Source organism: Glaciecola petra (assembly GCF_031846345.1).
Lineage (GTDB): Bacteria > Pseudomonadota > Gammaproteobacteria > Enterobacterales > Alteromonadaceae > Glaciecola > Glaciecola petra.
The window spans coordinates 115,343-489,600 of record NZ_JAVRHX010000003.1 but is presented as its reverse complement, the minus strand read 5'-3'; the positions used below and the strand labels follow the sequence as shown (position 1 = coordinate 489,600).

339 protein-coding genes and 3 pseudogenes (1 of these 342 cut by a window edge) are annotated in these 374,258 nt (G+C 40.0%); 215 read left to right on the top strand and 127 right to left on the bottom strand.

Annotated elements, in window-relative coordinates; all coding sequences use genetic code 11:
- Positions 1–113 precede the first annotated feature (113 nt).
- The 7 genes from RM552_RS12945 (at position 114) to RM552_RS12915 (ending at position 3,405) form a co-directional block, all read left to right on the top strand.
- Entirely contained in the window at positions 114–422 is a 309-nt protein-coding gene (locus RM552_RS12945; protein ID WP_311369275.1) for a DUF7677 family protein, read from the top strand.
- Positions 423–579: 157 nt separating this feature from the next.
- Positions 580–1,071: a hypothetical protein gene (locus tag RM552_RS12940; protein WP_311369274.1), complete on the top strand. Its 492-nt coding sequence runs from the start codon at positions 580–582 to the stop codon at positions 1,069–1,071.
- Positions 1,072–1,230: 159 nt separating this feature from the next.
- Positions 1,231–1,629: a hypothetical protein gene (locus RM552_RS12935; RefSeq protein ID WP_311369273.1), complete on the top strand. Its 399-nt coding sequence runs from the start codon at positions 1,231–1,233 to the stop codon at positions 1,627–1,629.
- Positions 1,630–1,785: 156 nt separating this feature from the next.
- Positions 1,786–2,001 (top strand): addiction module protein, encoded by a 216-nt coding sequence (locus tag RM552_RS12930; protein WP_311369272.1) that lies wholly within the window; start codon positions 1,786–1,788, stop codon positions 1,999–2,001.
- Between the two features lie 5 nt (positions 2,002–2,006).
- Positions 2,007–2,303 (top strand): type II toxin-antitoxin system RelE/ParE family toxin, encoded by a 297-nt coding sequence (locus tag RM552_RS12925; protein ID WP_311369271.1) that lies wholly within the window; start codon positions 2,007–2,009, stop codon positions 2,301–2,303.
- 78 nt (positions 2,304–2,381) lie between these two features.
- Complete coding sequence (locus tag RM552_RS12920; protein ID WP_311369270.1) at positions 2,382–3,155, top strand: nucleotidyltransferase domain-containing protein; 774 nt, start codon at positions 2,382–2,384, stop codon at positions 3,153–3,155.
- 55 nt (positions 3,156–3,210) lie between these two features.
- Positions 3,211–3,405 carry a DUF4177 domain-containing protein gene (locus RM552_RS12915; protein ID WP_311369269.1) on the top strand — a complete coding sequence of 65 codons (195 nt, stop codon included), beginning with the start codon at positions 3,211–3,213 and terminating at the stop codon, positions 3,403–3,405.
- Positions 3,406–3,706: 301 nt separating this feature from the next.
- Here the strand turns inward: RM552_RS12915 and RM552_RS12910 are convergent, their stop codons facing one another.
- Positions 3,707–4,888 carry a BaiN/RdsA family NAD(P)/FAD-dependent oxidoreductase gene (locus RM552_RS12910; RefSeq protein WP_311369268.1) on the bottom strand — a complete coding sequence of 394 codons (1,182 nt, stop codon included), beginning with the start codon at positions 4,886–4,888 and terminating at the stop codon, positions 3,707–3,709.
- A 249-nt stretch (positions 4,889–5,137) separates the two neighbouring features.
- On the opposite strand from RM552_RS12910, the gene RM552_RS12905 reads away from it, so the two are divergent.
- The 3 genes from RM552_RS12905 (at position 5,138) to RM552_RS12895 (ending at position 10,129) form a co-directional block, all read left to right on the top strand.
- Entirely contained in the window at positions 5,138–5,575 is a 438-nt protein-coding gene (locus tag RM552_RS12905) for a GFA family protein (RefSeq protein WP_311369267.1), read from the top strand.
- A 227-nt stretch (positions 5,576–5,802) separates the two neighbouring features.
- The gene (locus tag RM552_RS12900) at positions 5,803–9,057 is read left to right on the top strand and encodes a S41 family peptidase (RefSeq protein ID WP_311369266.1); all 3,255 of its coding nucleotides are present in this window, start codon (positions 5,803–5,805) and stop codon (positions 9,055–9,057) included.
- A gap of 4 nt (positions 9,058–9,061) precedes the next feature.
- The gene (locus RM552_RS12895; protein ID WP_311369265.1) at positions 9,062–10,129 is read left to right on the top strand and encodes a metal-dependent hydrolase; all 1,068 of its coding nucleotides are present in this window, start codon (positions 9,062–9,064) and stop codon (positions 10,127–10,129) included.
- A gap of 41 nt (positions 10,130–10,170) precedes the next feature.
- Here the strand turns inward: RM552_RS12895 and RM552_RS12890 are convergent, their stop codons facing one another.
- The 4 genes from RM552_RS12890 to RM552_RS12875 all read right to left on the bottom strand — a co-directional run bounded on the left by RM552_RS12890 (position 10,171) and on the right by RM552_RS12875 (position 11,531).
- Entirely contained in the window at positions 10,171–10,353 is a 183-nt protein-coding gene (locus RM552_RS12890; protein ID WP_311369264.1) for a hypothetical protein, read from the bottom strand.
- 40 nt (positions 10,354–10,393) lie between these two features.
- The gene (locus RM552_RS12885) at positions 10,394–10,573 is read right to left on the bottom strand and encodes a hypothetical protein (protein WP_311369263.1); all 180 of its coding nucleotides are present in this window, start codon (positions 10,571–10,573) and stop codon (positions 10,394–10,396) included.
- Between the two features lies 1 nt (position 10,574).
- On the bottom strand, positions 10,575–10,733 hold the full coding sequence (locus RM552_RS12880; protein ID WP_311369262.1) for a class IIb bacteriocin, lactobin A/cerein 7B family: 159 nt from the start codon (positions 10,731–10,733) through the stop codon (positions 10,575–10,577).
- A gap of 81 nt (positions 10,734–10,814) precedes the next feature.
- Positions 10,815–11,531: a TMEM175 family protein gene (locus RM552_RS12875; RefSeq protein WP_311369261.1), complete on the bottom strand. Its 717-nt coding sequence runs from the start codon at positions 11,529–11,531 to the stop codon at positions 10,815–10,817.
- A gap of 387 nt (positions 11,532–11,918) precedes the next feature.
- On the opposite strand from RM552_RS12875, the gene RM552_RS12870 reads away from it, so the two are divergent.
- The 5 genes from RM552_RS12870 to RM552_RS12850 all read left to right on the top strand — a co-directional run bounded on the left by RM552_RS12870 (position 11,919) and on the right by RM552_RS12850 (position 18,204).
- Positions 11,919–12,296: a GntR family transcriptional regulator gene (locus tag RM552_RS12870; protein WP_311369260.1), complete on the top strand. Its 378-nt coding sequence runs from the start codon at positions 11,919–11,921 to the stop codon at positions 12,294–12,296.
- A 9-nt stretch (positions 12,297–12,305) separates the two neighbouring features.
- Positions 12,306–13,139, top strand: a complete 834-nt coding sequence (locus RM552_RS12865; protein WP_311369259.1) for a hypothetical protein — start codon at positions 12,306–12,308, stop codon at positions 13,137–13,139.
- Between the two features lie 225 nt (positions 13,140–13,364).
- Complete coding sequence (locus RM552_RS12860; protein ID WP_311369258.1) at positions 13,365–16,646, top strand: VPS10 domain-containing protein; 3,282 nt, start codon at positions 13,365–13,367, stop codon at positions 16,644–16,646.
- A gap of 40 nt (positions 16,647–16,686) precedes the next feature.
- Positions 16,687–17,223 carry a PepSY-associated TM helix domain-containing protein gene (locus RM552_RS12855; RefSeq protein ID WP_311369257.1) on the top strand — a complete coding sequence of 179 codons (537 nt, stop codon included), beginning with the start codon at positions 16,687–16,689 and terminating at the stop codon, positions 17,221–17,223.
- 210 nt (positions 17,224–17,433) lie between these two features.
- Entirely contained in the window at positions 17,434–18,204 is a 771-nt protein-coding gene (locus tag RM552_RS12850; RefSeq protein ID WP_311369256.1) for a hypothetical protein, read from the top strand.
- Between the two features lie 85 nt (positions 18,205–18,289).
- Here RM552_RS12850 and RM552_RS12845 read toward each other — a convergent pair whose 3' ends face one another.
- Positions 18,290–20,329 carry a PKD domain-containing protein gene (locus tag RM552_RS12845; protein ID WP_311369255.1) on the bottom strand — a complete coding sequence of 680 codons (2,040 nt, stop codon included), beginning with the start codon at positions 20,327–20,329 and terminating at the stop codon, positions 18,290–18,292.
- A 433-nt stretch (positions 20,330–20,762) separates the two neighbouring features.
- On the opposite strand from RM552_RS12845, the gene RM552_RS12840 reads away from it, so the two are divergent.
- Together RM552_RS12840 and RM552_RS12835 are read left to right on the top strand one after the other, a co-directional pair.
- On the top strand, positions 20,763–21,308 hold the full coding sequence (locus RM552_RS12840; protein WP_311369254.1) for an ECF-type sigma factor: 546 nt from the start codon (positions 20,763–20,765) through the stop codon (positions 21,306–21,308).
- Between the two features lie 104 nt (positions 21,309–21,412).
- Positions 21,413–24,097 (top strand): protein kinase domain-containing protein, encoded by a 2,685-nt coding sequence (locus tag RM552_RS12835; protein ID WP_311369253.1) that lies wholly within the window; start codon positions 21,413–21,415, stop codon positions 24,095–24,097.
- 80 nt (positions 24,098–24,177) lie between these two features.
- On the opposite strand, the gene RM552_RS12830 is transcribed toward RM552_RS12835, so the two are convergent.
- The 4 genes from RM552_RS12830 to RM552_RS12815 all read right to left on the bottom strand — a co-directional run bounded on the left by RM552_RS12830 (position 24,178) and on the right by RM552_RS12815 (position 32,033).
- Positions 24,178–24,597, bottom strand: a complete 420-nt coding sequence (locus RM552_RS12830; RefSeq protein WP_311369252.1) for a phage tail protein — start codon at positions 24,595–24,597, stop codon at positions 24,178–24,180.
- Between the two features lie 106 nt (positions 24,598–24,703).
- The gene (locus RM552_RS12825; protein ID WP_311369251.1) at positions 24,704–27,706 is read right to left on the bottom strand and encodes an EAL domain-containing protein; all 3,003 of its coding nucleotides are present in this window, start codon (positions 27,704–27,706) and stop codon (positions 24,704–24,706) included.
- A gap of 194 nt (positions 27,707–27,900) precedes the next feature.
- Positions 27,901–29,370 carry an adenosine deaminase family protein gene (locus tag RM552_RS12820; RefSeq protein ID WP_311369250.1) on the bottom strand — a complete coding sequence of 490 codons (1,470 nt, stop codon included), beginning with the start codon at positions 29,368–29,370 and terminating at the stop codon, positions 27,901–27,903.
- A 26-nt stretch (positions 29,371–29,396) separates the two neighbouring features.
- On the bottom strand, positions 29,397–32,033 hold the full coding sequence (locus RM552_RS12815) for a zinc-dependent metalloprotease (RefSeq protein ID WP_311369249.1): 2,637 nt from the start codon (positions 32,031–32,033) through the stop codon (positions 29,397–29,399).
- Positions 32,034–32,158: 125 nt separating this feature from the next.
- On the opposite strand from RM552_RS12815, the gene RM552_RS12810 reads away from it, so the two are divergent.
- The 4 genes from RM552_RS12810 to RM552_RS12795 all read left to right on the top strand — a co-directional run bounded on the left by RM552_RS12810 (position 32,159) and on the right by RM552_RS12795 (position 35,017).
- Complete coding sequence (locus RM552_RS12810; RefSeq protein WP_311369248.1) at positions 32,159–32,320, top strand: hypothetical protein; 162 nt, start codon at positions 32,159–32,161, stop codon at positions 32,318–32,320.
- 90 nt (positions 32,321–32,410) lie between these two features.
- Complete coding sequence (locus tag RM552_RS12805; protein ID WP_311369247.1) at positions 32,411–32,818, top strand: cytidine deaminase; 408 nt, start codon at positions 32,411–32,413, stop codon at positions 32,816–32,818.
- 124 nt (positions 32,819–32,942) lie between these two features.
- Complete coding sequence (locus tag RM552_RS12800) at positions 32,943–33,587, top strand: TetR/AcrR family transcriptional regulator (protein ID WP_311369246.1); 645 nt, start codon at positions 32,943–32,945, stop codon at positions 33,585–33,587.
- Positions 33,588–33,745: 158 nt separating this feature from the next.
- Positions 33,746–35,017 (top strand): serine hydrolase domain-containing protein, encoded by a 1,272-nt coding sequence (locus tag RM552_RS12795; protein WP_311369245.1) that lies wholly within the window; start codon positions 33,746–33,748, stop codon positions 35,015–35,017.
- 97 nt (positions 35,018–35,114) lie between these two features.
- Here the strand turns inward: RM552_RS12795 and RM552_RS12790 are convergent, their stop codons facing one another.
- Positions 35,115–36,374 carry a multifunctional CCA addition/repair protein gene (locus RM552_RS12790; RefSeq protein WP_311369244.1) on the bottom strand — a complete coding sequence of 420 codons (1,260 nt, stop codon included), beginning with the start codon at positions 36,372–36,374 and terminating at the stop codon, positions 35,115–35,117.
- Positions 36,375–36,688: 314 nt separating this feature from the next.
- Between RM552_RS12790 and RM552_RS12785 the strand changes: the two genes are divergently transcribed.
- The 9 genes from RM552_RS12785 to RM552_RS12745 all read left to right on the top strand — a co-directional run bounded on the left by RM552_RS12785 (position 36,689) and on the right by RM552_RS12745 (position 46,520).
- Positions 36,689–37,276, top strand: coding sequence for a hypothetical protein (locus RM552_RS12785; protein WP_311369243.1), 588 nt, complete (start codon positions 36,689–36,691; stop codon positions 37,274–37,276).
- A 9-nt stretch (positions 37,277–37,285) separates the two neighbouring features.
- The gene (locus tag RM552_RS12780) at positions 37,286–38,623 is read left to right on the top strand and encodes a hypothetical protein (RefSeq protein WP_311369242.1); all 1,338 of its coding nucleotides are present in this window, start codon (positions 37,286–37,288) and stop codon (positions 38,621–38,623) included.
- A gap of 52 nt (positions 38,624–38,675) precedes the next feature.
- Positions 38,676–40,142: a tetratricopeptide repeat protein gene (locus tag RM552_RS12775; protein WP_311369241.1), complete on the top strand. Its 1,467-nt coding sequence runs from the start codon at positions 38,676–38,678 to the stop codon at positions 40,140–40,142.
- A 24-nt stretch (positions 40,143–40,166) separates the two neighbouring features.
- Positions 40,167–42,227 carry an SUMF1/EgtB/PvdO family nonheme iron enzyme gene (locus RM552_RS12770; RefSeq protein WP_311369240.1) on the top strand — a complete coding sequence of 687 codons (2,061 nt, stop codon included), beginning with the start codon at positions 40,167–40,169 and terminating at the stop codon, positions 42,225–42,227.
- A gap of 32 nt (positions 42,228–42,259) precedes the next feature.
- Entirely contained in the window at positions 42,260–42,382 is a 123-nt protein-coding gene (locus tag RM552_RS12765) for a hypothetical protein (RefSeq protein ID WP_311369239.1), read from the top strand.
- A 15-nt stretch (positions 42,383–42,397) separates the two neighbouring features.
- A complete protein-coding gene (locus RM552_RS12760) occupies positions 42,398–43,180 on the top strand; it encodes a MotA/TolQ/ExbB proton channel family protein (protein ID WP_311369238.1) in 783 nt (260 codons plus the stop codon).
- Positions 43,181–43,237: 57 nt separating this feature from the next.
- On the top strand, positions 43,238–44,308 hold the full coding sequence (locus tag RM552_RS12755) for a VWA domain-containing protein (protein ID WP_311369237.1): 1,071 nt from the start codon (positions 43,238–43,240) through the stop codon (positions 44,306–44,308).
- Complete coding sequence (locus RM552_RS12750; RefSeq protein WP_311369236.1) at positions 44,305–45,264, top strand: hypothetical protein; 960 nt, start codon at positions 44,305–44,307, stop codon at positions 45,262–45,264. Before RM552_RS12755 ends, RM552_RS12750 begins: the two co-directional genes overlap by 4 nt.
- 137 nt (positions 45,265–45,401) lie before the next feature.
- Positions 45,402–46,520, top strand: coding sequence for a glycoside hydrolase family 5 protein (locus RM552_RS12745; RefSeq protein ID WP_311369235.1), 1,119 nt, complete (start codon positions 45,402–45,404; stop codon positions 46,518–46,520).
- Between the two features lie 15 nt (positions 46,521–46,535).
- Here the strand turns inward: RM552_RS12745 and RM552_RS12740 are convergent, their stop codons facing one another.
- Entirely contained in the window at positions 46,536–47,678 is a 1,143-nt protein-coding gene (locus tag RM552_RS12740; protein ID WP_311369233.1) for a carbohydrate porin, read from the bottom strand.
- Positions 47,679–47,827: 149 nt separating this feature from the next.
- Here RM552_RS12740 and RM552_RS12735 point away from each other — a divergent pair, with 149 nt between their 5' ends.
- Positions 47,828–48,055 carry a FeoA family protein gene (locus RM552_RS12735; RefSeq protein ID WP_311369232.1) on the top strand — a complete coding sequence of 76 codons (228 nt, stop codon included), beginning with the start codon at positions 47,828–47,830 and terminating at the stop codon, positions 48,053–48,055.
- Positions 48,056–49,891 (top strand): ferrous iron transporter B, encoded by a 1,836-nt coding sequence (feoB, locus tag RM552_RS12730; protein WP_311369231.1) that lies wholly within the window; start codon positions 48,056–48,058, stop codon positions 49,889–49,891.
- Between the two features lie 243 nt (positions 49,892–50,134).
- Here feoB and RM552_RS12725 read toward each other — a convergent pair whose 3' ends face one another.
- Both RM552_RS12725 and RM552_RS12720 read right to left on the bottom strand, forming a co-directional pair.
- Entirely contained in the window at positions 50,135–50,737 is a 603-nt protein-coding gene (locus RM552_RS12725; RefSeq protein ID WP_311369230.1) for a hypothetical protein, read from the bottom strand.
- A gap of 213 nt (positions 50,738–50,950) precedes the next feature.
- Entirely contained in the window at positions 50,951–54,055 is a 3,105-nt protein-coding gene (locus RM552_RS12720; RefSeq protein ID WP_311369229.1) for a beta-galactosidase, read from the bottom strand.
- A gap of 140 nt (positions 54,056–54,195) precedes the next feature.
- Between RM552_RS12720 and RM552_RS12715 the strand changes: the two genes are divergently transcribed.
- The 12 genes from RM552_RS12715 to RM552_RS12660 all read left to right on the top strand — a co-directional run bounded on the left by RM552_RS12715 (position 54,196) and on the right by RM552_RS12660 (position 72,371).
- Positions 54,196–54,696, top strand: coding sequence for a GNAT family N-acetyltransferase (locus RM552_RS12715; protein WP_311369228.1), 501 nt, complete (start codon positions 54,196–54,198; stop codon positions 54,694–54,696).
- Positions 54,697–55,011: 315 nt separating this feature from the next.
- The gene (gene nirB / locus RM552_RS12710) at positions 55,012–57,573 is read left to right on the top strand and encodes a nitrite reductase large subunit NirB (protein ID WP_311369227.1); all 2,562 of its coding nucleotides are present in this window, start codon (positions 55,012–55,014) and stop codon (positions 57,571–57,573) included.
- Between the two features lie 9 nt (positions 57,574–57,582).
- On the top strand, positions 57,583–58,086 hold the full coding sequence (nirD, locus tag RM552_RS12705) for a nitrite reductase small subunit NirD (RefSeq protein ID WP_311369226.1): 504 nt from the start codon (positions 57,583–57,585) through the stop codon (positions 58,084–58,086).
- Between the two features lie 10 nt (positions 58,087–58,096).
- Complete coding sequence (locus tag RM552_RS12700; protein ID WP_311369225.1) at positions 58,097–61,129, top strand: nitrate reductase; 3,033 nt, start codon at positions 58,097–58,099, stop codon at positions 61,127–61,129.
- Entirely contained in the window at positions 61,126–62,043 is a 918-nt protein-coding gene (cobA, locus tag RM552_RS12695; RefSeq protein WP_311369224.1) for a uroporphyrinogen-III C-methyltransferase, read from the top strand. Before RM552_RS12700 ends, cobA begins: the two co-directional genes overlap by 4 nt.
- Before the next feature lie 247 nt (positions 62,044–62,290).
- A complete protein-coding gene (locus tag RM552_RS12690; protein ID WP_311369223.1) occupies positions 62,291–62,863 on the top strand; it encodes an ANTAR domain-containing response regulator in 573 nt (190 codons plus the stop codon).
- The gene (locus tag RM552_RS12685; RefSeq protein WP_311369222.1) at positions 62,860–63,972 is read left to right on the top strand and encodes a CmpA/NrtA family ABC transporter substrate-binding protein; all 1,113 of its coding nucleotides are present in this window, start codon (positions 62,860–62,862) and stop codon (positions 63,970–63,972) included. Before RM552_RS12690 ends, RM552_RS12685 begins: the two co-directional genes overlap by 4 nt.
- Before the next feature lie 543 nt (positions 63,973–64,515).
- Entirely contained in the window at positions 64,516–65,394 is an 879-nt protein-coding gene (locus RM552_RS12680) for an NAD(P)-dependent oxidoreductase (RefSeq protein ID WP_311369220.1), read from the top strand.
- A 116-nt stretch (positions 65,395–65,510) separates the two neighbouring features.
- Positions 65,511–67,814 carry a polysaccharide lyase 6 family protein gene (locus RM552_RS12675; protein ID WP_311369219.1) on the top strand — a complete coding sequence of 768 codons (2,304 nt, stop codon included), beginning with the start codon at positions 65,511–65,513 and terminating at the stop codon, positions 67,812–67,814.
- A 59-nt stretch (positions 67,815–67,873) separates the two neighbouring features.
- The gene (locus RM552_RS12670; protein ID WP_311369218.1) at positions 67,874–69,997 is read left to right on the top strand and encodes a heparinase II/III domain-containing protein; all 2,124 of its coding nucleotides are present in this window, start codon (positions 67,874–67,876) and stop codon (positions 69,995–69,997) included.
- 59 nt (positions 69,998–70,056) lie between these two features.
- On the top strand, positions 70,057–71,382 hold the full coding sequence (locus RM552_RS12665; protein WP_311369217.1) for an MFS transporter: 1,326 nt from the start codon (positions 70,057–70,059) through the stop codon (positions 71,380–71,382).
- Positions 71,382–72,371: a polysaccharide lyase family 7 protein gene (locus RM552_RS12660; RefSeq protein ID WP_311369216.1), complete on the top strand. Its 990-nt coding sequence runs from the start codon at positions 71,382–71,384 to the stop codon at positions 72,369–72,371. Before RM552_RS12665 ends, RM552_RS12660 begins: the two co-directional genes overlap by 1 nt.
- 113 nt (positions 72,372–72,484) lie before the next feature.
- Here RM552_RS12660 and RM552_RS12655 read toward each other — a convergent pair whose 3' ends face one another.
- A complete protein-coding gene (locus tag RM552_RS12655) occupies positions 72,485–72,826 on the bottom strand; it encodes a cupin domain-containing protein (RefSeq protein WP_432277223.1) in 342 nt (113 codons plus the stop codon).
- Positions 72,827–73,093: 267 nt separating this feature from the next.
- Between RM552_RS12655 and RM552_RS12650 the strand changes: the two genes are divergently transcribed.
- From RM552_RS12650 to RM552_RS12615, 8 genes are all read left to right on the top strand, one after another.
- Entirely contained in the window at positions 73,094–73,825 is a 732-nt protein-coding gene (locus tag RM552_RS12650) for a FadR/GntR family transcriptional regulator (RefSeq protein WP_311369214.1), read from the top strand.
- Positions 73,826–74,257: 432 nt separating this feature from the next.
- Positions 74,258–75,685, top strand: a complete 1,428-nt coding sequence (locus RM552_RS12645; RefSeq protein ID WP_311369213.1) for a CmpA/NrtA family ABC transporter substrate-binding protein — start codon at positions 74,258–74,260, stop codon at positions 75,683–75,685.
- Between the two features lie 134 nt (positions 75,686–75,819).
- Positions 75,820–76,728, top strand: coding sequence for an ABC transporter permease (locus tag RM552_RS12640; protein ID WP_432277222.1), 909 nt, complete (start codon positions 75,820–75,822; stop codon positions 76,726–76,728).
- Between the two features lie 45 nt (positions 76,729–76,773).
- Entirely contained in the window at positions 76,774–77,640 is an 867-nt protein-coding gene (locus tag RM552_RS12635) for an ABC transporter ATP-binding protein (protein ID WP_311369211.1), read from the top strand.
- Positions 77,641–77,782: 142 nt separating this feature from the next.
- Positions 77,783–79,009 (top strand): alginate export family protein, encoded by a 1,227-nt coding sequence (locus tag RM552_RS12630; protein ID WP_311369210.1) that lies wholly within the window; start codon positions 77,783–77,785, stop codon positions 79,007–79,009.
- On the top strand, positions 78,969–79,571 hold the full coding sequence (locus tag RM552_RS12625) for a molybdenum cofactor guanylyltransferase (protein ID WP_311369209.1): 603 nt from the start codon (positions 78,969–78,971) through the stop codon (positions 79,569–79,571). The genes RM552_RS12630 and RM552_RS12625 overlap by 41 nt, the downstream gene beginning before the upstream one ends.
- A 126-nt stretch (positions 79,572–79,697) precedes the next feature.
- Positions 79,698–80,579 carry an ATP-grasp domain-containing protein gene (locus RM552_RS12620; RefSeq protein WP_311369208.1) on the top strand — a complete coding sequence of 294 codons (882 nt, stop codon included), beginning with the start codon at positions 79,698–79,700 and terminating at the stop codon, positions 80,577–80,579.
- 14 nt (positions 80,580–80,593) lie between these two features.
- Positions 80,594–81,574 (top strand): carbon-nitrogen hydrolase family protein, encoded by a 981-nt coding sequence (locus RM552_RS12615; RefSeq protein WP_311369207.1) that lies wholly within the window; start codon positions 80,594–80,596, stop codon positions 81,572–81,574.
- A 3-nt stretch (positions 81,575–81,577) separates the two neighbouring features.
- On the opposite strand, the gene ribA is transcribed toward RM552_RS12615, so the two are convergent.
- The 3 genes from ribA to RM552_RS12600 all read right to left on the bottom strand — a co-directional run bounded on the left by ribA (position 81,578) and on the right by RM552_RS12600 (position 86,915).
- On the bottom strand, positions 81,578–82,195 hold the full coding sequence (gene ribA, locus RM552_RS12610; RefSeq protein WP_311369206.1) for a GTP cyclohydrolase II: 618 nt from the start codon (positions 82,193–82,195) through the stop codon (positions 81,578–81,580).
- Between the two features lie 141 nt (positions 82,196–82,336).
- Positions 82,337–85,129, bottom strand: a complete 2,793-nt coding sequence (locus RM552_RS12605; RefSeq protein ID WP_311369205.1) for an EAL domain-containing protein — start codon at positions 85,127–85,129, stop codon at positions 82,337–82,339.
- A 310-nt stretch (positions 85,130–85,439) separates the two neighbouring features.
- On the bottom strand, positions 85,440–86,915 hold the full coding sequence (locus RM552_RS12600) for a protein adenylyltransferase SelO (protein WP_432277218.1): 1,476 nt from the start codon (positions 86,913–86,915) through the stop codon (positions 85,440–85,442).
- Between the two features lie 193 nt (positions 86,916–87,108).
- On the opposite strand from RM552_RS12600, the gene RM552_RS12595 reads away from it, so the two are divergent.
- Both RM552_RS12595 and RM552_RS12590 read left to right on the top strand, forming a co-directional pair.
- Complete coding sequence (locus RM552_RS12595) at positions 87,109–87,405, top strand: c-type cytochrome (RefSeq protein ID WP_311369285.1); 297 nt, start codon at positions 87,109–87,111, stop codon at positions 87,403–87,405.
- A gap of 106 nt (positions 87,406–87,511) precedes the next feature.
- Entirely contained in the window at positions 87,512–88,183 is a 672-nt protein-coding gene (locus tag RM552_RS12590) for a glutathione S-transferase family protein (RefSeq protein WP_311369204.1), read from the top strand.
- 21 nt (positions 88,184–88,204) lie between these two features.
- Here RM552_RS12590 and recQ read toward each other — a convergent pair whose 3' ends face one another.
- Positions 88,205–89,998 (bottom strand): DNA helicase RecQ, encoded by a 1,794-nt coding sequence (gene recQ / locus RM552_RS12585; protein ID WP_311369284.1) that lies wholly within the window; start codon positions 89,996–89,998, stop codon positions 88,205–88,207.
- A 238-nt stretch (positions 89,999–90,236) separates the two neighbouring features.
- On the opposite strand from recQ, the gene rarD reads away from it, so the two are divergent.
- Positions 90,237–91,145: an EamA family transporter RarD gene (gene rarD / locus RM552_RS12580; protein ID WP_311369203.1), complete on the top strand. Its 909-nt coding sequence runs from the start codon at positions 90,237–90,239 to the stop codon at positions 91,143–91,145.
- A gap of 1 nt (position 91,146) precedes the next feature.
- On the opposite strand, the gene RM552_RS12575 is transcribed toward rarD, so the two are convergent.
- The 3 genes from RM552_RS12575 to uvrD all read right to left on the bottom strand — a co-directional run bounded on the left by RM552_RS12575 (position 91,147) and on the right by uvrD (position 97,659).
- Positions 91,147–94,305 (bottom strand): efflux RND transporter permease subunit, encoded by a 3,159-nt coding sequence (locus tag RM552_RS12575; RefSeq protein ID WP_311369202.1) that lies wholly within the window; start codon positions 94,303–94,305, stop codon positions 91,147–91,149.
- 10 nt (positions 94,306–94,315) lie between these two features.
- Positions 94,316–95,395: an efflux RND transporter periplasmic adaptor subunit gene (locus tag RM552_RS12570; RefSeq protein ID WP_311369201.1), complete on the bottom strand. Its 1,080-nt coding sequence runs from the start codon at positions 95,393–95,395 to the stop codon at positions 94,316–94,318.
- Between the two features lie 89 nt (positions 95,396–95,484).
- Positions 95,485–97,659: a DNA helicase II gene (gene uvrD, locus RM552_RS12565; RefSeq protein ID WP_311369200.1), complete on the bottom strand. Its 2,175-nt coding sequence runs from the start codon at positions 97,657–97,659 to the stop codon at positions 95,485–95,487.
- Between the two features lie 269 nt (positions 97,660–97,928).
- Here uvrD and cysE point away from each other — a divergent pair, with 269 nt between their 5' ends.
- Complete coding sequence (gene cysE, locus RM552_RS12560; protein WP_311369199.1) at positions 97,929–98,732, top strand: serine O-acetyltransferase; 804 nt, start codon at positions 97,929–97,931, stop codon at positions 98,730–98,732.
- Between the two features lie 27 nt (positions 98,733–98,759).
- Here cysE and yghU read toward each other — a convergent pair whose 3' ends face one another.
- The 10 genes from yghU to RM552_RS12515 form a co-directional block, all read right to left on the bottom strand.
- Entirely contained in the window at positions 98,760–99,614 is an 855-nt protein-coding gene (gene yghU, locus RM552_RS12555; RefSeq protein ID WP_311369198.1) for a glutathione-dependent disulfide-bond oxidoreductase, read from the bottom strand.
- A 94-nt stretch (positions 99,615–99,708) separates the two neighbouring features.
- Complete coding sequence (locus RM552_RS12550) at positions 99,709–100,302, bottom strand: IMPACT family protein (RefSeq protein ID WP_311369197.1); 594 nt, start codon at positions 100,300–100,302, stop codon at positions 99,709–99,711.
- Between the two features lie 18 nt (positions 100,303–100,320).
- Positions 100,321–101,040, bottom strand: a complete 720-nt coding sequence (locus RM552_RS12545) for an HAD-IA family hydrolase (protein WP_311369196.1) — start codon at positions 101,038–101,040, stop codon at positions 100,321–100,323.
- A complete protein-coding gene (locus tag RM552_RS12540) occupies positions 101,037–101,936 on the bottom strand; it encodes a tyrosine recombinase XerC (RefSeq protein ID WP_311369195.1) in 900 nt (299 codons plus the stop codon). Before RM552_RS12540 ends, RM552_RS12545 begins: the two co-directional genes overlap by 4 nt.
- Positions 101,926–102,636, bottom strand: coding sequence for a DUF484 family protein (locus tag RM552_RS12535; RefSeq protein WP_311369194.1), 711 nt, complete (start codon positions 102,634–102,636; stop codon positions 101,926–101,928). The genes RM552_RS12540 and RM552_RS12535 overlap by 11 nt, the downstream gene beginning before the upstream one ends.
- A 13-nt stretch (positions 102,637–102,649) precedes the next feature.
- Positions 102,650–103,519 carry a diaminopimelate epimerase gene (dapF, locus tag RM552_RS12530; protein ID WP_311369193.1) on the bottom strand — a complete coding sequence of 290 codons (870 nt, stop codon included), beginning with the start codon at positions 103,517–103,519 and terminating at the stop codon, positions 102,650–102,652.
- Between the two features lie 3 nt (positions 103,520–103,522).
- A complete protein-coding gene (lysA, locus tag RM552_RS12525) occupies positions 103,523–104,773 on the bottom strand; it encodes a diaminopimelate decarboxylase (RefSeq protein ID WP_311369192.1) in 1,251 nt (416 codons plus the stop codon).
- On the bottom strand, positions 104,773–104,940 hold the full coding sequence (lptM, locus tag RM552_RS17770; protein ID WP_432277217.1) for an LPS translocon maturation chaperone LptM: 168 nt from the start codon (positions 104,938–104,940) through the stop codon (positions 104,773–104,775). The genes lysA and lptM overlap by 1 nt, the downstream gene beginning before the upstream one ends.
- A 383-nt stretch (positions 104,941–105,323) precedes the next feature.
- Positions 105,324–106,442, bottom strand: a complete 1,119-nt coding sequence (locus tag RM552_RS12520) for an MJ1255/VC2487 family glycosyltransferase (protein WP_311369191.1) — start codon at positions 106,440–106,442, stop codon at positions 105,324–105,326.
- Between the two features lie 3 nt (positions 106,443–106,445).
- Positions 106,446–106,982 carry a phosphatase PAP2 family protein gene (locus RM552_RS12515; protein ID WP_311369190.1) on the bottom strand — a complete coding sequence of 179 codons (537 nt, stop codon included), beginning with the start codon at positions 106,980–106,982 and terminating at the stop codon, positions 106,446–106,448.
- Between the two features lie 202 nt (positions 106,983–107,184).
- On the opposite strand from RM552_RS12515, the gene rraA reads away from it, so the two are divergent.
- On the top strand, positions 107,185–107,670 hold the full coding sequence (gene rraA, locus RM552_RS12510) for a ribonuclease E activity regulator RraA (RefSeq protein WP_311369189.1): 486 nt from the start codon (positions 107,185–107,187) through the stop codon (positions 107,668–107,670).
- A gap of 43 nt (positions 107,671–107,713) precedes the next feature.
- Here rraA and RM552_RS12505 read toward each other — a convergent pair whose 3' ends face one another.
- The 3 genes from RM552_RS12505 to mpl form a co-directional block, all read right to left on the bottom strand.
- Positions 107,714–108,502, bottom strand: coding sequence for a S1/P1 nuclease (locus RM552_RS12505; RefSeq protein ID WP_311369188.1), 789 nt, complete (start codon positions 108,500–108,502; stop codon positions 107,714–107,716).
- Positions 108,503–108,615: 113 nt separating this feature from the next.
- Positions 108,616–109,233: a flavin prenyltransferase UbiX gene (locus RM552_RS12500; RefSeq protein ID WP_311369283.1), complete on the bottom strand. Its 618-nt coding sequence runs from the start codon at positions 109,231–109,233 to the stop codon at positions 108,616–108,618.
- Positions 109,220–110,587 (bottom strand): UDP-N-acetylmuramate:L-alanyl-gamma-D-glutamyl-meso-diaminopimelate ligase, encoded by a 1,368-nt coding sequence (mpl, locus tag RM552_RS12495; protein WP_311369187.1) that lies wholly within the window; start codon positions 110,585–110,587, stop codon positions 109,220–109,222. Before mpl ends, RM552_RS12500 begins: the two co-directional genes overlap by 14 nt.
- A 184-nt stretch (positions 110,588–110,771) precedes the next feature.
- On the opposite strand from mpl, the gene RM552_RS12490 reads away from it, so the two are divergent.
- The 3 genes from RM552_RS12490 to RM552_RS12480 all read left to right on the top strand — a co-directional run bounded on the left by RM552_RS12490 (position 110,772) and on the right by RM552_RS12480 (position 113,422).
- Positions 110,772–111,740, top strand: coding sequence for a class 1 fructose-bisphosphatase (locus RM552_RS12490; protein WP_311369186.1), 969 nt, complete (start codon positions 110,772–110,774; stop codon positions 111,738–111,740).
- 112 nt (positions 111,741–111,852) lie between these two features.
- The gene (locus RM552_RS12485; protein ID WP_311369185.1) at positions 111,853–112,326 is read left to right on the top strand and encodes a DUF3299 domain-containing protein; all 474 of its coding nucleotides are present in this window, start codon (positions 111,853–111,855) and stop codon (positions 112,324–112,326) included.
- Positions 112,327–112,678: 352 nt separating this feature from the next.
- Positions 112,679–113,422 (top strand): transposase, encoded by a 744-nt coding sequence (locus tag RM552_RS12480; RefSeq protein WP_432277216.1) that lies wholly within the window; start codon positions 112,679–112,681, stop codon positions 113,420–113,422.
- Between the two features lie 3 nt (positions 113,423–113,425).
- Here the strand turns inward: RM552_RS12480 and RM552_RS12475 are convergent, their stop codons facing one another.
- The 3 genes from RM552_RS12475 to uvrA are packed head-to-tail and all read right to left on the bottom strand — an operon-like array spanning position 113,426 to position 117,372.
- Positions 113,426–114,133, bottom strand: coding sequence for a 2OG-Fe(II) oxygenase (locus RM552_RS12475; protein ID WP_311369183.1), 708 nt, complete (start codon positions 114,131–114,133; stop codon positions 113,426–113,428).
- Between the two features lie 4 nt (positions 114,134–114,137).
- Positions 114,138–114,539, bottom strand: coding sequence for an acyl-CoA thioesterase (locus RM552_RS12470; protein WP_311369181.1), 402 nt, complete (start codon positions 114,537–114,539; stop codon positions 114,138–114,140).
- A gap of 1 nt (position 114,540) precedes the next feature.
- Positions 114,541–117,372: an excinuclease ABC subunit UvrA gene (gene uvrA / locus RM552_RS12465; RefSeq protein ID WP_311369179.1), complete on the bottom strand. Its 2,832-nt coding sequence runs from the start codon at positions 117,370–117,372 to the stop codon at positions 114,541–114,543.
- A gap of 220 nt (positions 117,373–117,592) precedes the next feature.
- Here uvrA and RM552_RS12460 point away from each other — a divergent pair, with 220 nt between their 5' ends.
- The 26 genes from RM552_RS12460 (at position 117,593) to tldD (ending at position 144,765) form a co-directional block, all read left to right on the top strand.
- A complete protein-coding gene (locus RM552_RS12460) occupies positions 117,593–118,945 on the top strand; it encodes an MFS transporter (protein ID WP_432277221.1) in 1,353 nt (450 codons plus the stop codon).
- A gap of 16 nt (positions 118,946–118,961) precedes the next feature.
- The gene (locus tag RM552_RS12455) at positions 118,962–119,507 is read left to right on the top strand and encodes a single-stranded DNA-binding protein (RefSeq protein ID WP_311369177.1); all 546 of its coding nucleotides are present in this window, start codon (positions 118,962–118,964) and stop codon (positions 119,505–119,507) included.
- Positions 119,508–119,897: 390 nt separating this feature from the next.
- Complete coding sequence (locus RM552_RS12450) at positions 119,898–120,881, top strand: biogenesis protein MshI (RefSeq protein WP_311369176.1); 984 nt, start codon at positions 119,898–119,900, stop codon at positions 120,879–120,881.
- Positions 120,865–121,491, top strand: a complete 627-nt coding sequence (locus RM552_RS12445) for a PilN domain-containing protein (RefSeq protein ID WP_311369175.1) — start codon at positions 120,865–120,867, stop codon at positions 121,489–121,491. Before RM552_RS12450 ends, RM552_RS12445 begins: the two co-directional genes overlap by 17 nt.
- Positions 121,491–122,177, top strand: a complete 687-nt coding sequence (locus RM552_RS12440) for a hypothetical protein (protein WP_311369174.1) — start codon at positions 121,491–121,493, stop codon at positions 122,175–122,177. The genes RM552_RS12445 and RM552_RS12440 overlap by 1 nt, the downstream gene beginning before the upstream one ends.
- Positions 122,178–122,247: 70 nt before the next feature.
- Entirely contained in the window at positions 122,248–122,574 is a 327-nt protein-coding gene (locus RM552_RS12435; RefSeq protein ID WP_311369173.1) for a hypothetical protein, read from the top strand.
- Positions 122,571–124,244, top strand: a complete 1,674-nt coding sequence (mshL, locus tag RM552_RS12430; protein WP_311369172.1) for a pilus (MSHA type) biogenesis protein MshL — start codon at positions 122,571–122,573, stop codon at positions 124,242–124,244. Before RM552_RS12435 ends, mshL begins: the two co-directional genes overlap by 4 nt.
- Before the next feature lie 3 nt (positions 124,245–124,247).
- Positions 124,248–125,204 carry an ExeA family protein gene (locus RM552_RS12425; RefSeq protein WP_311369171.1) on the top strand — a complete coding sequence of 319 codons (957 nt, stop codon included), beginning with the start codon at positions 124,248–124,250 and terminating at the stop codon, positions 125,202–125,204.
- Entirely contained in the window at positions 125,201–126,355 is a 1,155-nt protein-coding gene (locus RM552_RS12420; RefSeq protein WP_311369170.1) for a tetratricopeptide repeat protein, read from the top strand. The genes RM552_RS12425 and RM552_RS12420 overlap by 4 nt, the downstream gene beginning before the upstream one ends.
- On the top strand, positions 126,355–128,238 hold the full coding sequence (locus RM552_RS12415; RefSeq protein WP_311369169.1) for a GspE/PulE family protein: 1,884 nt from the start codon (positions 126,355–126,357) through the stop codon (positions 128,236–128,238). Before RM552_RS12420 ends, RM552_RS12415 begins: the two co-directional genes overlap by 1 nt.
- Entirely contained in the window at positions 128,238–129,461 is a 1,224-nt protein-coding gene (locus RM552_RS12410) for a type II secretion system F family protein (RefSeq protein WP_311369168.1), read from the top strand. Before RM552_RS12415 ends, RM552_RS12410 begins: the two co-directional genes overlap by 1 nt.
- Positions 129,462–129,495: 34 nt before the next feature.
- On the top strand, positions 129,496–129,957 hold the full coding sequence (locus RM552_RS12405) for a hypothetical protein (RefSeq protein ID WP_311369167.1): 462 nt from the start codon (positions 129,496–129,498) through the stop codon (positions 129,955–129,957).
- A gap of 12 nt (positions 129,958–129,969) precedes the next feature.
- Entirely contained in the window at positions 129,970–130,578 is a 609-nt protein-coding gene (locus RM552_RS12400; RefSeq protein WP_311369166.1) for a prepilin-type N-terminal cleavage/methylation domain-containing protein, read from the top strand.
- Positions 130,579–130,619: 41 nt separating this feature from the next.
- The gene (locus tag RM552_RS12395) at positions 130,620–131,141 is read left to right on the top strand and encodes a prepilin-type N-terminal cleavage/methylation domain-containing protein (protein WP_311369165.1); all 522 of its coding nucleotides are present in this window, start codon (positions 130,620–130,622) and stop codon (positions 131,139–131,141) included.
- A gap of 21 nt (positions 131,142–131,162) precedes the next feature.
- A complete protein-coding gene (locus RM552_RS12390; RefSeq protein WP_311369164.1) occupies positions 131,163–131,723 on the top strand; it encodes a pilus assembly FimT family protein in 561 nt (186 codons plus the stop codon).
- The gene (locus RM552_RS12385) at positions 131,710–132,324 is read left to right on the top strand and encodes a type IV pilus modification PilV family protein (protein WP_311369163.1); all 615 of its coding nucleotides are present in this window, start codon (positions 131,710–131,712) and stop codon (positions 132,322–132,324) included. Before RM552_RS12390 ends, RM552_RS12385 begins: the two co-directional genes overlap by 14 nt.
- The gene (locus RM552_RS12380) at positions 132,324–133,211 is read left to right on the top strand and encodes a PulJ/GspJ family protein (RefSeq protein ID WP_311369162.1); all 888 of its coding nucleotides are present in this window, start codon (positions 132,324–132,326) and stop codon (positions 133,209–133,211) included. The genes RM552_RS12385 and RM552_RS12380 overlap by 1 nt, the downstream gene beginning before the upstream one ends.
- Positions 133,201–133,671, top strand: a complete 471-nt coding sequence (locus tag RM552_RS12375) for a type II secretory pathway component (RefSeq protein ID WP_311369161.1) — start codon at positions 133,201–133,203, stop codon at positions 133,669–133,671. The genes RM552_RS12380 and RM552_RS12375 overlap by 11 nt, the downstream gene beginning before the upstream one ends.
- 224 nt (positions 133,672–133,895) lie before the next feature.
- A complete protein-coding gene (locus RM552_RS12370) occupies positions 133,896–134,939 on the top strand; it encodes a rod shape-determining protein (protein ID WP_311369160.1) in 1,044 nt (347 codons plus the stop codon).
- Between the two features lie 46 nt (positions 134,940–134,985).
- Entirely contained in the window at positions 134,986–135,861 is an 876-nt protein-coding gene (gene mreC / locus RM552_RS12365) for a rod shape-determining protein MreC (protein WP_311369282.1), read from the top strand.
- 1 nt (position 135,862) lies between these two features.
- A complete protein-coding gene (mreD, locus tag RM552_RS12360) occupies positions 135,863–136,336 on the top strand; it encodes a rod shape-determining protein MreD (protein WP_311369159.1) in 474 nt (157 codons plus the stop codon).
- Between the two features lie 3 nt (positions 136,337–136,339).
- Positions 136,340–136,927 carry a Maf family protein gene (locus tag RM552_RS12355; RefSeq protein ID WP_311369158.1) on the top strand — a complete coding sequence of 196 codons (588 nt, stop codon included), beginning with the start codon at positions 136,340–136,342 and terminating at the stop codon, positions 136,925–136,927.
- Positions 136,928–136,966: 39 nt separating this feature from the next.
- Positions 136,967–138,433 carry a ribonuclease G gene (rng, locus tag RM552_RS12350; RefSeq protein ID WP_311369157.1) on the top strand — a complete coding sequence of 489 codons (1,467 nt, stop codon included), beginning with the start codon at positions 136,967–136,969 and terminating at the stop codon, positions 138,431–138,433.
- Between the two features lie 69 nt (positions 138,434–138,502).
- A complete protein-coding gene (locus tag RM552_RS12345) occupies positions 138,503–142,435 on the top strand; it encodes a YhdP family protein (protein ID WP_311369156.1) in 3,933 nt (1,310 codons plus the stop codon).
- Positions 142,419–143,336 carry a carbon-nitrogen hydrolase family protein gene (locus RM552_RS12340; RefSeq protein ID WP_311369155.1) on the top strand — a complete coding sequence of 306 codons (918 nt, stop codon included), beginning with the start codon at positions 142,419–142,421 and terminating at the stop codon, positions 143,334–143,336. Before RM552_RS12345 ends, RM552_RS12340 begins: the two co-directional genes overlap by 17 nt.
- Positions 143,317–144,765, top strand: a complete 1,449-nt coding sequence (tldD, locus tag RM552_RS12335; protein ID WP_311369154.1) for a metalloprotease TldD — start codon at positions 143,317–143,319, stop codon at positions 144,763–144,765. Before RM552_RS12340 ends, tldD begins: the two co-directional genes overlap by 20 nt.
- On the opposite strand, the gene RM552_RS12330 is transcribed toward tldD, so the two are convergent.
- Positions 144,762–145,532, bottom strand: a complete 771-nt coding sequence (locus RM552_RS12330) for an MBL fold metallo-hydrolase (RefSeq protein WP_311369153.1) — start codon at positions 145,530–145,532, stop codon at positions 144,762–144,764. The genes tldD and RM552_RS12330 overlap by 4 nt on opposite strands.
- Positions 145,533–145,567: 35 nt before the next feature.
- Positions 145,568–145,852: a YebG family protein gene (locus RM552_RS12325; protein WP_311369152.1), complete on the bottom strand. Its 285-nt coding sequence runs from the start codon at positions 145,850–145,852 to the stop codon at positions 145,568–145,570.
- 225 nt (positions 145,853–146,077) lie between these two features.
- On the opposite strand from RM552_RS12325, the gene RM552_RS12320 reads away from it, so the two are divergent.
- Positions 146,078–146,650, top strand: a complete 573-nt coding sequence (locus tag RM552_RS12320; RefSeq protein ID WP_311369281.1) for an HAD family hydrolase — start codon at positions 146,078–146,080, stop codon at positions 146,648–146,650.
- A 193-nt stretch (positions 146,651–146,843) separates the two neighbouring features.
- Positions 146,844–148,670, top strand: a complete 1,827-nt coding sequence (locus tag RM552_RS12315) for a helix-turn-helix domain-containing protein (protein WP_311369151.1) — start codon at positions 146,844–146,846, stop codon at positions 148,668–148,670.
- Between the two features lie 18 nt (positions 148,671–148,688).
- Here RM552_RS12315 and RM552_RS12310 read toward each other — a convergent pair whose 3' ends face one another.
- Complete coding sequence (locus RM552_RS12310; RefSeq protein WP_311369150.1) at positions 148,689–150,908, bottom strand: GspE/PulE family protein; 2,220 nt, start codon at positions 150,906–150,908, stop codon at positions 148,689–148,691.
- 548 nt (positions 150,909–151,456) lie between these two features.
- Here RM552_RS12310 and rpsJ point away from each other — a divergent pair.
- The 14 genes from rpsJ to RM552_RS12240 all read left to right on the top strand — a co-directional run bounded on the left by rpsJ (position 151,457) and on the right by RM552_RS12240 (position 159,092).
- Positions 151,457–151,768 carry a 30S ribosomal protein S10 gene (gene rpsJ / locus RM552_RS12305; protein ID WP_010179497.1) on the top strand — a complete coding sequence of 104 codons (312 nt, stop codon included), beginning with the start codon at positions 151,457–151,459 and terminating at the stop codon, positions 151,766–151,768.
- 53 nt (positions 151,769–151,821) lie between these two features.
- A complete protein-coding gene (gene rplC, locus RM552_RS12300) occupies positions 151,822–152,460 on the top strand; it encodes a 50S ribosomal protein L3 (protein WP_311369149.1) in 639 nt (212 codons plus the stop codon).
- 14 nt (positions 152,461–152,474) lie between these two features.
- Positions 152,475–153,080, top strand: coding sequence for a 50S ribosomal protein L4 (rplD, locus tag RM552_RS12295; RefSeq protein WP_311369148.1), 606 nt, complete (start codon positions 152,475–152,477; stop codon positions 153,078–153,080).
- Positions 153,077–153,376, top strand: coding sequence for a 50S ribosomal protein L23 (gene rplW, locus RM552_RS12290; protein ID WP_311369147.1), 300 nt, complete (start codon positions 153,077–153,079; stop codon positions 153,374–153,376). Before rplD ends, rplW begins: the two co-directional genes overlap by 4 nt.
- An 11-nt stretch (positions 153,377–153,387) precedes the next feature.
- Positions 153,388–154,212, top strand: a complete 825-nt coding sequence (gene rplB / locus RM552_RS12285; protein WP_311369146.1) for a 50S ribosomal protein L2 — start codon at positions 153,388–153,390, stop codon at positions 154,210–154,212.
- Positions 154,213–154,227: 15 nt separating this feature from the next.
- Positions 154,228–154,503 (top strand): 30S ribosomal protein S19, encoded by a 276-nt coding sequence (gene rpsS / locus RM552_RS12280; RefSeq protein WP_284218686.1) that lies wholly within the window; start codon positions 154,228–154,230, stop codon positions 154,501–154,503.
- Positions 154,504–154,514: 11 nt separating this feature from the next.
- Positions 154,515–154,847 carry a 50S ribosomal protein L22 gene (rplV, locus tag RM552_RS12275; RefSeq protein WP_311369145.1) on the top strand — a complete coding sequence of 111 codons (333 nt, stop codon included), beginning with the start codon at positions 154,515–154,517 and terminating at the stop codon, positions 154,845–154,847.
- A gap of 9 nt (positions 154,848–154,856) precedes the next feature.
- Positions 154,857–155,558 (top strand): 30S ribosomal protein S3, encoded by a 702-nt coding sequence (gene rpsC / locus RM552_RS12270; protein ID WP_311369144.1) that lies wholly within the window; start codon positions 154,857–154,859, stop codon positions 155,556–155,558.
- Between the two features lie 2 nt (positions 155,559–155,560).
- Positions 155,561–155,974 (top strand): 50S ribosomal protein L16, encoded by a 414-nt coding sequence (gene rplP / locus RM552_RS12265; protein ID WP_311369143.1) that lies wholly within the window; start codon positions 155,561–155,563, stop codon positions 155,972–155,974.
- Positions 155,974–156,165, top strand: coding sequence for a 50S ribosomal protein L29 (gene rpmC / locus RM552_RS12260; RefSeq protein ID WP_311369142.1), 192 nt, complete (start codon positions 155,974–155,976; stop codon positions 156,163–156,165). Before rplP ends, rpmC begins: the two co-directional genes overlap by 1 nt.
- Before the next feature lies 1 nt (position 156,166).
- Positions 156,167–156,424: a 30S ribosomal protein S17 gene (rpsQ, locus tag RM552_RS12255; RefSeq protein WP_311369141.1), complete on the top strand. Its 258-nt coding sequence runs from the start codon at positions 156,167–156,169 to the stop codon at positions 156,422–156,424.
- Between the two features lie 320 nt (positions 156,425–156,744).
- Positions 156,745–157,206: an aldolase/citrate lyase/malate synthase family protein gene (locus RM552_RS12250; protein ID WP_311369140.1), complete on the top strand. Its 462-nt coding sequence runs from the start codon at positions 156,745–156,747 to the stop codon at positions 157,204–157,206.
- 165 nt (positions 157,207–157,371) lie between these two features.
- Positions 157,372–158,217, top strand: coding sequence for a spondin domain-containing protein (locus tag RM552_RS12245; protein WP_432277215.1), 846 nt, complete (start codon positions 157,372–157,374; stop codon positions 158,215–158,217).
- A 14-nt stretch (positions 158,218–158,231) separates the two neighbouring features.
- Entirely contained in the window at positions 158,232–159,092 is an 861-nt protein-coding gene (locus tag RM552_RS12240; RefSeq protein ID WP_311369139.1) for a spondin domain-containing protein, read from the top strand.
- A gap of 85 nt (positions 159,093–159,177) precedes the next feature.
- Here RM552_RS12240 and RM552_RS12235 read toward each other — a convergent pair whose 3' ends face one another.
- A complete protein-coding gene (locus RM552_RS12235) occupies positions 159,178–160,014 on the bottom strand; it encodes a hypothetical protein (protein WP_311369138.1) in 837 nt (278 codons plus the stop codon).
- Positions 160,015–160,426: 412 nt separating this feature from the next.
- On the opposite strand from RM552_RS12235, the gene RM552_RS12230 reads away from it, so the two are divergent.
- The gene (locus RM552_RS12230; protein WP_311369137.1) at positions 160,427–162,286 is read left to right on the top strand and encodes a S8 family peptidase; all 1,860 of its coding nucleotides are present in this window, start codon (positions 160,427–160,429) and stop codon (positions 162,284–162,286) included.
- Between the two features lie 109 nt (positions 162,287–162,395).
- On the top strand, positions 162,396–165,686 hold the full coding sequence (locus tag RM552_RS12225) for a ligand-binding sensor domain-containing protein (RefSeq protein ID WP_311369136.1): 3,291 nt from the start codon (positions 162,396–162,398) through the stop codon (positions 165,684–165,686).
- A 25-nt stretch (positions 165,687–165,711) separates the two neighbouring features.
- Here the strand turns inward: RM552_RS12225 and RM552_RS12220 are convergent, their stop codons facing one another.
- On the bottom strand, positions 165,712–168,738 hold the full coding sequence (locus tag RM552_RS12220) for a sigma 54-interacting transcriptional regulator (RefSeq protein WP_311369135.1): 3,027 nt from the start codon (positions 168,736–168,738) through the stop codon (positions 165,712–165,714).
- Between the two features lie 156 nt (positions 168,739–168,894).
- Between RM552_RS12220 and moaA the strand changes: the two genes are divergently transcribed.
- Together moaA and RM552_RS12210 are read left to right on the top strand one after the other, a co-directional pair.
- Positions 168,895–169,863 (top strand): GTP 3',8-cyclase MoaA, encoded by a 969-nt coding sequence (gene moaA / locus RM552_RS12215; RefSeq protein WP_311369134.1) that lies wholly within the window; start codon positions 168,895–168,897, stop codon positions 169,861–169,863.
- A 150-nt stretch (positions 169,864–170,013) separates the two neighbouring features.
- Entirely contained in the window at positions 170,014–171,309 is a 1,296-nt protein-coding gene (locus RM552_RS12210) for a 3-deoxy-D-manno-octulosonic acid transferase (protein ID WP_311369133.1), read from the top strand.
- A 12-nt stretch (positions 171,310–171,321) separates the two neighbouring features.
- Here RM552_RS12210 and purU read toward each other — a convergent pair whose 3' ends face one another.
- Positions 171,322–172,170 carry a formyltetrahydrofolate deformylase gene (purU, locus tag RM552_RS12205; RefSeq protein WP_311369132.1) on the bottom strand — a complete coding sequence of 283 codons (849 nt, stop codon included), beginning with the start codon at positions 172,168–172,170 and terminating at the stop codon, positions 171,322–171,324.
- Between the two features lie 364 nt (positions 172,171–172,534).
- Here purU and phbB point away from each other — a divergent pair, with 364 nt between their 5' ends.
- On the top strand, positions 172,535–173,257 hold the full coding sequence (gene phbB / locus RM552_RS12200) for an acetoacetyl-CoA reductase (protein WP_311369131.1): 723 nt from the start codon (positions 172,535–172,537) through the stop codon (positions 173,255–173,257).
- Between the two features lie 70 nt (positions 173,258–173,327).
- On the opposite strand, the gene RM552_RS12195 is transcribed toward phbB, so the two are convergent.
- The 6 genes from RM552_RS12195 to RM552_RS12170 form a co-directional block, all read right to left on the bottom strand.
- On the bottom strand, positions 173,328–174,503 hold the full coding sequence (locus RM552_RS12195; RefSeq protein ID WP_432277220.1) for a lytic murein transglycosylase: 1,176 nt from the start codon (positions 174,501–174,503) through the stop codon (positions 173,328–173,330).
- Between the two features lie 190 nt (positions 174,504–174,693).
- Positions 174,694–175,917: a polyhydroxyalkanoate depolymerase gene (locus RM552_RS12190; RefSeq protein WP_311369129.1), complete on the bottom strand. Its 1,224-nt coding sequence runs from the start codon at positions 175,915–175,917 to the stop codon at positions 174,694–174,696.
- Between the two features lie 128 nt (positions 175,918–176,045).
- The gene (locus tag RM552_RS12185) at positions 176,046–176,390 is read right to left on the bottom strand and encodes a phasin family protein (protein ID WP_311369128.1); all 345 of its coding nucleotides are present in this window, start codon (positions 176,388–176,390) and stop codon (positions 176,046–176,048) included.
- A gap of 39 nt (positions 176,391–176,429) precedes the next feature.
- Positions 176,430–177,071: a TIGR01841 family phasin gene (phaP, locus tag RM552_RS12180; protein ID WP_311369127.1), complete on the bottom strand. Its 642-nt coding sequence runs from the start codon at positions 177,069–177,071 to the stop codon at positions 176,430–176,432.
- A gap of 172 nt (positions 177,072–177,243) precedes the next feature.
- Positions 177,244–177,672 (bottom strand): polyhydroxyalkanoate synthesis repressor PhaR, encoded by a 429-nt coding sequence (phaR, locus tag RM552_RS12175; protein ID WP_311369126.1) that lies wholly within the window; start codon positions 177,670–177,672, stop codon positions 177,244–177,246.
- A 97-nt stretch (positions 177,673–177,769) separates the two neighbouring features.
- Entirely contained in the window at positions 177,770–179,563 is a 1,794-nt protein-coding gene (locus tag RM552_RS12170; protein ID WP_311369125.1) for a PHA/PHB synthase family protein, read from the bottom strand.
- Positions 179,564–179,788: 225 nt separating this feature from the next.
- Here RM552_RS12170 and mrcB point away from each other — a divergent pair, with 225 nt between their 5' ends.
- Both mrcB and RM552_RS12160 read left to right on the top strand, forming a co-directional pair.
- Positions 179,789–182,098 (top strand): penicillin-binding protein 1B, encoded by a 2,310-nt coding sequence (gene mrcB, locus RM552_RS12165; protein WP_311369124.1) that lies wholly within the window; start codon positions 179,789–179,791, stop codon positions 182,096–182,098.
- A 75-nt stretch (positions 182,099–182,173) separates the two neighbouring features.
- Complete coding sequence (locus RM552_RS12160; RefSeq protein WP_311369123.1) at positions 182,174–182,953, top strand: hypothetical protein; 780 nt, start codon at positions 182,174–182,176, stop codon at positions 182,951–182,953.
- Between the two features lie 28 nt (positions 182,954–182,981).
- Here RM552_RS12160 and RM552_RS12155 read toward each other — a convergent pair whose 3' ends face one another.
- Positions 182,982–183,257, bottom strand: coding sequence for a hypothetical protein (locus RM552_RS12155; RefSeq protein WP_311369122.1), 276 nt, complete (start codon positions 183,255–183,257; stop codon positions 182,982–182,984).
- A gap of 344 nt (positions 183,258–183,601) precedes the next feature.
- Here RM552_RS12155 and glnK point away from each other — a divergent pair, with 344 nt between their 5' ends.
- The 7 genes from glnK to RM552_RS12120 all read left to right on the top strand — a co-directional run bounded on the left by glnK (position 183,602) and on the right by RM552_RS12120 (position 191,079).
- Positions 183,602–183,940: a P-II family nitrogen regulator gene (gene glnK / locus RM552_RS12150; protein ID WP_311369121.1), complete on the top strand. Its 339-nt coding sequence runs from the start codon at positions 183,602–183,604 to the stop codon at positions 183,938–183,940.
- Positions 183,941–183,967: 27 nt separating this feature from the next.
- Positions 183,968–185,215: an ammonium transporter gene (locus tag RM552_RS12145; RefSeq protein WP_311369120.1), complete on the top strand. Its 1,248-nt coding sequence runs from the start codon at positions 183,968–183,970 to the stop codon at positions 185,213–185,215.
- Between the two features lie 213 nt (positions 185,216–185,428).
- Positions 185,429–186,340: a peptidylprolyl isomerase gene (locus tag RM552_RS12140; protein WP_311369119.1), complete on the top strand. Its 912-nt coding sequence runs from the start codon at positions 185,429–185,431 to the stop codon at positions 186,338–186,340.
- A 2-nt stretch (positions 186,341–186,342) separates the two neighbouring features.
- Complete coding sequence (gene tmpT, locus RM552_RS12135; RefSeq protein WP_311369118.1) at positions 186,343–186,990, top strand: thiopurine S-methyltransferase; 648 nt, start codon at positions 186,343–186,345, stop codon at positions 186,988–186,990.
- Positions 186,991–187,132: 142 nt separating this feature from the next.
- Positions 187,133–188,542: a sigma-54-dependent transcriptional regulator gene (locus RM552_RS12130; protein ID WP_311369117.1), complete on the top strand. Its 1,410-nt coding sequence runs from the start codon at positions 187,133–187,135 to the stop codon at positions 188,540–188,542.
- Between the two features lie 19 nt (positions 188,543–188,561).
- Positions 188,562–189,122: a heme NO-binding domain-containing protein gene (locus tag RM552_RS12125; protein WP_311369116.1), complete on the top strand. Its 561-nt coding sequence runs from the start codon at positions 188,562–188,564 to the stop codon at positions 189,120–189,122.
- Positions 189,112–191,079 (top strand): ATP-binding protein, encoded by a 1,968-nt coding sequence (locus tag RM552_RS12120; RefSeq protein ID WP_311369115.1) that lies wholly within the window; start codon positions 189,112–189,114, stop codon positions 191,077–191,079. The genes RM552_RS12125 and RM552_RS12120 overlap by 11 nt, the downstream gene beginning before the upstream one ends.
- A gap of 9 nt (positions 191,080–191,088) precedes the next feature.
- Here the strand turns inward: RM552_RS12120 and RM552_RS12115 are convergent, their stop codons facing one another.
- Together RM552_RS12115 and RM552_RS12110 are read right to left on the bottom strand one after the other, a co-directional pair.
- Complete coding sequence (locus RM552_RS12115; protein WP_311369114.1) at positions 191,089–191,499, bottom strand: hypothetical protein; 411 nt, start codon at positions 191,497–191,499, stop codon at positions 191,089–191,091.
- 19 nt (positions 191,500–191,518) lie between these two features.
- Entirely contained in the window at positions 191,519–192,289 is a 771-nt protein-coding gene (locus RM552_RS12110) for a DUF1194 domain-containing protein (RefSeq protein ID WP_311369113.1), read from the bottom strand.
- Positions 192,290–192,603: 314 nt separating this feature from the next.
- Between RM552_RS12110 and RM552_RS12105 the strand changes: the two genes are divergently transcribed.
- The 5 genes from RM552_RS12105 (at position 192,604) to RM552_RS12085 (ending at position 201,353) form a co-directional block, all read left to right on the top strand.
- Entirely contained in the window at positions 192,604–193,431 is an 828-nt protein-coding gene (locus RM552_RS12105; RefSeq protein ID WP_311369112.1) for a hypothetical protein, read from the top strand.
- A 108-nt stretch (positions 193,432–193,539) separates the two neighbouring features.
- Entirely contained in the window at positions 193,540–194,760 is a 1,221-nt protein-coding gene (locus RM552_RS12100; RefSeq protein ID WP_311369111.1) for a sterol desaturase family protein, read from the top strand.
- A 196-nt stretch (positions 194,761–194,956) separates the two neighbouring features.
- Complete coding sequence (locus RM552_RS12095) at positions 194,957–195,835, top strand: DUF1295 domain-containing protein (RefSeq protein ID WP_311369110.1); 879 nt, start codon at positions 194,957–194,959, stop codon at positions 195,833–195,835.
- A 130-nt stretch (positions 195,836–195,965) separates the two neighbouring features.
- The gene (locus tag RM552_RS12090; protein ID WP_311369109.1) at positions 195,966–199,052 is read left to right on the top strand and encodes a KAP family P-loop NTPase fold protein; all 3,087 of its coding nucleotides are present in this window, start codon (positions 195,966–195,968) and stop codon (positions 199,050–199,052) included.
- Positions 199,053–199,214: 162 nt separating this feature from the next.
- Positions 199,215–201,353, top strand: coding sequence for a GGDEF domain-containing protein (locus RM552_RS12085; protein WP_311369108.1), 2,139 nt, complete (start codon positions 199,215–199,217; stop codon positions 201,351–201,353).
- Positions 201,354–201,896: 543 nt separating this feature from the next.
- Here RM552_RS12085 and RM552_RS12080 read toward each other — a convergent pair.
- The 3 genes and pseudogenes from RM552_RS12080 to RM552_RS12070 all read right to left on the bottom strand — a co-directional run.
- Positions 201,897–202,961 (bottom strand): annotated as a pseudogene (locus RM552_RS12080) (polysaccharide lyase family 7 protein); the annotation flags it as partial.
- A gap of 83 nt (positions 202,962–203,044) precedes the next feature.
- On the bottom strand, positions 203,045–203,488 hold the full coding sequence (locus RM552_RS12075; protein ID WP_311369107.1) for a VOC family protein: 444 nt from the start codon (positions 203,486–203,488) through the stop codon (positions 203,045–203,047).
- A 56-nt stretch (positions 203,489–203,544) separates the two neighbouring features.
- Complete coding sequence (locus RM552_RS12070) at positions 203,545–203,910, bottom strand: VOC family protein (protein ID WP_311369106.1); 366 nt, start codon at positions 203,908–203,910, stop codon at positions 203,545–203,547.
- A gap of 160 nt (positions 203,911–204,070) precedes the next feature.
- On the opposite strand from RM552_RS12070, the gene ggt reads away from it, so the two are divergent.
- From ggt to RM552_RS12055, 3 genes are read left to right on the top strand one after another with little or no spacing between them, the layout of a single operon-like run.
- Positions 204,071–205,765: a gamma-glutamyltransferase gene (gene ggt / locus RM552_RS12065; protein ID WP_311369105.1), complete on the top strand. Its 1,695-nt coding sequence runs from the start codon at positions 204,071–204,073 to the stop codon at positions 205,763–205,765.
- Positions 205,765–206,739 carry a Dyp-type peroxidase gene (locus RM552_RS12060; RefSeq protein ID WP_311369104.1) on the top strand — a complete coding sequence of 325 codons (975 nt, stop codon included), beginning with the start codon at positions 205,765–205,767 and terminating at the stop codon, positions 206,737–206,739. Before ggt ends, RM552_RS12060 begins: the two co-directional genes overlap by 1 nt.
- A 21-nt stretch (positions 206,740–206,760) precedes the next feature.
- A complete protein-coding gene (locus RM552_RS12055) occupies positions 206,761–207,930 on the top strand; it encodes a DUF3089 domain-containing protein (RefSeq protein ID WP_311369103.1) in 1,170 nt (389 codons plus the stop codon).
- Positions 207,931–207,945: 15 nt separating this feature from the next.
- Here RM552_RS12055 and RM552_RS12050 read toward each other — a convergent pair whose 3' ends face one another.
- From RM552_RS12050 to RM552_RS12040, 3 genes are all read right to left on the bottom strand, one after another.
- Complete coding sequence (locus RM552_RS12050) at positions 207,946–209,013, bottom strand: adenylate/guanylate cyclase domain-containing protein (protein ID WP_311369102.1); 1,068 nt, start codon at positions 209,011–209,013, stop codon at positions 207,946–207,948.
- 87 nt (positions 209,014–209,100) lie between these two features.
- Positions 209,101–210,399, bottom strand: coding sequence for a glutamate-1-semialdehyde 2,1-aminomutase (gene hemL / locus RM552_RS12045; RefSeq protein ID WP_311369101.1), 1,299 nt, complete (start codon positions 210,397–210,399; stop codon positions 209,101–209,103).
- Between the two features lie 34 nt (positions 210,400–210,433).
- Positions 210,434–211,444 (bottom strand): aspartate carbamoyltransferase, encoded by a 1,011-nt coding sequence (locus RM552_RS12040; RefSeq protein WP_311369100.1) that lies wholly within the window; start codon positions 211,442–211,444, stop codon positions 210,434–210,436.
- A 168-nt stretch (positions 211,445–211,612) separates the two neighbouring features.
- Between RM552_RS12040 and RM552_RS12035 the strand changes: the two genes are divergently transcribed.
- Positions 211,613–212,599 (top strand): DMT family transporter, encoded by a 987-nt coding sequence (locus tag RM552_RS12035; RefSeq protein WP_311369099.1) that lies wholly within the window; start codon positions 211,613–211,615, stop codon positions 212,597–212,599.
- Positions 212,600–212,731: 132 nt separating this feature from the next.
- Positions 212,732–213,073 carry a DUF3718 domain-containing protein gene (locus RM552_RS12030; RefSeq protein ID WP_311369098.1) on the top strand — a complete coding sequence of 114 codons (342 nt, stop codon included), beginning with the start codon at positions 212,732–212,734 and terminating at the stop codon, positions 213,071–213,073.
- 75 nt (positions 213,074–213,148) lie between these two features.
- On the opposite strand, the gene RM552_RS12025 is transcribed toward RM552_RS12030, so the two are convergent.
- Positions 213,149–213,718 carry a hypothetical protein gene (locus RM552_RS12025; protein ID WP_311369097.1) on the bottom strand — a complete coding sequence of 190 codons (570 nt, stop codon included), beginning with the start codon at positions 213,716–213,718 and terminating at the stop codon, positions 213,149–213,151.
- 207 nt (positions 213,719–213,925) lie between these two features.
- Between RM552_RS12025 and RM552_RS12020 the strand changes: the two genes are divergently transcribed.
- Both RM552_RS12020 and RM552_RS12015 read left to right on the top strand, forming a co-directional pair.
- Positions 213,926–214,777: an alpha/beta hydrolase family protein gene (locus tag RM552_RS12020; protein ID WP_311369096.1), complete on the top strand. Its 852-nt coding sequence runs from the start codon at positions 213,926–213,928 to the stop codon at positions 214,775–214,777.
- 135 nt (positions 214,778–214,912) lie between these two features.
- The gene (locus RM552_RS12015) at positions 214,913–215,293 is read left to right on the top strand and encodes a VOC family protein (RefSeq protein ID WP_311369095.1); all 381 of its coding nucleotides are present in this window, start codon (positions 214,913–214,915) and stop codon (positions 215,291–215,293) included.
- Positions 215,294–215,306: 13 nt separating this feature from the next.
- On the opposite strand, the gene RM552_RS12010 is transcribed toward RM552_RS12015, so the two are convergent.
- Positions 215,307–215,960, bottom strand: a complete 654-nt coding sequence (locus tag RM552_RS12010; RefSeq protein WP_311369094.1) for a TetR/AcrR family transcriptional regulator — start codon at positions 215,958–215,960, stop codon at positions 215,307–215,309.
- 261 nt (positions 215,961–216,221) lie between these two features.
- Here RM552_RS12010 and RM552_RS12005 point away from each other — a divergent pair, with 261 nt between their 5' ends.
- From RM552_RS12005 to RM552_RS11975, 7 genes and pseudogenes are all read left to right on the top strand, one after another.
- Complete coding sequence (locus RM552_RS12005; RefSeq protein ID WP_311369093.1) at positions 216,222–217,496, top strand: efflux RND transporter periplasmic adaptor subunit; 1,275 nt, start codon at positions 216,222–216,224, stop codon at positions 217,494–217,496.
- Positions 217,497–217,510: 14 nt separating this feature from the next.
- The gene (locus RM552_RS12000; RefSeq protein ID WP_311369092.1) at positions 217,511–220,639 is read left to right on the top strand and encodes an efflux RND transporter permease subunit; all 3,129 of its coding nucleotides are present in this window, start codon (positions 217,511–217,513) and stop codon (positions 220,637–220,639) included.
- Between the two features lie 117 nt (positions 220,640–220,756).
- Positions 220,757–221,458 carry a DUF2982 domain-containing protein gene (locus RM552_RS11995; RefSeq protein WP_311369091.1) on the top strand — a complete coding sequence of 234 codons (702 nt, stop codon included), beginning with the start codon at positions 220,757–220,759 and terminating at the stop codon, positions 221,456–221,458.
- A gap of 34 nt (positions 221,459–221,492) precedes the next feature.
- A complete protein-coding gene (locus RM552_RS11990; RefSeq protein WP_311369090.1) occupies positions 221,493–221,771 on the top strand; it encodes an RNA recognition motif domain-containing protein in 279 nt (92 codons plus the stop codon).
- Between the two features lie 20 nt (positions 221,772–221,791).
- A pseudogene (locus RM552_RS11985) lies at positions 221,792–222,010 on the top strand (VF530 family protein); the annotation flags it as partial.
- 308 nt (positions 222,011–222,318) lie between these two features.
- Positions 222,319–226,812 carry an ExeM/NucH family extracellular endonuclease gene (locus RM552_RS11980; protein ID WP_311369089.1) on the top strand — a complete coding sequence of 1,498 codons (4,494 nt, stop codon included), beginning with the start codon at positions 222,319–222,321 and terminating at the stop codon, positions 226,810–226,812.
- Positions 226,813–226,832: 20 nt separating this feature from the next.
- The gene (locus RM552_RS11975) at positions 226,833–227,366 is read left to right on the top strand and encodes a cohesin domain-containing protein (RefSeq protein WP_311369088.1); all 534 of its coding nucleotides are present in this window, start codon (positions 226,833–226,835) and stop codon (positions 227,364–227,366) included.
- Between the two features lie 76 nt (positions 227,367–227,442).
- Here the strand turns inward: RM552_RS11975 and trhA are convergent, their stop codons facing one another.
- The 3 genes from trhA to RM552_RS11960 form a co-directional block, all read right to left on the bottom strand.
- Complete coding sequence (gene trhA / locus RM552_RS11970) at positions 227,443–228,093, bottom strand: PAQR family membrane homeostasis protein TrhA (protein WP_311369087.1); 651 nt, start codon at positions 228,091–228,093, stop codon at positions 227,443–227,445.
- A 139-nt stretch (positions 228,094–228,232) separates the two neighbouring features.
- Positions 228,233–229,090 (bottom strand): putative RNA methyltransferase, encoded by an 858-nt coding sequence (locus tag RM552_RS11965; protein ID WP_311369086.1) that lies wholly within the window; start codon positions 229,088–229,090, stop codon positions 228,233–228,235.
- Positions 229,087–232,305 (bottom strand): hybrid sensor histidine kinase/response regulator, encoded by a 3,219-nt coding sequence (locus RM552_RS11960; protein WP_311369085.1) that lies wholly within the window; start codon positions 232,303–232,305, stop codon positions 229,087–229,089. Before RM552_RS11960 ends, RM552_RS11965 begins: the two co-directional genes overlap by 4 nt.
- A 125-nt stretch (positions 232,306–232,430) precedes the next feature.
- On the opposite strand from RM552_RS11960, the gene parC reads away from it, so the two are divergent.
- The gene (parC, locus tag RM552_RS11955) at positions 232,431–234,728 is read left to right on the top strand and encodes a DNA topoisomerase IV subunit A (protein ID WP_311369084.1); all 2,298 of its coding nucleotides are present in this window, start codon (positions 232,431–232,433) and stop codon (positions 234,726–234,728) included.
- Between the two features lie 15 nt (positions 234,729–234,743).
- On the opposite strand, the gene astD is transcribed toward parC, so the two are convergent.
- The 7 genes from astD to rpe form a co-directional block, all read right to left on the bottom strand.
- Positions 234,744–236,234: a succinylglutamate-semialdehyde dehydrogenase gene (astD, locus tag RM552_RS11950; RefSeq protein WP_311369083.1), complete on the bottom strand. Its 1,491-nt coding sequence runs from the start codon at positions 236,232–236,234 to the stop codon at positions 234,744–234,746.
- Positions 236,235–236,273: 39 nt separating this feature from the next.
- Positions 236,274–237,311: an arginine N-succinyltransferase gene (astA, locus tag RM552_RS11945; RefSeq protein WP_311369082.1), complete on the bottom strand. Its 1,038-nt coding sequence runs from the start codon at positions 237,309–237,311 to the stop codon at positions 236,274–236,276.
- Between the two features lie 8 nt (positions 237,312–237,319).
- Complete coding sequence (locus RM552_RS11940) at positions 237,320–238,540, bottom strand: aspartate aminotransferase family protein (protein WP_311369081.1); 1,221 nt, start codon at positions 238,538–238,540, stop codon at positions 237,320–237,322.
- A gap of 379 nt (positions 238,541–238,919) precedes the next feature.
- The gene (locus tag RM552_RS11935; protein WP_311369080.1) at positions 238,920–240,143 is read right to left on the bottom strand and encodes an HDOD domain-containing protein; all 1,224 of its coding nucleotides are present in this window, start codon (positions 240,141–240,143) and stop codon (positions 238,920–238,922) included.
- 5 nt (positions 240,144–240,148) lie between these two features.
- Positions 240,149–240,730 (bottom strand): anthranilate synthase component II, encoded by a 582-nt coding sequence (locus RM552_RS11930; RefSeq protein WP_311369079.1) that lies wholly within the window; start codon positions 240,728–240,730, stop codon positions 240,149–240,151.
- A 12-nt stretch (positions 240,731–240,742) separates the two neighbouring features.
- On the bottom strand, positions 240,743–241,756 hold the full coding sequence (gene trpS, locus RM552_RS11925) for a tryptophan--tRNA ligase (protein WP_311369078.1): 1,014 nt from the start codon (positions 241,754–241,756) through the stop codon (positions 240,743–240,745).
- 11 nt (positions 241,757–241,767) lie between these two features.
- The gene (rpe, locus tag RM552_RS11920) at positions 241,768–242,430 is read right to left on the bottom strand and encodes a ribulose-phosphate 3-epimerase (protein ID WP_311369077.1); all 663 of its coding nucleotides are present in this window, start codon (positions 242,428–242,430) and stop codon (positions 241,768–241,770) included.
- Positions 242,431–242,834: 404 nt separating this feature from the next.
- Here rpe and RM552_RS11915 point away from each other — a divergent pair, with 404 nt between their 5' ends.
- From RM552_RS11915 to RM552_RS17765, 3 genes are all read left to right on the top strand, one after another.
- Entirely contained in the window at positions 242,835–243,473 is a 639-nt protein-coding gene (locus RM552_RS11915) for a TorF family putative porin (protein ID WP_311369076.1), read from the top strand.
- Positions 243,474–243,599: 126 nt separating this feature from the next.
- Entirely contained in the window at positions 243,600–243,908 is a 309-nt protein-coding gene (locus tag RM552_RS11910) for a hypothetical protein (RefSeq protein WP_311369075.1), read from the top strand.
- A gap of 56 nt (positions 243,909–243,964) precedes the next feature.
- Entirely contained in the window at positions 243,965–244,162 is a 198-nt protein-coding gene (locus RM552_RS17765) for a DUF2970 domain-containing protein (protein WP_432277214.1), read from the top strand.
- Here the strand turns inward: RM552_RS17765 and RM552_RS11905 are convergent.
- Positions 244,146–246,500 (bottom strand): putative bifunctional diguanylate cyclase/phosphodiesterase, encoded by a 2,355-nt coding sequence (locus RM552_RS11905; RefSeq protein WP_311369074.1) that lies wholly within the window; start codon positions 246,498–246,500, stop codon positions 244,146–244,148. The genes RM552_RS17765 and RM552_RS11905 overlap by 17 nt on opposite strands.
- 304 nt (positions 246,501–246,804) lie before the next feature.
- Positions 246,805–247,296 (bottom strand): Dam family site-specific DNA-(adenine-N6)-methyltransferase, encoded by a 492-nt coding sequence (locus tag RM552_RS11900; RefSeq protein WP_311369279.1) that lies wholly within the window; start codon positions 247,294–247,296, stop codon positions 246,805–246,807.
- 321 nt (positions 247,297–247,617) lie between these two features.
- Here RM552_RS11900 and RM552_RS11895 point away from each other — a divergent pair, with 321 nt between their 5' ends.
- Positions 247,618–248,190 carry a DNA N-6-adenine-methyltransferase gene (locus RM552_RS11895; RefSeq protein WP_311369073.1) on the top strand — a complete coding sequence of 191 codons (573 nt, stop codon included), beginning with the start codon at positions 247,618–247,620 and terminating at the stop codon, positions 248,188–248,190.
- A gap of 10 nt (positions 248,191–248,200) precedes the next feature.
- Complete coding sequence (locus RM552_RS11890; protein WP_311369072.1) at positions 248,201–248,446, top strand: hypothetical protein; 246 nt, start codon at positions 248,201–248,203, stop codon at positions 248,444–248,446.
- Positions 248,447–248,965: 519 nt separating this feature from the next.
- Here the strand turns inward: RM552_RS11890 and cadR are convergent.
- Positions 248,966–249,394 carry a Cd(II)/Pb(II)-responsive transcriptional regulator gene (cadR, locus tag RM552_RS11885; RefSeq protein ID WP_311369071.1) on the bottom strand — a complete coding sequence of 143 codons (429 nt, stop codon included), beginning with the start codon at positions 249,392–249,394 and terminating at the stop codon, positions 248,966–248,968.
- An 83-nt stretch (positions 249,395–249,477) separates the two neighbouring features.
- Here cadR and RM552_RS11880 point away from each other — a divergent pair, with 83 nt between their 5' ends.
- The 11 genes from RM552_RS11880 to RM552_RS11830 all read left to right on the top strand — a co-directional run bounded on the left by RM552_RS11880 (position 249,478) and on the right by RM552_RS11830 (position 259,002).
- Positions 249,478–250,104, top strand: a complete 627-nt coding sequence (locus RM552_RS11880; protein WP_311369070.1) for a cation efflux transmembrane domain-containing protein — start codon at positions 249,478–249,480, stop codon at positions 250,102–250,104.
- Positions 250,101–250,466, top strand: coding sequence for a DUF3703 domain-containing protein (locus tag RM552_RS11875; RefSeq protein ID WP_311369069.1), 366 nt, complete (start codon positions 250,101–250,103; stop codon positions 250,464–250,466). Before RM552_RS11880 ends, RM552_RS11875 begins: the two co-directional genes overlap by 4 nt.
- The gene (locus tag RM552_RS11870) at positions 250,453–251,364 is read left to right on the top strand and encodes a cation diffusion facilitator family transporter (RefSeq protein WP_311369068.1); all 912 of its coding nucleotides are present in this window, start codon (positions 250,453–250,455) and stop codon (positions 251,362–251,364) included. Before RM552_RS11875 ends, RM552_RS11870 begins: the two co-directional genes overlap by 14 nt.
- A gap of 19 nt (positions 251,365–251,383) precedes the next feature.
- On the top strand, positions 251,384–251,761 hold the full coding sequence (locus tag RM552_RS11865) for a hypothetical protein (RefSeq protein WP_311369067.1): 378 nt from the start codon (positions 251,384–251,386) through the stop codon (positions 251,759–251,761).
- Between the two features lie 70 nt (positions 251,762–251,831).
- On the top strand, positions 251,832–253,259 hold the full coding sequence (locus RM552_RS11860) for a TolC family protein (RefSeq protein ID WP_311369066.1): 1,428 nt from the start codon (positions 251,832–251,834) through the stop codon (positions 253,257–253,259).
- Complete coding sequence (locus RM552_RS11855; protein ID WP_311369065.1) at positions 253,252–254,199, top strand: efflux RND transporter periplasmic adaptor subunit; 948 nt, start codon at positions 253,252–253,254, stop codon at positions 254,197–254,199. Before RM552_RS11860 ends, RM552_RS11855 begins: the two co-directional genes overlap by 8 nt.
- A gap of 60 nt (positions 254,200–254,259) precedes the next feature.
- Positions 254,260–257,370, top strand: coding sequence for an efflux RND transporter permease subunit (locus RM552_RS11850; RefSeq protein ID WP_311369063.1), 3,111 nt, complete (start codon positions 254,260–254,262; stop codon positions 257,368–257,370).
- A 258-nt stretch (positions 257,371–257,628) separates the two neighbouring features.
- The gene (locus RM552_RS11845; protein ID WP_311369062.1) at positions 257,629–258,021 is read left to right on the top strand and encodes a MerR family transcriptional regulator; all 393 of its coding nucleotides are present in this window, start codon (positions 257,629–257,631) and stop codon (positions 258,019–258,021) included.
- A 69-nt stretch (positions 258,022–258,090) separates the two neighbouring features.
- Positions 258,091–258,435, top strand: coding sequence for a mercuric transporter MerT family protein (locus tag RM552_RS11840; RefSeq protein WP_311369061.1), 345 nt, complete (start codon positions 258,091–258,093; stop codon positions 258,433–258,435).
- A 31-nt stretch (positions 258,436–258,466) separates the two neighbouring features.
- On the top strand, positions 258,467–258,742 hold the full coding sequence (merP, locus tag RM552_RS11835; RefSeq protein WP_311369060.1) for a mercury resistance system periplasmic binding protein MerP: 276 nt from the start codon (positions 258,467–258,469) through the stop codon (positions 258,740–258,742).
- A 47-nt stretch (positions 258,743–258,789) separates the two neighbouring features.
- Entirely contained in the window at positions 258,790–259,002 is a 213-nt protein-coding gene (locus tag RM552_RS11830) for a GDCCVxC domain-containing (seleno)protein (protein ID WP_311369059.1), read from the top strand.
- Between the two features lie 119 nt (positions 259,003–259,121).
- Here RM552_RS11830 and RM552_RS11825 read toward each other — a convergent pair whose 3' ends face one another.
- The gene (locus RM552_RS11825) at positions 259,122–259,511 is read right to left on the bottom strand and encodes a MerR family transcriptional regulator (protein ID WP_311369058.1); all 390 of its coding nucleotides are present in this window, start codon (positions 259,509–259,511) and stop codon (positions 259,122–259,124) included.
- A gap of 68 nt (positions 259,512–259,579) precedes the next feature.
- Here RM552_RS11825 and RM552_RS11820 point away from each other — a divergent pair, with 68 nt between their 5' ends.
- Positions 259,580–261,619 (top strand): TonB-dependent receptor plug domain-containing protein, encoded by a 2,040-nt coding sequence (locus RM552_RS11820; protein ID WP_311369057.1) that lies wholly within the window; start codon positions 259,580–259,582, stop codon positions 261,617–261,619.
- Positions 261,620–261,730: 111 nt separating this feature from the next.
- Here RM552_RS11820 and RM552_RS11815 read toward each other — a convergent pair whose 3' ends face one another.
- From RM552_RS11815 to pilM, 10 genes are all read right to left on the bottom strand, one after another.
- Positions 261,731–262,285, bottom strand: coding sequence for a hypothetical protein (locus RM552_RS11815; protein ID WP_311369056.1), 555 nt, complete (start codon positions 262,283–262,285; stop codon positions 261,731–261,733).
- Positions 262,286–262,409: 124 nt separating this feature from the next.
- Positions 262,410–262,790 (bottom strand): DNA adenine methylase, encoded by a 381-nt coding sequence (locus RM552_RS11810; RefSeq protein ID WP_311369055.1) that lies wholly within the window; start codon positions 262,788–262,790, stop codon positions 262,410–262,412.
- 41 nt (positions 262,791–262,831) lie between these two features.
- A complete protein-coding gene (locus RM552_RS11805; protein ID WP_311369054.1) occupies positions 262,832–264,205 on the bottom strand; it encodes an SPOR domain-containing protein in 1,374 nt (457 codons plus the stop codon).
- Positions 264,206–264,265: 60 nt separating this feature from the next.
- Positions 264,266–265,354 carry a 3-dehydroquinate synthase gene (gene aroB / locus RM552_RS11800; RefSeq protein ID WP_311369053.1) on the bottom strand — a complete coding sequence of 363 codons (1,089 nt, stop codon included), beginning with the start codon at positions 265,352–265,354 and terminating at the stop codon, positions 264,266–264,268.
- Between the two features lie 12 nt (positions 265,355–265,366).
- On the bottom strand, positions 265,367–265,882 hold the full coding sequence (gene aroK, locus RM552_RS11795; protein WP_311369051.1) for a shikimate kinase AroK: 516 nt from the start codon (positions 265,880–265,882) through the stop codon (positions 265,367–265,369).
- Positions 265,883–266,138: 256 nt separating this feature from the next.
- Complete coding sequence (locus RM552_RS11790; protein WP_311369049.1) at positions 266,139–267,893, bottom strand: type IV pilus secretin PilQ; 1,755 nt, start codon at positions 267,891–267,893, stop codon at positions 266,139–266,141.
- On the bottom strand, positions 267,886–268,425 hold the full coding sequence (locus RM552_RS11785; RefSeq protein ID WP_311369047.1) for a pilus assembly protein PilP: 540 nt from the start codon (positions 268,423–268,425) through the stop codon (positions 267,886–267,888). The genes RM552_RS11790 and RM552_RS11785 overlap by 8 nt, the downstream gene beginning before the upstream one ends.
- Positions 268,425–269,018 (bottom strand): type IV pilus inner membrane component PilO, encoded by a 594-nt coding sequence (locus tag RM552_RS11780; RefSeq protein WP_311369046.1) that lies wholly within the window; start codon positions 269,016–269,018, stop codon positions 268,425–268,427. Before RM552_RS11780 ends, RM552_RS11785 begins: the two co-directional genes overlap by 1 nt.
- Before the next feature lie 2 nt (positions 269,019–269,020).
- On the bottom strand, positions 269,021–269,608 hold the full coding sequence (locus RM552_RS11775) for a PilN domain-containing protein (protein ID WP_311369045.1): 588 nt from the start codon (positions 269,606–269,608) through the stop codon (positions 269,021–269,023).
- Positions 269,596–270,663 carry a type IV pilus assembly protein PilM gene (gene pilM / locus RM552_RS11770; RefSeq protein WP_311369044.1) on the bottom strand — a complete coding sequence of 356 codons (1,068 nt, stop codon included), beginning with the start codon at positions 270,661–270,663 and terminating at the stop codon, positions 269,596–269,598. The genes RM552_RS11775 and pilM overlap by 13 nt, the downstream gene beginning before the upstream one ends.
- A gap of 137 nt (positions 270,664–270,800) precedes the next feature.
- On the opposite strand from pilM, the gene RM552_RS11765 reads away from it, so the two are divergent.
- Together RM552_RS11765 and RM552_RS11760 are read left to right on the top strand one after the other, a co-directional pair.
- Positions 270,801–273,539 carry a penicillin-binding protein 1A gene (locus RM552_RS11765; protein WP_311369043.1) on the top strand — a complete coding sequence of 913 codons (2,739 nt, stop codon included), beginning with the start codon at positions 270,801–270,803 and terminating at the stop codon, positions 273,537–273,539.
- Positions 273,540–273,586: 47 nt separating this feature from the next.
- Complete coding sequence (locus RM552_RS11760) at positions 273,587–275,281, top strand: NAD-dependent malic enzyme (protein ID WP_311369042.1); 1,695 nt, start codon at positions 273,587–273,589, stop codon at positions 275,279–275,281.
- A 31-nt stretch (positions 275,282–275,312) separates the two neighbouring features.
- Here RM552_RS11760 and argA read toward each other — a convergent pair whose 3' ends face one another.
- Genes argA through argC form a run of 6 tightly spaced genes read right to left on the bottom strand, consistent with a single transcriptional unit; the run spans position 275,313 to position 282,066 of the window.
- Positions 275,313–276,620 carry an amino-acid N-acetyltransferase gene (gene argA, locus RM552_RS11755; RefSeq protein ID WP_311369041.1) on the bottom strand — a complete coding sequence of 436 codons (1,308 nt, stop codon included), beginning with the start codon at positions 276,618–276,620 and terminating at the stop codon, positions 275,313–275,315.
- Between the two features lie 6 nt (positions 276,621–276,626).
- Entirely contained in the window at positions 276,627–278,021 is a 1,395-nt protein-coding gene (gene argH, locus RM552_RS11750; RefSeq protein ID WP_311369040.1) for an argininosuccinate lyase, read from the bottom strand.
- On the bottom strand, positions 278,021–279,235 hold the full coding sequence (locus RM552_RS11745; protein ID WP_311369039.1) for an argininosuccinate synthase: 1,215 nt from the start codon (positions 279,233–279,235) through the stop codon (positions 278,021–278,023). Before RM552_RS11745 ends, argH begins: the two co-directional genes overlap by 1 nt.
- A gap of 17 nt (positions 279,236–279,252) precedes the next feature.
- Positions 279,253–280,194: an ornithine carbamoyltransferase gene (locus RM552_RS11740; protein WP_311369037.1), complete on the bottom strand. Its 942-nt coding sequence runs from the start codon at positions 280,192–280,194 to the stop codon at positions 279,253–279,255.
- A gap of 34 nt (positions 280,195–280,228) precedes the next feature.
- Complete coding sequence (gene argB / locus RM552_RS11735; protein ID WP_311369036.1) at positions 280,229–281,029, bottom strand: acetylglutamate kinase; 801 nt, start codon at positions 281,027–281,029, stop codon at positions 280,229–280,231.
- Positions 281,029–282,066, bottom strand: a complete 1,038-nt coding sequence (gene argC, locus RM552_RS11730) for an N-acetyl-gamma-glutamyl-phosphate reductase (RefSeq protein WP_311369035.1) — start codon at positions 282,064–282,066, stop codon at positions 281,029–281,031. The genes argB and argC overlap by 1 nt, the downstream gene beginning before the upstream one ends.
- Positions 282,067–282,506: 440 nt before the next feature.
- On the opposite strand from argC, the gene RM552_RS11725 reads away from it, so the two are divergent.
- Positions 282,507–284,021 (top strand): methyl-accepting chemotaxis protein, encoded by a 1,515-nt coding sequence (locus tag RM552_RS11725; RefSeq protein ID WP_311369034.1) that lies wholly within the window; start codon positions 282,507–282,509, stop codon positions 284,019–284,021.
- A 97-nt stretch (positions 284,022–284,118) separates the two neighbouring features.
- A complete protein-coding gene (locus RM552_RS11720; protein ID WP_311369033.1) occupies positions 284,119–284,649 on the top strand; it encodes a DUF6436 domain-containing protein in 531 nt (176 codons plus the stop codon).
- 17 nt (positions 284,650–284,666) lie between these two features.
- On the opposite strand, the gene RM552_RS11715 is transcribed toward RM552_RS11720, so the two are convergent.
- Complete coding sequence (locus tag RM552_RS11715; RefSeq protein ID WP_311369032.1) at positions 284,667–285,689, bottom strand: fatty acid desaturase; 1,023 nt, start codon at positions 285,687–285,689, stop codon at positions 284,667–284,669.
- A gap of 258 nt (positions 285,690–285,947) precedes the next feature.
- The gene (locus RM552_RS11710) at positions 285,948–286,829 is read right to left on the bottom strand and encodes a Spy/CpxP family protein refolding chaperone (RefSeq protein ID WP_311369031.1); all 882 of its coding nucleotides are present in this window, start codon (positions 286,827–286,829) and stop codon (positions 285,948–285,950) included.
- Positions 286,830–287,130: 301 nt separating this feature from the next.
- Here RM552_RS11710 and RM552_RS11705 point away from each other — a divergent pair, with 301 nt between their 5' ends.
- From RM552_RS11705 to trmL, 4 genes are all read left to right on the top strand, one after another.
- A complete protein-coding gene (locus RM552_RS11705) occupies positions 287,131–287,820 on the top strand; it encodes a response regulator transcription factor (protein ID WP_311369030.1) in 690 nt (229 codons plus the stop codon).
- Between the two features lie 2 nt (positions 287,821–287,822).
- Positions 287,823–289,283 (top strand): ATP-binding protein, encoded by a 1,461-nt coding sequence (locus RM552_RS11700; protein WP_311369029.1) that lies wholly within the window; start codon positions 287,823–287,825, stop codon positions 289,281–289,283.
- A gap of 68 nt (positions 289,284–289,351) precedes the next feature.
- Entirely contained in the window at positions 289,352–290,332 is a 981-nt protein-coding gene (locus tag RM552_RS11695) for an alpha/beta fold hydrolase (protein ID WP_311369028.1), read from the top strand.
- Positions 290,333–290,334: 2 nt separating this feature from the next.
- Positions 290,335–290,799 (top strand): tRNA (uridine(34)/cytosine(34)/5-carboxymethylaminomethyluridine(34)-2'-O)-methyltransferase TrmL, encoded by a 465-nt coding sequence (gene trmL, locus RM552_RS11690; RefSeq protein WP_311369027.1) that lies wholly within the window; start codon positions 290,335–290,337, stop codon positions 290,797–290,799.
- An 18-nt stretch (positions 290,800–290,817) separates the two neighbouring features.
- Here the strand turns inward: trmL and gpsA are convergent, their stop codons facing one another.
- From gpsA to RM552_RS11670, 4 genes are all read right to left on the bottom strand, one after another.
- Positions 290,818–291,825, bottom strand: coding sequence for an NAD(P)H-dependent glycerol-3-phosphate dehydrogenase (gpsA, locus tag RM552_RS11685; protein ID WP_311369026.1), 1,008 nt, complete (start codon positions 291,823–291,825; stop codon positions 290,818–290,820).
- A gap of 39 nt (positions 291,826–291,864) precedes the next feature.
- On the bottom strand, positions 291,865–292,368 hold the full coding sequence (secB, locus tag RM552_RS11680; RefSeq protein ID WP_311369025.1) for a protein-export chaperone SecB: 504 nt from the start codon (positions 292,366–292,368) through the stop codon (positions 291,865–291,867).
- 74 nt (positions 292,369–292,442) lie between these two features.
- Positions 292,443–292,700, bottom strand: a complete 258-nt coding sequence (gene grxC, locus RM552_RS11675) for a glutaredoxin 3 (protein ID WP_311369024.1) — start codon at positions 292,698–292,700, stop codon at positions 292,443–292,445.
- A gap of 80 nt (positions 292,701–292,780) precedes the next feature.
- Entirely contained in the window at positions 292,781–293,206 is a 426-nt protein-coding gene (locus tag RM552_RS11670) for a rhodanese-like domain-containing protein (RefSeq protein WP_311369023.1), read from the bottom strand.
- 199 nt (positions 293,207–293,405) lie between these two features.
- Between RM552_RS11670 and gpmI the strand changes: the two genes are divergently transcribed.
- Together gpmI and RM552_RS11660 are read left to right on the top strand one after the other, a co-directional pair.
- The gene (gene gpmI, locus RM552_RS11665) at positions 293,406–294,944 is read left to right on the top strand and encodes a 2,3-bisphosphoglycerate-independent phosphoglycerate mutase (RefSeq protein ID WP_311369022.1); all 1,539 of its coding nucleotides are present in this window, start codon (positions 293,406–293,408) and stop codon (positions 294,942–294,944) included.
- A gap of 168 nt (positions 294,945–295,112) precedes the next feature.
- Positions 295,113–296,174 (top strand): murein hydrolase activator EnvC family protein, encoded by a 1,062-nt coding sequence (locus RM552_RS11660; protein WP_311369021.1) that lies wholly within the window; start codon positions 295,113–295,115, stop codon positions 296,172–296,174.
- Positions 296,175–296,181: 7 nt separating this feature from the next.
- Here RM552_RS11660 and RM552_RS11655 read toward each other — a convergent pair whose 3' ends face one another.
- On the bottom strand, positions 296,182–299,040 hold the full coding sequence (locus RM552_RS11655) for an ATP-binding protein (protein WP_311369020.1): 2,859 nt from the start codon (positions 299,038–299,040) through the stop codon (positions 296,182–296,184).
- A gap of 119 nt (positions 299,041–299,159) precedes the next feature.
- Positions 299,160–300,347, bottom strand: coding sequence for an NRAMP family divalent metal transporter (locus tag RM552_RS11650; protein ID WP_311369019.1), 1,188 nt, complete (start codon positions 300,345–300,347; stop codon positions 299,160–299,162).
- A gap of 99 nt (positions 300,348–300,446) precedes the next feature.
- Here RM552_RS11650 and RM552_RS11645 point away from each other — a divergent pair, with 99 nt between their 5' ends.
- On the top strand, positions 300,447–301,091 hold the full coding sequence (locus RM552_RS11645; protein ID WP_311369018.1) for a UPF0149 family protein: 645 nt from the start codon (positions 300,447–300,449) through the stop codon (positions 301,089–301,091).
- On the opposite strand, the gene RM552_RS11640 is transcribed toward RM552_RS11645, so the two are convergent.
- Positions 301,068–301,499 carry a CopD family protein gene (locus RM552_RS11640; protein WP_311369017.1) on the bottom strand — a complete coding sequence of 144 codons (432 nt, stop codon included), beginning with the start codon at positions 301,497–301,499 and terminating at the stop codon, positions 301,068–301,070. The two genes, RM552_RS11645 and RM552_RS11640, sit on opposite strands and share 24 nt — an antisense overlap.
- Before the next feature lie 15 nt (positions 301,500–301,514).
- Positions 301,515–303,230: a chloride channel protein gene (locus RM552_RS11635; RefSeq protein ID WP_311369016.1), complete on the bottom strand. Its 1,716-nt coding sequence runs from the start codon at positions 303,228–303,230 to the stop codon at positions 301,515–301,517.
- Positions 303,231–303,322: 92 nt separating this feature from the next.
- Between RM552_RS11635 and RM552_RS11630 the strand changes: the two genes are divergently transcribed.
- The 3 genes from RM552_RS11630 (at position 303,323) to RM552_RS11620 (ending at position 305,154) form a co-directional block, all read left to right on the top strand.
- Positions 303,323–304,033 (top strand): DUF6776 family protein, encoded by a 711-nt coding sequence (locus RM552_RS11630; RefSeq protein WP_311369015.1) that lies wholly within the window; start codon positions 303,323–303,325, stop codon positions 304,031–304,033.
- A gap of 144 nt (positions 304,034–304,177) precedes the next feature.
- Positions 304,178–304,522: an iron-sulfur cluster insertion protein ErpA gene (gene erpA, locus RM552_RS11625; protein ID WP_311369014.1), complete on the top strand. Its 345-nt coding sequence runs from the start codon at positions 304,178–304,180 to the stop codon at positions 304,520–304,522.
- 41 nt (positions 304,523–304,563) lie between these two features.
- A complete protein-coding gene (locus RM552_RS11620; protein WP_311369013.1) occupies positions 304,564–305,154 on the top strand; it encodes a glutathione S-transferase family protein in 591 nt (196 codons plus the stop codon).
- Positions 305,155–305,159: 5 nt separating this feature from the next.
- Here RM552_RS11620 and RM552_RS11615 read toward each other — a convergent pair whose 3' ends face one another.
- Entirely contained in the window at positions 305,160–306,812 is a 1,653-nt protein-coding gene (locus RM552_RS11615; RefSeq protein WP_311369012.1) for a hypothetical protein, read from the bottom strand.
- Between the two features lie 169 nt (positions 306,813–306,981).
- Between RM552_RS11615 and RM552_RS11610 the strand changes: the two genes are divergently transcribed.
- Positions 306,982–307,125, top strand: a complete 144-nt coding sequence (locus RM552_RS11610; RefSeq protein WP_311369011.1) for a hypothetical protein — start codon at positions 306,982–306,984, stop codon at positions 307,123–307,125.
- 54 nt (positions 307,126–307,179) lie between these two features.
- Here the strand turns inward: RM552_RS11610 and RM552_RS11605 are convergent, their stop codons facing one another.
- Positions 307,180–308,175 (bottom strand): hypothetical protein, encoded by a 996-nt coding sequence (locus tag RM552_RS11605; RefSeq protein WP_311369010.1) that lies wholly within the window; start codon positions 308,173–308,175, stop codon positions 307,180–307,182.
- Between the two features lie 150 nt (positions 308,176–308,325).
- Between RM552_RS11605 and tatA the strand changes: the two genes are divergently transcribed.
- The 12 genes and pseudogenes from tatA to RM552_RS11545 all read left to right on the top strand — a co-directional run bounded on the left by tatA (position 308,326) and on the right by RM552_RS11545 (position 319,177).
- Positions 308,326–308,583, top strand: a complete 258-nt coding sequence (gene tatA, locus RM552_RS11600) for a Sec-independent protein translocase subunit TatA (protein WP_311369008.1) — start codon at positions 308,326–308,328, stop codon at positions 308,581–308,583.
- Between the two features lie 3 nt (positions 308,584–308,586).
- Positions 308,587–308,877: pseudogene (gene tatB, locus RM552_RS11595) on the top strand (Sec-independent protein translocase protein TatB); the annotation flags it as partial.
- Positions 308,878–309,235: 358 nt separating this feature from the next.
- The gene (tatC, locus tag RM552_RS11590) at positions 309,236–310,018 is read left to right on the top strand and encodes a twin-arginine translocase subunit TatC (protein ID WP_311369007.1); all 783 of its coding nucleotides are present in this window, start codon (positions 309,236–309,238) and stop codon (positions 310,016–310,018) included.
- A gap of 88 nt (positions 310,019–310,106) precedes the next feature.
- On the top strand, positions 310,107–310,697 hold the full coding sequence (locus RM552_RS11585; RefSeq protein ID WP_311369006.1) for a hypothetical protein: 591 nt from the start codon (positions 310,107–310,109) through the stop codon (positions 310,695–310,697).
- A gap of 15 nt (positions 310,698–310,712) precedes the next feature.
- Complete coding sequence (locus RM552_RS11580) at positions 310,713–311,501, top strand: TatD family hydrolase (protein WP_311369005.1); 789 nt, start codon at positions 310,713–310,715, stop codon at positions 311,499–311,501.
- Entirely contained in the window at positions 311,502–313,403 is a 1,902-nt protein-coding gene (locus RM552_RS11575) for a sensor domain-containing diguanylate cyclase (protein ID WP_311369004.1), read from the top strand. It abuts the gene before it with no gap.
- 135 nt (positions 313,404–313,538) lie between these two features.
- On the top strand, positions 313,539–314,546 hold the full coding sequence (gene hemB, locus RM552_RS11570; protein ID WP_311369003.1) for a porphobilinogen synthase: 1,008 nt from the start codon (positions 313,539–313,541) through the stop codon (positions 314,544–314,546).
- 68 nt (positions 314,547–314,614) lie between these two features.
- Positions 314,615–315,706 carry a DUF418 domain-containing protein gene (locus RM552_RS11565; RefSeq protein ID WP_311369002.1) on the top strand — a complete coding sequence of 364 codons (1,092 nt, stop codon included), beginning with the start codon at positions 314,615–314,617 and terminating at the stop codon, positions 315,704–315,706.
- 163 nt (positions 315,707–315,869) lie between these two features.
- The gene (locus RM552_RS11560; RefSeq protein ID WP_311369001.1) at positions 315,870–316,718 is read left to right on the top strand and encodes a YHYH protein; all 849 of its coding nucleotides are present in this window, start codon (positions 315,870–315,872) and stop codon (positions 316,716–316,718) included.
- Positions 316,719–316,720: 2 nt separating this feature from the next.
- Positions 316,721–317,332 (top strand): toxin-antitoxin system YwqK family antitoxin, encoded by a 612-nt coding sequence (locus RM552_RS11555; RefSeq protein ID WP_311369000.1) that lies wholly within the window; start codon positions 316,721–316,723, stop codon positions 317,330–317,332.
- Positions 317,333–317,337: 5 nt separating this feature from the next.
- Positions 317,338–317,976 carry an SCO family protein gene (locus RM552_RS11550; protein ID WP_311368999.1) on the top strand — a complete coding sequence of 213 codons (639 nt, stop codon included), beginning with the start codon at positions 317,338–317,340 and terminating at the stop codon, positions 317,974–317,976.
- A gap of 4 nt (positions 317,977–317,980) precedes the next feature.
- Positions 317,981–319,177 carry an endonuclease/exonuclease/phosphatase family protein gene (locus tag RM552_RS11545; protein ID WP_311368998.1) on the top strand — a complete coding sequence of 399 codons (1,197 nt, stop codon included), beginning with the start codon at positions 317,981–317,983 and terminating at the stop codon, positions 319,175–319,177.
- A gap of 88 nt (positions 319,178–319,265) precedes the next feature.
- Here RM552_RS11545 and RM552_RS11540 read toward each other — a convergent pair whose 3' ends face one another.
- Positions 319,266–320,492: an S-methyl thiohydantoin desulfurase family protein gene (locus tag RM552_RS11540; protein WP_311368997.1), complete on the bottom strand. Its 1,227-nt coding sequence runs from the start codon at positions 320,490–320,492 to the stop codon at positions 319,266–319,268.
- Between the two features lie 411 nt (positions 320,493–320,903).
- Here RM552_RS11540 and RM552_RS11535 point away from each other — a divergent pair, with 411 nt between their 5' ends.
- The 9 genes from RM552_RS11535 (at position 320,904) to RM552_RS11495 (ending at position 330,427) form a co-directional block, all read left to right on the top strand.
- Positions 320,904–321,485 (top strand): prepilin-type N-terminal cleavage/methylation domain-containing protein, encoded by a 582-nt coding sequence (locus RM552_RS11535; protein ID WP_311368996.1) that lies wholly within the window; start codon positions 320,904–320,906, stop codon positions 321,483–321,485.
- A 27-nt stretch (positions 321,486–321,512) separates the two neighbouring features.
- The gene (locus RM552_RS11530) at positions 321,513–323,249 is read left to right on the top strand and encodes a GspE/PulE family protein (protein WP_311368995.1); all 1,737 of its coding nucleotides are present in this window, start codon (positions 321,513–321,515) and stop codon (positions 323,247–323,249) included.
- Positions 323,250–323,264: 15 nt separating this feature from the next.
- Positions 323,265–324,464, top strand: coding sequence for a type II secretion system F family protein (locus tag RM552_RS11525; RefSeq protein WP_311368994.1), 1,200 nt, complete (start codon positions 323,265–323,267; stop codon positions 324,462–324,464).
- Positions 324,465–324,593: 129 nt separating this feature from the next.
- Positions 324,594–325,370, top strand: coding sequence for a type II secretion system protein (locus RM552_RS11520; RefSeq protein ID WP_311368993.1), 777 nt, complete (start codon positions 324,594–324,596; stop codon positions 325,368–325,370).
- Complete coding sequence (locus RM552_RS11515; protein ID WP_311368992.1) at positions 325,355–326,737, top strand: hypothetical protein; 1,383 nt, start codon at positions 325,355–325,357, stop codon at positions 326,735–326,737. The genes RM552_RS11520 and RM552_RS11515 overlap by 16 nt, the downstream gene beginning before the upstream one ends.
- Positions 326,737–327,423, top strand: coding sequence for a hypothetical protein (locus RM552_RS11510; protein ID WP_311368991.1), 687 nt, complete (start codon positions 326,737–326,739; stop codon positions 327,421–327,423). The genes RM552_RS11515 and RM552_RS11510 overlap by 1 nt, the downstream gene beginning before the upstream one ends.
- A gap of 40 nt (positions 327,424–327,463) precedes the next feature.
- Positions 327,464–327,979 (top strand): hypothetical protein, encoded by a 516-nt coding sequence (locus RM552_RS11505; protein WP_311368990.1) that lies wholly within the window; start codon positions 327,464–327,466, stop codon positions 327,977–327,979.
- A gap of 5 nt (positions 327,980–327,984) precedes the next feature.
- On the top strand, positions 327,985–329,589 hold the full coding sequence (locus RM552_RS11500; protein WP_311368989.1) for a type II secretion system protein GspD: 1,605 nt from the start codon (positions 327,985–327,987) through the stop codon (positions 329,587–329,589).
- 16 nt (positions 329,590–329,605) lie between these two features.
- Positions 329,606–330,427 carry a tetratricopeptide repeat protein gene (locus RM552_RS11495; protein ID WP_311368988.1) on the top strand — a complete coding sequence of 274 codons (822 nt, stop codon included), beginning with the start codon at positions 329,606–329,608 and terminating at the stop codon, positions 330,425–330,427.
- 16 nt (positions 330,428–330,443) lie between these two features.
- Here the strand turns inward: RM552_RS11495 and RM552_RS11490 are convergent, their stop codons facing one another.
- Entirely contained in the window at positions 330,444–330,869 is a 426-nt protein-coding gene (locus RM552_RS11490; RefSeq protein ID WP_311368987.1) for a nuclear transport factor 2 family protein, read from the bottom strand.
- A gap of 188 nt (positions 330,870–331,057) precedes the next feature.
- Here RM552_RS11490 and RM552_RS11485 point away from each other — a divergent pair, with 188 nt between their 5' ends.
- Complete coding sequence (locus RM552_RS11485) at positions 331,058–331,840, top strand: fasciclin domain-containing protein (protein ID WP_311368986.1); 783 nt, start codon at positions 331,058–331,060, stop codon at positions 331,838–331,840.
- Between the two features lie 126 nt (positions 331,841–331,966).
- Here the strand turns inward: RM552_RS11485 and RM552_RS11480 are convergent, their stop codons facing one another.
- Together RM552_RS11480 and RM552_RS11475 are read right to left on the bottom strand one after the other, a co-directional pair.
- A complete protein-coding gene (locus RM552_RS11480; RefSeq protein WP_311368985.1) occupies positions 331,967–332,419 on the bottom strand; it encodes a hypothetical protein in 453 nt (150 codons plus the stop codon).
- A 152-nt stretch (positions 332,420–332,571) separates the two neighbouring features.
- Entirely contained in the window at positions 332,572–334,479 is a 1,908-nt protein-coding gene (locus RM552_RS11475) for an EAL domain-containing protein (RefSeq protein ID WP_311368984.1), read from the bottom strand.
- A gap of 400 nt (positions 334,480–334,879) precedes the next feature.
- Between RM552_RS11475 and RM552_RS11470 the strand changes: the two genes are divergently transcribed.
- The gene (locus RM552_RS11470; protein ID WP_311368983.1) at positions 334,880–335,515 is read left to right on the top strand and encodes a hypothetical protein; all 636 of its coding nucleotides are present in this window, start codon (positions 334,880–334,882) and stop codon (positions 335,513–335,515) included.
- Positions 335,516–335,578: 63 nt separating this feature from the next.
- On the opposite strand, the gene panC is transcribed toward RM552_RS11470, so the two are convergent.
- From panC to sfsA, 7 genes are all read right to left on the bottom strand, one after another.
- On the bottom strand, positions 335,579–336,427 hold the full coding sequence (gene panC / locus RM552_RS11465) for a pantoate--beta-alanine ligase (protein WP_311368982.1): 849 nt from the start codon (positions 336,425–336,427) through the stop codon (positions 335,579–335,581).
- A gap of 15 nt (positions 336,428–336,442) precedes the next feature.
- On the bottom strand, positions 336,443–337,237 hold the full coding sequence (gene panB, locus RM552_RS11460; protein WP_311368981.1) for a 3-methyl-2-oxobutanoate hydroxymethyltransferase: 795 nt from the start codon (positions 337,235–337,237) through the stop codon (positions 336,443–336,445).
- Between the two features lie 44 nt (positions 337,238–337,281).
- On the bottom strand, positions 337,282–337,800 hold the full coding sequence (folK, locus tag RM552_RS11455) for a 2-amino-4-hydroxy-6-hydroxymethyldihydropteridine diphosphokinase (protein WP_311368980.1): 519 nt from the start codon (positions 337,798–337,800) through the stop codon (positions 337,282–337,284).
- Positions 337,797–339,191: a polynucleotide adenylyltransferase PcnB gene (pcnB, locus tag RM552_RS11450; protein WP_311368979.1), complete on the bottom strand. Its 1,395-nt coding sequence runs from the start codon at positions 339,189–339,191 to the stop codon at positions 337,797–337,799. The genes folK and pcnB overlap by 4 nt, the downstream gene beginning before the upstream one ends.
- Before the next feature lie 67 nt (positions 339,192–339,258).
- Positions 339,259–340,188 (bottom strand): tRNA glutamyl-Q(34) synthetase GluQRS, encoded by a 930-nt coding sequence (gene gluQRS / locus RM552_RS11445; protein WP_311368978.1) that lies wholly within the window; start codon positions 340,186–340,188, stop codon positions 339,259–339,261.
- 7 nt (positions 340,189–340,195) lie between these two features.
- Positions 340,196–340,639, bottom strand: coding sequence for an RNA polymerase-binding protein DksA (gene dksA / locus RM552_RS11440; RefSeq protein ID WP_311368977.1), 444 nt, complete (start codon positions 340,637–340,639; stop codon positions 340,196–340,198).
- A 190-nt stretch (positions 340,640–340,829) separates the two neighbouring features.
- A complete protein-coding gene (gene sfsA, locus RM552_RS11435) occupies positions 340,830–341,570 on the bottom strand; it encodes a DNA/RNA nuclease SfsA (protein ID WP_311368976.1) in 741 nt (246 codons plus the stop codon).
- A 73-nt stretch (positions 341,571–341,643) separates the two neighbouring features.
- Here sfsA and pepB point away from each other — a divergent pair, with 73 nt between their 5' ends.
- Positions 341,644–342,930 carry an aminopeptidase PepB gene (pepB, locus tag RM552_RS11430; RefSeq protein ID WP_311368975.1) on the top strand — a complete coding sequence of 429 codons (1,287 nt, stop codon included), beginning with the start codon at positions 341,644–341,646 and terminating at the stop codon, positions 342,928–342,930.
- A 39-nt stretch (positions 342,931–342,969) separates the two neighbouring features.
- Here the strand turns inward: pepB and RM552_RS11425 are convergent, their stop codons facing one another.
- On the bottom strand, positions 342,970–343,152 hold the full coding sequence (locus tag RM552_RS11425) for a helix-turn-helix domain-containing protein (protein WP_311368974.1): 183 nt from the start codon (positions 343,150–343,152) through the stop codon (positions 342,970–342,972).
- A gap of 114 nt (positions 343,153–343,266) precedes the next feature.
- Between RM552_RS11425 and RM552_RS11420 the strand changes: the two genes are divergently transcribed.
- Together RM552_RS11420 and RM552_RS11415 are read left to right on the top strand one after the other, a co-directional pair.
- Entirely contained in the window at positions 343,267–343,866 is a 600-nt protein-coding gene (locus tag RM552_RS11420; protein WP_311368973.1) for a YhgN family NAAT transporter, read from the top strand.
- A 12-nt stretch (positions 343,867–343,878) separates the two neighbouring features.
- Positions 343,879–344,463 carry a YjaG family protein gene (locus RM552_RS11415; protein WP_311368972.1) on the top strand — a complete coding sequence of 195 codons (585 nt, stop codon included), beginning with the start codon at positions 343,879–343,881 and terminating at the stop codon, positions 344,461–344,463.
- A 70-nt stretch (positions 344,464–344,533) separates the two neighbouring features.
- On the opposite strand, the gene RM552_RS11410 is transcribed toward RM552_RS11415, so the two are convergent.
- A complete protein-coding gene (locus RM552_RS11410) occupies positions 344,534–345,250 on the bottom strand; it encodes a hypothetical protein (protein ID WP_311368971.1) in 717 nt (238 codons plus the stop codon).
- A gap of 191 nt (positions 345,251–345,441) precedes the next feature.
- Here RM552_RS11410 and RM552_RS11405 point away from each other — a divergent pair, with 191 nt between their 5' ends.
- Entirely contained in the window at positions 345,442–346,374 is a 933-nt protein-coding gene (locus tag RM552_RS11405) for a S1 family peptidase (RefSeq protein WP_311368970.1), read from the top strand.
- Here the strand turns inward: RM552_RS11405 and rsmD are convergent.
- The gene (gene rsmD, locus RM552_RS11400; RefSeq protein WP_311368969.1) at positions 346,367–347,050 is read right to left on the bottom strand and encodes a 16S rRNA (guanine(966)-N(2))-methyltransferase RsmD; all 684 of its coding nucleotides are present in this window, start codon (positions 347,048–347,050) and stop codon (positions 346,367–346,369) included. The genes RM552_RS11405 and rsmD overlap by 8 nt on opposite strands.
- 55 nt (positions 347,051–347,105) lie before the next feature.
- Here rsmD and ftsY point away from each other — a divergent pair, with 55 nt between their 5' ends.
- Genes ftsY through ftsX form a run of 3 tightly spaced genes read left to right on the top strand, consistent with a single transcriptional unit; the run spans position 347,106 to position 350,033 of the window.
- Complete coding sequence (gene ftsY, locus RM552_RS11395) at positions 347,106–348,341, top strand: signal recognition particle-docking protein FtsY (protein ID WP_311368968.1); 1,236 nt, start codon at positions 347,106–347,108, stop codon at positions 348,339–348,341.
- Positions 348,342–348,366: 25 nt separating this feature from the next.
- Entirely contained in the window at positions 348,367–349,056 is a 690-nt protein-coding gene (gene ftsE / locus RM552_RS11390; RefSeq protein ID WP_311368967.1) for a cell division ATP-binding protein FtsE, read from the top strand.
- Positions 349,053–350,033 (top strand): permease-like cell division protein FtsX, encoded by a 981-nt coding sequence (gene ftsX, locus RM552_RS11385; protein WP_311368966.1) that lies wholly within the window; start codon positions 349,053–349,055, stop codon positions 350,031–350,033. Before ftsE ends, ftsX begins: the two co-directional genes overlap by 4 nt.
- 7 nt (positions 350,034–350,040) lie before the next feature.
- Here the strand turns inward: ftsX and RM552_RS11380 are convergent, their stop codons facing one another.
- The gene (locus tag RM552_RS11380; RefSeq protein WP_311368965.1) at positions 350,041–351,324 is read right to left on the bottom strand and encodes an EAL and HDOD domain-containing protein; all 1,284 of its coding nucleotides are present in this window, start codon (positions 351,322–351,324) and stop codon (positions 350,041–350,043) included.
- A 381-nt stretch (positions 351,325–351,705) separates the two neighbouring features.
- Between RM552_RS11380 and rpoH the strand changes: the two genes are divergently transcribed.
- Positions 351,706–352,560 (top strand): RNA polymerase sigma factor RpoH, encoded by an 855-nt coding sequence (gene rpoH, locus RM552_RS11375; protein WP_311368964.1) that lies wholly within the window; start codon positions 351,706–351,708, stop codon positions 352,558–352,560.
- Between the two features lie 291 nt (positions 352,561–352,851).
- Here rpoH and RM552_RS11370 read toward each other — a convergent pair whose 3' ends face one another.
- From RM552_RS11370 to pip, 3 genes are read right to left on the bottom strand one after another with little or no spacing between them, the layout of a single operon-like run.
- Positions 352,852–353,757 (bottom strand): bifunctional GNAT family N-acetyltransferase/hotdog fold thioesterase, encoded by a 906-nt coding sequence (locus RM552_RS11370; RefSeq protein ID WP_311368963.1) that lies wholly within the window; start codon positions 353,755–353,757, stop codon positions 352,852–352,854.
- 14 nt (positions 353,758–353,771) lie between these two features.
- A complete protein-coding gene (gene dtd, locus RM552_RS11365) occupies positions 353,772–354,209 on the bottom strand; it encodes a D-aminoacyl-tRNA deacylase (RefSeq protein ID WP_311368962.1) in 438 nt (145 codons plus the stop codon).
- Positions 354,206–355,156 carry a prolyl aminopeptidase gene (gene pip, locus RM552_RS11360; protein ID WP_311368961.1) on the bottom strand — a complete coding sequence of 317 codons (951 nt, stop codon included), beginning with the start codon at positions 355,154–355,156 and terminating at the stop codon, positions 354,206–354,208. The genes dtd and pip overlap by 4 nt, the downstream gene beginning before the upstream one ends.
- A 168-nt stretch (positions 355,157–355,324) precedes the next feature.
- Here pip and RM552_RS11355 point away from each other — a divergent pair, with 168 nt between their 5' ends.
- The 4 genes from RM552_RS11355 to RM552_RS11340 all read left to right on the top strand — a co-directional run bounded on the left by RM552_RS11355 (position 355,325) and on the right by RM552_RS11340 (position 358,024).
- The gene (locus RM552_RS11355; RefSeq protein ID WP_311368960.1) at positions 355,325–355,552 is read left to right on the top strand and encodes a hypothetical protein; all 228 of its coding nucleotides are present in this window, start codon (positions 355,325–355,327) and stop codon (positions 355,550–355,552) included.
- 38 nt (positions 355,553–355,590) lie between these two features.
- Positions 355,591–356,247, top strand: coding sequence for a DUF2959 domain-containing protein (locus RM552_RS11350; protein WP_311368959.1), 657 nt, complete (start codon positions 355,591–355,593; stop codon positions 356,245–356,247).
- Positions 356,247–357,167, top strand: coding sequence for a 23S rRNA (adenine(1618)-N(6))-methyltransferase RlmF (rlmF, locus tag RM552_RS11345; protein WP_311368958.1), 921 nt, complete (start codon positions 356,247–356,249; stop codon positions 357,165–357,167). The genes RM552_RS11350 and rlmF overlap by 1 nt, the downstream gene beginning before the upstream one ends.
- A 236-nt stretch (positions 357,168–357,403) precedes the next feature.
- Positions 357,404–358,024 (top strand): CCXG family PEP-CTERM protein, encoded by a 621-nt coding sequence (locus tag RM552_RS11340; protein ID WP_311368957.1) that lies wholly within the window; start codon positions 357,404–357,406, stop codon positions 358,022–358,024.
- Between the two features lie 218 nt (positions 358,025–358,242).
- On the opposite strand, the gene RM552_RS11335 is transcribed toward RM552_RS11340, so the two are convergent.
- Positions 358,243–359,622, bottom strand: a complete 1,380-nt coding sequence (locus tag RM552_RS11335; RefSeq protein WP_311368956.1) for a GntP family permease — start codon at positions 359,620–359,622, stop codon at positions 358,243–358,245.
- A 157-nt stretch (positions 359,623–359,779) separates the two neighbouring features.
- Between RM552_RS11335 and RM552_RS11330 the strand changes: the two genes are divergently transcribed.
- Entirely contained in the window at positions 359,780–360,265 is a 486-nt protein-coding gene (locus tag RM552_RS11330) for a hypothetical protein (RefSeq protein WP_311368955.1), read from the top strand.
- A 117-nt stretch (positions 360,266–360,382) separates the two neighbouring features.
- Here RM552_RS11330 and RM552_RS11325 read toward each other — a convergent pair whose 3' ends face one another.
- Positions 360,383–360,961 (bottom strand): methyltransferase family protein, encoded by a 579-nt coding sequence (locus RM552_RS11325; RefSeq protein WP_311368954.1) that lies wholly within the window; start codon positions 360,959–360,961, stop codon positions 360,383–360,385.
- A 9-nt stretch (positions 360,962–360,970) separates the two neighbouring features.
- Positions 360,971–361,336: a DUF3703 domain-containing protein gene (locus RM552_RS11320; RefSeq protein ID WP_311368953.1), complete on the bottom strand. Its 366-nt coding sequence runs from the start codon at positions 361,334–361,336 to the stop codon at positions 360,971–360,973.
- 99 nt (positions 361,337–361,435) lie between these two features.
- Here RM552_RS11320 and RM552_RS11315 point away from each other — a divergent pair, with 99 nt between their 5' ends.
- Complete coding sequence (locus tag RM552_RS11315) at positions 361,436–361,861, top strand: Cd(II)/Pb(II)-responsive transcriptional regulator (protein WP_311368952.1); 426 nt, start codon at positions 361,436–361,438, stop codon at positions 361,859–361,861.
- Between the two features lie 327 nt (positions 361,862–362,188).
- Positions 362,189–363,982 carry an ExeM/NucH family extracellular endonuclease gene (locus RM552_RS11310; protein WP_311368951.1) on the top strand — a complete coding sequence of 598 codons (1,794 nt, stop codon included), beginning with the start codon at positions 362,189–362,191 and terminating at the stop codon, positions 363,980–363,982.
- A gap of 20 nt (positions 363,983–364,002) precedes the next feature.
- Here the strand turns inward: RM552_RS11310 and metJ are convergent, their stop codons facing one another.
- On the bottom strand, positions 364,003–364,326 hold the full coding sequence (gene metJ, locus RM552_RS11305; protein WP_311368950.1) for a met regulon transcriptional regulator MetJ: 324 nt from the start codon (positions 364,324–364,326) through the stop codon (positions 364,003–364,005).
- Between the two features lie 138 nt (positions 364,327–364,464).
- On the opposite strand from metJ, the gene metF reads away from it, so the two are divergent.
- Together metF and RM552_RS11295 are read left to right on the top strand one after the other, a co-directional pair.
- Positions 364,465–365,346: a methylenetetrahydrofolate reductase gene (gene metF / locus RM552_RS11300; protein ID WP_311368949.1), complete on the top strand. Its 882-nt coding sequence runs from the start codon at positions 364,465–364,467 to the stop codon at positions 365,344–365,346.
- Between the two features lie 124 nt (positions 365,347–365,470).
- Entirely contained in the window at positions 365,471–366,439 is a 969-nt protein-coding gene (locus RM552_RS11295) for a virulence factor BrkB family protein (protein ID WP_311368948.1), read from the top strand.
- A gap of 6 nt (positions 366,440–366,445) precedes the next feature.
- Here the strand turns inward: RM552_RS11295 and RM552_RS11290 are convergent, their stop codons facing one another.
- A complete protein-coding gene (locus RM552_RS11290; protein WP_311368947.1) occupies positions 366,446–366,679 on the bottom strand; it encodes a YfhL family 4Fe-4S dicluster ferredoxin in 234 nt (77 codons plus the stop codon).
- Between the two features lie 511 nt (positions 366,680–367,190).
- Here RM552_RS11290 and RM552_RS11285 point away from each other — a divergent pair.
- Positions 367,191–367,880 (top strand): hypothetical protein, encoded by a 690-nt coding sequence (locus tag RM552_RS11285; protein WP_311368946.1) that lies wholly within the window; start codon positions 367,191–367,193, stop codon positions 367,878–367,880.
- A gap of 14 nt (positions 367,881–367,894) precedes the next feature.
- On the opposite strand, the gene mutH is transcribed toward RM552_RS11285, so the two are convergent.
- Entirely contained in the window at positions 367,895–368,563 is a 669-nt protein-coding gene (gene mutH / locus RM552_RS11280) for a DNA mismatch repair endonuclease MutH (protein ID WP_311368945.1), read from the bottom strand.
- A gap of 84 nt (positions 368,564–368,647) precedes the next feature.
- Here mutH and rppH point away from each other — a divergent pair, with 84 nt between their 5' ends.
- The 6 genes from rppH to RM552_RS11250 form a co-directional block, all read left to right on the top strand.
- On the top strand, positions 368,648–369,190 hold the full coding sequence (rppH, locus tag RM552_RS11275) for an RNA pyrophosphohydrolase (RefSeq protein WP_311368944.1): 543 nt from the start codon (positions 368,648–368,650) through the stop codon (positions 369,188–369,190).
- A gap of 71 nt (positions 369,191–369,261) precedes the next feature.
- Positions 369,262–371,544 (top strand): phosphoenolpyruvate--protein phosphotransferase, encoded by a 2,283-nt coding sequence (gene ptsP, locus RM552_RS11270; protein ID WP_311368943.1) that lies wholly within the window; start codon positions 369,262–369,264, stop codon positions 371,542–371,544.
- Positions 371,545–372,351, top strand: coding sequence for a sulfite exporter TauE/SafE family protein (locus RM552_RS11265; protein WP_311368942.1), 807 nt, complete (start codon positions 371,545–371,547; stop codon positions 372,349–372,351).
- 4 nt (positions 372,352–372,355) lie between these two features.
- Complete coding sequence (gene lgt, locus RM552_RS11260) at positions 372,356–373,267, top strand: prolipoprotein diacylglyceryl transferase (RefSeq protein WP_311368941.1); 912 nt, start codon at positions 372,356–372,358, stop codon at positions 373,265–373,267.
- Between the two features lie 4 nt (positions 373,268–373,271).
- Positions 373,272–374,138, top strand: coding sequence for a thymidylate synthase (locus RM552_RS11255; protein WP_311368940.1), 867 nt, complete (start codon positions 373,272–373,274; stop codon positions 374,136–374,138).
- Positions 374,139–374,235: 97 nt separating this feature from the next.
- A protein-coding gene (locus tag RM552_RS11250; protein ID WP_311368939.1) for a response regulator crosses the window boundary here: on the top strand, positions 374,236–374,258 show its beginning. It continues 1,018 nt past the right edge of the window; the window shows 23 of its 1,041 coding nt (coding positions 1–23); it begins with the start codon at positions 374,236–374,238; the stop codon falls past the right edge of the window.

The window sequence follows — 374,258 nt, the reverse complement described above, 5'->3', positions numbered from 1 at the left end:
CACCAAACACTCCGCAATTTGGTGTTACTCGCTTCGCTCAAACATTAACACAAAATTGCTCCATGTTCGGCGCTGCTGAACTGAGCGTTATAACGAAATAGTAAGATTCAGAAATGAAGTTAAGTAATGATTTTAGCGGTGCCTTAAGAATATTCGCATATTTTATGTCTAGCGGTCGACATAATATGCTCGAAGGTATTAACTATTTGGAATTGTATGGCAGCGAACCCAGCGCTATCGAAATGGTGTTTGCGATTTTTGTAAATGTACTTGAGCTCGATGAAGATGGTAATGTAACAAATTTTAAGTATGCTCAGAAAAGAGCAACAGACTACCTCAGGTCATACTGTGATAGAGACTTTGAAGTTAATCCGCCATATGAAGATTGGGAAATAACACTTTACCAAATGCCGACTACGTAGAAGTTCGCTATGGTTTTAGATTTGTTGCTGTAAAAAGTGTTATAACAATACTTTCAAGATGATCAGTCCGCTCTGCATTTTGAATTGTGTTTTCATTGCAATGTAACACAATTAAAAATACTCCACGGTCTGCCACTTAACATGGGCGTTATGCGCATTGACGGAGAATTTTTTGCGAAAATTTATTAACGGATTACTTGTTGGCGCAGGCTTTTCAGTCTCTTTTTTATTATTCATGCTGGTCTGGACCTTTACTGCTCAACCTAGAATAGACCGCATATTCAACGAAACCTATAATAAAGTCAGATCAGACTATGAAGTTTCATTTATCAATGAACTGGAAATTGAAGTTTTAAACTACAAATTACACGATGAAAGCTTTGTTATTAATTATCGAATGAAAAATTTGGGCGCTTCTTCTTTTGCTCATTTCTATTCAGTGAGATTTTCGGTAATTTCAGAAACGGATGAATTCATTGGTAATTGTGATCACGAAATCCCAGAAACGTATACAGATGAAGAGTATGTTTTTCTGAGTAAAAAGTGTTTAGAGCTTCAAAATGAAGCAAATAATGATAGCAGAATTCTTGTTTCTGTACTTAGAAATAGGGACCAGTTAGAGTTCAATATTGTCGAGAGTAAAAGTTGATTTGGAAATGCGCATAACAAGGCCTTTAAGCCATTCGCTCCGCTCACTTGGACAGCTAGTTCTCCGGTCTTATTGTGTATGGCTTCGCCATTATACACAAACGTCCTCCGTACTAGCCGCCACTTAAGGCTACGTTATGTAACTAATTAGGGAGAGAGGGTGAACAAGGAAACTATAGGGAAATATGTAGCAGTTTTGGGATTATTACTTTTTTGGGCGCCACTTTGGGGAATTATTGACTCGTATTTCATTATGTCCTCTTCATTCCAAGAGATAACTCTGTTTGGTGAAAATGAACCCAAGATATCACAGGAAGAAATGTCGTCAGCAGCCTTTTCTACATTAATAGGGTTCTTCTTATTCTTGGTTGCGCTTTGTCTTTTGACATTTACCGTTGTAGGCTTAAATTATCGAACTAAATGGCTATTTTGGCTATTAATAATATATTCAACATTGTTACTTATCGTATTCCCGATTGGCACATTGCTCGGAATAATTGTGCTGGTAGCGCTGGTTTTGAGTAGGAAAAAATTTGGACTTTCTGGTGACGTTACATAACAAACGACTAATGTCGTCAAATAAGTTTGACTGTGACACAGCGGCTACGCCACTGCGCACCATAGTCGGGCGTAAATTGCTATGTGAGTAAATTTATTACTCTTGATTCTATAAACTGCTAAACTAATCACAGTTAAATTGTTTGGGGATATTTTTATGTCGGAAGCTCTTAAAAACCTTATGGATAGCATTGATCAAATGAGCACTAAAGAGAAAGCTCTAGCTGCTCATTGTTTATTAGCAGCAATGGATGGACATGCAGATGGTGACGTTGAACAAGAGTGGATATCACTGGCAGAAAAACGAAGCAATGAATTGGAAAGCGGTAAAGTTAGCCCGACTACGTGGGATCAAATCAAGCAAAAATTGTAAGCTATATGCCTGATTTATTATTTCACCCAGACACCATAGAGGAAATAAAATCGTCCTTTGATTGGTATCAAGAACAAGTAAAAGGTCTCGGGTACGAGTTCGTACAAGAGTTAGACGATGCCTTTAATTCTATTCAATGCTTGCCGCAAACTTGGCCTAAAATGGGGCAATATCATAGGCGCTTTATTTTAAGTCGGTTCCCGTATTCTGTTATCTATAAAAACGTAGACGAAAAAACAATTTATGTTGTTGCTATTATGCATAACCACCGCAAGCCAGGGTATTGGAATGACCGCAATTAACAAAACAATTAAGACGGATTTTGTGCAAGAGCGGCACAAAACCGCCTATTGTAAGTGTTAACCCGACACGGAAAACTCATGATTGATTTCGAAGTTAAAAAAGAAATACTGAAACGCCTTGATGGGATCGAGAAGAAATTTGGTGTTCGAATTCTTATGGCAATAGAATCAGGCAGCAGAGCATGGGGTTTTGCATCACCAAATAGTGATTACGATGTTAGATTTATATATGCTCACGACAAAGACTGGTACGTCGCGGTAGACCTCGAAGATAAGAGAGATGTAATTGAGTTTCCTATTGTCGATGAAATCGATTTAAATGGTTGGGATGTAAGAAAAGCATTAAAGCTCTTTTGGAAGTCTAATCCTGCATTTGTGGAGTGGATCCAATCCCCAGTAACGTACATTGAGCAAGGCAATTTTCGTGAAGATGCTCTTTCTTTATTGCCAGACATTTATTCTGTTGAAAGAGGGATCTATCACTACAGGAGTATGGCCAAAACGAATTATAGAGGATATTTGAGAGACGCATTGGTTCCTCTAAAAAAATACTTTTATGTCTTACGCCCGCTTTTTTCAATTAAATGGCTCGAAAAGTATGGTTCAGTGGCACCTATCGAGTTTCACAAAGTATTAGAGCTTGTTGAAGATCCAGAATTACTTGAAACGATTCATCAATTATTAGAAAAGAAAAAAATAAGTGAAGAAAAGATGTTGGCTCCTAAAATTTCAGTCTTAAATAATTATATTGAAACGGAACTCAATCGTCTTGAGGACATTAAAGTTCCAAAAGCACAGAGAGTTACCGAAATGGCCAAGTTAAATGAACTGTTACATTCGGTGCTCGCGTGAGGGTCGGGCTAACAAGCGTTATGTGTCACCTTTTGAAATGACTTAAGGAAGTTTTATGAAAAAATATGAATATAAAGTTGTTGATACTAGAGATGTGGAGTCTGCAGGACTGTTCAAAGGAAGAAATCGCAGCGATGTTGAGAAATACTTAAATTTGCTCGGAGCCGAAGGCTGGGAGTTAGTAAATGTTGACTTTCGTGAGTTAGAAGGCGACCTTGAATTTGCAGGTATTATGAAAAAAGATGCATAAACTAAAATGCATCGTAGTTACCCGACTGTTTAGTTAGCTGTTTTTAATGAGCTATTTTCGGGTTCGGAAGCGATCTATCGATTTTTGACCGTCCGCTTCTGCCTCACAGGGGCCATTCAAGACCTCAAATAATATTAAGCTTTATGATAGTCCGACCAAAATAAGTAATTACATAAATATCAAACATTAAGCCTTTACTGGTATTAAAAGGTATTCATTTGAATGTATTCAATAGCGGCTAACAAGTTATTTTGAGCGAGCTTTAATTTAATTGAGTGGACTCTATTTACACTTCCCAAAATTAGCAATTCATCCCGGCCACATAACCCGAACTCCATGCCCATTGAAAATTATAGCCACCCAACCAGCCGGTAACATCAACCGCTTCGCCAATAAAGAATAAGCCGGGGTGGTCTTTTACTTCCATTGTTTTTGACGATAAATGGTCGGTATTAACACCTCCAAGAGTGACTTCTGCTGTTCGGTAACCTTCGGTGCCTGAGGGTTTTATTTTCCACGCATGAATACTCGTGCTCAAATTGGCTTTTTGCTTGTGGTTGAGTTGTTTCAACATCATGCTTTCTATTTGCAGTAGCTGTAGGAATGTTTCAACAAAGCGTTTAGCAAAAAGCGTAGATAAAAAGTTTTTTAATTGCAGCATTGGTTGGGCCGCAATTGCTTGTTCTAGCACCTCGTCAAAATTGCCGGTGGGGTAAAGGTCAACAGTGATATCTTCCCCTGGTAACCAATACGATGATGCTTGCAATACGGCTGGACCCGATAATCCTCGGTGGGTAATTAGCATGTCTTCGTTAAATGATGTGCGCGGGGTACTTACTGACACCGGAATGGATACGCCCGATATTTCGGCTAAAGGTGTTTTTAGTTCGGGTTGTAAAGTAAAGGGTACTAAGCCTGCTCTAGTAGGCAAAACTTCGAGGCCAAACTGTTCTGCTACTTTATAGGCAAAGGGTGTTGCTCCTAGCTTAGGCATAGACAAGCCTCCAGAAGCAATAATCAAACTTTTGCAGGTATATTTATCTTTGTTGGTGATCACACTATAGCCGGTGGTAGATGTTTTTTCTGTGTTTATCACTTCTGTTTGGAATGAAAATACCACGCCTGCTTTTTCACATTCTTTGACTAGCATAGCCACTAATTCTTTGGCTGAGTTGTCGCAAAACAACTGGCCAAGGGTTTTTTCATGGTAGGGAATTTTGTGCTTTTCGACTAAAGCAATAAAGTCCCACTGGGTATATTGGCTGAGCGCAGATTTACAAAAATGCCGGTTTTCACAAATGTATTTTTCGGGCTCAATATAGTAGTTAGTGAAATTACTGCGCCCGCCACCAGAAATTAGGATCTTCTTGCCAGGACGCTTTGCATGGTCAATCAGCAATACCTTTTTACCTTGCGCCCCGGCAACAGCTGCGCAATGCAAGCCTGCTGCACCTGCTCCAATAATGACCACATCAAATTTCAAATTACTTTCCCGTTTTTAGCATCAGCTAGGCTACTTTCAAGACAAAGCTTTAATAAGCAAATTTTTCAATTAAGCACGTGCTTGCGCTTAAGGCGCATAGTATGGGGTATACACTCACTGAGGTAAACACTAGCCAAGATAAAACCCGCTTGTGACAGTATTTTGTAATCACTTAGTAGAGACATTTGCTCATAGTCCATAATACATGCTAGTTTTATTATAAGTTGATGCTCAAATAAGGAAGGCGTCTTGACCGTAAAAGCCAATGGGAGTTGTCTGTGCAAGGCAGTAACATTCTCATTTAACATTAAAAACAAACACTTTGATGCTTGCCATTGTGCCATTTGTCGTACTTGGGGTGGCGGGCCCGCACTTACTGTTGAATCAGATGGTGGTATTGAGTTTAAAGGTAGTGAGTTTTTGTCAACGTATTCCTCGAGCGAATGGGCCGAGCGTGGGTTTTGCAGCAAGTGTGGTAGTAACCTGTTTTATAGATTGAAAGATCCATCACATAACTTTTGTAATTTCAATTTAGGTACTATCGACAATCATGAGAATTTTGAGTTTGTTGCGCAAATCTTTGTCGATGCCAAACCCGGTAACTATGACTTTGCCAATAAAACGAGCATGTTGACTGAGCAAGAGGTGCTTGCAGCTTTTGGGTTTGATAATAATAAACTTAATTAGTATCTCGCTCTATTTGTCGATTACTAAATGCCTTCGAAGTAAGCAAGCGGCCTCAAGTAAAACCTTTTCTTGATATTAGCCGTACACGATATTCAACTAAAGAATAACTTTAACAAAAGTTGGTCGTGCCGCAATGCATCGGAATAAATGCAAATTTGTGAAATTTTCAGCATGACTTATAGTTACTATACAAAAATATACCTCCTACCTTTATGAAGGAATAACAAATGACACCGTCTTTTCGATATCTTGCAATTTTCTTGATTGCTTTGAGTCAACAAACGTTCGCTAGTCCACTTATATTACAACCGGAACTTAGCCCAGATAAAAAAATGATTGCCTTCTCTTACCAAGGCGATATCTGGACTGTTGGTATTGACGGCGGACGCGCTAATCGACTGACCATTCACGAGGGTTACGAAAGAGCGCCTATTTGGCAAAAGGACAGCAAAGCGATTGCATTTACCAGTGACCGCTTTGGTAATAGTGATGTATTTGTTATTCCAGTATCTGGCGGCATGCCAAAACGCTTAACCTTTCACTCTGGCAGAGACCTTGCCACTGATTTCACGAAAGACGGTAAAGTATTGTTTAGCACACGCCGCACATATGCGCAGGTTGAGCGAGAATCTGAAATATATGCAGTCAGCACCCAAAGTGGTGAAACAGAAGCGCGCTTTATGGATGCATTAGGCATGGGCGCAGTGATGTCGCCCGATGGTTCTAAAATAGCCTTTATACGGGGTACTGCCAGAGTATCACGAGAAGATTATCGCGGCCCTGCAAACGGCAATTTATGGATATACGATCTTGAGTCTGATAAGTACACTCAGTTGACTGACAAAAGTGGCTCTGGTGCCACCGACACTATGCCTAAATGGGCTGATAATAAAACCGTATATTTTATTTCTTCCAGAGAGGGTAAATACAACGTTTTTGAGAGTGATTTAAAAGGCAGAATTAGTCAATTGACCAAAGAAACTGAATTTGGTGTAAATCATTTTAGTACCGACAAATCGGGCGAAACAATTGTGTATCAGGCAGGTGATAAAGTTTATAAATTCGACGTGTCGAGAAAGCGTAAAAGCGCGATTGAAATTGATGTAAATAGCGACTTTAGATTTGACCCTGTAGTGAATAAAAAAACAACGAATAAAGTTGAGCAATATGCAGTATCCCCCAATGGCAAACTTACTGCCTATGTTTTGCGTGGCGATATTTATGTGACCCGCAATGACAAAGAAGATAACCGCAGCGTCCGCTTAACACAGGGCGCCGAGCGGGACTTAGATGTAACGTGGTTGAGCAATGACAGTTTGTTGTTTGTGTCAGACAAAGCCGGCCAAAACGATATCTACATGCTTAAATCAGCAGACAGCGAACAGGCTAATATCTTCAAAAGCTTGAAGCATACAGTTAGGGCCGTTGCCAATACTCAGGAAGAGGAGCATTCTCCGCAGGTGTCACCCGACGGTAAACGTATCTCTTATTTGATTGGTAGAGGTAAATTGCTTACCGCAAATATTAACGAGAACGGTGATTTGTCGGCACAAGAAACTTTGTTAGATGGCTGGGATACACCTGAGGGTGTTGCTTGGTCACCAGACAGCAAATGGCTTGCTTATTCACTAGCCGACTTAAATTTTAACCAAGAAATTTATATTCATGCCGCCGACAATTCAGGTAAGCCAACTAACGTGAGCATGCACCCTAAATACGATATAAGCCCTGTGTGGAGCCCAGATGGCAGCAAACTAGGCTTTAGTTCTATGCGCAACAACGGAGACTTTGATATTTGGTTTGCTTGGCTGGATAAAAGTGAATGGCAGCGATCAAAAGAGCAGTGGAAGCGTTTAGATAAAGACGACACTAAAGACGATAAAAAAGATAAGAAAAAAGACGACAAAGATGAATCCGATGAAGCAAGTGAAGACGACAAAGAAAAAGAAGAAGTCGCCGAAGTTATTACCATTGATTTCGATGGCATATACAAGCGCCTTGAACAAGTTACCCGTTTTGCCGGAAACGAAACAAGCTTAGTCTTTGATGAAAAAGGCGAGCATATTTATTACGCGACCAGTGGTGGTGGCCGTCAAAACCACAAAGTTGAACGCAATTTATTCAAAATTAAATGGAATGGTGAAGATAAAAAGATGCTACTGAAAGGCGATGCATCCCCTTCACAATTGCTTTTAAATAATAAAGGTAAGCATGTTTTCGCCCTCACTAGTGGTGGCAAAATTACGCGCATTGCGACCAAAGGTGACAAATCAGAAACCCTTAATGTGTCTTCACAGATGACAATAAATTACGCAGAAGAACGCGCACAAATATTTGATGATGCATGGCGAGCCCTAGGTGCTGGATTTTACGACCCTAATTTCCATGGTCAAGACTGGAATGCTTTGCGTGCCAAATATCGTCCATTGGCTTTAAAGGCCTCAACTAAAGAAGACTTTCAGTATATCTTTAATTTGATGCTTGGGCAGTTAAACGCCAGCCATATGGGCTTGTTTAGAGGAGAAAACCAAAAGCAAACCCAAACCACGAATTCTGGCTTACTAGGCATTACAGGGGTGCATACTAAATCGGGTTTTGAAGTAAAATCGGTACTGCCAGGTAGTCCTGCTGATCGTGAAGAAAGTAAGTTGGTTGTTGGCGACGTGATCATGTCGATGAATCAACAAACATTAAAAGGTAAAAATTTATATGCCTTATTAAACGGTCAGGTTGACTCACCAGTGCTGCTGCAAGTGAAGTCAGCTGACTCTGCCGACACCGCTGGCAATGAAATTGTGATATGGCCTACTGCAAGCTTGAGCAACGCAAACTATGATGATTGGGTTGAAAGCCGAAGACGTTTAACAGACGAGTATTCCAAGGGTCGTTTGGGTTACTTGCATATTCGAGGTATGAACTGGTCCAGCTTTGAACGTTTTGAACGTGAATTAATGGCAGCAGGTTATGGTAAAGAAGGCATAGTCATCGACGTTAGATATAACGGTGGTGGTTGGACAACTGACTATCTAATGGCCGTATTGAACGTAAAACAACATGCTTATACTGTGCCGCGTGGAGCTGCCAAAGACCTAGAAAAAGAGCACAGTAAGTTTAAAGATAGCTATCCTTTTGCGGAGCGGTTACCTTTGTCAGCATGGACTAAACCTTCTATTGCGATGAGCAATGAGAATAGCTACTCAAACGCCGAAATTTTCTCCCATGCCTATAAAGCACTCGGATTAGGAAAGTTGGTTGGGCGTCCTACTTTTGGTGCAGTGATCAGCACCGGCGCTCATCGTTTAGTCGACGGCTCGATCGTGCGTATGCCATTTAGAGGTTGGTGGGTGAAAGAGTCGGGTGACAATATGGAGTTTGTGCCAGCGGTACCTGATATTGAAGTATTTAATCCGCCAGCTTATAAAGCTAAAGGTATTGATCCTCAACTAAAACGTGCGGTAGACGAGCTGATAAAAGACCTTTAAGTTAGTGGATTCCTTAACACAAATCGCTTTGGGCGGTGCAGTGGCTTATGCGGTTGCTGGGCCTCAAGTGGGTCGCAAGGCCATATTGTGGGGCGTCGCTTTGGGCACTTTGCCCGACTTGGACGTATTACTGCCTTATGGCGGTGAAGTTGAAGCTTTTACTTATCACCGAGGATTCAGTCACTCGTTGCTGATGCATATATTGATCACCCCAATAATTGCTTGGCTCGCACTAAAGCTCCATCCACAAACCTCGGAACATAAAATACGCTGGGTACTATTAGTTTTTTTGTGCTTAAGTACCCACGCTATTCTCGACAGCTTTACCGTTTACGGCACCCAGTTGATGTGGCCTCTTACAGAATATCCATTTGGTGTGTCTAATTTATTCATCATCGACCCACTTTACACTTTGCCTTTGCTTGTAGGGTTTATTTGGGCGAGCCTACCACTAAAAAATAAGCCCTTAGCGTTTAAAGCAAATGCATTGGGCTTAGTCATAAGCAGTCTATACATATGCTGGAGCCTTGGAGCAAAAGTTTATATTGACAATAAAGTCGAACAAGCTTTGTCAAAAAGAGCCATTGTACCCAAAGCTTACATGAGTACACCAGCACCATTAAATACCTTGTTGTGGCGCATTGTGGTCATGTCGGAAGGTGAATATCACGAAATTTATGCTTCTGTTTTTGACCAAGTCGACGAAGTGAGTTTTAACACTTACTCTACACATCCAGAGCTATTGGATGACATCTCACAAGAGTGGGGTGTACAAAGGCTTCAATGGTTCACCAAGGGTTTATATTCAGTCCGTGCATATGGGAATAAAGTTGTGTTAAGCGACTTACGTATGGGCGTTGAGTGTAATTATGTCTTTAATTTTGTGGTCGGTGAATTTTTGCTAGAAAACGAGCCTAAAAATGTGAAAATAGCTAGCTTTGAACGTTTTACACAACGCCCAGATTTTAGAGGCATAAGTGACATTTTTGAGAGGATAAGCGACCCGAGCGTAACGTTAGCACCCGCTAAAAACGATATCAAATGCTCGCAAATACCATCGCCAAATCAATAATTTGTTGATGCTCCAAAACCAATAGAGCCCTTAACGAGATCTCAGTTATCTTTGGGTGTACTCTTCGGCTTTTGCAGCAAGATAGCAATAATAAGGAAAAGTAAGGCACTATGAAGTTCCGGGTTGCCTACTACACCGATACTATTGATCATCCAGTTGTAGATAACATTCACTAGTGTGATAGCACTGATAATACAAAAAACAACAGCCACTTTTAACTGCATTACTTCTCCTTGATTGGGCAATTAGCTATGCAATGTAAACCTAAATGTGGTTCCGGTTAGTATTGCCATACTGCTTAGTTATTGCGTCATTTGCATTCGCTTGTTCTGCAAAGAATTTGCCGACTTTATACCAAAATCCTTTGTCATCATGGTCAACACTGCCTTCAACTTCGTGACCGCCCGATACACAATTAATTTCTTCTGAATTTAATGTTTGCATATTAGTCTTCCTTCCGGTGATCGTTATAACCTTGAATGGCTTGGTCGGCAAAATCAACAATGGAAGCAATTGATGCCATAACACCAATATACGTTAATGCTGTCGCTATTCCGCCGCTAACTTCCGCTAGCTCTGTTTCGTTAAGTTCATAATTTTTCATTTGAAAATTCCTTTTTTTAAAATAACAACGTCCTGTTGTCGGATAAAACAATAGCGCGTCGCTATGCTGCTAACAACTGTACTAAGGGACAGTATTTTGAATAACCAACTTTTGTCGAGCGTGTTTTCTTATTTGCCCACAACCAATTAATAAGGGAAATAAACTAAAGAATATGTGCCCTGAAAATGCAATGTAAGAAAGTGGGCCGAATAAAGCAATAAGACTCGAACCGACGCAAACGCCAGCTGCAATGCTCCATACTAGTAGTTCTGTTCGAGTGTCAAAGCTTTCATATTGATTGAGCTTAAGTAATTCTCTCTTTGAATACGCATGCCAATATAAGCCAACAAAATTAAGACATAACAACAAAAAGCCAATAGCATAGTTAATAAAAACAAAGCGTAATTCCCAGTTAGTTTGATAGCTAAATTCCAATGGAAAATAACCATCGCTTAATACTTGAAATAAGCCTTGCATCATGATGCGTAGGGGATACACATATACCAAGACGATAATTATAAGAGCAGAACTCAAAAAGATGGTTTTGCCGTCTTCTAAGCCAAAACGCCTGCACCAAGTCGCATGGGTATGCCATATCCAAATAATGATTGCGCAACTGGCAGCAAAGGCAGGTACTTGTTTCATATCTTCAATGAAGATTTTCATATCCGTGCTTATTTCACCCAAAGAAATCATCATCATGGTCACGGCAAAAGCAAAAGCAGCGGCCACGAAGGTCTCGATGCGAGTCATATTTTCGCCGCGGTTTCGAAATGAAGTATTGATTGGTTTATCCATGTCTTCTTTTTACTCGACTATTTATTGTGACAATACCGACTTAAATAGATGATTTAAATGATTAATCCGACTTTCCCTTTTTCTTGTGCTCCAACATAACTTTCAATTCCTTGTAATTCAATATGTATAAAGTCATTAATTTTGATGGTTTAAGCCTTAGATGATTTCGACAAAGTCCAACTGAAATAAGTGTTGAACGTTTGTTGTCTAAATACTTCGATGGCATTAGCGGGCAGAGCATATGCAAAAGTAAGACTTTTAAGCACTCTTACCTATTGATGAAATTTATCTTGCACTATCTATTAAAAAGGATTATCTTTTATATGTACCATCTGATGTAAGGGTACAAATGGTTATAAATATACAATTTACTAATTAGAGGTGGTCATGATCACTATCGATCTTGATTCAAAAGAACCGTTGTTTAGTCAACTCATCAACCAAATTAAAAAAGCGGTTGAAACGAAAAAGTTGAGCCCTGGTGACGCTTTGCCATCAATACGTCAACTGGCGAATGAGCTAGAACTCAACTCAAAAACTGTGGCCAAGGCATACAGTTTATTAGAGCGCGATAATGTAATTGAATCTAAAGGTTACAGAGGGACATTCGTTCATCCACAGGCGCCAAAGAATGTACAGGTGGATATAAATGACTGGCTAAATGAACAAATGCAACTAGATGTTGCACGTTATCGGAAAGCTGGTGCCACCGATTCTGAAATTAGAATTGCGTTTACAAACGCGGTTTCGCAAACAGGAAATTAGGAGTTTATTATGTTCGAATTACTGATACAAAACGTTTATTGGTTTATGTTTATGCAGGTTATTGTGACCCTACTCGTTATTCCAATAATGAGCTTTAAGCGATTTGATATGATTGCTAATGCTTATTGCGAAACATATTATCCGAGCGCTAAATCCGACGTTGAAGTTTATAAAGCCTCTAGGGTTAAACGTTTGTTCATCATTAGTGCAGTATGTTTTCTTATTGGTATTTCAGTAGTAATGCATGCAACCGTCAGTACCACAGAATTGTTCAATTGGGACAACCAAGCAGGTATGTCGATTCTCTTTTTACTAGCCATGATCCCTGTAGCAATAATGGCGTTTGATCAAAAGGGTCTGTTTGCGTTACTTAAACAACATATCGGAAGCAAAAGAAAAGCGTCTTTGTCTCCACAAAAGTGGCAGGAGTATTATCCAAAGGGCTTGTTGTCTTTGTTGCTCGTGGGACAATTAGTGTTTGTAAGTACCATTATTTATTTCGCAAAAAATCCATTTGATGGTTTTGCCGGTTATAGCAACTTAATAGGTTTATTGATTATAAATCTTGTCTTTATCGCCACGTCGCTAGTGTTGTATCGGAGTAAGAGAATGGGCGCAATACAAGAGCCCGAGCAACGTAAAGCGATAAAAATAAAAGCTATCAAAATTAACACTCTCGTTTGGTTAGTGGCGATATATCACCTGTCCATTTCGATGTGGATAGCGGGTCTACAATTAGAAGGCCTCAAATTGCTGACTCAGTCGGTGTATCTTCAGTTGATAATTTTTTTGACGGCTTACACGCTTTCTTTACCCAGACCGATTAGCCTTTCTAAAGTTTAAATAGATAATATTTTCAATGGTTTGAAGCTTAATAAATGAGTCGCTGATTACTTGAATTAAATAATAATTTGGCTAATTTGTGGGCTGAGTCATAGGCATTTGTTGCAACAAGTAAGCTTATGATTTACTTTGTTTATTCCAGTGTGTAACGCGCACACTTTCTATTGTTCACAATTGCTAATAATAACAATGAACAATAAAAGCAATATCTGACAGGAGATATACATGAAGTTGCTACATGCCTTTGCTGTTTTAATCACTTCCTTTTCCCTTTCTTTTAACACTCAAGCCGCCGATAAAGACGAAGAAGGCTTAATGGCCGATTCTTTATTTACCAGCATGAAGCTGCGTAATATCGGCCCTGCCTATATGTCAGGGCGAATTGCAGACATTGAGGTGGATGCAAAAGACCCTTCCACTTGGTATGTTGCAGTAGGTTCTGGTGGTGTTTGGAAAACCGAAAATGGAGGTATTACTTGGGCGCCAATATTCGACTCTGAAGCGGTTTATTCAACCGGAGATGTCACAATAGATCCAAGTAACTCAAATATTATTTGGGTAGGGACGGGCGAAAATAATGGGGGTAGACACTTAAGTTTTGGTGATGGTGTATATCGTTCATTAGATGGCGGTAAAACATGGAAAAACATGGGCTTAAAAGATTCTGAACGTATCTCGGATATTATTATTCACCCCAGTGACTCCAATACAGTGTGGGTTTCTTCGCAAGGGCCATTGTGGTCTAAAGGTGGTCAACGTGGCTTGTTTAAAACCACCGATGGCGGCAAAACATGGGAAAACGTGCTAAAAACAGACGAATGGACAGGTGTTACCTCTTTAGTCATCGATTCACGTAATCCCGATAAACTCTATGCAGCAACATGGCAACGCCAAAGAACCCTTCCAACTTATGTGGGCACGGGCCCGGGGTCTGCCATACATACTACTGACGACGGCGGCAAAACATGGCGTAAGCTAACGACTGGATTACCTGAAACTGATATGGGTAAAATTGGCTTAGCTATTTCGGCTATCAACCCAGATGTAGTCTATGCAGGCATTGAATTGAATCAACGAAAGGGTGGTTTGTATCGCTCAGACGATCAAGGTGCGAGTTGGACAAAAATGTCTGATGAGGTAGCCGGCGGCACAGGCCCTCATTATTATCAAGAAATATTTGCCGACCCACACCGTTTTGATCGTATCTATTTAGCCAGTAATTACACTAAATACAGTGATGATGGTGGCAAAACATGGACACCAATGAACGTAAAATATAAACATGTTGATGACCATGCGATCGCGTTCCATCCGACCGACAAGGACTTCTTGTTAGTAGGCAGTGACGGTGGTATTTATGAAACTCAAGACGACATGAAAAAATGGCGTTTTATAGAGAATATGCCCATTACGCAGTTTTATAAAATTGCAGTGGACGACAGTAAACCTTTTTATTATGTGTATGGCGGTACCCAAGACAACTCTTCACCTGGCGGTCCATCACGCACTACAAAAACTCACGGCATTAAGAACAATGATTGGTTTTTGATTTTAGATTGGGATGGGCACCAGCCAGCCACCGAACCAGGTAACCCAGATATAGTTTATGGGCAACGTCAACAAGGTAATTTAGCCCGTTTTCATCGCTCAACAGGTGAGTATGTGTCTGTTATGCCTCAAGCAAAACCAGGCGAACCAGCTGAACGTTATAATTGGGATGCACCTATTGTAGTGTCTAGTCACGATCCTAAACGCTTGTATCATGCATCACAAAGAGTGTGGCGCTCTGACGACCGTGGTAATAGCTGGCAAGCGATTTCGGGTGATTTAACTAAAAACGAAAATAGAATGCACATGCCCGTGATGGATAGAACCTGGTCAGTCGATTCAGGTTTTGATTTACTCGCAATGTCGAATTACAACACCATTGCCAATATTGCTGAGTCGCCTTTAGACGAAAATATTTTATATGCCGGCACCGACGACGGCTTAATTCAAGTGACTTCAAACGGCGGTAAAGACTGGAAGACCTATGAACTCGATGATATTCGAGGGATTCCTGCCACTGCTTATATCAATGATATCCGCGCCGATTTATTTGATAAAGACACTGTTTATGCTGCTTTAGACAATCATAAATACGGCGATTTTAAACCCTATTTGATTAAGAGTACTAATCGCGGCAAAACGTGGAAGTCTATTGCATCTAACTTACCCGACAAGCATTTGGTTTGGCGCCTTGTGCAGGATCATGTGAACAAAGACTTACTATTTATTGGCACCGAATTGGGCTTATTTTTTACCGTTGATGGCGGTAAGCAATGGACTGAGCTTAATGGTGGCGTACCCACGATTTCGTTTAGAGATGTCAAAATTCAACGTAGAGAAAATGACTTGGTCGGAGGCACATTTGGACGTGGTATTTATATCTTAGATGACTATTCCCCGCTTCGTACAGTGAGTAAAAAAGCCTTAGAGCAAGAAGCCTTATTATTCCCTCTACGCGACGCGCTTTGGTACATTCCAGAAAGCTTGCATACCGATTCTCATGGTGATTTTGAATACCGTGCCGAAAACCCAGAATTTGGTGCTACCTTTACTTATTATCTTCGCGATGGCATGAAATCTCTCAAAGATAGAAGAGAAGAAAAAGAGAAACAAGCTGAAGAAGAGGGCGATTACCCTTTATATCCTGAATGGGAGGTAGTGGAAACTGAATTAAGAGAAGCAGAGCCAAGTGTGTATCTGCTTATTAAAAATGCTGAAGGCAAGATTGTGCGTAAAGTAAACGCTGAAGCAGATAAAGGGCTTCATCGCGTCACTTGGGATTTACGGATGCCGTCGGCGAATTCACTCGGTGCTTCTGCTAGTTTCTTTGGTGATGTTGGGCATTTGGTCGCCCCAGGCGTTTACACTGCCTCATTGCACTCTACAGTTAAAGGCAAAACTCGAGATTTGGCTGCGCCAGTTAGCTTTAATGTAACACCTTTGCATGAGCAAACTGTGCCAGGTGCTGTATCAGCAGAACAACGTACAACACAATTAAAGCAGGTTGAAAATCTGAGGCGTAGTGTATCTATGGCCAATACTCAGGTAGACGATTTACATGCTAAATTAAAATCTTTCCGTATAGCCTTAGATCGTTCCTTAGCTGAGCCTAGCCAATTAGAAGGGCGTTATGAGCAACTTAGACAGGCAGTATTTGCCGCCCAAGAAGCATTAAATGGCAAGGCCGCAAGCAGTGGCATGGGCTCACAACCCGCTAGCATTTCGAGTCGACTGTTTATGATAGAATTTGCTCGCGCCAATACTTGGGGGCTTACCCACACCCAAAAAGAACAAATGGTGATTGTGCAAGATGCGCTTAATGTATTACAGCCTAGTTTGGAGAAGTTAATGCGACAAGATTTTCCTGACTTCAAACAGTCATTGCTCGATGCAGGCGCACCTTGGATGCCGGTAGGTTTAATGAGAGAGATGTCTGATGAGCCTGTCGAGATAGATTAAGCTTCTAGTTGAAGCCAAATGGATAGGAGAGCCAAGTAAAATGAGTACGCAAATGTTGTTTAGGAAGGTCCACCACTGGGGATCTATCCTAATTGCGATTCCTTTAGTCATAATGATTGGTACCGGCGTGTTGCTGATGCTGAAAAAGGAAGTTGAATGGATTCAACCTTCTAGCCAAAGCGGTGTCGAACAAAACCTTTTGCCTATGGCATCATTACAAGACATGTTTGATGCTGCTATAAGTGTTGAGAAGGCCGGCTTTACTACTTGGGACGAACTTGAACGCGCAGACCTAAAACCAGGCAAAGGCATTATTAAGTTTGTCTCAAAGTCTAACTGGGAAGTGCAAGTTGACACCCATACTGCAGAAGTACTACAAATTGCACAGCGGCGCAGCGACGTAATTGAATCTATTCATGATGGTAGTTTCTTTGCCGAGTGGATTAAATTGGGCGTGTTTTTACCTGTTGGTGCAGTCCTATTTGTTATGTGGCTGACAGGGCTCTATTTGTTTGGTTTAACTGAATATAAAAAAGCCAGTTATCGTAAACATAAGTATCGAAGACGAAAGAAGTAGTTGCATCCTAGGGTATTTATAAATTTGAGGTAAATTTATGTTTGCTTTTGGATGCTTTTTGACGCACGGTTATTAATTGTTAACGCTTTTTTAAGACTAGTGTTTACGGCCAGATCGGAGCAAAGATGTGTCTTTTAGAATTGTTGGCAATCACTCAGTCAATAAGTTATGGTGATGCACAATCTTAGCCATCGTGACAAGGAAAAAAATATGCTTTTGCGCCGTGTTATGGAGCATGTTAAAACACAAAATTGGACTGCCGTATTTCTCGATTTGATTATTGTAGTCGTGGGTGTATTTATCGGTATACAGGTATCGAATTGGAATGATGAAAATGGCCGACTAGCTAAAGAGCAAGCCTATTTAGCCTTGATTCATGAAGAGCTAATGCAGAATAGTAAAACTACTGACAATCTCCTAGAATATTATTCTACCGTTACAGAAGCAGGTGAAAGGGCGCTTGTTTATTTAGAGGGTGACACGGATTGCCAGACAGCTTGTGAAGGGCTGTTAATCGATTTTTTTCACGCATCTCAACTCTGGGCAATTGCCCTTGATCGCACGGCTTTTGACGAGGCGATCAAACTAAGTTTCCCCACCGATATTGCACTACGTGAGGAGCTTTTCAAAACCTACGATCTAATTGATGCCTTTGGGCTACTCAATCAAGAATCGCCGCCCTTTCGCATTACTGTACGGGGATATTTTAATCCTGCTGCAGCACGCATTCTATGGTCGGGCTGCTGGGAAGTGGATGTTGATGCAGTCCTCGAATCACTTAAAAGGGACTGCGAAAGTAGCCTTGTTGCCACTGACGCCGCATCAATGCTTCGCGATATAAGAGCCGACGCTGCTCTTGCGCCAATGCTCCGTTTTTGGATAGGCCAGAATATTAACGCTATGGCGAATTATCCAGTTCTAATTGAGCGTACGAAAAAAACAGCAGACACTGTGTTGTCAGAGGTAGCGATTTCGTCGTAATCTTCGTCTGCATCGCCCAGTGCTTTTCCTTATTGAAAAAACACTGGGCAGATTAGCAAGCTAATCGTAAGCTATTTTAGATGTTTTAGAAGTTATTATTAATACTCTGACCAAATGTTTCGCGTGGATTTCCGTCTTGTCCAGCTTCGCCTAGCGTATAGCTATTTCCGCTGATAATAGGCGTTAAACTATCGTTTGCGTCGCCGTCAAAAATCCCGACAGACCAACCGCCACGACCGGCTGCGTCAGGCTCATTTGTAAAGTCAGCGGCGCCACCGGTACCGCCATTGCCAGTATTGAGGGTGTTGTCCGTGATGTTGGCAGGCGTTGAGCCACCGACAAAAATGGCAAATGAAGGGCCACCCCCACCAGAGCCACCAGAGCCTCCGATACCACCCCGGCCGCCATCACCGCCATTACCGCCGCGGCCACCTTTAGCATTACCAAAACCTTGCGTGCCGCTTGCACCGTCACCCCCTATGCCACCAGCTCCGCCAGCTGATCCAGTACCGCCAATGCCGCCGCGACCGCCGTTTCCTGAGCTTATTTGATTGTTGATTATGTTGTGACTATTACCACCAGCAATGTGAATACCAATGGATGCAAAACCAGAGAGAGCACCAAAACCACCTGCACCGCCGTCTCCGCCTTCACCACCGCCGCCACCAGCGCCACCGTTAGCACCGACCGCACCAGCTGCACCGCCGCCACCGCCTCCGCCACCACCGCCAGAAAATCCATCTGAACCAATTTCACCACGCGATCTAAAAAACCGCCCATCACTAAAAATACTGCCAAAGCCGCTCGATCCGGCACCAGGGTTGCCTCTTACACCATTGTCACCCCTTCCTCCATTGCCGCCGCCCCTGCCTTCAGGGGTAGAAGTGTCTGCGTCAAAGCCGCCTGTTCCGGGAGAGCCCCCTCTCACTAAGGGAACTTCTCGTCCACTGCCACGTATCCCATTATCGCCACCCGCAAATGAGGTAGTAGCAGCATCTCCACCAGCACCGCCGTTCCAGCCGCCGCCAGATGAAGCACCGCCGGCACCACCATTTGTATTTAGTCCAACGCGCCCATCTTCACCGTCGACCCCGTCTCTGCCTTGATCGCCGGTTCGAGCACCGGCGTTTGATGTGTTTTTTGCATTACCGGCGGTAATATTGCTATTGGTCACCTTTGTAGTATCGATGTTATCAAAATATATGGCATAAGATGCACCGGTGCTGCCATCAAAGCTGTTTTCGTCAAAGTTTTCCAGTAACACAGTAGCATTATCGATGGTAAAGCTAGCAGAACCACTTTGTGCAAATACACCAATGATATTGAAACTGTCGTCTAGCTGTGTAGACGAAACTAACAAATCAATCCCCGATACCACAGTAGAAACATCTACATTTCTATAGATAAGGCCATTTTCTGTTGCTTGCACACCGGTACGATTGTTTACAATATCTCTGGACCAATCTGCGCCAAATCCGCCATAGATACTATTTCCTCCACTTAAAGAAAGTTGTCGACCTGGAGATGTTTGCAAATCTAGTCTTTCAACGTCAGATGGCGTCTTGATATATACATCTTCTTGGTCAGCTAAATTACTTAAGACATTAGCTAAATTTGTGAAAGGAGCGTCGATGCTACCAGTGCTTGTTCCGGTAAATTCGGCATCAACGAAGATGGCTGTTGTTGTATCTTCTACTACCAAAACTTGAACTTGAGCGGTATCGGAACGGCCATTTGCGGTTGCGGTAACCTCCAAAACTAAAGAGTCCACATCTTCTGGTGCAGAAAAACTTGCCGAGGCTGAAGTAAATCCAGAACTATTTGAAATGGCAGCACCAGAAATTTGTCTCCAGCTATAAGAAATGGCGTTACCGTCGGGGTCGGTAGCACTTGCAGTAAGTGTTAGCTCATTCCCACTGCTGATCATAGCAAAGCTCTCTGCAGTTACAGTGGGGGGCGTGTCATTTGGAGCGCTTCCTCCGCCTCCAACATTGCCGCCACCGCTATCTCCACCGCCACCCCCGCAAGCTGATAGGCTTAGCGCACTGATTACAGCAAGGCTCACGAATGATAGTTTATGTGTTTTGGCCTTATTGACCGGTTGTGATGATGTATAGATTTGCATGTATTTCTCCATTTTAATCTGCGAAACGTTCTAGCGTACAAGGCCCCAACACAAGGCGATGATGGTGCTAAATCGGAATTGATTGTTAGTCTTCATTGCTTAAAAGCGCAAAGCAGACAAAAACCCCTTCAAAAAAATGGAATTAATTTAGAATTGTTAGAATTAACTATCAAAAATCGTGGGTAGCAGACTTTCTTTTAGAAAAATTTGAAGGGTTTTTTGATGTTTTTACGCTTAGTAGATATCACACCTGTTTTTTGCAAAGGAAAATGTCGATGTAAGAGTAAATAGTTAACTAAAAAGGTTTGCGATTTTGGGTATGAGTGCTGTGCCAATATGCTAAGGTTTGATAATGATTGCACAACGATAAAAGACACATTATTCTCTTTTAACTGCATAAATTAGTAAACAGATGCGGTTCGAGGAGATTGTTTTGCCGTCGTTTTCAAACGAGATTGCTGCGCTTCCACCTGAATTACAGGTGTTAATGTTGCAAGAACTTCACAATATTGCCAGTCGTTTTATGCATCAAGAGAGCGCTGGACACACACTTCAAGCAACTGCATTGGTAAATGAGGCCTATGTAAAACTTGCAGATAAAACCATGCATATAGTAGATGAAAAACATTTTGTTGCTATTGCGGCACAACAAATGCGTCGAATATTGGTTGATAACGCTCGTCAAAAGCAGGCAGCGAAAAGAGGTGGAAGGCCATTAAAAATGACCTTCGAAGAACATGCTATTGCCAGCGAAACCGACTCGCCAAACCATCAAGTTGAGTTGCTATATATCAATAAACTTCTCAATGAGCTGGCAAGTTTTGACAAGCGGGCCTCGCAAATCTTTGAGATCAAATTGTTCTCGATGCTCGGGAATGAAGATATTGCCAAGATTATGAATGTGTCACTGGCAACAGTAGAGCGAGATATTAAAGCCGCAAAAGCGTGGTTTAAGTTGCAACTTAACAATAATAAATAACATATTGATAGATAAGCCACAGCCATCGTCAAATTAAGAGTTAGCGGTGATTTGCTATCTCAATTTTGTTACCAAGGTTACTTATCAAGGTGGAGCAGGCTAAGATGGATCAAAATAAATGGGCACAAATAAAGCAAATTTTCGCAAGTGCCAGCGAGCTCAACAAAGAGGCTCAAGCCGAATTTATCAAACGTGAGTCTCAGGGTGATAAACACGTCATTGAGCAAGTGATGTTGCTGCTTAATGCTGAAGATGAACATCAAGATGACCTGCATTTAACCGACGCTGTTGCGTCGTCAGCTTCAGATTTTATCAATGACGAGTCACTATTGAGTGTGGGTGATATCGTCGAAAACTTTCAAGTAAAAAAGATTATTGGCGAAGGGGGCATGGGAAGTGTCTTTTTAGCAACGCGTATTAATGGCGATTTTGAGCAGCAGGTTGCGATAAAAGTGATTCATCGCCGTTACATAAGTGAACAAAGTGCTCAGAGGTTCAGACGAGAAAGACGCATTCTTGCTTCTCTCAATCATAAAAATATAGCTAGTTTTATTGGTGGCGGTGAGACTGAACAGGGTCAGCCCTACATTATTTTAGAATATGTTGATGGGCTACCAATCAACCAATACTGCATTACGCACAACTTAAGTATTGAACAACGCATATCACTTTTTAAGAAGGTTTTAAACGCGGTTATTTTTGCCCATCAAAGCCTAGTTGTACATCGTGATATCAAACCAAATAACGTGCTTGTTACCGCCAATGGAGAAGTAAAACTACTTGACTTTGGCATTGCTAAACTCTTGCAAGACGACATAGAAGAGAAGCCAGAAAACGCCAATCTCACGCGTGAATATACTAGAGTGTTAACGCCCGGTAATGCCTCACCCGAACAGGTTCGTGGCGACAAAGTTACCACCAGCACAGACGTTTATGGTTTAGGCGCATTGCTAATGTACTTGCTAACAGATGAGGCCGTATTTGATACTACACGAAGCTCACAACGCAGCATCGAGTCGATGATCCTGGATACTGTGCCACTTAGCCCATCACAGCGCTGCTTAAACGCAGATAGCACAATAGTGAACAAACGAGCAAAAGCACTGAAGGGCGATTTAGACAATATTGTGCTCAAAGCATTGCAAAAAGAGCCTAGTAGACGCTACTCCAGCTCAGAACAATTTCTAGAAGATATTATTCGCTATGAAGAAAATTACCCCGTTTTAGCGAAGCCCGATAGCTTTTGGTACAAAAGTTCGAAGTTTTTGCAACGAAACACTTTCACCAGTTTACTTTCAGCTTTATTTTTATTGGGCGTTATTAGCACCAGCGCGGTGATATTTAGACAATCGTTAATAATAGAGCAAGAACGCGATTTTGCCCTTCAGCAGGCAACTACCGCGCAACAAACGGCTTTGTTTATGACGCAAATATTTGATAGTGCTGACCCCAATAACCGATTTGGCGGTGATACAAGTGTGAAAGAGGTGTTACAAAAGGCCTCCCGTGACCTAAATGAACTCGACAGCGAACCTTTCATTAAAGCGCAACTGAGTGCGACTTTGGCCAAGGTATATAATGTATTAGGAGAAACTGAGCTTGTTGGCAAGCTGATTACTGAGGCCGAAACATATCTCGAAGAACATCTTAACGAAAACAATACAGCAACAAATGATAAAACTTATCGTGAGCTGCGTTATGTATTAATGAATGAAAAAGGCAATATGTTTATTCACACAGGAGAGTACGAACAAGCCCGCACTACTTTTTCATCATCGCTTTCTTTGTTAGAGAATGACTCAGAGATGCAAGCAAATAACGAAGAGTACAATCGATACTTTGTATGGTTTCATTATGGCTTAGGTACGGCATATTCTTATGAACGTTTTGATGACGAATCGCTTGTTCATTATGAAAATACCATTGCGCGAGCGCAAAGCATGATTGCAAAAGAAGAACAATATGCGGACCTTATGCGGGAGACACTGGCATCTAGATATTTCGCTTATGGCCACTCTTTGCGCAGAGTTGGACAAGTAGAAAAATCTAAAGACATGCTCCAGCTCGGTTTAGAGATAGAAAAGTCACTAAACAGGCCCCCTTCTTTAGACCTCGCTTATGGTTTGAACCAATTGGCAAGTACTTACGTGAAGTTAGGTGAATATGAGAAAGCTGAAAGTTTTGCTTTAGATGGTTTAAAAATTCGCACCGATATTCTAACAAGCAATCATATTGAGACTCTAGCTAGCATGGGTATGTTAAGCAATATATATGCTATGCAAAAGGACTATACTAAAAGCATTGCAAACCGCAAAAAAATGTTGGCTGCGGTAGAGGGCTTGTTAGGCAGCTCACATCCGCACTATGCTGCAATATTGGGCGCGATGGGGCAACTATATACATTAACAAATGAGCTAGACATAGCACGGGATTATTACCAAGAAGCTTATCAGCGATTTACTTCACTTTTTCCTGATGGCAACTTTAATGTCACGATTCAACTAACGGGTCTTGGCGATATTGCCCTGCGTAAAAATCAAAATGAGACAGCCTTAGAACATATGCAAGAGGCAATTGATATCTTTGAAAGAGACTCGCTCCCGCGTAATTCCCGTGCAGCTAAGACTTTTGGACTTTATACAATGGCGCTATATAAAAATAACCTGATATCGCAAGCGCAGAAATATGAACAAACTACATTGGAAATACTAAATCAACTATATAATCCCCAAGACCAAGAATACCAGGCATTAACTAAGCGCATTGATGGGGCCAAACCGCTTATGTAGATTAGGATTTTATCAAATTAGGTATATGTTTACCCGTTGGCGCTGGGCTATTTGTGATTTGGCTGACCTATTTGTGTTTGCTATTGCCGACTAGGAAATACACCCTCAACTACCACACAATAACTCATTGCTAATGTACCGACTTGTTTTGCGGAACTATCGGTAGACAAATCGGAATTAGCACCATGTTTTTTAGGGCTAAGCGTCCCCCCGTTGCTAGCACCAATAGGCGTTCGCGACCTTAAATCGGGCAAACCAAAAGTAGTTCTGCCATTGCCTCCATAGGTGGTCCCCAATAATGCGTAAAGGGCTTGGTATTGGGAAATTTGTAGCAGGTCGCCATCTGCATTTAAGGTCCCACGAGGACAAAAATTAAAGCTCACCAGTATGACCTCACCAAGATATCTTTCGGATGCGATGGCACGGGTTGGATTGAACAGGAAAGTGATAAGAAGCGTGCTTATGGCGACGCTTAGGGCAAGTTTTCGTGATAAGACCATGAATGTCTCCTTTCATTTAAAAGGGTATTTGATGCATTTATCTCTTGTTATTTTATGTTAGTGGACCACTTTGAAATTGCAAGGATAAAATTTTCCATGGCTATGGCTATGGCTTAGATGCCAGAATTAACTTCTTCATATCCGCTACTGGCATCGGTTTGCCAAATAAGTAGCCTTGAGCTTCATCGCAATTCCATTGCCGAATTACTTCAAATTGCTCCTTTGTTTCGATGCCTTCTGCAACCACTTTCATATTGAGTTTACGTCCCATGCGAACAATTGAATGGGCAATTTCTTGAGCTTTGTTGTTTTCACATATTCTAATGATAAAAGAGCGATCGATTTTTAGCGTTGTTGCTGGCAGCTTGTATAGGTATTGCAATGACGTACTACCACATCCAAAATCATCAATGGCTATCGAAAACCCTACGTCTCTTAATTTTTTCAAAATTGCTCTGGTTTCGTCAATACTTGTCAATAAAGCTTCTTCTAATAATTCCAATTCAATTCGCTGTGGTAACACAGCATATTGGTTAGCTATCTCCAGTAAATGTTGGGTAAAATTTGGCGTTTTTAATTGAACGGGGGCTACATTTATCGCAATTCTAATTTGTTCATTGGGTAATTCAGCTAATTGTTTGCATACCGACTCAAATACCCAATTACCAAGGTCATCTAAACGATTCATTTTTTCAACGATATCGAGGAAATAAAAGGGAGATAACACGCCTTTGTCGGGATGATTCCAACGTATCAGCGCTTCAAAACCAGTTAAGGTTTGCGATGCTGTAGTGAATTTGGGTTGGTAATAAAGCTCAAATTGGTTTTCTTCAAATGCGGTTTCTATTTCGCCAACTAACTGTTCTTGAGCATTCGCCACATCACTCATTTTTTGATCAAAGACAATATAGGTCCCAGGCCCTTCGGTTTTTGCTTTTTCTAATGCGACATCAGCAAAACGCAATAGATTAGGTGCTTCTAAATTATTATCGTTTAAACAGCAAATGCCCACACATACTTTAATTTGGACTTGCTTATCGTTGACGAAAAAAGTCGAGGTGAAAATCTCTTCAACGCGTTTTTTTGATACATCAATAAGTTTTTCAAGCGTTTGTTGATCTTTTGAAGTTGAAATCATTAACGAAAACTTGTCAGATGCTAAATGATAAACTGACGTTTTGCTATTTTCGAGCAAATGTAATTGACGCCCTATATCATGCAATAAGGCATCGCCAAATTCATATCCATAAGACTCGTTGATCTCTCTAAATGAACAAACATCAATTACCATCAATCCCAGGTTCTTTTCTTGTTGTTTGTTCGACAAATCATTGGCAAATTTGTGCCGATTTTTTAATTGAGTTAATGGGTCATTATTGGTCAAAAAGTCCGCTTTTTGTTGAGAAAACTTTTGTTCGGTAATGTCTGAACCACCGCCTCGATAGCCCTTAAAATCGCCATCCTCATCAAAGAAAGGAATACCGCTTAATTGAAGGACATTATCATTTAACAGTGTACATTTAACTTCTAACTTTCGCACGGGAAGAAGCTTTTCCATTGCATCACGACAAGCTTTAATGTCATCAGACAGTAATTGAAAACTGTCAAAAAATGGCGATACATTTTGTTTCAATAAATTGATTTTTTTACCAGACGGCTGTTTACCCTCTAATAAGGTAACATTTAATTGCTCGTCCGTTTCCCATAATAGGTCATTGGTTGTTGCAGCAAAATCCAAAAATCGTCGTGATTGATTTTGGATGGTCTTATTGGCTTTTTTTTGATTACTTAAAAGCTGATTCAATGCTTGCTGGATATCATTTGCATCCATATCATCGGAGACTTTTACATCAAGTTCTTTTGAATTTTGGAAGGAACCTTCATCAATAATGGTTTGCTTGATTGATGTTTTTAAGAATTCGCTGTCTAACGAAATACCATGTTCAGTATAGTTTAAGCCTATTTTTTCATCTTCTATGCACACTCGAATAGGAATAACGTTGGCATACACTTTCAAAAATAACCATGTACATAAAAACCACAACCCAAATATACCTAAACTACCAACGCTTTGTACGATTAGCTGATAAATAACCGAGCCTTGTATGAGTGACTCTTCAGGCAAGAAAAAAGCAACACCTATGGTACCGATAACGCCAGCTACCCCATGGATAGCAACGACATCTAAGGGATCGTCTAATAAATACTTATGGAGTAATTTATGGGCAACAAACATACTCACTGCAACAGCGATTATTGCAGTGACTATGGCTTGAATGCTTGTAGCGTAAACGGCCCCAGCAGTACTGCTAACCAAGCCACATAAAATGCCGAAAATTGCTCTATTCGGATCAAAAATTCGGCGATCCACAAAATACCCAAGCAACATTCCGGCAACGCCGCCAAAGGAACAGGCGGACAGTGTATTTAATAAGGCTTTATTGAATTCAGGCTGACCAGGTGAAAGCGTTCCAGTATTAAAACCTATCCAACCAACGGTAATAATAAAACAACCCAACATTTGACTGATTGGATCATTTGCTGGTATATAAATTACTTTGCCTTCGTCGTTGAATCGTCCATTTCTCGCGCCAATAATAATAACACAGGCCAGAGCAACCCCAGCTGCGGATACATGGACAACTGTACCACCGGCAAAATCAACAAATCCCATTAACGCAAGCACTGGGCTGAAGATACTCCCATTTTCATTACCCCAGACTAACGCCACCGATATTGGAAATACACATCCAGCTACGAACACTGTAAGTACTAGATATGCACTAAATTTCAATCGCTCAGCAACGGCACCTGAAATTATCGTTGCTGTTGCGGCACAAAAACTCAAATTAAACACAAACTGTATCGTTTGGTTTACGCTCAATGAGTCTGTAAAAATAGGACTAGGAAGGCCAAATGCAACCGAATAGCCCAAAATAAAAAAGACTATCCAACATACTATGAAATCGGCAATATTTTTTTGGGCGACGTTAATCGAATTACGTGATCTAACTGCACCGGCTTCTAGCATCAAGAACCCGATTTGCATAGATATCACTAAGACAATAGAAAGTACTTGCCAAAATTGAAGAATTTGAAGATCGTTCATCTCAGACTAAGATTCATTTTACTCATACTGTCTAATCGGCAACGTGAGTTATTTTTTGAGCGTTTAATGAATGTGGTATATCTATTGTAAAATATCGTAAAGATTAATTGCGTTTTATCAGCTAATTTCAAACTCTTAGGTAACTTCAAATACCTTCGGTGCCTCTATTCAAAAATGAAATGCTGTCGCTATCGCTAATCATCAAGACAAATCTCGTAATACGTACAAATAAAATTGCCAGTGGTAATCGATTTATCGTGAGAACTGCGATTTGATTTGACTTTTTTAGTGAAGGTTTCCATCCGCTTTTTAAATAAGCTCAGTAAGCTTGATTTTGTTTCCTTGTCTAAGAAGCTATATTTAATTGAGTTTTCACTCAAATAGTTAATTTCACTCCAGGTTAACCCAAACTCTTTCACAGCAACAAAAAATTCATCAGTCATATTGGAATGCCACATACCTCGGTCATCGGTAGACAAGGCCACCGGTATTCCAGTGCGCAGGTATTCCGGAAATGGATGATCGGCATAGGTATTTATATATTCAAGCTTTAGGTTGCTAATCAGGTTAATTTCAATCAAGTAATGATTGTGACGCATCAATCGCATAGTATCGGGGTCGGTAATTAAATTTAGACCATGCCCAATACGATCCGCACCCAACAAAAGCGTATCTCTAACATGATAATTCGGCTCATCAACTTCACCTGCATGGATGGAAAGTTTAACCTCGGGAAGGGTTTTCCTTAACTTACGTAGCGTCGGTAAAAATCGTAAAGGATGACCTTTATCGTTGTCTTCTCGTCCTACAAAATTCAGGCCAACGTATAAGTCCCTATGCTGATTAACAAACCTGTATTGTTGTTCCAGTATTTGCTCAGCGTGAGGTAAAAACCGTATTATAGAATGCTGCAAACGTACTGTCACACCGGTATCAATAGCGTCTTTTTTGGCAAGTCGATTACGGTAGATATTGGCAACTTGATTAGCCGGGAAATGACTACCATCAGGGCGCTTAAAATGACTCGCATTTGCTTGCGCCTCTAAATAAATCAGTCCTTCTGCACCAAACGCTTGCATATTTTTAACTAGCATTTCAGCTGCAATATATGGATTGGCAGTTAGCGCATTTAAACGTTGCCAATGGGCTTGAAAAAACTCTTCGCGTCCTTCGTGTGGTTTGTCTAACCATATACTCTTCATCCAAGCTTCTTTTTGCTCTTCACTCAATGCTTCGATAGCAGTAAATTCAGATTGTTGGCATACCGGTAATGAGTCGAAAGTACTATGCTGAATATTGACAAACAACAGCAAACTTGGAGAGGAGCCAAACTGATTGAGACCATATCCTTGGCAATGTTTCAAAGCTGTTTTAACGTAGTATCGATAACCACCATTAAGGGATTGATTGGTCGCCAGTTCGTACCACCATTCACTGAAATTTGAACCGGAAATGTGATTATGCAAATCACCGCCCTTGGGCATCGCATAAAGCAAACGATAAAGCTGTTCGTCACTAGCCGTTTGTTTAAATGATTCAAACCAAGCGTCATCTTGGGTCGCTAGCACTTTTGATGTGTAACTTATTATTGCGACCAAACTCAATACCAAAATGATGGAATTTAGGGCAAAATTTGCGAAAAGTGAGTTTACTTTTTTTGACATATCAAAATTTCCTGCCCTATTTGATTTTAATCCTCTAATGCCAGAGCGTCAGCTATCAGATATTCCAAGTATGTTCTATGGGCTTTACTCGCTGCATCTTTCACTCTTCCGCTAGACACCCAATCTTGAATTTTTAATATTTGTGTAAACACCGCTGCTTTCGCAATAGGGTCGTGGCTTTCACCATCTAAAATAGCTAGAAGCTGACTGAGATATTCAGTTTGTAATAACCGTCTATGGCTATTAATCGATGATTTAATATCCGCTTCAAAAATGGCATCCGTTAGGTCACTTGTCATTTGCTCAATTGTGTAAGTATTGCCATATAAGACAGTGTCGCTCATTCGTAGCATTACTGTGGGATTGAGGAGTCGGGCTAACGCTATTTTTTGTACTCCCAAAACGAGCTGATGCAGTTTGGGATCTTCGGTATTTCCCCAATGCATAAAACCTCTTCTTTGCATTAAAGAATGTTGGATTAATTCTTGTGGTAACGTAAATGCATTGGGCGCAAAAATAAACTCAGACAAGACATTCATCGCTTGTTTTTGCTTCTCTTTTGATAAAGGTTGGTAAGGGCTAACATCGCTTACTTGGCCCTGATCAAAGCGTGTTACTTCGATACCGCCAATATAACTTGATACTGCAGCTGTTGGTCCGGCTTTATAGGTGATCATTGTTCTTGTTGCTGTGCGCAGCTTGGCCCAAGTCTCACCGTCTTTAGCTAATTTATCTTTTACTAATGGCGTGACTTCGTTAACTAATTCAAATTGATACTGCGCAAAATCGATACTATCGCTCGACATATCCCAAATATTGACTCGAGGATCAATACCTCGACCAGGTGAACGCATATCGTCAGCATCGTTACCAAACATTAACTCCGGCATTGTTGAACGTGCTAAATGCGCTTCGCGTGCCTCACCTTCAAGCGCAGGGTCATAACCAAATTGAATGGCCCAATCATCGTATGGTCCAGGTTTAGTTGCGAAGAAGTCACCTTGCTTCTCGCCAGGCTTACTAATTACCAAAGCGGTATAATCCATAATTGAGGCCGTGGTGACACCTTGTGTCACCTTATCATTAAACACCTCTTCCATAGAGCGGAAATTAGATGCTTTCATGTTATGTGATAAACCAATAACGTGGCCAACTTCGTGTAACATTAATTCCATGAGCATTTGCTCTATAATTTTGCGCTGATCGCTAACCGATGCGTTCATCGCATTTAAGGCGATATAACCAAAGTTAGCCATTTCACGCATCTGGTAGCCTTTAGAGCAACGTAAAAGTGAACTATGGTTATGGCCTTCGTGGCCATCATCGTCGCTAGCCAAAAAGCTTTTTAAAAACTCATCAGGGTTGGCAAGCACATCACCTCTAAAACCATAAGACGATAAAAACGAATGTTCAAACATCACGTCGCCGCCTAAGATTTGGCCGGTGCGTGGATTCACATAATTGGGTCCAAAAGCTGACCCTGCGTTAGGTGTGTTTGAAAAACGAATCACATTGTAGCGAATATCTTCGGCATTCCAATCTACATTATCTGGCTGTATTTTTACCACTATCGCATTTTTAAAACCGGCTTTTTCAAACGAGCTATTCCATGCCAATACACCGTCTTTTAATCGCTCCCGATACTCTAGCGGCGTGGTATTTTCTATCCACCAGACGATTGGCTCGACAGGCTCAGATAATGCGGCATCTGGGTCTTTTTTTACTAAATGAAAACGATTGATGTAATCTCGATAAGGAGTATGTTCGTAGCTATTTAAGTCAGTGGCTTGCGCTCTAAAGTAGCCTACTCTGTGGTCATCCAATCTTGGCACAAAGTCATTTTCAGGCATTTTCACAAAACTGTGTTGCACGCTAATAGTGGTCGCTCTTGCATCAGCTAATCGAGCGCTGCCCGACATATAAGGGCGTGAATTCTCATAAACAAAATCGGCAAGCACATTTAAATTTTCTGGATACACCCCAATGTGTGTGTATTTGACTTTGTCGTTTGATAACTTACCAATGTTGAACTGCCGATGTGGTGGCTGTTCAGGATTCATACCATAGGTAACGCGGGCTAAGGCTTCAGTTTGAAATAATCCATCGGCACTAATGAGATAAGAATTTTCGTCTTCTGATGTTGCGATAATCTCGGCACTCGCCAAAACAGCATCGGTGATGTTTGCCATACCGCCATTAGCCAATGGGCTGTCGGGGTCAATCACATAATTAGTATTCTTTTTAACGAAATCGATACGGTCAAAATAACGGCGAATTTCAATCACATCTTGCGCAATGGGTGCGCCGCGGCGTGACCATGCTTCCAAAACCCCATTTTTGATCGTCGCAAAATACAAAAATTCTTTATCGATTTGTGATTTAGCAATAGCCATGTGAAGACCGCCCGTTTCGGTATCTCGATACAAATCGAAAATACCTGGGAAGCGCTCCATTTCTTCAACAACTTCTTCTAAGGTTTCCGGCTTTTCTTCTTCAGACTCTTCGTCGTTTTTTTCTTCAGAACTTTCTTCATTTGCAGTTTGACTGGTTGATGTTTCTTCCTTTGGAGGCTCCGCGGGTTCTTCTTCTTGAGCAAAGCTTAGCATAGTGGATGTTATATATAAGCTTAAGGAGAGTAGGGCTAATCTGAGAATATTAGACATAGTATTGGTACCGAGTTGTTTTAACTAAGGAATCATTTTCATCATGCCACAAAATTAACCTAATAGTGAAAGATAATTTTATAATCAGGAGCTTTTCAATCATCACTCACGAATTAAGTGTGGGCATGACTAATTTTAATTCTGAACAATGCGCTAGCAGCTTAGAACATGCTTTAATGTTGCAAGCAGCCGAAAATGAAAAGTCTTATCTGCAAGGTTACAGCCAATACCAAGACCTTGCGAATCCCATGAATAGTGGCCTCAGGGCGGTTTTTTGTGGTTTGTAATGCAGTTGCTTGCAGTAAGCGCTAGCTAGGTCTATGATTGAGCGAAATATAATATAGCTGCAACACATGCTTGACCTCACAAGAGTCCAAATGAGTAAACAACCATCACCAATAGTATTGGAACATCTAAAACAAGAATTAAAACATGCTTATAGTCCTTATTCAGGTGTAAAAGTGGCTGCAGCGGTAGAATTTGAGATTGACGGTGAAAAACGTGTTGCTTATGGAGTGAATGTTGAAAATGTGTCTTATGGTTTAACTATCTGCGCCGAGCGCTCCGCGATATCAGTTGCTATTTCACAGGGTATGAAGGAAATTACCGGCTTATATGTGATTTCAAACCAAGAAAATCCGATTTCGCCATGTGGTGCATGCAGACAGGTAGTAAGTGAATTTATGAGTGCACAATCAGGCTTAGTATATTGTGTAAACGAAAGCTTGGAAAAGGATTGGATCAGTGATTTGGCATCGCTGTTACCCAACAGATTCGATTTGTAGTATAAGTTTTCTACAATTAGGCAATAAAAGCATATAGCTAGACAATTTACATCTTGCAAGGATGGCAATACTTGATACATTTAAAGCCTCCAAGAGGCAAATAATTGATAAAAGGAATTACTGAGTGGCTAGGATCAGGGAATTTGATGAAAAACTTGCTCTAAATAAGGCAATAGAGCTGTTTTGGCAAAAAGGTTATGCTAACTCTTCGATGCGAGAAATGGTGAGTTATACTGGAGTTGCTCATGCAGGCTTATATGCTGCATTTGGTGGTAAAGAAGCATTATTTATTGCGGCTTTAGAAAAGTACCAAACGGGTCTGTTTGCCAACTTATTTGCGGGCGTGGAGTCACCACGGGCCGATCTCAAAGATATACAAAAACTGTTTAGATTCTTAATTTCAGCACCGCAGGATAAGCATTTTCGCTTTGGTTGCTTTTTAGTGAATTCCGCAAATGAATTTTTGCAGCCGAATGAGAAAGCTTCTAAAAAGGAAATGAAATCCTCAGGTATAAAAGTCGCTACTTACCCTAATATCAACAAGTTATTACAAGCTACTTTTGAGCGTAAAAAGCAAGCATTTTCAAAGGCTTTAAAAAATGCCATAGAAAAATCGCAAATCCCTAAAAATACTGATGTTGATGCAATATCAGCTCAGTGCTTAACCCTTTATTATGGCGCTACGACACTCATAAGAAGTGGATTGTCAGATGATACAATTAAGCAAAGTGTTGAGATATTTTTAAAACAATTAAAAGCAAGTAATTAAATAAAGTCATACTTGTTTTAATATGCTTTACTGCGAATTGCTGTTTGTTACCAACATCTCATTATAAGTGTGTATTAAAAAATGTGATGCATATTCTTAGAGGATCATATTCTGATTTCGCGTTACACTAAATTAACATTTCAATTAATGGACATTTTATGAAACGTTTTTTAATACTATCACTTGTACTATTTGCTGCAGCTTGTAACGCAACTTCATTAACGCCCGAAACTAAAGCGGCGCAATCAACTACGGCAGATGTTGTTCAGGGTTTGTCGAAACAAAGGCTCAGTCGCATAGATAAAGTTATGCAAAACTATGTTGATGAAAACAAGCTTGCCGGCACCTTAACTTTAGTTGCACGAAACGGTGAAATTGTGCATAAATCAGCAATTGGGATGCAAAATAAAGCTGATAGCATACCCATGAGTGAAGACGCAATTTTTCGCATCTATTCAATGACTAAGCCAATAACAGCAGTCGCTGCATTGACCTTATGGGAGGAAGGCAAGTTCCACATGAATGACCCGATTGATAAATATTTGCCTGAATTAAAAAACTTGAAGGTTTATGTAAGTGGGTCAGGTGAAGACATGGTGTTGGAAGACGCTAAGTTTCCAATAAGAATTATTGATTTGTTCATGCATACGGCTGGTTTTTCATATGGCTTTACCGGCAGCGAAGTCGACAATTTGTATAGAAACTCCGCTATTGGTTTAGGTACCGCAGATCCAGATACGGTGCTTGCTGAGCTTGCGAAGCTACCTTTAAATCATCAGCCTGGGACTAAATGGCATTATGGTGTAAATACTGATGTGATTGGTTTTTTAGTTGAAAAACTTAGCGGCAAAAAACTGGGTGAATATATGCAGGACGTAATATTTGACCCACTTCAAATGAACGATACGGGTTTTAGCGTTAAACCTGAAAATTTAAGTCGTCTAGCAAGTATATACACCGTAGGTGAAAATGGCGTAACCATTGCTATGCCGTCTGAACCTTTGGGTGATTTTAAATCTGACCCAGCCATTCACAATGGTGGCGGCGGTTTAACATCAACTATTGATGATTATTTTGTCTTTGCACAGATGCTACTTAACGGTGGTGAATACAATGGCGTGAGGATACTAGGTCGTAAAACTGTCGAATATTTATCTTCAAACCATATGCCAGATAATTTAACGCCATATGCGGATAATTCTCCAGGGGAAGGTTATGGATTGGCAGTGTCGGTAACGGTTGATGAATCCAAAGTTAAATTTTTAGGTTCAACCGGTGATTATGGCTGGGGTGGAGCAGCCTCTACCTATTTTAGAATTGATCCTAAAGAAAACATGATACTTATTTCGATGACTCAATTTATGCCATATGGTTTTTATCCCTATATGGATGATTACCGTAATTTAGTTTATCAAGCTTTAGTCGACTAAAGTCCCAAAAATGTATACATAAAAGGCACCTTTAAGTGCCTCTTATGTTAGCAAATGCCTCTCGTTATTTTAAATGTTTTGAGCATTGATACGCAGACTACTCAGGGCGAATATATGACGCTTTTGCAACTTTAATACACGCAATAGTCCGTTGTCTTACCCAATCTCCAATTAGGGGGCCGTTTTTTCCCTTTTCGATGGCTTCTTGCACAGCACTTTTAGCATCAAATTTCTGTAGTTCAGCCAATAAATATTCGCCAAAGTCTCGCTGCGGATATGGCCGATTTACTAGTGTTTCACCACGACCTTGGGCATCACATTGACAGGCTTGTAAAAATTGCAAAAAACGTTCAGGCTGTTTTACCGCACTAAAATCTTCAATAATCATTCGATATAAGGTTTTGGCTTGTAACTCAAATATACGATGGCTTAACAAATGATTTTTACTGGTTAACATTCCTAGGTCTTTCAATTTGTTTGGAATGCGTAATCTTTCACAAAAAGCTTCTACTATGGGAACGCCTGCTTCTTCGTGATTGTGCAGATTGCCTTGTTTTGCATGGCTTATTGGTTTACCAAAATCATGACATAATGCAGCAAAACGGGTAGCCGCTGAAAAACCCAAATCACAAGCACGTTTGAGTACCAAAAGTGTGTGAACAAATACGTCGCCCTCAGGATGATGTTCAGGTGGCTGCGGAATATTACGCATTACCGCAAGTTCAGGAAAGAGCACGTCTAGCACATCAAGCTCTTCTAAAGTTTCAAAAAACACATGGGCTTGTTGTTCATTTAAGGCTTTTTCGGTTTCTTTCCAAATACGCTCAGGCACCAAATATTCTAATTCGCCTTTGGCTTTTATTTGCTTAATCAATTCATGGGTGTCGGGGTGTATTTGCCAGTTTTTACCATAACGTGCTCTAAAACGGGCGATTCGCAATACGCGCACTGGGTCTTCTGAAAATGCATCTGTGACATGGCGAAGTATTTTGTTATTTAAGTCATTTTGACCATTAAAAGGGTCGATTAAGCTGCCGTTTTCATCCTTAGCTATGGCATTGATAGTTAAGTCGCGTCTTGCTAGATCATCTTCCAGACTCACTTGCGCACCCGCTTCTACACTAAATCCGGTATAGCCTTTATCGATTTTACGCTCAATCCGCGCAAGTGCATATTCATGTTTGCTCTTTGGATGTAAAAATACGGGGAAGTCTTTTCCTACTGCTAAATACCCTTGGTCGAGCATATGCTTTGCACTGGCACCCACCACCACATAATCTTTATCTTGCGAAGCAATACCAAGCAATTCGTCACGCACGGCGCCGCCGACTAAATATGTTTTTATTGCTTGTGTCATTTACTTTTTGGCACCGTTTTATGTGAAGGATAGTTTGAAATGTTTATTCTAATAGGTTTAATACGAATTTACACTGTGTTGTGTGGAGCTACAAATTTATTCATTAATTGTGTAAGTGAATTTTTTAGTCTTTGTATTTGGGTCGGTTGGACTTAGCGCGCTTTATATACAAGATTAAAAATGACCATCGACACAGCTGAACCTTTTGATTTTGTGCTAATCTAAGTTTCATGGTGGTAATCTAAAAGCGTGTTCTCCAATCAATCATTTCGCAAAGATTCTGGGGAATTCAATAATATTAAAGAGAATTGACGATGTTAAATAAGACGCACAATAAACATAATCGTGACAACAAATGGTATGCTGGTAGCGCTTTATTGGGTCTTGTTTTGTTAACGTCTGCATATGCCCAGCAAGCACAACACTCAACACAAGCATCAGCTTATGAATGTACTCAAGTTGCGCTTGAAGATATAGATCCCTCCCTGTTAACTAAACAGGAACGTATTGCTCTTTTAGACGGCAGTCTGAGCCAATCCATAGACAGTTACAGTACCTGTGTTGGCGCGGTACAACAAAATATGGGAAATGGCGCCGGTGCAGGTGGTACAGGTGAAGGCGGTGCTTCTAGTGCCAATGGCGCAAGTAGTGCAAATACAGATAGTGCTGAAGAATTGCCAATAGAAAACGATAATCAAGGGGTACCAACACAAACACAGCCCCCTCCAATCGTGGACCCGACCAACAAACAAAACATCACTAAAACGCAAAGACAAGTGATAGCGCCAAAAGACAATGACAAAATTATTTGTAAATTGTTGTTTCAGGAAATCCAAAAAGTCAACGATCCTGATATGCTAGCAGGACTTAAAGAACAGTATTCAAACTATAAATGCGGATAACATAGACACATGCAAACTAGTTATAAACAAAATCGCGCACTAGCTTGGTGTGCGAATATCAGCAGAGTTTTTGCTTGGACATTGCTTGCTAGTACAATAATACTAGCAGGGTGCAACACCACTAATAGAACTAACAATCAGCCACTGTTAGTTGGACCATCTCCAGCTGTCCCCAATGCAGCTAATGACCAGCAAGGCCCCACTGAATTAGTGAACGCAGAGATTTTCTTGGATGTTGCTATCCCTGCTTTTGACCCTGGTTTTCCATTAGATAACTTTGGTGAGATCGATGGAGATGAGCTTGAAGAGCAAGGAATTTGGCCTCAACTAAGACGTACTGAAGCAAAAATATTTGCTGCCGACATGAAAGCCGCTTTAGACGATAAGAAAGTCTTTGGAACAGTGAGTGTCGTGCCTGATGCAAGCACACCATCAGACTTGTTTGTACTGGGTGAAATTGGAAAATCTGACAGTGAAGAAGTTGAAATAACGATTACTGTAGCCGACAGCACTGGTGAAATTTGGGGTAAAGAGAGCTTTGAGCATACCGTTTCGCAAGGTTTTATGCGCGATCAACGCAATCAAGGCAAAAACCCTTATGAGCCAGTGTTCAAACGAGCGAGTGACTACGTAGTGAGTTTGCTGAGCAAGTTATCGATAGATGAAAAAACTTATATCAAGAATATGTCACTAATGCGCTATGCCCGCTATTATTCACCAGAAAGCTATGATGATTTCATTAATACTGACTTGAAACGTAAAAATGGCCAGCGTTATTATAAATTCGAGCTGACAAAGTTGCCTGATCCAAACGATCCCATGCTAAAAAGAATTGAGGATTTGCGCGCTCAAGAACTGCTCTTTGTAGACCGTTTACAAGACAATTACGAAGTTTTTCAGGCAGAAACACGGGAAGCGTATGGCACTTGGCAAGAAGAAACCTTGCCCGAGGTAATTGCCGCACGGAAAGCAAAAACTGAACGAAACACGAAAGCTGTTGTGGGAGGAATAGCTGCTATATTAGCCGCTATTTTGATTGCCAAATCAGCAGAAAAAGATGATCGACCCAGCGACCAAAAGGCTTTAGAAATAGGTGCCGTGGCGGCAGGCATTGGGTCAATCTGGGCTATTAACGAGTCGTTTAAAAATAATTCTCGTTTAAAAGTCCATAGTGCTGTTATTGAAGAGCAAGGACAAGCTCTCGATTTAAGTGTTAGTCCAACAGTGATTGATTTTGAGAATCAAACTATTGAGCTCCAAGGTACAGCCCAAGAACAATACTTACAGTGGAAAACACATCTCCGTAAGATGTTTAATGAAGAAGATACTCCTGATGTACAGCTGTAGATAGGTTGAATAAGCTAAACTGAAGCACTTTAAGGTAGAAAAGGAGTTATTAGTGTCTGCAGAGACCGATAAACAAAGCGCTGATAAAAACAGCACTGCTAACCAAGCCGATGCGCAAATTCAAGCGCATCGCAAGCAGCACCAACAGAAGATGAAAAAATTATTCTTAGGCGCAGGTTTGTTAGCGCTAGTGATAATTATCGTTATTGTTGGGTACCAATTGAGAATTAAAAACGATGTATCATTCACAAATACAGACCTTGCAGAAACAAGTCTAAATGCACAAGAAATTGAGCAATATCGAGATTTTTTCAAACAAGCATTTACCCATTATGAAGTGAAGGTACAAACCTTTATCAATCAAATCGAACTATCGGGCTGGGAAGCAGATAAAGTCGGAGACATAAACCTACTAAAAGACCAAGTGTTATCCTTATTTGCCAAAGGCGCTTATGTTCAAGCAAAGAATAGCTTCCAAGAGCTTGGTAATCTGTCGAATGACTTAATAAGTAGGTGGCAGGCGCAAACCCAAACATATATTAGCGATGCTCAACAATATTTTGATAATGACAATATGCCAAAGGCGCAATTAAGCATTAATAAGGCGCTGGAATTAATGCCAAGAAATTCAGATGCTAATGCCCTGCAAAATAGAATTGATGCTTATGCGGAAATCAGTAACTTATTAGGTGACTATGAAGTAGCCAAAATTGAAAGAAATCTGCCCAAACAAATTGATTTGTTGACTAACATTATCGATCTTGACCCTTCTATCGGCGGCTTGCCAGACGAACTAGCTAAAGCACAAACTCAACACGAAAAAAATACCCTGGCGAATTTATTAGAAAAAGCACAAAACGCATTTGATAATGAGCGCTATGCTGAAGCATTATCTGTTGTGAAACAGGCTCAAAAAATTGACCCAAACAGTCAAGGCGCAAAATTATTACAAGCGAGAATTTCTGCTGCAAGTGCGTCTGACAATCTCAGCCAAGCAAAATCCCAACTTGCCTCTTTAGCTGAACAAGACGAGTGGGCGCAAGTATCGACTCTAGCGGCAAAAGCCTTACAAAAGGCGCCAAATGACGCAGACCTCAAAGAATACGCTAGCGCTGCAAGTAAGATTATTGGTGCTAAAAAGCGTATCACTGGTTTTACATCTCGACCCAATAGGCTTGCCGACGAAAATATTCGAAATGCCGCTACACAAGCAATTACTGAGTCTTTTATGACGGCGATTCGTTCACCAAGTCTGCAAACGCAAATTGCGGAATTGGCCGAGTTAGTTGATGCTTATTCTGCAGAAGTAGACGTGACAGTAAACTCAGATGGTGAGAGTTATATTGTTGTTGTTGGAGTTGGTCATGTAGGTGCACATAAACAAAAAGTGATTCAATTAACACCTGGTGAATACACACTTCGATGCACTCGTAGTGGTTATAAAAACAAGCGTTTAGCTTTTGTAATAGAAGCCAATCAAGCAATAACGCTTTCTTTGGTTTGTGACGAAGCCATTTAGAAAACAGGAGTATATACAAAGCTAATGTCGACACAGCCACAAGAACCAGCCCAACAAGGTGCTCAACAAGCAATAGACCAGCGAATTAAACTTGCCCAGCGCAAGGGAATAGGCATGTATTTGCTGTCGGGTTTTGCAACACTTGTTGTCTTAGTAGGTTTTTTGCTTTGGTTGTTTTTAGTCAGAGGTTTCAATGTATTGATCGGGCCAGTTGAGGCCTTACCAAGTGCTCAACTTAGACTGGTATCAGGCATAGCATGGGTGACGGAAAATAAAATATATTCCTTAGGGGGGACTATTGTGGTGTCGGCTAGTGCTGATACTTTCGAAACAAAACAGGTCAGTATTGATAATCTCAGTCCTTCTACTATTGAAATTGTGTTAAACCCTTCTCCAGCGCAAATTAATGCAAAGGTATCTTTAAATGGCGCTAGTCAAGATGAGCAATTTGCGACTTTGGCTAGCCAGTCACAGTGGTTTTTAAATGGGCAATTAATTAATATTGGCCAAGAGCTAAACCATGAAGCTCCTCCCGGGACTTATCAATTATCGGTAAAAAATGATTATTTTAAGGGCAGTACCCAAGCGTTGAATGTTAAAAGAGCAGAGGTTTTGGCTCTCGATTTTGACTTACAAACTATTAGTGGCAGTATTACTCTTCAATCTCAGCCCGCTGGTGCAGAGGTATACTTAAACAACCAGTTAGTTGGAAATACGCCATACACAATTGATTTAACTGGAGGTATATTTCCAATAAGAATAGAAAGTTTGGCATATCAAACGGTAGAAGAGTCTATCGAAATAACCACTGGATATTTGACTCCAAATCGGAATTATCAATTGGCCCCTAAGTTAGCCGAATTATCGATTTCGGCGACCCCTTCAACTGGCTTATTGTTGATAAATAATGTTGAATATACTTTGGGTACACATCGACTTGCGGCCAATAAAAAGCACCTTATTAATTACCAGAAAGATGGGTATACCAACTATACAAAAACGCTCGATTTAAGCATTGAAAAACCAACATCTTTAGCTATTGAGCTGCAACAACAGTTTGGCAATGTTGAGTTTGAAACAAATGTACCGGCTTTAGTAAAAGTGAATCAGCAAAATATAGGCCCCGCTCCCTTTAAACAGCGTTTGCCTAGTGTAGAGCATACTTTTGAATTCAGTGCGCAAGGGTATAGAAGCGTGAAACGGACGTTAACACCTCGACCAAATCAAACACTGAAACAAGTGATTAATTTACAGACCGAGTTTGATGCGAGAAGAAGCGAGGGTCGGCCCTTAGTAGCCAATCAGATGGGGATTAACTTACTGCGTTTCAGAGCCGATGCATTTACCATGGGCTCTGCTCCAAACGAGACCGGACGCCGTCGAAACGAACATCAGGTAGAGGTAGATTTCGCAAGACAATTTTGGGTGTCGGACAAAGAAATTACGCAAGCTCAGTTTGCTGCATTTAGTGGCACCAGCGGCAATTCCTCTACCTTGCCTATTACAGGTATTAGTTGGTTACAAGCCGCTGAATTTTGCAACTGGTTAAGTATAAAAGAAGGCTTGCCAGTATTTTATCGTTTTGTAAATGGTCGTTATCAAGGGTACAACAAAGATTCGAAGGGTTACCGTTTACCAACAGAAGCAGAATGGGAATGGCTAGCGAAAAAATCAAAGAGAGCCCGCAGCACCATTTATGTTTGGGGTAATCAAGATACGCTCAGAGATAATTATGGCAATTTTGCTGACCAATCTCGTAAAGACGAACAATTGATCGTGATACCCGAATATAGTGATGGTAAAAAAGGGCTTGCTGAAGTGGGCAGTTTTAAGGCTGACCGCTCAGGTTTATATGACTTAGCAGGCAACGTAAGTGAATGGGTACATGATTATTATACTAATGCTATACCTGATTCCAGTGGTGTAAAAATGGATTATATGGGTGCAACTCGTGGTGATTCTTGGGTAATAAAAGGCGGTAATTATGAAAGCGGTAGAATCCGTGAATTACGCGCAGCCTTCAGAGAGTTCTCCGCATCGGGTAAAGAAAATCTTGGATTTAGAATTGCACGTTATCAAAAGTAATAAGCTCTATTAAAAAGCACTGAAAAAAGACAATGAAAAAACACAATAGAAAATGGATGATACTACTACTACTGATTATTTTAGCCGGTGGAGTATCGCTTGCTGCAACACAAATCAGTTTAGATTCTCCAGCAAGTTTACCAAGTGATATTTAACCCGTGGCAGCAAATATGAAAACAACAAAGAAGAACAAACAAAGCAGCATGAACCCATCAGCTATAATGTCTTTAGGGGTGTTTTTGGGTATTGTTGCCCTTGTCCACTTGTTATATCAAGGCATTATTCGTCCTTTTGCCGACGCTGCAATCGCCGCCTATGGTAGTGGCGCAACTTCAAATCTATGGGTTATTTTTAAGGACTTTGAACAACAAGCAAGTGTCAGCATTGGTTTGTTTTGCGCTTTCTTAATTATCTATAAATATCAACGTATTGTTTTTCATGAAGAACCACTTTTTACTATGGACTATTTGTCTGCTTACGATAAAAACGAAGCCCTAGACGTAAATAAGGCCCTGCAAGAGCTTGAGCAAAGTGCATATGCTGAAAATAGCTCCATGTCGACATGGATAGATTGCCTTAGACGTTATAAAAACACCCAAAATGTGCAACATGCTTCAGCAGCCATAAATGACAGTGTGGATATACTTGCTGCACAACTAGAATCGGGCAACAGCATGATACGCTATTTCATTTGGGCTATTCCGAGCATTGGGTTTATCGGAACAGTAAGAGGAATTGGCTCAGCTCTAGCAAAAGCCGAAGAAGCCGTGTCGGGAGATATTTCAGGCATGGTCGACAAACTGGGGGTCGCGTTTAATTCAACTTTAGTGTCGTTGGTGATTTCAATCATACTCATGTACTTGTTGCACGTATTAAATAATCGGCAAGACGAAATGGTCATCAATACGCAAAAGAATTGCGAAAAGCATTTGCTTACTCAACTGCACAAGTAAAACAAGAGTAGAGAGTGATGAGAGCCATGTATATTGTTATTAAAAGCGTCCGAACACATGCTTAAAAAAAGGCGTGAAGAAGGTTTTAATTTAGCATTTTTAGATGTCATGGCATGTGGCCTAGGAGCGGTATTATTAATATTAATTATCGTCGATTTTAACGACGACACACCTATTCCTAGTGATGAGATAGAGCGCCTTGAGCAAGAATTAGCCGCTACCCAAGCACAAAATCAATCACTTGCTAGTAGCCTTCAAACACAACAACAAGAAACCAGCGAAGAACAAGCAAACGCTAATGAGCAAGCAAGCAAAATCGCGCAGCTTGATATTCAACAACAAGCTTTGCAGCAAGCAATTAGCACGCAAAAAGCAGTTATTGCCGATTTAGAAGATGCTATTGCTGCCGCAGCCCCTTTAACTGCTGATGATACGCTTAAATTACCTGAGGCTGGCGAAGAAACCTATTTGTTGGGGTTGATTGTAGAAGGAAAACGTATAGGTATTTTGCTCGATACTAGCGCCTCAATGACCGATCAGTCGTTAATTGATATTATTAAACGCAAACTGTCTAGCGATTCTCAGAAACAAAATGGGCCCAAATGGCAACGTGCTTTGCGCATTGCCACTTGGATGTTAGCGCGTGTACCAAAAGACTCACAAGTAAGCTTAGCAAGCTACAACGAGCAAACCACTATATTAGGCAACACCGCCATAACTCGGGCCTCTAATAGCGAGAATATTGAAGCCCTAGCAACCCAAATTAACCAATTAGTCCCGCAAAATGGTACTGACTTACTGCAAGGTATAGAAGCAATAAATCGAGCCATGCCTAGTATGACCGACTTGTATATAATCACTGACGGTTTGCCTTCGCTTATTTCGCCTTCTAGCGGTTTTTCACCAACGCGTTCGTGTAAACCATTTAAAGGGCAACAAAGCACAATTAGTGGTCAATGTCGCTTGGACGTATTTAATAGATTGCTCAGGGTTAACCCACTCTCAGGGGTGAAAACTAGCGTCATACTACTGCCATTAGAAGGCGATCCTCAAGCGCCTGCACTCTATTGGCAAATGGCTAATTTTACCGGCGGTACGTTTATCAGCCCCGCGGGTACGTGGCCATGAAGAAAACTCGCGCACCAATAGAAGTATTTAGCTTGTCCTTCCTAGATGTGATTTCTTGTGCGTTTGGTGCAGTGGTGATGCTTATTTTATTGGCCAAAAATGGTGAGGAAGGGGACTTTAGTCAATCTGCAAATGTTGCGCAAATTACCGACTCTATACAGTCTTTATCTCAAGCTGAGAGCAGTTTACAAGACTTACAAGCTCAATTAGCCGCACAAAGGGCAAAATTACAGCGTGCCATGAATGAGGGTGCAAGCAATGAAAGTAAAGCGGAAGCTCTAGAGACCGCAGTAGCCAAATCACAGCGAGATTTACAAGAATTAACAGACAAAGCGTCGGGGCTAGAGCGTATCAAGCAGCAACGCGAACGAGCTGCTATACGAGTGGGCAATGCTGATGAGCGCGATGAAGAGGTAGGGGGCATTCCCGTAGACAGCGACTACGTTGTATTTATTGTTGACACTTCAGGTAGTATGAAGAGTATGTGGGGAAAAGTCATTAGTAGTATGGAAGAAGTGTTGAACAACCACCCCCAAGTTAAAGGCTTTCAAGTTATGTCTGACAACGGAGAGTATTTATTGCCCTCTAGTGCCGGGCGCTGGCGCAAAGATACAAGTGCCCAACGTAATGGTATATTGCGAGGTATGCGGTCTTGGTCGGGCAGCTCCAATAGCTCACCTGCAGAAGGTATCGAAACCGCTTTACGTGCTTATGGTAAACGTACAGATTCACTTGCGCTTTATGTGTTTGGTGATGATTATTCAGGCGGCTCATATGATGTGACTTTAGAAAATATCAATCGCCTAAATACAAATAAAGAAGGAAAAAAAATCGCTCGCATCCATGCTATTGGTTTCAGGAGGCCTCAGCGTCAGCTTTCTTTAGATTCAGTTAAGTTTTCAACATTAATGACTGAGGTAGCGCGGCAAAACCGAGGCACATTTTTGTCAAAGTAAGCATTTTTTATATCGGCATGCCAAAAAAATAAAGCCTTAACCAAATTTGGTAAGAGGTTTGTGTTATGAAAACGTTTACATTTTATTTATCTCAGCGTAATCTTTAAAGAAGCTCGTTTTAGGAACAAAAGAATAAAATGTCTTTTTCAATTAATATTGCTAAACCATTACTAGTCAAATTTTCCATTTTGTCAGTCATGCTAATATCAAGTATGTTATTGAATGCTTGTGGCGGTGGTGGAAGCGAATCTACACCTGCGGTGATACCCGCGCCAATTGTACCCCCTACACCGCCCGCTACGCCTCCTGCTGCGCCAAGCCAGCAGACGCCAGAACAAACGCCACAAGAGATAGTGGCAGCCATGGGGATTGGTATTAACATGGGCAATACACTAGATGCCCCAGATGAGGGTGATTGGGCCTTAGCCGCTCAAGAGTATTATTTTGATGCTTATGCAAATGCGGGTTTTAAAAATGTACGTATTCCCGTCACGTGGGATGCCCATGTTAGTAACACATCCCCCTACGATATTGACGAAGCGTGGCTCAATAGAGTCGAACAAATTGTTGATTGGGCATTAGCGCGTGACTTGTATGTAGTAATTAACGCGCATCATGAAATTTGGCTTAAAAATGGTTTTAACAGTCAAAAGCAAGAACGGTTTTTAGCTATCTGGACCCAGGTTGCTGAACGCTTTAAAGATAAGTCTTTAAAGTTGATATTCGAGATATTAAATGAGCCAGATGGCATGACGCTCGTCCAAACCGACGCCCTGAACATTGAAGTGCTAAATGTGATAAGGCAAAGCAATCCGGGCCGTGCGGTGATATATTCTGGCAATGGCTTCACACCTGCCGATGCCATGATTAACGCAGCTATTCCAAATGATGAAAACATCATCGCTAACTTTCACTCTTACGACCCTTGGCCATTTGCTGGGCAGTGCACTCGGCAGTGGGGCAGTGATCAAGATAGACAAAATCTTAGAGATATATATCAGCGTGTTGCTGATTGGTCTGCGAATATGAACATGGCAGTAACGGTAAACGAATATGGTGCGGCTATGTACGACTTTCAGGCGCCACAAAATGTATGCAACGAAGATGATCGATTAGCTTACATCAAAGCGCATGTTGAGCTACAAAAAGAGTTTGGGATTGCCAGCTCAGTATGGGATGACGGTGGGTCTTTTCAAATTTATGATCGCCAAAGCGATAGTTTTTCAAATGCATTGCAAAGTCTGATATTCGAATAGAGATATCCCATGTTTTTACATAGACAGTGTTAAGCGAATTCCCAACACTGTTGAACTAGGTATGTTCCGAGCGCCAGCATTTTTAATCAATTGTATATTTGGTTGCAGTGCTATATATTCATTGACTGAGTATGCGTAGGTGAACTCTACGTTGAGTTCACCCTTTTCTAGTACTTCACCTTCAAGTTCAGCGTTAATTTTTGCCTCCTGCCCAATTCTCGCATAAGCAAAAGCAAATCCCCATGAGTCTTCAGAGCGCTCTGAAAATGGGCTTTCAAAGCTTATCCCAGCACCCATAAAGCGGTCATATTTGTTAAATGACGAATCCGCAGTACCTAATCTGAAAAATACACGGCTATTGCCAATACTGCGTTGGTGTCGTAAATAGTAGCCTTTATTTAAATCAGTGATAGCTCTACTGGATAGGAGAGCAGACAAAGGCTCAGAAACTGTATACTGCCAATAACCTACTAACCATGTTTGGTCTTCATTTTTATAAGCCCATTCAACAATACTGAATGCACCGTCTCCACTTTCGAGTTTTGCTGCAATGCTAGAGGGACGCTCAGGGTCTCCCGGTAAACCATCGGTCACTGAAAAGCGCAATGAATGTTGCTCATTGACTTGGTAAAAACCTGAAACGCCTAGTCCATAAAAAGGAAAAATAGAAGGCCCATTGCCACCACTTAGTCCAATATCAGGGCCAATACCGTGGCTACTATTGAAAAATAGCTCTGCGCTGTCGAGCACATCAAAATCACGATTTATATCGTACAAGCCAGCGAGTAGAGACCATTTATTACCTTCGAGTCTCAACCATGCCTCTGCTAGTTTTGTGAGTGAATCGCCGGTTTCTAAGTTTGAGACAACTTGATCATCACCAACGATATTGGCAGAAAACCCCGCGCCATTTGAATAAAGCGCCGAAGCATGGGCCACAATATTAAGATTCTTAGAAAGTTGATATTGATCATCGACACTTAGGTACAGAATATCCACATATTCACTAGCACGTTTATTACCACCAGAGGTGTTTTTGAGTAAATCACCACTATATTCGACAAAAAATTCTTGAGCTTGAACCTTTGATATTCCTATGCTGCTTAGTGCTAAGCCCCCTAAAAAAAGGCCAATAGCCGAAACTCGTAATAAGGTCATATTGCGGGATCCTATTATTTTTCCTATCGCTGATCTTGATCAAGCTTTATTAGGGCTCATTCACTAATTATGCTTTTAAAACTAAGTGATAACAATTATTATTCTTAACAACTACTTATTTGTATTATTTTCTTACCGGGCACATTGCCATGACTCTTTGGGATTTATCAAAAAATGCATCAGCGCGTGTGTCTGGTTATTCACCTGCTATGCACAGTTCAATACAGACCCGACTCCAAGAAATGGGGTTTGCGATTGGTGCCCATATCGTTTGCACTAAACGTAGTCCTTTTGGAGGTCCTTTGGTCATCTTGGTCCAAGATTGCGTTTATTCATTAGAGCGAAGCCTAGCTGAGGGTATTGAGGTAAAAGTTTAAATGGAACAGGCCCTAGAACGGATTGTACTAGTTGGCAAGCCTAATTCAGGAAAGAGCCTCTTATTTAATCAACTCACAGGTTTACGCCAGAAGGTGGCTAATTTTCCGGGTGTTACCGTAGAGCTGAAATCAGGCAAATTTGATAGCTATGAACTAGTCGATTTTCCGGGCACATATTCTCTGGAGGCTATTTCTGAAGACGAAAGCATTGCAATTGAACAACTCCATCATGCTATGCAAGAGATCAACACAAAGCTAATTTTATGTAATTTGGACGGTACTAAGCTCGAGCGCTCATTAGTGTTTGCTTTGCAAGTACAAACGCTGGCTAAAAAACATAACAAAAGCCTTGTTTTTACTATTAACATGATGGATGACCTGTTGCGTTTTGGGCATGATATTGATACTGAAAAGATGTCGGCACAGTTAGGATCACCCATCTATGCGATATCTGCAAAGTCTTTATATGGAATGTCAGAGTTTACAGAAGCTCTTAAAACACATATGACTCACCCTGATACTGCAAAAATAGCAGCGTCCGAAGAAGAAAATCAGATCCAGCAAGACCATATGTCTTTAGCCAAATCAATTGCTGCAGAACACGGGATTAAGCCCGATATTGTGTTAAAAAAACAAAATCACCTTGATAGTTTTTTACTGAATAACATTTTAGGTGGCTTTTCATTTTTATTGATTATGCTGTTTTTATTCCAAAGTATTTTTACTTGGGCTGCTCCCTTAATGGATGCAGTCGAAAGTGCAGTAGGATGGAGCGGCAGCATGGTGGTAGCTTATTTGCCCGAAGGGGCCTTTGCTGATTTTGTTAACGACGCGATATTTGGTGGAGTAGGGGCTTTTTTGGTGTTTGTCCCACAAATTATGGTGCTGACTTTAATTATTGGAATATTAGAAGACAGTGGATATTTAGCTCGGGCAGCGCTAATTTGTCATAAACCGCTAAGTTTGTTTGGGCTGTCAGGGCGCAGTTTTATTCCCTACCTAAGTGGGGACGCCTGTGCAATACCTGCCATAATGGCCGCAAGAACCATAGAGTCACCCCGCAAACGTTTGATTACTATGATGACGGTTCCTTTGATGTCGTGTTCTGCGCGTTTACCTGTTTACGCTTTACTGATAGCTGTTTTTGTACCTGATACTCAATACTTAGGGGGATGGGTAAATTTACAAGGCTTAGTTTTCTTTTTGCTATATTTTGGCGGTATTTTTACGGCCCTAGTAATGAGCAAAGTTTTAAATAGAATGGTCGATAAACGCAAACAAAGTGATTTACCGTTTATTTTAGAGTTACCTTCGTATCGTTGGGTTAATTGGAAACCTCTTTTATATCGCACGCTCAATAGTGCTTATCAGTTTATTCGAGGTGCTGCGCCTATCATATTTACGGTTAGTTTGGTGATTTGGGTATTGGGCTATTTTCCCTCTCAAGGCGATTTAAATAGCTCTTATTTGGCTCATTTGGGACAATTTATTGAGCCCTTGTTTGCACCTTTGGGGCTGGATTGGCGCTATGCCCTAGCGATTTTAATTTCATTTTTAGCTCGAGAAGTATTTGTAGGCGTGCTTGGGACTTTATTTAGCATGGACAACGCGGATGAAAACATCGATGGCTTAGCAGCACAGCTACAAGCTGATGGCTTAACCGCCGCCTCTGGAATTGCACTAATGGCATTTTATGTGATTGCCCTGCAATGCGTGGCAACTGTAGCAAGCTTAAAAGCCGAGACTGGCAAAAAACGTTACTCTTGGGGCGTTTATATTGCCTACGGTACATTGGCTTATGTGGTTAGCGTGGCTTGTTATATGCTGCTTAGTTAACAAGACAATTTGCCTTAGCCTCTGGATGGCGGGAACGTATATGCAGACACAATGATTATCGAGGTTTTATTGTGATGAATAAGCACTTTGACCGCTAGTTGGAGTACTTTGCACATATGTTGTTGTACAGACGCTAATATCGATGGCTCATTCATTATTTGCGATGTAAAAAAGCCTGGACTTAATCTTAATTAAATCCAGGCTTTTAAAGTTTTGTATGAGCTTAATTGACAATAAAACTTATTAAGTACGTCTTCTAGCAAATATCCCGCCAATGCTCAACAAAAGCAACGCTACGATACCGGGTGCTGACGCAGATTGAGGATTAGTAGTTGCTGTAATTGCTGTAGTAAAGTAAGCAGTTGCCCCTGCTACATTGCTGCCGCTAGTCCAAATCCACTCTGCATTACTATCAATTCCAGAACGGGTTCCCCAAGGGCTTACACCATTTAGACCATAACTTGTCACCGTAGTATAATTACTCCATCCACTGTTACTAACTTGCCAATCGGTTGTGTTAGTTAACAAGCTATTAGAGCCATTTGAAAATACATGGTCTGTTCCAGACAAGTTAAAGTCGCCCAAGAATGCATGTGGTCCAGTGATATTTTCACCATAAACATGCAAATAATAGTTAGTACCTGCTATTAAGTTTCCTAAAACTGAATCAGTAACTGTCCAATTACTACCCGTACCAATTAACACGCCTTGCGTGTTATCGTCGGTACTCAAATAAACTGATTGGCTATTATCTACAGTCAGCGTGCCCGTAAGCATTGTGGCATTAGCTACACTAGCACATATTAATAAAGTGGCGCTTAGGGCTAATTTTAGTTTTCTTATCATTACAAATATCCTTTTCACATATTGCTTTAGTTTTTTTATATTACGGCCAATATATCAGACCTATAAACACCTCATGCAAAAATCAAGCCTGTTAAAATTTATTATATAAATCATGCGCTTGTGAATAAAAATTTAAAAACATTTGTCTATTTGTAAAAAATACTGACGCTTCTTTAAAAAGGGGTCAGTGTAACTTAACCCTTAAGTCTAGTTTCACAGACCCCTTTTTAAGACTAGCTGATAATGGTAGTGTTTCTTTTCAAGTAAATACTCTTTGTGGGTGCTTGGGCTCCATGAATCATCGCCACCAATTCCCATGTGTTTATGATCGATGTTTATATAGATACTGTCATCACTAGCTAAATCATTTGTATGTTTTGCTTGAGCTAACGTAGCTTGTGAGTACTCACTTACAGAAAAGCAAAAGTCACCATTTACTTGTAAGTTTGCGACGTTTAGTTGTTCGCAATCGCTGCGTAAGCCATTGTCTGTTGGAAAAACATAGGGTGTATACATGGCAGCTAAAGGCTGAGAATATGCACCAAAGCGAGCGGCAGATTTTCTATCAGGGTAGTTTTCAAATGGGCCTAAACCCAACCAAGCAATGTCAGTATCATCTGACTTACTAATTGTGGTGCTTATGCCAATTCTGGGCATAGGCGGAAGCGCTTCGTTAAGGTTTACTTCAATACTCAGCGCGATTTCGCCATTAGGTGTTACTGAGTAAACCCACTTAGTTTGGGCTTGCAAAGGCTCATTATAGTGGTAATCAAAATAGCAAATAACACGAGTATCCTTAGTCGACTCTAGCACATCAATTGACGTGCATGTTCGTTGCCATTGTCCTATTCCGGCTTCAGCCCATCTCGCCGCCCATGCATTGGGATCGGGGTTATCAACTTCGCTCACACCAATGTCATTATCAAGGGGCGCACGATAAAAATTATCCACTAACGGACTTGCGATTATGGCTTGCCCATCTAAGCAGTATTGTTCTATCAGGCCGCTATTGCGCTCAAACGACAAAATGAAGTCTTCACTTTTCAGCGTAATGTGAGCGTCTGTTTTGTTCACTTGAATTGAGCCAGATTTATCTGTGCCCGATGCAACTACACCTTGACTCTTCGCGCTACTCAAACTTTGGGTATTAACTAAGGCAAATTGTTCGCTAGCTGTAGCATGGCCTGTAGGAGCAAAATCTGTTTCGGTAATTAGTTCAACATCAAGGTTAAGATGATATGTTGCCCCTGCTTCAAACTCTGTGCTTGGCGTAATTTTCAATATTTGTTCTGACTGAGGGGCAATACTCAATGTATGCTCGCCTTTTTCTACCATCACACCATTATGTAATAGCTGCCATACCAGCTTTTCGTTATCGGTTTTTCTAAAAACATAATCGCTTTGCACAGTTATTGAATATTGGCCGTGGCTTACTTCAGTTAGCTTAAAATTAAAATGCTGCTGACAATACTTTGCTTCAAATAAACTCGGGTGAGGCGTACGGTCGGGAAACAAAATACCGTTAATGCAAAATTGCCTGTCGTTGAGTTCGTCACCAAAGTCGCCGCCATAGCCCCAATAGTGCGTGCCGTTTTTATCGACTTTAGATAAGCCCTGATCAACCCAATCCCATATAAAACCGCCTTGCAAACGCGGATAGTCTTTAAATGCCTGCCAATAATCATTGAAACTACCCAGGCTGTTACCCATTGCATGGGCATATTCACATAAAATTAGTGGGCGAGTTTCACCCGGTAGCGAAAGCCATTTTTTAATTGAATATTTGGGTACTGCTTCGTCTTCAACATCGGTATCTACACGAGCATACATTGGGCAAATAATATCGGTTGCTGTGGTATTTGCGCCGCCACCTTCGTATTGCACAGGCCTTGAGGGGTCAAAACTTTTTGACCAGCCATACATAGCGTCATGGTTAGGTCCATGGCCCGATTCATTGCCAAGTGACCAAATAATGATAGATGGATGGTTCTTATCACGCTCCACCATTTGCGTATAGCGAGACATAAACGCCCCCGCCCATTGCGGATCGCTTGCTAGCCTGCTCATAGGGAACATACCATGGGTTTCTATGTTAGCTTCGTCAACCACATACAAGCCAAGCTCATCGCACAATTCGTAAAATTTAGGGTGATTGGGATAATGAGCGGTGCGAACGGCATTGAAGTTGTTTTGCTTCATTAACTTTATGTCGTCAAGCATATCGCTTGTGCTCACCGCGTGGCCATTTTCCGGGTGATGTTCATGACGATTAACACCACGAATAAGTATGGGTTTCCCGTTAACACAAAGCTGTCCTTGAATAATCTCAACTTTTCTAAAGCCTATGTTATACGCTTCAAAATCGACGGCATCGCCTACTTCATTGATTAGGCTAACAACGCATCGATATAAATGGGGGGTTTCTGCTGTCCATTTTCGCGGGTTTTGAATGTTTATTTCATGAAAAACAACATCCCTCCATCCGCCTTGTTCGTCAATACGTTTGGTATTTGTCGCTTCAACATGTGGCTCGCATATGGCGGTTTCACCATCAAAAATCTGCACAGCCACTTTATAATTATCAGGTGCATCGATTGCGGTTTTAATTAATAATGACGCGTCTTTATAACAGGCATCTAAATTAGGACTGATAAAAACATCGAGTATGCGTTGCTGTGGTTTAGACAATATAAAGACGTCACGAAAAATGCCGCTCAACCACCACATATCTTGGTCTTCTAAATAACTGCCGTCACTCCAACGAATCACCATCACGGCTAATTGGTTTGTGCCTTCAACTAAATAAGGGCTTAAATCAAACTCACTTGGCAGGCGACTGTCTTGAGAATAGCCAAGCCATTTTCCATTGCACCACAAATGAAATGCAGAATTAACACCTTCAAATACTATATGATTTTTAAGGGCTAGCTGCGCTTTTGAAATATGAATTTCGCGCCGGTAACAGCCGGTAGGATTATCACTTGGAACAAAAGGCGGATTAAGCTCAAACGGGTACTTCACGTTGCAATAAATAGGGTTATCGAAACCTTTTAACTGCCAATTTGACGGTACAGGAATAGTTTGCCAATCGCTAGCCAATTGCTCGTTAAAAAGTGATTCATCGACTGCTTCTGGTTGGCTAAATAACTTAAAAGCCCAATCACCATTTAAATATTGCCTTTGCGCATGCAGGTTTTGGCGTGCATCGTCTAATGTTTTATAGGCCTTAAGTGGGCTGTGTGCTTTTATCTGATTATGCTGTGTCGAAATAGGATTTTCCCAATCACGGCGATTAATGATTTGCTGCAATGTTGTCATTGTAATCCTATTTGTGCATAAAGATGGGTTTGGCCACGTTGCCATTGCTTATTATAAAACTTATTTAGCGTATATCGCTAGCTTAAACTAAGCTGTTTTCTCTACCTTAATTTAAGGCTTTGATGGTATTCTTTGAGATCATGATTATTACTAAGATATCTAAAGACTCCACAAGTGATTGTAATATGGGCGGTGCTGCTGACTCATCGACTCGCTTAGCAAAAGAATTAAGCGATCTAAGCTTCCGCGCTAAGGCGCATTGGGGTTATTCGGCTGAGCTCATGGAAAGTTGGCGCAATGATTTGACAATTGGACCTGAATATTTTGAAACCCATCAGGTATTTACATCTTATATTGATAAGCAACTGGTGGCTTATTATGCATATTGCAAATTGGAAGCATGCACCGTATTACTGGATAATATATTCGTGGAGCCAGCATTTATTGGCAAAGGCATTGGTAAAGCCTTATTGGACCATTTGAAAACGCAAGTAAAGAGTACTGAAAATAACTTAATTAGACTTTACTCAGAACCTCATGCGAAAGCCTTTTATTCAAAGTTTGGTTTTGTGCTTGTTGGGGAAAAAGCGACGTCTGTCAAAAACAGGTTTTTGCCGATTATGGAACTTACCTTAAAGTAAACCAATCGATGAGGGTACTTGTTTAAAAATCCCAAAAAAAGAGCAATAAGCATCAATTTATGCGCTTTTATAGTGCGTATTTTCTCCTTCACTATCGGCTTTAAATTCTAAGTGTTTGTTTTCGCTATTAAATATATTGTGGCACCAATTTTGGATACTACTCAAAGGTTAGTAAAGCAAATATACTAAATTCAAATCATAAAAGTCATGTCAAAGTAGGCACGACTAACGGCAATGTAGCCCACAAATGAGCAATCATTTGTGGGTTTTTTTTTGCAAATTTTGCCACGAGTTAAGAAAAAAGAGAGAGATAAAATGACACCTGATGCAGACGATATTCTAATCATTGGTAATGGTATGGTAGGTCATCATTTTGTGGTTAACATGAGGGCACAGCATCCTTCAGCTTCTATACGAGTGCTTTGTGGTGAGGCTCGCTTAGCATACGATCGCGTGCATTTATCAGAGTTTTTCAGCGGAAAAACGGCTGAAGATTTAGCCATGACAACCCCGCAAGAATATGAACAACTTAATATTGCATTTAAGACTAGTGCGTGGGTAAAACAAATAGACAGAGAGAAGCAAGAAGTTAGCACTAGTGAAGGGGAGACCTTTACATATAAAACTTTGGTTCTTGCTACCGGTTCTTATCCCTTTGTACCGCCTATTCCGGGTAACGATAAGCCCCATTGCCTCGTATATCGGACCATTGAAGACCTTAATGAAATACAAGCCTCAGCCAATGTAAGTAAAACTGGAGTTGTTGTAGGAGGAGGATTATTGGGCTTGGAAGCAGCGAATGCATTAAAAGAAGCCGGCCTCGAAACTCACGTTGTTGAATTTGCACCTCAGTTAATGGCAGTGCAACTCGATGAGTCTGGCGGACAGACCTTAAAACAAAAAATAGAAGCATTAGATGTCACTGTGCATACTGAAAAAGCAACTCAAGAAATAGTCGGTGGCGAACAATGTCGTTATAGAATGAATTTTGCCGATGGTACTTACTTAGAAACCGACATGATTTTATTCTCTGCAGGGATTAGGCCTTCTGATGCGCTTGCCCGAAATTTCGGTCTAAACATAGGGGAAAGAGGCGGCATAGAAATAAACGATTATTGCCAAACATCAGATAAAAACATTTATGCTATTGGTGAATGTGCGCTTTGGCAAAACCGAATATTTGGTTTAGTTGCTCCTGGCTATACTATGGCAAGAGTGGCGGCAGACCATATCGCCGGTAAGGAAAATAGGTTTGAAGGTGCTGACATGAGCACTAAACTTAAACTGATGGGTGTCGAAGTAGGCTCTATTGGTGATGCTCATGCAAAAACGCCAGGCGCCATGGTTTATACTTACGAAAACCAGCCTCTCGGGATATACAAAAAACTGGTAGTAGATGAACAGCAAAATAAACTACTTGGTGCAGTTTTGGTAGGTGATACAGGAGAATACGACACTTTACTCCAGTACTGTTTGAACGCTATTGATTTGCCCGAAGCGCCAGAGTCACTTATTTTGCCTAACGCAGAGTCAGCGCCCACTTTAGGTGCGGATGCGTTGCCCGGCACAGCAACACTTTGTTCCTGCCATAATGTAAGCAAAAATGATGTTATTGATGCAATAGAAAATGGCAATACAGATTTAGCCTCGATTAAATCTTGCACCAAAGCGAGCACTGGCTGCGGTGGATGTGCCGCCTTATTGAAGTCGGTATGTGACACAGAACTAGCAAACAGAGGGGTAGAAGTAAGTACTGCCATTTGTGAACATTTACCCTATACACGTCAAGGTTTGTACGATCTTATTAAAATAGAAGGGATCACCAATTTTGAAACACTAATTCATAAGCATGGTAATGGCCTTGGTTGTGAAATTTGTAAACCAGCTGTGGCAAGTATATTAGCGTCAATTCACAACGAGTTTGTATTAGCGAAGCCCCATGTTGGCTTGCAAGATACTAACGATATCTACTTAGGTAATATGCAGAAAGATGGGACTTATTCGATAATACCACGAGTACCGGCTGGTGAGATTACGCCTCAAAAACTGATTCTTTTAGGCCAAGTTGCCGAAAAATATAAGCTATATACAAAAATTACAGGCGGACAACGCATCGATTTGTTTGGTGCAAGAGTTGAGCAATTACCCGAAATTTGGGAAATACTAGTTGAGGGTGGTTTTGAGACAGGCCACGCGTATGCGAAAGCCTTGCGCACAGTCAAGTCTTGTGTAGGCAGTTCATGGTGTCGTTATGGAGTGCAAGATTCTATGACTATGGCGATCGATCTTGAAAATCGCTATAAAGGTCTGCGTTCTCCCCATAAACTCAAATTTGCTGTGTCTGGTTGCACTCGAGAGTGCGCTGAAGCACAAAGCAAAGATATTGGTGTTATAGCGACCGAAAATGGTTGGAATCTTTATGTGTGTGGCAATGGCGGCATGAAGCCTCGTCACGCAGATTTATTTGCGACCGACCTCGACGACGAAACATTGATAACCTTCATAGACCGAATCTTGATGTTCTATGTGAAAACCGCGGACCGCCTGCAAAGAACATCTGTTTGGATGAACAACTTGGAGGGAGGCCTTGATTACCTCAAAGAAGTGATCATAGACGATTCCTTAGGTATTTGTGAGACTCTCGAAAGCAATATGCAAGCAGTCATTGGCACTTATCAATGCGAATGGAAAACGGCCATTAGCACACCAGAACATAGAAATCGTTTTGTGCAATTTGTAAATTCTAAAGCCCCCGATCCAAACATTAAATTTGTCGAAGAACGAAATCAATTGCGACCGGCCACTTTAGAAGAAAAAGGTGGCGTTAACATTATGGAAAAAACCTCATCAACGATTGATGTTATCGCGGTCGACTAGGAGATTTATATGACAACTACAAATTTAGACAAAGCTATGGCGCCTAGCGGTATATGGATGCATGCTTGTGAGGTAGAGGATTTAGTTTATAACTCGGGTATTTGTGCTCTATTAAACGATAAACAAATTGCTATATTCGCTGTTTTTAATTCCACCGTATTGCAAGATACTAGTGCGGACAACCCAAGTTTTGGGAACGAAAAGCATACTGAAAACATCAGTCTTTATGCCTGTGATAATTATGATCCAATCGGTCATGCAAATGTGTTATCTCGCGGGCTCATTTGTTCGATAAAAGATGAAGTCTGTATTAGTTCACCTTTGTATAAGCAACATTTTAGCTTAGGCACGGGGGAGTGCTTAGAGCAACCAGAGTATCAAGTTACTGTTTATTCGGTTAATTTAGAGGATGGGCAGGTTTATGTTAATTTGCCTGTTCATGAGCCATTAAATGAAGCAACAAGTGATACTGTAAACGACGTAAAATCTCAACAATCTTCACTACCTTGCTGAAGAATTGCTCATGCAACATAAAGCGGTGCACTATAAACATACTCAAGTAAAAACCACTTGTCCTTATTGTGGGGTTGGTTGCGGGCTTGCAATTGAATGTGAAACTAAATCTAATCATGCGCAATCGGGTCAATTAGAAACTGAAGTGCGTGAAATAAAATCATTAAACGGCGACCAATCACACCCAGCAAATTTTGGAAAGCTTTGTGTAAAAGGAAGCCATTTACTTGAGACTTTAGACTCGCTTTCCAGTGAATTACCAAGCAATACTGAACACTTAAAGTTATCCACAGTTAATGATGTAAATAAGCGCTTACTTAAACCAAAAGTCAATAATGAAGATGCCTCATGGGATGATGCTTTACATCTTATGAGTGAAAAAATAAAATCTTGCCTGTCCAATTATGGGCCAGAATCAGTGGCGTTTTATTTGTCAGGTCAACTATTGACTGAAGACTATTACGTTGCCAATAAGTTGATGAAAGGGTTTATTGGTAGTGCAAATGTCGATACCAATTCACGTTTATGTATGTCATCTGCTGTTGCTGCTTATAAACGGGCTTTTGGAGCTGATGCGGTACCTTGTTGCTACGAAGATCTTGAGCATACAGAACTCCTCGTTTTAGTGGGTTCTAATGCAGCTTGGACACATCCTGTGCTATTCCAGCGCATGCAACAAGCCATCGCCAAAGATACTAAAAGGAAGTTGCTTGTTATTGACCCACGTAAAACCGCTACGAGTCAAAGTGCAGATTTACACCTAGCCATTAAACCAGGCACAGACACATGGCTGTTTAATGGTTTATTGCATTTTTTAATTGAGCACAAAGCATGTGACTACAAGTACATACAGGATAATACACAGGGCTTTAATGAGGTGGTTAAAGCGTGTGAAAATTATACCCTTGAAAGCGTTGCGTCTACTTGCGAACTGGATCGACTCGATTTATTACGGTTTTATACATGGTTTGCTGAAAGTAAAAGTACCATTAGTTTTTATTCAATGGGTGTTAATCAATCGACATCAGGTGTAGATAAGGCAAATGCTATTATTAATTGCCATTTAGCAAGCGGAAAAATTGGCAAAAAAGGCTCAGGACCATTTTCAATTACAGGCCAACCTAATGCAATGGGGGGGCGTGAGGTAGGTGGTTTAGCTAATATGCTGGCAGCGCATATGGATATTGAAAACCCTGAACATCAAGAGCTGGTAAAAACATTTTGGGAAGCACCCAATATAGTGCGAAAAAATGGTCAAAAAGCAGTGGATATGTTTGACGATGTGTTGTCAGGGAAGATTAAGTTTATTTGGATAATGGGTACCAATCCTGTTGTGAGTATGCCTAATCGAAGAAAAGTTGAAGCGGCATTGGCTCATTGTGAAACGGTTGTAGTAAGTGATCTAGTGCAACATAACGATACACTGGCTTTTGCTGATATTAAGCTTCCTGCCACAGGATGGAGTGAAAAAAATGGCACAGTGACTAACTCCGAACGTCGGATATCTCGTCAACGTGGCCTTTTATCGCCAACCGGAAACGCAAAGCATGACTGGCAGATTATTTGTGAGCTTGCGGCTAAATTGGGTTTCAAAAACGCTTTTAATTTTACCCATCCGCATCAAATATTTGTTGAACATGCCCGCTTGAGTGCTTATCACAACGGGGGTAAACGGTGTTTTAACTTGTCTGGTTTAACTAATTTAACTGAACAGCAATATGATGCATTAACACCTGTTCAGTGGCCTGTTATTTTACCAGAATCAATTTTGCCAGAATCAGTGTCGCCAGAATCGTCGCTGCCAGCCTCATCAGCTAAGTTAGGGCTCAAAAACGACCAAGGAACAACTAATACATTTTTGGGTACTGAACGTTTATTTACAGATAATAAATTCTATACATCTAATCAAAAAGCGATATTCATTGCAGTATGTGCTCAATTACCATATCAACGCACAACATCCCACTATCCGTATGTGCTAAATAGTGGAAGGATGCGCGACCAATGGCATACCATGACGCGTACCGGTAAGGCGCAGAAGTTGGTGGAACATAGTGAGCAAGCAGAATTATTTATCAATCCGAAAGATGCTGCAAAACATGGTCTACGCAATGGCGAGTATGTGACTCTAATGTCCGAAAGCAATGCGCACATACAAGATGCCAGTAAACAAGTTCTAGCTAATACAAGCGTTACATCAAAAACAAAACCTAGCCCGGCAATATTACCTATCAAAATTAGTCAAGAATTACGAAAAGGCGAATTATTCGTGCCGATACATTGGAGTAAATCAAACACTAGTCATGTCGATATAGCCTCATTGTATAGTTCTGCAAATGATCCTATATCAGGGCAGCCTGAACTGAAGCATGCGGCTGTCAATATTAAAAAAATAACGCCAACCGACTGTTTTACCCTTGCCATCAAAGCGTCATATTTTTCTAGCAAGTTGCGTTTGGCTGAATATCAAATCAATATCAACCAAGGTGATTTTTATATTCTTAAAATGGCATCATTTGGGCAAAAAAAACCATTAAACTCAGACTTAATTAAGCAGTATTTACCTGCTAACTATAGTTGGCTCTCTTGTCTTTATGCAGACACACAAAATAATCAAAAAGACCTCATTACATCGATATGTTTAAGTGACAAAAACGAGCTTGTTGCTTGCTTAACAGAGCATGCAGATACACATGCTGATGGCATTAATAATGAATTTATTAAGGAATGTTTTGCTCAACAAGCGAAGCTTGATCCTCTGACTCAACATCAATTACTTACCCGAACGGTACCTTCATATTACGAGCAGGGACGACTAATCTGTAGTTGTTTTAATGTTCGTGAAAAACAAATTCAAGGTGCTATCGACGAGGGCTGCGAGAGCGTATATGCCCTAGGTGAAAAGCTTAAATGCGGCACAAATTGTGGTTCATGTAAAAGTGAATTATCGAGCTTACTTCAACATGCAGAAAGTAGACATTCACAAGGTCTGAAAACAGACATGCAACGAAATAATATTTCTATTAAGGAGATTACAAAATGACCCTCGCTCAAACATTTAAAACACCATTTAATAAAGTGAGTGAGTTTTGCAAAGATAGTTTGCCCATATTTAATGGACCATTTTCACTATTTTTTAAAAATAGTAACCACAACAATAAAAATAGTGATTCGAGTGGCAGAGTGACTATTGTCGGTGCTGGACCAGGCGATCCTGATTTATTAACTATAAAAGCACTAAAGGCATTGCAAAAGGCTGATATTGTTTTGTTTGATTGGCTGGTATCGCCTGCCATTTTGCAATTAATACCCAAACACACAGCTAAAGAATTTGTCGGTAAGCGCTGCGGTAAACATAGCATGCCGCAAACAAGCATCAGTGAACTGGTGCTAATGCATGCCCAAAATGGTAAGAACGTAGTCAGACTTAAAGGCGGCGATCCCGCTATTTTTGCCAGAACGCTAGAAGAGGCAAAGGTGCTTGCCATGCACAATATTCCCTTTTCCATTGTACCTGGCATAACCGCCGCTTCGGGTGCTTCTGCATACACTGGCTTAACACTCACACATAGAGCTTGTGCACAGTCCGTGAGGTACATCACGGCAAGCTTGCAGAGGCCCGCAGACGAGCCAAACTGGAAAAGTATAGTTGCTAGCGCAGAGACTGAAACACTGGTGTTTTATATGGGCTTGTCTAAACTTGGTCTAATTTGCGAGCGATTACAAACCGCTGGGTTAACAGCAGGTTTTCCAATTTGTGTAATTGACAACGCTTGCACCGATGAACAGAAAATGGTCGTTTCAAATCTTGGTGATATTGAGAAAAACGAAGCCATAGCGGCATTAACAGGGCCAGCGATTATTGTGGTTGGCAGAGTGATTGAGCATTACCATCCAGTCAGCACTAGACCAATTGATTTGCACCAAACTAGTGATATTGTTGCCACTATTCGGTGAATGGCACGCTATGTGGCAAACTAAATTAAAGGCAATAGTCGATAATAACTCTTTAACTCTATGTAAATTATGGAATTTAAACTCAATTAAGCTTGTTGAGAAGTTGGCAAATAGATTGCAAATACATTCCAAATGGATAGTAGATACATAGCAAATATATATGAATATTTTAGTGCCCGTTCCAATCCTTGCAAGCAATATGGACTTTAATGAATAATCAGGCCTTCTTTCTTCGGTTTAACGCTCTTTGAATATACTATTAATAGACGATAACCAAAATCGAGCCCAAGCTATACAGCAAGCTTTGAAGGGCTCACAATATAGCATCACCCATCTGGTCAGTGCGGGTTCTTCGCTTTTGCGTGAAGTTGACATTGCAAAGCCAGATATGATTGTGATTGATATAGAATCCCCCGATCGTGATATCTTAGAAAGCCTTCACACTTTAAATCAAATCAATCCCAAACCTATCGTAATGTTTACTGAAACTCAGGACTCGCAAATAATAAAGCGCTCAATTAAGTCGGGTGTTAGCGCATATGTCACTGGTGATGCCGACCCTAACCGGGTCAGGGCAATTTTAGATGCCGCCGTTGCACGTTTCGAAGAGTTTCAAGATTTAAAAAGTGAACTTAAGTCGACTCAAAACCAATTAGGTGCTCGAAAAACAATTGAAAAGGCAAAGCGCATGTTAATTGAAAAACAAGGTCTTGACGAAGATGCTGCCTACAAAGCTATGCGTAAAATGGCTATGGATAGTGGTCAAAAACTCGAGCAAGTTGCTACTAATATTATGAATATGCTGAAGAATTTACCATGAAGATACACCACAACACGCCTTTGAAGGTAGGCTTCGTAAAATTAACTGATGCCGCGCCCTACATTGTGGCAAAGGAACTTGGGATTTATGAAAAATTTGGTTTGCAAGTAGAGCTTTTAGCACAAAATTCATGGTCTACGTTGCGCGATAAACTTGAGATGGGATTATTAGATGCGGCTCAAATGTTGGCGCCTATGCCGCTGGCCAATCAAGTAGGAATGTCTGGTAATCGTAAAGATATAATTATTCCGATGATTACTAGTCAAAATGGCAACGGTGTTACGCTAAGCAAGCGTTTATGCGAAGAAATTAAGCTTGCTAATGATTTAACTAAAATACCGTTCCCAATGCCTGCGAAGTTGCTCAAGAAAACACTAGAACGAAGAATAAAAGATAAGCATCCAAAATTAAAAATAGCCTGTGTTTTCCCTTTTAGTTGTCACTATTTGCAGTTGATCGATTATTTACATGTTGCCAAAATTGATATTGACGAGATCGAATGTGTATTTATGCCACCAACTAGCATGGCTATTAGTTTAGAAAGCGGGGACATTGACGGGTTTTGTGCTGGTGGCCCCTATAACGCAAAGTCGGTAAGAAACGACACTGGTGTTACCGTTCTTACATCGTATGACATTTGGCAAGACCGTGCCGAGAAAGTCCTCGCAATTACTCAGTGTGAATACGATAAGACCCCAGAAGTATTTCAGCATTTATGTGCTGCGTTAATAGAAGCATGCCAGTGGTTGAAAGAAGTGCCTAATCGTTTTGAGGCAGCTCGCATAATGTCGCGTGACCAATATTTAGATACCAAAATTGACATTGTTGCCCCGTCTTTATTGGGGAGTTGCTTAACTGAAGAAGGTCAAAGCCCAAGGCATCTTCCTCATTATAACCGTTTTTCATCAATATTTTCTGCTGCCGACGATGGACCATATGCAGTGAATCGGCCTACATTTGACCAAGCTGAATGGTTATATGGAAAGTTGCAACATGTATGGCCTCATGCGTTTGAAAATAAGATCGCCGAACAAGTAATGAAGCAATGCTTTAGGCCCGACATTTTTGCAAAAGCTATTACCACGCATAAAAAACACATTAATAAATAATCGTTACTTATGTTTTTTCATGATTTAAGACACTTAAATGTAATATTTATCAATTTTATCAAGCAAAAGGTCAACCTTTTGGTAAGTTTTATTTAGAATTTCAATCAATTATTGGTAAGATGATTTTGAAAAAAGCGTCTAAATTATCGTCGAAAACTATGACATTAAGTAAATTTCTTCTTCTTTATTCGTGTTAATTTAGCTTGAGCAAATAAGACTAACGCTAAGCTCCTTAGACTTTGTAAGCGCTTATATTTTCTCTGTTTATGCTTTCTGTTATTTGTTTAAAGCATTGAAATAAATGAATAAAATTTAAAAACCATTTTAATATTAGCCGCTAGTTAATAGTAATAATGCATAGCCTTGTATTGGAAACGTAGTATTATCAGTAATAATGGTAATACATTGTTGATATATTGGTTGACAATATTGTCCTGCATTGGTTAGTATGAATCATATTGTTAATCTCTATATAGGATTTATAACAAATGATTAACACACTGCATTTTCAAACATACACAATAACAATATTTAGGAGTGAGTATGGACAAGCCTAGCATTGGCTTCATCGGCCTAGGCCTTATGGGCAGAAACATGGTAGAAAACCTACAAAAAAGAGGTTTTAAACCGATCGTAATGGACCTTAATAAGGATGTTGTTGCTGAAGTTGTTGCACAAGGCGGGAGTGCCGCTGAATCTGCTGCACAATTGGCAGCTGACAGCGACATTGTTATGCTTTGCTTAACAACCTCAACTATCGTTGAGAGTGTAGTTTATGCTGAAGATGGCATTTTGGCTGGCATAAAAGAAGGCAGTGTTGTGATTGATTTTGGTACTTCTATTCCAGCTTCAACGCGCAAGATTGGTGCAGACCTAGCGAAAAAAGGTGCCGGTATGATCGACGCACCCTTAGGACGCACCCCAGCCCATGCGAAAGATGGTTTACTAAACATTATGGCCTCTGGTGATCTCGATACTTTTGCTAAAGTGAAGCCGATATTGGATATTCAAGGCGAAAATGTATTCCATCTAGGTGCTTTGGGTTCTGGACATACAACTAAGCTGATTAATAATTTCATTGGTATGACGACGGTAACTGCGATGTCACAAGCATTTGCTGTTGCAGATAGTGCTGGTGTTGACAAGCAGCAATTGTTTGACATTATGTCAACAGGGCCATCAAGTTCGCCATTTATGCAGTTTTGCAAAAACTATGCTGTTGATGGTGTCAGTGACTTGGGCTTCTCTATTGGCAATGCGCACAAAGACATTGGCTACTTCCTCGAAATGGTAAAAGATTTAGGTACGCGAGCGCAAATTGCTGAAGGCACATCTGCGAACTTGCAAGCTGCGTATGATGCCGGTATGGCTCGTGGCAATGTACCTGAAATATACGACTATTTTAGTCAATTAGGTAAGTAGTAGAAAGCTCCCAAAAGCCCAAACCTTGAAATATACTAAACGATAGCGATAGTTGCTAAGTGTAAAAATTCAGCTTTGGGCTTCATTTTATTTGTTTGTAAAGAGGTACCCCCACCATGCCTACTAAATCTTTTTCGCTCTTACTAACTTTGTTTTTATTGCACGCGTGCAGTATTTCGACTACCGGCTCGACTGGCAAGCCTGGTCAAGACGGTCTACAGTTGTCCAATTCTGTATCTGATACTGAAATTTTGGTGAAAAACCAAAATGAGTTCAATGAAGCTGTAAAAAGCCTAAAACCTGGTGACACCTTAGTGTTAGCAAACGGTGAATGGCAAGACTTTGAGATTTTGTTTAAAGGTCAAGGTAATGCCAAATCGCCGATTACGTTAAAAGCAGAAACGAAAGGCAAAGTGATTTTGACTGGGCGGTCTAATTTGCGTCTTTCAGGGGAGTATTTAGTCATTGAGGGCTTAGTTTTTACTAACGGTTATAGCCCTACCGGAGAGGTTATTGCATTTCGAGAGAATACTAAAAAGCTAGCAAATAATTCACGTGTTACCCAAGTGGTTATAGATGGGTTCAGTAATCCAGATAAATTTGATTCAGATAAATGGGTTGTTTTTTATGGTAAAAGAAATCGCTTTGATCATAGTCACTTAGAAGGAAAAAATAACAACGGTGTGACTATGGCAGTTAGACTAAACACAGAGTCCAGCCAAGAGAATCACCATAGAATTGATCATAATTACTTCGGTCCAAGGCCTATTTTGGGTTCTAATGGCGGTGAGACATTGCGTATTGGGACAAGTAAGTATTCACTAACAAACTCATTTACTGTGGTAGAAAACAACTACTTCGAACGCTGCAATGGTGAAGTAGAAATAATTTCAAACAAATCAGGCCAAAATAAGTTTCTTAATAATGTGTTTTTTGAAAGCAGAGGCACACTCACCCTGCGTCATGGTAACGGTAACTTAGTTGAAGGTAATGTTTTCTTCGGAAATGGCAAAGAACACACTGGTGGTATTCGGGTCATAAATGCCGACCAAACGATCCGCAACAATTATATGGAAGGGTTAACCGGTATACGATTTGGCGGTGGGTTTACGGTGTTAAATGGCGTTTATAATTCGCCTATCAATCGCTATCATCAAGTTAAAAATACTAAGATTGAAAACAACACCATAATAAATGTTGATAACATAAACTTGGCTGGTGGCAGCGACGAAGAACGTCAAGCGGTTCCTATTGATTCTAGTTTTTCAAACAACTTAGTGCTAAATGAAAATGGCAATAATCCTTTTAAAATTTTTGATGACGTATCAGGAATAACATTTGCAAATAATATCGCAGGCCAATCCCCACAAGCTGAAATAGCAAATGGTTTTAGCATTGAACAGATAAGTGTTAAACGAGGTGCTAATGGCTTGCTACAGAGTGCCGCTGCGCAGGCTAATAATGTTGGAGCAAGCGCTTCTCTCTCCCCAACTAAGAGAGACGAAACGGGTGTTGATTGGTATCCTAAAGCGGAACTAGAGATTGAATTTGATTCTGGTGAAGTTTTTGCGGTTGCCACATCTGCAGAGCTTTTAGAGAGCCTTTCAAAGGCGCAAGCTGGGGATGTGATTGAGTTGGCAGCAGGGGATTACGACATCAATCGACTCATACCCATAGAAAATAAAGTCACTTTAAGAGCAAAAACGCCGCGCACAGTGACGCTGTATCCAATGCGTTCTTTAACCTTTGAAATAAGAGACGGCGGTAGCTTAAAGCTAGATGGGATAAATATTTCAGGTAAAAAATCTCCAGATAGCGCAGGTAATGTGCTAATTCGTAATACAAAATTACCTACCTTGTTCAATTATAAATTGGTGATTAATAATACCCATGTGAGTGATTTAAATGTGAATCATTCGGCTCATGTATTTGATGCAGGTTATAGAAGCTTAGCTGATGAAATAAGCATTATTGATAGCAGTTTCACCAATATAACGGGTGATATTTTACGATTAAACAAAGAACAGGATGATTTAGGCATTTACAATGCAGAGTATGTCACAGTTAAAAACAGTACATTTGTCAATATTGAAGGTGCAGTGGCTAAAATATATCGTGGTGGAACTGACGAGAGTACATTTGGACCTCACTTCTATATGACTGACAGTATTGTTGAAAACGTAGGATCAGGCAAACGTAACAAAACGAAATCGTCAATTTTCTTACTAGGTGTTCAACAAACTATGTTAGATGGCAATACGTTTAAAGATAGTAAAGTTATCACTATAGATCACACGGTTGGCGAGCCAATTACTAAGATTTTTAATAATACTTTCGATAGCGTTCCGTTACCTGTAGTGACAGAGACTTTTGCTAAGGGGCCGTCTACGGCCATCATGGAAGGAAATAACATACTATGAGGCTTGTTCATTCACTTTTTATATTATCACTATTCTCTACTATTGCTTGTTCGAAACAAATGTTACTAGAAAGCAATGAGCAGGTTGAGCAAATGCAAGCTGCTGCGACTAAGCCTGGCAGTTTTAGTCGTGAGTTTGAAAACCGGAGAAGTGCTATAGATGCAGCTTTGATGCAACCCATCAATGTTCCTTTACCTGCAGATGCCGGTGGTGGTTACACGCATGAAGTGCACAAAAAGAATTATGCCTTAATTCGTGATGCAGGGCGTTTGTACTTGCTGTCACAGGAAAAAAAGTATGCAGATTTGATCAGAGATATATTAACTGCTTATGCTGAAATGTATCCTAGCTTGCCTTTGCATCCTAAACAAAAAGAACAGTCTCCAGGAAAGTTGTTTTGGCAAAGTCTTAATGAAGCGATGTGGCTAGTTTATAGTATTCAAGGCTACGACGCAGTCAAAGAGGCATTGACACAAAGTGAACGTGACAAAATAGAAAACGGTGTTTTTTTGCCAATGGTGAAATATTTGTCAGATGAGTCACCACAAACATTCGATAAAATACATAATCATGGTACATGGGCGGTGGCAGCCGTAGGAATGGCTGGCTATGTATTAGATAAGCCTGAGTGGGTTGAGAAGTCTTTGTATGGTTTAGATAAATCAGGTAAAGGCGGTTTTATGCGCCAATTAGATGAGCTTTTCTCACCCGAGGGTTACTACAACGAAGGACCTTACTATCAGCGTTTTGCTTTATTGCCCTTTGTAATGTTTGCTAAAGCGGTTGATGTGAACGAACCCGACCGTGAAATTTTTGAATATAGAGATGGAATATTACTTAAAGCCATTACCACGACAATTGAGTTGAGTTACAACGGTCTATTTTTTGGTATTAATGACGCCATCAAAGATAAAGGTATCGATACCATCGAATTGGTGCATGGGGTAACAGTAGCGTATAACAAAACAGGTGAAAAAGGCCTGTTAAGTATTGCCAAAATTCAGAATCAAATTTTACTAACAGGTGATGGACTTGAAGTCGCGCAAGCACTAGATGAAGGCCTCGAAGAAGTGTACCCCTTTACCTCAAAGGCATATGGAGACGGCATTAGTGGCGATGAGGGAGCTTTGGTCGTCTTGCGTCAAAATCAAAGTAGCGATCATCAAACCTTAGTTTTTAAAGCAACTTCACAAGGTTTAGGTCATGGCCATTTTGATAAATTGAGTTGGCTATTCTTTAACGACGGGAAAGAAATTGTTTATGATTACGGTGCAGCAAGATTTCTAAATGTCGAGGCTAAATATGGTGGCCACTATCTGGCAGAAAATAACTCTTATGCAAAGCAGACAATTGCCCACAATACACTTGTAGTTGACGAAATTAGTCATTTTAATGGCAATACTAAAGAGGGTAACAAGTATCATCCTGAGGTTATTTTCACAGAGTTTGATGAACGTCTCCAAGTTTCTGTAGCAAATATGCAAAACGCATATAAAGACGTGACCTTTAAACGAACCCAAGCGATGGTTAATAGTGAAGAGGGCTTAATTTTTATAGTTGATGTACTAGATGTGAATGCAAATGGAGAACATCAATTAGACTTACCAGTTCATTTTAATGGGCAGTTTATCGATACAAGCGTTGATCTTGCTGCGCAAACAACAACACAAAAAGCACTTGGCGACAATAACGGATATCAGCATTTATGGCTACAAGCACTAGGTAGAGTTAAAAACAACTTAGCGCGAGTAACTTGGCTGCAAGATAGCACTTTTTATTCACACAGCACTTCTGTAACTGCAGAGAAGCAAGTAGAACACGACCTGATGATGGTGCGAGTAGGTGCAAATGATCCTAATTTTAATTTAATTGCGAAGCAAGCACTGGTCAATAGAGTTAAAGCAAGCGGTAATGTTCAATTCTTAAGTGTACTAGAAGTGCATGGCGAATATAACGGTAGTCGTGAATATACTCTTGATAGCAAGAGTTCGCTTGTGAGTTTAGAGAATACCGAAGTAGATTCAAATGAAATAGTGAGAGTGTTTAAACTTGATTTTACCAATGACGTGTCGTATTTGCTCGCCTTAGCAGATGACGCAAAAGCTCATGATCAAGAAACTCAATTCAGCTATATGGGTAAAACATTTCTTATTAAGGGCAATGCGCAACTGATTCGCCTTTAATGTGTGTAAAATGTGAGATTTAAAATAATAATGGAAGCCGACGGCATAGGGTAAATAAAATGAAAAATTTGAGATGGTGGGTGATTGCATTGGTAGCGCTTGCAACGGTCATAAATTACATTGATAGGCAAACGTTGAGTGTATTGTGGCCGTTTATGGGGCACGAAATTTATCCTGAAAAAACGGACGCCGAACTCAAAGAAGTTTACGGTATTATTAGTATTGTTTTTTTATTTTCATATGCCTTTGGTCAAGCTTTGTTCGGAAAAGTGTTTGATTGGGTAGGTACGCGTTTAGGTTTTGTACTTTCAATTGGTATTTGGTCTATTGCCACTGTGATGCATGCTTTTGCTCAGGGTATTTTGACCTTCAGTATATTCAGAGCAATTTTGGGTATATCAGAAGCTGGAAACTGGCCTGGTGCTGCTAAAGCTAATGCCGAATGGTTCCCAACGCGAGAGCGTGCGCTTGCACAAGGTATATTCAACTCTGGTGCAGCAATTGGCGGTATTGTTTCAATTCCCCTTATTGCATATTTGGCCTTGTTTTTTAGCTGGCAAGCAATATTTGTTATTGTCGGTTGTGTCGGTCTTTTGTGGTTGATTCCTTGGTTAATCGTTGTTAAATCACCACCTGGTTCACACCCTTGGATTACTGAGGAAGAGCGTGAATATATTTTGTCTGGACAAAAGAACGAGATAAAAAGTGACGACGGTAAGCCCGTTGAAGTTTACACACCAACTACAGGGCAACTTTTGTCGCATAAACAAAGTTGGGGCGTCATTATTGCTACAGCGGCGATTGATCCAATTTGGTGGTTATTTATCGTTTGGATCCCTACTTATTTGGTAGAGGTATACCAAATGGACGTGAAAGGATTAGCGATATATGGCTGGGTACCGTACTTAGGTGCCATGTTTGGTGCTTGGTTTGGCGGGTTACTTGCGCAAAATAGATTAAAAGCAGGTTGGTCAGTAAATAAAACAAGAAAGTTTGTTATATCTTTGGGTTGTTTGATTATGTTACCCGCCTTATTGATGCTTTCAAATCCTGGTGGAGAGATTGCAGCAGTACTTATCATGGCGACTATTTTGTTTGGTTTCCAAACATCTATAGGTAACGTACAAACTTTACCTAGTGATTTATTTGGTGGTTCAAGCGTTGGTACACTGGCAGGTTTCGCTGGAATGGCAGCAAAACTAGCGGCTGCTTTGTTGATATATTTAGTGCCTTCACTAACCGCAGATGGTAACTACACTGTTGTGTTTATTATTGGTGCAGCTCTCGCTATTATAGCCATGCTAAGTGTATTAGTGCTTTGTCCTAAGATAGAGCCTGTGGCGTCAAAGTCAGGTGCTTCAGCGCAATCTGCTGATAGTATATAGTGAAACAAGCAGGTTGTTTTAACCAGACTTTTATTCTCTGTGCTTTTCTTGCGTTTGTTTCTTCGCAAGTTTGTGCAGAGCTGATAGAAGATGAAAGCGTAATTCCTGCTTCTCATATCAATTTAGTCGACGGTGAGCTCTTAGGTGATTTCGAATCATTAGATCCCAACAAAAAACCGAGTGGTAATTTTGATCTTCTTGATTGGAGCCTCACACTGCCGACTGACTTAAATAAAGACAAAAAGGCCGACACCGTATACGAAAAGCGTTTGGCTCAGGATTTTGAACTGCCGCCATTGTTTTATACTGCTAGTGATGGTGGCATGGTGTTCGCTTGTCCAAATAAAGGTGCTAAAACGTCTAAAAATACCAAGTATCCACGGACCGAATTACGTGAAATGTTGAGGCGAGGCGACACTAGAATGAAAACCCAAGGTGTCACTGGTAATAACTGGGTATTTGGTTCTGCGCATGGATCTGCGCGTCGCAAAGCAGGTGCAATAGATGGCAGTCTCGAGGCTACTCTAGCAGTTAATAGAGTGTCGTTTACAGGTGACACAAAAATGGTCGGCCGTGTCATCATTGGTCAAATACATGCGACAGATGATGAGCCAATACGCCTGTATTATCGGAAACTCCCCAATAACGAAAAAGGCTCCATATATTTCGCTCATGAGATTAACGATGGTGATGATGTATGGGTTAATCTAGTGGGAACGCGTTCTCATACTTTGCCTAATCCCGAAGACGGTATCGCGTTAAATGAAAAATTTAGCTACAAAATTAGTGTTGAAAAGCATATTTTAATTGTGACGCTTATACGTGCAGGCAAGGAGAATATTACCAAAGCTTTTGACATGAGTGAAAGTGGTTATAACAAAACAAGTCAGTATATGTATTTTAAGGCGGGTGTTTATAACCAAAATAATAGCGGTAACCCAAAAGACTTTGTACAAGCTACCTTTTATCATCTAGATAATCAGCATTAGCAACTCAGATATCGCTAAATCTCGGGATACATTTGAATGTAGTTACTGTTTGAAAATCCTACCTGAAAAACGACCAAGCTTCGCTGGTCGTTTTTAATATCAAAGATTGAAAACTATTCTATGAAATCTTCTCGGCAAGGGCTAAAAACATCCAATAAAATGCCTGCTTTTTTACAAACAGCACCATGTTTCATATTAGGCTCTACAAAAAAGCAATCACCCGCCTTGAGCAAGCGTTTTTCTTCACCCATTTGTACTTCAAACTCACCACTTTCTACATAAGCAACTTGTGCATGATGGTGCTCGTGAACGTAGCCAATTGCTCCTTCTTCAAACCAAACTTTTGCCATTAAAATTTGCTGATTATATCCCATTAATTGGCGTTTCATACCGTTGCCTAAGTCTTCGATGGGTTGTGTATCACCTAAAATAAATGCGCTACTTTGTCTCATAATATGTTTCCTTAATTTATTTATAAAGTATTGAAGCAATGCTAGTGCTTTTTGTCAACCATTAGTATAATTTTTCACTTACCAATTAAGGTTTTATTGGTAATAATTCCAAAGAGGTGTATGCTTATAACTAGAATTTGTAAGTAAGTATGAATGGGGCTGTCATTGGCCATTTATCAAGAAAGCTAAGTTACCAACAAGTCGATAAGAAAAAAGCATTCTTGTGAATATTTATACATTTAATAAGATAGGAATAGGTAAGAGGTAAACATGAAAAGCAGTCGAATGTTTTGGCAGATTGTCGATAAAATTGAAACGCTTATAGATTCAGGAGAGTTCCCTCCTGGAAGTCGGTTGCCACCAGAGCGTAAACTTGCAGAATTGTTTGATGTAAGTCGTCCAACAATCCGCGAAGCGATAATCGCATTAGAAGTAAGACGTCGAGTCGAAGTGAAAACGAGCTCAGGCGTATATGTACTGCAAAACCCGCAAATTGAAGAATCTGATATTCGAGTCAGCGCATTTGAATTGACACAAGCAAGGGCTTTAGTAGAAGGCGAAGCAGCTGCATTGGCTGCAGTATCAATTACCGAAGCAGAGTTGAAAAAATTGGAAGCCACTTTAATTGCGATGGAAAAGGGTATTGATGCAGAAAATGCCGACCGAGAATTCCATTTCATTATATCTAAAGCAACACGTAATAACGCAGTGTTACTCGCTGTTGAAAGATTTTGGCAATTGAGAGACTCACAACCCGACATCATTAATGCATACAAAAATGTTTGTGATGGCAGTAACAGCGATAGGTCAGAGGAGCATAGAAATATCTATTTAGCCTTATCTAAGCGCGACTCGGCTGAAGCGAGGGCAGCGATGCATTTACATTTTAATCGTTTAATCAATAATTTGTTTGAGATAAGCGAAGCAAGAGCATTAGAAGAGGTCAGGAAAAAATCTAATCAGACCCGAGATTTATATTCTCTTAATCATTTGGTTAGCTGACGCTCAATAGCCAATTGACCAGCAAAATTATTATTGAAAGCCACACTTGTTAGATGTGGCTTTTTTAATGCCAAATAACTGAACCAGTTTAGGGCATTGCCCCCTTATGAATGCACTAGTGTAAACCAATATTTCTATCATCAAAAGCATTGTGAAATGTAAGCTATTGAAAAATAAAGATTAAAAAAGTTGGCATCATTGATGCAAACCAGCATGTGAAAGGAGCTAACACAGATAATCCTTCTTGACGTAACAATCCCCCTGTTTTCGTCAAGCATATAATAAAAACTGTGTGGAATAACGACACACTAGTTTGTATTGCGATGAAGCAGTACACACTTAGGCAAAGTAGCCCACGATAGAGATGTTAATTCATCACTATCGTGGGTTTTTTTTTGGAAAATTATCTTGATGTAGCACAGGAATACAAAGATGAACATTCGTACATATTTAAACAAGGTCACAAACAAAGTGAAAAGCTTACCAGCCCCTCGTGGCACTTTAACTAATTTCGCAGTTGCGATTACACTACTTTCTAGTGTTTTATTCAGTGCTTATGCTAATGCAGAAAAACTAGGATATGCGGAAAAAGAAGAGTTGAAATTTGGCTTTATCAAATTAACCGATATGGCACCGCTAGCAATTGCTTATGAACGTGGCTATTTTGAAGACGAAGGCCTTTACGTTACTCTTGAGGCGCAGGCAAATTGGAAAGTACTCCTAGACCGTGTTATCACCGGTGAATTAGACGGCGCGCACATGTTAGCAGGCCAGCCTCTTGGAGCCACAATTGGGTATGGTACTCAAGCGCATATTATGACTGCCTTTAGTATGGACCTTAATGGCAACGGCATTACTGTTTCAAACGAAATTTGGAAAAAAATGAAGGCAAATATACCGCATGAAAACGGTAAGCCAGTCCATCCAATTAGTGCAGAAGCCCTAGCCCCAGTAGTACAAGAATATACTGATGCGGGCAAGCCATTTAATATGGGAATGGTATTTCCAGTTTCTACACATAATTATGAATTACGTTATTGGCTTGCAGCAGGTGGTATTCACCCTGGTTTCTATGCCCCTCACAAAGGCGATACTAGCGGTCAAATAAGTGCCCAAGCTTTACTATCAGTTACCCCTCCTCCGCAAATGCCCGCCACAATGGAAGCTGGCACTATTTACGGTTATTGCGTAGGTGAACCTTGGAACCAACAGGCAGTGTTTAAGGGTATTGGTGTTCCTGTTATTACTGACTATGAGATTTGGAAAAACAATCCAGAAAAAGTGTTTGGTGTTTCAAGTGAATGGCAAGAAAAGTACCCAAATACTCATATTCGTGTTGTTAAAGCTATGATTCGAGCTGCAATGTGGTTGGATGCGAACAATAATGCTAACCGTCCTGAAGCAGTAAAAATACTGTCGCAAAGCAACTATGTTGGAGCTGACGAAGAAGTGATAGCAAATAGTATGACAGGCACGTTTGAATATGAAAAAGGCGATGTGCGTGAAATACCAGACTTCAATGTGTTTTTTAGATATAACGCAACCTACCCATACTACAGTGATGCGATTTGGTATTTAACACAAATGCGTCGTTGGGGACAGATTTCTGAAACTAAGTCTGACCAATGGTACAAGGATATAGCTAAAAAGGTATATCGCCCTGATATTTACGCGATGGCCGCAAAAGCTCTCATTGCAGAAGGTAAAGCCAAGGCCAGCGATTTTCCAAATTTTGCCGACGAAGACGGATTTAAACCCCCACAGTCTGAGTTTATAGATGGTGTGGTTTATGACGGAACAAAGCCTAACGATTATTTAGAATCGTTTAAAATTGGGCTTAAAGCTGAACAGAAATTATAAAGGCTGCATTTTCATTATGAAATGCCTTTATGGAAGACCGGAGAGAAACTATGACGTCCCAAGCAATTGTAAAATTAATGAGTAATAAACTTAACCCGTCATCAGGAGTGAGTGTGTTATTTCGCTATGCAAACATGTTAATACTTCCGGTCATCGGCTTTGTGATTTTTATCGGTATCTGGTCGGCAGTTGCTTCTCAAATAGATACATCTTTAGGTAAATTCCCTGGTCCTTCGGCAGTATTAGAGCAGACGGTTAGTTTGTATAAAGAACACAATCAACAACAAGAGAAAGCGAAGGCTTTTTACGAACGCCAAGAAACACGAAATGCAGCAAGATTGGCTGATGATCCTAGTTATCAGCCAAAAGTTCGCCCTTTCACAGGTGCTCCGACATTTTTTGAGCAAATTTGGACGAGCCTTTATACCGTGGGTGTTGGATTCTTATTGGCATCTATTATTGCGGTGCCTTTGGGCATTCTTTGTGGCTTGAGTAAGTCGACTTATACGGCTTTAAATCCCTTGATTCAACTATTTAAACCAGTATCACCATTAGCTTGGCTGCCACTTGTAACGATGGTGGTCAGTGCTGTGTATGTGAGCGATGATCCTATGTTTGCTAAATCTTTTGTGACCTCTGCGGTCACCGTTGCACTATGTTGTTTATGGCCAACACTTATTAATACCGCAGTGGGTGTATCTAGTATCGATAAGGACCTGATAAACGTTAGTAAAGTGCTTAGATTAAGTACATTCAAACATATTCAGAAGATAGTTCTACCATCTTCAATTCCTATGATTTTTACTGGACTTCGTTTGAGTTTAGGCATTGGCTGGATGGTGCTAATAGCAGCTGAAATGCTGGCGCAAAATCCAGGTTTAGGGAAGTTTGTTTGGGATGAGTTTCAAAATGGTTCATCAGAGTCTTTGGCTCGAATAATGGTAGCTGTTCTCACCATTGGCATAATCGGCTTTATATTGGATCGCTTAATGTTAATGCTTCAAAAAAGTGTTAGCTGGGACAAAAATGCCGTTTTACGCTAGTTAGTTGATTAGCATGACACAAAGAAATTGCAAAGGAAATTAAACATGAACGCAACTCACCTAGAATTAACACAAGTAGGAATCGATTTTCCTACCGCCAATGGCCCATTCAATGCGCTGACAGACGTTAATTTAAAAATTAACAAGGGCGAATTTATTTCCTTAATTGGTCACTCAGGTTGTGGTAAATCGACCGTTCTTAATATAGTCGCTGGCCTTTATCAAGCAAGCTATGGCGGAGTTTTACTAGATAATCTGGAAGTAAATGAGCCTGGTCCAGAACGCGCTGTGGTTTTCCAAAACCATTCTTTGTTACCATGGTTAAGCGTTTATAAAAATGTTGAGTTAGCGGTTAAACAAAGCCCAAATAAACGCAGCAAAATTGAGGTGAAAGAGTGGGTTGAGCATAATCTTGATTTGGTTCAAATGACCCACGCGAAAGACAAACTTCCATCTGAAATTTCTGGCGGAATGAAGCAACGGGTGGGTATCGCCCGAGCGTTATCTATGCAACCAAAAGTACTTTTAATGGATGAACCATTTGGCGCCTTGGATGCTTTAACACGGTCACATCTGCAAGACTCGGTTATGGAGATACATGCTGCATTAGGTAACACTGTTATTATGATTACGCATGATGTAGACGAAGCGGTATTACTCAGTGATCGAATAGTAATGATGACAAATGGTCCTTCTGCGACTATTGGTGAAATTTTAGATGTCGACCTTGAAAGGCCTCGTAATCGTATTGCTCTAGCCGATAATCCCTCATACAACAAGTATAGGCATCAGGTCTTGCAATTCCTTTATGAAAAGCAACGAAAAATCGAGCCGGTATTCAGCCAGCAAAAAACAAATGAAACTCCACACTCAAATAAAAAGGGGGCTAATTCCGCAAACAACGCTGCGTAATAAAAGGCTACTTACTAATTGGTGCTACGAGTTTAGTAGCACGATAACCAATATTATTTTTTAAAATTTGTACCATTTTACATGGTGCTAGTTCGGCTGACTCAAATTTGGCTGCACACCACTTTTTATACTAGGAATATTTATGCTTAATATATTTAAAAAACAATTCAAAATCCCCGTAAGTGCAACGGCTGTTTGTTGTATTGCGAGTAGTTTAGTCGCTTTCGAAAGTAGAGCCGATTCAATTCATGAAGCATTAGCTGACGGTAAAGCTATGGTCGATTTTAGGTTTCGTTATGAAGGTGTAGAACAAGACAATGCACTAAGCGATGCAGATGCTTTGACTTTTAGAACACGAGTAGGATATAAGTCTGGAAGTTATGAAGGGTTTTCCTTCATGGTTGAGCTAGAAGATAATCGAATTGCATTGGGTCAAGACGATTTTACAGTAGGTCCTGCGGGTTTCAATCCAGGGATTTATTCGGTAATAGCAGATCCAGAATTTACTGAATTGGACCAAGGTTATCTGCAATATAAAAAAGATGCAGTAACGGTTAAGCTTGGCCGCCAAGTGATCGCTTTAGATGGTCAGCGTTTCATCGGTCATGTAGGATGGCGACAAGATCGACAAACATTTGATGCTGCTACGGTTATTGTTAAACCCTCAAAAGAGCTGAGTGTTCAATATAGCTATATTGACCAACGCAATCGTATTTTTGGTGAGTTTGCTGACTTAGATGCTAAAGATCATCTTTTAAATGTATCTTATGCAACAGAAATGGGCAAATTGACGGCCTACGCATATTTACTCGAGGTAGATAACGGTGTCCCTAATGCCTTAGATACTTATGGTGCAAGTTTTCAAGGGAGTATGAAACTAGATGACGCTGCAATTTCGTATCACGCAGAGTATGCAACACAGACGAGTGAAACTAGCACAACTGACTTTAGTGCAGGCTATTTATCCTTGCAAGTTGGCGCGACTATTTCTGGCATTACGGCTAAATTAGGATACGAGAGTCTTGGTTCTGATGAAGGTCAATTTGGGTTTGCGACTCCTTTGGCGACATTGCATAAATTCAATGGTTGGAGTGATCAATTTCTGGGAACACCTGCGCAAGGTCTTGTGGATACATCTTTTTCATTGAGCGGCAAAGGCCTTGGAGGCAAATGGCTAGCGGTATATCATCAATTTGATGCTGATGAAGCTACTGCCACTATTGATGATTTAGGTTCAGAAATTAATGTACAATACACAACAACTTTTGCAAAAAAATATGGTTTTGGAATTAAATATGCGGCTTATTCCGGTGAGAGCGGACGCGTAGATGCTGACAAATTATGGCTCTGGCTCAGCACCAAGTTTTGATCATATAAATGTTTATGCTTGTGTACTAGCTGGCGGACAGTCGCGTCGAATGGGGCGCGACAAGTCTGCACTAGTACATAAGGATAAGTCACTCTTAGAATATTGTTTACAAAGCCTTTCTTATTTTAGTTTTAAGCAGGTTTTGGTTAGTAAAGGAGCAGGCGTTTTAAATACAGAAGGTATTATTGACCAATACCCAAATGCTGGTCCGGTTGGTGGTATTTATAGCGTTTGCAATTCTTTAGGTTTAGTAAGGGGTGAATATATTTTATTTTTACCTGTTGATATGCCAAGTGTTAAACCGTTACTCATTGATTATTTGCTAACACAAGCAATTACGCATAAAAGAAGTTGCTTCTATGCGAACGCTTTCTTTCCTATTGTTTTGCGCTTTGACGAAACACAACATAAGAAGCTTTTGACACATTTGTCACAGCAGAAAACACTGTCGGTAAAAGGCTTATTAGAAAGCTATGAAGCGAAAGAACTGTCTATCCCCTCAAACGAACAATTAAACAACATTAATACACCTCAAGATTGGCGCAAATTTATTTCTCAATAGACTAAGTTGCCATACAAGAAAAATTCTGGCTACATAGGATTTGGTTTACCTATTACCTTTTATCGCATATTCTTGTGCGCATGTGTTTAGGCATATTTTACATCAACTTTTTACTTGAGGAAGCATATGAATCGGTGTGCATTTTTAACGATGGAACAATTAGATGATTTCTTTGTGTATGACGATTTGGTTAAGCCTTATTTAAACGAATTAGGCTGGCAGACAGATGATATCTCATGGCACGATGTTAATACGGATTATGACGATTATGATGTAGTCGTAGTCCGCAGTACATGGGATTATCAAGCCTATCCAGAAGCGTTTTTATCTTGCCTTAAAAAAATAGAAGCTTCTTCTGCTAACCTACAAAACCCTCTTAAACTTATGCAGTGGAATTTTTCGAAAGACTATTTACGCGATCTTGAAATGAACGGCGTTGCTATTTTACCCACGCTGTGGCGTGACAAATTTATATTGAGTGAGACACTTGAAGCATTTGAAACCTTTAATACCGACCAAATAATTATCAAGCCAAGAGTGAGTGCAAATGCGGATTTCACCTATCGTCTCACCCTCGAAGATTTACACACGCAAGCAAATAAAATTGAAAGCGAGTTGAATGAAAGGTCGATAATGATTCAGGCCTTTGAAAAAAATGTACTAGCGCAAGGCGAATACTCTTTATTTTATTTTGCTAGCGAATATAGCCATACCATTGTTAAAAGACCCGCTATCGGGGATTTTAGAGTACAAGAAGAGCATGGTGGACAGATGCATACTATTGAACCCAGTGCAGAGATGTTGCTACTAGCTAAACAAACGCTAAAAGCGCTCCCTGAGGAATCTTTATATGCGAGAATTGATATGTTAAATACTTCGTTGGGTATGGCCATTATTGAAGTGGAGTTAATTGAGCCATCGTTATACTTTAATCTTGACCCAGTTTCACCAGAACGTTTTGCTAAAGCTCTGGTACAGCAATACCAATCTAGCGCTAAGAATATTTAATGGACAGGCACTCAATGGAAACCAACAAATTGGACAGACACTCTACGCAATTCCTTAATGTAGCAATCGCGCAAATTGCTCCCGTTTGGTTAGACCGAGTAGCATCGACTGAAAAGGTAATGCAGGCTATATCAGAAGCGAGTGAAAAAGGCGCTGAGCTGGTTACTTTTGGAGAAACACTCTTACCTGGCTATCCTTTTTGGCTAGCGTCTACCGGCGGTGCAAATTTCAATTCTCCGCTTCAAAAAAAAATCCATGCGCACTATTTATCCCAAGCAATTAATATTGAAAGTGGTCATTTACAAACTATTTGTGAGCTTGCCAAGCAGAAAAAAATTGCGGTAGTTTTAGGTATTGCTGAGCGCGCTAGTGACCGAGGTGGACATACTATATATTGTTCATTAGTTTATATTTCCCAGCATGGTGAAATAAAAAATGTTCATAGAAAATTAATGCCAACCTACGAAGAAAGGTTAGCCTGGGGGCCAGGAGATGGACATGGTTTGCGTACATTTCCTATTAAAGATTTTACCCTTGGTACATTAAACTGCTGGGAAAATTGGATGCCACTTGCACGCGCTGCTTTGTATGCTCAAGGTGAGGATTTACACATCGCGAGTTGGCCTGGTGGTGACCATAATACTCATGATATTACGCGCTGTATTGCAAAGGAAGGGCGTAGCTTTGTTGTTTCTGTGTCTGGACTCATGAGGAGGGAAGATTTTCCTGTTAACACTCCCCATTATGAAGAGATCATTGCATCTGTTCCAAACACTTTAGCTAATGGCGCATCATGCGTGGCAGCGCCAGATGGTTCTTGGCTCCTTGAGCCACAAGTTGGTAAAGAAGGCGTATATTTGGTGGAGCTTGATCATCAATGGGTGTATCGCGAAAGGCAAAATTTTGATCCGGTAGGGCATTATTCGCGACCCGACGTGACACAACTAGTGATTAATCGCGAGCGCCAGAATACTCTAAAGACTAAAAATAATTGAGGCTTATTTGAGTTTATCTAGGTCGAATTTGTGGCCGAGCTTATCGGTTTTTGTGCGCAAATATTGCTTATTGTCATCGGTAACGCCATGATCAATTGGCTGGCGAGCTGATACTTTTATTCCCATAGCCTCCAAAGCACTTACTTTTTTCGGATTATTTGTCATGATTTCGACAACTTTGATGTCTAGAGTGGCTAACATTATTTTACAAATATCGTAATTGCGTAAATCTGCGTCGAAACCCAAGTGCTCGTTGGCTTCAACAGTATCGAGTCCATCATCTTGTAATTGATAGGCTTTAATTTTGTTTATCAGACCAATTCCACGACCCTCTTGGCGCAGATAAAGCAGAACACCACATCCATATTCAACTATATTCTGTAGGGCCTTTTCTAACTGAAAACCACAATCACAACGTGTGCTAAATAATGCATCACCGGTTAGGCATTCAGAATGTATCCTCAGCGGGACCGCATCATTTTTTTGCCAATGACCATATGATAAAGCAACATGTTCTTGATTAGTCTCTTGGTCCAAAAAGCCATGAATAGTAAACATACCAAAACGAGTTGGTAGGAGTGCTTTACTCACAAATTTAAATTGTTCATTATTGTGTGTCATTCGTTATTGTTACTCGTAGACCATTCAGTTGTGTTTTTAGTGTATATATTAATGCTTAGTAAGAGAGCAAAATGGGGTCGTAAGAATAATTTACAAGTGTATCATGTAATTTATGTGATCTCTGAATATTCAGTCACACTGTTAATGTTTTTGTGATTCAGCGAAAGGCAGGTAGTTTGTTAAGGGTTCTGGTTTTGCAATACAAAATCCCTGTGCAAAATCGACACCTAATTTACCAATTTGCACCATAATTTCAGGGGATTCTACAAACTCAGCGACGGTTTTTATTTTCATGGCGTCAGCAACATCTCTAATGGACGTCACCATAGCTAAATCTATAGGATCGTGAAGTATGTCCCGTATAAAATTACCATCGATTTTGACAAAGTCTACAGGTAGATTTTTAAGATAATTGTAACTTGAAAATCCACTACCAAAATCATCTAAGGCAAAAGTGCACCCTAACTTTTTAAATTCATGCATAAAATCAATGGCGTCATTCATTTTTATGATGGCCATGGTTTCAGTAATCTCAAAACATATTTTTTCATGAGGAATCGCATATTTCTCAAATGCATTCAACAAGAAAAACTTAAAGTCGTCGTCTGACAACGAAGGGCCAGAAAGATTAATATTTGCCTTACCTAAGTTTTTCAGATACTCGTTGTGAGTGTTTAACCATTTAAAGTAGGTTTCTACAACTTGCTTGTCTATTTTGTGGCTAATATGCGCTTTTTCTGCGCTGGGCATGAAAAATTCCGGCGCAACAAAATCGTTATCTTCTGTTCGTAAACGAACGAGGATTTCATAATACTCTTTTGAATCGTTACTATTGAGTGGACGATAATGTTGATAAAACAATGCCAAATTTTCATCTTTTAAGGCCTTGTTTACTTCATTTACCCAATATAACTCTCGTTTGTAACTAGAGTGCATACCAATTTCAGCAGAATATATATGAATTTGGTCTCGTCCACCCTCCTTAGCAATTAAGCAGGCGGTATCGGCATAGGAAAGAAGTTCTTCTCCACTGGGTATATGTTGATCAAAAGGTGCGATACCAATGCTCATACTCTGGGTGAATACATGTCGATCCCACTTAAATTGGAATTTTCGAACTTTTGATAAAATGTTGCTTGCTAACTTCCTTAATTCATTACTATTTTTATAATTTACTAGTAGCGCAAATTGGTCAGCGCTCAAACGAGAAAAGGGGTTAGTTTCGTCAATAACGTCAAATAACTCATGAGATAGTTCTTTAATAAAGATATCACCCGCCGAATGCCCACAGGTGTCGTTGATGACTTTAAATTGGTCAACGTCTAAAAATAAAAGTGCGAATTTCTCACTGTCGAGATTGTGAGATTGAATGCGCTCGTTCATTATCTGTAAAAAATGACGACGATTAAATAGTCCAGTAAGTTGATCATGAGTATTTAAATATTGCAGATTAATTTGATGCAATCGACGTTCAGTTATGTCAAAAAGTGACCCGAAATGTAAGGTTTTCTCGTTAACGCGTTTTATCTGGCACGAGATCGAGAACCAAAACTCACCACCATCGGTGCGCTTACCTTTGACTTCCTTACCTAAAACAGTTTGTTGAATACTTAATTCACCTAATAATAAATCCACATCTTTCGGGTTGGCAAAAAAGACCGACAAATTTGGATTTGTTGATAAGAATGAATCGTTGTCTGTGTACCCAAATAGTGAACAAATCGCTGGGTTTACATGAATTAACTGACCGTTTGGTAGGGCGGTATACAGACCCTCTGCAGCATGTTGAAACAAATCGTTATATTGTTGTAATTGCGCTATTTGTTGGCCCTGTTGAAAACTAGTTTTGGCCTGAACAGACTGCTCTCGGCTAATAATTGATACGCCAATTAGCATGACACCTAAACAAGTAAATGCGTAAACATAAGGTTGAGTAAACGATAGATGACTAGCACTGCTAGCGAAGGTCAGCGATTCTAATAGGCCAACGATGCCTAATGCCATCCACCCTGTAAAATAAATAATTACGCTTCGTAAATCTACGCTGTACCGATAAAGCAGACTAGCAAGCAAGTTACTGAAGAAGAATATAATTGCTAGCACTAGTAATATAATGAGTTGATAAAAGTCATTGAGAACAAAAATCGAAATGAATGGCACTAAAAGCAACAAATAATGTGCTCTTAACCAGATTGTTGGCATCGGCTCTAGCAAAAACTTTGTTATTTTTATGGAGGCAAACAAAGATACAAGTAGCCCAAAGGAAGTGAGTTCTGCGGTCATAGAAGGTAACAAAAATACCGATGGCAATATTCCTTCAGCGCTCATTATTGTAGTCATAGACGCGGTTGCTAACACACAAAACCAAAAACGAGCGGCTGCATTTCTTAAAATATAGGTCAATAAAAAATAAGTTGCTAGAAGCGCTAAACCGCCACTCATCGCACCTAATAATATTAGTCTAACGCCTGATTCTTTTGAATGCGCTTCGGCGTGCCATAATTCGATTGGGATAATGGCGTTACCATCGTCTTTTATACGAACATAGATGGTATACCTTGATTCTGCGCGAGATACAAAGTCCATTTTAAAGCCTTTACGACTTATATTCGTGCCGTTGGCTTGCGCATTTTGCAAGCGGCCGCTTTGTACTATTCGGCTTTGACTATCAAGTAGGAAAGCGTCCACGTTGTCAACAAAGACACTCCCCGCGACCAATACCAAAGCCCGATTACTAGTTGAAGCATTCTCAATATCAAAACGCATCCATAATGCATCATGCAATGGCATTGACTCAAAGTCAGTGTAACTTAACCACCGTGTAAGTTGTTGTACATCAGACAGTAATAAGCCTTCATTAGTTACATGAAATTGAGCGTATTCATTAACATTTTTGGCTTCTTCAAAGTTGATATCTATTGCTTCGTTTTGCATTTGTGTTTGCCCAACGCACCACGCGCTGCAAATGAATAGACTGAATATAAGCAAAAACCGCAATTTAATTACCCATCTCTGTTTGAAAAACTTATGACTCAAGTTTGTTTATATCAAAGTGCCTATAGGTTGGTAAATTTCATCATAGTGAAAATGCTATAAGCCGTGAAATAAAGAACAAAATCGATACCTTTATCAACATAGATTTAATATAACACTAATTTTTTCAACTGACTGTTATTTCGAAAAAATTTTCTATACATCAAAAAATTTTTAAGCATTAATCTTGCCTGTCCAAAAAGTGAATTTGTTAGCTGCTGCAGGAAAGAGCGATTCCTTTTTCTTTTGTGCTTGGAGGCATTGCCAAATGTTCAAATTCTGGGTGCTCTGCAAATGGCCGAGATACAACTTCTATAAGTTCGTCTACAGCAGTAAAGTCGTCATTTTCGGCCTTAATAATGGCTTTTTGCATCAAGTGATTACGTAAAATAAATTTAGGATTTGTATCAAGCATATAAATTTGTGTTGATTCTGGAGACCTTTCTTGTCTGACTATTTCTCTTGCATATTTGCTTGTCCACGCTTGCATAGCGTCCTTTTGTTTAAAACGGTCAGAAAAAGACCTTAGGTCTCCATCAGCAATTTGCACTATAGAATTGCTCAATTCTCGAAAACTTGAATGATAATCTGCAAATTCATCAGCTAAAATTTTGACAAAATTTTGGCTAAGCTCAATATTATTATGATTGTTTAAACCTAGTCTTTTTGCCATGAGCGAGTGGTATATATCCAGAAAGGTAGGTTCAAATATCGATAATGCTTGTTTTATTTGATCGATAGATAAATATCGGCTGAATGCATGCGCCAAAGCATTTAAGTTCCACAGACCAATACTGGGTTGTTGTTCAAAAGCATAGCGACCTGAATGATCTGATTTATTGCAAATATAATTTGAAATAAAATCGTCTAAAAACGCATAAGGTCCATAATCGAAAGTAATTCCATGAATAGACATATTATCTGTATTCATCACACCATGATTGAACCCATATGCCTGCCAATGTGCGATCATTCGTGCGCTTGTACTACAAATTTCACTTAGCAAAGCTAAATGTGGGTTTTCAGTATCAGCTAAATGTGCAAAGTGATATTTGAAGCAATACTCAAACAATGCATCTAATTTTTCGAATTCGCCATTATGGAAGAAGTATTCAAAATGTCCAAAACGGATATGGCTGGGACAAGTCCGAATCATCATTGCTCCTCTCTCGAGATTTTCACGCATTACAGGTTCTTTCGAACTGATAAGGGCGAGTGAGCGAGAGCTGGGAATTCCAAGATGATGAACAGCTTCACTACCTAAGTATTCTCGAATAGTTGAACGTAATACTGCGCGACCATCGGCATGTCGACTATATGGCGTTGGACCGGCTCCCTTTAAGTGCAGATCTACAAGATCTGATTTAGTTGTCTCTACTTGGGCTAGCAGCAAACCCCGTCCATCACCAAGCTGCGGGTTCCAATGTCCAAATTGATGACCGCCATATTTTTGCGCAATACTTTGTTTTTGCAAAATACCATCAGGCATGAATAGTGCTTTTAGTAAATTATCTTCATTATTAATTAGATTGGATAACCCTAATTCTTTAACTAATGTGTTGTTGACGCAAGATAAACGCGGCTGTGAAACAGGAAAAGGTTTTACTACACTCGATAAAGATGACAATTCTTGTGCATAGAAAAATCTCAAATTAGATGTTGTGTTGAAGGCGGCTTGCTTGCTCACTTTTTTATTTTCCAATTTCGTCTTGTATTTCACCAAAGGCTTAGATTAGTCTATACGAAATTTTTAGCGATTTGCGCTATTTCTGAGGGAATTTATAATCTTGAAAACTTTGAGTGCCTGTCCAAAAAGGCTTTTTTTTACTAAAAGTGTCTGTCCAAAAATAGGCATGAAGAGTTTGGGGGTGTTGAGCTTGATGCTTTTGTGTCTAAGTGGATGCGGTGAGCCAGATATTGTTGGCGACCCTGAATCAGGCGCCGAGAAGGCAGCTATATGCGGACAATGCCATGGTCAGGATGGAATATCTTTTATCCCCATTTATCCTAATTTGGCAGGACAAAAGCAGCAGTATATGGAATTGCAATTAGAGGCCTTTAGGGCGGGACGCAGGATAAATGCTGCTATGACGCCACATGCACAAAATCTGAGTGATCAGGATATTGCTGACTTGTCTGCTTTTTACGCCAACTTAGATCCGAGAGGTAAACAATAAATTATTTTTGATATAGCTGCTAAAGTAAACTTTAGCTTGCGACACAGAGTATAACTCTGGTAACTCGTCGTTTAAAAATAATTAAGAATTGTCAAAGGAATTAACCATGTTTACCCTTCACCACTTGAATGAATCTCGCTCGCAACGAATCATTTGGCTTTTTGAATTATTGAATGTTGAATACGAAATTAAAGTTTATAAACGAGATGCTACAACTAATTTGGCACCCGCTGAATTAAGCCAAATACATCCTATTGGTGCAGCTCCAATCTTGACTCATAACGATAGAAGTATCGCCGAAACAGGTGCTATTTGTGAATATATCGTGCACCAAGTCGGAAATGAAACTCTATTACCTTCAAAACTGGATGATAAACATATTGATGTACAATTTTGGTCTCACTTCGCTGAAGGTAGCATGATGCCCCCATTAGTAGCGTCGTTGGTGTTGAATAAGGGTAAAGAAAAAGCTAGTCCGTTTTTTATCAAATTTGTAATAAGCAAGTTTGTTGATGCGGTAATGGAAAAGTACTTTGGCAAAGTAATACATCGTAACCTACATTTTATTGAGCAGCACCTTCAAGGTAAGACTTGGTTTGTAGGAGATACACCTACTCTTGCCGATGTGCAAATGAGTTTCCCTCTTGAAGCATTACATAAGAACGGTCGATTGGCTGGATTACCAAATACTAAATCTTACGTTGAAAATTTGCATAATGAACCGAGTTATCAGAATGCCATGACGAAAATGCTAGAGGCTGAAAAAGACGCTTCTTAGTGAGAGATTAAAGTGACAAGATTATTGTGCGGCTAAGTAATCCTCTATCAAGCCTATAAATGCTTGACCGTATTTTTCTAGCTTCACCTCACCAACACCTGTAATGTCTAAGAAGTCAGTTTTATTGCTCGGCAGTTTAGCTGTCATTTCCGCAAGTGTGGCATCACTAAAAATAGTGAATGCAGGCATCCCACTCTCATCAGCGAGCTGTTTCCTTAAATATTTAAGCTTAGCAAAAAGTTTCGTGTCGATATTACTAGGCTCATATTTATTCTTTTTGGCTGAACTTACTTTGAATTTGGGTACTGCAAGACTAACTTTACATTCTCCTCTCAAGGCTGAACGGGCGGATTCGTTCAACCGTAAAATACCCGAAAGAGTCATATCGATTCTAATTAGGCCTTTATGGATGAGTTGTTGGATAACGTTATGCCAATATTGATCGGATTCATCTTTTCCTATGCCATAGGTGCTAAGCTCATTGTGCTTTAAGTCGAAAATTTTACGGACGTTTTTGCCCCTTAACACATCAATTACATGCTGAGCAGATGTTTCCCCTCTCAAGCGATAAATGCAAGAAAGTACCTTTTGAGCAACTATAGTGCCATCAAACATTTTGGGTGGGAATTGGCAAATATCGCAGTTACCGCATGGCTCTAGCCGAGAATCTCCAAAATAATTGAGCAATATTTGACGCCGACATGTTTGTGCTTCTGAAAATGATTGCATCGCCTCGAATTTATGCATCTCAATTTCGAAGCGGTCTGGGGTTGATCCATCAGCAATCCATTTTTTGATTTTTGCGGCGTCTCTTTCATCATATAATAGGAGGGCTTCAGCAGGCATACCATCACGGCCAGCTCGCCCTGTTTCTTGATAAAAAGCTTCTACGCTTCTTGGCACGTCATGATGCACTACAAACCGTACGTTTGATTTATTGATACCCATGCCAAATGCGACCGTCGCGACTACTACTTGCATATCGTCATTTAAAAAGAGGTTTTGTACACGAGCTCGCTCGGTAGTGTCTTTTCCTGCATGATATGCACCGTTACTAATACCTGATTTAGATAACTTTTGGGAGAGCTCATCAACTTTCGCGCGGCTATTACAATACACAATACCGCTGTTGCCTCTTTGTTGCTTGATAAACTCGACAACCTGGTCGCTACCCTTGTATTTAGCGAGTTGGTTGTAACGAATATTGGGACGATCAAAACCACCTCTAAATACAAATGGCGTTTTTAAGTTTAATTGGTGGGCTATGTCTGCTTGGGTTGCGTCATCAGCAGTGGCAGTAAGCGCAATAAAAGGTGTTGTTGGGAAGCTTTGTTTTAACTCTCCCAAGCGTCGATATTCTTTTCTAAAATCATGTCCCCACTGACTAACACAATGCGCTTCGTCTATAGCAATTAGAGCAATATTTAAATGTTTAATGCTGTTTAAAAAGTAACTCTGCAAAAGGCGTTCAGGCGCAACGTATAAAATATCAAGATCATTATTTTGTAAGTCTTGATTAACTTGTGCAGCATCTTCAGCGGCCAAGCTTGAATTAAGATAGGCAGCTTTAACACCTTGTAGTCTCAATTGCTGAACTTGGTCTTGCATCAAAGATATTAATGGTGAAACGACTAAGGTAAGGCCGTTGAATACTATAGCTGGGACCTGAAAACAAAGGGATTTACCACCACCTGTAGGCATTAAAACTAAACAATCGTTACCATTGAATAAAGCTTCAATAGCTTCCAATTGACCTTCTCTAAAACTCGTATAGCCAAATGTTTGCTTTAAAACTCGAGCACAACTTTCTGAAATTGATTCATTATTGTTGGCGGGGAGGTTTTCTCCTGTTGATGAATCGGAAAATTGTTCGCTTAAACTAGTCGCTACGGTCACAAAAAAGGCTTATTTTTTAATTATTAATTAAACAGTATTGTACTGACTTTTTGCAAATGTATATAGTGCTCTTAAGATCAGTTTGAATTTTATTCCTTGCAAGCTTTCAAGCAAAGCTAGACAATGCCCGCCCCAAGTTTTAAGAAGAATAGATTTCATGGCGTCATCCACTGACCAAACTAAAGCAGGTATTATGTATGCTCTTTGTGCATATATCATGTGGGGAATTGCACCTATTTATTTCAAAGCATTAAGTACTTTACCTGCCGGTGATATTCTCATGCATAGGGTACTATGGTCTTCAGTCGTTTTACTTGGTCTATCTTTGGGCCTTCGTCAAATTGACAAAATAGTCATTGCGTTTCGTTCAATTAAAGTGATTAAAACACTCTTTTTTGCATCTATTCTATTAGCTGTTAACTGGCTACTTTTTATTTGGGCTGTCAATAATGACAAGCTTTTAGAAGCTAGTCTTGGTTATTATATTAATCCATTGTTTAACGTGTTTTTGGCAAGGTTATTTTTGGGGGAAATTCTCAGGCCTCTACAAAAATTAGCAGTGCTAGTGGCTATGAGTGGTGTGCTTATTATGCTCGTAAGTTATGGTCGATTGCCATGGGTAGCCCTTGTTTTGGCATGCAGTTTTAGTGTATATGGATTATTACGCAAGCAAGTTGATGTTGACTCTTTGCCAGGCTTATTTATCGAAACGCTTATGATGTTACCTTTTGCTCTTATCTATTGGATCTGGTTCATGCCGCATAGTGGTGATATTTTTCAAAATACAATAAACATCAATGTTTTGTTGATAAGTGCTGGCATTGTTACAACGGCACCGCTTCTTTGTTTTACTGCGGCGGCAAGAAGGATACGGTATTCTACTTTAGGGTTTTTCCAGTATATCGGGCCTAGTTTGATGTTTATGCTAGCAACATTACTTTACCAAGAACCGTTAACCACTGTACGATTATTAACTTTTGCTTGTGTTTGGTTAGGCTTAATTATATTTACTTATGATTCTATCAAAGCTTACAATTATGAACGAAGCCGTAACAAGCACTTTTGAGTTAAGCCTTAGAAGTATTGTTCACGAACAAAGAGGCATTAGCTAATTCCTCTCTCCGATTATCATCGCTATGATCGGAAGCTAATGCCATGTAAACGCTAGGCAGCACCAGTAAGGTAAATAAGGTTCCAACGATCATACCAGCTACAAGAATAATGCCTATACTATTGCGTGCCTCTGCACCAGCACCTGTTACTAATACTAGGGGGAAATGACCTAATACTGTTGCCGCTGTAGTCATTAATACAGGCCTTAGCCTTGTTTGTGCGGCTTTCGTTATGGCGTCTAGTTTGTTAAGCCCTTGTCGCTGCATATGATTAGCAAATTCAACAATAAGGATTCCATTTTTAGCGATTAATCCGACCAAGGTTATAAATCCTACTTGTGAATATATATTGATAGTTGTGAAGTCTAAAAATGAAAACATCATGGCACCAGAGAGCGCCAAAGGAACCGAACCTAAAAGCACAACTAGCGGATCTCTGAAACTATTAAATTGAATTGCTAGTACAAGGTAAACGAAAGCCAAGGCGATTAATAACACTCCCTCCAATGTGTTCCCTTCAAGTCTTATTTGACGAGATTCCCCACTATAATCTACCGTATAATTGTCTGGCAGTATTTCTGCCGCAGCTGATTCAAGGGCAGCTAAACCTGATTCTTTTGTGGTCATTCCGGGTATTACTTCAGCGAATATTCTGAAGGCATTTTTTTGTGAAAACTTAGCCAACACGCGGGGTGCGGTTTCGGTTTGTATTTCTGCCATAGCGCTAAATGGAACAAGTTCACCGCTTGGTAATCTAATCTGTAGTTTCAAAATATCGTCGGGGCTAGACCGTTCAGATTCGGCTAGCATGGGAATAACACGGTAAGCTCTTCCGTCTTGATTAAAGCGGTTAACAAAATTACCTGACAGTAGTGTTGATAATTGACTATTTACAGAGGCTAGATCAAGCCCAAGATCCGCGATAACTTGCCTGTCCAATTTGAAGCGCACTTGAGGCAAATCTATTTTTAGGTCGGTATTAGCGAATATGAATTTGCCACTTTCATTTGCAGCGGTAACTAACTGATCAGCATATAGTTTCATTTTTTCATATGGGTCGGTGCTAAGTACTACCATCTCCACAGAAAAGTTACCGGCAGTAGGTAATGCAGAATCAAGAACCGGAAATGCTTTTACTCCAGGTACAGAAGACAACATAAAGAATGCCTGTCCATAAATATCTTGGATGCTCGCTTCTCGTTCACTAACAGGTGTAAAATCGACGCCGCCAAAGCCAGCCGAGGGGTTCATAATTTGCCACATAAATTTAGCACCTTCCAATTGCTTCATAGTGCTAACAACATCATTCATGTGCTTCAGTGTATAATCGATAGAAGCTTCTGGGGATGATTCGATAATGACGGTGATAGAGCTTTGGTCTTCTGTCGGTGCGAGCTCTTTTAGAGACCCCAAATAGAAAGGAATTGTTAATATTGCTAACACAATTGCGGAAAACAAAATTTGGGCTTTGAGTGCAATTGTTTTAATAACGACTTTACCGTAGAAGTTTTGCAATCTTTCAAAAAAGGCATTAACTTTTTTAGTTATTTTGCCTTCTTTACCGCCCTCAGGTGAAGCATATGCACTCATAATAGGTGATAATGTCACAGCAACAATACCGGAAATAAGAACTGCTATTGCTAAAGTAAAAGCGAATTCTTTGAATAACGCACCAGTTAAGCCAGTAAGCAAGCCGATGGGGGCATATACCGCCGCAAGGGTCACTGTCATGCTCACTATTGGGGCAAATAATTGTCGGGAGCTAGCCAATGCTGCTTGCATTTTACCCATTCCTGCACGCATATACCGAGAGACATTCTCCACCACGACTATAGCGTCATCTACGACTAAGCCTACTGACAATACAATAGCTAACACGGTTAGTAAGTTGAGCGAAAATCCAACCGCATACATGGCTGCTATCGCGCCTAATATTGAGATTGGAATCGTTACTAGTGGAACTAAAGCAGTACGAAAAGACCCCATCATTGCAAGAACTACTAAACCAACTAGCAGAACAGTTTCGCCCAATGTGATGAAAATTTCGCGCAAAGAATCGCGCATGTAAAGGGTACCGTCAAAACCGTCCGTTATGCTTAAACCCTTAGGTAAATTCTTGTTAATATCATCAATCATGACATATAAGCGGTCACCAATTTCAATTTCGTTTGCACCAGGTAAAGGCCAAACGGAAATATAAACGACTACGTCTTCATCTAGCCTTGCGGTGGTTACACCTTCTTCTTCTGCTAATTCGACTTCAGCAATATCACGAATACGGATTTGCACGTCGTTGTTGTCTCGAATCACTAAATTTTCAAATTCTACGACACTGCTAAGGCTCGTATTAGTCACTAAGGATATGCGTTGTTTATCATTCTCACTGTTGCCAATTGTTGCAATAAGGTTATTGGCGCGCAGCGCTACCGAAATGTCATTTGAGGATATGTCGAGGGCTGCCATTTTTTGCGAGTTTAACCATATTCGCATTGCTGGCGTTCGACCACCTTCGATACCAATTCTTTGTACGCCTGGAATTGATGCTAATGTAGGTGACACATTCCGACTCAGATAATCAGTTACCTCTAAACGAGACATGTCGGCAAGTTCTTCGTCATAGTTCACGGTAAGATAGAAGATAGCAAAAGGGCGATCTGCACGAACAACTTGGATTGCCGGATCTTCAGCTGCTTCAGGCAATTCAAAACGTATTTGGTCAATTCGAGTCGACAATTCAGCCAAAGCAGCTGTGCTATCTTCATTAATTCTTAACCAAAGGGTAACGGTACTCAAACCCGGTGTTGTATTCGAATCAATATAATCAATACCTGGTACAGATGATGCCGCGCGCTCAATTGGCTCAGTAATAAAGCCTTGTACGACTTCAGCAGAAGCACCAATATAGGGTGTGGTAACAACAATTGATGCGCTACTAATTTGTGGAAACTGCAGAATTGAGATGTTCATAGCGGCACGAATGCCAATCAAAATTAATGCAAGTGAAAGTACTATAGCAATCACTGGGCGTTTACTGAAAATGTCCATTTTAGTAGGTTTGTTCAGTATTTCTGCATTGGCTTCTGCATCATTCATCGAGTTGGTAGATTCACTCATTCTATTGATATCACTTGTTGGCTATTATGGTGAGCATGTTCTGGGAGAGTTTAGCTGACCCAATGGTAGCTACTTTTTCGCCACTTTCTAAACCAGAACTGACATAACTATATGCGCTATCCTTACTTGCAATCACTACTGGCTTGCGTTCAGCACGATAGTCTCCCTTGTCGTCTTCAGCCAATACGTTAACATAGCTACCAAAGGCATCGTATCGAATCGCTTCATTAGGTAATTCAATCACCCTTAAGGGCTCTCCTGTTGGCATCTTAATAGAAACTGCAGATCCTGGCCTTAATTGGCCGTTTATATTCTTTAATATGGCGCGAACCTGGATTGTTCTAGAATTCGTATTAAATTGTTGGTTTATTGCACTAATACTGGCACTTATAGGAGTATTTGAAAACGTTTCTGGATACACCTGAATAGGCAGTGTGGAGTCTATGTTGGCGTAGTTTTGAGGTATGTTAAAATCCACCCATAGTTGGTCAGTCTCACCAGTTAGTCGGGTAATAAGGGTATTGCCAGAGATATAAGAGCCCACTTGCCAATCATGGATATTAGCCCTCCCTTCAAATGGCGCGATAAGCGTTTTTTTAGCGATAGTGGCTCGAAGTGCTTTTGCTCTCGCTTGATTGATTGCTAATTGGGCTTTTGCTCTATCCAATTGTTCACGTGATGAAGCGTTTACATCTAAAAGATCGGTGAAACGTTTCACGTCTAGTTTTGCGAGGGCAATTTCAGCTTCAATGGCTTCAAGCTGGGCCATTTCTTTTTCAATGTTCAATTGAATAAGTATTTGATTTTCATTCACTTTACTACCTGACTTGAAACCTACTTTGGTGATAATTCCTTCTAATTCATTTCGTATTTCTACCGTTTGAAGGGCATTTAACTCTCCTACTAAATCGATATAAGGTTGCCACTGAGACCAAGTTGCTTCAACCATATATACGGTTTCGCTTTGTTCAGGAAACGATTCCCCAAAAGCGATAGCCGCTTTCACCTGCGTAAACTTAATAAAGCCCAAGCCTGCGATTATCGCTACTAAACAAATAACGGTGATTAACCAACGGCGAATAAGTATCATTTAGGTATCCTGTGATAAGTCTTAAATGAGAATAAGTAAGTAAAAAATTCAACACACAATATTATAGTTTACGATAAAAAATTTACCTGTTAAGTGCTACATTTTTGTAATTTTGCATATGCTAGCATCAACCATTTGCTGCCTATATCGTCAAAATGCACTTGCACCCGTCCATGCTCGCCTTGACCTTCAAAGTTAAGCACAGTACCTTCACCAAACTTTGTATGAACAACGCGCTCACCAAGATTAAAGCCACTATCCATTAACGCTTCGTGAGATGCTTGTGCACTAAAGCGATTATGTATTGGCTGGCTAACTTGTGAACGTAAGCGAATCTCTTCAATAAAGTCGCTAGGTATCTCGCGTACAAATCGAGATATAGTATGGTATTTATCTTGCCCATAAAGGCGCCGAGTTTCGGCATAAGTAATGACTAACTCTTGCATTGCACGTGTCATGCCTACATATGCTAGACGGCGTTCTTCTTCGAGTTTATCAGGTTCTTCGTTACTCATGTTACTTGGAAACATACCTTCTTCTACGCCAGCTAAAACGACTAAGGGAAACTCTAGTCCTTTTGCAGTGTGAATGGTCATGAGCTGCACCGCGTCTTGGTCGACATCCGCTTGTGCTTCTCCAGCTTCAAGACTAGCGTGGGCTAAAAATGCTGCTAAAGGAGGCATTTCTTCCGCATCTTCAGGTATTTCAAATTGCTTTACTGCGGTAACAAGTTCTTGCAAGTTCTCAATGCGAGATTGGGCCTTATCACCTTTTTCTGCTTGATACATTGCATAAAGTCCAGAGGTCTTGATAACTGCATCAGCTTGTTCATGTAGAAGCATATCTTTAGTATCATTGGTCATAGCAATGATAAGGTCATAAAAGCTCGCGAGGGCATTCAGCGCTCGACCTTTCATACGCTTCTCATTGATCATGTTTTGACCTGCTTGCCACATCGAAAGGTTATTTTGTCTGGCGTATTCACGAATTGTTGTTAGGGTTTTGTCTCCCAAACCTCGCGATGGTGTATTGACGACTCTTTCAAAAGCAGCGTCGTCAATAGGGTTGCTGATCAAACGCAAATAACTCAGTGCATCTTTAATTTCTTGACGTTCGAAAAAACGTAAACCGCCATAGATTCTGTAAGCCAACTTTTGATGCAATAGCGCTTCTTCTAATACGCGCGATTGCGCATTATTGCGATATAAAATCGCACACTCGCTAAGTGCGGCCCCTTTTTCATAAAAAGATTGGATGCGCGATACAATAAATCGAGCTTCGTCAATTTCGTTAAAACCAGCATAGAGTGCGATTTTTTCGCCATCTTCACCTTCTGTCCATAATTCTTTACCTAGGCGGCCGCTATTATTGTCTATAACCGCATTAGCAGCCTTTAATATGTTTGAAGTGGAACGATAATTTTGCTCAAGGCGAACAGTTTGTGCATTGGGGAAGTCGCTTAGAAAGTGAGAAATATTCTTTACATTTGCGCCGCGCCAACCATAAATAGACTGGTCGTCGTCGCCGACAATCATCATGTTATTATCTTTTGTGCTGAGTAGTTTTAACCATGCATACTGTATGTTATTGGTATCTTGAAATTCGTCAACCAAAATAGCCCTGAAGCGCTTTTGGTAATGTTGTCTTAATGCTTCATTATCTCGCAAGGTCTCGAAACATCTAAGCAGTAATTCTGCAAAATCGACTAGTCCTGAGCGTTGACACGTATCTTCATATGCTTGATATATTTCTCGCATCTTAGTTTGGTTTGGGTCATTAAATGTTTCTACTTTTGCGGCGCGCAAACCCTCATCTTTATTTGAGTTGATATACCATTGGATTTGCTTAGGTGGCCAATGTTTCTCATCTAAATTGAGTGCTTTAATTAGACGTTTTATTAAACGATACTGATCATCCGAATCTATAATAGTAAAGTTTTGTGGTAATTTGGCTTCTTCATAATGCAGACGCAGTAGACGATGGGCTAGGCCATGGAATGTCCCAATCCACATATTGTGTAGAGTATTTGACATAAGGCGTTCAACACGTGAACGCATTTCTTTAGCGGCCTTATTTGTGAAAGTAACAGCGAGTACACCAAATGGCGATAGGTTTTCAACTTGAATTAACCAAGCTACTCTGTGCACTAATACCCGTGTTTTTCCGCTACCAGCACCTGCTAATATGAGCATATTTTGATTTGGCGCGGCAACGGCCTCACGTTGTTTATCATTTAACTCGTCGAGAAGAAGAGATACATCCATTTATTTACCTTTTAGATACCGCGGTTTTTTTAGAATAAATTGCGCTTGAAACATCCTAATAATAGCAGGCTTTAATACAAAAAGCTGTTTATTCATACAGCATCCTTTATTTTTAATTGGACAGACACTCTACGTTATTTTTTTCATTTATTGGACAGACACTCAAGTTAATTATTTCTTGTTAGTAGACAGGCAAGGTAGTTGTCAAAGCGATCTCAATCAGCCATACTTTCGGCCTTTGCATCGTTTGGTAAAGTGTGGTTTAAGTAATGACTAATTTGTGTGGACAACAATTTTGGCGTGTTTTAAAAAATGAAGCAGCTCAGGTTGCTTCGGACGAACCTTTGTTGGCCAGTTATTTACATGCTTGTGTTTTAGGCCATCATAATTTTGAAACTTCTCTTAGTTTTATCCTTTCAACAAAAATTAGTGATGATGTAATGCCAGCTATTACTATTCGAGAAATGTTTGATGAAGCCTATATGATGAATCCAAGTATTCTCGACGCCGCAATGCAAGATATACAAGCAGTTATTAACAGGGATCCTGCGGTCAGTTCGTATTTGACGGTTTTAACACATTTTAAGGGTTTTCAGGCATTACAGGTTCATCGGCTTGCGCATTATTTATGGAATAAAGGTCGCACACAGTTAGCTTTGTTTATCCAAAGTCGTAATTCTGAAGTATTTTCGATAGATATTCATCCAGCCGCACGAATTGGACAAGGTGTTATGTTTGACCATGCTACGGGTATAGTAATTGGTGAAACCACTATAATAGAAGATAATGTGTCGATTTTACAAAGTGTTACGCTTGGCGGCACTGGCAATGAAACGGGCGACCGACACCCCAAGATACGTCAAGGCGTGATGATAGGTTCAGGAGCAAAAATCCTCGGTAATATTGAAGTAGGAAGGGGGTCTAAAGTTGGCGCTGGCAGTGTTGTTTTAGATAATGTACCCGCCTGTGTAACCGTTGTTGGGGTGCCCGCAAAAATTGTTGGAGAACCAGATTGTTCTATGCCTTGCGAATCAATGCAGCAAAATGTCTTAGAAGATAAAAAAGCGGATTAAACCGCTTTTTTCCAGAATTTATTCATATTACTTCGCAAGTACTTTGTCGATATCATCTGCTGAATTTCTGTCTTTAAGTTTTTCATTTTCTTCTCCCCAAACGCGATTGACGATTCTTCCACGCTTAACTCCGGGGCGCTCACTCAATTGATTTGCCCATCGCATAATATGCTTATAACTTTTTACATCCAAGAAGTCTTTCGCTTCATAAAGAAAACCTTGTACTAACACACCATACCAAGGCCAAATTGCCATATCAGCAATGGTATATTCACTGCCTGTAATGTATTCATTGTTTTCCAATTGTTTGTCGAGAACATCTAGTTGTCTTTTGACTTCCATTGCGTAGCGGTTAATCGGGTATTCAAATTTCTCTGGTGCATAAGCATAAAAATGTCCGAAACCTCCACCCAGGAAGGGTGCGCTGCCCATTTGCCACATTAGCCAGGACATTGTTTCCGCTCGATGACTAGCTTCCGTAGGCAAAAAATGACCAAATTTCTCAGCTAAATATACCAAAATAGCACCCGATTCGAATATTCGTGTAGGTGTTTTGGTAGTGTAATCAAGCAAAGCAGGAATCTTAGAATTAGGGTTGATGGCAACAAACTCTGAACCAAACTGCTTCCCTTCTTGAATATTTACAATAAAGGCATCATATTCAGCCTCTTTCACTCCAGCGGCGAGCAATTCCTCGAGCATTATGGTGACTTTAACACCATTGGGTGTAGCTAAGGAATGAAGTTGTAAGCCATGCTTACCCTTTGGCAGAACCTCTTCGTGTGTGCTTCCGGAAATAGGGCGATTAATATTAGCAAATTTACCTCCGCTTGCTTTATCCCATGTCCAAACCTTCGGAGGGCTGTAATCATTGTCACTCATTATATTTTCCTTTTTAGTTACTTTTTGGACAGACACTTTAAATTAGTATGGTAATAAAACCGGAAAACAAAAGGTTTTCTTTCATGAAAGAGATTTAATTGATAATAAAAAATTTATGTTTCAATGAATCTTCTTGCAACGCATACTTTGCATCTAGAGGAATTGAAATATCCATATAAAGTTCATTTGTGTAGATACATTCATTGATATCGCCGTTATATTGCTTAAGCAAATGACGTATAAATTGCTCTTGGCTGAAGTTACACTTTATTCTACATTTAAGTGTTTGTATGAAGGGCTTGGTGCGAACTGCGCGGTACACTTTATTTGCAGCCGCAGTATATGCACTAACTAGACCTCCCGTGCCAAGCTTAATCCCGCCAAAATAACGACTAACCAGTATTATGCAGTCGCCAATAACCCCATTATTCAAGACATTTAATATTGGCTTACCTGCGGTACCTTTCGGCTCTCCGTCATCTGAACAAGCGGAAGTTTTGGGAATATTTGGTGGACCAATAATATAAGCGAAACAATGATGACCAGCATCTCGATATACTTCTTTTTGTTTAACGATGAATTTTGATGCCTGTCCAATATTGGAAACTGAATCGATGGTGGCGATGAATCGACTCTTTTTTACCTGAATTTCGTTAGTTAACGTTTGGGTGACGATTTTGTGACTCATAAATAAACTAGATAGTGGCTAATTGCAAAAAACATTTAGTTCTGAAAGTTTATTCAACTGCAAGCTTGGAAGTATGCAGACTCGTTCACGATGCAAAAGCATTTTCCTGTTGACTGCCAACCAAGCTGTTTGATATCCAGCATTAGTTGCTCCAAATATATCTTTATGCAAGTCGTCACCTACGTGTAGGATTTCTTTGGGCTTTAATTCAAGATCTTGGGCTGCCTTCAAAAATATAGCAGGTTCAGGTTTCATTGGGTATTCTTTAGATGCATGGATAATAGTTTTAAAGTGTCGAGATATACCAATTGCTTCACAATCTACATTACCATTTGTAATAGCGGCCAATTTAAAGTGTTTAGAGAGTAAATCTAATACAGCACTAACACTTTTTGGCACTTTGAAATCGCTTCGTTTACGGTAAAAAAATGCAAAACAATCTGCTACACTGCTTAAAATTTCTGATTCATGTACACCAGCATGCCTAAAACCTTTCTCAAGCACTTTCAACCGAAATTCACCAATTTCATTTTTAAGGTAGGGCCACTTTGACAAGGTTTGTTGGCGTATTGCCTGCCATTCGTGCTTTTGGACTTTTGCTACAGTTGGATAGTGTTTATTTATGTACTCATTAAGTGCTTTTTCAGCCGCATATATATATGGCATGTTATCGTAAAATGTATCATCTAGATCAAAGCTAATACCATTAAAAGAATGAGGGCGTTTGTAAACAATCACTTTCGTTTAGCCCTCGGATGAGCTTGATCATATACTTGACTGAGATGCTGAAAGTTAAGGTGAGTATACACTTGTGTAGTGGATAAGTTAGCATGTCCTAATAATTCTTGCACGCCACGTAGATCATTACTCGATTCTAGAATATGAGTTGCAAAAGAATGCCTTAATGTATGTGGGCTTATATGTTGGAAAAGAGTTTGCGATTGCGCCCACTGACTCAATCTATTTGCAACTTGTTTGTTGGAAAGGCGAGTTTTTCTTTTTGAAATAATTAATGCGGGTTCGTCCTCAAAAGCTATTATATCGGTCCGTTTAGTTAGGTAATTTTCAAGTGCAATTTGAGCTTGTTTACCTAGAGGTAATATCCGTTGTTTGTTGCCTTTACCCGTAACTTTAACCTGTCCATTATCTAGGATATCAGTAATATTCAGTTGTGTGAGTTCAGATAGACGTAATCCACAGCCATATAAAAGTTCGAACATGCATCTGTCTCTGATGCTCAAAAAGTCGTCACCTTCGAAATTTAATAATTGCGTTACCTCATCAACGTTGAGGTATTTTGGGAGGGGTTTGTTTTCTTTAACAGCATGGATATTATCGACAGGGTTGTTTGTCAATACTTCCTTTTTTACCAAAAAGCGACAAAAATTCCTAAAAACAGTCAATCTCAAATTAATTGAACGAGCTGAAAGTTTAGCCTCACTTGCCCTGTGTAATACGACTTTAGCGTCGTCTGTGTTTAGATTTTTCCAGTCTTTGATGTTTAAATCACGTCCTATGGCATCTAACTGTCGTCTATAACTTTTAATAGTATGTGGGGATAATTGACGCTCAATCTTACATTCGTCCAAGAATGCATTTATCCACTGTGCTAAGGGATTTTCCTTAACTTCCATCGGTACTCAAAATTTTAGGAATGTGTATTTCCAATGCTTGCCGAAGAAAGTCTAACAACATTGTGTCCATCTTGGGATTAAAATGCATAGCGTCGACGCTACTGACAGCTAATAAACCAATAGTTGGACTATCGCATATCTGAATTAAGGCAACGGAGTTAGCGTCATGATCAGCAAATAAGGCTTGTTTTTCTAATTTACCGAGTCGCCCTAAATAAAACGGTGATTTTGCCAATTTTTTATCAAAAATGGCATGCTGTTGAATTTCCGAAAGTTCTACAGTATCTGGGTTTTTTGTGTTCAGCAGGACCAATTTGACGGCCTCTAAATTAAGCGCATCGAGCAAATATTCTTCTAGCACAGCCCTTAATTTGACTAGCGAATTCACCTGCGATAATTTGATGTTAAGCTGAGCATAAGTCGTATATATATGCTCATTTTGTCTCGCTGTATTGACTAAATTATCGAGGTTCGACTTGAGTTGTTTGATTTTTTCCCGATACTGCTCAGTTTGAATTTGTGTTAGAGATACCACACCATTTTCGCTAAGTGTGACCTGAATATCCATCAATACTTCAGGGTTTTCAACTAGGAACATTGGATTTTCACGCAAAAACTGACTCACAGACTCTATATTTACTGCATTCGGTTGATTGTCAACATCATGCAACGTAACGTTGTTAGCCTTATTGTCACTCATATATTCGCATCCTTCATATATATATTTGTCCTTCGTATATGTGTTCCGCCGGGCCTGTCATCTTTAAGACAGCATCTTTCCCTTGCCAACGTATTTTCAAATCGCCTCCAGGGAGACTTACTTTTACATCTTGCCCTAGTTTACCTTGAACTTGACCTATAGCAACAGCTGCACATGCACCGCTTCCGCACGCTAGGGTTTCGCCTGTGCCCCTCTCGAAAACACGTAACTTTATTTCTTGTTTGTTGACAACTTGCATGAAACCCACATTCACTCCTTCTGGAAAGCGATCGTGGTTGCCAAGCAAAGGGCCGACAATATCTATATCAATCTTACTAATATCGTCAACTTCAACAACACAATGTGGGTTCCCCATAGATACAACACCACAAAAGAAAGTTTGTTCTTTTGCTCTAATTATATAAGTATTTTCTTTTTTGTTAGCAACAAAAGGGACTTGTTCAGGATCAAAAATAGGTTTACCCATATTGACGGTTACTAAGCCGTCTTTTTCTAAATATAGAATTATGCGACCGGATTTAGTACTAACACTCACTTTATTCCGATTAATAAGCCCCTTATGCTTTACAAAACGAGCGAAACATCTTGCGCCATTGCCACACTGAGAAACTTCTGAACCATCAGAATTGAAAATACGGTAATGAAAATCTTGTTCTGGGTCGTATGGAGGTTCAACTAAAAGCAATTGATCAAAGCCGATACCGAAGTTCCTATCAGCTAGCATTATTATTTTTTCTTTTGAGAAAAAAATGTTTTGTGTCACATTATCGATCATGACAAAGTCATTACCAAGGCCGTGCATTTTTGAAAAATTCACCAGGCTTTTTTTAGTTGAATTATTAAATTTTTTCTCGGTAGCCATAGTTTAGTCTGCGACCTTATTTTCACCAGCCCATAATTGCTCAAGCTTTTCTCTTTCTCTTACAATAAAATGCTTTGAACCATCAACCATAACTTCGGCAGGTCGGCATCTACTATTGTAATTACTAGCCATTACAAAACCGTAAGCACCTGCACTTCTCACCGCGAGTAAATCGTTTGCTTCAATAGCTAATTCTCTATCTTTACCTAAAAAATCACCTGTTTCACAAACTGGGCCAACAACATCATATTTCGCTTTTGGCAGGTCTTGCATCGTTACTTCTTCTATCTTTTGCCATGCGTTATATAAAGCAGGCCTTAGCATGTCGTTCATAGCGGCATCTACTATAGCAAAGTTTTTTTCCTCACCTTTTTTAATGAATTCAACTTTCGTGACCAATATTCCAGCGTTTGCAGCAATGGCTCTGCCAGGCTCTAATATCAACGTTAAGTTGTCTCTACCTTCCATTTTTTCAGCCATTGCAGCAGCATATTCATTGGGGTGAGGAGCTTGTTCATCATTATATGTGACGCCAAGGCCGCCACCAACATCAAGGTGTTGGATAATAATATCTCTAGTAGCAAGTTCGTCGATTAACATAAGCAAACGTTCTAGAGCATCCACAAAAGGCGCTAAATCGGTTAGTTGCGAACCGATATGACAATCCATTCCCACAATGTTTAAGTGTTCTAGACTTTTTGCATATTCATACGCTTTTATCGCCTCATCTTTTGCGATTCCAAACTTATTTGCTTTTAGGCCGGTCGAAATGTACGGGTGGGTTTTAGCGTCTACATCTGGGTTAATTCTCAATGAGATAGGCGCCATTAAATCTAACTTGCTTGCGACGCGATTAATACGGTCGAGTTCTGGGATTGACTCTACATTGAAGCATTTGATCCCTTGCGTTAAAGCGTATTCAATTTCCGAAGAGGTTTTAGCGACGCCAGAAAATACGACCTTGGCGGGTTTACCACCAGCCTCGATAACACGAGCTAGTTCGCCTCCTGATACAATATCAAAACCTGAGCCTAACTTAGCTAATACTGACAACACTCCAAGATTTGAATTTGCTTTAACTGCATAGCAAACTAAGTGTTTGTGAGCACTTACTGCGTTGTTAAACGCATGCCAATGACGTTCTAAAGTAGCTCGTGAATAGACGTATACTGGTGTGTCATAGGTCTCCGCAATTTCTTTTACCGAGATGTCTTCCGCAAAAAGTTGGCTTCCCTTAAGAGTAAAGTAATCCATTATAAATGGTTCCTCTTGGTACTAACTGTTGTTGTAAAAGATTCTTGTTTTTCTGGTTGAGTATTTGCGGGTGGCTCTTCAGGTAAATATAGAGGGCCTCTTTGACCACAACCAAATAATGCCAGCAATATAAAAACCGCAAGCGTCATAGTTTTAAGTTTACGCATGTTAATATTGAGTACAGTGGAATATTGCCCTTACCATGCACCGTGAAGCCAAAAAATGCAACCAAAATAATGCGTTTACTATGCTGTATTTGGCATGATTAATTGTTTGTCACTGCATTGTTTGGACAGGCATCAAAAAAGAAAGTAAGTTTTATTTGTGCATTGTTTGGACAGGCGTCAAAAAAGAAAGTAGGTTTTATTTGTGTGTAGTTTGGACAGGCGTCAAAAAAGAAAGTAGGTTTTATTTGTGTGTAGTTTGGACAGGCATAAAAAAAGAAAGTAGGTTTTATTTGTGTATAGTTTGGACAGGCATAAAAAAGAAAATAAGTTTTATTTGCGAGTTACGGATATGAATAATAGATTCTTACTATTTTTTCTACTCGCTAATACTGTAAGGGAGCAGCAGTTCTTCTATTAATGCATCGTGAATTAAGCTGAGATTTTATGTCATTAGGAAAAATGACTTGCTCCCATAATTCATCACAAAGTTCTTTTGTATCGTTCCAATTTCCACTTTTTAACCAATTTACTAGGGGGCGAGTATCACTTGAGTAGCCGATGATTTCTGATTTGCGTGTTAGAAGCCAATCTTGGATGGCGTCGCTGTCTATGCTATGGATTACCTTGGCCAAACCTAACATTTTGAGTGTGTTTGCATTTATCATTTGCTCATATTGTCTGCGCAATGGTTTGATCAAAAGTGGTTTACCAAGGGTTAAACATTCTGTAGACAGCTCGAAGCCTGCGTTACAAATGACACCATCACACGAAATTAAGTGACGTTTAAACTGCGTTGTTGAAGGCGGATACCAGGCAATATTTTCTTCAACATACGCGTTTTCAACTAAAGGATGAAAACATATAAATTGATACTCACTAAGCACTACAAGGTGCTCTGAAATTACTTGTAATTCTTCAAAAGGGAGGTATACCAGAATACTGTCAACTAACGATTTTTTTCTACCTCCAGCGGCAGCCTCTACTAGTTCTTTTGCAACAAAAGGTGGAATAACATCGTAACCAAAATGATACCAATGTGTGCCTATTGTTTGACTAGTTGGAGCAAAGAAACGGGTAATAAAATCATTAAGTAAATTTGGCTTTTTATTTGGTATGGGATGCAACAGTGCAGCTTGATGACTTATAGATATTGAAGGTACACCTTGGAGTTTTGACGCCCAAGCAGTAATTGGCTCAAAATCGTTTAGTACGAGATCATAATTGCCAACATCGACGGCGTTAACATCTTTCATAAAATCAATTAAATTGTTGTTTAAAAGAGTTTTCTTATAATTGATGGTTCCATTTGTAGTATGAAATGTGAGTCCTGGTTTACCTAAGTAATTTCCAAAACATTCCATATCGAAGTAGTCTTTTAATTTTCTACCACTGAAAAAATAGTCAACTTGCAAGGAAGGGTCGCTAGCTAATGCGTTAACTAGGTGCCGGGCCCTTGTAATATGACCGTTTCCTGTGCCTTGAACTCCATATAAAATCTTCAAGTTTTATCCTAATATTTCAATGCTACAAATAGCAATAGATACACCAAGAATTGCTCCTATACTAACGTCGCTAGGATAGTGCACTCTTAAGACAACTCTAGAAATTCCTACTAAGGCAGCCCAGCCGTATACCAAAAAGAATGTACTAGGGTAGAAATAAGTGAAAATCGTCGCCATTAAAAATGCTGCCGCTGTATGTCCAGATGGCAAACTAAACTTGTCCGCTGGGTCGACAAACGTATCTAGTTTATGTTTAACATCACAGGGTCTAGGCCGTTTAAATATTTGTTTTAACGCAAGGTATATCGGTATTTCTATTGAATATGCTAAAAGGGCAGTATAAAAAAATAAAACGCCATATTCTTTTTCAAAGTAATAGGCAACCATCGCAATTATCAGGTATAAATATCCGTCTGCCGATTTTGAAACTAGAAAAAAGAATTTCGGTAAAAAAGCATTTTGTTGATTCACAGGCAATTCAACTGCCCATTTAAAAAGCCTATTATCTATATCAACCAGTGCAGAAGTTAATTTATTCACTCTGAAATTCTATTTAATCTGTATAGCCATAAGTTAAATGGGCTTTATGAACTTTCAATGACAATTTAGCGAATTGATTGTGACAATTGACTTTCGCTCGACAAAATAGAATATAGTGTCTGTCCAAATTAAACTCCTTACTGCAACTATATCTAGAATTATGCTAGTCTCTTTTTTGGACAGACACTTCAAAGGCTAAAGCATGGATATTAATACTTCTGAAATTTGTGATATGTACGCGGACACTGTAGACGTTGTTGATCCTATTTTTACCAATTTTGGCGGTGGTTTTGCCTGCTGCGGTGAAATTTCAACGGTAAAATGTTTCGAAGATAGAGGATTAATTGATAAGCTTTTAGCCTCTGATGGTGTTGGAAAAGTGCTTCTGATTGATGGCGGCGGTTCTTTAAGAAGAGCGATAATTGATGCAGAAAATATACAACTAGCGATAGATAATGGTTGGGAAGGGGTGGTTTGTTATGGTGCGGTTAGGGACGTTGATTTATTGGAAGAATTTGATTTTCCCATATATGCTCTGGGAGCAATTCCAGTTTCCGCTGAGTCAAGAGAAATTGGTGATCTAGATATTGCAGTTAACTTCGCGGGTGTAACTTTTCTTCCAGAAGACCATCTTTACGCTGACAGCTCAGGTGTTGTCTTATCACCTGAGCCCTTAGAATTAGACTGAAGTAGGTCTATTAGGTGACCTTTATAGGACGCAAGAAACGTAGTTAGTCACTAAAAATATCGTTTAAATGAGCAGCGATTCGAACCCCAGCTTGGCTAAGTCTTTGTTTTACTGTTGGGGCATGTTTATACAAATATTGCCATGAGAGATCATCACTTTCTGGGTAGATTTTATCTCTAATTTTTGCGCTTTCCGCTATATAAACAAGTGGATCCGTTGTTTGCCATGCTTTCAATTTTTCAGGTGTAATTTTTGCTGCTAAAAAGACAGTCCACTCAGTGTAAGACAATTGTCTTCTATCGATAAGTCCAGAATCCCAAACTCGATGCAAATTTGATTCCTCCCAAAAGAATTTGAGTTTACGGTCGTTACCTCCTCGGTCAGTGCCATTTCCAGCATGCAATGGTTGATGAAGGTCACCAATTATGTGCACAAGCATTTTCAACGCGAGTTGCTTATCAGCTTTACTTGATTCTGAATCTTTAAGAATTTTTGAGAAGCGTTTGATAGCTGTCACCGAATCTCCTTCTTCAGGCGCACCAACGTCAGAATAGGTTTTGCCCAAAGGAACTGTTACATAATGAAACGGACCTGCTACTTCTTGCCAAAAGTATTCTGGATTGGAGCGCATTTCATCAGCATAAGTACTAATCTCTGCTAAGCCCTGATTTTCCAGAATGTTTTGGATGGCAGCTTTGGCTTCTACAGTTAGATATTTTTCAGCTATTTCTCCAGTCACTCTATGCCCGGTTTGCCCCCATGCACTGGCATCATTGATACTAATGTTGATTGCTACTATTACGCAAATGATCGCAGTTTTTAGTATTTTCATTTTGCTCTCCCAATTTCGAATGACTTGCCAAATATAAATTATTGGACAGGCACTTTTCTAGCATAAAACGTTTTCACGTACTAACTAATAGTTATTATTCAACTAAAATTTTCTCACTTATTACTGTATCCCCAGGGTTTCATAATGTTTTGTGGAATTTCCAGGTGATCTAGGATACGAGCAACAACAAAGCTGATAAGATCATCAATACTCTTAGGGTTGTGGTAAAAACCAGGTGCTGCTGGCATTATTGTGGCTCCTAAATTGGATAGTTTTAGCATGTTTTCTAGGTGAATACTGGAAAATGGCATTTCCCTAGGGACCAATAGGAGTTGTCCTCTTTCTTTAATTACTACGTCGGCAGCTCGTTCAATAAGATTGTCGCAAGCGCCGATTGCGATAGATGATAACGTGCCCGTTGAACATGGACAAATTATCATTGTTTTTGGTGCGGAAGAACCTGATGCTACAATTGAGAACCATTCCTCTTTGCCATAAGCAATAATCTGTTCCGCTTTTGCCCCAGTATATTCAGCGAAAAAAGTACTTATTTTTTCTGGACTACTTGGTATTTTAAGGTTTTCTTCTGCGGCGAATACTACTCGTGCAGCAGACGACATAAGTAAATGTATTTTAACGCCACTACTGACCAATTGTTTAAGCAATAACAGCGCGTAGGGTGCTCCAGAAGCACCGGTAATAGCTACAGTGACTTCTTTATTCATATTTATCTCCAAGCTTTTCAAGCAGTCTTTCATGTATTCTCTCAAACCCACCATTACTCATCACAAGTATGTGGTCACCAGGGTTCGCTTGTGCAGTAACTTGCTCGACAATGGAAGCTGTTGTTTGATGTGTTGATACTTGTACTTTACTATTGTCAACTACATCTTGTAATGACCAATCCAAATTTTTTGGTTCAAGCAGATGCACTGAATCTGCTTTTTCCCATGAACGAGACAACTGACTTTTATGGACGCCCATGCGCATAGTATTGCTGCGGGGCTCCACTATCGCAATAATAGATTGATTACCAACTTTACTCCGCAAGCCAGAAACGGTTGTCTCTATGGCCGTTGGGTGATGTGCAAAATCATCATAAATTGTAATACCTCCTACAACGCCTTTTATTTCCATACGTCTTTTCACGTTTTTAAATAAAGATAAAGCTTGAATTGCTGTTGCAATGTCAATTCCAGCATGATGAGCTGCCGCTATGGCCATTACTGCGTTGTTCATATTATGATTGCCAATTAAAGACCATGTTACCGTACCGCACAGTTTGTTTTTATGGAATACTTCAAATATACTGCAATCAGATTTAAGTTCATGCGCTCGCCAACTCGCTTTGTTTGCTTTACCAATAAAAGATTGTTCACTCCAACAACCCATTTCAAGAACAGATTCGATGTTTGGTTCAGCTGCCAGCGACAAGATTAATCCATTCGCAGGGACGGTTCTAACTAAATGATGAAACTGTTTTTTAATGGCATTTAAATCTTCAAATATATCGGCATGATCGAATTCTAAATTATTAAGGACTAGGGTTCTTGGTCGGTAATGGACGAATTTTGATCTTTTATCAAAAAATGCACTGTCGTATTCGTCAGCTTCAATCACAAAATAGGGTGTGTTTCCTATCCTCGCAGAAATACCGAAATTTTCAGGCACGCCTCCGATTAAAAATCCAGGCTCTAAGCCTGCACTTTCTAGGATCCAAGTTAACATACTGGTTGTTGTTGTTTTACCGTGTGTACCTGCAATAGCCAATACCCAACGGTCTTTTAGCAGATGGTCAAGTAGCCATTGTGGACCGCTCGTATATGGAAGATTGTTATCCAGCACATATTCTACAGCAGGATTTCCGCGAGCCATCGCATTACCAATAATCACCATGTCGGGCTTGGGGTCAAATTGACTCGTGTCATAGCCTTCAGATAAGGCAATGCCTAACTCTTCAAGTTGAGTACTCATAGGTGGATACACATTTCTATCAGAGCCTGTCACATTGTAGCCTAAGCTTTTTGCGATGGCGGCAATACCGCCCATAAAGGTTCCACAAATCCCTAAAATATGAACATGCATAACAAATTATTTCGCTATTATAAAATAAGGGCAAGTGTAACAGATGATTTGTCTTAAATAACTGTTTTTAATCGGGGCTCAAGCCAGTTACAATATAAAGAACAGAATAAGTAATAGAAAGTATTGTGAGTTTAATTTTTAGTAATTTTTGTTTATCGAGAACACCAAAAAAGGAAAGTATTATATGAAACGTCTGAATTCTCAGCTGCAGCAAGATGGCGCACCAGTTGAATTGATTTTACTAATTAGAACGCTCTTAGCTGCTTGCAAAGAAATTTCTTTTAGGGTTAGCCAAGGTGAGTTGGCTGGTGTTTTGGGTTCTACTTTGAGTGAGAATGTTCAAGGAGAAACTCAAAAGAAGTTAGATGTAATATCTAATCAAATTTTAAAGGATACTTTGAGGGAGTCTGGGTATGTAAAAGCTATTTCCTCAGAAGAAGAGGAAGACGTTGTACCATGTTCTCCAGATGGCAATTATTTAGTTAGCTTCGACCCATTAGATGGTTCCTCCAACACTGAAATAAACAGCCTGATTGGTACCATTTTTTCGATAACGCATGCGCCACAATGGATGAAGCCTGATGATCCATCCGCATTTTTACAACCAGGTACACAAATGGTTGCGGCGGGTTATGTATTATATGGACCCTCAACAATGTTGGCCATGACGACTGGGCGAGGTACCCACTTGTATACTTTGGATAAGACACATGGAGGTTTTCTTTTAACAACTGCAGATATCCAAGTGCCCAAGCAAACAGCTGAATTTGCAATTAACGCTTCTAATCAACGTCACTGGGAAGCGCCTATCCAAAAATATATCTCTGAGTTAATGGCTGGAACAGAAGGGCCGAGAAAAAAAGATTATAATATGCGTTGGGTTGCAGCAATGGTTGGGGATATACATAGAGTTTTATGCAGAGGGGGGATTTTCATGTATCCATTTGATAAACGGAATCCTGAAATCCCTGGGAAATTACGCTTACTTTATGAAGCAAATCCAATGGCTTTTCTTATGGAACAAGCAGGTGGACTAGCGTCCACAGGCCATGGCCGTATTATGGAGGTAATGCCATCAGAAATTCACCAAAGAGTTCCTGTTTTATTGGGTTCTAAGGAAGAAGTCGAGCATTGTTTGAAGTATCACAAATAGTCTTTTTGGACACACACTTTAGGTTCTGAATTTTGGTTTATTGGACAGACACTACTTCAGGCTCAAGGTGTTTCTGTTCAGTTTACTATTTTCGACTAAAAAAGGGTTCTTTATGAAATATTTTTTTAAAATTGTGTTCATAATAAGCACTATGAGTTTAAGTGTTTTTTCTAACGCAAATGATGGACCCATAGAGTTATATTGGGAAGATTTAGTGCCTAAAAATTTTGAAATGCCGGCGGTTTCGATGGAGCATGCTGGCAGTATGGCTCAAGTTGCCCCCAATGCTCCTTTAATAGAATCATTGAACGGACAATTTGTGAAAATACCTGGTTTTGTGGTACCTCTAGAGGGAGATGCGGATGCTATAACGGAGTTCTTACTCGTGCCTTATTTCGGTGCATGTATCCATGTCCCTCCACCCCCTTCAAATCAGATTGTATTTGTGAAATTCAAAGACGGTATCCCAATAAATAATTTATACGATGCGGTCTGGGTCACAGGTCGACTCTCTACTGACGGCTGGGTAGGTGATATAGCATCTGTCGGCTATACAATGTCTGGTTCCAACTTAGAACCATTTTGATTTTGGATGGTTTTTCATTTTTTCAGTAAAACTGTACTCGAGGTCAGTTTTTAAAACCTTCTATAGGGATTATGCTAAAAAAAACATTGGAATTAGTATGCCCTATCCTAGAAGTAAAATTGTAAATGAAAGTTGTACCCCCTATTACCATGTAATTTCAAGATGTGTTAGGCGGACGTATCTATGTGGCTTCGATAGACAAACAGGTGAAAGTTTTGAACACCGGAAGAGCTGGGTTGAAAAGCGAATCATATATTTGGCGAATACATTTTCTATTGGAGTGTGTGCCTATGCGGTAATGAGCAATCATGTACATCTTGTTATTCATATTAATAAGCAAGAAAGTGCTAACATGAGTGATCATAACGTAGTTGCTCGATGGCACAGAATCTCCGTCGGAACTCAAGAGACAGCAATTTTTCTCGAAACTAAAAGTTACCCATCCGACCCACTTGTTAAAAGGCGATTGAAACTAAAAATAGAGGAATACCGCTCACGACTCTCAGATTTAAGTTGGTTTATGAAATATCTTAACGAATATATTGCTCGTAGAGCAAACAAAGAAGATGATTGCACAGGGCACTTCTGGGAAGGGCGATTTAAATCTTACGCTATTTTGGACGATAAAGCCTTGATAACGTGTATGGCTTATGTAGATTTGAATCCTATTAGAGCGCATGTTGCAAAATCAATAGATCAATCTTTACATACAAGTATTTATAAACGCATTACTTCAGCGAGAAAAGGATGGTGCTTAAATTCTTTGGTACCTTTCAAAAATGATAAGTTGAATAATAGTTCTTTGCCGGCAATTAATATGACCTTGTTGGATTATTTGTCACTCCTAAAGTCTACTAAAGAGTACCTATTTGAAAAGCATTCCGTTAAAAGTTTAATCCCAGAACTTAAAAAAATGTCATTTAACTCGGAAAGTTGGCTACATACAATAAATGATATGGAAATTATGTTTCCAGTAGCTATTGGAAATGTCGTTTCTCTAGAACAATATAAAAAAAGTACCGGCAGAAAAAGAATAAAAGGAGCCGCAAATATGCTACGTCTATATTGTGATAATAATCAACCACCTACTTACTAACTACTAAGGGTAAAGAGTGTCGGCAGAGTTGAACAATACCCATGATGTTAATATAAATTTGTCGCTAGAATTTGGCTTGTTTCCTCGATGTGTATGAGTAAACCCAGCTGGTGCAATTACCATTCTTCCTTTTTTAGGTTGAATAGATTTATTTTGGTAATAAAAATCTGTTTCCCCACCGTCATCAACATCATTTAAATAAAACATAAACAGAAGGCTGCGATGTAATGGTTGAAGGTCATTTTTTTTCGGGTAAATTTCCGAGTGCCAATAAGGGTAACCACCAATGCCTTTTTCATATTTCTGTACTGAAATTTCACCCAATTGGTAAATATGTCTGACTAGATTCTCAATGTTGGGAATTCCAATTTCCTTAAAATTTTCGTCGGTAATTGAACTTGTCTCCCCACTCTTTAAATCTTGAAATGTCAGAGCAATAGGGCCTATTAGAGCAAAATGAAAGTCTTTTAAATATTCAATTATATGGATTGTAGAAGTCTTAAACACTGCTTCTAATATTGATTCAAATTCTTTATGACGTTGAATGGATACGTCATACGAGTGTTTTTTATCGATATCAACTCCACCCCCGGTGCGACCTTGTTGAATATTTGGACTATTGTTAAATATTCTTATTATTTCGTCACATATATGGTTTGGAAGGCTATTATCTATTACGCGAATAAAATCAGGCTCAATAGGTTGTTTCATTTGGTTATTCGAATTTGTTTAACAAGTGTTTTTCCATGATATTTTTTATTTCTTGAGATAATGTCATTGCTTTTTTACTTTCATAATCAAAATGTACAAGTGTTGTTGTTCCTTTAGATTTTAGGTGCTCATCTTGCCAACACTCTTGATAAACATCAAATGAACTGTTTCCAATGCGACTTATCCAAGTTTTTATTTGGACAGGCATTTGAAGATAGATTTGTTCTAAAAAATCAACATTGTAATTAGCAAGAATTAACGGCCAATTTTCTAATTTCAAATCTGGTACAAACATTTTAAAAATTGGAATTCGTGCAGATTCAAACCAAGCTACAAGAACCGTATTGCTCACGTGTCCAAGTCCGTCGGTCTCGTAAAAACGGACAGTATACTCTTCAGAAAACATATTATTTTGTGTCCTTAAGCATTTGTTTGAGGAAAAATCCTGTATGTGATCCTTTTTGTTCAGAGACTTCTTCTGGTGTGCCTTGTGCTATTATTTTACCACCCCCCGAGCCTCCTTCGGGGCCTAAATCGATAACCCAGTCGGCTGTTTTTACAACATCCAAATTATGTTCAATTACAACAACTGTGTTGCCATGATTGCGAAGTCTATGCAGTACCTGGAGGAGTTGCTTTATATCGTGAAAGTGCAAACCAGTAGTTGGTTCATCTAGAATATAAAGTGTCTGTCCAGTATCTCGCTTTGACAACTCCTTGGCAAGTTTTACACGTTGTGCCTCACCACCAGACAGTGTGGTCGCAGATTGCCCAAGTCTAATATACGATAAGCCTACATCCATTAGAGTTTGTAGCTTTCTTGAGATAGATGGAATTGCATCGAAGAATTCTCGAGCATCCTCAACCGTCATTTCAAGTACTTCATGGATATTCTTATTTTTAAACTTGATCTCAAGCGTTTCTCGATTGTATCTTTTACCAGCGCAAACGTCGCAAGGAACGTATACATCCGGCAAAAAGTGCATTTCGACTTTAATAACCCCATCACCTTGACAAGCTTCACAGCGTCCGCCTTTTACATTAAAACTGAATCTTCCAGGTTTATATCCGCGTGAACGAGATTCTTGAGTTCCTGCAAAAATCTCTCTAATGGGTGTGAAAATACCAGCGTAAGTTGCAGGATTAGACCTGGGTGTTCTGCCAATAGGACTTTGGTCAATATCGACTACTTTGTCTAAGTACTCTAAACCTGATATCGATTTATATGGAGACGGCTCGTTGACTGTTGCCCTGTTCAATTCACGTTGAGCTATTTTGTAAAATGTATCGTTAATTAGGGTTGATTTACCGGAACCAGAAACACCAGTAATGCAAGTCATTAAACCCGTTGGTATTTTCAAATTAACGTTTTGTAGATTGTTTCCGCTAGCTCCTTCGAGTTTCAACCAGTGCCTGTCCAATATTGGTGTGCGATGCTCAGGGATGTCAATTTTCTCAATGCCAGAAAGGTATTTACCCGTTAATGAGTTTGTGCAACTTTCGATATCTTGCAAGCTACCTTCTGCAATTATCTCTCCACCGTGAACACCAGCACCGGGTCCAATATCAACAATATAATCGGCTTCCCTAATAGCATCTTCATCATGCTCAACAACAATTACCGTATTTCCTAAATCTCTCAGGTGTCGAAGGGTTTTAAGCAAACGCTCATTATCGCGTTGGTGCAAACCAATTGAAGGCTCATCTAAAACATACATTACACCAACTAAACCGGCACCAATTTGACTAGCTAACCTAATTCTTTGGGCCTCCCCACCAGACAAAGTATCGGCACTGCGCTCTAAAGATAAGTAATTTAAACCAACATTTACCAAGAACTGTAGCCTGTCCATTATCTCCTTCAGAATTTTGTCAGCAATCGTGGCCTTTTGGCCAGATAGATTTAGCGTATTAAAGAAAGAATGCGCTTGGGCAATTGACATTTGTGCAATTTGAGGCAAGTTAGTGTCGGCAATAAACACGTTTCTAGCTTCAAGTCTTAACCTAGAGCCTGAGCAGCTAGAACAAGGTTGATGGCTTAAATATTTCCCAAGTTCCTCTCTCACAGTATTGGACTCTGTTTCTTTATAACGTCTTTCCATGTTGGGAATGATGCCCTCAAAAGGGTGCTTACGTTCCATAATATCGCCACGTTCGTTGATATATCGAAACTTTATCGATTCGCCATTAGAACCATTGAGAATGATATCTTGTGATTTTTCATCTAACTCACCAAACGGCGTGGTTAAATCAAAACCATAATGTTCGGCAACTGACATCAACATTTGAAAATAATAATAGCTGCGTTTATCCCAGCCTCTAATGGCCCCGCCTGACAGACTTAGCTCATCATTATTAATCACTCTATGTTTATCGAAGAACTGTTTTGTTCCTAGACCATCGCAGGTTTGGCAAGCTCCAGCAGGATTATTAAATGAAAATATTCGAGGTTCAAGCTCAGTAATGCTGTATCCGCAATGTGGGCAAGCGAAGTTCGCAGAAAAGACAATTTCATCTTGCACGCTATCCATAAACGCAATTTTCGCTGTTCCTGCCGATAAGGCTAAAGCTGTTTCAAATGATTCTGCTAGCCTAAGTTGAAGATCATCTCTCACTTTGAAGCGGTCAACAATTACCTCAATAGTATGTTTTTTACGTAAATCTAATTCAGGTGGGTCTGATAAGTCACAAACTTCCCCATCAATTCGTGCTCTAATGTAGCCTTGAGCAGCCAAACTTTCTAACATCTTAAGGTGCTCACCTTTGCGCTCTTGGACAACGGGCGCCAGCAACATCAATTTTGTTCCTTCGTCGAGAGCTAAAACTTTATCTACCATTTGGCTAACAGTTTGGGCATCTAGCGGTACGTTGTGATCCGGACAAATAGGGGTGCCGACTCTGGCGAACATGAGTCTTAAATAGTCGTATATTTCAGTTATTGTGCCGACGGTAGAGCGAGGATTATGACTCGTAGATTTTTGTTCAATAGAAATGGCAGGAGACAAACCTTCAATATGGTCAACATCTGGTTTCTCCATCATTGATAGAAACTGTCGAGCATATGCCGAGAGGCTCTCCACATATCGGCGTTGTCCTTCAGCATAAAGGGTGTCAAATGCCAAAGAAGACTTACCTGAACCAGATAACCCAGTGATCACTATCAACTTATCTCTTGGCAAGGTAATGTCGATATTCTTTAAATTGTGGGTTCGGGCGCCTCTAACTTCAATTTTATCCATAAGGTTTATTTTTAAGCTCGCAAAAAGTAATCGGCCATTATGCCATAGTTTGAGAAGAATTCATGGGTTAGTTACGCCGACGCATAAGACTAGATCAAGTTGTATTTACATCTGTGTCAACATGAGGGTGTTTGAATACTATTAATCATTCAACTAACAGTTTAAAATGCCGTCCTCTAAAAAATGAAACGAGCTTACAGGCGAAATGGACGTTAACAAACTGAATAAAACGGAATGGCAGGCTGGAATTTCCCTTGCTTCAGTTTATGTATTGCGCATGCTTGGTTTGTTTATGGTAATTCCTGTTTTGGCGGTAGCTGCGCTTGAATATCCTGATTATTCCCCTTTATGGGTCGGGTTAGCAGTAGGCGGTTATGGTCTTACACAAGCTATATGCCAAATTCCAATGGGTTTATTGTCAGATTCATGGGGAAGGAAGCCAGTCATCTATATAGGCTTAATTCTTTTTGCTTTAGGCTCTCTAATTGCCGGTCTCGCTGATAGTATGTGGTTACTTACAATAGGACGAATTATGCAAGGAAGCGGTGCGATTGCTGCAGCGGTAATGGCTTTAGCAAGTGACGCTACTAGAGAGTCCCAACGAACCAAAATAATGGCTCTGATCGGTATTTCAATTGGTTTTTCATTTTATTTAGCCCTGCTACTCGGCCCAATAGTAGCGGCAAGCCTCGGGTTAAGTGGCATTTTCTTGATGACAGCTATATTGGCTATCTTGTGTGTGCCCTTGGTGCATTTTGGTGTTCAACTACCGGAAAACTTGCAAGCTTCGGGCGACTCATTACCCAAAACGAAAAGCTTGTGGAGTCTTTATAAGCATCATCATCTTTGGCGCTTGAATCTTTCCGTTTTAGTTATTCATATGCTTGTAACTTGTTTTTTTGTTCAAGTGCCTGTCCAATTGATTAATATGTCAGTGCCATTAAGTGAGCATTGGATTGTTTATACTATAGTTCTCAGCGTATCTGTGCTTGCCTTGATAGTCATGATAAATCTATCTGACAAACTACCTGTGTCAACAAGCGCAAGCATTGCACTCCTTTGTTTGGCAGTCTCTTTTGTGATTTTGCTCACTAATGCTAATAATTGGACAGGCATCGTAATCGCCGGTATTTTCTTTTTTGCAGGATTTAATTTCTTAGAGGCAAAAATGCCATCTATGGTCTCCGCCATCTGTCCACCTGGCCAAAAAGGCAGTGCTATGGGCTTATATGCAAGCCATCAATTTTTTGGTGCGTTTTTAGGCGGACTTGTATCTGGCCTATTGAACAGCTTTTTTTCACCTCAATATACTTTTATCATGTGTTTAGTTGTCATCTTTTTGTTAAGCTTAACCATGAAGGGTTTGGCAAACATTGAAAGAATTAAACGTGTCACCCTGATGCTAGGTGATACTGGTGTAACCATGAACACCAACGCTAGCATCCTTAATGAATTGAGAGGACTTGCCGGTGTGAAAGAAGCACTGATAGACGATATTGACGATGCTATCTATTTAAAGGTAGATGCCAAGTTATTCGATATAGAGCAAGCTAAACAAATAATAAAACACTAAAAATAAAGGAAATATAATGGCTTCAAGAGGCGTAAACAAAGTCATCATCGTTGGCAATCTTGGCAATGATCCTGAGGTTAGATATATGCCCAACGGCAATGCAGTTGCTAATTTAAGTATAGCAACCAGTGAAAGTTGGAAAGATCAACAAGGGCAACAACAAGAAAGGACAGAGTGGCATAGAGTGACTATGTATCGTCGTTTGGCAGAAATTGCTGGCGAATATTTAAAAAAAGGCTCCCAAGTTTTTATTGAAGGCAAACTGCAAACACGAAAGTGGCAAGATCAGCAGGGCAATGACCGTTATACCACGGAAATCATCGCTGATAATATGCAAATGATGGGAGGTCGGAATGATAGCCAAGGACAAAATGGTCAAGGTAATTATCAACAACGGCCTCAAAATAACCAGAGCGTTCAGAGCAATCAAAGTCCACCTTCACAAGCACCTCAAGGAACCGGAGGTTTCAATCAAGGACAATCTGCACCTTCAAATCAGCCAACAAATACTCCCAAGATGTCTGAACCAGACATTGACTTTGACGACGACATTCCGTTCTAATCAGCACATAAAAATAATTGTAGATTAAGTAATTAGAATAAGTCCCATTTAGCTATCATGCTAATTGGGGCTTTTTGTTTGCATTTTTCAGTTTTATTTAGGTTGACTAATTTAACCGTAAATATTCGCTACGCTATTGTTATGTGGCAAAACTTTGCCGAATTTATATTCACCTTCAAATAAAAGGGCAGTGTAAGAATTTTGATTTCCCCTCAATAAACATAAAAAATTGCCGATAACCCCCTTACAGAGCATGTTTAACCTTACCTCTACAAAGTTGGCAGCAAAATTGCTTTACGAGATTAAACATACTGCAAAGTCAAAAATACTTCCCTAGAGTAAAACGGTTTCGGAACTCCTATAATGCAGAAAATTGGTTGGAAACAATACATGAAACAAAAATTGAGGAAGGCTTCTCAATTCTACTCTGTTGGTATTGCTTACACTGCTGACCAAGTCTTATTGTGTGTCTTGCGCAATATAAATGGTGAGGTCACATGGTGTTTAGACACTAGTTTTTCACATCAAAGTTGGCAGTCTGACCTGAAAGACTATGTTCATAATAATGGTCTAGTCGGCACCGACTGTTACTTCACTTTATCTTCACACTGGTATCGCATTTATCAAATTGACAAACCCATGGTAGAAGACAGTGATGTGTTCAGCGCATTGCAATGGCCGCTCAAAGAAGCGTCTGGTTCCGAAAAAGATATTGTATATGATTTTGTGGATCTACCTGCTCAAGTTTCCGGGCAGAACAAGATTCTTGCGGTAGCGGTTGCAAGAGAAGAGATCGAAAAATTGACAGAAGTCATATTTGAAGCCGATTTGAATCTAAAAGGAGTTTCAATAGAAGAGATTGCTACCAATCAATTAGTTAAATGTAATAGTGAGCCTGTTATTACACTTGTGCAAGAGCATGGCGAAGTCATTGTATTAAATATAGTGAAAGACAATCAGCTGTATTTTACAAGGCGTTTGAAAGGTTTTGAGAATATTGGAGGGTTCACACAGGCTGAGCTAGAAATGGGAATTACCGATTCCTTGTCTGTCCAAATTCAACGTTCCATGGACTTTTTTGAAAGCCAGCTAAGACAAGCCCCTATCAGAAGAATTCTAGTCAAGTTGGATTCACCGCATACTGAGTTTCTTTGCCAGCACATAGCAGATTCTATGGGTGTTTCATGCGAAATGTTTATTCCAGAGCTGCACTGCTCTCCAGAATTGAATTTTAAAATTGCCAGTTTTAGTTGTTTGGGTGCTGCTTACTCGAAAGTGCTTTTCGAAAGCGAAGCAAAAAATGCAAGCAAAAGTATAAAATCGAAAAAAGAAACCAAGAATAAAAAGGGGGTAGAAAATGAAGTCGCAAATTAATCTGCTTCATGAAGAGTTTATCCCACATTTTAGGTGGATTACCGGATCTCACTTTTTCGCACTGTTATTTTTTTCGATAACACTTTGTTTTAGCATTTATGGATACTTTTATTTTCAATATGAAAATGAATACGATTTTGCCAAGTCAATTCAAGATGACATTAACTTCCGACAAACCACTATTGACGATTTGACTAAAAGCCTGTCAGACAAGACAACCGACCCTGTTCTAGAGGCTCGCCTGTCTAGTTTAATAGCGCAAACTCGAATGAGAAATGAGCTGTTGAACAAAGTGAGAGGCTTATCTTCATTAGAACAGAGGTCATTTTCTAATATGTTTACCTCATTTGCTGAAGCAGATACTAGCGATATTTGGTTGACCGAGTTTACGGCAAGTAGTGAAGATTTGTCGATACAAGGCAGTATATCTGCACCAAAAACTTTACCTGTGTGGCTTGATAAATTGAGTCAGACCGTTTTTTTTCAAAATCAAGAATTTGACGTTGCGAGCTTGGAGCGAAAGGGAGACTTACTTAGTTTTGAATTGAAAACACAAGACCAAACAACCCTAGCATCTCAAGATCATTCCAATAATAGAGGGGATGACTAATGTCGGAATCTAGTATTGCTGGAAACAATAGCTTATTCGCCAAAGTTTTTACAGCATTCGATAACCTTGCGGTTAGAGAACAAAAACTTATCTTCGTACTTGTTCCAGTGACGGTCATTATCGTCATGATATTGATGTTAATAGAGCCACAAATTAAACAAGTTCGCGCAAAAGAAAAACAAATTAAAGACCTAGAAAATCAGCTTGTGATTGCGGATAGAAGTATTACTGAACTTTTAAATGAGGCTAGTAAAGACCCTAACGAAAATATCAAAAGACAAATCGATAGCATGACCCAAAAATTAAACACAATTGATGAGTCTTTTGCGGAACAACTAGATCAACTCGTTTTGCCTAAAGCGATGCCAACTTTATTGCAACAAGTATTCAATAAAGCAGAGGGCTTGAAAGTTATCAGTGTTAAATCGGTGGCACCGGAAGAATTATTTGCTGATATTCAAAGTGAAACGCAAAAAGATGAAGAAAAAATTTATCGCCATGGAATTGAGCTAGTTTTCACTGGCAACTATTTTGCAACTCGTGATTTCCTGTCGGAAGCAGAAAATTTGGGATGGAAGATTTATTGGCAAAGTTTACATTATCAAGTATCTGAATACCCTTCAGCTAAGACAACACTCTCGTTATTCACCTTAAGTACCAGCGAGGCATTTATCAGTGTTAATTAGAAGTGAAAGTATTAGGTTGTATAAAAATGTGCGGAAACGAATTCGCTCTTTTTGTTTTTTTAGTGTTTTAGTGTCTGTCCAATTTGTGGGCACCAATGCTTTGGCGATGCAAAAATTGAGCGATCCTACAAAGCCCGGTAATATTAAAGAAAGCAGAGATATAGCCGAAAATAATGTACAGCCAGCTTATTCTCTGACAGCTATTTTTACCAGAAACCAAACTCGTTACGCAATTATTGACGGTAAAGTACTTCAGACTGGCGACATGATTGCCGATATGTTGATTAGAGAAATAAAACCAACAGGCGTTGTATTGCGCAATCCGCAAGATGCTAGTTCGCAAATAGCGATTGAATTATTAGGAATTGTTGACGTGAAAAAGCAGGTGAAAAGATGATAACGAATAAAATACATAAGGGCATTATGTTGGCATCGGCTGTCCTTGTGCTTTTTAGTTGTTCATCTACCGACACCAATAAAAGTCATGTAGAAGACTACTTAGCCAATGAAATAAATACCCAATTAAAAGATTCGGAATCGGCACCGCTGGCGCAGCTGCCTGATTCGGTTTCCAACACCCTACTTGAAGATCTCAATACGGCTTCACCAAATTCATTATTTGAAGCGGAAAAATATGATATCAGTGCAACATCGGTGGCCGCAAAAAGCTTTTTTGCAAGCTTAGTGCAAGATACGCCATATTCCGTTGCTATACATCCAGAAGTAAAAGGTCAAATTACAATTGACTTAAAACAAGTCTCTTTAGAAGAAGTGTTTTCGCTGATTACCGACATTTATGGTTTTCACATAGAGCAAATAGGTATGGTTTTTAGGGTCTTCCCAGCAGGTTTAAGAACGGAAACTTTTTCTGTCAACTACCTCATGATGCAGCGAGATGGTAATACCCAGACAAGTATAATTTCAGGTGGCGTTTCTCAAGCGGCTGGCGGCAATGGTAATGGCAATGGTGGCGCCCAAGGTCAAAATAACTTCAGTGGCAACGCGGCCAACGGCAATAACTTTTCTGGCGGCGGTATAAATGGTGCAGTCAATGGAACAAGTATCACAACACGCAGTGAAGCAAATTTTTGGGACAATTTAGAAACAAGTTTAATGACGATGATTGGCAATATGGAAGGCCGCTCAGTAATGATTTCACCCCAAGCGGGTCTCGTTTCGGTCAGAGCTATGCCAAACGAACTAAAAACGATTCGCCAATTTTTAAAATCATCTGAAGAAAGCCTCACAAGACAAGTCATTATCGAAGCTAGAATCCTTGAAGTTGTCTTAAATGACGAATTTCAACAGGGGATAAACTGGAATAAGATTGCGTCTAATATTGGTAGTACTGATTTAACATTCACTAGTTCAGGCGCAGTATTGGGTAATACAATATCTTCAGCCCTTGGTGGCATCGCAAATTTAAGTTTTTCAAACAGCGATTTCTCAGGTGTGTTAAATTTGCTCTCGACTCAAGGGAACGTGCAGGTGTTATCTAGCCCAAGAGTAACTGCAATCAACAACCAAAAAGCTGTAATAAAAGTGGGTGATGATGAGTATTTTGTCACAGACATTTCAAGTCAAAATACGATTACGCCAACAGCAACTTCGGTGGTCCCCGATATAGAGTTAACGCCGTTTTTCTCAGGTATCGCCCTTGATGTAACGCCCCAAATTGACAGTAACGGTAGTATTTTACTACATGTACATCCTTCGGTTATAGAAACTGAAGAGCAAGAAAAGGTTGTTACGCTTAATCAAGAACAAATAGTTCTGCCATTAGCGCAAAGCACGATACGTGAATCAGATACTATCATTCGCGCCAATTCCGGAGAAATCGTGGTTATTGGTGGATTAATGCAATCTGTCAAAACCCAAGAAACTTCTCAAACACCATTTTTAGGTGATATCCCATTTGTTGGAAACATGTTTAAGAACCGTCGCGACAAAGAAGTAAAAAAAGAACTCATCATACTGCTAAAACCAACTGTTGTTGGCCCAGATACATGGCGTGAACAACTAGAAAATAGCAGGACTCAAATGGCTGACTGGCTTTATGTGGAGTAAACCATGTATTTGTATCATTTTGGTGTAAGAGAGCTGCCATTTAACATTACACCCAACACCCAATTTTTTTTCGGTTTACCGAGTCATAATGAAGCATTAGAAGTGCTTCAAACTGCACTTACCTCAGGTGAAGGTTTTATCAAAGTCACCGGAGAAGTAGGCACGGGGAAAACACTTGTTTGTCGTAAGCTATTAAATGAAATGCCTGAAGGTTTTGTTACAGCTTACATCCCCAACCCATATCTATCCCCGAGCGAATTAAGACTAGCGGTTGCAAGTGAATTGCAAGTTGAATTAGATGCAAAGAGTGACCAGCAAAAATTTACTCAAGCGATTCAAAAGCGACTTGTAGACATCCGCAAAGAGGGGAAAGCAGCAGTACTTATTATTGATGAAGCGCAAGCTTTACCCGACGAAAGTATTGAAGCTTTGCGTCTAATGACAAATTTAGAAACCGAATCTACTAAGCTAATGCAGGTTGTTTTATTTGGTCAACCTGAGTTGAATGATAAGATTGCGAAGCCTGAACTACGACAATTACGTCAAAGAATCACATTTTCATATCATTTAAGTCAACTCGATACTGATCAAATATATCAGTATGTTAATTATCGTATGGGCATAGCCGGCAACCAAAGCAAAGTTGATGTCTTCCCAAAAGCCGTATGTAAAAGTCTATTCAAAGCGACACAGGGTACACCGAGACTGGTTAATATAATTTGCCATAAAGCGCTGATGTTAGCGTTTGGGGAAGGTAAGTTTCAAGTTTCTAAAACGCATATCAAACTAGCCATAAACGACACTGAAGCTGTGGACAATAACGTGACACGATCATGGTATGCCTGGGCTATTCCTGCTGTAGGCTGCATTTTTGTATGTGCTGCTTTTTTACTATATCAGGCTGAACCAGATTTTTTCTATCGCGAAATAATTAGTATGGTGTCGAGGATAGGGCAATGAGTGTCGTTAATAAGATGCTAAATGATTTAGAAAGTCGTCAACAGTTAGAAGCTACCCAGCATCAACTTTTGCAGAAGGATTACGTGGCGCCAAGCAATAATAAAATAATTTATGCGGGCTCATTTGTTGTGCTTACTATATCTTTGATGTTGTTTAGTGTGACTGCGTATTTAATTCTCAATGAATCTCAAGCTACACAAAAAACACCACAAACAGAGACAGAAATTCAATACGAACCACGTGAAAGCGATCAATATGTTGATATTGCCCAATCTCAAGATACTCCGCTTAGCCAAGGGCAAAAAATCGTTGATACTTCGGGTCCAACGTTGCCGGCGTTAATAACGAATTCGAAAACTAGCGATAAAGCTCACGTAAGCGAGCCACAACAAATAACAAAGTCTGATGTCATTGAGGAGATGTCAGTTGCGGCTACGGAAAGTAAAATGCCGCAACAAGATAATGATGAAATGACGAAAAGCTTTTCAAAAGCTAAGTCTGGCGACAGAAACAACAATGAAAGTTCAGAAACAGCGCTAAATAAAATCACTCCAAAAAGATCGGAGAGTGATTTAAGTTCACAATTAAGTTCCTTGAAAGCCCAAGCTAGCATGGCCTCTAGGGACAATGACAATAAAAAAGTAATGCAAATATTGCAAAAGATTTTGCAGATTTCGCCAATACAGTCGCGCGCACGAAAGCAACTAGCCGCCATGTTATTTTCAAAATCGCAAAACAATAAAGCCGCAGAAGTCTTACTAGATGGTTTGGCGATAGACCCACAAGACTCAAGTATGCGCCTCATGCTGGCAAGAATTTACTTTAAAGAAGGGAATGGACAACAAGCATTTTCACTCTTAAATTCCCATCCTTATGGACAACTTGCAAACGACGAATTATTGAGTTTTCGAGCGGCTTTAGCCGAAAAGATGGGTAATTATGAAGTTGCGCAAAACGACTACTTAATGCTAGTACAACGCAATCCAGCAGAAGCTAAATGGTGGTTGGGTCTTGGTGTCAGCCATGATAAACAAAGTATGGGTGAGCAGGCTATTGCTGCCTATCAACAAGCATATTCATTAAATCAACTTCCACAGCAGGTTAACGAATTTGTGCAAAAAAGGATTGCTTTGTTAGAGAGGCGGTCATAATGGAGAAACCGACTGTCAAATTGAGATTAGGCGATTTACTTGTACAACAAAATTTAATCAACGAACAACAACTAAAGTTAGCATTATCTGAGCAACGAAACTCTGGACGTAAGCTCGGTGCAACACTTGTTTCAATGGGCATGGTAAGCGAATTGCAACTTTTGGAATTGCTGTCCAAGCATTTGAAGGTACCCTTGATTAATTTGTCGGATTACAAAATTAATCCAAATGCGGTTCGCATGTTACCTGAGATTCAAGCTCGTCGTTACAGAGCTTTAGTTATTGATGACAAAGATGATCATTTACTGGTTGGGATGAGTGATCCTGCCGACATTAATGCTGTTGACGAACTAGCGGCAAAACTACCTAAAGCAATTGAAGTCGCTGTAGTCAGCGAATCTGAATTATTTAATGCATATGAGAACTTTTATCGCAAAACCGAAGAGATTGCCTCATTTGCACAAGAACTTGCTGATGAATATGAAGATGATTCAGAGTTTCAACTAACATCCGGTTTAAGTGATGACGAAGACAACTTAGTTGCTAAATTATTGCAATCAATTTTTGAAGATGCGGTCATTGCCAAAGCATCTGATATACACATTGAACCAGATGAAAAGCAACTAAGAATTCGGCAACGTGTTGATGGTGTACTGCAAGAAAACATCATCCAAGAAGCAAATATAGCGGCGGCACTTGTACTTAGATTGAAATTGATGTCTGGCCTTGATATCTCAGAAAAACGTCTACCCCAAGATGGTAGGGCGCAAGTTACAGTTAAGAATCATAAAATTGATGTGCGTGTTTCTACAATGCCTGTCCAACAAGGCGAGTCCGTTGTGTTGAGGCTACTTGATCAATCACAAGGCGTATTAAGCTTAGATAAAACTGGAATGCCCTCAGACATCATGGACCGATTCAGAACCTTATTGCGTCGTCCCCATGGCATGATCTTAGTGACTGGGCCTACTGGATCCGGCAAAACAACATCATTGTATGGCGCATTAAATGAATTAAATAAAGCAGAAGTGAAAATAATCACGGTAGAAGATCCTGTGGAATATCGTCTACCAAGAATCAATCAAGTCCAGATTAATCAAAAAATCAATCTAACTTTTTCTAGCGTTTTGCGCACCACGTTAAGACAAGATCCGGATATTATTATGGTTGGTGAAATGCGCGACCATGAAACGGTTGAAATCGGTTTAAGAGGAGCGCTAACGGGTCACTTGGTATTATCTACTTTGCACACTAATGATGCCATCAGTAGTGCTATCCGCTTACTCGATATGGGAGCGCCGGGATACTTAGTAGCCAGTTCATTGAAGGCAATAGTTGCTCAGCGTCTTGTCAGAAAAATTTGTGATAATTGTATCGATTCTCATGAGCCTGACCAAGAACAGCAAGTATGGCTATCACAGTTGCAAGACAATCTCTCTCATTATGAATTTAAAAAGGGTAAGGGATGCCAGCGTTGCAATTATCTTGGTTATCGAGGCCGAATTGGGGTCTTTGAGTTACTCCAACTTAACGAAGATATGATGAGTGCCCTTAAAAACAATGATACGGATGATTTTACAAAAGCGGCAAAATGCTCTGATGGGTATCGCCCTCTTGCGATGGCTGCGTTAGATTACGCTAAATTGGGAATTACAACCCTAGATGAAGTCATGCGGCTTGTTGAAATTGTGCAAGAATCAAAACCACTACCCCCGAATGAGCCAGACAAAGAAAGTGCGCACAACACAGATTCTTTACAAGCAGAAAATGAAGTTTCTGGACAGGCAACGAACGCACCAACCATAGCTTCACTGACAGACAATCAATCTGATATTGATAAGCCAGAACCAAGTGGTGGCTTTAGCTTAGAGGATATTGACTAATGCCTGGTTTTAGCTACAAGGGTCGCTTATCCAATGGCGATATTACTCAAGGTTCGGTAGATGCTAGCGACGAAAATACGGTTGCCAAAATGTTGTCTGCAAGAGCCATTATTCCGATTGAAATTTTGCCGAATGAAAGACTAGAACAAAGTACCGAAAAAACCACACAAGCCATTAATTTTTTAACTCCAAATGTAAGTCTAGACGAACTCGTTATTTTTTCGCGCCAAATGTATTCTCTAACAAAAGCCGGAATACCTATCATACGAGCGGTTTCTGGCCTAACAACGACTAAATCAGTGCGTTTAAAAGTTGCGTTGGAAGATATTATTGCAAGTCTAGAGAAAGGCCGTAATTTTTCCTCAGCCCTAGCGCAACATCCAGATATTTTTAATCAGTTGTTTGTGAGTGTTGTGCATGTTGGTGAAAATACAGGGCGTCTCGATGCTGCTTTTCTACAACTTGCCAAATACCTGGAAAGAGAACAAGAAACACGCAAGCAGATAAAGGCCGCTACTCGCTATCCGACTTTTGTCATTATTGCGATTACTGCCGCCATTGTAATACTGAATATTTTCGTGATACCCATTTTTGCTAATATGTTTGATAAGTTTGGTACCGAGTTACCATTAATGACTCGGATCTTACTTGCAACTTCTAATTTCTTCATCAATCAATGGTATGTGTTAGTTGGCTTAATTTTAGTATCAGTATTCATAACTAAACAGTATATAAATACCCAAGATGGATTGATCAAATGGGATCATCTCAAAATAAGGTTTCCGGTAATTGGTCCAATAATTGAAAGAAGTTTATTAGCGAGATTTTCTAGAAGTTTTTCAATGATGCTCAAATCAGGGGTTCCCTTAACGACGGCACTTTCACTAGTTGCTGACGCTGTGAGTAATGCCTATATGGCAGAATCAATCTTAAAAATGCGTCGTCAAATCGAAAAAGGTGAAAGCTTAACGAGAGTATCGGTGGCTAGTAGCTTATTTACGCCGCTAGTTTTACAAATGATTAGCGTTGGCGAAGAAACGGGTCGGGTAGATGAGTTACTTGAGGAAGTATCAGACTTTTATGAACGCGAAGTTGATTATGATTTAGCTAGTTTGACCTCAAAAATTGAACCCATATTGATATCTGTTGTAGCGGTGCTTGTTTTGATTCTGGCGTTAGGCATATTTACGCCGATGTGGGACATGATGGGAGCTGTGAGCTAACAATGTGTAGTGCGCGTCGAGGTTTGACAAGCCAATGTTAACAAAAACGCTTTGGCATAAATTGTTAATTGTAGGTATAGCTATAGTAATACTTACTTCTTTGGTTAGGGCACTTTACAACGATAACGCATCTTGGCAACAGGTGAGCGCAGTCAACCTTTTTACGAAGATGACAATTGCGATAGAACAACTAGAGTGGCAATGGCAAAACGAAGGTCGACCACTGTCGCTATTTTTCAAGCCCCAAAATGCTATGCAGGGCTTTGAAATCGAGTTTAACAAAGATGGGACAATCAGAATTGATAAGTCCATCGAAGGGTGCAAGACACTTTTGACTTGGCTGATGAATGAAAAATCATTCAATAATTCAGTAAAAGTGACGACAACTATAAGTGAGGGAAACGGCATGATTGCCAATGACGTCATTTGTAACTTTGAATATGTAGGACGCCAAATTCATTACCATATTGGTAGCGGCGAGCTTACTTCGAAATAACTGGGGAATACCATGCTTAAGCACTGGTCGAAACAAAGCGAATCAGGTTTTACCTTGATAGAGTTGGTGATTGTTGTGGTCATTTTGGGTCTTTTGGCGGCTACCGCGATACCAAGATTCTTAAACGTTACTGAAGATGCGGAAGATGCAACGGTGGAAGGTGTTGCCGGTGGTTACGCTACAGGTGTTGGGCTAGTGCGTTCGCAGTGGGAAATCGAAGCTCGTCCTCGATTTAACAACAACACTAATCAAACATTTGTCACTATTGAAGGTATCCCCGTTGGTGTTGATGGTGACACTGGGTATCCCACTGGGCAGTTGAATAATGACCCTAGCACAGAAGATGATGAGATGACGCGTTTGGATTGCGAGAGTATTTTTAATTTAATCTTGCAAAGCGCACCAACAATTACTTCTGACTGGAACCCAGCCGTAGCAGAAGAATTTCAATATTTTACCAATGTAAATCTTAATCAAGGTTCAGGGGGAAATGATGTTTGTCACTATTATTTATTACAAACAGTAAAGAATCAGCAACAAGAGCCGTTAACAGTAAGTGAAGGAAACGGTTTTGTGTATGACCCTCGAATTGGACAGGTCAGAGTTTTCAGTAACAACTAAATTTTAAACATTTCGACATTATTTTAGAGCGGGAGTTCGCAATGAGTCAGCAACACGTTAGTAGAACCAAATTAAGCCAACAAAAGGGCTTTACTTTAATAGAACTTATTATTGTCATTGTTATTCTAGGCATTCTGGCAGTTACTGCCGCGCCTCGTTTCATTGATATTCAATCTGATGCTAGAGTTGAAACACTGCAAGGTGTGAAGGCGGCAATTCAAGGCGCTTCTCAGCTAGTTTATGCAAAAGCAGCAATTAAAGGTGTGCAAAGATCAGCTTCAGACACAGTAACTATTTCAGGCACAAGCGTGTCAGTGGTCTATGGATACCCAGATGCTAGCACCTTGGATACAATTGCGGATTGGTCAACAATTGTAGATATGGAAGAAGGTAAAATTACCATTGAAAATGCGGATGCAACAGATGACGTTGTGCGTTTTCGGTTTGCAACTATCACTTCAGATGATGCAGCATCACCTGCTACTGGTTGCTATGTGCAATATACAAGTGCAGCTTCCGTAGGTGCAACACCAACCATTACGGTACTTGATAACGCTTGCTAACCAAAAGCGTGTCTATTTGATATGACTCGGATAGCATCCACTCTACAATACAAAAACATAGCTCAATCAGGTTTCACCTTGATTGAGCTTATTACTGTTATTGCAGTGGTAAGTATATTGGCTATTGTTGTTGTCCCCCGTTTTTTTGGCAATTCAGGCTTTTCAGAGTATGCCTATCAACAGCAATTTACAGCTGCTATGCGGAACATTCAAATTAAAGCTATTTACGATACCCGCGATAATTTTTGTTACAAGATGATATTAAATACAAGCGCAAATCCCCAATATGGCGCTTCCAGCGATTCTTATTTAGCAGGCGACGAAGCAAGTAGTTGTGGAAACACAATTGATGCAAATAGCCCTGACTACTTACGTTCTGATAGTAGTGAATTAAATCAGGCCAGCATTAGTATCTCAGCCTTAGATGCAGGCAATGTAATCTCATTCATTCAATTTGATAATTTGGGCCGCCCCATCACAAGTTCAGGGACTTGTTCAGCAACTTGCCGGATAAATTTTATAGGTGAAGATACCTTAAGCGTATGCATCGAGCCGCAAGGATATATCTATGCTTGTTCATAATACAGATACCAAACAATTTCGTTCAGGTAGCCAACATGGTTTTACACTTATTGAGATTGTTGTAGGTATTGTGTTGTTTTCAATCGCAATGGTGTTCATATCGTCAATAATTTTGCCGCAGGCTAAGCGTGGAGTTGACCCAATATGGCAAGTAAGATCGGTAACACTTGCTCAATCTATTCTAAATGAAATTACTTCAAAGGCATTTGACGAAAATACAATCGTCAATGGTACTCAAAGCGCTTGTAATTTTCTCGTTGATTGTTCAACTTCTTCTCAATTGGGTCCTGACTCAGGAGAGGTCAGAAACTTATTTGATGATATAGACGATTACAATGGTCTTGAATTAACAGGTGCAGATATCGCAAATAGCGCTGGTCTTAGCTATTCGAGCGATGTGAGTGATCTATTTCTAGGTTTCCAAGCCAGTGTGAGTGTATTTTATGATGCCAATACCGATGGAATTAATGACGACGACCTAGACCAAGATGGTAATCTTGATTCGGGAACTCTAATTGCTGAGCAAAAACGCATTGTAGTAAATGTGACAACGCCTGGTGGAGAAGTCATAGTTTTTTCAACATATCGGTACAATTTCTGATGGCCTCGTTACCAATTATCTTGCCTGTCCAAGAACAAGCAGTGCCTGTCCAAAAACAAACTGGGTTTACTTTGATTGAACTTATTACGGTTATTGTTGTGCTTGGTATTGTTTCAGTTTCGATTAGTGGTATTTTTCGCAGCGTAGTAGAGTCTGTCACGGTCACAAATGAAAGAGAGAATTTGGTTAGGGAAGGAAGTTTTCTAATGGAGCGCCTCACTCGCGAGTTGTCAAACGCAGTGCCAAATTCAGTCAGAATATCAGGAAATAGTAGTGTGCACTGTATTGAATTTGTGCCATTAAAATGGAACGCTATTTATTTGCAATTACCGTTGGAAAATGAAGTAAGCACCATCGCTGACGTAGCAGAATTAAGTGATATCCAAAGTAACGTTTTTGTCCCAACGACTAGTGACATTGCTGTCGTTTTCCCAACTCAACATCAAGACGTATATGACCCTAGTCGAAGTAAGCAACAGGCCGTAGTTAGCTGTACCGACGATGGTGATGGTGATTGTTCAACACTAGATGACTCCGACAGTGTTATACAGGTAAGTTTCGATGATGGATTTGCCACCACATCGCCATCAAGACGCATGTATTTTGCCGATAGTACAACCAGTTTTTGTATGCGAAATAACAGTGTGTATCGACACCAAGACAGCATCAATGTGACCCAAACCTTGTATACTTCAGGTGGCACATTGATGGCGCAAAATATTGTAAATCAATTAGGTGCGAGCGCTAGTGTTGGCGAGCAAAACCCTTTTAATTCTGTACCTGCAAGCTTTCAACGCAACGCGGCAACCAGTGCATTTTTTATTTTTGGAAGAGAAGAAGAGCGAGTCACGTTTATGAAAGAGGTGCAAATTCCAAATGTACCTTAAACACGCTATGGCTTGCTCTCTTGGCCACAGTTTGAATAAAAAGAGTTTGCGTAAACAACAAGGCAATATGATTGTTATGGCCTTATTCATCATTGTGGTGGGTGGTTTGCTTGTTGCGAGTTTAATCAAGGCATTAAATGCTTCCTCTGCGTCAACCATACAACAAGTTTACGGCTTACGAGCCGAGTTAGCAGCCCAAAGCGGTATCCAAAATGCTTTAGAATTTTCTTTCCCTAATAACGGCGTTGCTCAAGCTTGCAATCAAACGATAAATAGCCCTAGCAGTTTTGCGAATGTAGAGGGTTTACGTTTGTGTTCTTACTCTACCGTTTGCACGACAGAAGTGATTAATTTCCAGAGCATTAGTTACAATTATTATAAGTTTTCTAGTACAGGCAGTTGTACTATCGATAACAGCGTAGTCAGCAGAACAGTATCTGTTGACGCCATTACTGAGTGAGTATTTTCGGTAATTATTGAAAGAAAATCTATTATTGGACACACACTATTTTGTCATTTGCTTTTTTTCAACATAACTGTGACCGAACTTTGTGCTAATGCGCGACTCTAAATTGATTAAACACCTAGAGAGTATGTAAAACCTGTATGCAAAACTATCAGAAATGCCATACTTGGGGTACACTACGATCATTTACATTAACAACAGAATTATAAAGGCTCTCCATGTTCAAAAAGCTTCGGGGCATGTTCTCAAACGACTTGTCTATCGACCTAGGTACTGCAAATACACTAATTTATATTAAAGACAACGGAATAGTGCTTAATGAGCCATCAGTTGTGGCAATCAGGCAAGAGCGCGCTGGTGGTCCTAAAAGTGTTGCTGCAGTAGGGCAAGGAGCCAAACAAATGTTGGGGCGAACACCTGGAAATATTAAAGCTATACGGCCGATGAAAGATGGTGTTATTGCCGACTTTTATGTCACAGAAAAAATGCTTCAACATTTTATCAAGCAAGTACACGATAACAATTTCTTGCGTCCTTCACCTCGGGTTTTAGTTTGTGTACCTTGTGGTTCGACACAAGTAGAGCGAAGAGCAATACGAGAATCTGCCTTAGGCGCGGGTGCTCGCGATGTATATTTAATTGATGAACCAATGGCGGCAGCTATTGGTGCTGGACTGCCAGTTTCTGAAGCGACTGGTTCAATGGTTGTTGATATTGGCGGCGGTACAACAGAAGTAGCTATTATTTCTTTAAATGGTGTCGTTTATTCTTCCTCGGTGAGAATTGGTGGTGATAAATTCGACGATGCGATCATTAACTATATAAGAAGAAATTTTGGTTCTCTTATTGGAGAGGCAACTGCCGAAAGAATTAAACACGAAATTGGCACTGCATACCCAGGTGAAGAGGTTAAAGAAATCGAGGTGCGTGGGCGTAATTTAGCTGAAGGTGTACCTCGTGGGTTTACGCTTAATAGCAACGAAATTCTTGAAGCATTGCAGGAACCACTATCGGGCATTGTCAGTGCGGTAATGGTCGCACTGGAGCAATCTCCACCAGAACTTGCGTCAGATATTTCTGAGCGAGGCATGGTATTAACGGGTGGTGGTGCATTGTTGAAAGATATCGACCGCTTACTTATGGAAGAAACGGGCATTCCTGTTGTTATTGCAGATGACCCTCTAACATGTGTTGCCCGCGGCGGTGGTAAAGCTTTCGATATGATTGATATACACGGCGGCGATTTATTTAGCTACGATTAACTGACACACTTATGATAAGGCAAGCATGGCTTGCCTTTTTTTGAATATGAATAAAGTTTTTGCGCGTGGCCCATCTCTTTTCTATAGACTTTGTATCGTTTTGACATTGTCGGTTATTGGTATGGTTATGGATGCAAAAGTTGAAAGTGTTTCGACTGCACGAACCTACCTCACATCGCTTGTTAGTCCCCTTCAATATGTGGCAGATATGCCCGGTGCTATCTTGGACTGGAGCGCCTCAAGATTTACATCACGACAAACGCTTTTAGTTGAGAATGAACGTTTGACCAATAAAATAACCTTGATGAATGAAAAACTTCAACGTTTTACCGTGCTCAAACAAGAGAATGAAAATCTACGAAGGCTTTTGGATGCTCCCGTGCAATCAGGTATGCATCGCATGATTGCTGAGTTAATGGCTGTTGACAATAACCCTTATAGTCATCAAATTGTAATAAATAAAGGGGCTATACATGATGTGTATGAAGGGCAACCAGTCTTAGATGACACAGGAATTGTTGGGCAAATCGTTGAAGTGGGCACAACTAACAGCCGTGTACTATTAATCTCGGATATTACCCATGCGATCCCTGTTAGAATTAGTCGTAATAATGTAAGTGTAATCGCTGGTGGGGCGGGCGTTGTTACAGAACTGAGTCTTGAGCATGTAGCTCACAGTGCAGACTTACAAGAAGGTGACTTATTAGTATCGTCTGGTTTAGGTAAAGTATTTCCAGAAGGTTACCCAGTGGGAGTAATTGAAAGTATTGTGCGTGATGAAAGTAAACCATTTTCAAAGGTGACAGCACAAACGTCGGCACAATTGGATCGTATTAAATATCTTCTTTTATTATGGCCACCAGAAAGCGCACCTGCTGATTCGTTATCGCCCGATCAACTAGGCCAGAAAGTGGACGAATGAGATGAATAACCGTTCCTTTATCATTATCAGTATAATAATCGGAATTATATTACAAATTATTCCAATGCCATCTCCTGTTGATTTGTATCGACCAGACTGGCTGTTACTTATTCTTATTTATTGGTCCATGGCACTTCCAAACAGAGTAAGCGTAGGTGTTGCTGCATTTACTGGTTTAGTCATTGATTTGTTGTATGGTACTTCTTTGGGCGTTCACAGTTTTGCATTGTCGATTCCTGTCTATTTAGTTGCAGCCAATTATCAACGATTACGCAATCACTCTATGTTACAACAAATAATGACTATTCTTATGTTATGTGTTTTGTATCATTTAATTGTGTATTGGTTGCAGTATTGGATAACAGGCATTGAGTTTAGTTGGTTGTTTTTATGGCCAGCGGTATCTTCAGTACTATTTTGGCCTTGGTTATTTTGGTTACTAAGGAAATTTCGTCGCGATTTGCGAGTGACCTAAACCATGTATCAATCAAATGGCTTGTTAGCACCAGTAATACTGGCGTCTGCTTCGCCCAGACGAAAAGAATTATTAGGATATATTCTTGACGATTTCGACGTTTGCAGTGCCGATATTGATGAAAGCCCAAAGGAAAACGAAAAACCTGAATGTTTAGTTGAACGATTGGCCGAATCAAAGGCCAAAGTAATAGCAAAGCAGAATCAAGATCATATTGTTCTGGGTTCAGATACGATTGTTGTAGTGAATAACATTATTCTTGGTAAACCTATTGGCTTAGAACACTTTACTTCCATGATGGGCCTACTAAGTGCCAATACGCATGAAGTACTAACCGCAATCAGCCTTGTATACCAAGGTGAATGCAAGAACTGTGTTGTGCTTACACGAGTAGCCATGGCTGAGCTTAGCGAAAGTGAGACATTACGATATTGGAAAACAGGTGAACCGAAAGATAAAGCAGGTGGATATGCCATACAAGGTATCGGTGGTCAATTTGTTAAATATATAGAAGGCAGTCATAGCTCAGTTATTGGGTTGCCATTGCATGAAACTAAAGTGCTCTTAGCAGAATACGAAATGCCCTGTTAAGTGATGAAGTAAAAAATATAATAGTGAGAATATTGGAAAATGAGCGCAGAATTATTGATTAATGTTACTCCTTCAGAGTCACGAGTTGCGCTAATTGAAAACGGTATTTTGCAAGAAATTCATATTGAAAGGCATACTAAAAAAGGTTTGGTCGGTAATATCTATAAAGGCAAAGTGAGTCGAGTATTACCTGGTATGCAGGCGGCATTTGTTGACATTGGTTTAGATAAGGCTGCCTTTTTACATGCCTCTGATATTGCCATTCATGATGAACTCGCAGATGACGTGAGTCCTTCTCAGTTAGAGATTAAAGACATAAGGGAATTGGTCCGAGAAGGCCAATCCATTGTGGTTCAGGTTGTCAAAGATCCATTAGGTACTAAAGGCGCAAGGTTGACTACCGATATCACCTTACCCTCGCGCTATTTAGTTTTTATGCCTTCAGTAACCCATGTAGGGGTATCACAAAAAATAGAAGACGAATTAGAGCGTGAACGCCTGAAGGAAATTGTTTCTGGGTTTTGCGATGAAGATGGTGGGTTTATTTTACGAACTGCTGCAGAGGGTGTGAATGATGCTGAGCTTAGACAAGATGCTGAATTCTTAAGGCGTTTATGGAATAAGATTCAATCGCGCAAAAAAGCGTCTAAATCTAACGTTTTATATGAAGACTTACCTGTTGCTAGACGTGTATTAAGAGATTTTGTTGGCACTCATATTGATCGTATCCGTATTGATTCTAATTTAACCTTTCAAGACTTACTTGAATTTACTAAAGAATATGTCCCTGAACTCAGTCAAAAATTAGAGTATTACCAAGGTGAATTACCCATTTTTGATTTGTATGACGTAGAAAATGAATTGCAACGAGCCTTAGGTCGTCGTGTCGATTTGAAATCGGGTGGTTATTTGATTATCGATCAGACTGAGGCAATGACAACAATAGATATTAATACGGGTGCATTTGTTGGCCATCGTAATTTAGAAGAAACTATTTTCAATACTAATATCGAAGCAACCTCGGCCATAGCTCGTCAGTTAAGACTTCGAAATTTGGGCGGCATGATCTTGATCGATTTTATCGATATGACAGTGCCGGACCATCAAAAGAGAGTGCTTCATTCACTTGAAGTCGCAATGGCAAAAGATAGAGCCAAGTCTAGTATTTATGGCTTCACTAAGTTAGGTCTTATTGAAGTCACAAGAAAACGTACCAGGGAGTCTTTAGAACATCTTCTTTGCGGCGAATGCCCAGCTTGTAAAGGACGAGGTAGTACAAAAACAGTTGAAACTATTTGCTTTGAAATTACTCGTGAAATTGTCCGAGTCAATAAGGCATACAACGCCGACATGTTCGTGATTTATGCCTCAGCAGTGGTGGCAGATGCATTATTAGGCGACGAGTCACATGTATTAGCCGAATTAGAAGCTTTTGTTGAAAAGCAAATTAAAGTACAAACTGAGCCTCTTTATCACCAAGATAAATTTGATGTAGTGATGATGTAGTGATGATAGGAGAAAAACTGATGAGACAAGAAGTGATGCAATAAAAAATGAAAGACAGCGAGCGATAAATTGAGTCAAGAATCCACTATAGTAAATAAGCAAAAGCTGGAGATTAAAGAAGCGAGTAAATCTAGTCGCTTGGCGGCTTATGTCTTGAAAAAGCTATGGACATTGTTCGCGCTTGTACTGGTTGTGATTGCGCTTTTCATGAGTTTACTTCGCTATTCTTTGCCTTACTTAGACAATCACAAAGATTATTTACAACAATACATATCAGATGAATATGCAGTTGATTTAAATATTGGCGAGCTTTCTGCTAACTGGACTAGCACGGGTCCATCTATCATTCTTCGAGAAGTTAGCATCGAAAAAGGGCTGCAGTCCCCAATTGATTTGCAGATTGGCGAACTATTCTTGGATATTGATTTTTGGTCCTCTATTGCGAGTAGACGATTACAAAGCAATAAGGTTGTTCTAAACAGCCTGGTGGTCGATCTCAATATCAATCAACTGAATACCAATGAAAGTGAATTTCCCATCATTGAAGCGCTGGAGACTCTATTTTTAGCCCAGTTGAGCAATTTTTCTGTCATTAATAGCCGAGTGATACTGACGACAAATCAAACAAGTAAGGCGATTGATATTGAGCAATTATCTTGGCTAAATAAAGAAAACAGGCACCAAGGTGTAGGCGTATTTGCTCTTGAGGATTTTTCTGAAAATACCACTAAGTTTATTCTCGATTTATATGGAGATGTCAGTAGTTACAAAGGTACGCTATACGCAAAGGCTCAAGACATAAATTTGTCGGCTTGGTTTAATGAATACACCAACCTCGAAAGCAAATTAGCATCCAGTAAAGGCAACTTTGAGTTATGGGCAAAGATTAACAATAGCGCTATAGAGAGCGTCACTGGCAACATATTACCTTCAAGTTTTGATTGGACTGCCCAGTCAATAGCTTTACAAAACACCATTGAAGGTAAGTTTGCGCTAGAAAAAATAAAACAACAGTGGGAATTTGTTGTACAAGATTTAATTATTGAGACAGAGGGCGAATCCTTAAAGACTAGCTTAACAGGTGCTTATTCTTACAACAATGGTGTGAAGCTTGTTCTTGATAACAAGCTTGAGCTATCCAGTTTATTGCCAGTTACGGCCCTATTTTCTTTGTCAGCGGCTGATGCTCTGGCCATGAACAATACACAGATTATACTCGATAGTTTTTCAGCACAATTGTCTGTGCAGAATCAATGGATAAAAGCAAAATTCACAGATATTAGTTGGTCAGAAAATCAATTGGTTCCTGGTGTCAGTGAGCTGAATGCCGATTTATATTGGGCAAATGACAACGGTAAACTCTTAATATCAGGTGAAAATAATACTTTAAGTACAGAAAGCTTGTTTGATAGAAATATGCTGATCGACAATCTTTACTTGCCCATCCATATTAACCTTAAAAACCAAGGCCAAGTGGCTATTAACAATGCCACTGCCGTAATAGATTCAATTCCTATTAATATTAATTCTGAATACAATTTTGATAAGCGATTATTATCATTGTTGGTTAATGTGGAGCCTATTGAGTTAGCGCGTGTACCCAGCCTATTACCAAACCACCTAATGGGTGCTGATGCGAAAGACTTTTTAACCGCAGCTTTTATGGGGGGTGGTCAAATAAATAAAGCAGATATATTGTGGCATGGCAAGATAGACGATTTTCCTTTCACTGAAAATGAAGGTGTATTCCAAAGTAAAGTAGATATCTCTGAAGCTGACTTTTCTTTTTCCGAGACCTGGCCTGCACTTAACAAACTTGATATCGAATTGCTGTTTGAAAATTTAGCTCTTAATATGCGAAGCCCCTCTAGTTTACTAGGAAAGGTAAAACTGCGAGATTTGCAAGCCGAAATACCCAACTTAACGCAAAATTCAATGTTAAGTATTCAGGCAAAGGGTGCTGCAAAGTCGTCTCAATTAACAGAGCTTATGCTACAAAGTTCTTTGTCAGATAGCTTAGGCAAGTTACTAAATGAAAGCGTTAAAATTGAAGGTGAATTGACTACCGATTTGAATTTATATATTCCGTTATCGAGTAGCCAAGATACAAGGGCAGTGGGCAAGGTGTTTTTAACTTACAATACAGTTAATTTACCTGCACTCAATTTACAATTGAAAAATGCTGTTGGCCAAGTGAGCTTTGACAATGAAAGTATTACTATTGATAAACTCAGTACTACCTTATTTGAACAACTTGTCAGTGTAGATTTAAAAGGTGAACAGCTGACTGACTTTTATGCTTTAGGCATCGAAGTGCAAGGAGATTCAAATACTTATGAATTAGCATCTAATGTGTCTGAATCTTTTGGTGAGTATTTCAATGGAAATGCGCAATGGACCTTGGCGGCAGATTTTGAATTGGGCAAAAATAGTTTTAGTTATGAAGCGTCTTTGTTTAGCGATCTAATAAACGTCAATGCAAACCTGCCCCAACCGCTTGCTTTTTTCAGTGGCCAAGAAACACCTCTTTTAATCCATGCAAGCGGAAACAATATTGCTTCTAGTATAGACATTCAATTAGCAGATATTGCGCAATTTGATGGAGCTTTGCCCCACAAAGAAAAGCAATTTAATCGTGCTCATCTTGCTATTGGACCCACTGAGTTTGAAACTAGAGGCGTTGGTTTTAGTATCAGCGCTGATTTTGAAAAAATATCTGCTGATGGTTGGTATAATTTTATTGCGGCACTCACACAAAATATTGACTCTTCGCGTCCCGCAATTTTAGGTCGACCACAAAGAATATTTGTGGATACTGAGAAATTAGCCATACAGGGGCAAGAATTGACAGATGTTGATTTAAGAGTGAAGCGTTTGGCTGACCAATGGAATTTTGAGTTAAGTGCTGACCAAGTTAGGGCCAATGCTATTTTACATGATGAATGGTTTAGTAAAGGTGTATCCATTGACGCAGAGTATGTGAAATTGGACGCTATAAACGATACAGAAACCGTTATATCTGATGGTAAAAACAACACAGTGACAGGCGTAAAAATTGATCCAAAAAGTCTACCTAACCTCAATATTACTTGTAAGTCATGTGAAATAGCAGGGGTTAATTTAGGACGGGTTGAAATTGAAGCCGAACCTAACAACGATGGTTTGAAAATTGCTCAACTACTTTTGGACAATGGGCAAGGCACGGTGAATGCATCTGGGCAATGGTACAAAAGAAACGAAGACCACTATACGTTTTTGGCTGGTGACTTGAATAGCTCTGATTTTGGAGAATTTCTGAAACAATTAGGCTTTGATTCAGGGATTCAAGATTCACAAGCAGATATGGCTTTTGCGTTAACATGGAAAGACTCTCCTTTTGATGCCCAGTTTGAGCACTTAGACGGTGAAATAGACTGGCGTTTAAGCGATGGTTACCTGACTGAAGTCAGTGATAAGGGTTCACGAATTTTCACATTACTCAGTTTAAACTCCCTAGTTAGAAAGTTATCTCTTGATTTTAGAGATGTTTTTGCCAAAGGATTTTTTTATGACAGCATGCGGGGTTCGGTACAAATTACTGAAGGAAAAGCTGACACGAGGGATACCTTTATAGATGGTGCTGCGGGCGAAATTGAGATATATGGCTATACTGACTTAGCTGCGAGCGAATTAAATTATAACGTGAGTTTTACCCCCAACGTGACAGGAAATTTACCCGTTTTAGTTTATTTCTTTACAGTCAGTCCTCCTTCAGCGTTAGCAGCTCTTGCTATTGATCAAGTCTTAACCTCTGCCAAAGTAATATCTAATATAAATTATAGCGTTACGGGGACTATTGAATCGCCGATACTCATTGAAACTGGACGAGAAAGCACAGAAGTAGATTTGCCAGCTCGTCGCCAAAACGAGCAAGAGTTGTTTCCTTCTGATTCACTCGAATTTGTGCCCCCCACAAAAGAAGATTTTATTCATATAGAAAAAATTGATGATCAATCTGATTAGTATACAAATTAATGGCCAAGATAAAGTAGAAGACAACCTCGATAAGATCGAAGCATTGATGGACCAAGCGTGCGCTAGCTGTGAAGGTGAAAAATTGGTGGTGCTCCCTGAATGCTGTTCTTTATTTGGAGTTTCTGGACAGGCAATGTTAGCGCATGCTGAATCACCAGAAAAAGTGTCTGTCCAAAAAGTACAAGAAAAAGTGTCTGTCCAAAAAGCACCAATCCAAATAAGATTTAGTGCTATGGCGAGGAGGAATCAATGTTATTTGGTAGCTGGTACAACGCCAATGAAGCCAAGCTTAACTGAAACGACTGTTGGCAAAGATAAGTATTTTGCTGCAAGTTTGGTTTACGGTCCCGACGGAAGTTTAGTCAGTCGATATGACAAAATTCATTTGTTTGATGTTGAAGTTGCTGATAAAACCCAATCATATTTAGAATCCAAATATACTGAAGCAGGCTCAGGACTAGCCTTGTTTAAAACATCTTTTGGTGAGGTTGCTCAGAGTGTTTGCTATGACTTGCGCTTTGCCGACATGTTCGGCGCTTATGCTAAATTTACAGAAAATGGACAGGCACCCAATGTGATAGTTGTTCCTAGCGCATTCACAAAGGTCACAGGTAAAGCTCATTGGCATACTTTATTGCGCGCACGCAGTATCGAAAATCAGTGTTTTGTAGTAGCATCTAATCAAGTTGGAAAACATGCCGACGGCAGACAAACGTTTGGTAATAGCTGCATATACTCTCCCTGGGGTGATTGCCTAGATATTATTGAAGATGAAGAAGGTTTTGTAAGCGTCAGAGTTGACAATACAGACTTATCCAAAATACGTGCAAAGATGCCAGTAAACTCACACAAAAAAGAGAGATATCAGATTGAACGCAAGAGTACTTGATAGCTTATTAACGCAGTCCGGACTGGTTGAATCAGATCTAATAAGCCTATTGGATTCAGTGCTGGATTATAAAATTGATTTTGCCGATTTATACTTCCAATTATCGCAACATGAAAGTTGGGTATTGGAAGATGGTATCATCAAAGATGGCAGTTATAATATTGAACGTGGCGTAGGTGTTCGTGCAATTAGTGGCGAGAAAACCGGATTTGCTTATTCAGATGAAATTAGTCTCAACACGCTCAAAGATGCTTGTATGGCATCACGAAGTATCGCGAAGCAAGGTGGGCAACAAAAAACCAAAGCATTCATACCTAAAAAAGCGCATCAATTGTATGCCGATGCTAATCCTTTAATGTCATTGCCAGATAGTGAAAAAGTGGCATTACTGAAAAGTACTGACGCTTATGTACGTCAGCAAGCACCAAATGCGAGCCAAGTGATTGTTAGTTTAACCGGAGTTTACGAAGAAATTTTGGTTGCCGCGACAGATGGTACCTTTGCCACTGATATCCGACCTTTAATACGCCTTAATTGTTCTGTTTTGTTAGAAGACGGTGACAAACGCGAACGTGGAAGCTCAGGTGCTGGTGGTCGCAGATGTTACGATTTTTTCAGCCAAGATTCAGACGTTCCTGGAAAAAGTAGATATCAACAAATTGCCGACGAAGCAATTAAAATGGCTCGGGTCAACTTACACGCTATACCAGCCCCTGCTGGAACAATGCCAGTAGTGTTAGGAAGCGGATGGCCAGGCGTTTTATTACATGAAGCTGTGGGTCATGGTTTGGAAGGAGACTTTAACCGCAAAGGTTCATCTACGTTTAGCGGTCGAATTGGTGAGAGAGTAGCCGCTAAAGGGGTAACTGTTATTGACGATGGCACAATGTCAGACCGCAGAGGCTCATTAAGTATTGATGATGAAGGCACGCCTACTCAATATAATGTCTTAATCGAAGATGGAATTTTGCAAGGGTACATGCAAGACAAACATAATGCTGGATTAATGGGTGTAAAACCTACCGGTAACGGTCGCCGCGAATCTTATGCTCATTTGCCAATGCCGAGAATGACCAATACTTATATGTTAGCAGGCGAACATAGTGCTAAAGAGATAATATCGTCGGTTGAAAATGGCATTTATGCGCCGAATTTTGGTGGAGGACAAGTTGACATAACTTCTGGAAAATTTGTATTTTCAACATCCGAAGCATATTTAATAGAAAACGGGCAAGTTACTCAAGCAATAAAAGGCGCAACCTTAATTGGTAATGGACCAGAGTCCATGCAAAAAATATCGATGATTGGAAATGATCTTAGCCTTGATAGAGGTGTTGGGATCTGCGGTAAAGATGGTCAATCGGTCCCGGTAGGTGTCGGCCAACCCACGCTCAAAATTGATGAGCTCACCGTTGGTGGTACTGCTTAAGATTTCGGCAATTGATAAATCCTGCGTATCTTATTTTTCACTGCATTTAGGTTAGTTTTTGGCGTACTTGGTGCTCTTTCAATCACTGCATCTATATCGCTTTTAGCGAGCCTCATTGGAGACACATGGGCCATTAAAAAGCGAAATTCATTAAATTTTTTGACTTTTACTAAGGAATTTTTATAAGCATTAGGCAAATATACAGGGAAAGGTGGTACCAGTTGTTGTTTTACTCTTACAATTAAATCTGCAACATAGATGAGCTTCTCATTTTCATTATATACGCTAATATCACGGTCAGTATGACCGGGGGTATGCATAATTTTCCAATCTTCGAATCCAGGTATCGTTTCATTGTCAGACAGATAAATATCGGCACTGAGATATTTTGGATACCATATATTCCGTTTTTTCTTGCCCAGACGGTTCGCTACCCAAAGCGCAAGTGCCATATCAACAATGTGTGCAATAGAGCCCTTTATGCCCGCGTACCATTGTGTTTTAAAATATGAATCTGTCATCCTGCCACTTAAAATTTTGCACCCGCTTATTTTTTTTAATGTTAAAGCACAGCCTGCATGATCTGGATGCATATGCGTAACAACAACGAGTTTCAAGTCGCTTATAGGTCTATTTAGCGTATTCATAAAGAAGTGCTGAATGATGTCTATATCAACTCTGCAGCAGCCATCGAGCAATAAACACCCATGCTCATATTCTGCAAGGTGAATATTTTGTATATATCCCTCGATGATATGTAGTTTCATTTTTCAGGCGAAAAACTTGGTAAATAAATCAGTCTTTATGCCTTTTTCATCTCTACAACGTCTGCGGATTCTTGCTCTAATAATTTGTCTACGCTAGTACCACGAAGAATCTTACCAAGTGAATCTTTGTTTTTGGCCATTAAAATAGATAACTCTTCAGATACAGACTCATCCAAATCAACGCCTTTAGCCTGCAAATATAAGCTAATATTATCGGCTACTTCTAGCATCTTGTCGTATTGATCGGCTTCTTTCTTGTTTGTGGTGACCAATTTATCGACTCCTTTGTGTTGCACTACATATTGTGTAATTACCGCCATTTCGCGCTCCGAACTTACTGATTGAATATAGAATATGTTGAAATCTTAAGCATTAATAATATACGCTTGATTACTGTATAAATAAACAGTTTTTAGTGAAAACTTTTATCGATTAAGACCGTATTATTAGCATACACGAGTCTACAGGCTTTATCCGAAGAATGTACTTTTAGGTAAATGCCGAAACCTTAGGCAATTGCTAAGGAGCAAAAATGGTTGTTAAAAGTGAGTGAATTTAGTTTTAGTAAAGTGAGTGCCATTATTTTTGACCTCGATGATACCTTAGTCAAAACAAGTCTAGATTTTGCGAAGTTAAAAAAGGAAATAGCATGCCCAGCTAATGACGATATTTTAACTTTTATTGCACAAATTAAAGAGCATAAAGCTCGACAACAAGCAGAACAAAAAGTGCTTCTTCATGAATTACAAGATGCAGAGTCTTCTGCTTGGTTGCCACAAGCCCAAGCGTTTGTTGATGCGGCTAAACGGTATGGTTTGCCTTTATCAATAGTCACTCGTAACTGTCGCGAAGCAACTAATATTAAACTAAGAAAAAATAATATTCCCATTTCTAAAGTGTTGACCCGTGAAGATGCTCCCCCTAAACCCGACCCTTCGGCTTTATTATCTATTGCTAATGATTGGCAAATTCCATGTGAAAAAATCGCCTATATTGGTGATTATATTTACGATATACAGGCAGCGCATAATGCAAATATGCAAGCTTGGTTATATAAACAAAAAAACATAGAAAATGACTATACCTTCGGCGAATGTTTACATTTTATTCCAAAATAGAGCACGCAATGTCCTAATTTTGAGACAATTGTTCACTACAATTGATAGCATTATGAAAAAAAACAGCTTAAAATTTAGACAAAAAATAGAAAGGCTAATTTGTTCTTACAATTAGTTTTTGATGGAAAGTAACCTTAAATAAGCCCCATTTGGATTGGATATCTAGTGCGCTTGATGTATTAAAGGAATAGTTATGGATTTAGCAAACGGCATTGCTTGGCTGTCTGCATGGCCTGAATGGCTACTTGTGTGTATGCAATTTTTATTAGTATTTTGTCTTGGTGGATTGTTTACAGGCCTTATTCTTTATAAAAAATTTGCTGGATTGAGCTTGCGTTGCCAATTACAAGAGCAAATTAAACATCATTCATGTGATGCAAATCGGCAGAAAGAACAATTACAAGCAATTGCCTTTGATCTTAAAAAGAGCATAAAAGAACTCATCAACTCGCAATATGTACTATGTGATAAAGAAAAATATCACTCAATTATGCAAACGCCATTAAGGCAAAATATCCATCAACTTAGGATAATCACTGAACGTATCATGCATCAAAGCCAAATAGGTAGGCAAGCTCAGGTTAGTCCCGTTAAGAATGAAAAAAAATCCCTTCAAAACAAAACCGTTAAACAAGACAAACTGAATATCGCAACCGAAAAATGTTGCATAAACTCACTCGCTATTTTACTTAGTCAAGACTTAAATAACATTGCCAAACTTTACCCTGACAATCATTTCAAGATTGATATTAGTTTGCCAAATGAGGGGGAACTTCCTATGTCTCTCGCATGGTTAATCGAGGCTAGTAAAGAGATGCTGATAAATGCGATTAAACACAACTACTCAGGCGTTGATATTAAAATTGTTGTCAAAGTTGAAGCTAATCATTTCTTTTTTACTGTCCAAGATAACGGAAAAGGAGTGTCGGCTAGTGTAACTGACATTTTTAGAGGTGATGAAGGCACAATGCGAGGAATGTATAAGCGCGCCAGCGACTATACTGATTTGATTAATTTATATGTTATTTATACTAAATCAAAAATGGTAGGTGGATTATTTTATATTCGCAGTGCTAAAAGATTTGGGACCACTGTTACCATCAGCTTACCTGTCATAATAACAAGCAAATCATCGCAATCAACTTCGGGTTTACCAAAAAAATATAACAGTAATAAACGGGTAAATGAAAATTTGAGCCCAAATTACCGAATACCTGACAGCGAAAATAAGCTTGCTGAACCACCCAACTTTTCCCAGCAAATTACCCTTGTGACAAAAAATAGTTTGATGCGTCAGAGTGTTACTACAAATCTAAACGAAGCTTATAACGTGGCATGTTATACAACCTTAGAGGCTGCTATTTCTTCACCCGATAATAACAAAACTAAATGTTTAATAATTGATACTGATTTAGGTGAACGACAAGCCAAACATATAGGCGTTTTATTACAGAGTCGTTCGGACAAAATAGATATTCCGATTTTGATTCTTGGCAGCGCAAGTGAACATACTGCGATGTTGAGTTCTGTGGTGATGGCTCCGCTCTGCCTGCTCGAAAAGCCTGTCGTACCAGAGCTATTAAGAAAAAGTTTAGCTAGTTTAATTGCACAAAAAGAGAGGCTTGATTTATACGTTGAAGAGACGCTAGTAAACGCCATTGCTGATAACATTGAAGAAGGAAAATTTGAGCCCGCAGATCAAAAGTTGTTTTTAAATCGCTTTTTAGTGGTGTTGGAAGAGCATTATGCAGATGAGTCATTTGCAAGGCCGGATGCTTCAAGACTCATGTCTATGAGTGAGAAAACCTTAGCGCGTAAAATATCGAAATACACGAATATGAATTTTACAGAGTATTTAAGAAAGTACCGATTGAATAAAGCCAAACAAAAAATACTGGATGGCGAAAGAGTCACCTTTGTTGCATTTGATACAGGTTTCAGTTCGCCGTCATATTTTACTCAGTGTTTTAGAGCTGAATTTGGCTTCGCACCTTCGATGTTGGCAAAAAAAGTGGGCTAATCTGCGCTATTTCAGAGTCTAGTCGTGCCCACCAAGAACTTGTATTTGAGCGATATCAGTGTCGCCCTTGAGCACCTTAAGAATACCGTCTTGCACTAGTGTGCGCATGCCATCTTCACTTGCTTGTGCTTTCATTGCGTTCACCGATGATTCTTTGTATACCAAACTTCTTAAATTTGGTGTCATGCTCAATAACTCATGCACACCGGTTCGACCACGGTAACCGGTATCACCGCATTCGTCGCATCCAACAGCACGATATATTTGAATGTCATCACCCAGTTCCAATTCGGCAAAGTGAGCCTCACCGTATTGACGTTTAATAAACGCTTTTTCTTTATCGCTTGCTGCTTGTTTCTGTTTGCATTTAGGGCAAAGTGTTCTGATCAATCTTTGCGCTAATATACCGACACATGCGTCAGAAAAATTCACCGGATCAAGACCTAGGTCTAATAAACGAGTAATGGTTTCAGGGGCGGAGTTAGTATGCAGAGTTGAAAGCACTAAATGACCCGTGAGGGAAGCTTCAATACCTGCATGGGCCGTTTCTTTATCTCGCATCTCACCAATTAGAATGATGTCGGGATCAGCCCTCAAGAAAGCCCTTAAAGCATTAGCAAAAGTAAAGCCTATTTTTGGCGCGACTTGCACTTGTTGCAATCCTGGTTGAGTAATTTCTACGGGATCTTCGGCTGTCCAAATTTTCTTGTCTGGCGTATTTAGATAACCCAATACAGCATGTAGCGTTGTGGTTTTGCCTGAGCCTGTTGGACCAACTACTAGTAAGATACCATGAGGACGTTTTATCATGTCTTCTAGCATGCCAATGTTTCTAGGTGATAAATTCATTTTTTCTATTGGCATTGCACCACCAGTAGCCAATATGCGCATAACCACTCCTTCACCGGCTACGGTAGGAATGGTTGCGACACGCACTTCAACAGTTTGACCTGACATTTTAAATGATAATTTACCATCTTGAGGAACACGTTTTTCAGCAATATTTAGGCTCGACATAATTTTGATGCGAGCGATAACTGCACTGTGATGTGAAGCGGGGACTTGAGTGACGTCTCTGACTACGCCATCAACTCTCATTCGGACACGAGTGGGCGCACCTTTTTCTGGGTCAATATGAATATCTGAGGCGTTCATTCTTTTGGCGTCGTGCAAAACACGACTGACTAACCTAACAACGGCCGGAGCATCTTCGGCTAAATCATCGGTAGGATCGTCGTCTTCTTCTGAACTGGTGCCAATTTCGTCCAGTATTTCATCCATTTCGCCCGGACCGGCACCTGCATTGGTTTCTCCAAGAAACTGCAGAATTTGAGTGGGCAGACTCACTGCGATTTCATAGCTATCGATACCTAAAGCGCTTTCAATTTCCATCAATAATGATGCGTTATTTGGCTCTGCCATCAATACAATTGGATTTTCTCGTACATCTGCAACAACCGCAACAAAATTACGTTTTAGATAAGATAAATTCATCTTAGCGTCGTTTTGATAAAGATGGTAATTATCGGGCATATATGGAATATAAGGCACTTGATAATGCATTGATAGTGCTTGTCCAATGTCCGCTTCTGCTAGTCGGTGTTCTGAAATAAGCCTTTGTATTGTCTGTTTTAAGGGGATGTCGCGAGTAAGTTCTTCTATTACTTTATCAGTGGTTAAGCCCTTCAATACTAAATGGTCAAATGGGTTACTAGTGCCACCTAATTCATACCTAAACTTGTCACCCAGTATGTCAGCAATTTCCATTGCTAATTCCTGGTCATTATCATTAAAGCCACTGGGTGCCTTATTGATGATTTGCATAACACCCATCAATACACCTGCATTCATTACCGGAATGCAGAGAATACTTTCGGTTTTAAATTGGCTACTCTTGTCAAATTTTTTGTCAAATCGCAGTCGGAAGTGAATACTTTGTAGTACTTCGTCATCATAAGGGTCGTTAATAATCAAAGGCTGTTGAGCCATGGCAACGTAGCCCGCTATTGATTGAGGGCTGATAGCGACTTTGATTTCTTTAACTTCTTTGCCTGTTTTAAAACGTGCGACCAAATCTTGTTGTTGAGAACGCCGCTGGAAGATAGACATTCTTTGTGCATTAAATATTTTTAGTAATAAAGGTTCGAGTTGTTGATACGCATCCAAAAGACTTGGATATTTGTCCAATAATCGTTGCAAAGTTTGCAATAATTCTGCTTGTTGGGTGCTGTCAAACATTAATAATGAAAAACCTCTTGTTCCTAAAACTTATGATCAATGACTTTAGTTAATGCATTCCTATGACGTGTTATCGGCATTTACATTAAATACGTGACAGAATATTCCATTCTAAATTTGAATCAGCAGGGTTCACTTATATCTGTCATGCATTGCTGTGCAAATTTACCTTTTTTAAAATTTTTTTTTAAGCTGTACACCAATACAGAGTTTTCCGCACTGCTTATTTAATTCACTTATTTTCGAAAAAGACTTGTCATAAACACTAATAAATGTATAATTCGCGCCCACTGTTACTCACGCTGTATGAAATTACTAGCAGAGCAACAGAGTTTGATGGGTGTTTATTTAGGTCAATAAGCGAAAGCTTCTTTAAATAGAGACTAGGTTAACAAGACTCTCAGAGTCTGAAAAACCACATCAACATATGAACAGGACCTCAATAAGAGGTTATTGGTTTACGCACATCTTTTCACCCAGCTTTTTAGAAAAGCAATAAAGGGTCTGAAAAGGTGAATTTTTTTGTTCTTTCGATTGGAGCTTAATCGATGCCAAATCAAAGAATTCGTATTCGTTTGAAAGCGTTTGATCATAAATTGATCGATCAGTCTACTGCGGAAATCGTTGAAACAGCTAAGCGCACCGGCGCGCAGGTTAGTGGTCCTATCCCATTGCCTACTCGCAAAGAGCGTTACACTGTGCTGATTTCTCCGCACGTAAACAAAGACGCGCGTGATCAGTACGAAATCCGCACACACAAGCGTTTAGTAGATATCATTGAACCAACTGATAAAACAGTTGATGCTTTGATGAGATTGGATTTAGCAGCAGGCGTTGATGTTCAAATCAGCCTTGGCTAATACAGGCTGAGTTGATATTCAGCTTGAGCTAATATAAATAGAGGGTAATAACAATGTCGATTGGTCTTATCGGTCGTAAAGTAGGAATGACTCGTGTCTTCACAGAAGACGGCGTATCTATTCCTGTGACTGTTATCGAAGCGACCCCTAACCGCGTTACTCAGTTACGTACTGACGACACCGACGGTTATCGTGCACTACAAGTTACCGCAGGCACCAAAAAAGCAAATCGCGTCAACAAAGCTTCAGCAGGTCACTTTGCTAAAGCTGGCGTAGAAGCTGGACGAGGTTTGTGGGAATTCCGCCTTGCAGATGACGAAGGTAGCGATATTGAAGTGGGCAGTGAAATCACTGTTGAAGTCTTCAACGATACTAAAAAAGTTGATGTCGTAGGCACATCAAAAGGTAAAGGTTTTGCTGGTGCTATCAAGCGTTGGAACTTTAGTTCACAACGCATGACTCACGGTAACTCAATTTCTCACCGTGCACCAGGTTCAATTGGGCAAAACCAATCACCTGGTAAAGTATTCAAAGGCAAAAAAATGGCCGGTCAGCTTGGTAACAAGCGCGTGACTACCCAGTCTTTGGAGTTAGTACGTGTAGATGCTGAGAACAACCTTTTATTAATCAAAGGTACTGTACCTGGCGCAACTGGCAGCGATGTAATCGTAAAGCCAGCTATTAAAGCGTAACTGGGAGTGAACTGATGGAATTATCATTGAAAGACGCCAAAGGCGCTCTTGAAGTATCAGACGCCACTTTTGGTCTAGAATTTAACGAAGCGCTTGTACACCAAGTGGTTGTTGCTTTCGGTGCCGGAGCTCGTCAAGGTACTAAAGCACAAAAAACAAGATCAGAAGTACGTGGTGGTGGTAAGAAGCCATGGCGTCAAAAAGGAACAGGCCGCGCTCGTGCTGGTACTATTCGTAGCCCAATCTGGGTTGGCGGTGGTCGTGCGTTTGCTGCTAAGCCTCGTGACTTTGATCAAAAAGTAAATAAAAAGATGTACCGTGGAGCCATTAAAAGCATCCTATCTGAGTTGGTACGTCAAGAACGTTTAGTGGTAGTTGAGAAGTTTGGTGTTGACGCACCAAAAACGAAAGAACTTCTTGGCAAACTAAATGAACTTGAACTAAAAGACGTGTTAATTGTAACAGGCGAAGTAGATGAGAACTTGTTCTTAGCTTCTCGCAATTTGTACAAAGTAGACGTTCGTGACGTTCAAGGCATCGACCCTGTAAGTTTAATCGCGTTTGAAAAAGTGTTGATCACTGCTGACGCTGTTAAGCAACTTGAGGAGGCATTAGCATGAACGAACAACGTTTACTAAAAGTGCTTTTAGCACCTCATGTTTCAGAAAAGTCTACTATGGCGACTGAGACGAATAACACTTTTGTATTTAAAGTACTTAAAGATGCGAATAAAGCTGAAATCGCTGCTGCAGTTGAAAAATTGTTTGAAGTGGAAGTGGAAGGCGTACGTACTGTAAATGTAAAAGGTAAAGTTAAGCGTCATGGTCAATCTTTCGGAAAACGCAGCGACTGGAAAAAAGCATATGTAATGCTTAAAGAAGGTCAAGACATCGACTTCGTCGGTGCGGCTGAATAAGGGGATTTGAGATGCCATTATTAAAAGCTAAACCTACTTCTGCTGGTCGTCGTCATGTTGTACAGGTTGTTAACCCTGACCTTCATAAAGGTGCACCACACGCAGCATTGCTAGAAAAAAATAGCAAAAGCGGTGGTCGTAATAACAGAGGACGTATCACAGTTCGTCATATTGGTGGTGGGCATAAGCATCATTACCGTATTATTGACTTTAAACGTAATAAAGATGGCATACCAGCCAAAATTGAGCGTTTAGAATATGATCCAAACCGTTCTTCAAATATTGCACTTGTGCTTTATGCAGACGGTGAACGTCGCTACATTTTGGCTCCGAAAGGCGCTAAATCGGGTGACGAAATACAATCTGGTTCTGGTGCACCTATAAAAGCCGGAAATGCTATGCCTATGCGTAACATTCCTGTGGGTTCAACAGTACATGCGATCGAAATGAAGCCTGGCAAGGGTGCACAAATTGCACGCTCTGCTGGTGCGTACGCACAAATCTTGGCGCGCGAAGGTACATATGTGACTTTACGTTTACGCTCGGGTGAAGTGCGCAAAGTGTTAGCTGACTGCCGTGCAACTATCGGTGAAGTAGGTAACTCTGAGCACATGCTTCGTTCACTAGGTAAAGCCGGTGCTAATCGCTGGCGCGGAATTCGCCCAACTGTTCGTGGTGTTGCCATGAACCCAGTTGATCACCCACACGGTGGTGGTGAAGGTCGTACATCTGGTGGTCGTCATCCAGTATCTCCTTGGGGTGTTCCTACTAAAGGTAAGAAAACCCGAAGTAACAAGCGTACCGATAAACTTATCGTACGTCGTCGAAACAAGTAAAAGCGAGGATTCACCATGCCACGTTCTCTCAAGAAAGGTCCTTTTATTGACCTCCACTTGCTGAAGAAGGTAGAAGCTGCAGTGGAAAAAGGCGACAAAAAACCAATTAAGACTTGGTCACGTCGTTCTATGATTATCCCAGATATGATTGGGTTAACCATTGCAGTCCATAACGGTCGCCAGCACGTTCCTGTTTATGTCAGTGACGAAATGGTTGGCCATAAGTTGGGCGAATTTGCTCCAACGCGCACTTATCGCGGCCATGTCGCAGATAAGAAAGCCAAACGTTAAGGAGACTGAAAATGGAAGCACTAGCTAAACATCGTCATGCTCGTACGTCGGCTCAAAAAGCACGTTTGGTAGCAGATCAAATCCGCGGGTTACATGTTGAGAAAGCACTTGAAGTGTTATCTTACAGCCCGAAGAAAAGCGCTGCGCTAGTCAAGAAAGTTCTTGAATCAGCCATCGCTAATGCCGAAAACAACGAAGGCGCAGATATTGATGAATTGTCAGTATCAAAAGTTTTTGTTGATGAAGGCCCAACTATGAAGCGTATTAAGACACGAGCTAAAGGCCGTGCTGATCGTATTTTTAAGCGTAGCAGTCACATCACTGTGGTTGTGGCGGATAACTAGGAGTAGATAATGGGACAGAAGGTTCATCCTACCGGTATACGCCTGGGTATCAGCAAACCATGGACATCAACCTGGTACGCTAATACAGCAGAGTATGCCGACAATTTATATAGTGACCATCAAGTTCGTCAGTATCTGACAAAAGAACTTAAGAATGCATCACTTTCGAAAATCGTGATCGAACGTCCAGCAAAAAGCATACGTGTAACTGTACACACTGCCCGACCTGGTGTTGTAATCGGTAAAAAAGGTGAAGACGTAGAGAAATTGCGTAATCACATTACTAAGCTAGCCGGCGTGCAAGCTCAAGTCAATATTGCCGAAGTTCGTAAACCTGAATTAGATGCACAGCTTGTTGGGGATTCAATCTCTAGCCAGTTAGAGCGTCGTGTTATGTTCCGTCGTGCTATGAAGCGCGCCGTTCAAAACGCAATGCGCTTAGGCGCTTTAGGTATCAAGGTAGAAGTTAGTGGTCGTTTAGGTGGTGCTGAAATCGCACGTGGCGAGTGGTATCGTGAAGGTCGTGTACCTTTGCACACTTTCCGTGCTGACATTGATTACGCAACATCTGAAGCTTTAACGCAATATGGAATTATTGGTGTTAAGGTTTGGATCTTCAAAGGTGAAGTGTTGGGTGGCTTGCCAACTACGCAAGAACAACCAGCACCAGCACCTAAGAAGAAAGGCCGTAACGCTAAGCGAGAGGGCTAATCATGTTACAACCAAAGCGTACGAAATTTCGTAAAATGCATAAAGGTCGTAACCGTGGACTTGCTATTGCCGGTGGTAAAGTAAGTTTCGGCACCTATGGCCTTAAATCGATTGGTCGTGGTCGTATGACTGCTCGCCAAATCGAAGCCGCACGTCGTGCCATGACTCGTCATGTAAAACGTCAAGGTAAAATCTGGATCCGCGTGTTTCCTGATAAGCCAATTACTCAAAAGCCTCTTGAAGTTCGTCAAGGTAAAGGTAAGGGTAATGTGGAATATTGGGTATGCCAAATCCAGCCTGGTCGCGTTTTATACGAGATGGAAGGTGTGCCTGAGGAATTAGCGCGTGAAGCTTTTGCTTTAGCAGCTGCTAAATTGCCATTTAAAACAACCTTTGTAACTCGGACGGTGATGTAATGAATACGACTGAACTGAGAGAGAAAAGTGTAGAAGAGTTGAATACTGAGTTAACTAGCTTGCTTCGTGAGCAGTTTAATTTGCGTATGCAGCACTCTACTGGTCAACTCCAACAAACTGACCAACTTAAAACAGTACGTCGTAGCATCGCACGTGTAAAAACCATTATGACGCAGAAAGCTGGAGAATAAGATGTCTGAAAAAGCAATTCGTACAGTCCAAGGTCGTGTGGTAAGTAACAAAATGGATAAAACCATTACTGTTATGATTGAGAGAACGGTTAAGCACCCAATTTATGGGAAATTTATCAAACGTTCTACTAAATTACACGCTCACGACGAAGCAAACGTTTGCCAAGAGGGCGATTTAGTTTCTGTAACTGAATGTCGTCCTTTGTCTAAGTCTAAGACTTGGATGCTTGTAGACGTACTTGAGAAAGCAGCGCTTTAAGCGATTCTTTCGGTAGTTAACAAAAGGCGCTGGTTGTAAAATCAGCGCCTTTTTTGTTTCAATACCTTCCTTACAGAGAAGATACAGCTTCTCTATCGCCATACATGAAAGCTTTTAGTGCCCTCGCTTTTTGTAAAATTTACTATGTAAAATTCTTATTGTGAAATTCTTCATGTTATTAAGCTAGAATTAATTTCAGTTAATCGGTAAGGGATTTTATTTCTGTTAAGTGCCTTTCATGAACAAGACTGAAATAAAAAAGCTTATTAAATAATCTAGTCAAGTATTGATATACAACATAGAGATAGTGGAGAATTATTATGAACATGCCAGCATTGAAAGTAGCAACTATACAATCTCAAGAATTAAATTTTACAAGTACGCATGTCTTAGCCATGGCCGATGAAAAGTGGCATAGTGCCTTTGATATATTTGAAAATCAATCGGCTGTGTTTCAAATGCTTGACGCTAGATTTCCTTTGCAACAACGCTCCCACAAAGAAGTAAAGCAATACCTTGTTTATTATCGCCACATTATGGCATTTTTTGACGACGGTAGTCATTGTGGGTTTGAGCATCCACGTCAATTTGTTGCTTTTAATGGCAGTAAAGAATCACCTTGTTCTATTTTGTTACAAGAAGATAATTTGCACGTTGAACTAATATTCAATCGGGATACGCGACGCGAAATACAAACATTAGCAGGAATTAGCGATGTTCAAATTGAATTCCCTTGCACGCGTGAATTTACCACACCCGATGGCAATGACTATAAGGTCTGAATGATGCCAGCAAATTAAAAATCGACATCAAATGGTCGTTATTTTGTTAAACGCTTGTGACACTTTAGTTATAAGTCCCATTTAGTATTCCTCTCAGTCATTCACAGCGAGTGGTAACTAGTTTAGTTAGCACTCGCATTAAACCAATATGATCAGAGAGAAACTATGATGAAATTTACTAAAGTGGCGGCTGCCACGTTATTAACCCTCGCTGCAACTTCAGCATCTCAGGCTGTTGAACTACAAATTAGCGTAACTAATTTAACTCAAGCCAATTATTTTACTCCTCGTTTGGTAGTTGCACATAACGCTGATGTTGATGTATTTGAAGTGGGTCAAACGGCTTCGTCAGCATTAGCATGGCTAGCTGAAGCAGGTGTAATAGATGATGCACAGAATGCAGCATCGTCAGGGCAAAATTTTGAGGCCTTACTGGGACCAACCGATACAGATAATGGTAATAATACTTGGCATAGGTTTGGTGGATTGGCAGCGCCAGCTAGCACAGTCTCTTATCCTTTCGACACTATGGATAAACCATACTTATCTATTGCGTCGATGTTGATTCCCACCAACGATGCTTTTGTGGGCTTAGATAGTATCGAAATCCCAACAGAGCCTGGGACTTACACTTACTATTTGAATGCGTACGATGCGGGGACTGAATTAAATGACGAGTTAAACAGTACACGCACTGATATAACTGCTGTTGGGGGTGGTGCACTGGGTGGTTATGCTCTACCAGGTGTTGCAGGCGCTGGTGCGGATCCAATTGCACCGAGTATGGGCACAGGTGGTATGGGTGTGGCAGTTCAAGTAGGCTTTGATCAAGACGGCACTGCCTTAGGTTCAGCAACCGAAGTCGTTGATGGTACTGATGGGCCTGTGCATATTCATCGTAATACACTAGGCGATACTTCCGCTACCGCTGGTGCAAGCGATTTAGACTCAACTGTGCATAGATGGTTAAACCCGGTCGCTAAAGTGACTATTGTTGTTCCTGCATCATAAGCTAGGAGAGTCCTATGAAAAATTCAACCTTAAAAATATTAAGCGTGGCAGTTATTGCTGTAATACTCAGTGCCTGTAGTGGCGATGATGGTGAAGACGGAGCAACAGGTCCACAGGGTATACAAGGTCCTGCTGGGCCTGCGGGTCCGCAAGGGGGTGATGGAGACGATGGTAGTCAAGGTGCACAGGGCCCACAAGGTCCGAGTGGTGGCTTTGGTGCTTTTAATGTCACGGTGACCAATTTAACCCATGGCCAGCCAATGGCACCGTCTGCCATCATTGTGCATGAACCCGGATATAACGCCTTTATGTCGGGCACTCCCGCTTCCTTGGGACTTGAAAACTTAGCAGAAGGAGGCTCGCCTATGATGTTGATTAGCGAAGCTCAAGACGCCATTCAGTTTTTGGATGCACAACCAAGTTCAGGTATTAATGGACCGGGCCAGACTACACAGGTAGTAACGGTATTAGTACCTGAACTCGACCTAGACAATGTGCGTCTATCAGTGGCTACCATGTTAGTTGACACCAATGACGCCTTTGCTGGCATCAATAGCAAAGATATAAGCAATATGGAAGTTGGTGCAAGTATGTCCTTCATTGCTCCAGCATGGGACTCCGGCACTGAAGCAAACACCGAGACCGCTGCTACAATGCCTGGTCCAGCAGCTAGTGCAGCAGGCGGTGGCGGTGATGCTGCTGGCTTTGATGCTGCACGAGACGACCTAGTTAATGCAGTACGCATTCATGCTGGTGTTGTTACGTCTGCTAATGCAAATGATTCAAGCTTAGAAGGCCTATCTACTTCAGTCTTAAATCAAAGTGATAAGTTTGATAACCCAACGGCTAGAATTGTTATCACTCGAACTCGCTAGTTTTTGCCTGTGATGAGTGTTTGGGCAATGTAAACCGGGTTAGATTTCAGGATCTAGCTCGGTTTTTTTATGTCAAAAGACTGCCTTAGCGTTTAATCTCCAACGCTTCAGAGGGGATATCCAAATAGAGTGTGATCATTCGGCCTTTCCGCATCACTTCAAATACGAGTGTACTGGCATTTAGCATCTCTTTTTTTATGTCATCTAACTCAGCCTCAATAGTCACACTTTTACCATTGATTGTTTTTAAAACATCATCTTCTTTAAAACCCGCTTGTTGAAAAAGCGCTGGATTTAAACCTGGGTAAATAAGCTGACCATCGGCAATATAGGGAGTAGGCGTTAATATAATTAAATGTTCAAGTATTCGAGGGCGACTGCCTATTTCCTCTGGGGTCATTTCTAAAAAGTCTGAATAAGATTTTTCCGCCTCTCTGAAATCAGGCGCTAACAAATTTGGGGGGCTCAAAGCAATAGTAAAAATACGGTCTTTGAAACTAATATCTATTTTGCTTTCATACACCATTGCGAGCTGCATATCGGTATTCAACAAGAAATCATTTTCAAAGTATTGATGCAAATCACCTACGTAAGACAACAAAACCATACTTTGCTCAGTGTTTGAATCAGTCTTTAATCGAGTACCCACCAATAAAAATTGTTTTGGAAGTTCAAGTTCAGTATTAATGGTTGTTGGTTGTTCAGAAATTGAGTTTAGTTTCTGGGTGTTTTTTTTAGTCAGCATGTCTGCGCCATTCAAATGATTCCCATCATCTTTTATGGGTTTTCTATCTTCTGAGCTAACACTCTCTCTAAATGAATTTTTGTCAGTTTGGTCATTAACTAAAAAAACACTTAAAAGTGAATATATAACGCTAATTATTAGCAACAGAATTAATATTTGAACACGTTTGCTCTGCATAACAACCTTTACAATATAGATTTGAAATAGATCCGGTTCCTGTATTTGTTGTGATGACAACCAAGCATTAAATGGCTGCCTGACATCCCATTTCTAATATCGGTCAATTAATATTTAACTGAACATTCAATGACCCTTAATTAACATATATTTTATATTCTGCAGTCACGCAATTAGCGTGCTATTCATTAATATCGCTACTTGTTCATTTATTTAATCAATTTAAAGAAATGGAGTTCAATTATTTATTTAAGCTGTTCAATTCTTTGTTCATTTTTTAATTTTAAATTAATCAAAAAAATATCCATAAAAAACAATAAGATAAAAAAATAAGAATGTTGGCACAGTTGGTGCTTTAGTTGGATACATTCGCAGTAAAGTGCTCACTGTGCTTACATTCAGAGGTAGTAAAATGAAAGCTTTTAATAACACCCTTATCGTTCTCTTGATAAGCTTTATTGGCGGAGCGATATACTTTGCCAGCAAAGGTCACATAGGACCTGAGCAGGAAGCAGAAAACCATTGGGGCAATGAGATTGAAACAAAATCATACATTTTGCAAGGTTCAAGCGCTCAACGATTAAATAAAGTCGTTACGCAAGTAGGGGGTGACGTAAGCCGAGAATTTCCCATCATCAACGCTGTGAGTGCGATGTTAACTCCTAGTCAGGCTGAAAAAATAAGAGCACTCGGCAGTGTCACTGTACAAGATGACCGCACTGTGATGACAATGAATAATAGTATTTTAAACAAAGGCCAGACAAAGAAACTCTTAAAAGAGTTTGTGATTAATAACGATATCGTTGAACAATCAAACGCCAAATCTTTGCATGAGATGGGTATTAAAGGCCGCGGTATAACGGTTGCTGTTATCGATAGTAGTGCTAACCTTGGGGGGGCTATCGGCCGCTTCCTATTCAGAGACAGCGCTTCACGTCCGCGTATTCCTGTAAAATACGACGCTATGCGTGGTCGTAAAAATTTCCGTTGGAACGATGACAAAAATGGTCATGGTACTCACGTAGCAGGAATTATTGGGAGCAGTATTATCGACCGTAAGGGGACACATAATGGCATTGCACCAGACGTGACAATACTACCTGTAAAAGCGTTTGACCAAAACGGTGAGTCAAGTTATTCAAAGGTTTTAGACGCATTGAACTGGGTATTCGAGAATAGATATAGATATAAAATCCGGGTTGTAAATATGTCTTTAGGAGCTGATGCGGTTAGCCACTATTGGCAAGACCCAATTAACCAAGCAGTAATGCGCTTATGGGATGCAGGTGTCGTAGTTGTTGTTTCAGCAGGAAATAACGGCAAAGAAATGGGTATCACAGTACCTGGGAATAACCCATATGCCTTGACTGTTGGAGCCGCATCCGACAACGATACACCACTTGATTATACAGATGACCGTATTGCGTCGTTCTCAGCAAAAGGGCCAACTATTGAAGGGTTTATCAAACCGGAAGTAGTTGCATATGGAACAGGAATAGAGACTAAAATGGATGAGCGATTCCTTGTGAAACTATTGCGCAAAAGCTTATGGGGTGAGAATTACTCGGTAGTATCGGGCACATCACAAGCGGCTGCTTTGGTGTCAGGTATTGCGGCACTGGTATTGTCAGAAAACCCGTATCTCTCAGCAGACGATGTCAAATGTCGTATTATCAGCTCAGCTCAATTAGCACATGATGGCGAAATGATGACTTACAGCCCATTTGCGCAAGGAGCAGGAATGGTGGATGCGTACAAGGCTGTAATGAGTGACGCGACCGGATGCGCCAACAACGGCTTGGATATTCATCAGGACTTATTAGGCACGCAACACTTTGCAGGTCCAGCTAGAGTCGATGATGATGGCGAATTTTACATTGACCTTGGTAATGGCAAAGTGTTTGTTGAAGGGACTCATTGGGGTAATGAGTCTATGGGACTACAAGGCACTCACTGGGGTAACGAAACCATGGGTCTGCAAGCAAGCCACTGGGGCAACGAAGCAATGAATTTGCAAGGTACTCATTGGGGCAATGAAGTGATGGGTTTACAAGGTACTCATTGGGGTAACGAGACCATGGGTTTACAAGGTACCCATTGGGGTAACGAAGTGATGGGTTTACTTGGTACTCATTGGGGTAACGAAATCATGGGTTTACAGGGCACTCATTGGGGTAATGAAACTATGGACCTACAAAGCACTGACCTTAACCCTGAGCCAGTTGACCCTAATATCGAAGTAGTGGTAGATGAGTCTAGTTGGGTAGATTAAAGACACGTTGAAAAAGCTAAACAAAAAGCCATCATTTGATGGCTTTTTTATTGGAGAAATTTATTTTAGTGACGATAACCTGTATTAATCAAGACACAGAACTGGCCGCATGAAAATAAACGTGTTGTTGCATAAACCCATTCAAACGACAAAAATATTATTTTTTGTGTGCTTGGCATTTTTAAGTCCATGGCTGATGGGTTCTGCCGATAATATTCGGTTTGAAAAAATAAGCACTACCAACGGATTATCGCAGCAGTCAGTGATTGATATCTTCCAAGATTCGCGCGGGTTTCTATGGTTTGGTACACAAGAAGGCCTGAATAAATACGACGGCATCGGTTTTACAGCCTACATTACTCAGTTTAATGACCCTACATCTATCTCATCCCCGTGGATAAAATCTATTGCAGAAGATGCAAATGGCAATATTTGGACAGGCACCCGAAACGGCGTAAGTGTTCTTGACCACAAAACAAACAAGTTTACTCGTTACTTAGCTAATGGCACTCGTAGTTCAATTAATGACAAAGAAGTGCGTGCGGTATTGCGTGATTCTAATAACACCATGTGGGTCGCGACCAAAAAAGGTTTAAATAAATTTATTCCCGAAGAGAATAATTTTAAGCAATTTAATTTCCCCTTATTAGATGGCTCTCATACCGACATCTGGACACTCATTGAAGATTTTGCAGGTAATTTGTGGCTTGGTACTGATCGAAATGGCTTATTAAAATTCAATATTAAAACAGAACAAGTGAGTGTGGTTATCCCAGACTTCAATACGAAAGATGAAGGCATAACTTCAGGTATTCGTTCTTTGTATATTGATCATGAACAAGTTTTGTGGATAGGCACATTTAAACAAGGCCTCTATCGCTTCGATTTAAAAGGCCCAAAATTAGAAAATTTTGAAGATATGATTCAAATGGTGGCAGGGTTTGAGGATGATTCCCTTAACGCGATTGGTCAAGATGCCATGCAAACATTGTGGATAGGGACACGAAACGGCCTACACTATAAAAAAGTAGGCACTGAAAAGTTTCAGCTACTCCAAAAGAATGTGCAAGGTAAAGCAGGTTTAACAGACTCTAGGATATGGAGTGTATTCTTAGATAATACTGATGTATTTTGGGTTGGAACCTTTGATGGCTTGAATAAGTGGAATACTCGAACAACGCAATTCGACCACTATTTTAAAGCGGATGGGAAAGCTAACTCATTATCATCAAATATTACCACTATGATTGGCACGCACGCGGGCAAGATGTTTGTTGGTAATGATGCAGGCTTGGATATTGTCGATTTGAGTACTTCAGAAGTTTCAAAGTTACCCCTTCAAACAGACACTCAAGCTGGACTGATTGACGACAAAGTCATGTCAATGTTGAAAGTGAATGACGACGAAATTTGGTTTGGTTACAGAATTTCAGGGGCGACCAAATATAATCCAATAGAAAATCTATTCACCCATTACAGATACGATAATGCTGATGAAAATAGTATTGGTGCAAACGGTATAACGTCTATTATTAAAGGAACCGACGGAACAATATGGTTTGGCACCTTTAATGGTGGTTTAAATCGCTACAATAGAAAGACTGATAATTTTACCCGATATAAATTTGATGCTGATGATATCAGCACACTTAGTAGCAATAAAGTGATGACCTTACACGAAAGTTTCGATGGTAAGTTATGGGTCGGTACGTGGGATGCTGGATTAAACGTATTTGTACCAAAAACAGAAACGGCGTTTAGAATGCAGCGGCGCTTAGATGACCCTGATAGTCTTGGTGCCAACTCTATCCTGACCATACATGAAGATTCAAATAGAAATATTTGGGTGGGCACGCAAGGTGGCGGGCTAAATTTACTCAGCGCCTATAACCTCGACAGTGGCCGAATTACTTTTGAAAAACTGCACACTGGAAATGGTATGCCAAGCAATGTTGTATATGGCGTGTTGGAAGACGAAGAAGGCTTTTTATGGGCCAGTACCAATAAAGCCTTAGCAAAGATAAATAGAGAGACAAAGGAGATCGTCAACTATACGGTTTCACAAGGGATTCAAGATAACGAGTTTAATTCTGGCTCATATCATAAAGATGAAAACGGATATTTATATTTTGGCGGAAATGAAGGTGTAACTCGTTTTAACCCGGCGGAAGTAAAGCCAAACCCCACACCACCGCCCATAGAACTGACACACTTCCAACGTCTTAACAAAGTCTTTTCGGTCAGTGAGTCAATAAACCAAAAAAGCCAAGCGATAGAGATTCGTCATACAGACTACCTGATAGGTTTTGAGTTTGCTGCATTAGATTTTGCGTCTCCTTTAAACAATAACTACAAATACAAACTTGAGGGTTTTGATACAGAATGGGTTGAAATTCGTGATGTGCGCAGAGCGACCTATACTAATTTACCGTCAGGCACATATACTTTTAAGGTGGTCGCGTCTAACAGTGATGGAATTTGGAATAATCAAGGCACCAGTATCGAACTAATAGTGCATCCAGCGCCATGGTTATCGTGGTGGGCCTATACTATTTATTTCTTAGTGACAGTTATTTTTGGTTGGCGAATTCGTTGTTATTTTCACCAAAAAGAAGTAATGCAAAAGCAATATCAAATAGAATTAGAGCACAGCGTTCAAGAACGCACAGCCGAGTTAAGGGAAGTGAATGAAAAACTGCTTCATATCAGTATTACAGATCAGCTAACTGGCTTGCATAACCGCCGACATTTATCGGAAGTAATTATCCCTCGCATTGATGAGATATCGCGAAGATTCGGGCAGAACCTTATTGAAAGTTCGCTTACCTCAGAATCAGGCCCCCGTTTGATGGCACTAATGTTTGACCTTGATGGATTTAAGCCCATCAATGATAACTATGGTCACTATGCTGGTGACAAAGTCATTATTCAAGTGGCTAATATATTAAAAAGAGAATGTCGTGAACATGATATTGTCATTCGCTGGGGTGGAGATGAATACATGGTAGTCGCTGAGGTTGATAATCTAAACGAAGCGCAAACCCTTGCCGAACGAATAAGAATAGCCATTGCTGAACATGGATTTGATGTTGGATTACCCAATAAATTCCATCTATCTAGCTCACTTGGTTTTGCACTTTTCCCATTTAGTCATCATGCGCCGCAATCTTTGTCATGGGACCAAGTTCATCTTTTAGCTGACAAAGCGCTCTATAAGTCGAAAGAAGCAGGTAGGAATACGTGGACAGGGATTGTGCAAATAGAAAAAGAATTGCCATTTAGTACGCTTAATTCTTTGGTTGTTAATTTAGACAAAGCTATCAAAGAAAAAGATGTCAAAGTACTGCGACGCCGCAGCCAAAAATCAAAACCTAAGAAAGATAACTCCTTCGAAAACTAAGTAAGTAAAAAAGAGGATATTCTATTTAAAGCCCTAAATAAGATAGATTTTTACGTAATTTATACATAGTAGGTTCGCTTACTCCCATTAGCTGAGAAGCTAAGGTCATATTGCTACTATAAGCTGAAAGAATTCTACTTGCCGTTATCAAACGAATCACTTCCATGGGTTCTTTAACATAAAAGTCGCCACGAACAATTTGCTTTAACAGCGCCAACACATTTTGCCACTGTGATGAATGTTCAATTGCACCAATATTAATTCGCGGTTTCATTAAACGTCGACGTGCTGTACTGACAGGGATTTGTAGTAAAAGTGCTGTTTTATTAGCTGATTTACACATTGCAAATGCTTCATGTAGAAGTGCATTCTCAACTGCATTGCCAATTGCAATTTCTAAGGCATGCCCTGGGTTCAATGCAGCAACGAGTGCGTCTAATTTTTGTTTATATTGGCGTTCCCATGTTGGATTGACCGTAATAAAGTGCTCAGACTCAGTATTTTCTTGCGTATGAATATTAACATCAGATCTTAGTTCAGCTAAATCATGAGCGTTTATATGAATATCAGGTGCCTGTCCATTTAAATGGTTTATATGAATATCAGATGCCTGTCCATTTATGGGCAATACTTCATTTGAATTTGCTTGTGTCATATGAGTTTCATTATTAACGGCATTATTATCTATATCTAAATTGAGGTCATTGAAAGTAATCTCGTCTTGTATAGTTAACAAACTAGCTTGCATAAGCGCATTTTCTAATTCTCTGACATTACCTGGCCAACTATAAGTCTGCATTAAGCCTATCGTTTGAGGACTAAGAAACTTATTACCAATATCAAACTGCTGCGAAAACTTACTCAAAAAATGTTTAGATAGTAAATCAATATCTTCCTTTCTTTCGCGTAAGGGCGGGTTATGCAATGCAACAACATTTAGTCGATAATACAAATCTTTACGAAAGTTCCCCAGGCTTACTTCTTTTGCTAGGTCGCGGTTAGTGACTGCAACTATCTTGACATCCACATCAATAGGCGTGTTGCTACCAACGGGTGTATAGTTTTTTTCTTGCACAAATCGAAGTAATTTGGGTTGCATAGAGAGCGGTAATTCGCCTATTTCGTCCAACACTAATATGCCACCATTAGCGGCTTGAATTTTTCCTTTACTATCGCTTTGTGCGCCGGTAAAAGCGCCCTTAGTGTGTCCAAACAACTCAGACTCAATTAAGGTTTCGGGAATAGAACCACAGTCGACAATAATTAATGGACGTTCGCTTCTATCACCTAGTCGATGTATTGCATGCATTAACTTTTCTTTTCCTGTACCGCTTTCTCCAGTGACTAATACCGTCGTATCAGTTTGTGCTGCACGCTGAGTTAATTCGACTATTTTGCGCATTTGTAAAGAACGATACACTAGCGCACTAGATTTAATCCCAGCCTTAAGTTCGGTCAGTTCTTTTGCCAATTTAGCGTTTTGTCGTTCTAATTTTTTGTTGAGCTCGTCTTCTAGTTGACTGCGTTTTAGTGCCTTACCGATTTGCCGTGCAAAACCAACAAATAGCATAATCGAATCGTGAGTTAAATCGAGTCGGTCACTCTCACCCATGATAAAAAAGCATTCATCAGCTTCAGTACCTAAAGGTATAATAAGTGATTTAAATTGGTTTTCTTCATGCTCTGTGTGTTGCGAGTTTTTAATGGCATTTTCGGCGGCTTCGCGCAGTGGTTCGCGGTATTCACATTCATTCCAGTCTAAATTGCTGATTTCGGTGTTTTGGTCTAATTTAAAACCATGATCAGAAATTTGTTCTCCTTTGCTACAAATAATACCGGCATAAGTAAACTCAAAGGTATAAGCAAGTCGTTCAATCACGCTTTTCAATAAAGGAGGAAATGAATGTTCGTCAGCGATAATAGAAGAGATGTCCCATAGTAACAGCATATTTCGATAATTAGTGACATTATCGGGCGTAAATATACCTCCTAAATAATTAAACTCTTGTTCGTCTAATCTAAATTTATCAGGCTCCCATTGCACAATACTTGGTTTTTCGGCATTTTGAGCCGCTTTGAGCGCTTGTTCAGCGCGGTTAATCAAAATACTTGAACTGACATTATTGTCTAGTGCTGCTTCTTGTTGGCTGACAAAAGAAATACCCACATTAAATGTTAAACGAACCGAATTTTTCAAATATGGTTTACTATGCAAGGCGTTTTGCAGTTTACTGGCAATATGCATCCCATCGCTTATTTCGGAAGCTTTAGTCGCAACACCAAATAATGCACCACCAAATCTTCCTGAGATATCTTCAGCGCGAGTGTGTTTCTCAAGAATAGCTGCAATTTCATGCAAAACTAAATCGCCTTGTTCTTGGCCAAATTTTCGATTAACTTGTTGGAAGTCGTTGCAATGCACTAAGCACAAAGCAATACCCGAATGCGATATTTGTTCATCAATTTCACCCTGCAAAGATGAACGTGATTGCAAATTTGTTAGGCTATCGCGGGTGTATTTTTCGTATTGATTAATCAGCTGGAGGCTTTCTATCGTTGCACACAAGGTCGACAACAATAGTTGGGTTCCTTCTGCGTTATTAATGTCGGTGTTATCGCTTTCTGGGTTTGCCAACTTAAACAAAGTGGCCGGTAGGCCTGTCTTGTTCATCAAATCAATAGAAAAATGCTTGCTGATTTGCGACTCACTATAATGTGATTTTCTATTTTGAAGTACTTTGTTGGTGGTGCTATTGGCCTCTTCACCGTCTGCGTCAGTTATTTTGTCAAATTCGTGAGCACAACAATCTATGTGTAAATGATGGGAATTAAATATACAAAAACTAAATTCATAGTTATTAAAAATGTAAGTTTTTTCTGCTACGAATTGATCTAAAGCATGAGTAAACTTTTGAAATTTATCTTCATATATTCCAAACTCACTTCGCTTATCGCCGTTTACGTTGGTTTCAGTTACCCGCACAAAATCGCACTGTGTTACTTGTAGCAACACAGACAAAATAGTATCCGATTTATAGTGGCTATGTTTCATGTAAAAACGTAAAGTACTGCATTAACTTTCATATAGAAGTTTATCGGCCAAAAGGCCCTAAAAATTAGTGCATAAGGTAAATCAGACCCTAGTATAAAAAGCGTATCCGATTTATAGTAAGTAGACTGCAAATTATTAAATAATAAAGGTGTTTTTTTGCTAAGCGATGGATTTGGTCGTCAATTTGAATATTTACGAGTATCACTAACGGATGTTTGCAATTTTAGTTGCCAATATTGCTTGCCCGATGGCTATCAAAAGACCCACAAAAGTCGTTTTTTAAGTTCTCATGAAGTACTAAATCTTGTTGAAGTATTTGCTTCATTGGGTACAAAAAAAGTCAGAATAACAGGCGGTGAGCCCAGTTTACGTAAAGATTTAAGTGATATTATCGCAGGTATAAAGCAGAACCAACATATTCAAACCATCGCATTAACAACCAATGGCTATAAGCTCACACAGAATGCGCAAGACTGGTACAATGCGGGTTTAGACAGTGTCAATGTAAGTGTCGACAGTTTTGATGAGCACCAATTTAAAGTCATAACTGGTTCAAGCAAACTCAAAGAAATATTACTGGGAATAGACCGCGCCATCGATGTTGGCTTAAAAGTGAAGATAAATTTAGTATTGATGAAGCAGTTTAACCACAAAGTATTGGGTCAGGTCATGCAGTATATTAAAGATAAACCGGTAAGTTTTAGGTTTATCGAACTTATGGAAACCGGCGATAATGCGATATTTTTTAACCAACAACATGTCAGTCCCGCAGGTATACAACATAGCTTGATAGAAAATGGCTTTGTACAGACTAGTCGTGATAAGTTTTCAGGCCCAGCGAGGGTTTATTCTCACCAAGATTATGTCGGCACTATTGGACTTATTACACCATATGCTTCCGGGTTTTGTGACAACTGTAATCGCTTAAGAGTTTCGTCAACGGGGAAGGTGCATTTATGTTTATTTGCGGAAAAAGGTTACGACATCAGATGGGGTCTGAGCGATGAACGCAAGCATGAATTAGCCAGTCATATTGAAGCACTTATGCCGTATAAAAAGCCAACTCATTTGCTGCAAGAGCATAAAACCGGTGCAACTACCCATTTAGCAATGTTAGGCGGATAATGTGCGCGGCAATCTCCAAGAAACTTTGCTGATCACACGATTACTCCGAACGCACGCCAGAAATTTATGAGTAATATGCTTAAATCCTTTTTGTTACATACTTTTCTTCGTTACATTTACAGCTTGTTTTTGTCTTTGGCACTACCTTTTATGTTGGTGTTGTTTCGTAAAAAATTGAAACACAGCGAAGCTGAAAAAAAACAAGAACTAAAGTCTCGGCGTTTTATGGAACGTTTTGGGTTGCTAACAAACCACTTTGAGCAGAACGGGATATATATTCATTGCGCATCTGTGGGAGAGATAAACGCGGTTCATCATCTTATTGTTAATTTACAAAAGCAGCATCCTGAGAAAGCAATTACCTTATCCACGTCTTCAGTAACAGGCGCCGTGCATGCTGCCAGGCTTTATCAAAATAAAGTTCAGCACTGCTACTTACCCTTCGATGTGCCTTTGTGTATGCAGCTTTTTTTTAACCACATCAAACCTTGTTTGTGTTTAATTGTAGAGTTGGAAATTTGGCCAAATATGCTTCATCAATGTCAATCGAGGAACATTCCTTGTTTACTTATCAATGCCAGAATGACAGATCAATCCTTGGTAGTGTATAAAAAATTTGCTTGGTTGTTCAGGCCCAGCATGAGGAGCATAGAAGTAATTTGCACCCAAAGCACTGAATCTTTTAGTAATTTTTTGTCGCTTGGCGTATACAAAAAGCAACTTGTTAATACCAAAAATATGAAATTTGATATTAGTGCGGTAGTCAGTGACGCTGATTTAGGCGAAAAAATACTGGATAGTTATGGGCTCCAAGGGCGACCAATTTTATTAGGTGGTTCTACTCATGCTCCAGAAGAAAAGGCACTATTAAAAACCTTTACTAAGCTAAAACAGCAAGTACCAACACTATGTTTGATTATTGTACCTCGACATCCTCATCGGTTTGATGAAGTTGAAAATATATTAAGGTCGGGCGGTTTGTGTGTGGAACGGATCAGCAAAAATAAGCAATTTAATGCAGATGAGAATAGCCATAAACAAGTAAATAAAGAACAAGCAAAAGAGCATTCGATTGACTGTGTTTTGGTCGATATTATGGGGTGTCTAAAGGCGTGTTATAGCATATGCGATGTTAGTTTTGTTGGGGGGAGTCTTGCTCCCAAAGGTGGGCATAATGCGTTGGAGGCGGCATTGTATTCTAAACCAATAGTGATGGGGCCTAGTACCTACAATAATCCCAAAATTTGCGAGTATTTAGAGAATGAAGGTGCCCTAGTGATTGTGAATAACGAAGCTCAACTCTATGAGCAATGCAATGCATGGATAAGTGATAATAAATCAGCTGAGGACGCCGGTAAACAGGGTGTTAAGGTACTTCGAGCCAACGCGGGCGCAGTTCAGAGCACACTGCATATTATTGATAAACTACTGGCGACAAAAGCGTAAACAATGGTGAGCTCAATTAAAAACGATGGTTTTATTTTGGCAAATAATCACTCTATCTTCTAAATGGTAACGCATCCCGTTTGCCAAGGCATTTATCTCACAGCGCTTTCCTTTTCGGACCATATCTACACTACTATCGCTATGAGATATCCGCATGACTTCTTGTTCAATAATAGGTCCTTCATCCAAAGTACTAGTGACATAATGACAAGTAGCGCCTATTAGCTTTACACCTCTATCATATGCCTGTTGATATGGTTTCGCACCTGCAAATGAAGGTAAAAAGCTATGATGTATGTTGATAATTTTGCCGGCTAGTTTTTCACATAACTCATTGGGCACTATTTGCATAAAACGAGCAAGCACTGTCAAATCAATTTTATAATGTTCGAGTAAATGTTCGATTTCTTCAAAAGCCTTTGTTTTATTTGTAAAATCGATTAAATGGAAAGGCACCTGATGCCAGTCAGCAAACTTTTGCATACTGCTATGGTTAGCAATAATACATGGAATATCACACTGCAACTCACCGGTATGCCATCGGTGAAGCACATCGTTTAAACAATGAGATTCTTTACTTGCCAACAAAGCAACTTTGCGTTTTTCGGTTGAGCGGCTCAAGGACCATTTCATATCGTATTTTTGTGCGAGATCTTGTATACCGATGCGTAATTCTTCATCGGAAAGCGTAATGGAGTCAGCCGCTATTTCATGTCGCATAAAAAATCGTTGTAGATGTATATCGGTGTGATGACTTGCTTCTAGAATGCTTGCTTGAATAGACGATAAAAACTGCGATACAGCAGCGACCAATCCAATTTGGTCGGGACAATCAAGAACAAGCCTAAAGGTAGAGTGCAAAAGATTTCTCCAAAAATTTACTGAATAAATGTATAAAAGTCAGAACTAGATCACTACAAAAACTCGACGCTAGACAAACGAAGACTTTGCTATCGTCATCATTTTTGTTTGAACATCAAATCAATAAGTGCCAATTCCTAATTATACAGCTCAGGTAAGTAGTTGACACCTTATATTCAAACTGACTTCAAGGTTTACTGTCATAAGACTTAAAAACAAAAGATACGTCATTTTATTGATTTATATCAGTTAAGTCGCTGACTATTGAAGCTTCCTACTAAAGTCGAATTTAGTCATATTAATTAAACCTTTATAACTTATTCTAATAATAAAACATATTATCATTAATCTGAGGATATTAAAGATGACAAGAGTGGCATTAGTAACAGGCGGTACCCGTGGTATAGGCGAAGCAATTTGTACAACCTTGCAAGCAAAGGGCTATGTGGTCATAGCAAACTATGCTGGAAATGATCAAGCCGCTCAAGAGTTTACAGAAAGAACGGGCATTCCAACTGCAAAATTTGATGTATCCGATTTTGATGCGGTACAAACTGCAATTGCTGGCATAGAATCTGAATATGGGGCAATTGATGTATTAGTGAACAATGCCGGCATTACTCGCGATGGTACGATGCATAGAATGTCTTTCGATAAATGGGATGCGGTAATCCAAACTAATCTTGCTTCTTGCTTTAATACTTGTAAAGCGGTTATTGATGGCATGCGTGAACGGAATTTTGGTCGAATCATCAATGTTGGATCAGTTAATGGTCAAGCAGGTCAGTATGGACAAGTTAACTACGCCGCTGCAAAATCAGGAATACACGGTTTTACAAAAGCTCTGGCTTTGGAGAATGCAGCAAAAGGGATCACTGTAAATGCAATTGCACCGGGTTATGTTGATACTGACATGGTGCGAGCGGTGCCAGAGGATGTATTGGTTAAAATAATTCGTACAATTCCTGTTGGAAGGCTTGGGCGTCCAGAAGATATTGCAAACAGTGTAGCGTTTTTGGTCGATGATGAGTCCAGTTTTATTACGGGTTCTACCCTGTCCATAAATGGTGGTCAACATATGTACTAAGCATTTTGCAGCTGTAAAATGCGCTTAATCAATAGAGAGGCTTAAGCGGGAACTTAAGCTTCTATGTCAATTACTGTAAAATAGCTGCAATAGTATCTGGCGAGGGGAAACCATCTGCTACCAATCCATTTTCACCTTGGAATTGACGAATACCCTCACGAGTTGCAGGCCCCATTATTCCGTCAGCGCCTCCTACATCGAAGCCTTTTTCGTTAAGTTTTCGTTGTAATTTTGCCATATCGGCAATGCTGTAACGTGGCAAATCAGGTAGTTTTGCATGCAAACCTGCTCCACCTGCTATGCGATTAGCTAATTGCCCTACCGCGATTGCATAGAATTCTGAATTATTCCAACGCATAATAATTTTAAAATTGTCATAAGATAAAAACGCGGGCCCTTGATGACCGGCAGGGACTCTTAAACGAGCGCTGATATCACTGTCAGGTAAATTTTGACCGTCTCCACGACTTATTCCAAGCGTCTTCCATTCGCTTATCGTTTTGTTGTGGCTATTGGCGAGCGTATAATCGAAATTTTCGGGTAATTTCACTTCTCGACCCCAGCGCATACCAGGCTGCCAACCCAAGCGCCATAAAAAATGCGCAGCTGAAGCAAGTGCATCCTTTTCGCTGGACCATAAGTCAACTTTGCCATCACCATCGCCGTCTATCGCATATTCAGTATAGGTGGTAGGCATAAACTGAGTGTGACCCATTGCACCGGCCCAAGAACCTAACATTGATTCGCGTTTGAGGTCTTGCGTATCCATTAATTTTAGCGCTAAAAATAACTCACTGGTGAAAAATTTTGAACGGCGTTTATCACACGCAAGCGTAGCTAATGAGTCTAAGGTAGACATGTTTCCAGTATAGCCACCATAGTTTGTTTCTAAGCCCCAAATAGAAACCAAGTAGTGCCCGGGGATACCGTATTGTTTTGTTAATTCATTTAAAAATTCTTTATGTTTGGCATATTTTTCTTTGCCTTTATCAATACGCCACTGATTAACGCGTTTCGAAAAATAACTGGGAAAAGTGGAGACAAACTCAGGTTGGCTTCGGTCAAGTTCAATCACTCTTGGAATAAACTTCATTCGTACAAATTCTTTTTCAGCACGCGCTTCACTGACGCCTGCTGCTATGGCATCAGCTTTTTTTTGTATTAAGCACTGGGTAAAATTAGCTCTATTATTTTCAACAAGGGCTTGAACATCAGTATTCTTTGCTGTTGCCATAGCTACTGACATAGAGGTTGAAATAATGGCAGTAAAGAAAATAATTGCAAAAAAACGCGTTATTTTAAGCAAAGGTTTAGATACAAACAAAGAAAAATCCAACTAGGCCATCCTTGAAACATTTATATAGGTATATATTGGTCTAACTGTACCCAGAATTAGTTCCGGGTACAATCACAAAAACTGGATATTTTAATTATGCCTATGCGTATTTATTAATGAATTCTGTAACAATGGGGCGAATGTTTTTTCGGTACATTGAACCACTAAAAATACCATAATGACCAGCGCCTGCTTGTATGTGATGTTTGCGCATATCTGCTGGTATATTCTCACAAATATCTTGAGCTGCGTGCGTTTGACCCAAGCCACAAATGTCATCATTTGCACCTTCAACGGTCAATAGAGCCGTATTCTTTATCGAACTAAAATCTACGGTTTTGCCTTTATAGCTAATGGTTTTATTTGCAATTTCATTGTTTTTAAAGATTCGCTCTATTGTTTCAAGATAAAACTCGGCCGGCATATCCAGTACAGCCATATATTCATCATAAAAGGCTCTAAAACGTTCAGCGTCTTCTTTTTCGCCAAATAATAAGTTTTGGAAAAAGCTAGCGTGTTTTTTCATGTGACTCTTATGATTCATAGAAATAAACCCTCCCAATTGCATAAAGCCAGGGTAAACCTTGCGTCCTGCACCAGGATATCCTGTCGGTACTTCCATTATTGCAACGTTTTTGAACCATCCCATGGGTCTTTTTTGAGCAAATTCGTTTACCCGCGTTGGGTTTTGCGTGGTATCTAAAGGGCCGGCCATTAAGGTTAATGACTTAGGTGTTAAGGAGTTGTTATCTTCAGCCATTACAGCGGTGGCGATCAGCGCTTGCACAGTAGGTTGACATATTGCGATAACGTGGGTGTCTTCCCCTAAATATTCGATAAAATCAATCAAATAAGAAACATAACAATCAAATGAAAAAGGGCCCTCATCCAGAGGGACTTCTCGCGCATCAGCCCAGTCTGTAATATAGACTTCATGGCTAGGTAATAGCGCCTCAACAGTGCCTTTTAATAAAGTAGCATGATGTCCAGACAAGGGTGCTACAAGCAAAACTTTGTTTTTTTCGGTATGTCCGAGGGCATGAAAATGAACAAGCTCGCAAAAAGGTTTGGCCATTGTCACTTCTTCTCTGACTTTGTAAACGCCAGAACCGTCGGCAACTTCCACTTCGTCAATATTAAAACCCAATTTATCGTAACGACGAGTTATCCGCATTGCGGTTTCTAATGACGCACTAGCCAGACGGCCTGTCCAAGTATATGAAAAAGGGTTAGAAGGATGAGTCACGATATCATTAACAAGACTGAAGCCTTCATTCATCATTTGACCAGTACGCGCTAAATAATCATAGGTTTGATAATTCACAATAATACCTCAGAACTAAAATAAAAAACTTCAATCACATGAATACTGCGGTGGTGCCGCCGCATCCTTATGATTGAAGTCCAACGAATACTTAAAAGGTACTCGATAAAAGCACGCGTAATGTTTAATTACTTAGCGGCTGCAGTCAATTTCGACGTGACTTCTTCGCTAATGTCTTTCATCATGGCACCAGCTTTTTGCTGTGCACCAGACACTAAAGTATATGTTTCTTTTGCAGATTCGGTGATAGTCTCTTGCAAGGTTTCTAAATACGCTTTTTGCGCTTCAGCTAGGCTCATAACATCTTTTTGCTGGCTAGCCGTTTCTGCAAATGAAGCTCCGCCCGCGAGCAGACTTGTAAACAAGGCGTTTTGCTTTTCAGCAAGAGATTGCAAAGTTGTCATGTTAAGCGTAGCTAACTCAGTAACTGGCTTCAAAGACTCTTTGAACTGTTCATTGATTTGGTCAAACATAATATTCTCCGTTAAGATTTAATGGTTTTTAAGTAAAAATTATTTAGTGTTGTCTGCTTTTACATCAGCAGGCGCTAATTTAGCAACTGTTTTCTTTGCTGGTTTTGCTTTGGGCGCTGCTTTCGCCGCTGGCTTTGCTTTGGGTGCCGCTTTCGCCGTTGGTGTAGTTGCTTTCGCCGCTGGCTTCGCTTTAGGCGCTACTTTCGCTGCTGGCTTTACTTTGGGCGATGCTTTCGTTGCCGGTGTAGCTTCTTTAGTTGTTGGTTTTGCTTTAGGCGTGGCTTTGGTTGTTGCTTTTTTAGTTGCTGGTTTAGTTTTGACTGCTTTAGTTACTGTAGGCGTAAACGCCGCTTTTGTTTCAGTACTAACGTTTTCAAGACTTGTCTTAACAATGTCAGTCATTTCAGCACGTAACGAATTTAATTCCGAATAAGTTGTTTTTGTGGCACTAGTCATTCGTTCACGAACAGATTCGGCATATACACTTTGTGCAGCAATAACACTATTAAGTTCAGTTTCAGCCGATAAGGACTTAACAAGCTTTACACTGTCATCCATTAGCCCGCTAAAGAATACGGTATTTTGCTGAGCCAAAAGCTCTAACGCTTTTTTGTTCATTTCAAATAGGTTAGAAGCAGGTTGAGCTGACTTCTTCATTTGTTCTGAAAATTTGCCAAACATGTGTTAATCCTCAATCTATATAATAAAACGCAAAGTGATTGCTGCAATGCAACATGAGCTTTAAGCTAATAATAGTGATTAATTTCACAAGATCAAGGAAAAAAATGCTGCAAAGCAACATTTTTTTCTAAATTTGTTGTAAAGGAGTTTTAAGGTACTGAAAAAATTGAAGTTATTCTTTATTTCGACTTTTGTCGTAGGACCAAGCCGCTAGGTTTTGTTCCATCATCTTAGTAAACATAGTCATTGGATTGCTATCAACCATGTTTTTCATCAAGCCCTGAACTTTTTCTTGTTGCTCCATAAATTGAACAAGACTTTGTTCGAGGTATTGCCTGACATATTGTTCCATATCAGAATCATAAAACCTGATTAATTGCTTTAATAGCACGTCGGTCAGCAAAGACTGCTGATCATTGCTTTCTGATTCAGTAATTATTTGTAGCAAGACACTTTTAGTTAAATCGTCACCTGTCTTAGAATCGACAATCTGAAACTCGCTATGAGCATTGATCAATTCTTTTATGTAACTCAAATTTACATATTGACTATTCACCGTATCGTAAAGGCGTCGGTTGGGGTATTTTTTTATGATAATCAATTGGGTAAATCCTTAAAGTCTTATAACAAGCCTGGCAAGAGTACTTTATTTTTGCTTCAAAGAATAGACAAGCATGTTACGGCAAGCTCTATTTTACTCACAGCACTTTTCGAACATAGGTACCCGGAGCATCACCAAGCGCTGGCAAGTATTCTGACTGACCGGGAATAGGTGCGGTGACCTTTCTTCCAGACATAGGTTTCAGCCAATTATGCCAATCTACCCACCATGAACCAGCTTGTTCACTTGCACCTTCAAGCCACTCTTCTGGTGTTTCAGGTAAGTTATTATTGGTCCAGTGCGGATATTTACCGCCCTTTGTGGGATTGATTACGCCAGCAATGTGACCCGACCCAGCTAATACAAAACGAGTATCACCACCAAGTAATTTGGTCCCTTCGTAAGCACCTTGCCACAATACAATATGATCGGCTACCGTGCACAGAAAATAAGTGGGCATATCAATGTTAGAAAAATCAATATCGACGCCATCTAATTGGATAGCACCCGGATTTCGTAGGGTGTTTTCCCAATAAGTCAGTTTTAGATATTGCTTAAAACAAGCGGCAGGGATATTAGTTGAATCGCTATTCCAATATAGAATATCAAAAGGAGCGGGATCTTTGCCTTTTAGGTAATTATTGATAAAGAAAGACCAGAATAGACTATTCTCTCTTAACAAACTGAAGCTCATGGCAATAATTCGTCCATCGAAAACACCTTTGATATCAGCATTCTGCTCGATCATGTTGAGCATATCTTCAGTAAAATAGTTAGCAAGTTCACCCGGCTGAGAAAAATCAAGTAGGGTAGTAAGGAGGGTTAAAGAGTTAATACTCTCATCCCCTTTGGCACGTAAATAAGCGCTTGTAACCGCGGCTAAAGTGCCTCCAACGCAAAACCCGGTTAAGTTGACTTTGTCTTTTTTGGTAATTTCTTTAACCACGTCGATTGCCGAAATTGGCCCTTTTCTCATGTAATCAAAAAAGTCGTTGTCAGACAAACTCGCATCAGGGTTAACCCATGAAATCATGAATACTGAATGGCCGCTATCTAGCAAGCCTCCCACTAAAGACTTTTTCTCTTCTAAGTCCATTACGTAATATTTATTTATAAAAGGTGGAATAACCAGCGTTGCAACAGCATGAGCTGTTTTTGCTTTTGGTTCATAGTGCAAAAGTTCTATTAATTCGTTTCGGAATACTACCTTACCGGGTGTGTATGCGAGGTTTTTACCTAACTCAAAGGCATTGGCGTCACTCTGACGCATTTTAAATGCTTCTAAAGGGCTTTTTTCGAGGTCTTCTAAATACGCTTTTATACCTTTCAGAATACTTTGCCCTTCGGTTTTGACGATTTCTTCGCATACTTCAGGGTTAGTTAATACATAATTGGTAGGGGATAGCGAGTTGACATATTGTCGCGTAAAAAACTTAGCTTGTTCAGCGCTTTTGGGGTCACTAAATTCTATTGCGTTTACCATGTTGCTAAGCATATCTGCGTTAATCAGGTAGGACTCTTTTATATAGTTGAATACTGGGTTACTTTCCCAATCTTGATGGGCAAAACGTCGGTCTTTTTTTATATCGCTTTTAGCTTCGTTAGACCCGTTTGGTGAACCATCATTTACCATCATTGCTTTAGACGCCATCTGCCACAATTCTGATTGTTTTTTCATGTATTCGACTTGCTGAGTAAACAACTTATTTGCGTCTATTTTTGTCTCGCCCGATAGCAAAGCTTGCAGTTTTTCTAAGTCGCCCAAAAATGGACTGCTTTGTTTGTCACCTATACTGGCGCGTTTAACAATATCTTCGGCGACGGAATTGAAAATACCTGCATATTTTTCAATATATTTTAATACTTCGCTTTGGTCCGTTCCCATTGTCATTTTCTTCAATTCCTCTTTTTCAATAGCAAAGATAATCTATATAATACTATGCGCAAAGCACCACCATAAATCTGTTCATATATTTTACAAACTCTATGATTGAACTAACAGACTAATGTGGAGCCTAAAACTTGTCCAGAAGTGAAGGCACAAGCTAGACTAAGGTAGCAAGTTGTTGTTCCATACAAGTTCATCATTTTTTGTCATCCATCAAAAGGGAAAGGATTGAAATTTCTTAAGTTGTTATTAGCGCCATTTAAATGGATAAAAAGACATTTTTTCAAGTTGACGTTTATATGCTTGGCGACAACGACCGCCTATCTCGTATATTTAGATGCGCAAATTCAACCACGTTTTGAGGGCAATAAATGGCAGGTACCTGCACAGATATACGCTCGACCATTGGTACTTGAGAAAAAACAAGAAATTTCCATTCAAGAAATAGAAGACGAACTTGAGTTATTAGGATATCGCTTACAAGATGCGGCAGACGAAGTAGGCGAATATTCAAAATCTGATAAGCAACTTATCATATACCGGCGCGAATTTTATTATCCAGACAATATTTATCCGGCCCAAAAAATACTCATTGGATGGGAAGGGGATAAAATTTCCACTTTGGCGAGAGTTGATGATGGCGAAAATTTTAAGCGCACTAGTCTTGAACCATGGTTAGTATCGAGACTTGTGGGTGGCCTTACTGAAGACCGCATGCTCATGAGTGATGAGTATATTCCACCGCTTTTAAAAATAGGCTTGATAGTAGTAGAAGATAAAAATTTTTATAGCCATCATGGCGTTGCACCCTTGTCGATTGTTAGGGCTTTAATTGCAAATATCAGTGCAGGGCGCACTGTGCAAGGGGGCAGTACCTTAACTCAGCAACTGGTAAAAAACCTATTTTTAACACGCAATCAAACCTATATTCGGAAGCTTCGTGAAGCCGCCATGGCGATTGTTATTGATGCCAGATATAGCAAAGAGGAAATCTTAAATGCATACATTAACGAAGTATTTTTAGGTCAAAATGGTGCATTAGCGATTCATGGTTTTGGTTTGGCAAGTCACTACTATTTTAATAAGCCCTTAGACGAACTGGAAATCCACGAAATCGCAGTATTAGTTGGCTTAGTTAAAGGACCTTCATATTACGACCCCAAGCGCCATGTCGAACGCATGACAACAAGACGTGATTTAGTCTTACGGCTTTTGTTTGAAGCAAATGAAATAAACCGAATTGAATATGAAACGGCCATTAACTTACCATTGGAAACGCACAACGCGCCTAGTTTAGCATCAGGAAAGCATCCCGCATTTATGGATAAAGTTAGGCAAGAACTGTCGAAGGTCGTGCAAACGGAAGAGACTCGGCTTTCTGGGGTTAAAGTATTTACCACTTTAGATATTAATGCACAGCGCCGTGCAGAAAATGCAGTCACAGAAGTGGTGGCTGAACGAGCACAAAAATATAAGCAAAAAGACTTACAAGCTGCATTAGTGATGTCAGATATTCGGTCGGGCGGTATTCGTGCAATGGTGGGCGGAAAAAATACCGCTTATGCAGGTTTTAACCGCGCCCTTAATGCTTCTCGTCCAATCGGTTCATTAATGAAGCCAGTTGTTTATCTGCGTGCCTTAGAGCAGCCAGAATCCTATAACCTTGCTAGTTTACTTGAAGATAAGCCTATCAGTTATGATGACGCTGATGGTAAAAAATGGGCGCCATTAAATGCTGATAAAGAATTTAGAGGGCAAGTCTCGCTAATGGACGCTATTGTTAAATCGTACAATGTCCCTACGGTTAATTTAGCTGCTGAGGTAGGATTTGATGAAGTCGTTGAAACCTTGAATCGACTTGGTGCTAATAAAAGGATTAAAGCTTTACCATCTATTGCGTTAGGTGCGGTTGAATTAACGCCATTACAGGTTAATCAGGTATATCAAACCTTATCAAATAATGGTGAACTTAGACCGCTTTATGCGCTTCAAGCTGTGAGTTCTCATGAAGACGAATTAATTTGGAAACGGAATCCAAGCTCTCAAATTAGAGCTGACGAAGATGCAAGTTATTTACTTAACTATGCATTGCATAAAGTCACTTTAGAAGGCACTGCACGGAGCATAAAAAGTGAGTTTCCCAATATTAATATGGCGGGTAAAACGGGGACAACAGACGATTATCGAGATAGCTGGTTTGCTGGATTTGATCGAAACTTGGTGACCAGCGTGTGGTTGGGAAATGACGACAACCAACCTATCAATATGTCTGGTGCTACCGGTGCCCTGCGAGTCTATATTGCATTGCAAAAAAAGCACAATCCCAAAACCCTGGTGCGTCGTTTCCCTGATACATTGACGATTGCACATTTTGATAGTCAAACGGGTGTGCAAACTCTACCGGGTTGCCCTAACGTGGTTAGTGTACCGGCGGTAAAGGCGAGTTTACTTGCCCCAAAACCTTGTGCTGCTCAACCAGCAGAAATTAAGCAAACGATAGAAAAAGAAAAATCATGGTGGGAAAAACTTTTCAGTTGAGTAATATGTATTACTAAATAACCTAGGATTTGAACAAACATAGGCATAGGTCGCTACTTCATTTGGGAGATCTGAATGTATTTGAATAGCAAATTTACCCGTAAGGGCTTTTATCTTTTGATTGCTTTTTTATGCATACCGTTAAAGTCAGGTGCTTTGCAATCTAATAATGAAAATTCCAAAGAGCCATCAACTGAGCTCGTCCAAAATGCAAAAGAAGCAACTGAACAAGACGAGGTAATTGAAACAATTATTGTAGAAGGTAACAATTACAACGACGCTTTAAGAGCATTTAACCGAGGAGATTTTGCTTTAGCTGAAATTGAATTTAAAAAGAATGCAAGGTGCGCGCACAGAATGGAAAGAAATAAACGTGCTTTTATCAACGGATTACAAACATCATCTATTAATAACAATGTGCAAAGCAGCGCATCCTTAGGCGGCGGTGGTGGACCTGAAGGAAATTCGACGATACAAACAAATACCACTGCTTCTCCTGTAACAGGAGGCAATGCAAGAAGACAAAAAAGTAAGTCTCAGCAACAAGAACTAACATGTGAAAATCGTGCTTATCAACTCTATATGACAGCATTATCCCAGATACAACTAGGCCGCAATGAAGAAGCAGAAGAAAACCTAGAAATTGCGTCGTTTCTGAATAAGAATATTTATGACGCGCACTACCGCTTAGCGTTAATGCAATTACTTCGAAATAACAAAGATGAAGCAGAAGACCGTTTGGATAATTTACAAGACGTTCTCAAGCGGTGCCGTGATTGCGAAGCCAAACCCGAAATTGTCGCACGTATTCAATTTGTAGAAAAAGCGATAGCGGGCGAAATAAAGCTAGAATGATTTTATTTTCAACCTAACCTGTTTCGTTTTATTGCCTCGGTATTGATTGTGTTGACGCAACCGTTTTGTTCAATGAGTCAATTTCTGCACTGAGTTGATATTTTTTATCTGTGACGATGGCCTCTAGTACTTCTAATCGACTTTTGATCGCTGTTAATTCGGTAGTCACTTGAGCTGTCTCTGCATTACCTAATTTCAATTGAAGCTCAGCCATGGCTTTTCGATGACTAGCCACGGTGCCAATAATCACAATGGGTAATACAAATAAAAACAAGATTACTAAAACAAATTCTGGACCATCCATATTCACTCTCCAAACAATTAAATTTAATACGGGCTATTTTGCAAAAGACTTCAGCGCTTTAGTTTTTCATGATTAAGCATACGATAAATACACAAAAGGTAAATGTGCCTTTGGTAACAAAGTGTGTTTTTAGTTACATTGACTTTTCACATAAAAAACCTATGCCTTTGCACCATTTAAACTCAAATAATAAACATTGCACCGAAAAAGTGCTTAGATTTTTATAGTTCATTAACTCATTTCTTCTAAGTGATTGAAAATTAAATATAAAAAATATTGGCACTGCTTTTGTATTGTGAATGGATAACTCAACATAAATTTCTTTTAATGAGCAGGAGCAACATATGAAACTAGTCACTGCAATCATCAAGCCTTTTAAGCTAGATGATGTCCGTGAAGCCATCTCTGAGATTGGCATCGACGGGTTAACCGTAACTGAAGTAAAAGGCTTTGGTCGCCAAAAAGGCCATACAGAACTTTACCGAGGTGCAGAATATCAAGTTGATTTTTTACCGAAGGTAAAACTTGAAATTGCTGTACAAACTGATCAGGTCGAACGTTTAGTCGAGGCCATTGTTGGTGCAGCTAAAACCGGCAAAATCGGTGACGGAAAAGTATTTGTTTATGACTTGCAACAAGCGGTGCGAATTCGTACTGGCGAAGTCGACAACGAAGCCCTTTAGCCTTAAGCATTTCTCGGAGAATACACAATGGAAATAACATTTGAACTAGGGTATGCATTAGATACCTTTTACTTTTTAATGAGCGGCGCCCTCGTAATGTGGATGGCTGCTGGTTTTACTATGTTGGAAGCGGGTTTAGTACGCGCTAAAAATACAACTGAAATTTTAACTAAAAACGTGGCTTTGTACTCGATTTCTTGCATCATGTTTATGATATGCGGTTATTGGATAATGTACGGAGGCCCAGATGGCCTGCACGCTGCTGTTCCGTTTTTAAGCGGTATTTTGGGTGACGGCGTTGCTGCTCACGAAGATACCTATGCACCTGCGGCAGACTTCTTCTTCCAAGTAGTGTTTGTTGCTACAGCAATGTCAATTGTATCTGGTGCGGTTGCAGAGCGCATGAAGTTATGGGCTTTCTTAGCCTTTGCTGTTGCGTTAACTGGCTTTATATATCCAATGGAAGGTTCGTGGACTTGGGGTGGAAGCTCTGTTTTCGGTCTATACACACTTGGTGATCTTGGTTTTAGTGACTTTGCCGGTTCAGGTATTGTGCACATGGCTGGCGCCGCTGCTGCTTTAGCAGGTGTGTTAATACTAGGTGCTCGTAAGGGTAAATACTCAGCCGACGGTAAAGCTAATGCTATACCAGGTGCAAATTTACCACTCGCTACCCTTGGAACATTCATTTTATGGATGGGTTGGTTTGGCTTTAACGGTGGTTCAGTTTTAGCGCTAGCTAGCGTTGAGAGTGCAAACTCTGTTGCAGTAGTATTCTTAAATACTAACATGGCTGCTGCTGGTGGCTTGGTTGCGGCTCTTATACTTGCTCGTATCATGTTTGGCAAAGCCGACTTAACAATGGCGTTAAATGGTGCCCTAGCAGGTTTAGTGGCAATTACTGCTGAACCTTCTACTCCTACTGTGCTACAAGCGACATTATTCGGTGCAGCTGGCGGTATCTTAGTGGTCTTCAGTATTGTTGGATTGGACAAACTTAAAATCGATGATCCAGTAGGTGCTATTTCTGTTCACGGAACAGTTGGTTTACTTGGTCTATTACTTGTACCGATTACAAATGATGGTTCTTCTTTCAGCGGTCAAATCATTGGTGCATTAACTATCTTTGTATGGGTGTTCGTAACGAGCCTTGTAGTTTGGTTAGCACTTAAAGCAGTGATGGGTATCAGAGTCTCTGAAGAAGAAGAGTACGAAGGTGTTGATATTAGCGAATGTGGTTTAGAAGCATACGCAGACTTTACTACTAAGTCATAAATACCAAAGTAATCCAAATTAATATCATGCAGTGTTGACACTGCTTTATTAAGACGAAAAAAAACGCTCACCTTGTTGAGCGTTTTTTTTCGGTTTCGATTTATTCAGTATGAATTGCTTTGTATTGTTTTTAACATTTCAATGATACTTTTCAGCAAACTTATTGTGTGCTTTACTATTAATCAAGGATTATCAACAGAGTTAATCAGTCATATGAAAATACTTGCCAACTCAATCAAACTGCGTCTGTCAGTTACGTTTTTGTCCCGTTTTTTCTTTGCTGTATGCATAACAATTTGCGGCATTGCCCAGGCACAAAAAAATCAAGTCGAAAAAACAGAGCAAGAATGGTTACCCATTAGTGCCGAAAACACGGTTTATTTAGAAATAGACACAGGTCTAGTGGTGATAGAGCTTGCTCCTTTTATGACACCTCAACAGGTTCAACGTTTTGTTGATTTAGTTAACGAAGGGTTTTATGACAATACCGATTTTTATCGGGTTATTGATGGTTTTGTTGCCCAAGGTGGTGACATGTCTGAGGCAAAAAAAACAATGTTTAGAGACAAAATGCCGCCTGAGTTTACACGTAAGATTCCTAAGCCGAGTGCATTTTTTAGTTTACAAAAGCCTGCTTTGTTGGCCCCAGAAACCGGCTTTTTACATGGATTTCCTGCAGGTAGAGACACAAGCACTAATGAAGAGTGGCTATTGCATTGCCCAGGTACTGTTGCTTTTGCAAGAAGTAATGAGGCGGAGTGGGTCACCCCTGACTTTTATATTGTGATTGGGCAGGCTCCTCGGCATCTAGACCGCAACATGAGTACGCTTGGGAGGGTGGTATATGGTATGCCAGCGGTACAGCAAATTAAAAGAGCAAATGCCGATGCAGCTGGCGGTGTCATCACCGAAGTCGACCAACGTACAAAAATTATTTCGGCTAAAATGGGTAATAAAGTCGCTAGCGATAAACGTTTGGCGATTTATGTACAAAATCAGCTTTCTGAATCAGCAATAAATAGAATATCTAGTTCGAGAAGCCGAGAAAACGAGTTTTTTCATTTTAAAGGTAATGGCAATCTCGACGCCTGTTATTATCGGCCACGTATTAAAATTGGAGAGTAGCTTTGAATCCAGAGTTCTGGCATAAACGTTGGCAAAAAAATGAAATAGGGTTCCATGAGAAAGAAGGTAGTGCGTTGTTAAAGAAATACTTTCACCATTTGGATATGCCAGAAAACAGTAAGGTTTTTGTTCCCTTGTGCGGCAAAACAAGAGACATCGCTTGGCTTTTATCACATGGTATAGAGGTGGTGGCCATCGAGTTAAACCAACAGGCCGTCGAGCAATTGTTTGTCGAGCTTGGGGTTACACCAGACGTCAGTGACCAGGTCGACCCCGAGAGCAATTTAATATGTTATCAAGCTCCCTACATTAGCGTATTTGTCGGAGACTTTTTTGCGCTCACGCAAACACATCTTGGTCAGGTGAATGCCGTTTATGATAGGGCCGCCTTGGTAGCTTTGCCATCTGATTTAAGAAGAGAATATAGTCAACACTTACTAAAAATAACAGCTAATTGTCAGCAATTATTGATTTGTTATGACTATGCAGAAAATTTATTGAATGGTCCGCCGTTTAGCGTCAATGAAAAAGAAGTGCTAGCCCATTATCAATGTCCATTTTCAATTAAGCAACTATACTACGCTAGGATAGATGGTGGATTCCGAGGACAAGAAGCCGTATTTGAAGCGGTATATCTGTTAGCGACTTAATAGTGTGTTACTTGAGTTAAATATATTGCAATTTAAATTGCAATATGCGAATTTATCTACTCATTTTCATTCTTTACTAATAAAAAAATGAAGTGTTATAAGTTATTAAATTGACAAGTCGCAACAGACAATGGGAAGCCAGATGCAAGAACAACGCAGATTACTTATGGTAGAAGATAGCTCAGTGCTTTCACAATTATATGCGTCGTACCTTGAAACTAGCTTTTATGAAATTATTCAAGTCGCAAGTTTACAAGCGGCAGAGCTTGCATACGATAAATATAAGCCGAGTCTAGTGTTGCTTGACATACAACTACCGGATGGCAATGGCTTAGACTTTCTAGGTAAATTAATAAAGTATGATGAGCCTCCCGCAACTATTGTAATGACGGCGCATGGTACTAGCGAAATGGCTGTGTCTGCTATTGAATTAGGCGCATTCGATTTTTTGACCAAACCTTTTGATGCCAGCAGGCTTAAAGTCACCTTAGATAATGCTTATAAACGAATTAGCTTAACCCGTAAAACTAGAGATTTGAGTTCATTTGAACGCTCAAGTTATGGTGATTTTATTGGTGGTTCATTACCTATGCTGGCCGTCTATAAAATGATCGACGCATTAGCAGCTACCAAGGCTAATGTGTTTATTGTGGGTGAAAGCGGAACAGGTAAAGAGCTAGCTGCGGAAGCGATTCATCAAAATAGCGATAGGGCAAAAAAACAGCTGATAGCAATTAATTGCGGCGCTATTCCCAGTGAATTAATGGAAAGTGAATTATTTGGTCATTTAAAAGGCTCATTTACCGGTGCAAGCAATAATCGTGAGGGAGCAGCAAAGCTTGCTGATGGTGGCACCTTATTTCTTGATGAGATTTGCGAAATGAGTCTTGAGTTGCAAAAAAAATTGTTACGTTTTATTCAAACTGGTATGGTTAAAAAGGTAGGTAGCGATAAGCTCGAGAAAGTCGACGTGCGTTTTATTTGTGCAACGAATAAAGACCCATTGCAAGAGGTTAAGTCCGGACGATTTCGTGAAGACCTTTTTTATCGCCTCCACGTAGTTCCATTGCGTTTACCTGCATTGAGAGAACGCGGGGATGATATCGGCAAAATCGCCCATGCATTTTTAAAGACTTACAGTAAGCGAGATGGTAAGTTTTTTAAGACACTGTCTAAAGACACATTGGCAGCTCTGTCTAGCTATCCTTGGCCTGGTAACGTGCGTCAACTGCAAAATGTTATGCAACAAGTAGTCGTACTTAACAGTGATAAAATCGTTCAAGTTAATATGTTACCTAAATACATATTAAATAAAAAAATAGAAAATGATGGACCGGAGTTTTCAACCTTTTCTAATGATTCAGATACTAAAAAAAGTGATTATAAGCAAAGGCGTTTAGATATAGAACCGCTTTGGTTAACTGAAAAAAATGCTATTGAGGCAGCCATCAATAGTTGTGCGGGTAATGTGAATCAAGCTGCTGGATTACTTGAAGTCGCTCCGTCAACTCTGTATCGTAAATTGCAGTCGTGGTCTAATAAAAGCGCTTGAAATTAAGTAGGAGCATAAAATGTACGGTCTAATAAATAGTGCCTTAAAAAACATGATCACTGAAAAATTTGGTGACGAAAAATGGCAAGAGGTTTTAGTTACATCAAAAGTGCCTGAGGATTCTTTTTTAACTATGCGTAGTTATGATGATGCAATCACTTATGCATTGGTTGAATCAGCATCGATTGTATTGGGTGAGAGTCCTGAAACATGCTTGGAGTTATTTGGGGAATACTGGGTACTAGAGACTGCCAGTAAAAATTATACCGCTCTGTTAGATGCTGCTGGTACTAATATGCTCGATTTTATAAAGAATTTAAACGCCCTACATGACCGAATTACAGGTACTTTCCTTAGCTATATTCCTCCTGAGTTTAGAGTAGAAAATGTCGGCGAAGATTTGTACATCATCCATTACATTAGTACCCGCAAGGGCTTAACATCGTTTGTAGTGGGTTTATTAAAGGGTTTAGCAATCCGTTTTAATGCTGATCTAGACATTATCGACATTGATAATAGGCAGGTGGAAACGGGCACGCACAACGCCTTTAAGATTAGAGTTACGCAGATTGAAAACTGAGTCGATGTGGGAAACCTTAAATACATTGTTTTCAATGGTGCTAGTTTGCAATAGTAAATTAGCTATCCTGCGAATAAATTCTCCGCTTCAAAAATATATTCCAGAATCTACTCTTGGGAAATCGATAAACGAGGTTTTTACATTTAGTCGACCCAGCAATGTCAATTCACTAAAAGATATTCTGCAACACAAAAAATCTTTGTTTCTCTTAATCAAAAAAGACAAATCCTTTGCGCTTAGAGGTCAAATGCTTAGCGTCGAGATTGATGGTTCTATGCAGATTGTTTTTGTCGGTTCTCCGTGGTTAGCCTGGTTAAATATTAATCAACCATCGCTTAAGCTCGGCCTTCAAGATTTTGCGGCTGCAGATGCCCAAATGGATCAGTTATTCTATATTTCGACAGAACAGCAAATGGTGAATGATCTTGAATCTTTAAACCGTGAGTTGCTTGCAGCCAAAGCTGAGGTAGAAGCCGCACAGGCAGAAACTAATGCTATATATGCACAAATGAGTCATGAAATGCGCACACCTTTAAACGGTGTGGTAAGTGCACTAGCAATTCTTGCGGAGCAGAATTTACCAAGCCGTTCATCTGAACTGGTTAGTATGGCTAACCTTTCTTCTAAAAATTTACTCAAAATAATTAACTATGTCTTAGATACGGCAAGATTAGAAGCCGGCTATGTGGACGATATACGCGAATCATTTGAATTACGAGCGTTGTTAAAATCGTCCATAAAAATCGTTAAGCCGCACACGCTTGATAAACAATTGCAACTAGAGTTGTCCATTGAGGAAGATCTACCGAGTTATTTCTTTGGATTTAAGGAAAGATTAAGGCAAGTTTTGCTTAATCTGTTGGGCAATGCAGTTAAGTTTACATACACTGGTTCAGTGACATTAATCGCAACAAAGCCTAAAAGTAGTAAATATAATATCCGTTTAGAAGTTAAAGATACCGGTGAGGGTATAGCTGAAAATGATCTTAAAAAGATTTTTAAACCTTTTTATACATCAGGCCCAAAAGACAATCTTAACGAGAGTGGCACAGGCTTGGGTTTGGATATAGTCAGGCGTAATGTGAATGCTTTGGGTGGCGAAATCGGTGTTTCGTCTAATATAGGTGAAGGTTCCACCTTTTGGATGGAAATTCCACTCGAGATTGATGAGCAGGCGTCTTCTGTTAAATCACAATCGACTTTTGAACCTCATAAGTCGATTTTATTAAACGGAGATGTACTTTTAGTTGAGGACAATAAAACAAACAGTGCATTATGCAAAATGTTGCTTGAGAGTTTAGGTTTGACGGTCAGAACTGAGTATAGTGCAGAATCAGCGCTTGCATCTATTGACAAAAAGAAGCCTGATCTTGTGTTTATGGATATTGGATTACCCCATATGAATGGGCATCAGGCCACTGAAATATTGCGGAAAAGCTATTCTCAAGAAGCATTACCCATCTTAGCGCTTACCGCATATACCAACAGTTTAGAGTACGAAAAAAGTATAAATGCGGGTATGGATGATTACTTGATCAAACCTGTAAGCAAAGAAACTTTTAAAGATGCTTTAGTTAAATGGTTACCAAAAATATCAGATACTAAAGAGGCAAAATATTTGCCAGATTTAGCAGTGCTGCGTCAACTTGAGAGTCATGTCAACATCAATAGTTTACAAAAATTAGTTAAACAATTCTGTGATGAGGCAAGCGCAGACTTTACAAGAATGCTGGAATTGGAAGACTTAGTGGAATTAGCGAAAGTAGCCCATAGATTAATTAGCCCATGTGATACTTTCGCTCTATCGGAGCTTGCGCAACAATTTAGGGTAATTGAGGAGCAAGCTAAGCTTGGAATAGGTCTTGACCTTAATCAAATTACAAGCTTTAAGACTGATTTTGAAGAGTCGCTAAGTCTTTTACAATATATTGTAAATAATGAGCTACTCAATGCGTAATATTTTTCTTCACGGTTTAACCAAGCTATAAGCAATGGTATCTGTGTGAATATTGTTCAAATAAACCTCAATGACATATTCTCCCGCGATGTCCTCTTCATTTGTCCTCAAGAAAATTGCTCCGCGTGTCATTACATTCATCGCTTTGCTCATCATCTTTGCTTTTTTACCTTGAGTGTCCTCTGGAAAAATATGAATGGCACCAAGTGTAAACGGGACCTCATCTTTTTTGGTGACGACTAGACCATACAAAGTACCTTCTTTTTTCTCGTGCAATGGAATCTCTTTAGTAGGTTTAAAAGCAATAGGTTCTCCGAGATCATTTTTCATGATTAAACCAAAATTGATAGAAAATTCTGATTCTCTTCCCAAGCTTGTTACACTAAAAATTAATAACATTATAGTTGTTAGTTTTTTCATAATAATACTCCTATTTCCCTTACTTATTTTTTCTGAAAAGAATAACAAATGTTGCTATTACAAACAGAACAATGTTGTTTGGAGAGCTAACCGCAATGGCATCGTTGGGGATAACTCCAGTAACTTCTCCGATGAGTTTCTTTTCAATAGAACCCTGGAAACTCTGAAAGTCTGTTGTGACGAGCAAAAAGGCATCATCACCGCCGATGACATTATCTACAAATTCATCTTCTACATTTTTTTGAGTACTGATGGCAATACCGTTAATAGTATCTATGTTGTTAGACAACGCTATATCACGGGCAACTTCTGGGTCAATTCCACTATTGTTAGTGCCGTCTCCTGAAACATCTATAATTTTTTTTGTACCATTAAAGTCGTTGTTATCAAATTTGGTATAAGAGTAACTGATTGCTTCACCAATGGCGGTCCATCCAGAAAATGGTCGCGCTAAGCTAGCAACCATGTTTGAAAAATCGAGTGAACTATCAACCGAATCTATTAATGTCCAATCAATCATAACTTGTTGTTGTGTAGATCCTGACCACATAATCAGTTGGACAGCTATAGAGCCAATTGGGCCAGAGAGAATACTCTGTTGAAGAGAAGAATTCCCAAAAGCATGACTATACCCATCTAACTGCAATTGATATTCACTGCTATTTACACTTCCTGAAACATCTAAGAGTAATTGTAGTTCAACATCAACTGCAACTTCCTCTATAGCGAATGTGTTCATTGGTATTGAGAACGCTAGCGCATATATTAAATACATAAATTTCGATTTCATTTCACGATTCCTTTTATTCATCTACTTCGAATTGAAAAACGTTTTTTCCGTCTTTTTTCACTGGAGCAAATTCAATGCCAAGTTGAAAAGAATTTTAAGTTATTGAAAATAAACAATAAATTATTTATAGACCCATATAAATCGCATAAAGGAATTCATTATGCGTTGCAAAATGCAATTAAAAATTTAAAGGTTAAATAAATGTGAGTAAAAACAATGATTTAATATATGGCATGGGAGTTGCAAACAGTTAGAGGTAATCATTTGTAATAATTTCTCGGAAGAGATAAATAAAGAAGTTTGAGGTTATAATTATGCCAACACGCGAGTATTATATTGGTAAGGAAAAGCCAAAAAATAAATTAACAACTTCGTCAAAGAGTTTATATATTTTGGGTGTTATCTTTGTCGTTTTGGGAGTTGCTAGTGCGTTATTTCTCTACAAGATAGAAATGAATAATCAGAACTTACAAAAAGAGTTAAATAGAGTTGAGCAGCTAAATGAATCAAAAGAATCTGAGCTCGCTATTTTAAGAACGCTGAACCCCTATCAATTTAAGTATAAGCAAATTTTGGGTTCGTCCGAGATTGTAAGAGATTTAATGCCTGGGTGGATAGCTCGAGTGTATCAAGCTCCAAAAAAGATTTCTGAGCTTGCGACTATGATGGATATGGGAGCTTTTGTCTTAGATCAGTCCAAATTTACCTTGTCTTCTCATGAAAGTTACGGTCTCGATACGCCTGAAAACGCCCTTTATCGTCTCAATGGATTGGTTCCCGCTAGTGTGTCGGGTCGTTTCCAAGTTGGCATGCGTTTAGCGTTTACTCTCCCAAATGTCAGAAGAGCTGAGATGGAAACAAAGCAAGCTTCTTGTTTCGCCAGAGTTGACGTAAATAACAAGAGGGTTATAGAGAAAAAAATTCGCTTTTTAGCAGGCAAGAAAGAAAAGCAGTTGTTGACTGGGGATGTTATGGTTCAAGAAGGGATTCATCCAATAAGCGCTCTAATATATTGTGATGAAGATTCAGTCTATTCTGGTCAGGATGTTCAAATTTCACTAACCTTTAGAGACCCAGGGTCTCGGGCATTCAAAACCAGCTCTGAATCGGTATTTCATTTGTACAAGCAGTCTAAGTCGTAAAGTTTTTGATGTTTTACAGCGCTTAATGTTTAGTTTGAGTCCTATACGCTTAGACCTCCTGCTTATTGTTTGATAATCTATCTGCAATATAGTCTGTTGAAGCCTAGTATGAACTTTGTTTTGTATGCCATCCCATTTTTTTTCTTACTCATTGCCATTGAGCTTATAGCGGAGCGAGTCAGAGGCACGCAATATTATCGGGTTAACGATGCAATAAATAGCTTAATGGCAGGTGTATTAAGCCAGGTGTTTGGGTTGATTAAAAAAATGATTCCCTTCACTGTTTATTATTGGGTATTTGAACATTTTCAGCTAACTCAATTACCAAATAATATATGGGTTTGGGCATTCGCCTTTATTAGTTATGATTTTTTTTATTATTGGAATCATCGATTAGGCCACGAAGTGAATTTGTTCTGGGCCGCTCATGTAGTCCATCATTCTAGTGAAGAGTACAATTTAAGCACCGCACTAAGGCAAACTAGTGGCAGTTTTTTAAACTGGATATTTTTTATTCCAATGGCTTTTGTTGGCGTCGACCCACTCCTTTTAATTAGCGTAGGATCATTAAACTTAATCTACCAGTTTTGGGTGCATACAAGGCATATTCCAAAGCTTGGTTGGTTTGAGTGGTTTTTTGTAACGCCCAGTAATCATCGTGTTCATCATGCTCAAAACCAGATCTATCTGGATAAAAATTATGGTGGTGTATTTATTATCTGGGACCGTATTTTTGGCACATTCCAAGAAGAACTAGACAATCAAAAGCCTATATATGGCGTTAGAAAGCCATTGAGTAGTTGGAATCCTATATGGGCTAATCTACAAGTTTATACACAGCTAATTAAAGACAGCTGGCGCGCAAAGCGTTGGCAAGACAAATGCTCAATATGGTTTAAACGCACAGGCTGGCGCCCAAAGGATGTTGAGCAGACTTTCCCATTGATGCAAACAGATTTAAATAAGTTCACTAAATATGATCCGGCTTTGTCGTCGCGCCAAAAGGTATTTGCAGTGGCTATGTTTATGGTATTGATAGGTCTTGGTCTAGTGAGTCTCTTTTTTGGGCATTTACTTTCAACAGCGAGCTTCGCAAGCTTAATAACTGTCGTTTTATTACTCAGTGTTTCGATTGGTTTTTGTTTAGAGAAGCGGAAATGGGCGAATACTTTTGCCGCCTCGACACTCGCCATAACACTACTACTGCTAGGCTTAATTTATATTCCGTATTGGGTATATCTTAGTCTAACAACAATTAGCATTGTGACACTGGCATTGTTAGCTTTATGCTTTTTTGATAAAACGCCGCGGCTAAGATCTGACAAATAGAGAAATTGTGTGTTTGTAGAATTAGGTTAGAGTATGTTATTTCAAATAAAATGTGCCAAAACCTTAATCCCATACGTACAAGCAAAAGACCAAGGGTGCTTGAACGTGAAAGTCGATCGATTACAACTTTTTCAATCGGTCGTTGTTAACCCTAAATTCGGCACAATTGGATAATAAACCCGTTTTAGGAATATAAATGAATAGTAAGCTACAAGCTTTTGTCGTACTGCTCATATGTGCACTGCTGAGTTTTGCCTTAACTCAAGCAACAGGTGCGCATGTTGTGCAAGTGTTTGGCTTACCTTTTATTGCGGTAAGCGCGTTGTTGGCGTTTGGTATTCAATGGATAGCCTTTTTACCCGCATACATAAAACAAACAGAACGTTTTTACGACATTACCGGAAGCGGCACCTTTATATTATTGGCCTGTATGAGTCTAGCTATTATGCCAACGCTTAGCATCTATCAATGGATGCTTGGATTAATGGTTATTATTTGGGCGTTACGCTTGGGTGGTTTTCTCTTTAAGCGTATTCAAGAAGACGGAATCGATGATAGGTTTGAGCATATAAAACCCAACAAATATAGTTTTTTTACCGCTTGGACTATTCAAGGGTTGTGGGTTTTATTGACGTCGCTCGCCGCCCTAAGCGCAATCACATCGGTCAATCAAACTGAACTTGGCCTAACAGGGTTGATTGGTTTTATCGTTTGGTTAATTGGTATGTTGATTGAAAGCATTGCGGATTATCAAAAGCGCGCATTTAAGCACGCTTGCAAACAAAAAACGGCTGGGCAGGCGGCTTTCATTGCCTCAGGGCTGTGGGCATATTCTCGTCATCCTAATTATTTGGGCGAAATATTATTATGGATTGGGGTCGCAATTGCGTCATTTCCGATACTCACGGCATGGCAGCATGTTGTGTTGATCTCCCCTGTGTTTGTCATCCTGCTCTTGTGTAAAATTAGTGGAATTCCTTTACTTGAATCTAAAGCGAAAAAGAAGTGGGGTGAAGACCCAGCCTATCAAGCGTACAAAGCAAAAACACCGGTTTTGATTCCACGCTTATTTTAATCACTCAATTATTCCTTCATTAACTGAACCTGATTAAACCTTGACCTGCTTTTCTGTGTTTTGCACTTTTTATATATTTAATAGATACTCAAGTTGGTAAGGTTGAGCCAAGCTACAAGGAATCTGAGCGATGAATGTCGATAAGCCCCAAAAGAAAGGGTTAGATGCGCAAAGTTTTGATGCGCAGAGTTTCGAAAAGAGCGGTGGTCAAACACAATCCGATGATATGCCTGATGCAGGTAAGCTTGTTAAGCAACCATTTCCTATCAAGCAATTTTTGTTTGCATGTTTGAGTCTGCTTATTGGGGCCCTATTGTTTTGGGTTTTATCTACTTTTGCTAGTTTGGATCCTGATCCATTAAAACAGGACTCTTCCAGGTTTAAAATCGCATCTTTTAATTATTTAATAGAACGCAACGCTCCTTTGCGTTTACCACTTATTAATAGTGACGTAAGTATTAGTCATGTTGGGAGCGTAGCTAAAGACTTGGCCCTTAGGTTTGAAGATGGTCGCCAAGTACTTATAAGCAAACAGGACGAGCAGAGTAAGTCCCCTTATAGCGCGGTAGCCTTAAATACCAGCGATAACAGCTACATACCTGAGCCTTTGGTTTTAGAATTTAACGCTTCTCGAGAAGGTTTAGATGGACAACAAACGAATCAACTTGATAGTTTGTTGCAGCGAATAAGCGAAGCTGGGGAAGATGCTTCTTACAGTATTAGGATATACGCGTTTTCCAATCCGTCAGAGTCTCAAGAAGTTCAGTCCTCGCTGGATGAAGCTGTGTCTGCATTTATACAGCCAATTAAACGCCCCTTTAATGCATTGACATCGGTTACTAGTCTTTTACAAACACGGCAAGATAAAATGCCAAGCTCTTTGTTAAAAATAGCTTTAAATTCTAAGTTGAGTGAGCCTGACACACAAACCCAGAAAGAGGCGCCAATCCAAGACCTTGAACAGAATACCGCTCCTCCTGTTAATCCTAACGACTATACAAGGGTGTCAAATATATTGCTTTTACAGAAGGTACTAAATGTTTCAAATTATCTGCGTTCGGGTTTGCTAAAAAATGGGACTGTTGTTCAGATAAATACAGATAATACAGTTCTCTCAAATCTGAGCTTGGACTTACAAGCCGGTGTAGTGGTTGAATTTTCTAGTGTATTACCCCCCATAGACTGGTCTGACTCAATCAAAAATATTGCAAACTTTGAAATTAATACGCAGGCCGAATCTCGCGAAAAATTTCAAATTGTTAATAACGATATCGTTAATGTAATACACGCTGATTCAACAATAGAGACAATTGCAATTTTACCCTCAGCGTTGCAACGATTTTATGGGAACGGAAATAATTACGCCGAATTGAGCCCAAAATCTTACCCATCTTTGTTGTCGCTTGCCGTTTTATTTGCGGGCATTTTTGGGGCGCTTTATATTCTGTCATATCGACCAGAAAGACCAGATGCCGATATTATTAAAAAACAGCTTCTTGTTGATAGTTTTGTATCAGATGCACCTGCATCAAATCTTAGTCAAGACAGGCTTGGTTTTGCTGAAATCTCGACGGCGTTATCTCGGTTTTTACGCAATGCTGGCACCAAAGCACCTCTAACATTGGCGATTACCGGGGCTTGGGGGAGCGGAAAATCATCGCTGATGTATTTCTTAAAAGAAAACCTTCTTCAATTTCATATGCAACCAGTTTGGGTAAATGCATGGCATCATCAAAATGAAGAACAATTTCTTGCAGGATTGCTTAATGCTGTAAGGCGAAATGCCATCCCTCCTTTTTGGAGCTCAGCGGGCTTACTCTATCGATGGAATTTACTAAAAATGCGCTGGCACGACGCTCCATTCTTTTATTACAGCTTCGCATTTATCTTTTTAGCATCTCTCACGTTTATTTTAACGGCAGATACGAGCTTGCCAACTAGTTCGAATCAAATTTCATTTACCAGTATTCCATTCTTGAGCGCATTGATTGCCGCATTGCCTATTCTCAATGCGGGCATGGACAAGATTTCGAGCTTATCTAGGGCAAGCCTTGTACAAACATTGTTGAAAGGTGGGAAACAGGGCTTGGATTTGCGCGCAAACCTTGGTTTGCGTGAAAAATTTGCAACTGAGTTTGGCATGCTATGCGATGCCTTAGGTGACAGCACACTCACAATTTTTATAGACGATCTAGATCGCTGTAAAGAATCTCGAATAATGGACGTCATGGAAACAATCAATTATTTGGTAAGCAGTGGTAATTGCTTCATTGTTATTGCAATGGAAAGAGATCCCGTTGAAAAAGCTATCGAGTCATACTACAAAAGCACTTACAGTGAACTAGATGCCAATAAATTAAAAATAAAGGCTCGCCGCTACTTAGAAAAAATTATTAATATTGAAATTCCTGTGCCTAATGCTAACGAAGAGCAGTTTAAGGCCTTGGTAAAAGTAAAGGGCTTTGAAGCTAAAACAAGCAAATTAAAATGGATTAAGCAGTTTGTTGTAGTCGGTTCATTGGTAGTTAGTATTATTTTAGGATACGTTTTAGCCTCCGCTATAGAAGCACCTCAACCAATTCCTGTAGAAAATGACACGGAACAAGCGGTTGTTGACGGTAAAAGTCCCAATGGTGAAAGTCCCAACGGTGAAAGTCCCGATATAAATGCTCCTGCAGACCCTTCAAAAAGTGAAGAACAGCAGAACATCGTGCCCACAGAAGTAACAACACCCTTAGAAATCGGGCAAAATAGAAGCCAAAATCGAAGTGAAGTTATTATTATTCCTTTACTCTTGATTGTCGCCATCGGAATGTTAATTAGAACTGAGCGATACCGCCAACGAAAACGGATCGTTGAAACTGACTCAGAACCCTTTTTAGTGGCTATTTCAATATGGGCCCGTGTGATGGGTATGAGCAATAAAACGCCACGAAGTATCAAACGGTTTGTTAATCGAACCCGATTTTTAGCGATGAGGAACGCTGAGTCTGAAACAAACATCAAGGAAGAAAACTTAGTCACTTTGGCAGCATTAATCGATATTGCAAAAGACAAGGGACTGTCAGACTTTGACGATATTGACAAACATTTACCGCCTATTAATAATGCGGATTTAATGCATCAAGTGAGCGTTCTTATTCAAAAATGTCACGCTATTAGTGCTGAAAAACGAGCACAATTACAACGGTGGATAAGAGGGTTTAATGTTAGCTAATTTTTTGTAAGCTCAAAAAATCGTCAAACAAAGGTATTTTTGGGACCGAAATATCAAGATATTGGTCGCCCAACCGATAAACGTTTATGAGAAAAAAATTGCAAACGAATGACGCATATAACACAGCTACAATTATCTCGAATAATTGAGGATTCATTATAAATGAGTCGTTCTCCCACAGTACCAATATTTGCAAAACCATATTTTAGCATTTTAGTGTGCTATTTGGTGTTGACGTGTGGGAATATTGCAAACGCTCAAGATATATCAGTTCAACAAGAAACTAATCCTATAGCGCAAATTTCTGATTCTATCGCCTATCTTGAACAACTACGTTCAGACAAAGACTACCAACAAGTTCACAAGACACTCGACTTTTTGATGTCTGACCTATTGTCACAAAGCGACGAACTGTTAACCGCAAGAGTGTTAAGAATACGCGCATTTACTTTCTACGAACAAGGTCTTTATGAAGAAGCGTTGGCCGCGTTCAATAAAGTACTGAAGTATTTATCGCGAGATGATGAAGAAGCAATAACAATGAGAGGCTCGACATTTCATCAAATAGGTCAAACATACAAAAGGTTAAAGAATTTTGAGCAGGCTTTACGTTTTCACAATAAAGCCCTCGCGGCGCATACCTTTTTGCAAGACAAGACGCTAATTTCAAAGTCGTTGAAAAACGTCGCTATCCTTGAATTTAAACTAAACAATTTGCGTAGCTCTCTTGAATATGTATATCAAAGTCTAGACCTTCAAGAAGAACTAAACAATCCAGAAGAGCATGCTGAATTGCTGGTACTTGCAGGCTCTACGTTCAGGCAATTACAAAGATATGAGACCTCACTGGAATACTTAGATAAAGCCCTACAAATGTATAGAGATTTGAAAGACGTAGGAAAAATTGCTGAAAGCCTTAATCAAATGGGACTGCTATATACTCGTTTAGGAAAGTATGAAGAAGCACAATTGCTTTATCAAGAGTCAATTGCATTGCCCCCCGAAAAAGTGCCAAGCAAAACCCTTGCAGCGGCTTATCGGCAAATTGCAGTATACGAAATGGACAAGGGAAAGTATGACTTTGCAATGGAAATGGTGCAACAAGCACACACTATTTTTAGAAATGCTGACGAAAGAGCTAAGGCTATTATTACGGCTAGGATAATAGGTGAAATTTATCAAAAAAAGGACAACATTTTCCAAGCAAGAGAGTATTACCGTGAATCAATCCGCTTAGCCGTGCTTTCAGATAGTAAAATTGGTCAACTAAAGTCTCTAATTAGATTAGCTAGCAGTTTTTATAATGATGATGTGGAAAAGTCTGAGTCACTATACAAAGAGGCATTGGCGCTTGCTAAAGGTTCTATACACAAAACAGAAGTCGCTAACATTTATAGGCAGTTACAAAAAATCGAAAAAGAAAGAGGCGATTTTCAAAAGGCACTTTTGTGGTCTGAAGCATTAATTGAAATTTCTACGGAAATATATAAGGAACGCGAAGAAAATAAACTGGCTTTTGCTAAAGCTAACTTAGAGTCACATATCATGGAAGTAGAGCTTGATTCTTTGCGAGAAAAAGTCGAATTAGATCAACTTACTCTTGTTAAAAAGAACAACGAAATTGAAATTGCAAAGCAAGCAAGTCGAATTGCCGAACTTGAAATCATTAAAAAGCGCTATACAAATATAGCGCTTTTTGTTTTGCTCGTTATATGTTTTTGTATTGCGTTTTATATTTATCGAGTCTCGATTGCTTCACGAAAACGCAATGTTGAACTCGACTACCTTGCTGATCATGATCACCTCACAAACTGCTTTAATCGAAGAGGCCTGTTTAATATCTTTGAACGTGAGTTTGATGCAAAAGACCAAACGCAAGGTTACAGTATTATTATGGCGGATATTGACCATTTTAAAGAAGTAAACGACACCCACGGGCATGACGCCGGGGATGAGGTGCTAATTAGCTTTGTTGAGTGCCTAAAAGCATCTGTGCGTAAAGGTGATATTGTCGCTAGATATGGCGGTGAGGAATTTTGTCTCGTATTACCTGATACTGCTGTAAAACAGGCAATAGCGGTAGCAGATAAAATTCGTCAAACCATAGAAAATACAACATTCGAAAATATTAGGATAACCTGTAGTTTTGGTATCGCAGAGTCCAACAAGCAAGACGACACGCCTACTAGCATAATCACTAGGGCAGACAATGCACTATATTTTTCTAAGCAGAATGGACGAAACCAGGTCACCCTTTGGCATAAAGATATTGTGATGACAAAAAAAACCGGTAATCGTTAGCATCAGTTTTTAAACAAGCGCAATATGCTTATAACGCTATGCTAGTTAGCTCGGCTAATGTTGCCATTCTTCCTTTAGAACCATTGCTATATTATTTTCAACTTTCACTTCTTTGCGAAATTCTTTTCCGTCATTGTTTACCGAATAAAATTCATAAACAGTGATATCGGTACCATGTTGAATACTTTCAATAATGCGTTTTGCTGAAAAATCAGCAGTATCTTGTAATAGTGCCGTGCTCACGTTTTCAGGTAATTGTAGCCAATCAAGATCCCTTTGGATTTCGACCACTTTCCATTCATTGTCTGTTTGCAACATATCAAATTCTATTTCGCTACCGTCGGCTAAGGTACCTTCAACATCCAAATAAACATTACCATGCTTAAATTCTTTTTCAGCCTCCTTAACCTCAAAATTTGCCTGAATAGCTTTGATAGCAGTAAGAGCGCTAGCCGGTATATCAGCGATGTTAAGTGCTTCTTTTTGATTGAGTGACGCTCCAATTTGGGGTTTCTTAGCTTTTCGAACACCATGGTCTGACCGAGGTTCTGTGCTCTCGCCCAATACTAAACGAGAAAAGGTAACACTAACGTAATCACCATTGGCTTTATCTTCTTCCCAGTTGCCTGTGCCTGGGCAGCCAGCATACCAAAAACCTGGCGCATCTGAGGTGCTGCACTGATTGTAAGCGCCGGCTTTAAAATAATTCCAATCCAAAGTGTAACCATAAGGATGGTCAAATTTATCTAGTTTACCGTAGGCGTCAACGGCATTAGCTAAGTTGATTTTATATTCAACGGTTTCGCGACCTTCTGCAGAAAAACTCAAATACATAACATCTTTATGTACGTTAACTTCGTAATTTATAGACTCACCTAATGCAATACCATTGTCTTTAGGATCATTGCTATCAGTCCACAAATTGCCCCATACAGGGTATGCAATGTCTGTGCGATTGGGGTCATCTTTAGGTAAGTTGCGCTCGTAAGTCCAAAAAACTGAGCCTGTTTTATGTTCAGGCCATTTTTTATAATAGATCTTTAAGGGTTCATTGCCCCATCCAAAGCCTTTTACCTTTTTTTCCCATTTAGTGGCATGTATTTGACCAATAACAACCGAGTATGCAGGTGGTTTATTTGGGTATTTTGCACGCAAAGATACATGATTTACCTTTACGCTAGCTTCCATTTTGCCACCTATTTGTGCAAATCGCTTGGCAATAGGGCTACTTGCGACTGTAAAGCTATTTTTGGGTGACTGCGTTTTAATGCGAGAGCTAGTGCCTTTGAGCATCTGACGTAATTCACTGCGAGAGTTGGTAGTGTTTGGAGTAGTAAAACCATTATTTGGAGAAACAAACACCATGCCGCCATTATCGTCGAGATAGAAAAAATCTGGGTGCGCGAAGTCTTGTAATTTTTTTACCGAAATAGTGTCGGGTTTTTGATCATTATTGCCGTCTATGGGAAGGGTTATATTCCATTCACTGAGGTCAAATTTATCGCCTGGCACACCATGGTCATGCGCATTCAAAGCCGAGGTACTGATTATTAACGCCACAAGTGAAAAAGTTTTACAAACGACAACACGATTTAATTTATTAAACATATTTATATACTGCCTTATCTAAGTTTAATTATTTTCATATCTTCATTAGGTACATGGGACCATTTTACAGGGTATTTGTTCCTTTACCAATCACCTATATTCTCCATAGATGCCCATGGTTCTGTTTTGGGCAAATTATCTCCTTTTTGCAATAGCTCAATCGAAATATTGTCAGGTGATTTTACAAATGCCATATGACCATCGCGAGGAGGGCGATTAATTATCACGCCAGCTTTTTGCAATTTGTCACAAAGCGCATATAGGTCATTAGTTCTAAATGCCAAGTGCCCAAAAGCTCTACCTGTTGTGTATTCGGGCTGTGGATCCCAATTGTAGGTCAATTCCATCAATGGAGATTGTTTACTATTAGCGCTTTCAGAATCTTCCGGGGCACATAAAAATACAAGGGTAAATCGGCCTTTTTCATTTTCATAGCGTCTGGTTTCAATCAAGCCCAATAAATGACAATAAAAGTGTAAAGAGGCATCTAAGTCTGTCACTCTAACCATGGTGTGTAGAAATTGCATAAATATCTCCTTATCAATAGCGCAATAATTATTTTATGCTTGGGACGTCTGGTTTTTTATCTGTCTGTCCAAACTGCGAGTTCATTACCGCATGGGTCTATAAAATGGAAACGTCGGCCACCGGGAAAGTCGAAAATTTCGGTTTTAATAGTTGCCCCCAGGTTTTGAACTCTTGCTTTGCATTTTTCAAGTTCAGTTGAATATAGCACGACTAGCGCGGAACCTTGGTCAGCGTCGGCGAATTTGTCGTGTTTGTAGAAGCCCCCACAAATGCCAGATTTTTCAAATGCGGTGTAATCAGGGCCATAATCGGTAAACACCCAATCAAAAGCAGCGGTGTAAAACGTTTTTATTTTACGTAAATCGTTAGCGGCAAATTCAATGTAGTTGATTGGGGTAAAGTGTTTTCCAGAAGCAGACATTGTCTTTCCTTCATTGTGTTAACTCATTGCTAGGGTTACACTTATACCTAGTAATAACAAGTAAATATCCATGTTTGCACTATCAAATTCAGCACAAATAGACTAACGTTGAATATAAGCCTAAACATGCTGATTCACCTAATCAAGAGACAAGCTTTTTATGCATAAATCAATATCGTTTTTATTTAGTATTCTTGTGGTCACTAGCTTCCAATGCGCGCATGCCTATGATCGTATTACGGGAAAACCGTATGCTAGTCGCTCAGAGGTTATTGCGCAAAACGGTATGGCTGCTACTAGTCAACCACTCGCGACTCAAGTTGCACTCGATGTCTTAAAGCGAGGTGGCAACGCCATAGATGCTGCTATTGCAGCGAACGCAATGTTAGGCCTAGTAGAGCCAACAGGCTGCGGTATTGGAGGTGATTTATTTGCCATTGTATGGCATGCAGAGACCAAAAAATTATATGGTTTAAATGCATCAGGCCGGTCTCCTCAAGGTTTAACGTTAGAGACATTTGCTGAAAAAGGCATCACTGAAATACCAAAGTTTGGGCCTTTACCAGTATCTGTGCCCGGTGCTGTAGACGGTTGGTTTATGCTGAATGAGCGCTTTGGCTCATTACCTATGCAAGATTTACTAGCGCCTTCTATCGAATATGCGCGTTCTGGTTTCCCTGTGACAGAGCTGATTGCTTACTATTTTGAGATAAATCAAAAGCGTATTGGGCAATACCCTGGTTTTAAAGAGACCTTTACGATTAATGGTAAAACACCGCAAAAAGGACAAATTTTCAAAAATCCAGCACTTGCCAACACCTATGAAAAAATTGCTACTGGTGGTCGTGACGCTTTTTACAAAGGCGATATAGCTCGCACGATTGGCGCGTTTATGGAGAGCCAAGGCGGCTTCTTAAGCTATCAAGACATGGCTGCACATTATTCTGAGTGGGTTGAACCTGTGTCGAGTAATTATCGTGGTTACGATGTGTGGGAGCTCCCTCCCAACGGACAAGGTATCGCCGCGCTACAAATACTCAACGTAATGGAATTATACGATGTAGAAGGCATGCAACGTGACTCCGCCGAATTTGTACATACTTTTGTTGAGGCAAAAAAATTGGCCTTTGCTGACCGCGCAAAATTCTATGCAGACCCAAGCTTTAATGAGCTGCCTGTCGATTGGTTGATTTCAAAAGAATATGCCGCTGAGCGTCAAAAGTTAATATCGCCAGAAATTGCGGCCAAACGTGTTGATGCCGGCAAAAACGAAGGTGATACGATTTATCTCACGGTTGCGGATGGGCAAGGAAACATGGTGTCGCTGATTCAAAGCAATTATCGTGGCATGGGCTCGGGAATGATACCAACTGATTTGGGCTTTGTTATGCAAAACCGCGGCGAAATGTTCGCTTTAGAAGATGGGCATTTTAACCAATATGCACCAGGCAAACGGCCTTTTCATACTATTATTCCAGCCTTTGTTACTCGCAACAATAAGCCTTTGATGAGTTTTGGCGTAATGGGAGGGGGAACACAACCACAAATGCATGCACAGATCATAATCAACATGATTGATTTTGGAATGAGCTTACAAGAGGCAGGTGATGCTCCAAGAATTTTACACACCGGCTCGAGCAGCCCAATGGGAGCGGTCATGGAAGATGGTGGATTTGTCAGTTTAGAATCTGGCTTTAGTCAGGCTACAAGGCGCGCATTGCTTAAAAAAGGGCATACTCTTACTGATAGTCTTGGCGCCTTTGGAGGTTATCAGGCCATAATGTATGACGATAAAAACAAAGTATATTATGGCGCATCTGAAACAAGAAAAGATGGTCAAGCTGCGGGATATTAATGAATCAAGCTCAAAAAGGAATATGTGCTGAACCTAATCTGCACGCTTTATATTTACTCTTTAATGTGGTTGATGATGATGTTGCCAGTATGCGTGTAAAGCTGACTACATTGCTTGATATTTTTGATCATTTTGATGACGAACATTATGAAGCTATGATATCCGGTATAATAGGCGTAGGTAATGCCTTTTGGGATGAGTTATATCCTCATAAACGTCCTAAATATTTGTCTACTTTTCCCGACATGCAATGTGAAGACCGCTGCGCACCAGTACTTCCTTGTGATTTGTTTATTCAAATTAGAGCTGATCGTTTAGACATTTGCCAAGCAATTGGTATTGAAGTGATGCAAGCACTTAAACTGCACACTGAACTCATCGAACAAGTGCAAGCATTTCGATACTTAGATGGGCGTGACTGGACTGGTTTTGTCATTTCTGATGACAGTCCTAGGGGAAGCAAGAAGTTCGCAATTAGTTTAGTTGACGAAAATGACGCTGATTTTAGCGCAGGCTCATACGTTCATATTCAGCGGTATCGTCATGACATGTCAAAGTGGCAAAAATTGTCAGAGAAAAATCAACAACAAGTGATGGGTAAAACCAAAGAACACAACTTAGATGTGGTAAATACAGGGCTAGATTCGCACTCATTTAGAACGAAATTAGTCGGTCCATTAGGCGAATATCCGACTTTGCTTAATCAGAGCATGCCTTATGGAGATATGAGCACACAAGGTTTATATTTTGTATCGTGCAGCGCTCATCCAAACGCGTTTAAACACTATTTGCATAGTCGCATCTATGGTGATGAAAACGGCCATTACGATAAGTTATTAGATTATTCTAATGCAGAAACAGGTGCGGTATTTTTTGCGCCTTCTATCAGTTTTATACGTAAAAACGCCATACTAGAAAGTAATACCGAACCTGATCTCGAAAAAACTCCGCAAGATTTTGGCAATGCTGAATAAAAACAAACAAGGTAAATTGTTTTGAAAACGTTTATTAAATGGTTAGCAATATTAGCAGTGACTTTTTTTCTGCTAGGTGCCATAGGCTATAAATTTATTGAGTATCGTATGTTACCTAGTTTACCTTTTGTTGAGGATACCGTCCCTCAAGCACCCGATTACAAGAATAGTGATTTTTGGTTTGCGCACCCTGAAATACAAGATACCGCAGACCTTATTCCAGCAAATGCAGATACTAGTCAAGATATTGAGAATAAATCCATAGATGTATTTTTTATCCACTCTACCGGCTATGTTGGACCTGGTGGCTGGAATTCGAATATGGCTCATGAAAATTCTGAAACTCAGTCGTTAGAATATATGCTGTCGAGTATGGCCAGTGCTTTTAATGGATGTTGCGACATTTACGCACCTAATTATCGGCAAGCTCATTTAACTGCTTTTAGTAATGAAGATAGTACATCTAGTTTTGCTGCATTAGATTTAGCATATAGTGATGTTGAATCTGCGTTTGAGTACTTTATTGACAATATAAGCAATGGTCGCCCGTTCATGATTGTGGCACATAGCCAAGGCACATTGCATGGCTTACGCCTAATCGCAAATAAGATTGATAAGCACGCTTTGCGTGAACGTTTAGTGGCAGCTTATACGATAGGCTACTGGTTACCGAAAAATATGTTTGAGCGAACATTTTCAAATATTTCTTTATGTGAATCCGCTGAGCAAACTTCGTGCATTGTGTCGTACGATACTTACGGTGAGGGCGGCGCAATGTCTGTGGGCTTACGACATTGGTACCCCGAGGGCTGGGAAACAACGCAAGTTGGAGATATTGCATGTGTTAATCCTTTATCGTGGAATACCAATACAGCAAAAGTCTTCGCTGATCAGCACAAAGGTGCTTTTCCGGTTGAGTTCAAACGCACACCGGTCGATATGGTTATGGCCAATAATCCAGAGTATATATTTGAATCGCTTCCTGATTTAAGTCCTAATCTGACATGGGCGAAGTGTGATGAAAGTGGTGTATTGCACATTGCTGAACAAGTCGACAATGCCTTTTCTAACCATTTAAATAATGCAGACAAAAGTTATCATGTGTTAGATTTTGGTTTATTTTATGGCAATTTGAGACTCAATGCGATAGAGCGCAGTAATGCTTATTTGCGGAAAATAGAGTCGCAGTAGTAATGAGTGTGTAGGTTAACTCAATAACTTTTGGCAAACATCAATATGATGTGCAAAAACCTTGTCATCTTGGTGCTCTTGATAAGCCTGACAAAATAGAGCTAATGCTTGTTCGTATTTTTTTGCTTCTCTAAGCGCTATGCCTTCTTTAATAGTGGCAGCAGTACTCTGTTTACGCGCGATTTCTTCAACTGTTTCATGTTCAAAAATCTCTATTAATTCGATACTTGTCGTTTTTCCCTTTAAGACGATATTGTCTACTAAGCGATGCGCAAACCTGAAGGTCGAATACGCCGCATCGCATAAATCTCTACTAGCCAATATGTCTACATTCAACTGCTCAGTCATGGCTTCTATGCGTTGGGTGATGTTAACAGAGTCACCAATTACTGTTGTATCCATTCGGTCATCAGAGCCAACGGTGCCAATAACAACCGGGCCTATATGCAAACCAATACCATTTTTTATGGTGTGATATCCGCTGTGTGAACGATGGTCGTTATACAATCGTAGCGCTTTTTGCAAATCTAAAGCTGCTCTTACCGCGTCTGCTGCTTTGTCAGCAGAACTGCCAGTAGGGTGGTCAAATAAGGCCATTATTGCGTCACCAATGAACTTATCAATAAAGCCATTGTTGGCATGTATTGGTGCATTCATACGTAAAAAATACGAATTTAAAAAATTCATTAATTCTTGCGGTGACAAGCGTTCTGACAAACCGGTAAAACCACGAATATCGCAAAACATGACGGCTACTTCGTCTTCATCAGCATATCCTAGCGCAAGCTTGTCAGCACCACCTTTATCAAAATGATCAACAAATTGGCGTGGTACAAATTTTTGGAAGGTTTGGTGCAAACGCATAGCTTCGTTTGCTTTATCGATAATTTCGGGTTCGTCTTGTGCGGCATCCCAGTCTACCGTTTTGCTGGGACTCAGCGGTAACTCTCCACGTTGCGAGCGTTTTAACAGCTGAAATTCTAACATTGCGTCTAAATGACCAGCAACTTGTGTTTTTAAGCGCCACCATAATAATGTCATGCCAAGGGCGTATATCGCTAACACTACTACAACATATATCATCGATTGTTTATCCGTTTACCCAATAGAAAAGTGCACTAAAACAATAACCAAAATGCTACTTTTACACAGTCTATTGTCGTAAAAGTCCTAATCGTTCGCTGATGCTGTGATTCCAGCAAAAGCTCGATCGGCTGCTGCGAGTGTTTGTTCTACCACAGTTTTTGTATGCATCTTTGAGACAAAACCGGCTTCAAATGACGCGGGTGCTAAATACACACCTTCATTTAACATATTGTGATAAAACTGATTAAACTGCGCTTGATTAACGCTAATTGCCTGTTGATAATTAACCACTTTTTTATCGCTAGTGAAAAATATACCAAACATGCTACCCGCCACATTTGTGGTCAAACTTATGGCATTTTTATCGGCCATTTTCTGAAAACCATCAGCTAAAGCTTGGGTATTTTCAAAAATACTTTCATAAAAACCAGGCGCTTTTAATTGCTTTAAGGCACAGAGCCCAGCCGCCATCGCTATTGGGTTACCCGACAGGGTGCCAGCTTGATATATGGGACCGGTAGGCGCTACATGAGTAAGAATGTCACGTTTACCACCAAATGCTCCAACTGGCATGCCACCACCTATGACTTTGCCTAAGCATGTAAGGTCAGGCACAACATTGTATTTTTCTTGTGCACCACCAAGCGAGACTCTGAAACCTGTCATCACTTCGTCAAAAATTAATACGGCTCCGTGCTGATCACATAGTTTGCGTAATCCTTGTAAAAACCCGTCTTCAGGTGGTATGCAATTCATGTTGCCAGCCACAGGCTCTACTATAATGCACGCAATGTCGTCACTATGTTGTTCAAACGCTTCTGCAACAGAATCTAGATTATTAAATTCAACAGTTAGTGTGTGTTTTGCAACATCATCGGGTACGCCAGGCGAACTAGGCACGCCAAAGGTAAGAGCACCTGAGCCAGCCTTTACTAGCAATGAGTCGGCATGCCCATGATAACAACCTTCAAATTTTAACAGTTTATTTTTGCCGGTGTAGCCGCGAGCCAAGCGAATAGCACTCATAGTCGCCTCTGTACCAGAATTCACCATCCGTACCATTTCCATCGACGGCACAATGCTACTCACTAATTCTGCCATTTCAATCTCGGCTTCAGTTGGTGCGCCGTAGCTTAACCCGAACTCGGCAGCCTTGATTACGGCTTCTCTTATGGCTTGATTATTATGACCTAGAACCATTGGGCCCCAAGAATTAACATAATCTATGTACCGTTTGCCATCTACATCGAACATATAAGGACCATCTGCTTTCGCAATAAAGCGAGGTGTACCACCCACCGCTTTAAACGCTCGAACAGGAGAATTAACGCCACCTGGGATAGTGAGTTGCGCGCGTTCAAATAGAGTTTCTGATTTATTCATACTGATTATTGTGTTACCAAATTAAATGTAAAAGTTATTTGTTTTTTGTATACCAATATACCGGCTTTATATAATGCTGTACTTTCTCTGCTACGTCTAAGGTCAGTGCAAACAGTGCCATGCGAACCAAAACGCCATTATCTGTTTGCCTAAATATGGCTAGGTTAGGATGCATATTCAAATCGTTATCAAGCTCGTTAGCTTCGGCTCGTGAGTCTCTTGGCAATGGATGCATGATTACGGTTTGAGATTTAAAATGCTTAGTGTAAATTTGTTGGTTTAGCCTAAACTTACCACGAAATTGATTAGCTAGTTCTTGGCTAGCAAAACGTTCTTCTTGTATCCGTGTTTGATAGCAAATATCAGCCTCTACTGAACCCTCTATTTTTTCGGTAATAATAAGCTCATGACCAGCATTAGAGATGGTATCGCACACTTTTGAAGGCATGCTTAAATCTTTTGGGGATATTAGCGTAAATTTAACATTGTTAAATAAGCTAAGCATGGTCGCTAAAGAATGCACGGTACGTCCAAAGCGCAAATCCCCAATCATCGCGATGTGTAAGTCATCTATTGTTAAGCCTAAAGATGCCCGTTCTTTGGCAATGGTGTATAAGTCTAATAAGGCTTGAGTTGGGTGTTCGTTTGCGCCGTCCCCGCCATTAATCACCGGTACCCGACTTCCCGCAGCAAATTCAGCAACAGAGCCAGTATCGGGGTGACGCATTGCAATAACGTCACTATAACCACTTAAAACTCTGGCAGTATCGTACAGCGACTCACCTTTAGCTAATGCAGAATTGCTAATGCCTGTTGTTTCGCGAACATGCCCACCAAGTAAATTAAACGCGGTCCCAAAACTTACACGGGTACGGGTGCTTGGTTCAAAAAAGAGGTTTCCTAAAATGGCACCTTCTAGCACAGTGGTGCGTTTTTTTCGGGAAGCGTACGGCAGCATTTGGTCAGCAACCGAGAATACTTTTTCGACGGCTTCGCGGTCAAACTGATTGACACTTAGGATATGTTGTCCGGCAAATGAATTCATTTCTATGTTTTTTTGGCAGGTTTATTACTGAGCGCATTGTATCAAAATTTGATTTTACTGGGGCGCTTTTTTAGCGATTTATACAAGTGTGATGTAAACTTGAAAATATCAGTAACAAGTTATAACAATCTTACACTTGTTTTTAGCCAAAATAGTTGATTACCAACCTTGCACATATCTTCCAAATTAACAATGTTCTCCGCCACTATCTTTGCGTTGCTAGCTTTTGCTGGTAATTCGGTATTGTGTCGCTTGGCTTTATTGCCTGCTGAACTGCCCAGTGCCGGCAACGACCAAGTATTGTTGGCGACAGGGTCTCAGGCCATAGACGCCACAAGTTTCACCGTACTACGTTTATTGTCAGGAAGCATTGCTTTATTTGTTTTTGTGACAATAAATAACGCCCGTTTAAAGCGTAATTTGACTGCACCAAATGTCAACTTCTCAAGTTTATTTACAATTCGGTCATGGCTTGCATCGTTTTGTTTATTTGTTTATGCCGCAACATTTTCTTTTGCTTATATCAGCTTACCTACTGGTGCTGGTGCCCTACTATTATTTGGATGTGTGCAACTCACTATGATTGTCAGCAGTATCATGGCAAAAGAATCATTGAACACCCAAAAATATATGGGAGTTTGTTTGGCTTTTTTGGGCTTATGTTTACTAATGTATTTTCAAGGGAACACTAATTCAACAAAAGAGGCTACTGGTTTAGCACTAGATACTTCACTTATAACTGGCTTCATATTAATGGTTGTTTCGGGGATCGCTTGGGCCATTTATACCTTACTTGGTCGCGCTTCAAAGGACCCAATTATTGATACTTACGCTAATTTTACGAAGAGCTTACTATTTTGCGGCTTGTTATGTTTTCTTTACTTAATGTTGCCCGCTACAGTGACAAGCTACGGTATAACATTAGCGTTGCTTTCTGGCATTGTCAGTTCAGCATTGGGTTATGCAGTTTGGTACTACGTTTTGCCACAACTATCACGTATTCTCGCTGGCGTTATTCAACTTTTAGTGCCTGTTATTGCCGCTTTTGGTGGCGCTATCTGGGCGCAAGAGGCAATTACCCTTCCTTTAATTATTGCGCAAATAATGGTGCTCGGTGGCATTGCTTTAGTTATTATTAATAAACGCAAATCGTAATATATTTATACTTTATTGAGTGAATGTTGCGTTTCATACCACCGTTTGTGTCTTTCATCACTTAGAAATTTTTTTAGACTTTGGTAGAGCTAAAGTAAAGCCTCGATAAACAAATACAGTTGAGAGCTTTTTATGAAAACCATTACCCAAAATCAAACTTCATCCACCTTATTTTTTCGATTGTTAAGCGCAAGCACACTTTCGCTTTCTCTACTTTTTGCTGCCAATATTCAAGCAAAGACAGGAGCGCAGGAACTTAGGCTAGTCGATCTGTGTGAGACTGTTCAGGCTGATAAACCGCACGAACTTAGAAGAAAAATGAAAAACTTATATATTAGTCCCCGAAAAATCATGGCAGATTTAAAATGTAACGGTATGGATCCACTTGAGTTTGCAAGTATCTCTGGTTCTGAAAAAGTGGTGAACTATTTAAGCAAGCATACAAATGACGATACGCTGTTATCCAAAAAGTAGAGACACTGGGCGAGTACGGTTTGTTTTTGAGATACATTAATAAGCCGTACTTTTTTAACACATATCAAAATATCTTCATTTAAATTTATGTGTAAACCATTGTGAAATTGAAAAACGCATTGGATAGTTTGTCGCGATTTGCGCTGCTAATACATATCCAAGGTATGCGACGATTAGCCAAATCCAGCCGTTTTGCATGCTTATGACTTGCGGCCAATATCTAAACCAAACAAAAGCATCCACTAAATTCATAACAGAATTGATAATAAAATTAATCAATAAATCGATTGATAACTGACTCCAAAATTGCGCCCACGTGAAATCGATAAGGCCAAATAAGAATGCGCCTATTTCACCCACTTCAATAAATACGTAGGTGCCGAAGGCCACTAAGCCATAAAATCCCCCACCAAAAAATAACCATTTATTTGTTGCGGTTTCGCCAATGGCTAATTTTTCCTGCCCTTCTTTTTTTTGAGTATTTTTACGGTCAGTTTTCATGTTCTTCATTGCTTTTTTTAAGCTTTGTTTGCCTGAAGGGTCATTCAACTTGCCAGTTACAGCGACTTTACTTACCAATAAATAAGTCAAAATAAATACCGGCAATGCCGCAATAACAGTCGCTTTTAGGATTTCTATTATCATTTGTTGTATACATATTTAGCTTGTGCTTTAAGCCACAGGAGCACAAATTGATGGCAGGTCCCAATCAAATTACCGAGAATAGTTAGTTTTTGCAAATTTTAACTAAAAACTGCAAGGCTTAAACCTTTTTAGATTTTTAAGCGTCTATATTATTTGTGAATTAATTAGTCGTGGTGCAAACTGCGGTTGAGCATAATAGGAACTATTTTGAAAGTAACTAGCTTAAACATATCACGCATATTAGCACTTGTTGTTACTCTTCTATGCGCTCATCCCAATTTGGCTGAAGCAAATAAACATATTGCTGTGGAATTTGAAAGTCAATCTGCCAACCTCGCTGGCACAATAGTAATGCCGGTAAATCAAAACATACATGCAGCAGTAGTGTTTGTGCATGGTTCAGGTAAGCAAACGCGCAATTTATATTGGGCAGAACAATTTGCTAACAATGGTATTGCTGCTCTAGTTTATGACAAACGCGGTGTGGGCAAATCTGGCGGAGAATATGAAAGCAAGCAGAGCGTAAGTGGTATGAATATTAGTTTATTGGCGGACGATGCAGTGGCAGCACTAAATGCGCTCGCGATGAATGTTACAAACGACGTCCCATTGGGTTTAACTGGCATTAGCCAAGCCGGCTGGATAGTCCCTATGGCAGTTGAGAAAACCGATAAAGCCGACTTTATGCTTTTGTGGAGTGGGCCAGTTTGTAGGGTCAGTGAAGAAGATATATTTAGCAAATACACCCGTGATAAAGACAGCGAAAAAAATCCGAGTTATGCGACAGCGCTAGCGGCTAGAAAAGCCCCTTATGTTTGGCCCGATTTTTTGGGCACAGATAGCGACCCAAGCACTAGTCTTGCCAATATTGATATTCCTGGCCTTTGGATATTTGGTGAAAAAGATGGTTCTATACCGGTTGATTTGTCTATTGAACGTCTGCAGTTGCTTAACAATAATGGCAAAAAGTTCGAATATGTTTTGTTTTCACATCAAGGCCATAATAATATGTCATCAACGTGGTCAACAGCAATGGATTGGATAAACTCTTTAGAATAAAAAAAAGAGTCTATGCTTGATTAATTTCTTCATATTAGAAGACTGAAATAAAACCTATCACTTTAATGATCGTTAAGACTTGCTTTAAACTATAAATATCGTCGTTTAAATAAAATAATAATTAAGGGGAAAGGTATGTTCAGCCACATTATGATTGGCGCAAATGACATAGAAAAGTCGAAAAAATTTTATGATGCGGTGCTTGGTGCTCTTGGTCACAAGCCTGGCGTAATAGATGAAATGGGCAGGTGCTTTTACTTTGCCGATGGAAACATATTTGCCTTAACGAAACCCATCAATGGAGAAGTAGCTTGTCATGGAAACGGCTGTACTTTTGGATTTGCAGCGGCTTCAGCGGAGCAAGCTGATGCGTGGCACGCGGCAGGCTTAGATAATGGTGGCACCGAGTGTGAAGATCCTCCAGGTGTGCGTGAAGGTGCGGGCCGCAAGTTGTATTTAGCCTATTTACTTGACCCCAGTGGTAACAAAGTGTGCGCGCTTAAAGCGGTAAGTTAACAAACTTGCTTTTCTACAAAAAAGGTATCAGCCCAACGGTTTTTTTGGCGACCTTCTCAGCGTGTAATTGTGTTGCTTGGGTATCTAGATCGTACGGTAAGTGCAAAATACTTCGCATGTGAAAATCGCCCTTCAATAGATTAAAAAAATCACCTGAGAGTTCGCGAGCTTTATCGAAGGGAAGGGCGCTAGATGGATGTTTTGTTAGCAGATCTGCGACTATATTTACGCTGTGCACAGGGCCAGCTTCGTGAAACAGGCTACCGACATGAGTATCTTGCTTCGATTCACCAATGACCAACTTATACATTGAAATAACATTTTCGTCTGTGAGTAATTGAACAAACCGTACGCCAATAAGAGTTAAAATGTCTTCCAGAGAATGGGTTTGAATATCGAAACTAGAAATTTCAATTTGGTATTCATCACACTTATTTTCAATTATTGCGTTATAGAGGGCGTCTTTGTTTGTGAAATGTGAATAAACAGTTTGCTTTGAAACACCGCTTTCTTTTGCAACAGCTTCCATTGACGTACCTGCGTAACCATGCGCCAACAACAACTCAGCTGCAGCATGCAAAATACTGTCGCGTTTTTCTTTACTTTTAGGCCTGCCTGCCCCTTTTATTTTTCTATTGGCCTGCATTTTAGCGTTTACTGTATTCAATTTTCATCAAGGGTTTCATTACTCTATTTAACCTGAACTTAGAAAAATAAACAACACGTCATATTTAATGCGAGTTCACCCACCTTACGTGCATGAATTTATTGATTAAATGCTATTCTGTTGTGAGTTCTACTTTGTCATTGTGGCTCAATTAATCAAAACATTTCAAAAATTTAACATTACTAGACTAGACAGTCCAGTATTTTTATTCTAGGATGCTTACATAGCAGGTATATTTTTAGTCTTTCTGGGATTTATTGCATGTCATTTTCATCTGATGTATCAGGGTCAAAACAAAGCTCCAACAATCTAGAACGTGCAGATAACAAGCCAAATAAAGCGCTGCTGTTTGGCGTTTGTGGAGTATGTTTTGTGTTACTCATGGTTTTGATGATGTTTTCAGGTAACCACGCAGCTCAGGCGCTGAACAACGAAGATTTATTGAGTATGCAAAATGCTAAAGTCGAAGTGCTTAGCATAAAGGTTCAAAATTCCTACACTAAACCGCGCAGTGTATTTGGCCAGATTGAAGCAGTCAAAAAGTCTGATATTGGTTTTGAACTAAGCGGCTCCTTGCAATCAATAGAGGTTTTAGAAGGGCAAAATGTTGTCAAAGGACAAGTATTAGCAAGTCTAGATACAGCAAGGCTTAGCGCTCAAAAAAGTGAGCTAAAAAGTGCACTCGCACGGTCAAAAGCCAATTTAGCATTGGCTAAAGTATCACAAAAGCGTGTGGTGAAATTGGTAGACAACAAGTTAGAACCACAACAGTCTTTAGATGAAGCACAAGCTCAGTTAGATGCAGCTATCGCGGCGGTTGAAGAAGCGAGTGCGCGAGTCAACACCTTAGAAGTCGAAATTAGAAAGTCAATTTTGTATGCCCCATTTGACGGCCAAGTAGTGCAACAATTTTTTGATGCAGGAACGGTAATAAGCCCAGGCCAAGCTATTTTCTCTCTCATTGCGAGTGATAATTTAGAGGCACGTTTTGGCTTGCCAGATAACACCGCATTTGGCTTAATGAAGGGGCAAAACTATACTTTAAACATTCAAAATACCCCATTTACGGCGACCGTGAAATCGGTTGCTCAACAACGAAATCAAGCCACAAGAACAATAGATGCGCTTTTTTCAATAAATATAAACGACCTGTCATTGCAACAGCGACAATTCATGGTAGCGGGTGATTTAGTATCACTGAGCGTCGACTTGGCATTACCCAAACAGGGCGCTTGGGTGCCTATTAGTGCTTTAGCATCTGGAATTAGAGGGCTCTGGACACTCTATGTTGTTGAAGGCGACAAGGTACAAACTCGTCTAGTTTCCATAGAATATAGTGATCAAGAAAAAGCATACGTTAGTGGCGCTATCAAAAATGGTGATTTAGTTGTGCGAGGCGGTATTCAAAGACTCACGCCAAAACAAACGGTGAAAAATGTTGTGCATTTGGAATTACAGGATGTGTTAGCTGAGCATACATTTGCCAATATTCCTGAGTCCTCTGGGCATATTTTAAATATAGAAAGTAGTTACTGATTATGGCTGTAAATATGTCAACTAACCACGATTCAACTTGGTTTAGCGCATTTTTTAGAAAAGGCCACTTACTTGCGCTCAGTTTAATAATTATACTGGTCGCAGGTTTATCAGCCCTTAGTAACTTGCCGCGTTTGGAAGATCCGCGTATCGATTTGCGAAATGCTTCTATATTTACAAGTTATCCCGGTGCTTCAGCGGAACGTGTGGAAGCCCTCGTAACTGATGTTATAGAAGATGAACTACGGCAGTTCTATGAACTAAAAGAAATTACTTCAACGTCTAAGGCCGGTTTCTCTTCGGTATCGATATCCTTACAAGATTGGGTTGACAATAGTAGCAATCAACAGATTTTTTCAAAAGTACGTGATGCCATAGACGACGCTGCAAAGAGTTTTCCGGCGGGGGTAAACGCGCCAATATTGGAAGACAAACGCGGCGCAACAGCATTTACAGTCCTACTTGCCCTTAGTCCAAAATATGCCCAGCAAAGTGATTTAGCATTAGTTGGGCGCTTAACCCGTGAGCTAGCTGACCGTATTCGTAATGTACCCGGCACCGAGTTAGTGCGTATTTATGGCGAACCAAAAGAAGAAATCACGGTTACCATTGATCCCCAGCAACTCGCACTCAGCGGTATTAGTTTGGAGCAAGTTAGTCAGCGAATTCAAAATGCTGACGTAAAATTACCTGCAGGCGTTCTTTACAGCGATTTACAAGATATGCGGGTGCAAGTAGCAGAACCCTTAGCGAGCACAGCGTTATTGGCGCAAGTCCCATTACAAACGGGTGACGGCCGTTATTTACGCTTACAAGATATTGCGAATATAGAAAAAAGCCAAATTAATCCAGAACAAAACATTGCGATAATAGACGGTGAGCAAGCTGTTTTTATTGCAGCGCGCATGCAAACTACAGTTAGGGTCGATACTTGGACCCAAGGTATTTTTAAAGAACTAGAAGACTTTGATAGCGAGTTTGGTAACTCTGTCAAATCTGACGTTATTTTTGAGCAAAATAAGTATACCGATGCACGTTTGGGTGAATTAAGTGGCAATTTGCTGCTAGGCTCATTGGTAGTGATGTTGGTCATTCTGTTTTTCATGGGCGCAAAAGCGTCTTGGATTGTGGGTTTGGCTCTGCCTCTATGCGCTTCATTTGCTGTTTTCAGTCTGACTTTCTTTGATCAACAAATTCATCAAATGTCTATATTCGGTATCATTATTGCGATTGGATTATTAATAGATAACGCCATAGTAATCACTGATGAGATTAGAATTAACTTGCTCGATAATTCCATTAGCCGTTTACAGGTGTTAAATAAAAGTGTTCGGCACTTGTTTTCACCTCTATTGGCGTCAACATTAACCACTATTTTAGGCTTTATGCCCATATTTCTACTAGCTGGTAATATTGGTGATTTTATTGGCCCCATCGCTATTAGCGTTGTAATGGCATTAATAGGTTCTTTGGCGATTTCACTTACTCTAATAGCCGCTTTAGCAGCCCGATATTTGCCTCGCGATGCTAAGCCAGAAGCCCCTTGGTATTTGCGGGGCTTTCAATTACCGTCAGTATCGTCTGCATTCAGGGGTGTGATAGCTAAGGCCATTCACAAACCTTTATTAATATTACCATTGGTGGTGGTGTTTTGTTTGTCAGGCTTTGTATTATCGCAGCAATTAGCAAATGTGTTTTTCCCCAGTGCCGACCGTGATCAATTTGAAGTGTATTTATTCACACCAGCGGGCAGTAGTATTAAAAACACACGAACTCTCACCTTGCAAGCAGACGAATATATTCGTGCGAAAGACGGTGTTGAACAGGTCACTTGGTTAATTGGCGCTTCGACTCCTTCCATTTATTATAATCAAATAATGACGCGTGAAAATAACCCTAATTTTGCAAATGCTGTTATTACTGCAGACTCCGTCGAAAGCGCCGACAGTCTTATTTTTGAGCTTCAGTTAGAATTGCAAGACGCGTTTCCTAATTCAAAGATAATCGTGCGGAAATTTAGCCAAGGGCCTCCCATAGCTGCGCCAATAGAAGTAGATATTTTTGGTCCTGACCTTCAAATATTGGATGAGCTAGGGCAACAAGTTAATTTAGCAATGAGTAAAATACCGGGTATTACTCAATCTTTAAGTTCTGTAAGTACCGGTGAACCTGAATTAGTCGTAGATCTTAGTGAAGATCAATCCTATTTATCGGGTTTAGGATTGTCAGACATTGCTCAGCAATTGCAAATATCTTTGGCAGGCAAGACAGGAGGTTCAATATTAGAAGGCACCGAAGAACTGAAGATACGCGTGCGAGTTTCCAATGAAAAAAGGAGCTCATTGCAAGAACTCGATACCTTACCGCTGATAGGCAGAACGGCAAATAGCAATGTACCCAATGTAGTTGGCTTAGGCGCTTTAGGTGAACTTAATATCAGACCAAGTATTAGCGCAATAACTAGAGTCGATGGCGAACGTGTAAATAAAATTCAAGCATACTTGTTCCCTGATATACCAGCGATTACCGTAAGTGAACAACTACGCCTCTTAATAGAAGAGATGGTGACTCTACCGCAGGGTTACCGTATAAAAATGGCTGGTGATGCCGATGAACAACAACAGGCATTGGGGCAACTTGCTACCTATTTACCAGTGTTGCTGGTATTAATGATCACTTCATTAATTTTGAGTTTCAGCAGTGTGCGCTTTGCGGTCGTGATAGCATCGGTGGCAATGCTGTCAGTTGGCTTAGGCTTTTTAAGTCTTTGGTTATCCGGTTTGCCAATTGGCTTTAACCCCTTGTTGGGCAGCGCGGGACTAATTGGTGTTGCGATTAATGGATCGATAGTTGTGATTGCCGCAATAGCGGCCAATAAAGATGCAATGCAGGGTGATACTAACGCGATAGTGTCTGAAACTATGAGTTGTAGTCGTCATATATTATCAACCACATTTACCACTGTAGGCGGTCTAATTCCTCTGTTACTTTTTAGTGAAGGGTCGTTTTGGCCACCATTGGCGGTAGTGTTAGCCGGTGGTGTTGGCTTTTCGGTTATTTTGTCACTATTATTTACCCCAGTACTAGTAGCAACTCTCAACCGTATAAGATACAGAAAGCTCTGCAGATTGGCTGGAGCTTAGGTAAGTTGACAGCTTAAATGAAAAAATTGATCAAATGGTGGCAAACAGATTGTGCTTTTTGCAAGCGTACAAGGTATATCATAATATGGGCTATCATTATGATCGTATTTTATTTTTATGTCTGGCAGTGAATCTGAATCTATTTATATCCGCAGTAGTGCGGCGACAAACGGTATTACGACACTAATTATTGGTGCTTGCGTTGCTGTCTTCGGCTTTTCGATAATTACCTTTTTACCAAAATTGTTCTTTTTAGTAGGAGTATTGTTTGTCAGTGGCAGCATTATTGCATTTGTAATGGGCTTCTATAAACTGAGAGAACCCAAATATAGCTTAGAAATTACCAAAAAGGGTATTGTATACCATCATCGCAAAGGGCAATGGAGAATGCCTTGGGAAAATATACAACGAATCGATGTACCCCGTGTGCATAAAGGTTTAGAGCATATCGATTTAGAAATGGTTGGTTTTAGGCTTAAGCAATCTGAAGCCTTTTTAGATAACATATCACCTCGTTTAGTCACGCATTTACTCATGGAGCAGCGTCCCTTGGTCGCACAAATCATTCAAAGTGGCTGTGAAACCGGACAGTGCTATGGCGACGATGTGATTGAAGATACAAAGTACAAATTATCCGATGGCACCTTAATAAAAGGTGTAAGCGCGATGTTCGCTAATCGTATGCGCAAATTACAACAAGGCCTTGGATATGATGTGTTTTTGTCGGTTAATGAATTAGACCGTGGAGCATCTGAATTTGTAACTTTGTTGCGTGAATGCCAAGAAAGCGTAATATCTAAAAACGCGTTAACCGAGTAAGACATTATTTATCTACATAGGATATACCGAAAGCATGAAAATACTCGTACGAAATTTAGCAAGAACAAGCACACAAGAAAACCTGGAAGTTCTTTTTAGCAATATTGGAGCGGTTCAATCTTGTAACATCGTAATGGATCAAACAAGTGGGTTGTCTAAAGGCTTTGGATTTGTCGAAATGCCAAAGGTTGGTGAAGCTAAACAAGCTATCAATAAATTAAACCACCATGTGTTAGACGGCAATAAAATACGGGTGAAAAAGGCCGAACAGAAGCCGGGCTCAGATACTGTCAAGTCTAGTGAAGCCTCATGAGTGAATCCGCAAAACCAATCATGAGTCCAGACATAAATAAAGATCCTTTGCATGGCGTGACTTTAAAAAAAATTGTCGAAAGCCTAGTTGAAAAATATGGCTTTGAAGAGCTTGGAAGGCGAATCAATATACGTTGCTTCACCCACGATCCAAGCATCAAATCGAGTCTAACTTTTTTGCGCAAAACACCATGGGCGCGCAAGAAAGTCGAAGACTTATTTATTAAGCAAAAAAGTCTGTTCTAATCAAATAGACGTTCTTAATTGAAGTTGTGAAGTTGCCTCACAAAGTTTTTACCTCATCAACATTCGTTGCATGTGAGTTTGCGCGACACCATATGTTTTAAATGCCTTAGTGTGCTCAACAGAAGCTCGCCAAAACTGGTAAAAGAAGCATATTATTGCGTTTTACATATGTAAAAATATACCTAACCCCGCTTAATATGAATCTTTTATTAAATCATACTTTCGCCGCTAACCCACCTGTTGTATAGATCAGGAAGGTCGTTTATGCTCTTGCTTCACTTACGGACAAGACAAAGAAAAGTATGAAATTAAAACTCTCTGCATTAATCACAATGTTTGCCGCTTTTGGGGCTCACGCAAATCCTTTTATCAACGAAATACATTACGACAATTCAGGCGCCGATTCCAATGAAGCAATAGAGATTGCTGGACCTGCCGGTACTGAGCTCTCGGGTATGAGTGTTGTTTTATATAACGGCAATGGTGGTGGCACATATGGTACTATTTCGTTATCAGGCGTTTTACCCAATGAAGGTAACGGTTTTGGAGCCGTTTCAGTTTTTCGCGCCGGCATTCAAAACGGCTCGCCAGACGGTTTAGCCTTAGTTGCTGCCGACGGAAGCGTAGTACAATTTTTAAGTTATGAAGGCACACTGACTGCTTCAAACGGCCCAGCTAGTGGCATGACGAGCATTGATATTGGCGTAGCTGAGTCAAGTTCGGCTGCGGTCGGCACTTCATTACAATTAGTTGGTGAAGGTAGTGTTGCTAGTGACTTTACTTGGGCAGGGTCAAGTTCAGAATCATTTGGTTCTATCAACGTTGGTCAAACATTTACTGGCGGCGATGGCGGTGGAGATGATGGTGATGGCGGCGATGATGGCGGCGGCGATGGCCTGGGTATCATCTCTGGCAGTGCATGTCAGATAAACGACAACGCGAGTCAGTGTCCTGATTTGCCTATTATCAAAGACCTTTCAACGTTCGACGCAAATAGTTATTATCAAGCTGCGCAAGATGAAATCGCAAACGGCTCTTCTCAATCCGCTATTAAAGCGGCAATTAGTAGTGTTGTTAGCAATGAACAGAATGTATTAACTTACAGCGAAGTTTGGACAGGCTTAACTTACACAGATGAAGACCCTAGTAATACGGATAATGTCATTTTATGGTACAGCGCGCGTTCGCAAGCCAAACTAACGAATGGTAGTGGGTCTGCAGCATCTTCAAATGGTGATAACTGGAACCGTGAACATTCGTGGCCACGCAGTCGTAACTTTGACAACACGTCTTTAGCTGCTCACAATGATCTACATCACTTAAGAGCAACTGATATTTCAATTAATGGTTCTCGTGGTAGTTTAGACTTTGATAATAGCGAAAACCCCCTAAGCGAAAGCCCAATAAATCGTATCGACAGTAATTCCTTTGAGCCAAGGGACGACATCAAAGGCGATGTAGCGCGCATGATGTTCTACATGGATACACGTTACGAAGGTCTCGACGCTGATGGCTCACCTGACTTATTGCTAGTGAACAGGTTGACGTCTTCTGGAGAACCTAACCTTGGCTTAGTGTGTCGTCTAATTGCATGGCACGAAGCTGACCTAGTTGATGAATCGGAACAATTAAGAAACGATAGAATTTATCAGCTCCAGGGTAACCGTAATCCGTTTATTGATAATCCTGCTTGGGTTTCGTTACTTTATTCTGCAGATTCTTGCGATTCGACTGGTGGCGGAGATGATGATGGCGGCGATGACGGCGGCGATGATGGTGGTAACGACGGCGGCGACAGTGGAACAGGCAGTTCAACTTTAGTCTTCATAAATGAAATTCATTACGATAACAGTGGTTCAGATACTGGTGAAGCAGTTGAAGTCGCGGGTCCAGCTGGGACTGATTTGAGTGGTATGACGCTTGCGCTTTACAACGGTTCTAGTTCACAACGTTCCGTATATAGAACGATTGACTTAAGTGGTGTAATCGGAAATCAACAAGGTAATTTTGGTACTATTTCTTTTGCTACTTCTGGTCTACAAAATGGTGGACCTGATGGTCTAGCTTTAGTGGATGCCGAAGGCGTGGTAATCCAATTCCTGAGTTATGAGGGTAGTTTTGAAGCAGCAAGCGGCCCTGCTGAAGGAATGACTAGCACTGATATTGGTGTGTCAGAAGCAAGCAGTACACCAGTAGGTCAGTCTTTACAGCTTTCTGGAACTGGATTTAGATACGAAGATTTTACTTGGCAAGCCGCGGCAGAAAATACGTTTGATGGCGTTAATAATGGTCAAACATTCGTTGCACCATCTCCATTTGTAAATGAAATTCATTATGACAATAGTGGCGGAGATGTTGGCGAAGCGATTGAAATTGCAGGTTTGGCAGGAAGTGATGTAAGCAATTTGAGTTTGGTTTTATACAACGGTTCTAGCAGTCAACGCAGTGTTTATAGAACAGTCGGGCTAACAGGTGTGATACCAAACCAGCAAAATGGTTTTGGAACGCTGTCTTTTGATATCTCAGGCATACAAAATGGTGGGCCAGATGGTTTGGCACTTGTAGCGGCTGATCAGTCTGTTATTCAGTTTTTGAGTTACGAAGGCAGTTTTGAAGCAGTAAATGGTCCGGCTCAAGGCATGACAAGCACAGATATTGGTGTGAGTGAAGCGAGCAGTACTCCAGTAGGTCAATCACTTCAGTTATCTGGTAACGGCTTTGGGTATGATGACTTTACATGGCAGGCGCCAGCAGCAAACACCTTTGGTGCGATTAACAATGATCAAAGTTTTGGGTCAGGTGATAATGGTGGCGGAGATGGCGGCGGTGACAATCAAATTGGCATATGTGGTGACTCGGCTACCTTAATTAGTGCAATCCAAGGCAGTGGAGATGAGTCACCTTTATTAGGCCAAGTACATGTTGTCGAAGCTACAGTTACGGCAGTTGTCCCAGCACTAGGAGGCTTTTTCCTTCAAGAGCAAGACGCTGATGTAGACGCTGACCCTACTACTTCTGAAGGTCTATTTGTCGCATATACTGGCGGCGATGTGTTACCTCTATCAAATTCGGTTGTCAGAGTGATTGGAACAGTTGAAGAATTCTTCGACCGGACTCAACTTAATGTCATTGATAGTTTTGTTGAATGCGTGGACTTTGACTCGTCGGTGAGTTCGTCGTCATTGTCGTTGCCTTTTGCCAATGCCTCGCAGGCTGAAACCCTGGAAGGTATGTTAGTAAGTGCGGCTTCTGAATTAGTTGTTTCTGATAATTTCAACCTCGCTCGTTTTGGTGAAGTTAGTTTGTCAAGCAAACGTTTGTTTACTCCGACTAATCAATTTAGCCCGGGTTCACCAGAGGCGCTTGCTTTAGATGCTGAAAACGAACTTAACACGGTATTGTTGGATGATGGTGTAAATGGCCAGAATCCGGAAGATGTTATTTATCCTGCAGGCGGTTTCTCTGCTAATAATACGCTGAGAAATGGTGACACAGTCACTGACTTAACAGGTGTATTGGACTTTAGTTTCAGCAACTACAGGGTCATTCCAACGGTATATCCAACCATTGTTGCAAGCAATGAACGTGAAGAAAGCCCGGTTTTAACTGCTGGCAATTTGACCGTCGCAAGTTTGAACGTACTCAATTACTTCACTACCATAGATGAAAATGGCAATCTATGTGGACCTAACGATTTGGGCTGCCGAGGCGCAGATAGTGCAGAAGAGTTTGCGCGACAAAAAGCCAAAACGGTAGCAGCTATCGCAACTATGGACGCTGATATCGTTGGTCTGATGGAAGTCGAAAACAATGGCTTTGGTGAAGGCTCTGCGATTCGTGATCTTGTTGATGCTATCAATGCAGAACTAGGTTCCCAAGTTTATACCTTCGCTGATGCAGGTAGCACTTTAGGAACGGATGCAATTATGGTTGCTATGCTTTATAAGCCTAGTGTGGTTGCACCTGTGGGCGACTTAGCCGTTTTAGGGAGCGCCAATTCGATTAGTGATGAGTTTGGTCCTTTATTTGACGAACGAGCTAACAGACCAACCATTGTGCAAAAATTTGCGTTAGTTGAAAATGGTGCAGAGCTTACGGTAAGCGTAAACCATTTCCGCTCTAAGGGTAGTCAATGTGATGATGATGATGGTCCGATTCCTGGAGATGATGACCTCACCACAGGACAAGGTTCTTGTAATCTAACTCGTGTAAGGGCAGCTCAAGCGGTATTAGCGTTCTTGGATGCTAATTTTGCCGACACGCCTACCTTAATTATTGGTGATTTAAATGCTTACGCAAAAGAAGATCCCATTACTGAGTTGGAAAATGCTGGATTTACTAACTTGATAAATTCATTTAATGGTGATGCTGCATATTCATATGTATTTAATGGACTCTTTGGCTATTTAGACCACGTGCTAGGCAACGATTTAATAGTCGAAAGTGTTGTAGATGTTGCTGAGTGGCATATCAATTCTGACGAGCCAAGAGCATTAGATTATAATGTTGAATTTAAGTCTGATACACAATTAGAGAGTTTCTATTCAGCCGACCCTTACCGAATGTCAGATCATGATCCGGTATTAGTGTCATTAGATATTCAAGCCCTAACGGTCAAAGGCGACTTTGATGGTGACGGTGATGTAGATACAGACGATATTCGTGCGTTCATGCGCGCTATTTTGAGAAGGCAGGACATAGATATTGCGTTCGACCTGAATGAAGATGGTGTGGTGGACATTAGAGATGCTCGCGCTATGCGCAGCTTATGTACTCGTAGCCGTTGTGCTCGATAATTAAAAAGGTAGTAGTAAGAATGAAAAAACTAATAGCAGTATTTGCTTTATTATGTAGCATGCAGAGTTTTGCTAATGTAATTAATATAGACTTAAATGGCGGTGAAGATGTTTCAGTCGGTGACAATATCACTGTCACTTTGAAACTCGATAATTTTGACCCATTCGATACGTTTAGCTTCGACTTTATCTTTGATGATAGTTTGTTAGACTTTGTGGCTGGCAGTGAGTCTTCAGACTTACCAGATGATGGTATTGATACCTTTTTAACCATTGCAGATGACATGGGTTTTGTAGGCATTGGTTTTCTCGATTTTGTTGGTACACAAGATGGTAACTTTTTCGTCGAGTTTGACTTTGTCGCTACCGCTGTCGGAGCTGCAGTATTTTCGCTTGAAAATGTATTCTTTGAAGACTTTTTTGGCGCAGGTGTATTAGTAGTCGACGATACCGCGTCAGTTGATGCAACGATAAGTCAAGTATCAGCACCAGCGAGTATTGCTTTATTGTCGATCGGTGTTGCCTTAATAGCAGGCTTTCGTCGCAAAGGATAATCCTTACGTAAAGTAGGAAACAGATAGTGTGAATAAAAACCGGATATTAAATGTCCGGTTTTTTTATATCTAAGCTTTAAATGACGTGCGAATAAATGGCAAAAAAGTGACAGGCTGCACCCGCAACAACTGCTAAGTGCCATAGAGCATGCGAGTAGTGTCGCTTTTTCATCATATACAAAGGAATACCGGCGCTATAGCAAATCCCCCCCATAAGCAGCAAAGTAAATCCAGCGCCCGATAAGCCTTGATAAATAGGATATATTAAAAATAGCGATAACCATCCCATAATTGCATAGGTGGTGACGCCTATTTTTGGATATTTGTGACCAATGGTGAGTTTAAACAAAATGCCTGAAAGCCCAACCGCCCAGATTATGCCCAAACCAATCCATCCCCAAGTTCCGCCTACCGTGAGCACTAAAAACGGAGTATAGGTACCTGCGATTAACAAATAAATAGCAGTATGGTCGACTTTTCTAAGTAATAGTCGCCAATCTTTGTGGCTCGTAAAATGATAGATTGATGAAGATAAAAACATAAAAGCGAGACTTGTCCCATATACCGTAGTAGAGACGGATTCTGTAGTAGAAACTGATTTACTCGATAAAAGAAATAAACCAAGCAGCGCTAACAAAAAACCAAAAAAATGGCTCGTAACATTCAATTTTTCTTCTAAAAGGGAATATGAATTTGGATCTACGCTGTGGTGTTTTAAGGGAAGCATGCAATTATTCTCAGTTGGGATTTTACAGTATAAAGTTTCAGCGTACACTTGTACACTGAAAAATAATAAACCGTAACAATTTGTCTAATAAGGGTGCAAGAAAGCTCTTTTAATGAATGTAATAAATACGAGTATTAGCTTACTTCTTTTGTAAAAGCTGGATATCAAAATTAATAGTGACATCCGTTAAAGACCGCTTTAACAAGTCTTTTTTGTTTTGAGAAATGCTCCAATAAAACGGAGTCATCATCAATAAGTTTGCTCGTTGTTCAGGCTCTGCTAGATTTATTTTATAATTGAGTATTTGCTTATTAATTAGCTCAAAACCTTGCGGTAGTTCAAGCTCAGTATTATGCAATTTGGGTTGGTCATAGACTAAATGTTTAAGCTCTTTTAAGTGTTCTGTATGCGGGTTTACCCAAATCCAAAACGCTTTAGTTTTTAATACTCGTGCGAGCTCACTGGTTTTTGAAGGTGCGAATATTTGAATCGCAATATCTTGACTATCATCACTTAATGGTAAGTTAAAGGTGCTTGCTACAGCAAATTGTTTATTTGTGTTTCGTTTTGCTGCTTTTTGTACTGCTTTTTTAGAGATGTCTATACCACCATAATGTGCTTTTAGCTCATCGTGGAGTATCGCTTTTATTGTGTATAGGTAATAACCTTCTCCACACCCGAGGTCAAAAATATTAGGTGTTGCACTTGTTGGCTTGATACCGCTTGCTGACATCTTGTTTCTCGTGAGTCCTTTGATAGTTTCAGCTATCGCTTGTGCAAGTGGGTAATAATGTCCTTCGTTTAAAAACGAACGCCTTGCCAAGACCATTTCGGGACTGTCTCCTGGAGCTTTGCTGTTTTTTTGGTTGGGCAGAAGTAAATTTACATAGCCTTCTTTAGCTTTGTCAAAAGCATGTTTATTATGGCAGCGCCAATCATGCTTGGTTTCTTTTAGTGCCTCCTGGCATAGGGGGCACTGCCAGTTAAAAGACGTCATTTATCTTTACTTTTAGACATGTAATTTTTACGGGTAGCTGACCACACTTCGATAGTTTGTTCTATTTCGAAAAGTAAGGTTGAGATAGCTTTTGAGTTCTTTTCTAATGGCGTGGTTTTAAGTAGCGTCTCAGTTTTCTGACAACATTCTTCTAGTCTTGGTAGCCCAGTGTAATAACATGCACCATGTACCTTATGCACTTCATCTTTTAACAACTGACTGTTTTGCTGTTCCCATGCTTGCTCTATTGTCACCGCAAAGTCTTTTAATTGGCTAACAAAGTCATCTAAAAATTTGAATGCTTCATCTGCTTTATTGCTTGTTCTTTCTTTAGCCATCGCCCAGTCAACAGCAGGTTTAAACACTTCGGTATCGCTATTATTGTCAATATCATTTTCAATAGACGGGCACCAAGTATTCACTAACCCAATTAGATTATCTAAATTAATCGGTTTTGCTAAGAAGTCATCCAAACCTGAATCTAAAAAGTGTTGCTTTTGAGACTCAAGTGCATGGGCGGTGACGGCAATAATTGGGGTACCAATATTGAGCTCAGATTTTCTTATATGACTGGTGGCTTCTATGCCATCCATGCTAGGCATTTGTATGTCCATCAAAATCAAATCGTATTCAAAGGTCTGACATAATTCAATAGCACTTTCACCGCTGTAAGCTAAATCTAAAGAAACTTTTGAATGAGTGAGCCAAGTATCTAAAAGGCGTAAGTTTAATTCCATGTCGTCCACCGCAAGTATGCGAATATCCGGAAGAATTGCTAACTTGCTACGTTCTTCACTTGGATGATCGGTAATTTGGCTTTTGTCGATATCATTTAATTTTCTAGTACTTAATGGCAAACGGATTAATTTGGGGAAGTTTCTTACTTTATTGATTTGTTGGCTTGTAGGTGATGGACCAGAAAATAACAACACTAGATTTTCTAATGACATAACACTTAATTTTTCTATTATGGTACTTCGCTCGTCAATCGACTGATATGGTATTGATACAAATACAAAGGCCTGTCCTACATTGAGTTTTTCAATTTCGGCAATACTGTCTACGCTAATTACTGAAAAACCAGCGGCCTCGAGGGTTTGTATGTTTGTTTCTTTTGAAGGTTGCCAATTATCGAATATATAGGCAGTTTGATCGGTAAATTTGGACGCCAGCGAAGCATGAGTGGTTGATGTATCAATTTTAAACGGAATTGACGCAATAAAAGTACTGCCTTTTGTAGGTGAACTCAGTACTTTTATTGTGCCACTCATCAAGCTTGTAAGCTCTTGGCAAATCACTAAACCTAAGCCAGTTCCCTGAAAAGAACGGTTTAATTCATCGTCTAATTGGTGGAAAGCAGTAAAGAGCTTTTTCATGTCTTCTTCAAGAATACCAATACCTGTGTCTTGTACGTGAAACTCGATGTTGCAATGGGTCTCCGTTACGTTTGATGTGCGAGCACGTAAGGTGATATGCCCATAATTAGTAAATTTTAGTGCGTTACTTAATAAATTACTCAATAGCTGCTTTATTTTAAATCCGTCACCTAATAAATATGGCGGCAGATCTTTTACGTCAAAAATAAATTCTAGTTGCTTCAAGTGGGCAGATTTGGACATTAACGCGGCAACGTCTTCTAGTAAATCTCTGGGAGAAAACGGTTTAATATTGAGTGTAAGCTTGCCTGCCTCCATTTTTGAAAAGTCTAAGATGTCGTTGACAACAGTCAGTAAATCAGTGGCAGACGCATTGATGATACGCACATGTTCATCATGCTCCGCTATATTTGGACGAGCCTCTAATTCTTTACTAAAACCAATAATAGCATTCAATGGCGTTCTAATTTCATGTGACATATTGGCTAAAAACTGGGATTTCACTTCACTCGCTTTAACCGCCTCTTTGCGAGCGATATCTAAATGTACATTTTGTTCTTCAACTAAGTAAAAATTATTTTCAGCATCGGTTTGTGCTTCTTTCACTTCTTGTTGCAAGTGAAACTGTTTATTCATGACAATACTGAGTAGGGAGGCAACTGATTGAGCTACTACCGTAAAATGAAAGATCATTGGGTGAAAATGATTGGTAGAAAAAATGCCAAAAACGAAAAATATACTAGTAATAGAGCCGAAAACGGCGATTATCCATCCCGCTAGCATGGGCCTTGCAGGGAAATAATCACATTTCAGTGCACGATAATAAGCCACAATATTTAATAAGATGGTGCCAAAGCCCAATAAGTAAGTCAGAACCGGCGCAATCCCATTAGGCAGCCACTTAGTTAAAAAAATAAGGAGAAAGAAAGACTGTAGGGCAATTAATCCTAATATGGCTTGCTTAAGTTGATTTGAAATTAGTTTTGGAGGCACTAAAAAGAGTGTGAAAAATGATGTCGTGATTGTGCCTAACAAAATGAGAGACTCGAGTTTTAAAAACAAAAAGAAATGAATGACCGCGGTTGGCATTAAGCTAAAATGGCCACTCCAAATAATTTGAAATAAGAAAATGACCACTAAATGGGCAAGATATACTGCACTAGTGGTTCGCCGACTATAAAATAAAAATGCACCAGCACAAAAAAATAATACTGTGATAGCGCCATAAAAAATCCCCCATGCGCTATGTTCGGCCATTTCGATAGAAGCATGTTTTTGTTGGGTTTGTAAGTACACTGGTGCCATTAGGCTCATGCTTACATTGCGAACATATATGTATATATCCGTAATTTTCTCTTGAGGAATATTTACTTGAAAATTAGGGGTGGCGTATGGACTTTGTTTATTACTGATGCCATCTGTCCCTTGATAGATAATTTCGCCTTCAGACAATAAATACAAGCGAACATCTTGTAATTGAGAGTTGCCAATGCGTATCATCCAATCGTTTATATCCGATTTATTTTCAATACGTGCATATAACCAGACGCCGTTGTTTACAAAACCATAATTTGGGTTTTCATATATATGATAGGGCATGAGACTTTTTGTTCGCTGGAATTCGTCAAAATTAAGTTGACGAGCTTCTTGGTGATAGACTCGAAATTGACTAGAAACAAGCACATCCTTGCTATTATTGTTTATCACAATAAGCCCATCATTTTGCTTGGCAAAACTATAGCTTTGTATAAAAAAACAACAAATAAACCCAAATATCTGAAATAAGCGAATATGTTTGCTCAAGGCTCTATTATGCTTTTGTTTAAAATGCGCTACCATGCATATAATATACCCTGAACTTAGCGCAAAAAACATTGTAAAAAAAATGGCTTTGCATGCTTAATCAAAATTAGAAGAAAATTTACCGAATAAAAGACGCTTCATATGCGCAGGTGAAATAAAAAATGAATAACGACACCATTATCAATAGCGACGGAATCGAACAAATGCCTATGGGGCGTTTTACCGAAGATGCCTATTTAAATTACTCTATGTACGTCATTATGGATAGGGCATTGCCCCACATAGGAGACGGCTTAAAACCTGTGCAGCGTCGTATCATTTATGCAATGTCTGATTTAGGGCTAAGTAACAACGCTAAATACAAGAAGTCAGCACGTACGGTTGGTGATGTGTTAGGTAAATTCCACCCGCATGGCGATTCTGCCTGTTATGAAGCCATGGTATTAATGGCGCAACCTTTCTCATATCGCTATCCCTTAGTAGATGGTCAAGGTAACTGGGGTGCCCCCGATGATCCCAAGTCTTTCGCAGCTATGCGATATACCGAAGCAAGATTATCAAAATTTAGTGAAGTATTACTAACAGAGTTAGGCCAAGGCACTGCCGATTGGCAGCCAAACTTTGACGGCGAACTAAATGAGCCAGTTGTATTACCAGCCCGGCTTCCGCATATTTTATTGAACGGAGTAACAGGCATTGCTGTCGGTATGGCAACGGATATTCCACCGCATAATGTACGCGAACTGGCCGATGCCTGTGCTTTACTGCTTGACAACAGTCGCGCTGAATTAACTGAGCTCTTAACCATCGTACAAGGGCCTGACTACCCAACTGATGCCGAAATTATTACGCCCAAGGCTGATATAAGTAAAATATATGAGACAGGTCGCGGCTCTATAAAAATGCGAGCTGTTTTTGCGCAAGACAACGGCGAAATTATCATTAGCGCGCTACCTCATCAGGCCTCGGGTGCAAAGATCATTGAGCAAATAGCTAACCAGATGCAGGCTAAAAAGCTGCCTATGGTAAGTGACTTGCGTGATGAGTCTGATCACGAGAACCCCACTCGATTAGTTATCACGCCGCGGTCTAACCGAGTTGATACAACACAATTAATGAATCACTTGTTTGCCACTACTGACTTAGAAAAGAGTTATCGTGTAAACATAAATATGATAGGCCTTGATGGCCGACCTCATGTAAAAGATTTAAAAACTATATTGAGTGAGTGGTTGGTATTTCGGAAAACAACGGTTACTCGTCGTATCCAATATAGATTAGACAAACTGCTGGCTCGTCTGCATATTTTGGAAGGTTTGCTTATTGCCTTTCTGAATATAGACGAAGTTATCGAGATCATACGTACTCACGATGAGCCTAAAAAAGAATTGATTAGTCGCTTTAGTTTGTCGGAAAAGCAGGCAGAAGCAATATTAGATTTGAAATTAAGGCATTTAGCCAAATTAGAAGAATTTAAGATTAAATCTGAGCAAGAAGAATTAGCTAAAGAGCGTGATTCCTTGCAGTTACTGTTGTCGTCTGACCGTCGTTTAAAAACACTAATCAAAAAAGAAATATTAGCCGACGCCGAAACATATGGTGATGATAGACGCAGTCCTATTGTCGCGCGTGAAGATGCTAAAGCATTGACAGAAAAAGAACTTATTCCTTCCGAGGCGGTAACCGTTGTTTTATCTGAAAAAGGATGGGCACGGTGTGCAAAAGGACACGATGTGGATGTTGAAGGGCTCAGCTATAAGGCGGGGGATAGTTATTTAGCCAGTGCTAAAGGTCGTAGCAATCAACTTGCTGTATTCTTGGATTCTGGCGGCCGCACATTTTCTTGTGATGCACATGGTCTGCCTTCTGCTAGGAGCCAAGGGGAACCTATAACAGGGCGCTTTAATATTGTAGGTGGAGAACGCGCTGAATACGTAATAATGGGACAGGACCAACAAAGTTATTTGGTAGGGTCTGATGCCGGTTATGGTTTTGTTTCAAGCTTTACTGACATGGTAACCAAAAACAAAGCGGGCAAAGCTTTTGTTTCTTTACCTACAGCGGCAAAAATACTGGAACCTCGGCCTATCAGTGGTGTAGACACCGATTGGTGTTTGAGTATCTCCAATCAAGGCCGCATGTTGCTTTTCCCATTGAAGGATTTACCTGTGTTAGGCAAGGGTAAAGGTAATAAATTAATGAACATCCCGTCAGCTAAAGCCAAAATTAGAGAAGAGTATTTGACTCAATTGGCAGTAGTGCCCGACGGCGCTAGTGTTAAAGTAATTTCAGGCAAACGCGGTATGACATTAACAGCCAATGATTTAAGTCATTATCAAGGTGAACGCGGCAGGCGAGGAAACAAATTACCTCGAGGCTTGCAGCGCGTTGATGATATCGAAATTATTTTACCGCAAGCCAAAAAGAACGAAGATACTGAAAAACCAGACCTTAGTTAAGGCTTTAGTGTTTATTTATTCTAACAATAAGCCTGGGCTTAAACTTCCAGGCAAAGTGACTTTATCAAGCTCTACGGAAGCCACAGGGTATGCACAGTAGTCAGCGGCATAATAAGCGCTTGCTCGGTGATTTCCACTGTCACCTATGCCACCAAACGGGGCTGCACTGCTGGCTCCTGTAATGGGCCGATTCCAATTCACAATCCCAGCTCTGATGCGGGGTAAAAAGTAGTCATAATCGGCTTTATCGTCGGCTAATAATCCAGCTGAAAGCCCAAAGCGCGTGGCGTTTGCTAATTCAATCGCGCGGTCTATATGCGTGTACCTTATCACCTTTAAAAGTGGTCCAAAATGCTCTTCATCGGGAAGTGAATCTACAATGTCGGTTACATCTATAATCCCCGGGGTGATTAAGCCAGTTTTAGCATCTAAGTGCTCCATGGTGACTAAACTTGTGCCACCTAATGACTGTAATTGGTCTTGTGCTGTCATCATCATGCTTGCAGCTCTAGACGATATCATGGCACCCATAAATGGTTGCTGTTCAGCGTCATAAACATCGGGCTTTAACAGCTTTGTGGCGTGAACAAGTTTATCGATGATTTTGTCACCTTCGTCGCCGACAGGAACAAATAATTTTCTTGCACACGTACAGCGTTGCCCTGAAGTAATGAAGGCAGATTGTATTATGTCGTGAACAGTAGCCAAGGTATCTTCGACTTTTGTCACAATCAATGAGTTATTGCCGCCCATTTCGAGTGCTAATATTTTACCTGGTTGCCCAGCAAACTGTTCGTGCAGAAGCTTACCTGTTGTTGAGCTACCGGTAAAAAACAGACCATCAATTTGATCGTGGGTAGCCAGAGCTTTTCCAGTTTCTACTTGACCTTGGACTAAATTTAGAACACCTTCGGGTAAGCCTGCCTTTTGCCACAACTGAACCGTATACTGAGCCACTAGCGGCGTCAAATCACTGGGTTTAAAAACCACAGTATTGCCAGCCAAAAGAGCTGGTACAATATGACCGTTGGGCAAATGCCCAGGAAAGTTATAAGGACCAAAGACTGCAACAACGCCATGCGGCCGATGACGAAGCATTGCCTTGCCAGCTGGCATTGGGTTTTCTACCGTGCCGGTTCGTTCCAAGTAAGCACGTTCAGAAATAGTAATTTTACCAATCATTGCGCCAACTTCAGTTGCAGTTTCCCAAGTTGGCTTACCTGTTTCTTGAGCAATAATAGCGGCAAATTCAGATTTATTCTCACCCAGAAGTTCCGCAAAGCGTTTTATAATATTAAGCCTTTCTTCAAAAGAGAGCATAGACCAAGAAAGAAAAGCTCCTCTTGCTGATAGTATTGCTTGTTCAACTTGCCCTGAACTTGCACAATTACCTTGCCATACTTGCACATTTTTTGCGGGATCGACAGATACCATCAATTCACCATTGCCCGATACCCATTGCCCATTGATAAAATGAGTGTTGTCAGTTAGCTGAGTTTGCAACATATGGATGACTCCCGTATTTTGATTTGTTTATTTGCCGAATTAATAGTGTTGAAGGCTATTGTGAGCGTATCTGATGGTCGCACCTTCTTTTACCAGCAATGCTTTTGCTAGTTTCTCAGAAATGGCAACCTTGTTATTATCAAGGATTTTTATTCGCCCAATACAAGCTCTGAAAGATGCCACTTCCGAATTGATAATAAAATGCTCATCACAATCGTCTAACTCAGTATTTGTACTGATTTCCACGCTTGCCTCATGACTTTGCCGCACTGTTGCAATGTTACTAACATCGGCTTCTACAGTCGGTCCTGCGTCGAAAATGTCAACATAACCTCGACACTTAAATCCTTCTTTTTCTAACATGCGCAAAGCAGGTAATGTTTTGTCATGAACCTGGCCAATACAATTCTGGGCTGCTTTTGAGAGTAAGTTGACATATATGGGGTATTTGGGCATTAATTCAGCGATAAAAACCTTGTTGCCAATACCAGTCAAATAGTCTGCTGTTGGAAAATCAACTGAGAAAAAATGGTCTTCAAGCCACTCCCAAAATGGTGATTTTCCGCGTTCATCTGATACACCGCGCATTTCAGCAATGACTATGTCAGCGAAACGTTGCTGATGCTGCGCCATGAATAAAAATCGACATTTTGACAGAAGTCTGCCGGCTAAACCCTTGCGCGCTTTTTCTTGCAGAAACAGAGTGCAGATTTCGCTAACCCCAGAATAATCATTGCAAAAAGTGAGAATGTCTACTGTATTGTGGACATTTAACTCGCGAGATGCATGAACGACTTTTCCCACATGGTAATGATAAAAAGCATCTTGCAAACCTACTGTTGCTTCAATCCCTGATGTGCCTACTACTTCGCCAGTTTGGGTGTCTTCCATGACCAACAAATAACTTTGTTCACCAGCACGTTGAGGATTAGAATTAAATGCTTTGATAGACTCCGCAATTTTGTTTTTCAATAATTCTTCGTTTACCGGAAGCGATGTAAACCCAATCCCCGAATCTTGGGCAATCTGATACAAAGCTGGATAATCATTTGTTTCAATAGGGCGAATAATTAGCATAAGGCGCGCTATTTCGAGTCTGAAGGCGTTGAAACTAGTTTCGCGATGCCTTTTTCGAATCTAGCTAGGCCCTCTATAATGTCTTCTTCGGGTATAACCAAACTAGGCGCAAAACGCACTACATTCATACCTGCAACTAAACACATTAATCCTTCGTTATTGGCAGCAACCATAAAATCTCGAGCACGACCTTTATATTTTTCGTTTAATGCACAACCTAATAACATTCCTTTGCCTCTGATTTCGGTAAACACCTCATATTTATTATTTATTCGTGCAAGGTGTTCACGAAAAAGCGCTTCTTTCAGCAATACTCCATCTAGCACTTCTTGTTGATTGATGACATCAAAAGCAGCTTCGGCTACCGCGCATGCAAGAGGGTTTCCGCCATAAGTGCTGCCATGGGTGCCCGGTTTTAGACTTTCTGCGATTTTGGCTGTGGTTAACATTGCACCAATTGGAAAACCTCCGCCGAGAGATTTGGCGCTAGTTAAAATGTCGGGTGTAACGTCTAAATTCATGTATTCGAATAATTTACCCGTGCGCCCCATGCCAGATTGTACTTCGTCAAAAATCAGGAGAGCATTGTGTTTGTCGCAGAGCGCGCGCACGCCTTTTACAAATTCAGGTTCAGGTACAATAATGCCTCCTTCCCCTTGCATCGGCTCCATCATAACGGCACATGTTTTGTTCGACATCATGTCTTCGAGCATTGCTAAATTGCCGTATTCACCGTGTATTATGCCGCCTGGCTTGGGTCCAAACCCATCTGAATAGGCAGGTTGTCCGCCCACTGTTACCGTGAAAAACGTTCGTCCGTGAAAGCCTTGTTTAAATGCAATAATTTCATCTTTGCCTTCATCATGATGGTCGAGCATAAATCTTCGTGCTAATTTAAGGGCGGCTTCGTTGGCTTCTGCCCCCGAGTTTGCAAAATATACTTTGTCTGCAAAAGTTGCATCAACAAGTTTGGCCGCTAAACGCAAAGCAGGTTCGTTGGTGAATACATTGCTAAGATGCCAAAGCTTATTTCCTTGTTCCAGCAATGCGCTGGTTAATGCTGGGTGGCAATGCCCTAACACGTTAACTGCGATGCCACCAGCAAAATCAATATACTCAACATTTTCTTGATCCCATACGCGTGAGCCTTGTCCTCTTACGGGAACCATAGCTGCTGGATTATAATTTGGCACCATTACATCGTTAAACGTTTCGCGATTGACTTGCATCTTAAACCTCGTATATCGGGAGCTATATATATTATATAGCTTTAAAAAAACTCATAAAAACCACTGTCATTGAAGCGGTGATTTGTCATGTTTTTATGCAGTATCCAAGTTGCTCTGAACCACACATTTGCCACTGAGTATGCCAGAAAAAAAAACATAAGTCGTCAAGATAATTGCGCTACAAGCCTTGTTTTTACTGCGGATTGATGTAATTACGAAAAAAGTGAATAAATATTTTTAGGCATAATACAACACAATATAACGCCAAATAGTAAGGGTAAAAGTAAGTTCAGGATGATATGATTTTTATATCGTTCAATATGCCTGCATAAGTATGCATTAAAATATATTGGGAATTTAGTGACCGACGTTAAGTAATTTAAGATGAATTTACATCATCCGGTAACTTTCCACTAATATTTAGCTCTATGCCTGTTAAATTGACCTTGGACACAATCGCTACGTCGTTTGAACCAATGCCAAAGTTACGTAAAAAAATCATTGACTCTTCTTTGCCAATGAGTTTGTCTTTACTTAGCATTTTATATTGCATAAACCCTTGAGCATTAAACAGTAACTTTGTTAAAGGATGCACATCGATTTTGTCAACATGGGCAATCGTCATTTCGCGAATTTTACTATAATCTTGTAATCCAGCAGCAATGGTCAACCATTTGCAATTGAGACCAGATATTACGTCACCAGTAATTCGACTCGCATGTTTTTTCCACAAAGAAATTAAATATTTGTGTGAGGGTTCGAGGGCGGAAAGTGCTTTTGCCTGATTAGGATTATTGCTTTTTCGTGCCTTGATAATTTGTTGAGTAAGCATGCGGTCAAAAGTACGTAAATAAAGATTGGCAATAATTGAGCGACCAATATTCGAAAATAAGCCAATACAATAGCCAAAATGTGGCCGCAAACCGTTTTTCTCGGCTAATGCCTGACCTATATTGCCGCAACCGATGGTGTACATCCAAAGGTTTCTAGGTAAGTCCGGGGTGAATTCAGACTTCGCTGGATTAGTATGTTTTGCTACTAAAACAGGTATTAAAATACGCAGGCTTTCAATTCCGATAAAACTTAAAGAGGCTCTTATGGTTTTTAATATAACGGGACGTCCTGCTGAATCTACTCGACGATATTTTGGTTGTTTAACAAACATCATGATCGACTCACTTAACCAAGGGATGTTTTCTAAACAGGCGACTATACGACTAATCGAACAGGAATCAGTATATAAAATATCGAGTAGACGTCCTAAGTTACTATCAAACTTAAGGATTTTATTCATGATGATGTCGATATTACGAAACTCTAATTCGAGTTCAGGAAGCAGGGCTTGATGAAATTTAGATTCAATTTGTAACAAAAACGCATTCTTGGCTGAAGCTTGTATCTCTCTTTTCTTATTAGCAATTTCTTCTACCATAAGCAATTCGCGACGCGCTTCAAATTGCTCCGAATCTTCAATTATTTTTTGACGTTCTGTTTTGCGCCCAGCATCGATTATCGCCTCATCTAACGATAATAAGAGTTTCTCAAACCGTTCATTGTACAATGATGTTAGTTGAGACACTTGTGGATCTTCTTGAACCTTCAATCTATTTATCCTTGCAACAAAAAATTCTTTAACACTTTATGCCCGTGTTCGGTCAACAATGACTCGGGATGATATTGCAGTCCATATATACGGCATTGTTGATTTTCAATAGCCATCACTTCTCTATTGTTTTCGGTATTACAAGTTGCCGTGACCAAAAACGCTTTGTCGAGTTCACTATCGTCTACAATAAGAGAATGATAGCGCGTCACTATAAATGTGCTTGGGCAACCTTTAAACAATTGACTTGTGTTCGAGGTGACATTTAATACTGACGTTTTACCGTGCCTTACGTGTCGTGCTCTAACCACTTTACCGCCAAAAACCTGTGCAATAGCTTGATGCCCTAAACATACACCTAAAATTGGTACAGAACCCGCAAATGTATTAATCGCTTCGATACATATTCCCGATTCATTTGGTGTACATGGCCCAGGTGAAATTACTAAGTGAGAACATTTTATTTTGCTAAGTTGTGCAATATTTAACTCGTCGTTTTTAATGACGCGAGTTTGATGGCCTAACTCAACAAAATATCGCTCTAAGTTATAAGTAAACGAATCGTAATTGTCGATAATGACTATCACATCATACTCATATTAGACGCTAGTAATAAAACCTAAGGCTTTGTATACCCTAGATAATGTATCGGACGCTTTTTCTCTAGCTTTAGCACTACCTTTGTGCATAACATCAGAAAGATATGCTTGATCGCTTCGAATACGACTGTATTCCTCTTGAATAGGGTTAATAAGCGCTACAACGGCTTCAGCGACGTCTTTTTTAAGATGCCCATACATTTTATCTTCGTATTGTGGTACCAATGCTTCGATTGATTCACCCCCAGTTGCACTTAAGAGGGACAGTAAATTAGATACGCCGGCTTTCTTTTCAATATCAAAAAAGATGTTTGCTTCTTCGTCACTGTCTGTCACGGCTCTTTTAATTTTTTTGGTTAGCTTTTTTGTATCTTCTAATAAACCAATCACATTATTAGGGTTGGTATCTGATTTAGACATTTTCTTATCAGGATCTTGGAGGCTCATGACGCGAGCGCCATTTTTTGGAATGCAAGGCTCAGGCAATGTAAATACGTCGCCATATATATTGTTAAACCGCGTTGCGATATCTCGAGTAAGTTCTAAATGCTGTTTTTGATCTTGACCGACGGGCACTTCATTTGCTTGATACAATAAAATATCAGCAGCCTGTAACACTGGATAGGCATATAAACCAACGTTGACATTGCTTTGATTTTTTTGTGCTTTATCTTTAAATTGAGTCATTCGATTAAGTTCACCCATTTGAGTGTAACAGTTTAAAACCCATCCAAGTTGCGCATGTTCGGGTACATGTGATTGCATAAAAATAGCACTTTCATCAGGGTTAACACCACACGCAAGGTATAAAGCTAAGCCATCCAAACAAGCTTGATGCAAGTCTTGTGGATTTTGGCGCACAGTAATCGCATGTAAATCGACAATCATATACAAACATTCGTGTGTTTGTTGCATTTGCACCCACTGCTTAATCGCCCCTAAATAATTGCCGAGGGTGAGTTGCCCAGAAGGTTGACAACCACTTAATACAACAGGCTTGGTAGTATTGTTCACGCAGTAAGTTCCTATTTTAATTGTTGTTTTAATTCTTGTATGGCTTGTTTATAGTTTGGCGCATTAAATATAGCACTACCGGCAACAAACATATCAGCACCGGCTTCAAAAACAGCGCTAATAGTGTTTTTATTTATGCCACCGTCTACTTCAATGCGAGTATTCAAATCAAGATCATCAATGATGGCTTTTAAATGTTGGATTTTTTCTACCGTATGAGGAATAAATTGCTGACCACCAAAGCCCGGATTGACAGACATTAATAATACGTAATCCAACTTTTCCAAAATATAATCGAGCACACTCAATGAGGTCGCCGGATTCAATACTAGCCCAGCCTTGCAACCTAAGCTTTTGATCAATTCAACACTTCGGTCAACGTGCTGCGAAGCTTCAGGATGAAAACTAATCATATTAGCTCCCGCTTTTGCAAATGCTTCTATCATGTTGTCCACGGGAGATACCATAAGATGCACATCGATATCGGCGGTAATTCCATAGTCACGGAGAGCTTTGCATATTGTTGGGCCAAAAGTTAAATTGGGCACATAATGGTTATCCATTACATCAAAATGGATAATATCTGCTCCCGCATCTAAAACAGACGTGACTTCTTCTCCTAAACGCGCAAAGTCTGCTGATAAAATAGACGGCGCTATAAGTGGTGCATGCATAAGAATTCTCTTTTTAATCAAAGTATAAGTTTAACGCATTTTATGAGTGAATATGAAAAGCTTTTTTAAGAAAGGGCTAAGCTTTTTTGTAAGCCGTAACACAAAAGTGTTTTCAGCGGCATTAGTTACCCTGCATTAAAATGGTGAGGGTGACTTAAAAAGGTGCAAAATATTGGTGGTTTGTTGTCGTCTGTGCTATTTTAGCGCCTTTAAAGCTATGTTAAGAATCATACAAAAACCGTAAGCACCTGATTTTGTTTGCAATATTATTATTGTTTAAAGTTTGGCATTGTATTTGTATAAGTCTTCGTAGACCTAGCTTCAGACTTGGTCAAAACAATAAAAATAACAAAAAAACGACACATTGCTTTTTTTTATGACATTTGAATAGGTATGGAGAACACATGAAACATTTAAAGAAAACCGCCATCGTGACTGGCTTATTGGCATCAACAATTATGGCGTCTACTGCGCAAGCAGAAGTCTCGGCAAACGTTGGCTTAATGAGTGAATATCACTTCCGCGGTATCGTGCAAAACGGCACAGCAACTGCTAACGGTGGCATTGATTATTCTAACGGCGGTTTTTATGCTGGTGTTTGGGGTGCTGACGTAGAAGACGGTCTAGAAATAGATGTGTACGGTGGATATGGTGTAGAGTTTGACAGTGGCCTTAGTTTAAGTGCTGGTGTAACCACTTATTTGTACACAGGTGATTTTGATTCGGGTTATGATGAATTGAATCTAGGTGCAGCGTTCGGTAAATTCAGCATTGAATACACTTTCGGTAGCTGGGATGGTGCTGTTGGTGATGAAGCAGCGACTGAAGCAGACTACACGTTTTTGGGTTTGAGTTTTGAGCACGAAGGTTTTTCTGCAACTTTTGGAACATTCGGTGATGATTTCGAAGGCGAATATCTTGAGTTAGGATACGGCTTCGAGTACGAAGGGTTTGACCTTGGTATATCTGTCATTTCTAGTGGTAACGACTTAGACAATGACGAATCTGTTTATTTCACAATAGGACGTTCATTCGACCTATAGTAATCGACTGATTCCTGCTTTGCACAAAATACGTGCAAAGCGTGCAATTGAAAACGCCAATCAGCTTATGCTTTTTGGCGTTTTTTGCTGGATTGATGTATTATCTAAGGTGATAGGAGGATGTTTATGAAATCAACGCAGAAAAATCCAACTAAAATGTTTGCGACCGCAGCGCTTGTTAGTACGTTAATGATGTTCATTATAAGTGCTGTTTTTGCGGAAGCTTCAGCGCCTTGCTTAAATGCATATGAACGTCAAAACAAAGTCATCATTGATACTTCTCATCATCAAGGAACGCAAGCCACACTGGATAAACCCATAGGCTTATGCAATAGAAATGATCAACAAATAGGTTGGTTAACATGGATATTTAAGCAAACAGATGCCGCGGACTTTCACTACTTAGACTTACTCGAGTTACTGTCTAGAAAGTAGTTATTATTTGTAGATATCCCATGAAGAGCTGAAAACTTATCTGGAGCTAAATAATCATGGAATTTGTGAAATACTGGTTTGGGATAGTAAAAAGTGTCTTTGCTAGTTTTATGGGTATCCAAACTAAACAACAATATAATAAAGATACTAATATGCCCTCATTCTTGCCATTTCTTGTAGTAGGAATACTCATGCTTATTTTGTTGCTGTTTACAATTGGCTTGATGGTTACGTGGATTACCTCTCAACACTAGGGTTGAGGGATACTTGTTCAGACTCCGACTCCGACAAATAACGATTTAAAAAATATACCAGTTGATCATGTGGGATAGGTTTCGACACTAAAAAACCTTGAACATAGTCACATCCTAGTTTTTGTAGTGCCATAAATTGTCCTTCAGTTTCCGCACCTTCTGCAACAATTGACACTGAAAGTCCATGTAACATTTGAGTGAGTGAACCTACGATCCTTTGTTGCCTAGGATCCTTGTCTATATTATAAAGCAAAGAACGGTCAAGTTTTACTGTGTTATATGAAAATGCAGTTAAATAAGATAGTGAGGAGTAACCAGCACCAAAATCATCTATGGCAATCTTGTAACCCGCATTTGTCGCATCTTCTATCCATAATTTTGCCGTTTCGAAATTAGTAATCAATGATGTTTCAGTAATTTCTAATTCGATTCTTTTAGGGCTAATATTATGCTCTTCTAGCACATTGTTGATAACACTAAGCGCTAGATCGTTTACTAACTGAGAAGGGCTAAGGTTAATTGAAATAATAATATCGTTGCGTTCGATTGAATCTAAATAATGAATTTCATTGACAACGTTATTGACTATCCATTCAAACAGCATATTCATATTCTCACTTTCTTCTAATACGTCTATGAATATTGGTGGCTCAATAAAACCTAAATCAGGGTGTTGCCAACGGCATAATGCTTCTAATTTAATAACTTTTCGAGTATTGCTGCACACTATTGGCTGAAATACGACAAATAGCTGATTATCTGCAAGGGAAGCAATAAAATCATTTTTAATCGTAAATCTTTGCTGTGCGGCGTCACGCATTGAGTCATCAAAAAACTTATAACAGTTTTTACCATTTTCTTTTGCTTGATACATTGCGATATCTGCGAATCTAAGCAATTTGTCGGCGTCAATTTCGTCTCCTTTTTGCTTTGCAATGCCAATACTAGCGCTAATAGAAATTCTGGTGTCGTAAATATGAAAAGGTGCTGAAAAGAGGTCAACTACTGAATCAGCCATCATGTCCAAAGATTCGCTTGAAGAAAAATTACTAAAACAAATTACAAATTCGTCGCCACCAATTCGATATACCTTAGTAAATTTATTGACAACACCTTTCAAGCGATAACCAATCTTTTTTAGCATGATATCGCCGGCTTCATGGCCTAAGTTATCATTGACAGGTTTAAAACCGTCGAGGTCTAAGAAGAATATCGCAACCTCGTTAATACTCGGATCAGTATTCATATTGATGAGGTCTTCAACCAATACATTTCGTGTGAATAAGCCCGTTATTTGATCTATGGTTGCTTGTCTAACCAAGCGCTTTTGAGAGGCTTTGAGTTGTTGCTCATAGGTTTCTAGTACGTCTATAGCGTGTCTAAATTCGTCTTCTAATTCATGTAATTCATCATTGAAATGTGATTTTGTTGGTTTGCCTAATCGATACCGCGCGATATTATATTCTTTTGCACCAATCAGCTTGATGGCGCGTTTTAGCTGATTGATTTTTGAAATTGGAATAAAAGAGAAGAGAATTAAAAATAGTAAAATACCAAACGTCATTGTAGCGAAAATTACAATCACTTGTTCTTTCTGATTATTTTGTTGCTCCAACAACAAAGATATATCTCTAATAAATAACAGTCTGATATCTTCGCCAATACCATCTATTGTTTCAAACCATACATAGTAATCACGTACATTAGTTTTAAAATGCATCCCTTCACTCTCAAGTTGCTCAAATTGAGAGCTTGAAAGTGGCATTTGGAATACTTCGCCGTTTTTCTCAGAACCGGTCATAATATCAACCACATATCGTGAAAGCGTATTGTTTTGGCTTGAGTAAGCCGTCGACGGAGAAATAATGCCAATATCGCTGTTTACCACTGAACTCAGAAAAATGATCGATGGCGCAATATCAGATAATAATGATAAGGCCCATTGGTCACCCTCAATGGTTACTGGTATGGAAGATGATAACTCACATACAAAATGACAAATGATGCCAGATTGAGGTCGTAACTCTTGGGCTGCAGACATTTGCATTTCAAACATATCTTCTCTTGGAAAACGGCCATACTCGATACTCTGTTGTCCGTTTGAAAATGACATCGAGGACAAAGAAAAACTAAGTTGAATACGTGACCATATAGGATCAAAAAATGCTTTAAAGTCCTGTGATGGGCGGTTATTTAAGTCGCTCAGCATTACGATTTCTTCAGCCGAAAGAATCTGCTCTTGAAGGTGTTGTTCAAGCAACTGACGTGCTGATTTTCGATGGGTATGTTTAATGCTACTAATATTTTCGTCGAAAGAACGTTTTTGTTGTATAGACACAAACGTATATGAAGCACCCAGTGATATGACTGCTACACAAATAACAAGTATTAAGGTCTTTGCTAAGAGGCCACTAATATTTATCATTTTTATTTTTTTGCACTACATTAGGGATTAACATGCTATGTCTAATAATTCCTTCGTAACCAAAGCTTTTGATCACACTCTTCACTGACATGCGTCTATTGGGCTTGATATATTTTTGCTAAAACTGTGTTCACTTAGAAATTATCGGCCGAAATAATTATTAGATTAGAATCGATTTCAATTTTTTTATCTTTGTTTTCTTTAGTTTTTTAAGTTATTAAGGCGTATAAACAGCCATTAATTCCTTACAAGATTTTCGTATTTTTCCGTTACAGCTGATTGTTCGCGCCACATCAAATTTGACGATTTTATCTGCTTTAATATAAAGAGAAAGTGTATCGGGTAAGCAATGATTCGATATAATGGTAGTGACGCCGGAATGTTTGGCGCGTTCAGCTAAGTCGACTAATCTTTTGTGATCGTCTACATCAAAGTTTGTGCCTGAATACGCGGTGAAACTTGCTGTTTTGTTAATAGGAGAATAGGGTGGGTCACAATAAATAACATCTCCTTTGTTTAGCTTTTCAAAGGCAAAAGAGAAATCTCCTTGATGAAACGAAGCATATTTTGCGCGTTGGGCAAAAGTACGGATCTCGTCTAAAGGAAAATAAGGACGCTTATAACGACCAAAAGGGACATTATAACCGCCACTCTTATTGTAGCGACACAGGCCATTATAACCTGCTAGAGTTGTTTCATTATTGCTAATATTTATGATGTATTTAGCCTAAGTGGTTGAATTACAAATTTATTATTAATCATAAATTGTTCTTATGAGCTAAACTTTGACTTTGTCATAACTTATTGAGTTGAGACGAATAAAAAACAGTTCCGGCAAAATATTATGATTCAACGTGCAATCGCTATTGATTCAATACTATAGTTGATTACACCCACTCAATAAAGACTCCAACTTTCAAATTAATAAGGCTAATAACCTTTTAAAATAGTTTTGACCATATAAATACTTGCGTATTATCAATAGTCAGTGATAATTCAGAATCCTTTTCAACGATTAAACGAGTTAAACTTGATTTCAAAGGCCAATACAAAAAAATTAGCTTACATAGGCGCGAAACCCGGTACCAACTCGACTAAAGGCAGGGATTCTGACTCATGGTATACACCCCCAGAATACTTGGATTCTGTTAGGGCGGTATTAGGTAGCATCGATTTAGACCCATTTTCCTCTGAAACAGCGAACGAAATTGTTTGTGCAGATAAAATTTTTACCAAGCAAGATAGTGCTTTTGATAATGACTGGAACGTTGGTGAAAATATAAGTGTATTCATGAACCCGCCTTATTCAGCGGGACTATGTGGGCGCTCTGTAAATCGATTCATCGACCAATATGAAGCAGGGCACTTTGCTGAAGGCATCGTATTAGCAAATAACGCGACAGATACTCGATGGTTCAGTGCCCTAGTAAGCCGTTGTTCTGCTATTTGTTTTACTAATCACCGAATAAGCTTTTGGAACGCTGATCGAAAAAATGTTTCTGGTAATACTCGTGGCCAAGCATTTTTCTATTTTGGAAGTAAACGGCGGGCTTTTCAAAAGAAATTCGAAAAACATGGATTTGTGATGATTCCAGCCAAATAGCCGTATGTCTGTGAAAGGCATTGATAAAATAGGTGGCAATAAGGAATTAAGAGCAGAACTTTACCAGGGAGCACTATCAATGATTAATGTTTTGCCTGATAAACCAAAAACAATGAAACAAAAGTGCCTGAAAGACTTAGTCCAACTTGCGTGTGTCAAACGAGCATGTATTGCACTGGCTAACAAAACGGTACGATCGGCATGGACTTTGCTGAAAACGAGTGCGCCATATCAACCTCAAATGCTACTTAACTAAGAAAGATAACAAATATAAATTTAGCAAGTTTTAACACTTCTCACATCCATAAACAGCGAATGATATTGATTGAACAATCTGCTGGAAACCTGCAATATCCGCAAGCATACGAAGTTGAAATTTCGAAAAATGCAACAGATGCGAACACATTGAAGGCTAGAGGTTAACTATTTAAATAAAGAATCCGCATACGCGATCTCGACTTAAAAAAATAAAGCTTATTAGATATAGTTGTAAAATAGGTGGAGTCGATATACGGACATTAGTAAGCAAAATTCTCTTAGGACTCAAAGCTCATTTCACCGACGATAAATGAAGCCTTGATAGGCCCCCCTGTGGTGGAAAAGCGGTATTTCGACTTTGTCGATTATCTGTGTGAAATTTTCAATATTATGGACGTTAAATAACACGAAATTTGCTAAAATTCTTAAGCTGATAGTATCTTTTTGTGCATACTTTTACTTATCAATACACATTTTAAAGTTCTGATGTTACTAATTAGGGTTTAATAATAGAATGTCAGTACTCATGATTTTTTGAGAGCTTGTGCGCTTCAACAATATTGTCTAATTCATGTAACACACCGCATTCCCTGATTTTCTTGTCATCATCGCAAGCAGCACGCATTGATACCAGTGTTTTTTGAAGCGCATCTAGTTCAGTTATTCTTTGTCTAATATCATCGATATGTTTGTCAATCGTAGCATTAACACTTTCGCAACTGCTTTCTGGATTAGCTCGTGTTTCTAGTACTAAACTAATTTCTTCAATCGTCATATCTAACGCACGGCACTGCTTAATAAAAAGCAACTGCTTTAACGCATCGTCTGAGTAACTGCGATAATTAGACTGCGTGCGTTCTGGTGCACTTAGTAAGGCTTTTCGTTCATAAAAGCGAATTGTTTGAATACTTAGGCCTGTTTTATCTGCTAACTGTCCTATTTTCATTTTACTTTACCTGATGCGCTTGACTCTATACCAAGTATAGAGTTTACACTTGTGTAATAAGTCAGTAAAGCGAGTGTTTTTTTATGAGTGGGTGTGGGTGCGACATTGAAATCAAAGACCAAGAACAAAAAAAGGTGTTGTATTGGTTATTAGGCATTAATGCCGTGATGTTCGTCGTTGAAATGAGTGTAGGGTTATTGGCTGACTCAACAGCGCTTATCGCAGATTCATTGGATATGCTAGCGGATGCAGTTGTTTATGGTATTGGTATTTATGCAGTGGGCAAAACCATTATTCACAAAGCAAACGCTGCAAAAATAAGTGGCTATTTTCAATTAATACTTGGCCTCATTATTTTATTTGATATTGCTCGTCGATCGATATTAGGCAGTGACCCAGAGTCATTGTTAATGATGGGGATGGGTTTTGTTGCCTTAATCGCCAACGTCATATGTTTATTAATCATTAGAAAACAGAAGAGTGGTGAAGTACATATGCGAGCAAGTTGGATTTTCTCGGCAAACGACGTCATTGCCAACATGGGCGTAATATTAGCGGGCGTGACGGTTTACCTATTTGACACTCGCTGGCCCGATTTAGTGATTGGCCTTATTGTGTCTATCATTGTTTTACGCGGTGCAATTTCAATATTAAAAGACGCCAAACAAGAGCTTCGCAATAACAGTCAATCTATCGGAGAAGCATTATGAATTTCACGCAAGCAGCACAACCTTATGTAGAAGAAAAATTAAGAGATGCGCAACAAGCATTTACAAATAAAGATGATGAAGCAGGATTCAAAGACCTTGAAGATGCACATGTAATTGGGCAGCACTCTACTTTTCATCATACTCGAGTGCACTATGAAATGCTGAAATTTGGATTAAAACAAAGGGACATGAAAGAAGTCGTCGGGCAAATATTTAGAATAATAGGTGCCATAACGAAAACCGCGATAGGCTTGTTGCCAGAGGGCAATACGGGTGGTTCAAATGTAAGCCCTTTTAAGCCCATGCCTATTTCACGAGCAAATAAAGCAATCTTGAATAAGATCAAACATGCACAGTCATAATCATTCACATAGCCATACGCAATCAGATGGCAATTCAGACGATGCATCAAGGCGAATTGGCTGGGCGTTCTTTTTAAATGTGGTGTTCACCATCATCGAGTTTATCGGTGGTTGGCTAACCAATAGCACCGCTATCATGGCAGACGCGGTGCATGACCTCGGCGATAGTTTGTCAATTGGCACAGCTTGGGGATTGAACAAGCTTAGCGATAAATCAGCTAATAAAACCTTCTCATATGGATATAAGCGCTTTTCTTTATTGGGCGCGTTGATTAACGGTTTAGTGCTCACGGTAGGCTCTATTTGGATATTGTTTGAAGCAATCCCACGTTTGGCTGCGCCTGAAATGCCCCAAGTAGAGGGGATGTTAGCCTTATCTTTTTTTGGTATGGCCGTAAACGGTTTTGCCGCTTATAAACTAAGCGAAGGAACGTCATTAAACGAACGAGTGCTTAATTGGCACTTGCTAGAAGATGTTCTCGGTTGGGTGGCAGTATTTATCGTATCCGTCGTATTAATGTTTAAGCCTTGGGCGATTTTAGATCCCATCCTGTCCATCGGCTTTACTTTGTTCATCCTCTTCAATGTGTTTCGTAACCTAAAAGAAACCCTGATGCTGTTTTTACAAGCAACGCCAGATGAGGAGCAGATGTCAAAAATCCGAAACGACTTGCTTGCAAACGATAAGGTAAGCGACCTCCATCATTTTCATATTTGGTCTTTAGACGGAGAGCGAAATGTTATGACCGTCCATCTTGTTCTCGAAGGGGAAGTCAGTGTTGAAAACATTCAGTCATTAAAGGAGAGCATACAGAGCTCATTAGCAAAATATCATTTTGAACATACGACAGTAGAGCTAGAATTTGTCGATGAACAATGTCGTGACGAAGTAGAATAGGCTTGGTACACTCATAACAATGAAGAATCTAAAACACATAAGTTACATCTTGATCTCGCTGATACTCTTTCAGTCTTTTTCTGCTGTGGCCAATTCCTTAGATTTTCATGCAATCGATACACAACATCTGCAACATGAACACCAGCATTCAAAGCACAATCAAGCGTCAAATGATATTCCAACTAAAGCGCTTGGTGAGTCAGCAAAAGTAGATCACCATAACCCTGCCGATTGCCATCATTGTGGCCACTGCCACGGCACGCATGCACAGTGGTTAGGTCAGCACAATATCTACAATTTACAAGCTGTGGTATCTATACACCACTTTAATTATTTGGATGCGATTATCGACGCACCCATCAACCGATTACTACGCCCACCCAAAACACCATCCTAATATCGCTTTCGATAGTGTCGCGCTGAAAAACTTGCGACGCTGAATATTGATAAATTATTAGGATGTTCTAATGAAAATGTTTCATATTTCTGTGCATGCACGCGCCATTACGTTTGCTTGCGCATTGGGCTTAACCTTGAGCCCACTTACCGCTCAAGCGGTACAAACTAATCGCTATATAGATGACGGTGTTCAAGCGCCTATGCGAGAAACGCTGAGCCTTGAAGATACGGTAAGACTTACACTTGCCAATAATCCAAGTTTGTATGAGTTTGAATTTAGACAGCGAATAATTGACGGTGAATCAAAAACCGCCGCGCTTAAACCCGCACTGAACGCTGGGATTGAACTAGAGAACTTTATGGGAACCGGCGAGGTGTCGGGCATTAAGGAGCTTGAAGTCAGTTTGACCTTGTCATCTGTACTACAGCTCAACGACAAGCCTAGCGCAAGGTTGAATGTACTTTCTGAGCGTAAAATACAACAAGAGGTGGAAAAGAAAATACGCACATTAGATGTCCTCGGCGAGCTGAATCGTCGGTACATCAAAGCACTCGTATTGCAGGCCACCTTAGATGTGCTAAACGATGCACAGACACTTGCACTCTATACCTATAACGCAGTTGCTAAGCGGGTTGATGCAGGCGCGTCACCATTGCTAGAGCAAAAACGCGCCCAAGCCGCGCTAGCCCAAGCAAAACTCGATGTTAAATTGGCTCAAGAAAGTCTTCAATTTGCATTGCGCAGTCTTGCCATTATGTGGGGCGAACAAACGCCCACTTTTAAGCGAGTGGAAGGTCAACTTTTTGCGTTTCAAGACATCGGGTCATTCGAGATGCTTTCTGCCGCTATCCAAAGCAGTCCGCATATAGACCTGTTTGCAAAACAAAGCCGCGTTCAAGCGGCGCAGCTTAGATTAGTGCAAGCCAATAATCGAGCTGACATTGAATGGACGGCGGGTGTTCGACGAATACAAGATATTGATGAAACTGCTCTAATAGCCGGGATCAGCGTGCCATTGTTTCGACAAAAACGAAACCTAGGTGAATACGAGGCGCAAAAAGCTCGCCTTGATGCCATAGAGGTGCAAAAACAGAGCAATGTGCGCAGTTTATTGCATTCAGTTAATCAGGCCTTAGGTGAGCACACCCGCGCATTATTAGAAGTTGACGCTATTCAACAAACCGTCATACCGCCTCTTACAGAAGCCTTAGATTTAGTCGAAAGCGCTTATTTAGATGGCAGATTTAGCTATTTGGAATGGGTATCTACTCGACAAGAATTCTTAAATACGCGCCTGACATTAATTGAGGCGGCGTCTCAAGTGCACCTAAGCAAAACTGAAATTGAAACGCTTACCGGTCTTGCACTTAAGGCTCCACAAAGCGGCACTGCAAAAACTGATACCGCAAAGAGCAATGCTTTTAAAAAGCTAGCGCACAACATCACTATGCAGCAGCCATCAAACATTTCGATAAGAAGTAACAATCATGAATAAATTTCCTCAATTACAAGCATTAATAATATTAAAAGTACTCGTTTTAAGCGTCACGCTAATGATGATACATGGGACGGTAAGCGCGGGAGACAAACGAGCAGGCGGTGATTCTCATGAGGACGATAAACACGCTGGTGAAGTCGTTACGATGAGTGATGAGACGGCTGTGCAAAATGGCATTACCACCACAAATGTTATTGCTGGCGACATTGCGCTTTCGACCACACTCTATGGCCGAATAAGTGCAGATCCGAGTTCATTGAGTCATATCAGAGCGCGTTTTGACGGTGTGATCAAAAATGTCAAAGTCAATATTGGCGACACAGTTAAAAAAGGAGATATTTTAGCGGTCGTAGAATCAAATGAGAGTTTAAAAAGCTACTCAATTGTTTCTCCCTTCGATGGCAACGTAATAGCGCGGCATGCCAACAATGGTGAGTTATCAAACGGACAAGTACTATTTTCCTTAGCCAACTACAAGGATGTGTGGGCGCAGTTAACCGTGTTCTCGCAGCACCTCGGCAAAATTAAGGACGGACAAGCCGTTGAATTAAGGCATGCAAATTTTGAGCAGCTATCTGAAATTGCCTACCTTACGCCATCCGCCGATGGCAGTCCGCATTCGCTTGCCAACGTCACTGTTGACAATAGCAGTGGCTATTGGCAATTAGGCACTTTAGTAAAAGCGCAGGTAACCACTGCCACTAAGGCCGTATGTCATATGGTGCCTGTTACTGCCGTGCAAGAGTATGAAGACAAGCAAGTGGTATTTGTTAATCATGATAATGAATATAAACCACGCCCTGTGCAGCTTGGTGTGACTGATGGTCGCTTTATTGAAGTCATAAGCGGCATTGAAATAGGTGAGCGTGTGGTGGCTACCAATAGTTACCTTATCAAAGCAGATTTGGAAAAATCGGAGGCCGGTCATGACCATTAATGCCTCAATACAACCCGAATATACATGTTTGCTACTGCAAGGCTTTAAAGGAGGCTTAACATGCTAGCTTCCATTATTCGCACCGCAATAGACAGGCGCGGTATATTTTTGATGCTGAGTTTTTTAGTCATTGGTTTTGGCTTGTTTAGTTATCAAAAGCTGCCTATTGACGCCGTACCCGACATCACCAATGTCCAAGTACAAATCAATACGCAAGCAACTGGTTATTCGCCGCTTGAAACTGAACAACGTATCACCTTTTTGGTAGAAAACGCTCTAGCGGGTTTACCAAACTTGGATTATACCCGTTCACTATCTCGTTATGGCTTGTCTCAAGTGACCGCCGTATTTGAAGAAGGCACCGACCTGTATTTTGCCAGAAACCTCATTAATGAGCGGATAGGCATTATTAAAAGTCAGCTACCCGAGGGTGTTGAGCCAGAGATGGGACCGATTGCCACCGGTTTGGGTGAAATCTACATGTACACACTCAACGCTGAGCCGGGCACATTGACATCCGATGGCAGAGACTTTGATGCGATGGCTTTAAGAGAGTTGCATGACTGGGTGGTAAAGCCTCAACTCGCTCTAGTAAAAGGTATCACCGAAGTTAACGCCATTGGCGGCTTTACCAAGCAATATCATGTGAATCCTGATCCTCAACGTATGCTTAATTATAGTGTGAGCACTGACGATCTGCTGCGGGCATTGGAGCGCAATAATACCAATCAAGGTGCGGGATATGTTGAACGCAACGGTCAACAAATACTGGTGCGCTCTCAAGCGCAGCTGGCCACAATTGAAGATATTGGTAATGTCGTGGTGACACTCACTAACCAATCTCCAGTGACCGTGAACGATATTGCCGACGTCGCTATTGGCAAGGAGCTTCGAACGGGGGCTGCGACACGAGAGGGTAAGGAAACCGTCTTAGGCACTGCCATGATGCTCATTGGTGAGAATAGTCGTGCCGTGGCCTTGGCAGTGGCTGATAAAGTGGATGAAATCCAAGCTAGCTTGCCCGAAGGTGTGGTAATAGAAACTGTCTACGATAGGACCGCACTGGTTGATAAAGCCATCAACACCGTTCGCAAAAACCTTGTTGAAGGCGCATTACTGGTGATTGTGGTGTTGTTTCTGCTGCTTGGCAACATAAGAGCAGCCATTATTACCGCCGCTGTGATACCGCTGGCGATGCTCGCCACAATAACAGGGATGGTGCAAACAGGCGTTAGCGCAAACTTAATGAGCTTAGGGGCACTAGACTTCGGGTTAATTGTGGATGGTGCAGTCATTATTGTTGAAAACTGTATCAGGCGATTAAGTGAAGCGCAGAGGCAAACTGGCTCAGTGCTGCCCATCAAGGAAAGGCTCGAAGTTGTGTATGAAGCAACCAATGAGGTTATACGGCCGAGTCTGTTTGGCGTGATGATTATAACAATCGTGTATATCCCCATTTTCAGTTTAACAGGGGTAGAAGGGAAGATGTTTCACCCGATGGCAGCCACCGTCATCTTGGCATTACTTGCTGCGATGGTGTTCTCAATCACTATTGTGCCAGCAGCCGTTGCGATGTTTATGTCGGGTAAAGTCAGTGAAAAAGAGAGCCCAATCATAGTGGGGGCGAAATCGGTCTATCGTCCTGTTCTGTTATGGGCGCTGAAGCTACGTTGGTTGGTAATAGGCTCAGCGACATTATTGGTCATTGTGAGCGTTTGGCTAAGCATGCGTCTTGGTTCTGAATTTATACCTCAACTCGATGAGGGTGATATTGCCTTGCACGCTATGCGAGTGCCCGGCACTGGCATTGAGCAGGCTGTGGATATGCAAAAAAGGCTTGAAGACGTCATTATGCAGTACCCACAAGTGAGCACTGTCTTTGCTAAAACGGGCACGGCAGAAGTTGCCACCGATGCGATGCCGCCCAATGTTACCGATACCTTTGTAATGTTGAAACCTATCGACCAATGGCCAGATCCTACTTTATCTAAAGTCGAATTTGTTGAGCAAATGGAGCGTGAGCTTCAAAACGTGCCCGGCAATAATTACGAGTTTACTCAACCTATACAAATGCGGTTTAACGAATTAATTAGTGGCGTTAGAGCTGATTTGGGGATAAAAATCTATGGTGACGATTTAGATAAACTGCGCGATTCGGCCGGTGATATCTTAGCCGTTTTGCAAGAGATTCCGGGTGCGGCTGATGCCCGTGTTGAGCAAGTTGATGAAATTCCCATCTTTACCGTGAACCCCAAACCTTATGCTTTAGCGCGTTATAATTTGGATGTCACTGATCTGCAAACATGGTTAAGCGCATCGGTTGGCGGCAAAGAAGCAGGCTTGATATTCGAGGGCGACAGGCGATTTGAGATAGTTGTGCGTTACTCTGAGGATATTCGCAATAATCTTGACACGCTAGGCAGCATACCTATTATGACAAGGGATGGTAATTATGTGCCGATAGCAGAGGTTGCAACGCTAGAATATGCCAGTATACCCAGTCAAATCAGCCGAGAAAACGCCAAGCGCCGTATTGTGGTTACTGCTAATGTAAGAGAGCGCGACCTAGGCTCGTTTGTAACTGAGGCAAAAATGCAAATTGCAGAAAATGTTTCATTGCCAAGTGGTTATTGGGTCGATTATGGCGGCACGTTCGAACAGTTAGAAAGTGCGAGTCAGCGATTGAGCCTTGTTGTCCCAGCAACGCTTTTCTTAATTCTTGCATTGCTAGTCATTGCCTTTGGCTCGGTGAAAGATGCATTGATAATCTTTACAGGTGTGCCTTTAGCATTAACAGGTGGCGTTTTTGCGCTATGGATGCGAGACATGCCCTTGTCTATATCAGCAGGCGTCGGTTTTATAGCGCTATCTGGCATTGCTGTGCTTAACGGTTTGGTTATGTTGTCGTTTATCCGCCAAAGACTAGAAGAAACAGGAGAGTTAATTAATTCTATTGTTGATGGTGCATTAACACGCTTGCGGCCGGTACTGATGACGGCATTGGTTGCTAGCCTTGGTTTTGTGCCAATGGCGCTGAATGTCGGGACGGGAGCAGAAGTACAGCGTCCATTGGCGACAGTGGTCATTAGCGGAATAATTTCGTCTACTTTACTGACATTGATAGTATTGCCTGTTTTATATCGACTTGTGCACGACAGAAAACTTAAATAAAGGAGAAGAGAACGGCAGATGTATTTAAAAAAGACATCTGCCATGCTAACACTGTGATATCAGGCTCTATATAGGCGACTTTAGGGTGTGACTGAGCATGACGACCAAGGGGTTGTGTCGTTTATACCGTTCGCTTTTGTCGAATTGCCATCATCAGTTATTGTTGATGCTCGTGATGAATTTATGCAAACTCGGTATAAATTATGATTTGATGCTATTTTTTGTTTAGTAAGTGAGTCAAACTATTTAGGGCTTTATATGTACACAATAAGTAAACTCGCAAAAGAAGCAAATGTGGGTGTAGAGACTATTCGGTTCTATGAAAAGAAGGCCTTGTTGCAGCAACCGATAAAACCATCTCAAGGTTACAGACAATATACTCCGCAAGCACTTTCAAGGGTTTTATTTATTAAGCGTGCTCAACACTTGGGTTTTACGTTGGCTGAAATATCGTCATTATTGGTATTAAGTAACAGCAATTGTGAAGAAGTGCAGTCCCTTGCTGAACATAAACTGGATGTAATTGAAGAGAAGTTGAAAGACTTGACGCGTCTTAAAGGCAGTCTTCAATCCCTCATTTCAGACTGCAAAAACAATACTAATGAAAAAGCCTGCCCGATTATTCAATCACTTCAGCCCGAAAAGAAATAACAACGCTTGACTCCGTACCTAAGTACGGATGTTATGCTACAGACTGTTTGAATAACATCACGTCATAACATGGTAAAAAGTAGTCAGGTATCCATCTTAGGAGGTCTTGCCGCGGCAATCGGTGCAAGTGCATGTTGCGCGGGGCCGCTTGTACTTCTTTTGTTGGGCATTAGCGGAACGTGGATCAGCTATTTAACGCTTTTAGATCCTTATCGACCTATTTTCATTTTTGCCGTAGTGGTTTTATTTGGATTAGCTGGGTGGAAAACTTATGGCCGATTGAAAGAATGTGCGGAGGGTGAGTTGTGCGCGAGCCCTAAAGTAAGAGCGCGGAGAATAGTAATTTTTTGGTCTACCGCGCTGTTGGCTTTTCTTTTTGTCACCAGTAACTACTGGATTATATGGTTAGTATAGCTACTATCACTGAAATTTAATCGGAGAAAAAATGAAAAAATTATTATTCACGTCATTATTGTTAGTCAGCAGCACCGAAGCATTTGCTAAAGATATAACCGTTACTTTAGAAGTGCCGTCAATGGATTGTGCTACATGCCCAATAACAGTAGAAAAAGCACTAGAGCGTGTAAAAGGTGTAAAAGAAGTGGATGTTACATTCGAAAACAAACTGGCTGTCGTGATATTTGACGACGAAGTTACTAGCCCTGATGCGCTAACCAAAGCGACAGAGAATGCTGGTTTCCCCTCAAGAATAAAATCGTAACTTACTCTCGAATCGCTTTTTTTTAATCAAATTGGGAGCGCTATCATTTGTCCAAAATAGAGCTTTTATCAACAATTACATGTCCTAAATGCAATCATAGCCAACTAGAGGAAATGCCAACCACTGCATGTCAATTTTTCTATGAATGCACTCATTGCAAATCAATACTGAAACCTCTTAGGGGAGACTGCTGCGTTTTTTGCTCATATGGAACAGTGAAATGCCCGCCAATTCAAAAAGGTAACTGTTGTTGCGAGTAAAAGATGCAGAGAGTAGTTTATTACTTGCATTTTCTGACATTTCACTAAATGTTCGCGCTCTCGTGACTCATCACTTAGAAACAACATAAACCAAAGTCACTTCGTGTTATCAGACTGAGCTAATTTGATTGCAACTGATGCAGTATCGAGCATCCTTCAACAGTATGATTGTTGCACGATGATGCAAGTGACGCTAATGACTTTTCTAACAGGGCGAGCTCTTTCTGAGCCGCCTGAATGCGAATAAGTTGATTTTGAATCATCTCGTCGATAAAGGCGCAAGAAGCGTTTGGGTTATTCTGAACATCGAGCAGGCGCTTTATATCGATAATAGGAATATTAAGCTCTCTACAACGCCTTATAAACACAAGCGTTGCGATATCTTTTTTATCGTAATGCCTGTATCCACTTTCACTTCTTTTAGCTGGCAATAGCAGATTGACTTGCTCGTAATAACGAATTGTTTTAGCACTCACATTTGTAGCTTTCGCTAATTCGCTGATTTTCATGTTGACCTTCCAGTTACTGTAAGCTTTATAGTTATTGTACATTAATAATATTGAATTGGAGCAGTTTTATGTTTTCGTTATCACGCATCGCCTCGCTAGTTATCTTGTTTACGTGTGCATCTGAGGCCATTGCCGGTCAAAAGTTAGTGATGGCGTCAAACGCCAAAGAACCCGCTCTAAGGTCTGGCAGCATGCTTAGCGAAAACAACGATTTGCAGCAAGAAGATGACGATGATGATGAAGACGTCGAGAAAATTATTGTACAAGCAACCCGATCAGGTCGGATTGCAGACGAACTGCCAATGCGTGTAGAGATAATTAACCGTGAAGAGATAATGGAAAAATCAACCATGCGCCCAGGGAATATATCTATGCTTGTTGCAGAGACCGGAGGTGTGCGCGTTCAGACAACTTCACCCGCTCTTGGCAGCGCAAATATTCGTCTACAAGGCCTTTACGGGCGATACACTCAGTTACTTGCAGATGGATTACCTCTGTATGGAAATCAAGCGGCATCTATCGGCATATTACAGATCCCGCCTACTGATTTAGGGAGGGTTGAAATAATCAAAGGATCCGCATCTTCTTTGTATGGCGGCTCGGCCTTAGGTGGCGTTATTAATCTTGTCTCTAGACGGCCAGGCGAAGAGTTTAATGGAGAGACTATCGTTAATCTAACTACCCGTGACGCTCAAGATGTCACGGCGTACATAGAAGCTCCTTTATCAACAGCGCTGAAAGCCTCCTTAACCGCAGGCGCTCACCACCAAAAAAGTGTCGATATTGATAATGACGATTGGATAGACTTGGCTGGGTATGAGCGCTACACCGTTCGCCCTAGATTATTTTGGAACGGGGACGAGGGTGAAAGTCTGTATTTTACTGCTGGTTATATGACCGAAAACAGAAGAGGGGGGACTGTGGATGGCGGTGTGGTAGCAGATGGTGACGCGTTTGAACAAACGCAGGATTCAAAGCGTTTCGACAGTGGCTTGGTTTTTACCATGCCCCTTGGCGACAATTATACCTTCTCAACCAGAGCATCAGCCATGATACAAGAGCATAATCACCTTTTTGGTGATGTTATTGAAGACGACAAACACGAAAGTTATTTATTAGAGAGCAGTTTGTCTAGTTACACCGATAGAAGCGATTGGGTAGTTGGTCTAGCGTATTTGTCTGATATTTATGAATCGGATGCGTTTTCGACATTCGACTATTCTTATGAGGTGCCAAGTCTATTCGCACAAGTAGACTATGAAATGACCTCTGAATTGACGACTTCTGTTAGTGCAAGAGTTGATGAACACAGTGATTTTGGTACCCAGATAAGCCCAAGGGTCTCACTACTGTACAGACCTGGCGATTTAACCATTCGAGGCTCTTATGGAAAAGGTTATTACGCACCGACGCCATTCGTAGAAGAACTTGAAGCCGCAGGGCTATCTAGGTTGGCACCAATCCAAAATTTAGCAGAAGAACAAGCTGAAACTGCGTCGTTAGACTTCACCTATACTTACAACAAAATAGAAACGAGCTTCACACTGTTTGGATCAAATGTTGAAAACGTAACAGAGTTAGAAGCTTTTTCGTCTCAGGAAAATATGATGCTAGACCGAGTGAGACTCGTTAATGCCGATGGAGAAAGTCAAATTCGTGGGTCTGAAGTGTTAGTACGATATTATTGGCGCGATATTAAACTGACTGCTAGTTATCTCTACTTAGATGCTACTGAACAAGCTACTGCCGACGGCGACAGTCAAAAAATTGCACTCACACCCAAGCATTCAGCAGGTTTTGTTGCCATGTGGGAGGAAGAGGAAGAATTTCGAGTAGGGTTCGAAGCTTATTATACAGGTCCGCAGCGCGTGAACGACAATCCGTTTATCGATGAGTCCGACCCTTATTGGCACTTAGGGCTTATGGGAGAAATTACGGTTGGTCGTGCCAGTTATTTTATAAATCTGGAGAATCTTTTGGATATCAGACAAACTGATGAACATCCGTTGCTATTGCCTGCAAGAGCACCAGGTGGTCAATGGACAACTGATATATGGTCTAGGAATGATGGGTTTATTGCAAATGCGGGGGTTAGGGTGTCGTTTTAAACATCAGGGATGATTTTGATTGCCCCGTGTTAAGGACTTTGGAGATTAAAGCATATAAATTCTATAGTATTCTCAATCACTATTGTGTCTTCAGCAGTTGCTATATTTATGTCAGGCAAAGTCAGAGAAAAAGACAGTGTGATTTGATGAATTAGATAAGAAGATTCTTCTGTTTTCGAAATTAAATGGTTTATGTGTCTCGTCAATCTTCAATATCCCCTCATGATGTAAAAATTTATAAAAATCAATAACGATAAGCAGGTATGACCGCGCAGTTGAAAGAGAAATATTCGAACTCTGTGTCGACGGGCGTTTAATTAAATCAATAAGGTAATTAGAAAAAAGCCATACAGGACTCTCTCTATGGCTTTCAGTCACTGAGCGATAGCTGCATTTCGCTTGGCAAAGCCACCTGGTAAAATGTAAGAGGGCATATCCCGCCGTATTAACATTTTTATTTCCTTTTACTTTAAGCAAATAATGTAAGTAATGATTTTGCGGATACACAAGACTACCATCTTCGCGCAGTAATAAGCGCAGTGGCTTCCAGTTCTTAAATTTTCCGGAGACAGCGCTAATACGTTGTTCAGTTGAAAGTAGAACTAGCTTTTTACTAGATATGTCGACCTGTGCATCTATTAGGAATATGTTGAACGAACCAGTCATTACGTTTTACCGTTTTGGAAAAAACACTTAACTAGTATAGAACAATTCTCTTACTTACAAGGTCTCAGTCATAAAAGTTAGACCTTACGAATTCTACTCTAACCGTCATAAAAAACTAGCAACTCTATCCGTGTCTGTTTAAGTAAATAAACATGGCTGACCGTTTTAATGAGTCGTTTGTTCGATTAAACTGCTCACGAATTTGATAATAATTTTCTGATTGATTATTCAGCGGGGTAAATAATGCATTGGCTTGACTAATTAACGCTTCTGGCTCACTTTTTATAGTGTTAAACAGAGAAATCAGGTCAGGATTGCTATCAAAAAGAGTGTAGTTGTCAAAGTTTAAATTTAAGAAAACTGAACCTCCACCTACAAAGGGTTCAATTAAGTGAGAGGTATTATTCTTGGGTAGTAGTGCCGCAATGCGGTGCACGATGCGTCGTTTACCACCAGCCCATTTGAGCGGTGATCGGTAAAGCCTGTTACTTGCTTCTTTGCTCACTCTATTCCTATTTATTATTTTTATATTTTGTAAGGCGTATGCTAGCGTTGTTTAATTTCTAACTGGATCTGATTAACACTTTTAGCGAACGGTTGGGCTTGCCTTATTTCTTCGGGTAAGCTCGTTAATTTGTTAAGCGCTGACTCTATCGACGCAAATGAGTCTTTATACAATACAACATACCAAGCGCCACCATAACGTTCGGTCTGGTAAACCCATGTAGAATTTCTTAAGCTATTATCGTTTAAAAAATCTTCTAAAACGCTGGGGTTTTGTATTCCTGATAATTGCAATACGATTGCATCGGAAGGCAATGATAATAGTGTAGTTTCATCAAACTGATAGTCAATAGCAATCTCTGAATCTGTAATATTTTTGCCATTAGCGATTAAGATTGTTTCATCTTTATTTGATTCAGTTGTTAGTTCTGACTCAAAATTAGCCGCTAATTGGTCAACACTAATAATGTCTGGTACTTTGAAATCCCCACTAGATGGCTTTGATACATTGTCTTCTGTAAATGTATTGGTCAGTGGACTAGCGATTGCTGATAGCTGACTATCATCGGCTTCTGAATCAACCAGTTCAAGGTTGCTTGCATATGTGTTTATCTTATTAGAGTCTTCTTCTTTGACTGTGGGTTTTTTCAGAACAACCGCTTCGTTGGCAACAATATCTAATGCTAAGTCAGCTTCCTCTATATCAAATACCGCTACATCTTCTGGATTTGAGAAGTCTCCCGCAATAACGTCGCTTATTTCTTCAGGGTACTGCCAAGCTATTAAACCGATAAAAATAACAAAAAACAGACCTAGGACACTGCCAATAAACCATTTGTTACTAACAATTGGACGATTGGCCACGGCAAACCATGATTTATCTTCCGCCATTAGTGCTTCTAAGGCATGTACATCAAAGCCTGTTGCGTCAACATTTTGCGACGACAATAAGATAGGTTTATGACTGTTTTGTTTTGGGAGCCATTCTTGTGCAGATTCTGCCCAATTACTTTCAGCAAACAAAATCACGTTGATATGTGTAGGTCTATTTGCACTTTGCGCCTCACTAACCCAATCCCACAATTCCTGTAAAAAAGACTGAGGTAAACACTCGGCTTGGGTAATACATACCAGAACGGCAGCCCCATTGCTGTCGTATTCTTCTAACAAAAGCGGTAATGGCCTAATAAAACTGCCTACTGTTTGGCCGGTTAGTTGTCGGCAAATAGCCGCTCGATATTCAATAATATCGTTGTCTATATCTGCATTAATAAAGGAGATTTCGGTGTTTGTTTCTTGTTCTGCTAAAAAGTCATTTAAGGTTCGATGCTGATCAGAAAGCTTCTCGCTGCTGACGAAAATCAACTGAGATGAGTAATTTACTAAATGTGCTAAGCGATCGTGTAACTCTGACAATATAAACATCCTAAATCAAGCCGTGTAACCTGAAAAAGATGGGTTATCACTGCGAGGTTTTTATTCTACAGACGTGGAATCAAGTAATAGATGTAATTCTTCATCTTTTACATCACTAACAACGTGTGCTTTTCCTATACCGATGGGCAATATAAAACGCATCGTGCCACTGACCACTTTTTTGTCTCTTTGCATATGCCCTATATAATGCTTGGCTTGCATCGATGTTGGCCCTTTAACGGGTAAAGAAAAAGCACCAAGTAGTTGCTCAACTTGACGTAATTCTGACACCAGCATCTGTTTGCGCATAACTGCTAGCTCACAAGCAAGCATTGTGCCAGCGGCTACAGCCTCACCATGAACCCATTTACCATAACCCATTTCTGCCTCTATCGCATGACCAAATGTATGGCCTAGATTCAGCAATGCGCGAATCCCATGTTCTTTTTCGTCTAAATTAACGACTTCTGCTTTTATCTCGCAACATCTAGCAATCATGATGCTTAAGGTTTGGAGTGATTTGGATTGGATTAATTCAATATTTTGTTCTAACCAATTAAAAAATGCTAAGTCATAGATAATGCCATATTTAATGACTTCAGCCATCCCTGCGGCAAATTCACGGTCAGGCAGCGTAGATAAACTCTGAGGGTCAATTAATACTGCTTTTGGCTGGTAGAAAGCGCCAATCATATTTTTACCTAAAGGATGATTAACTGCTGTTTTTCCACCAACAGAAGAATCGACCTGGGAAAGTAAGGTCGTTGGCATTTGTATAAAGTCGATGCCACGCTGATAGCAAGCGGCAACAAACCCGCTCAAATCACCAATAACACCTCCGCCCAAGGCCAATACACACGCATCTCTAGATATTCTAGCTTCGAGCATTCTACTCAATACTAATTCAAAATTCTGTAGGTTTTTCTGCGCTTCACCGTCAGGCAATATAATTGGGATAGATGTCTTGCCGCCTTGCTCTAAAAGTTTCAATAATGGGTCAAGAAACAGTGGCGCAACAACTTCATTAGAAATAATGACAACATGATTCCCCTTAATTGCGGACAACAAAAAGCCGGCGTCTAAAAATGCACCGGCTTCTATTTTGATGGGATAACTTCGCTCTCCAAGGTCAACGCGAATATTGGGCATAATATTGGCCTACTATAATCCTATTTTACCAATGATTTGATTGGCAACCGCGCGTGCACTTTGCTCGTCTGTGTCAATAACATAATCAGCCACTTCTTCGTATAGTGGATTGCGTTCTTCTGACAGGGCAATTAGAACTGCCTCTGGGTCATCATTTTGCAGAAGAGGGCGCCTTTTATCTCGTTGTGTTCTCGCGACTTGCTTATCGATTGTCGTTTGTAAATAAACGACAATACCCCGAGCAGATAAGCGATTTCTTACCGCTTTTGAAACGACTGAACCGCCGCCTGTTGCTAATACAATACCTTGCTTGTCAGTAAGATCATGAATCACGCCTTCTTCGCGTTTGCGAAAACCGTCTTCTCCCTCTAGGTCAAATATCCAAGCGATATCTGCCCCAGTTCTGCGTTCAATTTCTTGGTCTGAATCAAAAAAATCTAAATGTAATTCTTCTGCTAAGTGCCTGCCTATAGTACTTTTACCAGCCCCCATAGGTCCTACAAGGAATACGTTACGTTTCTCTGCCATATTTGTATTAATTCACATCTAATATAAGTGGTGTCGGCACAGTGTTTTGTGTTTGGTTACCGACAATTACCATAGCCTTCTAATGCTTCAATAAGCCAGTGCTATGAGCGCAAAAATCCTCGTCTTTAATTCGAGCCGCGGGATTATCTCAAGTAACGGGCTGTGTTTGCAAGCCCTGTGAAGCAAATGCTTGTAAGTAGATGTAAAAATAGCGCTTTTAAGCGCTATTTTATTCGATAAAGTCTAAAAAATAGACTTATTCGGTGGTAATTATTTTAGGTGTAACAAAAATTAGGAGTTCACGCTTCTCTTCAACGACACCTCGTGTGCTAAATAATTTTCCGATAACAGGTAAGTCACCAAAAAGTGGCACTTTAGTATGGTCGTCCGAACTTATCTGCTGAAATATTCCACCAAGTACAATTGTTTCACCGTTTTCCACTAAAACTTGTGTACTGATTTCTTGCGTGTCTATGGCCACAGCAGGTCCTGTAGAGGTAGATACGGTTTCGCCTCTTGTATCTTGCGTAACGACTAAATTTAAAATAATGCGATTGTCAGGTGTGATATGGGGTGTTACTTTTAGACTCAACACCGCTTTCTTAAATTCGACTGATGTTGCGCCACTTGACGTTGCTTGTACGAAAGGAATTTCAGTTCCCTGTTCGATGTAAGCTTCTTGCTGATTTGCAACGGTGATGCGCGGGCTTGCTATGATTTCACCTTTGTTTTCAGACTCCAGTGCACTTAACTCTAAATCTAAGATGTTTCCATCGATGAGGCTGGCAATCTGGAATCCAATTCGACCCGCAGCATTTGCGACCGGTAAATTTACGTTAAGTCTATCGGTTATTTCACTTGGCACTGTACCTCTATTGGCAATATCTGCGCCCACTAGAGAGCCAGAACTTGCTCCATCACTAGAGTTGGCCGTGAATCCCCAACGCACTCCTAGCTGTTCTCCTGCATTGTCGCGTACCGTTACCATGCGTGATTCGATCAGTACTTGTTTGACTGGAATGTCTAACGAATTAATGATTTCTCTCGCTTCGTCAATTGATGCTTGAGTATCGCGAATGAGCAGCGTATTGGTTCTTTCGTCCACGCTTACTGCGCCTCTGTCTGACAATATGCCACCATCAGCTGTTTTTAATATGGCCGCCAACTCTGAAGCACGTGCATAATTAATGACAATATTAGCCGAGGTCAAGTCAGCTAGGCGCTGGACTTGTTGCTTAGACTGTAAGGCTGCAGTTTCACGAGCGGTTAATTCTTCGCTCGGTGCGATAAGTAAAATATTTCCTTCTAGGCGTTTATCTAATCCTCGTATTTTAAGGATCATGTCTAAAGCTTGATCCCAAGGAACACCGCTTAAACTAATAGTCACATTGCCGCTAACTGTGTCTGTGGTGACTAAGTTAAAACCGTTTACTTGCGCGATTATTTGTAACACTTGACGGACAGGAACATCTTGGAAATCTAAGCTAATTGGCTTACCGATATATTCTATGCCTTGGCTTTTTTCAACCTGATCTTGACTAAGAGGTGAAAGCGTAAACACTAAAGATTGGTCAGATGTACTTTTTTGTACTTTTACACTGCCACTGTATAAAATTTCCAAACGAGAAATGTCGTCAGTCTGGAATGTTTCGAGTTTATTTACGACGGTGCCAAACTGACCCACATCTATTTGAACGTATTGGTCATCGTTCAGATGAGTATTTTCAAAACTAATATCCAATTTACCTTCTGCTTCAATATATGAAACACTGGGTGCTTGTTGGTCAAACATGATTGTAACAACAGCATTATTGCCGTCTCGTTTAAAATCGACCGAAGACAGTTTTGTTAAAGTTTGGGTTTCAGTAAGGCCTTCTGGGTCAACCAGATCAATCTGTTGTTCTTGAGCAACTACCCCAAAAGTAATAATACTAAGCAAAAGCACGATGGTAAGATACCAGATCGGTTTTCTTCGGTTTAACTTAGTATTGAATATATATTGTCTAGACATTGCTGCTTTCCCCTACCATTGATGACATGTTTAGCGTTGTATCTTTGCTTTTCCAGCAACCAGCGCCATCTGGCAACATCTCTTGGATTAAAATTTCACTATTTGTAATTTGCGTGACTCGACCGTTAAATAAACCTAAATAACTGCCACGTGTCACTTTGTGTAGACTTCCGTCGTTTGCTTTTATGAGCGCATATTTATTACCATTGGTGGTAAATACCCCTGCCATTTGTAAGCCATCTATACCAAAGTTTTCTAAGGCTTGTTTATTGCGTGCCGTATTAGGTTGTTTGCAGTTTGGCGTTTGCACTGCCGCTGGAGAGGCTGCTGTATTTACTGTGCGCAAAAATGGGCTTCTCAGCCCGCTAGCTTGGTAATTCACAGTATCCATGGCTGCAAATTCTGGATATGGGTCAATGTTCACTTGCGTATTGCTGCGAACCTGATCAGTGTATTGAATTAAATCATCAATATCGGCTCCACACCCTTGAATGAGCAAAATACAACTAAGGGTAATAAATAATTTTTTCATTATTGCTCCGTTGCCTCTGCTCTGTAGGTTCGTGCTTGCATAGTTAACACCAATGAATCACCCGCCACATTGATGTCAAAATCATGTAGTGTAACAATGCGAGGTAGATTCGCGACGTTTGATGCAAACTGACCAAATTCATGATAAGAGCCTGCGACTTCCAACTGAATGGGTAGCTCCGTGTAAAACTCTTTGGGAATCTCCTGTTGCCAGTTTAGGAGCTTAAATGAAAGTCCAGCATCAGTGCCAACAAATGTCACGTCATCTAACAATCCAGGCGTTTCGTTGCTATTGGGCAAAGATTTAAGCATGGATGAAAAGTCTTGCTCAATACGCTCGAGTTGTTCGATGTAGGCGTTTAAATTTACGGCCACTCTATATTTAGCTTCAAACGTTGAACGAAGCTCGGTTTCTTTGTTTTTTGCACCTTCTAAAATAGGTAGCTTGCTCGAAATAATCGCGTAATAACATATTGCTGACACAATAATTGCACATACAAAGCCCACTACAATTTTAATTTCTTTTGGCCATATTGCGACTTGTTCGAAATCTAAATCGTTTATTTCTTTAAGTTTATTGACATCAAAATCCATGTTTATTTTTCCTTGTCTTCGTCAGTTGTTTCAACATCAACCGATGCATACTGAGGGGCAATAGAAAACTGTAGCTCAAAATCACTTATCGCATTTATGCCTGATTTGTCAGCAACGATTGATGATAGCTCTGGGCTTACAAATACCTCAGACTCTTCAATTTCGCGCATAAATGCAGACAAACGGTTATTTGATTCACTGACACCAATAATTTTGATGTTGTCTTGTGTACGACGCATACTCGAGAATGAAACGCCTGCCGGTACTAAGCGAGCTAATTCGTCGAATACAAGAGGGGTTAAGTTTCGACTAACCTGAAGTTGCTCAATTAGGGCCATGCGCAAGCTTATTGCGTCTCTGGCTTCAGTAATTTCGCTTATTTCTGATATTTGTTGATCAAGTACACCAATTTGCTGCTTTAAATAATTGTTTCGTGAATTTTGGTTTCGAATCTGCTGGTCAAAAATCTGGCCGGCTAGCCAAAATAGAATAAACACACCCACCGAAAGACCTACCAATGAGCCAATGTATTGTTTCTTTTGTGTTTGTCTTAGGCCTTCACGCCACGGTAGTAAATTTATTTTTGCCATGCTTCCAATTCTCTCGTTGCAAGGCCCACCGCAATGGTAAGTTGGGGAGCAAGGCTGTAAAGTCGCTCGGCGTCAAGTTTGTCACTGAGTTTCATTTTTTTGAATGGGTTAAACAGGCTAACGTCTAGTGATAATTCTTTTTCAAGCTCTTCACAAACGTTAGGCAGGTTTGCAATACCACCGGCTAGAAACAGTCGGTTAGGCATTTTTTTATGAGTCGTTGCTGTGTACATCTGTAGAGAGCGTTGAATCTGTTGTTGTAAGCTTGCTATAAAGCCTGGTACAGATTGCACCAACCATTCTTCAGGTGCAGTTCCGTTTGCTAATTGAGTCTCTACTTCTTGTATTTCGACCCCAAAGATTAGCGATAAATCTTGATTGAGTTTATTTAGGCCAAAAGCGTGTTCTTTGGTATAAATGACCTCTTGGTTTTGCACAACACTTAACTGGAGTAAAGTCGCACCAACATTGACACAACAAATTATCTGTTCGTCTTCATCGTCGTCTAATTGATTAATAAATGACTCGCCAAGCGCATTAGTTTCTACATCAATGATTTTGGGATCAAATAATGCTTCTCTTACAACCGTTATTCTGCTGTCGACTAAATCGCGATGTGCGGCACTAAGTAATACTTCTACTTTGCCTGTATGCGTTGCGCTCGGACGAAGCTCCTCGAAATCTAGATAAACTTCGCTGAGTGGATAAGGAATAAGACTATCTGCTTCGAGCTCAATTTGGCTTTCTAGCTCAAAATCTGTTTGGTCTGGTTCCATATATACCAACTTGCATATAACAGAAGAACCAGAAACAGCTAATGCGCATGCTTTACTATTTACCTTAAGCGAATTCTTAACTTTCTTTAAGGCAATACTTACTGCGTCGAAATCTTTAAGTTCTCGCTCTGTGAATGCGTTTCCGAGTATGGGTTCGCATGCAATACCCACTACCTCGGTAGCGCCACCCTTTACATCAAGACTAACCGCCTTAATGTATTTTGTGCCTATGTCTAGACCGATTATAGTTTTAGCCTTTTTTGAAAAAAGCGACTTCATTCGTGGTAGCCTAATCTGGATTAAAGTATCATATGCGTCGCATATTACTGTTTTTTGTTAATAGGTATGTATGTGTTAACGACACATACGTATAAAATTTAAGTCATTTTCGTTAATTTTTGAGAAAAGTAGCTATTGTGAAGTTTGTAAAGTCCGTATTCATTTTCAGTCTTGTCCTTATATTATTGGGCGTTGCCTCTGTGTTTGGCTTGTATCTCTATTATGAAGATGAGTTGCCAAGTGTTGATGTTTTGCAAGATGTTGAACTGCAGACACCTATGAGAATTTATACCCAAGATGGTGCGCTTATCTCGCAATATGGTATTAAAAGAAGAATACCGGTTTCGTTAGAAGATGTCCCCGAGACCTTGGTACAGGCTTTGATTGCGACAGAAGATAGTCGTTTTTATGAGCATGTAGGGGTTGACCCCATTGGTGTGTTAAGGGCTGTAGTGAATTTAGTCGCCACTGGTGAAAAAGGCCAAGGTGCAAGTACTTTAACCATGCAATTAGCAAGAGGTTTTTTTGGCTTAACTCGGAAAAAAGAATATTCTAGAAAAATAAAAGAAGTTTTCATTGCGTTAAAAATGGAACAAGAGCTTTCTAAAGATCAAATATTAGAGCTCTATTTAAATAAGGTCGAATTAGGTCATCGCTCATTTGGAGTAGGTGCCGCAGCTCAAGTTTATTATGGCAAATCATTAAACGAACTTACCTTAGCGCAATTAGCCACTATTGCTGGGCTCCCTCAGCGACCTTCCGCATCTAATCCCATTACTAATCCTAGATTATCGAAAGAAAGACGCAGAGTCGTTTTATTGCGTATGTTAGATGAGGGTTATATTACCAGAGAGCAATTCGATGAAGCTGCAGCCGCGCCGGTTACAGCTAAGAAACATGGCGCCGAAATTGAAGTAGACGCACCTTACCTAGCCGATATCGCGTACAATGAAATGATCGAAATATACGGCAAGGAGATTGCTGAAAATAGCGGTTTTCAAGTTTATACTAGTGCGTATTCTCATACTCAAATTGCTGCCCAAAAAGCTGTATTGCGAAATTTGCATGACTATGATGAACGCCATGGTTATCGAGGACCATTGTCATATATTTGGAATGCACCTCCCGCCGAAACAGATAACGAAGAATTATCGACAGAAATATCAGAGTCAGCATTGCAAGAAGCCGTGCCGAATGAACAACCCGCATTAGAAGTAATACAACATGCGCTTGGCAACACAGAAGCAATTGATGCTTTAATTCCCGCCGCAGTAATGCAAGTTGAAGAACGTTCAGTGCAAGTGCTTACATTAGAATATGGAGAGATAACACTTGATTGGGACGGTTTAGATTGGGCCCGCAAATACATCGATGACAATAGGCAAGGTTCAGAACCAGAGCAGGCTGCTGATATTCTTAGCGAAGGGATGTTGGTTTATGTGCGTCAACGAGAACAAGACAAGGTTTGGCAATTGTCTCAGTTTCCAGTTGCGTCTGGGGCGTTTGTGGCTTTGAATCCGTTTGACGGAGCTGTTGAAGCAGTGGTTGGCGGATATAGTTTTTATCACAGCCAGTTTAATCGAGCGACACAAGCAAAAAGGCAAGTGGGATCTAACATCAAACCATTCGTATATGCTGCTGCCATTGATTCTGGATATACAATTGCTAGCTTAATTAACGATGCACCTATTAATCAATGGGACGCATCATCTGGGGTCGCTTGGCGCCCGCAAAATTCACCAGCTGTGTACGATGGTCCTATCAGGATGCGTGTGGCTTTAGGTAAATCAAAAAACGTAGTGTCAGTGCGTTTACTGCGTGGCGTAGGGCTTGAAGATACACGTGATTACATTACTCGCTTTGGCTTTGACCGTAATGAGGTGCCACTTGATGAAACAATGTCACTAGGCTCGGGTGCTCATACACCCTTAGAAGTTGCCTCGGGCATAGCAACTATCAAAAATGGTGGGTTTGCGGTTCGTCCATACTTTATTGAGCGTATAGAAAACAGCGATGGGCAAATTATTTGGCAAGTTGAGCCCGTGTACGCCTGTGATCCTTGTGAAGGTTTTGATCGAAGCGGTAAAAAATTAGTTATTGAGGAGGATGTTCCTCCAGAAGAAATTGTCATCGCAAGTACTGATGAAGATTTAGAAGCGCAGCTAGCGGCTCAATTTGCAAATGACAATCAACTTGATCTAGCACTGCCGACAAATGATGACGCTTCAAGCCTAGTAGGCGAAAGACCACCTATGCAACCTGCACCAAGAGTCATTTCAGAACAAACCGCATTTTTGGTTTCTGAAATGATGCGAACCGCTGTCAGGGCAAATGGTAATTGGAATAATAAAACGTACTGGCTTGGTACAGGTTGGCGTGCAAGAAATATACTAGAGCGTACTGATATTGGTGGTAAAACGGGTACCACTAACGATTCGCGCGATACATGGTTTAGTGGGTTTGCTCCAGGCTATGTTGCGACTGCTTGGGTTGGCTTTGATGACAATGTAAGACAACTCGGAAGAGCTACCCGAAACCCCAATTTAATTGCGAAAAATCCAGACAAACATAGATGGATTGGAAACGCGATGATTGGTGTTGAAGATGGTGCAAAAGCAGCACAACCTGCGTGGATATATTTTATGAAAGAAGTATTAAAAGACACGCCACAAACCCAGAAAAGCATACCTGGGGGAATTGTTAGAGTAAGAATAGATCGCAACTCTGGTAAACTTTCGCGTAATATAAATGCATCTTCAATGTTCGAATACTTTGTAAAAGGCACAGAGCCGACTATATTTGAATCAGAAAACTCACTTGAACTTCCTATTGAAGACGGAACAAAGACGACGGAAGCAATAGAAGAATTATTTTAAATCATTGCTCCTATATTTTAGCTACTGATAGCATCTAAAGGCACAACATGTCAGCAAATGATACGCAACCTTATCTTTATACCCACTATGCAGGCCCTGCACTTCTTGAGACACCTTTGTTAAATAAGGGCAGTGCATTTACTGAGCGAGAACGTAAATCGTTCAATTTACTTGGCTTGGTTCCACCAAGATACGAGTCAATTGATGAGCAAGTCGAACGTGCTTATATGCAATACAGTAGCTTTGTTAGTCCGCTCAACAAACATATTTTTCTCCGGGCGATACAAGACAACAACGAAACCTTATTTTTCCGATTGCTGCAAAAGCACATCGAAGAGATGATGCCAATAATTTATACCCCAACAGTGGGCGAGGCCTGTGAGCGTTTTTCTGACATCTATCGTTCTTCACGTGGTTTATTTATTAGCTACGACGAACGGCACATGATGCAAGACATATTGCGCAATGCAACAAAACGTAAAGTCCGAGTAATTGTTGTGACTGACGGCGAAAGAATTTTAGGTTTGGGTGACCAAGGCATTGGTGGCATGGGAATTCCAATTGGAAAACTCTCTTTATACACTGCTTGCGGAGGTATTAGCCCTGCTTATACTTTGCCAGTAATGCTAGATGTTGGGACAAATAATAAAAAACTACTAGATGACCCAATGTATATGGGCGCGCGTCACCCTCGAATCGAACAACAGCAATACGACGAGTTTTTGGACATGTTCATTGATGAAGTAACAGCAAGATGGCCAGACGCGATGATTCAGTTTGAAGATTTCGCCCAGCCAAATGCCATGCCATTATTACACCGCTATCGTGATAAAGTTTGCTGTTTCAATGACGACATTCAAGGTACCGCTTCGGTTACCTTAGGAACTATCTTAGCCGCTTGCAAAGCGCGTGGTGATATGCTTTCTAAGATGAATATTGTATTTGTTGGAGCGGGCTCAGCTGGGTGTGGTATTGCTGAGATGTTAGTTCAACAAATGGTGTTTGAAGGGTTAAGTGAAAAAGCCGCTCGTCAGCGGGTCTTTATGGTTGATCGTTTTGGCTTACTTAGCGAAGGGATGCCTGATATGCGAGATTTTCAGGCTAAACTAGCACATTCAAAAGAGGACTTAGTTGATTGGAGTTATAGTGGCGAGTATCCGGCTTTATTAGATGTGATAAATTGTGCTAAACCAGATGTTTTAATTGGCGTTTCGGGGCAAGCGGGCTTGTTTACAGAACAAGTTATTAGCAGTATGAGCCAACACTGTAAAACGCCTATCATTTTTCCATTAAGTAACCCTTCTCGGCAGGTCGAGGCGCGACCTGAACAAGTTATAGAATGGACTAAAGGTAATGTGGTATTGGCAACAGGTTCACCTTTTGATGATGTAGAGTATGAAGGGAAAATATTCCCAGTCGCACAGTGCAACAATAGTTATATTTTCCCTGGTATAGGATTAGGTGTGATTGCGGCCAAAGCACGTTTAATCAGCGACGAAATGTTAATGGCAGCGAGTAATGCGCTCGCCGATGCCTCTCCTCTAGCCAATGGTGAGTCAGAATATTTACTACCACGATTAACTCAAATTACCGAATTGTCTAAAGATATAGCATTTGCAGTTGCCAAGGTTGCCATGGAGCAAGACCTTGCGCTTACCACGAGCGATGAAGCCCTAAAAGCGCGCATCGAAAAGCATTTTTGGGAAGCCGAGTATCGCCCTTATAAACGCGTTAGCTGGTAGGGCATGACTGCATTACTTTTTATGGCGTGAGTTAAAGCGTGAGCATAAAGACTTTTGAGTTTCGTTGATAGTTATAAAGTTGTTGCTTGGTTTCTGGCAGTGAGTCGATATTCTCTTCTACAAAGCCTTGTTCTAAGAACCAATGACTGGTGACTGTAGTTAGTACAAATAAGGTACTAATATTATGCTTTAGAGCTTGTGTTCTTAATGCGTCCAGTAAGCGCTCGCCGCGATTTTTTCCGCGGTAATCATTATGTATGGCAACACAAGCAATTTCTGCCATGTCACTCTCTTCAAACATATGCAAAGCAGCGCACGCTATAATCATACCATCACGCTCAATTACGCTGTATTGGTCAACTTCGCTTTCTAAGCGTTCTCGAGAACGTGGTAACAATACACCGCTTTTCTCTAATGGTTGGATTAATTTAAGAATACCACCTACGTCATCAATATTTGCTGTTCGTAGTTGTTCGTAGTGGGTTTGCATCACAAGGCTGCCATGACCATCACGGGTAAATAACTCTTTTAATATCGAACCATTATGATGGTAACTAACACAATGGGAGCGTTCGATACCTGCTTCGACTGTTGCCAACATAGCGCTTAAACAGGTTACGTCTGCGTTAATTAAACCCTCGTCAATTTGCATTTTTAAGGCGTCTAATTCAATTGTTCTGATAAGCTTTTGGTCGGTAAAGATACCGTCTTTGTCTGAAAGTGTTATTAGTTTGTGGGCATCTAAGGCAATTGCCGCTTGCGTGGCAACATCCTCATGGGACAAATTGAATACTTCACCAGTTGGTGAATATCCCATTGGCGATAACAACACAATTGAGCCATCTCCAAGTTGATTTTTTATTCCTTCCACATCTATACGGCGAACCTTCCCCGTATGCTCATAATCAATGCCATTACGAACGCCAATTGGTTTCGCGATGACTAAATTGCCCGAACAAACACGAATACGAGCTCCATGCATGGGTGAATTGGGCAGTCCCAATGTAAGCAGTGCTTCAATTTGACTCCGCAACGAACCTGCAGCATCTTTTACACACTCTAAGGTTGATTTATTAGTAATGCGCACACCATCGACAAATTGCCCTTGTATGCCTCTAAAACCGATACGTTCGTCAATTTGCGGCCTTGCTCCATGCACAATAATAATTTTGATACCCAAGCTATGCAGTAGCGCTATATCCTGTATTAAGCGAGCAAAATTATCGCTTTGAGCAGCTTCACCACCAAACATTATTACAAAGGTTTTTCCTCTATGCGCGTTCATGTATGGCGCTGAATTGCGAAATAATTTTACACTGTCTTGATGGGAAAGGGTCATCGCTTTTTATGCTCCGCTACGTTTAACAGCGTCGAGGTTTTTGACTTCTTTAGCTAATGCTGAAAGTACGCATTGATGGTTTGTTCCACCGAGTTGATTTCTTTTATTCAACACTGCTTCTAAACTTAAACATGCGTATACGTCATCGCCTATATCTTCATGGATGGCTTTAAAATCATCTAAAGACATTTCTTCCAGCGCGCAATTTTGCGCAATAGCGGCAACTACTGCTTTACCGGCAATATCGTGTGCTGTTCGAAAAGGAATATTTTTGGCGACTAAGTAGTCGGCTAATTCAGTTGAATTTGCATAGCCTTGTTGAGCAGCTTTGCGACAACGGGCTTGGTTAAGTGACATACTATTTAGTACTTCAACACCAATACATAAACAGATATGCCATTGATTGACAGTATCAATAGCGCCTTCTTTGTCTTCTTGCATATCTTTGTTATAGGCTAAGGGTAGACCTTTCATAGTGACCAATAATGCTTGTAAATGACCAAAAACTCGTCCGCATTTACCACGCATTAATTCCAAGGCGTCGGGGTTTTTCTTTTGGGGCATGAGTGAAGAGCCTGAAGTGACATCATCACCTAATTGCAAGAAGCCGGCTTCACCAGAATTATAAAAAATCAGATCTTCCGCCAGCCGCGACAAATGCATCATGCTAGTACTCGCTACAAATAATAATTCAAGCACAAAGTCGCGGTCAGAAACGGCGTCTAAGCTATTTAGACATGGGCCATTGAAGCCAAGGGTTTCTGCGATTTCGTATCGATCAACTGCAAAAGTGGTGCCTGCTAAAGCGCCGCTGCCTAACGGGCATTGATTCAAACGTTCGCTTAAATCGTCAATCCTGCTAACGTCGCGTTTTAACATTTCCACATAAGCTAAACACCAGTGAGCAAAATATACAGGTTGAGCACGTTGCAAATGGGTATAACCTGGAATGATAGTTTCTTTTTCGCGTTGGGCACAATTAAGCAAGGCTTCAATTAAATTAAGGCAATCTTGTTTTAAGCCCTTCAGGTGCGTCCTGACCCATAAGCGGAAATCGGTAGCTACCTGATCATTACGACTTCTCCCAGTATGTAGCTTGCGACCCAAATCGCCAAGGGTGTCAGTTAAGTAGGCTTCAACAAAGCTGTGAATATCTTCTTCAGAAGAAGCAGAAACGTCTATTTTTCCAGTTTCAATATCGTCACTTAATAATGCGAGAGTTTGTTCGATCTGGCTTTGCTCATCAGATGATAAAACGCCTGCTTTTTTCAATGCGCGAGACCAAACAATAGAGCCAAAGATATCTTGAGACGCCATAACATAATCAAAAGGCAGCGAGTCATTGACCTGTTTAAACATATCACTACTGCCCGATTGAAACCTTCCTCCCCACAAAGCCATTAGTCTTTCCTTGCTTGTTTGTTCAAATAATTGATACGACTTGATAAGCTAAATAAGCGAATAAATCCTTCAGCATGTGATTGATCGTAGACATCATCGGCACCAAAGGTGGCAAAATCTTCAGAATATAGACTATTAGGTGACTGGCGTTGAACAACCATTGCATTGCCTTTATACAGTTTAATGACAACCTCACCTGTTACTAGTTGGGCAAAACTTGCGGCACCAGCTAACAAGGCGTCATTCAGGGGTGTAAAATAGCGTCCGTCGTACATGACATGAGCATACTCTAAACCGATTTGTTCTCGATGTTTAAATGCGGCTTTGTCGAGCACTAAACATTCTAGCGCTTTATACCCTTTCATCATTAATGTGCCCCCAGGTGTTTCATAACAACCTCGAGACTTCATTCCTACCAAACGGTTTTCAACAATGTCGATTCTACCAACTCCATGAGCTGCAGCTATTTTATTCAATTCAACAAGCACATTGTAGGGGCTTAAGTGTTGACCATTTACTTTGGTCAAACGGCCTTTATCAAAAAATAAACTGACATGTTCAGCTTTATCTGGTGCATCTTCAGGGTCAACTGTCATCGTCCATACTTGTTTTGTAGGTGCATTCCATGGCTCTTCCAATTCTCCACCTTCATGAGAAATATGCCAAGCGTTGGCGTCGCGACTATAAATTTTAGTCGCAGAGGCGCTGGTTTGAACGTTTCGGCTAGCGAGATAATCGAGTAAATCTTCACGCGAGACCATGTCCCATTCACGCCACGGAGCAATAACTGGTAAGTCAGGTGCTAGCGCTGCAAAGGCACCTTCAAATCTGACTTGGTCATTGCCCTTGCCAGTACAACCGTGACTTAATGCATCGGCACCTACTTTTCGCGCAACGGCTACTTGTGCTTGGGCAATAATAGGGCGTGCCATCGACGTACCTAATAAGTAGTCATCTTCGTAGACTGCGCCGGTGGTTATTGTGGGGTAAATGATATCGTTAACAAAGGCCTCTTTTAAATCGACAATGTGGCACTCACTCGCACCTGAGGCGAGAGCTTTTTCTTCTAAGCCTTCAAGCTCAGCATCGCCTTGACCAACATCAGCCGCAAAAGCGACTACTTCACAAGCGTAATTTTCTTTCAGCCAAGGCACAATTGCGCTAGTGTCGAGACCACCAGAATAGGCGAGAACTACTTTTTTTATATTTGACATATGCGTTCCTGAAATATTTATTTAGTTAATTTGTTTGTTATATCGCTTAATAAATAGCAGAGAATGGCATTTTGCGCATGCATTCTGTTTTCTGCTTGTTGCATTAATAATGACTGCGGAGAATCCATCAATTCGCCTGTAATTTCTAAATCTCGGTGCGCTGGTTGGCAATGCATGACATAGTCGGCTTTGCAATGTTCCATTAATGCTTGATTGACTTGGAACGGCATAAAGGTAGTTTTGATTTGCTCCAAGGGGGTATCGTCTCCCATAGAAAGCCAAGTATCTGTGTATATCACGTCAGCTGATGGTGCTTCAGCTAGAGATTGATGAAAGCTGATCGTTACGTTGTTCGCATCAGCTAGGGCGACGATATCGCTTTTGATACGAGGATCAATTTCGTAATTTTCAGGGGTAATCACCACTTGATGGCATCCTAATAATATACCCAATATATTGAGTGAATGGGTCACATTGTTGCCATCACCTATATAGGCAATCGTCTTACCGCTAATGTCGCCATAGCATTCTTGCAGCGTAATATAATCTGCTAAAGCTTGGCATGGATGATACTTATCGCACAAAGCATTTACAACGGGTACACTTGCGCCAGAACTTAAAGCCACTAAGGTGTTGTGTGAAAACACCCGAGCTACTATTGCTTGTGCCCATTGACTAATGTTAGCACCAACATCTTTAGGATCCTCACGTTTTTCCATAAGCTGACCTTGGCTGTCCACGTATACCATATGGCCACCTAAATTATGAATGCCAATATCAAAACTCACACGTGTGCGAAGTGATGGTTTTTCAAATAATGCGACAATGGACTTACCAGCCAAAGGTTTACCATACTCTGCAGGGTTTTGTTTTAAATCTATAGCAAAATCGAGGAGCAGTTTAGCGTGTTCAGGCTCCCAATCGGTAAAGCTTAATAAGTTTTTTGTATTGTTAGTCATTTTATATCTCATTCAATTAAGGCAAAGTAATAAGCTATTGATGGCTTAAGATCTTTGTCCCTATCAATTTATCCTCAAGCAATATATTGGACGCATGCTTACAAGCAGCAATAGTCACTGCTTGTTTTATTTTATTTGCCGCAAATAGTGCAGCTTGTACTTTAACGATCATGCCATCGGTGATCACCCCATCAGCAATCAATTGCTGGGCGTTAGAGGCATTTAGTTCTGCGATATTGTTTTTATTGGCATCTAACACGCCTTCGACATCTGCAAAAAAGTATAAGCCAGTTTGCAAAAGGGATGCGATGCAAATGGCGGCATGGTCGGCATTAACGTTATATAAGCGCCCGTTATCATCTTTACCAATCGAAGCGACCACAGTTAGCATGTTATTACTCAGTAAAGTATCAATAAGTACGCTTGACTTTGCATGCACTTCACCCACCGCACCTATGTTATCTGGGTGTTCGGTGCATTTAGCTATGTCACCATCGGCGAGGCTAATACCTACAGCGTTGACGCCAACAATAGCAAACTGAGCAACTAAGCCTTTGTTCAACTCACCGGCTAAAACACTGGTTACAATAGGCATGTGTTCATCGGGCGTCACTCTTAAACCATTTTTACGTTCACTAGTAAAGCCAAGTTTAGTTAGCCTATCTAATACTTGCACACCACCTCCATGAACAATCACGATAGGTCGGCCTTTTTTATGAAGGATGGCTAAGGTGTTGAGCAAAACATTGGCCCCGCTTTCACTTTCTTGCAACTCTTCAAAAAAGCGGCCGCCAACTTTTATCACTAAGGGTCTATCATGACTTATCTGTTTCATTAAATTAAGCCTGTTTCTTGTGTGATACCTTGAATATCGCCCATTTTTAGATTACAGCATTGTATGGCTTGGGAAGCAGCGCCTTTAAGCAAGTTATCAATAGCAGATGTCACTACAATACAGTTTTTTTCTGCACTATAGACGTAAGCAATATCGCAATAGGGTGTATGCACAACATTGTCTAATTTGGGCATTGTGGGTAACAGTCTTATCAGAGGCTGGTTTTGATATGCGCGATTATAAGCATTATCGATGTCTTCTAGACTGACACTTGGTTTTAGAAAACAGGTTAAGGTAGCCAAAATTCCCCGTTTAAAAGCGCCTAAGTGAGGCGTAAATACGACTTGTTGATTAGCATATTCTTCTATTTCTGGCATATGTCGATGTTGTAATACGCCATATGCTTGTAAACTTACTTCTTGAAAACTTGTGGTAACACTGGCTTTACGTCCAGCACCACTGACACCACTAGTGGCGTTTATGACAGGCAAACTGTTGTTGGCTAGTAAATTGGCGCTAATTAAAGGCTTTAAGGCTAGTAAACTAGCAGTAGGGTAACAGCCAGGTACGGCAATGAATTTAGCGTTTTGAATTAACTGTGCATGCCACTCTGCTAATCCGTAGACTGCTTGTTTTAAGGCATTATGGTGTTTGTGTTCAAAGCCGTAATAAGTCTCAAATATTTGTGGATTAGTTAAGCGGAATGCACCGGATAAATCATACACGTTAGCCTGGCCATTAAGTAAGCTGGGTAAGTAGTCGTGGCTAAATTCGTGAGGTGTTGCGAGAAATATATGATCAAATTCGTTTGCGATATTATCTAACATACTTTCATTAAACGCTATCATTGTGCCAAGTTGAGCGAGTTTATCATCGCCGCTAAGTTGCTCATGGACTTGTGCAAGGGTTTTACCAGCAAAGTTACTATGCTCAGAGACATAACAAGCACGCAATTCAAGAATTGGGTGGCGATTGATGAGTTTAATTAGTTCAGCGCCAGTGTAACCACTCGCGCCAATAATGCATGTTTTGTTCATATGTTAATTCTGAATATATTCTGTTAAAAAAAGGTGGCAGGCAACAACGATTGTAATAACAACTTCATACCATGCGCACCAAGCGCTATATTGAAATTTTTGAGGCTTAGCGTCGACCGCCCCATAAATAATAGCGAGTTAAGGGAAAGAGTGTAAGGTGCAATGTCAGTGTAAGAATCACGGGTGTTTCCAAATAAACGGCAAAACAAATAATTATAAGCGAAGTTTACTATATATGAATTAAAATTCAATTATTATATATAAATATTCATAAAATAATTTCAATGCAGTCACCCTTTTGGCTAAGTTTTGGTGTGAAGTGGGGTGAGGTAAGATTGATTAAATTAAATTTAAGATTGCGTGTTACAAGCCGATACATTTCAAAGAGAATCTGTATAACAAATTCAATACGATTACCCAAAACACCTCGAGATTTTATTATGATTGATGTAGCAAACTTGGCAAACGACGACCGCAAATCACCTTTGGCTAAAACACAAAAACTATTTTGTGGTGTGATGATTGGGCAGATATTGTTATCCATCTTAATCGGCTTGTTTACCGGAAATATAGTGGTGGGTTTATTAGCCAGCGTGACAATTGCTGCTGTGCCAATATATTTTTGCTTAAAACAACCCGATAAAGCGCTTACTAGGCATCTTGTTGCAATTGCGATTCAGTTGCTGGCAGCATTGCATATCCAAATGACAATGGGTATGACTGAAATGCACTTTGGTGTGTTTGTGATGTTAGCTTTTTTGTCTTTTTATAGAGATTGGATGGTAATTGTAACTGGCACACTAGTAATAGCGGTGCATCATGTACTGGGCTTTGCTTCGCAACTAATGGGAGGCTCAATTATTGTATTTGAAGATGCTCAGCCTGCTTTTATGATTCTAGTCATTCATGCATCATTTGCCGTGGCAGAGTGTTTAGTATTAGTCTTCATGGCTCATCAAGCCAAGCAAGAGCATGCTATAGCCTTGGATACCAACATAGCGATTGGAAAAATTACTAAACAAGAAGGGACGCTGGATTTAAGAGATGAAAATATTCCCCAAAACCCTAATTTGAAAGATCTAGCAGCTATGCTTAATGCGTTCAAAAGTTTGGCGATTCAAACTCAGGAAGTGGGCGCGCAAGTTGCAAATGTGTCTGATAAAGTTAAACAGTCTTCTAATTCCTTAACCGATACAGTTGTTGATCAGAACGGACAAGTCAATAGTATCTCAGACTCTATAAATAGTATCACCAGCAGTATTAAAGAAGTGGCCGACTTATCACACAACGCGAATGATATTGCAGATGCCGCCAAAGAAAGCACAAATGAAACCACAAGTGCTATTAATAGCAGTCAAAGCAACATTGCTGATTTAAAATCAACATTAGAAACGACATCAAAAGCCATCAGCGATCTTAGTCAAAAATGTGAAAATATTTCTACTGTGATGCAATCAATTAAATCGGTTGCTGAACAAACCAACTTGTTAGCGCTAAATGCTGCTATTGAATCTGCTAGAGCAGGTGAGCATGGCAGAGGTTTTGCTGTGGTAGCCGATGAAGTGCGAAATCTAGCGATTAAATCTAAAGAGAGCGCAGAAGAAATCGAAAAAATAACCTCTCTCTTAACAGAGAGTGCAAATCATTCAGTCGAAAACATGGATCAATGCGTGGAAGTCGTTGATCGTGCGGTTTCTTCTTCTGAAAACGCTACTTCAAATATGGCCAGCGTGCTCCAAAGTATTGAACAAGTTAATCATAATGTTACTAATGTTGCTACTTCAGCTGCGCAACAAGCTAGCGTATCTGAAACAATCAGTGAAAATGCGATACACCTCCATGATTCGTTTGATCTCGAGCACAAACAAGTTGAATCTCTACAAGATGAAGTCACGCAACTTAACAACTTGGCAGATCAGCTTAATCTTCAACTGCAACAGTTCCGGTTGGCATAACGAATAACCGTTTTCATTTGCACCGGTTTACACTAAAGTGATCAGATCATCAGTTATCACATGGTGTGCCGTATTACTTTGGTTTACGGGTTGTTCCATGTTGGTTTTATGGATTGGAAGCATTAACAAAAGTGCGTTTGATCCATCATCAAAACTCGCAATAGCGATAATGGATCTGGAATTTGAAAAATCTCTAATCAATGCCATTGATTCTCATGTTAAAGGAAGGGCTGAGCCCTCCACGGTAGAAGCCGCTAGCGGCAGAATATTCCACTTTACGCAAGGTAATTGTTATTGTGAATGGTTGGCCAAATCTCATAAAAACAACTTAAACCAATGGTCAGAAAAAAATGGTTTTTCTAGCGTTAACATTGACCTAAATCTGCATTCGGAATTACTACATTTAATACCATCGACACCCGCAGTATTGGCATTAGATGATAACGGGGAGCTGTTGTATTTTGGACCATATTCCCAAGGAAGTGGCTGCTTCTCTTCAAGAGGCACAATAGACAAGCGTTTGGAAGCATGGAAGGACAGGCAAGTTTATGGCGATTCGGATGCAAGTACAGGTTCGCTAGGCGCTATGATTGACACTGACGCCAGCGGATGTTACTGCCAAACTTAGGTAATACTCAGCTAATATTAACCGGTATATAAATTTGCGTTTTTAATACTTTTAAAATCATTAAAACGCACACCTTGTTTGCGCATTACTTCGTTTATTTTTGCACTAATAAATTGGCGCAAATAAAACGGTTGGTTAGGCACAAAATGATGGATAGTATGTGTTTTACCGAAGTTGAAACAAAACAATTGAAACGGAAGAAACCAGCGACTTGTCAGCACGTGTGTTTGTTGGAAAACGTTATTTACGCCGCCGTAATAGTGCATTGACGAAGTAATGAAATTTAATGATGTTGAGCGCACAATATTAGGTATGATTAATACCACCATCATAAACTCAAATACGTTCATTGTTGCTAAGCCCCATGCGGGCATATAAGAAGCAACCGGCAAAAACAACGCGGTTACATGATAGACAATAACACAGTACAAAATCACAAAGTAGGCCGTCGAAATTGGGAAGGCAGCGTGAAACACCCGGCCAAAACTAAAGCCTTTAATTTCTTTGTTATAACGTTTTCTAAACACGATTAAGCCTATCAAACCGTCCATGATAACGAGCATTCTTTTAAGCGGATTTTTTATGCCGTTACCTACTAAACGTTCTTCTAAGTCTTGTTCAGTTCCAGATACCGCATGATGGTGAAGGTGTATTTTGCGTCGATACCATGGATTTATCGTGTTAGGTCGCATTAACCAAACGGTTAACATCATAAAATTATGAATAAGAGGCTTTTTGCTAAAGTACTGTTTGTGAATCAGGTCGTGTTCAAGTTCATGCGAAATTGAAGCAAACACCGCTGCGACAATGATACAAACCCACGCCGGGATGATGGCTAAATAATACAATACACCAGTGCTTATCATGCCTGCCAATGCAACCATCATGATAACCATGCCTAAGGTATTTTGGTGGGCAAGGATAGGGTACTTTTTACGCAATAGAGCTTCTTCGCTTTTAATCGCTTTAACGATTGTTTTAATGGCTTCTTTCGCGTTATCCCTTACTTTTTCTGGGCTTTTTTCACTGATATTATTCATAATTCTCAAACATTAAACTGGGTAATAAATAAGCAACTTTCTCTTCGGCGAAGAATAGACGCAAAAAAGTCGCGATGCAAGTTAGATAAACGATATAAATATACGTACTTGTACCTATATCGGCACAAATTTTTTTAACTTTTACGGTTGATTTGCATTTACATAAAAAAAGCCCATGAAAATCATGGGCTCAAAACAGATGTTAACTATGAATAAGGGACAAGTTAAATCTACACAGGGAAAGGTAATCTATTTGAATTAACCTTGCCTTAAATAACCGGATGAGCGTCGCTTATCTTTCATTTTTTTCAACATTTTTTTCTGCATGCGCTCAAAAGCTTCTATTTGCTCTTCAGACAATAGCGCTCTGCGGTCAAACATCGCTTTAGTTTGAATTAAACGAGCTGCCTTCATTTTAGTGCTCGCTTCGGCATGCAAGGTCAACCAAGCGTCTTCATCAAAACTTTCTGCTTTAATGAGCTCGCGTTCCATAGTGCGATAACTTTTGCCATCTGCTCTTAATGCGCTTTTCTCTGTTTTTGCGTTCGCATTTATCGCTTTCCATTGCTCTATCTGCTCTTCGCTTAGGGCCAACTTTTTGCTCATTTTTTTGAATTGTTTTTGCTTGGCTTTCGCAATTTTTGACTTTTTGCGGTCTGCTTTATTTTCATCAGCCTTTGCTTCTCGCTTGGATTTTCTTTCCTCAGCCCGCTGGCTTAACTGTTCTTTTTGACTATTGTCCAACAGTTGATATGCCGCATGCTTAGCTTTCGCGATGTTAAGTTTTGCTTGCTGGCTTTTTTCAATATGCGCGTCGATAACCTGAAGGGCAGCTTCTTCGTCCCAAGCCGGTAATTGCATCACATATTGCATGTCTTGAAAGCTATTTTTGCGATCAGCTTGGAAAACACTGTTGTCAGCTTTGACTTGCTTAAACAGTGCTTTAATATCTTCTTTTTGTTGAGAGTTCAAAGAAAGACCACGAAACATATGCATGGCTGACCTTGCATCTCTGGCTTGAGCTTTACCAGCTCGGTCACTTTTCATACCGTCTGTATCTGCAGGCATGTTTGCTGCATTCGCATTCGACAATAAAATTAAACTCACTATAGCGGCAATGGTGCTGATAGATATTTTCATCTTTTCTTCCTCTACGTTTAGCTTGTGAATCTGTATATCTGTGTGATCACAATGGCGTTTGAAATTCTTTAAAAGTTAAGGCTTAATAACAACAACTCTATACTAACTAATTATACGCAAAGTAATGCAAAGTGAGTGTAAAGCTTGTGTAAAGATGGTTTGTTTTATCGCTTTTTACTTAGAATATATGGCAAATCATAGCTGAGTACATACTCGCACTTTTTATTGTTGCTACAAAACTATGGTAGATATAGCTTGTTTAAAGCTAAATAAAATCGCTAACTGACAAAATGTGGAATAGATGGCAAATAAATTACTATTAATTGATGATGACCAGGCACTTACGGCCCTTTTAGGTGAGTACCTAGAAAGTCAGGGTTTTGATATAAGTATCGAAAACAACCCAAGTGATGGCATAGAATGTTTGCAAAAATATCAATATGACTTGCTACTATTAGATGTCATGATGCCTGAGATGGACGGTTTTGAAGTGCTCAAAAAGATCCGTTTGTTCTCTTCCATTCCAGTCATAATGCTTACGGCAAAAGGTGACGACTTTGACAAAATTTACGGATTAGAATTAGGTGCTGATGATTATTTGCCCAAACCTTTTAATCAACGAGAATTAGTGGCTAGAGTCAACGCATTGTTGCGACGTATAGATAACAAACTGGGGTTTAATCAGCCCCAGCAATTTACGATGCATGGGATATTTTTAAATGAATCCAATCAGCAAGTTAGTGTTGGTGAAAACGAAATTGAAATGACGATGACGGAATTTATGCTACTTGCTCAATTAATGAAAAATGCGGGACAATTACTCAGTAAAGAAAGTTTGAGTGAGACGGTATTAGGCCGAAAATTGAGTGCATACGACCGCAGTTTGGATATGCATATTAGTAATATTCGAAAAAAATTAAAATCACATGGTGTGGACGAGGTAATAAAAACGGTTAGAGGCAATGGTTACCTGTTGCAATTGGCATCTTAATTTTGAAAGCATTTCACTTCCTTAGCAAGTTAAATCCACGCAATTCATTATTGGGCCGTATTTTTGTATGGTTTTGGGTAGCAGTCACCATTATGGTGATATGCACCTTTGTTGTATCGCGTTACCTTGGTCAAGCTTGGGAGGTAAGCACGCTATCGCCTCAACAGCTAAAACGTGCTACTAATGCGCAAAATAACGTACAAAAAATACTGCAACGCACACCTGAAATAAATAGAGCTCTGCGCAGGACGAGCAACCGAGAGCCATGGCAACTTATGGCGATTAGTAAGAAGAATCAAAAATTGGTACTGGGTTTTCCACCGCCATTGTTACCGCAACGAGATCGTTTTATTGCATTGGTCAATGCACCAGAACCTTATTTGATAAGAGCAAACAATATGGAGTTTTATGGGCCTCTTACCCTTAATCACCGTGGCGAAGAATATGCTCTCTTTATTGGTAAGCTATTGGCTAGGCGAGATCGTCCAGCGGATGCGATAGCATGGTCTTTAGCCGTATTTATTTTATTGGGCACGGTTGCATGTGTCGCAATCGCTTATACTATTGCGAAACCCATCCATCGTTTGCGTTCGCTTAGCAATGGTTTTGCCAAGGGCGCACAACCAGCCCCTGATAAAGCCTTATACAATCGAAAAGATGAGTTAGGTGAGCTACATAATGATATATATTCAATGGCAAACAAACTAGCCAATAGTCTTGAACAACAAAAGTCCTTGATGGCTAATATCTCACACGAATTACGTACACCTTTAACTCGCCTGCAACTGGCCGTTGCGATGCTCGATTCCGATTCAGCTACTCAGCGCACTCGCGATAGTTCAAAAGAAGAGACTAGTAAACGACGATCATATAGCGAACGTGTTGAGAAGGAAATTGCCTTGATGGACGGCTTAATAGGTCAGGCTCTACAACTAGCTAGGTTTAATGATGAAGCTCACGAGCAATGGGCGCATAAAAAAGTATTACCAATAAATGAGGCTCTAAAACCTATTGTCGATGATTTAGTTTTTGAAGCTAAAGGTCTCAATATTAACCTAAAATTTGAATCTGAGACTGATGTTAGCTTGGCAATTAATACCATTAGTTTTACGAGCGCCATAGAAAATGTAGTACGTAATGCTATAAAATATGCAAAGCAAAATGTGTTGATAAAAGTATCTAATGAATCAAGCGGCTCATCCAGTGATAGCAAAAATAAAATATCGGATAGAGTAGTCATTTCCGTTCATGATGATGGAGATGGCTTAAACGATTTCCCGGAAAGTGAACAAATCTTTCAACCCTTCTATCGAGCCAGTTCTAGCGAAGACAAACAGGGTACCGGCTTGGGTTTAGCCATTGCAAAAGCTGCTATGGAACAGCATTCAGGTAAGATTTCACTCAATACTTCGATATTAGGCGGATTACAGATTGATCTGAGCTTTCCAATCAAGTCTAATTAGCTTACTTTTTTTCAGCGGCGTTCATCTTTTAGTTGAGCGCGGCATAATAACCAACAAGCAATTACTTAATGTCTTATTTTTTTAGTGACGAAAAAACAGTTAGTCAATTCCCAAATACACCCTATATGGATATGTTTGATGGTCTTGAAAAAGACTATTATGTGCAAGCAGATGGTACAAACAGCTTCTATTGTTTTGCCGCTTGTGATGAAGCGAAAGGCGTTATTGTTCTGTCTACAGGTCGTTCTGAATGTTTACATAAGTATGCCGAACTCATCTATGAATTTAAGCAAAACGGGTATAGCACGTTTATTTTTGATCACCGAGGTCAGGGTTTGTCTTCGCGCTTGACCGAAGACTCTCATATTGGTCATATTGGTAGATTTGATGATTATGTTAATGATATGAAGTGTTTAATAGATGAGGTGTTGCCTGAGAAGTTAAATAACATAGGACAAACACATCTACCGAAGTATCTGGTTTGCCATTCAATGGGGTGTGCGATTGGGACTTTATTCGTTCACAAGCACCCTTCGTACTTTTCTAAATTAATATTAAGTGCGCCTATGTTTGGGGTTCAGGCGCCTGTTCCAGAATGGTTTAGTTATTTTGTGGTTAGTACGGTAGTTTTTGTGCGTCAAATCTTGCGTATGCCAATTGTCTATTTTTGGGGGCAAGGTAAATATATAGACTTGCCGTTTGAGGCAAACACACTGACTAATTGCCCAATTAGATATAAAGCGTTTAGAGAAACAATGACAACGCATGCTGACAATCAGTTAGGCGGCATGAGTTTTGAATGGTTTAAACAAGCAATAATTGCGATGCGTGAAATACGCAAACAAGCTTCATCAATAAACACTCATACCTTAATATTACAAGCCGAAGAAGAGCAAATTGTTGATAACAACAATATGTCAGATGTTGCAAAAGCTATGAATAAATCACAACTCACGATAATCCAAAAATCGCAGCATGAGATATTTTTTGAAAAAGACGAAGCACGCAAAGTTGCGCTCTCACACATATACGATTTTATAAGAGCTTAAATATGTTAGATATTGTTTTATATGAACCTGAAATACCGCCCAATACCGGCAACATTATACGCTTATGTGCCAATACAGGTTACAAGTTGCATTTAATTGAGCCTTTAGGTTTTGATTGGGATGAAAAAAAAGTGCGTCGTGCAGGTCTAGATTATCATGAGTTTGTTAATACTCAGCGGTATCCCAATTTACAGTCTTATTTAGACAAACAACAACCAAAGCGTGTGCTTGCGTGCACAACAAAAGGCAAAGTTTTTCATCATGAAGCTAAGTACAAAGCGGGTGATGCTTTGCTATTTGGTCCAGAAACCCGAGGATTACCCAATACGGTAATTGAATCCTTACCTGAAAATTGTCGAGTGCGTATTCCAATGACTGCCAATAGTCGAAGTATGAACTTGTCTAATGCAGTTGCGGTTTTTGTATATGAATCCTGGCGGCAATTAGACTTTGTCAATGCATGTTAACTAGGCAGGTGTTTGAAGTTAATGCTCTGAAGTTTGTTCTCTGCTTAGTAAGGCAATAGCGGCCTCTTTGGCCGACTTATCGTTGTAAAGAACCTGAAAAATTTGTTCGCATATGGGCATTTCAATGCCTTGCTTTTGCGCTAATATATGGACTTCGTCAGTATTTCTATAGCCCTCTACTACTTGTCCAATGCTAGCTATCGCATCATGCACGCTTAAACCTTGACCTAAAGCGAGTCCAAATCGACGATTTCGCGATTGGTTATCAGTACAGGTAAGTACCAAATCACCTAAACACGCCATCCCCATGAATGTTTCATCTGTTGCACCAAGTGCTACTCCTAAACGCTTCATTTCAGTTAGGCCACGTGTGATAAGAGCGGTACGTGCATTAGCACCAAAGCCAAGTCCGTCAGCAAGGCCAGCACCTATAGCAATAACATTTTTTACTGCTCCGCCCAATTGCACGCCAATCATGTCTGAATTTACATACACTCTAAAGCGTTTTGGGTCATGAATTAAGGTCGCAAACTCTTTTGATAATTGTGAATCTTCACTAGAAAGCGTAATAGCAGTGGGTAAGCCAGCTGCCATTTCGGCAGCAAAAGTTGGCCCAGAAAGAACACCAAAAGGTAGGTTTGGCGGAAGTATGTCTGTAGCCACTTGGTGTAACATTCGTCCCGTTTTAGGCTCCAAACCTTTGCTTGCCCATATCACCTTATGATTGGTATGCAATAAAGGAGTGATTTGTTTTAACATGCTTGCAAAAGCATGACTAGGCACTACAACTAAGATATATTCGCTTTCAGCGATAGCATGTTCAAGTTGAGGTGTTGGTTTTAATGACGCTGGAAAGCTAAAGTCTGGCAGGTATTTATCATTACACTGAGTCTTTTGCATTTGCGAAATGGCTTGCTCATCGCGCCCCCACAAATACGTTAAGTGTTGATTACGCGCTAAGCAAAACGCCAAAGCAGTGCCATATGAACCTGCTCCTAATACAGTAATTTTATGTTGCGATGCCATTTTCTGTATTAGCTCCTTTGGCGCAAAAAAGGCTATATATTACGCGTCTAGTTTTGGTGCGTCATCTTGACCGTTTTCGGCTTGTTCCGCTTGACGTTTTTTAACGTATTGTTGGAAAATTGCATCAAAGTTAACTGGCGCTAAATTAAGCGGTGGGAACGTTCCTCTATTCACTAGGTTTGAAACAGTTTCTCGAGCATAAGGAAACAACAAATTTGGGCAATATGAGCCAAGCATATGCGCTTTGTTGTTAGCAGGCATTTCGCCTATTGCAAAAATTCCAGCTTGTTGTACTTCACATAAAAATGCAGTTTGTTCTGCATTTGTTGCAGTGACTGTGACCGACAACACCACCTCATATAAGTTTTTTTCTATCTCGTCGGTTCGAGTGTCAATATCCAGTTTTACTTCAGGTTTCCACTCACTTTGAAATACCGATGGTGAGTTTGGCGTTTCGAATGAAATGTCTTTGGTGTAAATGCGCTGCATATTGAATTGAACTTCTTGGGGGGTTGCAGCTTGTGCTTGTGCTTCGTCAGCCATCGTATTTCCTGTAATTTACTTCTAATTGTGCGCGTTAACAATATGGAACGTCGCATGGGTTAATAAAAAAATGTTTAGCCTGCTAATAAACTATCAAGTTTCCCAGTAGATTCTAGGGCGAATAAATCATCGCATCCGCCAACATGCATATCGCCGATAAAAATTTGCGGTACGGTCGATTTGCCATTAGCGCGCTCTATCATTGGATCGCGTAGTTCAGGTTGTTTGTCTATTTCAATATCGTTGTACTGAGCGCCTTTTGCATCAAGCAGTGATTTAGCGCGACGGCAATATGGGCAATACCCTTTAGTATAAATGTCTATTTTTTGCATAGTATATTCTCATTATTTAAACAGATAGTTAACCGCCGTTTTGACTTGCTTCATATCGCATGCGTTATCTTGGTCTCAATTTACTTTGTGACAGGTAGACCAGCGCCTTGCCATGCATTCATACCACCAGTTAACACATTTACGTTGGTAAAACCTTGCTTTACCATTTTGTTAGCGGTGCCAGCAGCCAAGTTACCCATCGCACATACCACTATAATGGGTTGTTCTTTGTGTTTTTCAAGCTTAATAAAGTTACCTTCTTTGACTTCTTGTGCTTTTATTTGGCGGGAACCGATAATATGACCTTTTTTAAAATCAGCAACAGGCCGAATATCAAATACAATGGCGTCTTCTTTATTCATCAACAAGGTCGCTTGATGATTGTCCACGCGTTTTGATTTAGACAACAAGGGCGAAATAAATGAAAACACTAATAAAATAACTAGGGCTACCCATACGCCTGCTAAAATAATATTGTCGCTTGCAAACTCAACGAGTTGTTCCATGAAATCGCTTCTCACTATGCATCTTGATTAAATTAAGGTCGTGGATTATAGCGAAAGCTGCACTAAATAACACCATCAGACATATTATATTCTCGAATAATTGCGCAATTTTTTGCCTATTATATTTAAGACAGCACAAATAACTGCTAAATTACACGCATCCCAATCTAATTTTCTTCTACTCGTGCACAGGAATCCTATGACAAGCAACAAAAAAACACTCGCGTTATTTATTTTAGACGGTTGGGGATATCGAGAAAATACAGACGATAACGCCATTGCTGCGGCAAAAACGCCGCATTTAGATAGGCTAGCAAAAGAATATACAAGTACACTTATTTCGGGTTCGGGACTAGATGTTGGTTTACCGCCAGGACAAATGGGAAATTCTGAAGTTGGGCACGTTAATTTAGGTGCTGGTAGAGTGGTTTATCAAGACTTCACCAAAATAACGAAAGCGATTGAAGATGATACGTTTAGTCAAAATGAAGTGTTATTAGACGCCATCGATAAAGCCGTTAGTGCAGATAAAGCTGTACATATTATGGGCTTATTATCTGACGGTGGTGTGCATTCTCACCAAGATCATATGCACGCCGCCATCAAACTGGCAAAAGAGCGCGGAGCAAAATACATATACTTACATGGCTTTTTAGATGGCAGAGATACACCGCCGCAAAGCGCTGCAAAGTATGTATTAGCCGCCGAAAAAGTTTGTGACACTATAGGAAATGCACAAGTTGCTACGCTGATCGGTCGTTACTATGCCATGGATCGGGATAAACGCTGGGATCGAGTAGAATTAGCATACAACTTAATTGTAAGTGGAGAAGCTGAATATAAAGTGGCTACTGCTAGCCAAGGCGTTGAGGAATCTTACGCAAGAGACCAAAGTGATGAGTTTGTTAAACCAACTGTGGTTGACGGATACAGCGGTATTGCGGCTGGCGACACGATTTTATTTATGAATTTTAGAGCCGACAGAGCGCGAGAGTTATCACATGCACTGATCACCCCAGACTTTGATGGTTTTGCACGCACCGGCGATAACGCCCAGCCTGATATAAACTTTGTAATGCTGACAGAATTTGAATCTACACTTTATGCGCCAGTAGCTTATCCAACGGAAAATTTGGTTAATGTATTTGGCGAATGGTTAGCAAAACATAACAAAACGCAACTTCGAATCTCTGAAACTGAAAAATTTGCACATGTCACATTTTTCTTTAGTGGTGGAAAAGAAGACGAATATCAGGGCGAAGAGCGTGTATTAATTCCGTCTCCAGATGTAGCAACCTATGATTTACAACCTGAAATGAATTCTGAAAAACTAACCGACGCTATTGTGCAGTCTATACAGGCTGGTAAACACGATGTCATTATTTGCAATTTCCCAAATGGTGATATGGTAGGACATACCGGTAAGTTTGATGCAGCTGTTAAAGCATGTGAGGCAGTGGATGCATGTATAGGTCGAATCATTACAGCCTTAGAAGAAAATGGTGGAGAGTGCCTGATCACAGCAGATCATGGAAACGCAGAACAAATGAAAGACCCAGAAACGGGAGTGGCACATACCGCACATACCAGTGAACCTGTGCCGTTTATTTACTTTGGCCGCCCTGCAAATGTTAGGCAAGGAGGGACCTTGAGTGATGTTGCACCGACTATGTTGCATTTGATGGGTATGCAACAACCAGAGGAAATGACTGGTACTCCGATTGTTACCGTCAAGTAAGCTTGGTTGATTATTCAAAGCGTTATGATAAACATACCTCACTGGCGCAACTGCAATAGCATGCGCTTCTGCTCGCTGAGGTTTGCTTTTGCGATTATTGTGTTATTAAACACGTGTCTGTTGCCAAATGTTTTTGCCCAGAGTGATAATAGAAGCGAAACTAAAGATTTGGCTAAAATTAAAACGCTTATTGAGCAAACTCAAGCTCAATTGAATAAAAATTTAGTCGATTCGGAGCGCTTGCAAAATGAGCTAAAACTAGCCGAATTACAAATTGCTGAAACCGCCACAATACTCAATCAAACTGATAAAAAGCTATCACAAACTCGCATTGAACTATCTAATTTGCAAGCACAAAAAAGCAACATTGAATTAGATATAAAACAACAACAAAACGCCCTTGCTAGCCAATTGAAAAGTGCATATATGGCGGGTGACTATGATTTTGCCAAGATGGTTTTTAATCAAGACCAGGCGGGAAAGTTTGAACGCGTCTTAACCTACTATCAATATTTGAATAAGGCCCGGCAAAAACAAATAAATCGCTTTAGAAGCCTCATAAAAACCCTAGAAGACGTGCAACAAAAGCTCGATACTCAAGAATCTGAGCTTGCTATTTTAATCGAACAACAATCCAGTCAATCAAAAAAATTGAGTTCTCAACAGCAAAAACGGTTTGCCGCTTATACTGCCTTAGAAAAACAAATACGCTCAGATCAAGCGCGGGTGTCGCAGTTACAGCAACAAGAAAACGCCTTGGTTGCCGCGATAGAGGCTGCCGAGCTAGCGGCAAAGGCCGCTAGAGAAAAAGCGACTGCACAAGACATTGAGCTAAATGGGTTAAGCACGGCAAAAGGTGAACTAGGCAAACCTGCTAATGGACGAATGCAGGCTTTGTTTGGTAAACGTAGGCAAGGCCAAGTCAGATGGAAAGGCGTTATCTTTGATGCTAGAGCTGGCAGTACAGTGAGAGCTGTTGCCGACGGGATAGTGCTCTATGCTGACTGGTTAAAAGGTTTTGGATTGGTCACTATTGTCGATCATGGTCAAGGCTACATGACAGTGTACGGCCGCAATCAAGCATTACTCAGAAATGTAGGTGATGTTGTTTTACAGGGGCAAAGCTTAAGTCTAGCTGGCACCAGCGGAGGGCAATCTAAATCGGGTTTATATTTTGAGATTCGTCATAAAGGCAAAGCGCTAAACCCCAGCCAATGGCTGCAAAATTAAAGGTATACTAATTTTTTTGATAGTGCCTATTCAAACCGTTTATTAAGACCTGAATTTCAATTGGTTTGGCAATGAAATCATCGAAGCCAGACTCAAGATAGTATTCAATATCACTTTTCATAACATTAGCCGTTAATGCGATAATGATGGCATTGGGATTTATCTTCTTGATATGTTGTGTTGCTTCAATCCCGTCCATTACTGGCATGTGTATATCCATAAACACCAAGTTTGGTTTTAAGCGCTTATAAAGGTTGATACTATCCTTTCCGTTTACAGCGGTAAATATTGTGGCTTTGCTGGGGGCGATCATAGTTTTGAAGATTGTCGCGTTAATTTCATTATCTTCTACTAACATAATTTTACAAGCCGATAAATCTGGCATGTCTTGCTTGATGCAATCTTGACTCAATAATTGGATTTGATCGCTTTCGGTAGATTCAATTGCCAGATTAACAATAAATTCTGTTCCTTGGTTTAGTGTGCTTTTACAAGAAATATCACCCTGCATCATGTTCACAAGATGTTTAGTTATTGCTAAACCTAAGCCAGTGCCACCAAATTTTCTTGTGGTCGATATATCTGCTTGAGTAAAGCGATCAAATAAGGAATCAACTGCTGATGGTGATATACCTATACCAGTATCCTTTACCACAATAGAAAGACCTTGTTCAGCACTATTCTTGCGTTCGGTAAAGGAAATGCGGATTTCGCCACTTTCCGTGAATTTAACGGCATTAGAAATTAGATTGGCTAAAATCTGTCTGACCCGAACCGGATCACCCACCCAATATTTGCTATTGAGCTCATGAGTCTCAACAAAAAAATCGACACCTTTTTCATTTGTGGTTGAAACATAGTCACTTCGCACGTTTTCAATCACTTCTAGTAAATCAAAGGGTATGTTTTCTAAGGTTAATTCATTTGCCTCAATTTTACTAAAATCCAACACATCATTGATGATAGTAATGAGTGAACGGGAAGAGAACAGGGCTTGTTCCGTTAACAAATCTTTTTGATGTTTATCTGAAAGGTCATTTTGTAATATTTGCAATGTGCCAAATATACTATTGAGTGGTGTCCGAATTTCATGGCTCATATTTGCTAAAAAAGCAGACTTAGCTTGGCTTGCTTGTTTGGCTTGTTTTAAGGCTCTATTTATATCTTTGGTCTGTGCTTGTATTTCTTTTTCTTGATTTAAATTTACTAGCGCTAGTTTAGAATTCGTTTCCTGGGTTTCTTTAATAGCGCTTTTGAGGTCTTGAAGTATCACAGCATATTGAGCCGAAAACTCATTAATAGTTTTGCTCAGCGAATTAACCTCTTTGACGGGTGTATTTTCATCAACGTGCATGCTCTCAAAAGCGCCGCTATGTGAGAATTGTGTTATGTTGCGCGCCAATATTGAAAAAGGATAACTGACTCTTTTTGAGACGCTTAAGCCCAACATGATGGTAAGCATTAAAAAGAGTATTAATAATCCTAGTGCATTGATAAGCAGTTCAATCATTTCTCGCTCGTAAACACTGCGGGGAAGGATACTTAGCGCACGCCAATTTGTATCGCCTATAGATTGAGCATTAATAAAATAATGGTCATTTTTTTCGTCAATAAAAAATGTATCAGATACGACGCTAGTATCATCAATAAACGCCATTAAATTTGATTCAGTCAGATTTTCTAAATAGTCAAACTCTAGTGCTTCCGACCTATAAACCACTCGATTTACTCCATCCAAAATTAATAGGCTTTGTTCATCAGAAAGTTGTTTTTTATCTAAGGTAGAAAAATAACCTAAACTCAGTGAAGCCTGCAATATGCCGATAAATTTACCCCTTGCAAATAATGGTGCCGATAGCGCCACGATAGGGTCATTGCCAAAACCTCTACCTTGAAAAGCATCTGATATATAGGGAGTTTGATTATCTTTAACTGAAGAAAAGTATGGCCTATCAGCAACACTAAACGCTGAAGCATCAATAGAATCAAGTAAGCTAGCGGGGTACGTATTGATTAACTTACCTTGTGCGTCGGTCACTAACATGGTGAGTATACCTGGCAGCTTGGCAGATATTAGGTTTAAGTTTTGTTGGGTAACTGGTGCATTTAATAGAGATAAATTTTCAGCAACTGTGCTCAATTGGACCAAAGTTTTATCCAGATAATGGTGTACTTCATTTGCACTGTTGCTGGCCTGGGTGAATAACTGAGTATGTATATGGCTTAGTTTTGTGGTTTTAGTTTCGGATAACCAATAATATCCATTTATGCTCACCCCAATAAGTACTGCGGCAAAAATAGTCAGGTTGATGACCTGATTAAACGAAAAAATTAACGCGTATTTATGATTTTTGAATGCAATTAAATACAATAAATAGCCCAAAGTAGAACTTAATATTCCATTTATTACATATTTCAATGTTATGGCATCTTTGGTCAATGTAAAGTACGTCGTAAAATATTGATAGCTAAAATAGACGATAATGGCACCAAGTGTTGACCAGTATATTATACAGGGTATCAATGGGTGTTTACGTTTTACAATAGCGATATATACAATAAGGATTTCTATGAGGTTTGGTAAAAGTGATAGATAGTGCCCCCATATTTGTGATATTGCCAAACTCGCACATATACTTACTAACAAACCTGCACTTATGCCATAACGAATGGTGATTGCTATGGCAAACATATTCCCGAAAATGAGTTCGGCGCCTGATACCAGTGAAATAGGATAACTGTTGACTAAAAACGCACTAATACAAGCAAGCGCTATCATTGCAAAGTCATCAACATTCCATTCCAGTAAGGAAGTAATTTTTTGGCGAATTGTTTTCACACTAATCTTCATGTATTTATCTGGCATTTAGTCCTTGTTTATAAAGTAAACAAATCTTTACAATACATATTGTTATCGGCCACTTTATGTAATTATTTACGCTTGTCTTAGGACACAACCAACGTTTTTGGAATGACTTAATTCACTTATGCAATAAGCTTCACAGCGGCTAACAGTAACACTAAACATACAACGGCAGCCCCTAGCACATTTTGTAACCAACTATTGGTGTAGTCACCGAGCAATCCTGCTTTATTACATACCCATAATAGTAAAATAGCTGAAATAGGCAACAGCAAAGCATTGGCTGTTTGGGCTAATAATATTAAGGTAATTGGTTGAATACTCAAAGTGGCTACTAGCGTGCCAGTGATTACTATTAGCAGTGCTGTTAGCTTAAAGCGGATATCACTTAAATTCGGTGTCCAAGAAAATAGACCACAAATAGCATATGCAGCTGCAAGTGGTGCCGTTATTGCGCTAGTTAACCCAGCTGCGAACAGGCCTAGACCAAAAAACAATTGAGCGTTGTCGCCAAGAATAGGGGCAAATTGAGAAGCGATATTACTTCTATCAACATCTATTTGGCTTATGAAAAATGCAGTTACCGAGCTTGATAAAATAGCAAAGGTCACCAAACCGCCTAGTCCTATACTGGCAAACAATTGGCTTTTTTGTTGTGACATTTCGCGTTGAGTGATAGACGAATTTGCGTCTTGTGCGCTCAAGCCCGCATGCAAAAATAAGTTATATGGCACAATAGTCGTCCCAATAATAGCTAAGGCAAGTGTCGTATTGTTCATGATGGGTTGATGCAAGAGCACGCCTTGCATCAAGAGTTTACTATTAATGCCTACCATTATCATAAGTGCAACAAATACAATACTCATTAGCAGCACCAAGGCAATTAAACATTTTTCTACTAGTTTATAGTGGCCGGTCAAAATAAGTAAAAACGCAGTCAAACCTAAACCAAGCGCCCAATAGTTTAACGAGCCCCCAAAATTTTCACTTAGGCCTAGTGCAGCACCTGTTATATTTCCGCCTTCGTAGGCAGCATTACCCACCCCTATTGCGGCTACTATTAACGCGCCGAGTATCCATTTTGCAAGCGTATTGTTAACAGCATACATGATTGCTTCAGACAAACCCTTGCCTGAAATAGTACCTAAACGTGAGGCCATTTCTTGCAATATATAAGTTGCAACAATAGCGAAGACTAACAACCAGACTAAAGCATACCCTGTATTTGCTCCAACCAACGTGGCAGTGGTAACAGTGCCCGGGCCAACAAATGCCGCCGCTATGATAAGTCCTCGAATACCTGCTCGCATGATATGTCCTTCTTTTTATTGTTTTTTGTTGAAAGGTGCTGGCGAGCCAGTATCATGACATGCAAAGATATAAAAAGACAATATCGAGTTTGAGAGAATATGGGCTTATCTGAATTGTACGACAACCCGAAGCAAGCCGCATTTTTGCATCCACAAGAGTATCTTGAAGGATGCTTGTTGGGAGCTTGTGCGTGCCCAGAGATACCTTTACCAGATGTATGGATGCCGTGGGTTATTAAACAGCACAAACAGATCGAATCGCCTGAACAGGTTGAGCGTATAAGCGATGTGTTATTTGCTTTTTTTAAAGCCCGCTTAGCTGATATGCACAACGATACCGTTAAGCTGCCAGAATATGCGCGAGTCGCAAAAGAAATGCCCTATGACAAGAAGGATTATCGAGCGCTAAGCTTATGGGCACAAGGATTGTTGATGGCGCATAGTGCGAGGGAGGCGTATTGGCAAAATGCATGGGATAAAATGCAACAACAGGTACCCGACAAAGCACCTGTCTTGGCTAAGGATTTATCACATTGCTTATTGATGTTTAGCACCTTTGCCGACCCACAAAAAACGATATCTGAAGCAACCAAGAAAGGGGATAAGCAGTTACTGGAAAAACTCCCTATAATCGCGCAGAGCTTGCAAAAAGCGCTAGAAAAATACGTCGCGATTTCAGGGCAGCTTGCGCAATATTTACCTAACCAATTTGAAACATTCTCAAATGGGCCTAACCACAACTAATATTACGATTGCCAGCAATACTAAAACAGGAGCCTCATTTAAAAACCGATAAAATTTGGGGCTGCGAGTATTTTTGCCAGCCAAAAATGTTTTCACTATCTTGAATAAATACACATGATAAACATAAAATAGTGCGACTAAGACTAATTTAATGTGTAACCACATGCCTGCCTTGAATATAGCTAAGCCATATTCAACAATAATCAAAATGCCGAATACAAGCGTCAGCAAAGCAAATGGGCTAATAAAATACCAAAGTCGTCGTTGCATGATGTTAAGTGTTGCTTTAACTTCAGAATTATGTGATTCGGCATTATAAACAAACAGCCGTGGCAAATAAAAAATACCCGCCATCCACGCAATCATAAAAAATATGTGTAATGCTTTGTACCAAAGAAGCAAAGTCATTTATGCCAAAATCTCCTAGTGCTGTTGTCGCAACAAATACTTGTGCAACATACCCCATGTAATTACACCATAGACATTATTATCGTCGTTATGCGCTACCACTACAACACCACCATTGCGTTTTATGTATAGGCATTCGTACACTTCAGCTAAGGTGTTTTGTTCAGAAAGAGCCTGCAAGTCTTGGCGTATGATGGGAGATATATTTTTTTGCTGGCCTACCGCTAGACTGACTTGCTGCCATTTAGTTGGTTCGTATACTGAATCAGATGGGCGTTCTTTAAGTGATAACTTATTGGTAACCCGATTGACGATAAAGGTGTCGGGATTAGCTTGTAAATCACTATACATGTCGGGGTCAAGACCGTCGGTTGTTAGCGTGACATTAGTTTGCATAAGCGCCATTACTCCAGTGTTTTGTAATTCGTCTCGAATAGTCGTAGTTGTATATGGCAGTTCTTGATACTCAAGTTGTTGCAAGAAGATAGACCTATTATTACACAATTGCTTAGAAGTAATGTGAGCACTTACTATCGTAATTATAGCTGGCAGAATAACCTGTTGAGTTGAACTGAGCTCCATTGCCGCAGACAGTGCAGCCATTGGCGCATGCAAAACAGCGGCAAGTAACCCTGCTAAACCTAAAAGGGCATAGTTAGTGCTGAGATCAGGTAAGTTGAAAAGGTATTGAATTGGCTGCAAAAAAAGCACACCTGCAAGAATACCAATAACCATTACTGCGCCTATAATGCCGCCAGGAACACCTAGTGCAATAGCCACAATAGCTAACACAAATTTCGCCACAAACACGGCCAATATCAATTGACTCGTTGGTGAGTTTTGTAAAAATGTGTTCACGCCAATAAACTCTGCGCCTAAAGCATGAGGCATAAAATAAGCAATGGTCCCGGTAATTAGGCCGGCAATTAATAAACGCGATATCATATTTAATGGACGTGTTAATCTCATTAACCACATGAGTTGCTTGTTAAAAAGTGTGGCTAATATTCCTAAAAATATCCCAAAGATAATCAGCACCGGCAATTGCCAAAACGCCATGGCTTGAAAAGATAAAAAAGCTAACTCAGAATAATCACCGAAAACCAATCGAGTAATCACAGAACCGCAAGCAGCGGCCAACATTACTGGAACAAACACATGCACTTTATAGTCTCGAATAACCACTTCCATAACAAATATTACGGCGGCAAAAGGAGTATTAAAGGCGGCAGCAATCCCCGCAGCAATCCCACAACCAGCCAATATACGTAAGCTATTAAAGGGGAGTTTGAACCACCTTCCTACATACTGACTAGCCGCGGCGGCCAAATGCACAGTGGGTCCCTCTTTGCCCACAACAAAGCCACTGGCTAAGGCTAAAACACCCCCAAAAAATTGATTGATACTGGTGGCAAAAGGGATGTTTCCATAATGCATTTTAAGTCGATGTATAACAAAAGGGACGCCCAAGCGGTAGTGTTTGAAGCCAGTCATCTTTGCAATACCAATAATGAAAATAACAGCAACTAATGGCAATAAAAATAACTGCCAGCTCATCAATGTTGTATAATTTGCGCTAGCACCTAAAAAGATGTTTTGGATAAAACCAATGCTAAGCCTAAAAAGTACAATGATTGCGGCTGCACTTAAGCCTCCCACTACGCCAATTAAGCATAGCTGGATGGATGTGCTAGGTTTTGATAGCGCTATACGTAGCGATTGAATAAACACAATTATTGAAAAAACACTCTATGTTGAGTTTGTTTGGTATTTGGTCGAAAAGATACGTAAAGCATACCACGAATTTTAAGGTTGATAAGAATTTGAATATTAAAAAACAACGAGATAAGCTTGGTTTTGTGGGCTTTTACCTTACAGGCTTGGTCGTTTTAGTCGTTTTTTTTATTGCAGGGTTTTGGTTTGCTGATTCTCTTGAGCGCGCGACCATTGAAGAAAATAAAGCGTTAAAGAGGAGTTTAGCTAACCTAAGACAAGCCCATCAAGAGGCTGTTTCTCAACTTAATACGACGCAAGTTGAACTTGAAGTTTCTCAATTGACCAACGAGCAAACAAATAATGAATTGTCGCGTCGCATTGAAAATGAGCAAAGTTTAAAAGAAAAGATATCGTTTTATCAGCGTGTATTAGCGCCTGAAACGACGCAAGATGGTTTTGTTGTTCAGCGCACGGAGGTGGTGCCAACAGCAAGTGAGAATAACTACCTTGTAAAAATGATTCTACTACAACACGAGGATATAAAAGCGGTTATTCGTGGTCAATTAGACATTGTAGTGAGCGGTAGCCAAGACGGCAGAGTCAGCTCTATTAATTTGAGTGAACTAGAAAACTACAGTGAGAGTGCACTGGAGTTTGCGTTCAAGTATTTTCAAGTATTAGAAATCAACCTTACGCTTCCAACAAACTTTAAACCTGAAGCGTTAGAAATAAGCACCGACGTTTATAAATATAAACGAAAACGTGGCTCCTATAGCACTAAAATAACATGGTCAGAAGCATTTAGCTTACCAGAGTAGTAGGCGTATTGTTGTGTAATACTTGACTAAAACACTCGGGTATTGGATAATCTGCGTCCTTAGAAATAGAATGATTGTCGGCAATGCAGAGCTTGGGTAACCAGCCAGCTATTGTAGAAGCAAAACAAGTTTGTGGAGAAATAAATGACTGTTGAAACAGCCATGCCGATCGAGTTTTCAGATGCGGCAGCAAATAAAGTAAAAACCTTAATTGCAGAAGAAGAAAATCCTGCATTAAAGTTGCGTGTTTACGTGACCGGTGGAGGATGCTCTGGGTTTCAATACGGATTTACCTTTGATGAGAAAGTCAATGAAGGCGACATGACTATTGAAAATCAAACAGTTACATTAGTTATTGACCCAATGAGTTTGCAATATTTGGTAGGGGGTATTGTCGATTATACAGAAGGCCTCGAAGGTTCAAGATTTTTTGTCAACAATCCCAATGCCAGCACGACTTGTGGCTGTGGTGCGAGTTTTAGTATCTAAATTTTGTTTATAATATCAAAAGAATAAAGGGAGTCGGTTTTATGCAACTCTATGGTTCGATAACTTCCCCTTACGTTAGGCGTTTGCGTATTTTTATGCACGAAATGCCATATGATTTTGTCCAGTTGGACATATTTAAGCCTGAAGACCGGGCGTTGATAGCGAGTGTTAACCCTACTTTAAAAATTCCTATGCTAAAAGACGTGATAAAGGGGAAAGAGCAGATAATCCTCGACTCTCGTCTGATTTATCAATACTTGCAGAAAAAAAATCAGCTCGCCGAGCTAAGTTGGGATCAAGAAAATGTAATGACTAGTATTGATGCTGCCAATGACTCGTTAGTACAAATGTTTATTCTTTCTCGTTCTCAAATTGATGTAAGCGAAGATAAACTTTACTTTACAGTGCAGCGAGAGCGTATTGACGTGATATTTGTAGAACTTAATAAACAGGCTATCGCAGGCGAGTTTGAAGTATGGCATTACTTGAGTATGTGTTTGTTTTGTTTACTTGATTGGGTAAGTTTCAGAAATTTATATGATTTTTCTGAACATACAGCATTGGTTGAATTATATGATTCTTGGCAGCAACTGGCGATTTGTCATCAAACTGACCCAAGGCATGCTACATAAAAGTATTAAGATTTATTTGCTAGTTTAGTTCCCTCTAAATAATTCCATCGACAACATGACGCTAGTGCGCGTGCTATTTCGTCAATCCCGTCTTCTATCGCATTTTTGATTTCACGATTGATTCGGCGGTCTGCGTATTCTAAGTCTACTTTGACTGACATAATGTGCTCAATTTGAAACTCAAAATGTTCTTTACGTAAATTTGAAATACCCTCTGCAGGAAGGTCTTTTTCTGTTTTGAATAATTGTGGTGTAGCTAGTCTATTGTAATCGATAAATTCTAAATTGAGCTTATGCGCACCACTTAAACGCAATAACTTTGTCCCCAATTGTTCAACAAACACATCCAATGCCTGTATTTCTGCTAACACCAATATGTCTTTTGAAAGTAATTTTTTAAGCAGGTGTAAGTCTTTATTAAAAAAAGCATCACACGATTTAGATACAAAATTATAAGCCGGCACCGCGAATAAGGAACTAATCGCAGCAGCTAAAAAAGCTGTTACTGTTTTATTGCTCAGGCCAATAGTTTGATTGAGTAAAGCTTGTAAACCTTGGTCTAAGCCGGCCCATGCCGAAAACGCAATAATAGAAAGTAAACTTAAGGTCGCCGATTTTGAAATAAGGGTTTCGACCTGCCATAAACCGTATCGCATCAGTGCGATAAATATCCCAATCCCAAAACTTAGCATAACGATGTATCGGCCCAACAGTGCCGAGTATTTCCCACCAAAATTAATCAAAGGGAAATATAAAGCCAAACCAATAACAGCACAAAATAGCATGGTGAGAACTTGTTTTTTCTCTTTTGCGTTGAGTATTTTACGATATTTAAGAATTAGTTGAATAACTACAATCAGTAAGGTAAACGACGCAACATAGCTATAATAGATAAAGGGTAATAGATGATAGCTTAAGAATAAGGCAATAATACAAGCGACGATGATGGCAAAAGATGCTCTTTTCCAAAATGCCTTATGAAAAGCTTGTGGGAAGAAATAGATCCCCAATGGGCCGGCTATAAATAGCAAACCTAAACGTATATTTTCTATATCGTAAGCACTGGCGATATTGGCACCTAAGAAAAATAGCTTACTTTCACTGGCGGTCAACATCAACGTAAATGCAATCAGATACCCCGAGAGAAATCGCCGCACTTTAAAAAATAATAACAAAGACAACATCAGAGATAGTGCCAATAACAAAAGGTCTAAAGAAATAAGCGGGATATCTAAACTAGGCTTAATGGGCGTGGCTAACTTTATTGCCTCAAATGTCTGCTTTTGGCCCGCTTTCACAGACACTAATTCAAAGTTATCTATGTCTCCAACCTTGGCGCACATTAGTAAAGCGTTTAATTTGTCAAATTCTTCTGCTTTGCAGCCATTTAATTCTAATACTGGGCCTACGTATAGCCTCTGTCGAAATAAGTTAGAGCCTCTTTCTGTGCTAATAAGGTATTTATTGACGAAGGGGTATTTGTGAATAGAAGCGCCATACACATGAAGTTTAGTAGAGTCACTTGAATTAAAATGCAGATTAGCCCAAGTACCTATGGCTATAAAAAATAATACAAACCCTACACATAAAAAATAAATTAGCATGCTTAACAAGCGAAGCTTATTTTTAGTATTTTTATATGTTGATTGAGCTTGCATGTAAAAGACGATGTCCTATATTTTTATTGTTGTCACTCATATACGCACGAAATTAGCGTTTTCGCTGGGGCTTTACATTTATTTACGTATAACAAGTATATCTTGAGTAGTTGGCAATTGCATACTAGCTAGCATATACTGAAATTGACACATAAAAAAAGGAAATATCATGTCAAAAGAAGACCATATCCACGAAAGAGAAAGAGCCGGGGAAGAAGAAGCGGCAAATCAACCTGATAGTCAAGCACCAGCACCAGCACAAGCACCTGCTAGCGATGGTGTAAGCTCTGGAGACGAAAATACAAATTCATAAGTGAGCGTTTGACGTAACATATTTGGTAGCTTTCAAATCTAAGACTTAAGTATGCTAGGTTTGAAAGTGTATCTCTGCTCGTACAGCGATTCCGGGCGAAGAGCGAAACTCCTCTTCACGCAACCACAAAATAAAAGGTTCAATTTCAATAAATAGCCATTCTCTTAAAAAACGTCTTTTATACCGCACGCTGACCAGCATTTGTTCTTTTTGATAGCGCGGTTTCGATAAACCATCAATTGCGGCTGTGAATAGGTAGCTTGTTTCATCATCGGTTACGTAAAGATATTGAAATTCATGACGCCAAATCCAATCATTAGTGCGGTCTCGAAAACGAAAGCTATTGCTAATTTCATAGGCAGAATTTTCATTAAAAACATGTCCAAGTTCGGCATTGGCTTCAAAGCCTAGGCCGTCTGTTGAATAAAAATTAGATTCAGCAAAATAACGCATGTTTGTGTTGGCGCCGAGTTTAATATTGTCGGTGTATCGGGCCCTGGTGTATATCTGACTACCCCTGCCAAATCCAACTCGGTAAGACATTTTGTCTTTTTCATCTTTTTTAAACTGCAAAGCAAGTACCGTTTGATCACGGTTACCTAACTCATCGTTTCTTGCTGCTTTTACCGCTTGTTGGTTGAGGTCGTCTTCTTCGTCTGAAAAGAACAATTCTACCCGTTCTTCTAATGCAGGCAATTTAACCCTTATTCTAAATCTAAAATCAAACTCACTTAAATCACCTGAGCGAGGCTCCCAGCCAAAGCGTACTCGACCCCTCGTGGTTGCCTCGCTATTTTGGTCATCGCCTTCACGCTTGAACCAATTGTTGAGTCTGCTGGCAGTTGTATCGACACCATAATTTAGATAACAGTGGGCGTCATCTATCCAGCCGAATTCCCCACAAAAATCGTAGTTTATGGTGTTATTCTTTATGTTTTCAGTCGTTGTATTTTCGTCATCAGCCGCGCTTGCATTTGTTGACATCGAAAACATTGTAAAAAGCATCATAAAACAGAGCATTCCAGTATGCTCTAGCCATTTACTTTTCATTAATTAATCGCCAATTTACCAATAAATTTTCCTTGGTGAGAGTAAAGCCAGTGATATTCGTCAATAACTGCGTATAATACCAACACAACATTAAGTTTAATTCAATACGTTATACTTTAACGATTGTACAAAAGGTATTAAGGAAATTTCATGGGCGGCATTAGTATTTGGCAAGTTCTCATCGTGCTCGGTATAGTGATTTTATTGTTTGGTACGTCGAAACTTCGCAATGTAGGGTCTGATTTGGGTTCTGCGTTGAAAGGTTTTAAAAAAGCCATAAAAGAAGACGATCAAGACCAAAGCAAAGATGCAGAATTTGAAAGTATCGAAAAACAAGAACAAAATACTGAGTCTGTTGAACCTAAACAGGCTAGCGCTGAAAGCACTAAACAGGCTAGCAAAGACTAAACTATGTTTGATATTGGTTTTTGGGAACTGTTAGTCATCGGCACTATGGCGCTTGTCATTCTTGGCCCTGAACGTTTGCCTGGTGCAATACGTTCTGTTGTATCGACTGTGCGCAGTGTTAAGCAAATGGCAAATGGATTTAAAGAGGAGGTGGTGTCGCAGTTAGATGCTCATGAATTACATGCTAATTTGAAAAAAGCTGAAGAATTAGGCATGCAAAACATTGGCAAAGACTTGCGTGAGTCAGTGGATGAGTTAAAAGCCGCTGCTGAATCGGTTAGGCAACCATACAAAGCAGGGCAAGAGAACCAAGATTTTGTGCCTCAAAAAACGATTGCTACATCACATTCATCAGACACCCAAACTCAAGACCAAATTGACACCTTTGATGACGAATTTAGTCATGCACATGGCCATTCAAATGAGCCCGCTGGCGATGAATATTTGACAGACGATTTTGTAAAAAGTGATACTGCGCCAATCGAAGACCACAAACCCATCCTAAAAAAGCCCAAACAGAGCATCGAAGGTTCAGCTAGCCCAGAATACCATATTCAACCAGACTTGCTCGATTCAGCGCCAGAAGCCACACCACAACGTGTTTCTTCGTCAACGCCTAATGTAACTGCCAAGCAACAAGAAAAAAACCAAAATGAGTGAGCCGTCAGGACTGATTAGCCATTTGATCGAATTGCGTTCGCGTTTATTGCGAGCGCTTGGCTCGGTATTGTTAGTATTTTTGTGTTTAGTTTATTTTGCACAAGACTTATATCATTATTTGGCTATGCCATTAATCGCCAGCTTACCCGAAGGTGCGAGTATGATTGCAACAGATGTTGCGGCTCCATTTTTAGCGCCCTTCAAATTGACTTTGGTGCTATCGTTTTTTGTGGCTATTCCTTATGTTCTATATCAGATATGGGCTTTTGTCGCGCCTGGACTATATAGTCGTGAAAAAAAACTTGTTGCTCCATTATTGGCTAGTAGCACTTTACTATTTTATGCAGGCATGGCTTTTGCTTATTTTGTCGTGTTTCCACTTGCGTTTTTGTTCTTCAATAGTGTGGCCCCAGAAGGCGTTTTGGTAAGTACCGATATTTCTAGCTATCTGAACTTTGTTCTAAAGTTATTTTTTGCTTTTGGTTTAGCCTTTGAAATCCCAATTGCTGTTATATTGCTGTGCTGGACAGGCGTTACTAATGCCGACAATCTTAGGAAAAAGCGCCCTTACGTTATTGTAGCTGCCTTTGTGGTCGGCATGTTACTAACGCCACCCGATGTCATATCGCAAACCTTGTTAGCCTTGCCAATGTGGGTGTTATTTGAAGTAGGTGTTTTAGTTGGCAGTATTTACAGCAAAAATAATGAAGAAGAATTGGAAGAAAATACCATTCAAAATGGTCAAGAAGCCGATGATGATAATGCTTCTGGGTAATTAAAGCTCGTTTGTAGTTGTGTTAGCATAGGGAAAATTGTGCGCTTTTTAGTGTTCAGTAAACAATAAGACGAAGGGTTTGCAAGTGATGAAATTTAGAAAAATATCGACAGGTTTCCATGGGTTTAATATTGGTTTTTGTTTGACATTGCTATTGGCTACTACTCTTAGTTTTACCGCATTTGCTGGGCAAAAAGATGACGAAGTCGAAAAATGCGTATCAGTCGACAATGATATTGCTCGATTACTATGCTATGACACCCTTTTTGGTCGAGGACCAGCCAAAGAGCCTAAGCTCGTCAATCAGAAAACAGATAAGCCCGAATCGCTTGCATCACAAAAGCCTCTGGCACCGATAACTGACAAGGCTGCTCCACCGCCAAAAGAGCCACTTAAAACGACTTCAGTAGAAGAAAGTTTTGGTGAAGAACAACTAAAGAAAGACAAAGTAGACGAAGGCCCAACAGAAATAAAAGCGACGGTAAGCACTATTACTGAAAATAGTAGGGGCTTGAGAACATTCACATTAGTTAACGGCCAAAAATGGCGAGAAAAAGAGTCTAGTCGTTTGAAGATTAAAGTTGGACAAGAAGTTACCTTAAAAAAGGGTTCGTTTTCAGCTTATTTTATGAAAAAAGAAGGCAGTAATAGAACAATCAGAGTAAGACGAATTAACTAATTCAGGATTAATATTGTGGCCTGGTGCGATGCTGGTGTGAATTTATTCGATTCTAGATTCGATAAGTTAGAAGTCTTAAACGGGTCGTTGGCCCATGATGTAACTCATCTGCTTATTATATCGTCGGACATTGCAGAATCGACAGAAGCTGAACGCTTTTGTGCGCATTCCACACAAGCATGCAAAACTGCCTTTACGGCAGGTGTTCACCCGCACTACGCTGATGCCGTCAATGGTGATTCATGGACTAAACTTACCCGTGTTATTGCCGATAAACAATTAGCAGCAATTGGCGAATGTGGATTAGACTTTAATCGAAATTTTTCTAGTCAAAACAACCAGCGCTATGTTTTTGAAAAACAACTTGAATTAGCCGCCGAACATCAAGTGGGTATTTACCTGCATGAAAGAGAAGCGTTCGATGAGCAAGTCAATTTATTGCAGCGATACACACCCTATATTCCATTTATGGTTGCTCATTGTTTTACGGGTAACAAAAGTCAGTTACAGACATATATTGAACTAGGGTGTTACATTGGAATAACCGGTTGGGTATGCGATCCCAAAAGAGGTAATGACTTGCGAGAGGCTATTACGGCGCTGCCGAAGGAAAAAATGTTATTAGAAACAGACTCCCCATTTTTGTTTCCTAAAACCTTAAAGCCAAGGCGTTCTGTAAATGTGCCCGCAAATCTACCTCATATAGCACAACAAGTCAGTTTGTTAACCGATTACTCCTTATCTGAAATTCAAACAGCAACATTTGCAAATGCTTGTCGTTTATTTTTCGATAAGGGCGAGTAAATGCAATTCAATAAAAAGCCCACTCTACAAGTAGTCAGCATTGGCATTATTCTGCTTACCCTCGTCTTTTTAAGTGTGTTGATGGGGATCCCTTATTACCTTTCAAAAATGAATGAAGAAAACGGGCAAATCTTGGCGTCCCAGTTCTTCGTTGATACTCAACAAAGTGTTGATGCCAATAAATTCTATGGTCCTGAAAATAGTATGCTTGATTGGCAAAAACTAGAGAATGAAAACTTTGGTTTATCCAATGCATCGTTTTGGATAAAATTAAAAATTGAAGCCGCACAGACGCAAAATGAACCTTTGCTCTTAATTGACTATAGCTTACTAGACCAGGTCAATGTTTGGTTTATCGCGGCACAAGCTGACTCTGGCGAACGCGATACTGTTGCTGCATATAGTACAGGTGATTCCTTTCCCTTTTACAATCGTATCGTTGAACACGAACAGTTTTTGTTTAACGTACCGTCGTCAGAAGTTGACCTTGAAGTATTTATAAGAGTAAGAAGTGAAGGGGCGATTAAGATTCCAATAACGCTTTGGGATAAAAATGAATTTATTGAATATTCAGGTTTATACAAACTGTTTGCTGGGATATTTTTTGGTTATTTGATCGCCATGATTATAACAAGTTTATTTGTATACTCCACAACACGTAATCCACTTTTTATTATTTATTCAGGCTTTGTTTTTTCGATTATATTGGGGGTTGCGTCTCTTGAGGGCTTTGCTTTTCATTACTTGTGGCCCAATTGGCTATGGGTACAGGAATACGGAGTAATTCTGGCTTTTAGTATGACTGCGATTTTGGGCATAAGCATGTCTTCTCGATTATTAGAATTAAGAGATTGCTTTCCAAATATTTACCGGCTATTTAGCGCGCTTCGTTTAGTTTATATTTTTATCATCCTGAGTTGTTTATTCTTTTCATATGCACTTATAGCACCCTTGTTTATGCTGTTGTTGTGTATCACGATTCCTCTTATTTGTTGCCTTTCTCTAGTGTTAGCGCTAAGGGGTAATCGCATAGCAATGTATTACTGCGCTACTTGGTTAGTGTTTTTTTGCTCTTGCATTTTGGCTGCTTTGGAGAACTTTGGCATCTATTCTACGTTTGTGGATTACAGCGTTATTATTATGGGCGGCGCATTATTAGACTCCATCATATTGTCATTTGCCTTAGCGACAAAGTTTAATCAGCAACTCGAACAGGCCATTCAAACAAAAGATATTGCAATTAATAAAGAGATAGAAGCCCTAGAAGCTCAAGAAGAGCTATTGAAGTTGCAGGAACAAAATAAAATTGACTTAGAATATAACATTGAAGAAAGAACGCTCGAATTAGAAATAGCATTGAGAGAGTTGGCCGAAAAAAACCAAGAACTAGAGCGATTAAGTGCTATTGATCCTCTAACCAGTGTGATGAATAGACGTTATTTTGATAAACGATTGCTAGCAGAGTCTCGACGAAGCCGACGTGAAATAACTTCACTGGGTATTTTGATGTTAGATATTGATCATTTCAAAAAGATAAATGATAACCATGGCCATCTTTGTGGAGACTATTGTTTAAAGTTGTTTGCGCAAATGCTCAAAGATACTATTAAACGTCCTACCGACGTTATATGCCGATACGGCGGCGAAGAATTTGTGTTGATTTTGCCAAATACAAGCCTTGAAGGTCTACAAGTGTTAGCCGAGCGTATTCGATTGGCTATACAAGAAAAGACAATCTTATTTGAAAGTAAGCAACTTTCTATGACCGTTAGTATTGGTGGCTGCTCACGTGTCATGGGCAGTGAAGAAGAGCATGCCATCATTATAGGTTACGTCGATAAACTATTGTACCAAGCAAAAGAAACGGGTCGTAATCGCTGTGTTATAGAAGAATATCAGTAATGACAAAGTTGTTAGCTAGTATACAACACCCTAGTAAATCAAAACTTGTATCAAGCCAAACAGAAAGGACGCAATTTGATTGTAGCTTAGGTATACTAAGAGCATCTCATAAATCAGGCCTTAGTTGGGTACAAAATGTCTTTGTTATTATCTTCTCGTATGCGTCGTCTCCGTCGCACCAAAGCGCTTAGAAGTTTAGTTAGTGAAAATAAACTCAGTGTGGATGATTTGATTTATCCAATGTTTGTTATACCTGGGCTTGGCGATATTGAAAAAGTCGATTCTATGCCAGACATTAATCGATTTAGTATAGACAAATTAATTGACGAAGTGGCGTCGTGTGTAAAGCTTGGCTTGTCGCATTTCGCTTTATTTCCAGTCGTCGAAGCGGAGCAAAAATCATTGGACGCAAAGGAGGCGTTTAATGCTGATGGGCTAGCCCAGCAAGCAGTCCGTGCATTAAAAAATAAATTTGGCGATGATATTTGCGTCATAACCGATGTAGCCTTAGACCCTTTTACAGTGCATGGTCAAGACGGCCTTATTGACGACAGTAATTATGTCCTCAATGATGAGACAATTGAAGTCTTAGTCAAACAAGCTTTATCTCACGCTCAGGCAGGCGCAGATATCGTTGCACCATCCGATATGATGGACGGCCGCATTGGTGCCATAAGAGAAGCTCTCGAAGAGGCTGATTTTAAGAATACATGCATCATGGCTTATTCGGCAAAGTATGCTTCGAGTTATTACGGGCCATTTAGGGATGCGGTGGGTTCTGCCGGGAACATAAAAGGTGGCAACAAATACTCTTATCAAATGAATCCGGCTAACACCAATGAGGCTTTGGCAGAGATTGCCTTAGATATCGAAGAAGGCGCTGACATGGTGATGGTTAAACCAGGAATGCCTTATTTAGATGTTGTACATGCCTGTAAGCAGCAATTTAAGTTTCCTACCTTTGCCTATCAAGTCAGTGGCGAATATGCCATGCATAAAGCGGCATTCGCCAAAGGCTGGCTCGACCAAGATAAGGTCATATTGGAGTCTTTAATGTCTTTTAAACGTGCCGGTGCAGACGGCATTTTAACGTATTTTGCAAAAGACGCCGCTAAACTTCTTCAATCGCCAATAGATTATTAGTCCTGAATTTTATGCGAATAGATTCTATTGATGCGCTACGAGGTATTGCCATTCTAGGCATTTTGTTTATGAACATACCCTACCATGCGCATATTCTATTGGGTTATGTGCCATTTGAAACGGTGAATGTAGGTGACCAACTAGTTTCATTCGTAAATACAGTGTTTTTTGATGGGCGATTTCGCACGCTTTTTTGTCTCCTTTTTGGTGTTGGCCTTGCGATACAGTTTAGTGCTTCGCAAGCGAAAGGTATCGACTCTACTTCTTTCTTAAAATCACGACTGCGCTGGTTATTGTTGTTTGGTTGTATACATGCGGTCTTTATTTTTGGCGGCGATATTTTAATGTTATATAGCATTACAGGTATGTTGATCATTAGTAATTTAGCTCTATCTCAAGGCGAAATAATAAAAAAAGCAAAAAAGTTCATCATTATTGGCTCTATACTAAGCCTAATAATGGGTGCTTCGAGCGCTATACCCTATGCAATGGATATTTCTGCATTAGTCACTAGAGGCAGTAGCAGCTTTATTGAAAGTTACGATGCTTGGTTTTTTAATTATATTAATCAAATACTAATGCAAGCGGGTTTTGCGGTTTTACTTTTGTTACTTTCACCGCTTTTTATTTTGTGGCAAGCATTAGGCCTCATGTATTTAGGTATATATTTATACCGCGATGGCTTTTTTGAAAATGGATTTGCCGCAAATACCTTTAATAAGTTGTTAATTGTGGCAGTTTTAAGCACCTCAATTTGCGCAATCTTGGAATGGTCATTCCCTTTGATATTGAGTGAAGCGATGCCAGCATTTTCTAGTGTTTCAGCCATTTTTGTTGCCTTAGTTTATGCACATATTGCTATAAAAATATGTCAAAAAAACAAACCAAAAAGTATGTTTGTCAAGGTGTTTAGCGCGCCTGGCAAAGTGGCGTTTAGTCTTTATATTTTTCAATCAATTTTGATGGGCTTATTATTGCGTTGGGTAGTACCTGAATTTTATAAAGTAATGACACAGTTCGATTTTTTTGTTTTGGTAATATTGATGACAATCTTACAAATTATGTTAGCGAAGCTTTATTTGAATCACTATAAACAAGGGCCTCTCGAAAAACTATGGCGTTTTTGCTATGCGTCTAGTAACAGAAACACACATAGCTAATTTTTCTAAACTTGTCAGACAACGTAGTTTTTTAGTAAAACCTCCACAATTACTGCATGTAATCTCCTTAACAATTGCACATTTGAAGTCTATTTTTTTTATCGAATTTATATAAGCTTATATTAACCACGATTTAACGGTTTCATATAAAAGGTTAACGAAGATGACAAACAAAATTACTATATACAAACTTGCAATAATCACCAGTGCATTAACACTGGCTGCTTGCGGCGGCGGTTCTTCAGATATGGAAACCGAAATCATTGATGATGGTGTTGGCTCAATTGAGCCTGATAATTCAGGGTGCAGTAACCCGGCCTCTGAACTTTCTAGTGCATTTTTAGAATTTGTTGCGGCGCCTAATGTAACAGTTGTATTATCCTCAGATGGTTGTTCCGTAACGCTTGAATCTGATGGAAAACCAGACCATACATCATCTTATTGGGATGCTGGTAATGCAAGTGGATTATATGTCGAACCTGAAGATCAAACTCTTTTTGATCAGCGTCGCTCACCAGGCGACATTGAAGACTATGTAAATGTGTTCGAATTAAATGTTCCGGTTGAACCTGCCCTAGCCGATAGTACTTCAGCTACACCGTTAGGGGCTATTGGCATAGCAATTAGTGGCACACCTATTTTTAATGATTCGGAAGGAAACGGCGATGTATCACTTGGCGTTATTCAAGGCTTCGATCGCAATGGGGCACATACGGGACCACAAACCTACCATTATCATTTAGAGCCCAAGGCTATTTCTTTTGATGATGACAAGTTGGTAGGAATTATGTCTGATGGTTTCTTGATTTTTGGCCGTAGGTGTTTTTCTACAGGTGGCTACCCAACTGACTTAGACGCATCAAATGGTCACTCAACGACTACTCTATACACTGGGTCAAGTGCTGAAGATGCTGAGTATCATTATCATATATCAAACGAGCAATATTTAAATGGTGAGAATTATTTGATTTTCCCGGGTAACTTTCAAGGCACACCAACCGGAGTGAACTAAAGTTGTTCATTAATATAATTAAAAACCGAGGAAGCATTGCGCTATTGTTGTTATGCGCGGTCAGTGCTTTTTCTTTAGTGCCTGGTTTTTCATCATACCAAGTGGTTGATGAGTCTGAAATTAGCCTCAATGAACGTGGTGAACGTGTCTACAGAGGTCAGCTTTTTTCTGGAGAAACGCAGACATATTTTCAAAATGGCAAGCTAGCTTCGGCAGATCAGTTTGAAAAAGGCAGGCGCCAAGGCTTTTCAAAAAAATGGTTTGAAGATGGTGTTTTAGCATTTGAGTCTCAGTATAAGTCTGGTTTACGAGAAGGCTTTGTTCGCAGTTGGTGGTTTAATGGCAACAAACGTTCAGAAACGTTTTTTAGGCGCGGAAAAGCCGAAGGTGTGGGGTGGCGTTGGTACCGCAACGGCAAGCTATTTAAACAATACAACTTTGTGCAAGGACAACCACAAGGCCTGCAAAAAGCATGGCGTTTAAATGGCAAATTGTTTAGTAACTTTGAATACAAAAATGGACGTATTTATGGTCTCCGAAAGGCAAACAACTGTGTTGGTCTCGAAGATGAAATGTTGTCTGTTGGCTATTACAAAAAGCAATCAGAAGGATAATTTATATGATGAAAATATTCACACTCACAGTAATACTATTGTTTTTAACACCATTAAACGCATCTGAGGAATTACCGTATTACCAAGATGAAGCGTTTACACCTAACTGGATAGAACCAGATAGTCCAGAACTAAATGGATTTCATAAAATACCTGCGTTTAGTTTCACTGATCAAATGGGAAATACTGTTACACAAGATACTTTTGAAGATAAAATCTATGTGGCTGGATTTTTCTTTAGTACTTGTCCCGGAATTTGCCCCGCAGTGCGATCTAAACTTAATAAAGTGCAAGAAACCTTTATTAATGACGCAGAAGTTAAAATTGTACAACATTCAATTAGGCCAAGCACCGATAGTGTTGAAGTCCTGCAAGCTTATTCCGAAGAAAATAATATAGTAAGCGGTAAATGGTATTTGCTTACAGGTGATAAATCAGAAATCTATAGTCTTGCAAAGAGTGCTTATTTTGCTAGCGAAGATTTAGGTAATATTCAAAACACCAATGATTTTTTACATACAGAAAGCCTTCTTTTGATTGACCAAAACAGGTATATTCGAGGTATCTATAACGGTTTGAATGCAGCTTCGGTTGATTACTTAATTGCTGATATTCGAGCGCTAAAAGAACAAAAGGCAAAATGAGCGGGTGAACACTAGCATAAAAGCCATATCTTACTTGACCCTTTTAACCTTAGTTGCAGCCTGCACAACAAATAAACGATTAATGACACCTACGATTAAAGTCGCTTCTTTTAATGTGAGTATGGACGCCACTAATTATATAGGGCGTGACCCTGAACTAGCCACTAATCAGGTGCTAATAGAACGTTTAAAGGCTAACCACCCACAAATAAGAAATATTGCCGAAATTATTCAACGAACGCGGCCAGATATAATATTGCTTAATGAATTTGATTTTATTGCTGACCCGACCCAAGGCGTAGAATTATTTATTAACCACTATTTGAAGCAAGCACAGCACGACGATTTAGCAGCAATCGATTATCCTTACTATTATTATGCACCAGTCAATACGGGAAAGCCGAGTCCTTATGATTTAAATGGTGATGGCAAAAAAACCGGTACCCAAAGTGATGCCTGGGGTTTTGGCTTTTTTGAAGGGCATTATGGCATGATGATATTGTCGCGATACCCTATTGATAAACAAAATGTCCGTACTTTCCAAAACTTTAAATGGAAGGATATGCCAAATGCTTTAAGACCAATAGCACCAAATGCGACTGAACCTTTCTACAGTGATGAAGTGTGGGAGCAATATCCTTTATCATCAAAATCACACTGGGATGTGCCAATTGATATTGATGGCAAAGTCTTACATTTATTGGCGTCTCATCCCACGCCTCCGGTTTTTGATGGTGAAGAAGACCGAAATGGGACTAAAAACCATGATGAAGTGAGGTTTTGGCTTGACTACATTACCCCTAATAATAGTGCTTATATCTATGATGATAATGGCAAAAAAGGTGGCTTAGTAGCACAATCTAGATTTGTCATACTCGGCGATCAAAACGCTTCTAACACGGAAGGAGATGCTCGGCAAGAAGCAATAACCGCTCTTTTAAACAGCCCTTTTGTGAATGATAACAAAATTCCTCAGAGTGATGGCGGTGATGCCAATGCCCCTGAAAATCCATTATCAAAATATCATACGGCGTCATGGGGAATGCGAGTTGATTATGTTTTGCCCGCTTCATTCGGTATTGAAGTGATTAAAAATGGCGTTTTCTGGCCTACCCAAACGGATGAAACTTATCGACTAATCAAAGACAGAGTATCTTCGTCAGACCACAGATTGGTGTGGACTGAGTTAACGCTTAAATAAAAAAATAATAGGCTTCGCTTCTGTCGATCATTTATAAAACTTGGCTGGCTTGTATATGATCAATCCTGCTATTGTTAGCTTTACTAGTTTAGGGAGCAGTTGTGACGGATTTTTCCTGAAGCTTTTCAATTGGAATAAAATCAAAGTCGAAACCAAAATGTCTAGGTCCAATTAGCTCTATCCCTTTTTTACTGCGCCATTGAGCAGGAGCGGGCACAGCAACTATGGCAACTTTTTCTCCTACCACATAACCACCATACCCTACGCCAAGAGTAGATTCTCCAGTTTCTGGATCGAGATTGTAAATATAGTCAGGTGCCATAACGTTTAGTTCGCCATCAAGCCAGCCTACAATGTTTTCGTTTTTCACAAACATTTTGTAATTTTGGCCTGAAAATTCGCCTGTTCCTTCAAATTCTGCATCTACCCAGTTAAAGCCTCTATCACCGTTTTCGGTTGATTTACTCACTACACCTTCAAATAATTTATAAGCCCCTGCAACATCAACAAGCGCGGCAATTGGGTCTTTGCCGTTTTCTCTTGCTTCCCGTACTGTTCGACCAAACAATTCAGCTTGTGAAATATTACCCGCTAGCACCCCGTTGCCTAATTGGCTCCCCGACATTGGTGTCATGCTAATCCATGCATCTCCAGCACTTGCTACGGCAATAGCGCGAGCAATATCTTCGACTCTATACTCATCGACAGCTTTGGCTATTATAATTTCATCTCCCCAGGGAGTAATAATAGCGGTTGGTACAGAGGAAATACCGTTTATCCAAGGAATAGATTGCTGAACTTCTGGTACAGCTCGTCCTGTGATACCACCATCTAATATTGGGATATTCATTTGGGCACTTAGTAGCAATGCAGTAGCTGTGGCGCCAGCGGCTTCCGATCGAACGAGAGCGGCTACATTTTGCTTGGAGTAACGCCTGAATAACTCAACAACACTTTTCCTTGGGTCGGCTATATTTTCTAAGCCTTGTTTTGTCGTTCTATCAATAACATACTGCCAAGGCCCACCACCACCAATACCCTGAACCGCAATTACCATATCTTCAGCGGGTATATCCTTTGCTTGAATAAGTGTGAAAATTTCTCCTGCAGCCAGCGCTTTTTTGATTTCAGCTATGGATTGACTGGGATCGCAGTTTCGTGTTGATTGAATGCAAGAGCCAACCAAAATATCAACCAAGTTTTGCTCACTCAGTGTGCGCACTTCGGGCTTGTCTTGACTAACCTTAGAGCAAGCAGCTATTGATATAATCAGAAAAAATGCGAATATCAAGTTTACAGATAGGGTATTTTTCATAAAGGCAACTATTAAACTCTTAAATATTAGTAATGGTTATTATTCTATTTGCTATAACCTAGTGAGCAGAAAGACTATCTGTTCCCTTCAGCCTAATCAAGCCTTATCCATTATGCAGTGAGGTTTAACTATCGATGGAAAGGCAGTTATCTATCGTTGAACAAACAATTTACCCCCCTGTTTTATGGCTTTGAGGTAAGGGGGTTCAGTTATTCTCGTATAATAAACAATACGCCTATATTTTCCGCAATACGCATATTTTCATAAAATCCGGCAATATCAACTTTGAAAGCAGTACGCAAGCGTCGGATTCTCGCATGAGTGGAAATTACCATGTTTTTTCATAGCGATTTCTCAACTTCGATTTTGCGGTATAACTGTATATCAAAACCCAAAATGAGGAAGTTCCAAATGAAGTATTTAAAAGCTAACAAAGGTTTTACCTTGGTTGAGATGATCGGTGTAATGGCGGTTATCGCAATACTGGCGGCAATCGCTGCCCCACGCGTTTTTGACGCAATACAAGACGCAAAAGTGACTAGTCTTGTACAACAAATTAACTCGTTTCAGACTGCTGCAACACAAATATACAAAGATACAGGACGTTTCCCAAGGTACCTGTCTACTAACACCAACGCATTTTACAATACCTTTATGAATAAAAATTCATTAAATACGGCAAATGCAGACATGCCTGGTTGGAATGGTCCTTATCTTGATAATATGCCTGCACACCCTATCACGCCTGGGGCAAGACAAGAAATTGTTAACACGAACAACAATGCATACATTTGTGATGCAGACGGCGATGGCACCAACGAGGGGCCATGGTTAACTTATCGTGTTGACGGTTTAGACCGAAAAGTAATGGAAAAAGTGAGTAATATTATAGATGGTGACGGTGGCACAACTAACTGGGCAACCACTGGTAAAGTTAAAGAGTATAATGGAAACAACGCTAGGATTATGGTTGTTTGTTTAGTCCGCACTTAAACTAACCTTATTGGCGCACTAGCTACTATGAATGATTTAGGGTTTGAAGCAAGCACAGACAGCACTTTTGAGGCACCTTCTAATCAAGGTGCCGCGTCAGCAAAAAAACTGCCACTTGGTGAGCGTTTGGTTGCTGAGGGTTATTTAACTCAAGAGCAGTTAGAACTTGCATTGAAAGTAAAATCTCGTAACGGGGGTTTTTTGGGCGAAGTGTTGGTCAAGCTTGGTTTTATTACCGACCAGGTATTGACCGATTATTTAGCCGCTGAAACAGACACCAAAGTTATTGACGTAAGCCAAATGGTGATCGACGACGACTTACTAAAATTGGTGCCTTACGAAGTAGCAGTAAAATTTAAACTATTGCCTGTAGGCATGAAAGATCGACAATTAACAGTGGCAATGGCAGATGCGTTCAATATTATCGCAATTGATGCCCTTGAAAAACAAACTCGATTGATTGTTGATGTCGTAAGTGCCTCGGAATCAGAAATTATTGAGGCAATTGAGCGAAACTATACTCAAAGCGCAACGATTGACGATACTATTTCCAGATTAATGGAGTCTGGTATTAAACCAACCGAAGAAGAGGGGGTTGATGGTGAATCTCCCATGGTTCGATTGGTGGATCAAATTATCGCGTTAGGCATTAAGCAAGGTGCAACCGATATTCATTTTGAACCGGAAGAAAAAATTCTTAGGGTAAGAATGAGAATAGACGGTATTGTGCGTCCAGAAGTATTGTTACCAAGCGATTTACGCCCGGCATTAACGGCTAGAGTAAAACTGATTTCGGGTATGAATGTTACCGAGAAAAGAGTTCCTCAAGATGGCAGGGCTCGCTTTCATTTTGGCAACCGAGATGTTGATTTACGTGTATCGGCATTGCCGACTAGCCAAGGTGAAAGTATCGTCATTAGAATACTAGAGTCGGCAGACAACCGACCTCAGTTTGCTAATTTAGGCTTACCGAAAGATCAGCAAGCGGCTGTTAAGAAGATTCTTGAGCAACCCTATGGCATGGTTTTAGTGACAGGCCCAACGGGTAGCGGTAAAACAACCACTTTATATGCAGGTTTGTCTGAAATAGATAGTATTCAAAGAACCATTTTCACCCTAGAGGATCCGGTTGAATACGCAATGCCACAAATTAGACAGACTCCTATCCGAGCGGATGTAGGTGTTACCTTTGCTTCGGGTTTACGCTCGCTATTACGACAAGACCCCGACGTTATTCTTGTGGGTGAGGTACGTGACCAAGAAACAGCTGAATTGGCCGTTCGAGCATCTATGACAGGTCACTTAGTGCTTTCTACACTGCATACAAATGATTCGATAGGTGCTATTCCAAGGCTTGTTGATATGGGCATTGAGCCGTACTTAATAGCGTCTTCATTGTCGGCGGTAATTGCCCAGCGTTTGTTAAGGAGCCTGTGCAATGATTGCAAAGAACCACATCTTCAAGCGCCTCAATTGTTAGACGATTTAGATTTATGTGACGAAATTGACAAAGGAGCTACTTATTACAAGGCTTCTGGATGTACATCTTGTGCAGGTACAGGGTACAAAGGTCGAGTGGCAATATATGAAATTCTTATCATAGATGAGGATTTTCATGAGCCTATCGTGTCTAGAGCAAATACAAGTATTCTTTCAGCGCTATTTAAATCTAAAGGCTTTAATAACATGCTAGAAGACGGCATTTTAAAGGCCGCGCAAGGTCTTACGAGTATCGACGAGGTGCTACGTGTTGTCAAAACATAACAGTTTATACTACTAATGCCTGAATATAATTACAAAGCAGTTGACCAAAATGGAAAGCAACATAGTGCTTCTTGCTATGCGCTTGATGAAACAAGTTTAGAGGGAGAACTAAAGGAAAAGGGATATTGGTTAATTGACGCAACAAAAACGAAAAAAAATCGCAAGAATACAAAAGTAAAAGTTACTCGGCCAATGTTGATTGAGTTTTGTATCTCAATGTCAGCAATGTTGGGATCAGGCATAGGTATTGTAGAGGCTATTCAATCAGTATTAGAAGAATCTGACAACGAAGGATTTCAAACGGTACTTAGAGACATTGCAGATAACATTACCGCTGGTAATACGCTGGTAAGTGCTCTTGAGCAGTACCCTTCTGTTTTCCCCGAACAAATGTGTAATTTAATTAACGCAGCTGAATACAGTGGAAATTTAGTAGAAGCCTTCAAAGAAATCTCAGATTATTTGCAATGGACAGAAAGCTTAGTAAAAGACGTAAAGCAAGTCAGTCTTTACCCAACCATTGTATTAATCGTTGTTGGCATTTTTATTTTGGTATTATTCACCTTTGTTGTACCAAAATTTACCGAATTACTAATGAGTGTAAATGTTCCCCTCCCACTTATTACTCAAGTTGTGATTGGTATTAGCGATACGGTGCAAGCATATTGGTATCTATTTTTATTAATGCCATTTTGCTTGTTTAAATGCAGTCAATTTTGTATTCGTCGTTTTAGTCACCTAGCGCTGTTTGCCGATCGGGTAAAACTCAAGCTCCCAATCTTTGGCGAAGTAATTAAAATGCTATGTCTCTCAAGATTTACACATAACATGGCTATACTCACGCGTTCTGGCATACCCATTTTACAAAGCTTATCACTGTGCCGAAACCTAGTGGGAAACAGAGTCATCTCAGATGCGATACTAGAGGCACAATCGGCAGTTAACCAAGGCCGCACAATGACTGAGGTCTTTAAGAGTTATGCTGTATTCCCGCCAACGCTGCTGCGAATGATGGTAATAGGCGAAGAAACTGGTTCGTTGGAACGTTCATTAAATCACATCTCCGACAGATATGACGATGAAATACCGAGAAAAATTAAAAAAATAATGGGCATCATGGAACCAATGATTATGGTAATGCTAATAGGTATTGTAGGTACTGTCGTAGTGGCAATCTTTATGCCATTGATGAGCTTAATGGGGAGCGTAGGTTAACTTTATTTGTACTTATTTTAAGTACAAGGCTTAGTTAAAGAAAAACGTGAATAAACCGATATAGACAATGATAAAGACGGGTTCACAACATACTGAATAATATAAATTTTTGGATCAAAGGTAGCAAAAATGAAGGTTTTTTATAACTCTAAAGGGTTTACCTTAATCGAATTAATTGGGGTGATGGCCATAATCGCCATCCTAGCGGCGACAATTGCACCTAGTGTTATTCGTGATATTGATAGATCGCTTGGTGAAGTGGAACAAGCCCAATTACGAAATCTTGCAGCTGACCTAGAAACCTATATTAGTATCAACAAAAGCATCCCAGCAGCTGCAAATTGGGCAACTTTGATAGCCAGTATGAGCTCGTTACCTGTTAACCGCGTAGCGCAAAACGAGCGTTTGCATAATCGTGCTTATTATGTTGATCCCAGGTTTTTTTCAAATACCGATACTAATTTCAGTCAATATTCTCAATCAAATGGTTTATCAAGCCGGCCGGTATCACCACGTATTATTATTGCATCAAATATAAAAGGCAGTTTGCCAGCTAATCTGAATAACTCTACGAATTTTAATGCTGTATGGAATCAAACAAGTGGCGCACCAATATTAGAAAGCCAAGATGTAAAAATTCAGCGGGTTAATCTGCAGGGGTTTTTTCATAGAGTGTTGCTGACAAATAGTAATGTCACAGATTCTCCGGGATATCGTTTGGAAACCGGAGTCACACAATCTGTTAGTTCAACAAACACAGAGATTTTTGTTTTAAAAGATACAAAACTCAGCCTTATAGAGGCACCGTTTACTAATAACATAGTTGCACAAGCTTTATTAGTGACCGATGCCAGCAGTTTTGCTTTTACTGATGACAGCGGGAGTTGGCAATGGCAGAACTTATAAGTGCTAAATATGGCATAAGTTGGATATATGATGAGTGCGTAATCTCCAAGTTTGTGCGCAATAAACTCGTTGATTCGTGGTCATCAGATTCTGCAATAAACACGTTTGAAGATTTGGAAACGTGTTTAGTACAAGCAAAAAAACACTTCAAAATATCAAATTATTCAAAAGTGTCGGTGGTTTTTAGTTCGGAAGAACTCACTCATACATTTGTTGAAATGCCGCCGATGTCAAAACAAAACACTAAACGATATCTTGCTAGAAATATTGACAAAGAAAAGAGCTTTACTGACGAAGCCGAATGGAGTTATAACAAAGTGTCAAAGGGCGCATTTACTGAGGGTGCTCTCGTAAATATTATGCCCAGACAAACATATAAAAAGATAATCGACGTTTGTTATAAGCACAAACTTGAGGTTGTCAAAATTGTGCCTTTTACTGAAATAATGGGCCAAAGGGTATCAAAATTAAACGACGATGAAAATGGAATAACGGTCGTTGTGAGTGTATTTAAGCATAGAATTGAAATAGCCGTATTGAACGCTTTGGGAGAAATATTTTTCGTCAGAGACTTGAGTATTGAATGGGACCGATTCCAACCTGAAAGACTAAAGTTAGACATTGAAAGGACACTTCTTTATACCAAACAGCAAAATGCGGTCGCCAGTCAAATTGTGATTATGGGTATACGAGCCTTTGAAGTTGCTGCTTTTCTTGAGAAAGATTTCAAAATTCCCGTTCAAGCCGATGAGTTGTCGACAGAAGTGAGTTTTTGGGCTCATCAGGTACAGTCAATTTCAACTCGTTCTACCAATAACTTTATTCGTTCATCTATAATCGCGACCTTAACGCAAAAGAGTGTTTTGAACGTTGGAGCATGGACAGCAATTGCGTCGGTATTTATAGCGGTAGCGGTTACCCTTGCTATTAAATCAATGCAATTAGAGGGCAGTACTCACTTGCAAAATCAGTTGAGCAACATAGAGCTAGAGCTAGAATCTTTGCAGCGCCAATATAGTGAAATAGAAAAACAAAACCAACTCATAGAGAGGTTGCTTGAACAACCAGAGCCTATTCCTGCATGGTTTCTTTATAACTTAAGTAACCAAGTGCCCAATTCAATGGTACTGAGCTTGGCTGCCATCGAACTGAATGATAAGGCGTGGAAATTTGTTCTAGAAGGGGCGAATAAGCCTACCTTGAGTTCTTCTATTCATCAACTACAGGCGCTCGAAGGTGAACTCATTAGCCCGCCTTGGAATGCCACGGTGAACCCAAGTTGGCGAACTGTTTGGCTCGAAAATTTAAAGCAAGGTAAAGCTTATGACAATGGGGCTATCGCATTTACGATGGAGGGGCACTTATAATGGCTACTGAAACATTAAACTTAGCAAGTAACGATTTTGACACTTTGGAAACATCGGTAGAGGCCAAGACAAGTAAACAAAAAAAGCCATCGAATAAATCAACGCCATCTGCAAATAAAAATTTAATCTATTTGATTCTTATTTCGATAGCGGTTGTGGTGTCTACGTATTGGACACATTCAGTACTTACCAATAAACAGACTAGCTTAGAATACAAACAAGCTCTTTTGCAGCAAATTAATGCAATAGAGCTTGAAAAAACCATGTTGGTGGAAAAACTTGCAGCGTATAGTCAAGAGGATGCTTCTACACAAAGAATGGGCGCAGAAACTACGGTATTTAGTGGTTATCTTGAATTAGCCGATTGGCTCTATTCCTTAAGTGCATTAGGTGCGCAAAACGGTATGAGAATGGAATATGAGTTATATGATACCAAACAAGATATTACATTAGGCGATGTTCAAGTAGTGCCAATGGAGATACGCATTATTTCTACAGTTACGCAAAATAATGAATCTAACTTCAATAAGTTTATCAGCTTTATACAAGTCCTAGTAAGTGATGATAAATACAAAAAATTTACCGCGGCGAGCATTGAAAAACAAGGTCAAGACGGCGCACAAATGTCGCTAAAGATCGAAGTAAGAAAACGGGAAGACACGCTAGTTGTAAATAAATCGTCATAAATTTCAATGTTGGTATCATTCTTGAAAGTAGCGATTCACTATGAAAAAAATACTAAACAATCCATTTTTTGTTGCCGCGTTAGCGATATGTGCTTTGGCGTACGTTGGCTACATGCTTGTACCTTTGTTTCTTGATGATGAAATAACCGGTGATGGATACTATGTGCCTGAAGATATTGAAGATCCGATGGCCCTCAGTGAGAGCACTAGTGATGCGGTTTCGCGGATTGACACGCAATCAATCCAAATAGACTGGTTTACCCAACCCATTCGAGACCCTTTTACCACCTTTACTGCCGAAACCTTAGATTTTCATAATGGCGATGAGAGTCATTCGTCACAAGAAAGTGCACTCACACAAGTAATAGAATTCCCAGAGCTAAGTGCAATAATAATAAATAAAAACAATAGATTAGCGATGTTTGACCGAAAAATTTATAGCGTCGGGGACAACGTAAAATCATTTAAAATAATAAGTATTGAACCAGACTATGTTGAAATTAGTGGTGAAGTAGGTTCGAAACGTTTAATGCTAAAAAACCAAATAGGTGAATAACTAACATGAACCTGAAAACATCGAGGAAAATTGTTATCGCAGTATCAATTATTGCGGCAACAGCTTGCCAGTCATCACAAAGACCTGCTGAAGAAGCGGTAAAACCGGCAAAGAATGTCCCTATTGAACTACCAACTTTTGAGCAACAAGAGACAAAGGTTGCAGCTCCTCTGCCTATCATTCCTGTCGAAAATCGTATGATGTTCCCTGACAGTTCTTTTCTTCTGCCTGAAGAAGAGGAAGATGAGCTTTATAGTTTTGTCGCGGAAAACATAGAAATAAGAGATGCCCTGCAGATTTTTAGTCGAGCCTATGGTTTAAATATTGTATCTGACAGTGACGTTTATGGCATTGTCACTGTCGAGTTTAACGATTTAAGTTTAAAACAAGCCATGTCGGCCATGTTATCTAGCCTTGGGTTACATTGGGAAAAGAAAGATAATTTAATTGAAGTAAAACGTTGGCATACCCGTACATTTACGATTGATTATTTACGTTTGATACGCAGTGGACAAGGCACTAGTAGCGCTAATGTTAGCTCATCGGTTTCTTCTTCTGGTAGTTCAGGCGGTGGAAGCAGTGGCGGAAGTGGTGGTTCAGGAGGGCAAAGCAGTGAAGACGGTACCTTTGAACTTAAGCAATCAGATAGTGTTGAATTTTGGGACGAATTGACAGAGCAGCTTGTGTCGATGGTATCTGAAGACGGTCGAATTGCTATCAACAGGATGTCAGGAACCATACAAATTACAGATTCTGTTAATAGAGTAAAGCAGATGGAAAACTACCTTGGCAACATTTCGCGTGCTATTCATAGACAAGTTGAAATAGATGTGCGCATTGTCGAGGTAGAATTAAACGAAGACTACAGTTTGGGCGTTGATTGGTCTCTCATTAGCAGTGGAAGCGCAAATCAAACGCAAGGAACCGCTGGAATAAATAATATTATTAATCAGCCATTGGGTGGTTTTGGCGCGCTTTTACCGAGTGTTTCGTTAAACATTTTTGAGTCTGAACGACGAATAAATTTTGATGCGCTTATTTCTGCTCTAAATGAACAAGGTGAAGTAAGTGTGGTTTCAAAACCCAAAATACGCACAATGAATAATCAGCCGGCCATGATAAAAGTGGGTACTGACCGTACTTTCTTTATTCGCACAGTGACGACCGATACTTCAACAGCAGGAAGTACCAGTTTAATTGAAGATACTCCCTTGGTTGTTACCGAAGGTATAGTCATGGCATTAACGCCACAAATTTCATCATCGGGTTGGATCATGATGGATATTTCACCGGTAATTTCGCGTGTGACTAGCGTGGAAAGAGTGGTTGATAACAACGGGAACACTACGTCGAGTTCGCCCAACTTAGATATACGCCAAACTTCGTCCTTAGTAAGAATGGAAAACGGCAATACAGTGGTTATTGGTGGTCTGATCCAAACCACTGATACTGATACTAACAGAGAAGTACCAGGACTCGCTAAAGTGCCCCTTATTGGTAATTTATTTAAGGGAGATTATGAAGTATCTCGTCGCAAAGAATTATTGATATTTCTCACCGCAAACTTGGTGGATAGTACTCCATCAGAGTTTGTCTACGAGAGTAACTAACGTTGACGGGAACATCATGAAATACTTTATTTTATTGTTAATTGGACTGTTGCCGTTAACTACGTTGTCACAAGAAATTGATATTTCTGTGAATACTGAAGGCATTGTTGCTACGGATGATGGTGCACAAGAAAGCGATTCTGACTCTGCAAAGGAAACGAAGCCTATAGTTGATCAAAGTGTGCCGAGCGTTGCATTTGTGCCAAAGCATGCCTTAGAAAAATTTAATCAACGAGACAAAAGCACAGCTATAGATTTAGAGGTCGATAAACTTTATCGACGAGCTCATGCTCAACAAACTGAAGGCTCAATAGGGCTCGCCATTCAGACCTATTACAAAATAATCAGCAAAAATCCAGACTACGAAAAGGCACGTATATCGCTTGCTCAAGTACTTGCAGTAAAAGGGGATTATTCAGCCATTATTTCTGTACTCATGCCAGCAACTGAAAACAAACATAGTCACTGGTCTGCTTGGTATTGGCTAGGTGTTGCCTTCATGAAGCAAGGGAAATTTGAAATGGCTATTCAAGCAACGGAAGAGGCACTTTCGCGAAATGTGGAAAGTGTTGACCTTTGGTTATTGCGAGCATTAATTGAACAAGAGACGGACGACCATCATTCGGCTTTACAACTTTTGTCAGCCGCCGAACATCTTGCGCCTAATCATCCCAATATTGTGTTAAACAAAGCTATTTCTAACGAGGCAATTGGTCAAATAAACTTAGCTTTAGTCAACTATTCAAATTATTTAAGGCTAGTAAAGGGAACAAGTAATAGAGCGATACCAAACAAAGTTGTATTGGATAGAATTGCTCGCTTAAGAACGTTTAATTAGTGTCTGTCCAGAAGCATTAAATACTGGGGTAGTAATAAACCCTTCGAATCAGCTTATCTTGTAATTCGTAAACGGTTAATGAGCTTTGTGATTGTTGTTGATTAGCATCGTCTAACCAAGAGGCCGTTTCAGTGACGGCAACAAAATTACCGTTTATGCTCCAGTCTCGTAAACTACCTTTGGGTAAATCAGGACTTAAAAACCATTTTTCTAAAGCACTAACCAACTCATCCTTACCTTTCGTTTCAACTGAGATTTTAGACCCTGAAACACTCAACCATTCTATGTCAGGATGCATTAGTGTCGCCATTTTAGCTAAATCTTTGGCATTCCAAGCCGCTGAATAAGCGCTAATGATGGATGCTTGTTCTTTGGGATTGGCATCGCTAGGAGCTGCAAAAATAGCAATTAATAAGCCGACAAAAATTATTAGCTTTTTCATAATCAAACCTTGTTAGACATAAATAGTAGTATTGACTTTATACCGCTATCGCCTAACAGACCAGTTTTAAATTAGTAAACAATGGAACGAGTATGAAATTTATGTAATTTAACATCCAAAACTAGTAATTTTTAGTTCAAAAGTTATCACGAGTAACTATTTATTCGGATATCAATTGAGGATACGACATGAAAAACCTTCTTTTACAATCTTTTAGCGGAATAATCATTTTGTTAATGGCCGCAACACTGTTTGCACATGATCATAAAAATAATGAAGAACCGGGTAATATTGTTCAAACCGCGGCCAGCGCAGGTCAATTTGAAACATTACTGGCGGCAGCTAAAGCGGCCGGACTGGTGCCTGCATTAAGCGGTGATGGTCCATTAACTGTTTTTGCGCCAACTGATGAAGCATTTGGTGCTTTACCTGCAGGTACTATAAAAGCCTTATTAAAACCACAAAATCGCGACAAGCTGGCGCGCATTTTAACTTATCATGTGGTATCTGGACAAATAGCTAGCGATGCACTCGCCGACGAAGTATCTTTAAAAACGTTAGCGGGCCCTAGCGTTTTATTTACTCAATCTGAACAGGGGTTTACAATAGAAGGAGCCCGAATTGTTGCAACAGATATTGCTGCGTCTAATGGCATTGTGCATGTAATTGATAGAGTGATTATGCCGCCACAGCAAATGAGTCGAGCAGATGCTGAACAAATGATTATGTCGGCAATTAGCAAAGGTGTGCCCATGTTTAACCACGGTAACCCGCAAGCTACAGCGGAGATTTACAAGATGACGGCAGAAACACTGATGGAAAATGCTATTTTGAGGCCAGCAGAGCGAGACCGTCTAATGAAAGCACTCGCTGATAATGCAGGTTCTGATTCAGCCGAAGAAATTGCATGGAAACTGCGTTATGCACTAGACGATGTAATCGCTTCAATGGGAGCAGACATTAGTATGTAGTTTGCCATTCTAGCCGAGAAGCTTATTTTTCGTTGTCTAAGTGTCAGCATATTTTACAAATAAACGCGGTGATTGCGCAGGTATGAACGTAACCCTTTAAAAAAAGCCATCCAATTGGATGGCTTTTTATTTTGCACGCAAATAAGCTTGTTCGGTTTGCTTTAATTCAGTAAAAACTTGCCTCATTCTATCGTTTGTTTTTATCAACAACTTGAGTTGCTCAAATACGGCTTTATCTCGCGCAGCTGATAGTTTATCTTTTTCTTTAGTTGTTTTTATTTGCTGCTCCCAAGTAAACTGCGTTTGACACCTTGATGTCTTGACTCCAGACCTCTGGAAGCATCTGAAGTGTAAACTTTGATCTGGCGTATGTTTATTAAATAGTTGCATCAATTCATGTCGTAGATCACTGAGTTTATTACGCAGAATATGGCGATTATCTTCAGAGTTATTATGTAAAGTTGGCTGACGTGTTATAGATGCTAACCTTGAATTTGTATTGTCTTGTGTTTCTAGTTTTGTATATATCGAGGCATGCAATAATTGCAGCACTAACAGGCATAGTGTCATATGTAACATGAGTTGAATCCTTTCAAATCAAAATATTATTTGATTAAAGACTAACTCAGTTAAATGCACTATATAACTGGCTATTGATATAGTTAAGGTACAAAATTAAATAGTGTTAATTTGTAGGTGAAAACAACACCGGTATAGGGAGGGGGTATTCCTTAATGTTTGCTGGGAGCAACTAACAATTCGGGCCTATTCAAATAAAAGCCTTGTGCATAGTCTACTCCGGCTTGCTCAAGTAAATCTAACTCAGCTTGTGTTTCGACAAATTCAGCTACGGTCTCAATTGACATCTCCCGAGCGAGCGCAACAATCGATTTGATAATGGCCAAATTGGAAGCTTTGTTGGGTAAGTCTTGTACAAAAGTACCATCTATTTTAATTGTACTCACTTTCATATCTGCTATGTAAGCGTATGAAGACATGCCAGTGCCAAAATCATCTAGTACAACCTTACAGCCAAATTGTTGAAGACATTGAATTACCAATTTAGCAGAGTCGATATTGCTAATGGCGTCAGATTCGGTAATCTCAAAGCTTAGCCGACTTAAATCAATATCCACATTTTGAAAGGTCGATTTAAAAAATTTCACAAATGAGCTATCAGAAAGCGTTTGACCAGACAAATTGATTGAATAACTAAAATGGTCATCAGGATGCTCAGTTAAGTAGACAAGTAGCTCAGTGATTACATACTTATCAACATTTTTAATTAATTTGAATCGCTCTGCGGTTTTTAGAAAAAGGCCCGGTGATTCATATTCGCCTTTTTTATTCTTTAGTCTTAGTAGTACTTCATAGTAAACATCACTACTTTTCTTTTGAATAGGATAAATACCTTGAAAGAACAATACTGCATCTTTATTTTCTAGAATGTTAGTGATCTGATGCACCATTCTTAATTGTTTCTGCAACCAAGCAATACCACCGTCCTTTTTATTAAAATCTACTAGTGTGCTGTTGGAGTCTTGTTTTGCCACTTGCAGACCCACATACAAATCATTTAAAACACTTTCAACTGACTCTTTTGGTTTTGAATTTACTCGGTATGAAATAACGGAGCATTTTAAAGACACACTAATATCACTCCATTGGAATTTAAAGTTTTCTATTTGCTTCGCAATTTGGTTAAGTTTGTCTATAGCTTCGCTGTGCGGCAAAAAAATGATCACTGCTGTTAAATCAGCGCCGATACTAAACACCTTACCATTTTGTTTTATGAGATCATTTATCAAGATGCCTATCTTTTTCAAATACTCATCGCCACCGAGATTACCACAAGTTTCATTGATTATTTTGAACTCGTCGATATCAATGATGGCTATTGTTGCATCCCGTTTTACTTTTAAGCAATCGTTAACACTTTCAATAAAATAATTGCGATTAGACAGCCCAGTTACCTTGTGAGTTAACGATAAATTTAACAATCTAGCCGTTAAACGCCCTAAAATTAAGCACAAAAGACCTTGTATAGCAAAAAATGCTATTCCCAGTTTAACTTTTGTGTCGTAGAGTTCTGTATTGAAGGTAATTTGTAGGTGCTCCAATTCAAATTCTAACTGTTTAGACAGTTCAATTAATAGTTGATCAGGCTTCCTGTCTATTCCACGCACTGTTTTATCTGCAAGCTTGGCATCAAATTGATTACTAACGAAAACATCTAGAGCATTCTGATATTGAATAAGTAAGTCTTTGTGCTGTTGTTTAAAGTCGGTAGCGTAATTTAATATGCTAGAACCAGCATTAAGACTGGCGATCAATTCATTGGTTTTTTGTTGCGTCAAATCGTGATGAAAACTGAATGATAGATAGTATTTTTCGAGCAGACTTTGATCGTCGCCGCGTAACAAAATGTTTTTCCACTCCTGAACTTGTAGCTTAAATGTATATTGAACATCTAGTGCTAAGTTTTCAATTTGATGGAGATCGCGAATTTTTTGGTCGTAATCTTCTTGAGCGTTTTGCATCAATGAAACGATGGCAAATGTCACCGTAATTATGATAATGCTTGTGATAAAGACGCCAGTAAAGAAAATCGTTCTTCGACGGGTTGCAAAATCAGTCAAATGCGATCCTACTGATTTGAATTATATGAGTATTAATATTATCGACCTTTTATATCTTTTATACAGTTTTTATAATACTAATATTAAAGTTTTATTAACGTCATTGAATTTATTGGGTTTTATTGAAAATTAACCTAGTTTTCACCGCGATAACAAATCTCACTTCAAGATAATTAACAAAGAAATAACATTAAATAAATCGACGATGGTGTGCCGAATGAGATCGCAAGCGCCAAATGCAATTATCCAAACATTTAACCATTGGCATTTATGGAGATTTATAACAACGAATAAACGCCAATACCTTGATTAGCCAATAAGTGATTTAGCCTAAGTTCATTATAATTTCAGTTATTAGACGTTATCACTATTTGGGTGATAAAAAATATAGGTGATAAAAATGCTAGCTAGACTATTGTGTACGGGTATCGTACTTTTGTTTTCTTCATTTGTGAGTCATGCAACCATAATTGAAGTGAGTCAAGGCGGGAATGTGCTTGGCACTATCAGGGCATTTAATGGAACTGAATCTGCACTGCAAAACTGGAATCGAAACGCCAATCCCAATATTGGTCCAGGTGGGATTGCTCGTGCTAGCCAGCTATTTTTTTACAGCAATCCTATCGATGGTGTTACTTTTAATTTTTTATCAGACCGAGCAAATAGTAATTCTTCAGGTGGCTTAAGCTTATTAGCAACGGTTGATTCTACGGGAGATCCATTTGCCCTTTATGGTGATGATGGTTTCCATGAATTTTATGAAACAACAAACAATGATGTATTCAAAGGTAACTGGAATTGGATTAGTTGTTGCACAGATGGCGGGATTATTGGAGGACTAAATGGTAAGTGGTCGATTGATGTTGAAATAACGCGAATCACTAACGTCAATCAGTTTTTAATCCAAGGCTTGGATAACACTATTGTCTACGATCAGTCACAATCAGTAAGCTTTAGAAATGTGAGTACACCAGCCTCCATTACATTAGTGATATTCGCATTAGGATTATTGGCTTATAAAGGTCTGAAAAGGTAACCAAGCGTATAGTTGAACAAAGCGTGGATGTCTATGAGACAAGATATAAGGCTTGAATATTATTTATATCTGCAATTGTAAATTGTCGATAAGCCGAGTTTTCCCTAAAAACGCAGCAGCAAGAATAACCAATTGTTTGTCTTCATGGCCCACCTGCATGAGGGTTTCTGCACTTCTTAATTCGATGTAGTCAGGCTTAAAGCCAGCTTTTGCTAAGTTAGACTTTGTTACAGAAATGAGTGCCGAAAAGTCGCGTCGCCCACTTAAAATGGCATCGCCAAGTTTCTTTATCTCTTGATAAAGCATAGGGGCAAGTGTTCTTTGTTCTTGAGTTAAATAAACATTTCGAGAACTCATGGCAAGGCCGTCTTTTTCGCGTTCTGTGGGCACACCATGAATCGTTAAGTTCATTGATAAGTCGGTCACCATGGCCTTGATAACTTGTAGTTGTTGAAAATCTTTTTCACCAAAATAAGCTTTATTTGGTTGCACCATATTAAACAATTTACATACTATAGTTGCAACGCCTCTAAAATGCCCTGGTCGACTCGCGCCACAAATCATATACGAAAAACCAGGCACTTCTACAAAGGTTTGTTGTTCTAAACCTCGGCTGTATATGTCTTCCACTTTTGGCATAAACAACACATCTACCCCTAAGGCTTGCAGAGCATTCTTGTCAGCTTCTAGGGTTTTAGGGTAGGCATCTAAGTCTTCATCAGGGCCAAACTGCATCGGATTAACAAAAATGGAAACCACAACTTTGCTAGCATTTTTTGATGCTTCGGAGACGAGTTTAAGATGACCATTGTGCAAATTACCCATGGTCGGCACAAAAGCGATGGTTTCATTGTCTTGTTTCCAATCGCGTCTTAACGCTCTTAATTTGTCTATGTCGTCAATAAGCTGCATAGCGCGTTCCTACTACTAATCAAAACTGTGTTCGGGACCTGGGAATTTTTTCGTTTGAACTTCATCAATATACTGTTTAACACTTGCCTGAATATCGCCTGTTTCTGCTAAATAGTTCTTAGAAAATTTGGGCATATAATTAGCGCTTATGCCAAGCATATCATGCATCACTAATATCTGACCGTCGGTGTCGCAACCTGCACCAATGCCTATGACGGGGATGCTTAAAGCATCACTAATGAGTTTAGCAAGTGAAGAAGGTACACATTCAAGTACTAACAGCTGCACACCTGCTTCTTCGAGGGCTAGTGCCGCTGTTAGCATTGCATCAGCTTGACTTTGTTCTCTCCCTTGTACTTTAAATCCACCTAAAACATGCACCGATTGAGGCGTTAAACCTAAATGCCCGCATACGGGCACACTTCTTTCCACCAGACCTGAAATCGTCTCTAACAACCATTCACCGCCTTCCACCTTGACCATGCTAGCGCCAGCTCGCATTAACTTCGCAGCATTGTTATAGGCTTGCTTAGGGCTGGCATAAGACATAAAAGGCATATCTGCGATAACAAAACTTCGTTTTGCCCCCGTTCTTACCGATTTTGTATGATAAGCAATATCGTCTATAGTCACGGCGAGCGTGTCATTTGCACCATGCAAAACCATGCCTAAAGAATCACCAATTAGCAAAACATCTATACCTAGGTCATCAAACAATTGGGCAAAACTAGCGTCATAAGCAGTTAGTGCTGTAATTTTTTGTTTGTCTGTTTTCATTCGCAGAAGGCTGGCAACATTTACTTTTTTCATCGCACTGTAATTCCTAAAACATCCTAAAACGGTTAATTGTATATCTATGCAGCTATAGAAGAATAGTCGATTTTAGTCGACAATCGACGCAATCCACTAAGGCTGCATTTTGCTACCCAAGTTGCTAAATTTCTACCATCCTGCATCAGCATATCAGGTGCTAATTCAAATAAAGGCACTAACACAAATTCTCTATGTACCATATCATAATGGGGTAAAGTTAAGCGGTCATTGCTCATGGTAATATTATTAAATATTAAGATATCTAAATCGAGCGTTCGCGGGCCCCATTGTTCACCTTCACGTTTGCGGCCATGTTCGTTTTCGATAAGTTGTAAAGCATCAAGTAACTCAATTGGCGTTAATGAGGTAGTTATTTTGCAGACCGCATTGACAAATTCTGGCTGATCTTTGGGTCCCATTGGTTCGCTTGCATATAAATGAGAGCAGGCTTGTATGCAAATTTGCGCATGCTTATGAATGCTCGAAAGGGCCGACAGCAACTGCGCACTAGGGTCGTTTAAATTACTACCCAAACCAACATATGCAACATCCGACATCATGTCTTAGGTTTCCTTTTACGTCTTCGTCGTGGCGACTTGTTAGGTAAAGCTGCCACCCACTTTTGCTTTTCGTTATCAGGAATTTTTTGAAAATCTGTCCACCACTGTGCTATTTCAAGTAATTCACCACCTTCAGTTTGTCCTCTCAATAAGAGGAAGTCATATGCAGCACGGAACCTTGGATGCGTAATAAGTTGCAAGCAACGTTTGCCTTGCCTTTTTTGCAAACGTAATTGTAATGTCCACATTTCGCGCACTGGAATGCTAAAACGTTTTGGGATCATTATTCTGCGACTTTGGCGGAACATAATATCTGCACTCGCTAAATTAAGTGCATCGTGCATTGGCATGCTCGATTCGAACATTAACGCTTGCGTTTTTTCTTCCATTGGATACCACAAAAAGGTCGCATACAGAAACGCGGGGGTGATGCGCTGATCATTGTTAATGCGGTTGTCGGTATTTTTAAGCATCCGTAAAACAAGCTGATATTCTTTACTATTTTCATCGCTAAGTAAGTCCGCTAATAAGGGGAACAACTGTGCGAGTAGTTTATGCTTCACCAAACTCTCAAACGTTACTACACCATAACCGCTTAATAATAGCTTATTGGTTTCTTCAAATAGTCTAGCCGCGGGAATATTGGCTAATAGGTGAGCGTTCTCTTTTATACTCTTAGATAGAGAATCTGGCAATTTCATATTTAGTTTAGCGGCAAAACGAATGGCTCTGATCATGCGCACCGGATCTTCTCTAAATCGAATATCACTCGGGCCAATCATTTCTATTTGACGCTCTTTAATTGCCGTCATACCATTTGCAAAATCAAGAATGCTTTCGTCGCTTACATCAAAATACATTGCGTTAAATGTAAAGTCTCTACGCGCCGCGTCTTCTTCAATAGAACCAAATATATTATCTCTTAATAACTGACCATCTTGACTCGTTTTTGATTTTTTATCGGCCTTTATTTTTGCGCTATATTTTTGTTCTCTTGGGCTTAGTTTTCTTCGCGTCGAATCGATTGGATCATCTGTAATTTCCGGCTTAGTTTCGCTTTGATCTTCCTCTTCTTTATGATGGCCTCTAAATGTTGCAACCTCTATAATCTCGCGTCCAAAGGTAATATGTGCCAATCGAAAACGCCTACCAATTAAACGACAATTCCTGAAGCAGGCTTTAATCTGTTCGGGTGTTGCATTTGTTACCACGTCGAAGTCTTTTGGGTCTTGCCCCATTAGTTTATCTCTAACACACCCTCCTACAGCATAGGCTTTGTAGTTATGAGATATTAAGGTTTTTAAAACTTTCAGTGTGTTTGGACTTAAGTCTTGACAGCGCATAGCATGACTCGACGAAGGAATGACTTCGGGATAGAGTTTGTCAGGCATTTGGGTTATTTGCTGAAGGCTATTGTTATTCACTTGTACATTGTCACTAAGTTAAAGACCGTTATTATTAAGCATTGTTATTGAGTATTGGTTCATCAGACATAGAGTATACGCCATTTGTAATTGAAATAAGTAATTCAGTTTGTTTTGGCAGCATTTCTAAATGCCAGTTTTTAATTGCCCACCCTACCATGCTATGCACGGTAGTCAAATTAGCTTGTTTGTGAATTGGAATACCCAAGTAACACAAAGCTAATTTAATGTTTTCTAAAGCCCGGCTATCGTCTATTGCTGGAGAATGGTGCTGCTTAGATAATTTTTGTTTTGGCGCTTGCACCACAACTGGCATATGTCCGTATTCAGGAATGTGAGCTTGCATTGCTTGAAATAAAGACAAGTGAACTGGGGTCATCGAAAGGAGATCATTGCCCCTCAAGATATGGCTTACTTGTTGTTCAATGTCGTCGGCAACCACCACTAAATGATAGGCAAAAATACCATCTGCTCTTTTAACAACAAAATCTTCATTGGCAATGCCATCTTCAATATTTTGCGAGCCTAAAATAAAATCATCAAATTGATTGTTCGTTTGGTCATGTTTAAAACGGATGGCTCGATCTAAAAACGTCAGTTGTAAATGCCGGCAATGTTGGTCGTAAAATTGACTACGCGCTTTAATCTGCTTACGGCTGCACGCACAAGCGTAGATGTCGTGTTGCAGCGATAGTTTATCCAAAACACTTTGGTAATAGTCAAGTCTATCGCTTTGATAAGTAACTTTCTCATCCCAATCAAGGCCATGAGCATGCAATGAGTCAAGAATAACTTTACTCATTGCGCTGTCTATTCGGGGGGTGTCGATATCTTCAATACGCACTAGCCATTTGCCATTATGCTGGCGTGCATGCAAAAAACTAGCAAACGCACAAAGCAAAGAACCAAAATGAAGGGGTCCAGAAGGAGAGGGAGCAAAACGGCCTATATAAGAATGAGCCAAGCCCTAATTATCCCTGTAACTGCTTCTCTTTTATTTCAGCCATGGTTTTACAGTCAATGCATAAATCTGCTGTTGGCCGAGCTTCTAGTCTCTTAATACCAACCTCTATGCCACAAGAATCACAAAAGCCAAAATCATCTTCTTCAATGCGTTTTAGGGTTTTTTCGATTTTTTTGATTAACTTGCGTTCACGATCTCGTGTGCGTAATTCCAAAGAAAATTCTTCTTCTTGAGCCGCTCTATCTACGGGGTCGGGGAAGTTAGCCGCTTCATCTTGCATATGATGAACGGTTCTATCCACTTCTTGACGTAACTGATTACGCCATGCAGCAAGAATTTTCTTAAAATGTTCTAGCTGATTTTCATTCATGTACTCTTCGCCGGCTTTCTCCTCATAGGGAGCGAGTTCAGCGAGTGCTAATAATCCGACAGACTTATTGGTGTTTGGCATTGGGCCAGTCTCCTAAATTCGAACTTTGCCTTATTGATGATTAATGTGACAGCTAACACCATCAATCATTTTTGTTAAGCGCATCATTCTTTAAAATGTGATTAACTATTCAATTAAATAGCTTTCACTGATGCCTAATATTTTACGAGGACGGTAATATGGTGATTTTTTTGAAAAAAGCAATCTTTTTTTAAAAAATAATGGGTATGCGATTTGATAACCTTATGCCGTTAAGGTCTAGTTCGCATCCATAACATAGTAATTCTACACCCTTGTCCACAGCAAACTTAACTGCCTTAGCATAATCTGGATCGATGCTCTCGGCAATCTTAAAATGTGTAATGTTTTCTCGCATCACGCAAAACAATAAAACAGCCTTATGGTTTTGTTGCGCTAATTGGGCTAACTCATAGCAGTGTTTTTGTCCGCGCTTGGTTACCGTATCAGGGAACATTGCGGTTGTTTGTTCGGCTAAAGTGGCTGACTTTACTTCTAAATAACAATCAACAAAGCCGTCTTCTTTTAACAAAAAATCAATGCGGCTATTGTTCACTTTTTGCTCTGGTATAACTTGCCCATAAAGACTTAATTCGGCAATTGAATGGTTTTCAAGAGCAGCCTCAACCACTCTATTGGCGTTTGTTGTATTGACGCAAATTTTATGACCATGTTCGTCGGTAGCATATTCCCATGTGTAGGCGTATTTTCGTTTTGGGTTTGCAGACTTGCTTAAATAAACGGTGCTGTGCTGATCTTGACACCCTGTCATAGCACCCGTGTTTGGGCAATGCACAGTCATTTGGTCACGCTCTACTTTATTTAACGCAGTATTTTGTGCCTGTAGTTCAGGTAAAAAATAAACGTCAGCTAAAAAGCGCTTATAACGTTTTATCAGTTTTGCGGCAGTTAAGGGTGCTGAAAATTCATGCATTTGTTATGCTTAAGCCTTAGATTGTTTTTATCTTAATAATTTGCCTTCCTTAGCATATCACCATGGAGTCAATATGACATTTTTTGCGCTCGAAGTTACTGAAGCGGCAGCACCTGCACCATACAAAGAGTCGAGTTTAGTCTCTTACACTAGTACAGGGGCAAGTATTCATTTATGCACTAGCAATACAAAACGAGATGGCTGGGTGCGCAGTCTTCAAAAAGCAACTCGTAAAATAGCGGGTCTTGGCGAGAACAACATTCTATTTGAAGGTGTTTGGACAAATGAACAACAAATAGTGTTTGTTCAAAGCTATTGCGGGGTAAGTTTTAATAGCGATTTTAAGTGGGCCAAAGATAGTGACGAAAAAACACTGGATAACTACTTGCAAGCGCTATTGTTTACTCGTGATCTGGTCAATCAAACACCAGAAGAAATGAGTCCAGAGTCCTTAGCTGACCAAGCTGAAAAATGGTTAACATCGCTAGATAGTGACAACGTAAAAGCGCGCCGTTGGACGGGTGAAGAATTGAAAGATGCTGGATGGATGGGAATTTATGAAGTAGGTCGTGGAAGCACTCGCCCGCCTGTGCTTTTAGAAATTGACATTAACCCTCACAAGAGTGCAAAGCCTGAATGCGCGTTAGTGGGCAAGGGAATAACATTTGATAGTGGCGGATATAGTATCAAGTCGAGCGAAGGAATGCTCGATATGAAGTGCGATATGGGCGGAGCAGCCACCCTCACCGGGGCTTTAGGTTTGGCAATAATGCAAGGTTTAGATAAGCGCGTGAAGCTTTTCCTATGTTGTGCAGAAAACCTGATCAGTGGTCATGCTTATAAACTTGGTGATTTAATACATTATAAAAATGGCGTATCGGCAGAAATAGTGAATACCGATGCTGAGGGGCGATTGGTGTTGGCCGATGGGCTTATGGCTGCGACTGAATCGGGTGCTAGTTTAATTATAGATGCGGCTACTTTGACAGGTGCGGCTGTAATGGCGGTTGGGAGGGAGTATAACGCTGTGTTTAGTCTACATGAACAAGCCCAGCAAGATTTGCTGAGTACCGCTAAAGCAGTCAACGAACCGTTTTGGCCATTGCCGTTAGAACTTTGGCATCAAGACCAATGTCCATCTCCATTTGCACACACAGCTAATAGTCGTCCACAAAAAGGCGGCGGAGCGGGTGGCGCCTCCAATGCGGCTGGGTTTTTAGCGCGATTTGTGGGTCATGAAAAAAGCGAATGGTTACATTTGGATTTGGCTGCAGCTTATAATCGAAACGGCACAGAATTGATGCCGCCTGGCGGAACAGCAATTGGTATTAGAACAGTGGCATCAATGCTCACTGATTAACGAAAGAAATTTATTTTTCCGATTTGTTTTTTAGGTGGATTAAAGTCCGCCTAAGCGCTCTGCCAATTCTTTATATTTGGCAACGGCATCTTGGTCAAACATGGGTTTGTCGGGTTCAGAATCGGGCACTGAAACTAGTAGGCGTTCTCTTTCTAAACGCGTAACGCGTGCTTCTTGTACGCCTAAAAATTTTGCAACATCTGATACTGTCATCAAAGACATAGAAACTCCTAATACATTTTGTTGTTTTGCGTTTACACTGTAACGACAATGGCATTTAAAACTTGACCGTTTAATGCACTTTTATTGGCATTATTTTTTGGGTAATTTGTAAGTATGTTTGATATATTTTCTGCTGCGACCATGTTGTTTTTGATCATGGATCCGATGGGTAATTTACCCATTTATATGTCGATTCTAAAATCGATAGATGAAAAACGTCGCAAGTGGGTAATCTTGCGTGAATTGTGTATCGCGTTGTTTATATTATTAGTGTTTTTATTCAGTGGCCAAGCCTTGCTCGATTTTCTAAAGGTTGAGCAAGAGACTGTTAGTATTGCCGGTGGTATTATTTTATTTGTTATTGCAATCAAAATGATATTTCCTAAGCCCGGCGGAATTATGAATTTACCAGAGGGTGAAGAGCCGCTTATCGTGCCGCTTGCAGTGCCTATGATAGCAGGGCCATCGACCATGGCTGCTTTGATTTTATTGGCAAATCAGCAACCTGATAAAATGTGGCATTGGAGTTTAGCATTATTAATCGCATGGGCACTCAGTGCGGCTATTTTGCTAATGTCTAATACAATTCATAGATTGGTTACTGATAAAGGTTTGCGCGCTATCGAGCGGCTTATGGGTATGATCCTAATTATGATTGCTATTCAAATGTTATTAAATGGCATCAGCGCTTATATGACGCATCAATTTTCTTAAAGGAGAGCTTTTTTGAAACTGAACACTTTCGCCATGATCCGCGATTTAGCTAGGCCAAAAGATATGCTCTTTTCTTGCGCTCTTATGCAGCGAATGCTACCCAGTTACCAACTATTTTCTGAAGCCAGTGAGTTCGGTGACCCACAAATAGCACAAAACGTGCTTGACCTCATATGGGAATGGTGTGCGACGCCAAAAAATAAATTCAATGCGACTGTACAAGCTGAAAAAGTCGAAGAAATTATACCCGATATAGCCAATTTCGATAGTTTTGGTGTTTACCCTGCACTCGACTATTGCATGGCGCTTAGTTGCGCATTGCAGGCTTTTAACCAAGAACATGAGCAGCCAGCGGTAACCATTGCCAAGCTGAGTCAGGGGTCTGTTGAGGCTTATATTCTTGCAACTGCTGAGCAAGAACTGACATCCCAAGAGATAAAAGAACATCCTTTGATGGTGTTTGAAATTGAAACGCAAATGAGTTTATTGAGCTATTGCCGCGACAACAAAATGACTAAAGACTTAGTGACACAATTAAAAGCCGACTTGATAAGACAAAACCCGAGTAATTTGGGTTTAGAAGTTACAGAAAAATAGTTTAATTAAGTCACTATGCAGAGATCATAAAAGATAACTCGAAAAGGACATCTATGTTCTTCACTTACTATTATGAGCTTTTGTCACTTGGTATTGTGAAATGGCCTTTCAGGTTGTCTAGTGAGCGTTGATGTGACTTGATAAAACGCAATTGAATATTATTTAGGTCAATTATTACTTTCATGGTGTTAAAAATCTCTAAGCGATTTTTATTTAGCTCTTGGTTTGGCAATAAAAAAGCAGTCTTGTCTTCACGAAAGTCTATTGGCGCAATAAATTGCAACTGAGTAATTAATTTGCCTGCTTCTCCCCGGTAGGTTTGCGTCCAAGATTTTGTTGATTCCACCAACATACGATGTGAGTTTAAAGATTTGCGTAGTTCGGTATTTCTGAGGATAATAATTTTTCCAGATGAAAAAATCTCATTCAAAGTACCCGTGTCAGCACGTATCGAAAACAAGACATCGAAACTTTTTCGTAGTTCATAAAACTGAGCAATATTCTCTGCGTTAACCCCATTGTCTAGTATAAGTTCGGCAGCGCCTCGTTGATTTTCCAGCGCTAATTCGATCTGAGATAGGGATCGTTCAATACTGTGACTACTTGTATCGACATCCAATGACAATCGATCTTGAAGTATTTTTTCTTCTTCTCTTTCATTTATTTGGTCGTTCCAATCACTGACTTGCATCCCTAAGAAGATACCTACTATGACGACAAGGACATCTAATCCTACAGCAAACCAATTTTGGTCTTTAATGTGTTTTGCGAAGCGTCTAAGTAACATTGGTACTCTCTGCAGTTAAAGAATGAAAAGAATATAGCTAAGCTTTTGTGAAAGCAAACGGTCACTCTTCGGAATAACGTCCATATTTAGAAGGTAGAAGCTTTTTTAAGGATACAATTGCTTACAGTATCTAGTTAATACTCTATGTTAAAAAAGCTTATAGGAAAATTTTAATACGGAGCATCAAAGTTATGAGCGAGTTCATAAATACGAAAATAAAAAGAGGAGTAATTAAAAAACCTACTTTTTTCAAAGCAATAAAACTACTAATTTTTTGCCTAGGCATTATTCCTTTAATAAGCCCTGCAATAATTATCCGACACGATATATCTGCCGAAAAGTACGATGCTTCCGCGTCTGACTTTCCGCCATTAGCGACTTTATATTCAATTGGAGTTCACGGCACTTTGATTCACCCAGAATGGGTTGTGACGGCTGCTCATGCGGTTTTTTGTTTGCAGCCGGGGCAAAAAATCAAAGTAGGAAATGAAATAGCGACTGTTGCTAATCGTTACAGTTACCCAGAATATATTCTTGGTGAAAAACACGATATAGCCTTAGTTAAACTCAATAAGCCGGTTATGTCTGTTGAGCCGGTTGCATTGTTCGAGCAAAATACTGAAAAGGGCATGGTTACCTGGTTTATTGGCGCTGGTGGCACGGGCACAGGACTTGAAGGCGAAACTGTTGGCTTTGAAGAAAATAAAGGCAAACTTAGAAAAGCGCAAAATAAAATTGTTGAAGTAAGAGCTTCAGATATTGTCTTTAAATTTGAAGAAGGTTCAAATGGCCTACCCTTAGAAGGCGTTTCTGGTAATGGTGATAGTGGTGGACCAGCCTATGTACAAGATGAGAGCGGCTACACCCTTTTAGGAGTAAGTTCAAGAACCGGTTCATGGGATGAGGGTCACAGTGACTATGGTGGCGGCGAATATAATGCGGGAGAATATGGCGTGACTGAATTTTATACTCGGATTTCTTTTTATACTGATTGGATTGGGCAAGTCATATCAGCCACCAGTGAATCGATGAGAAAGCAAATATCGACTCATGATGCATTTTTACACCCGGGGATGGAAGTCGAGAATATGCCTCAATTGTGCAACGCCATTGAAATCAAATAGAAACGCTGAATAGCCGAGCTAAAACTTGGCTAGTTTTTATTTCTTTTAATAAATTCATATTCTCGGGGATGATGTACTCGTCGTCATGGCTACCTTCAATATATACCTTAGCATTGCTGCTGAGTAAGTCATGCGTGAATAAATAATCGAGACTTTTTTTAATGAGGCCCTGACCAAAAGGGGGGTCTAAAAACACCAAATCGAAAGGTGCTATATCGTTGATGTTGACTTGTAGAGCACTTGCTTGAAGTATTGTTGCGTTGTCAGTTTCTTTTAAACTATTTATGTTGCTTTGTATTTGAGCGGCTACTTTTACATCTTGTTCTATAAAACAAACATGCTTTGCGCCGCGTGATAGAGCTTCTATCCCTAAGCTTCCGCTTCCCGCATACATGTCGAGACATGTTGCATCAGGTGTATGCGTCATTAACCAATTGAATAGCGTTTCTTTGACTCTGTCACCAGTAGGGCGTAATCCTTCATGCACCAGTACAGGCAAACGACGAGTTCTGTGTTTGCCACCAATGATACGGACCAAGCCCTTTGAAGCCTTTTGTGTGCGACCACTACCTCTACCAGAACCGCCGCTTTTAGCATGTCGTCGATTAGTATTTTGTTTGTTTGTAGATTTTCTGCTTGACGGGAATGGCGGCATAGGGTGTCTAAGTGCTATCATTGATTATTATCTTTTTTCATCATAGCAATTTTTTATAAGCGAAGCGTAGGCAAAGATGTCAAAACTATTCAAATGGTTTAAAAAAGGCGAAAAAGAAGACGCCAATTTAGAACCAGAAACACAGTTCACCCCAGAAGCCCCAAGTGAAGTTAAACAAGAAGAAGCGCCAACAGAAGTCGCTAAAGATTTTTCAAAAGAAGCAGTAGAAAAACTTCCTAAAGAAACTGAACTAGAAAAATCTAACAATGAAGTTGAAGAAAGTGATCAGGAATCTGGCGTATTATTACAAACTGAGCCTGAGCCTGAGCCTGAGCCTGAGCCTGAGCCTGAGCCTGAGCCTGAGCCTGAGCCTGAGTCAGCAAGCCTATTTTCACGTTTAAAGTCTAGTTTGGCGCGCACCAAAGCTAATATCGGCAGTGGTTTTCGGGCCATGCTCTCAGGCAAAAGTATCGACGACGAATTGTATGAAGAGCTAGAAACTCAGTTGCTATTAGCTGATGTTGGTATGAATACCACCAATGAGATGATAGTAGAGCTAACCGAACAAGCCGACCGCTCTCAGTTAAAAGATGGAGAAGCGCTATCTAATTTGTTGCAATCACAAATGCAAAACATGCTCGATAAAGTGAATCAGCCACTAGATTTCACCTTGAGTACCGACGAATCAGGCAAAAAACACCCCTTTGTTATTTTAATGGTAGGTGTAAACGGAGTGGGGAAAACCACGACGATAGGCAAACTTGCCAAGCAATTTCAAGCCGACGGAAAATCAGTTATGTTGGCCGCAGGCGATACGTTCAGAGCTGCAGCTGTTGAACAGCTCGAAGTATGGGGTGAGCGCAATGATATTGCAGTTGTAGCTCAACATACAGGCGCCGATAGCGCTTCCGTTATATTTGACGCGATTGAGTCGGCTAAAGCAAAAAATGTTGATGTGTTAATTGCTGATACTGCTGGTCGACTACAAAACAAAGACCATTTAATCGAAGAGTTGAAAAAAGTGGTGCGAGTCATGAAAAAACTCGATCCTAATGCCCCTCACGAAGTTATGTTAACCTTAGACGCGAGTACAGGGCAGAACGCAGTAAGCCAAACTAGAATTTTTAATGAGGCTGTGGGTATTACGGGCATCAACCTCACCAAGTTAGATGGCAGTGCAAAAGGCGGTGTTATTTTTGCGCTAGCTAACGAATTTGCCATCCCTGTTCGTTATATAGGTATCGGAGAGGGGATAGACGATTTGCGTCCATTTGAGTCCAAGGCCTTTGTAGACGCTCTTTTTGCTGATTAAGCATAAATTAAATAATGCATGAATAATGATTAAATTCGAAGAAGTAAGCAAAACCTACGCCGGTGGACAACAAGCGTTAAGCAAAGTTAATTTCCATGTTGAACAAGGTGAAATGGCTTTTTTAACTGGGCATTCAGGTGCCGGTAAAAGCACTTTACTCAAACTTATTAGTTTAATGGAACGACCGAGTGTGGGCAGAGTCTTAATCAATGGACATGATCTTGGTAATATCAAACGCAAACAAATCGCGTATATTCGCCGTGACATAGGCATGATTTTTCAAAGTCATCAATTACTGATGGGTAAATCAGTTTTTGACAATGTGGCGCTTCCACTCATTATTGAAGGGCACACGCGCAAAACAATAAGCAAAAGAGTTGATGCCGCACTTGAAATGGTCGGTTTGCGTGATAAAACTCGCAACTTACCCATTACCCTATCTGGCGGAGAACAACAGCGTGTGGGTATTGCAAGAGCCGTTGTAAACCGTCCGCCTTTATTACTGGCAGACGAACCAACGGGTAACCTCGATCCAAAGCTTTCTATGGAAATCATTCGTTTATTTGAAGACTTTAATAGTGCGGGTGTATCTGTGTTTATCGCCACCCATGATTTAGGGTTAATTGCGCGCATGAAGTACCGAACTTTAACCCTTAAAAAGGGTAAAATGATTACCGATGGTCTGTCGCAGTCAGATGAGGAAGCTTGGTCATGAGTTTACTTTTTAGCGGTCGTAAACAAGCATCTAGTGGCCATAAAATCGGGTTTTTCCAGCGTATAATCATGTTCTTTGCTGACCATCTTCGTCAATGTGTGAATAGTGTGGGTGATTTGTATCGCACTCCATTTGCATCTTTAATGACAATCGGTGTACTGGGCTTTAGCATCACTTTGCCTAGTACCTTATATATTATGGTCGAAAATACTGAACAAATTACCGAACAATGGCAACAAGCGTCAGAAATATCCTTGTTTTTGAGAGACGGCCTAAGCGAACCTGAAGCACAGCAGCTTTTGAAGCGTTTACAAAGTTGGGATGAGATCAGCAGTGTCACCTATGTGTCTTCGAAAGAAGCATTAGAAGAGTTCCAAAGGTTATCAGGTTTAGGTGAGGCTCTCGATTATCTCGACCGCAACCCTTTGCCCGCTGTTATGATGGTTGTGCCCACCTCTAAACACGCAAGCCCCACGGCTGCAGGCGTGTTACTCGACAAATTACGCAAAGAAAGAGAAGTCGATATTGGCAAGCTAGATATCGAATGGTTAGAGCGCTTGTATAGCTTACTCGCTATAGCAAAGGAATTAGTATATTTGCTTGGAGGCTTATTACTGTTTGCCGTTGTGCTCATCATTGGCAACACCATTCGTTTGAATATACTGAACAAACGAGATGAGATCTTAGTAATGAAACTAGTTGGTGCAACCGATGCATTTATACAACGTCCATTTTTATATACGGGCTTTTGGTATGGCTTATTAGGCGGTTTAATGGCCTGGGTTACTGTTACGTTAATACTACTTTGGATAGGATGGAGTTTAGATAGTTTTTTACAACAATATCAGCTGGATTTAAATATTACTGGTATGAATATCTCTGCACTATTCGTAATGTTATTCGTATCAATAGCGTTGGGTTTGGTAGGCTCGTTTATCTCTGTGCAAAAACATGTGAGTGAAATAGAGCCTTCTTAGAACAATACTATTGGGTTTGTCCAGTAGAGCGCTGGCGAGATTGCGTTGGTTTTTTGCTCACTGGTGTAGGCCGCGTAACCGGATACATATGTGATACGGCTTCTGTCATTTCATTTTGCCATTTGACTGCTCGTCGGTAGTTTTCAAACATTGAGGCTTGGCTGAGTCCTAGTTCTTTACTCATTTCAATAATGCGTTTCCAATTTGCTGCCTCAATTGCTTTTGCTGCGCCAAGTAAGTCCCAAAACTCACCTTCTTTATTGGCTAAAGCCTTAATGATTTTGTCGTCGAGTTTAAGTGAAGAAAGTAATTCGGCAATATCTTTTTCTAAAATGACATCAATAAGTGAAAAGAGGCCAACTAAAAATGCAGACATTGCATCGTTTTTACTATCGGTATCTGCATTGAGTAACTCACAAAACTTTGCCCTAGATAGAGATAAATTGAGTAATTCGTTTGGTTTATCAGAATTTAAACCTGCCATAGAAATTATAGCAACAAAGCGCTTAACCATTAATTCACCTAAATAATTTAGGGCATGGCGTATTGAGCTGATCTTATAAGATTTATTCACCATGGGGTTGTTAATGAATTTGAAAAGTAAAAACGATAAGGCGGGGTCTGTTTCAAATATTTTTTGCAGGCTATCAATGTTTAGTTCAGGTTTACTGATTTCACTCATTAACTGCATATAAGACATTTTACTGCTTGGAATAGACTTTTTGTTTTCATTGTCTTCACGCTCAAGAAAAAAGAAGCCTTGTACTAAATCTACTCCTAACTTTTCGCACTGTTCAAATTGAAAACGATTGTGTACCTGAGTGGCAATTAGTTTAATGTCGTACGCTATTGTTTGTCGTTTTAGCTTTTCAATATCGGCAGGTGTAACCACTAAAGTATCTACTTTTACGAAATCGGTCGACTTAAACATTTGGACATCGTCTATGTCTTCGTAATTTAAAACGATTTTGAAACCTTGGGACTTTAAATGAGTTAAATGTGCGATATTTTCTGAGGTAGTTTGCAAGGCCATATCAGAAATTTCTACGATGACATCATCTGGCGAAAACCATGCTGCAAAGTTTTCAACATCTTTTGGCATAACATTGACTATTGTCAGGTTGACATGAAGCAGGTCGTCTATACTGAGAACCTGTTCGGGCTCACCATGCAGACTCAACTCTTTCAAATCTACTGGAAACACACCTTTTAAGTTTCGATAATAAAACTGGTAAGCAAATAATTGTTTTGATAAGTCGAAAATAGGTTCTCTTGCAAATATTTTGTTCATGAAAAACCAAAAACCCCGAGTAAATTTTTAAAAAATAGGCATTGCTTGCCGATATGCATCTCTAGTAAAATAGTTATCGACATTTTTCGAACTTTTTTTACTTAAATATGAATTTATAGGGCATTTGCACTTGAGTTTCGGTGTTTAATCCTTATATTGAACAAAATGAAGGAAATACAAGTATTATATTTCAAGTGATCACAAAACGGTTTCAAAAGCATAGTAGCAAAAATACAGTGTTAGAAATTAGTGATGAAATAATTAATGCGAACTAAGTGTCTATTAAAGAGTCATAAGCGAACGCTAGACAAATATTAAGAATTGTTGTTAGTAACACAACATAATTAATAAATAGGCATAGTAGATTTTTACGAGGTAACAATGAAACAAGACATGCAATCATTAGCCCTTACGGTTTCCCATAGCGGAAGCATTGAGAGCTATGTACAAATAGTGTCTGGCATAGATATGTTATCGGCAGAGGAAGAAAAGTCTCTGGCCACCAGACTATTTGAAAATGAAGACTTAGAGGCTGCGCGTGCATTGGTTATGTCGCACTTACGATTTGTTGTTCATATTGCTAAGTCGTATGCAGGCTATGGATTACCACAAGCTGACTTAATTCAAGAAGGCAATATTGGCCTTATGAAGGCAGTTAAGCGTTTTGATCCTAATGTGGGCGTGAGATTGGTCTCGTTTGCAGTGCATTGGATAAAAGCAGAAATCCATGAGTTTGTTTTGAAAAACTGGCGTATTGTCAAAGTAGCGACTACAAAAGCTCAGCGCAAATTGTTCTTCAATTTACGTAAAGCCAAAAAGCGTTTAGGTTGGTTTACGCACGAAGAAGTCCAACACGTTGCTGAACAGTTAAATGTGAGCACCAAAGAAGTACTGCAAATGGAATCGCGTATGGCGAGTCAAGATGCTGCTTTTGATTTGAGTGCCGACGATGATGAGTCTAGTAGCTTTAGTCCAGCACAATATTTAGAAGACAAAACAACAGACGTAGAAATGTCGGTGATCAATTCCGATATGGACGCAAGCGCAGCAAAGCGCCTCCACGCGGCCATTAGAACCTTAGACTCGCGTAGTCAGCATATTATTGAAACGCGCTGGTTAGCAGATGATAAACTCACTTTGCAAGACCTTGCTGATGAGTACGGTGTGTCTGCCGAACGTGTTCGGCAAATCGAAAAGAATGCGATGAAAAAATTGCAAAACGCAATGGTAGCGTAAATCAGCAACCAACTTCGTTTTGTACACAAAACCACGCTTAGCTTAATTGCCAGCGTGGTTTTTTATATTTAACGTTCCTTAAGCGAATCACGGTAACAACACAAACCAATAACCCAGACTAAAATAGTAGTTTGTAGGGTCACTAATTTAAGGACGCTTTGCGCCATCCATGGCCGCTTAACAAAAGGCATCCATGCCTTTTGATACCTTAAATTAGTGACCCTACAAACTACTTTTAATTTTAATCTGAGTTATTGGTTTGTGTTTTCGAGCTTTTAGAAATATTTGAGCTTAATTCTGTTTACTTGGCAGTATCCAATATTGTGCGGTAAATTCTGCGACTGCGTCTTCGTTATCGAAGATATTGACATTAAGTGATGCTGGGCACTTTTTGCCATTGCGTAAAAAATCGAACTTCGCATCAACCGATTCAATATCACATACCGCTCTGGGTTTCATAGTGACGGGTTTATGGTAATGGATATTAGCATCGCCTAACACAATTTCACCACTTAAGCCTTTTTGCTTCATTTGCAAAAATAACATGCCCCAACCGGTTAAAGTAGCAAGCGAATATATGCTTCCAGCAAACATGGTGCCATGTAAGTTGATATTTTTATTTAAGGACGCACGCGTTTCTATTGTGCGCTCTGTATACTGGTGAAGTAATATGCCCATATGCTCTGAGATTGGAATGCGCTCATGCCAAGTGTTTTGAAGCTCTGCGCACCATTTTGGATGCAGAATTAATACGTGATTGTCAGCTAAATATTTGACCACCATCTTGCGCTTTAAGCTGCCTAGTTCGGTAGGCGCGTCTTCTTGGATCATAAAACCGCAAGCAGAAAAAAACGGAATGGATGATTCTCTCGCATTACTAACTGCGCGTTCTGCACCCATCTCACGAGCGACGTCTTCTAAGGTATCGATAATTATTTTACCAACGCCTTTTCGACGATAAGTATTGTCTACCGCAATATGCCTAATTTGCGCTTCTTCAGAGGTATTTAAATGTACACGACCACATCCAATGATTTTGTTGTCTGAACCGATAATAATTCTGTGTTCGCTAACACTTTCATATTCGTCCTTTTCAGAACCTTCAGGGTATCCCCAAGGCTCACGCAAGCATAGCCATCGAAAATGATAATAAGCTGCTAATTCTTTTTCAGTTTTTGGCGTAGTGACAGTATACAAAAAAATTCCTAAGATTAGATTTTAAGGTAAAAAGTGGCCGGGCCATCATTTACTAGCGATACCTCCATATTAGCGCCATATTGCCCTTGATGACAGCGTCCAATATTGGTTTGATAATATTCAATAAAATAATGATAGAGCATTTCACCACTTTCATGGGCCGCCGCGTTCGAAAAACCAGGCCTATTCCCTTTTTTTACATCTGCTGCTAGCGTAAACTGCGATACAACTAATAAGTCACCAGCAACATCACTCAGGCTTAAATTCATTTTATCGTTTGCATCTGCGAATATACGAAGCTTACTAACTTTGTTTGCCATTGTTTTAGCATGTGTATTTGTATCCCCTTTTTCAACACCTAAAAGTAATAATATCCCCGAATTTATTTGGCTAATGATAGTGTTATCGACGGATACTTGTGCCGATTTAACCCTCTGAATCAAGCCTATCATGACTCATCCAATAGTTGACTAAAATAGTGTAAGGATTTGTTGAGTGTTTTATTAATACCCGCTTCTGCCATGCTGTGACCTGCATTGTCTACTGCAAATAGCTTGGATTTGGGTAATTGTTTATGCAAGCTGCTTGCCGCTTCAAATTTGCATACCATATCGTAGCGACCATGAACGATATGCATAGGAATATTAGAAATAGCCTTTGTATTATTTAAAATAAAGTTTTCATCAATGAAACAATTATTCATTAAGTAATAACATTCCATCAATGCAAGGGAATATATTTGTGCTTTACTTGCCTGTTGACTGGCGACCAATTTACTAGGTTTTAACCTTGAAATATTTCCTTCCCAATTGAACCAAAGTTGAGCATATTTAATGCGAATTTCTTCATGCTCGCCGGTTAATTTACCAAAAAAATAATTGCATAATTCTTTACTGTTAGTGAAAGTAAAGGATTCGGTAAATTCTGCATATTCTTCACAAAAAACTTGGGCGGCGCCTCCGCTTGGGGATAAAAACCAGTCAGTGTCGGCCTCCCTTGCTAAAAAAATACCTCTTAAAATCATGCCTAAAACACGTTTTGGATGGGCGATCGCATATACCAAACCTAATGTTGAGCCCCACGATCCACCAAATACCAACCATTTATCAATACCAAAAAAGTCTCTAATTAATTCAATATCGCTAAGATGTGCGGCGGTGGTATTATTGTCTAGGCTTGCTGTTGGTAATGAGCGCCCACATCCCCTTTGATCAAAGGCAATAACGCGATAATTAGTGCCAGCAAATAACCATTGATAATGTTGCCCAATGCCTGCTCCAGGACCACCATGAAGAAATAACGCGGGTATACCATCGCTGGGACCTGACTCTTCAACATAAAGTTGATGGCCATCTTGGCTGGTAATTTTATATGACTTTGTTGTTTTGAAACCATCCACTATTTTGAATTTCCTTTTTAGCGAATATTTTGAAACAAATTGCCCCTTGCGGATTACTGCTTTAGACTACATTTATTGGTAAACTAAAGAATGACAACTCTTGCATGATTTGACTTTTTCGTCAAATGCTTGGGCTCAATGTTAAACAAATAAGGGAAACGAAGGTTTATGTCAGGACAAGGTTCAGGTGGGAATGTACTCGCGGCAATATGCAGTTTTTTTATTGTTGGATTAGGGCAATTGGTTCAAGGTCGAATTTTGTCAGCAATAATATTTTTTGTGGTGGTTTATGTCGGCTACGCGTTATTTTGGCTAGTTATCCCTGCGATAATAGGCGCTATAGTGCATTTGTGGTGTATTATTGATGCGGCAAGATTTAAAGGCGAAAGCTCATAAGCTTATGCTTTTATTGATAATAACTATAAGAGGTTAGTATGAAACAGGTATTGGTATTTGGATTTATTTCCTTGTTTGCGTTAACGGGCTGTAAGTCAACCGTACAAGACGCATATTTTAATATGTGGGAAAAAATTGGTTTTGAAAAGCGCGAAATTTTGGTTGATAGAGTAGAAGATGCGCAAGAATCACAGCAAGAAGCGCAAGAACAGTTTGCAAGTGCCTTAGAGGAGTTTAGTACCCTCATCAATTTTGATGGTGGGGAATTAGAAGAGGTCTATGGCTCATTAAATGATCAATTTGAGGCTAGCCAAGAGAGCGCGCAAGATGTTACTGACCGTATAGATAAAGTACAAAATGTGGCTGAATCTCTGTTTAGAGAATGGGCTGAAGAAATAGAGTTAATATCTAATGCCAATTTAAAGCGTGATAGCGCGCGCCAAATGAAAGAAACACAACGCAAGTATGATGGTTTGTTACGCTCTATGCGCAAGGTAGAAGGAAGCATGCAACCGGTACTTACCGCTTTACAAGACAACGTGTTGTACTTAAAACATAACCTAAATGCTAATGCTATTGGCGCTCTGCAGGGAGAACTCTCTACTATTAAACGAGATGTTAACGTGCTACTCAAAGAGATGAACGCAGCCATTTCTCAGTCTGATGAGTTTATAAAGACCCTACAAAGCGAATAGTGCATCATCGTAATATTCACCGCAATGCTTATGATTTTGACGCCTTAATCATTGCGGAACCTCCTCTTGAAGCTTGCTTGACGGTGAATCATGCCGGTCGCAAAACTATCGATTTTGCTAATCCGCTTGCCGTTAAGCTACTAAATAAAGCACTTTTAAAGCATCACTACGGTATTGATTTTTGGGATATCCCCGATGGGTATTTATGCCCGCCTGTGCCTGGAAGGGCTGATTATATTCATGCTCTGGCAGACTTATTAAGCGATAGTGGCGTAATTGATGATAAGAGCACTAAGGCCATTCGTGGATTGGATATTGGAACAGGCGCCAACTTGATTTATCCGATTTTAGGCAGTCAAATATACAATTGGAAGTTTGTTGCAAGCGATATTGATAGAGCGGCACTGCAGTCAGCGAGCTTGTTAGTTGATGCGAACAAAGCCTTATATAAAAAAATAATAGTACGCCCTCAATCAAACAATAAGCACTATTTTAAAACGGTTGTTGCAAGTCAGGATTCGTTTTCGTTCAGTATGTGCAACCCGCCATTTCATGCAAGTGCCGCGGCGGCAAACGAAGGTTCATTAAAGAAAAAGCGCAATTTAGGCAGGCATAAATTAAAGCGAATTAAGTCCCTAGGATTAAATAAAGAAGCGTCTTCACATATCCAAACGTTAAATTTTTCGGGCCAAGCCAAGGAGTTATGGTGCGACGGTGGAGAATTACGTTTTATAAAAAATATGATTTTAGAAAGCCTTGAATTTAAAAAGCAGATCGTGTGGTTTACCAGTTTAATCTCAAACAAGAAACACGTGGCTCCCATTATAAAATATTTGCAGAAAAGCCAAGTTAAAGAACATAGAGTGGTTGAAATGGCGCAAGGTAATAAAATGAGTCGATTTATTGCTTGGCGTTTTTAATACTAAAATATATAAATTGAATCCCCTTGTTGTGTACTATCTGTCTTATACGCGCAAAATATTACTCTATATGGGCAAGAAAAGGTCGAGGAATTCGCTAATGCATTTGTTTGAAAAGTGTCCAAATATTTTACATCAACGAAATTTTTTATTGTAAGCGCATGAAAATAATAGAAATATAAATTGGCCCAATATTTGCTTAATTAAAGATTCTTAAACAAAATGAGTAGTAGAAAATGTTGAAAAAATTATTTTTAAGCGCATCTTTATTTACGAGTCTTGTGTTTGCGGCAAACGCGGCAATCATAACAGTTGAATACGCTGATGCAACTTTCCCCAACGCCAACAATGACTTGGCAGCGTATTGGGCAACAATAAATTCAAGCGATATATCTTCTGATGATATAGCTGTGGCAACGGGCTTATACAAAGGTTCAAGCAACAACAATACAATCTTTAATATGTCGATTGAAGTCAACACAGCGGTTAATACAGTATTTGATTTGTACGCAGGGCTTGATGCTGGCCGTGGCGCTGAAGTCTTTTTAAATGGTTCACTAGTTGTTGACGTTAACGACAACCTTTGGTGGAGCAATAACTGGAATCCTGTGACAAATAGTGCAGAACTAATTAGCGCAACAGGCATGAATTTAAGTACTGGTTATAACATAATCAACGTACTTTGGGCTGAAAACGGAAATAGCGGCGGTAACAGTTTTGAGTTGGCGATCGATGGTGGTCAAAGACAAGCATTATCTTCAACGCAACTTTCAACAGTTTCTGTTCCTGCACCGTCGTCTATTGCTCTTTTAGGTTTAGCGCTTGTTGGCGTTGCATTTACAAGACGCACTAAATAAATCAATACTATGACAGTTCGACTTTCTGATTTAACAGAAAGCACCAAAAAAAAACCAGTTAACACTGGTTTTTTTTTTTACATAAAATTTAGCTTGAATAACGATTGATGTATCTACCTTATGGCATATTAAGTATGCATTCACACTCGCATTTAAAGTTTAACTCTCAGACTCAACATGAGCATGGATAATAGCAATCTCAGAATTTACATTGTAGCTTAGAGTATTACACTCAATAATGCGCTTAGAACAAAGCCAATCAAGCCAAGTAGGGTAACCATTACAGTCCACGTTTTTAAGGTTGTTTTTTCATCCATATTAAACAAACGACTCACTAACCAAAAACCTGAATCATTGAAATGTGACAGCACAGTTGCCCCGCAAGCAATTGCGATTACTATTAAACTAAGGTCAATACTCGTTAGGCTGCTGTCGGAGATAACTACAGGCGAAAGTAAAGCTGCTGTGGTAGTGAGTGCAACGGTAGCTGAGCCTTGTGCTACCCGAATACAACTTGCAATGACAAAGGCGACAACAATAATTGGTAATCCCATGGTTTGTAGGCTATTTGCCAAAGCATCACCTATACCGGACGCACGTAAAACACCTCCAAACATGCCTCCAGCTCCCGTGATCAATATGACACTGCAAATTGGTTTTAATGAGCTTTCGCATAAGTCTTGGAGTGCTTGCATGCTATAGCGTTGCGAAAACATAATCAAACACAACAACAAGGTGGTAAGCAGTGCAATGGGGGTATTACCAATAAATTGAATGAATGCTATAAATGTTGAATCACTTTGTATCACTTGTGCTGCAATAAGCGTTGAACAAACAGTATTGAAGGCAATGAGTACAACTGGCAACAATAATATCAGCAATACATTTGAAAATTTAGGAGGTGTTTGTTTTGCTTTTGTGGAAGGATCATGGGCCAATAATGTATTCTGCCAGTCAATGCTGTACTTTTTGCCTACATAAATACCAAAAATGTATGCGCCCAAATACCAAGTAGGTAGCGCAACAAATAAACCAACCAGTAGTAAAACGCTAATGTCGGCGTTTAAAAATCCTGCGGCAACCACTGGGCCTGGATGTGGTGGCACAAATGCGTGCATAACCGCTAATGCACCCGCAACTGGTAAGGCATATATCAATATTGGACCATTAAAGCGCTTAGCAACACTAAATATAATGGGTAGCATTACAATAAGGCCAGCATCAAAGAATATTGGGAAACCAAAAATTAAAGCACTGATTCCCAAAGCCAAAGGAGCTTTTTCTGTTCCGAACTTGCTAATTAGGGTGTCTGCTAATACTTGAGCGCCGCCAGAAACTTCTAATATTTTTGCAATCATCGCACCTAGTCCAACTAACAAAGCGACTGCCGCTAAGGTGCTACCAAAACTTTTTGTCATGGTGGGAATAAGTTCGTTACTTGGAATGCCGGCTGCAAATGCAGTCAATACACTCACTAAAATAAGCGCAATAAATGCGTGAAGTTTTAGCTTCACGATTAACACCAGTAAACATACAATGGCGCTTGCCGCCACCAATAACAAATAACTTGTGTTTGCTGTTGTAACAATCTCGGACATAAATATTAGCTTACAAGATGACGTAATAGGTTAGCATAAAGCAAAAAACCTACTCGGGTGAAGATTTTAAGCAAAAAATTTAAATTTATTCTTTGAACATCAGTTGTTTTGCCGATATCTTACGCTTTAAATAAATGATCACTTATAGATAAATAAAATGCTAAAAATCAATCTAATCAAACAAACATACAAGCCTTTCGTTTTTGTTGCCGCCTTAATTTTTTCGAGCTTTGCTTCGGCACAATCATTGATAAATGACATGCAAAGTTGCCAAGCGCTTATTGAGTTTGTTGAGCAAAGATTGTCGTCACCCCCAGCGAGCTATGATAAAACCAAGGTTACGAATATTTTAGAGGGTTTGGGTGCCTACAATACGCACATACAAGAAACAATTGTCACACCAGGTCTATTGCAATTTAATCAAGGCGACAAGGCCAAGGCACAAAACATGCAGCAGCAAGTAGATGCATACAAAAAAACATTAATTGCTAATTTCGCAAAACGCTTTCCTGAAAATAGAATGTATACCGACTACGCTGTAAGCTTAAATAATTGTACAAAAAAAGCGGTGCCAGAAGGCGAAGCATTAGAACAATTGAAAGTTGCTTTAAATACAATGGTTGCTTTGGCCCGGTCTCATTAAGTATTCACGAGAGCATTTTGCTAGCCTGTTTTTAAAAAGTATTGCATGCTTGGCAATTTAAGCCATTATCGTATATGCAATCTATCATGTTAGTCATTTTGAGTGGGCAGTTAGTGCTCATGGTTTGTAACGATTGGTACTAGCGAAATATTCTCTATAATTATTGCCATGAACTTTCATTAAATATGGCTCTTCAATTTTCCGAACAATGACCTCGATGCAAATCCAGCAAATCAAGGCGCATGCCCACAACAAAATACAAGGGAACGTGATGCATATGCCAATCCAAAACAACAAAATACCAAAATATATAGGATTGCGGGATCTCGCATAAATGCCATGTCTAATGAGTGGTGTAGTTTCTAGCTGATCGACGCCAATTCGCCATGAGTCTCCCATTTGAAATTGCGAAATCAGCGTTACTACAACACCACTCATGCCAATCAAAAAGCCAAGTGATTGAAGAGCGAAAGTCGGCAGATACAAGAAGGTTGCTCCTTGTAAAAAACCGAATAAAATTAAGCCAAAAGCAAAACAGAAAGTCAGTACAAATATAGCTCCGGGCATAACTTCTACCCATGGCGCATCTTTAGCGGCGGTTCTGATCCCAAAATCACCATTTCTTTTAAATTGCACAAAGCTTCGACCAATTACGGCTAGCAATAGAAAAGCGCTAATTAATGTAAGTGATATCATGTTTACCCTCTACGATTTTGCTTGTCTTATCTGATTGAGTATCGCCTTGTTTTCTGGCGATATGGGCATTGGCTTAAAAGGGTTAACATTGGCTCCACCTGTATTGCCTTCTGGCAACAATCCAATAGCGGTTTTGGTGAGTGCGCCCATTATCCTAATTATTTGACCAAATACTTCTTTATTGTCACGTTGTTTTAAACCAAATTTAAGCATCTGATAATGCACCACCGTATGATGATATGTTGAGTGTTGCCCAATAACGTGCGCATCTTCCAATGCTTTGAAGCCAGCTTCGAGATCGTGGTTAGAAAAACTGTCATTTGCCTGCTTCATTTTCTTGTTCACATATGGTGTTGCAGATTGTGTGAAATTCATAATTACCCTCTTTATTTTGTTTTTTCATTCGCTTTACCTACCGATAACATAAGTGTAAACTCTATACTAAGTATAGGGTCAAGCAATTGATAGGTGATTATGAAAATTGGCGCATTGTCCGCAAAAACAGGTCTAAGTATTCAGGCAATTCGTTTTTATGAGCGTAAAACATTACTGAGCAAACCTGAGCGAACACAATCTAATTATCGAAGCTACTCAGATGAAGCACTTCAACAGTTAATGTTTATCAAGCAATGCCGTGCATTAGACATGACAATTGAAGAGATAAGCCTAGTGTTAGAGGCTCGCGCCAATCCGGAAAATAGCTGCCAGGATATAAACGAGACCATAGACAAGCATATAGAGAATATTGAACATCGTGTAGACGAATTGAAAGTACTTCAAAAAAAGCTTGTTTCCATACGGTCAAATTGCGCCAGTGATACCAAAATTAAGGAATGTGGAGTATTGCATAAATTGGATAGTATTGTTGAGGTGCAGAGTGCTTCGAAAAGTAATAGTTAATCACGACGAAGTAAGTCAAAGTAAATTCGAAAAACAATGATTTCAAAACAGCGCGCCAACGTCCTCTAAGCGATCAAAAATTAGTTATATCTGGACTACGAATCCTGTAAAAATCGAATAGCTGATTTTCTTATAACATCCCCACAAGGTAACAATGACTATAGAAAAATGCGTTTTAAATTTTGGCGCGTTGTAACGGTTTGCGGTTCATAGGAGTTGTCTGCCAACCTCAAAATACAAAAAGCCTTTTAAACTAATGCGCTCAGATTATTGTATAAGCACCAGTCTATGTATTTCATAGTTACAAACACATTAGAGGCATCAACCATGCAAGTTACAAAGCACATATTATTGTTAGTCATATTATTTGCGCCACATGCTAACGCAAGTGCACTAGATTTTCCTAGCATTGAAAAATGCGCAGCACCTGCAACGTTAATAAACCAAATACAAGGCGATAGCAATGTATCTCCAAAGGTCGACAACGACGTCGTTGTTGAGGCAATAGTGACCTTAGTTGCTCCTGGTTTACAAGGTTTTTTCTTGCAAGAAGAAGTTGAAGACTTTGACACAAACCCAAATACTTCAGAAGGCATATTTGTATTTACAGCTAATATGCCAATTACGGTTAAAGAACGAGAGTTAGTGCGAGTGGGAGGGACCGTAACCGAATCCTTCGAAAAAACGCAATTAAACCTAAAAGCCCTTTCTAATAGTTGTGGCACCGCTAATTATCAAACAAGCGTATTGAATCTGCCGCTTTCTAGGGAGCAGTCTTTTGAAGCTTTTGAAGGCATGGCCGTGACGGTTGAGCAAACTCTTACCGTAGTTAATACTTACAACTACACCCGATTTGGAGAAATAGAAGTCGCTAATGGACGCTTATTTACGCCAACGCACTTATTTGTTCCTGGGTCACCAGCAGCCTTAGCGATAGCTTCTGAAAATACGCGCAATAAAATTACCTTAGACGATTTATTTAACGGTGCGCCGCAATCTGTTGATATAAATGGCGAGTTATCGGCAAAAAATCCACTTAGAACAGGTAGTACAATCTCGGGTATTAAAGGTGTCGTTGATTATAGTTTTAATACATACAGAATCAGGTCAACTGCGGTTCCTGTGGTCTCATCTGCTCCACGCCCAGAAGTACCCAAAGTAAAGGGTGATGTTAAAATTGCGAGTTTTAATGTACTCAACTTATTTAACGGTGATGGTAAAGGTGGTGAATTTCCGACGCCGCGCGGTGCCGATAATATTGCCGAGTATAATTTGCAGCTTTCGAAAATTGTGAATGCAATTTTACCGCTCGACGCCGATGTAGTTGCGCTAATGGAGTTAGAAAATGATGGTTTTGGCTCTCACAGCGCCATTGCTCAATTGGTTGAAGCTATGAATAAAGCGGCGGGTAAGGGTGTTTACGATTTTATTGACGCTGGAGGGCCGCTTGGTACTGACAGTATTGCCGTGGGTATTATTTATCAACCAGCAAAAGTAGCACCGCTCGGTGCGGTCGAAGTTCTTGATGAAAGCAAATCTTTACGCGACAAAGACGGACCTTTGTTTAGCACTCGTCGAAATCGTCCCGCAATGGCGCAAAAGTTTGTGGCAAGGAATAACAAAGATACATTTGTTGTTAATGTGAATCACCTGAAATCTAAAGGCAGTCGTTGCGGAGAAGGCGATGATAGTGCTGATCAGGGTAACTGTAATGGCACCAGAACTCGCGCTGCAAAGGCTTTGCATTATTGGTTAGCGGCCACATTCTCAAATCAGCCAATTTTTATCGTTGGCGACCTAAATGCTTATGCTAAAGAAGACCCGATAACAGAGTTGGCAAAAGCGGGATATACCGACCTTGCTAGAGAATTGAATGGTGCAAAGGCCTATAGCTATGCGTTCCGCGGCCGTTTTGGTTCGTTAGATTATGCCTTAGCCAACCAAGCGGCTAAAAAGTTAGTCCAATCGACTGTAGAGTGGCATATCAATGCTGACGAACCAATTGCACTGGATTACAACGATGAACTGCCGGGTGACCTTAAAAAGCCTGCTAACTTTAACGACAAGTCGGCTTTTCGTTCGTCAGATCACGATCCCGTAATAGTCGGGTTTAGTTTTTAGGCGTAAAATAGTGGAAACAACTAATCTTGTTTTTCAATTTCATCGACGTCTATACCCATTGCTACCATGATGTTTCTAGCCTCTACTGGGATACGGTAGGGGTTATCTTTTTTCAAATCTTTATCATTAGGTAAAGGTTGGCCTGTAAATGCATGCAAAAACGCTTCACATAAAAGTTCGGAATTAGTAGCGTGCCTAAGGTTGTTAATTTGCCGACGTGTGCGCTCATCGGTCAACACTTGCAACACGTTTGTCGGTATAGAGACTGTTACTTTTTTTACTTGCTCACTCTTTTTGCCATGTTCTGCATATGGGTGAATATATTCGCCGTTCCATTTAGCCATTATTTTTATCATTGTTTTGTATTGTTATATTAAAATTCTAACTGGAATACCAAAAAAATCAATCTAGACGTCTAAATTGCTTGACGTCTACGCGATATTTTCGTAGTTTAGACGTCTAAACGTCTATTAGAGTAAAAAATGGTTTCCTATGCACAGGGTATCGATGCCCTAAATCAGTCTTTGAGTGAATTACGCGACATTGAAGTTTCCTTTGAATTTTTCCCACCTAATACTCCAACAATGGAGCAGACCTTGTGGAAATCAGTCGAGCGTTTAGCGCCTTTGAAGCCTAAATATATGTCGGTCACTTATGGTGCCAACAGCGGTGAGAGAGACAGAACGCATTCAGTAGTTAAACGAATTCAAGCTGAAACGGGCGTGACTACTGCGCCTCACCTTACTTGTATCGATGCAAGTCAAGAAGAGCTCAAAACTATTGCACAAGATTATTGGGATTCTGGGGTAAGACGCATTGTTGCTCTGCGTGGAGATTTGCCAGAAGGCATGGACAAACCGGCCATGTATGCATCTGATTTAGTTAACTTGCTCAAAGAAGTTGCTGACTTTGATATTTCTGTAGCTGCTTATCCTGAAAAACATCCAGACGCACCAAATGATCAATTCGATTTGTTAAACCTTAAACGCAAAGTCGAAGCCGGCGCCAATGAAGCAATTACACAATTCTTTTTTGATAGTAGTGCTTTTTTGCGCTATCGCGATCGTTGCGCTGCAGCAGGTATCGGTGCCGAACTTGTACCTGGCATTTTACCCGTTACAAATTACCAGACCCTTGTGCGCTTTGCTGGTATGACTAATGTACACGTGCCGGGTTGGTTGCACAAAATGTATCAAGGGCTCGATGCCGATGACCAAGCAACTCGCAATTTACTCGGCGCCAATATAGCTATGGATATGGTAAAGGTATTAGCAAAAGAAGGCGTCAAACATTTTCATTTTTACACCCTTAATCGCAGTGAGTTAAGCTTTGCAATTTGTCACATGCTAGGCTTAAGAAGATAAGTGAGATGAGAAATTAACGCTAATTTGTTATCATTGTAGTTATGATAAATGCGCGGGCGTCTATTGGGTATTAAGTACCTTGGCTCAACGCTTTTCAGTAGCTTGTACAAATTTACATTTTAAAATGGCGATTAAGATTGTGACAAAAGCAGAGTTAACAGTTAAATTTAGAGATTATTCAAGAAAAAGAATTCCTTTACTCAAAGATATATTCTTTAATTTTTTTAAAGATATAAAAGGTGAACGTGTAACTGTTTCTGCAGGGCACCTTGCTTATGTAAGCCTTTTATCACTAGTACCTGTGATAATGGTTATTTTTACCTTAATGTCTGCTTTCCCTGCATTTCAAGAAATCAAAGTACAATTAGAGGAATTTATTTTTGCAAACTTTGTTCCTCATGCTGGCGACGTGGTGCAAGACTACATGACCAAATTTGTCGGGAACGCATCTGGAATGGGTGCTACTGGCATCTTTTCTCTTTTAATTGTGGCTTTGTTGCTTATAGCGAACATCGACAAAACCTTTAACCACCTCTGGAAAACAAAAGCTAGTCGCCCACTCATTTTTACCTTCGCAATTTATTGGATGATTATAACGCTAGGACCATTACTTATTGGTGTGAGCATCGCAGTTAGTTCATATTTAGGAGCACTTGCCACCTTCGCCGACGACTATACGCCGGGTTTTGGGACGCTATTTTTAAAGACGGTGCCTTGGGGCGCAGCAATTGGAGCTTTCCTAATTTTGTATATGATTGTTCCAAACAGACCTGTTAGAGCAAAATATGCATTTTTTGGCGCCTTGTTTGCAACAATTTTATTTGAAATTAGTAAAAAAGGCTTCTCATTTTATGTTAGCAGCTTTGATAGTTATCAACTTATTTATGGGGCTTTAGCGACTATTCCAATCCTTTTTGTTTGGGTTTACCTCTCTTGGATTGTTGTGTTGCTCGGTGCTATTTTGACTTACAGTATCTCGATGACATGCGAGAAACGCGATGCTGAAAAAGTTGAAGAGCCTACTGACCAAACACGAGGCCATTTAAAACAAGAAACAAAAGAGCATGAGCCTGCTAACTCAGCATCTAAATAGAAAGCGCTAGTCCTCGGTTTTCGTAATCATAATGTGCGATTCTTTTTGGTTTGGATCGCTGACAATACATTCTACTGGGCATATTTGCACGCAACTTGGTTCATCATAATGTCCAACACATTCAGTGCACGCCGCAGGGTTTATCTCAAAAATTTCGACGCCCATGGTAATTGCTTCATTTGGGCATTCAACAGGGCATAAATCACAGTTTATGCATTCGTCGGTGATCAATAACGCCATGCTATTCTCCTTTCAATGATTCAAATACTCGAACAAGTATCCGTTTTACACATACTAAAGGAAGGGCCTTAAGGCAGTCTTGATCAATATCAAAACAAATTCGAACATTCTTAAAAATAGGTCTTTAATGTTGAAAATTATGCCAAAAAGCAAAACGAACACAATGTAACTGAATATATTGCGAATGAAATTGCCCAAATCTTATGTTTGATAGTCATGTGAATCTCCTGAGTAAATATAATAATGTGTTATTTCATAAGTGTTATAAATTCACATAAGCCAATATCGTGCCAATTTTTATATCATTGAAATATATAGATAAATTCTTAATTGAGGCGTTTAAGCGTACACAACAAAACGTCCGCGGACACTGAAAAGTGTACGATTCGGACACTTATTGGCGAATTTCACAACATTAATATTCCCGCAAAATTGATAGCCCCAAATAATTGAAATTTGACAAGATGTTTAAGAGTGTCCAGACTAGAATTCGTTCCCTCTGGAGAAACACATGACAAGTCATAGCGCTATCAATCGATTTTATTTGCAAATGGGGGGCTTGTTACTTGCTTTAGTTATTGTCGGGTTTGGCACTTCAATGATTAGTCAAAATAGAAATTTAGCTGACTTCCCAGTTCTCTTCCATATTCATGCGTTAGTATACATTTCTTGGTTTTCACTGTTTATTTTCCAAGCTTTTTTAATCGGCAGGCCTAATCACCATCTACACAAAAAATTGGGTTATTTGAGTCTTCTGCTTGTTGTAAGTATGTTGGTCACTGCTTTTATGATGGCATCACACACCTTTAGCAACGGTGTTTCCCCAGTCCCTATTATGACTTTGCCACAGTTTTTGTCGCTACCAATACTCGATGGCTTGGGTTTGTTTATTTTTTTTACAGTTGCTTTTTTGAACCGCCACAATGCCCTTGCACATAAACACAGTATGTTAGTAGCATGCATTGTGATAATGGACCCTGCAATTGCTAGACTAGCAATGGCAATTGGAATACCACCCGCCGCTCTGATTATTCATCTAGCATTAATTGGTTTGCTGATAACACACGATTGGCGTGCACGCAGTAAAGTTCACCTGATCACTTGGCTTGGACTTGCTTGGCTAATATTTAGAGTGGTATTCGTATTTACAATGGCAAGCAGTCAAATGTGGGCAGACTGGATGAATAAGCTTTTTAATTAAACGTAATACTTATTTTAAAAAGCGTTATTCAATATTTGTTGAGTAAAGTTTTTGCGTAAATAATACCCTCTTGGTCGCGTGCGTATTTTTTCGCCATTGATGCCAATTGCTTCCGTAAGCGCTTTACCATTAGCGGCTTTCGGTCGCAACTGTAAAACCTGTCCAGTGCGTGCTGTGATAGATTCTACTTTGCCAAGCGCAATTAACTCAACGAGCTCTTCCCAATCCTCTTTTAACAGTTGATTTTGTGCTGGCGTAGGTTGCCACAAAATTGGGGAGCCGACCATACGCTCATCAGGTGGGATTTCGCGTTCGCCTTGCACGGGTATCCACAACACTTTTTGTAATTTATTATAGACACTTGATGTAAGCCAAGTTGTGCCAACTAAATTAGTCAGCGGCGCATAACAAACGTAAGTCGTTTCAAGTGGCTTATGTTGATAATCTAATGGAAGTGTTTTTAATTCTATCCCCAGATCGGCGAAGTCTTGCTCAGGTTTACTGCCCGCTGTGGCGCCCAACGCTTTTTCAATTAACTGCCCAGTCCACCCCTTATGGTGTTTAAAATTAGCTGGAATAGCGATGTTTAGTGAATGTGCGATTTCTCCTAAGGTTGCGCCTGAGAGCTCGTTAGCTCTGTACATTAGTCCGGTTTCAGATTGTGGGGGAAGGGGTAATTTCACAAAAAATCAACATTTGCTTTGCTTCAGCCTTATAGTGTGAAAGAATAATACCATATCAAAAAATAAACGCGCTAGGTAATCTAAGTGATTGATACCGAAGGGTTCCGCGCGAATGTTGGCATAATAATCTGTAATAAATCAGGACAGGTATTCTGGGCTAGACGATACGGCCAGCATTCATGGCAATTTCCACAAGGTGGAATTGACAAAGGCGAGACCGCCGAACAGGCAATGTACAGAGAGCTAAACGAAGAAGTTGGCTTGACTCAAAACGACGTGAGTATAGTAGCCGTATCGCGTAATTGGCTGCGATATAAACTCCCTAAAAGATTGATCCGTAAAGGAAGCGATCCAGTCTGTATTGGTCAAAAGCAAAAGTGGTTTTTATTAACCCTCACTTGTGAAGAAAAAGCAATTGACTTTGAACGCACGGGGCATCCAGAGTTTGACGATTGGCGTTGGGTAAGTTACTGGTATCCTATTCGTAACGTTGTTTCGTTTAAACGTGATGTGTACAGGCGAATAATGAAAGAATTTGTCAGTCATGCCATGCCTCCCTCTAAGCCATTTTCGCCTTCTAAACGTGGTAAAAGACGTTTTCAAAAGCAAAAACATAAATCGCAATAGGGTATTGCACAAAAATTGCTCGTGAGCTGGTATACTTGATTCACCCTTTTTGAGCTAATCCTTACATTAAAATGCTGACAAATCTCAAACAAATTATTCAAGAAATGAATAGCATCCACCAATTGGATGCCGCATTGTCGCATTTGGCCACTAGAGTCAAAACTTTAATGGAAGTTGACTCGTGCTCTATCTATCTGGCCAACTATGAAACTAAGCAACTGTCATTAGCGGCAACTGATGGACTTGAAAAAAGTGCCGTTGGAAAAGTAAAAATAGGTTTTTATGAAGGCTTAGTGGGCCTTGTTGGAGACCGAGAGGAACCTATTAATATTGAGAACGCTAAAGAACATCCTCGCTACAAACATTTTCCTGAAGTAAAAGAAGATAATTATCATGCCTTTTTAGGGACGCCCATTATAAATCAACGTAAAGTTTTGGGTGTTATTTCGATGCAGCAAAAAAATATTCGCAGGTTTAGCGAAGACGAAGAAGCATTTTTGGTTACATTGGCTGCACAAATTGCCTTAGAAATTGTAAACGCTGAAATGCTCGGGGCTTTTGATCAAGAAAATCAAGGCCATGAAAAAGAATCAAGACAAGTGAATGGTATCCCGGGTTCTCCAGGTTTAGCGCTGGGGATTGGGATAGCTTACAACCTAAAACATAAACTCAATCAATGGGTACCTAAAAAGTCTTCTGACACTAGTTCGCAAATTACCCGCTACAGAACAGCAATAGAGGCAACTCGGTTGCAGGTAGCGACTTTGTCAGCATCAGTTAGCGATGATATTCCAGACGATGTCAGTGCGATTTTTCAGCTTTATCACCAACTATTGGATGCCAATAGTCTTGGCAGAGAGGTTGAACAAAAAATACACGAAGGTTGGGATGCCGCTTCATCTTTAAAATTGGTAGTAGATGTTTATGCAGCACGTTTCGAAAGCATGGAAGATCCATACATGCGAGAAAGAGCTGTTGATATAATTGATTTATCTAATCGTATTTTGGTCAATATTATTGATGATAAGCAGGTTGAATTTTCTGCTAATGATGAAGGCGCTTATATCTTAGTAGCTCAAGAGGTTAGCGCACCTATGCTTGCTGAGTTTCCTCGAGAAAAGCTTGCAGGTATTATTTCAATTAAAGGTTCTAATAATAGTCATGCTGCCATTTTAGCTCGCGCGTTAGGTGTACCGGCAGTAATGGGCTTACACAAAGTATCTTTAAACTTGCTGAATCAACAAGAACTTTTTATAGATGGATACTCTGGTGAAGTTACTTTAAATATAAGTGAAAGTAACAAACAAGAGTATTTGCAATTAATCGCTCAAGAAGAAGCCTTACAAGATAAAATTGCCGCCGAGGCTGATAATCCAAGCATTACCCAAGATGATAAACATGTTTCATTATTGGTGAATGCAGGCCTATCTGCTAACGTAGAAATGGAGCAATTTAAGCAAGGTGATGGGGTAGGGCTTTACCGCACAGAAATACCGTTTATGATGCGTGATCGATTTCCTTCTGAACAAGAGCAATGCGATTTATATAAAAGCTTGTTAAGTGCTCACCCGAGTAAAGAAATTACGATGCGCACCCTCGATGTGGGTGGAGATAAACCCTTATCTTACTTTCCAATAAGCGAAGAAAATCCATTTTTGGGCTGGCGAGGCATTCGCTTGACGCTCGATCATCCTGACATCTTTTTAGTGCAAATTAGAGCCATGCTAAGAGCCAGCATAGGTTTATCAAATTTGCATATTCTATTACCAATGATTTCAAATATTGGTGAGGTTATTGAGTCTAAGCGCTTAATTAAACAAGCTTTTTTAGAAGTAAAAGAAGAAGCATTTCAACAAGGTAATATGCTATCAAAACCTGCGGTAGGAGTTATGTTAGAAGTTCCAGCGGTTATTTTCCAAATTCCTCAGTTGGCTGATCATGTAGATTTCTTTTCTGTGGGCACAAACGATTTAACCCAATATTTACTCGCTGTAGATCGTAATAACGCGAGCGTATCTTCACTTTACTCGAGTTACCATCCTTCTGTATTAAATGCGCTCCAGAAAATTTTTGATGATTCAATCAAGTGCAACATACCGGTTACAGTTTGTGGTGAGTTAGCCGGTGAGCCTGCAGGAGCCTTACTTTTGCTGGCGATGGGTTATCGTAAATTGAGTATGAATGCACATAGTTTGCGCAAAATTAATTGGGTTATTCGAAATACTAGCATCTCAGATACGCAAGAGTTATTGCAATTACTGCTTCATCAAGAGTCTACTGAGCAAGTCATCAACTTATTAGAAGACTATTTAGAAGCCAAAGATCTTGGCGGTTTAGTTCGCGCGGGTTCATAAATGGATAACATTATTACAATCATGGCGCTTTGTTTACTCTTGGGTGCTGTTGTGGGTGTATTAGCAGGGCTGCTGGGTATTGGTGGGGGATTAATCATCGTACCCGTTTTGGCATTTATATTCCAAAAATTCTTAGGCGTTTCTATCGAATATGGTATGCAAATGGCCATTGCAAGCTCTTTGTCGACCGTTATATTTACAGGTTTGTCGTCGGCAAGGTCCCATTATAAATTAGGTAACATTGACAAAAAAATAGTGGTGGTCTGTGGTATTGGAATTGCTTTTGGCGCTGTTTTTGGCGCGCTTTTTGCGACTCAAATATCTGGCGTTATATTAAAACGTATTTTTGCTGGATTAGTATTATTGATAGCTTTGCAAATGATATTTGGTCGTAACCGAGTGTCTAATGTGAGTATTGGAAACCCCACATACGCGACAATAGGACTTGGCTCAGGGTTTGTTGCTTCTCTCATGGGAATAGGTGGAGGCGCTATTTTGGTGCCGGTATTAGTTTGGTTTCAAACACATATTAAAACGGCTATTGGGTGCGCAGCCCTGTGTGGTGTGGTTATTGCCACTTTTGGCACGGCTACGTTCATTTTTAGTGGTTGGAACGCAGATTTCTTACCACAATATGCGTTTGGCTATGTTTATTTACCGGCCACTATTGGTATTGCCTTAACCTCCATGATTACCGCGCCAATTGGTGCTAAACTAACGGTTAAATTAGACACGCAAAAATTAAAAAAGATATTCGCGGTGTTTCTTGTTTTGGTCAGTATTCGTTTGATTATAGGATTAGAATAAACATATGTTTGAATTAGTGGGGCTTGCTTTGCCCGAAATTGACCCAGTCATATTTGAAATTGGCCCTATATTTGGCATCGGGCCGCTTGCGTTGCGCTGGTATGGATTGATGTATTTGATCGGTTTTGTCGCAGCATTTTGGTTGGCATCGCGACGCCTGTCGCGCACCACTTGGACAAAAGACGAATTAAGTGACCTACTATTCTATTGTTTTATTGGCGTAATTATTGGCGGTAGAATTGGCTATGTTTTCTTTTATAGTTTTTCATCATTTTTAGACAACCCATTGTATTTATTTAAAATTTGGGAAGGTGGGATGTCTTTCCATGGTGGTTGTGCAGGAGTTATATTTGCGGCTTGGGCTTATTCTAAGGTAAAAGGTTGGTCCTTTTTAATGGTAGGTGATTTTATTGCACCTTTAGTACCTATTGGTTTGGGTGCTGGCCGAATTGGTAATTTTATTAATGGAGAATTATGGGGACGAATCACCGACGTGCCTTGGGCTTTTGTTTTCCCTAATGCAGGACCTGAAGCTCGTCATCCGTCTCAGTTGTATGAGTTTTTCCTTGAGGGGGCAGTATTATTTGTTGTGCTATGGCTATACTCTGCTCGACCTAGGCCAGTTGGTTCGGTGGGTGGACTGTTTTTACTTGGTTACGGCGTATTTCGTTTTATCGTTGAATTTTATCGACAGCCGGATGAACATTTAGGTTTGTATGATATCGGGTTGAGTCAAGGGCAATTACTTTGTATTCCAATGATTTTGGCCGGTATCGCTCTTATTATTTATGCAAATAAAAAGCGACCGGTGTCAGATAGTCATTTTGAAAAAAGTGTACATGCCGGTAGTAATATACAAAAAAACAAAAAAACAAATAAAAAATCAAAAAATAAACATAAAGTGGTTAAAAACTAAGGCTATGACAAGATCCAGTTCTCATCAATACGAAACGCTGTGCCAACGCATTATTGACCAGGGCCAATGGGTAGAAAACGAACGAACGGGTATTCGTTGTCTAACGTTGATTAATGCCGATCTTGAATATGATGTTGCGGCCAATGAATTTCCTCTGGTTACAACTCGAAAATGTTTTTATAAGGCCGCTATTGCTGAACTATTAGGCTATTTAAGAGCTTATGATAGTGCTGCTCAATTCAGAGAAATTGGATGTAAAACTTGGGATGCAAATGCCAATGAAAATAAAGCATGGTTAGCAAATCCCGCACGCAAAGGGCTTGACGATATGGGCCGAGTGTATGGAGTCCAAGGACGCAATTGGCTAAAACCCGATGGAAGTACCTTCGATCAATTACAAAAAGTGGTGAATAATCTCAAAAATGGGATTGATGACCGTGGTGAAATTGTTACTTTTTATAATCCAGGTGAATTCGATTTAGGGTGTTTAAGACCCTGCATGCATACTCATACTTTTTCTATATTGGCCGATACACTATATCTAACTAGTTATATGCGAAGTTGTGATGTTCCGTTAGGGTTGACCTTTAATATGCCTCAGTGTTTTGTATTGCTAGCACTCATGGCACAAATTACAGGATTAAAACCTGGTAAGGTCTATCATAAGATAGTTAACGCGCATATATACGAGAATCAGTTAGATTTGATGCAAAATGTGCAGCTGAAAAGAACGCCTTATGCAGCGCCTTCGCTTTCTATTAATCCAAAGATAAAATCATTGGAAGACATAGAGACTTGGGTGAGCAAAAGCGATTTTGAAGTAACTGGATATCAAGCTCATGAGGCGATAGCATATCCATTTGCGGTGTAGTCAATAATTAAGGCTTTCTAGAGTTTGCTATGATGCGCAAAATCTTTCTTATTTTACGTAAAAAAGTGGTATATAAACTTAACGATAGGTTGGCTAAATGGCACTACCCATTCTTATTTG

Excerpts from the sequence above, each read along its gene's own strand:
- RM552_RS12945 (WP_311369275.1), top strand. The coding sequence starts at position 114 with ATGAAGTTAAGTAATGATTTTAGCGGTGCCTTAAGAATATTCGCATAT.
- RM552_RS12930 (WP_311369272.1), top strand. The coding sequence starts at position 1,786 with ATGTCGGAAGCTCTTAAAAACCTTATGGATAGCATTGATCAAATGAGC.
- RM552_RS12925 (WP_311369271.1), top strand. The coding sequence starts at position 2,007 with ATGCCTGATTTATTATTTCACCCAGACACCATAGAGGAAATAAAATCG.
- RM552_RS12920 (WP_311369270.1), top strand. The coding sequence starts at position 2,382 with ATGATTGATTTCGAAGTTAAAAAAGAAATACTGAAACGCCTTGATGGG.
- RM552_RS12915 (WP_311369269.1), top strand. The coding sequence starts at position 3,211 with ATGAAAAAATATGAATATAAAGTTGTTGATACTAGAGATGTGGAGTCT.
- RM552_RS12900 (WP_311369266.1), top strand. The coding sequence starts at position 5,803 with ATGACACCGTCTTTTCGATATCTTGCAATTTTCTTGATTGCTTTGAGT.
- RM552_RS12890 (WP_311369264.1), bottom strand. The coding sequence starts at position 10,353 with ATGCAGTTAAAAGTGGCTGTTGTTTTTTGTATTATCAGTGCTATCACA.
- RM552_RS12885 (WP_311369263.1), bottom strand. The coding sequence starts at position 10,573 with ATGCAAACATTAAATTCAGAAGAAATTAATTGTGTATCGGGCGGTCAC.
- RM552_RS12880 (WP_311369262.1), bottom strand. The coding sequence starts at position 10,733 with ATGAAAAATTATGAACTTAACGAAACAGAGCTAGCGGAAGTTAGCGGC.
- RM552_RS12875 (WP_311369261.1), bottom strand. The coding sequence starts at position 11,531 with ATGGATAAACCAATCAATACTTCATTTCGAAACCGCGGCGAAAATATG.
- RM552_RS12870 (WP_311369260.1), top strand. The coding sequence starts at position 11,919 with ATGATCACTATCGATCTTGATTCAAAAGAACCGTTGTTTAGTCAACTC.
- RM552_RS12865 (WP_311369259.1), top strand. The coding sequence starts at position 12,306 with ATGTTCGAATTACTGATACAAAACGTTTATTGGTTTATGTTTATGCAG.
- RM552_RS12860 (WP_311369258.1), top strand. The coding sequence starts at position 13,365 with ATGAAGTTGCTACATGCCTTTGCTGTTTTAATCACTTCCTTTTCCCTT.
- RM552_RS12855 (WP_311369257.1), top strand. The coding sequence starts at position 16,687 with ATGAGTACGCAAATGTTGTTTAGGAAGGTCCACCACTGGGGATCTATC.
- RM552_RS12850 (WP_311369256.1), top strand. The coding sequence starts at position 17,434 with ATGCTTTTGCGCCGTGTTATGGAGCATGTTAAAACACAAAATTGGACT.
- RM552_RS12845 (WP_311369255.1), bottom strand. The coding sequence starts at position 20,329 with ATGCAAATCTATACATCATCACAACCGGTCAATAAGGCCAAAACACAT.
- RM552_RS12835 (WP_311369253.1), top strand. The coding sequence starts at position 21,413 with ATGGATCAAAATAAATGGGCACAAATAAAGCAAATTTTCGCAAGTGCC.
- RM552_RS12830 (WP_311369252.1), bottom strand. The coding sequence starts at position 24,597 with ATGGTCTTATCACGAAAACTTGCCCTAAGCGTCGCCATAAGCACGCTT.
- RM552_RS12825 (WP_311369251.1), bottom strand. The coding sequence starts at position 27,706 with ATGAACGATCTTCAAATTCTTCAATTTTGGCAAGTACTTTCTATTGTC.
- RM552_RS12820 (WP_311369250.1), bottom strand. The coding sequence starts at position 29,370 with ATGTCAAAAAAAGTAAACTCACTTTTCGCAAATTTTGCCCTAAATTCC.
- RM552_RS12815 (WP_311369249.1), bottom strand. The coding sequence starts at position 32,033 with ATGTCTAATATTCTCAGATTAGCCCTACTCTCCTTAAGCTTATATATA.
- RM552_RS12810 (WP_311369248.1), top strand. The coding sequence starts at position 32,159 with ATGACTAATTTTAATTCTGAACAATGCGCTAGCAGCTTAGAACATGCT.
- RM552_RS12805 (WP_311369247.1), top strand. The coding sequence starts at position 32,411 with ATGAGTAAACAACCATCACCAATAGTATTGGAACATCTAAAACAAGAA.
- RM552_RS12795 (WP_311369245.1), top strand. The coding sequence starts at position 33,746 with ATGAAACGTTTTTTAATACTATCACTTGTACTATTTGCTGCAGCTTGT.
- RM552_RS12790 (WP_311369244.1), bottom strand. The coding sequence starts at position 36,374 with ATGACACAAGCAATAAAAACATATTTAGTCGGCGGCGCCGTGCGTGAC.
- RM552_RS12785 (WP_311369243.1), top strand. The coding sequence starts at position 36,689 with ATGTTAAATAAGACGCACAATAAACATAATCGTGACAACAAATGGTAT.
- RM552_RS12780 (WP_311369242.1), top strand. The coding sequence starts at position 37,286 with ATGCAAACTAGTTATAAACAAAATCGCGCACTAGCTTGGTGTGCGAAT.
- RM552_RS12770 (WP_311369240.1), top strand. The coding sequence starts at position 40,167 with ATGTCGACACAGCCACAAGAACCAGCCCAACAAGGTGCTCAACAAGCA.
- RM552_RS12765 (WP_311369239.1), top strand. The coding sequence starts at position 42,260 with ATGAAAAAACACAATAGAAAATGGATGATACTACTACTACTGATTATT.
- RM552_RS12760 (WP_311369238.1), top strand. The coding sequence starts at position 42,398 with ATGAAAACAACAAAGAAGAACAAACAAAGCAGCATGAACCCATCAGCT.
- RM552_RS12755 (WP_311369237.1), top strand. The coding sequence starts at position 43,238 with ATGCTTAAAAAAAGGCGTGAAGAAGGTTTTAATTTAGCATTTTTAGAT.
- RM552_RS12750 (WP_311369236.1), top strand. The coding sequence starts at position 44,305 with ATGAAGAAAACTCGCGCACCAATAGAAGTATTTAGCTTGTCCTTCCTA.
- RM552_RS12745 (WP_311369235.1), top strand. The coding sequence starts at position 45,402 with ATGTCTTTTTCAATTAATATTGCTAAACCATTACTAGTCAAATTTTCC.
- RM552_RS12740 (WP_311369233.1), bottom strand. The coding sequence starts at position 47,678 with ATGACCTTATTACGAGTTTCGGCTATTGGCCTTTTTTTAGGGGGCTTA.
- RM552_RS12735 (WP_311369232.1), top strand. The coding sequence starts at position 47,828 with ATGACTCTTTGGGATTTATCAAAAAATGCATCAGCGCGTGTGTCTGGT.
- feoB (WP_311369231.1), top strand. The coding sequence starts at position 48,056 with ATGGAACAGGCCCTAGAACGGATTGTACTAGTTGGCAAGCCTAATTCA.
- RM552_RS12725 (WP_311369230.1), bottom strand. The coding sequence starts at position 50,737 with ATGATAAGAAAACTAAAATTAGCCCTAAGCGCCACTTTATTAATATGT.
- RM552_RS12720 (WP_311369229.1), bottom strand. The coding sequence starts at position 54,055 with ATGACAACATTGCAGCAAATCATTAATCGCCGTGATTGGGAAAATCCT.
- RM552_RS12715 (WP_311369228.1), top strand. The coding sequence starts at position 54,196 with ATGATTATTACTAAGATATCTAAAGACTCCACAAGTGATTGTAATATG.
- nirB (WP_311369227.1), top strand. The coding sequence starts at position 55,012 with ATGACACCTGATGCAGACGATATTCTAATCATTGGTAATGGTATGGTA.
- nirD (WP_311369226.1), top strand. The coding sequence starts at position 57,583 with ATGACAACTACAAATTTAGACAAAGCTATGGCGCCTAGCGGTATATGG.
- RM552_RS12700 (WP_311369225.1), top strand. The coding sequence starts at position 58,097 with ATGCAACATAAAGCGGTGCACTATAAACATACTCAAGTAAAAACCACT.
- cobA (WP_311369224.1), top strand. The coding sequence starts at position 61,126 with ATGACCCTCGCTCAAACATTTAAAACACCATTTAATAAAGTGAGTGAG.
- RM552_RS12685 (WP_311369222.1), top strand. The coding sequence starts at position 62,860 with ATGAAGATACACCACAACACGCCTTTGAAGGTAGGCTTCGTAAAATTA.
- RM552_RS12680 (WP_311369220.1), top strand. The coding sequence starts at position 64,516 with ATGGACAAGCCTAGCATTGGCTTCATCGGCCTAGGCCTTATGGGCAGA.
- RM552_RS12675 (WP_311369219.1), top strand. The coding sequence starts at position 65,511 with ATGCCTACTAAATCTTTTTCGCTCTTACTAACTTTGTTTTTATTGCAC.
- RM552_RS12670 (WP_311369218.1), top strand. The coding sequence starts at position 67,874 with ATGTTACTAGAAAGCAATGAGCAGGTTGAGCAAATGCAAGCTGCTGCG.
- RM552_RS12665 (WP_311369217.1), top strand. The coding sequence starts at position 70,057 with ATGAAAAATTTGAGATGGTGGGTGATTGCATTGGTAGCGCTTGCAACG.
- RM552_RS12650 (WP_311369214.1), top strand. The coding sequence starts at position 73,094 with ATGAAAAGCAGTCGAATGTTTTGGCAGATTGTCGATAAAATTGAAACG.
- RM552_RS12645 (WP_311369213.1), top strand. The coding sequence starts at position 74,258 with ATGAACATTCGTACATATTTAAACAAGGTCACAAACAAAGTGAAAAGC.
- RM552_RS12640 (WP_432277222.1), top strand. The coding sequence starts at position 75,820 with ATGTTAATACTTCCGGTCATCGGCTTTGTGATTTTTATCGGTATCTGG.
- RM552_RS12635 (WP_311369211.1), top strand. The coding sequence starts at position 76,774 with ATGAACGCAACTCACCTAGAATTAACACAAGTAGGAATCGATTTTCCT.
- RM552_RS12630 (WP_311369210.1), top strand. The coding sequence starts at position 77,783 with ATGCTTAATATATTTAAAAAACAATTCAAAATCCCCGTAAGTGCAACG.
- RM552_RS12625 (WP_311369209.1), top strand. The coding sequence starts at position 78,969 with ATGCTGACAAATTATGGCTCTGGCTCAGCACCAAGTTTTGATCATATA.
- RM552_RS12620 (WP_311369208.1), top strand. The coding sequence starts at position 79,698 with ATGAATCGGTGTGCATTTTTAACGATGGAACAATTAGATGATTTCTTT.
- RM552_RS12615 (WP_311369207.1), top strand. The coding sequence starts at position 80,594 with ATGGAAACCAACAAATTGGACAGACACTCTACGCAATTCCTTAATGTA.
- ribA (WP_311369206.1), bottom strand. The coding sequence starts at position 82,195 with ATGACACACAATAATGAACAATTTAAATTTGTGAGTAAAGCACTCCTA.
- RM552_RS12605 (WP_311369205.1), bottom strand. The coding sequence starts at position 85,129 with ATGCAAAACGAAGCAATAGATATCAACTTTGAAGAAGCCAAAAATGTT.
- RM552_RS12595 (WP_311369285.1), top strand. The coding sequence starts at position 87,109 with ATGCTTTTGTGTCTAAGTGGATGCGGTGAGCCAGATATTGTTGGCGAC.
- RM552_RS12590 (WP_311369204.1), top strand. The coding sequence starts at position 87,512 with ATGTTTACCCTTCACCACTTGAATGAATCTCGCTCGCAACGAATCATT.
- rarD (WP_311369203.1), top strand. The coding sequence starts at position 90,237 with ATGGCGTCATCCACTGACCAAACTAAAGCAGGTATTATGTATGCTCTT.
- RM552_RS12575 (WP_311369202.1), bottom strand. The coding sequence starts at position 94,305 with ATGAGTGAATCTACCAACTCGATGAATGATGCAGAAGCCAATGCAGAA.
- RM552_RS12570 (WP_311369201.1), bottom strand. The coding sequence starts at position 95,395 with ATGATACTTATTCGCCGTTGGTTAATCACCGTTATTTGTTTAGTAGCG.
- uvrD (WP_311369200.1), bottom strand. The coding sequence starts at position 97,659 with ATGGATGTATCTCTTCTTCTCGACGAGTTAAATGATAAACAACGTGAG.
- cysE (WP_311369199.1), top strand. The coding sequence starts at position 97,929 with ATGACTAATTTGTGTGGACAACAATTTTGGCGTGTTTTAAAAAATGAA.
- yghU (WP_311369198.1), bottom strand. The coding sequence starts at position 99,614 with ATGAGTGACAATGATTACAGCCCTCCGAAGGTTTGGACATGGGATAAA.
- RM552_RS12550 (WP_311369197.1), bottom strand. The coding sequence starts at position 100,302 with ATGAGTCACAAAATCGTCACCCAAACGTTAACTAACGAAATTCAGGTA.
- RM552_RS12540 (WP_311369195.1), bottom strand. The coding sequence starts at position 101,936 with ATGGAAGTTAAGGAAAATCCCTTAGCACAGTGGATAAATGCATTCTTG.
- RM552_RS12535 (WP_311369194.1), bottom strand. The coding sequence starts at position 102,636 with ATGAGTGACAATAAGGCTAACAACGTTACGTTGCATGATGTTGACAAT.
- dapF (WP_311369193.1), bottom strand. The coding sequence starts at position 103,519 with ATGGCTACCGAGAAAAAATTTAATAATTCAACTAAAAAAAGCCTGGTG.
- lysA (WP_311369192.1), bottom strand. The coding sequence starts at position 104,773 with ATGGATTACTTTACTCTTAAGGGAAGCCAACTTTTTGCGGAAGACATC.
- lptM (WP_432277217.1), bottom strand. The coding sequence starts at position 104,940 with ATGCGTAAACTTAAAACTATGACGCTTGCGGTTTTTATATTGCTGGCA.
- rraA (WP_311369189.1), top strand. The coding sequence starts at position 107,185 with ATGGATATTAATACTTCTGAAATTTGTGATATGTACGCGGACACTGTA.
- RM552_RS12505 (WP_311369188.1), bottom strand. The coding sequence starts at position 108,502 with ATGAAAATACTAAAAACTGCGATCATTTGCGTAATAGTAGCAATCAAC.
- mpl (WP_311369187.1), bottom strand. The coding sequence starts at position 110,587 with ATGCATGTTCATATTTTAGGGATTTGTGGAACCTTTATGGGCGGTATT.
- RM552_RS12490 (WP_311369186.1), top strand. The coding sequence starts at position 110,772 with ATGAAACGTCTGAATTCTCAGCTGCAGCAAGATGGCGCACCAGTTGAA.
- RM552_RS12485 (WP_311369185.1), top strand. The coding sequence starts at position 111,853 with ATGAAATATTTTTTTAAAATTGTGTTCATAATAAGCACTATGAGTTTA.
- RM552_RS12480 (WP_432277216.1), top strand. The coding sequence starts at position 112,679 with ATGAGTGATCATAACGTAGTTGCTCGATGGCACAGAATCTCCGTCGGA.
- RM552_RS12475 (WP_311369183.1), bottom strand. The coding sequence starts at position 114,133 with ATGAAACAACCTATTGAGCCTGATTTTATTCGCGTAATAGATAATAGC.
- RM552_RS12470 (WP_311369181.1), bottom strand. The coding sequence starts at position 114,539 with ATGTTTTCTGAAGAGTATACTGTCCGTTTTTACGAGACCGACGGACTT.
- uvrA (WP_311369179.1), bottom strand. The coding sequence starts at position 117,372 with ATGGATAAAATTGAAGTTAGAGGCGCCCGAACCCACAATTTAAAGAAT.
- RM552_RS12455 (WP_311369177.1), top strand. The coding sequence starts at position 118,962 with ATGGCTTCAAGAGGCGTAAACAAAGTCATCATCGTTGGCAATCTTGGC.
- RM552_RS12450 (WP_311369176.1), top strand. The coding sequence starts at position 119,898 with ATGAAACAAAAATTGAGGAAGGCTTCTCAATTCTACTCTGTTGGTATT.
- RM552_RS12445 (WP_311369175.1), top strand. The coding sequence starts at position 120,865 with ATGAAGTCGCAAATTAATCTGCTTCATGAAGAGTTTATCCCACATTTT.
- RM552_RS12440 (WP_311369174.1), top strand. The coding sequence starts at position 121,491 with ATGTCGGAATCTAGTATTGCTGGAAACAATAGCTTATTCGCCAAAGTT.
- mshL (WP_311369172.1), top strand. The coding sequence starts at position 122,571 with ATGATAACGAATAAAATACATAAGGGCATTATGTTGGCATCGGCTGTC.
- RM552_RS12425 (WP_311369171.1), top strand. The coding sequence starts at position 124,248 with ATGTATTTGTATCATTTTGGTGTAAGAGAGCTGCCATTTAACATTACA.
- RM552_RS12420 (WP_311369170.1), top strand. The coding sequence starts at position 125,201 with ATGAGTGTCGTTAATAAGATGCTAAATGATTTAGAAAGTCGTCAACAG.
- RM552_RS12415 (WP_311369169.1), top strand. The coding sequence starts at position 126,355 with ATGGAGAAACCGACTGTCAAATTGAGATTAGGCGATTTACTTGTACAA.
- RM552_RS12410 (WP_311369168.1), top strand. The coding sequence starts at position 128,238 with ATGCCTGGTTTTAGCTACAAGGGTCGCTTATCCAATGGCGATATTACT.
- RM552_RS12405 (WP_311369167.1), top strand. The coding sequence starts at position 129,496 with ATGTTAACAAAAACGCTTTGGCATAAATTGTTAATTGTAGGTATAGCT.
- RM552_RS12400 (WP_311369166.1), top strand. The coding sequence starts at position 129,970 with ATGCTTAAGCACTGGTCGAAACAAAGCGAATCAGGTTTTACCTTGATA.
- RM552_RS12395 (WP_311369165.1), top strand. The coding sequence starts at position 130,620 with ATGAGTCAGCAACACGTTAGTAGAACCAAATTAAGCCAACAAAAGGGC.
- RM552_RS12390 (WP_311369164.1), top strand. The coding sequence starts at position 131,163 with ATGACTCGGATAGCATCCACTCTACAATACAAAAACATAGCTCAATCA.
- RM552_RS12385 (WP_311369163.1), top strand. The coding sequence starts at position 131,710 with ATGCTTGTTCATAATACAGATACCAAACAATTTCGTTCAGGTAGCCAA.
- RM552_RS12380 (WP_311369162.1), top strand. The coding sequence starts at position 132,324 with ATGGCCTCGTTACCAATTATCTTGCCTGTCCAAGAACAAGCAGTGCCT.
- RM552_RS12375 (WP_311369161.1), top strand. The coding sequence starts at position 133,201 with ATGTACCTTAAACACGCTATGGCTTGCTCTCTTGGCCACAGTTTGAAT.
- RM552_RS12370 (WP_311369160.1), top strand. The coding sequence starts at position 133,896 with ATGTTCAAAAAGCTTCGGGGCATGTTCTCAAACGACTTGTCTATCGAC.
- mreC (WP_311369282.1), top strand. The coding sequence starts at position 134,986 with ATGAATAAAGTTTTTGCGCGTGGCCCATCTCTTTTCTATAGACTTTGT.
- mreD (WP_311369159.1), top strand. The coding sequence starts at position 135,863 with ATGAATAACCGTTCCTTTATCATTATCAGTATAATAATCGGAATTATA.
- RM552_RS12355 (WP_311369158.1), top strand. The coding sequence starts at position 136,340 with ATGTATCAATCAAATGGCTTGTTAGCACCAGTAATACTGGCGTCTGCT.
- rng (WP_311369157.1), top strand. The coding sequence starts at position 136,967 with ATGAGCGCAGAATTATTGATTAATGTTACTCCTTCAGAGTCACGAGTT.
- RM552_RS12340 (WP_311369155.1), top strand. The coding sequence starts at position 142,419 with ATGATCAATCTGATTAGTATACAAATTAATGGCCAAGATAAAGTAGAA.
- RM552_RS12330 (WP_311369153.1), bottom strand. The coding sequence starts at position 145,532 with ATGAAACTACATATCATCGAGGGATATATACAAAATATTCACCTTGCA.
- RM552_RS12325 (WP_311369152.1), bottom strand. The coding sequence starts at position 145,852 with ATGGCGGTAATTACACAATATGTAGTGCAACACAAAGGAGTCGATAAA.
- RM552_RS12315 (WP_311369151.1), top strand. The coding sequence starts at position 146,844 with ATGGATTTAGCAAACGGCATTGCTTGGCTGTCTGCATGGCCTGAATGG.
- RM552_RS12310 (WP_311369150.1), bottom strand. The coding sequence starts at position 150,908 with ATGTTTGACAGCACCCAACAAGCAGAATTATTGCAAACTTTGCAACGA.
- rpsJ (WP_010179497.1), top strand. The coding sequence starts at position 151,457 with ATGCCAAATCAAAGAATTCGTATTCGTTTGAAAGCGTTTGATCATAAA.
- rplC (WP_311369149.1), top strand. The coding sequence starts at position 151,822 with ATGTCGATTGGTCTTATCGGTCGTAAAGTAGGAATGACTCGTGTCTTC.
- rplD (WP_311369148.1), top strand. The coding sequence starts at position 152,475 with ATGGAATTATCATTGAAAGACGCCAAAGGCGCTCTTGAAGTATCAGAC.
- rplW (WP_311369147.1), top strand. The coding sequence starts at position 153,077 with ATGAACGAACAACGTTTACTAAAAGTGCTTTTAGCACCTCATGTTTCA.
- rplB (WP_311369146.1), top strand. The coding sequence starts at position 153,388 with ATGCCATTATTAAAAGCTAAACCTACTTCTGCTGGTCGTCGTCATGTT.
- rpsS (WP_284218686.1), top strand. The coding sequence starts at position 154,228 with ATGCCACGTTCTCTCAAGAAAGGTCCTTTTATTGACCTCCACTTGCTG.
- rplV (WP_311369145.1), top strand. The coding sequence starts at position 154,515 with ATGGAAGCACTAGCTAAACATCGTCATGCTCGTACGTCGGCTCAAAAA.
- rpsC (WP_311369144.1), top strand. The coding sequence starts at position 154,857 with ATGGGACAGAAGGTTCATCCTACCGGTATACGCCTGGGTATCAGCAAA.
- rplP (WP_311369143.1), top strand. The coding sequence starts at position 155,561 with ATGTTACAACCAAAGCGTACGAAATTTCGTAAAATGCATAAAGGTCGT.
- rpmC (WP_311369142.1), top strand. The coding sequence starts at position 155,974 with ATGAATACGACTGAACTGAGAGAGAAAAGTGTAGAAGAGTTGAATACT.
- rpsQ (WP_311369141.1), top strand. The coding sequence starts at position 156,167 with ATGTCTGAAAAAGCAATTCGTACAGTCCAAGGTCGTGTGGTAAGTAAC.
- RM552_RS12250 (WP_311369140.1), top strand. The coding sequence starts at position 156,745 with ATGAACATGCCAGCATTGAAAGTAGCAACTATACAATCTCAAGAATTA.
- RM552_RS12245 (WP_432277215.1), top strand. The coding sequence starts at position 157,372 with ATGATGAAATTTACTAAAGTGGCGGCTGCCACGTTATTAACCCTCGCT.
- RM552_RS12240 (WP_311369139.1), top strand. The coding sequence starts at position 158,232 with ATGAAAAATTCAACCTTAAAAATATTAAGCGTGGCAGTTATTGCTGTA.
- RM552_RS12235 (WP_311369138.1), bottom strand. The coding sequence starts at position 160,014 with ATGCAGAGCAAACGTGTTCAAATATTAATTCTGTTGCTAATAATTAGC.
- RM552_RS12230 (WP_311369137.1), top strand. The coding sequence starts at position 160,427 with ATGAAAGCTTTTAATAACACCCTTATCGTTCTCTTGATAAGCTTTATT.
- RM552_RS12225 (WP_311369136.1), top strand. The coding sequence starts at position 162,396 with ATGAAAATAAACGTGTTGTTGCATAAACCCATTCAAACGACAAAAATA.
- RM552_RS12220 (WP_311369135.1), bottom strand. The coding sequence starts at position 168,738 with ATGAAACATAGCCACTATAAATCGGATACTATTTTGTCTGTGTTGCTA.
- RM552_RS12210 (WP_311369133.1), top strand. The coding sequence starts at position 170,014 with ATGTTGGTGTTGTTTCGTAAAAAATTGAAACACAGCGAAGCTGAAAAA.
- phbB (WP_311369131.1), top strand. The coding sequence starts at position 172,535 with ATGACAAGAGTGGCATTAGTAACAGGCGGTACCCGTGGTATAGGCGAA.
- RM552_RS12195 (WP_432277220.1), bottom strand. The coding sequence starts at position 174,503 with ATGTCAGTAGCTATGGCAACAGCAAAGAATACTGATGTTCAAGCCCTT.
- RM552_RS12185 (WP_311369128.1), bottom strand. The coding sequence starts at position 176,390 with ATGTTTGACCAAATCAATGAACAGTTCAAAGAGTCTTTGAAGCCAGTT.
- phaP (WP_311369127.1), bottom strand. The coding sequence starts at position 177,071 with ATGTTTGGCAAATTTTCAGAACAAATGAAGAAGTCAGCTCAACCTGCT.
- RM552_RS12170 (WP_311369125.1), bottom strand. The coding sequence starts at position 179,563 with ATGACAATGGGAACGGACCAAAGCGAAGTATTAAAATATATTGAAAAA.
- RM552_RS12160 (WP_311369123.1), top strand. The coding sequence starts at position 182,174 with ATGTATTTGAATAGCAAATTTACCCGTAAGGGCTTTTATCTTTTGATT.
- RM552_RS12155 (WP_311369122.1), bottom strand. The coding sequence starts at position 183,257 with ATGGATGGTCCAGAATTTGTTTTAGTAATCTTGTTTTTATTTGTATTA.
- glnK (WP_311369121.1), top strand. The coding sequence starts at position 183,602 with ATGAAACTAGTCACTGCAATCATCAAGCCTTTTAAGCTAGATGATGTC.
- RM552_RS12145 (WP_311369120.1), top strand. The coding sequence starts at position 183,968 with ATGGAAATAACATTTGAACTAGGGTATGCATTAGATACCTTTTACTTT.
- RM552_RS12140 (WP_311369119.1), top strand. The coding sequence starts at position 185,429 with ATGAAAATACTTGCCAACTCAATCAAACTGCGTCTGTCAGTTACGTTT.
- RM552_RS12130 (WP_311369117.1), top strand. The coding sequence starts at position 187,133 with ATGCAAGAACAACGCAGATTACTTATGGTAGAAGATAGCTCAGTGCTT.
- RM552_RS12125 (WP_311369116.1), top strand. The coding sequence starts at position 188,562 with ATGTACGGTCTAATAAATAGTGCCTTAAAAAACATGATCACTGAAAAA.
- RM552_RS12115 (WP_311369114.1), bottom strand. The coding sequence starts at position 191,499 with ATGAAAAAACTAACAACTATAATGTTATTAATTTTTAGTGTAACAAGC.
- RM552_RS12110 (WP_311369113.1), bottom strand. The coding sequence starts at position 192,289 with ATGAAATCGAAATTTATGTATTTAATATATGCGCTAGCGTTCTCAATA.
- RM552_RS12105 (WP_311369112.1), top strand. The coding sequence starts at position 192,604 with ATGCCAACACGCGAGTATTATATTGGTAAGGAAAAGCCAAAAAATAAA.
- RM552_RS12100 (WP_311369111.1), top strand. The coding sequence starts at position 193,540 with ATGAACTTTGTTTTGTATGCCATCCCATTTTTTTTCTTACTCATTGCC.
- RM552_RS12095 (WP_311369110.1), top strand. The coding sequence starts at position 194,957 with ATGAATAGTAAGCTACAAGCTTTTGTCGTACTGCTCATATGTGCACTG.
- RM552_RS12090 (WP_311369109.1), top strand. The coding sequence starts at position 195,966 with ATGAATGTCGATAAGCCCCAAAAGAAAGGGTTAGATGCGCAAAGTTTT.
- RM552_RS12085 (WP_311369108.1), top strand. The coding sequence starts at position 199,215 with ATGAGTCGTTCTCCCACAGTACCAATATTTGCAAAACCATATTTTAGC.
- RM552_RS12075 (WP_311369107.1), bottom strand. The coding sequence starts at position 203,488 with ATGCAATTTCTACACACCATGGTTAGAGTGACAGACTTAGATGCCTCT.
- RM552_RS12070 (WP_311369106.1), bottom strand. The coding sequence starts at position 203,910 with ATGTCTGCTTCTGGAAAACACTTTACCCCAATCAACTACATTGAATTT.
- ggt (WP_311369105.1), top strand. The coding sequence starts at position 204,071 with ATGCATAAATCAATATCGTTTTTATTTAGTATTCTTGTGGTCACTAGC.
- RM552_RS12060 (WP_311369104.1), top strand. The coding sequence starts at position 205,765 with ATGAATCAAGCTCAAAAAGGAATATGTGCTGAACCTAATCTGCACGCT.
- RM552_RS12050 (WP_311369102.1), bottom strand. The coding sequence starts at position 209,013 with ATGATATATGTTGTAGTAGTGTTAGCGATATACGCCCTTGGCATGACA.
- hemL (WP_311369101.1), bottom strand. The coding sequence starts at position 210,399 with ATGAATAAATCAGAAACTCTATTTGAACGCGCGCAACTCACTATCCCA.
- RM552_RS12040 (WP_311369100.1), bottom strand. The coding sequence starts at position 211,444 with ATGAATTCATTTGCCGGACAACATATCCTAAGTGTCAATCAGTTTGAC.
- RM552_RS12030 (WP_311369098.1), top strand. The coding sequence starts at position 212,732 with ATGAAAACCATTACCCAAAATCAAACTTCATCCACCTTATTTTTTCGA.
- RM552_RS12025 (WP_311369097.1), bottom strand. The coding sequence starts at position 213,718 with ATGATAATAGAAATCCTAAAAGCGACTGTTATTGCGGCATTGCCGGTA.
- RM552_RS12015 (WP_311369095.1), top strand. The coding sequence starts at position 214,913 with ATGTTCAGCCACATTATGATTGGCGCAAATGACATAGAAAAGTCGAAA.
- RM552_RS12005 (WP_311369093.1), top strand. The coding sequence starts at position 216,222 with ATGTCATTTTCATCTGATGTATCAGGGTCAAAACAAAGCTCCAACAAT.
- RM552_RS12000 (WP_311369092.1), top strand. The coding sequence starts at position 217,511 with ATGTCAACTAACCACGATTCAACTTGGTTTAGCGCATTTTTTAGAAAA.
- RM552_RS11995 (WP_311369091.1), top strand. The coding sequence starts at position 220,757 with ATGTCTGGCAGTGAATCTGAATCTATTTATATCCGCAGTAGTGCGGCG.
- RM552_RS11990 (WP_311369090.1), top strand. The coding sequence starts at position 221,493 with ATGAAAATACTCGTACGAAATTTAGCAAGAACAAGCACACAAGAAAAC.
- RM552_RS11980 (WP_311369089.1), top strand. The coding sequence starts at position 222,319 with ATGAAATTAAAACTCTCTGCATTAATCACAATGTTTGCCGCTTTTGGG.
- RM552_RS11975 (WP_311369088.1), top strand. The coding sequence starts at position 226,833 with ATGAAAAAACTAATAGCAGTATTTGCTTTATTATGTAGCATGCAGAGT.
- trhA (WP_311369087.1), bottom strand. The coding sequence starts at position 228,093 with ATGCTTCCCTTAAAACACCACAGCGTAGATCCAAATTCATATTCCCTT.
- RM552_RS11965 (WP_311369086.1), bottom strand. The coding sequence starts at position 229,090 with ATGACGTCTTTTAACTGGCAGTGCCCCCTATGCCAGGAGGCACTAAAA.
- RM552_RS11960 (WP_311369085.1), bottom strand. The coding sequence starts at position 232,305 with ATGGTAGCGCATTTTAAACAAAAGCATAATAGAGCCTTGAGCAAACAT.
- parC (WP_311369084.1), top strand. The coding sequence starts at position 232,431 with ATGAATAACGACACCATTATCAATAGCGACGGAATCGAACAAATGCCT.
- astD (WP_311369083.1), bottom strand. The coding sequence starts at position 236,234 with ATGTTGCAAACTCAGCTAACTGACAACACTCATTTTATCAATGGGCAA.
- astA (WP_311369082.1), bottom strand. The coding sequence starts at position 237,311 with ATGCTAATTATTCGCCCTATTGAAACAAATGATTATCCAGCTTTGTAT.
- RM552_RS11940 (WP_311369081.1), bottom strand. The coding sequence starts at position 238,540 with ATGCAAGTCAATCGCGAAACGTTTAACGATGTAATGGTGCCAAATTAT.
- rpe (WP_311369077.1), bottom strand. The coding sequence starts at position 242,430 with ATGCATGCACCACTTATAGCGCCGTCTATTTTATCAGCAGACTTTGCG.
- RM552_RS11915 (WP_311369076.1), top strand. The coding sequence starts at position 242,835 with ATGAAACATTTAAAGAAAACCGCCATCGTGACTGGCTTATTGGCATCA.
- RM552_RS11910 (WP_311369075.1), top strand. The coding sequence starts at position 243,600 with ATGAAATCAACGCAGAAAAATCCAACTAAAATGTTTGCGACCGCAGCG.
- RM552_RS17765 (WP_432277214.1), top strand. The coding sequence starts at position 243,965 with ATGGAATTTGTGAAATACTGGTTTGGGATAGTAAAAAGTGTCTTTGCT.
- cadR (WP_311369071.1), bottom strand. The coding sequence starts at position 249,394 with ATGAAAATAGGACAGTTAGCAGATAAAACAGGCCTAAGTATTCAAACA.
- RM552_RS11880 (WP_311369070.1), top strand. The coding sequence starts at position 249,478 with ATGAGTGGGTGTGGGTGCGACATTGAAATCAAAGACCAAGAACAAAAA.
- RM552_RS11875 (WP_311369069.1), top strand. The coding sequence starts at position 250,101 with ATGAATTTCACGCAAGCAGCACAACCTTATGTAGAAGAAAAATTAAGA.
- RM552_RS11870 (WP_311369068.1), top strand. The coding sequence starts at position 250,453 with ATGCACAGTCATAATCATTCACATAGCCATACGCAATCAGATGGCAAT.
- RM552_RS11865 (WP_311369067.1), top strand. The coding sequence starts at position 251,384 with ATGAAGAATCTAAAACACATAAGTTACATCTTGATCTCGCTGATACTC.
- RM552_RS11860 (WP_311369066.1), top strand. The coding sequence starts at position 251,832 with ATGAAAATGTTTCATATTTCTGTGCATGCACGCGCCATTACGTTTGCT.
- RM552_RS11855 (WP_311369065.1), top strand. The coding sequence starts at position 253,252 with ATGAATAAATTTCCTCAATTACAAGCATTAATAATATTAAAAGTACTC.
- RM552_RS11850 (WP_311369063.1), top strand. The coding sequence starts at position 254,260 with ATGCTAGCTTCCATTATTCGCACCGCAATAGACAGGCGCGGTATATTT.
- RM552_RS11845 (WP_311369062.1), top strand. The coding sequence starts at position 257,629 with ATGTACACAATAAGTAAACTCGCAAAAGAAGCAAATGTGGGTGTAGAG.
- RM552_RS11840 (WP_311369061.1), top strand. The coding sequence starts at position 258,091 with ATGGTAAAAAGTAGTCAGGTATCCATCTTAGGAGGTCTTGCCGCGGCA.
- merP (WP_311369060.1), top strand. The coding sequence starts at position 258,467 with ATGAAAAAATTATTATTCACGTCATTATTGTTAGTCAGCAGCACCGAA.
- RM552_RS11825 (WP_311369058.1), bottom strand. The coding sequence starts at position 259,511 with ATGAAAATCAGCGAATTAGCGAAAGCTACAAATGTGAGTGCTAAAACA.
- RM552_RS11820 (WP_311369057.1), top strand. The coding sequence starts at position 259,580 with ATGTTTTCGTTATCACGCATCGCCTCGCTAGTTATCTTGTTTACGTGT.
- RM552_RS11815 (WP_311369056.1), bottom strand. The coding sequence starts at position 262,285 with ATGACTGGTTCGTTCAACATATTCCTAATAGATGCACAGGTCGACATA.
- aroB (WP_311369053.1), bottom strand. The coding sequence starts at position 265,354 with ATGCCCAATATTCGCGTTGACCTTGGAGAGCGAAGTTATCCCATCAAA.
- aroK (WP_311369051.1), bottom strand. The coding sequence starts at position 265,882 with ATGGCAGAGAAACGTAACGTATTCCTTGTAGGACCTATGGGGGCTGGT.
- RM552_RS11790 (WP_311369049.1), bottom strand. The coding sequence starts at position 267,893 with ATGTCTAGACAATATATATTCAATACTAAGTTAAACCGAAGAAAACCG.
- RM552_RS11785 (WP_311369047.1), bottom strand. The coding sequence starts at position 268,425 with ATGAAAAAATTATTTATTACCCTTAGTTGTATTTTGCTCATTCAAGGG.
- RM552_RS11780 (WP_311369046.1), bottom strand. The coding sequence starts at position 269,018 with ATGGATTTTGATGTCAATAAACTTAAAGAAATAAACGATTTAGATTTC.
- RM552_RS11775 (WP_311369045.1), bottom strand. The coding sequence starts at position 269,608 with ATGGCAAAAATAAATTTACTACCGTGGCGTGAAGGCCTAAGACAAACA.
- pilM (WP_311369044.1), bottom strand. The coding sequence starts at position 270,663 with ATGAAGTCGCTTTTTTCAAAAAAGGCTAAAACTATAATCGGTCTAGAC.
- RM552_RS11760 (WP_311369042.1), top strand. The coding sequence starts at position 273,587 with ATGTCAGCAAATGATACGCAACCTTATCTTTATACCCACTATGCAGGC.
- argA (WP_311369041.1), bottom strand. The coding sequence starts at position 276,620 with ATGACCCTTTCCCATCAAGACAGTGTAAAATTATTTCGCAATTCAGCG.
- argH (WP_311369040.1), bottom strand. The coding sequence starts at position 278,021 with ATGGCTTTGTGGGGAGGAAGGTTTCAATCGGGCAGTAGTGATATGTTT.
- RM552_RS11745 (WP_311369039.1), bottom strand. The coding sequence starts at position 279,235 with ATGTCAAATATAAAAAAAGTAGTTCTCGCCTATTCTGGTGGTCTCGAC.
- RM552_RS11740 (WP_311369037.1), bottom strand. The coding sequence starts at position 280,194 with ATGACTAACAATACAAAAAACTTATTAAGCTTTACCGATTGGGAGCCT.
- argB (WP_311369036.1), bottom strand. The coding sequence starts at position 281,029 with ATGAAACAGATAAGTCATGATAGACCCTTAGTGATAAAAGTTGGCGGC.
- argC (WP_311369035.1), bottom strand. The coding sequence starts at position 282,066 with ATGAACAAAACATGCATTATTGGCGCGAGTGGTTACACTGGCGCTGAA.
- RM552_RS11725 (WP_311369034.1), top strand. The coding sequence starts at position 282,507 with ATGATTGATGTAGCAAACTTGGCAAACGACGACCGCAAATCACCTTTG.
- RM552_RS11720 (WP_311369033.1), top strand. The coding sequence starts at position 284,119 with ATGTTGGTTTTATGGATTGGAAGCATTAACAAAAGTGCGTTTGATCCA.
- RM552_RS11715 (WP_311369032.1), bottom strand. The coding sequence starts at position 285,689 with ATGAATAATATCAGTGAAAAAAGCCCAGAAAAAGTAAGGGATAACGCG.
- RM552_RS11710 (WP_311369031.1), bottom strand. The coding sequence starts at position 286,829 with ATGAAAATATCTATCAGCACCATTGCCGCTATAGTGAGTTTAATTTTA.
- RM552_RS11705 (WP_311369030.1), top strand. The coding sequence starts at position 287,131 with ATGGCAAATAAATTACTATTAATTGATGATGACCAGGCACTTACGGCC.
- RM552_RS11695 (WP_311369028.1), top strand. The coding sequence starts at position 289,352 with ATGTCTTATTTTTTTAGTGACGAAAAAACAGTTAGTCAATTCCCAAAT.
- trmL (WP_311369027.1), top strand. The coding sequence starts at position 290,335 with ATGTTAGATATTGTTTTATATGAACCTGAAATACCGCCCAATACCGGC.
- gpsA (WP_311369026.1), bottom strand. The coding sequence starts at position 291,825 with ATGGCATCGCAACATAAAATTACTGTATTAGGAGCAGGTTCATATGGC.
- secB (WP_311369025.1), bottom strand. The coding sequence starts at position 292,368 with ATGGCTGACGAAGCACAAGCACAAGCTGCAACCCCCCAAGAAGTTCAA.
- grxC (WP_311369024.1), bottom strand. The coding sequence starts at position 292,700 with ATGCAAAAAATAGACATTTATACTAAAGGGTATTGCCCATATTGCCGT.
- RM552_RS11670 (WP_311369023.1), bottom strand. The coding sequence starts at position 293,206 with ATGGAACAACTCGTTGAGTTTGCAAGCGACAATATTATTTTAGCAGGC.
- gpmI (WP_311369022.1), top strand. The coding sequence starts at position 293,406 with ATGACAAGCAACAAAAAAACACTCGCGTTATTTATTTTAGACGGTTGG.
- RM552_RS11655 (WP_311369020.1), bottom strand. The coding sequence starts at position 299,040 with ATGCCAGATAAATACATGAAGATTAGTGTGAAAACAATTCGCCAAAAA.
- RM552_RS11650 (WP_311369019.1), bottom strand. The coding sequence starts at position 300,347 with ATGCGAGCAGGTATTCGAGGACTTATCATAGCGGCGGCATTTGTTGGC.
- RM552_RS11645 (WP_311369018.1), top strand. The coding sequence starts at position 300,447 with ATGGGCTTATCTGAATTGTACGACAACCCGAAGCAAGCCGCATTTTTG.
- RM552_RS11640 (WP_311369017.1), bottom strand. The coding sequence starts at position 301,499 with ATGACTTTGCTTCTTTGGTACAAAGCATTACACATATTTTTTATGATT.
- erpA (WP_311369014.1), top strand. The coding sequence starts at position 304,178 with ATGACTGTTGAAACAGCCATGCCGATCGAGTTTTCAGATGCGGCAGCA.
- RM552_RS11620 (WP_311369013.1), top strand. The coding sequence starts at position 304,564 with ATGCAACTCTATGGTTCGATAACTTCCCCTTACGTTAGGCGTTTGCGT.
- RM552_RS11615 (WP_311369012.1), bottom strand. The coding sequence starts at position 306,812 with ATGCAAGCTCAATCAACATATAAAAATACTAAAAATAAGCTTCGCTTG.
- RM552_RS11610 (WP_311369011.1), top strand. The coding sequence starts at position 306,982 with ATGTCAAAAGAAGACCATATCCACGAAAGAGAAAGAGCCGGGGAAGAA.
- RM552_RS11605 (WP_311369010.1), bottom strand. The coding sequence starts at position 308,175 with ATGAAAAGTAAATGGCTAGAGCATACTGGAATGCTCTGTTTTATGATG.
- tatA (WP_311369008.1), top strand. The coding sequence starts at position 308,326 with ATGGGCGGCATTAGTATTTGGCAAGTTCTCATCGTGCTCGGTATAGTG.
- tatC (WP_311369007.1), top strand. The coding sequence starts at position 309,236 with ATGAGTGAGCCGTCAGGACTGATTAGCCATTTGATCGAATTGCGTTCG.
- RM552_RS11585 (WP_311369006.1), top strand. The coding sequence starts at position 310,107 with ATGAAATTTAGAAAAATATCGACAGGTTTCCATGGGTTTAATATTGGT.
- RM552_RS11575 (WP_311369004.1), top strand. The coding sequence starts at position 311,502 with ATGCAATTCAATAAAAAGCCCACTCTACAAGTAGTCAGCATTGGCATT.
- hemB (WP_311369003.1), top strand. The coding sequence starts at position 313,539 with ATGTCTTTGTTATTATCTTCTCGTATGCGTCGTCTCCGTCGCACCAAA.
- RM552_RS11565 (WP_311369002.1), top strand. The coding sequence starts at position 314,615 with ATGAACATACCCTACCATGCGCATATTCTATTGGGTTATGTGCCATTT.
- RM552_RS11560 (WP_311369001.1), top strand. The coding sequence starts at position 315,870 with ATGACAAACAAAATTACTATATACAAACTTGCAATAATCACCAGTGCA.
- RM552_RS11550 (WP_311368999.1), top strand. The coding sequence starts at position 317,338 with ATGATGAAAATATTCACACTCACAGTAATACTATTGTTTTTAACACCA.
- RM552_RS11540 (WP_311368997.1), bottom strand. The coding sequence starts at position 320,492 with ATGAAAAATACCCTATCTGTAAACTTGATATTCGCATTTTTTCTGATT.
- RM552_RS11535 (WP_311368996.1), top strand. The coding sequence starts at position 320,904 with ATGAAGTATTTAAAAGCTAACAAAGGTTTTACCTTGGTTGAGATGATC.
- RM552_RS11530 (WP_311368995.1), top strand. The coding sequence starts at position 321,513 with ATGAATGATTTAGGGTTTGAAGCAAGCACAGACAGCACTTTTGAGGCA.
- RM552_RS11525 (WP_311368994.1), top strand. The coding sequence starts at position 323,265 with ATGCCTGAATATAATTACAAAGCAGTTGACCAAAATGGAAAGCAACAT.
- RM552_RS11520 (WP_311368993.1), top strand. The coding sequence starts at position 324,594 with ATGAAGGTTTTTTATAACTCTAAAGGGTTTACCTTAATCGAATTAATT.
- RM552_RS11515 (WP_311368992.1), top strand. The coding sequence starts at position 325,355 with ATGGCAGAACTTATAAGTGCTAAATATGGCATAAGTTGGATATATGAT.
- RM552_RS11510 (WP_311368991.1), top strand. The coding sequence starts at position 326,737 with ATGGCTACTGAAACATTAAACTTAGCAAGTAACGATTTTGACACTTTG.
- RM552_RS11505 (WP_311368990.1), top strand. The coding sequence starts at position 327,464 with ATGAAAAAAATACTAAACAATCCATTTTTTGTTGCCGCGTTAGCGATA.
- RM552_RS11500 (WP_311368989.1), top strand. The coding sequence starts at position 327,985 with ATGAACCTGAAAACATCGAGGAAAATTGTTATCGCAGTATCAATTATT.
- RM552_RS11495 (WP_311368988.1), top strand. The coding sequence starts at position 329,606 with ATGAAATACTTTATTTTATTGTTAATTGGACTGTTGCCGTTAACTACG.
- RM552_RS11490 (WP_311368987.1), bottom strand. The coding sequence starts at position 330,869 with ATGAAAAAGCTAATAATTTTTGTCGGCTTATTAATTGCTATTTTTGCA.
- RM552_RS11485 (WP_311368986.1), top strand. The coding sequence starts at position 331,058 with ATGAAAAACCTTCTTTTACAATCTTTTAGCGGAATAATCATTTTGTTA.
- RM552_RS11480 (WP_311368985.1), bottom strand. The coding sequence starts at position 332,419 with ATGTTACATATGACACTATGCCTGTTAGTGCTGCAATTATTGCATGCC.
- RM552_RS11470 (WP_311368983.1), top strand. The coding sequence starts at position 334,880 with ATGCTAGCTAGACTATTGTGTACGGGTATCGTACTTTTGTTTTCTTCA.
- panC (WP_311368982.1), bottom strand. The coding sequence starts at position 336,427 with ATGCAGCTTATTGACGACATAGACAAATTAAGAGCGTTAAGACGCGAT.
- panB (WP_311368981.1), bottom strand. The coding sequence starts at position 337,237 with ATGAAAAAAGTAAATGTTGCCAGCCTTCTGCGAATGAAAACAGACAAA.
- folK (WP_311368980.1), bottom strand. The coding sequence starts at position 337,800 with ATGATGTCGGATGTTGCATATGTTGGTTTGGGTAGTAATTTAAACGAC.
- pcnB (WP_311368979.1), bottom strand. The coding sequence starts at position 339,191 with ATGCCTGACAAACTCTATCCCGAAGTCATTCCTTCGTCGAGTCATGCT.
- dksA (WP_311368977.1), bottom strand. The coding sequence starts at position 340,639 with ATGCCAAACACCAATAAGTCTGTCGGATTATTAGCACTCGCTGAACTC.
- sfsA (WP_311368976.1), bottom strand. The coding sequence starts at position 341,570 with ATGCATGAATTTTCAGCACCCTTAACTGCCGCAAAACTGATAAAACGT.
- pepB (WP_311368975.1), top strand. The coding sequence starts at position 341,644 with ATGACATTTTTTGCGCTCGAAGTTACTGAAGCGGCAGCACCTGCACCA.
- RM552_RS11425 (WP_311368974.1), bottom strand. The coding sequence starts at position 343,152 with ATGTCTTTGATGACAGTATCAGATGTTGCAAAATTTTTAGGCGTACAA.
- RM552_RS11420 (WP_311368973.1), top strand. The coding sequence starts at position 343,267 with ATGTTTGATATATTTTCTGCTGCGACCATGTTGTTTTTGATCATGGAT.
- RM552_RS11410 (WP_311368971.1), bottom strand. The coding sequence starts at position 345,250 with ATGTTACTTAGACGCTTCGCAAAACACATTAAAGACCAAAATTGGTTT.
- RM552_RS11405 (WP_311368970.1), top strand. The coding sequence starts at position 345,442 with ATGAGCGAGTTCATAAATACGAAAATAAAAAGAGGAGTAATTAAAAAA.
- rsmD (WP_311368969.1), bottom strand. The coding sequence starts at position 347,050 with ATGATAGCACTTAGACACCCTATGCCGCCATTCCCGTCAAGCAGAAAA.
- ftsY (WP_311368968.1), top strand. The coding sequence starts at position 347,106 with ATGTCAAAACTATTCAAATGGTTTAAAAAAGGCGAAAAAGAAGACGCC.
- ftsE (WP_311368967.1), top strand. The coding sequence starts at position 348,367 with ATGATTAAATTCGAAGAAGTAAGCAAAACCTACGCCGGTGGACAACAA.
- ftsX (WP_311368966.1), top strand. The coding sequence starts at position 349,053 with ATGAGTTTACTTTTTAGCGGTCGTAAACAAGCATCTAGTGGCCATAAA.
- RM552_RS11380 (WP_311368965.1), bottom strand. The coding sequence starts at position 351,324 with ATGAACAAAATATTTGCAAGAGAACCTATTTTCGACTTATCAAAACAA.
- rpoH (WP_311368964.1), top strand. The coding sequence starts at position 351,706 with ATGAAACAAGACATGCAATCATTAGCCCTTACGGTTTCCCATAGCGGA.
- dtd (WP_311368962.1), bottom strand. The coding sequence starts at position 354,209 with ATGATAGGCTTGATTCAGAGGGTTAAATCGGCACAAGTATCCGTCGAT.
- RM552_RS11355 (WP_311368960.1), top strand. The coding sequence starts at position 355,325 with ATGTCAGGACAAGGTTCAGGTGGGAATGTACTCGCGGCAATATGCAGT.
- RM552_RS11350 (WP_311368959.1), top strand. The coding sequence starts at position 355,591 with ATGAAACAGGTATTGGTATTTGGATTTATTTCCTTGTTTGCGTTAACG.
- RM552_RS11340 (WP_311368957.1), top strand. The coding sequence starts at position 357,404 with ATGTTGAAAAAATTATTTTTAAGCGCATCTTTATTTACGAGTCTTGTG.
- RM552_RS11335 (WP_311368956.1), bottom strand. The coding sequence starts at position 359,622 with ATGTCCGAGATTGTTACAACAGCAAACACAAGTTATTTGTTATTGGTG.
- RM552_RS11330 (WP_311368955.1), top strand. The coding sequence starts at position 359,780 with ATGCTAAAAATCAATCTAATCAAACAAACATACAAGCCTTTCGTTTTT.
- RM552_RS11325 (WP_311368954.1), bottom strand. The coding sequence starts at position 360,961 with ATGATATCACTTACATTAATTAGCGCTTTTCTATTGCTAGCCGTAATT.
- RM552_RS11320 (WP_311368953.1), bottom strand. The coding sequence starts at position 361,336 with ATGAATTTCACACAATCTGCAACACCATATGTGAACAAGAAAATGAAG.
- RM552_RS11315 (WP_311368952.1), top strand. The coding sequence starts at position 361,436 with ATGAAAATTGGCGCATTGTCCGCAAAAACAGGTCTAAGTATTCAGGCA.
- RM552_RS11310 (WP_311368951.1), top strand. The coding sequence starts at position 362,189 with ATGCAAGTTACAAAGCACATATTATTGTTAGTCATATTATTTGCGCCA.
- metJ (WP_311368950.1), bottom strand. The coding sequence starts at position 364,326 with ATGGCTAAATGGAACGGCGAATATATTCACCCATATGCAGAACATGGC.
- metF (WP_311368949.1), top strand. The coding sequence starts at position 364,465 with ATGGTTTCCTATGCACAGGGTATCGATGCCCTAAATCAGTCTTTGAGT.
- RM552_RS11295 (WP_311368948.1), top strand. The coding sequence starts at position 365,471 with ATGGCGATTAAGATTGTGACAAAAGCAGAGTTAACAGTTAAATTTAGA.
- RM552_RS11290 (WP_311368947.1), bottom strand. The coding sequence starts at position 366,679 with ATGGCGTTATTGATCACCGACGAATGCATAAACTGTGATTTATGCCCT.
- RM552_RS11285 (WP_311368946.1), top strand. The coding sequence starts at position 367,191 with ATGACAAGTCATAGCGCTATCAATCGATTTTATTTGCAAATGGGGGGC.
- ptsP (WP_311368943.1), top strand. The coding sequence starts at position 369,262 with ATGCTGACAAATCTCAAACAAATTATTCAAGAAATGAATAGCATCCAC.
- RM552_RS11265 (WP_311368942.1), top strand. The coding sequence starts at position 371,545 with ATGGATAACATTATTACAATCATGGCGCTTTGTTTACTCTTGGGTGCT.
- lgt (WP_311368941.1), top strand. The coding sequence starts at position 372,356 with ATGTTTGAATTAGTGGGGCTTGCTTTGCCCGAAATTGACCCAGTCATA.
- RM552_RS11255 (WP_311368940.1), top strand. The coding sequence starts at position 373,272 with ATGACAAGATCCAGTTCTCATCAATACGAAACGCTGTGCCAACGCATT.